Raw genomic sequence first — 440,602 nt, 5'->3', positions numbered from 1 at the left:
TATAAGGTATTAAAGGCTAAGGGTGTAAAATACATATATAACGTAATGATTTATATAAATAATATTAAAAATAGTGGATCAGCATTGTACGTGGTTAAGATCAGATCCTTATCTACTTGCAGATCAGCTTTTTACTAAGCGAATATTTACAATCTAAGTTACGCACAGGTTAAGCACTGAGTTACTCACAAATAACTACCTGTAGATCATATTTTTACTAAGTAAATTATAAAGTTATGCACTAAGCAATAGTGATAATGCATGGTTTAATTAGTATAGATCTGATCTGTAGTAAGTACAGATCAGATCTATGCTAACTCGAACTAAGCTTATCCACAGTGGGTTAAGATTTTTATATAATTTGTCGTGTAAAATATAAAAAAAAACACTTTGTAATGGACAAAATTATTATTTAGTTAGTAAAAATTTGGCTTATCAACACTCAGTTAGTAAAAATGTGATCTGAAAACGCTTGTCTTAAGTTTTCCTTAGTAAAATACTGATCTGAGCATTTTATTTGAAGTCAGATCACTTTTATACTAACTTAAACATTTAACTTTTGTGGCTTTATGTGTTGTTATTAGCTGTCACAATAAAAACGGAAATAAAAACCATGAGCCGAAAGGTCAACATCTCGGTAGATAACTTGCCCGATACACTTAGGGGCCAAATTCACGGGGTGGAAAGTGCGATCGATAACGAAAGCCTAGCACTATTTACAGATAATAAAGATGTGCGAATTTCGATAGAAAATGCAGCCCATGGGTTACGCGCTTACTCTAACACATTTAACCATTATGATCTGTGGGGACGTTTTGTTCGCTCAGGCCACAAAAAACTGCCACTTGAAGAAGCCCCTAAAAAAACCATCATTACGCGTAAAATATCTGAAAAAGTAGATGGTATTTTATATGACGGCGAAATAAAAATAACACCGGCTGTGGTCAGTACTCGTAAAGATGGCGAAGATGTAGAATATTTAGTGTGGCCATCAGATAGAGAAGAAAAAGTAGAGCGCGCATTAATTCGCCTAGCTTCAAAAGGTAAAATTGTAAAAATTAATTTTAAGTCCGGTATTCAATATGCCGTTGTGTTTTCTATGAACGAATTAGCACAAGAGCTTAAAGCGGTTGGCCAATCTATGCCATATCCGCAAATTAAAGAGTCGCTTGAAGCATTGCAAGGTTCTAAACTTTCTTTTAAATATTCTGCAACGGATACTAAAAATTCTGATATTGATGATTCGTTTTACGAGTCGAATATGAACTTTTTATCGTCTTTGCACTTTAGTGGTAAGAAAGGCCAAGGCGGAAACGTAAAATGTGTTGCGTGTTTAAATGCATTTGTACATAACATGATTGATAACCTTGAATACAAAGGTTATTACTTTAACAGTGCACAAGAATTAAAACGCGGATTATCGCGTTGGATGATGCTACGTTTATATCATTTATGGCGTTATGCAGCACCAGGAAAAACCTACCATTTTAGATTACTTTCTATTATGGAAAAATATGGCTCTATTTACTCAACGGATGATATTACCGAAAATAAATTAAAAGCACTGCGTCGTGATATGACAACCACGATGAAAGATTTAATTGAAAAAGGAGCAATATCTGAATACAGCATTACCAATGTTAAAGATGATAAAACCGGCAACATAGTCGATTACACTTATGAAATGCACCCGTCTGATCAATTTTGTGATGAGATATTGGCATTAAATAAACACAATAAGCGTATTGAAATACAAGGCGGCAAACGCATTGTTGAAAATGCGGTATTGATTGATGAAGATAAGCTGGAAGAAATTGTAGAAAAGTAATTCTATTTATTTTTACCAACAAATATATTAAAGGCCACATAATGTGGCCTTTTTAACATAATTTATTTAGTTACTTGTTCTAAATATAATCGGTCCACTAGAAAATCATATTCGCGTTTTCGGGGATGCGATAAGGGTTTTTCGTAATTCGGTAGTTCGCCAAATTTTACGTCGGGCTGTGGGTTAATTAGTATAAAAGGTAAAGCAGCACTAACATGATAGCGATTTTGTGCAGTGTACCTCACATTAACTTGAGGACTAACTCGAGTAGGGCGCCTAATTCGCAATTTTTCTTTTTCACCCAAACTGGCTACTCGAACCTGTTCTTGTGCAACCAGTGACTGCCATTTTTGCTGATCAATCATTCGCGGGTTTTTATAGCCTGCCGATTTTTCTAACATTTCAAGCGCCATTTTTTTTGTAAGTGTTTTGGTTGCGTGTTTATGCATCCAAGTAAAGCGAACAGAAAAAGGGGATTCAATTTCACTATGAATTTTACGATACGCCGCAAGCGTTATTAAATTTGGCATTGCATTATGCACCGCTTCAAATCGCGCGTCGTTATTATCTATTGCTAAAATACAATTTTTAAAAGCTGCTTTTGCACTATTTACCTGTGCTATGCGATCAATAATGGCTTGTTTATTCGCCTCTTTTATTACTAGCAAACCAGGGTGTCGCTTTAATACTCGGCTGCTTAGCCCTGGCTTTTTATACATATCTGAGAAAGCATTTAAAATTGCCTTATGTGCCAATTCCCCTGTTATTTTTGAAACGCTTATAGACTCAGGGATTATATTTTCTTCAGTACTACTAATCTCAGGTAATTGAAAATACTCTGCTTTAGCAAAGCCAACCTCTTTAAGCTCATCAATTAAGCTAAGTGTTAATTCATTGAGTAAATCAAACTGACTTCTTATTTGTACCTTTGTAACCATTAGCTACCCACCTAGAACACATCTTACTGAGTCACTATTTTCGCAAATAACCTTTTCTTTTGATAGATTTTTTATAAATAAAATTCTATTGCTAAGATTTATAACAATTTAAATTAAGTATGATGTGTTCTTTATGGTTTTTTTAAGTACTTTTGCTTCGCATATTTTAAAGGAAATAATAGAAGGGGTGAGTTAGGCACTGAGCTTTGTATGAAGCGCTAGCATAAATATTTAAAAGCGCATAATTGAGTAGCATTCTTTTTTAAAACTACCCGTAAAGTTAAGATTACATAAGCGCAAATTAAGTACGATGTGTTCCTATTACTATCTGTATCACCATCGCTTAGCTGTTAAGCTTCTACTCAAGCCATTATAATGCACACTCTACCTACTTAGATTATTGTTTTTAAATGTTTATTTATTTTTGCTTTATAAACTTGCTCATCAAAAGTAACTCAAAATAGGCTCTTAAATCTTATTAAAATTTAACTAATAATTAAATAATTGGTAAATAGTGTATTTAGTCCTTGAACAAAGCACACTGCATACGTTAATTTCATTACATCAGGTAATAGGAATGAGGAATGAACATGCAATCGTGGAACCCAAATAGCTGGAGAGAACTGCCAATACTGCAGCAACCACAGTACCCAGATCAAGACGTATTAAAGTCGGTAGAAAGCCAGTTGAAAAGTGCACCGCCTTTAGTATTTGCCGAAGAAACAAGAAGTTTATTTAAACAACTTGAAGACGTATGCGAAGGCCGTGCCTTTTTACTTCAAGGTGGAGATTGTGCAGAATCGTTTAGCGACTTTAATGCCGCTAATATTCGCGATACATTTAAAACCATCTTACAAATGGCTGTAGTATTAACCTATGGTGGAAAGTGCCCGGTTGTTAAAATTGCACGTATGGCAGGTCAATACGCTAAGCCACGTTCAGCCGACTTAGAAACAATAGACGGCGTTTCGTTGCCATCTTACCGTGGTGATATAGTAAATAACTTTGAGTTTACTGAAGAAGCGCGTATTCCAGACCCTCAACGTTTAATGACGGCATATCATCACAGTGCAGCAACGCTAAATTTGCTACGCGCTTTTGCACAAGGTGGACTTGCCGACTTACATCAAGTTAACCGTTGGAACATGGGCTTTGTTGCTGCTAATCCACAAAAAGCAAAATACCAACAACTTGCAGACAAAATTCAAGACGCGTTAGAATTTATGGAAGTGTGTGGTATTAATTCAACTATAGCGCCAAGCTTAAAAGAAACTGATTTATACACGTCACACGAAGCGTTATTACTAGGCTACGAAGAAGCATTAACACGTAGAGACCATTTATCAGGTGACTGGTACGATTGTTCAGCACACTTTGTTTGGATTGGTGAACGTACTCGCCAGTTAGACCATGCCCATATTGAATTTTTTAAAGGTATTAAAAACCCAATTGGCGTTAAAGTTGGACCAGGTATGGATCCAGACGAGCTTATCCGTTTAATCGATGCGCTTAACCCGGATAATATCCCAGGCCGATTAACACTTATCACGCGAATGGGTGCGGATGTATTACCAGAGAAGTTACCTGCGCTGGTGCGTAAAGTACAGCAAGAAGGTCGCAAAGTAATTTGGAGCTCAGATCCAATGCATGGCAATACTGAAAAAGCCAGCTCAGGTTACAAAACGCGTAGCTTTGATAATATCATGCGCGAAATTAGCCAATTCTTTGCTGTTCATAAAGCAGAGGGTTCTTACGCAGGCGGTGTTCATTTAGAAATGACCGGCCAACATGTAACAGAGTGTACTGGCGGTGCATACGGTTTATCTGACGATGACCTTGCTCAGCGCTACAAAACACAATGTGACCCACGCTTAAATGCTGATCAAGTATTAGAGCTTGGATTTTTAGTAGCTGATTTACTAAAAGATGCGCGTAAATAATACCCGCTCATAAATACCAAAAGCCGCTTTTATTTAGCGGCTTTTTTGTGTATTAACTGTGATTACGCGCTTAAATCACACATTAGTTTGTTAGTACTTACGACGCTCAAGGCCTGTATCAGAAATGATTTTTGCTGAAATTTCTTCAACAGAATGGTGAGTTGAATTTAAATGTGCAATTTTATGTTTTTTATACAGCATTTCAACTTCGCGCACTTCAATACGACACTGCCTGATTGATGCGTATTTTGAATTTGCCATGCGTCTGTCTCTTATTGCAGCCAAACGCTCTGGATCAATAGTTAAGCCAAACAGTTTATGCTTATAAGGCACTAAGCATTTTGGTAAACCTTCGCTTTCTAAGTCGTCTTCGGTGATCGGGTAATTTGCTGCTTTAATGCCATACTGCAAAGCTAAATAAAGACTGGTGGGTGTTTTACCACTTCGACTAACGCCAACTAAAATAATATCAGCCTCCGCAAAGTTTTTAATGTTGCCACCATCATCATTCATCAACGCGTAATTAACGGCATCAATTCTAAAATCATAACTTTTTTCATGAATAGAGTGTGTTCTGTGTACTTTTGGTACTGGCGCCACATTTAATTCTTTTTCAATTTTTTCACTATAGGTACTTAAAAAATCGTATGAAACTGCATCCGCTGAGCGAATAATCTCAGACAACTTATGATTCACAAAAGTAAAAAACACCAAAGGCTTTTCACCTTGCTTAGATGACGTGGCGTTAATAAGCGCTTTTATTTCATGCGCTTTTTCTTCAGTTTCTACAAAAGGGATTGTTTTATGATTAAATTCGACAGGGAATAAAGATAAAGTCGCATGACCAAACACTTCAGATGTGATTGCTGTGCCATCTGAAATATAAAACGCAGTTCTCATAAAGCCTCTTTTTTATTACATTTAATTTTAAAATCAGTGTATCACGGTTTACGTGGGGACGTTTGCCAGTGTAGAATGGTGGCGACCTTTATAAAAGGTTTTCTTTCTTAACTCTCACAGTTACTACTACAATTTGTTTTTTGGAGAAAGATCCGTGCAAGAATACGTTCTCTGGTATCAAGAGCTTGGTATGCAAGATGTTCCTCGAGTTGGCGGTAAAAATGCGTCACTTGGTGAAATGATTTCAAACTTAGCTAACGCAGGTGTGCAAGTCCCAGGTGGTTTTGCTACTACCTCAGACGCTTTTAACGAGTTTTTAGAACAATCAGGACTCAACGCAAAAATTCATGACATTTTAGATACACTCGATGTTGATGATGTAAACACACTCGCCAAAGTCGGCGCCGATATCCGCCAGTGGATTATCGATACCCCATTCCAACCTAGTCTAGACAAAGCAATCCGCGACGCATACAGCCAGCTACATGGCGACACAACTGCAGATGTTTCATTCGCTGTTCGTTCATCAGCAACCGCTGAAGATATGCCAGATGCCTCTTTTGCAGGCCAACAAGAAACGTTTTTAAACGTTGTTGGTATTGATTCTGTAATGACAGCCATCAAACACGTTTTCGCTTCGTTATTTAACGACCGTGCAATTTCTTATCGTGTTCACCAAGGCTACGATCACCGTGGTGTTGCCTTATCAGCAGGTATTCAACGCATGGTTCGCTCAGATAAATCAGCATCAGGCGTTATGTTTAGTATTGATACTGAATCTGGTTTTGAAGATGTTGTATTTATTACATCAAGCTATGGTTTGGGTGAAATGGTTGTACAGGGTGCTGTAAACCCTGATGAATTTTATGTTCATAAACCAACGCTGCTTAAAAACAAGCCATCAGTAGTTCGTCGTAATATTGGCTCTAAAGCCATTCAAATGATTTACTCACAAGACAAAGCTCACGGCAAACAAGTAGAAATTGTTGACGTAGATCCAGCGCTTTCAAACAAATTCTCGATTACAGATGAAGAAGTGCAAAACCTTGCCAAACAAGCTGTAATCATTGAAAAACATTACGGTCGTCCAATGGATATCGAATGGGCAAAAGATGGTAACGATGGCAAACTATATATAGTTCAAGCGCGTCCAGAAACAGTTCGTTCAAACGAAGACACTAACGTAATGGAACGCTTCCAACTGAATGGCAGCAGCAATGTTGTTGTTGAAGGCCGTGCAATTGGTCATAAAATTGGTAGTGGTGTTGTGCGTGTACTTGATTCAATCAAAGAGATGGACCAAGTACAAGTAGGTGACATTTTAGTTACCGATATGACCGACCCAGATTGGGAACCTATCATGAAGCGCGCGGCTGCGATTGTTACAAATCGTGGTGGTCGTACATGTCATGCTGCAATTATTGCACGTGAGTTAGGTATTCCAGCCGTTGTTGGTTGTGGTAATGCAACAGATTTAATTAAAGCTGGTCAAGAAGTTACCGTATCATGTGCCGAAGGCGATACAGGTTTCATCTATGAAGGTATTTTAGACTTTGAAGTGTTAACTTCACGCGTAGACGAAATGCCTGAACTGCCAATGAAAGTAATGATGAACGTAGGTAACCCAGATCGCGCATTCGATTTTGCTCGTTTACCACATTCAGGTGTTGGCCTTGCGCGCGTTGAGTTTATCATCAACCGTATGATTGGTGTTCACCCTAAAGCGTTATTAAATTTTGATGCACAAACAGATGCATTAAAAGCAGAAATCACTGACATGATTGCCGGTTACGAATCACCTGTTGAATTCTATATTGGTAAACTAGTTGAAGGTATTTCTACCCTAGGTTGTGCGTTTGCTCCAGAGCGTGTAATTGTTCGTATGTCTGATTTTAAATCAAACGAATACGCAAACTTAGTGGGCGGCCAGCAATACGAGCCAGGAGAAGAAAACCCAATGATTGGTTTCCGTGGTGCTGCGCGTTATATTTCTGAAGATTTCCGTGATTGTTTTGCCCTTGAGTGTGAAGCAATAAAACGCGTTAGAAATACTATGGATATGACTAACATCGAAATCATGATCCCATTCGTACGTACCCTTGAAGAAGGTAAACGCGTTATTGAATTACTTGAAGAGCATGGCCTTAAACGTGGCGAAAATGGTCTTAAAGTAATTATGATGTGTGAACTTCCGTCAAATGCATTAATGGCTGAAGAATTTTTAGAATACTTCGATGGTTTCTCTATTGGCTCTAACGATTTAACTCAGTTAACGCTTGGTCTTGACCGTGATTCAGGTTTAATTGCGCACTTATTTGATGAGCGCGACCCTGCAATCAAAAAGCTTCTTTCTATGGCTATTAAAACAGCAAAAGAAAAAGGTAAGTACGTAGGTATTTGTGGTCAAGGTCCTTCAGATCATGAAGATTTTGCTGCATGGTTAGTAGAGCAGGGCATTGATTCTGTCTCGCTTAACCCAGATACAGTACTAGAAACATGGTTATATTTAGCTGATAAACTCGCTAAATAAATTACCTTGTTAAAAAAATGCCAGCATCTGCTGGCATTTTTTATGGCTTAAAATGTGTGTTTTGCTAATTTTTTATCTAAATAGGCACATGAGCGAGTAAGCGCTTTTTGACACCAAGCTAAATAACCTCTCGCTTTTGGGTAATACATAGAAAAGCACAGTAAACCTGCAATAAAAAATATTAACGAGGGTCCAGGTACTACGGCAAATAGTAGTCCTAATAAAATAAACAGTGTCCCGCTGATCTGTATAAGTAGTTTTTTCATATAAACCTCATAGTAGGCGTTTAATTTGATTATAATTAGAGCTGCTCATATTACGATTAAAAGAGTGTTACAAACTGTAAAATCTTCAATTTCTATTAGCCATCACCATGATATAATTACACAAATGCATTAAAAAGCGCCGCCATGATAGCAACGATTACACAACAAGATGCCGCGACCGAATTGGTTGCAAATTACTTAAATACCATACAAAATCAAGGATTTACTGGAGATACAGACGCCAGTTATGCAACGAGGCTGACTGCATCAACCGATAACAGTATTTACCAGCAGCTTCCACAAGGTGTTATTTTTCCAAAAAACGAAAAAGACATTCAAATTGCCTTACAAACTGCATCTCATGACCCGTTTTTGTCGTTAACTTTTGGTCCTCGCGGTGGCGGCACAGGCACTAACGGACAATCTTTAACCCCAGGTATTGTGGTTGATTTATCACGTTACATGCGTGAAATCCTCGAAATAAATGTAGAAGAAGGTTGGGTACGAGTTCAAACGGGCGTGATAAAAGATCAACTTAACGACTTTTTAAAACCGTATGGATTTTTCTTTTCACCCGATTTATCTACCAGTAACCGCGCCACTATTGGCGGCATGATCAGTACAGATGCATCTGGCCAAGGTTCATTAGTTTATGGCAAAACAAGCGACCATGTTTTAGGGCTAACCACGTATTTATTCGACGGCACAGCAATGTCTACCAGCCCAATAGACATAGAAAAAGCAAAAATAATTGCCGATCAAGACTCATTAATTGGGCAAATATACAAAACAGTTTTAGATATTTCAATTAGTGAACGCGACGCTATATTAGCCAAATTCCCACGATTAAATCGCTTCTTAACTGGGTATGACCTAGAGCATGTACTAAGTGAAGACTTACAAACTTTTGATATGAGTCGACTAATTACAGGCTCTGAAGGCTCATTAGGTATAGTCACTGAGGCGAAATTAAACCTAACACCCATTGCTGAATTTAAAACACTCATCAATATAAAATATGACAGTTTTGATTCTGCACTTCGCCATTCACCATTTTTGGTTGATGCCCGTGCTACCTCGGTTGAAACCGTTGACAGCAAAGTTTTGAATCTTGCGCGCGAAGACATTATTTGGCATTCAGTATCGGACTTAATAACCGATGTACCAAATAAAGATATGCAAGGACTCAACATGGTTGAGTTTAATGCTGTATCACCACAAGATATAAAAGACAAAGTAGACACTTTATGTAAATTATTAGATGAGTGCGTTGAAAATCAAACTAATGGGGTTATTGGCTATCAGTTAACCAGCGATAAAAGCGATATACTAAAAATTTATGCAATGCGTAAAAAATCAGTGGGTTTATTAGGTAATGTAAAAGGAAGCCAAAAGCCCCTCGCGTTTGCCGAAGATACCGCCGTACCGCCTGAAAATTTAGCCGATTACATTGTCGAATTTAGAGCGCTACTTGATAGCCATAATTTACAATATGGTATGTTTGGCCATGTTGATGCCGGTGTATTACATGTTAGACCTGCACTGGATATGTGCGACCCAGAACAAGAAAAATTACTACGTACAATTTCAGATGAGGTAGTAAAACTCACCGCTAAATACGGTGGATTAATGTGGGGCGAGCATGGCAAAGGATACCGAAGTGAATACGGCCCTGAATTTTTTGGTGAGCATTTATTTACTCAATTACGCAAAATAAAATCTGTATTTGACCCAAACAATAAAATAAACCCCGGTAAAATATGTACGCCAATTGAAAGTAAAGACTCACTAGTTAGTGTTGATGGGCAGAAACGCTCTTATTTCGATAAGCAAATTTCTATTGATGTTAAAACCAGTTTTAACAATGCAATGACCTGTAATGGTAACGGCTTGTGTTTTAATTATGATGAAAACTCGCCAATGTGCCCATCTTATAAAGTGACCGGCGATCGTCGTAACTCACCTAAAGGTCGCGCGGGTTTAATGCGTGAATGGTTACGACTTCAAGAGTCAAAAGATGTTAATTTGCTTGAAGTAGAAAAAGAGCTAAACAAAGGTGAAGTGATCACCTGGTGGGAGCGTTTTGTTCATAGCCGTGAAAAAAATAAAGGCGTTTACGATTTTTCTCACGAAGTAAAAGCATCAATGGACGAATGTTTAGCATGTAAAGCGTGTACTACCGCTTGCCCAATAAAGGTAGATGTACCAACTTTTCGAGCTCGTTTTTTAAATTATTACCATAGTTATTATGCGCGCCCACTGAAAGATTATTTAGTGGGTAATATCGAAAATAGCGCACCGTTAATGTCAAAATTTGCTCGGATTATTAACCCAATTGTAAAAACATCATTGGTTAGTAGCATCATTAAAAAAACGGTTGGTTATGTTGATACCCCGCAGCTAAGTATTCCAGCACTCGGTAAACGTATAAACAAAGCGCAAAAATTTGATTTAAATTTACTTAAAAAATTAAGCGCCGATGAGCAAAATGAGTATGTACTCATTGTTCAAGACCCATTTACCAGCTTTTACGAAGCCGAATTGGTTGAGAGCTTTATTACACTGATCACACAGCTTGGAAAAAAACCCATGTTGTTACCATTTAAACCCAATGGTAAGCCTCAACATGTGAAAGGTTTTTTACATGAGTTTAAAGTGACAGCTAAAAATGCTGCAGAATTTCTAAATCAACTTAACGAGATCAATGCGCCATTAGTAGGTTTAGATGCATCTTTAGTGATGTGTTATCGCGATGAATATAATACAATTTTAGAAAATAACCGTGGTGATTTTCATGTGCTACTTGCCCATGAATGGCTAGAAACACAATCGTTTAAACAGTTAACGGCTAAACAAAATTTAAATACTGAATTTACGTTATTGAGCCACTGCACTGAAACAACCGCTTTACCAAAAGCGGCAAGTGTTTGGAAAACTATTTTTGATGAACTTGGTTTAACATTAAACACTACAAATACGGGTTGTTGTGGAATGGCAGGTACGTATGGCCACGAAGCACAAAACCAAGATAACTCTCGATCGCTTTACGAAATGAGTTGGAAACCTATTGTTGATAAAAATAAACCTGAGCAACTTTTATCAACGGGATTCTCATGTCGCAGCCAAGTTAAACGTTATGAAAAGTTTAAACCCAAGCATCCGATAGAGTTACTGGCAAATGTACTTAGTTAATAATTTAATTAATTAAGCTGAAAATAAAAAGGCGTAACTTATTATTAAGTACGCCTTTTTATTTTGCTTATATTTATTTAGTTTTTTTAGCAAAACTATCTGCTATAGGTTTTGTACTAATACCGTGAATAAACACACTAAATAAAATTGTTGTCATGGCAATGGTCGCAATTTGAAATTTGTTTTCTATTTGTGTGTCTATTACCATTAAGGTAAAAACAATTGAGGCCAATCCTCTTGGCCCAAACCAAGCAAATGTAAAACGCTCTTTAATTGTTAGTGCTGTAAATTGCAATGACAGCATAACCGGTATTATTCTAATTAAAGTCGTACTTAATAATGCATACGTTATTATCGCTAAATTTAATTTAGGTAAAACTAAATAAGCACATACAAATCCAAACAAACACCAGATCATTAAAGAAGTAAAGTCAGCAATATGCTCTGAGTCTTCTATCAACTCTTTGCTTATTTTAGTAGTGGCGTATTTATCAAATAATAAACCCGCAACAAACACCGCAATAAATCCACTGCCATGAAAATATTGCGTAATCGAAAACACCGCCATAGCAAAACCTAATAATAAAAAAGGACTCGTGTTTTGCGCAAAGTAATGGCGCTTCATTGCAAAATTTAAACACGGAATAAAAATAGCGGTACTTGTAAAGGCAATTAATAAGGCTAAACCAAGTTCTCTGCCAAACACACTTAACGTTTGCGTTGCTGTAATTGCAGATTCAGGATTTTTTGCCAGTAATATAAATATTAAAAAAATAGGAACACATAAACCATCATTCAAACCACTTTCGGTATTAATTCCTTCACGAATTTTTTCAGGTACCTGCGTACTTGCCAATAACCCTTTACTCAACGCCGCATCGGTAGGCGTTAATATTATTGCAAGTAACGCCGCTTGAATAACAGATAAATCGGCAAACAAAAATAACCCAACGGCAATCCCAAGTAATAACGTTAAGGGGAGGGCGATAAATAACAGTAAACTTGGATACTGAAAGCTATGTCTTAAAACACTTAATTTTGACTTAGCCGCATCAGAAAATAAAAAAATACTGAGTGTCAATTCTATAAAGGGCAGTAAAAAATCTATGCCGGTTTTTATTCTGCTACTTTCGTTAGGTAAAAGTGTGGCAAGCAATATCCCACCAATTACAAAAAACATTGGCCCTGTTACTTCGGTTTTTTCTAGTTGGCGAAATGTTAAGGAATAAACTAAAAATAAAACGCCAATAAATGAGATCACTAAGTATTCCATTAAATTTTCCTTTTAATTCCAGATTTAGCCCGCTCTTTTATATTTGTTTGAATATAAATTTGATCGGTTGTAGCAATTTTTGCATGGCCTAAATCTTCAGATAAATGTTTTAAAGGGCGAGTTTGCGCGTCATGCGTTGCCCCCGTATGGCGTAGCCAATGCGCAGTGGCCGCTTCTAATTGTTCCGCGTCATCTTTAAATCCATCATCAAGTAAAGATTGTTGCGCAATATCGAAACTTTGTTGTACCAATCTGCGAATTTGTCTTACTGTCATTCCACCCTGACCACGAATTTTATGAACTAGCGGGTCTGACTCATCAACGCGGGGCAGAGCAGGCAAGCCTCGATACAAGCGATAACGTTTTAAATACTCAAGAAAATCATCACTTAATGTTACATCGCGTAATTTATTTCCTTTGCCCATTATTCGTAAAAACCAAAAGCCATCATTATCTTGCCAAAAATGAGACATAACAGGTGACCATTGTGGTCGCTCTGATAATTCTGAAATTCGAAGGTAGAGTCCTTTTAAACAGGCGAGGGTAAATAAGTTTCTTTCATACTCTGGTTTTTTTTCGCATATATCTCTGGTAACGCCAAATACATATTCCCATTGAATATCACTTAATGTATCGGGGATTTGTATTTGCGATTGCACAACCAAGTAGGGACTATTTTTTTTAACAACAGGTACAAAGTTAGCAAAGGTTTTTTCTTCTAAAATAGCGAATTTATAAAATACATTGAGGGCAGTAAACATGGCCGATAATGTTTGCTGACTCGCAATAGATTCTTTTAACATGAAAGGGCGCCAATTTTGATTTAACCGACGAATTCCTTGCTCATCTTTATAACGCCATTGAACAGATGTAGATGCCCATTTTTTATCCGGTTCAACCATAAAATCAACATAGGCTTCAATATCTTCACGCTTAAGTTCAAATACAGATTTTTCAGCTATAAGCCATGACCATAAATAAAAACGTTCCAACTCATTACGAAAACGACTATAGGTTGCCTCAGATTTTCGTCCATAAACATATAAAAACTGGTATAAAAAATTAAGATCAGTCTTTGATTCAGTTACAGTCAAGCTGACTTGCTGTATAAAAGAGGCTAGTTCTGGATATTCTGATGAGAGTGTATTATCTTCAAGATGAGCTATTTGATAACGTAATTGTTTTAATGTATCGACCAGAGCAACAAGCATAATAGTAAAATATATAAGAAAATAATAGACTTATAGGTTAACCTTAAAGTCCGATACTGTCTAGTATTGGACATAATGAATTTTTGATATTTATGCTAAACGCAGATTTATTAACCATATACCTTATTAAAGGAAAAATCATGAAAAAATTACTTCTGTTGAGCATGTTAGTTATTAGCGTTTTATTAACAGGTTGCGCTACTACAGGCAGTGCTTCCCCTGGAGAAAAACGTGCTTTAGTACAAAGTATGAAATCGAATACATTAACTGCTCTATACGAAAAAAAACCAGATGTTAAAACCCAAATCGCAAACTCTGCCGGTTATGCTGTATTTGATAATGCTAATGTAAACGTTATTTTAGCCAGTTTTGGTGGTGGGTACGGTGTAGTAAAAAATAACCTAACCGGAAAATCTACCTATATGAATATGGGTGAAGCTGGTTTAGGCTTAGGTTTAGGTGTTAAAGATTTCAATATTGTGATGGTTTTTCACGATCAAGCAGCGTTAAATAGATTTATTAAACATGGTTGGGCGTTCGGTGGTAATGCCGATGCTGCTGCAAAATACCAAGATAAAGGTGGTGCTTTAGTTGCCGAAGCTATTGCTGACCAAGTTACTGTTTACTCTTTAACCGAAAGTGGCCTTGCACTGCAAGCTGTTTTAAAAGGTACTAAATTTTGGGTCGATTCTGAGCTAAATTAAGACCTCAAAACCCTCTCATAAGTGGGCTAGTTTGTATGATTACGCCCACTTTAATTTAAATCCTTGCAATTTAACATAACGTAATTTATGGGTTACTTATAATAAATTAGCTTACCCCTTACTATCTAGAACTCATAAACTGCACGACTACTATTATGTCGTGCAGTTTTAGTATTACGACTCTTGAGGCTTATACAGTATAGACTGATTTCGACCAGATTCTTTAGCTAAGTAAAGTGCTTTATCGGCATGGGTTAATACAACATCGATAGTTTGCTGATCTTGTGCTTTTGCTAAACCGATAGATATTGTAACTTGGCCATAAATATCGGTGTAACCTAAAATTTCTGTTTGTTCAACTTCGGTTCTAATCTTTTCGGCTACGAATAATGCATCTTCCTCAGATGTATTTGGTAGAATTATGGCAAACTCTTCTCCGCCTAATCTACAAACTGAGTCTGTTCTACGTACACTTTTATTCAATGTTGAAGCTATAGCAATCAGTACTTTATCGCCAATTGCATGGCCAGCTCTGTCATTTACAGATTTGAAGTGATCAACATCAAGCATCAAAATATAAGTTTCAGCTGTGACTAAGGTACTTTGTTCAAGCGCACTTTTTGCTAATTCCATAAAATGCCGCCGATTTGCTAAGCCAGTTAAACTATCGTATGTTGCCGCTTTAATTAAAGCTAGTTCAGCATCACGCCTTTGTTTATCTATTTTTTCTTGAATGATGGCACTAAAAATAATTAAACCTATGATAAACCATGAAATAACAACAACATATAAACCAAATAAATCTTCTAGTTTCACAGAAATTAAAGTCTTAATAAACAAATAACCTATTAATATAGGGACAAAACAACCGATACAAACTTGAAAACGAGCAATTCGTCCACCTATATGTGGCGATAATAAAGCATGAACTGCACCTTGCTTGGCATGGATAAACAAAACACTAATCCCAAGAAATATACCATAAGTTGTAGTTAAAATAGACATATGACCAAAAAATGATGTAATACCATAAGCATAACCAATTATCGACAGCATCGGCACTGCAAGTCCAACAAAAGCAACTACTTGTGCAGTCATTACCTTACCAAACTGACCCAATAGTAACGCAGAAGATAAAAATGCCATCATAATCGCAGTATTAATCCCCATCGAATTTGAATACCCAGCTTGTAACTCTGCGTTCACAGTATTTATGAATGGGGTAATATGTACGGCCATTTTGCTGGATAATAAATTATCACTTATAACTATAAGGGATGTTATAAGCGCAGTTATAGAAAGTAATGGGTTGAGGATTGTAAAATGTTTTTTATACTCTAAAAAAACACTAAAACCAATTAGTATTATAGTAATAGCGGTAAGCGGATTTGTTGCAGCCCCTCCGGCTATCGGCCTATATAATTGTTGTACAGAAAAAAAGTAACCCGAAGCAGATAACAAAGAGAGTAAAATACAGCCTAGCGCTAATGCTTTAGCGATAATTTCAACATAGCGAGTGCGATTTTCATAAGCTACTCTTTGTTTTTCGTTCTCAATTAAATCTAAGCTGATTAAAGCCATAACACGGTATTTTCTTCATTCAAAATCAATTATTTTAATGGTAGTAGAATCATAAAAATAAGCAATTTTAATTACCTACTTAGAAATATCTACTAATATGCAGTGATTTTAAGTGTATTAGTTAACTGAGTATCTAAGGCATCTGCCAGTTTTTCTGTTTCACTAAACACGGTGTTCCAATATTTAATACGCGTGTCTGCATCAAGATCAGTAAAGTCGTTTCTGTCTGGGATTTTTCCGTAAGGTAAACCCGCGACAAATTCTTTTGATGGGGTGATCATCACAACGTTATCATAATTTTGTGGTGACACTTTTCGTTTTAAATTTTTATCGAACCACCCTGCTTTTGGTTCTGAATTAAAATGCGGATACAAAATTAAGCCTGGGTTATTAATTTTTAAATCAAAGTGGTAATCAATAATGCCGCCATCGCGGTAAATTCCTGGTGGGGAACCGGCAATATTTTTTATGCCTTGCATTACTAGTGGTATAGAGCCCGATGCCAATAAGGCATCTTTTAAATTTGTTTGTGTGAGTGCGATATTTTGAGTTTTAAAATTGTAGCTGTCGGTAATACTTAAATCACTATTGGGCGCGCCAAAAATAAAACGCTCATATTGCGAGCCTAATAATTTTCGATTAACGCGGTTAAGCATATAACTTTTTGATAAACCCAAAAGCTGTATTAATTTATTCTCACTGGCAATAAACCCGTTAGATTTTGCGACAATAAAATGCGCTTTAAATACCGGATTATTTATAATTTCAGTAACGCCATCATCACCAAACACATCTTCAAGTAATGCGCGGGCTTTAGTGGTAATCTCAGTTGGGGTGGGTTTATTACTAGAATATCGGGTTTGCGAATACGATTTTGCTAAACGTTCAATGGCTTTAGCCGGATCGTTTTGTGCAAAACACGCAGAACGAAAAGCCCCTGCCGATGAGCCAATTAAATTAAGCGGTTGAGTACGGTGTTTAAAAAACTCGCCAAATATATATTTGTCTAAGCCAAATAAGGTAAACCATTTAGGGCCACCACTCGCCCCTAAAAACGAGGTAAAAAGCTCGGGTTTAAACCCTTGTTCGTTTATTATTTTTGCTGCAGTTTTACCTGCAAAAATGTCGATCATCTAAAAATACTACCTGTAGAGTCGCAGTTTAACGTTGTTAAAGCCAAACTTAAAAATGAATACTTATGCAATGTAAAACTTTTAAACTTTAATCTTAATCCCAAATTCCGTCTTCACATTTGCCCTGCACTTTTACGTTTTTTACCTTAAACTCAGGCTCTATGCCTTTGTCTCTTTGTGCGTGGTAGTCGTTAGTAACAGACAAAATAGTTGGCGTTAACAGTATACTAGCGATAACGTTTACTACTGTCATTAACCCTAGAGCAATATCGGCTAAATCCCATACTTGTTTTAAGGTGGCTGATGCGCCCCACAACATCATTGATAAATAAAGCAAAGTATAAATACCGCGCCCTACTTTGTTATCAAGCTTAAATAGGTGCAGGTTACTTTCAGCGTAGGCGTAGTTAGCAACCACCGAGGTAAATGCAAATAAAGTAATGGCAGCGGCTACAAAATACACGCCGCCTTGTGCTAAATGTGAGGTCATAGCGGTTTGGGTTAAACGAATGCCTTCCATTTCGCCGCTTATGTTCACATCGCCCAATAAAATAATAACCGCGGTACAGCTACAAAGTACAATGGTGTCGAAAAATACGCCTAGCATTTGTATGTAACCTTGGGTAACTGGGTGATTAGGTATGGGGCTGGCACTTGCCGATGCATGCGGCACGCTACCTGCGCCTGCTTCGTTTGAATATAAGCCCCGTTGAATACCATTTTTAATCGCCGCCCCCATGGCGCCTGCTCCCGCTTCTTGTAAGCCAAACGCGGATAAAAATATATCTTTTAGCATACTGGGTACTTGGGTAAAGTTAATCAGTGTAATTACCACAGCAACAAGCACAAACACGATGCCCATAACAGGGACTACTCGCTCAGCAAAACGGGCAATGGCTTTAAATCCACCTAAAATAATTGAACCGGCTAACAAAGTGATCACGATGCCGGAATAGTGTGTGGGAATTTCAAAGGCATAATTAAGCGCATCGGTAATGGTGTTGGTTTGCATGGCGCTAAAGGTAAAGCCGTAACCTAAAAATAAACAGGCGGCAAACACAATAGCAAACGCACGGCTGCCTAAGCCTTGTTGAATATAATACGCAGGGCCACCTCTAAAATCGCCATTACTATCACGAATTTTATAAATTTGCCCAAGAATACTTTCTGCAAAACCGGTCGCCATACCCAGTATGGCAATCACCCACATCCAAAATATGGCGCCACTTCCACCAAGTGATATAGCAACAGCCACACCGGCTAAATTACCAGTACCAACACGCGCACAAAGCCCCGTACATAACGCCTGAAAGGAGCTAATGTTATTTTTATCACACTTGCTACTGCTTTTTAGCAAGCTAAACATATGTGTAAATTTAACGAGTTGAATAGCTTTTAAACGCACAGAAAACCATATGCCAGCAAAAAGTAAAATGTAAATGAGTACTTGGCCTTCGCCCCATAAAAGGATATTTACACTTTTGATCAGCGTGTCGAACATCAGGCTTCCTTTTTATTATTATTTGCCACGGTATTAATTTAGCGACGTGAGTGTTTAAGTTTAGTAGAGACTTAGCCACTTTATAATAAAGCTAATTAGATGTGAATTATTTTTCTTTATTAATGAATATAAATTCACCCAACAAGCTGACTTATATTGCAGTGTAATTGCTGATGTAAAAGGAATGTTTTAGAAAGGAATTAGTCGCGTGCTTTAATAACCGTTAGCGCATTATTTTCGAGGTAAAAAACCGAATATTTCTCACGGCTAAATGACTGCCATGAGAACACAGTAAATGCTGATTTATTATCTTGCTGATAATAAACACACAGCTACGCTATGTAGCTGTGTTTATAATCATCCTGATCTGGGTGATGGTTTTTTAAGTAGTTATGGCCTGCTGCTAAACCAAGTTTATAGTCAAATCGTAAGTCATCATTTGAGCTGCCTAATAACTTACTATAAAGCTTTTGATTTGCAAAAATTTGGATTATTTCTACATCTTTTGGTGGGTTAGCAATAAATGCTAACTCATCTTCGTAGGCTTGCTCATGCTGTAATAAGTAGTCTATTGTTTTTGGGCAATAGCCAGATACTTCAACAAATGATTTTAATTTACTTACCCATGCTGATTGAGCCTGAAAGGCTTCATCAACGGTGCGTATAACCACAATTTTGCGTGCGCCACGATTATAGGCTTCGCGTACAGGAAGCGGTGCGGCAAGGCCACCGTCTAAGTAAAAATCAGACTCTGACTGTATCTCAGTCTTACCTAATTCATTAGCAGCTAATGCATTTAACCATGGCGTGAGTTTTACACCTTGTTTATATAAAAATGGCAGTGCACTTGACGCTTTCAATAGATCTCGCCATTGCTGGCCTTCACCGGTTGGTGATAAAAAATAAGGTTTTCGATCACGGGCATTAGTGGCAGTAATTAATAGCTCACGGTCACCTAAACTGGCTTTTGCGGTTTTAAAATCAAGCGCTCTGTTAACTTCGGTAGTTTTATCAAAGTACCAATCTAGGTCAACAATATGTTTACCCATTAGACCGCGACCTAATTGAAAAAAACGTTTATGACGCGAAAGGCCTCTTATTAAGCGTTTGGCATACCCTTTTTGGCGAGCTAAATAGCTCGTTAAGTTTTGAGAGCCTGCAGATGTGCCAATAAATAAGTCAAATGGATCATACTCTTGCTCTAACCAGGCATCGAGTACACCCGCGGTAAATATCCCTCGTTGTCCGCCACCTTCTGCTATCAGCGCTACTTTTGGCTGCACTGAGTTGTTGCCTGAATGGGGTGTCGTACTATTTTGAGATTTCACGCTTTACCTTCCTATTTATTTAGCTGAATTGTGTTGCATACCCTTATAATAATTGTTCAATATCCATAATTAAAATTGATTGTTTAAATCAGTTCTATTGAAAAAATAGAATAAACCTTTTCATTGCCACTTTTTAAATAATGTAAAATGGCCCCGACGTAATCAACTTTAATCTGTTTAATAGCATAACAAGCGTTGAGTGTACGCTTGCTTAACCAATTGCTTATCCGTGTTTTATTTGCATTAAAATTTCAAGCGCTTTATGGCGCTTTTCATTATCAAATAAGTCGTTGGTGAATATAAGCTCATCAACCCCTAATTGATTTACAATCATTTCTAGCTTGTGTTTAATACTGGCTGGCCCACCGGTAACACTTAACCCTAAAAAACTCTCAACATGAGCGCGCTCTTGTTCGCTCCACAAACCTTCCATTGTTTCTACTGGGGGTTTTAACCACAGCTCGTCGCCTCTAATTAACGATAACACTCGCTGTTTGGATGTAGTTGATAAGTACTGTGCTTCTTCATCTGTATCTGCAGCCACTAAAGGTAATGCCAACATGACATAAGGCTTAGCTAATACATTTGATGGTTTAAATTCTCGTTTATACAAGGCTACTGCATCATGCACAAAACGCGGTGCAAAGTGCCCCGCAAATACATAAGGTAATCCTTTTTGTGCAGCTAACTGCGCACTAAATAAACTTGAACCTAAAAGCCAAATGGGCACATTGGTGTTTTCACCAGGTATTGCTCGCACGCGCTTAGTTCCCTCATAAGGGCCCAATAATGTTTGTAACTCGCTAACTTCATTAGGAAAGTTTTCAGCACGACTGATATCGTTATTTAATGCACGACTTGTTACAGGATCACTACCCGGGGCGCGCCCTAACCCTAAATCAATTCGACCTGGATATAAACTTTCTAAGGTGCCAAATTGCTCCGCAACAACTAAAGGAGCATGATTAGGCAACATAATTCCACCCGACCCTACGCGTATTTTTTTAGTGTTTCCGGCTATATGCCCCACCAAAATTGAAGTAGCCGCACAAACAATCCCAGGCATATTATGATGCTCGGCTAACCAAAAACGGTTAAAACCGAGTTCCTCGGCTTTTTGTGCGTAGGCTGTACTTTTATTTAAGGTGTCACTCACAGTGGCACCTTTAGGCATAGGCGCCAGTTCTAATAACGAAAAAGGAATGGTTGATAACAAAGTAGCACCTCCAAATTAAATAGCGATTTATAGCGCTAGCCATAAATAATGAGTCTATGCTAAGAGATGGGTGTGTATGACAGTCAATTCAAGGCGCCTTGCCTTTTAAAAGCTAAATAGCGATGTGATTGAACAACAATTAAGTTAGCTATTTTTAGCAGCAGCGTGTTGGCGCTTTAGTTTATAAGCTTCTGAATCAAGCCCTTTTTTCCAATAGCCCGATGCAACAATTTGACTGCGCGGTATAGCTAATTCATCAGTTAATATGGTTTTTGCTTTACGGACTAATCCGGCTTCAAGTGCCATAAATACAATAGGTTGTTGCTCACTAAGTGGTAGCGATTTTAATGCGTTTATCATATCTGTATCGGGGTTATTTGTTATTAACCACGTTACATCACGCGAGGAGTCTAAGCTAATCACATCATCTTTTGTTGGTGCATGGATAATCGCGTCAATTTTTGCGTTTATAGGCAATTGTTGCACGTAGCCTTTAATTGCATTAACCGAAGTTAAATCGCCAAGTAATAGATAATATGAATGATCATAGTTATCCAACTTTTTAGGGCCTGGCCCTGCTATACCCACTTCATCGCCTACTTTTGCTTCTTTAGCCCAATTAGTGGCTGGGCCTTGGTGCATATTTATCACAAAGTCGAGGGTAAGTGCACCAGTGTGCTCATCAATATGTCTTATAGTGTATGAACGCATACACGTAGTTTTAATATTAAAGTCAACGCGGCCATTTTGTGGAATAAGCACCTTTACGTAGTTACCAATGTATTGCGCACTCAGGTCGTTAAACTCATCTGAGCCGACAATAATGCGTTGTAAATGTGGGGTTATTTGCTTTGTGCTTAATACGGTTGCTTTGCGTACTTTTTTACCCATGTAAATTTACCTCATTAAAAAGATGAATTGCACCACGCCCCATTGGTTGATAAAATCAACTATAGCAATTTAACTGACTTTGTCAACCATTATGGATTTATTATGAACTCTTCATTGGCCAATACATTATTTGCTTTAATGCAAAATTATCGCGTTACCATACGCGAAGCCATTAATGCAGGTGAGCTTGGATTAAACGCGATGCATGTGCGTTGTCTGCATATTATTGCAGCGACACCTCAGTGCACTGCTAACGATATTGTGAATCAAACCCAACGCGACAAAGCCCAAATAGCACGGTTAGTGAAAGAACTGCTCGCGCTAAACTTAATTCATAAAAATGCCAGTGAGCATGACAAGCGTTGTTTTATTCTGTCGTTTACCGCACAAGGGTGCACGCTTTACGACAAATTATTAAACGCTGAGCAGCATGTAAATGCGCAAATGTGTAAAAACTTAAACCCACAGCAAATCAATGACTTCTTAGATACAGCTCAGCAAATGATCAAAAATATGGATTGATCGCAGATCCATTACTTGGCATAACTTATATAAAACGCATATACTGTACACTTATACAGTATATGCGTTTTAGGTTGTGTTATGTTTGTTATTCCCATTTATATAGAGGCCGGTGTATGCGGATTTGAGTCACCTGCAGCACAATATACAGAGCTTGGCGTTTCACTTGATGAGTTATTAATAAAGCATCCTGATGCCACGTTTATTGGGATAGCGTCTGGGTGCTCTATGCAAGAAATTGGTATTTTTGAGGGCGACTTACTGTTGGTTGACCGTGCAGAAATACCAAAAGATGGCGATGTTATTGTGGCTAACTTAAATGGTTTATTTGTATGTAAGCTGCTTGATAAGACCAATGCACGCTTGCTATCAGCCTCTTCTGCTTATAAGCCGGTGCAATTGACTGAGTCAGATGAGTTTCAGCTTGAAGGTGTGGTAACTCGCTCTATTAGGCTGCATCGCCAAAGCCCTGAGTTACTTTCATGTATGCCTTAGTTGATGCCGTTGCTTTTTATGCCAGTGCAGAAAAAGTATTTGATCCGGCTATTCGCTCAAAACCTGTGGTGGTGCTTACCAATAATGACGGCTGTGTGTGTGCGGTGTGCCCGATTGCGCGTAAGCTTAATATTCCTAAATTTGGCCCTTACTTTAAAGTTAAGCAGTTACTAGAACAAAACAATGTGGTTGTACGCTCTAGTAACTATGAACTATACGCTAATTTAAGCGACCGGATGATGAGTGTAATTGGCCGCTTTTGTGACACCCAGCATGTTTACAGTATCGATGAATCGTTTTTACACTTTAATGGTTATCAACCTTTAATTAACGATTGGCAAGCATATGGGCAACTAATTAGGCGTACTGTATGGCGCGAAACCAAACTCCCTGTTGGGGTTGGCTTTGGGCCAACACCGACCTTAGCCAAAGCCGCTAACCATGCAGCTAAAAAACTAACTGGCTTTAATGGTGTTGCAGTGATTGACGATGAAGTAAGTCGCCGCACTATTTTGCAACGAATGCACTGCCAAGATGTTTGGGGGGTGGGCAAACGTTTAGCTAAAAAGCTGGCTCTCATGGACATTCATACCGCGTGGCAACTGGCTGAGCAAAGCCCAAAAACAATTCGCCGCCAATTTAGTGTGGTGCTTGAGCGCACAATTAACGAGCTCAACGGCATTACCTGTTTAAACTGGGATGATGTACGCCAAGATAAACAAGCTATTTTTTCAACTCGTAGTTTTGGTCAGCGACTTTGCGACCCCGATGCAGTTAAAACCGCCCTAATAAATCATGCTAGTGTAGTTGCACAAAAATTAAGAGCGCAACAGTCGCTAACTCATCGTATTTATATTTTTGCTGCCAGCTCATCACATGAACACGCCTTTTATAAAAAGTCAGTTATGCATCAATTTGATCCGCCCACTAACGATACTCGCGTTATGGCCAATGCGGTATCAAAGAGTTTTGAGCAAATATATCAACCGGGAATTCGATTTTATAAATGTGGTGTGGGCGCATTAGAGCTCAGCCCGCAGCAGTTTCAACAACATCATTTATTTGATAAGCAAACCGATAACCCGCAGTTAATGAGCTGTTTAGATGCTATTAATCATAGATACGGTAAAGGAATGCTTAGCGTGGCGAGCAGCCAATTAAATGATCATTGGCATATGAACAGGGCTTTTTTATCGCCGCAATACACGACTCGTTGGCGTGATATTCCAAAAATAAAATGCGATTTATAGACGCTTTAATTCAAACTTACATTGAACATTAGCATTTTTAATCGAATATTCTAACTGTGTGTCAGAAACAAAATTTAGCGTGCGGCTAACATCTAATGTATCGCTATTATTGTCACACCTGTCTTGGCGCAAATCCATTGTTAAACCAATATTCGTATATTTAAACTTAGTAGTCACTAGGCAAAAATCAGGGACTTTATTAGTTTGTGTTCCATTATGTAAATCAATAAAAGAAATTAAACTACCAAGTCTAAAACCCAAATCGGTATTATTTCTATCGAGCCACATTAATGAACCTGAATCACAATAGCGAGCATCGCCTGAAATTAATTCATAATCGCCAACTTTACTATTAAACAAGCTAACAAACTTAGTTTTGTTACTAGGTAAAATCGTTTTAGCAAAAGACTGATTAGCAAAAAACAAACAACCAATACACAATAGAACTTTATAATTCTTCATTAAAAAAACCTAACGAGTCACAATATAATTAGCTTAACACATTAAGCCTACTTACTTATTTTAAAATTTATGCAAAAAAAATCCCTTGATAACAATCAAGGGATTTAATAGTTATAAAGCAGACTGTTGTTATTTGTGTAACAACTGTACTCTTCTATAAACAAACAAAGCGGCTAAAAGTAATAAGAAGAAACTGAAAGAACCTCCTCCACTTTTATCACCTTCTTTAGGTGTTGCAAGTGCTTCAGGTACATTATTAACAGTAACGATAACACTTTGCTCTGTCTCCCCTTCACCATCAGAAACACTAAGTTTAAAGCCAAGTTCACTTGTTACAGATACATTTGGCGCCATAAACGACAATGTACTTGAATTAACATTTTCAATTGCGACTTCTATACCTTGTGTTTGAACCCATCTGTAAGTAAGTTCAGATGACTCTTTGTCTGTCGCAGTTGCTGTAACGCTAACTTCTTTACCCTCATCAACCGATAAAGAAGATGAGCTCAACTCAACTGCTGGTAATTGATTAACGTGCATAAAGGTCACTGTATATATCTCTGTAAATTGCTCGTAACCATCTGAGATTAATAAAGTGATATCTGTAGTGAACGTTTGCTCTATTTCACCTACAGTCAGTGTCGCTTTACTGTCTGTCTCTGAAGGCGTCAGTGATAATTGAGGATGATCAATACTCCACTCAAAACTTAGTAGGTCACCATCAGGGTCTGTTGTTCCTGACGCATCAAGCTCAATAGTTGTAAGCTCTTCAATTGTTGCTGGAATTGTTACATCTAAAACTGGCGCTTGGTTTAAGCTTTCTTCAGCTAACTTAGCAACTAATTCAATCTCACCATTAACTTGACCGTCTAAGTCAAATTCACTGCCGTCTGTTACTGCAAAAGTAAAGCAACCTGAACAAATTTGCTCGTAGACGTTACCAGTTAGCATTGAAACCGACTGCCAGCCTGTATTAGATAACAAACGAATTTGCATTTCTGAACTTAAAATAGAGTTAACGTACTCTGGTATCGCAATTTCAGACGTACCCGATGAGTTTGAAAGAGTAATGTGAATATTTACAATATCACTTTTAGCTTGAAAGTGAGGTTCTGCAATGTCTAAGCTATCAAAGTAAGTACTTAAGTCTTGCTCTGAAATAGACATATCAGCAATCATTTGCGTTACAGTAGCCTGTTTAATATCACCTACTGACAAATGATTAAACTCATCGATGCTACGAACCATATCGCCTGAATCTAAAACAGCTGAGTGCGTAATAGAAGAGCTATCTAAGTAATCAACAATGCCGTCTTTATCGCCATCACTCACACCTTCTTCAGCATCAGAAATACCATCACCATCAGTATCTAACTCAGGATCATTGAAAGTAACTGCGTCAATCACACGTAAACTAATTTGATCCGTTGCAACAGCTTCGCTATTTTGTTTTATAGTGAATGCAATGTCTAGATTGTCAGAATCTGTAAGTAATTGAGGCGTAAATGTAATATTCCACTTTGAGGGACCAATTTTATTTACAAAGTAATCACCTTGTGAAGATAGCTGGAGCTCTATTGAGTTATCACTTGCTGCACTAGGTAAATTAACTGCATGAACATCAACAATAAAGTCTGACGAATCGCGTTGAACTATCTTGCTTATTACTTTTCCATTCTGATATAAATTAGTAATGAATTCAGGTTTTGCAGTTTCATTTAGAAATACTAACTGGCTAGTATCATTTCTATCAGTAAATGAACTGCTTCTCGTATTAATGCGAATATTCGACGCATTTTCAAAGAACTCACGTTCTAGCACTACCTTGACAAGACCATGCTGATTTGTAGATATATATTTACTAGTATTATTTCCAATCAGATCAAAGCTTACTGAACCGTAAGGGCTTTTACCACTTATGAATACATCAATAACCGCATTACCATCTTGGTAAACATAGGTAGTAGGCTGGATACTAACCTTAGGAAAAACACGAGCATTTATTTCACCTGTAGAAGTATTACCCGCCCCATCAGCCGCAGAAACAGGAATTAAAGTATCCCCCGTTCTGAACACAAAGTTACTATCAATATCGATAGTGACCACATCTGATACACTATCGTAGATAGCATTAGAGTTAAATAATGCCGCTTTTATGTCATCAATTGAGCTGCCATAAACATTAACTGAGTAATAGTTTTGTATAACAGGTGGCGTTGTGTCAACCAAGGTTACCGTTTGAATAGCCGTAGTTTCGTTACCAACATAATCACGAGCAACCCATGTAATTTGATGTTCACCAAGGGGCAAGTAAGACCCAGAAGCAGCATAAACATAAGGTTCTAAATGTCCGTTATCAGTTGCCTCAGGAACAAAAATATTTGTAAGGTTAGTATTTTGAGAAGTTGCTTCAAGAGTAATAGGCTCTAAACTTGATACAAAAACAGGGGCTATATTTTCACCCAAACTAGAATCAGTTGGGTGGCTATCTTCACTATCTTGCACACCGTCGCCATCTGTATCTGTAGAAAGCGGATTACTCGACATCTGATACTCGTTTAAGTTAGATAAACCGTCGTAGTCTGGATCATTTGATGCATCATAAGAGTCAAGTGCATTTAGTCCATTCTGTGCTTCCCAATAGTCTGGAATACCGTCGCCATCAAAGTCACTAACGACATCCAGCTCAGCAGTCCATGAGATATTATCAACTGAAAAAGGCATATCTGCTAAGTAAGGGCTTTCGTATTTTACCTTCACAATATTAAAACCATCATTTACCGGAATTAACAAACGAGAGCGATAATGCTTAATATTGTACTGAGTACCGTTAACACTAATTTGAAATGACGAGTTACTGTTTGAAAAGTAATCTAAATTAATGAACCCCGCCTCAAATAACCCTGCAATTGCAAAGCCGCTTATACTACCTGCTGGAGAAGCATTTAGGCTTAAGCTTGATGTACCATCCGTAGACCAGTTGGTATTAAGCTGCCATTGAGTAGAGTGCTCTGCAAGCTCAGTAAACATAGCTGGCAAAAGCCCTTCTTCAAAGCTTTCATTTAGCTGAGAAAAAGACTGCACAGTTGATGTTGCGTCATTAGCAAGGCTTTGCCCATAGAACTCTTGGATATTAGTATAACCATCAGCATCAGAATCTAAACTCGCATCTGAAGGGTCAAGTGGTAGCAAGCCATTAATAACTTCATAGCCATCACTTAACTCATCAGAATCTGTGTCAGATGAATTTGGATTTGTTCCTAGGTTATACTCATCAAGGGCTGAAAGGCTGTCAGCGTCTTTGTCAGATAGTGCATCACTTGCATCAAAACGATTTAAACCATTTAGTAGTTCCCAATAGTCTGGCATTTGATCGTTATCAGTATCGGTTTGATCACCGACTGGAAGCATAGCAAAATTATCAAGCCATACTGCATCAGCATCAGTTGATACTGATCCGTCTTTGGTATATTTGAACTCAATCTTATGCACCCCTTCACTAATATTAACTAAAAATGAAGTTGGTTCAGGTGCGTCCAAATTTCCACGTTCAGCATTACCAATAACTTCTTGACCATCTATAGTCACGATAAAAAAGTCACAACACGCTTCAGAATCAATCTTATAATCGAACGCTAAAACCCCTTCTTCAAATAAACCCGTGACGGTAAACCCGCTAAACTGAGAATCAGTGATGTCTCCCGAGCGAATACTTTGTGAACCCTGTGTGGCAAAGTCGTTTGTGATAAAAAACGGCGCACTTGAGTCTACTGACTCAGTCATCCATGTTGGAAGTGTATCGCCTTCGAATGACGTTGTGATATTTAAAACAACAGGGTAAGAAGTATCTGACTGAGGATCTGTATTTGCTTGATACTCTGTGAAGTTAGTAAATCCATCATTGTCAGCATCTTGTGACGCATCAGCGGCATCTGTAAGATTTAGACTGTTGTTATACTCCCACCCATCAGGCATTAAATCGCCATCAGTATCTGAGTTGTTAGGTAAACCGTTATTTAAAAACTCAAGAAGGTTAGATAAACCATCGTTATCTAAATCAAGCGCTGAGTCGTCAGTATTTATATCCAAACCATACGATAATTCCCACATATCTGACATACCATCACCATCAGAGTCAGGGAAACTAGGCCCAATGTATAAATTATCGATAAATACAGCATCTAAACCTTCAGACACTATAACGTCTTTAGTGTATACAAACTTAACTGTATTAAACCCAGTAGGTAATGGAAAAGAAGCCACCTTCCAATCAGTTAGGCCTGACTCATCAAGAACTAGTGTGTCGTTAATATAAACTTTAAAGAAGTCATAATTTGCTTCAGTTTCCAATAAGTAGTTAAAGTTAACAAAACGTTGTTCGTCACTTATAAATTGAAATTCAACACTCGTTTGTTGCGAATCAGTAATATCACTGTTAGTTAACACTAAGCCATCGTGGCCGTCATAATCAGTAATAAACCAAGGCGTTTGAGGGGTTGAAGAAACTAAGAATTCAGGGACAACTGCGTCATCAAAATTATAAGTAGTTTCAGGAAAAACAGAAGGTTCAGAGTTTGGATCAGTTGGGTCGCTGTTGCCATAGTACTCAATTAAGTTAGCCCAGCTATCGGAATCAAAATCAAGTTCTGCATCAGCTGCATCGAGTGGATTAAATGAAAAAGTGACTTCCCAGCCATCTGGCATACGATCGGAATCTGAATCCACGTTGTTAGGCAACGTCATGTAGACGTTTAATTCATCGTAATCAGATAAACTATCAGCATCAGTATCAACTGAGTTTGGAAGAGTATTTGCTAAGTATTCTTCCAAGTTAGAAAGACCATCTTGGTCCAAATCTAAGTTGGCATCATCGGCATCTGAAGGGTCTAGTCCGTATAACAGTTCCCAGTTATCATCCATTAAATCTGAATCAGTATCGACAAACTTAATATTATCGCAAATAACTTCTACTTCATTAAATGCTGAAATTACATCAGATGCATTATAACGTAGGTCAATTGCAGAGTTGATTGCACCACATGCACCATCGATAAAGCCACTCGAGCTAACCCAGTAGTTTTGATTTGCTTTTAGCATTATTTCAAACGCTTTTTGAGGATCCCAACCATCAGTATTTGAAAGCAGGAAAAAAGCACGGTTAAAAACACCACTACTAAAGTGAACATCCATGCCCGGATAAAAATCGCTGGCTTTATCAATAGAAACACCATCTAATGAAGGCGTTTCAAAGTAACGAAGAGCTGGCTCTACTTTTGAAATATCCGCCCCTGATAACCAGTCGGTTTCACCACGTAAAAAATACTCTGCAGTTTCACCTGCCATATCAGAGAAAGACTCGTTAATTCCGCCTGATTGATTAGAGTAAATAAGATTGGAGTTTTGACTAGTAAAGCCATGGCTAACCTCATGAGATACAATATCAAGAGAAACCAGCGGATAAAACCTATCAGCGCCATCACCAAAGGTCATTGCTTGGCCATTCCAAGTGGCATTTTCCCAGTTATCACCACTGTGAACTCGCATTAACAATTGAAATGTAAGCGGTGCAGTGTTGTACCATTGTTGATACATATCAAAAACTGCAGTTCCAAATGCATGAGCGTCATTTAATGGGGAAAAAGCACCATTTATTTCCTTATGAGTATTACGATTACATGTGAATGAAAAGGCTTCACTTGGCTCAGAGCCCGATTCCATAGTGACTGTTTTTACTTTGTCATTTTCTAAAAAACAAGTATCGCCAACTTGGGTAACATTAAATGCGTCTTTATCTGTACCGTATTCATATTGGCCAATCTTTTGATTACCACCAGGTCCTTTACCGTCAACACTTTGAATATTATCCCACAGTTCAAAAATCTGATAAGTCGATTCACTTATTAAACCTATTGGCATTTTTTCAATGCCATTCTCAGTTACTTTGAGTTCAATTAAGCGAACGTAGTACGCTTTTCCATCATGAATATAAATGTAGCGCTTATTATTTATTATTTCACTCTCTAGTGAATCATCTAATTTAGACTTAGTCAGCAACGATTTAACCGCTTTTAACTCATCAAAAGTAGCGGTCGCTGTTTTATTCAAAGATGCGAAGTTAATGTTTTTAGCAAAAAAACCACTAATATGTTCAGAGTTAGACTGAACTCTAATTTGCTGACCCCACACTGGAACCCCAGAAAAGTATTGCTGCATCTTTTTAGAAGATGCATTAACTTGTTGTGAAAGGCTCAATTGAGGTTGCTTTAATTCTACAAAATAAGAACTTGCAGAAGATGTATTAGCAATAGAAGGGTTTTGATTTAAAAGTTGCTTAACTTCTTGGGTGGATGATTTGTTTATTCGCTGTGAAACAGCAGCTTGGGAACTTAGCGTGTTCAAAAAGCAAAATGCTATCAATCCTGATGAAAGTGTTTTATACATAACATTCCTATGTCGTATATTATAATTATTCAGTGTTTATTCATTTAAAAACGTTTAAATGTAACATATTTGATAATGGAGAGTCATTCAAAAAACTAAATAAACAGGTACAATTGTTAACTAATGTAAGAGGTAACTAAATAATTAATTGAAACCGTGATTTGAATTTTAAGGATGCAAAAAATAAATGATAAAAGAACAAAGAAACTGCATAGAAAAATTAAATATCCACGCAGTTTTATGTTTCAAAAAGTTGTTAAGAATTATGCAATATTAACGTCTTACTGCCAATATTTTGCAAATAATTGCGGGTAATTTTGTTTTAAAAACTTAGATTTGTCTTTAAAGCGCTTACCTTTAGGTTGTTCAAGCCCTGAGGGGATAAAGGGTAACTCCTCGTCATTACGTTCTTCATATAACAAACCTGCAATTAGGTCATACTCATCTAAATACGGGTAAGGTTGCTCGTTTAAAAAATAAAGTGGTGTGCACTGTGCAAGGCTATCGGGGTTTTCTAACGCTGCTTTAAATACCGCTTCACCCCGAGAAATTAGCCAACAACGAAATTCAGAAAAACCATATTCATCATTACAACCAGCCATTACAAACGCCGCACCAAATAAATCCCAAGTATAACTTTGGCGCATACAAATACTAAACTGTTTATCAAATTCAATAAGCTGCTCGTCGGATAAATCACTCAATGCAGCCTTAAGGGATTGGCATACAGACTCAGGCTCTGCGGTTCTGTCGTTTACAGTTACCAATCGCCAAAAATCAGTTAAGGTTAAATCGCTCATGCAATGATCTCTTTTACCCGACCTACTTGACCATCTTCTAACTGTACTTTAATACCGTGCGGATGATTAGGTGACTTGGTTAATAAACGCGACACAATACCATTGGTTAAAGTACCACTGCGTTGATCTTGTTTAAGCACAATATTAACCTCAGTGCCGGGTGTTATTTGTGAACGTGTTGGAACAGCCATATATAATCTCTTTTGCTATTTTTGGGGATTATAGCCTGCTTAATAAAATCACTCCATATTAAAGCTTTTAAAGGCCCTATAAATGCCTAATTCAAGCTAATGTGAAGAATAAACAAAACCCATCGTACACATTATGGCTGCTTAGAAAATGAAATGGCATTGGCTTTAATATGTATGTTCAAGCTGGCTAACGCATTACAAATAAGCTGCTCAATGTAATCAAACTGATTTTTTTGTTTAGCCTGCTCTAGTGCAATATCATCAATAAAATAACAACTTACTTTAAACTTAGAAGGTAAATTGTTTAAGTCTGCTGAATGGGTAAGAAAGCTAAAGTCCTCCACAGTATCTTTTATTTGCTCACAAGCGAGCGTTAACTGCTGACGAATACGCTTATCTAGCTGCTTTTGGGTTTTGGTCATCGTTTATTGCTGCTCGCGAGCTTGTTGTTCTTTAAATTCTTTGTAACTGTCTTGCTGTTGTTTAACACACTCATGGTATTCCTTATCTGCCATGTAGCTGCATTCACCCAACCGCGCTGATTGAATTTCATGGTAGCGGCTATCGCCGCTACATCCCGCTATCACCAATAATGCGGATAACGAAAATAGATATTTTAACTTATTATTTAACATTCAAAATTCCTACTATTTTAACGGGAAAACTACTGATCTTCGTTATTTTTGCTGTATATTGCACTGGTTTTGTATTTATAACCGTTAAGGGCACGTTATGATGTTGTCGCAGTTACAAGAGCTGTTCCAGCGTATCGATAAAAGTAAACTATTTCAATCATTTGTTATTGCAGTTATTGTTGTTTCTGCATTGACCGTGGGCGCACATACTTATTCATTGCACCCAACCGCCGAACTCGTTCTACATTGGATGGATATAGGCATAACGGTATTTTTCTTAATTGAACTGATTATTCGCTATATTGCCAGCAAAGGTATCAAGGACTTTTTCTCCAAAGGTTGGAACATTTTTGACTTCATTATCGTGATCGGAAGTTTATACCCCGCGGCAGGCTCTACTATTTTTATTGCTCGACTGCTGCGTATTTTCCGCGTGTTACGATTAGTCTCAATGATCCCAGAACTGCGCTTATTAGTAAATTCGCTAATTAAAGCAATACCGCAAATGGGCTACATTGCGCTACTCATGTTCGTTATATTTTATATTTATGCCGCCACTGGCAGTATGTTGTTTGCTGATATAAATCCGGTACTTTGGGGCGATGTGTCTATTTCTATGCTCACCCTGTTTAGAATAGCCACCTTTGAAGATTGGACTGACGTCATGTACGAAACCATGGCCGTGTACAAATTAAGTTGGATTTTTTACCTAACCTTTATCTTTTTAACTGCATTTGTGTTTTTAAATATGATGGTTGGCGCTATTTTAGAAGTGATGAGTGAAGAGCATCGCAATGCACGAGAAGAGCAAGCCGATATAGACTCACTCCCTGCCACCCAAGGCCAAGTAAACGAATTAAAAGCACAACTAGCAGAATTAAAAGAACTACTTAAAAATAAGTAGCAGGGATAAAAAGGGCATGCATTTGCTTGCCCTTACACTTTAAATTTACCCACCAACCCCGTTAAAATTGACGAAAGACGATTCATTTCGTTGCCGTTTTCACTGGTGGTCACGGCAATATCACTCACCTCATCAGCCGCATTTTTAATTTCAGTAACATTGCGGTTTATATCTTCAGCTACATGTTGTTGCTCTTCAGCAGCGGTGGCTATTTGGGTATTTAAATCGCTAATATGAACGATAGATGCCGTGATCTCACTAAATTGTTGCTGCGCCGAATGCGCAAGCTCGACGGTTTTATTAGTGGTTTCTATACTGCGTTGCATGTCTTTAGATACCTTAGATGACATAGTACGTAGTTTATCAAGCTGTGTAGCCACTTCTTCGGTTGACTCAGCGGTTCGTTGCGATAACGCGCGCACTTCGTCGGCCACCACAGCAAAGCCGCGTCCGTGCTCACCGGCACGTGCAGCTTCTATCGCAGCATTTAAGGCCAATAAGTTAGTTTGTTCTGAAATACCGCGAATAACACTGAGTATCGACATAATGTTTTCGCTTTCAGTATCTAGCTGAGTAATATCTGCTGAGGCATTGTTTATTACCTCACATAGCTGAACCACACTTTCCACAGTTTGTGTAATAACCGATTGCCCCAAATCTGATGCTTGCTGTGTTTGAACAGCCAAATCCGCTGCATTTGCACAACTGCTAGACACTTCGTTCGCGGTGGCAGCCATTTCATTAATAGCCGTAGCTGCCATCTCTAAAGCTTGTTGCTGTTGGCTGGTGGAGCTTGTTAATTGTGCAGCTTGCGATGAAGTTTGCGATGAGGTTTTACTTACATTTTGCGCGCACTCATTAATTTGAGTTACCAGCTCGCTGATCAAGTTTAAAAATAAATTAAAGCTATTAGCCAGTTTAGCGGTTTCATCTTTGGTTTTTATTGTTAAGCGTTGGGTTAAATCACCGCCACCTTGCGATATTTCAGTTAAGCCATCACTCACTTCAACAATAGGGGCTGATATTAATTTAGAAATATAACTCGCTATAGCAACAAATACGGCAATTAATATCGCACTAATAACCAATATGGTATAAGCCATGGTATTCGCCGTGCTCATCACTTCGGCTTTCTCTACTACCCCAATAAACTTCCAGCCTAAGGTAGCAGAGGTATGAATATTAGCCATATATTGTTTACCATCTATCTCTACATCAAACAGCCCTTGGGTATTTTTAGCTAAGTCGGCGTATTTTCCCCCCTCAAGATCTGCTAAGTTTTTAAATCGGTAATCTGGGTGTTTAACATCCACCAGCACACTGCCACTATCTTCAATCAACATTAAATAACCGGTTTCGCCTAATTTAATATCGGCAATAATATCGGTAAGCCCGCCTAATGATACATCCATTCCTTGGGCGCCAATTAATTGCCCTTTATCAATAATCGCTTTAACCGTAGATACAATAACTAAATCATCAGCGGCCCAATAATAGGCATTAGTTCGCGTTGTTTTACCATTAGCCGCTTTTGCTGCCATATACCAGGGGCGCTCGCGCGGATCATAATTGGCGTTTACTTTCCCCATGGGCCATTGAATATACCCCCCTTGTTCGTTTCCCATGTAGATATAAGCAAGTCCAGGGTGTGTTTGGCCAAAATGGTCAAACAAGCTATATGCAGCTTGCTCTGTTGGGCTTTGATTAGGATGGTTAAGCATCACTGAGTTGGGAGCATCCATATGGGTTTTAACATTGGTGCGTGCGTTTTTAATGGTGGTGTGGGATGCTAAATAATCAACATTTTTGGCAATTTCGGCAAAAAACATCGTAATAGCGTTGTCTACTTGGCGCGCTTCTCGCTCACTCAATTGAGAAAAATTATCGAGTGCTTGCTCCCTCGTTTGCGATATAACTATAGCAGCAATTACAAACAAAGGCAGTGCGATAGCTGATGCAAAAGACAGCTTTAATTTTTTTGATATATTCATGTAGTTACATCCCAAGAAGCTAGATAAAATATAGTCTTGGAATATGTATTGAGCAAGAAATTAGCTATTATTTAAACATCACTCATTTAGTCTTCAACCAATGACAGTTAAGCGCCTGTTTACTGTTTATACGGTCTTCATAAATCATGAATATCATTTAATTAATAAAGATAGGAGGTTACTTTTCAAATAGTTCACTCAAGGACTGTGGTTTATGGATAGCATAACCTTGAACGTAATCGACTCCCATTTGTTTTAAAATAGACTTAATTTGCTCGGTTTCAACAAATTCAGCAATTGTCTTCATCCCCATAATTTGACCTATTTCATTAATAGCTTTAACCATAGCATGATCTATTGGGTCACTTGCGATATCTTTAACGAAAATGCCATCAATTTTTAGATAATCAACTTTAAGATTTTTAAGGTACCCAAACGATGATAACCCACTACCAAAATCATCAAGTGCGAAACGACATCCAAACTTTTTCAGCTTATTAATAAACTTTCCTGCAAGCTCTAAATTAGAAATAGCTGCCGTCTCTGTAATTTCAAAACAAATTTTATGACTGTTTACCCCTAGCGTTTGTAGTTGCTCGATAATAAAATCAAGAAAACTCTCATCAGTCAGCGATTGCCCTGAAAGATTAATAGAAACAAAATTAATATTTTTAAGAAAAGCAGCGTTACGAACAATTAAACTAAAGGCGTTTTTAACAACCCATCTGTCCACTTTTACAATTAAATGATAACGCTCGGCTGCGGGTAAAAATGCACCAGGCGATATAACATTATCATGCTCATCAATCATTCTTAGTAACAGTTCGTAATGTTTATTTGAATCACTGGTCAGTGGCTCAATTGCTTGTGCATACAGGCGAAAGCTGTCTTCATCAATCGCGTATTGAATGCGGTTTACCCACAGCATTTCACTTTGCCTTTGTACCAATTCTTTATCGTTTTCATAATGTACGTGAATACGATTTCGCCCTTTATCCTTTGCAATGTAGCAGGCTACATCGGCTACTTTTAACACTTCGATAAAGTCGAGTGCTTTTTCTGTAATTTGCATTAGCCCTATACTGGCACCAATACGAAAACTTCGCCCTTCCCATATAAATTGAAAGTCCTCAATAGCGCTTTGAATAGAGAGTGTTATGCGGTGCGCATCACTAAACGAGCAATCCTCCATTAAAATAGCAAATTCATCTCCGCCAAGGCGCGCCACTATGTCTGATTGCCGAACAGCTTTTTTCAGAATAAAACTAAGTTGGCGAAGTAATTCATCACCCGCTGAGTGACCGCAAGTATCGTTTACAACTTTAAATTGATCGAGATCCATATAACATAAAGCATGAACAGGCCTATTATGAGCAGGAACAGCAAGTAGTAGCTCTGTTCGACGTTTAAACTCTCTGCGGTTTAGCAACCCCGTTAGTGAGTCATGAGTAGACTGATAACTGAGTTTTTCCTCTGATTTTTTTCGTGCTGTAATATCAATATGAGTACCGACTAAACGGGTGATCTCCCCTTCTTCACTTTCAACCATGAAAGAACGAGATAAAATATTGATATAATGGCCGTCTTTATGGCGCATTCTAAATTCGACTTCATATTTTTTTATTTTCGCATCTATAAAAGATTGGATCTGCGCAAGCGTTTGTTCTAGGTCGTCAGGGTGTAACAAGCCTTCCCAGGTTGAGAAATGATCAACCAATTCGTCCTCTGCATAACCTAACATTGATTTCCAGCGGGGTGAGTAATACATTTTATCGTTGGCTATATCCCAATCCCATAAGCCATCATTTGCGCCTTGCATGGCTAAACTCAAACGCTCTTCATTGGCTAGCGCTTTTTCTTTTTCGAGAATAAGTTCTTTATGTTGCTGCTCTAATGAAAGAGTCATTTGCGTCAATGAGTCAGATAATATATTTATTTTACTATTTGCCTGCGTTAAATCAGTAATATCGTAAAAAATCACCAAATACATTTGCTCAAAATCGGTTAAGGGCGCACAGCTGGCAAGCACGGTTCGTTGTGCACCATTTTTGCAATGTACATCTAACTTTATAGGTTCAAAGTCGGTATTTGTTTTTTTTGCTCGCTCAGTGTTTTTTTCCCATGAACTGATCACCCATTCACGGTATTTAGGGTTTGGGTAGGCTTTGGGCCACCAATCATTTAGTGTGGGAATATCGCTAAGTTTATAACCATAAAGCCTTGTAAACATGGGGTTTACATTAATAATATTTCCATATATGTCGTTTAATGCAAAAGGCAAAGGCGAGGAATTAAAAATATTTAAAAAGATATGGCTTTGGGCTGAGCTTGTTTCTAGCTCAGATATTCGAGAATGTGCGATAGCTAATTCAGACTGAAGTTGCTCAATGCTATTCATTTATGCTTCCCAAGAATATAAATATCATAAAAAACCTGTAGTCAGGTTTATACGTAAAACTGGCGAATAAATGCAACATTTTAATAGCATTTTGCGTTAGTATTATTATAGAGAGTAAAACGTGTGTTTGGTTGAGCATTAATAGTAGGCACTAAAACGGATTTAAGCAACTTATCATAATTATTAGGTAGTTATACGATGTTGCAACGTAAAATTATCACGCCTATTTTATAAAAATAACCATGCTATATTCAGGTATGAGAGATGGTTAAGCGCTCATCTAAATACAATAAATTTACTTGTGCTTATTACTCTATCCGAATAATCATTATGATATTGAACTATAATTGGTTTAAGGGAATTTTAAGGTAGCTTATGCCGTTATCTTCAGCGGGAGGTGGGTTGCCAGCTCTAATATTCATTTGAATAGCAGGTAAAATTAAGCGAGGCATAGGTAATTCTTCGTCACGGCTATCGCGCATTTCAACAAACTGCTCTTTGCTTATTTTAGTCTTTACATGAATATTTGTTTCTTTTTGTTCTTTTACTGTGACCGCAAAACGGTGATTTCGTTTTTCAGTCGGATAATCATGGCATACATAAATTGTTGCCTCATCGGGCATCAAGAGTAGTTTCTGGATTGAATCGTATAATGTTTCAGAGCTACCACCTGGAAAGTCACACCTTGCTGTGCCTACGTCAGGCATAAAAATCGTATCACCAACAAAAATGGCCTCTTCATTTATAATGTAAACTAAGTCGGCGGGTGTATGCCCCGGTGTGTGCATCACTCGTATTGATAACTGGCCAACATTAAAACTATCTCCATCTTTTAATAGTCGGTCAAAATCAGCCCCATTGGGTAAAAATTCTTTTTCAAGATTAAATAGCGCCTTAAAGCTTTGTTGTACCGTTTTGATATGTTCACCTATGGCGATTTTAGCACCAAAGTGTTTTTTAAAATAAGGAGCTGCAGAGATATGATCAGCATGAGCATGTGTTTCGAGAACCCACTCTAATGAAAGAGAATGGCTTTGAAGGTACTCGCCGATTTTTTTGGCGCCTGATTCACAGCTGCGACCTGATTTATAATCAAAATTTAAAACGGGATCAATCAAGATTGCTTGCTGAGAGTTACTATCAGAAACAACATAACTAAAGGTTTCGCTATCGTCATCAAGAAATGCGTGAACATGAAATTTACTGTGCATAATATTCTCCAATAAGTCTGAACTCATCACTTGAATTAATAAAAATGACCGGAAGCAATAATATAAACGTTGGTAAAGGCCATGAAGATATTAGCGATTTAATTATTAAATAAAAAGGGCTAGCCAATGCTAACCCTCAAAGTAAATATTATTTATTATCAACAATAATACGTAACATACGACGCAGTGGCTCTGCTGCACCCCATAAAAGCTGATCGCCTACGGTAAAAGCGCTAATATATTTTGGCCCCATGGCGAGTTTGCGAATACGGCCAACAGGTATACTTAACGTACCGGTTACTTTAACTGGGGTTAAGTCGGTACTGGTAATGTCACGCTCATTAGGAATTACTTTAACCCACTCATTGTGCGAGGCTAAAATTTCTTCTATTTTTTCTACGCTAATGTCTTCACGTAATTTAATGGTCATCGCTTGGCTATGACAACGCATTGCACCAATGCGTACACATAAACCATCAATAGGCACAGGTTGTTTAGATGAGCCTAAGATTTTGTTGGCTTCAACTTGCGCTTTCCACTCTTCTTTTGATTGACCGCTTGGCATAGGCACATCAATCCATGGGATTAAGCTACCCGCCAGTGGCACACCAAACTGGTCTTGTGGCAAATCGCTTGATGCCATTTTTTCGCTGACTATTTTATCAATTTCTAAAATAGCTGAACTTGGGTTATCTAGTTGCTGTGCAACACTTGCATGAATAGCCCCCATTTGAGCTATGAGTTCTTTCATATTGCGTGCACCCGCGCCCGATGCTGCTTGGTAAGTCATTGGGCTTACCCATTCGATTAGGTCTTGCTCAAATAAACCACCCAGCGCTAGTAGCATAAGTGAAACCGTGCAGTTACCACCTACAAAGGTTTTAACGCCTTGCTCTAGCCCTTGTTCAATGACATCTTTGTTAACAGGGTCAAGTACGATAATACTGTCGTCACTCATACGCAGTGCAGAGGCTGCATCTATCCAATAGCCATCCCAACCTGATTCACGTAATTTTGGATACACCGCATTGGTATAATCGCCACCCTGACAGGTAACAATAATGTCCATTTTTGCAAGCTCAGAAATATCGCTGGCATCTAAAAGCGGTTTAGCTGCACCCGCTAACTCAGGGCCAAGCTGACCTGCTTGTGAGGTGGTGAAAAAGGTGGTGTCGATATGTGCAAAATCATGTTGTTGTTCCATTCGCTCTAGTAACACTGAGCCTACCATGCCGCGCCATCCGACTAATCCTACTTTTTTCATTGTTTGTTCCACTGTTTGATTCATAAAAGGAGCCTATACATTAAAAATTAAAAATTCATTGCGTGAGATTTAATTTTTACAGCCCTAAGCTAACACCACCAGCACGCTAAAACTAGTCAATAAACTGTAACTTAAATATTTTTCATACACATAAAAAAGCCCTGTATAAAATACAGGGCTAATGAGTAGTTAGGCGTTGTTATAAATCCTATCCTTGGGCTTTTACTTAAAACTCGTAACTATAACTAATATCAAAGTTCATACCGACTTCTTTAGAGCGAACAATAATATCTGATTGCGATACTTCCTGATCTTCATTAAGTAGGTTTTTAACTTTAAACTTCACCTTAGAGTTAAAGTCAGGGTAAAAGGTATAAACTAAATCAAGTGAATGAAATGGCTGCTCATAAGCATCATCTCGACTCGCAACACCTGCTGCTAAAATACGTTCACCAAATACGTTATAAACCAAAGAACTACTGTGCATTCCGTCGAGTGAATCGTAGTTAAGTTGTAAATTAACTACGTACTCTGAATGACCCGTCATACGTTTTTTAGGGTTAGTTAAGGTGCCCGCAAGCGCAGGATCGATAGACGCTTCTGAATCACTCAAAGTTATATTACCACTGGTAAATAACCCTTCAGATAAAAACGTAAGATCTTGCAACCATTCAGCTTCTATACCGTAGACCTCAGCGGTTTCACCATTGATAAATGAGGCTGAATAGTCTTCATCGCCAATATTTAGAACCGTTTCAATGGGTGAAGTAATATCTTTGTAAAAGGCAGCCACACTAAACGAATTACCAGCTTCACCGTAATATTCATAACGTAGGTCATAGTTTTTAATTGGGCTACTTTTAAGCCCTGTACGGCCAAATGTTCTAATATCGGTAAGTGGGTCAAAGTAAGTAACCGGTACTACTTCACGAAAATCCGGACGAACTACCGTTTCACCATAGCCTGCACGTATTTGGTAGTTATCAGCGCCTACATAGGTAACAGAAAGCGCAGGGTACCAATCGTCGGAAACAATAGAGCCTGCTTGAATTTTTTCAGGGTCATAGAAAGTATTTAAGTCATCTTGATCAAATATTAGGCTAGATGTACCAATAGACGTTTGTTTAAATTGTTCATAGCGTACACCACCGCTAATTCGTAGCCATTGATCATAAAACACATCAAACGAGGCGTAACCCGCATCTACTTTTTGTCCTGCTAGGTAATCATCCGCATCAGGAGCTGTTGGTTCGTTAAAATCAACGAGTATCGCGTTATTATTAATAAATTCATCGCTTAGATACCCGCTATTATTTAGCGCATTATCACTGCCATCATTTATAGTGATACCAGCACCACCACTGTTATTAATAGCAAAACTTGAGGTATTAAAAATACGCGCTCTATCTGAAAAGTCATACCCTACTTTAAATTCAACATCCATGCTGTCAAAGCTAAGCGGTAAGTTTAAATTACCACTGTAAGACTTAACTCGTTCTTCCATGTTGGTGTATGACATAATCACACGGTTATCATCACCCGTGATTTGAGAACCTACATACGACCCGTCTGTGTTGTACTCATCGCGAAATTCAAAATCAGCATTCGTCGGAATATCCGTTGTTGCCTTCGCTTCGGTATACTGCCAATCAGCGCCAATCCCCATGTAATCTAAAAAGGTGTGCTGACCAATAAACTGGGTAATATTGAGTTGTCGCTCTTCGTAGTTAAAAGTATGGTTACGATTAGCAACGCCATCCCCTGCAATACTAAATGTTGAACTACCCGCTGGACTTTGCGAAATAGCAATTTCAGACTCATCTTCATTATCAATAATGTATAGCTGCTGCGCTGATATACTGTGAGTACCTAAGGTATAGCCTAAACTAAATGACGCATTATAACGCTCGTTTTCTGTGGTCACTTGGGAATTTTTTACAGTATTAAAACATGAATTTGCGACATCATCTGCAGTATTTAGCGCTGTCGTACAGTCAATTTTACCGTCTTCATTTTTTAAATCTTGGCTTATCACTGAGCTAAATCGGTCTTCAAAATCCCACTCATTTTTATAAGCGCCAGAAAGCATAAAGCCTAACTTGCCGCCAAAGTAAGATTCGCTAAAGCTATCACCGTAATGGGCTTTAATATTGTATTGTGGATCGAGAGAGTCTTCTTTTAACTCATAACCACGCGGTAACGACTTAAGCAATTCGTTATTAATCGCAGTCGCTTGCTCTGCACGCGTTGTGTCACCATCGACTAAGCCATCGCGTTCTACTATGTTGCCAATACCAAAATCACCTCGGTATTGTGTTATTGCAGATGATAACGCATCAGGTAGTCCGCTTTCTTTACGGTTGTAAGTAAAGCCGTCGCTTGCAGCAGTGTTATAACCAACACCCGCCTCTACACCCGCTGTAAACTCGTTCGGTGCAGTTTTGGTTCTAATGTCAATATTACCGCCACCAAACGCGGCGGGCATATTTGGTGAGTAAGCTTTTTGTACTGCCATGCTTGAAATTATACTAGCGGGAAAAATATCAAGCGGGATCACATTGCGAGTTAGATCGGGGCTGGGTATGTACGCGCCATTTAAACGTGCGCTCGAATAACGTTCACCTAAACCACGTACATAAATGAACTTGCCATCAACGAGGGTCAAACCGGTTACACGCCTAAGGGCAGAAGCGGCATCGCTATCGCCAGTACGTGCTAATTGCTCTGAGCCTAAAATATCGGCTACAAAGGCTTGATTTTTTCGCTCTTCAACCACAGCAGCAGCACTGCCTTGTAAGCGCGTACCTACTGCCACTACTTCTTCTATTTCTTGGGCTACATCAACATCATTTTGCGCAGCAAATAGGCTTACAGATTGGGCACACAGCCCTAAACCAATCGCCCATGTAATTTGATTAAGTCTATGCTTTTTAGACATAAGATACATCCTGATCAGATTATACAAAAGAGGCGCCAAACGCTTATTATGCAAGCTCCAAGGCGCCTTCAGAAGTTTATAAATAGTGCTAAATTAGTCTGCGTTAGCCGCGGCTACTGCTGCTTCAACCCATTTATACCAATTTGACGTTGTATCCTGGTCCGATACGGCACCGATGTAATTTACCGATTCAAAGAACGAATCTGTTGTACTTAAATCAGTGGCTGTAACGCTCACATCTGTAGAAGCCGTATTAGTAGCAAAACCATTAGCAGCAAGTACAGAGACATCATCTGTTAAAATTTCACTCGCACCGCCATTTTCAAACCATGCTGTTTTAGTTTGTCCTGCAAGCGGACCACCAGCAAAGGTATCTGTATTAGCGAAATTATTTGAACATGCCATTACTGAGCTAGTAAAAGAAATGTTATCGGCTTGCTTTTCACCATCACCCGAGAATTCGATACATTGTGTATTAACTGCGTTTTTCTTAACAATTAACGCGTTATAAATGCTTGAATTAAATTGATCATCAAACTTGTAAGCTTGTGAAGGGTCATCATCACGAACTGAATTGTCATCAGTAGTAATCACAGTCACATTAGCAACCATCGGGTTTGAAGGTGACACTTGAGCAGAAGATGAACCTTTAACGCCGTCAGACTCAAAACCATTATTACCCATATTAACCACAGAACCATCGTTAAGCGTTACCGTACCGTGTTGAACAAATAAGTACTGCGCCTTACCTTGCCAACCGGCATCAAAGTCAAACGAATCATCTTGAGTATCAGTCACTGCAATATGCTTAAGCGTGGTTGCACCACCAAAGATTTCAATACCGTCATCAAAGCCTTGGTGAATATGAATGTAATCAAACTCAGAGCCTGAACCAACAGCATTAAGTGTTAATGAATTTAAATCATCGCCTTCACCACCTACGCGAGGGCCAGAGCCTGCATACCATACTTTAGCCCATTTAATATTACCGCTTGAATCGCTATTATCGTTACCACCAAAGTAGCTTGTTATACCTTCAGAGGCTACGTTACATGTACCGCCATCACGCTCTGCATCTGTACATTGGTCAGTAATACCTTGACCATTAATGATAATGCCACCCCAGTCAGCATAACGTGCACCTTCACCAGCTGTATCAAAACGGTCAAAGGCATTAGCTGAGGTAAATACTACTGGCTTTTCTGCTGTACCCACGGCTTGAATTTTTGCACCACGTGCAATACGTAAAATCGCTTCACCTGATTGAAACGCAAGCGTTGCGCCAGGCTCTACAGTCATAGTTGGGCCATTAGTTGGAATAGAAAAGCCATCAACTGTGTTGCCATCTTCACCAATTTGCAGGGCATCAGCAAATACATGTACACCACCGCCAGGTAACTCTTTAAAAGTAATGTTGTTAGTAATTGAAATAGTTTTACTTGAAAATGAATCGTTGTATAAGCAATCTATACCACTGACCACGCCTGTTACCGTGCCTGCATCTGATTCATAGCTTGCACATACAGCCTCATCATCAGTTGTTGAACCGGTGTTGTTATTAGAATTATTAACACTGTTGTCTGTACTGGTGCTGTTATCATTAACGGTTGGTGTAATTTCTATATCACCACCACAACCAGCAAGTGTCATTGCTGTAGCCACTAAGCTGATTTTGAATAAGCCAGATAATTTCATTGTTCACTCCGTAAAAGTATTTAATTATTGTGTTAGCGCATTAAGTAATAACTTAAGTCACTTTAAGGCACGATACTCATGCATTAAGGTCACTTGAGTTATCGAATACGAAGTACAATACGGGAGTGATATGACAATGAAGTTACACTTTAATAAACATAAAATGACAATGTTAATTAATTAAAAATCAATTAGTTATTTTAAAAATGCAAGCAAAAAAACCACACTAACCGAATGTTAGTGTGGTTTGAGTAGTGCAATTATGAAATGGTTTTTAGTGCGTCAATTAAGAACTAATAATCGCACTATAAAAATTAAAGCAGTGTTGTTTTTAATGTTTGCGCATGCACTTTTTCGCGTTTTACATATTTGATCCATTGCTGGGCTAAACGTTGCGACTTTTTGTGCTTTTCGGCTTGTTCAAACGCAAGGATAGACGCATCAAAATTTTGTAAATTGTATTGCGCCATCCCTAAAGCAACAAACGCATTTGATTCAAAATCAAGGCCGCCTTTATCCAGTGCCATTCGCGCTGCATCGGCAGCTTCGTCATACTGCTCTGTGTTTACATACACTTCAGCTAAGCGCTGGTCGTATTTACCATGCTCTGAACGCTCTGCAGCTTTGGTAAAGTAACTAATCGACTTAGCATCTTCTTTAGCTTGTACCATGGCCTCGGCTACAAAGGCATAATTTTTAGCAGTTGGTTCAGCAATCCCCTGCTCTATTGCTTTACTCATTACACTGGCTGCTTTATAAGCAAGCTGATTATATAAATATACCTGCGCAAGCTGCCTTAGATCAGATTTAGAGGTTAAAAATCCTTGCTGGTAAGCAGCCTCTAAAACACTAAGCTGCTGTTTTTCTTGCCCAGTTTCACCATACATACCGGCTAATTGGACCCAATACTCAGGTTTATTGTAAAGCTTTACCATACGCTCAAGTACGCTCACTACTTTATCGGTTTGGTTAAGTGAGTAATACATAGCGCGTTGCAGTACCAGCCAGTTTTCTTTGGGTACTTTGCCTTCGCTATCACTTAAGTTAATGGCTTGCGTAATGTAACTCAGACCTTGCTCATAGTCTTTTAATTGATAGTAGGTTTGCGCCCTTAATAAATAATAGGCGTCGGTTTTAGGCTTAGTGTTTATAGCATCCCATTTGTCTAAAAATGCAATCACCTTTTTATAGTCACTGTTAGCCATAGCAAGCTGCGCTAGGCTGAATGTTGTGCTCAGGCGTAGTGTTTCTGGAATACCGTCTTCGGCAATCACTTTTTCAAATGAAGCAATCGCTTTTACAAGGTCGTTTTCATTGTAATAAATAAACCCATAAAAGTTATGCATCATCGCAATTTCATAAGAGTTCATACTTGATGAGCGCGCTTGTATGCTGTCAAGCGCAGCCAAGCCCGCTTTACTGTCGCCATCATCCGCAAGTTTTTGGGCGCGAGCCAATTGGCTGTATACTTTTTCACGCAGTGCGGGTACTCGTGTTGTTTTTTGCTGTTCAGCGGCCTGTACTGTCGCCAAATTTACACCCGGAAGTACACTTAATGCACTTGGTGTAACAATACTGGCACTGATTGCAACAGTGCACAGCATACTTAGCTTTAATAGCTTGGTTGTTAGTTTTAATTTCATAATTGCCTCACTTTCATTCTTTGCTTACTTAACAGAATTAACCATTAATTTGAAAAGAAATTTTATTTTGCACACCGGCTACTTCAACGGCTTCACCATTAACCACGCGCGGTTTATATTTAAACTTAAGGGCCGCATCCATCGCTGCTCTGTCAAACAATGACTCTGGCTCGGCCATAATAACTTGCGGGTCTTTCACTGTGCCTTGCTTTGTCACTGTAAATTCAACAATGACATACCCTTCAATACCACGCGATAACGCACGCCTTGGGTATACCGGTGCTACTTTTACTATGGGTAAATACTCACCATCGCTGGTTTCTAACGCTAAACCACCCGCTAGATTTACATCCGCATCGACATTGGCAGCAAAATCAAAGTTGTTGCTGGCTGCGTTGTTATCGCTACTTTGCATTTGTGGCGATTCCATTGTCGGTGGTGGCTCTTTAGGTGTTGGTGGCTTTTGTGGTTTTCGCTCCTTTTTTTGTACCGTTTCTTCTTTTTTCAAACGGACAAAATCTAACACATTCCCTTTGGCAGGCTCCGTCATGGCGCCTTCACCACCGGTGATCAATGCCTGCATACCTAAAAACAGCATAAAGGTCACCACACCCGCTATAATTAACGCAAGTACATAACGCATCACTCGTTACCCTTCTTGAGCCGCTATTGAAACATCAAATACACCCGCTGCACGCGAGGCATCCATGACTTTTATCAAGGTTTCTGTGGTGGCTTTTTTATCAGCTTGAATAACTACACTGCCTTGTGGATTTTCAGCTTTTAAGCGCTCAATGTTGGCTTGTACAGCGCGTACATCAATTTGACGTTTATTGATCCAAATTTCGCCTTGATCTGAAATGGCCACTAATATGTTAGCCCGCTCTTTTTTTACTGCGGTTGCCGCTTCTGGACGGTTTACATCAATACCCGCTTCTTTAACAAATGAGGCTGTCACGATAAAGAAAATAAGCATAATAAATACAACATCCAGCATAGGGGTCATGTTTATTTCTTCTGCTTCGTCTTCTTGGAATAAATTACCTAATGGGGCTCTCATGTTATTTCTCCTAGAATAAGCGGTGATTATGTTCACCGCTTTTCAATAATTATTTAGTGGTCTAACACCATAGTGTCTTGCAACAATTCAACTTCACGCTTTGCTTTTCGTTGTAAATAGGTTGAGGCAAACACCCCAGATAACGCACCGACCATTCCTGCCATTGTCGGTATGGTTGCTTTTGACACACCTGATGCCATAGAGCGTGCGCTGCCTGTACCTGTAATGGCCATTACATCAAAGACTTCTATCATCCCTGTAACTGTGCCAAGCAATCCTAATAGTGGACACAGCGCCACCATTACATTAATCAGCGGTAAATTTGCGTTTAAACGCATGCTGGCGCGTGAAACCATGGCTTGGCGTATTTGCTCTGCGTTCCAGCTGTTGCGTTCACTGCGCGTTTTCCACGTATTTTTAACGTCTTTTTTGTAGTGCCGATAGCCATTAAAAAAGTACATAAATCGCTCGAGTATCAATAACCACATCGCGAAAATTAACACGGCAATGACCAAGAGCACTTGGCCACCCGTGTCGAGAAAATCACGGATAGCATTGATTGAATCAATCAATAGCACCATGGTTTAGGCTCCTTTCTCGCTTCGCTCGGCAATAATACCTGCACTTTGTTCTTGTAAAATAAGCAGTAAACCTTTTGAGCGAGTATTCAATAAGGTGTATAAAAACACCGTTGGAATGGCAACAACAAGACCTAATACCGTAGTAACCAGAGCTTGCGAAATACCGCCCGCCATTAGTTTAGGGTCGCCAGTACCAAATAAAGTAATTGCTTGGAAGGTATTAATCATCCCGGTTACCGTACCGAGCAAGCCAAGTAATGGCGCTACCACAGAGATAATTTTAATAAGCGTTAAATTACGGGTGATTTTTGGCATTTCGCGTAAAATGGCTTCGCTTAACTTAAGTTCAAGCGTGTCGTAGGCCACATTTGGGTATTGATCTTTCACTTTCATGACGCGCCCTAACGGGTTGTCATCACGGGCTGTATCGTCTTTTAATTGACGACGGATTTTTCCACCCATCAGCATGAGCGATACAAAACGCTCTAGCGCAATTAATAACGCTAATAAACCAACGCCTAAAATAACGTAACCGACCGCACCACCTTGATGAACTTGCTCGCTGGTATCAGGGGCTTGTACTAACAAACCTAAAATTGAGCCGCCTGTTGGGTCAAGCGCAAACGGTACAACACCCGTGTTTGCTTGCTGCAAATCAGCCGCAGTCGCAGTAAAGCGGCTACTTGGTTGGCGAGTAAGCTGGCTAATGGTATTGGTGGCCGGTGTATACTCTAAGTACTGACCGTCACTAATAAGGTTAAATGCACCCACACGTACCACTTCTTTTTGTACTTTATTGCCCCCTTCAACAATTACATCAGTATTGAAGCGGCTTACTTTTCCTTGTTCGGTCATTTCGCGTTGTAGCTCAAACCAAACCTTTTCTATATCTTCAATAGACGCAAGCTTTGAAGTTGAACCCATTTTTTGCGCCAATTCGTCCATAAAAGTACTACGCCCAGGTAACTGTGCCGATACCACAGAGGTAGCAAACTTGTTACTTGAATCGCCAGCGACTTGTTGTAGCACACCAAATAGCTCTTTTAATGAACCCATACGCTTTGATAAGGTATCAGTTAGATTAGCCAATTTAATTTCGTTTTCTTCAAATTGCGTCTCTAAACGCTCTGACTCGCTAAGCATTTGGTTACGTTTAGCTTGGGTGTTTTTAAGCATTTGCACTTGTTCATTTTGGCGTGCTGCAAATTCTTGTTCACGTTGTTTATTTTGCTCTGATTGCGCTGATTTACCCTGCTCTAAGGTTTTTAATAAAGCATCTAAATTCATCGGCTCAGCGGCAATGCTGGTGCCCACAAAGCTTAAGCTGGCTGCAAACACGGCCATTTTTGTCATTTTCGTTAATAATTTCATGGTAAACCTCTTATTCTGCAGCGTGAATTGGCAGTGTTAACATATCGGGGGCAAGTTGTTTGCGAGCAATGCGAAGCCCTTTATTAATTTGGCTTATGGTTGAATCTGGTAGCGCAACAAACGACTGTGACTGCTGATCCCAACTACCTGCTTGTTTACCATCGCGGGTGAGGTAAATTAGCTCTAAACGACCAATGCGTAGAAAGTCGACTTCGCGTTCTTTATTATCCACATCAAGCAATGCGGTATACGCCTCAATAGTGCGTCCGTAGTCAACCTCAACTTGGTAAGCTTCTAAAACACGACGAAATTTTTCACTTGATGAAATATCAGCACGCGCCATCATTGCATTTAATGATTCAAGGCGCTGCTTACGCTCTTGCTTTAAAAACGGCACATCTAAGGCAACAAACTGTTCAAGCCCGGTGATCATACGAAGCATTAAAGGGGTTATTTGGCGTTCAATTATCGATACTTGATCCATCGATAAATTAATCGACTCCATCTCTTCTATTTGATTATTTAACTGTTTGGTAAGCTGTGCGTTATAAACGGCTAGGCCATCTATTTCTTTATTTAGGGTTTTAAATTGCTGTAAACGCCCTTGCATTGAATCTGCAATCTTGTCTATTTTTGTTTGTGATTGCGCAGCTAAATTATTAATTTCGCTGCTTTTCTCAATTACCGTGTTTAAATCATTGGCGTGGACTGCTGCACTTGCGGCTACAATACCAGCTAAAATTAATGGTTTAACGCCTTTCATCGTATACACCTTTGCTCGTTAATTAGCGGATTTGCTAGTGTTTATTAATCGCTTTAGCTTGTTTACAAAAAAACAATTTAAAGCGAGATAGTTTCAATGAGCGAAAGTGTATAGATTAAAAATGACAAGCGTGTTGCGTAAAAAAGTCGCTTTTATGACAACGGTAATAAATTAGCCTTATTGGCCTATTTTACAATTCAGGGATGAAAATAGTGGGATTAAGTTTACAAGTATGATTGTATTTCAATCAGGGTTTGTCGCCAATCTGTGTAGTTAATAGCAATAGGGTAAGCGCGATTGTTATGTATTAATACTAACGACGGAAAACCTTGAATAGGTAAACTGCGAACATAGTTAAGCTCATCATCAAAGCGACGCTTAAGCTCATTAGAGTGTAACTGTTGAGCAAATAAACGGGGATCTAAACCAATTTTTTCGCTCAGTTTAATTAAAACCGCTTCATCCGATGGGTTTTGTGCCTGTAAATAATATGCCTGCTGTATTGCCGCTATCATCTGTGGTTCTTTGTTGAAGCTGCGGGCAATTAAAGCGGCCCTGCAAGAGGGATAGGTAGAACGGCGAGGTTGGCAGTCTCGCCAAAAATCAAAGTTAAACTCTGTGCCTAACTGGCTGCTAATTTTTTGCCATATGGCTTGTAGTTGCAACTGCATATCCTGACTCATTGGCAAGTCAGTATCTGCAGCTAAACCACCCACTCTGTACTCAATGGGAAGTTTGTTTGCCAAGGCAGCCTCAAGCGCATGCCATGTAGGTTTATAACCCCAGCACCAGCTACACATAGGGTCGTGTACATATATCAATTTACTCTGAGGCGTGTTGATCATGTACAGATACCACCTTATTTCTACCTTGCGCCTTAGCGCTGTATAAATACTGATCCGCTTGCTTTAACGCATTATTATAATCATCTACACTGTTAGCCTGAGCAATACCCATACTACACGTTAATGATACTCGCTGATGTTTGTCGGTTAGCATCACATGGTTTTGCACACATTCTCTAAAACGGTTGGCCAAAATGCTGGCCTCAAGGGTTGTTTGTTGCGGTAAAATAACCACAAACTCTTCGCCGCCATAACGTGCTTTAAGCGCTGTTGCAGGAAACTGAGACTCTAATAACTTAGTAAATTCAATTAAAACCGTATCACCAAAATCATGTCCGTAGGTGTCGTTTAATTGTTTAAACTTATCTAAATCAATGAGTAAAATAGACAGCGGCAAATAATGTTCTGGCCTTGAAGCAGCGAGCTTTAAAAAATGTGAGGTAATAAAACGACGATTAGGCGCCCCGGTAAGCTGATCGGTATGAGCATGCTGTTTTTGCTCTAAGGTGATATCAGCAATGGCAAGGTGGCTTCGGTGACGAAAATACTCACCTATAAACGAAAACACTAACACCAGTGAAAATGCAGCAACAAAACGGGTCTTTTCTACCGCGCCATAAATAACTTGCCCCATATCAGGGCCATACAACATAACAATACAGCTCAATAACATGGCACTGCTTAACCAGGCGCCAAACTTCACACCCAGTATGGCAAATACAGCAACGGGATAAAACATTAGCCAATATAAAGCAGTGTTTTCTTTACCGCCGGTGTATACCAAAGCTAAGCACATCACAAATACAATCACTAAAGTGATGAGGGCGATTGCATCAATCTGCTTTGTTTTCATAAAATAAATAATACACCCTACAATCGTTACGTTAACCACAATTAACGCAATAGTAAGGATTGGTGCATACACGTGATGATTGGCAATTACTAAATAGGTAATTAACACCAAGGCAATCGCTATCATGGTAAATAACGAAAATACTTGGCGTTGTTTATCAAAGCTATAAACGCTATCAATATTGATTAAATTGAGCCAGCTTGGCTTATTTATTTTTGTTTTACTGATCATACTTTGAATTTTTTAACCATGCGTTCTAAGTCACTAAATTGATGCTTAAGTTTGGTACACTCTTCCAAAGTAAGATTTAGGTTTGATTGGCCTTGAGTCGATAAGTCGCTGATAACGTGAATATCACTATGTAATGACTTAACCACTTGGTTTTGCTCATCCGTAGCATTAGCGACACTATGATTGGCGTCGGTTATTTGCTTTATCGCGCTGATTATTTGTTTCATTACATCGCCAACCGCATCCGCTTGCTGAACACTTTTTTCACTTTCTTCTAAACTGGTTTTCATAAGCTCAACGGCAGAGCTTGAACCTTTTTGTAATTCAATGACGGTGTTTTCTATTTCTTGGGTTGATTGCTGAGTACGCTGTGCAAGTTGCCTTACTTCATCAGCGACAACCGCAAATCCTCTTCCCGCTTCACCAGCACGAGCCGCTTCTATCGCCGCATTTAAAGCCAGCAAATTGGTTTGCTCACTCACCCCTTTTATTACTGCCAATACATTTCCTATATTAGCGGTATGCGAGTCTAAACTATTTATGGTTTCTTGCGCTTGCTCTATATTTTGTGACAGTTGATGAATACTTGAAACGTTGTTTGTGAGGGTCTGTTGATTCTTAGCACAGTATTGATCTGCATCTTTGGCAAGCGTCGAGGCATTACTGGCGCTGGTTGAAATTTCTGTTGAGGTAGCTGAAAACTGATTAATTGCCGACGCCACACTGTTGGTGCGCTCACTTTGGTCATCATACATAGTTAATGTTGAGTCTGTCTGCGTAACCAATTTAGCAACTGCCGTTTCCAGTAACTGCGTTGAAGATTTAACCTGAATTATTGAATTTTGGATTTTTTCTATAAAAATATTAAACGAATTGCTCAATTGACCAAATTCGTCATCGTTTTCAACGCTTAACCGACAGGTTAAATCGCCTTCACCCTGCGCTATATCTCTAATGGCATCATTGAGACGATACATAGGGCGCATCAAATAACGCAGTAAAAATTCCAGTGACGCAACAATCACTAAAATACCAATAATTAAAAATACAATTGCCTTTTGCCCAAACGAAGAAACACTTGAATACGCTTTATCTTTATTGACTACTACACCTAAATACCAATCAACGTTTTCAATACCACGAATTTTAGTAAAGGATACCAGCGAGGTTTCACCTGCTACTTGATACTCGGTGAATTCTCTTGCTAACGGTGCATTTTTACCAATTAAGTCAGCGACTGTTTTTGAATTTAATTTACTATCAGGGTGACTTAATATTTGCCCTTTATTATCAAGCAAAAAACCATAACCGAGTCCTAAAAAATCAATATCTCCAATAATTTCAGCGATGGTTTGCATATCAATATCTGCCCCCGCAACCCCTTTAAATTGGCCATTACTATTAATAGGGGCAACCGCAGAAATTGTCAGTTCGTTGGTCGTTACATCGATATAAGGCGTTGTAAAAGCCGTTGTTGTTTTATTTTCTACTAATTTATACCAAGGGCGACTAGTCGCATCAAAATCGCTGGGGAGTACAACACTCTGATCATTTAAAATAAATGTACCCGATGATTTACCTATGTAGGTATTTTTAAAATCTCCCGCAAGCTCAGCGGTATTTAATTGCGAAAGCGTTAAAGACTTGGCATCGTCATCTTGGTATGTTTTTGCGATAGAGATCACAATCGCTAATTTATTATTTAGCCAGCTTGCAATATTTTTAGAGACAGACTCAGAGTTTTGCTCTAGTACTAGCGATAACTGCTCTTGAGTTTGATGCCGCATTGAAAAATAATTATTTATGGTGAAAATACCTAGCACTAAAACTAACACTAATGATGCAGCAATGGTGATTTTGGAGGTGAATTTAAGCGAGCTAAACATAAGTACCTTAAGTATTAATCATTATTATCAGTGTCTTTTTAACAAATTTTTAACTGAATGTCTTAGCAAATATGATTTCAATGAAATTAAAGAACAAAAATAATAATAAATAACTAGTTCTTTCAAGGGTGACTTTGCCACAGTGCGTTTAATTTTTAGACTAGCAGAGCCTAGATAAATAAGTGTTTAAAAGCACTATGGGGATAAATTTTATCCCCATAGTAACGCTTTATCTAAATTATTCATCTCGTTGGCACTGGCTTGTGATCGGTAATTGCCGAAGTACCTTCATCTGTGGATCAACAATAATATGATCAACAGGTTTAGCTTTAATGGTAATGACTCCTTCAATTGGTGTATAAACTTGAAGCTGGCCATTAATTGAAATGGGTACTGGCATTTTAAAAGGCGTCGCATCTTTTTCACTTTTGCTCCAATACAAATTGGCCACGTTATTTTGACGTTCCATGGTTAGTGTTGGCAATGCAGCTTGTTTTAAATACACATCAAATAGCCAGTTATAGTCTTTTTTTGTAATGCGATTAACAATATCAATAAACTGCTGCGTGTTGCGATATCGCGATTGAATTGGGTAACTGAGACTTTGCGTGTCGCTACTCCCGTAGATTAACTCGCGTGTTGCTTGCCAAAATAACTCATCACCAATTAACCAACGCAAAGTGTGTAATGTCCAGCCTCCTTTACCATAAATATCTGAGTTAAAAGCTTCTTTTGAGCTTAACTCCCCTTCTTTAACAATAGGTTGGCAGTTTTTTATCCCTAAATAGGCTTTATACATTGCATGGTTATAAGCGGCCTCACCAAAGGTATATAAACTGTAAGACGGTTGCATGTAAAAGCCAAAACCTTCATGTAACCACGCATCATTCAATTGCTCATGTGTCATTAAATTACCAAACCACTCATGCGCTAATTCATGCTGAATAAGCCAATCATAACCACTAGGGTCGCGAGTGTACCCTTTGCCATAAGCATTTATCGTTTGATGTTCCATGCCTAAATGAGGCGTTTCTACAAAGCCAAGTTTTTGTTGCCCCCAAGGATATGGACCTAACACAGATTCAAAAAATGCCATTTGTTGATAAACATCGTTGGTGAGCAAATTACTGGCTTTTTGCCTATTTTCAGGTAACACCCAAAATTCCACAGGAATGTTAGTACCATTTATACTGGTATATTGCTGTTGAATGCGCTCAAATGGGCCAATATTCAGCGCAATGTTGTAATCACTCGCAGGCTCAGATAAAAACCAATCAAACTCGGTAGTCTTGTTTTGTAATACAGTTACATTTTTTAGTACCCCGTTACTGGCAACATACAATCCAGTGGGTACCGTTACCCGTATACGCATACTATCGGCTTTGTCACTAAAGTGATCTTTACAAGGCCAAAATAAATCACAGCCCTCACCTTGCACCGCTGTTGCTATCCAAGGTTTACCATCGTTTGTTTCACTAAATACAAAACCACCACTCCATGGAGGGTTAAGCGCAATATGTGGCTTGCCTGAATAGTTAATGGCAACTTCAACCACTTCTCCCGGGTATTTTTTTTCATATAAGTTAATCGTAACCACACCACGAGAATGGATAAAGTCGGCTTTCTTATCAGCCACTGTTACTGTGTTTATACTAAAGCGACTATCGAGTTTTAGTTCAATTTGCTGAGTTTCTTTAACGACCCGAAATACTGTTTTCCCTGTGCCGGCTATCTGCTTTTCTTCTGGAAAAACGGCTAACTTAAGATCATAGAAAATAACATCGGTTGATTGAGCCACGCTAGATAATGGTTGACCAGTATTAGCAACTAGGGGATCTAATTTTGCAGGTTTGCTGGTGCAGGCACTGAGTATATATATCAATGTAACAACCAAGTAACACCTAATCACATGGTGCAAGAACAACATAAATAATAAGCTCTTATAATTATAATTTTTTAATATAATTACATAGTTTTACATTTATAGTGTTTAAAAAAGACGAATTGCTTATTTTTTAAGTTAACTAGTTACTTTATTTTACATTTAGCAAGGGATAAACCTTAAACAGCAAATATGTTTAAGGTTGTTTTTGCCATTTCATTTTATTATTGGTATCGCGTGAAGTGATAATGGTTTCATCACTACTTTGAATACCGCCAAGCTTGGCGAGCCGGTCATAAAGAACAACATTACAGGTTGCTGCTAAATTCATACACCCTATGGTTGGAATATAAACAACTTCATCACACCATTTTAAAACGTCTTTTGGCACTGAACCATCCTCTGGACCAAACACATAAAATGCGTTTTCAGGGTGGGTAAATTCAGGCAAGGGTGTCGCCCCTTCTATTAGCTCTATGACCACCACTTTAGCGCCTTCAGGCTTACATGATGCTAAGTTATCAGTGGCGGTTAATGGAATACGTTGCACTACATTTTTAGTATCGGTATGAAATTTTTGTGCGTTTAGATAACGGTTACCAGTAAAAAAAACCTGCTGTGCGTCATAACAGCCTGCGGCGCGTAATACGCCCCCCACGTTGGTCGGGCTTTTTGGATTAATTAAACCAATACTTGCTTGTAATTTACTCATTAATTGCAATCCTTGGTTGGCCACTCGGCTATATACAAATCAAAATCTTCTAGCTTTACGTCACAGTCTTTTACGGTTTTATCTTTAACAGAAATGTTTAGCTCGTGCATTTTAGTTTTATCGCCGTTATTAAGTAACGGATGCCACGTTGCTAATCCACGTCCTTCGTGAAGTCGGCGATAGCTGCAGCTTTGCGGCATAAAGAAAATGTCTTTGAGGTTTTCTTTGGTAAGCTTAACGCAAGAAGGCACTAAGGTTTGGCGGTTTTCGTATTCACTACAACCACAGGTTGCGTTATCAAGGTATTGGCAAACAATATTGGTAAATATAAGTTGCTCACCTTCTCTTAGCTGATCAGTGGCGGTAAAGTCATCTTCGTCTTCGCTGTCAATAAAGGTGTTTAAACAACACTTTCCGCATCCGTCACAAATGGCTTCCCATTCTTGCTGGTTCATTTCATTGAGACTTTTGCTAAGCCAAAATTGGGTTTTTGCTAATTGTTGATCAAACATGGTGTTCTCGCGCCTTTTAAGAGCGCGCATTCTAACGTATTGCAGCAAAGCGCGCAAAGCCAATCCCTGTTCAAATAATGACTTTGCGCGATTATGTTACTGCTGAGATTTAACCCAACGTTTAATTTTTTGCTCTAAGATAGGCATAGGCAATGCGCCATCTATTAATATTTGCGTATGAAAGGCTTTAATATCAAATTGCTCACCTAACTGCTGGTGGGCGTAATCTCTGAGCTCTTTAATTTTAAACTCACCCAATTTGTACGATAATGCTTGCCCAGGCCATGCAATATAACGCTCAACCTCAGCAATAACATCGCTTTTTGCCATTGAAGAGTTTGCTAACATGTAGTCAATGCCTTGTTGACGTGTCCACCCTTTGGCATGAAAGCCTGTATCAAGCACTAAACGCATAGCTCTTAGCTGCTCATCGTTAAGACGCCCATACCACATATACGGGTCGGTAAATAAGCCAAGCTCTTTGCCAAGACTCTCTGCGTATAATGCCCAGCCCTCAGCAAACACCGTGTAGCCGCCAAATTTACGAAAATCGGGCAGGCTTTCCACTTCTTGTTGCAGTGCAATTTGAAAGTGATGACCAGGTGCTGCTTCATGAATAGACAGCGTTTCAAGTAAAAATTTAGGCTGCGCTTTTAAGTTGTAAGCATTAATGTAAAAGATACCCGGACGAGAACCATCTGGTGCAGGCCCAGCATAAGATGCCCCTGCTGCCGATTGCGCACGATACGCTTCTACTGCTTTAACAATGTAAGGGGCTTTAGGCTCAATATTAAACAAGCGCGGTAAACGCGCATCTATTTTTAGTTTAATATCTTCATAGGCAGCAATTAACTCATCAGCTGTTTTATAATAAAACTCATCTGAGTCACGTAAATGATCAAAAAACGATGCTAAATCACCTTTAAATCCCACGGTATTTTTAACCGTTTTCATTTCACTTAAAATTCGAGACACTTCACTTAAGCCAATGTCATGAATTTCATCTGCTGATAAACTCAACGTGGTGTTTTTCTTGATTTGATATTCGTACCACGCTTTACCATTAGGTAAATCAGCATAACCAACAGAATCGCGAGCATGAGGAATATAGTCGTTGAGTAAAAACTCACTCATACGCTGATAAGCGGGGACTAATTTATCTAAAATAAGCGTTTTATACTGCTCAGTGAGTTGCTGTTTTTGTGCATTAGAAAATGAGTCGGGCATGGCCTTTATTGGTGAATAAAATAATGAATCTTCTGCGTTAGTTACTACGTGCACTTTAAACTGAGGCAATAATTTTTTAGCCAATGGCATAGGCAATACCACGCCTTGTTTAACGCCTTGCGCCATTGATTGTTCAACACTGGCTAACCATTTCACAAAACCATCAGCACGTTTAATAAATTGCTCATAGTCGGCAACAGTATTAAAGGGCTGTGCACTTTGCCCTGAACCAAATCCAGCAAAGGTATTATGTGCTCCCGACATTTGGTTAATCGGTAACAAATAATCTTTATATTGCATGCCCTCAAGCTTCAGGGCTAAATCTCGCGATAATACTTCAAAGTTAAGTAGCGCCTGCCCTGTTAATTGTGATTCATCGATTAGCGTTAAACGTTGTTGATATTTTTTATAAAAAGCAGTTTTTTTATCACGATTAGCCTGCGATATCACCGGCAAGAATTGATCATCGAATTCATGGCGACCGTTATAAGTGGCGCTTAAGGGATTAAAGGTTAATGACTCATCGTAGTACTGTGCAACGAGCACATCCAACTGTTGCTGTGCTGATAATTCGCTTATTACAGGCGCGACCGGCTGATTTGTGTTTAATTGTGAGCTGGTGCTCATACAACCACTTAAGGCAAACATAACGCTACTGGCAACCAGTGCTATTTTAATAACTTTCATAAAGATCCTTGTTAGTTTTCACCCGCCAATTATGCGGTTTTAAATGGCTTAAATAAAGCAATTACGGTGAGTGGGATTCGTCGCTAAATAATTTACTCAATAGCTAATGATTGCTACATTCAGGTAAATTTAAATAATTAAATAATAAAAATGATCAAAATAAAAAAACATTTACTAACTACATCAATCGCATTACTGAGCTTAACCAGCGCAAGTACACTGGCAACCACCTATATATCGGCCAAAGCTTTGCTTGATGTAAAAACTGGAGAGCTAAAAGCTAATCCGTTAATCGCGATTGACGAGGGTGTAATAAGCCAAATCCAATTTAATAAACAGCCAACGCTTACCAGTAATGATGAACTGATTAACCTACCTGAACTCACCGTAATGCCGGGGTTGATGGATATGCATGTGCATTTAACCAGCGATCCAACCGTTTCGCGCAGTGAACGTATAGGCCAATCAGTACCGCGTATGGCTATTAAAGCCAGTTACTTTGCTAAAAAAACATTAGAAGCCGGCTTTACCACAGTGCGTAACCTAGGTGCAGAAGGCTTTAGTGTTATTGCGGTTCGCGACGGCATTAATGCAGGTGATATTATTGGCCCTCGCATCTGGGCTGCAGGCCCTTCTTTGGGGATTACTGGCGGACACTGTGACAATAATCGTTTGCCTCCAGAAATGAAATATACCGCGGCGGGGGTTGCTGATGGCCCATGGGCTGTTCGCATTAAAGTACGTGAAAATATTAAATATGGCGCTAATGCAATTAAATTATGTGCAACTGGTGGGGTATTTTCTAAAGGCACAAAGGTGGGCATACAACAATACGCATTTGAAGAAATGAAAGCCATTGTGGATGAAGCGCACATGCGAGAATTACCTGTTGCGGCTCACGCACACGGCACTAACGGCATTAAAACAGCCATTAAAGCCGGTGTAGACAGCGTAGAGCATGCTAGCTTTTTAGACGATGAAGCGATTGAGCTTGCTATAAAGCACGGTACTTGGCTCTCTATGGATATTTACAATACTGAATATACACTGAGCTTTGGTGAGCAAAATGGGGTAGATGAAGAGAACCTAAATAAAGAACGCCTTGTTTCTAAAAAGCAAAGAGACAGCTTTAAACGCGCCGTTGAAGCTGGGGTTAACATGGTATTTGGTACAGATGCGGCTATTTATCCACATGGTGATAATGCGAAACAGTTCTCGCGAATGGTTGAATTTGGTATGAGTGAATTACAAGCTATTCAAGCCGCGACCATTAATAGTGCTAAATTACTAAAGGCAGATTCACAACTGGGGCAAATTAAAACTGGTTTTGCTGCTGATATTATAGCGGTGAGTGCTAACCCACTTAAAAATATTTCTACACTAGAGCGTATTCCTTTTGTAATGAAAGCCGGTGTCGTTTACAAGCAGTAAACCCAATACATCTTTATAAGGTTGAGCTTAGCTCAACCTTAACAATTTTTTAGCTAATGTAGCTAAACTGCCCATTTAATCATCAATACTTTATTTAAATTCTCTCTTGGTAAAGCCAACTAGCGACTGCAATACCCCGTTAATATTTTTAAATGTGATTGTTTTTAAATCACATTGTATAACTATCAAGCAAACACACCCATTAAAGTAAAAAAGTTTGAACTTTTTATTTTATTTTAAAATGATAACCATTATCATTCACGAAAATTAACAAATGCGAATGGTTATCACTCTATGAAAAGGTTTCAATACTCACTACTCACACTCGCGTGCTTAAACGCGCACTTGGCATTGGCAAACGAGTCACAAGTTAATTCCGATATTGAACGTATTAGTGTTTACGAGCAACAAAACCGAGTGGTAATGAGCTCAGGTTTGGCCACTAAATCTGATATGTCACTAATGGAAACCCCTGCACCCGTGGTCATTGTTGATAAAGCGCTAATTGCATCGCAAGGTATTGATAGTTTACAAGATGTGATCCGTAATGTAAGTGGTTTAACGCAAGCCGGTAACAACTATGGCATTGGTGATAATTTAGTAATTCGTGGTTTAGGTGCTAATTATACCTATGATGGCATGTACGGTGGTGCAGGATTAGGCAATACCTTTAATCCAACGCGTTCTTTAACCAATGTTGAATCAATTGAAGTATTAAAAGGCCCAGCAACTGGTTTATACGGCATGGGCAGTGCTGGTGGTGTGATTAACCTGATTGAAAAAAAGCCACAGTTTAACGAACAACATACTTTAGAAATGGATATTGGTCAGTGGGATAGTTATTCACTGGCACTCGATAGCACCAATGCAATAACAGACGACTTAGCTTATCGAGTCATGGCAAAAACCGCCTCTAGCGATGGCTTTCGTGATTTAAAAGAACAACGTGATGAAATTTATTCGTCTTTAAAATATGTTCTAAATGATCAACATGCGTTTGTGTTATCGGGAGCCTATATCAAGGACGCCATTGCTGTGGATTCTATCGGCCATCCTATTCGTATTTTTAACAATGAATCGGTTAACGGTTTAACTGCAGGTGAAGTATCAGGCGCCGATTTAGTGAATGACCCTACAGCAAGTGGCTTACAATTGAGTGAAGCACAACGAAATGAACTAGCTAACTCTTTGGCAAGCAATGATGGTTTAACACCCTTTAACTTTGGCACCAATGGCATAATATCACCGATGGCAAAGGATAACGAAGGTGAAGAGCTGCGTTTTAAATTAGCCCATAATTATTACATTAGTGATGATTTATTTGTTAATCAACAACTACAGTACCGTAATTACACCTCAAGTTTTGCCCGCCAAACAGGTGCTTACAACTACGTTTACTGGAAACGTAACGGCGTGATCAATCAAGACCCACGCGCACCGCTAGTTGTTGATGACGTGTTATACCCTTTTGCAGCCAGACGCCAAGAGTACCGCCAAGTAGAAGCGGATGAAAAATCATGGCAATACTTTTTAGATTTACGTTATGACTTTATGCTCGGTAACATAGAAAACGAATTACTGGTTAATGCCAACTATGAAGACCGTGATATTCGTTTTAAACAATATTCTATTTACGATGCTGATAAAGTCATTAAAAACAAAGCCGGTGAAGTTATTTACCAAGGCGCACTGCCGTATATTTTTGATATGCGTCAGCCAAATTGGCCTACAGGTGAATTTAATAATTACGATCCGCTTAAAACCAGCGATTATAATAAAAAAGTACAAGCATGGGGTTTAGGCCTTCAGCATGTTGCCTACATTAACGATAAAATCACCACCCGTATTGGGATTGCTCATAATCGTATAAAACAAAGTTACGAGCATTTTGGTGTTGACCCACGTTATAGTCAAAGCCGCGCAAACCCAACGCCAGAGGCAAACACCTCAGATAGCGGTTTAACGTACAATTTAGGGGCTACTTATCAATTAAGCGCTGACATGGCTTTATTTTTAAATCACTCAAAAGGTCGTACTGCCTACAGTGTACTTGGCTCTGTTGCTGGTAATGAAGCCGATAGAGAAGACTCAGAATCTGTTAGTAACGATTTAGGATTTCGTTTTAAAGCGTTTGATGACCAATTACTGGCTTCAATTGTAGTATTTGAAAGTGCACGTACTAATTTAGAATATGCCAACCCACTTTATGAAGCAGGCGTGTCTGCACCAAACGTAGTGGAAAGTTTCTTTGATGGTGAAGAACAAACCAAAGGTGTAGAAATTGACTTAAATGCGTATTTGAACGATCAATGGAAAGTTAACATCAACGGTGTTTATCAAGATGCTAGAGATAAAACTAACCCTAACAGCACAAGCTTTGATACTCGCCAAAAAGGCGTGCCTTATGTAACTGCTAGCTCATGGGTAACTTACTCTGCGGCGTTATTTGAATTACCTCACGCAGTAGATTTAAGCGCAGGCTTAACGTTTGTTGATAAGCGCAGTACTAACTCAAGTTCGTTCGGTATTGATAACGGCTACGTCCCTGCTTATACCGTGTATGATGCTGCAGTTAGCTATAAAGCAGACAACTGGCAAATGCAATTAAACATTAATAACCTGTTTAATAAAAAATACTATTCTAAAGCCATGTTTTTAGGCGGTATGCCAGGTGAGGAAAGAAATGCAAAGTTAAGCTTTAGTTATACGCTTTAACACAATGCGCACAAGCCAGGTTGGTTTGTGCGCACTATATTTTGGTATAGTTAGATTGTAACAACTATACGACCGTTAATTTCGCCTTTGAGCATGTCATCGAAAATTTCATTAATATCTTCGAGTTTTTTCTCTTCAATGATAGCTTTTACTTTACCTTGTGCGGCAAATTCAAGGCATTCTTGCAGGTCTTTACGTGTACCTACAATAGAACCAACCACAGAAACACCATTTAGCACAGTATCAAAAATTGGCAGTGGCATATCTTCTGGTGGTAAGCCAACTAATACGCATTTGCCCCCACGGCGAACACTTTTATACGCTTGTTCAAACCCAGGTTTTGATACTGCGGTACAAACAACAGCGTGCGCCCCACCTACTTGCTCAAAAATAGCCTCACTTGGCACCACTTCTTTAAAATCAAGCGTAATATCAGCGCCTAACTCTTTAGCTAGGGCCATTTTTTCTTTGCCTGTATCTACAGCAATAACATTAAAGCCCATTGCTTTTGCATATTGCACCGCTAAGTGACCTAAACCGCCCACACCAACAATAGCAACCCATTGACCCGGTTTTGCATCTGATACTTTTAATGCTTTATACGTTGTTACGCCGGCACAGAATAACGGGGCAGCTTCAGCAAAGCCTAATCCTTCCGGTATTTTGATGATGTAATCACCATGTGCTAAACAATATTCTGCATAACCACCGTCAATTGAGTAACCGGTATTATGTTGCGATAAACACAGGGTTTCACGTCCATCTAAACAAAATTCACAATGGCCACAGGCGCTATACAACCAAGGTACACCCACTCGGTCGCCCACTTCTAAATGTTTAATATTACTGCCTAGTTTTTCTATTACACCCACACCTTCGTGACCTGGTACCAATGGCATTTTTGGTTTTACCGGCCAATCACCATGACACGCATGTAAATCGGTGTGACATACACCACAAGCGGCTATTTTTACCAGCACATCGTTAGGACCTACCTCTGGGATTGGTAAATCGGTGATTTCTAACTTGCCTTTATATTCTGTATTTATTGCTGCTTTCATAGTCATTCCATCGTTTATAAAAAATTATGCTATTTAACAAAGGCGTTAAACAACAATGTTATGTTGCATACCCGCAACATAACCCACTATAAATGCTTAAATATTAATCTATATCAATCATTAGTCGTAAAACGTGGTTTTTTATCCAAGCTAAACGCTTGCCATACTTAACCAGCGTGCTAGCATAGATTTCATTTATTTTTGAAACTTGTAACAATGACATTATCAGAAAAAAACTTTGCCTTTGTAATGCATTGTGGCGAGATGGGCAGCCGCTGGGGATTTAATCGTACAATCGGCCAAATGTGCGGGTTACTTATTATTACCAAAGATCCAATGACGGCAAACCAAATCGCAGATGCGCTGAGTATTTCACGCGGTAACGTAAGTATGGGAATTAAAGAATTACAATCTTGGCAGCTGATCAAGGTAATGCATATCCCAGGAGATAGAAAAGAATACTATGCACCTGCAGGCGATATTTGGGATATGGCTAATCGCGTGTTTGAAGAACGTAAAAAGCGTGAAGTAGAACCTACGCTTAGCTTACTCAGAGATAATTTATTAGATGAAGCAAGTAACGACGATGAAATTTATGCACAAAAACAAATGGGCGAAATTCATAACTTACTTGAAACAGTGACTAAATGGTCGTCAGAATTACAACGCTTAACCCCAGAGCAGCTCAACAAACTAATGAAGCTAGGTTCAGGCATTGGCAAAGTCATTGACCTTAAAGATAAAATATTCAAAAAAGAGCAGTAAACCATTAAAAAGCCGCAATGAGCGGCTTTTTAGTTATTCGTCTTAGCTTAAATTTTTGGGTAAGCAATTCTATCTGACAAATAACCTACGCTGGTTGCAAAGTAATATGATCGATTCCAGTGCATAAATACTTTGTAGTTATCGTATGCTAAATACATGCGTCCATTTATATCATCCGGCATCACCAGTGCTGCATCTACAGCAACCGTAGGTAAATCACTGCCATCAACACGACGAACACCTAATGCTTGCCAATCTGCTAAAGAGCGCTCTGATTTATCCCAGTACTCTAGCCATTGCTTTCGGGTTTTAGTACCGCGCTTTAATATATACTGCTGGTCAAAATCAGCAGGTAATTGAACTTGGCGACCCCAGGTTAAGTTGTCATTCCAACCCTCTTGCTTTAAGTAATTTGCAATTGAAGCAAACGCGTCTTCTTTGGTTGTCCAAATATCTTTGCGGCCATCGTTATTGTAATCAACGGCGTAAGCATTAAATGAGGTTGGCATAAACTGGGTTTGCCCCATTGCACCCGCCCACGAGCCTTTAAATTTATCAAGCGTGATATGTCCCGACTTTAATATATCCAGTGCTGCCCACAATTGGCGTTTGTATAACGCTTCACGACGTCCATCAAATGCTAAAGTTACTAAGGATGAAATAACATTGTGGCCGCCTTGAATAGCGCCAAAATTACTTTCTAAACCCCAAATAGCCACAATAAAACGCGCTTGAACACCAAAGTCTTTTGCTACTTTTTCTAAGACTTCTTGGTTTTCTTTATACAATTTACGCGCACGATCTATTTTCCATTGCGGTACTCGTTTTGGTAAATACGTTTCCAGCGTTTCTTTTACTTCTGGCTGGTTTTTGTCTGCTGAAATGACTTTTTCTTTATAAGATGCAGTGGCAAATGCTTGCTCAATTAACTGAGTATCGTAGCCTTTTGCTATTGCCTCTTGCTTTAAATTAGTAAGATATTGTTGAAACTCAGCTTGTGTTTTTGCCATCACCGATGAGCTTAAACACACACCACACAATACAACCGCTAATTTTTTAATCACTATCTGCTCCATTTTGTTTTCTTAATTGACTTAGCAAGTTTTCCTCTGGTGGCGGAATTTGTAAATAATAGCCTTGGTCGCTAAGCGACTGTTTTAAAGTGTCTAAATCCGCAACGCCTAATTGAGTCCGCTTCGCTAAGTTAATGATCATCACGTACTGAGGTTGACCAAACATGGCCATTAAAGGTTCCGGAACTTTACTAAAATCGTCTCTTTTTTCAATAAATAAGAAAGTATCTGCTTTTTTCTTACTTTTATATACCGCAGTTAGCATTATGGCCCTATAAAATCTTGCTTAACAGTGCTACACACTATAACATGGCAATAATAATAAGTTATAAAAATTAGTGTGGAAACTGTAATAAAAGCCTTGTTCAGCCTAGGTTTATATAAAGTTACATGCTAACTAGACAATCCAGTTGAGCATCTATGTCGGACCAAATTTTTGAGCTAAAAGGCAACCTTTTTACGTTATCAGTTTTACATCTTTATAGTACTGATATTAACCTTTTAGCAGAACAACTGTATGTAAAAATTGCCCAAGCCCCAAAGTTCTTTGAGGGTGCCCCCATTGTCGTCAATTTAATTGAAGTAAAAAACAGCGCAATCGACTTTGTTCACTTAAAATCGCTTATTGAACGCATGAGCTTTAATGCTGTAGGTGTATGTAATGGTTCGGATGAACAGCATAAACAGGCAAAAGCCGCAGGGTTATCTGTTTTAAACTATTCACAAGACGTTAAGAGTGAACCCGCAAGAGTAGAGTCAAATACTTCGGTTGTAGAAAAAACCGTGTATTTACCAGCGCAAATTATTAATGGTGCGGTGCGCTCAGGCCAACAAGTTTACGCCAAAGACCGCGACTTGGTGGTGTTAGGCGCGGTAAGCCATGGCGCAGAAGTGATTGCCGATGGCAATGTACATATTTACGGAACCCTACGAGGGCGTGCAATTGCCGGCGTAAAAGGGCTCGAAAACGCATACATATTTTGTAATAAATTAGAAGCAGAACTCGTTTCAATCAATGGTAATTACTGGATCAGTGACTCACTGCAAGGTGAACACTGGGGTAACGCAGTTCAAATACAACAAAAAAATGAATCTTTAGAAATTTCAGCTTTGGTTAAAGGATAAATCTCATGGCAAAAATAATTGTCGTTACCTCGGGTAAAGGGGGTGTTGGTAAAACAACATCAAGCGCAGCAATTGGTACAGGCTTAGCATTAAAAGGCTACAAAACTGTTATCATCGATTTTGATATCGGCTTACGTAATTTAGACCTCATCATGGGTTGTGAACGTCGCGTAGTGTATGACTTTGTTAATGTGATCAATGGCGAAGCTAACCTTAATCAAGCACTCATAAAAGACAAACGTGTAGAAAAGTTATTTTTACTTCCTGCTTCACAAACTCGCGATAAAGACGCACTCACCCGTGATGGTGTTGAACGCGTATTGAACGAGTTAAAAGAAGACTTTGACTATATTGTTTGTGATTCTCCTGCAGGTATTGAAGCCGGAGCTATGATGGCGATGTACTTCGCTGATGAAGCGATAGTTACAACCAACCCTGAAGTCTCATCAGTACGAGATTCGGATCGTATTCTAGGCATTTTACACAGTAAATCGAAACGTGCCGAAGAAGGATTAGAAAACATTAAAGAGCATTTGCTAATAACACGCTATAATCCAGATCGTGTATCAAAAGGTGAAATGTTATCTGTTGAAGATATCCAGGACATCCTAGCCATCGACTTACTAGGTGTCATTCCTGAATCTCAAGCAGTGCTTAGTGCATCAAACTCTGGACAACCGGTAATTCTTGATAGCGAATCAGACGCAGGTCAAGCTTATGCTGATGCGATCAGTCGTTTATTAGGCGAAACGGTTGAATTTAGATTTTTAGATGTAGAGAAAAAGGGTTTATTCAAACGGATATTTGGAGGTTAATGTGTCTTTACTTGACTACTTCCGCTCAGAAAAGAAAAACAGTGCGTCATTAGCAAAAGAGCGATTGCAGATCATTGTCGCGCACGAGCGTTCTCAGCGTGGAACACCAGATTACTTGCCACAATTAAAGCAAGATATTCTTGATGTTATCCGTAAGTACGTTAATGTAGGCGCCGATGCGGTTCAAGTTCAGTTTGATCAAAATGAAGACGATTTAGCGGTACTCGAGCTCAATGTCACATTACCTGACGAAGAAAAGAAATAATAAAAAAGGGCGCTAAGCGCCCTTTTTATTTTTTACATCAAGCTATTTAATACTCTAATTATCCCACTCTTTTAGCGCATCTTTAACAAAATCATATCGCCATGAGCTGAGTAAATCTGGTTTTATGTGTTTTTCTTTTTGCTGAGCAGTTAACTTCCAGTTCCAACTAATTAGCTGATTTATTTGCTTTTTAGAGGCCATAACGTCTTCTGGAATGTTATGCTCTTTAGCAACTTTAGTAATTTTTTGTTTGATCTCCTTCGCTACTTTTTTATAGGTAGGAAAATCAATTAATCGCTTTAATACTTGTGGGTGTTGCTCAGCTGGAATGGCTTTGGCCTGCTCAATACACTTTAAAATTTCAACCCCAGAACGATTCACTTCAATGGGTTCTACCCCAGGAATTTGTCTCAGAGCATTTAAACTTGAAGGGCCTCGTTTGGCAATTTCGGTCATATTGTGCTCTTTAAGCACAAAATTAAGCGCTAGATTTTTACGAATAGCTTTATTTCGACGCCATACTGCTAACTCTTTAAGTACCGCTAGTTCATGCGGCTTAAGTTGCCATGCATTTTTAATTTCTTTGTAAAGTAGCTCATCCGGAATTTGAAAAGCACGTTTATTGGCAACTAATTCACTTTCATTGATCACAATATCAAATAAATCAGCGGCTTTAATGCTATCTATAATTAACTCAAAACAAGGCAGCAGGTGATACGTATCAGCAGCAGCGTATTCAAGTTGCTTTTGGGTAAGGGGGCGTTGTAACCAATTAGTGCGCGATTCGCTTTTATCAATCTCAATATTCAATAATGTTTTCACCATTAAGGCAAAGCCCATACAGTTTCCCTCACCTAATAGCTGAAGTGCAAACTGGGTATCGAATAAAGGATAAGGAACAAATCCTGCGTACTTTTGAAAAACTTCAATATCTTCTGAGGGTGAATGGAGTACTTTTAGCACTTTAGGATCTTTAAGTATTTGCCAAAAATCAAACAAGGAAAGCTCGGCAAGCGGGTCAATAAGCGCTAAATGTTCGCCATCATAAACTTGAATAAGTGCAACTTCTGGATACAAAGTACGGCGGCGCATAAACTCGGTATCAATAGCAAGAATGGGTTTGTTTTTAATTTGTTCTACAAACGTATTAAGCTCATTTTGGGTTTGGATCAATTGGTAGTGCACTGAGTCTCCTACAATAAAAAAGCCGACTGATGTCGGCTTTTTTATAGTTGCTAATCTTTTAAGGCTCTTCTGAGAATTTTACCCACGTTAGTTTTGGGTAACTCATCCTTAAACTCAACGAGTTTAGGAACCTTGTAATTAGTTAAATTATCACGACAATGTTTTATTATATCTTTTTCAGTTAAAGAAGGGTCTTTTTTCACAACAAAAACTTTAACTTGTTCACCACTAATGTCATGAGGGATACCAACCGCGGCCACTTCTAGCACGCCTTCATGCATGGCAACCACTTCTTCTATTTCATTTGGGAAAACATTAAAGCCTGAAACAATAATCATGTCTTTTTTACGATCAACAATGTAGAAAAAACCTTCGTCATCGTAAGTGGCAATATCACCAGTTGCAAACCAGCCATCTTTTAAACATTCAGCCGTTGCATCAGGGCGATTATAGTAACCAAGCATTACTTGCGGACCTTTTACCCACAGTTCACCCGGCTCACCTTTAGCAGCTTCTTCACCGTTATCGAGCATTAATTTAATGTCAGTACTTGGCGCAGGTAGACCGATAGAGCCATTATAAGCTTCTAAATCATACGGGCTAATTGTGACTAAAGGAGAACATTCTGTCAGGCCATAGCCTTCCATTAGTTTGCTGTTAGTGACCTTTTGCCATTTTTCTGCAACAGGGCGTTGTACTGCCATGCCGCCGCCTAATGACATTTTAAGGTGACTAAAATCAAGCTCAGAGAAAGCAGGGGTATTTAATAAGCCATTAAATAAAGTGTTCACCCCTGTAATAGCAGTAAATTTATGCTGACTAAGCTCTTTTACAAATCCAGGCATATCACGTGGATTTGTAATTAAAACGTTTAAGCCGCCGTATTTCATAAATGCTAAACAGTTCGCTGTTAATGCAAATATATGATAGAGCGGTAGCGCGGTAATAACCACTTCTCTACCACGCTCAAGCACGTTATCTAAACAACCAGATACTTGCTCAAGGTTACCCACCAAATTACCGTGGCTCAACATTGCCCCTTTAGACACACCGGTTGTACCACCGGTGTATTGTAAAAATGCTAAATCGCTTAAGTTAACCTCTGGGCGCTTATAGCCATTCAGATCAGCTTTTAATAAATCACAAAAGTTAATCGTGTTAGGCAACGTATAGCTTGGTACCATTTTTTTGAAATGCTTAACAACAAAATTGACTAAATGCTTTTTAAGACCACCCATCATGTCACCAACCTGCGTAACCACAATGTGTTTAACGTCAGTATTAGGCAGTGCTTTTTCAAGCGTGACAGCGAAGTTAGCAAGAATAAATATTGCTGATGTTTCAGAATCTTTTAATTGGTGCTCTAGCTCACGAACGGTATATAGCGGATTAACGTTAACCACCACACACCCTGCGCGTAAAATACCTAATATAGCAATTGGGGTTTGCAACAAGTTAGGCATCATAACAGCGACTTTATCGCCCTTTTTTAATCCTAAATCGTTTTGAATATAAGCCGCAACACGTTTTGTTGCCGCGTCAATTTCGTTGTATGACAATGTTTTACCCATATTAGTAAATGCAGGTAAATCCTTGTAATCATTAAAACTTTTTTCAAACACTTCGAGTAACGAGTTGTAGTGCTCAGGATCGATTGTTTCAGGCATACCTTCTGGGTAGCGCTTAAGCCAGATTTTTTCCACTCTTAGCCCCTGTTTATAATTATATTTTTATTAACCTTAATCTAAGTAAGGCACTTTCACAATTGAGCAAATACTCTAATCTAGAGATAATCCCACATTTATCGGTAATATACAATTAACATGCACTACTTTGCACCATAAATGCGTGAATGTGTTCAAAACATAGTCCACTACTTTGCATATGGCAATGATGCCCACCAGGCACATCTATTACACTCAAGTTATTGTAATATTTACTATACTTGTCTAGATTTTGTTTTACAAATGGATAACCTTGATCACCTAATATTAATTGGCATGGTGCAATTAATTCTTTTATTGCACCAATACATTGCGCTTCATCAAATCGAAAACCTGAGTGATTTTTAAGCTTAGGATCGCAAGTTAGCTCAAAACCACTGTGCATTTGTTTTATGTTTCTGTCCATCAGCAATGCAATTTGTTCATTATTTAAATCAGTTGTTTTTGCACGTGCTTGATAAATTTGCTGTTTTGATGTGTATACCCGTGATTTTTTTGTACTAAGCCTTGCTCGGTTTAGTATGGCATTTCTTAGCTGAGAACACACTTCATCGCTATCGGTAGTAACACAACCTAAACCTTCAATAAAAGAAACAGATTTTACATACTCACTAAAACAACTAGCAAATAGTCCTGCAACCATAGCCCCCATAGAATGACCAACTAAGTGTACCTTCTTTAACTTAAGCGCTGTGATTAATGCATACACATCATCCACATAATCAATAAAGTAGTAATGTGCCTGAGGGCTTCGCCAAGATGACAGTCCATGCCCTGGAAAATCAATGCAATACCATGTTTGCGAAGTTGCAGCTCGACTCAGCATAGGCACAAAGCTAGCACTATTATCTAGCCAGCCATGCAAAGCGATAACGACGTCTTCACCGTCTCCAAATTTAATACCGTGTATATCTAGGTCATTAGCTTTTACCGAAAATGGTTGCAACGCAAACCTCTACTTTTTTATTTGGTTATGGCCATAACATACAAGAGTTAATACACAAATAATAGAACTGAACTAATAGAACACACACTTAAATTTCGAGATTTCATAACATATTCATTTATTTATCTTGCTATCGGTATACAATAATAGTCGCTATTAAAATAAGTACACTTAAAGGGTACACACAATGAAAAAACAGTTCGGCTTATTAGCGCTTTTATGTACAACAGGAGCATTCGCTCAAACAGCGCCTAAAAATGTTATTTATATGATTGGTGATGGCATGGGTCCCGCTTTCACTACCGCTTATCGATATTACAAAGATGACCCTACAACAAAAGAAATAGAAACAACCGTTTTCGACACTATGTTAAAAGGCATGGCGCACACTTATCCTGATGACCATACTTATGTAACAGACAGCGCAGCAGGTGCAACTGCACTTAGCAGCGGTCATAAAAGTTATAATGGCGCAATCGCTGTCGATACGGCCAAAAAACCGGTTAAAACCATGCTAGAAATTGCAAAAGAGCAAGGAATGACAACAGCGTTAGTGGCTACTTCACAAATTAACCATGCAACACCTGCAAGTTTTGCCGCGCATAATGAATCAAGAAGAAATTATGATGACATCGCAAACGACTACATTGACAATAAAATTGCTGGTAAATTACCGGTTGATTTAATGTTAGGCGGTGGAACTCAATATTTTATTCGTGATGACAGAAACTTAGTCGACGAATTTAAAAAAGCAGGTTATCAATACGGCGACGATATTAAAAACTTAGGTCAAATCACACAAATCCCTGCCATTGGTCTATACGCACCTAAGGGATTACCTTTTGCGCTAGATGAAAACCCTACGAGATTAAAACAGTTAACCTCTAAAGCGTTTGATTTGCTTGATGGGCAAAACGATAAAGGCTTTTTTGTAATGATTGAAGGCAGCCAAATTGACTGGTGTGGCCACGCAAATGACATTGCTTGTGCAATGGCTGAAATGGATGACTTTGCAAAATCAATCGAGACGGCAAAAGCGTATGTAGATAACAACCCAGACACTATTTTAGTGATCACGGCTGATCACTCTACAGGCGGTTTAACCATTGGCGCGCATGGCCAATATAAATGGGAAACCGACATTATCAAAGGTGTTAAAGCCACTGCGGGTACATTAACCAAATTATTAATGGGATCAGATAACCTTAAAACGGTATGGCAGGCTAATACCCGTATTGAGTTTACAACTGAAAACGAAATTAAACTTAAGCAAGCTAAAGCCATGGGTGAAAAAACCCTTAATTTAGCGGTTAAAAGCATTATCAATGATTTAAGTTTCACTGGTTGGACAACGGGCGGACATACCGCTTCCGATGTGCAAGTATTTGCCTATGGTAAAAATAGCGATGACTTTATTGGTTCGCAAAACAATACTGACATAGCTAAAAAACTGATTAGTTACATAGAACAGTAATCGCTGTTATGAAAATAAAAAGCCCGAATAATTTATTCGGGCTTTTTATTTGGCTATTAATTTTATAATTAAGCGTATATATCAACACCAATTAAGCTTTGAACTTCAGCTCTTCGCTCTAAATTAGCAAACTCAGTGTAAGTAGAAATTGCCTTACTGACTTGCGCACTCGGTTGATCGTAAATAGTTTGGCTATATTGGGCCTCTTTGGTGTTCGCTTTTACAAACTCTTTTGCGAGTTCAAGCCCTTCAGGACTGCTCTTAACATAATCTGTATTGGTTTTCTGTGGTATTGGCTGCTCTGATAGTCGTTCAGGCTTTGCCGTAACAACAGCAGTAGAACGCACCTTAGCAGGGATATCACCAGTAAAAAAACCAGAGCTTATAGGCAGCGACATTACGCTTCTCCAACCAACAACATGCTTAAATTATGATTTAAAATAGCTCAATATGCAAACAATACAACTTAGCGTTACTCGCGGCCTGGTAATTTTTTCCATGTCACTGTGTCACGCACATACTTAGGCTGAGCATCACTTGCTTTTACGCCATTACCTGCAAGGTACTGTGCATCCACTAACGCTAACATGTATTGTGCATCGGGTAGCGTAATTTCAGGGTGTACACTCACATTTGTAAATGTAGTTAATGCATCGGGGTAACTTTTAAATCCAGTCCCCACGCCGGTTGCTGTTTTGTTTGTGTCTATCAATGAAGCATCAAGCAGTTCTGGCTTAAAAACACGTTCTTCACCTTGAAGTGTCATCAAATTATTATTAACTTGGTATTGAGCAAAGTATATTTCCCCCATACGCGCATCAATGCTTGGATAAACCACTTCATCGCCAAATTGTTCAAACGCTTGTTGCGCCATAACCGCTAAGGTAGAAACCCCCACTAGCGGTAAATTCGTTGAATACCCAAGCCCTTGTGCTATGGCCACACTAATACGAACACCCGTAAAGCTGCCTGGACCTTGGCCAAAGCCAATAACATCTAAATCTTTTAATTTACAATTGGCTTTATTAAGCAGCTCATCAATAAGTGGCAGAATTTTTTGGCTATGCTGCTGCGGACACTCTTCAAAATGATGAAATGTTTTACCCTGATAATGCAAAACAAGCGATAAAGCCTCAGTAGAAGCGTCTAGGGCGAGAATGTTACTTTTGATCATTTTTGTACTCAATTAATATGTTTTAAAAATGTATTTGCATCTTCTAAGCTACGTGTACGGCGCATTGGCGGTAAACTCTTTAAAAATACTTGTCCATATTGGCGTGTAACTAAACGATTATCGCAAATTACTAACACACCTTTATCTTTGTTATCACGAATTAAGCGACCTACGCCCTGCTTTAAGGCAATAACCGCTTGTGGTAACTGAATATGCGCAAACGGGTCTTTTCCTTGCATTTGGCAATCTTGCATTCTAGCCTGCAAAAGCGGATCATCGGGCGCTGCAAACGGCAGTTTGTCGATAATAACACAGCTTAAAGTACTGCCTCTTACATCAACCCCTTCCCAAAAGGACGCTGTACCGAGCAACACGGCATTACCATGACGGGTAAATTTTTCTAATATAATGCGTTTAGACATTTGCCCTTGCATGTAAACCGGATAGTCCATTTGTGTGGTTAAGCCCTCAGCCACCAAATGCATCATTCGGTAACTAGTAAATAGCACAAAACAACGCCCTTTTGCTGATTTTATGAGTTCGAGAGTTAACTTTACAATCGCATGCGGCATATTATCTGCGTGGGTTTCAGGTAAATAGCGCGGTAAGCACAATAGCGCCTGATTTTCATAATCAAACGGGCTATCTACCATCATACTTTGCTTTGGTTTTAACCCAAGGCTGGCATTAAAGTGAGTGAGTTCGTTGTCGACCGATAACGTGGCTGAGGTAAACACAAACCCTGCACCAGACTCTTTCATCATCAAAGCAAATTTAGCCGATACATTCAGTGGCGTTATATTTATGGTTAAATAGCGCCGCGTGGTTTCGTACCAATAACTAAAGCCTGTTTGGGCGGTATCAAATACGCGCTCTAACTGGCCTTTAAATGCCAGCACCCGCTCAAATGGGTGTTCAATTTTATCACTTCGCTCTAGGCAGTGTTTTAAAACCTGATACACAAATTCTAAATCACTAATAACGCGGTGTAATGCAGAGCAAATAAGCTTATTACTGAGCTTTTCACGCCAATCACCGCGGCTACCATCCACACCAAACTGCAATCTTAAATCGGCGACACTGGTTTCCAGTTTATTCAAACTTTTGCCTAATTGCAGCATGTCAGGAATTTCAGCGCGGTAAATAGCGCGTAAATCATTAATTAAATCCACCAGTTTTTTAGTACTCATGGTTTCGCCAAAATAGTCGCTGGCAATTTCACTTAACTGGTGGGCTTCATCAAATATATAAGCATCTGCGTTGGGCATTAGCTCTGCAAAGCCAGACTCTTTAACCGCCATATCGGCAAAAAATAGATGATGGTTAATCACGACAACGTCGGCATCCCCTGCCTTTAAACGCGCTTTACGAATGTAGCACTCTTGAAAGTCAGGGCACTCTTTACCTAAACAGTTATCTGCAGTCGAGCTGACATACGGCAACACTTTGGCATCTTCTTCAATACCAATACAGTCGGCTAAATCGCCCGTATGCGTTTCACTGGCAAATTTAGCAACCATAGCGAGCTGATGCATTACATCAGGGTCGTCTGTGGGTACGTGTGCAACATGTTGGGTAAGCCGATAAGTACATAAATAATTGGCACGCCCTTTTAACAATGCCGTTTTTTTAGCCGCGCCTAAGGCTTTTACTAACACAGGTAAATCACGATGATACAGCTGTTCTTGCAGTGCTTTAGAACCAGTTGAAATTATTGTTTTGCCTTTAGATTTAAGGGCTGGCGCTAAATAAGCAAAGGTTTTTCCTGTGCCAGTACCGGCCTCAACAACAAGCTGAGAACTTGTTTTTAATGCATCCTCAACAGCCACGGCCATATCAATTTGAGGTTGGCGTGGTGAGTATCCATCTATTGATAAAGCCAAAGGCCCGGTTGCACTAAACAGCTGTTTGATAATACCAATCACTTTATAAAAAATAATAGCGGGATTCTACGTAAGCTATTGATGAAGGGCAAGCCAAATAGCGTGAGAATTTGGCCTTTAAAGGGGCTTATGCCCCTGTTAATTATTGTGCATTTATAGTTAGCGTAATACCACTTGCATTACGATAGCCTTTAACATCTATGTGCCATACGCCTGCCTGGGGTGCAGAAATAGTGCAACTTTCTGTGTTGCCGTTTTTATATGGCCTACACACAAATTGTGTATTTGAAGATGGCGCACCGAAATTTAAATACAAATCAGCATCGCCGCTTCCGCCTGAAATAGCAACGTTTAGTGAGGCATAACCCGCGGCTAAACGTTGTTCAAAACGCTGCCAACCACCTGTATTTACGCTAACATTATCTTCTACGCGATTAATGGGCTCTAAAGCGCCTGCTGGCTCAAAACTGCCCGTCAAAGAAACATTACAAATTGCGCTGTATGCCTCAACCATGACATAGTAAGTGCCTTCATTGCTGGTTGGAATGTCGCAACGCTCATTACTTGTGGCAGAGGTACTTTTACAGTCGTAATCAGTTAACGTGGGCGCCTGATTATATTTAACGTATAAATCGGCATCGCCATTATCACCTGAGGTTTCAAAGCTTAAGTTTTGCGCTCCTTTTGGTACATTCAATGTATAGATAAGCTGCTCTTTAGCAGTGGCATTGATACCAGAAATTGGTTCACCATTGACTAACTCATTATTATTTGGCGGAGTGACATCACCGGCATTTTTTGCCAATTCAGCAACAAAGCTAACGGCTAAGTTAGCAAATTTAATTGCATGATCAGCGTCAAAATTACTGTCGTTTTGTGTATGTATCAGTGGGTTAATGTCATTCATTTTTGATTCGAAAGGCATAGAGGCCGCAAACCCTTGTTGATACCACGAAGCATGATCGGAGCAACCATACCCACATTGATCAAAGCCATAACTAATTTGTGGTAAGTAGGTGTCTATCAGCTGGGCTAAAAACTGGTTTTGAGCATTGGTGGTGTAATCCGTCATCATAATAATATCTTCGATACTGCCGTTATTACCAGTCATATCAAATTGCACCATGCCAACTACATTCTTACCCAGCGAACGATAGCTACTGGCTATAGCTTTAGACCCTTTTAACCCCACCTCCTCTGCTGCAAACGCCATTATTTGAATAGTTTTTTGCGGTTTATAATTTGTATCAACAATTGCTCTTAACGCTTCCGTTAACACTGCAATACCCGATGCATTATCATCCGCGCCAGGAGAGCGCCCTTGTGCTGGATTTGCTTGGTTAATCGAGTCTAAATGCCCCCCAATAATAACAATTTCATCTGCATTTTCAGCACCTGCAATGGTTACAATCACTGATGATTGCGCCCAGCTATGCTGATAACTCTCAATGGTTATATCACTTCGAACGCTGGCAATTTGTTGCCAATAACTTTGCAGCCACTGTGAGGCATCAACGCCGGTTTGCGAAGTATAATAACGATTATTAAAACTAGTGAGTGAATTTACAGTGCTTTGTAAATTAATTGGGCTTTGTGCACTAATTAAACTTTGTACTGTTTGCGCATTATCAATTGAATAATTAAAGGCTGATGTAGCTTGGCTATTTTGAACAACAGCTAATTGTTTTGCGTAATCATTCGCTTCTTCGAACGAACTATGCGCAACAAACCCACCACAACGGTTATAGTTCTGGTGCATAAACTCACTTAAATTGTTTACTGCGTCACGCGGTACACTGAGTAAATCAACGTCAGGTAAAATACTTGATTTTCTATGCGCAAATTGCATTTTTTGCAAAAATGTACCTTGTTCATGATGATAATGCTGGGCTGCAGTTGAGTCAATGGTGACCCAAATATTGTCTGGATTTTCATTTGCTAAGCAATTAAAACTTAAGGTTAAAGTAGTAATAACTGCTAACTGTTTAAAGTAGTTCATAAATATTCCTTATCTTGTCACTTTTATTTTAAGCATTAAAAAAGGGGCAAAGCCCCTTTTGATATGTATGCCTAATTAGCCGTTACGTTGAGTGTTACGCCGCTTGCTAAGCTGTAACCTCTTAAATCAATGTACCAAGTACCTGCTTGTGGGTTATCAAATGTACATTCTTCATTATTACCATTTTTGTAGGGTCTACATAAGTATGAAGACGTACTTGAAGGCGAGCCAAAGTTTACATAAAGATCAGCATCACCATTACCACCGGCAATACTAATATTTAAAGTGCTATACCCTTCTGATAAATCTTGAGTAAAGCGGCTCCAGTTATTAGTAGTCACATTAATATTAGACTCAGTTCTATTAATTGGCGTCACACCACCATTCCCATCAGAGTAGCTTCCCGTTAGCAATACACCAGATATCGCACTCCATGCTTCAACCATTACATAGTAAGTTCCTGCTTGTGCATTACTTATGTTGCAGCTTTCTGTACTGGTAGATGTTGTGCTATTGCAATCATAGTTATTTAAGCTTGGTCTACTAGCAAATTTAACATATAGGTCTGCATCACCTGAGCCACCCATTGTATTAAATTGAAGATTTGTTGCGCCGTCAGGGACTTCCAAAGTAAAGAATAGTTGCTCTTTTTCTGCGCCGCTAATACCCGTACGGGTTACCCCATTGGTTAACACTTCATCGTCAGTCGGTGGTTGTGGTGTAGCACAATCACTACCTGAACTAAGATTTGAATTAACACCTACCGCAGCCAAAGCGGCTTTTACATCATTAGGGTCATAATTTAAATCACACGCAGCATCCATCACACCGTTACCGGCTAAATCCCAGCCTACACCCGCACTCCAATATAGTTGGTTAGCACGTGCCATTACGATAAAGGCTTTTTGCGTATCCCAACCCGGCGTGGTTGCTAAATTATAAAATGCCTTGTTATAAACACCTGAACTATAATGCACGTCCATACCTGAATAATAGTTACTTTGGTTATCTATTGAACGGCCATCTTGGGTAGGGTTATTCATGTAACGCAGTGCACCATTACCTTTAAAAATATCCTTTCCGACTAGCCAATCGTTGCTGCCTTTCATATAAAATTCAGCGGCTTCACCAGCCATATCCGAAAATGCTTCGTTTAACCCGCCTGGTTTACCATTATAAATTAAGCCTGAATTTTGCTCAGTAAAGCCATGGCTAACTTCATGTGCAGATACATCTAAACTTACCAATGGATAAAACGTATTTTGGCCATCACCAAAGGTCATTGCACTGCCATCCCAAAACGCATTTTCATAGTTACTTGAGTAATGAACCCGCATTTGTAACTGAAAACTCAAAGGCGCAGTCCCTAACCAATCGTTATACATATTAAAAATAACGTTACCAAAAAAATGAGCATCGTTTAGCGGTGAATAAGCACCGTTAATTTCTTTAAACGTATTTTCAGGACATGTAAATGAATACGCAGAAGAGCCACTTGTTCCGCCATTTAAATTAATAGTGCGAACATTTGCGTTATTCATGCTACAAGTATTACCTGATTGACTAACATCTAGGCTGTCAAAATCAGTTCCATATAAATACTTGCCTGTTTTTAGATTACCGCCAGGGCCTGTTGCATTGGCATGTTGCAGGTTATCGTAACTAAGCAAGACCTCACCGGTATTAGCATCAATGATCAGGTATGGCCTTGATGGTGACTTGCCATAAGTAACATAAGACACTTCATAAACTAAATGCGCCTTATTTTGATCGTCAACCCAGATAGCAAGTCTGGATTGCTCATTATGTTTTTTTAAGCCTACTGATTTTGCAGCTATACCCGTTTTAGACCCTTTTAAAATCGCATCTTTTTTTGTCAATTTAGCCGATACATCAGATAAATCTTCATCAATATTATAAACAGCTGCACCATGGGCTTTTTTAAGCATCCCATTATTAAATGTTAAGCTGACCGTATCACCAATGACAGGAATGCCCTGATACGTTTGTTGATAGCGGCGGGTTACTTCTCCGTTATTGCTAGTAAATTCTTTTAATACAACTAATTCGTTCCCTACACTCAACCCAATCAACTGATTTGGACTTACTGATAATAAGGAAGCAGAGTTTGATTGCACCATATTATTAATTGTCGGTTGTTGATTTAGGTATTTCTTATTCGCAGCTACTGCATTTGTTGCTTGAACCAAAGTTAAAGCAGCAAAAGTTGCTATTGTGATTTTAGATAAATTCACGTTTACGCTCCGTTAAAGTTTAAGTTTTTAATATATTTGTATTAATCGGCACACCTTGTACCCGATTAAGGATCAGAGTAGGTTACAAACTTAAATAACGAAAATTAAACATTTAATTTACAATTAAAGTATTAGCTCGGAAATTAATCTATTATTTTACAATGATTTAAAAACTACTGTTTTAACTAATGAAGTCCAGAAACAACATTTCGTATACATATATTTACATAAAACAGCCAGCAAAAAGCATTAGATTTTAAAATCACACGCTTTATTGTTAATCACTAATCGACTGCTCAATGAGCATGTAGTTGCAAGGAAAAGACTTTACCTGTTGAGCTTTAAAAGAGGGGTAATCTATTTTAAATGGGTAGGGAGTAGTTTTAAAAACACGCAGTTTATAGCCATGCACCACTATTTGCTATGTTTAAACAAATTTGCTTTTATTGAGGGCGATTTTAACTTGAGGCAATAACGGTATCGCCAATCACTTGTACTAAGCCCATGTATCTAAATGGGGTTTGTCGTCATCTTCTTCAGCGGTTTTATTGCGCGATTTATTTTCGTCAAACGCCAGCTTATGTTGCTTTTCTACTTCTCTTTTTTTACGCTCTTCTAACTCGACTTTTTTGGCACTGGCACTTTGTTGAACCCCAGCAATATGAAAAGCCCCTTTAGATTCAAGCGTTAAACGCGTAATAGGCCCTAAATAAGGGATCATTATATCCATGCGTGCCTCCATTGAATTGAATGTAATTTAATCACTATAAAACTGTTGATAAATAAAGCAAACCTTTAGTTATTATCGACAGTTATAAGGTATTCTTTAATTTAAGAAAATTTTTCTTGCCATGCTATTGGTTTATGTGTTTCTATAAATGCGAAATTTATTAAACAAGCAACAGCTAAGCGTTAACATAATAACGAATAGCTAAACAGGATAAAAAATGCGCAACACTCTGACAGCAGTACATCACCACCATCATTCATCGGAATAACCTGTCAGGTCTTTCGCTGAGAGGTTGTTCCTAAAAGGAAACCTCTGGCGAATCAACATACCAAGATTCATTTTCGCCCTGAGGTTTCCCTCGGGGTTTTTAGTTTTAAAATTAAAGGAAAATGAGTAATGAATAATAGTAATCGTCTTCGTATCGCCATCCAAAAAGGCGGCCGCCTATCTAAAGATTGTCAAGATCTGCTTAAGCAACTGGGTGTAAAACTCAACCTTCGCGAGCAGCGCCTTATAGCACACTCAACCAACATGCCAATTGACGTTTTACGTGTACGCGATGACGATATTCCAGGTTTAGTTATGGACGGTGTATGTGACTTAGGTATTGTTGGCGAAAACGTTTTAGTTGAAGTACAAGCAGAAAGAGAGCGCCAAGGCGTTCCAAGCGAAGTAACTAAATTATCAAAATTAGATTTTGGTTACTGTCGTCTTGCACTTGCATGGCCACAAGAACTAGGTAAGCAAGACAAAAGCTGGTTTGAAGGCAAACGTATTGCAACCACCTACCCTGAAATTTTAAGCCAATATTTAAAACGTGAAGGCATCAACGCCAGCACTGTTATGCTCACAGGCTCTGTTGAAGTGGCGCCGCGTGCTGGTCTTGCTGATGCCATTTGTGATTTGGTCTCAACAGGTGCAACCCTTGAAGCTAATGGCTTAATGCAGGGTGATACAATTTTAGAGTCAAACGCTTGTTTAATTCAAAACACCCAACTGCAAGATGCTGACAAACTCGCGCTTATCAATAAATTGATGCCGCGTTTGCGTGGTGTTAAGCAAGCCAAAGAAAGCAAATACATCATGCTACACGCACCAAAAGACAAGCTGGATGAAATTTGTGAAATCCTGCCTGGTTCTGGTCAACCGACATTACTTGCACTAGCAGGATCTGACGAATATGTAGCATTGCACATGGTAAGTAGCGAAACGTTATTTTGGGAAACCATGGAGCAACTTAAAGCACTCGGCGCGAATTCTATTTTAGTTATGCCAATTGAAAAAATGATGGAGTAACAGCCATGCTTCGTTGGAATGAAGAATCATCACAGGTTCAAGCAGCGGCGCTGATGCGCCCTGCTGTATCAGCGAGTGAAAAAGTAGAAAGTATTTGCCAAACTATTTTGGCAAAAGTAAATGCGCAAGGCGATGCTGCATTACTGGCGTTAGCAAAAGAGTTTGATAACCGAGCTGAGCCGCGTTTACGTGTTCCACTTGATGAAATTAATGCCGCTGAGAAAATGCTAAGCCCTGAGCTTAAGTATGCAATTGATACCGCTTATGCAAATGTAAAATGTTTTCACCAAGCGCAACTGCCTAAAGATATTAAGTTATCGACTCAACCGGGCGTTGAATGTGAACTGAAATATCAAGCCATCGAAGCGGTCGGTATTTATGTCCCTGGGGGCAGTGCCCCATTGCCATCGTCAGTTATAATGCAAGGTGTATTGGCGCAGTTAAGCGGTGCAAAAACCGTGGTACTCACTACCCCAGTACAAGGCGATAAAGCAATAAATCCTGCTATTTTATATGCTGCTAAATTATGTGGTATCACCACTATTATTGAAAGCGGTGGCGCAGGCGCGATTGCTGCAATGGCCTACGGCACTGAATCAGTACCTAAAGTGAATAAAATTTTTGGCCCAGGTAATAGCTTTGTGACTATGGCAAAGCAGTTAGTTGCACAAACAATTCCAGGAATGGCGATTGATATGCCAGCAGGTCCATCTGAAGTATTAGTGATAGCAGATGAACGAGCAAATCCAGAGTTTATTGCGGCCGATTTACTCTCACAAGCAGAGCATGGCGCCGACTCGCAAGTTATTTTATTGTGTAACAGCGAAACTATTATTAAACAAACACAAGACGCGCTTACTCGTCAATTAGCTAACTTAAGCCGAAAAGACACCGCTGAACAAGCGTTGGCCAATTCGTCACTTATTTTAGTGGATTCAATAGCGCAAGCATTTGATGTATCAGCGCAATATGGGCCAGAGCACTTAATTTTACAGCTGGCAGATGCAAGCCCGTACCTTGATGCGGTTAAAAATGCAGGTTCAGTATTTGTTGGCGACTACACACCAGAATCGGCTGGCGATTATGCATCGGGTACTAACCACGTATTACCTACTTACGGTTATAGCGCGACATACTCAAGCTTAAACTTGCTTGATTTTTTCCGCACATACACAGTACAAACTATTAGTAAAAGTGGCTTAACAGAGCTTTCAAAAGCTATTTTACCACTGGCAGACGCAGAAGGCCTTGATGCCCACGCTAATGCGGTTTCAATTCGTTTAGAGGCAATAAACAATGAGCAATGAGAGCGCCCAAGCAACCAGCTTATTACCCGAGAATATTAAAGCGCTTGCTGCTTACAGCTCGGCTAAAAGTGAAAAGTTAACAGGCACAACGTGGCTCAATGCCAACGAAAGCCCATATGCTAAAAACCTTGAGTTGAGTATTGAAGATTTAAATCGCTACCCCGACCCTCAGCCACAATTGGTTATTGATCGCTATGCAGCTTATACCGAGCTTAAAAGCGACAATGTCCTTATGACGCGAGGTGCAGATGAAGGCATTGAGCTTTTAGTACGCACGTATTGCCAGCCAGCTAAGGACAGTATTGCGCTGTTTTTGCCTACCTACGGTATGTATAAAGTCACTGCTGATACGCACAATGTGGCTATTAACGCGCTTACTCAAGAGTTATTATTAACAGCCAATGTTGATGATATTGTCACTGCGGTCGGTAGCTCAAAACTGGTGTTTATTTGTAATCCAAATAACCCAACAGGTAGTTTAACGCCGCTAGATAAAGTAAAAGCCATTGCCACTGCGCTTGCAGGTAAAGCATTGGTGATTGTTGATGAAGCCTATATTGAGTTTTGCCCAGAGCAAAGTGCAACACAACTTATAAACGAGTTTAGTAATATTGTAGTGCTACGTACACTGTCAAAAGCGTTTGCGTTGGCAGGCCTGCGAACCGGGTTTACCCTCGCTCAAGCCAGTGTACTTGCGCCCATTCGTAAAGTCATTGCACCGTATCCGGTATCGAGCGTGGTAGCGAGTATTGCAGCGCAAGCCATTGCCCCTGATGCCATTACCTCTATGCGTCGCCAAGTGAGCATTTTAAACAGCTTAAAATTAAAGCTAATAGAGTGGTTAAACGCCTCCCCTGCTGTATTAAAAATTCTCACTGGTGAAGGCAACTTTGTTACCTTAAAATTGGCCGATAAAAACAGCTTTAAAGTTGCCCTTGAACAAGGCTTAGTCATGCGAGCATTTACCTTATACGGTGAAGACGACTGGCTACGCATTTCAATTGGTAGCGAACAAGAATTAGAACAAGTAAAAATTTGGCTCGATGGTTTAACCACCCCAACAGCCCTATCACAACAGGAAGTATCATGAGTAATCCCTATTTATTTATAGACCGTGACGGCACCATTATTGAAGAGCCAATCACCGACAAACAGGTAGATAGCCTTGAAAAGTTGGCTTTTTTACCTGGTGTTATTCCGGCATTATTGCAACTGCAAGCAGCAGGCTATCGCTTAGTGATGGTATCTAATCAAGATGGTTTAGGCACTGACAGTTTCCCTACTGCGGATTTTGACATAGCCCAAGACAAAATGATGGACATACTCAACAGCCAAGGGATTAACTTTGAAGATGTACTCATTTGCCCACACTTTGATGAACAAAACTGCGATTGCCGTAAGCCAAAAACAGGCTTACTGACCGAGCTTATGCGCTCTGGCAACGTAGATTTAGCGCGCTCTTTTGTAATTGGCGACCGCCAAACAGATATTGGTCTTGCGCAAAACTTATGTTGTGAAGGTATTTTATACGATGGTAGCTGGCCTGCTATTGTTACTAAGCTTACAACGGCAAACCGTGAAGGCCGTGTTACACGCAATACCAAAGAAACACAAATTGATGTAGCGGTTAATCTTGATCAAACTAAAAACGGTAGCATAGACACCGGCCTTGGCTTTTTTGATCACATGCTGGATCAAATACGCACCCACGCAAACATTGGCTTAAACATTAAAGCCAAAGGCGATTTACACATAGACGAGCATCACCTTGTTGAAGACATTGGTATTGCCTTAGGGGTTGCTCTTAAACAAGCACTTGGCACAAAATCTCAAATTGCGCGTTATGGTTTTGCATTGCCTATGGATGAATGTAAAGCCGAAGCGCAAATTGACTTATCTGGACGTGCTTCATTTGTGTTAAACGCAAACTTTAGCCGCAAAAAAGCCGGTGATTTAGACGTACAAATGGTAGAGCATTTTTTCAAAAGCTTAAGTGATAACGCTGCAATTAGCCTTATTTTGTCGGTAAGTGACGGTAACTGTCATCACCAAGTAGAGGGCTTGTTTAAAGCATTTTCTCGTGCTCTGCGTATGGCAATTGCACAAGATACTAGTCAACAAACAGCCAGCTCTAAGGGGTGTTTATGATAGCGATAATTAATACCGGTTGTGCCAATATCAACTCGGTACGCTTTGCATTTGAGCGTTTAGGTAAAACCCCTACCGTTATTACCTCGCCAGAACAATTAGCAGGCTATGAGCGCGCTATTTTGCCTGGTGTTGGCCATGCATCTGTGGCTATGAAGCGCCTAGTCGATAATGGTTGGCAGCAAGCCATTAACGAATATCAGCGCCCGCTAATGGGAATTTGCCTGGGGATGCAACTGCTGTGCGAAAGCACCGAAGAAGGTAACGTGCAATGCTTAGGTAAAATACCAGGCCAAGTAAAAGCACTGGATGTAGGTAGTTTAACGTCACCGCATATGGGGTGGAATAACTTATCTATACAACAAGCGCACCCACTAACCAAAGGGCTGCATAAAGACGATCAGGTTTATTATGTGCACAGCTTTGCGCATACCGTTAACGATGCCACTTTAGTCAGTAGTGAATACGGGCAAACTTTTTCAGCCATTGTTGCTAAAGATAATTATGCCGGTATGCAATTTCACCCAGAGCGAAGTGCTAAAGTAGGCACTCGTTTATTACAAAACTTTCTAGATTGGCAGTTATAAGCGACTGTTAATAAATAATAAAAGAGATACACAGTGATTATTCCAGCATTAGACGTATTACAAAATCAAATTGTACGTTTGTATCAAGGTAAATATGATACCGCACAGTTTTACCCCTTTGAACTTGGCGCTCGCCTGAAAGAATACGCTGACAGCGGCGCGGGTAAACTGCACCTTGTTGATTTAGAAGGGGCACGCGATCCCAGTAAAAAACAATGGCAACATATTCAAGCAGCCACAAAAGCACTGAATGTGCCCTATCAAGTGGGTGGGGGTATTCGTTCAGAGCAAGATGTGAGCGATTGGTTAAAAGCCGGTGCAAACCAAGTGGTTATTGGTTCAATGGCAGTTGAAAAGCGTGAACAGGTTAAAGCTTGGATTGAGCAATTTGGCGCTGAGCACTTTGTAATTGCCCTTGATGTTAATAAAACAGAGTCCGGCTGGGCGCCAGCAACCCATGGTTGGTTAAATGAATCTGAGTTTGGGCTATTTGAACTTATTGATTTTTATGTAGAGCTGGGCATTATTGATTTTTTATGCACGGACATCAGTAAGGACGGCACCATGACCGGCCCCTCTTTTGCGCTTTATGAAGATTTAATTAATCATAATGCAGATATTAAAGTACAAGCGTCGGGTGGGGTAAGTTCATTAGATGATATTAAAAAGCTAAATGAACTTGGTGTTGGCGGCGTAATTTTAGGCAAGTCTTTATTAGATGGTGCTTTTAGCGTAGAAGACGCGCTTAAATTAAGCTAAAAATATAGCTCTAAAAAAGGCACAGGTGCGAGCGCATCTGTGCCTTTTTTGTATAAAACTATTAGTTTATTTATGCTTACCAGGTAACATAGAGCCTAATACGCCATCTTGCTTTATTAAACCATGATAAAGCGCGGCACTAACATGCATAAAGATAAACAATAAAAATGCGTAAGCAATTAAACCATGTGCTTCACGGAAAAAAGCATACGTTTCAATATCTTTACTAACTAAGCTGGGCAAAGTAAATAAACCAAAAAAGCTCACATGACGGCCATCAGCGCTTTGCATTAACCAACCAGAAATCGGCATTAAAATCATAGATGCATATAAACCCACTTGGGTTAAATGCGCGGCTAGTGCTTGAGCCTTAGGCACACTCGGTGGTAATGCAGGACTGGTGGTGACGACTTTATTGATTAATCTAATAGCAACTAACACTAACGCTAAAATACCAAATGACTTATGCAGCGCAATGGCCTCTACTTGCCAAACCGCTAAACTTTGTACCATCGACAAACCAAGAAATAACATAGAAAGTATGATTAACGCCATCGCCCAGTGAATAAGCATACTCGACGCTGAGTATTTATTAATTGTTTTCATTCGATATTTCCTGTTATTAATTATTTAAAAGTACTTCTTTAGCACGACGACGAAATGACTCAGCATAAGCCGCGCCACGGGCACGTAATATAGGATCTGCGCTTGGCTCTATCCCTGTAGGAAGTACCAAGGGATCAAAGTTCATATCAGCACACACGCCTCCTTCTTGCGCCTGAAGCCTTGAGATAACTAACGTACCGGCATTTATGGTTTTACGTGATTGAGGCCATAAAACAGTTGGGTTATTTTCATCATCCTCTTCGGTTGCAAAGCTAAACAGCATGTCGAATTTAACGGGGGCTTGAGCAACTTGATCTTTAAGTTGTAGCTGCAATGCATCGGCTGAATCATTATTAAGTGGTTGAATGTTTTCATCACTTAATTGTGGTTTAGCTATCCAACGTACGGCGTGCTTTTTATTATTTTCATCAACCAAATAAAAGGCATTAATACTGTGGTATTGCTCAGTGGCAAAACTGCTGGTTGGTTTATAACTTGCTTTCCAGTTATTAAATGCGGCACTTTCAGGGTGTGCGGCAAAAAAGGCTTTAATTTTTTCAGGACTGCGTTTTTTAGTTACCGGATCAGGGGATAGCGCTTGTAACTGTTTAAAGAACGCATCTGGCGTCGCTACAGCCATAACTGGAGGCGTGTTCATTGCTACGCGCCATTCTTGGTTATCATCGGTAGTTATAGAAAACGCTAAACTGCGCACCGGTGCTTTTAAATCAGGCGCGGTTGGGTTATTGCCCGCAATAGAAAAACGGCCAACAAAAGGAGTGGCCCCTAAATCAAATACCTTGGCTTGCGAATATTTAGCAAGCTCACCGGTAGACTCAAACGACCCTGCTAAACAAATACCTTTTGCATGGGCTCGACGAAAACCCGCATGGGCTTGCTCACCTTGTTGTAAATTAACAAAACGCTGCGCAGTAACCGTATCGCTGTTAAAAGCGCCGGTAAAATATAAAATCGTCAGTGCAAATAAAGTGATTATTGCAATTAAGGTGATTTTTTTACTCATGGTAGGATTAGACCTCGTATGATTATTTTCATGATGATTATGTTTGGAATTTTTCATAGTTTTAATTACGTCTTTAAATTAATGGCTAACCATTACTGAGATATGCTTTAGATCGGATAGGTTTTATTTAGTTATACCGACACGACACTCACAAGACCGACCCCAAGCAATTAATATTTCAATTTAATTAATAAAAATCCCACTTTAAGTATTTTAAATTCCAAAAATATAATCTTTATGAGCTGCGCTTTAAAAAAGCCGATTGTTAATTATACTAATGTTGATACAAAGCAAGCATTGGGGTGCTGATTTATTACGTTCTACAAAATCACACAAATTAAAACAAAACTGTACAGCAATAATAAACTGTTGAAATTAAAATATTATTTATTACTCACTCGTTATCTACTGCTTTTTTCAAGTAGTAAGTAGTTATAGCTTAATAAACAGCATTACAGGTAAATTCGAAAATAAACACATTTACGCATTTTATAATTTTGAACCACACAAAAATGCCAACGATTAACACCGCACTTTTTATTTAAGGTAAGCAAGATGATCAATAAACCATGTTTTACTAAATTTAATTTTATTAGTATTGCGCTACTGTTGTTGTTAGCCGGTTGTTCAGATAGCGAAGTCAGCACTCAAAAGCAAAACAAGCCACGCCCTGTTAAGTTAATAACCATTGATGATGGCTCTCAATCAAAAACACTCACCTATCCTGCCACTATAGATACAATAAACAGTTCAAAACTGGCCTTTCAGGTCAGTGGTAAACTTGAAAAGCTCAACGTTATTGCTGCGCAAAATGTAAAAAAAGGAGACGTAATAGCCGCATTAGAGCAACGAAACTTTGTTAATGAGGTTAAGTCGAGCAAAATACAGTTTGAAACGGCCAACAATGATTATCAACGTGGTTTAAAGCTTGCAAAAGACGGTGTTATTTCACAGCGAGATATAGAGCAACTAAAATCTAAAAAAGAAGTGGCCGAATCACAGTATGACTCAGCGCAAAAGGCATTATCTGACAGTAAAATCATAGCGCCTTACGATGCCATTGTTGCAGAAGTTCCAGTAAAGCAGCTTGAAAACATCAGTGCTGGGCAACATGTAGTTACCCTATTTGGTAAAGGTGAAATGGAAGCGGTTGTAAATATTCCCGCGTCTATTGTGGCCACGGTAGATTCTAAACAAAACAATGTAGCGACTGTTATTTTACAAGATGTATCGGCTGCGCCTATCCCTGCGACATTTAGACGTGCGAATTTAGAAGCCGACTCAGCCAGTCAAACCTATGAAGTACGCTTTTCGTTTGCTGTACCCAATAACCTTAATATATTACCTGGCATGAATGCCAGCCTAAAAATAGAGCGTCAAACAAGTTCAAACGCAACACGACTGGCTGTCCCTACCTTTGCTATTTTTGAAGAAAACGGCCAGCATTTCGTATGGACTGTTGACCAACAAACAATGCAAGTATCAAAAACACTCGTTGCTATTGAGCAAGGTATTGGCGAACAACTGATTATTACTGAGGGCTTAAAAGCAGGTGATGTGATTGTAGGTGCAGGTGCAAATTATGTGACTGAGGGTATGAAAGTACGTCCTTGGACTAAAGCATAGGAGTACAATCATGGATTTAGCAAAGTGGACAATAAATAATAAATTAATTAGCACTATACTCATCATTTTAACGCTTGGCTTTGGTTTTTCGTCATACAAAAACATGGCTCGGTTTGAAGACCCCGAATTTATAATTCGCACCGCGCAAGTATTTGTTTCTTATTCAGGCGCGAGCCCGCTTGAGGTTGCTAAAGAAGTGACCGAGCCGCTTGAGCGTGCCATTCAAGAGTTACAAGAAGTCGATACTATATCGTCGACCTCATCTACAGGGTTATCTGAAATTAAAGTAGAAATTAAATCAGAATTTTCGCCAACCAAATCTGAGCTACAAGTTATTTGGACTAAACTCAGAAACAAAATTAACGATACTCGCCCAACACTTCCTCCTGGTACAGGGACCCCCAAAGTGTTTGATGATTATGGCGATGTATATGGCTTAAGTTATTTAATTACTGCCGAAGGTTACTCCCCCGATGAACTGCATGCCTATGCTAAAACGCTACAAAGTGACATTTTACAAGTAGACGGTGTAGCGAAAGTTGCCATGACGGGCGTACAACAAGAGGGGATATTTGTAGAAATTGCTCGAGAAGAGTTAGCCTCTTTAGGTGTATCTATCAATAACATTTACGGTATTTTGGATGAACAAAACGCCGTATTGAGTGCAGGTAATACCCAAATTGGCGATCAACGTATTTTTATTGATCCCACCGGCGAATTAAACTCCGTTGATACCATTAAAAACCTACTGGTAAGTGCCAGCGCTAAAGGTAAAACAATTTATCTAAAAGATATTGCCAATGTATACCGCGGTTTTCAAAGCCCAGCAACCAAGTTAGTGCGCTACAACTCTAAGCCTGCCATATCCCTGGGGGTTGCCAGTGTATTAGGCGCTAATGTGGTAAAAGTGTTTGACCGCGTTGATGATAAAGTAAAGCAAACTGAAAACCTCAGACCGCTTGGCATCAGCGTGCATGAGTTTTACCACCAAGGAAAAGTGGTACAAGACTCCGTCGATAACTTTGTGGTTAATGTATTAGTCGCGCTGGTGATTGTCATGGTCACGTTGCTGCTATTTATGGGGTTACGCTCTGGGGTTATTATTGGTGCCGTGTTACTGCTAACTATTTTTGCAACCCTTGCTACCATGGATTTTAGCGGTATACCCATGCACCGTATTTCCTTAGGTGCGCTTATTATTGCCCTCGGTATGATGGTTGATAATGCGATTGTGGTGACAGAAGGAATTTTGGTAGGCACACAACAAGGGCGTAAAAAGTTAGATATTGCCAGTGAAGTTGTAAAACAAACTAAATGGCCACTACTTGGCGGTACATTAGTCGGCATTGTTGCCTTTGCACCTATTGGACTTGCCCCAGGCGATACAGCTGAATTTACCGGCCATTTATTTTGGGTTATTTTAATCTCTTTGTTATACAGCTGGTTATTTGCCATTACCCTAACTCCCCTGTTTTGTTATTGCTTGTTTAAAGAACAAGATGGCGATACCTCTGGTTCAGCAAAACCAAATAAACTCATGGCGTTGTATCAATCGGTTGTGGTGTCGGCACTTCATCATCGCTGGTTAACGGTTACTGTTGTGGTTGCCATGTTTAGTGTGTCTATGTGGGGTTTTCAATTTGTAAAATCAGGGTTTTTCCCAGCTTCCACCACGCCGCAAATGGTGGTTGATTTTTGGTTACCGCAAGGCACCGATATTGAAAAAACCAAAAAAGACATGCTCAAACTGGAAGCGTTTGTAAAACAACAAAACGGCGTTGAAGGCATACAAACGCTTATTGGCGGTGGCGGATTACGTTACATGCTTATTTATGGCAGCGAATCGCCCAATAGTTCTTATGGGCAAATTTTAGCTAAAGTCGATGACTATAAAAAACTAGATCAACTCTTACCTAGGGTACAAAACTACATCGATAATAACTTTGTGGATGCGCAAGGCAAAGTATGGCGCTTTGTAATGGGCCCAGGTGGTGGCTCTAAAATAGAAGCCACATTTAAAGGCCCCGATCCGAGTGTATTAAGAGAGCTGGCAGCAAAAGCAAAAGCCATATTAATTGATGATGGCGGTGCGTTATCAATTAAAGACACCTGGCGACAACGCATTAGTGTTATTGAGCCACAGTACTCAGCCATTAATGCACAGCGCGCGGGTGTAACGCGCAAAGCTGTTGCTGAAGCACTGCAACAAAACTTTTCAGGGCAAGTGGTTGGGCAGTATCGTGAAGGCGAAGAGCTCATTCCTATTATCGTCAGAGCGCCACAAAAAGAACGCGTAGACATAAACGACATTGGTAACATTCAAGTGCAAAGCAATATCACCGGTGAAACACTGCCTCTTGCTCAAGTCACCAATGGCTTTAAAACCGTATGGCGCGACGGCATATTAAAACGTGAAGACCGTGAATGGACCATAAAAGCCCAAGCCGATCCACTGCCAGGGGAGCTTGCTTCTGAGTTATTTAATAGAGTAAAACCTAAAATAGAAGCCATTGAACTACCACAAGGCTACCGCCTAGAATGGGATGGCGAATATGGTCAATCGAAAGAGTCTAACGAAATGCTGGCCTCAACTATTCCACTGGGTTTTTTAGCCATGGTACTCATTGTTATTGTGTTATTTAACGCATTAAAACAACCTATTATTATTTGGCTTGTGGTGCCATTAGCCTTAATTGGTGTTGTTTTTGGGCTGGTTACTACACAAATCCCATTAGAATTTATGGGTATATTAGGATTACTGTCGCTCTCTGGTTTATTGATTAAAAATGCCATTGTATTAGTGGATCAGATGGATATGGAAATACGCCAAGGAAAACCACGCTATGAGGCCATTATCGATTCGGCAAATTGTCGGGTAAGACCAGTAATGATGGGCACACTCACCACCGTACTAGGGGTAATACCACTATACTTTGATGCGTTTTTCCAATCGATGTCAGTGGTACTGGTGTTTGGGTTACTGTTTGCCACCCTACTGACTTTAATTGTGATCCCCGTACTCTACGCGATATTTATGAACGTAAAAACAGATGAACATATACATAGTTAATTGTTGATCACACTGAATCTTGGTCAAATGTTATGAACACTTTGATCAAGATTCACCCTACTTTAGTCAAAAATTACAGAATAAACGCACAACCATAATGGCAATAAACGCACTTTCTAATTATTATATTAATATCAAACAGCAGTATTTTTAAATTAACGATAACAATTCTACTGTCCGCCCTATATTAAATTTAGTCGCTTTTGTTATTCAATAATAATTGGCTCGGAAACTTTATATGCCATTACAACGCTTACTTATTCTATTTATATCACTGGCGTTAAGTGAAGCCATTATTATGATGTTATTGGCATCATTTGTTACGAAATATACAGGCATCTGGTTTTCTGTAATATTAGATGCCAGCCTTATCTCATTCATTGCTATTATTACTATTCACTACTTATTTAATGATAGTGACTTTGTAAAAAACCAACAATCGAGAACCGAATTCCTAACATTTAAAATAGCTATGATCGTTTTTACGATTGAGGCTTTAGTTATGTTTGCCTTTAATTTTGACGAATTTGTTTTACAGCAATGGCAAGTCATAGCAATTGATAGCTTAATACTCAGTAGTCTGAGTGTGCCTATAATTTACTTTTCCATTATTAAACCTGCCTTCTTGCCCTTACAAGAGCAAAATTCGCAAAAGCTAAACACAACCATATTTACTAGCCTACTGACCTATTTTTGCTCTGCAATTATTTTATATATTGCCTTGTATATGTTTTACGAAAACCAAATACAAACGCGTATAGGTTCTGTTATTCAAAAAGAGAAAAATGAGTTAAAACAAGCTAAATATTCGTTTTTACAACAACTTAATCATGCATCTCGTGATCTGTTAATTCTTAAAAATAATCACCACTTTAAGGAACAGCGTTTTTTTAGTAATGAAAACAAAACACTATTAGAACAGGACTATTTTAATTTTATCACCATAAAAAATTATTACACCCAAATAAGAATTCTTAGCTTAAAAGGCCAAGAGTTAATAAGGGTGCAAAGAGAAAATAACAGTACCGTTATCGTACCTCCAGACAAGCTTCAAGATAAAAGCGATCGATACTACTATAAACGCGGGATAAAGCTCAGCCCTGATGATATTTTTATATCTCCATTAGATTTAAATATTGAAAATGGTCAAATTGAAAGGCCATTAAAACCAATGATCCGTTTAGGCTCAGTGCTAGTTGACAAAAACAATGAAAAGATTGGCTTACTTATAATAAATCTCGGAGGTGTGCATTTACTTAGTCAATTAGAAAATATTTCTAAAAGCTCACTAGGTGACATTATGCTCTTTAATGAAGAAAGTTACTGGTTATTTGGTGATGTACAAAAACAATGGGCTTTTATGTTTGCCAATAAACCCCAGCAACGTTTTCAAGATATCCATCCAGATATATGGCAAGCGATGGAAACTAAAACAAATGGGATCATTGAAAAGGATAACAACATTTATATTTTTGAACACATGACCTTACTAGATCAAGTACCAACACTTGATAATCAGAGAAATAGCAACGGGAAATGGCCCAAATGGAAGTTAGTAAATAAGGTCCCTCTATCACTGATTGAAAACGAATTTAGTAGTTTAAAAAAATTGATTGTTTTGCTCTATCTAGGTGTAATGTTATTAATGATATTTGTTATTTACACCTTTGCTAATCACACTATCGCCAGACGAGAATACGAGGCCAAAGTAGAAAGTTATGCGTTTGTAGATAGCTTAACAGGACTTTATAACCGTAGGATATTTTTAGATAAGCTTGATAAAGAACTAAATAAAGCCCAGTTCAATGAGTCACCATTAGTCCTCATGTATTTAGATTTAGATTACTTCAAGCCAATAAATGATGAGTTAGGCCATGGTGCAGGCGATGAAGCACTTAAAGAAGTTGCAACGCGCATAACAAGCTGTTTACGTAAGCACGATATTATTGCTCGAATAGGTGGAGATGAATTTGCAGCAATTTTGCCACAGTTAAATGATAAAGACGTGATCTCTGAGATAGCACAAAGAATCATTACAAATATTAGCAAACCATTTATTTTATTTGACCAAAAACGCACGCTCGGAATAAGTATAGGAATTACCATCACAAACGGACAAGCTCATACTAGCTTAGAAGTAAAAACACACGCAGACCAAGCACTTTACGAGGCTAAAAATTCCGGTCGAAACTGCTATCGGTTTTCTAAAGAAACACGCTAATTTTTAGTATTTTATGAATTTAGTATACGGTTTCAAGATTGCGCGTTTTTCCGGAATGAATTATCACTTTTAGTTCTAGCTTTTACCATTAACATAGCGCAAGTTTTATTATATAGTGGAGCCAAGAATTCATTGCATAGTAATGCATTTAGATTCATTCATTAAATTAACTATTCATTTTTATTAAAAATATAACATATCAAGTGCAGTCTATGTGTTTTCTAATGAGTTATACCAATAACAAACGTAATAATAACCATATTACAATCCAGAATTTTAAAAACGAGGTAAGCGCATGTTATCAAAACGCATAATTCCTTGTTTAGACGTAAAAGACGGCCAAGTCGTTAAAGGCGTTAAATTTAAGGGCCATGAGGTAGTCGGCGATGTTTTAACACTTGCTAAAGCCTACAGTGAAGCCGGTGCCGACGAACTGGTATTTTACGAGATCAGTGCAAGCGTTGAAAAACGATTACTCGATGTAAATTGGGTAGAAAATATTGCCCGCCATATCGATATTCCATTTTGTGTAGCGGGTGGCATTAAATCGGTAGCCGATGCAGCGCGCGTACTTGAACGCGGCGCTGACAAAATCAGCATTAATAGCCCTGCCATTGCTCGTCCTGAGCTTATAAAAGAGTTACACGATGAGTTTGGCAAGCAGTGTGTGGTTGTCGGTATTGATAGCTTTTACGATGAAACAACCGGTGAATACTTAGTGTATCAGCTTACAGGCGATCCTAATGCCTCAAGCCGTACTCGTTATAAAACCCAAGAGTGGGTTCAGCGGGTACAAGACTTAGGCGCTGGCGAAATTGTTTTAAACTGTATGAACCAAGATGGCGTTCGTAATGGTTACGACAACGAGCAACTAAGCAAAATACGCGAGCTATGCGACATTCCTTTAATCGCCTCAGGGGGCGCAGGCACAATGCAAGATTTTGTTGATGTATTTAAACAAAGCAAAGTAGATGGTGCACTCGCAGCCAGCGTTTTTCATAAAAACGTGATTAACATTGGCGAACTAAAACAATTTTTAATAGATAACCAAGTGGCAGCCAGATTATGCTAGTAACGCAAGAAAACCTAACTCAAGTTGATTTCGCAAAAAGCGAGATGATCCCTGCCATTGTTCAAGATGCACGCTCTGGCGTTATTTTAATGCAAGGGTTTATGAATAGCGAAGCACTTGCTGTCACGCTTGAAAGTAATAAGGTGACTTTTTATTCGCGTTCTAAATCGCGTTTATGGACCAAAGGCGAGTCATCAGAAAACTACTTAAACGTGGTCTCTGTGCATACAGATTGCGACTACGATTCAATTTTAGTATTGGCAAATCCAGAAGGGCCAACGTGCCATTTAGGCACGCAAAGCTGTTTTGACGATGCTGCAAAACCAAGCTTAAGCTTTTTAGCGCAACTTGAAGATGTGATTGTTGCACGTAAAAACGACGATCCAGCTAAAAGCTACACCGCATCTTTATTTGCTGAAGACTTAAGCCGCAGCTGCCAAAAAGTAGGTGAAGAAGGCGTTGAAGTGGCGCTTGCGGCAATGAAACACGACAACAATGAGCTTACTAACGAATCGGCTGACTTGTTGTATCACTTAATTGTGTTACTACAGCGTCAAGGCTTAGAGCTCACCGATGCAGTTGCTTGCCTACAAGGGCGTCATAAGTAAAACAGCCTGTTACTGAGTGCGCCATTTTGTGGCGCACTCAGTATGTTAAAACCATAAATTCACTTTAAATTACACCTTGCGAATAGCATTTACTCCCTCCCTTAGGTATTCTTTAACTAGGGTCTGTTGACCTTTGCGGATTAAAATTTGTTCAAACTAGGGGCGGTTTAATCGCGGCGCTCGGTTTGCAACCTAGTGGGCTAAGTCAAAACCGAGCAACAAAGAGTAAATCGCCCCTAGGCAGAACCCGAAGGGCAGCGCCTGTTTGGCATTGATGCTGCGTTATCACCTATTTATGGGGAATAACCACACTACATAGGCTCTGCCTTGCCTAAATACCAAACAGACTGCTGCAAATTCAACCTTGAAAGGTCAATAGACCCTAATGTTCAAGGAATAGCTATTACAAAAGGATAGCGCATTATGAAAACCTATATATCGCTGGTATTAACTGGCCTAATTTTATCTGGCTGTAGCAGTTTAACCACTGAGCAAAAAGCTAAACTAGATAACCTAACCCCCTGCGAAAAAATGGATGGGCTGATTGCCGCCTATGACAATCGCTTTGCAGCGTTAAAAGACACCAAAGTAAAAACACCTTATTTAGATGTGTGGAGCGCAAAGTACAACGTATTTGGCAATAACTGCCAAGTAACCAGCTTTAACAATCAAACCGTGACCTATCAATGCCAAGAAAGCTACAAAGATCAACAGCAGGCGGTAGCTATGCATCAACAAGCAGTTGAACTCACTCGCCAATGTTTAACTAAAAAAAACAACTGGTTAGAAACACAAAAAGAGTCAGAAACGTCGCTGCGTACTACCTTTGTACTTGATGATAAGTCGCCGGTTATTTCTGTTTATACCAGCAAAACGTTATCAAAAATTAAAACCTGGTCTACCTCGTTAGAAGTAGGAAAGCCCGTCGCCACTAAATAATTACGAGAGAATGTATGCGCCTAACACCCAGTAAACAATCCACTCATTTAAAAACAGACTGTATCGGTGAATGTTATAGAATGAATGGCTACTGTACTGGGTGCGGGCGCACAAGTGACGAAATATTCGACTGGATTATTTTAACCGATGAGCAAAAGCAAGCTATATTGGCCTCCCCTCGTGAAGATGCCAAAAAAGACTAGCTTAAATTTATAACCATTAAGGCGCATTACGTTGTGATGGGTCACGTTTAAAGTCTTTACTTAATCGCTTAGGGTCTAACGCTTCACGTTGTTTGCTAGCACCTTCTGCCCACCAAATTAATTGATTAAACGTGCGCGAAAAATAGCTATCCCATGATGTTTGCTCTGCCGCATTATTTGCGTCACCACTTTCAATAAACACATCCTGTGCTTTTGGAACATGGATCATTGCTGATACCGGCAAACAGCCCAGTTCACTTAAAAAGCTGCGCATACCAACAGCAGCGCGCACGCCGCCCCACTGCCCTGCAGAATAGGTCACAATTGCGCTGGGTTTATAGCCAAATAAAGAACTACCAAAATGGTTTAGCAAATTAGCAAGTGCCGGACTCATCGAATGATTATATTCAGGGCTCACCATAACAAAGCCATCGCTGGCTTTAATTTTTGCTGCTAAATCATCAAGTTGTTTAGGTACCTCAGCCTGCGTATAGGCAAAGTGCGGTTTAAACACAGGGTCTAAATCATAATCGAGCGGATCAATAAGCTCTATTTCATGCTCAGAGTAATGCTCAAGCAAACAACGCTCACATGCTTTCGATACCCTTTCCCCTAAACGCGCAGGCTTAGGTGGGGTACTTTTTCTAACCGAACCGAGAAAAATTAAAAATTTCATGTATCGGCACTCCTTTTTAATTGCGAAAATAAATACCTCAAAAAAGTTTGAGGTATTTACTGTACGATTTAGGCCTTATCGAGCGCTTGGCTTACATCGGCAATAATATCGTCAATGTTTTCAATACCCACCGATAAACGAATTAAATCGCGGCTAACGCCAGCATTGGCCAGCTCTTCATCATTTAATTGTCGATGCGTGGTAGATGCTGGGTGGCAAGCCAGCGATTTAGCATCGCCAATATTTACCAAGCGTAAAATCATGTTTAGAGCATCAATAAACCGCGTACCGGCTTCAAGGCCACCGGCAATACCAAAACTTAAAATACCTGACGCTTTACCATTGGTAATTTTTTGGCTTATTTCGTTATACGGGCTTGATTTTAATCCCGCGTAATTAACCCACAGCACCTTAGGGTGGCTCTCTAGGTATTCAGCAATTTTTTGCGCGTTTTCGCAGTGGCGATCCATTCTAAGCCCTAATGTTTCAAGGCCAATTAAAATGTCTGATGCGTTTTTAGGCGCAAGCGCCGCACCGGTATTTCTAAGTGGTACAACGCGACAACGTCCAATAAACGCCGCCTCAGCAAACGCATCGGTATACACTACATTATGGTACGACGGATCAGGCTCATTCATCATCGCAAAACGGGTTGCATTGGCTTTCCAGTCAAACTTGCCCGAATCAATAATCATGCCGCCAATCGCGGTTCCATGGCCGTTAATGTATTTAGTGAGTGAGTGCACCACAATATCGGCACCTAACTCAAATGGACGACAAAGATACGGCGTAGCCACGGTGTTATCTACAATTAAAGGCACCCCATTACTGTGGGCAATTTTCGCAAGGCGAGCAATATCAACAATATTCCCAGCAGGGTTACCAATTGACTCGCAAAAAACCGCACGTGTGTTTTCATCAATCGCGTTTTCAAAGCCGTCAAAATCATCGGCTTTAATCATCCGTGCTTCAATACCTTGGCGCGGCAAGCTGTGAGCAAATAAGTTATAAGTGCCGCCATACACTTGGCTAGTACTTACAATATTAGTGCCCACTTCACATAAACATTGAATTGCATAAGTAATTGCTGCCATACCCGAGGCCACAGCCAGCGCACCAATGCCGCCTTCCATCGCGGCAATACGCTGCTCAAGTACCGCATTGGTCGGGTTCATAATGCGGGTATAAATATTGCCCGGCACTTTTAAATCAAATAAATCAGCGCCATGCTGGGTATTATCAAAGGTGTACGAAGAGGTATTATAAATCGGCACCGCCGCCGACTTAGTTGTAGCTTCAGATTCATAACCATGGTGCAACGCTAAAGACTCAAGTTTCATAATTTATTCCTTCAATATAGTTACATCTAACGTAGCATTTAATGGTTACAAAGTGCACATGAAATATACTAAAGAATATTGAAGGAAATAGATTTAACGCTGTATCTAGCTAAATGTTCAAACTACCGTTTGCTCATATATTCAATAAAATGAGCCAAGCGCGCATATTACTCCTCTAAGCGTTGCTTAAATACAATAGAAAACTTAGTGATAGTAATATGTTAGCTAATTTGTTAAAACTATATAAAATAGAAAAGTGAGCGCGACATTGGCAGAGATATGCGCGATGAGCGCACTATTAAATTGTTAGGTGCAAAGGAAAAAATGCAGTCGTATTTAAAGTTTGAAAAAGTATGGAGCGATGAGGATATCACGGAATTAAAAGTAACCGTGTGCAATGGTCATTCTACATTTTCAAACAAAGTTTATTTGGGGAACACTGAACTAGATGATCTCTTTGTTAGTTTAGATTCGTTTAAAACTAGCTATTATGGTGGATTAAGAAACATAGAATTTGGCGGTTTTGGCTGTGAATATGCTAATGGTGCTTTTCATGCTCGTTTGCACTTCCCTAAGCCCGGTAATCTTTTTATAGCTACTCATCAACAATCAGAGTTTTTTGAGTTTAAAGGTCAAAACGTAGCTAGCGAATCCAAAATGTACTTGTCTACTGAACCAGGGCAATTCGATAATTTTTTACTAGAGCTTAAAAGCTTAAACTCGAGTAAATCTGGAGTTGCAGAGCTAATTTGCACCTAACAAGTGGTTTAAGAAGGTCTCGTAATAGCTTGCTCGAGCCTTCGGCAAACATTTTAGCAAGCTAAACTCGCCTCTTAACCAGGCGTTATGCATAAAAAGGACTCGGCTTGGTAAATATTGAAAGTACAGCAACGATTATCTCAACGCTTTTTGTTTTAATTTTGTTTATGTTTTTTGGTATCAATTTGGGTATGGTTGTTTTAGAAAGAAAAATATCTACTGCCAGCGGGCAAACGTTTGTATCAGGTTTGGCCAAAATGTTAAACAAAACAGAGAACCCTCACAGCTACAAGCAATCCAGGGTTTACTTGGTCGGTAGTGTTGTTTCTCTGTTAGCATTTATGGCTCTTTTAGAGTTTGGCTATTCATAACAATCAAATGTTGGGGACACAAACACGCGGGCTGCTTCGCAGTATAGCCCACGTGTTTGTGCCGCCAAATTAGGGCGTTATATAAATATTTAAAAATGGAGTTTTAATGAAATATCTATTATTGATCACCTTGCTATTAGGCTCTTCCTTTTCAGCAGCTTCTAAAAAATTAGATTTAGAAAAATTCGCACATACTTATTTTAAACTAATGACGGATACTCAGTCTCCCAATGCGTCTACCGTTGAGTTAGAAAAGTATCTTTCTTTGCTTACTGACGATATCGGTCACTCTCATTTACCATATGTCGTAGACGATTCTAGATTACCTGATGGGAAAGAATCCATGAGAAAAGGTATGACTTACTATTTGGGGGCACACACCAAATACGAAGCGACTTTATTGGACGTTTTTATTTTCAACAACTCAGCAATTGCAATTCGTTACAAAAACTACGCAAAAGGTGTTCACCCGCAAAATAAACAACCAATTGAATATTCCCAAACCATGATGGAAGTGCTTGAATTAGAGGGTGATAAAGTTGCTGTAATTCGCAAATATCATGAGTAGTATTTATATAACAAACGCCTGAATTCGCTCGAAAACTCGCTCGGACAATTAACAATTAACAATTAACAATTAACAATTAACAATTAACAATTAACAATTAACAATGGGTTATTGTCGCTGCGCTCAATAATTTTAACCCATTGTTAAATCGCCGTTTAGGCGGGCGTTAGCTTTCTAGGAAGTTCAGATGACATTAAATGACTTAACGGTAAATTTCTCGCACCTTGAACGAGACTCTCTGTTATCTGAATGGGAGTGGTTATTGGATGGAGAATATTTACCTATATTGCTTTCAGCTTCCGGTGATGCATTTGTTCAAAATATAAATAATGGCCAAGTTTGGTGGCTAGACTCAGGAGGCAGTGAGTTCTCACAAGTAGCGGAGACACCTGAAGGCTTCAATGAGTTGTTAGCCGATAAAGAGTTCGTTATAGAATACTTTGCAGTTCAAATGGTAGGTGATTTAATAAAATCAGGTAAATCATTATCACACAACCAAATTTATAGCTTAACAAAACCTTGGCTGTTGGGTGGTGAGTATAAAATTGAAAATATTGAACCAACTGATATTGAGGTTCATTTTTCCCTAACAGGTCAAGTGGCACAACAAGTTGGTGTAAGCGAAAGCTAACAAGGCCGTTAAAAGTACAAGGAAATTTATGAGTCTGTGTCCTCGCTGTGAACATAAATTAAATGTTTTCAGTTTTAATTTAAATGTGCCAGTTGCAAGACGAGATTGAAACTTATCAGCTCAAAATTGTTTTGGGCTATATTTTTATTGTATTCGGCAGTCGTGTTTACATTGATAATGTATATTCCAATTTTTAGCAAATATGGTTTAGGCGTAATATTAGCCATATTAGGCTGGTTCTTTGTTTACTATAAATCGTCACCTTACATTCTCAGCAAAGATAACGTGGCACTACATGGCAGTGACTAGCTAAAAACAGCCTTGTTTTATATCTTCCTCTAAAAGCGCAGCGCCTCTTAGCCCTCTTTATAAATAAATCACTAAAAGACCTTATTCTACAAAGAGAAGTGGATGGGAGGTTTCGGGCTACGAGGCGCGAGTAAAATGCTAATGCCCATAAATACGCGATATGAAATCGCTGCTACAAAAGACATTTACTGATAAAAACAGTTTTTGCACCACAGAGAATCCCGAGGCGCTTTGCGCTACACAGAGGTGGATTGATATCTTTTAAGCATTTCTCTGTGAACTCTGTGTCCTCGGTGGTAAATACTTATTTAGGCTTAACTCTGGCTCGATATGAAATCGCTGCTACAAAAGACATTTACTGATAGAAACAATTTTTGCACCACAGAGAATCCCAAGGCGCTTTGCGTTACACAGAGGTGGATTGATATCTTTTAAACATTTCTCTGTGAACTCTGTGTCCTCGGTGGTAAATACTTATTTAGGCTTAACTCTGGCGCAATGTGAGATCGCTGCTACAGGGCAATATATGGCTTTTTTACGTTCACTAAAAGGTCTTATTCTACAAATAGAAGTGAATGAGCAGAAAACACAGGCATAACGTGTACTGGCTCAGACTGAAAAAAATCGTTGGCTAACTTGGTTTTTGGCTATTTTTCATCATTTCTAAATAGCGCCCTTCAATGAATTTTTTTTCTTTTGTAAGGTGTTTAAGTGCGTACTGTGTTTTTTCTAGCTCTTGCTTTAGTGTGTCTAACTCCTCACTACTTTCTGGCCCGTCTGTTTGTAACTGCAATTGCTGTAGTAGTTGGTCTTGCTCTGCAATTTGCCTTTTATATTCGTTTAAAGTGTTAAGTAGTCTTGTTTGATCGGGCGTTGAGGATGTATCTGTGCTTGATGTTTTATCACTATTTTCGCTTGCGGTTTTAAGCGCTTCATAATCTGCTTGTAGCTGGTCTTTTTCTTCTTGAAGCACAGTCACTGCATCATATTGTGCATAGAGTTTTTGACGGGTAACTTTTAATTTTTCAACACTTTTATCGAGATCCCCTTTTAGTTTGCGAATTAACTGATGCGAGCGTTTTAATTTTTTATTGAGATCATCAATTAGCTGTTGTTCTTTTTCGGTAACATGATCTTTGGTTGATGAAGTAACCTCTGTTAATTGTTGTTGTAACAGCATTTGTACACTGATTAACTCAGCGATAGTTTTTCGATTATCGTTAACATAGCTCATGGCATTGTCAACAGACTCTCTGCACATAGCTAACGTCGCATCATCCATTGCGCCGTTACTTTTAACCATGCTAAGTGCAAATGCCCTAAACTCTCTGAGTATCAGTAAAAGAATATAAAACCACGCGGCTAAAATAAGTAGCCCAAAATTTATAGCAATATAATGATAAACCTCAGGCGGAAATACGGCATATGGCATTATTTAGTTATCTTAAATTAAGTGTTTATTTACTAGAGTTTAGCGCTGTCAAAAAAATCTGCCATAATAACAACAACATTTAAAAAAAAGTTACCTGTGTGAAAATACTTATCGTGGATGATAGCCATGCAACACTTGAAATAGTACGCCGAGGGTTGGAAAAGTTTGGCTATCGGAAGTTATTAATAGAAAAAGCCAACAATGCTAAATCAGCGTTAACGCTGATTGGTAGTTGGCACCCCGATATTGTACTTACAGACTGGCATATGCCTGATATGTGTGGAGTTACGCTATTACGTGCAATAAAGCAAAGGCAACTTAATATAATAGTAGCAATGCTGACCACTGTTGATGAAAAGTCTCAAATTGAAGAAGCTATTAGCTTTGGTGCATCTTTTGTTTTATCAAAGCCTTTCACCGACGCGCAACTACACGATAAATTATTGCCTTTAGTACAGCTTGTTGAAAATAACGAAATCATCCCTGATGAAATTGAATTAAACAGTGATTTAGCGTTACCAAAACTGTCGCAATTAGAACGTTTGTTTCATAAACATATAAGTCACTCCTTAATCGTAAACACGATTCAACCGCAGGTATTTGATGAGTCTAAAGTACCCTGCGTCATGGCTGTTTATGAGGATCCAAAAAGTCAAAAAGTACGTGCCATTGCCATACTTGATATTTATGCCGCCTGCGTAATGGCAAGTGGCTATAGTAGCTTGTCGGCTGAAGATATTAGTAACTCAATATTATCGGGCGTTGTAACGAATACAGCATTAAGCGCATGTAAAAAAGCGTTAACGGAAACGGCTTTTGCCTTTTTAGACAAACGAACACGCGTTAGTTTACAAATCAAAACGGTCAATGTGATTACCACGCCTTTTCGTAAGCTCACTTTGCTGTATAAAACGCCTGCTGAAAAGCGAATTGATTTTAGTTGTCAGCTCGAGGGCATGGCACAAGGTAAAATCATGTTAGTTGGCATTTAGTAAATTAAACGCACGTATTTACCATTATTAAAAAGTTTATGTTTAAAAACACCCTGCTCCTAAAAAAGCGCAGCGTCTCTGCATCCTCATGGTAAATCAATCACTTAAAAACCTTATTCTACAAAGAGAAGTGAATGAGCAGTAAATTAGTAACCTAAACCACCAAACAACCTTGTTTTATACCTTCCTCTGAAAGCGCAGCGTCTCTTCGCCCTCTTTGTGCATAAATCACTAAAAGGTCTTATTCTACAAAGAGAAGTGAATGAGGAGCAAATGAGAAACCAAAACCACCAAACAACCTTGTTTTATATCTTCCTCTAAAAGCGCAGCGTCTTCTCGCCCTCTTTGTGCATAAATCACTAAAAGACCTTATTTAACAAAGAGAAGTGAGAGCTACGAGGCGCGAGTAAAATGCTAATGTCCATAAATACGCGATATGAAATCGCTGCTACGAAAGACATTTACTGCTAAAAACAGTTTTTTCACCACAGAGAATCCCGAGGCGCTTTGCGCTGCACAGAGATGGATTCATATCTTTTAAGTATTTCTCTGTTAACTCTGTGTTCTCGGTGGTAAATACTTATTTAGGCTTAACTCTGACGCGATATAAAATCGCTGCTACGAAAGACATTTACTGCTAAAAACAAATTAGCTCCCCCCGTAACCCGAACCTCGTAGCTCGCAGCTCGTAGCCCGAACCTCGTAGCTCGTAGCCCGCAGCCCAAACCTCTTAGCCCGTAGCCCGTACCCTAAGTTAAATTAATCGCCGAAAATGTTTAAACAAAAAAAGGCGCTTCCGATTAAGGTGAGCGCCTTTTTGTTATTTTAACTGCTTCTTATTTTACGATTTTCATTTCGTCTAATAAGTTTTGGGCGTTATCTACTTTATCCATAACCCACAGCATGTAGCGTGAATCTACATGGATTGAGCGATTTAGATCTGGGTTGTAATCCCAATCACCAATAATGCTTTCGTACACACCGTCAAACAGTAAACCCACCAGCTCAGCTTTACCATTTAGTGTTGGTGAACCTGAGTTACCGCCAGTTGTATCTACGTTTGATAAAAAGTTAACCGGTACGGTATTCATGCCACCTGTGTAATCACCATAAAGCTTCGCTTTAATTTGCTCTTGCAGCTTTTTAGGCGCATTAAATGGGTCAACATCGGTGTTTTTAGCAAGCAACCCTTCAAGTGAGGTAAACGGCGTGGCCACTAAACCATCTTGCGGAGAATACCCGCCTACCGTGCCGTAAGTTACACGTAATGTGCTATTTGCATCGGCGTAAACCGGTTTGTTTTGCGCTTTATTAAAGGCAATAATCGCACTCATTAACTCTGGGCGAGCGGCTTGTAACTTACCTGCAAGGGCTTTTGACTTATCTTCCTCAGCTTTCATTACCGTGAATATGGCTTTTGCATATTGCATGAATGGGTCTTGGCTTTGGTTTAATTGGCTAAGCGTTTGCTCAAATAATGAATTACGTACAATTTCGTTATCAAGCGTTGATTTAGCATACATTTCATCAAGTAATGCACTTTGTTTTGCTTTATCAAACCCATTTTCTAAAGCAAAGGCTTTATCAATTTCACTAAAACGCTCTGCTTTAGGTAATGCTGCATATTGCTCTAAAAAGTGCAGTAATATGGCTTTATCTACGTTTGCGTCAAAGCGGCGTGACATACGCTCTAAACCCGATTTAATACGCGGTAAATCACGTTCTTGATAACCCGATTCACGCTCGCTATTTGGCTTTTGTTTTTCATAAGCTAAACGGTATAAACGACGTGCCGTGCTGATCATTTGTGAACGGTGAACATAGCCTACCATACGGTCGCGCTCACTGTGCTCTTGCGATTGTGCAACAAGTGCTGATAACTCATTAAGTACATTACCGTAGCGCTGTTTACGTTCGCTATCGCTGTTTATCCAGCTTGTAAGTTCTTGTTCAAACTGCTTTTTACGCTCAAACATGGTGCCTTTTTTAAAGCTTTCGATCATCGAGCCATAGTTTTTAATGTAGTTGTTATAACCAGCTATGGTGCTTTCGTAAGCAATACGCGCTTTGCTGCCGTCTTCTGAGTTTTCTTCAATAAGTGACACGTATTTAGTATTGTGCATGCGCGCTTTAGGGTAGCTGTCGTTAAATACATAATCGACCTCTGCCGCAATACGGTAACGATTGGTTCGTCCTGGATAGCCAGTAACCATGACAAAATCACCCTCTTGCACGCCTTTAGCACTTACACTTAAGTAAGACTCAGGCACGTACGGTACGTTGTCTTCGCTGTATTCTGCTGGTTTGCCGTCTTTACCTACATAGGCGCGGTAAAAACCAAAATCGCCTGTGTGACGCGGCCACATCCAGTTATCGATATCGCCACCGTATTTACCTACGCCCATAGCAGGTGCATACGCTAAACGTACATCTTTAATTTCCAGCGATTTAATAAGGTAAAACTCTAAACCACCATGAAACGAATATACATTACAACGGTAGCTAGCATCAGCTTCACACTCTGCAACGAGGGCTTTTTGATTTTTTTCTAACGCATCGTAGCGTGCTTTTGCACTTAGCTCGTTAGTGCCGCTAATTACTTTATCAGTCACGTTGGTCACTGTTTCTGTAACGTACACACGTGAACCTGGCGCAGCAGGTAAATCTTCAGCCGGTGTTTTTGCTAAAAAGCCGTTTTCAAGTATGTTGTTTTCAGGCGTTGAATTATATTGCACTGAGCCATAAATACAGTGATGGTTAGTAACAACTAAGCCCTTTGGCGAAACAAACGAGGCTGTACATCCGCCTAAGCTAATAACTGCATTCATTGGAAATTCGGTTAATTTTGAAATTGAATCAACACTGATTTCAAGGCCTTTGGCTTTTAAAATTGATTCCAGCTCTGGTAGCTGATGAGGTTGCCACATACCTTCATCGGCATTGGCCGCAGAAGAAAGTGCCAGTGAACAGGTTGCTACCAAAGTGGCAACAAGAGGTTTTAAACGCATTATAGAATCCCTTTTATTATTGAACCTGCAGATTACTCATTAAGTATGAGTAAGGTCAACTGCGCTGAGATAAATTGTTACAATATAGCGCCCAATAAACAAAAAAGGAGCTAAGCTCCTTTTTAAACAATATGATATACGATGTTAGTCGTCTTTTTTCACATCATTTGGATGCGCTACACCCATCCATGCTTTAAATAATGCTTTTTGCTCATCAGTGGCATTTTTATTCGCAACCACTTTTTTAGGTTTATCGAAATCTTCAGACAACACAAGCTCAGTCGACATTAATGCATCACGACGAATAAAATCAACAGTAACTTTGTCGCCTGCTTTAAAGGTTTCTAGGCTGGCTGTTAAGTCTTTACCTACATGCTTTTTATTAATAGCAACGAGTTTATCGTCGGTGGTTAAGCCGCCTTGCCATGCTGCACCATCGCGGCGTACATGGGTAAGCGTAAGTAACTCGCCAGTATTTTTAGTAAATGCATCTAAGCTTGGTGTGGCGTTGGCTTTTTCTGGTAACTCAAAGCTTAAACCTACTTTTGCTAGCAGTGCATCAAAATCAAGGTTGGCTGGTGAGCTAACATTTGCCTGCCACCACGCGCTGTAATCACGCCCTGATAGTTGTTTTAAAATAGCCAGTACGTCTTGCTCAGTAAACCCTGCCGGTAATTTATGCTGTTTATAAAGCGCTTTATGTACATCTCTGTAGCTAATTTTACCTTGGCTATTTTCAAGTAGGTCGATATCTAACGCCATCGACAATAATGAACCTTCAAGATAAATATTAGTGCTGTAGTTACGTGCGTGATCGCCGCCTTGGTTTATCCATTTATCAAAACTGGTTTCGCTGGCACTTTGTACTTCACGCCCCGGTGTTGTGAGGTGGCGGTTAATGGTTTTGCTTAATACTTTAAAAAACTCATCGTTAGTTTGAATACCCGAACGCACTAATAAATGATCTTCAAAATAGCTGGTAGAGCCCTCTGCTATCCATAGCAATTTTGAATAATTAATATTAGTGTAGTCATATGGCGCAAGCCCTTTAGGACGGTACGCTTTTACATTCCAAGTATGAATAAACTCATGAGCTGCCGTACTTATAAAACCTAAATAGTCTTCACGTTTAGCAAAGCGGTCGCGTGGGCGCTGAATAATCGTTGAGTTTAAGTGCTCAGTTGCCCCGCTTGCGCCTGATGTAGCATGTACCATAAATACATAACGTTCATACGGGTAGCTGTCCCAAATCACATTGCCGGTAGCCACTAGCTTTTTCAAATCGGTTAGCATCAGTTCAATATCGTAATTGCCCTCACCCCATACCACCAGTTCGTACTCACGGCCATCAACTTCAAAAGTACGTAGCTCGTTAATACCGGTTTCGATTGGCGAATCAACTAATACATCGTAGTCACTGGCTTTAAAGCTGTGCTTATTTTTATAATTTTCCATGCCTGACACAGAGCGCCATGCTTTGGGGACGTTTAATTCAACCGTTACTGGCTCTTGGCGAAATGATTCGCTAAACATAAAAAAGCCTGATGCATCAATAAAGGCATGGCTGTCGTCAATATGGCGGGCGCGCTTACCTAGCTCATTGGCATACACTTGGTAATCTATATTTACTTCAGTGGGTTCATTTAAATGAACGCGCCATGTGCTGTGGTCAATCTTTTCCCACTTTAATGCATTACCTTCATCATCACTGGCTTTAAAGTAGCGAACGCCATTGGCAAGATTTAAAATTTCATAACGACCAGTGCGCCATGCTGGAAGTTTCACATCTAAGAAAGACTGCGCCGTTTTAGGAAATTCTACGTTCACATCACCTAAATGATGCTCTGGCTGAGAAATGTTTAAAGCGTAATTAACGTCGGCAAATACCGGTGCTGAACAGGCAGCTAAAATTGATAAGGCAAGTAGCTTTTTCATAAAGGCTCTTTTTTATATAACGTATTGTTGTGCCAAGGTTAACAAGACCCATTTTAAAAGTGAATTAAAAGCGATAAATACACTTATATTTAAGATCGTTCGTATTTTGTTGCTAAAAACATTAAGTTTTTGATCTCATACCTACTATTAATATGTTTTTGTTGTAAACTAAACCAATAAAGGTATTAAAATAATGGTGTGTAGGTGTCTAGGAGCTCCAATACGGTGGAACAAAAACTAAAACAAGCAATTGACAGTAGAAAAGTAATAGAAAGCGCTCGTAAACATCAAGTTGACACCCTTTCTAACTTTGCGGCTAAGTTATCTTTAAGCTGTAAAGGACTTGATATTGAGCTTGATAACCGCCTAGCAAAGTTCCGTAGCGCATTAAACAAAGGAATGGATTTTGAAGACTTCTCTCCTTTGGTAGATGATATTTTGGCCTTGCTAAAAAATCAGGAAGCGATTCAACTAGCGCATCAACGCGACCTGTTAACCAGCGTACAAAATGCAGGAAAACAGTTACAACAAACGAAAGGCCTGCCTGACGAAACCCGCAGAACGCTGCGTCATTTATTAGATAACCAACTTGACGATATACAATCGGTGCATGGGTTTATCCCAATATTAAACCAATTGATTACCTTTTATCATCAAGCTTTAATTGCTAAAAGCAATAATACCTTTGAACCACCCAATCTAAGTGTACTCACTGAAAAGCTGTTTAAATTAGTTAGTGAGCTCGTGCTAGAAGAAGAAGCCAACGAATCACTGTATTTAATAAAAAAACGCATTGCCAAAAATAAAGCCGTTGACCAGCTACTTGATGCCGCAATAGATGTGATTACTTTAATTGTTAAAAGTATTCACGTTGAACGTGAATCAGCGCAAAGCTTTTTAGCTTCATTAAACCAAACACTTGAAGAGCTGCATCGCTCATTGGTATCAACCAGTGAACACTCTGAATCAATGAATGTTGAATTTGACTCAATAAATCAACGCATTGGTGAAAAGCTAGAAAGTTTAAATACACAAACAAAAAATGCGACCTCAATCACAGCGTTAAAGCAGCTAGTTGAAAACGAGTTACGCTCACTCAGTGCAGATATTTTAGAAAAAGAGCAACTCGAACAAAAAGATCGCAGAATTTTAGTTGCCAGCTTTACGCAAATAAATGAAAGAATTAATAGCTTAGAAAACAAAGTCAGTAACTATAAAAAACGTTTAAATGAGCAACGATTTAAAAGCTTACTCGACAGCCTGACAAAACTGCCTAATCGCGCGGCATTTGATGAGCGTTACAACCACGAAATTAATTTATTTAACGAACAACCGTCAGACATAACGCTAGTTGTTATAGACGTCGACCATTTTAAATCAATCAACGATCGATTTGGCCATACTGCGGGCGATATTACTTTACAAGTTATTGCCAAAGCGCTGCAAAAGTCGATTAGGCAATCAGATTTTATTGCACGCTATGGCGGCGAAGAGTTTGTGCTATTAATGCCACGCACTTCACTTGAAAACGCGACAGCGCACCTCAATAAATTAAGACAGTCTATTAAAAAGATACCGTTTAAATTTAAAGACAAACAAATTGAAATTACTGTTTCGCTAGGCGCAACCCAATTTAAAGAGGGTGATACCCCTCTAAAAGCATTTGATAGAGCCGATCAAGCTTTATACGATGCTAAAAATTCAGGCCGGGATCGTCTGTGCATTAGTAAATAGTGTTATGCATTTCTACCTTTGAGTACAAGGCATAATTACGCAGTAAATTTACCCAAGAAGTATCAAGGAGAATGCCGATGCTAATACAGTTAAACCCAACAGGGGTATTAGATTTATTATCGCAGCTAGAAGTAGACCTACTAGAACAGTCATCAACAAGCGAACGCTACAGGTTATTCAGAAATTGTGTTTTAGCTGTGCTTAATGTAGGCAGCCATACCGATGTAAGTAACGATATATACGAAAAACATAAAGACTTTGATATTCGTTTGGTAAGCCGTGAACGCGGTATTAAAATTGAATTAGAGAACCCGCCGCAAACGGCCTTCGTTGACGGCCACATAGTCACCGGCATACATGAGCACATATTTTCGGTTATTCGCGATATCTTATTTATTTGCCAAAAGTATGAAAAAAATCTCCAAGAAACTAAAGCCATTACCCACATGGTTTTTGACATGCTTAGAAATGCCGACGCTCTTAAAGTAAATAGTGAACCTAACATGATTGTATGCTGGGGCGGCCACTCTATTAACGAAATAGAATATAAATACACTAAACAAGTAGGTTACGAATTAGGCTTACGCGGGTTAAATATTTGTACTGGCTGTGGGCCTGGTGCAATGAAAGGCCCGATGAAAGGCGCCACTATTGGTCATGCCAAACAACGTATAACTAACAACCGTTATTTAGGTTTAACTGAGCCCAGTATTATTGCAGCTGAGCCACCTAACCCGATTGTGAATGAACTGGTTATTTTACCCGATATTGAAAAGCGGCTTGAGGCCTTTGTTCGCACCGCTCATGCCATTATTATTTTTCCTGGTGGTGCAGGCACAGCAGAAGAACTATTGTATTTATTAGGTATTTTGTTGCACCCTGAAAACGAAAAGCAATGTTTACCTGTTATTCTTACCGGTCCAAAACAAAGTGAAGCTTACTTTGAGGAGCTGTGTCAATTCATTCAAATGACTTTAGGCGATGCAGCCCTAGATAAATTTGAAGTAATTATTGATGACCCTCAATTAGTAAGCCAAAAGTTAAAGTCGGCAATGAATGGTGTACGCGAATACCGTAAAAGCCAAGGAGATGCGTATTACTTTAACTGGACCTTGAAAATAGACAGTGATTTTCAGCAACCTTTTTACCCCTCTCATGAGGCTATGGCGTCGCTTGATTTACACCTTGATCAACCCAAACAACAGTTAGCGGCTAATTTACGCCGTGCGTTTTCGGGAATAGTGGCGGGAAATGTAAAAGAAGAAGGTTTAAATGCGATTAAAAAAGACGGCCCGTATATCCTCACTGGCGAGCCTGATTTAATGAAAGCAATGGACACACTTTTACAAGCGTTTGTAGAACAAGGTAGAATGAAGCTCCCTGGCAGTAAGTATATTCCTTGTTATACAATAAAAGCGTGAGTTTATAATTGAATCCCCATTTACTTCTTATTGATGCGCTTAATTTAATTAGGCGCATCTATGCTGTTGATGCTAACCAAACGCATCACAGCGACGAACATATGTTAAAAGCATGCTGCGCTCGAGTAGCACATGCCTGCAAAAAACTCATAACAACCACTAATGCAACCCATGCAATTGCTGTATTTGATGGCGATAAAAGTTGGCGCTATCACTTTTACAAAGATTACAAACATTCGCGCGCCCCGATGCCACAAACGTTAAAAGAAGCCTTGCCACATTTTAAAGCGGCCATTGAAGAAACCGGCATTGTGGTATTTGAGCCGACTAACGATGAAGCCGATGATATTATTGCAACATTAGCCCATAAAGCCGCCAACAATCAGATAAATAACACTATTGTCTCTACCGACAAAGGGTTTTTACCGCATTTAAATGAGCAAATTGAAGTGTATGATTACTTTAAAAAACAACAGCTCACACAGCAGCATATCCAAGAACGTTTTGGCGTGGCACAACACAAACTCATAGACTTTTGGGCCCTGGCAGGAGACAAAACCAATGACATTCCAGGTGTTAAAGGCATTGGTGTTAAATCGGCGCAACAATTGGTGAATCAGTACAACACTCTCGAAGAGGCATTAAGCGATGAATCATTAAGTGCGCGCTTACAAAAAAAGCTTGCTGATGATATGGATATGTTTGTTATTTCTAAACAACTGGTGAGTTTGCGTACTGATATCCACTTAGGCTTTAGTTTAAAGCAGTTAAGGCTGAATTAGTCGCAAGTTAATGGCACTGAACGTTCGCAATACGTATACTAGTAATAGTTATATTGGTCTGGGTAGGCAATGTTTAAAAAGTTTTTTAGGTATTTGATATTGGGATTAGGTTTATATGCACTGATAGCCACGTCGGTTATTATGTTTTATAAAGACGACCCACAAGCAATGATTTGGCAAGACCGCGAAGCATTCAATAAACGCTATATTGAAAAACTGCGCTTAGAAGATGCTTTTACGCTAAATGCTGTGCTTGAATATTTAGGCAGCCCAGATTTAACCTACGCCAAGCGCGATGGTGAACAGGTGTGGCAAGTTATATTTTATCGTACACAACATAAAACCTCGGATGGCATTACCACCATGGATGAATGTACCGGGTTATTATTTAAAAACGGCCAACTAATAATGTGGGGCCCAAGTGCTTATGAAAAATACCTTGAGCAAAATGATGGAACAATTTAATGGAAGCACCACTGTCGGGTAACCTAAAAAAGCTACTCGAAAGCACACAGTTGCTTTTAAGTTCACATAATAATAAAAACCAGTGGCATACTTTTTACCCGATTGTTTGTAAACTTGCAGAGCAATACGCAGCGTTCTATAAACAAAACCCAGCAGCGTTACAAGCTCAGCTCAATTTGTATAAAACACACTATAGCTTTGCAACCAATTTAGTGGTTAATCAATGTGTTTTAACTTGTGCATTAAGTGCTAGCCAAAATTACGATAAACACTTAACAGAGCTTTATATCAGTGCCTCATTGGTGGAACACCTTTGTGTTGCTAATCAGTTGAATAAACTAGCCCAACAGCAAACATTTACTAATACCGACACTAAAATGTGGCAGTTACGCCATAAACTCGCTGCCAAAGTGATATTGACATCACAACAACCAGCACATCAAATTGCCCATATTTTAGCTAAACTAGCCAAATACAAACACGCATTATTAAATACGCCTAAAGTCATGCTTTATGACGGAGCCAGTGTATTGGTTGCTCTGGCAAATATTTTGGCGCTTAACGTAACCTGCAACGCAAAACAGCAGCATATTAGTTTTTATAAAGCCGTAGCTGATTTGTACATAAGAACCCCCAACTCATTCGCACAGAGGCTATTAAAAGACTTAGTGGCACACGTTGGACAATATGTACCAGGTAGCCAAGTGGTTTATGCTGACCAAACAATGATTTATTTGGCTACAGATTCGGCAGGCCGTCATATTATCGTTAATAATGCCAATACAAAAATAGCCTGGTATCGAATAAAAGCATCATTAGAGGATGGCTCAAAGGCATGGCCGTGTAATGACGATCGCTTGTTTTTAAAAGTCTGGGACAGTGAGTATCTGCATATTGTTCATAAGAGTGACGATACACAGTCCTCTTTGTACGAATTAGTTAAACAAATAAAAAACCAACAAGAGTACAGTTACAAAGCATTAAATACATTACTTACCCCTTATCCTAATGTTATAAAATCAGTGTGCCATGCAGTAAAACAGTATAATAAAGAGCTGCAACCGGCAAAAGATTTAAGGCATAGCTTGTCTATGGTCGGTTACGATAAGGCCCCTGCGATTATTCAAGGCATGGTTTTCGAGCAGTTAGTAAATAGTATTGCCCATCCTATACATACATTTTTGTGTACCCGCATGGGTTGTTTAGTCAACATTGTAGAGCTGTTAGTAAAACACGATAAAAATTTGCAAAGTGAACGCATTAGTTTGAGCCTATATGCCTATTTATATTATCTATTAATTAATTACAGCCCAGAAGTTTCTAGAAAAATCACCTTAGACCAAACACCGAATAAATCCTTAGATACGCCAATATGCACATTTTTTGGCATAAACAATGTTGATACCCCTCATTTAACTAATGAGCTTAATGAATTACTTAGTAGCGACCCTTGGGCAATAGCGTTATTAAAAGCTGAAACATTGCCTAAAAAGCAGCTCGATGATAGCGCTAAGTTGTGGGCAGCTTTGAAAGTTGTAGCCCAGCGCGTACTTAAACCTAACCAGCCATTAACAGCATGGCAACAGCAGATATTAAATCAACAACTCACCCACCATGGCTGGAAAAGTGAGGTCATTTTTTATCAATCCCTGCAGCAATTAGGTCTGCACAATAGTATTTAGCTGACTTATTATCACTATAAATTAAAGTTATACCCTGTATTTGCAGTATAAACTGGCAAAATGTTCAATAAATTGGTATAAATGCCGGCTTAAATTTAGCACCCCTGTCATATAAGTAGTCTAAACTCTGTGAGTATTTTTTATTTATGTGTGTATCCAAATCTTTAAAGGAAAAGTTCATGGCCAAACAAACCATAACAGTGATCAAAGGCGACGGCATCGGCCCAAGCATTATCGACTCAGCACTTGAAATACTAAAAGCCGCAGGATGCGATTTTGATTATGAATTTGTTGACGCTGGCCTCGCTGCGCTTGAAAAAACGGGCGAATTGCTTCCACAAGAAACAATTGACACTATTGCTAAAAATAAAATCACTTTAAAAGGTCCATTAACGACCCCTGTAGGCGAAGGCTTTACATCAATCAATGTAACACTTCGTAAGCAGTTTGGTTTATACGCTAATGTTCGTCCTGTGAAGTCGTTCGCAGGTACTAAAGCACGTTACGATGACATTGATATTATTACTGTTCGTGAGAATACCCAAGGTATGTACTCAGGTGCAGGTCAAGTAGTGAGTGCTGATGGCAACGAAGCTGAGGCAATGTCTGTTATCACGCGTGAAGGCGCTGAAAAAATCGTTACTTTTGCATACGAGCTAGCTGTACGCGAAGGCCGTAAAAAAGTAACCGCTGTTCATAAAGCAAATATTTTAAAATCAACATCGGGTTTGTTCTTAAAAGTTGCTCGTGAAGTGGCTGAACGTTACCCTGAGATTGAATCAACTGAAATGATTGTTGATGCAACCTGTATGAAACTAGTAATGACACCGGAAGAGTTTGACGTAATTGTAACGACTAACCTATTCGGCGATATTTTATCTGATTTATGTGCTGGTTTAGTTGGTGGTTTAGGCATGGCGCCTGGTGCTAACATTGGTGAAGATGCGGCTATCTTTGAAGCTGTTCACGGTAGCGCACCTGATATTGCAGGTAAAAACCTAGCAAACCCAACGTCAGTTATTTTAGCGTCTATTCAAATGCTAGAGCATTTAAATATGGGCGATACGGCAGAGCGCATTCGTAGCGCAGTGGCTGATGTAATTAAATCAGGCGACCGTACTACTCGCGATTTAGGCGGCAGCCATGGTACAACTGACTTCACTCAGTCGGTAATCGACCGTCTGTAACAGTATAATTGAATTATAAAGCCAACATCTGTTGGCTTTTTTTATGCCTGCTCAAAACCGCTTGTATCACTTTAATGTAATTAATGTGTATTTAAGCCCCCTACTCCTTAAAATTAAAAATGCATAATTTCTGCTTTTAACGTGAGAATATTTCACAACAATTAGAATTTAAGATTAAAAAAGATATAAAAATGAATTTTTAATCCAAAAACTTTAGTTTTGGGTTGACATGAGCGCGCAAAAGCCTTAAAAATAACCACATACAAAAATTGTAATTTAAACAGCATTTTATTTTAAAGAGCAAAACATCATGAACACACAATTTCGTCTTTTAGTCTTACTCGTACTGGTCTTAGTGATAAGCCCAGCGGGGATGTATTAAAAGGTGAAACATGCTTTTTAAAACCCTCGCACTACGCGGGGGTTTTTTTTTGCATAAATCAGTCAACAGAGGAATGAGGATGAGTAAACAAGAATATAATGGCTCTGAATTGGTTGTTAAGTCATTAAAAGAGTTAAACGTTAAGTATATATTCGGTTACCCCGGTGGCTCAGTATTAGACTTATATGATGCGCTATTTCAGCAAGATGATATTGAACATATTTTAGTCCGTCATGAACAGGCCGCCACACACATGGCCGATGGTTACGCAAGAGCAACCGGTGAAGTCGGTGTTGTACTTGCCACTTCTGGACCAGGGGCAACAAACTGTGTAACAGGCATAGCAACTGCGTATATGGATTCTATTCCGATGGTGGTGTTATCAGGTCAAGTGCCAACCAACTTAATTGGCGATGACGCGTTTCAAGAAACGGATATTGTTGGCTGCTCTCGCCCGATTGTAAAGCATAGCTTTAATTGTAGAAGCGCTAGTGAAATCCCCAATATTCTTGCTAAAGCCTTTTATATTGCCAGCTCAGGTCGCCCAGGCCCAGTTGTCGTTGAACTTCCTAAAGACATGCTTAACCCTGAGCTAACCTTTGCTTACAACTTTCCAGCGGCAACAGAACTCAGAACCTACAACCCTAATACCAAGGGTCACTCTAAACAAATTCGTAAGGCCGTTACTGCTATTTTAGAAGCGAAAAAGCTGGTTATTTATTCTGGTGGCGGAATTGTGCTTTCAAATACATCAGAGCAACTAACCCACTTAGTCGAATCGCTTAATGCCCCTATTACCAATACCCTAATGGGACTAGGCGGTATATCAGGCATTCATCCTAACTTTATTGGTATGTTGGGTATGCACGGTACATTAGAAGCAAATAAAGCCATGGCCAATGCTGATGTTATTTTAGCCCTTGGCGCACGATTCGATGATCGGGTTACCAATAACGTGCAAAAGTTTTGCCCTAATGCCACTATCGTGCATGTAGATGTCGATCCGACTTCAATTTCCAAAACCATAAAAGCACATATTCCGGTTGTTGGCTGTTTAGCCACGGTACTTGAACAGTTACAAACTGCTATAGATAAAAGCCCAATAAAAATAGACCGCAGTGCACAAGAAGATTGGTGGCGACAAGTGATCAGTTGGCGCGAACAAAAATGCTTAAACTACAATACCGATGGCGATAAAATTAAACCTCAAGCAGTTATAGAGGCTATTTATAAAGCGACTAATGGTGATGCTTATGTCAGTTCAGATGTGGGCCAACACCAAATGTTTGCGGCGCAGTATTATCCATTTAAGCACCCTCGTCAGTGGATCAACTCAGGCGGCTTAGGCACCATGGGCTTTGGTTTACCGGCTGCAATGGGGGTTAAGCTCGCCTTTCCTGATAAAGAGTCTTTATGTGTGACTGGCGATGGCTCTATTCAAATGAACATTCAAGAGCTTTCTACCTGTTTACAATACAACTTAGCGGTAAAAGTGATCTCGTTAAATAACCGTTCACTAGGTATGGTTAGACAATGGCAAGATATGATTTATGGCGGCAGACACTCCTCTTCCTATATGGAATCACTTCCTGACTTTGTAAAACTTGTAGAAAGCTACGGCCATGTAGGAATACGAGTCAATACACTGGATGAATTACAGCCAGCAATAGATAAAGCCATGTCGATAACCGATAGATTAGTGTTTTTAGATATTTTAGTAGACGAAAAAGAACATGTTTACCCGATGCAAATTAAGCACGGTGGCATAGATGAAATGTGGTTAAGAAAAGGAGTAAAGGCATAATGCGTCGTATATTATCTATATTATTAGAAAATGAACCCGGTGCGTTATCACGTATAGTGGGGCTTTTTTCTCAACGAGCTTACAACATTGATAGTTTAACTGTTGGAACCACTGATGATGAATCACTCTCGCGTATTACTGTCACCACTAAAGGCGATGATAGAATTGTTGAGCAAATCACCAAACAGGTAAATAAACTGGTCGATGTACTTAAGGTAATTGATTTAACCGAAATGAGCCACATAGAGCGCGAACTGTTACTAGTAAAAGTATTTGCTCAAGATGAAGCTACACGAGCTGCTGTAACGCGGGTTGTAGATGTATTTCAGGGCGCTATTTTAGATATGGGGCGTCAAAGTTACAGCCTACAATTGGTAAGCAGCACCGATAAAATAGAGTCGTTTTTAGATACCTTACGTCATGAAACAGACATTATAGAAGTGGTTCGCTCTGGCGCGGTCGGCATTGGTCGCGGAGATAAGGCGCTTAAAGCTAAATAAGCGTTAAATTTACGGCAAAAAAAAGGGCTTAATAGCCCTTTTATTATTTTTATAAACCTAAACCTTATAGGTTTACTTGGTCTTTAAGACCTTTACCTGGTTTAAAGCTTGGAATAGTCGCTGCTGAAATTTGGATTTCTGCACCTGTTTGTGGGTTACGACCTGTGCGAGCAGCACGTTCTTTAACTGAAAAAGTACCAAAACCAACTAATGCAACAGAGTTGCCTTCTTTTAGTGAAGAAGTTACAGCGCCTGTGAATGCATCAAGTGCACGTGTAGCGGCTGCTTTAGAGATTTCTGCGTCAGTAGAGATTTTTTCAACTAGTTGAGCTTTGTTCATTATTAGATTCCTATTCGTTATTATTTTGCCTTCGCAAATCCTATCTTTATGCATTTTCGAAGAGTTAGCAACAGCAAATTACGTTTTTTATCTAAAATACTAAAAAATTAGTAAAATTATAATAATTCACTGTAAAATACAGCGAGTTGGGTTAACAAAAACTTAATTTAAGCACAAATATAGTGCAGCTATGCACTGTGATGAGTCGCTATATTTTTTCTATTACTAAGGTCACTTCCCCGACCTCAACGCCAAACTTAACAATAGATGTGCGGTTTATCAAGCGCGTGTTGGTGACTAAATACATCCAATCATCAAAGTTAACTTCAAAAGTGCTGCCATCGTAAGGAATTTCTACATTGTAGTTCCAATGAAAAACACTGCCTTCACTTTTGCCTGTGGCCGTGCCTAAAACATCAGAAGCAGTACCGGTTAACGTGTTGTCGTCGTTTAAGGTTATTTTCCAAATACGTTTTTGGGTTTCGCCGTCATCATAAACGAAGTCTTCCTCAATAACGCCTTGGTTGCCATCCCACGTAGCGCTCAAGTCTACAACAAGCTTTCGGGTTAATTCGCCTTTAAAGTCTTGTACAACACCGTAGGCTTTTAAATCGCCGCTAAAAAAAGTCTTAAAATCGAAATTAGGTTCTGAGCCTTTGTAATGCTCTACACTCGGCGCTGAACAACTTGCAATAAAGAAGCTTACTACCAGTAGCAAAGTTACTTTGATACGTTTTAGATTAATCATATTAAATCCCTAAAAGTTGATTTCTAATCGATGGTTCTGAGGTGTTCTCACTTAGCCAAATAGCTAAGAAGTCATCTGCAAAAGTGGTGTCTTCTATGCGGCCTATTTCATTGTCATTGTGAAAGAAAATACTGTGTCCTTGCTGATCGGTCAGTAAGGTTAACGATTCACCCTTTTTAATGTCTGGCCATATGGCTAATAATTTATCTGCATAGCGAGCTGATAATTGTGATTTACCTAAATGTTGCCATTGCTCTTTAGTGGCTTTTACAATGTCTTTAGCATCAAAGTCGCGCAGGTAAGTTAAAGTAAATTTAACCGGCGTTTGCTTGGGACTATAAGATCCAGAGGGAGTAAAAAGCGTTGCATCATAAACATCCCAAAAAAGGTATTCCATACGTGCCTCGCCCACTTTGTTAAACTGGGTATCAGCATAAGCAGCATGGTTAAACAGGGCATAAATTAGTACTAAATTTAAAAGCGTTTTCATAATCAGCTCCAAGCAGTAAATACAATTGTTTTATTGCTTAATAAACGCGCCAATTTTACCGTTAATAAATAAAATAACGCTAAACGTTGCAGCCCATAAAGCACCGTATAAAGGCCAAAATTGCCATAACGGCAAGCCGAGCTCTAACACATCGAATCGCGCCCCTGCCCAGTAACTTCCTGGTGCAAACACTAAGCATACAATAAACGCTTGCCAAGGTTTAATGGTTGTTAAAAACGACATAGAGGTGTTAATACATAGCAATAAAGCAGCCCATAAAAACACTAACCAAAGTGGAAATGGCGCTACTTTAAATTCAATCAGACCGAACTTAACCGCGATAAACTCACTTAGTAAGGCTAGTGGTAAGCACTTTAGAAGCAAAAAAGCATCCTGTTTTTTTTGCGCTGACAAATAAAACATTAATGCAATGACTACTGTTGAATAGACAATTGAATGCTGTTCAAGCAGTAGGCATAAAAACCACACTACTTGAAACAGTACAAAATTAATAAGCGAGTGCAATCTCATCATTACTACTCGTAAAACGGGGTTTGCGTGCCATTAAATGCACGGTGCTTGTTGCGCGAGTTCTAAATGCGCCCTCGCAATAAGCAAAATAAAATAGCCATAGACGGTAAAATCGCTCATCAAATTTATTACTATCGAGGTTTGGCCAACTTGCAATGAAACGATCTCGCCAATCAGCAAGGGTTCTTGCGTAGTGAGCACCAATATCGCTAACTGTGTGGATATTCATATCGGTATGATTTTTTATTTGCTCACTCATTTCGTTGAGCGAAGGCAAACACCCACCAGGGAAAATATATTGCTGAATAAAGTCAGAATTTTTTAAATAATGCTGGTAACGCTGGTCGCTAATTGTAATTGCTTGAATAAGCATAGCACCGTCGTCTTTTAATAGCTGACCGCACTGTGTGAAAAAACTAGGCAAGTACTCATGACCAACCGCTTCTATCATCTCAATTGATACTAGCTTATCGTATTTACCGGTTAGTAAACGGTAATCTTGTTTGAGTAAAGTTATTTTGTTTTCAAGCCCAAGCTCTTTAATTTTATTTGCAACATAATCGTGCTGTTCATCAGAGATGGTAGTGGTTGTTACATGGCAGTCGTAGTGAGTAGCCGCATAAATTGCAAATGCTCCCCAACCTGTACCAATTTCAATGACAGTGTCGCCTTGTTGTAACTCGACTTGTTCACAAATACGCTGTAGTTTGTATTGCTGTGCTTGCTCAAGGGTGGCGTCTTTACTTGGGTATACGGCACTTGAATAAAGCATTTCTTTGCTTAAAAAAGACTCGTATAAGTCATTGCCTAAGTCGTAGTGCGCAACAATATTCTTTTTAGAGCCCGAGTGAGAATTTTTATTTTTAATGTGGTTTATACGATGAGCAATGTTACTAAAAAAAGCGAATTTCTTTTCAAATGCGTCTAGTTGGTCTTGGTTAATTGCAAAAATTTCTATCAACCGAGTTAAGTTATCACACTGCCACTGCCCTAATATGTAAGATTCTCCCGCGCCAATACTTCCCGAGAGCGCAAATGCTTTATACATAGCAGTATCATTAACGGTTACCGTTACTTTAAGCTCTGATGACGTATCGCCAAATACAGACTGCTGATTATTGTCTACAAGCACTATTTGGCCTGTTTCAATAGACGAGAACGCTTTGAATACTAACTTCTTGTATAAGTTAGTAAACCAACTTGTGCGTTCTTGAACGCGTAAGCTCGATACCTTTTCCATACACTTACCTATATTATTGTTATTACTTGTTAAACAACATAAATTAATAAAAAATTATGATCTACCTGAATGACCTAAAAATGGGACTTTTTTAACAAATAGTTTAAACGCTTGGTAATAAATACCTTTGAAAATAGACCATGTCATTGCTGGAAAACGCTTAAGCAATTTACTCATTTGTTCACAGCTCAGTGTTTGACGCTGTAACCTTAGTGATGCGTCAAAAAGTAATTCGTCATCACGCTTATTTTCTATACGTATCAGTATATTGTCTTGCTTTTGTCGAACAGTCCAATGGTAGTTCATATCTAAGTTCATGAAAGGTGATACGGAAAAAACTTTCTTAAAGTTCACTTTTTTTTGTAGTGGAACCAAGTAGTAATGTCGTTCATTCCATGGGGTATTACTCACCTCAGCGACCATGTAGCTAAATTGATTATCGTCATGGCCAAAAAAATAAAAATTAACGGGGCTAAAGTAAATACCCAAGCAGCGTAACTGCCCTAACATATAAACATGACTGAACTTTTCTGTAACCCCTAGCGCAGCTAACTGAGCGTGAGCACGCTCTACAATGGGCTTATTGTCAGTGTTCGCCAATCCTTTCAAATAGTCAGACTGTTTAAATTTTAAAGCCTTAAATCCTGTGGTACCAAGTTGTTTATGTACCCCATTAAGTGCTTCGATGTTATTTAAGTCAACCCACATCATATAAAGCGGGTAATTAAACGCATGATGTTTAACAGCAAAACGGCGATGTTTAACATCGCCTAAATACACTGCATTAGTCAAACTCTACTCCAAGTTGCTTGGCCACATCAACGGCGCTGCGCACACCATCCTCATGAAAACCGTTGTACCAATACGCTCCGCAGAAGTACGTGTTATTTTGTCCATCAACGGTATGTTTTTGCTGTTGGGCGGCAATAGACTCTTGGTTAAATACAGGGTGGTGGTAGGTAAATTCACGTAAAATTTTACTCTGATTAATACCTTCTAAGTGGTTCAAGGTAACGCAGAACTGTGTATCTGATTTGATCCCTTGAAGTATATTCATTTGATACGTAACCACCGCCGCTTTATCGGTATTATTATTGAGCAAATAATTCCAACTTGCCCATGCGGCTTTTCTATCCGGTAATAATGATTCATCAGTGTGAAGTACTACTGAATTTTCTGTGTACGGGATAGCACCCAAAACAGTGGTTTCTTGCTCACAAGGATCGCCAAGCAAAGCTAAAGCTTGATCAGAGTGACAGGCAAAAATGACTTTATCAAACTGTGCTTGCTGATCATCTGCAAAGGTAATTGTTACGCCTTCTGCGTTTCTAGTGACAGACTTAATGTGACTGTTAAGTTTTATATTGTCGGCAAAACCGGCAATTAAAGGCTTAATGTATTCTCGCGAGCCACCGGGAATAACGTACCATTGAGGTCTATTGGCAATGTCTAGCAAACCATGGTTGAAGAAAAACTTTACAAAAAACTCAACCCCTACATTTTCCATTTCTTTAATGCTAGTAGACCAAATGGCAGCACCCATAGGTAAAATGTAGTGGTATTTAAAGAAATCATTAAAACGATGTTGTTGTAATAATTGACCTAGTGATTGCTCTGTGTAGTGACCTTTTGCGTGCAAAGCCTTACATAACTTATTAAAACGCACGATGTCATACAATAAACGCCAAAATTTAGGTCTAACTATATTTCTGCGCTGAGCAAATAAACTACTAAATGTATGCCCATTGTATTCAAAGCCGGTTGCTTCGTTATGCACACTAAAACTCATTTGTGTCGGTTTACGTTTTACACCAATGCGTTCAAGCAACTTTTCAAAATAAGGGTACGTTCTATCATTAAATACAATAAACCCCGTATCTACCGCGTAATTAATACCGCTGTGCTCTACATCTACAGTTGCGGTGTGACCACCAATATAATCATTTTTTTCAAATAATGTGACATCGTAATGCTTGTGCAGTAAATGCCCGCAGGTTAAACCTGATACGCCAGTCCCAATTATTGCTATTTTTTTCAACGGGTTAATCCTTTTGCAATTTTAAGCCAAAGCGAAAGTGGCAATATTCGCAATGCTTTAAGTATAAGTGTAAAACGATAGGGGAAATGAACTTCTTTGCGGCGTTTAGCGACGCCTTTTATTATATAGTCAGCCGCTTTTTCGGCTGTAACAGCCATCGGCATAGGGAAATCATTTTTATCAGTTAAAGGGGTTTTTACAAAACCAGGGTGTACTAATGTCACATCAACATCGGTTAAATCTATCGCTAGGCTCTTAGCTAAATAACTAACGCCTGCCTTTGATGCACCGTAGGCTTCTGAACGTGGTAATGGTAAATAAGTAACACTTGAACTAACCATTACTAATTGCCCGCCAGAGACTATTTTTGGTAAAAGCGCCTCTAAGCAGTAACCCATTGATAACAAGTTAACGTTAATAACGCGCTCAAATAAGGCGCTATCAAAATTACGTGCATCGTCAACATACTCGCAGTTGCCAGCATTAAGAATTACGCGGTCAAATTGTGGGTAGCCGAGAGTGGCAGCTTTTATATCTTGCAAATTGGTTGCATCAAACTGGCAGGTTTCTATGTTGTTATGTTTGGCAAGTTCAGCGAGCTTTTGCGTATTTCGTCCACACGCAATGACTGTATCACCCTGCTCAGCATACTTAATAGCAAGTTTCTCACCAATACCCGACGTTGCACCTGTAATAAGGGTAATCATAGTTAACCAGCCCTTTTATCAATAAAATTAATGATATTACCTAGTAATGGGATATGCTTGTATAACAGCTCACCAGCATTAAAGTAATCTCGATGTTTTACAATCTTGTCGCCTTCAAATACCAACTTGCTGTGCCCTTGCACTGTGATGGTTTTACCGGCATTCAGTTTTGGGTGAGAGTAATACATTGTCCAATACACAAATGCGTTATTATCGTTGGTAAATGAATCGGTTATGTCAAATCGACAATCCTTAACATTACTGTATAAACCACAAAAATAACGCCTTAAATCTTCTAGACCATTAATTTCGTGCAGCGGATCTATAAATTGTATATTTTTTGCATAAATTTCGGTTAATAACTCAAGGTTATTTTTATCAAGCTTTTGATATATTTCTACAAATTTATCGACTGATAATTGGTTATCCATATCACACCTTAAATGCATCTAAAGCCCTAGCTCGTGCTGCTTTATGATCAACAATTGCCGGCCAGTAACAGTGTTCACTTTGCCCCGTTGCTGCTAAATAGGTATGAGGAAAATGAATGTGTTTATCTGGGACTTTTTCTAATTCAGGCAGATATTTACGAATAAATTGACCACTTGGATCAAAGCGTTCACTTTGAGTAATAGGGTTAAACACTCTAAAATAAGGCTGTGCATCACAGCCTGTACTTGCCGCCCATTGCCAGCCGCCATTATTCGAGGCTAAATCACCATCAATAAGGTGCTGCATAAAAAACTGCTCGCCCTTACGCCAGTCGATTAAAAGATGTTTAGTTAAGAAACTTGCCACTACCATTCGCAAACGGTTGTGCATCCAACCAGTTTGCAATAGCTGTTGCATGGCAGCATCAACAAGTGGATAGCCAGTGCGGCCTTCACACCAAAGCTTAAACTCAGCCTCATTATCACGCCAAACAACACTATCGTACTTTTCGTTGAAATTAGCACCGCGCGATAATTTAGGAAATTCGGCAATGAGGTGTTTATAAAATTCACGCCAAATCAGCTCGTTCACCCACGTAAAGGTTTTACTTTTTGAGGTAGTCAAAATATCTGGATACTGCTGTTGTATGTTGACCATTAACTGCTTACTGCTAACAACCCCTAATGCTAAATATGGGCTTAAACCCGATGTTCCTTTTACACTAGGTATATCGCGTACATCATCATAACTTGCTAATTTATCATGGATAAAATTATCGACCACACTCGCTAAGGTGTCGTCATCAACCGGCCATTTCTTTGAACTGTCATCACTGCTGAGTAATTCACACGATTCAATATCAATAGGGTTTGAAGATAATGGCCACGACACCAAGCTAAAGTGAGTATCTTGATACTGTTTTAACCACGCCCGCTTAAAAGGCGTAAACACTTTATACATTTCATTGTTTTGAGTGCGTACACTGCCAACAGGTGCAATGATGTCACCTTCGTATAAAGTAAATGTTATTTGCTGTTGATCGCATTGCGCTTGAATCGCTTTATCTCTATTAAACTCATTAAGCTCATATTCTTTATTGGCTATTATGTGTTTAATCTCATACTGCTGACAAAAATCGAGAAGCTTAGTTTGGCAGTCTGTGAAATAAGGAGCCTCTATCACGTGTAAATTAATGCCATACTCAGCTAATTTTTCACGTATGTAACTGACTCTGCGTTTTAGTAAATCAATTTGAATTGGGGCAGTGTTATGCTGTGCCCATTGTTTTTCGCACACAAAAAAAATGGTGTGTTTAGCACCATTATTTAACGCTTCAATAAGCGCTTCGTTTGAAAAAAGGCGCAAATCACGCCTAAACCAAAATAGTGTATTCATTACAAACCGTAACGTAACTTTAATTCATTAGGATAAGGGTTAAAGTATATTTGCTTGCTTAAATATTCATTAGGATGAACCTTTAAATGATGCTTAAGTAAGGTTAGTGGTACATAAAGCGGTACCAACCCTTGGCGATATTCGTCTATTGCATCTCGCATTTCTTCTTTTTCGATTTTCGATAAATCTCTTTTGAAGTAACCTTGCAAGTGCATTAAAGTATTTGAATTGTTTTTTCTTGACGCAGGACGTTTCAACGCGGTCATTAAACCGAGAATATACTCATCGGCTAATGCGTTTATATCATCACCTAAATAAGTACCAAGCAAGTGGCCTAAGTCACGGTAAGCTTGATAGTTATGAGCCATCAACAAGTATTTGTATTGCGCGTGAAACTGAGTTAACCGATGAACTGTAATGGGTTCTTTCACCAACTGCTGCCAGTTATATAATGTATAAACACGCATAACAAAATTTTCGCGTAAATGAACGTCGTTCAAGCGACCGTTTTCTTCACAGGGCAGTAATGGGTTGTGTTTCATGATTTGTTCTGCAAAAAAACCAATCCCTTCAGAGGTGTTACCGGTTCCTGCTTCATTATAAATTTTAACGCGCTCCATGCCGCAACTCGGGCTTTTAGCACAAAAAACAAACCCACTTAAATGACCAGCTTGCTCTGTGGCTATTTTTTTGCCGTATTCTGTTAGCTGAGGGCCAACATCACCTGTACCATCTGGACGACACACTTTAATAGTATCAGCAGTTCTTACTTGACGAATTGTCGGGCGCGGTATAGGTAAGCCAACCGCAACCTCAGGACAATACATTTTATATTCAACATGTTTTGCCAGCTCTTCCATACAAAAGTTAGATTTTTTGTGGCCGCTGTCAAATCTTACCTTTTCGCCTGCTAAGCAGGCGCTAATACCTATTTTTATTGTATCTGTTTGCATAGATTCTCTTAATAAATCAAGCTGCCAATTGGATTAAGCAACTTGCTAAGTCCTTTATTGAAATGTAGCGCACTACTGACTACAGTAAAGCACAAACATCCCTCTTTTGTTAAAGGAGTATGTTGATGACGGCCATCTTGCCAAATAAAATCACCTGGTACATAACTGCCTTCTTCATCTGTAAATTCGCCATCAAGAAGTAGCGTAACTTCAAAACCTGTATGTGTATGCTCAGGAATTTCACCGCCTGCGTCTATGTGCAATAAACTCGAGCGCAAATGCCCATCGTCAAGCGCTATACGTGAACGAGCAAGCTTACCTACTTGTGTAAATTTGCTATGAGAAATACGTGTTAATGCTCTTGGTAAGCTGTAATTATAGTCATTCACTTCAATAGTGACAGGTTCAACGGCATAAACTTCATCAATCGAATCGTCTGACGTGATTAATTCAAGCAACCCTGAGTCCGCTATATCGTCGCTTTGCTCATCGTTATTAACATTCATGTTGTCACTAAACACTGCTTTTGCATTACTTGCCTCGAGTTTTTCAACCTCAGCTTGGCATATTGGGCACATATCTACATGAATAGATACGGCTAAGCTTAGTGATGCGGGAAGTGTTGCTGCACAGTATTGTGTCAGTAGTGTTTCACTCGGGTGATGTTTAATCATGCTGATCTCCCATTTCATTACGTAATTTCTGCAAGGCTAAACGTAATCGTGATTTTACCGTGCCTACTGGAATGTTTAATTGTTGAGCAAGCTGCTCTTGCGACATATCTTGAAAGTAAACACCGCGTACCACTTCTCTTTGTGCTTGTGGCAGTTTATCTAGGTAGCGCTTAATTTGTTTATCTTCAAGGTGGTCACTGTATTCGTGATGTGTATCTTCTGATTCATTCAATAACGGCCAGATGTCTTCACTGATATTTTCTTCTTTGTTGCTTTTCATTTTTCGAAGCATATCAAAGGACGCATTACGCATTACCGTATAAACCCAAGTAGTGGCTGCGCCTTTGTCGCTGTTGTACAAATGCGCTTTTCGCCACACTGAAGTGAGCGTTTCTTGCACCAACTCCATTGCTTGGGCCTCTACACCAAACTGCTTAATGCCAAAGCGTTTGATCTTTGGTGCAAAATATTCAAACAAGTACGCGAAAGATTTTTTATCGCGAGATTGGGCTACATTAACTAATGCTTCCCTGAGTTCCGTACTTGGCGTTTCTGGCATGGCAGTATACTTACCTGTGTTAGGTTCACAACGTAATGTTTGTTGTTGACTTACCATAGTAAAATGTCCCGTTATAGCTTTTGTAAGTACCATTACGAGCTAAGAATGTAAGCGGATCAAAATTATTTTAGGCAAATTCGTTATTAATCACAGTATGGAGGAAATTCAGCAAGTTATCAAAATTAGTTTCAAATGCAAGTTGTTGTTTTTTCTCAATAGAAATAGGGAGAAGCTCAAGCCATCTGGCAACAACCCAAGTAAGTTGATTAAACTGGGTATGTTTATAAAGAGACTGTAGCTGTGGGTTATTAGAGAATACTTCTTCTAGTGCCACTTGAAGTAGTTGATGTTCACCAATGTCATGATTACTGCTATTGTACCAATAAGGTGTATTGCACGCAGAGACCTCGCCATGGCGTAACTCCTGTACGTCTTGGTACACGTTATCTAGTTGCACACTTTTTGATGCAAAAACATCAATCAACAGCATACCGCTTTCGTCTTGATCAAAATCAATAATATCCATTAAACACCCTTGGGCGCTTATATTAAATGGTGTGTCGTGTTCGAAGGTGCAAAGTACAAAACCGCTGTTTGTTTTTAATGCGTTTTTAACCATCGTCAAATAACGAGGCTCAAATATACGTAATCGCGTATAGCCTTCAGGTAATATAAAAATCGGTAATGGGAAAATCGCACGTTTCATAAAGTCTACTTCTTTCAAACACTCTGCCTTTATTTACGTGCGCTCTATTGAAGTCGATCAGCTTTAGTTACATCGATTGTTTTACCGTGTAAGTGCATTCGCTAATTAAACCTCGTTCCCACATTTTTTATCATGTAAGCGATGTAATATACACTCAGTACACTTGCCACTGGCGCCAACATCAGGGCTAACAATTCGAACTCGCTGTTCATCACTTATTCCCTATTTTTATTGCTTTTGTTGTGTTTTTACTACAAGTTGCTTTTCATCAATGCCACTATTATCAACAACTGGGTTGGTTTGTAGTAAACCATCTAAAATAGCTTGGGCATCAAAAGAAACGGCTTCTTTTACTGACTGTTCAAGTTCATGGGTTGCTTGTGATACATAAGTTGTCACCGTTTTAGTCAACATATCTGTAATATCTAAATCGACCTCTGTTGCATGTACTTGAGATGAACCTAATAAAAGTAAACTAGCCAGTGTCATGTTAATTGAAGTTTTCATAATGTTATTCCTTGTTTGTTTATTGGTTAATACACCTAGATACAATCAAGGGCTGTGCCATAAAGAAAAAAATCAATAAACCTTTGTTTTATAAGGATATAAAATAAAAATGTTAAGGTTTGCAAAATATGTATTAGTTAATTTAACTAACAATTTAAAAAATATAACCAAATAGTAGTGTATTTTTTAACATGCCGTAATCCATAAACTGGCAGCACCATGTCAATCAATTCTCAATTGATAATTTCAGCGTACACTTGTACACTAAACGTTAAATTGTAAGTGGTAGGATCTGTTATGTCTTTTGAAGCGCCCTATTCTAAAAAAGAAGAGCTATTAAATGTTGTTAGCCATGCTTTAGGTATTTTATTTGCTGCATTTGTAATTTGGGATTTATTTAAACAAGCTAACTCTGTAAAAGGTTACGCCAGCACAGTCGTTTATGGCAGCAGCTTATTTATTTTATTTTTGTCCTCTACACTTTATCACGCCAGTGTTCGTCCTAAATTAAGAGCGTTTTATAAAAAATGTGACCACTGTGCTATTTACATGCTTATTGCTGGCACATATACCCCTTTTTTATTACTCTCTTTATCTGGGATTTGGTCTTGGGCTACCTTGGTATTTATTTGGACAGTAGCTTTAGCCGGTGTTGCTTATAAACTGCTTGTTAAAAATGGCAATAAAAAAGTGTCACTCGCTACCTATTTATTAATGGGCTGGTTTGCACTGGCAATTATATACCCACTTTACTCAAACTTACCTATCAACGCACTATACTGGCTACTTACTGGCGGTTTATTTTATAGCGTGGGTACATTGTTTTACAGCGCTAAAAACACTCAATATAGCCACGCTATTTGGCATCTTTTTGTCATTGGCGGTTGTGTAAGTCATTATATTGCCATTACTCACTATGTGTATTAACTAAATACACATAGTGCCTTCCTAGCTAATCTCACAATGTAGCCTATTATTTTACTCAAGCTTTAGTAAATCACGGTGGTTATTTTAAAGTATAATTAAATCTCCCTAATGCTTTAGATGACTGTTTGCTATACTGTTTCAGGAACTTAAAACGCCATTGTTCTAAATGGACGCGGCTTAAACAACGCTAGGTGTTATTTACATTGTCACCATCTAATACTCGACCACAGATACTGAGCTTGTTTATAAAAGCAAGACTGGTGTTGATCACATTGTTAATCTCAACGCTTGCATCTGTGTATTCAATTTATCTACTCGATCAATACATTTATCAGCAAAAGCAAAACTCTATCAGAAAGGTGGCGGGTAGCTACGTTAACCATATTAGAAATAATCTTAACCAAGCACTTTCTGCAGCCTATCCTATTGCGGCATTAATTCGTACTCAAAATGGCGAGACTAAAGGCTTTGAAGAACTCGCTTCTGAAATGTTAAGTCTTTATCCTGGTCTTGACGCCTTACAACTTCATAAAAACGGTATTCTTACACACGTTGTTCCACTTAAGGGCAATGAAAGTGCTATCGGTAATAATGTTTTAGAGAACCCACTGCGAACGCAAGAGGCATTTTTAGCCAAAAAAACAGGTAAATTAACCCTTGCTGGCCCTTTTGAATTATTTCAAGGTGGTATGGGTGCAGCGGCTAGGCTGCCTGTGTATCTAGATACCTCACAGGGAAACCAGTTTTGGGGATTTGCCACTGCGCTTATTCGTTTTCCTGATATTCTTCAAAGCGTTAATTTAGCTCAACTGCCACAGGCAGGCATTGGTTATGAGCTTTCAAAAGTCATGCCCGATACAAATGATGTGCAAATCATTGCTACCTCAGACAACCAAATAACAAAAAACACGGTCGACTTTAACATACAAGTGCCAAACGGCGTTTGGGTATTTAAAGCCTACCCTATCAGGGGCTGGCAAGACAATAGTATGCTGTTACTTGGTATTGCTATTGCGGTTGTGTTTACTTTCTTAACTTCACTTTCATCTTATCTGATAACCCGATTAAGAGCGAGCCACCTAAAATTAGAAAAAAAAGTAGAGCAACGTACTCATGCATTACAAAATAACATTAAAGCATTAACTGATACCGAAAGACGACTTCTTTTAAGCCAAAAAGTGGGGGGAATTGCGACTTGGGAATGGGACATAAAAACCAATATAATCCGCTTTTCTGAACATGGTATAAGACTAATTACTGGCAATGTTAAACAATTAGAAATGACTAAAAATGAATACCTAGCCAGTATTCACCCAGATGATCGCGCCAATATAGTAAGCGATATAAATCAATGTATTGACGCGGCGAAAGAATATAATGTTGATCACCGTATTATTACTAAACGGGGTAACGTTCGTTGGTTTAATACTAAAGGGACTCTTGTTAGAGACAGCTCTGGCAGCGCAATTACCATGTTGGGTGTCTCGGTTGATATTACTGAACGTAAATTAATTGAAGAAAAACTGCATTTATCCTCTCGGGTTTTTAGAGATACCCATGAAGGGATTATTATTACAAATGCTGATAAAGTTATTGTTGATGTCAATCCTGCCTTTTGTCATATAACCGGTTATAGCCACGATGAAGTTATAGGCCGCAATCCATCATTTTTAAATTCGGGCAAACAAACAGAGTCATTTTATAAAAACATATGGAAACAGCTCAGCCTATATGGTCATTGGCAAGGTGAAGTGTGGAACTGTAAAAAAGACGGTGAACTTTATGCTGAGCTACTTAATATTTCAGTTTTAAAAGACGACAACAACGTTACTTTTTACTTAGGAATATTTACCGATATCACCCAAGCTAAACGCCAACAAGAGCAACTTAGCCGTATTGCACATTATGATTTATTAACTAACTTGCCAAACCGCGTATTGCTTGCCGATAGGCTCAGCCAAACCATGTTGCAATGCCGTCGCCATAACAATTCTCTGGCGGTGGTGTTTCTTGATTTAGATGGATTTAAGCATGTTAATGATTCTCATGGCCATGATATTGGCGATAAGTTATTAATTGCACTTTCAATCCGTTTAAAAGATGCACTTCGTGAAGGTGATAGCTTGGCCCGTATTGGTGGCGATGAATTCGTTGCTGTATTAACTAATTTAGGATCAGTTGCCGATTGCGTACCTGTACTTGAGAGGCTACTGGCTGCAGCAGCAAAACCTGTCACTGTTAACGATATTGTTTTGAATGTCTCTGCCAGTATTGGGGTAACAATATACCCAGATGATAATTTAGATGCTGAACAACTGATGCGCCATGCCGATCAAGCCATGTATATTGCCAAACAAATGGGCAAAAATCGTTATCATTTATTCGATACAAGTCAAGGAGATACAGTTAAAGCACAGCAAACCGGCATTACACTTATCCGTGAAGCCTTAGCTAATGATTGGTTTGTACTTTATTATCAACCAAAAGTAGATATGCGAACGGGTAGTATGATTGGCGTTGAGGCATTAATACGCTTGCAACACCCAGAGCGCGGGTTGCTTAGCCCTATTGAATTTTTACCTGTAATTGAAAACAATGCGCTAATGATAGACGTTGGCGAATGGGTTATTAACGCTGCATTATCTCAAATTAACCACTGGCAAATTTTAACACCTAGTTTAAACATAAAAGTGAGCGTTAATGTTGCCGCAGTTCAATTACAGCAGCCTGAATTTACAGCGCGGCTAACTGAATTACTATTGGCACATCCACAGGTCGATGCTAGAAACCTAGAGCTAGAAGTACTGGAAACCAGTGCGCTTAACGATGTAGCCCACGTATCTAAAACCATGCAAGATTGTAAAGCTTTGGGCGTTGAGTTTTCATTAGATGACTTTGGTACGGGTTACTCATCACTCACTTATTTGAGGCGTTTACCTGCAAGCCTAATAAAGATAGATCAAAGCTTTGTTAGGGATATGCTTGAAGACTCTAACGATTTAGCAATTGTAAAAGGCGTTATTGCACTGGCCAAATCGTTTAAACGAAGCGTTATAGCTGAAGGCGTAGAAACCCCGGAACATGCAGCAACACTAATGCTACTTGGCTGTTATTTAGCACAGGGCTATGGTATTGCTAAACCAATGAAAGCCGCAGATATTCCTATTTGGCTAGACGAATGGACCGCAGATGAAATTTGGGCTTTAACTGACTTACAAAAAATGGATTATTAATTTATTGCCAGCGGTGTTTTGCCATATTAATTCGTTGATTATTAAAAGTAACGCCCTCAGCAAGTAACTTTTCTCGTTGTATTTGATACTGCGCACAGCCCTGTGCAAACGCTATTTTACCTTGGCTGTTAACCACTCTATGCCATGGGATAGTAGAATCTTTAGGCATCTCTTTTAATAATCGACCAACTAGCCTTGCATTATTAGGATACCCTGCAAGCGCCGCTACTTGGCCATAACTGGCAACACACCCTGAGGGTATACTCGCAATAATAGTGTAAATAACCGTTTCTTTATTAACGTCCATTATTGTTTAAATACTCCTGACTGAGTAATTCAAATTGCTGCCAAATTTTACGGGCAACAGGACCATGGTGCATAGCATGTTGACGAAAAGCACGAATTTGCGCGCTAAACTGATGCTCTCTGTCTGTTACTATTATTTGCTGTAATGAGCCCGCGGTAATTTCTTTTTTACAGTGGCCTAAGCTCATCATTGCCCATCCTGCACCTGACAATAAAAACGACTTTAGGGTAGATATGTCATCTATTTTCATTACCGCAGCCCCTTTAGAATAAGACAACCTGTCGCTGTCTATGCTCAAGCCACTTTCAAACATCGCTAAACACGGGTAAAGTTGTAACTCATCGTAGGTAAGCTGCTTAGGTAAAATCCCTTTTGCGCCAACAATGCCTATATCTAGCTTGCCTATCGGTAAGCTTTCTAAATCGCCGGTGGCATGAAATAAATCAAACCATGGGCCAATCCCAAGCTCGGCTTGGCCGGTATTCACTTGCTCTAAAGATACAAACCGTTTACCACTGGTTAAACGAAATTCTGTACTAGAAAAATGCTTAAAAGTATTACTTATGATCTCGTTATAACTTTGCACATGACAAATTTGCTCATAGCAAACTCTATATTGCGCTTCATTCCCCAGCGCCAGCTCGGTTGCAAGCTGTGTAAGCTGCTCATTCGCGTTTAAAAGCTGTTTAGCTTCACGATGAAAAATACGTCCTTTTTCGGTAAGTTGTAATCGGTATTTAGAACGGTCGAGTAGATCAAAACCTAATTTCGCTTCTAAGTTTTTAATCGCCAGTGTCAATGCAGGCTGAGTTTTATGTAGCTTTAATGCAGCGCCACTTAAGCTCGCACTTTGCACAATAGCATCTAAAATTTGTAATTGATTAAGTTTCATAGTCAGCCCAGCACATTATAAGTAAAACTTATTGAGTTTCTAAAATTTAATGAATTTTATTTTATATGTTTGCAGCGTATGCTGCACTGACTTATTTAGCCTTTTTTTATCATGGAGATATCATGCCACTGTTTCGCTTATGTTTACTATCTGCGACATTACTAAGTTTAATAGGCTGCTCGGAGCCCGAGAAAATAGTTAAAGAAGAGCCGATTCGCCCTGTTAAATTATTTAGTATTGGTCATGATTCGCAAACAAACATACGCAGTTTTCCTGCGGAAGTCGTTGCAAACCAGGGCTCGTACCTGGCTTTTAGGGTCAATGGTGAGTTGGTTGAATTTCCTGTATTAGCCGGTGAGCAGGTAAAAAAAGGGCAACTATTGGCGAAATTAGACCCTGAAGATTTTCAATTACAATATAATGAGCGCAAAGCGCGCTATGAACTGGCTAAGTCGCAGCTAAAACGTATTAAACAACTATTTGATAAAAATATCACCAGTCAATCCGAGCTTGATCAAGCGGTTGCCAATGAACAAGTCGCTGAGTCAGCGTTTAAAATTGCAGAAACAAATTTAGAGTACAGTGAACTTCGTGCTCCTTTTGCTGGCATAGTAGCCAAAGTGTTTGTAAAAAACTTTGAAAGTATTCAAGCAAAACAAAATGTTTTGCGCTTAGAAACCCGTGATTTTATGGATGTAGCAATACAGGTTCCTGAAAAAATCGTGGCACGTATTCAAAAAGATACCCAATATCAACCTATGGTTGAATTTGATGGCTATCACGACAAGCAATACAAACTCACGCTTAAAGAATGGGATACCCAAGCCGATCCTGCAACACTCACCTATAAAGTGGTGTTTTCATTACCGGTGCCAGAAGATTTTAACTTACTTGCGGGTATGTCGGGACAAGTGATGATAGATTTGAGCAAAGTTACACGCTCACAAACCCCCTACACTATTTTACCTATTGAGTCGGTATTTTCAGATCCTAATAAAAGCCTAAGCGATAATGCCTATGTGTGGGTTTTTAATCAGCAAACTGGCACTGTGCATAAACAAGCAGTACAAGTGGGCCAATTGCATCACGACACTATTGAAGTTCTTAGCGGCGTAAAAGAAGGCCAACAAATTGTCTCTGCTGGTGTTCACTCTTTACAAGAGGGCATGTCTGTTCGCCCTTGGAATAAAGAGCGAGGCTTATAATTATGGGCTTTGCGCAACTATCTATTGAGAAAAAGGTCATTAGCTGGATGTTTACGCTGTTGCTGTTAATTGGCGGCAGTGTGTCTTATTTTGATTTAGGCCAGCTGGAAGACCCTGAATTCACTTTAAAAAAAGCCATGGTGATCACTTTATACCCGGGCGCCTCTCCACAGCAAGTAGAAGAAGAAGTCACATTTCCGATTGAAAATGCCATTCAACAGCTCCCTTATGTTGATTATGTCACCTCTATTTCATCCAATGGTAAATCACAAATTACCGTAGAAATGAAAAGCACCTATCGTAAACAAGAGCTTAGACAAATATGGGATGAAATGCGTCGTAAAATTAACGACCTTAGCCCGTCGCTGCCAAGTGGTGTTTACCCCAGTAATGTGATTGATGATTTTGCCGATGTTTACGGCGTTATGTTTGCCGTCACGGGCGATGGCTACTCGTATGATGAATTAAAAGACTATGTTGATTATTTAAAACGAGAACTTGTTTTAGTCAAAGGAGTGAGCAAAGTTACAATTGCGGGCCAACAGCAGCCACAAGTAATGGTTGAGGTATCGACGCAAAAGCTTGCCCAACTTGGTATTGCGCCTAGTCATATTTATGATTTACTGCAATCACAAAACACCGTATCTAACGCTGGACGTATTCGCGTGGGTGATGAGTCTATTCGCTTGCACCCTACTGGTGAATTTAAAGATGTAAAAGAACTTGAAACCTTATTAATTTCAAAATCAGGTGCCAGCGAACTCATTTATCTAGGCGATGTTGCAAAGGTTTACCGTGAATATGCTGAAGTACCGACCAATGTGATTCATTACAATCAACAACAGGCTCTGCTTATTGGTGTGTCGTTTATGTCTGGGGTTAATGTTGTTGATGTGGGTAAACACATAGATGAGCACTTAGCATCTCTTGAGTATCAACGCCCGCATGGTATTGATATTAGCTCAGTGTATAACCAACCTAAAGAAGTAGAGCAGTCGGTAGATGGCTTTATTGTTAGTTTAATAGAGGCCATTGCAATAGTTATTGTAGTACTACTTATTTTTATGGGCTTTAAAAGTGGGGTTTTAATCGGCGGTATATTATTACTGACCGTATTAGGCACCTTTATATTTATGAAGCTGTTTGCGATTGACTTACAACGTATATCATTAGGTGCGCTAATTATTGCACTAGGTATGCTGGTCGATAATGCCATTGTTGTAACCGAAGGTATTCTCATCAACCTCAAGCGCGGACAAACAAAGCTTAAAGCGGCAGTTAATATTGTCGATCAAACTAAGTGGCCACTACTTGGCGCAACAGTTATTGCCATAACCGCTTTCGCACCGATTGGTTTAAGCTCAGATGCCAGTGGTGAATTTGCTGGTAGCTTATTTTGGGTGCTGTTTATTTCTCTGCTCTTGAGCTGGATCACCGCAATTACACTCACGCCGTTTTTTGCCCACTTGATGTTTAAAGAAACCGAATTTAAACACGAACATAATCAAGAGCATGAAGACCCTTACCAAGGCATCATATTCAATGGTTATAAAGCGATATTAAATTTAGCTATGCGCTTTAGAAAAACAACCTTAGTCCTTATGGTTGCCCTTTTATGCAGCGCTGTAGTGGGGTTTGGTGCAGTAAAGCAATCATTTTTTCCAGCCTCGAATACCCCGATGTTTTATGTCGATTACTGGCAAGATCAAGGCGCTGATATTCGCGCAACCCTTGAGGGCATTAAGCAGCTAGAAGCTTATTTACAAAAGAATGAACTGGTCACAGAAATCACCAGTACGGTTGGCCAAGGTGCGCCGCGTTTTATGCTGACCTACGCGCCTGAAAAATCCTACCCTGCTTATGGGCAGTTAATTATTCGTGTCACCAACCGTGAAGCCGTCGCAAAAGTCATGCAAAAAGTGCGCGATTACGCAAAGCAACATCCACTGTCTGCAGAGTTAAAAGTAAAACCAATGGAGATTGGCCCCTCAACTGATGCCAAAATAGAAGCGCGGTTCTCAGGCCCCGATCCGGTTGTTTTAAGACAGCTTTCATCACAGGCTAAAGAGATCATCGCCAAAGACGACGGTGCCTTTAACATTCGAGATGATTGGCGTGCACGCACTAAAATGATTCGTCCGCAATTTAATGAACAAAAAGCGCGCCGTTTAGGGATCACCAAATTTGATCTTGACCAAGTTCTGTTAACGAGCCTGTCGGGTAAGCAAGTGGGTGTGTATCGTGATGGTACGCAATTATTGCCTATTATTGCCCGTTCACCGGCAAGCGAGCGTTTAAATGTAGACAGTGTTCACGATTTACAAATTTATAGCCCTGTTTTACGCGTGTTTGTGCCGGTTACCCAAGTGGTTGATGAATTTATTGTTGAGTGGGAAGACAGCTTAATTATGCGTCGCGATCGTAAACGAACCATTACTGTGATGGCAGATCATGATGTTTTGGGTGATGAAACGCCTGCAAAATTATTTGCTCGGGTTCGCGCTGAGGTTGAAGCAATTGATTTACCCCGTGGCTATGAAATGCAATGGGGCGGCGAGTTCGAATCATCAAGCAAAGCGAAAAAGGCTATTTTTGGCTCGTTACCACTGGGCTATTTAGCAATGTTTGCAGTAACAGTATTACTGTTTAACTCAGTGAAAAAACCTTTGGTTATTTGGGCAACTGTACCGCTGGCTATTATTGGTGTTAGTGCAGGCTTATTAGTGATGAATGCGCCGTTTAGCTTTATGGCGCTACTGGGCTTATTAAGCTTAAGCGGCATGCTAATTAAAAACGGCATTGTACTGGTTGATCAAATAAACTTAGAACTGAGTGAAGGTAAATCGCCATATCAAGCAGTGTTTGACTCAGGCGTAAGCCGTGTGCGCCCTGTAGCCATGGCCGCTATCACGACAATACTTGGCATGATCCCATTACTATTCGATGTATTTTTTCAGTCGATGGCGGTCACCATTATGTTTGGCTTAGGGTTTGCCACCATACTGACGCTAATTGTAGTGCCGGTTTTATACACTGTGGTATTTAGGATTGATTACCCTAAACAGTAGGCTAACAAAAAACGCAGCTAAGGCTGCGTTTTTATTTGCTTTTTTACACAAGCTTAATTACTTTTTTAAGCTTAACGTGCCACTGCTGCGGGTTTTGTTTCCTGTGGCAGTATTTGCTTTGTGAGTATTTGATTTACCCACATAAGTAGTAGAGCGTTTTTGATAAGGCGTATTTCGACTACTTTTTTTAGCTTGCTTTTGTTGCTCGTCATTATTTTCACGACGTAGTTTCCCGCCCTGAAAATCACGCTTATGAGCAGATTTAGCGCCACTATTTTTAGCTTGTTCAGTGTAATTGCGCTGTTCAGTATCATCATAAAGTGAGTGTTCTTGCGTTTTACCTGAATCAGCAATTGAGTCGTTAATGACCGCCATTTCAGCGTCGCTTAAATGTCGCCACTGCCCTACTTTTAAGCCTTTGAGAGTTACGTTCATAATACGCACACGTTTTAGTGTAACCACTTCGTAACCTAAGTATTCACACATACGGCGAATTTGACGGTTTAAACCTTGGGTTAAAATAATGCTAAATTGCTGCGCACCAGTCTGAGTAACTTTACACTTTTTAGTCACGGTATCTAAAATAGGAATACCGTTCGCCATTTTATTTACAAACTGACGATTAAGTGGTTTGTCTACAGTAACCACATATTCTTTTTCGTGGTTATTGCCAGCTCGTAAGATTTTATTAACGATATCGCCTTCATTGGTTAAAAAAATCAGCCCTTCTGAGGGTCTGTCTAAACGACCAATCGGAAATATACGTTCAGGATAATTAACGGCTTTAACTATATTACTTTGAATTTTACGCTCTGTGGTACAGGTAATGCCCACAGGTTTATTATAAGCAATATACACACGTTTAGGTGGTGCTTTTAATGGTTTACCATCAACCAAAACTACATCTGATTGGGCAACTTTAACACCCATTTCTGGTAATTCGCCATTAACGGTAACACGACCTTGCTCAATATATTTATCGGCTTCGCGGCGAGAGCAAAACCCGGTTTCACTAATAAATTTATTTAAACGCTTCAAGTCTGTCATCAGGCAAATCTTCTTAAATATAAAGGCGCATAGTTTAAACTACTCAAGCTATTTTTTCGCGGTTAATTTTCGCTAATTTACGCCATAGGTATTCAAGCGGGCCTTGCTTAAAATACCGGCAATAAATAGCTGTAAATATAAGCTGTACAATCACTAAGCTAATAGCGACGAGCCAATAATCGAGTCGGTTAAATTTGAGCGTCCACTGCGGAAAAAACACTTTAAACAATAATAACTGCATAATGGTTTGGCTTATGTATAAAGTAAACGCTAAGCGTCCAACTTGTTGGATAAGCCCCCCTATGTGGGCGCTGTTGTCACAAAGTTTAACGATTAAATGAATATAAAGCAGTGCAACACATAAGGCAGCAAGTTCATTAACAGGCTCTTGTAAGGCATAACCAATACCTTGATTGTATGGCACTAACATTAACCTTAAGCTAATAAATAACGCACTTAATAGAATAAGCTTAATAAGCAGCGCCTTACTAAGCCCTTTACTAAACACACCGTATTTGTAAGCCAAAATACCAATTAGCATAAACCCAGCACTAGCCCACAATAATAAAATAGGCACAGCCAACAACATATAGGCGCTCATTGCTATATTTTGGCTAAAGTGAGCACCGATGCTTTGGTAGTAACTAGTGTATATTTCGTAGTACTCGGGGGAATCTCTGTATAATGGCGCCTCATTAAGTCCTAACATAAATATGGCAATAGTCATTAAAGAAATAAAAGTAAAAAGCGCAGCTTTGTTTTTAAGCTCTTCATTCGTGTAATCTAAATAGCGCAATATAAATAAACCTGACACCCCATATAAAAACAAAATGTCGCCCGCCCACAATAAAAAACCATGTATTAAGCCAAACACAATTAGCCAATGTAATCGTTTTTTTAGTGGCTCAGTGCATTGGTATCGCTGATACTGAATATAAAGACCCGCACCAAACAGTAAAGTGAATAAAGTGCGAAACCGCCCTTCAACAAATATAAGGCTTAGTATGTTTAGAAACTGATCACTAGGTGGTGGTGTTGTGAGTGGCGTATAATTAAGCTCGAAAATAGCGAAGGAAAAACAGTTAATAAATACCAGACCAAGTACGGCTATGCCCCTTATAAAGTCCATATTATAATTGCGCAAAGCATGAATTCCCTAAATATTATCTTTATAGCTATCGGCCCATTGTACCGCTTGTTTGTATAATTTTGGTAAAAAAGCACTGTCTAAATTAATCAGTAATACTGCATTCTCAAGCGCCCACCAGCTTCCTGTTTCGTAGGCTTTTACTGTTTCAAGGATATAATATAAGTTATTTTTTTCACCAGTTAACGCTGCTTTTATATCTTCCGGGAATGGAAGTTTATCAACCAGCAAGTCCATTGGCTTGTCTAAAATAGCATCGAGCAGTGAAAAAAGCCCCGTTAAAAATGCTTCACCTTGAACCTGCTTAGCAACTTTAGCGGCTATTAATTCACAAAACCGTGCGCGAATAACGCACATCTGCATGAGCTCTATAGGCTTAGAGCGTGCTGTATGGGCAGTGACAATTAAACTAACAAACTTTTTTAAACGTGCTTGGCCGAGGTAAACTAACGCTTGTTTTAACGACGAAATTTGGCTTTGTAGCGGAAACACACCGCTATTTAATAAACGCAGTAACTTGTAGGCCAATGCCGCATCAAGCTCAAATAAACCGGTGATCACTTTAACATCAGGATCTGGCTTCATTACTTCTGAGTAAATAGCGATCACTAGGCCGTAATTATAGTGAATATCTTTTTGTTCTATCATCACTGGGCGCGCAAAATAATAACCTTGAAAATAATCAAAGCCCATTTTACGGGCCAATTTATATTCTTCATCGGTTTCTATTTTTTCGGCTAGTAGTTTAATATTTTTGTACTTTTTAAGCTTATTAACCACCAGCGGAATTTCAGCAAGTGGAGTAAGGCGAATATCAAATTTAATTAAGTTGACCAGCTTTAAAAAGCGCTCCCACTGCGGCGTATAAACAAAATCATCCAGGGCTAATTTGTAGTTACTGTGAAATAGCTTGCGACATAGCTCGTAGGTATCGTCGGTGGGCTCTATGGTTTCAAGTAATTCAATGACAACATCTTTACAAGGTAAAAAATCACACAAATCAAGTTTTAACGACTCAGGGCCAATATTGATCAATGCTTTTTTACCCGAGGTAATGTGACGAGTACCTAGGTTAAGCTGGTTTTCCATGATAAGCCTCGCCGTTGCTTGACCATCAGATACACCAGGAAAGCAATTTTCAGGACTATCGCGAAATAGCAGTTCATAAGCAACTACATTTTGATTCCGATTTAGTATTGCTTGCCTTGCCACAAATACAGACACATTACCTACTTTATATTATTTCCACCAGACTAAGTAATTAAAGCGTAAATAAGAACGGATGTCACTGAACTTTATAAAATTTTTTAATATAAGTATGTTATATAATCAGTTACCACACTATCCCAACTAAATCGTGCATCAGCAGCTCGCCTTTTTATTGCTTGCCATTGTTTAGGGTTTGTTTGATATAGGCTAAGTGCCTCAGTTAAACTCTGCAAGAGTGCATCAGCTTGTGTACTTAGCGTATCGCCGTTAAAACAAAATCCACTGACATTATGCTCTACGGTATCTTTTAAACCTCCGACACTGTGCACTAAGCAAGGTTGGCCGGCTCGCATTGCGAGCATCTGGCTAATCCCACAGGGCTCAAAAGAACTCGGCATTAAAAATAAATCACCTAATTGATACATTAAATCGCCAACATCTTGCCCATAGCCTTTTAAAAACAAAAAGTTGTTATTACGTGCCATGGCGCAGGTAAAAAGGTGTTCAAGTTTACTATCGCCTGAGCCCAGCACAAGTAAACGCCCCTTAAATTGATTAATGATCTGACACACTGAATCAATAGTCAGGTCTTTGCTTTGTTGCTGGCAAAGTAACAATACTTTTTGCTCAGTGAGCCGCCCTACACTTGTTACAAGTGGCCCTTGCTTATCACACGCCATAAATTGTAAAACACGCTGATGGGCGATGTAGTGGCTGCTGTGTAATTGCGCGCTTTTTGCCATCCAACTAAACAAAGTCGATTCTATTTGCTCTAATAGCTGACTATAGGTTGCTTCATGTTCGTCTTGAATTGCGTAATCACAGCCGTTGAGTATGCCAATTAATTTGCCTTGCTCAGCCGCTTGTTGTAAATCTCGTTCAAGTCCTTCGCCACCAAAGAATCCGTGGGCGTCATTACTTGCTATTTGCACTTCTTGGCTATAACTCGGTGAAACCACATGTACTTTGTCGGCTAAATTAATGGCACTGCGCATAGGGTTAAAGCAATGCGGATAACGAGGGTCACATAATCGTTGCCCGTCGTAACTTAACGAGGGAAACCATGCTTCTAAGCTTGAATCATCCCCTTTAAAAGGACGAATTCCCTGCAAAGCTAAATTGTGCACCGTATATACCAAGCGCAGCTTAGCAAGCTTGCCATAACGAGGATTAAATTTAAGTAACACGGCCACACAGGCACTGTGCCAATCATGCAAATGTAAAGTGTTGGGTTGTGTTAATAGGCCCTGTATCAGGGCTTCACAAATAGCGGCATTAAACAGTGCAAACTTGGTTGCATCGGTAGCAAATGGTCTATTATCGTTGTCGTTACAATACACACTCAATGATTGACTAAAAAGAGGATGACTTATAACTATTTGCCTCACCCCTTTTTGATTCTGTGTAATTTCAAACAAAGATAAAACGTGTGTCTCTGACTTAAATGCCACACTCACTTCACCAATAAAACAGCGCTCACCTAGTTCAAAACCATAATCAGGAATAACCACATCTACCGTCAGCCCCTGCGCCACTAACGCCTTTGGTACATCACGAATAACATCAGCAACACCACCAACTTTGGCATTAGGTAACGCATCATTCTCTGCAGCAACCATTAATACATGCATTAATTTACTCTTATAGTTTGCTGCAAGGCTTTCGCCTTGCTCTTTTAATTATTATTTATTAACGATGTGACTTATTGTCTAACTTCATCAGCATATCGCGGGTGACCAATACAATCCCTTTTTTTGATACCCGAAATCCATTGGCTTCATCGGTTTTACGATCAAAACCAATCTCTAATCCAGGTGGGATCTCACAGCTTCTATCTATAATTGCTCGCTTAATTTTACACCCTCGATTTACAATAGCACCGGGTAAAATGACCGACTCCTCAATGGTACAATATGAACGAATATGTACATTAGAAAATAATAATGATTTTCTCACTAAAGAGCCGGAAACAATACACCCACCCGACACCGTTGAGTCAACCGCCATCCCTCGGCGATCATCATCATCAAAAATAAATTTGGCAGGAGGAAGTTGCTCTTGGTAAGTCCAAATTGGCCAAGTAGGATCGTACAAATCCAGTTGAGGCTCTGGCATAACCAGTTCCATATTTGCTTCCCAAAACGAATCTAGAGTTCCCACATCGCGCCAATAGGGTTGTCCTACCTGTGCGGGATCTCTAAACGGGTAGGCAAACACATTATGCTCTTCAATAATAGCCGGAATTATATCATGGCCAAAATCACGCCCTGAGCCCTCTGTTTGCGCATCTTTTTGTAGCTGCTCAAATAAAAACTCAGTATTAAATACATAATTTCCCATTGATGCTAAACAGGTGCCTGGTTTACCAGGCACTGAGCTGGGCTCGGCAGGTTTTTCGTCAAACCGACGTACACGACTTTCTTCATCAACCGTCATCACACCAAAGGTACCCGCAGCTTCTTCAACCGGTACTTCTAAACAGCATACCGTCATGTCGGCGCCATTTTCTACATGCTTTGCCAACAGCCCGCCATAATCCATACGATACACATGGTCGCCAGATAAAATCATTACATATTTAGGTAACTCATGGCGAATAATATCCATATTTTGAAATACCGCATCGGCAGTACCGCAATACCATTCATCACCATGGCGCTGTGACGCAGGTAATATTTCAACTGACTCACCTAATTCCTTTTTAAAATGCCCCCACGCTCGATTTACATGGCGAATCAGTGAGTGTGATTTATATTGCGTTGCAATTCCGACACGTCTTACACCTGAGTTAATGCAATTTGATAGTGGAAAATCAATAATACGATGTTTACCACCAAAATAAACGGCGGGTTTAGCACGCCAGTCGGTTAGCTCATGCAAGCGAGAACCGCGACCTCCGGCAAGAATTAAAGCGTAGGTTTCTCTTGTTAAATTACTTATATAACGATTTGCATAACTGGGCATATTACTCTCTCCGTTTAGTGTCAGCTGTTAGTGTCAGTGTTTGTTTTTACTGTTTGGTGTGTGGTATCTAGTGGAGTTAAATGCCATATATCATCACAATATTGACTAATTGTTCTGTCACTAGAAAATGAGCCACTGGCGGCAGTATTTAAAATACTCATTTGAGTCCAGTAGGTTTGATCTGCATAGGCTTTATCAACATCACGTTGCGCAGCTATATAGCTGGCAAAGTCATGGGCGGTTAACCAAGGATCGTTGTTACTTTTAATACCATTAATCACATCGTCAAATAAGCCAGGTTCAAATAGATTGAAATGGCCACTTTCGAGTAAGTGCATCACACTATTCAAATCAGGGTTATTCGCAATTATTTCACTGGGGTTATAATGTGCTTTTATGTCGTCAATCTGCTCAGCTTGTGCGCCAAATAAGAAGAAGTTCTCAGCCCCAACAGCGTCACGTATTTCGATATTAGCGCCATCTAGGGTGCCTATTGTTAGCGCGCCATTCATCATAAACTTCATGTTGCCGGTACCTGAGGCCTCTTTGCCTGCGGTTGATACTTGCTCCGATAAGTCCGTTGCAGGGCAAATGGTTTCCATGGCGGTGACATTATAATTAGGTAAAAACGCGACTCTTAGAAAAGCAGATACCTGTGGGTCTTTATTGATCACCTCAGCAACATTATTAATGAGTTTAATGATTTTTTTAGCCATCATGTAACCCGGTGCTGCTTTACCACCTAATAAAACGCAACGAGGCACCATGCCTTGTGTGTCGCCACGGCGTATGCGGTCATATAAATGAATAACGTGTAAAATGTTAAGTAACTGGCGCTTATATTCGTGAATACGTTTTACCTGCACATCAAATAGCATATTGATATCAAACTCTACGCCACATCTTTGTTTTACTAAATCAACGAAGCGTTGTTTGTTTTGCTGTTTTGCTTGATGCCACTTTATATGAAACTGCGGGTCATCGTAGTAACGACGTAATTGGCCAATTTGTGCAAAATCACCTATCCAGTCTTTGCCTATTTTTTCGCTAATGATCTGGCTTAAACTCGGATTGCAGTATGCAAGCCAGCGCCGTGGAGTAACACCATTGGTTTTGTTGTTAAATTTATCAGGCCATAGCGCGTAAAAATCTTTAAACAAACCCGCGGTTAATAACTGCGTATGTAGCGCTGCCACACCATTGACAGAGTAACTGCCGACAATGGCTAAAAAGGCCATACGTATTTGCGGCTCGCCCCCTTCTTCAATTAATGATAAATCCCGTTGTTTTTGCACATCACCTGGCCAATGCATGGCCACCTCGGCTAAAAAGCGGGCATTAATTTCATAAATAATCTCTAAAATACGCGGTAATAATTTAGCAAATAACGATACCGACCACTTCTCTAATGCCTCTGGTAGTAAGGTATGATTTGTGTAAGCCATGGTTTTGGTGGTGATATTCCATGCCTGATCCCAATCCAGTTCATGGTCATCAACTAAAATTCGCATCAGCTCGGCAACCGCAATACTTGGGTGGGTATCGTTAAGCTGAAACACATGATGCTGAGCAAATTCAGTAAAATCATTACCGTATTGTTCAATCCATTGTGTAAGTACATCTTGAATACTTGCCGATGATAAAAAGTATTGTTGACGTAATCTCAGCTCTTTACCATTTTCACTGCTGTCGTTAGGGTACAACACCATGGTTATTTGCTCAGCGAGATTTTTTTGTGCTACTGCTTCAGAATAACTTCCGGCATTAAATTCTGTTAAATTAAATTCGTCCGTTGCTTCAGACTTCCAAAGTCTAAGGGTATTAACAATATTATTTTTATAGCCCGGAATAGGTACATCATAAGGCACTGCTAATACATCTTGAGAACTGATCCATTGGCGATGCTCACGGCCAAATTTATCGGTGTAGCTTTGTACATAACCAGAAAACTTAACCCGTTTAGCTTGCTCCGGTGCGCTTAATTCCCAAGGATGACCTTCTCGTAACCAGTTATCTGGTTGCTCAACCTGATTACCCTCTTTTATTGACTGATTAAACATGCCATATTCATAACGAATACCGTAACCGACTACTGGCAGCGCTAAACTGGCACAGCTATCTAAAAAACAGGCCGCTAGTCGCCCTAAGCCGCCATTGCCTAAACCGGCATCATGCTCAGCTTGTTCAACACTTTCAAGCTCAGTACAGTAAGCTTGCAGTGCCTTTGTAACTTGTGATTCTAAATCTAGATTTAATACTGCATTACCCAGCGCTCTGCCCATTAAAAACTCTAACGATAAATAGGCTGTTTTACGGCGTTTTTGTTGTTTTATTTGTTGATTGGTTTCCCTGCAGCGTGCCACTAACCGGTCTCTGATCGTCAGTGCTAATGCATGATACAAATACAGCTGTGACTCGCCCACCACATCACGCCCTAAGGTGTAATAAAAGTGTCGTGTTAAATCATCACTTAAAGTACTTTCGTCTATCACTGGGCCTGCTTGCCAGCCTTTTACTACACACACTTGCTCGTCTTGCTTAGTCATAATCATCGCCTTCTAAATTGGCACTAAAAACCCAACTACTTTGTGCTGAAATATTTACGGTTGCATCTTCTTGAATAACAGATGATGCGTTATTTACACTTGATAATACTAACGTCCATGGCGCGATAATGGGCGATTGTGGTAATTGGCAGACCACAGGCTGTTTACTAGCATTAAGAATAATTAATAACGCATGCTTATTTTGCTTATCAAGTAAGCTATACATTAAAAATTGCCGTGTATCTTCATGCCAATGTGTTTCATCCATTTTTTTACCTTGCTCGGTAAACCACTTAACGGTGAAGCGCTCATCAATATCATCCAAAAACACACTGTGTTTAAATGCACTGTGACCACGCCTGATTTTTAGCGCATCATCAATAAACTGAATCAATGAATGATTCAGTTGTGAGTCTTTCCAGGCAAGCCAGCTGGTGCGATTATTTTGACAATAAGCGTTATTATTACCGCCTTGCGAGTGCGCCATCTCACTGCCAGCGGCTATCATTGGCACGCCTTTGGAGAGTAATAAGGTGAGTAGAAAGTTTTTTTGTTGTTGTAAGCGCAAACTCATTACTTCTGGGTCGCTGGTAAATCCCTCAACCCCGCAGTTAAACGAATAATTAGCGCTATGGCCATCCTGGTTGTTTTCACCATTGGCCTGGTTATGTTTTTGCTCATAACTGACTAAGTCGGCTAACGTAAACCCATCATGGCTGGTAATAAAGTTAATGCTATTTAGCGGGCCTCGGTTACTGTGTTCAAAAATATCAAACGAGCCATGTAAACGCTTTGCGACATCACTAATAATGCCTTTTTCACTTTGCCAAAAGCGTTTAATCACATCACGATATTGATCGTTCCACTCTCGCCAAGGTGAAGGAAATGCACCAAGCTGATAACCACCAGGACCTATATCCCACGGCTCACTGATCAGTTTAACTTTATTTAACACAGGATCTTGGGCAATTGCTTGTAAAAAGGTGTGAGACGCACTAAAGCCCGTATTTGAACGCGCTAAAATGGTGGCTAAATCAAACCGAAAGCCATCAACGCCCATAACTTCAACCCAGTAACGTAAGCTGTCGAGTACCAATTGTAAGGTTTTAGGGTGATCGATATTTAACGTATTGCCACACCCTGTATCATTAATATAAACATTGGGTTGCCCGTCAATGGTGCGATAATATGTCAAGTTGTCGAGCCCTCGCAGAGATAAAATAGGGCCATCATTTCCTCCCTCTGCGGTGTGGTTGTATACCACATCCAAAATAACTTCAATATTGGCGCGGTGTAACTCGCTCACCATTTGTTTAAATTCGTTTATATCGTCATTAACCAAATAGTCTTTATGAGGAGTAAAAAAATTAAGACTATTATAGCCCCAATAATTTTGCAGTCCTTTAGCGGTTAAAAACTGTTCGCTTATAAAAGCATGCACAGGCAAAAGCTCAATAGCTGTTACCCCTAAACTTTTTAAATGATCAATAAAACTGGGATGACTCAAACCTAAAAATGTCCCTTGTAGCGCTTTGGGAATATCAGGATGGCGACAGGTGGCACCTTTAACATGGCACTCATAAATAACGGTATTGGCCCAACTATGCTGTGGCTTATTATTTGAATAAGCAACCGGCGCAGTCACTTTTGATTTAGGCATATCTATCGCATTATTAACCACGCTTTTAGTGCCAATGGGCATTTGCCCGTAATGACGTTCGCTCCAAGTAAATTCGTTAAACAAGTCTTTTGCATACGGATCAATCAGTAATTTATGCTCATTAAATAACATGCCTTTTTCTGGGATGTATTCGCCATCAACCCTAAAGCCATACAATGCGCCTGTGCTTAATGGGGCTATATGAATGCTCCATACGCCGCCTTCATTAATATTCATGGCTATTTTTAATATTTCTGTATGACCACTTTTATCAAATAAGCACACAAAAGCTTGGCTTGCATTAGGGGCATACAAGGCAAAGTTGACGCCTTGGTTTTGTACACTCGAACCCAGTGGCAAAGGCGCACCCTGAGTAACCTCAAAGCAATTACTCATCATTCACCTTTTCTAAGTAAAGTGTGGTTAAGCCACCAATATTAACTGTAATACTGTGATCAAACCCATGACTTGGCTGAACGACTGAATGGATAAGCTGGTTTTTATCCTCTGTGACACGATAACCTGAGCCAAAAAAGCAAACTTCATCGGTATTTAATACCACTTTATATGTGCCCTTCGCTGGCACACCTAAGGTGTAGTGTTGATAAGCCGTTGGTGTAAAGTTAGCGACAATAACCATAAACTGGTCAGCATTTTTAGCATAACGAATAAAGCTAAACATACTCTGCTGGCTGTTATTATTATCTATCCATGAAAAGCCCGTTGCACAGCTATCGAGCTCATATAAAGATGGATGCGCTTGATACACTTGATTAAGACGTTTAACCGTATGCTGAATCCCTTGATGGCTTTGATGCTCAAGCAAGTGCCAGTCTAGTGAATGGTCATGATCCCACTCTTTACGCTGTGCTATTTCGGCGCCCATAAACAGTAATTTTTTGCCTGGATGTGCCCACATAAACGCATAATAAGCACGTAAGTTTGCAAACTGCTGCCAATCGTCACCGGGCATTTTGTTTAGTAGTGATCCCTTGCCATGCACCACTTCATCATGACTGAGCGGTAAAATATAATTTTCACTAAATGCATACACCATAGAAAATGTCATTTTATGATGGTGATATTTTCTAAATAACGGATCTTGCTGCATATAATCTAAGCTGTCATTCATCCAGCCCATATTCCATTTATAACCAAAACCTAAGCCATTGTGTTCAACACTTTGCGTGACCCCAGGCCAAGCCGTTGACTCCTCGGCAACCATCATAATGCCGGGGTTATTTTTATAACTGCGTAAGTTCACTTGTTTTAGGCACTCTATTGCCCCTAAGTTTTCTCGACCGCCATAACAATTAGCTACCCACTGTCCTTCTTTACGACTGTAATCAAGGTAAAGCATTGACGCCACCGCATCTACACGCAGTCCGTCTATGCCAAATTGGCTAAGCCAATACATCGCATTAGAAATTAAAAAGCTTTTTACTTCAGGGCGGTCATAATTATAAATATAAGTGTTCCAATCAGGATGAAACCCTTGGCGCATATCAGCGTGTTCGTATAAATGGGTGCCATCAAAGCAATGTAAGCCATGTGGGTCGCTTGGAAAGTGCCCAGGAACCCAATCAAGTAATATGCCTATGTTAGCTTTATGACATTGCTCAACTAAGTATTTAAAGCTGTTGTAATCACCAAAGCGGCTCGTAGGTGCAAACAGCCCTACTGGCTGATAACCCCAAGAGCCATCAAAAGGGTATTCACTGATCGGCATAAGTTGTAAATGCGTGAACCCCATTTCAATCACGTAGCCTACAAGCTTATCTGCAAGCTCGGTGTAGCTTAAGTAACGGTTATGCTCAGCGCGTTGCCAAGAGCCTAAGTGCACTTCATAAATACTAATAGCGGCATCAATATGATTACGCTTTTGGCGATTTATAATCGCTTGTTCACTTAGCAAAATAGGCGCTGGTTTGTACTGTAATATACTGGCAGTGCCCGGTGCTTGCTGCATTTTAAATGCAAAAGGATCGGCTTTATCTAAAACTTCGCCACTGAGCGTAGTAATAGCAAATTTGTAGCACATGTCTGCACTTAAACCCGGGATAAATAATTCCCATACCCCACTTGCCGGATGAAATCGCATAAAATGGCGATTCGCTTGCCAAAAATTAAACTCACCAATAACCGATACACTGGCGGCATTAGGCGCCCACACACAAAAACGAACACCATCTACCCCTTGTTGTGTAGTAAATTGCGCACCTAGGTGAGTATAAGCATGCTCAAGGCTACCTTCGTTAAACAAGTACATAGCCTGTTCATCCAATGTACTGCTGAAGCTGTATTCATCATAAAATGTAACATCGCTATTTTCATAACTAACCTGGCATTGGTAAACACTGCTAGGCATGCTTGATAACTCAGCGATAAATAAATCACTGTGTTTATAGCGTAACGTGCTAATAACTTGACCATCAATTAACAGTTCGACGCGTAATGCCGCTGGCAAATAGACGCGTATTTCAGTGCCACTTTGGGTGTTGTGCGCGCCTAAAAAACTAAACGGGTCTTTAAATCGCCCTGCAGTTAATGCGTTTACCTGTGCGTCATAATCAACTAATTGCGTTGATACCCTATTTTTAGTACTGCCCATTTACGCATTCCTTATTGAATGTATTGCAGCCAAAAGAGCAGCATTATCTTTAAAAATATCGTCGCATGTATGTGTGAGTACCCGTCGCCAATTAGGATACTCTTTATCGGTGCCAGGAATATTGACTGGGTAGTGTTGCTTGTCTAAATCATCAAGCTGTAATGCAAATAAACGAGACGGCGATTTAGCTAAACATACAGCCAAAGCGCTATAAACATCAAAAGCATCCGTGTTAAGTGAAAAGGAAGTGTTTTGTGGATTTAAAAAGCGTAATAACCGGTGTTGCTCTTGCTCTCGCTGCTGAACTAACTGCTGATACTCATCAGTATCAATCAGCCCATACTGCTGTTTAATTTTTAAATCGCTATGCTGCCACCAGCCCACAAATGGCGGTACATCATGATTGGCTATCATTAGCAGGCATTGATCGCTAAGGTCATCGCTATTTACAAATTCATCATTTTGTTGTTTTTCAAAATAAAATAAGCTGTTTGAGAAAATGCCACTATCAACCAGTGCCTCTTTTACCTCAGGTGGTACAACCCCTAAATCTTCGCCTATTACTATGGCCTGATTAAGATGAGATTCAATTTTTAAAATTGCTAATAAATGCTCAAATGGGTAGTACACATAACAGCCATCTTGGGTATTATTGTTTATGAAACACCACCACAAACGCCTAATCGCCATTACATGGTCGATTCGTAACCCGCCTACTGCATCCATATTAGCGCGTATGAGTGAACGATAAAACTGATAGTTATTGTCAGCAAGGCGCTGCGGGTTTATTGCTGGTAGCCCCCAATTTTGGCCGTTAGGTGCCCAAGGATCTGGTGGTGCACCAAGGGTTGCATCTTGACTAAATAATCCCTGCTGATATTTAAATTCAGTGCCCTCATTAGCACAGCCCACCGCTAAATCATTAATTAAACCAATCGCCATCCCTTGGGCAATACAATGCTGTTGGCATTGCGTAAGTTGGCTGTGTGCTTGCCATTGGAGGTAATATTCAAATGTGGGCTCTGTAGTTTCTAACATAGCCAGCACATCATTGTACTGTTTACAAAACGCACTAAATTCGTTTTGCCGTGCTTGACTGCCCTGTTGTTGAAAATGCTTAAAAAGCAGCTTAAAAGCAGCATATTTACACTCAGTAACCGTTTTATAATCAATAAAGGCTACATCTTGGTCGCTGTATTTACTTGAGGTATAAGCAGATAACAACTCAGTTAAATCCGGATTGTTAAAGCTGTCTGGCGATAAATTAATTGCGATATATAGCGGATTGAGTAAGGCACGATTGTTTGGGTTGTAGGGGCTGGCGCACTCAGGGTTATCTGCAAACAATAAGTGCAATGGGTTAAGTAAAATATAGTCCATATTTTGCTTTGCACATAAGGTTGCCAACTCAAGTAAATCACTAAAATCACCAATCCCGAGTCCGGCTTTATTTTTTAATGTATATAACTGAATTGATAAGCCAAAGCGTTTTTTATCCGCTATTTGGTAGGCTTGTTCAGGGGTCGACCAAATTTGTGTTTTCGCTGATTGCTCACCCATCGTTAATAACGCATCATAATAGCCGGTTGGTAAATGCGTCAGTGGTAGCGCTATTTCTATATAACGACACCCATTTACAAAGTACTCACCTAATGCTGCATACTGAGCAATGTGTTCAAATTGCAGCTTTATATTTAATGCTGCCACAGTTAATGTAATTTTGTGATGCGTATCAGCTTCATTAACACGCACCTTTAGCACATTACTAGCCTGATCTATTATGCTAACAGCAGGTGCGAGTGTTAACCATGTAGCCGCATCCAATTGATAATTTAACTGGGTTATTTGCGCCGTATCACGTGTGTCAACGCCACAGCAGTGCAAAGCAGATTTACGTGTGTCTTCGCTAAATATAACGTGTTCACCCGTATACTTAGTGTATTCGTAACCAATACCATGCAAATAAAACAATTGCGATAGTGCGTCCATTCAGCGACCTTAATTAATGCGTTGTGTATTTACTATACTATTTTCTGTACCAAAATTATTAGCAATATACCCATCAGCCTGATGATCGTTATCCCACTGTTTACCATTTATTAAATAGCGAAAATGAAACTCTTTATCAACGGGAAGACGTTGCTTGCATTTAAATACGCCAAGCTTTTTGTTGTGCTTCATTGGCACCGGCTGCCAATCATTAAATTCTCCAAGTAAACAGACATCATCTGCATCTGGGTGAGAAAATTCAAAGGTTACTTCTGCTTCATTTTTTGTTTTAAAAAAGCGTTTATTCAACATAATAGGCTCCAACTAAACCATAAGGGTTATTCATCTTTGCCACAGGCCAAACAGCTTAAAAAGGCGATGTGGAATCCATTCATTCACATAAAAACAGCTTTAAAGTTAATCAAAACTTTATTTACGCATTATTACAGTGCGTTATTTATTTTACCGCACTGGTTTGGTGCAATTTTAACCATTAAAACTGATTTTTAAGTAAGCACTGCAACTGAGCAACTTTTAAACCAACTACACCATAACAGCTAATTAATTTGCTTTTGTCCTTATACACATACTTATTAATTTTTATTACTACATTAAAACTATAAAAACCTTTAGCTTAACAACATCATCAGCGATAATAACTATCTACTCAGCCAACCCGATGAACACTTAAATACAATGTTGAAAAAAAGCATCCTTATTACTTCTGTTATCGTCTTTAGCATCATTACGGCTGTTGTAGGCAGTTCAATTTATACACTATATAGTAAAAAGGTGGTCTCTGTAGACCCAAAACTAAAAGAAATATCAGGCATTGAGTTTGATAAACATAAACGGCTTTGGGCTATTAACGACAGTGGCGACGAGCCTAAGCTTTATAGGCTCAATGACGATGGTTCAATTGCAAAAGAAGTACTCGTCACGAATGCAAAAAATATAGATTGGGAAGATATGACGCAAAATAAGTTTGGTCATTTCTTTTTAGGCGACTTTGGTAATAATAAAAATGATCGTAAATGGCTAACAATTTATAAAATAGAAAACCCTATAGATATAAAAACCAATACAACAGAAGCTGAAATTATAAAGTTTACCTACCCAGAATTAGATGGCAGCCCAATACAACCTGATCAACGTAATTATGACTTAGAAGCGTTTGTGGCTTTTGGTCGACATTTATACTTGTTTACTAAAAATCGCACAGAGCCATTCGATGGAATTACTAACGTTTACAAAGTAGGTGACCATGCAGCGAATTTTGATGCCCAGCTGATAGATTCATTTAAAACGTGCACCACCATGGAAAAGCTTTGCTGGATCACATCCGCAGCACTTAGCCCAGATAGAAAAAAGCTCGCGCTATTAGATTCAACCAGTATTTGGCTGTTTGAAAACTTTAAAGGCGATAAGTTTTTCTCTGGCGATGTATTTAAAATTGACTTAGGTATTGTAACCCAAAAAGAGGCAATCACCTTTTATGATGACAATACAATCGCCTTTACCGATGAGGAGTTTAAAGGCATTGGCGGCAATGTTTATTTTATAAAGCTCGACCAAGTAACCAAAGTGAAAGTGCAGCGAAGCCATCCTCAGCCGCAGTAGTTTAAAATAAATCTATTTCTGAGGAATTAACTTGTACACTGATTAAGTTCTCGGCAAGTAAATCTTCATAGATACAAAATTTATCTCGGCCATTATTTTTTGCATAATAAAGCGCTTTATCTGCGCTTTCTAGCACTGCAATTGGAAAATCATAAGGACTAATACGCGCTAAACCAGCACTGATCGTCATATTTTCAACAAAAGGAAACGATGTATCTCTAATGAGCTGTATAAATTCAGCCATTTTATTACTGATTGAGTCAGCATCTGTGGGCTCAAAAACAATCACGAATTCTTCCCCACCAAAACGAAAAATTAAATCTGTTGAGCGAAAAAAGTGACGCATTTTTTGCGCTAATACGAGTAACACTTCATCTCCACAGATATGACCGTATTGATCATTTATATTTTTAAAATGATCAATATCTAAAATAGCCAGCCAAGATGTTGATGCCTGCTTTTGTTGCCTTTTATCTTTATCTCGGGATGAGCCGTGCATTTTTAATACTTGTTTTTCAATTAGCTGTTTTATTTTTTTCTCAAAGGTCTGTCTATTTAACAGACCCGTTAATTTGTCTCTTTCGTTTTCATGGAGTATCACTAAATAGTTTTCAAATATGCGGCAAAAAGCATTTAGCATCACTTGAGCCGAACTATCTAAACTTTTTGAAACCACAGAAATGGCAGCAACTGTTTTTTCTTGGCGGGTAATGGGGAGCCAACGGCGTTCAATTCCATCGGCAGACTGAACAGTAATAATACAGGCAGAACGTAAACACGATAGAAGTTCATCCTCAGGCTGTGCAACAATTTGTCGTTGTACCCACTCGAATTGCTTTTCACCCGTCACTTTTAAGCAAAGACTTTGCTCAATAGTCAGTTGGCCTTGAACTTCTATATCTTTATAAACTGAGACTTCTTTACAGCCTATAAATTCTTGGATGGTCGATATCAAACTATATTCAAGAGAATCTACATCTCTATTTTTTGTTATTTTGATGACTGAATTCAGTAAATTTTCTTGCATTGTACTCCCTAAAGCAAACTGGGCGTTTGAGCATTAATAAAATTTAGCATAGACCACGCAGTGGAATATGCTAAATAAAAATTAAAGCATCAATGCTCATCCAGTTTAGGAGCCGCATTTTTAATAAATTAAGAACTGTAAGCGCTATTTTAGCTATTGGTCATGCAATTAATAAACTTCTCCGAGAGCTGTGTTATTGCCACTTTATCAGTGTACATAGGCTCGTTATTTTTTATTATAAACTCAGCACATTGTGCTTGAGATTGTTTGAATTTTTGCTTACATGAGTTTACCGATTCGCCAATTACTTCTTGGTAGATGCTTTCATCACACAAGCTATCGGCAAATTGACTCGCCCCGGTAATAATTTCATTAATGCTGACAGGAGAGGATTCTAATTTGAAGAATATATCGCTGTAAGTTTCAACCGTTATGCTCTGTGCAGGGTCAAATAAAGTCGCTTTTGCACTTAAATATGAGCCACCTATTAATAATGCCACAGCAGCCATTGTTGTGTATTTCATAACATTTCCTTGTAAAGTCTTAGCCCAGTGGTGCCAAAAACGTCCTATTTCACTCACACCTTATTAGCCAATGCTAATAAGATTAATAACTGTATTGATGAGATTTTTTAAGTACTGGAGGATTGCAACAAATGCAGGGCAATAAGCCTATTGATTTGGTTAAAAACATTCCTTGTTCCTAATATCAAGTAGACTACAATCAAGTTAGCTTAAATGCAAATAATTAATGCTCACTGAATGTACTAAATAAATCGAATTAACGCTTAAATTTAGTCTCTAAAATAACCGATGAACGGGTACGCTCTACCCCATCTAAGTTACCAATATCATCAAGTAAGTGGCTTAACTGCTCAAGGTTCTGTGCTTCTACAATAGCAATTAAATCAAACTCTCCACTGATTGCATACAACTGAGAAATCGCATCAATTTGCTTTAATTCAATATTAGTTTTTGTTGTTAGCTTCTGTTTTACTTTTATTGAAACATGCGCAGAGACCAAGCTATTTAAAAAGTCATCTCCAAAGTCAACGCTATAACCCTTAATGATCCCACTTTGCTCTAATTTTAGCATTCGGCTTTGCACCGTTGAACGAGATAAACTCAAATGCCTTGCTAAGTCAGAAATGCTAGCGCGGGCGTTCGTTTTTAATACTGAGAGTAGTTTTTCATCTTGGGGAGTTATCATAATGCTAATTAAATTCGTTAATTTGACTATTATTCTAATCATTTTTCACAAAATAGCACTGCAAATTTCATTCATAACCTTTGATAATGACATTTTTAATAAGTAGAACACATTGTATTGCTGAATCATCCTGACCTTATCGTTATTTTTTCAGCAACGTATTTTTTTATGTGAATAATTTAGGTGTAAAAATGCAAGTAACCAGAGATTTATTTAACGACGTAATGGTCCCTAATTACAACCCTTCGGCTGTTGTTCCTGTTCGCGGTGAAGGCTCACGTGTGTGGGATCAGAACAATAACGAATTTATCGATTTTGCCGGTGGTATTGCAGTTAATTGTTTAGGGCATTGCCATCCTGCATTAGTCGGTGCACTTAAAGAGCAAGGCGAAAAAATTTGGCACTTATCAAATGTAATGACCAATGAGCCAGCTCTTCGTCTAGCTAAAAAAATGGTTGATGCCACGTTTGCTGAAAAAGTTTACTTTGCAAACTCAGGGGCTGAAGCAAACGAAGCAGCATTAAAATTAGCACGTCGCTTTGCACTGGATAAATTTGGTGCTGAAAAAACTAAAATTATTGCTTTCAATAAAGGTTTTCATGGTCGCACATTTTTCACTGTAACAGTGGGTGGCCAAGCTGCTTATTCTGACGGTTTTGGTCCAAAACCTGCTGATATTGTTCATTGTGACTACAATGATATTGCCGCTTTTGAAGCCTTAATTGGTGATGATACCTGTGCGGTAATGATGGAGCCATTACAAGGTGAAGGCGGCATTGTGCCACCAACTAATGAATTTGCACAAAAAGTACGTGAACTGTGTACTAAACACAACGCACTACTTATTTTTGATGAAGTGCAAACAGGCGTTGGCCGTACAGGTCACTTATACGCATACGAAGGCTTAGATGTTATTCCTGATATATTAACTACGGCTAAAGCCTTAGGTGGCGGTTTTCCAATTGGCGCTATGATCACCACCACTGAAATTGCAGCACACCTAAAAGTAGGCACGCATGGGTCTACATATGGTGGTAACCCGTTGGCTTGTGCTGTTGCAGAAGCGGCATTTGATACCGTTAATACGCCTGCTGTATTAGATGGCGTAAAAGAGCGTGAACAAATGTTCCGTGATGGTTTAAATGCAATTAATGAAAAATACCATGTATTTAGCGAAGTCCGTGGTAAAGGCTTACTAATCGGTGCGGTACTAAATGAGAAATTTGAAGGCCGTGCTCGTGACTTTTTAGTAGCAAGTGCAAATAACGGCTTAATGAACTTAGTAGCCGGTATGAACGTTATTCGTTTTACACCTTCATTAGTGATCCCATTTGAGGACATTAAAGAAGGCTTAGCTCGCTTTGAAAAAGCAGTAAGCGATGTAGTAAACGGTTAATAACTAAGTAAAACATAACTAAGTCCTGAGGCAAACACACGTTTACCTCAGGATTTTATATGTTGTTGGAGCAAGTAGTTAATGCAAGTATTACGTCCTATTACTGTCAATGATTTTGCAGCACTTAAAGAGATTGCCATTGAGTCTGGCCATGGCTTTACCTCTTTACCTGTCGATGATGGGCAACTACAAGAAAAAATTGATCGTGCGCAAAACAGTTTTACTAAAAACGTAGATAAGCCCATCGACGAAAGCTATCTATTTGTTTTAGAAGACAGTGAAACCGGCAAGGTAATTGGTACTACCGCCATTGAAGCGGCCGTCGGGTTATCTGTACCTTTGTATCATTATCATCTAGGTAAAACCGTTCACCATTCACCCACTTTAAACGTTTACAATACCGTAGATATTTTGAGTATGTGTAACGACTACACTGGCTGCTCAGAAATATGTACTTTATTTTTACGTGAAGACAGTAGAAAAGGCCTGACGGGACGTTTTTTATCACGTTCACGTTTTTTATTTATGGCGCAACACAGCGAGCGCTTTGCCGACACAGTAATTGCTGAGATGCGTGGTGTTAGCGATGAAGACGGTCACTCGCCATTTTGGCAATGGTTGCAGGAACACTTTTTTAGCATTGAATTCCCACAAGCCGACCATTTAGTGGGATTAGGCGATAAAGTGTTTATTAGCGAACTCATGCCTAAATACCCTATCTATGTGAATTTGCTGAGCAAAAAAGCACAAGCGGTGATTGGCCATGTGCATGATAAAACCAAACCAGCACTTAAACTGCTTGAAAAAGAAGGCTTTGAACACCGCGGATACGTTGATTTATTTGACGCAGGCCCCACAGTAGAAGCAAAGCTCGGTAATATTCGCAGTATTCGTGATTCACAGGTGTGCCCTATTACTATTGGCGAGCTTGAACATATCAATGAGCAAAGCTCAGACACCCTTGCTATTTGTAATCAAGGGGTTAGCGATTTCAGAGCCACATTTACTAAACATGCTCATTACAATCAGGCAAAGCACACCTTAATCATCAGCCAAGAAGTAGCTGATGCACTTCATTTAAAACAAGGAGATGCAGCGCGATTTTTCCGCCTGTAACATTATTTATGAACACACAACTAATTAATAATCAATGGCTTGTAGGCAAAGGCCCAGCGTTTGATTCTATTAACCCAAGTAATGGTGAAATTGTATGGCAAGGTAATGGCGCCAACGCAGAGCAAGTTGACAGTGCCATTAAAGCGGCAAGAGCCGCGCAAGTTCAATGGGCAGACATGCCAATTGAGCAACGTATTACTATTTTAGAAAACTTCGTAGCCCAACTAAAAGAACACAGCGAAGAGTTTGCCACTATTATTGCTCGTGAAACAGGTAAACCGCTATGGGAAACACGCACAGAAGTGGGCGCGATGACAGGCAAAGTGGCCATTGCGATCCGTGCTTACAATGAACGTACTGGTACAAGCGAAAACCCAATGCCTGGTGCAAAAGCCTTTATTCGCCACAAACCTCACGGTGTGGTCGCTATTTTTGGTCCGTATAATTTCCCTGGGCATTTACCAAACGGCCATATTGTACCAGCCATACTAGCCGGTAATACCGTGGTATTTAAACCATCAGAATTAACTCCTCATGTAGCGCAGTTTACCTTAGAACTATGGTTAAAAGCAGGCTTACCTGCTGGGGTTATAAACCTTGTTCAAGGTGAGTTAGAAACAGGTAAAGCGCTGGCCTCACATCAAGATATAGATGGCCTATTTTTTACTGGTAGCTCAAACACAGGTCATTTATTACATAAACAATTTGCTGGCCACCCAGGTAAAATTTTAGCGCTTGAAATGGGCGGTAATAACCCGCTAGTGGTTAAAGATGTTGCTGATGTCAGCGCCGCCGTGCACGATATTATTCAGTCTGGTTTTATCACCTCTGGTCAACGCTGTACTTGTGCACGCCGTTTATTTATTGAAAAGTCGCCCAATGGCGATGCTATTTTAGAAAAGCTGATCAGCGCCACCAAAAATATCTTAGTAGACGATAGCTTTGCGGACGAGCAACCTTTTATGGGTTCTATGATCAGTGAAAAAGCCGCACTAGGCATGGTGGCAGCGCAAGCTGAGCTAGTTAAACAAGGTGCTGAGATTCTTGTTGAGCTTAAACAGTTAAAATCAGGCACTGGGTTTGTAAGCCCGGGCATTATTGATGTCACTAATATAAGCGAAATTGCCGATGAAGAACACTTTGGCCCGCTTATAAAGGTATATCGTTACACTGATTTCAATAGCGCTATAACAGAAGCAAACAACACCAGCTTTGGTTTATCTGCTGGTTTACTTGCTGATAGCGAAGATGATTACAGTCACTTTTTAAAACGTATTCGTGCCGGTATTGTTAACTGGAACCGCCCTATTACAGGCGCATCAAGCGCAGCGCCATTTGGTGGTATAGGTGCCAGTGGCAACCACAGAGCCAGTGCATACTACGCTGCAGATTATTGCGCATACCCAGTGGCCTCTGTAGAGTCAGAAAAAGTTAACTTACCGCAAACCCTCGCGCCGGGCTTAATAATTGAATAACAATTTAAATAGATTTAAGGATTTACCATGCATACTGATGTAAACACATTATTTGATAACCTGTGGCAAAACTACCTAAGCGTAACGCCATCGGCTGACAAAATTCATGACCTATTAGGCTCAACGCAAAAAGACGACATAATCAACGATCATATTGCGCTGCGTACTTTTAATATTGAAAAAGTAGGCCTTGAAAAACTAGCTGCACACTTTTTAGCCATTGGCTACAAAGAATGTGGTGAGTACCATTTTGAAGCAAAAAAACTCTACGCTAAGCACTACGAGCACAGCGATCCAACGCAACCTAAAGTGTTTATTTCTGAGTTATTAGTTGAAAAATGTTCACCTGAGCTTCAAGCAATTGTTACTGATATGGTTGCACAAATTGACGAAAGTGCGGTGACTGCCGATAACTTTTTATATTCAGGTACACATTGGCAAGTAAGCACTGATACTTACAAAAAGCTATTAGCAGAGAGCGAATATGCGGCGTGGATGTCTGCGTGGGGTTACCGTGCAAATCACTTTACTGTGAACATTAATACCTTAGCTAAGTTTGATAACATCCATGATGTAAACCAAGCTCTTAAAGATGCTGGTTTTTCACTTAATACCTCAGGGGGTGAAGTAAAAGGCTCACCAGAGGTACTATTAGAGCAATCATCAACATTAGCTGATGAATACGCTGTAACCTTTAGCGATGGCGATATGCGCATTCCTAGCTGTTTTTACGAGTTTGCTATTCGTTATCCAAAACCTGATGGTGAAATTTACACCGGTTTTGTCGCTGCCTCTGCAGACAAAATATTTGAAAGCACCAACGCACGATAACCAAAGTGTGTTGAATTTAAAAAGCCCACTTTTGGGCTTTTTTTATGCCTAATGAATGGTTTAAAACAATTTTATGTATCGATAAAACAATAAAAAATGAGAACAATTAATTGCCCCCTTATGGGCATGCAGGCTTATGTGTGTAAACTTAAACGCAGTTGCTTATTCCCACTGCGTTTTTTGCTAAAAAAGGAGCAGCTTTCCTCTTTAATATTATAAAAACAACGGTTTATAGTCATTTTCTAATTGTTCAAAAGACAAATCGCCAATAAATCGACCAAAGCTGAGCCACGTAGCAAGGCCTCTTAAATCTTTAAAATGAGGCGGCACAAATTGCGGATTTTCAATGACACCTAAGTCATGCAATTGCGATATTAATCTAAAGTCATCAATTGATATTTTACCCACCAGCAATAATGGCAACTGATCAATTCGACCAAGCTGTATCGCCACCCTAATTAAGTTGTAAACTAAAACAAAGCCTTTTATGTAAGCAATATCTTTGGTAAAGGGTAAGCCGGTTGCGGTACTGCCTCTAAAAACGCGCTGTGCAAGAGTATAGCTGTCGTCTTTTGATAAACCTTGAGCAACGTAATCTCGGTAAATATCGATAAACTCAGCACCATCAATCACTTTCGTCACCGCTTGAATACGGTTTACTAATTTTGATAAACGACGTGGTGTTGATTTAAGAGTAATAATTTCCGTCAGTACTGCAAGCCCCTCTTGGGTAACCGTAGAGCTTGGTGTGCCTTTACTCAAGCAAGTTAAATAAGGTTGCGCTAAGCCATTTTGAGTGGTGCCTACATGGATCCAGCCCTCGTGCACTTCTAAAATATCTAATTCGCGCTGAGAAAACTTAACATCTTGATTGAGCTTAATATTATTAGCACCTGCTGCCGCATCGCTGACAATACCATCACTTAGCATCACTTCTACGTTTATTCCCGGCATGCTGGCATTGACCTGTTCAGATAAAATCCGCACCGCGTCGCTGGCATCAATATTTTTAGGATCTTCAGGCAAAATATCCGCTGCAAGTAAATTTTTTAAAGGCTGTTCAAGCATATTAGCCAGTTCTGATAGCGATGGCTCACCAGCATGAAACAAATCTTTAGGATGACCAAATAGCTCCACTGATAAGTCATGAAACTCTGGCGTACCGCGGTATTCAAGCATGCTCAGAACCGTTTTATATTCGGTACACATTTTACCCATATATTGTGCAATTGGGTTTAATTGCCCCAACTGGTTAATAATATTGCGGTGCAGTGTTGAAAATGCTTGGCGCAACTCGCTAGGAACAAATCCTAAATCGCGCTGTTGATAATAAGCACGATCAATAAGTGGATTTTTTTGACATTTTTGTCTAAAAAATTCCTCTTTAATTTGTTTATCCCAATTTATTGCATCGAGTATTCTAATAGGTGTTTGCAATGCAATGAGTTGGTCGGATAATTCACGAGTTTTCGAAAGTAACGCTTTGTCTATCATGGTAAAAGCTCAACAAAAAGTGAACTTTGAGCATAATTTATAAATGAAAAATAACAAAGCAATATCATACTTTTTAGACTATTGTTTTTATGATGATCGACCCTCACTTCTATAGCGTATGAGTGATTAAATAAAAGGGACAAACAATGAAAAATGAAATCGACAATAAACAGATTCTAGCGGTTTACGAACGCATTCAACAACGCGGAGAAGTCACAGAAGAAGGTAAATTTTATCAAGGGATCACTGCATATTCTGATATAGATGGCTACACCGTCTATTTACAAGGCAGTGGTGTTTTACTTCGCTTTGGGTTTCATAATACTTATCACCTTGATTATGAACACGACAAACACAAAGACGACTTTTTGAAAAAACTTTACAACATAGCTAATGAAGAGTGATGCGATCAACAAATAGAAGAAACAGACCAACCAGTTCGCGCAATTTGCAGTTTATTAATCAAGTTATTGCGCAATTAAAAGCAGAGCCTGAAAAACTGCAACTCATCAAAAACAACCTTGCTTATTACCGTGCGCAAACGCATTTAAAACGTGGATTTTTACTTGCAATAGAACGTTTTGATTGGGTATTTGAAGCGACCGATAATATTGATGAAATTTGCGACCAAATTATGGCTGATGATTATATTGGCAACCGTTTAAGACGTTATCCTTTGCTCTTTAAAGGCGTTGTTGAAACCTAAACAGCGTCTTTATTTATCTCTTAACTAAGTTAACATTTCTGTAAATTAATCTCATATTTCACTTCCTAAATCTTTTTTCTTGGATCTTCCCACAAACTCGCCTTACCGCTTTTTAAAGTAATCTGCCCACAAAAAATACAATTAGTACTCTAATAGTTATCACACTAATAAATAAATCACTAAAAGCTTCGCCAATTATGTAAACAAATAATTACACCGCAAAAGGCAATCAAAGAAACACACATAACAAATTGTTATTAAACGATATTTTATAAAAACCCAGCTTGTTGATATAACTTCATTTTAGACTTATTTTATTAATTATTTATCCACATTTCAGGCACTCACCATTTGCACGAACCTTGAATTGTTAGAGCTATTACCTTAAGCTTATCTTTATTGAACGATCAATTAATAAAAATCATGCCTAAAGTTGGAATGGAACCTGTAAGGCGTCAGCAGCTAATTGACGCAACAATAGAGTCAGTTGCTCAAAAAGGGTTACAAGCAACCACAATTAATAGTATTAGCAAAAATGCGGGGATGTCCTCTGGCATAATTAGCCATTACTTTGGTGGGAAACAGGGGCTAATTGAAGCAACTGTGCGTTACTTACTGTCTAACTTGAAATATGACTTGATCAGCAAAGTAGATGAAAAGACCACGCCAACTCAAAGGTTAATGTTTATTGTTGAATCAAACTTTGCGCTAGTACAACAACGAAAAGACACCACTCGGACGTGGTTAAGTTTTTGGGCGCAATCAATGCACGACAAGGAACTTCATCGTTTACAAAATGTAAACAGCAAACGCTTGCAAAGCAATTTAACCGTTTCATTTAAGCAATTAATGCCTTTAGCGCAAGCAAACCTCGCGGCAGAGTTAACCGCAGCAATGATCGATGGTTTATGGCTACGAGCCGTATTAAGCCAATCAGACGAAAATCAGTTTAAACACAGTGAATCACTGGCTAAAAACTACGTGCATTCACTTATCAAGCAATATGGAGCCTAACGTGACTACACCTATCTATCAAAACTTTATCAACGGTCAATTCCTTGCAAACAAAAGCGGCGAAACATTTGATGTAGTAAATCCTGCAACCGGCCAAGTAATTTATGCCGTTGAAGTTGCCGATGAATACGTTCAAAACGCAGCAATTGAAAGTGCAAAACAAGGCTTTAAAGTTTGGTCAGCCATGACCCCTATTGAGCGCAGCCGTATTTTATTAAACGCCGTTGCTATTTTACGCAAGCGTAATGATGAGCTTGCACTAGTTGAAGTGCTCGATACCGGTAAACCAATGCAAGAAGCTAACTGCGTAGATGTTGAAACAGGCGCAGATGTAATTGAATATTTTGCAGGCCTTGCCCCTGCGCAAGTTGGTCAACAACAAATGGTTGGCGATGACTTTTACTACACACGCAAAGAGCCTTTAGGTATTTGTGCTGGTATTGGTGCATGGAACTACCCATTACAAATTGCATGTTGGAAGTCTGGCCCTGCCCTTGCTGCGGGTAATGCATTTATTTTTAAACCTTCAGAAGAAACCCCGCTTGGCGCAATTAAATTAGCCGAGGTATTTATTGAAGCAGGTGTACCCGCTGGCGTATTCAATGTAGTTCAAGGCGCGGGTGAAGTAGGCCAATGGCTTACTGCACATCAAGATATTGAAAAAGTATCGTTTACTGGTGAAGTAGGTACCGGTAAGAAAGTCGTCGCCAGTGCAGCAGGTACATTAAAAGATGTGACTATGGAACTAGGTGGTAAATCGCCGTTACTTGTCTTTGACGATGCCAATATAGAGCAAGCAGTAAGCGCAGCAATGTTAGGGAACTTTTATACCCAAGGTGAAATTTGTACTAATTGCACTCGTATCTATGTTCACAAAAATGTGTACCAGCAGTTTATTGATGAGCTTAAAACTCGCACCGAAAACAATATTATTGCCGGTGATCCACAAGATTTAAACACTAACTTTGGCGCGCTTATTTCTAAAAAGCATCAAGATTTAGTGCTGAGCTACATCAACAAAGGCCTTGAAGAAGGGGCAACGCTATTAACCGGTGGCTCAACGCTTTCACCAGCATCTGCGCCAAATGGTTATTTTGTAGCGCCAACCGTATTTGTTGATTGCAACGATGAAATGACGATTGTTAAAGAAGAAATTTTTGGCCCAGTAATGAGCGTTTTAGTATTTGATGACGAAGATGATGTAATTGCACGTGCTAACGGCACTCACTTAGGTTTAGCTGCTGGCGTTTTCACCAGCGATATTAAACGTGCTCATCGCGTTATTCATCAGCTACAAGCGGGGATTTGTTGGATCAATGCTTACGGTAACTCGCCGGCAGAAATGCCTGTAGGTGGCTATAAGCAATCAGGTATCGGCCGCGAAAACGGCATACAAACGCTTGATCATTACACGCAAACTAAGTCTGTTTATGTTGGTATGGCTGACATAGAAAGCCCATTTTAAGGAATCATTATGAACCACTCTTTTGATTATATTATTGTAGGCGCGGGCTCAGCAGGTTGTGTGTTAGCAAATCGCTTGTCTGAAGATTCAAGTAACAAGGTATTGTTACTTGAAACCGGCGGCAGCGATAAAAGCATCTTTATTAAAATGCCCACTGCTCTGTCGATACCAATGAATACCGATAAGTATGCGTGGCAATTTCATACGCAGCCAGAAAAGTACTTAGATAACCGTGAAATGCACTGCCCACGCGGTAAAGTGCTTGGCGGCTCATCATCTATTAATGGCATGGTGTATGTACGTGGTCATGCGAAAGATTTTGATGAATGGCAGCAACATGGCGCTAATGGCTGGGATTATCAAGCCTGTTTACCGTATTTTAAAAAAGCAGAAAGTTTTTACCTAGGTGAAAACAGCCATCGTGGTGGAAAAGGCCCCCTTGGCGTTAATAACGGTAATAACATGGAAAACCCTTTGTATAGCGCCTTTATTGATGCTGGTGCTCAAGCGGGTTATGCCACTACAGCTGATTATAATAGTGCTCAACAAGAAGGCTTTGGCCCTATGCACATGACCGTTAAAAACGGTGTGCGCAGCTCAGCCTCTCGTGAATATTTAGATCCGATTAAACATCGCAGTAACCTAACAATTGTAACCGGTGCACTTGCGCAGCGCGTTATTTTAGACGGTAAAAAAGCAACCGGTGTTGAATACAAGCTCAATGGTACAGTTAAAACAGCCAAAGCAAGTAAAGAGGTTATTTTAAGTGCGGGCTCTATCGGTTCTCCTCACCTGTTACAACTGTCCGGTATTGGTGATACACAAATACTTGAAAAAACAGGTGTTGAAGTAAAACATCACCTACCAGGTGTTGGTCAAAACTTGCAAGACCATTTAGAGTTTTACTTTCAATATAAGTGTAAACAACCCATTACCTTAAACGGTAAATTAGGCTTGTTTTCTAAAGGTTTAATTGGTGCAAAATGGCTGCTTACCCGTAAAGGTTTAGGCTCAACTAATCACTTTGAATCGTGTGCCTTTATTCGCTCAAAACCGGGGGTAGAGTGGCCTGATATTCAGTATCACTTTTTACCGGCAGCGATGCGTTATGATGGACGCAGTGCTTTTGCAGGGCATGGTTTTCAAGTGCATGTAGGTCATAACAAACCTAAAAGTCGTGGCAGTGTCACTATTGCCTCAGCAGATCCGACGCAGCCGCCAAAGATTGTGTTTAATTATCTTGAGCATCAAGACGACATTGAAGGCTTTAGGGCGTGCGTACGTTTAACGCGTGAAATTATTGAACAAGCTGCCTTTGACGACTTCCGTGGTGAAGAAATTCAACCAGGGCAACAAGTTCAAACGGATGAGCAAATTGATGCCTTTGTGCGCCAAGCAGTGGAAAGTGCTTACCACCCTTCTTGCTCTTGTAAAATGGGTGAAGACGACATGGCTGTAGTTAACTCAAATACCCAAGTGCATGGCATGCAAAGCTTGCGTGTAGTTGACTCGTCGATTTTTCCAACCATACCTAATGGTAATTTAAATGCGCCTACCATCATGGTGGCCGAAAAAGCCGCTGATATTATTTTAGGTAATAAGCCTTTAGCTCATACAGGAGTTGATGTTGTGAATGCCACTGATTGGCAAACTTCACAACGAAATAAAACCCTTTAATTTAGCCTGCCATAAAGGCCACTCTTTTAGCAAAATGCTTTAAGGAGTGCCTTTATGCGCCTTGCAGTGGCTCACAAGCATAAATAGGTTATGCCTGTGTTAATGCAAGCACAATAAAAAACGGAGTATATATGTGTTATTTTTATTCATTCTGGGAGGGCGATAATGACTATTTGGCTTAATGCAGGCATTATTTTCACCTTACTTGCCATTGTTACTATTTTAATAAAATGGGGCAATGTACGCGTAGTAGGCGTCACACCAGTGAGAACATTCACTTTTATAGCAATCCTGTTTACCTCGGGCCTAGACGTTGGCCTTATTATGTTTCCTTTAACCGAATTTGCCGGTTATGCAGACATAAAAGCAAGCCCAGAATATGCATTTGCCAATCCGCTCTCAATTGAGTTTGGTTATTGGGGATTTTTAATTTGGGGATTTTATTTTCTTACGTGCTTTTATTTCTGTGTAATAGAACCCAAAGTGAAGTTTTTTGAAATTCCATGGGTTAAGTTTTTAAACAATGTGGTCATTATTGGTACTTGTGCGTTTACCGCTTACTTATTACTGAGTAACTTGCCGTGGTATTTACCTGAACTCGGTGATGGCTCAAATGTTATTCCTGCGTTTTACTTAATCGTGCTTGCCGCTATTTGCTTTGCGGTGTATTCAAGTACCGATATTAAATATGTGCGCTTTTTAAGTATTGCAACTACTTGGTTGTTTATCGCCCTAATTGGCTTTATGTGGGCTGATGCCTTCTTATTTGGCGACAGTGAACTCTCTGCATTTACTAAAAACATCGGATTAATTGGTAATTACTTTGCCAACATCAATGAGTTTGTATTACCACTGAATGATTACCATGAGTTTTACTTATTTTGGTGGTTTGCGTGGAGCATTATGATTGGTCAATTTACATCGCGTTTTGTGGGCGGTTTAAAAACCTATCAAGTCCTTGGTGCTATGCTGATTTTCCCATCGATTCCAATCGCTATCTGGTTTAGTGTGTTATATCACTACCATGAAGCCGGTATTCCAACCGAGGGAATCAAAAACTTTGCTATGGTATTTGTAGGTATCGTATTTGTTATTAACTCGCTCGATTCACTGATCCGTTTATACACAGATAATTTAAACCTAACCGTAAAACGCTTTGGTAAATTTAAATATATTGCCATGAACGTTGTCGCTTTGTCGCTACTAACATTGCTATTTAAGCTTGAGTTTTTGCAAATTCAATGGGTTGGTGCTTTAGTTATAGGGTTATTCTTTATTTGCCTTGGTTTTATTGCCTACAGCAAACTTAAAACGGTCAGCAATATCGAAGGATCGCCTAAAGCGAATAAAATTGATTACACAAAAATAGAAACTATCAGCTAGGAAAACACATGAACAATAAATTAAAACAACTTTTTATCGCTTTACCGTTCACCGTTTTATCAACAACGGCAGCGGCTAACTGGTCAACAACGATTACGGCTGCATCTGATTACACCTTTAATGGTGTATCACAAACAGATAACGATCCGGCACTGCAAGCAAGCCTTGACTACGCGTATGATAACGGTGTTTATGCCGGTGTATGGGCATCAAACGTTGATTTTGGTGATGACACCGACTTTGAACTAGATGCTTACGTAGGCCGATACATTCAGTTAAACGAACAAGTAAGCCTGGATTACGGTATTGCTTATTACACTTACCAAGGTAATAACAGCGATGGTAACTACGCAGAAGCGTATACTAAATTTGGTTACGCCAGTGACTACGGCCAAACAGAGCTTAACTTTTGGTACAGCTGGGATTACTTTGGCTACGATACTGGCCATGTGATTTCTATGATTGCGCACACTTACGAGCTTGCACCAAATCATGCGATTCGTGCCAGCTTTGATATTTCAAACTCACTCGATGGCAATAAGTTCCAATGGGATGAAGCTAAGGGCGACAAATCGTATTATCACTACCGCTTAGCATACCAAACGAGCTATGAAGGGTTTGGCATTGAAGTGGCTGCTGAGAATACCAGCCTAGATTACGATTACGCAGATGAGCGAATTGTACTGGCTATCTCACGTACATTTGACTTGTAATAGTTAGCAGGGTCTGTTGTACTTTTAAGATTGAATTTGCAGCAGCCTGTTTGGTATTTAGGCAAAGCAGAGCCTATGTAGTGTTATTCCCCATAAATAGGCGATAACGTAGCATTAATGCCAAACAGGCGATGCCCAAAGGGTTCTTCCTAGGGGCTATTTACTCTTTTTTGCTCGGTTTTTACTTAGCCCACTAGGTTACAAACCTCGCGCCGCGATTAAACACCCCCTAGTTTGAACAAATTTCAATCCACAAAGGTCAACAGACCCTAGTAAATATAAAAAAACACGCTACTGGTTAGCGTGTTTTTTATTGCCTAGCAAAATCTTGCTTTTATAGTATTTATAGCGTTATAACTGCCACGCATAACTGACTTTAGTAAAGAAAGTACGTTGGTCTCGCTCAATGCTTTTTAACGAGTCATCCTGATAACCTTTATCTGAATACCCTAAGTAAAATAAGGTTTGTGCGTTAATTTTGTATGAGTACACCAGCTGACTACCGTAATCTTTGTTGATTTCGCTAACCTGATAAAAGTAAGCATCCTCATTTCTGTCTATATCTTCAAACTGTAAAATCAGCTTAAGCATAGCGCGCATACTAAACTTATAATAAAGCCTAAAATCAATAAGGTTTGCGGTAAAAACACGTCGCCCTTGGTAATCATCTAAATGGCTATAATTATGCCTAACATCGACCTGCCAATGGTTATTAATATCCCAAACAGCCTGCGATTGTGTGGTTAAAACATCGCCTAGCTGCTCATTAGTGTAATCTATACGGCTTGCATATTCGGCATATAACGATAATCTCAGATCTTTTGACGGTCTAAAAGCCGTATAAAAATAACCAATATTTTGGTTATAAAACTTGCCGTTATAATTTTCATAGCGATTTAACAAACCCAGCTCAAATACAGACTGCTTTTGACCTTGAAAGGTCATGTAACCTTCGTATTCTTCTTCAAGTAACTCGCCATTCTGCGCCCAGGTTTTATCCCAATCGGCGGTGTATGACCAGGTTGTTAGCATGTCATGCTCATCACCATACCAAGTTTGACCGCCACCAAAGCCTACTTTTTCGTAGTCTACTTTTTCTTGATAACCTAAGTCGGTACGGTAATCCTCACCAATATTGTCATAGGTAGCGTAAAGCTTATAATCGCGCTTATCGCGAGTCAGCTTTAATGCATACGCCATATCCGATTGAGTGTCTGCTAAATTGTAGTTATCAACTAAAAACGGCGAGTTATTGGTATCAGCATTCGCTATTTGATAATTGAGCGTATCTGACTGATTAAACCAATAGCTGCCATCAACCGATAGCACCGTATTATGGTAGTCGCTACTTTCACGATGCGTTGAAGTAACACCAATAGTGCCTTGTTGGCCAATATCATATTGATAACGCGCCACCGCCGCTTTGGTTTTATCATTTAAGTTAGCAAAGCCCGAGCCTTGGTTACTTGGCAATAAAATATTACTGTTATCGTCATCTGCAAACATCAGCGCATAACTGTGACTGTCGGTTTTACCGGTGAGCTTGGCGCCAATATTTGGCTCAGCTATGGTACGTGTATAAAGGAGTTCAAATAAATTACTTTTAAAATAAGACGCGCCATCTAAGAAAAACGGACGCTTTTCAGCGTAATAAATAGAGTAAGTGGTGTTTACATCCAGTTCTAACGAATCGGTTTCTACCTGAGAAAAGTCTGGATTTATGGTGGCATTAATTACTGCATCTTTGGTAACCCCCCAACGAAGATCAAGCCCAACCTCAGTGTCTACATCGCCATTATCCCACGCACCCGGTACTTGTGTTTTTTGATCGTTTCTCAGTGCGGTTAATGTTGGCGTTAGCTGTAGGTTTTTACTTGGTGCTAAATTATTAAATCCGCTTATTTTGTCAAACTGACATAAACTACATTTAATATCACGGTCAAAGCCTGTGCTTGATAATTGATACAACACATCACGCTGATAGTTTCGCATTACAGCAAAACCCCAGGTAGATTGATCTTTATTTTGCGCAAATCGCAGCGCTTTAAACGGAATACGCATTTCAACTACGTAACCTTGCTCGTTTATGGTACCGGCACTGTCCCAAATGGCATCCCACGATAAGTCTGACACCCATTCATCGGTATCCGTCATGCGAAGGTCACCTTGAGCGCCCAGTGGGTTTACATAAAACTCATAGCCTGTACGTTCATCGTTAAAGGTATCAATCACCAAACCGACAGTATCATCTTGCCAGAGGGTATCTCTATCACGAAGCGCCGCGCGAATTTTACTCGGATCGGGGTCGTAAGCTACAAACGCCACATATAAATTATGACCATCGTCATAAAGGTATGCATCTGTTTTTACTGGCGGTGTGCCTTTTTCATTCGGCTCATCTTGGTAATTTACCGCAACATGTGTTGCTTGTTGCCAATGTGGCTCGTTAAGCACGCCATCTACATCAATATTTTTATTAATGTGCGCGAGTTGATAATTAAGCTTATCGGCAAGTGCATTAGGGCTGAGAGTTAAACCGAGGCTGAAGCTGATAAAAAACAGCAATGTTGTTATTTTTATAGGTATAAAGTACTGCATAAACATCCATTTAGGTTTATTTACTTGTTAAAAGTAAACTTTGCTCAGGAGTGTAAATTATACAGGTACATTTGTTAATAGTTGCGCGCTATTATTTGCAATAAAATTAACAAAAAACTAATACACAACGAAGTGGAATGATTATGTGTCGAGAAGTTTTAATTTATTAGCCACACCATTCCAGCTATCGGCATCTTCCGGGGCGGGTTTAACTTGGGTGATGCGTGGCCATATTTCTGCTAGCTCCGCATTTAATTGGGTAAACTCTTTTTGCGATTCAGGTAATTCATCTTCTTGAAAAATAGCATCAGCGGCACACTCAGGTACGCATAAACCACAGTCAATACAGTCAATAGGACTAATAGCCAAAAAATTAGGACCTTCAAAAAATGCATCTGCAGGGCATACTGATACGCAATCAGTGTACTTACATTTTATACAATTTTCGGTGACTACAAACGCCATAATGGTTTAATACCTAATGTTTCACAATAACAGCTGCGGATCATACCCAACCCTTACCAAAACACAATAAATAAGTGCCAAAAGTGGGCAATTTAACGTAACATATGGCGCTTATAAATCAGCGCTTTGTGCACACCCCTTATTGTGAGCGGAATTTAATCCCCGCTATGACACCTAAAGAGATATTAATGATACGTTTAACCGAAATAAAGCTGCCGCTTGACCATGACGAAAATGCCATTGGCCAAGCCATCATCAATAAATTAAATATAAGCCCAGAGCAGCTACACAGCTACAATGTGTTTAAACGCGGTTACGATGCACGTAAAAAAAGCGCCATTTTACTGATTTACACGCTTGATGTTGAAGTGGATAACGAAGCACAACTGTTAACCTCGTTTGAAAAAGACCAACACGTTAAAGTCTCCCCTGACACCAACTACAAATTTGTAGCGCACGCCAATAGCAGTATTAAAGAACGCCCTGTGGTAATTGGCTTTGGCCCTTGTGGCTTATTTGCCGGTTTAGTGTTGGCACAAATGGGCTTTAACCCAATTATTTTAGAGCGCGGTAAAGAAGTGCGTGAGCGCACCAAAGACACCTTTGGCTTTTGGCGTAAAAAAGCCCTTAATACAGAATCAAACGTACAGTTTGGTGAAGGTGGCGCAGGCACGTTCTCAGACGGTAAGCTCTACAGCCAAGTAAAAGACCCTAAACATTATGGTCGTAAAGTCATTACTGAGTTTGTAGAGGCCGGCGCTCCTGAAGAAATTTTATACGTGAGTAAGCCGCATATTGGTACCTTTAAACTGGTAACCATGATTGAAAAAATGCGTGCACGTATTATTGAACTTGGTGGAGAAATTCGTTTTAGCACGCGCGTTGACGATATCCATTTAGACAACGGCCAAGTGACTGGGCTTACGCTTTCTAATGGTGAACAGCTCGAAACTCGCCATGTGATATTAGCGGTTGGCCACAGTGCCCGCGATACGTTTAAAATGATCCACGATAAAGGCATTTATGTTGAAGCTAAACCCTTTTCAGTGGGCTTTAGAATAGAACATAAGCAATCAATGATTGATGAATGCCGCTTTGGCGATAATGCGGGTAACCCTATTTTAGGCTCTGCAGATTACAAATTAGTACACCATTGTAATAACGGCCGTACTGTATATAGCTTTTGTATGTGCCCTGGCGGCACAGTAGTTGCCGCAACATCTGAAGAAGGCCGAGTCGTCACCAATGGCATGAGCCAATATTCACGTAGTGAACGTAATGCTAACAGCGCTATTGTAGTGGGTATTTCGCCAGAAAAAGACTTCCCTGGGCATCCCCTAGCCGGCATTGATTTACAGCGTAAACTAGAAGAGCAAGCCTATGAACTTGGTGGTAAAAACTACGATGCCCCTGCACAGCTTATTGGCGACTTTTTAAAAGGTAAATCATCGGCTAATTTAGGCGATGTACAGCCTTCGTATACGCCGGGCATAAAACTGACTGATTTGAGCAACGTATTACCTCCTTTTGCGATTGAAGCCTTGCGTGAAGCAATTCCTGCTTTTAACAAGCAAATTCGTGGTTTTTCAACTAATGATGGCTTACTCACTGGGGTAGAAACGCGTACTTCATCACCAATAAGTATCAAGCGCGATAAAACCTTCCAAAGTATTAATACTAAAGGGCTTTACCCTGCAGGTGAAGGCGCGGGTTATGCGGGTGGTATTTTATCAGCGGGTATTGATGGTATTAAAGCCGCAGAGGCGGTTGCGTTATCGATGCTAGAAAACGCCTAACTCGATTTAATCGACCTTTATCGAAAAACCTCACAATGTGAGGTTTTTTTGTGCTAAAAATAACCTGTGTTTCCATAAAATAGATAATAACAATGAGTATAAAACGGCTACTTTTAACCTTATGTGTTTGTACAATAACTAACTTACACGCAGCGGCTAACAATACAGAGCTTAAAACTATTAGTGACATTCACAGCGCCTATAAAAATAATAGCACTACAGCTGAACAGCTTACCCGCACTTATATCGACAGAATAAACGCGCTCAATCCTAAATATAATGCAGTAATTAGTATTGAGCCCACTGCAATTGAACAAGCCAAAGAACTCGATGCACTGTTTAAAGCCGGAAAATGGGCAGGCCCTTTACATGGTATTGCGGTATTACTAAAAGATAACATTGAAACAACAGGTACATTACCCACTACAGCGGGCTCATTAGCACTAAAAAATAACATTACCAATAAAGATGCCTTTGTGGTTAAACAATTACGCCAAGCAGGCGCTATTATTTTAGGCAAAGCGAACTTAAGTGAATGGGCTAATTTTCGCTCATCGTATTCGTCATCTGGTTGGAGTGCAATAGGTGGGCAAACCCATAACGCCCATGATGTAACGCGTAATCCGTGTGGCTCAAGTTCGGGCTCTGCTGTCGCGGTTGCTTTAAATTTTGCACCTATTGCGCTGGGCACTGAAACCGACGGCTCAATTACCTGCCCTGCATCTGTTAATGGGGTGTACGCCATAAAACCCAGTATGGGACAAGTTTCGCGCGCAGGCGTGGTGCCACTTTCTAGTAGCCAAGATTCGGTAGGCCCAATGGCACATTCTTTAAAAGATGCACTCGCAGTATTGTCTGTCATTCAAGGGGAAGACCCTAATGATGTATCAACACTCAACGTAAATAGAAAGCTTGATAGTATAGCGCCTAAGCCGTCACTGAGGATAGGCGCTTTACCTGCCAGTAAGTTTACTGTGGAAACACAAAAACTTTACGCTAAACAGCTACAAGCATTAAAAGACGCAGGTCATACCGTTGTCAATGTTGAAGTAAAAGATGATTTAAGCACACTTTACGTTGATGAATACGCCATCTTGCTTTACGACTTTAAAGCCGAAATTAATCACTATTTAAGCCAAACACCAACGCAAGTAACGGTAAAAAGCTTAGACGATTTAATCGCATTCAATACCGCAAATAAACAGCAAGAAATGCTCTACTTTGAGCAAGATATTTTACAGCAAGCTAACGCGGTTGATTTGAGTGAGAAACAACAATATCAAAAAACCAAGGCGCGTTATCGCGCACTAGCAAACCGCGCTATTAGCAATTTATACCGCAATAATAAGCTCGATATTGTGATTGCACCCACCGTTTCGCCCGCCTGGAAAACCGATTTAATTAACGGTGATAACTTTAAAGGCAGTAGTAGTTCATTGCCTGCCATTGCAGGAACAACCCATATCACTTTGCCAGTAGGTAAAGTAAGCCACTTACCGGTTGGGCTGTCGGTTATTGCTAATCAAAATGCTGAAGCGGCTGCTTATGCGTACGCTGCTATTATCGATAATGTATTAGGCATAAAAAAACCTGAGTAAACTCAGGTTTTTTTAATGGCTTAGCTATCTTACTTTTTAAGTGATAGCTTTTCGCCTTTTAAGCTTTTACGTACATTAGAAATACGCGAACGGTTCTTCGCTCTCGCTTCACCGGTAGCTTGGCCTGATGGCTTATTAGCACGGGTGCGGCGTAAATGCGCTGGCTTTTTACCAATTTTATCAATCAGTACTTCACGATTACTTACTTCGTAACCTTCTAAGTAAACACGTTTAATTTTTTGACCAATTAAGGTTTCAATTTCAAACAATATGTTTTCTTCTTCGCGGCTAACAAACGAAATTGCTTGTCCTTGGTTACCAGCACGGCCTGTACGGCCAATGCGGTGTACGTAATCTTCAGCAAGCCAAGGTAAATCAATATTAATAACGCGCGGTAAACCGTCAATATCAATACCACGTGCTGCAACTTCTGTTGCAACTAGAACGCGTACTTTGCCTTCTTTGAATTCACGTAACGCACGACGACGGTTACCCTGCGATTTATCACCATGACACACTGCCGCTGGGATACCGTCTAGGTTAAGCTCAGTGACTAGCTCATCTGCGGTTTCTTTCATGTTTACAAACACCAGCACTTGCTGCCAGTTTTTCTTACCAATTAGCTCAGAAAGTAACTCTTGCTTACGGCGCTCTTCTACCGGGTAAACCACGTGTTGTACTGTGCTTGCGGTGCTGTTAGTTTGATCAACACGCACAATTTCAGGTTGCTTTAGCACTTTAGAGGCAAATTGTTTAATTGCTGCTGGGAAAGTTGCTGAAAACAATAAGATTTGACGCTCATCAGCACAGCTTTTTATCACGCTTTGCATGTCATTAATAAAGCCCATATCGAGCATACGGTCAGCTTCATCAAGTACTAAGTGTTTTACTTGGGCAAGGCTTAAGTTACCTAAACGAATATGATCAAGTAAACGCCCTGGTGTTGCTACTACAATATCCACACCTTCTTTGAGTGCAATTTCTTGTCCTGCGGTATTAACACCACCAAATAAACTCACTACTTTTAGCGAAGTGTACTTAGCAAAGTCTTTAAAGTTATTCGCTATTTGCTCTGCAAGCTCACGCGTAGGTGCAAGGATTAAGGCGCTTGGCGCATTCGTAGTACTGCTATCTGACTCAAATAACTTTTGGATAATAGGGAGTGCAAAGGCAGCGGTTTTACCTGTGCCGGTTTGAGCACTCGCTAAAACGTCTTTACCTTTACGAACAGCCGGAATAGCTGCGCGCTGAATGGGCGTAAGGGTGTGGTAATTAAGTTCGTCTAACGCCTGAATAAGTTCAGGGGCAAAACTAAAAGATTTAAAATTCATTGCTGTATAACCTGCGGCCACATTATCAAGGGTCGCAAATTATACAGTAAAATCGCTTAAACAGTTAGTTTTAAACACCAGAAACCACTAATTTATAAAATGCGGGGTAATTAGCTATTATTAGACGCTGTTTGAGTTAGCTAAATGATTTTAACTCGCAATATTAATCCTCGCTTATTCACTTCTTTATTGCGATTTTATAAACTTTACACCGTTCTTTTACATTGTGTTACATAACCATTTGCATTTAAATAAAAAAAGCAGGTACACTTTCCCGCCCATTTTGTGGGGTGAATATAAATTAAAGGAAATTAATAATGATAAAAAGATGTTTAACTGCTGCGGTATTAGTAAGCGCGTTTGTTTCAATGCCGTCACAAGCAAAAAGTGGCATCAACCCATGGCAACAATGTGGTATTGGCGCGATGGTTTTCCCAGATAATGGCGTTGCTGCAGCAATTTCTAATATTATTTGGGATTTAGGCACAACTGCAGTGTCTTCTAACATCTCTTCAGTAGAAAGTTGTGAAGGCGCTAACGTAAAAACAGCGCAGTTTATTCAACAAACTTTTCCTGTATTAGAACAAGAAATAGCACAGGGTGAAGGCGAGTATATCGCTGCAATGCTTAACGTACGTGGTTGTGATGTAACTGCACATCAACAAATTATCACTTCGGTACGTAACGATTACGCAAACGCGCCAATAGACAATGCACAAGCATTTTATGAATTAGTTGAAGGTAAAATTACAACTAACTTTTCATCTCAATGCGCTGCAATCTAATAATTAAAGGGCTTAACAGCCCTTTTTTTTGGTTAAACAATGAAACCTCTATTTTATTTAATTAGTGCTTTTTTATTCATCTCTTTCTCAAGCTCTGCCACGCAATCTATCTCTGTTTTAGCCAAACACCCAATATGGTTGAAATTAGGGCATTACAAAAACCAACCAGCTACCATCAGTTATATTACTAACGCATCATTTTTTATTGCAGATAACGGACGTACTGATCCGGCTGCCGAATTAAAAGCAACAATCCATGCTTTTAATAACCTGCCCTCAATGCCATGTCGCTACCCTGCTCGTTACCAATGGCTCAAAGAGCAAGGTTTAACCTTTTCAATGCCAGCTGCAGAGTGCCCAAAATTAAAGCAATGGCGAGAGCAACAAGCAATTCACTCTGTTAGTTTAGTATTTGCATCTGGTTATATGAGTAATCCCGCATCATTATATGGTCATTTATTACTTAAACTTAATCGCTCGACCGAATCAAAAAACAAATTATTAGATTACAGTATTAACTATGGCGCACACGTTCCAGATAATGAAAACGGCTTGGTGTATATTCTCAAGGGCTTGTTTGGTGGTTATAAAGCCGGTTTTTCAGATCAATTGTTTTATCGCCACCAGCACAACTATGGTGAAATAGAATTAAGAGATTTATGGGAATATACCCTCAATCTAAACGAGCGCGATGTGGTTTTTATTGCTAATCACTTATGGGAAATTTTAGGCACTGAATTTGATTATTACTTTGTCGATGAAAACTGTGCATTTCATCTTGCGCAAATTATTGAACTTGTTATTGGCGATCAACTAACCAGCGAAGGCGCTCCTTGGGTAATACCAGCCACTATTTTTTCAAGATTAAACACGGCCACTTACCAAGGCCAATCGGCGGTTAAAAAGATCACATTTACCCCCTCGCGCGACACTGTATTTGCCAAGCACGTTCAATCTTTAAGTGAAAAAGAGCTCAACTTTGCTAAACAAATCTTTGCTGAATCAGCAGTACTTAAAAGCAAATCTTTTTTAGCTTTGCCAGTACAGTCTCAAAAAGCCATTATTGGGGCTTTATTTGAACTCGTACAAGTAAAACAAATTCAAAAGCAAACCCCAGTAAAAATAAGTGAGTTAAAAAATGCACTGATTAAAGCGCGCTTAAAGCTGCCAATGGGCGAAAACAAAGTAAAATTTCAATTTACCCAACAGCCACCACATCAAGGGCAAAAGCCCTCTAATAGCTCAGTTTCTGCGGTGCACACGGCTGAGCAAACACAGTACACTTTGGGGTTTAGGTTGAGTTATTTTGATACCCTTGCCTCTGATATTGCCCGCATTCCATTTTCTAATTTAGAAATGTTAGAAACCGAGCTGATGTTTACTGATGGCGAAACTTACATAAACAAAGTTCATTTATTAGATTTGGAGTCATTCAATCCAAACCAATTATCTTGGGCTAATGAATCTAAGTGGTCGTGGAAAATTAATGTTGGATTCGACAGACAACCAGCACTGTGCAGAATCTGTAAACGTAGCTTTGTTATGGGGGGAGCCGGACAAGCTTGGCAATTTAGCAACAACACCTTAGCCTATAGCTTAATTAATGGTTATTTAGGTGATTTAGCTAAAAACAGCCACTTTTATGATTCGTCGGTAGAAGTGGGGATTATTACTGGTACTGACTCAGGTATTAAACTTAAAGCATCCTATGAAAAGTCATTCTTAAATGCCAAAAACCCTGCGCAAACCAAACTAGAACTGGCAGTGCCTTTAAGCCAAGATATTGATATTAGATTAGCGGTCACTCGCGCTAATTCAGCTATGTGGCAGCTTAAACTCAACTACTATTGGCAGTGACATAAAAAAGCAGCCTCTGTGTATACAGTAGGCTGCTTTGAAAATTTAGTATTTAATAAATAGTCTAACAGTTTAAGATAAAATCAAAACCTTACTAATATCCACACACTGCGCTCGACTACCGACAAAATCTTGCTCATTAAGCTGATTAATTAGGGTTTCACCTTGTTGCTGTTGCTCATCGCTAAGCGGCACATAAGGCATTCTAAACACAGGGTTTACCGCGCCTGTCATGATCATCGCGGTGTTAATGGCAATTGGGTTTGGCTCGCAAAACAGCCAGTTCATTAATGGTTGTAATGAATTATTTAGCGCATCATTTTTGCTATCCATTAATTGACGGAACAAACCCGGGATCAGGTTAGACGTAACTGAAATAACGCCATGTGCTTTATGAGTATGGCGTGCATCGTGTGCTTCGTCATCATTACCAGACCAACACGCAATACCCTGTCGTTCATAGTGCGCTATACGCTCATTGCCACCACATTCTTTAACACCAATAAAGTGCTCATGCTGGGCCAGTGGTTCAATAATATCAGGGGTGAGGTCTTGACCTGTGCGCCCTGCTACGTTGTAAATAAACGCCGGACCAATATCAAGCACACGTTTAAAGTGCTCTTTAACACCGGCAATTGATGTGCGCCCGTAGTAAGGGTTAATTTGTAATGAGGCATGCATGCCGCTGGCAAAACCATATTTTGTTGCTTTAATTGCTTCGCGCGTATTATTACTGCCGGTGTTACCTACAATCAGTAATTGCTCACCAAATTTATTGGCACTGTGCGCAATTAGCATTAAGTGCTCTTCCCAGTTCATTAACTGGCCTTCACCGGTGGTGCCACCAACAACTATGCCGTCAACACCCGCTGCAATTTGTATTTCAACGAGTTCATCATACTTTGCAAGATCGATCTCACCATTGGCTAAGTAAGGTGTTTTAATTGCAGTAATAAGGCTTGCTTGTTTAATTTGTTCTAGGGTGCGCATAAAAAAATCATTGTTATTAATACTTGCCCTATTTGTACCATATTTACCGCGCTATTTGCAGTGATAGCCAGTATTTAATTATAAAATGGCTTGTGTTATTGAGTTTGATGATACAAAATAAATAACTGTATAAATAAACAGTATTTTGTTTTTTACTATTAAGCGAGCCACTATGCGTTTATCTGACTATTTAAGCACTCACTTTTATCACACTGATGAGTTATGCCAAGCACTCAACATAGACACTGAAACTCTTGAAAATTGGCAAGCACAGAGCATTTTCCCTAAACCCAGTTATTGCATTAAAAATCAAATGAGCTGCAGCTCTTATTCAGGGTTATATGAATGTGAAGAATACGACGATTATTATCCCCGTGGCTGCGTAAATTGGGGGCAAGGATTAGTTAAGCAAAAAATTGAGTCATCTAACCAAGCTTTTAATTTGTTTGCTCAGCACTATACCCAGAGCTTGGCTAAGCTTGCACAGCAAGGCTTTATATTTAACGAAGAATTGTTTGGCTGTGAAATAGAAGAGCATTTACAGCAAGTGTGGCAACAGTTTTTATGCAGCAAATATGGCGTGCTCACCCAAAATGGCCTAATTGATGAAATTGTGGCTGTGGATATTGGCAGATTATTAGTAGACGATATAACCGAACTGCGCAGCAAAGCCAGTTTAGATAAAGATGAGCGCACCCGTATTCACCCTGCCATGAAGCTTTTAAATAAAGCCCTCAGCCATGGCGCCGATCACGAAAAGCAACTCACATTACGTAGCCGCTATATTGATGCTCTTATTTTAAAATACGATTTATCGATTAAGTAAAGGGTCGTGTTTGGCTGAGGAGTTTAGCTATGTATGGATTGTTGGTTTTATTAAACAATGCCAACACTGTGCTTTGCGGCTTATTTTTAGTGCAACGAGACAAACAGTCCGACAACTACGCCTTGTTAATTGCAGATTTACGATTTAGATATGATTTCATTAACCGCATGAGATACATCATCTTTTATTACTGACTCTTCAATAATTGGTATTACCCATGAGACACCAAGCATTTCTAAAGAAAAGCGCCAATCTTTCCATAATTTTCCTTCAATGGTATCAAGACTATCAAGTCCAAATCTTGAAGATGCCCCCCACTGAGCAATTGAAGGCAGCTTAGGATCAACACTTTGCGCACCTAAAATAAACGGACGCTCCATATCTTCTAGCATAATTGCAAAATAATACTCTACTTTTTCAGTCTTATTTAGAAATCTCGAGATAATTACCATTTTTTACCAAACTGAGCTGTCATATAAAAGGATTGAAAGTTTTTTCTAAAATTATAGAAATGTTAATATGGCACTCATCTTGAAAAAAGTTGATAATTTGACTTTATTTTCAATAAATTAAATAACTATAGAAGCTGTAATTATATAAATATACATTGATTCCAACACTAAACTATTTGTAAGGCTGAAGCTTCAACAACTGACATTAGCGCGAAATTGATTGTTCTGTTAGACAATGCGTTTACAAAAATGAGCAGCCTCGGGACATTTCAGGAGAAACGGAGCAAGGCCACTTGAATTTTCAGGCACCCATAACAGCCTAAATTCTCTTTGTGTTGCATAAAGATCAGGCGGTTTTACGAAACCAATACGACCTGGAGGCGACTCCATGCCGGTATAGCTTCGATCTTTGTAAATGACCTTACCTGCAGCAGCTTCTTTTATCTTTTTTGATTTTTCCAAGGATTCAGAAATTAAAACAAAAAAGTCCTTCGGGTTTGTAACTTCTACGCAGTATCGACCAAACGTTTCGCTTAATTTTTCAGGAGAAAATTCTGTAGTTGTGCACAATACATAAGCATCTGGAAGTATGGTTTTCATTGTATTGTTACTTAAGGTTATGTTACTACAACCGGGGCCAATATAAACCCCACTTCTTCGGGCTACCTCAACAAAGCCCGGATCATTACTACCTCCTACAGCATAACCAGAATTGTAGGTTTCATAGGCCTCTTCAGGATCTCCTTGCTCAGGATCTTCGTATGCCCTGCAAGCCACTAACGTGCTTAACCAAACTTCGCCACGCGCAAGGGCATCAGCTTGCCACTCTTCTTGAAAAAAACGATAGATAGATTGATTGTGCTCACCAAACAACAAAAGTGTATTGGCTGTTCGTTCAATTAATCCATGCTGTTCTAATCCCCTACGCTCTTTTTTTAACCTACTTTTTCTTCCCACGACAATTATCCTTTCGCCTAATCATTTTTTTAAGACTTTTGTCGGTTTATAAACCGTCAAATGTCCCTATATTCCTTTGTGTTTATATTAATCATCAAAAAATATTTGTAAACAATTAGTTAGCTTTTAACCTGCTTATGGCCGTGTAAAGTTACATAAAAAGGGTGTGCTCAGTAATATCAGAAAAACTACTACTACCAATGCAAACAGTATTTCTTATTTAAGATGGCTATTATGAAACAGTCTTTATAAACATCTTTGGGTTTAAGAAAGCAGCTGCAAGAAGTGATATTTGGAAATGACATTTAAAAAGGGAGCTGTAAGTTACAGCTCCTGCTTTGCTATTAACTGAGTGTCATTTAACCAATGGTTTTATATACATCAATATTGGTAGAGGTAATAAATGCACCTACTGCATCACCAAACGCTTTAAAGTGGGGCGCGTTTTTATGGGCTTCAAAATGCTCATTAGACGCCCATTGCTCACTCACTAAATAGGTGGTTTGCTCAGCCTCACTTTTAATTGATAGCTCGTAACGCAGGCAGCCTACTTCTTGGCGCGAAGACTGTTGTAAGTTTTCGAGCTCGGTTAATAGACGCTCTGCATCGCTATTTTCACTCGATAGTGTAGCAATTACCGTTAACATGGGTGTTCCTTGTTTCAAAAATAAAGGTGCAGCTCAACTGCACCTGTTTTGGTTCTGGCTTTTTGGTTATTGATCCCACTGTGGTGCAAAGTCAGGCGTTGCTTGGCGGTCGTTGCAATCAAGGCCATCAATTCGCGCTATATCTTCATCATCAAGTTTTACCTTGTCGTTAAAGTTATCTTCTAAGTTTTTACGCTTGGTCGATGATGGAATTGTGGTCATGCCGTTCGCATTTTCCCATGCAATAACCACTTGCGCTGGCGTTGCATCGTGTTTATTAGCAATATCTATAATGGTTTGATCGTTTAACACTTTACCAACCACAAACGGCATATAGGCTGTTACATGTATGTCATGTTGAGCACAAAAGGCGCGCAGTTTGGTATTGGTTAAATAGGGATGCACTTCTACTTGGTTAGTAAATATTTCACGCGAGTCTAACGTTTGCATCGCTTCTTTTAAGTTCGCAATAGTGAAGTTTGATACACCTATATGTTTGGTTAACCCTAACTTTTTAGCTTTTAGTAGCTCAGTCAGGTATTCGCTCATAGGCTCATTGTTTGATGGTGCAGGCCAGTGAACTAGCAATAAATCAACCGAGTCAACTTGTAACTTTTCTAATGATTTTTCTACACTTGCGATAAAGTCGTTTTTATTGAGTTTATTGTTCCATACTTTGGTAGTAATAAATAACTCATCTCTGGGAATATTACTGTCTTTAATGGCTTGGCCAACTTGCTCTTCGTTACCATAAATTTGCGCGGTATCAATATGACGAAATCCTACTTCTAACGCCATTTTTACAGATTCATAAGCAGTTTTACCTTCTAAACGAAAAGTACCCATACCTAAGTCTGGCATTTCAATTACACGTTGTGTCATAGCTTTATCCTTATTAAATAATTGGTTTAAAATTCAAACGTCGTGTTTACTAAATACACCGATTACTTTTTGATTTAAAATTTCGACCTCATGAAAATACTGAGGTCATTCATTTTTATTTCAAGACTAACCTACATAAGTTTCGCTTTATTTAGCCTGAACATTTTGTTTATCTAGCCTGCCACTGTACCGGGTGACTATTAAAGCCAGCAATGAAACAACGGCGCCAATCCATGCGGTATCTTTTAGTTCCATGTGCTCTACTACAAGGCCCCCCGTAATAGAACCCAATGCTATGCCAATGTTAAATGCTGCTATATTTAATCCAGATGCAACATCGACTGCGTTAGGAGTATGTTGCTGAGCTTGCTTAACAACATAAAGCTGCAAACCAGGTACATTACCAAATGCAAATGCCCCCCAAACTAATATGGTTAATACGGCAGCAACCTTTGACTCCATGGTAAAAGTAAATATCAGTAGAATTACAGTAAGTGCACTAAAAATAATGCTCAGCGCACTGATCGGGCCTCGCTTGTCAGCTAATTTTCCACCCCATATATTACCAACAGCCACTGAGACACCATATACCAGCATAATTATGCCAATTGTTGAAGATGCAAATCCAGTCTGCTGCTCTAAAATGGGGGCCAAGTAAGTAAACGCAGTAAACGTGCCGCCATAGCCTAAAATTGTCATTAAATACACAAGCAGTAATCTAGGTTTAGTAACAACTTGAAGTTGCTCTTTAAAGGTTGCCGGTATTGATTGCTTTAAATTTTTAGGTACTAATACAGCACTTCCAATTAAAGCGATAATACCAAGTGATGACACCACTAAAAATGTAGCGCGCCAACCAAAGTGCTGCCCTATCCAAGTACCTAATGGCACACCCGTTACTAGCGCTACCGTAAGGCCGGTAAACATAATTGCAATGGCGCTAGCCTCTTTATCTTTACTTACTAAGCTTGTCGCTATCATTGAGCCAATAGAGAAAAATACACCGTGAGCAAGTCCAGTTAAAATGCGTGCTATTATTAACGTTTCGTAGCTAGGGGCTTGCCAAGCTAATAAGTTACCCATAACAAATAAGCCCATAAGACTTATAAGTACCACTTTTCGGCTCCAGCGACCCGTTAATGCAGTGAGAACCGGTGCGCCAATAGCTACACCAACCGCATATAAGCTCACTAGTAAGCCTGCTGATGGTAAGCTCACGCCTAAATCGTTTGCAATAGTTGGCACTAAACCCACTATAACAAACTCTGTTGTTCCAATTGCAAATGCGCTTAAGGTAAGCGCCCATAAAGCCAATGGCATAGTTACATCCTCATTTTTAAAATAGATGTACAGTGTGAGTAAAAATGCCTTTGCAATAAATGGCATAAATGGCAAAATACTTTTGTTTATTTTGCAAATATAAATGAGTGAATTTATGCCTGTTCAAGCTAAAACTGAAGATCTAGAAATGTTTATTACCATTGTTGATTGTGGCAGTTTTTCCGGTGCGGCTAGTTTACTTGATTTAAATGTAGCTAAAGTTTCAAGAGCACTATCTCGTCTTGAAAGCAGGCTAAACTGCACATTACTAAACAGAACAACTCGGCGCTTAGAACTGACCGAGGAAGGGCATATATACATAGAATATGCGCGAAAGGCTTTAAACACGCTGCTCTTAGGGGAAGAAACAATAAAGCTACTAAAGCAAGCACCTAGCGGGCACTTGCGTATAGATGCAGCAAGCCCTTTTGTTTTGCATCAACTAGCGCCACTAGTTAATGAGTTTAAAAAGCAATACCCGCAAATCACGCTCGATATTACCTCACACGACAATATTATTGATTTACTTGAGCGCAAAACAGATTTAGCTATTCGCATTGGAGACTTAAAAGATTCAAACCTGCATGCGAGAAAATTAGGCCAAAGTAAATTAAAATTGGTCGCAAGCACTGATTATTTAAAAAATGCGCCACCGTTACAGCAAGTTTCAGATCTTAAAAACCATAACCTAATTGGTTTCAGTGAACCCAATACTCTTAATCAATGGCCCTTGAAGCATGAGCAATCGCTGCACTTTGATTTAAGGGCTAGCAGCGGCGAAACCATTAGGCATTTATGTATTGCTGATCAAGGCATAGCACTTCTCTCACAATTTATGATTGCAGAAGATTTAGCCAAAAAACGATTAATAGAAGTTTTACCTCACAGCGTAAGTAGCCCAAATAATCGAGAATCTATTTATGGCGTTTATTACAAAAATGAGGCGGTTTCTTCCCGTATCGTTGCATTTTTAGATTTTATACAACCGCGACTAAGTTTATAAATCACTTTTAAATTGAGTTTAAAGAGCAACTTAATGAAATAATTTACATTATTGACGGTTTTAAGATTAAGCTGAGTATAAACATTGCAGTTGCATTATTTAGATGAGGTAGTATGGATTCTTTAACACAAGTTGCGTTAGGTAGCGCCGTAGGGTACGCAGTATTAGGTAACAAAGTGGGCCGCAAAGCGGTGTTATGGGGCGCTATTTTGGGCACTTTACCCGATTTAGATGTGTTTTTACCCTATGGCGGCAGTGTTGAAGCATTTACTTATCACCGCGGCTTTAGCCATTCATTTTTTGTGCACTTGTTAATTAGCCCTTTGATTGTTTGGCTAATTTTAAAAATACACACTGGCATGCAAGCGTATAAAACACGTTGGTTTTGGTTAGTGTTTTTGTGTTTATCAACCCATGCACTATTGGATGCACTTACTGTGTACGGTACGCAATTAATGTGGCCACTTACAGAGCATCCGTTTGCAATTTCAAATATGTTTATTATTGATCCCCTCTACACGTTACCGTTATTAGTAGGGGTTATAGGCACTTTAATACCAAAAATAACCGCCCCAACCGCCTACAAAATTAACGCAATTACGCTCACAGTAAGTACTCTCTATTTATGTTGTTCGCTTATTCTTAAAGTTGTTATTGACGATAAAGTCAACACTGCGCTACAAAACAGAGACATCACAGTCAATGAATACATTAGCACTCCAGCACCGTTTACTACTTTACTTTGGCGGGTGGTTGTGATGTCGGATGGGAAATATTATGAAAGCTATGCATCGGTGTTTGATACACCCAACGAGGTTACCTTAAATGCATACCAAACAACCCCTTCTTTACTAAACGAGATTAAAAATGAATGGGGTGTTAAACGCTTGCAGTGGTTTACAAAAGGGTTTTATTCCGTTCGCGAGCAGCAAGACAAAGTTATTCTCTCTGATTTACGCATGGGCATGGAGTGTGCTTATGTGTTTAATTTTGTTGTCGGTCAGAAAGATGGCTCAGCAATCAGTGTCGGTAATTTTGAAAAAATAAGTCAAAGACCCAACTTAAACAACCTACCTAAAATATGGGATAGAATTTGGCACCCCGATACCGTATTGGCATCGCCATTAGCAAAAAATAATTGTGTAGAGCAATAATACCAACTATAACTGCCATCTTTTGAGTAAACTCAACTCAATACCTTGTTGAGTTTATCTCTATTTAGTTAGGGGTTATCGTATAATTGGGTTCTGTTTTTTCCGCGCTCTTTGGCTTCATATACCGCATTATCGGCTTGGGCAAATAAATCAGTAAACGTCGTTTTCGCAGTACTCAAACTTGCCCCAATACTGGCGGTTACTGGGCGATTACCTACTTTAATTTCAGCAATTAATAAATGCAGCCTTTGACAAAATGACAAAGTATCTGCTTTATTTGTATCTGGCACCATAATTAAAAACTCTTCACCGCCGTAACGAGAAATAAGGTCGGTTTGTCGACCAAAATGTTTAAGACGTTGCCCCAACTCTTTTAAAACTCGATCCCCTTCTAAATGCCCAAAGGTATCATTAACGACTTTAAAATTATCAATATCGATAATTAATAATGCAACCGACTGCTTTGATCGCATAGCCTGTTCGAGTAACAGCACGCTGCGGCAATTCATCTCTCTTCTATTTAATAAATTGGTTAACTCATCGGTAGACGCTAAAGATTGTAAGCGTTCAGTTTGCGCTTCTAACTTTTCCCGTGTTTTAATCAGCTCGTCGTAAAGCTTATCTCGCTGAGTCGCGTTAAAAAAGCTCCAGTATATATAGCCCTTCTCATCAAGCTGAGCATTAACGGTAACGGCCATACGCTCGCCTTGGGCGCTAAGCATAATTAACTGCATTTCTTGACACGCTTTTTCATGCAGTAAGGTAGGAAGCACATAACTTTGTAAAAATATTTTTGATGATTTAGTTATAATTTTATCAACCGACTTGCCAATAAGCTCATTACAATTCCACTGTAATTCCTTTTGAAAATAAGTATTTGCATAAACAATAATGTTATCTGCATTTGTCACTAATGCACCATTTAAAAAGTGATCTGCGGAATAATCAGCAAGCTTTTCATCTACTTTATCAAGTGACATGTGGCTAACTCACAAAATCAAAAATTAAACGGCTGACTGTTTCTGGGTGCGTCATATGAATACAGTGGCCATGCGCACTAATAACCTTAAGTGTTGCATTTGAAATTTCATTCGCTACAAACTCCCCCACAGAAGGCGCGGCTAAAGCATCATTTTCACTTTGTAAAATTAAAGTAGGCTGTTTTATATGTTCAAGTATAAAACGGTAGTCGGATAAAAACGTGGCTTCTGCAAAGGTTTTTGCAATAAGGGGATCGGTTGAGCAAAAACTTCCCGATAGTTCCGCTATAAATTCATCTGGATGAGAGTTGCCCATTACTAGAGGCGCTAAATAATTTGCCCAACCAATGTAATTTTTATCCATTAGGTTTAGTAATTCGTGAAGGTCTTGTTTTTCAAATCCACCAAAATAATCAGGGGGTAAATTTAAAAAGCACGGTGAGGGGCACACCATAACCAGCTTAGAAAATAGCTCTGGTTGCTCAATGGCAGCAAGTGCGCCAATGGTGCCACTAACCGAGTGGCCTATAAATGTAATATCGGTAAGTTCAAGTGCGGCACATATTTCTAGTACGTCTTTGGCATACCCATCAAGGGTTGAGTAGCGCTGTTTATTATATTTAGACACATCAGAGTTACCTGAGCCTACATAATCAAACAGCACTAAAGTAAAATGTTGTTCAAGGGCAGGAATAATAAATCGCCACATGTTTTGGTCGCAACCAAATCCGTGAGCCAACACCAAGGTTTTATCACCCTTGCCAATTATTTTGACGTTGTTTCTGCTGAGTATTTCATTTAAATGTTGCATGCTGAATTATCCCTTTCTTATTTCAACTTATTAATGGTAGTTCAACTACGAGCCGAAACTACTATTTTAACACTAAATGTAGTTTAACTTATTATAAAGCTTTAAACATCAATTAGTTAGTTGAAAATAATCAAGGGGCAAAGTACATACTATTGTATTGAATAAGTGTAATTAATTATTTCGCTTATCTATAAAAACAATGCCTTTTTAACATTAAATTACAATCGTATAGCCAGTGTTAGCATAATGACTAATTAATATGCCTAATACAAACAGTTAGTTTTGGTGCTCATACTGTCCGCGATATACTTCAAATACTTTTAGCACGGTGTGTTGTTCTTTTGAAAGAGAGTCAAACCAGTCATCAAATAACTCATCATCTTCTTGTTCGCTTAATGCTAAATAATGAGCAAGCAATTCAATGATATCGTTATGAGAACATGCGAGTGAGTCAACTTGTTTTGCCAATACACTATGATCGCGCTCCCTAAGAGTGTCCATAACTCCTTGGTCGATTTGGTCCTGTTTTGTTTGAGCGTCACTCATAAACTACCTCTATTCTACGTGTTTAAATTTTTATTATTTTTTTTGCTGAAACTAGTTATAGCAGCCTAAATACTAATAGCCAGTACTTTTGATCTAAGTGCTTATTTTTTGACTAGATTGTGCAAATACGCAGCAATTACGGTGCATTAAAGACTATTTAACCAAAGTTCAAGCTATTTAAAATGATTTGCAAAGGGAAATTAAATGCGCTAAATTAAATGATATACTATCACATAACATTGAAGGCGTTTAATGAAACCAAATATTCACCCTGATTACCATGTGGTTGCTTTTCATGATACTGCAGCCGATTCATATTTCATTATAGGTTCAACCATCAAAACCGACCGCACTATCGAAATAGACGGTAATACATATCCCTATGTGCCTATTGATGTTTCATCTGACTCACACCCATTTTATACCGGCAAACAAAAAACGCTTGCTACTGATGGCCGCGTTGCGCAATTTAATCGTCGTTTTAAAAACTTATCTTCGGCTAAAAAGGAAAGCAAATGAAAGTATTAAGTTCATTAAAAAGCGCAAAGCAACGACCTGGTTGTCAAATTGTAAAACGTAAAGGGCGCGTGTTCGTGATATGTAAAGATAACCCAAGATTTAAGGCCGTACAGGGTATGAAGAAAAAATAGTGGGATAAAATAATAATGCCGAGTTTATTACTCGGCATTATTATTAAAGGGCATTTACTTTACTTCAACAGAAAACTCAGGCACTGCCTGAATAACCTTTTTCACGGTGCATGTATTTACAGCAGCAATAAGTGCTTTTTTATATTTATCGGGGAAACCTTCAGGCAACCCAATTTCAATAGAAAAACGTTTTTTACCGTTTTCATCCACATTCTCGTTATTTTGTGTCAGCGTCATGCCGTCGGTTGAGATCTCTCTTTGCTGACAAAATTTACGCGCATAAAAACCAGCGCACAAAACCATGCTAACCAAAAAATAGTCAAATGGTTCTGGGTGCTCTGCCCCACCACCGGCATTGATGCTTTGATCGCTTATCACTTCATGCTCACCAAACTTAGCACTCAACTTTTGACCATCTAACATTGAAACTGAAATTTCCATTGCTAATCCTTATTTTCCAAACAGTAATTCAAAAAAGCCTGGAGGCTCATGTAATTTATGATATTTTTTGCGTAAATTATCGATGGCTTTAAGTGGTTTTTTTGCAGGTTCGAGTCCCTGCTCATTCGCTACTTTTTTTGCCAACTGGGCTTGAACCAGTACTTTATCGATCCCTTGCACCGACTTCTCAGCTTCTTTATAAAATTTGGCTTGCTTACCTTGCTCTATCAATCCAATAAATTGATCGATAGCACCATTAAATTCTTCAAGTTGGGTTGCTTCAACACTTTGTTTATAAGCCAGCCCAATATTTTTCATGGTCTTTTCTAAATCACTTACGTCATTAGCGGCAACTGTTTGACTAAAGAGTAATACGATTAACAATAAAACTGCTTTCATTCATAAATCCTAAAAAAATTAATTGCTGCATACATGCTAAACTTACTGGGGTATTATATAGCATAACGCTTAGATGTCACCACGGAGCTAGTTAGCAAGGTAAAAATCGAGCTTTATAAAATCTATAGAGAAACATATGCCTTTGTTTAAATTATACCGCCTGATAACTTATACCTGCCTGCTATTCAGTAGTTACAGTATTAATGCCTTAGAGATCATATTCATCAATCCTGGCTTTTCAAATTCAACTGAAGCTAATAGCAATAAAACCGGTGATTTTTGGTTTCATGTTTCTAAAATTATGCAAAATGCTGCCACAGATTTAGATGTGACATTAACTATAAAATACGCCAATCGAAATCATATTTTAATGAAAGAGCTGATCCAGCAGGCCATTAACGATAAGCCTGATTACCTGTTATTGGTAAACGAAAAAAATGTCACCAGCCAATACCTATCTAAAATAGACAGTAACAAGGTTCCCATTTATTTTTTATTAAATCGTCCTTCCCCTGCGTCTCTCGAGCAATTGCAAAAAAATGGCGTCAATGTGGTCGGCAGTATTACCCCAAATAATCGTGTTGCAGGTAAATCATTGATGCAGCAGCTTTATAAAAAGTTTACCAATAAAACAAAAACGCCAGCTCATACATTAGCTTTACTAGGAGACTACACAACCCCTGCTTCCACTTTACGTACCCAAGGGTTAATGGATTTTTTAGTGCAAACATCCAAAGTAACCTTAACCGCTAAAGAGGTTGCAAATTGGTCTGAGCAAGAAGGCTATATAAAAACCATGGCCTATATGCAACTTGCGCCTGAAATTAACATTATTTGGTGCGCTAATGATGCCATTGCGTTTGGTGCTAAAAGAGCATTAACGCAACTAAACAAACAATCGCAGGTTATTGTGGGTGGGATTAACTGGGATTCTGCGCCTAATAACGCATACACGCTTGATATATCGATAGGGGGTCATGTTTTATTAGGGGCTCATGCAATTATAAACTTATTTGATAACCATACTGATTTAAAGCATTGGCCACTTTTTCACAGCACTAATGATATTTTTCAGCCACTCAACGATACAAATAAGCCTTTATATAATGCAATTAATGCGAATAACCTAGCCGAAATAGACTTTTCGCAGTTTAGTAAAACCCGCCCAGACAAAGTTGAATTTACTATAGAAAACTTACTACTCGCGCTTGAGTAATGTAACTGTAAAGCCCCTTTACAGTTACATTGATTACTTTAAACGTCGTTAATTATGCCCTATTAGATAACCAGAGTGTTTGATACGGTGCTAATTGCATAGTTTTAAGCTCTTCATCCAGCACTGTTTTAGAGAGCAGCTCATGCCATTGCTGTGTATTTATTAAGTTCAAATCGGCCAAGGTTAAGCTTTGTGGCTGACTGCTGATATTATAAATACAAAAAATACTTTGCTGGCGGTCAATGCTTTGTCGCCAAAAACCAAATAACCCCTCTCCTAAATGCAAAGTGAACTGTGTTGCATTAGGATGAAATGCCGCTTGCCTTTTACGCACTGCTAATAACTGTTTTACTCCGTTGAATACTTGATGATGATGACTATATTTTTCTGCAATTGCCGCTAATAATTTTGACTCTTGCCAGCGATGACGGTTAATGGCGCGATTGTGCTGCGAATTATCAAAGCGATCATAGTCATTAGTGGTGCCAAGTAAACTATGTATATACAGCCCTGGGATCCCCTCCATTGCAAACATAATGGCGTGAGCACATAAAAAGCGCTCAAGGCCAAATTTATCCGCGCCATTATGCGTCCCTTGTAAGGCATCAAACAAGGCAATATTTAGCTCATACGGGGTATGTGTGCCATCGTGACTAGTACGCATTGAAACGCGCCCACCAAACTGCATGGTGGTACTGACTAATGAAGCAACCTCACTGGGTTGCAGCAAGCCTTCAATTGGCCTTAAACCAATGCCATCGTGAGAAGCAATAAAATTAAAATACGCAGTGCCGTTTTGTGCAGGCGGCATACTCATCATCCAATGCTTAAGCGCCGTACTATCGCCACTAAGTAAGGTATGCAACAACAACGGCGGCAAGGCAAAGTTGTAAATTGCATGGGCTTCGTTGGCATTACCAAAGTAAGACAAGTTCTCCTGATTGGGAATATTAGTCTCGGTGATGATCACCACACTTGGCTCGGCATGCTCAATCAGCGTTCGTAATAAACGTACTACTTCGTGGGTTTGCGGTAAATTTATACAACTGGTATTAAGTTGTTTCCATAAAAAGGCCACAGCATCAAGGCGAAATAAGCGAATACCGTTGTCTAAATAATGACGAATAATGCCGACAAACTCTTTTAACACCTCGGGATTTTCAAAATCAAAATCCACTTGATCATGACTAAATGTGCACCATACATGTTTTTCACCACTGGTTGTTGTTACCGTATTTAATAGTGGCGATGTACGAGGACGAACTACTTGGCTTAAATCGTCAGTTAAACTGGCTGTTTTAAAGTAATCTTTTCCGGGGTGTGTATCAGTTAAAAAGTTTTCAAACCAAATACTTCGACTAGAGCAATGATTAATGACTAAATCCGCCATCAGTTTTACATCTTTTGCAATCGCGTTAATGTCTTGCCAGTCACCCAGCGCTTCATTAACGTGTGCATAGTTCATTACCGCAAATCCTTCATCTGAGCTATACGGATAAAAGGGTAAAATATGCAGTGCATTAAGCTGATGATCGCACTGCTCTTTTATAAAGCGATGCAAGGTTTTTAAAGGCGCCTCTAAAGGGGTGCCTACGGCTAAATCACTGTCTTCATGGTTTATTATCGAATCGCCATAGGCTATTAGCACAACATCTTGTTCATCCCAGCGGTTAGTGTGTGGCGTGGGATCGCGAAGTGGGTTATCACCTAGAATTAAGGTGATCAATTCTTCAGTCAATTCGCTTATTGCTATCGGTAATTCAACATCTTGATAAATAGCATGTAAATGTTGTTCAACTCGTTGAAAAAACTGTTCTTTAACTATACTCACAGGCGCCTCGTTTAATGATGTTAACTGTATTGCTCGTTATCTAGCTCAACGGCTTCTTTTAAACGCTCAAGTACGTCTGGCATTGCCGAGGCCACACGATTCCAACTCGGCACAAAGGGTGCTTCCATTGGGTTTTCTAAAAAGTGCTGACCGGCATTCATGATATTTTGCGCAAACATTTCAACGGCTTTTTCTTCTTGGTGAATATCAAGGGTTAAACCGTTCATTAGTGCATCATTATGATAGGTTTCAATAAAATCTAAACCAATACGGTAATATGTGGCTTTTAATGAGCGAATAGTTTCGCTGGTAAAGGTAACCCCTTGCGTTGCTAACTTTCTAAATAGTGCTTTGGTGATATCAATCGACATTTTAGAAAGGCCAGCGGTTTGGTCGTCGAGCGATAACGCCTGATGTTTATGATCGTAGTTATCCGCAATATCGACTTGGCATAATCGGTTATGAGAATAGTTACGGTACATTTCGCTTAATACGCCAATTTCTAATCCCCAGTCGCTAGGAATACGAATATCGTTTAATACATCGCGCCTAAACGAAAACTCACCCGCTAATGGGTAGCGAAACGAGTCCATGTACTCAAGGTAATCACGGCTGCCTAAAATGGTTTTAAACGAGCGCAATAACGGAGTAACCAATAGCCGAGAGACACGGCCATTAATTTTTCCATTGGCGGTGCGCGGGTAAAAGCCTTTACAAAACTCATAGTTAAATCGAGGGTGTGCAACAGGGTATATTAACCGCGCTAATAAGCCTCGGTCATAAGTTAAAATATCACAGTCATGCAAGGCGATTGATTCAACCTCAGCGGTGGCTAATTTATACCCCATGCAATACCACACATTACGCCCTTTACCGAGCTCGCGTGGCGCCACACCTAAGGCTTGAAGCTCTTTGTCGAGCGCTTGTAAGCGTGGCCCGTCGTTCCAAAGTACTTTGTGGTTTTGATCAAGCGCTTTAAAAAAGTTCAGTGCATAACGATATTGGCTTTCGTCGGCTCTGTCTAAGCCTATGGTAATTTGTGATAAATAAGGTACTTTTTGCAGCTCTTTAACAATATTTTGTAGCGCGGGGCCTTCTAACTCACTAAATAATGAGGGCAAAATAAGCCCCATGGGTCGCTGCTTACTAAAACTCAGCAACTCTTTTTCTAAATCGTCTACGGGTCTGTTGGCAATATTATGTAACGTTGTAATGATGCCATTTTGATAAAAATCAGCCATGTAAACTATACTCCTCAAAATTGGGTAAAATGCTGTTAATACAAGGTAATGCAGTGATTTCTTCTACCCAGCCTAACGGCGCTGGCAACTGAGAATAGCGCGCTTTGTTATGGGTTAATTTAACCGGCTTTTTACTCTCTGGATTGGCAATAATAATGGCAATATCTGCCTCTTCGAGCATTTGCTTATCGTTATCACTATCCCCAAGCGCAATAATGCTTAGCGGCTTAGTAAACTGCGCAGTAAACTGTTTCACCAGCCATTGCTGCGCCATGCTTTTATCGGTATTTTTACCAATGTGGATAAAGCGCCCGCCTACTTTAACGTCGTAGCCGTACACTGTTATTGCGTTTATAAATTCGTTGAGTTTGTGCTCTTCGCCATGCCAGCAGAGCGGATCTGAATATTGACGATTCTGTGCTTGCGCCGCCTGTATCGCGTTTAACCCTGTGATGTGCATTACCTGCTCACACGATAACTCACTGAATAAACTATATTGGTCGCTGTAGTCTTTTTTTAAATGTGTTAAATCAGCCCATAAATTGCTAATGGGTGCCGCAAATGAATAACACCAATAACCTTGGTATTCGCTGCAGCCAATGGGTCTGAGATTAAAATAATTTTTAGGAATATAAACAGCCGAGCCATTTTCAACAATAAAAGGCTGTTTAATATTGAGCGCTTGTTGCAGTGCCACCACTTCACTAAACGTTTTACTAGTGTTAAATACCACCGGCACACCGCTGTATTGCAACTCTTGTAATAAAGTGTCGACCGCTTCGGTGCTGTAGTCTCTATGATTTAATAACGTACCATCTAAATCGGTAAAAATAATGGGCTGACCAATATTGTCGCTAGTTAGCTGCATTGCGACTACATCACGGTGACTATCAAGCTCTATTAACGCATTTGCTTTGGCACTGAGGGTATTTAAATTTTCTCGGGTAATACGCTCAAAGTGAGAAATAAACCAAAGCAGCTGCTCGTCGGTCATGGTGCCTGCGCCTTGGCCTTGTTTTGCGATTAGCTTGTGCTCTTGCTCTTGTCGCCATGCAAATACATCATCAAAACTCGGCGCTTTAAGCATAATTGTGTAGTCAATTTTATTAAATACGGTTTTATACTCATTGGCTAAACAGCTATTAATACAGCGGCGCCATAGTCCTTGCTGATCGTATGATTTTTCTAGCTCATTAATGGGCTCAATTAAAGTAAAAGGCTGCTGTGGCTCACTGGCTACACACCACCCTTCTAAAATAACAATATCGACTGGCTGACTATTGGTTAACCATTTATTTTTTGCTACAGGTTCATCTTGTTGCTTGTCAAAACGTGGCAGCGGTACATTAACCTCTTTATTTAACAAGCGACTAATGGTTTTATCCATAAGGGCAACATCATGTGTGCCTGGAACTCCACGGGTGGCAAATAAACAATGCACATCTTGTGCTAGCTGCTGACGTTTTTGGGTTGATAAATAAAAGTCATCAATAGAGAGTGCGACACAATTTAGGTGGGTGTTTTGCTCAAACCAAGTCACTAAATAGTCACCAAGCGTGGTTTTTCCTGAGCCTTGGCAGCCGTTGATGGCAACAAATAAAGGCGCATTTTTTTTGCTGGTTAAAATATCCTGAGCAATCACAGAAAAATACTGCTCACTAATATATTGATATTTCAACGGCAATTGATGTTTTACTAAAAAAGCATTTATATCCACACTATTGGCCTCCAATATAACAATCCCTGATTCAACTATAGGGTATGAATAAGGAAATGCAGTTACTAGACCAATATTATTTATTGTTACTTTTTAGTAGGTTAAAAAAAAAGCGCATTTAAAATGCGCTTTTTTGGTGCAATATTTTTAACCACAGTGCAAATTTAATTCTCGTTGCTCTGTGCTTTTGGGAATACTAAATTTAATACTATGCCTAAAACAGCGCATAAGCTCACACCTTCAAGGCTGAACTGGCTGCTACCAATGTGCATACCACCAATACCGCAAATTAAAATAAGCGCCACAATACTTAAATTGCGTGGTTCGCTTAAGTCATCGCCCGATTTAACTAAGGTATTTAAGCCAATAACGGCAATAGAGCCAAATAATAAAATCATTATGCCGCCCATTACAGGGACCGGAATGGTTTGCAAGCCCGCGCCCATTTTAGCCACAAACGCTAAACAAATTGCAATAATGGCAGTCCACATCATCACTTTAGGGTTAAAGTTTTTAGTTAGCATTACCGCACCGGTTACCTCTGAGTAAGTGGTGTTAGGTGGGCCGCCAAATAATGACGCAGCAGACGTGGCTAACCCATCACCAAATAAAGTGCGATGTAGCCCGGGCTTTTTCAAATAGTCTTTTTTTGTAACTTGGCTAATTGCCATCATGTCGCCAATGTGTTCGATAGCAGGCGCAATTGCCACCGGCACCATAAACAAAATGGCTTGCCATTTAAACTCTGGCAGTACAAAGTTAGGCACTGCCAACCACTGTGCATTACTGACTGTTTCAAACTGTACTACACCCATAAATAACGATAGCGTGTAACCGGCAACAACACCGGCTAAAATAGGGATCAGTTTAAATACCCCTTTGCCCCACACGGCAAACACTAAAGTTACTAGTAATGAGAACATAGAAATAATAATGGCACTGTCGTAGGCAATAATTTGTGTACCACCATCGCCACTTTTACCCATGGCCATATTAACCGCAGCTGGCGCGAGTGCTAGGCCAATCACCATAATGACTGGGCCGACCACAATTGGCGGCAAAATTTTATGTAAGGTTTTTGTGCCTTTAAACTTCACCAATAAACTCAACAGCATATAAGTAAAGCCCGCTGCCATTAAGCCGCCCATAGTGGCGGGTATGCCCCACATTTGCACTGAGGCAATAATAGGTGCAATAAACGCAAATGACGAGGCTAAAAAGATAGGCACTTGGCCTTTAGTGACAAATTGAAACAACAAAGTACCTAAACCTGCGGTAAACAACGCAACACTCGGATCGAGACCCGTTAAAATAGGCACTAATACCAGCGCACCAAACGCTACAAATAGCATTTGGGCACCCATTAAAATGGTTTTTATTGAAAACGTAGAATTATTTTGCACTGCTAAACCCTAGTAAACCGTACCGAAAATTTTATCACCTGCATCCCCTAATCCTGGGATAATATAGCCTTTTTCATTAAGGTGGCTATCAACTGAGGCAGTAAAAATCTCTACATCTGGGTGAGCGGCTAATGTTTTTTCAACGCCCTCAGGCGCAGCAACCAGTACAATAACTTTAATTTCTTTACAGCCCGCTTTTTTAAGCATATCGATGGTGGCGATCATAGAGCCACCAGTAGCCAGCATAGGGTCAATCACTAAGCTCAAACGCTCATCAATATTACCTACTAGCTTTTCAAAATAAGGTACTGGCTCAAGTGTTTCTTCGTTACGCTCTAAACCCACTACACTCACTTTAGCCGCTGGGAGTAATTGCATTACGCCGTCCATCATCCCAAGGCCTGCGCGTAAAATTGGCACCACGGTAATTTTTTTACCTTTAATATGCTCAACTTTAAGTTTATTACCGTCCCAACCTGTAATTTCGTTATCTTCTAATTCTAGGTTTTTAGTGGCTTCGTAAGTTAATAATGTGCCAACTTCTGAACACAACTCGCGAAAACTTTTCGTGCTAATTCCATGCGCGCGCATTAAACCTAACTTATGTTGAACAAGGGGGTGAGAAATAACGTGAATAGCCATAGTAATAAACCTAGTGATAAAAAATTTGACGTATTTTATATTAAAACAGGCCGTTTGACTGTTAATTTTAGCCCTGATTTCATAGTTCGTGCCTAAATATTTAATTTAGCCACAACTGTTCAACTTTTTGTGTTTATGAGTTGTTACTGGCTAACCAATTATTTACCTGAGCATGCATGTAGCCGTTAATTTTTTTGTGCTCGGGGCTCCACCCAAGTAAAAACCGATAAAAGTCTGCCCACGCCACCGGCCATAAATGAGCCCATTGTGCAATAACGTCATCCGCATTCACTGCTGGTTGGTAGTGACTGAGTGCGTTTTTAAACTGGCTAAAATAATAGTTGAGGTAGGTTTGTGCGTGTTTGTGAAGCTCAGAATCATCCATACAACTGGTCATAAAATACATAACATCTACCACCCCAACACCCGCACCCACATATTGAAAGTCATAACCGAGTATATGCCCTTGGCTATTAGTGGCAAAATTAGCAAGCTTGGCATCACCATGAATTAACGTTTGGTAGTCACATTGTTTTAACGCGTTATTTAATTGAGTAGCTGCCTGTTTAATATCGGACTTTTTAGGTAAGTTATTAAATTCATCAGGCCGGGTATCTAAATGCCAATAGCTTCCTTGCGGCCATAAGCCATCAAACTTTGTATTTAAATGAAAGGCATGAAACTGTGCCAACCACTTTAATATGGCTTTTATATTCTCGGTGGTTGCTTGGGTGTATCCCAGCTTTGAAAAATCTTTAAACACCAAGGCAAATTCATCGCCTTTGTTGATTGCTTTAATGCATTCAATAGCTGCCGCTTGCTTGGGCAGTTTATGGCTAAATTGCTGATAAAACGTATATTCAACGTGGTAAGAGTCACGCTTTCTATTAAGCGCAAAGCTGCTTTGTTTAATTTTAGGGTGATTAATATGATCGGGTACTTTAATCGCTTTAATCACACAGGCTAGCTCATCAAGTTGACACTTCACAATTTGACCACAGCCACTCCAAAGCGAGGTTAGGGTTTCGCCAATAGCTATACGTTCAAAATGCGGGGTAAGTAACGAAAGATAAAAAGACATAGCCATATTAGGTTGCTAAATTTTAGTTAGCTTAACATTAGACGGTGTTTTTAATAAAAGGTCTTAGTAAAAAGCTCTGTATGTTTTTTCACAACCCTGTATGTAAAAAACGAATGCTAGTTTTTGAATGGGCGGCAAAATTAACTATGCCACTACAAACTTATCGTCGAATTGAGCGCTTTACCCGCTGAAATACTTTGTTGTATCCATTTTAGTTATGGCTTTGTTTAACAATAGAAAGGATAAGACTATCAATGTCATTATTCACTGCGCCAATACTACTATTACTTAAAATCACATAACCAAAGTTAAGGTCAGTGATAGAGCGTGATAGCGAGACCCAACCACGATTAAATCCAGCAAAGCCAAGACTGCTATTCTTTGCGTCAACAACATAGCTCATACTCCAGCGCCCATTAGTGTTTGGCGCGGGCTTTATCATCAGATCAATTAATTTTTCTGGTAGCAACCCTAAACCATTATAATCACCATCGTTGTTGCGCAACACAGCCATATTAAAGCGTGCTAAGTCTATTGGCGTTGTCTGTAAACCAGCAGCTGCTTTCTCATTAAAATAAACCATGCCAGTGACTTTGCCGGAATTATCGTAAGGTGTTGCCGACTTTTTGATAACTTTTTTAGTAATGTTAAAAGTAGAATCCTTCATATTTAGAGGCTTAAACACGTATTGCTGCATATAGTCTTCAAATGCCATGCCTGACACATCTTCAATTAAAAGTTGCACCACTGAATACCCACCACCAGAATAAGACCATTTTGTATCGGGCACATGAATAAGTTCAACAGATCCGGCGCCATTGTTATTGCCATTTAGTGAGTCAACTATAGATGTTAACTTTTCTGGAGACTCCCAGCCTGTATATGGGCCAAGTGACAAGCCTGAAGTGTGAGATAAGATATTTCTCAATGTTACTTTTTTTGCGTTAAACTCAGACTTAGGGATCTGCCAACGTTTGAGGTATTGGTTTATTGGCGCATCTAAATCGACTTTGCCTTGAGCTACAAGTTGCATTACTCCCCAAACAGTAACCAGCTTAGAAATAGACCCTACGTTAAACATTGTGCTTTGGGTAATCTCAGTTTTGGCTGCTACGTCGGCAAAACCATAGGATCGAAACTCTAGAACTCTATTTCCATTGACAAATGCAAGTGCAACACCAGGAGCTTTGTGTTTATCTAAAATCTTTGGTATGTCATCTTCCAAGCGCTCTGTGATCTCAGACACATCAGTAAACTCTTCAGCGGTAGCAAGACTAGCTAAAAACAATGTAAATATTATCAGTATTGATTTAATCATAACTTTCCTTAGTTCGTAAAACGCCAATATAAACAGACTTGAAATAGTTGGCTAAAATATTAAACAGTGTGAAAACAGCCAACGGCTTTTTTTCGTTTGAATATTCTTACTAAATACCGTTTGTTACCGATAAGTATTTGCTTTTACCGAAACTGACATAATAAATAGTTAAAAAAAGCAATTTGAATATATTACTACCGAAAGAATTTTTAATAATAATTCCTTTGTCAGTAATAGAGGCTACAGGAAAGGTTTGGCTTGAACACCAATCTATTTTCGCTTGAATATTTTTAGTTGAATCAGGGATGTTTACTGTTTGCGTAACCCCTCTTTTTATAGTGGCAACTTCTACGTCATCCGCAAACAACTTATAGTCTCTCGCCATATCCACAAATTGTTTTGGTCTAAAAACTTGAATATTCATCTAAACTCCATTTAGGTATTTAACGCCCCAAAAAAGGCAATACAATAGCTGGCAAAATTAGCGACGCAAGAACAAAAGCCAACTGTTTTGTCCTGCTTAATGTGTTTGTTGTCTAAATAAAGCTATTAGCAAGTAACCCTACGCCAAGCCCTAAACCAAATATAGAGAAGTTGCGTAATATATATACTTTTTTAGAGATATCATAAATAGTTTTACCTTTTATTAATGACTCTACTATATAGTCTTGAGCAATTAAAGAGTTAAGAATTGAAAAACAAAAACAACCTAAAGGAATATAAACCTTTGAGCCAAAGGTAAGTACTTTTAATTGAATAAGTATAACAACAGCACCTATTATTGCTGATGATAGCCATGCATACTGTTTTAACAACTCAAAATGTAGCTCTGTTGTAATAGTTTCATTTTGGATTTTATTTTTTTCTACACTTCGAGATTTCTCTGTACTATCTTCATTATTTTTGACTTGAACTGATTCTTCCATAATTAAAATAAAACTCCATATTTTGATAAAAACCTAAAGCCCGCATAATGGGCTGATAATTGTTGGCTAAAATGTGTAACGAAGCGAAACTGAGTCAACTGTTAGCAGTTCCGCGCTCAAAGCGCCTGTTATGTGCATTTGTTGACCGTTGCTAAACCTAAATCTATATTTGCAACAATATAGCCATACTCTTTCTCAGTTAACTTTTTTGCCTGATATTGTTGCTTAGCTAATTCGTGAGTCCAAGCCTTTTCACATGGGGCTAATGGAATGGTTGTATCAACCATTAAAAGGTGTTCTTCCTGAATCACGCCGCCTTTTTTGACAATGCTTTTAGCGCAAAGGCTTAAAGCATATTCAACAGCAAATTTATCAACTCTTGGCATACCTACAAATTCTACATCACAACCAAGTTTCTCATTACCTTTAGTATCAACATAATAAAGCTGACCTGACGTAGTACAACCAGATATAAATAAGATGATAACGAGTAATAAAATATGTCTGATATTCACTTTGCCTCCTTGTGCATATAAGCCCGTATAAAGGGCTAAAACGTAACGGCGATTTAGTTAAACTTGGCCAAGCCCAAACTCAATCGCCGCGTAGTTTTGATATCCTAGCGAGTTTGCGAGCGCCTTGATGTGTTTGTTATTTGCCAGACCTTGAATAGACTGATAGCAAAGGAAACTTGCTTTCACCAAAGTTGATAGTTAACGATAGTGTCTCATCTGCTTTGAATGATTGTAAAAACTCCAATGGCGCAATTCGTTGCCCATCTGCAACGATAGCCATTAGGTGTTTATTAGTTAGACTTCGTCGACCTGATGCCATATTAGTCAAAGTTACTACCGCCCAACGCTCACCAGAATCATTACTCATTAATACAAAATTATTTACACTAAAATCACTCTGCTCTGGCTGAATGTTTGATTCATTTGGAAAGGCTAAATTAAAACTATTAGGTACAACTCTATCAATAGAAAGTACCTCCTCACCTGAATGGGCACCGAATGTACAAACCAGCAATATCAAAGACATCCTTCTCAACATAAATTCTCTCCTAATTTCATATAACACCTTACAACAGGTGCTCATGGGAGCGTTTTGGCCGTTGTTTGGCCAACTAGCATTTGTCCCTGCCTGATTGCTTGTTAGCTATTCTTTGCACTTGAATTGATGATATCAACTATCTTTTTAGACATAGCTTCTAACTGTCTAGAAGTTGTAGCACCGAATATTCCTTCACTAAACTCTGAACGAGTGTCTAGCTGCGATTCACTAACTATTTGGTTTGTGGATAGGTCTACGAGCTTAACGTTTAGCATCAATTCGGCATCACCTACCATTACACCAGCCATAAATCGACCAAACCCTGAAACATAACGAAAATGCTCTATTGTTATTTCCACGGAGATATCAGCCTGATTAGATGAGTTGCTTGGTATCAAATTACCTTTGTAATCTGTAGTTATTAATGTATTAAGTTCAGTGATACTTTTAGTTAAATCTCTACTTTTAGAGATTGAATTAGATGAGGATATAGCTACTGATATACTATTTGGTATGGCTCCTTGCTGCATGTTCGATGTTTTTACTGATTGCTTAATGTTTGCAGCACAACCCGCAATTAAGCTTACTAAGATGATTAAAATAAAGTTTTTCATTGAATGCTAAATTTCCTTGAATAGCTAACGCTTTGCTAAGAGGCTAAAATGGTTGGCTGGCTTTTTTGCGGTACTTTGCAAAAAACGAGCAAACTGTTTTAGTCCTTTTAAGCACCTTGTTATGCGCTACTGCCTATTAATTCAGATACTGTAACAAAGCGATAACCTTTATCTTTTAACTGCTGAACAATTAAAGGTACCGCAGCCATTGAATTACCTCTAGATTTAAACATTACATGCAAAAGAATAATTGACCCTGGCTTAGTATTTTGGACAACGTAATCGGATATATCACTTGCACTAGCATTTTTATCTAAATAAGTTTCAGGCTCCACATCCCACGTAACGGTAGTTATATTATTATTATTTAGATAATAAGGTAGCGAAAACAATTTTTTACCATAAGGTGGTCTAAAATGTATTTCACCTTTATAACCTGCCTCTGTAATTAACTCATTAGTTTTTTCTAGCTCATCTGCAACAAAGTTATAACTTTTCAAAACCATACGTTGATGAGTATATGAATGGTTTCCAACTTCATGACCTTTATCAATGATATTTTTTGTTTCTTGAATGTTTTCTTCTATAGCTTTGCCGACTAGGTAAAATGTAGCTTTAATTTCTGATTCATCTAGGATTTGGAGAATTTCTTTTGTTTTAAGTCTAGTCGGACCATCATCAAAAGTTAATGCGACTACTTTTTCAGTTGTTTCTACTCGATCTATAAGGTTACCAAAAAATTGAAATTTTTCATTCTTACTCAGCTGCCATAAAGCAATAAATATGATCAGCACTAATGCTGATAGTTTGATTATTTTACTCATGCAGACTCCATTTGCGCATAACAATTTTATAGTGTGCTCATCGCGCATATCTCTGCCAGCGCCCCACTAATATATTTATTAATTTCTTTTTAACAAATAAGTTAACACATTGCCAACTTTAAACTTTTAGTCAGGCTGTTATTTTAATACAGTGCAGAAAAGAGGAAAACGTCCTCATTTCTTGGCTTTGAAAGAAAGCACCAAAATGCCACGTGTTGCGAATCTGCTTAAATTGTTTGTTATGTTCGAAGTTTAACGGCTGTGCCAAATACTAATATTTCTGATGCCCCATCAGTAACTGAGCTAGTTGTAAATCGTATTCCTACTATTGCATCGGCATTTAACTTTTTTGCATCTTCTATTAATCGTTCTACCGCTACATTTCGAGCTTCCATCAACATCTCGGTATAGCCTTTGAGTTCGCCGCCCACAATTCCTTTTAAACCAGCCATGATATCTCGACCAACATGTTTAGACTGAACCATGTTACCATTAACGATACCCAATACAGCTTCGATTTCCTTGCCAGGAACAGTTTCCGTTGTCGTATAAATCATAATTTTTCCCTAGATGATAACAGCTCATTAAACACCACTTTGGGAGTTATAACCCTCAAAACAGCGTATATTATATACGCTCAATAATTCCACTAAACAACTCTAATGTAAACAAGTAATTACGTAACTTATTTACCACTCATTGTTAAAATACACTAAAACAACGTTTAATAATGTTCTGTACCATTAAATTAGCCGCCATTAGTTATGGGCTTAAATTACACCCATAAAAAAGCCCCGCTTGATGTTACTCAAGCAGGACTCCACACTAATTTTGTATCAATAAAAGCGCCTAAACTGCAGGCGCTTTGCATTATTGAATTTTATTGGTTAACCACGCTTTTAAGCGTATTAACTGGCTGTGCGTTGTCGTCTAGGATGTTCATATCGAAGTCGAACTCATCAACACGAATCGCTTTTTCACGCTTTTTGTTGTAATCACTTAACTGAACAAATTCAGCGTCGTTAATTACTTTTGCAGCAAGTGCATTTTCAAGCGTGATTGAAAAACGCGTACCCGGCTTAAAGGTTTTAGCACGTAGCGCTTTTTTCACTTTAGCTAATAGCTCAAGTGACGCCATTTTAGCTTTGTAAGCTTGCTCGTTGATGTGATGACCATCACCTTCAATTGGCTTAACTAAATGGGTAATTTGCGCTTTAAATGCTGTATCAAGCTGAGCTTGTTTCGCTAATTCACGAATTAAATCATCGCTGATTTTTGGCATTTTAGTTGAGTAGTTCATGGTAATGAAACGAATGAACTTACGAGTACCACTTGCAGGGAAGTTATCTAGGAACTTGTGCAAAGCTTCTTCAGCACTTTGTAATGCAAAACGAGTCGCATAATGGAAGTAAGGAGCCGCTTGCTCGCGCTCACTACTTGCTACTTTTTGCTCGTAATACTTAATAGATGCCATAGCTGCATATAAGAAGCTCATTACATCGCCTAAACGTGCTGAAAGCATTTCAGCTTGCTTTAACTTACCGCCAAGTACTAGTAACGAGAAGTCAGCATATACAGCTAATTTAGCTGATAGTTTATGCACTGCTTTTTCGTAGTCACGTACTTCTGGTAGTGCCGAGTTTGCACTCGCAGTAAACGGTAATACACCTAAACGGAATGCACGTAAGCTATTTGCTGTACTGTAGCCAATTGTTTTACGTAAAATACCATTAAATTCTGCATCTGCGTTTTTGTCATCGCTGTGGATAGACTCAACCATAGATTGTAAGTATGGGTGACAACGCATAACACCTTGGCCAAATATCATCAGGTTACGAGTAAGAATGTTCGCACCCTCTACCGTAATGGCAATTGGCTGCGCCACATAACCGCTAGCAAGCGTGTTTTGAGGACCATTCTGAATTGCTTTACCCGCTTGAATATCCATTGCTGAGTCAAGCACATCACGACCAAGCTCTGTCATATGGTATTTAGCGATTGCAGTCACTACCGATGGTTTTAAGCCCATGCCTAAACCTTCAGTTGTCAGTACACGCATTGCTTCTTGTAGGTATGTTTTACCTGCAATGTCAGCTAGCTTTTCTTGAATACCTTCAAATTGACCAATTGATAAACCAAACTGTTCACGCACTGCTGCGTACTCAGAAGCTGATTTAAATGCAACTTGTGCTGTACTTACACCCAATGCTGGTAATGAAATACCACGCCCTGCGCCTAAACAGCTAACTAGCATTTGCCAACCGCGACCGATGTTTTTCTGACCACCGATAATAAAGTCCATTGGTACAAATACTTTGTTACCACGTGTAGTACCGTTGTAAAAACGGATACCCATAGGATCATGACGGTTACCAAGCTCTACGCCTGGGTGCTCTTTTGGAATTAGTGCACAGGTAATACCTAGGTTTTCTTTACCACCTAGTAAACCATCAGGGTCAACTACTTTAAACGCTAAACCAAGTACAGTAGCAATTGGCGCGAGTGTAATGTAGCGTTTGTCCCATGTGATTTCTAAGCCGAGTACTTCTTCGCCGTTGTACATACCTTTAGTTACGGTACCTACATCTGGAATACCGCCTGCATCAGAGCCTGCTTCTGGGCTTGTTAATGCGAAACATGGAATGTCTGTACCATTTGCAAGACGTGGTAAGTAGTGTGCCTGTTGCTCCTCTGTACCAAAGTGAAGAAGTAACTCACCCGGGCCTAACGAGTTTGGTACCATTACGGTCACCGCAACCGCTGAGCTTTTAGTAGCAATTGTACCTACAATTGTTGAGTTAGCGTATGGGCTGAACTCTAAACCGCCAAACGATTTAGGGATGATCAGCGAGAAGAAACGCTCTTTTTTCAAAAACTCTAAAATGTCGTTTGGTAAATGAATACCATTTTGAATGACTGAATCGTCAATCATGCCAAGTAATTCTTGTACTGGGCCATCTAGGAACGCTTGCTCGTCTGCGGTTAATTTAGCCGCAGGTACATCGCGTAGCGCGCTGAAATCTGGTTTACCTCGATAGATAGACCCTTCTAGCCATACATCGCCAGCGTCTAGCGCTTCTTGCTCAGTAACTGAAATGCTTGGTAATACTTTTTTTAATTTTGTACGTAAACTCATAACGAACTCATCCGACCAGATAAATAATACCTACATTACGTCATAAAAATCGCTTTAGATCAATTACTCTATTCAATTAATTAACAGTTTTTGCAATTTATTTTCTTTACCTGAACGTAAACTGTTGAAATAGAAAGCCTTACACTTGTACGCTGAAAATTAATTTTTTTGTTAAAAAATTAATAATTCAGACCACCAAGGCAATCAAAGCCTGTTTTAGGAGAAGCTAAAAACAAAAAACGCAGCTTAAAATTAAGCTGCGTTTTTTAAAAGTGAGAGATTAAATCGAGTCTAACTTATTTTAACTACCTGTTTGCCAGTAAACCCACCTGCTAACTGGTTATTTAATGCAGCCGAAACAGCGTTTGCATTAAAATCAACAGCTAAAACTTTTGGAGGAATTATCTCGCCATTTGCTACCGTTTCAAGCAACAAATTGCCCATAAAACTCATCCGCTGCTGCGCACATAAGCTGTTAGCTAGCCACGCACCTCCTAAGGAGACAATACTAATATTAGGCGCACGCCGATACATTAGCTGCTGTTCAAAGTTAGGGAGTGGATTTAAACAAGCAATACGACCACAAAAACGCATTAGTTCGATATTTTGAATGGTCGATTCCCCACCCATAATATCAATAACAGCGTCAAACCCTTGTGGACCTAACTCTCGACGAATTTTGTCACATAAGGCTTTATCGTTGTAATCAAAGACCACATCGGCGCCGAGTTGCTTAACTAACTTATGATTGCGCTTAGAGGCGGTGGTAAATACATCTGCACCGCGCTGCTTGGCAAACTGAATAGCAAATTGCCCTACAGCGCCAGCACCACCTTCAACAAAAAGTGTATCTCCCTCAGTTACTGATAGTTTATCTAAGCTGATCAATGCCGCCATTCCGGCGCAGGGTAAAGTTGCAGCTTTGTCACTGGCTAATTGCTGAGGAATGATAGACACCGCATAATTAGGCACTTTTGCGTATTCGCTCAGTACCCCTTGCTCACCTACGCTGGCGTGCCACATAACACGCTCCCCTACCCCCGGAAAAATACCTTTACCCGCTTTAACCACTGTCCCCACTGCATCCAAGCCTAAAACATGCGGGTATTGCCACGTACAAAAGCCAGACTTGGCAAATTGTGCATCCACCGGGTTTAAACCAACGTACTCTACTTTTACTAATAGCTCATTACCTGTGCACTGAGGCACAGGTAACTGAGTATCCGATAAGTTAATATCCTCATTGGGCTCATTTAACACAATAGAGCGCATTAATGTAGGAATAGTATTTGGGTTTGTATCTGCAGTATTAGGCATCAAAAACTCTACTTGTTAGTATTACTTAACGCGTAACTCCATCGCCCATTAAATGACTGGTAGGCATTTACTTTGGCAAGTAGCGATGAAATAGTTGAATCAACGGCATTTTCTTGCGCTATTAAAACATCCTGACGCGCATCTAACAACTCTAAGTAAGGAATTTGCCCTTCTTCGTACATTGCTTGTGCTTGTAAAAATGCATTATTAGCAAATTGATAACGCTCATCAGCAAAGCGCGATTGCTGTGCTTGATTGACCAATAATTGCAGAGAAAGTTCACTCTCGTTAATCGCTTTTAATACCACTTGTTGGTAATCGGTATACGCCGCTTGGCTTAAAAACTGCTGCGCATCGCGTTGTGCTAAAAGCGCAGGGTAACTTAATAATGACCACTGCAATTGCGGCGCTACTTGCCATTGCTGCTGGGTATCACTAAAACCGTTGCTCCCTAAACTTAACACGCCTGCAAAGCCGCTTAAGCTAATATCCGGCAATAAAGCTTTGCTGGCTGCTACACTCAGGCTATTTGCTTGGCTAAAATCAAATAAAGCACGACTTATATCAGGTCTTAATGCTATTGCATCATTAGGCTTTGCCAATGACACCGCAAAAGCCTTAGTTAATATAGTACGTTCATCATTAATGCTCAGTGATTGCGTAGTTTGCGCGCTTAATACGGCCAAAGTAGATAAGTCACGGTACTTTGCATATTCAATTGCCGGCACCAAGGCTTGCTGCTGTCTAAGTTGCGCCATAGTGCGGTTTAAGTCGAGCTCATTAGCCACACCTTCATCAACTTGGGCCTGTAGCACTTGAATGCTTTGTTCAAGCGCTTCTATTTGCATCTCAATAATTTGCTGCTTTTGCAGATTACCTTGATAACTCACAAAGCCTTTAACCACAGCTGACACCACTTCAATTTGCAATAACCTAACTTGCTCAGCTTGGCTCATTACTTGTGAATTCGCGGCATCGACTAGCGCAGTAATTCGACCAAATAAGTCGAGCTGCCAATCAAGTGCTACATTAGCACTTGATTGTCGGCTATTGGTATCGCCCAGTCCACTTCGCTTTGCACCAATCTCAATACCTCCTTGCGGTAAGTATTGCGCTTGTTGCTCGCCAATACGCGCCAAAGCACTTTTTAATACCAGCTGACTAGTTTGTAAGTCGTAATTATTAGCAAGTGCGTTGCTCACCAGTTGGTTTAGCTGCGTTGAGCCCAGCTTGTGCCACCAGTTTTGCTCATCTTCACCCATAAACTGCTCTGCAGATATTGCCTTGGCAACAAACTCATTAACCTGTTGTTGCTGAGCGGCTGTGTCAATTTTACTCGCACAACCTGATAACACAGCAACCGCTAATACAGAACTCAGCCATGGCGATAATTTAAGGGCGCTTAGGTTAAATTTAGTCATGTGAAGACTCCTCAACGCGCGGCTTTTTTACCACCAGCATATAAAACACCGGTGTAAATAATAGTCCAAACACAGTTACACCAATCATACCCGAGAACACCGCATTACCCATGGCATGACGCATTTCTGCTCCAGCACCGGTTGCCAATACAAGCGGTATAACACCTGCGGTAAAGGCAATTGATGTCATTAAAATTGGGCGTAAACGTAATCGACACGCCGCTAACATCGCCTCAAGGTGCGATAACCCAGTGTCATGCTTATCTTTAGCAAATTCCACCATAAGGATGGCATTTTTAGAAGCCAATGCGACCAGTACAATCAACGCTATTTGGGTAAATATGTTGTTGTCTGAACCTACAAACCACACTCCTAATAACGCTGAGAAAATAGTCATAGGTACAATTAAAATAATGGCCAGTGGTAAACGTAAGCTTTCATACTGTGCGGCCAGTACCATAAACACCAGCAATACAACCAGAGGGAATACATACACCATGGTATTACCGGCTAATACTTGCTGGTACGTTACCTCAGTCCACTCATATTCAATGCCAGTAGGCAATGTTTTTGCTAGTACAGCTTCAATCGCCAATTGCGCTTGATCAGAACTATAACCAGGCGCTGGGCTGCCATTAAGCTCTGCACTTGGGTAGCCGTTGTAATGCATTACACGATCAGGACCAATAGTAGGCGTTACCGTTAATACTGAGCCTAGTGGCACCATATTACCGGCACGATTACGCACTTTTAGGTTTAGTATTTGCTCTGGGTCTACCCTAAAATCAGCATCAGCTTGGGCATTAACCTGATAAGTACGACCAAACAAATTAAAGTCGTTTACATACACTGAGCCTAAATAAATTTGCAACGAGTTAAACACTTCATCTAATGGAATGCCTTGAATAAGCGCTTGCTCACGGTCAATATCAATATCCATTTGTGGTACTTGAATTCTAAAGCTTGAATACAGCCCCATTAACGCTGGATCTTTTTGCGCCGCAGCAATCACTGATTGCAAACTGTTAAATAAGGCTTCAAAGCCTTTGTTAGCTCTATCTTCTATTTGCAATTTAAAGCCACCTGTAGTGCCAAGGCCTTGAATTGGCGGTGGTGGAAACACAGCGACAAAGGCTTCATCAATGGCCGCAAAACGTTGGTTTAGTTGCGCTGCAATAGCCGAAGCCGACATACTCGGATCAGTACGCTCTGCAAAAGGCGCCAGTGGCGTAAATACGATGCCGCTATTTGGGCTATTAGTAAAACCATTCACTGAAAGACCAGGAAACGCTACCGTGTTCGCAACCCCAGGGACCTCTAATGCAATTTGCTGCATTTGTTTTACCACCGCTTCTGTACGGTCTAAACTGGCAGCGTCAGGTAACTGCGCAATAGCGACTAAGTATTGCTTATCTTGTTGTGGAATAAAGCCACCCGGTACTGCATCAAACAATTTAATCGTACCGCCAACTAAAGCAATATACGCAACCATAACCACAACACTCATACGAATAAGCTTTTGTACCAGCTTTTCATACCCTTTAGCACCACGGTCAAACACGCGGTTAAAAGGTTGAAATAACCAACGGCCAAATAATTTATTAAGCACGCGGGTAAACGCATCAGGCTCGGCATCATGTGATTTTAACAATAAAGCGGCCAGTGCTGGCGACAGCGTTAATGAGTTAAACGCCGAAATTACCGTTGAAATAGTAATGGTTAATGCAAATTGTTTATAAAACTGCCCTGAAAGCCCAGTAATAAAAGCCGTCGGAATAAATACCGCACATAATACTAATGCAATCGCAATAATAGGGCCGGTTACTTCCGTCATTGCCACGCGGGTGGCTTCAAGCGGTGATAAGCCATCTTCTATATTTCGCTCAACATTTTCTACGACCACAATTGCGTCATCAACCACGATACCGATTGCCAGTACTAAACCAAATAGCGATAAGGTATTAATAGACACTCCAAGCCACTGCATTACGGCAAACGTACCAATGAGTGAAATAGGCACCGCAATTAACGGAATAATAGATGCGCGCCAGGTTTGTAAGAACACAATAACCACAATCACCACCAGCACGATTGCTTCGAGTAAAGTGGCGATCACCGCATCAATTGAACCACGAACAAATACCGTTGGATCATAAACAATGTCGTATTCAACACCTGCTGGAAAGTCTTTTGATAAGCGTACCATAGTTTCACGCACCTGATCAGAGAGCTCAATGGCATTTGACCCTGGACGTTGAAATATTGGCATCGCTAAAGCGGGTTTATTATCAAGCTCAGCACGCAATGCATAAGAATCTTGGCCTAAATCAACACGTGCCACGTCTGACAAACGCGTAAGCTGCCCTTGCTCCCCAACTTTAATAATGACTTGTTTAAACTCTTCAATGCTATTAAGGCGTCCTTTGACGTTTAATAGAATTTGGAACTGACTGTCATTTGAAATCGGTTGCGCACCTAAACTACCCGCTGCAACTTGCTGATTTTGCGAGCGTAGTGCATTGACCACGTCACTTGCAGTAAGCTCACGTGATGCTAGCGCATCGGGGTTAAGCCAAACTCGCATTGCATATTTACCGCCACCAAATAAACGAATATCACCCACACCAGGTAAACGCGCTATTTCATCTTTAATATTTAAATCGGCATAATTTGATAAATACGCGGTGTCATGGCTGTTTTGGGGTGAATATAAATGCACCACCATGGTTAAATCGGGTGATGATTTTTCAGCAACAACCCCTAAACGTTGCACTTCTTGTGGCAAACGCGGCAGCGCACTATTTACTCGGTTTTGCACTTGCACTTGGGCACGGTCTAAATCAGTGCCTAACGCAAATGTCACCGTGAGCGTCATACGTCCGTCACTGGTTGCTTGTGAAAACATATACAGCATGTTTTCGGTGCCATTTATTTCTTGCTCAAGCGGTGTTGCCACTGTTTGTGCAATAACCGTCGGGTTCGCACCTGGGTAACTTGCAGTCACAACCACTGTTGGTGGTACGACTTCTGGGTATTCACTGACAGGCAGCTGAAATAATGAAATGCTACCTGCAATTAAAATAATCAACGACAGCATGGCCGCAAAAATCGGTCGCTGTATAAAAAAGTGTGAAAATTTCATCTAATAACCTTATTGCTTAGCAACTAAATCGGCAGGGTTAGCACTTAGCGTAAATGCCACGCCTTGGGTATTAATTGCCACTTTATTTGGTGATATCGGCATACCGGGTCCTACACGAGCAGGGCCGTTTACAGCAATAATATCGCCTTGCTCAAGTCCTGATGTGATGGCTCGTAACGATCCATAGCGCTCACCTACAGTAACCAATTTATATTGCAGCACATTATTTTCGCCTACCGTTAACACAAAGCGATTTTTTAAATCTGTGCCTATGGCTCTGTCTGGAATAATGACAGTTTCACGCACTGCATTAGCAGCTAACTTAATGCGTGCAAATGAGCCCGAACGCAGCTCGTTACTGCGATCCTCAAATACCGCACGAACGCGTAAAGTGCCTGTAGATGCGTTAATTTGATTATCTATAAAGTTAATATGGCCGCTATAGTTAAAATCGTCTTGCCCTACTTTTTGCATTACAACAGGCTGTTTGCTTGCAGCTGTTACTTCGTCAAATGCGCTATTCCAAGTACGTTCATCGACATCAAAGTAAGCGTACATTTTGTCATTAGAAACAATTGAAGTAAGCACGCTTTGCCCTGCAAGTACGTTGTTACCTTTGGTAATATTTGCGCGAGAAATCACGCCATCAATAGGAGAAACCACTGACGTAAACTCTAAATCGAGCTTTGCAGCTTTAAGCTGCGCTTGCAGTGCAGCAAGTTGTGCTTCACGCTGACGTAAAGTCGATGTACGCGCTTGTGCTTGCTCAGTCGAAATGGCTTTTCGCTCAGTTAAGCGTACAGCACGCGATGCTTCGCTTTTTGCTTGTTCAAGTGCTGCTTGAGCACTTTTTACCTGAGCGCTTAAACTGTCAACGGTTGCAGCGAATGAGCGATCGTCTAAACGAAATAATACATCGCCTTGTTTAACGCTATCCCCTTCTTTAAATTCAATTTGCTCAATAATGCCGGATACACGCGGCATTAATGCCACTTTTTGCGGTGACTCTAAGCGTGTTGTATAGGTATGCCAACTTTGAACTGGCTTAACCAAGACTTCGGCTACATCAATAGCTTGTTGTTGCTGTGCGGGGGCTGATTGCGCTGTACTTTCATCGGCACAACCGGCCAGTGTGATTAATGCAACAGATAGTGCTGTAGCAATTAAGTGTTTGTTCATAACGACGCTCCTTTTAATTTAGCATTGCATAATACGGAACATACTTGATGACAAAAACAATAGATTTTTAAATTCATTAGTGCCAAAATGGCATCAATACTCACTAAGTGGTGAAATAATGGATACAACCAGTCGACTATTAATGCTGCTTGAAGTGGTAGAGCAAGGCTCATTTGCAAAAGCAGCCGAAATACGCAATATTGACCGCTCAGTGATCTCTAAGCAAATTAGTCGGTTAGAGGATGAACTTGGGGTAAGACTATTAAACAGAACAACCCGCTCATTCTCTCTTACAGCAGCGGGCGCTGAAATGATAAAAAAAGCGGGTGAGCTGCGAAGCCTGCTTAGCGAAACGGTGCGCATGGCAGAAAACTACCACCAAGAGCCTCGCGGCGTATTAAAAGTGACCGCATCTACTTTAATAGGTCGACGCTACTTACAGCCAGTGATCAACGATTTCCAAAAACGCTTTCCACAAGTGGAAGTAGAACTGCGTTTAGATGACCGACTGGTTGATATTGTATCTGAAGGATTTGATCTAGCGTTTAGAGTGGGTGAACCCAAAGACTCATCATTAATTGCTCGTAAAATTGCCCGTAATCGTCTGTTACTATTAGCCGCGCCAGCGTTTATAGAAACATACGGTATGCCAACAACAATCACTGATTTGGCACAATTGCCAGCGGCCAGTTATGCCAGCAACTCACTACGGGTAGAAGGCATAAATTACTATAACCACACTGGCGAGCACTGCGAGCAAAAAATAAAAAGTGTGTTTAGAGCAAACGATGCAGAAGTATTACTGATGAAAACCCTCTCTGGCACCACCTACTTTTTAGCGCCGGCATTTATTTTAGATAAAGAAGTGATTGATGGGCAACTGGTGCCCTTACTTACCGATGTAAAATTAATGGAACACAGTGCAATGTATGCTGTATACCCACACCGAGATTTACCGGTAAGAACACGATTGTTTTTTGATGCCGTGCGTGAATACATTGGCAAAGAAAGACCGATTTGGGAGAACAGTATTCCTAATTTTGATCAAATGTATTAAGCCGCATCTGCACAGAGGTTAATATCAGAAAAAACCGCATTGCGCCCCGCATCTTTTGCCTTATAAAGCTGCTTATCTGCTTGCGCTATTAATTCGGTCAAATTTTGTTGTTGGTACTTAACTACGCCAACACTGGCTGTTAAATTTATGGTTATACCATTGGCTTCAATATATTTATTTGCAACGGCTTGTCTAAGATTTTCAGCCATTGCCAACGCGGATTGTGCACTATCAAAATTGCTCATTAAAGAAAATTCTTCACCCCCCACCCTAAACACATACCCTTTTGCGAAAGTAATCCTAAATAGAGTTGCCAACTCAACCAGCACTTTATCTCCTACATCATGGCCGTATTCATCATTTATTTGTTTAAAGTGGTCAAGATCAATTAAAAACAAGTACAGCTGTGATTTGTCTTTTATCTCCACTTCAAAATAATGGCTCATAGATAAACGGTTTCCTGCCCCCGTGAGAGGATCAAGTAAGGCCAAGTTTTTAAGTCGCCTCGAAAATTCGGCCCTATTTCCTTCAAAAACATGAGAAATGACCCATATAATAATATAAATAAACAGTAAGTTGAGCGCTAGGTTAAAAGAGGAAAAATAAGGGCTTGGTAATTTATAAAGCAACACTGATGATTGCATAACCAAAAGTGTGGCCGATAACATAATACCGTATTTTCGACCAAGAAGTAGATAATACAAAATGGGTAAAGAAAACGCCCACAAAAACAGACCATTTTTAAGTGGTGCCAAAAAGGTTCCACATAATATAACGAGCGTTACAGTCATACAAACCGTTATGGCATACCAGTTTCGTTGCTTGTTTTTAACCAATTGTATAAAAATATAAAAACAAAGTGCGGAAAAACACACCTCTAAGCCGCCTACAATATAAAAATGATTTTTTGATAGGTTAAACACAGCAAAAATAAATGACAGCAAACCAAAAAATAAACACATCCATTTTAAGACATGCTTACGTAATATTTTTGTACTGTTAAGAGCGGCTATATCCATAAAAAACTTAAATCAAAACTAATCGTTTATATTAACCCTGAAATGCAATAATCACAATTTTATGCTTAACAACCCCCCTTTAAAATAAGCAAAAAGGATTGGTTAAATGCAGCTATTCTGTAAGCAGTTCATTAACTGTGCCAACCAAGTCAGCAAATTCCTCATCAACATGTGCGATTTGTTTAGGGCTTAAGGTTTGATTTAATTTAACCAGCAACTGTGCGTATGCCCTTAAATTTTCCTCATTTCTCTCAATGAGTTCAGCACTCATAAACAGCTCTCGTTCTGTAATGATAGTGCGTAACTGCTGCGCAAATTGGGCATCATCAAGGGTTTGCTGATTAAAAAGCGCCTCAAGTGCACCTAACCGAGTTAGTTTATAGTCATACCATAAATTGCTGGTACTGATATATTCACTGTTGGCTTGTGACACTAGCGTTCGCTGCTCTGAGGTGAGCTTACCAAGCCATTGTTCGTAATAGTCTAGTTGCCTGTCTAAACGAGACTGCTGATGCTCCTCTTTGGTTAATGAAGCGTGCTCTTTTATTTCGTCATTAATTTGATCGCGAATGTTTTCTACCATTTCACTGCGTTGTGATGGAGTTAACGTTTTTGCCAGCTCGATTAAGGGATCACTCGCGTACAAAAGTAAATTGCGCCAATGCTGCTTTACCTGCGTTATTTTTGCCATTAACTGTGCTGTATCAGCTTGTTTATCGAGCAACTGCCTTAAGTCGAGTAAATCGGCTTTATATTTTGGTAACTCAACCTCTCGGTGCCAATCTCGGGTGTTATTAATAATCACTTTTAACTGCGTTGATTGGCTTTTGTTTAAGTCGACATAATCGTCTATCCAAAACGAAGACAGCCAACCAAGGTTGTTATAAGCAAAGGAAGTAGAACAACTGGCAATAAACAATAAACTGGTTATAAAAATAATTTTGCTTAGTTTTATATTTTTTAAATTATTTAACATTAACAGACCCCGTTTTATGATGCTTTGGTTGCCAAAAATCATCATAAGTAATTATGTAAGCTATTGCTCGCTTTTATTTTTTTCATTTTTCTATAGAATCGCAAGCTAACGCAATTTATATCATGACTATATGCTTAAGTTTAGAATTTTTGAGCTATAGTTAAAGCTACTTGTTAATACGTTTGTATACCTAGGTTATAAACGTTGGCGTTATTAATTTAGCTCATAATTTTTTACCTATCCCTAATAGATTCACTAGGTAAGTTTTACTTTTATGGCGCTTACATAGAACGACAACTAATTTGGAGACATGCTTATGTCACAGTCTAATTTTAAAGCACTGCTACTGGCCGGTATTATGCTCGCTACCCCTCTTGCCCATGCTGGACTAGAAGAAGGGATCAGAGCTGCTAATGCGGGTGAATTTGAAGAAGCACTTAAAGAGTTTAATTATTTAGCTGACAAAGGCTATGCACCGGGTATTTACGAATTAGGTAAGCTATACGAAGGTGGCCATGGCGTTACCCGTGATTATTACAAAGCAGCTGAGCTGTACCAACAAGCCGTTAAAAAGAACCATGTAGATTCAATGTTTGCACTTGCGGTTTTATATGACGAAGGCAATGGTGTTAAATTAGACAAACAAATGGCCATAACCTTATTTGAAAAAGCAGCCAATAAGAACCTTCCCGCAGCACAGTATAACTTAGGTGTAATGTACGCAAATGGCGATGGTGTTAGCCAAGATTATAAAGCCGCCAGAACATGGTATGAAAAAGCCGCTGCTAATAATTACACATTGGCGCAGTTTAATTTAGCACTGATGTATTTTGAAGGCTTAGGAATGCCAAAAAATCTTGAAATGTCGTATGTATGGAATACCATTGCCGAGTATAACGGCAACATGCAAGCCAGTCACAGCCGTAAACTTGATGAACGTACTATGCTCCCGAAAGAGGTAGCTGAGGCCAAAGAAAAAGCCGATGCAATTTATACCAAAATTTTAGCGGGAACGTATGCTGGCGAAGGACGCCTGTTTTAAGTTAGCTATTAAAAAAGCTGAATGAAGTGATTCATTCAGCTTTTTTGTTTTAAGCGTTGCAGGCTATTTTACATAAAGCCACTTTAGCACTTTGATCAGTAATTTATTTTGTTTAAGTAATAAACCAATGCGCGGGTTAACCGAGCCAGAGACTAAGGTATTTTTTGCATGGCTAAAGGTGAGAAAACCTTCTTTACCATGATAATGCCCCATCCCCGAATGCCCCACGCCACCAAACGGCACATCATCGGCAGCTACTTGTATTAATGTGTCGTTTACCGCAACTGTTCCGCTAAGTGTTTGCTTAATAATGTACTGTTGCGCCTGTTTATCTTGACCTAAAATGTAAAGGGCTAATGGGTGGTCGCGTAATCGAATATAATTAAGCACGTCCTCTAATTTGTCGTAACTCATAATGGGTAAAATGGGACCAAATAGCTCTTCTTGCATTAATGTCATCTCATCTGTTACGTGCGTAACAATATGCAGACCCATACGATGCTTTTCGCCATCTTGCTGGTTTTGTTCAAGCGGTTTAGTAATTTTAGCGCCTTGCTCTTGTGCTTGCTCTAAATAACCTAGCAAACGTTGATAATGTGCAGGGCTTATAATCGAGGTCAGGTTTTTGCCTTCAACACCTTGCTTAAAGTGTTTTTTATAAAGGATACAAAGCGCTTTAATGAATTGGTGCTCTAATGCTTTAGGAACAAACACGTAGTCAGGCGCTACACATATTTGCCCTGCATTGGCCATTTTTCCAAATAATAAAGCACGCGCGGCTTTATTTACATCGGCTTTTTCTAACACAATAACGGGCGATTTCCCGCCGAGCTCTAATGTTACCGGCGTTAAATTTTTACTGGCCGCAGCCATAACTAACTTGCCAACAGCCGTCGAGCCTGTAAACAGCAAATGCGCAAACGGCAATGATGAAAACTCACTCGCCACGTCGCTGCCACCTTGAATAATTGTGCAGTGTTGCCTTAATTCACCTGCAAATATTTTTTCAATAACGGCATTGGTGTTAGGCGTAAATTCACTGAGCTTTAACATCACCCTGTTACCCGCTGCAATAGCAGTAATAACAGGTACCAATGCTAGTTGAATAGGATAGTTCCATGGTGCAATCACACCGACCACGCCAATAGGCTGATAGGTTACACTTACTTTTGAGGGCCATAAGCTTAACCCCGCGCTGCGCTGGCTAGGCTTAGACCATCGAGGTAGCTTTTTAATAATATGCGCAAGTCCCTGCATGGTGGGCAAAATATCCCCCACTAAGGTATCGAACGCCGTTCGGTATCCAAAATCTTTAGATACTGCAGCAATCAAGTCTTGCTCTAACGTTACAATGTTAGCGCGTACTTTCTTGAGTAAAGCAAGACGTTGCTCAATGGGTAAATGAGGGGTGTCTTCAAAAGCATGCTTTAGTTCATTAAATTGCGAACGCAAAGACCCTGTAGATAATGTGTCAGTGTTCAAAATAGGCTACCCGATTTATAACGTTTTCAAGACTATAACCTTGTTCTGTTACTCGAGCAATAAAGAGTGATTTTGCAACACGAGGAAAAGGATTGCAAAAACACTCAACAGGTTGGTTGGAACGCATACCGATGCACTGCTTTTTGTGTGCATCGGTTATCTGTTTTGTTAGTTGATTAAAGTGGGTTATTAAAAACCAAAAACCTGGGCTGCTATGGTCATTGTTACTAAGGTAATTAAAACAATAGCGACAATATTTAACACAAAGCCAGCACGGATCATGTCTTTCATTTTAATTTCACCCGAGCCAAACACAATCGCATTGGGTGGTGTGGCTACTGGCATCATAAACGCACAACTACACGCAATCGCAGCTGGAATAACCCATACTAACGGACTGCCTGTTACTGACTCAGCAACGGGGCCTAGCAGTGGTAAAAAGCCTGCTGCTGTTGCCGTATTACTGGTTATTTCAGTTAAGAACGTAATTAGCGCAACCACAACAAGAATGCTCAAGACTAATGGAATAGTACTCGCCCCTTCAATCATATTGGCAATGTAGTCAGCTAATCCTGATGACTTTATTTGCGAGGCAAGTGTTAATCCGCCACCAAATAAAAGCAACACACCCCACGGCACTTTAGCGGCACTTTCCCAATCTAAAATACGCGCATCACTGCCTTTATTTGCCGGTAGTACAAACAGTAATAATGCAGCGGCAATAGCAATACCGGTATCTGAAATTTTAAGCCCGGTAACATCGCCTAATAAAGGTCTAAATATCCAACAAATAGCGGCAAGCACAAATACAAACAACACGCCCTTTTCAGCACGTTGCATTAGACCTAAGTCTTTTAGCTGTGAAGAGAATACCGCTTTGGTATCAATACGCTTGTTCGCTTGTACATTCGCATCGACTTTATAAGTGAATTTAGTTAACCAAATCCAGCTGATGATTAACATACCAAACGCTAATGGCACACCAACAATCATCCACTCGGCAAAGCCAATTTCAATCTGGTAGCTATCTGATAGGTATGCAGCCATTAATGCATTTGGTGGAGTACCAATTAAAGTAGCAATACCACCAATACTCGCACCATAAGCAATCGACAGTAAAAGGGCTTTACCAAACCCCTCATTACTAGGATCTGAGCTTTTAACTAAATGGGTAATAGATAAAGCGATAGGAAGCATCATTACTGCGGTAGCGGTATTCGACATCCACATTGATAAAAATGCAGTCACTAACATCATGGCTAAAATTTGTAAGCTTGGTCTTTTACCTGCATAAAGCATAGTTCTTAATGCAATACGCTTGTGTAATCCCCAACGCTCCATAGCAATTGAGATTAAAAAGCCGCCTAAAAATAAAAAGATCAGAGGATGCGCATAAGGCGCTGCAACACTTTTTATCGCTGCTATATCAACAATCGGCGAAATCACTAAAGGGAGTAACGCAGTAGCAGGAATAGGCACTACCTCACTCACCCACCACGAGGCCATCCAAAATGCTAAGCCTGCGGTTTTAAACGCTGCCTCCGACATCCCTACTGGCGGCTCAACTAAGCAAGTAAGTAGCATGACACATGGACCAAGTAACAATAACAGCCATTGCATAAATGGCTTTTTATTCGCGTTATTTTCTAAAATACGTTTTGTCATTTGTTCAGCCCTTAAAATTTATATTTAAGACCAAGTGCAACACTGCTATCAGCATTTTCTTCTAGGTCGAGGTCAGTGTATAAAAGGTAAGCTGTGGTTTGCTTGTCAAATACATAATCTACACCCGTAGTCCACTGTGTAGCGTCTGATGTTTGACGTAGTTTTGAATCATCTTTTGCAAATTGTACTTTAGGTACCCATTTGTCTAACTTATAGCTTGCGCTTAGTACATAACCGTTGCCAGACTTAGCGCCGTCAATCGATTCTGAATGCTGGTACAATGCCCCTAATTGTAATTTTTCAAACTTATACACACCCGCAATACGGCTTGCTTTAATGTTATTAAGCGAATCAACATGGCTGATTGAAATAGAGTAAGGTGTTTTATTTAAATTACGGTCGCCGTAAATTAGCGTAGCAGCAAATCCTGCTTCGTTATCTTTGTTGTCATCTTTTGGCGCATAGGTAAATAAAAACTGCGCGTTATGCCAATACTTAGAGGTATAGGTGATGGTATCGCCTAAGCGGTCTTGCCCTGCAATTACTTGAGCAATATCAGCTTGGGTTTCGTTAAAATTATCAAGCTTACCTTCTGAATATTTAAAGCGCGTGTCGTTTCGCCCAACCACCACTTCACCAAAAGCACCTTTTAGACCAAGGTAAGTATTGCGTGCTGCAAAAGGCTCATTGGTGTCGTCGTGTTCAAAACCTTTTACTTGAACTTCGTATTTAAATACCGCGGTAAAATACTCATTTAATTTATGGTCACCTTTAATGCCAATACGCGAAAAAGGGGCATCTATTTGCGTGCCTTCGTCAGCGTAACGCATTATGCCTGTATCGGTGTTAGCAATTTGTACTTCGGCTTTACCATACACTGTGTAGTCTGCTGCAAAAGTGGTTGCAGGTAACGTGGCAGCACTGCATAACGCAGCAAGTACTGAACCTTGGAATATATTGTTTTTCATTATGTGTCCTAATTATGTGATGCTACTTGTTGTCTGCACCTACAAAGCAAGAACATGACCAACTAAAAAATAACAATAATTTTCAGTGATTTAAAAAATAAAGGTTTAAAAATAAACATTGAAATGTGCGGGTTTCCACACATAAAAAACACTCAATATCACCATTTCCACCCATTAATCGGTGAACATATCTCGATTAAGGTTATATTTACTCATTTTATCGTAGAGGGTTTTACGCGCAATTTGTAAGGTTGTCATGGTGTCTTTAATGCTGCCATGGTTAAGCTCTAGCGCCTCTTCAATTAAGGATTGCTCATAAAAGCTGACCTTTTCGGCTAGGCTCAAATCTAATGATAGCGTGCTGTTGCTTGAGTCACTTTGTGCAAATGCCAGATCGGGGCCTAGCAATACCGCGCGCTCGGCTTGATTTCTCAATTCCCGCACATTGCCAGGCCAATCATGCGCTAGTAAACGTTGTTGTAGTTCTATATTGAGCGCCCCTAACGGTTTATGAAAGCGGGTCGCAGCTATAGAGCTAAAATGTTTAAACAACAGTGGAATATCTGCTTTTCTGTCTCTTAATGCAGGGATGCTGACTTTTACTAAACTAAGTCGGTAATATAAGTCGGCTCTAAACTCACCTTTTTCTACCAGCGAAAGTAAATCGACTTTGGTGGCTGCGACAATACGAATATCAAGCTCGATGGCTTTATTAGCACCAACGGGGGTTACTTTTCGCTCTTCAAGCACCCGTAGTAATTTAACTTGAAGCGATAAAGGAGTGCTTTCAATTTCATCTAAAAAAACGGTGCCGCCTTGTGCAAACTCAAATTTACCTTTGCGATCGTGTGTTGCGCCAGTAAAGGCTCCGCTGATAGCCCCAAACAGTTCGCTTTCTATTAATTGCTCTGGGACTGCGCCACAGTTAATAGCCACAAACTGACAGCTTGAACGGTTACTATGATCGTGTAAATAACGGGCAACCAATTCTTTACCTGTGCCAGTTTCACCTTCAATCAGCACATCAGCCGGAGTATCTATCACCGTGTTGAGTAGGTTCATCATATGCTGCATTTTAAGCGTATCACCTAAAATACGCACACCGGGCGCCGACGTTTTCTCAACCGCGCGCTTCAGCGCTCTGTTTTCCATTACTAAAGCACGTTTATCTGAGGCTCTGGCAATACAATCTAATAAATTTTCGTTCAGTGGTTTTTCAAATAAATCATACGCGCCCAATTGCATCGCTTTTACCGCAACAGAGACATCAGCATAACCGGTTAAAAATATCACGGGTAGTTCGCTATCGAATGCTTTTACCTGCTCAATAAAGGTTAAACCATCCATAGTGGGCATGTTTATGTCACTAAGTACAATGCCACAAAAACTGCGATTTAAGCGACTTAAGGCAACACTTGCATCACTAAAACACTGTACCTCATACCCCTCAAGCGTTAATAGCTGATTCAATGAATCGCGGATCATCGCTTCATCATCAATAACAATAATCTGTTTGCAAACAACGGCTTCAATCATTTTTAGTGGCCTCTATGCTTGATAAACTAATAATAAATTGCGCACCGCCTTCAGGGCGATTATGTGCAGTTAAGTAACCATTAAATGATTCAATAATTTGCTTTGAAATCGATAAGCCCAGCCCTAAGCCGTTACTTGATTTGGTACTATAAAAAGGTTCAAAAATAGACCCCAGCACATGATGCTCAATACCAGGGCCACTATCTAATATAGAAAGCTTAACGCGCTCTTCAAAGCATTCAACATCAAAACTGAGCTCTCTAACTGGCTCACCTTTCATTGCCTGTGATGCATTGGTGATTACATTAACCAGTACTTGTTCAAATTTTAATGCATCGACCCACACCGTGATCTCTTGCGAAAACTGCGGTGCACTTACGTTAACATCGTCTTGTTTAAGTTGCGGATGGGTGATCATCAACGCATTGTTTAATAACGCCGACAGTGGATGAGGTCGCAGTTGCATGGTCGCCGGTTTACTAAAGTGTTTAAGTTGCGCCACTATTTTATGCACTCGCTCTACCAAATTCTCAATAATGATTAAGTTTTCACTTAATGCGTTGAGCTTTCCCTTTTTTAGGAAAATTTTAGCACTGGCTAAATAGGTGTTCATTGCGCTGAGCGGTTGGTTAATTTCGTGATTAATGCCCGCACTCAATTGCCCTATGGTGGCTAATTTTGCCGACTGTACTAATGCGGTTTGGGCTTTTTCGAGTGCTTGGGTACGCTCTAGTACCTCAAGCTCTAAACTGTGACGCGAATACAGTAATTTTTTATACCCGGCAAAGCGTGCCAATAAGCTATATCCAACAAAAATAAACACCCAATAAAATAACACTAGCCATAGTAATCTAGGCACCTGTAAGGCGTTAATGTTTGAAATATCAACAAGCACTGTCATGGTTGCATTCAGATGAGTTAAGGGTCTTGAGGCGGAAACGTATTCATCTTTAGCAATTTTAAATTGCTCAATGCCTTGGCTTTTGTAGCGCTGTTGTTTAATTTGTAGCGGTTGATGATCTAAGTAAGCACGGCGCTGTTTAATATCACGACGCGCGGTAATATCAAGCGCTGTAAAACTATTTAAACGCCATTCGGGTTCATCCGACATGGCAATAATATTATCGGCAAGTTGCAAATAAAAATGGCTTCCTTTTGAGGTATTTAAAAGCGAACGATCGTTTTCAAATTTAGCGACATTAATTTTAAGCGCTACCACGCCAATGGCTTTTCCATCTAGGTAAATAGCTTGGGAAAAATAAATTCCGCGCTCTTTTGAGCGCTGACCAAGTGCAAAGTATGCGACCTTTTCACCGGCAAACGCTTGTTTAAAATAAGGTCTAAATGCAAAGTTACTACCTAAAAATGTATAGTCGGTTTGCCAGTTACTACTGGCAATAACATCGCCATGAGTATCTAGTATGTATACATCTGAGGCACCACTGGCTTGTTGAATATCAGCAAGGTAATTGTTAATTGCATTAAAGTGTTGTGATTCATTATTAGTAAAACGAATCAATACGTTATTTTCAGTTAGCAGCTGAGGGATAGCCGCAAATCGAGCGAGTTCGTTATCGATATAATTATTTAATTGGATGACTTGTTGATCAGCTTGAATTTTGGCTTGCCCTAAATCATAAGCACGACCAAACGAAAAGGTGACCACCAATAATAGTACTAACAATATACAGGCAAAAATAATTTTTTTGGGGATGGAGAACATAAACGCCTATGACAACTATGATGCCAATAATAAGTAATAGCCAATATTGTAACGAGTTATCCCCCTTTGCAGAAGAAACTTTTTGTTAACAATTGTACTGACACTAAAAAACCGTGAAATATTACATTCCACGGTTTAATCACCTTTTAAGGTGTGCTGTTTTAGCTTAATTTACGCTTTTGCAACGACAGGTTTGTCTTTAAAATATTTGTATAAGCCAATTAGTGAGGCTGCAATCCAAAATATTTCAATCACAAAGCTTGCTAAGTTAAAGTTATAACAAAGGCTAATAAGTAACAAAATAGCGCCACTTAAATTCATTAAGTTATACGTTAAACTTTTAGGTGAAACTTTATTTAGTTGCAGCAAAAAAAATGAACCAACCACTAAAAAAGTACCACTCATACCAACAATATCAAATAAAAGTGCGATCACACGTCTATCCTTTTCCATTTTAAAACCCAACTGACTGGCCCAATCCATGGGGAGGGTTTTTTTCAATCATTGAAACAGCAAAACCAGCGAAGTTTACCAGTGAAATAAAAGCAAACAAGGGCTTATGTCCGCCCCTCACTACTTTAGACTATAAACAAAACGTTTATTTAAACGTGACTTTACCACCAATCATTTTATAGGCAGGGGTCCCTCTTATAATTGTGGGGCGGGCAAAAGGTCGTTCACAGCCTGGGCATACGCATTCAGTATGGGTGTGATCTTGGGTTATTCTTTCTATAAAACATTTTACTAAAGCACCTTTGCCACCTTTACGGTATTTGAATAACGGTGCCTTACACGCAGAACAAAATATATCGACCGTTTTTGTAGGCCCTTTTTTATTGGGCTTAGCCATACTTCCTCAATAATTACTTTACGATTAGTTAATAGCATAATGCTATCACATCAGTGGTAGAAAATAATGAATGGCTGTTGCGCTAATATATTTTTTAAACAGTCGGTAGATAACTCTACTTTATAAACGATTCGCTTTAGGCTTTTATCGATAAACGAGTTAATTGAGCTGATAACACATTCATATTAAAAGGCTTTACGATAAACCCTGACACTTTAGCATTAATCGCTTTTTTGACAGTCGAAGAACTATCTTCACAGGTCACCATAAGTACAGGAAGGTTTTTCAGCTCGGCATCTTTTCTAATATTATCAAGTAAAGTAATGCCATCCATTTTAGGCATATGAAGATCTGTTATAACCAAATCAAACATTTGATTTTGCAGTATGTTTAATGCTTGAAGCCCATCTGTGGCTTCAACAATATCTTTATAATTTAACTGCCTTAACATATTAATTAATACATGACGCATTAACGGCATATCATCAACAACAAGTATTTTCATGCGTATGTTTTACCAAAATAGCTGCGAGCAAATTTTCATTAAAACAAAGTAAAGGCGACACGCCAATCTAAAAGGTATTAACAAAAACGTGTTATGTGTAGTAACAACATTAGTTAACAATACCTATTGCCGCAAGTAATCAGATGGATACTTGTATCCCCTTATTTTAGCTAAACAAAAGTTTAAAAAACTGCAAACGAAGCTTGGGTTATATGTGCTAAGCTTTTTGCACTTAGTGTTACTTCTAACCCTCGTTTTCCGGCACTAACATATATCATTTCAAAATCTAACGCACTGGAGTGTATGTATGTTTTTAGCCGCTTTTTTTGGCCAACGGGGCTAACTCCTCCCAAAATATAACCGGTACTCGCCTGCACTTTTTGTGGGTCTGCCATCATCACTTTTTTTACTGCACAAAGCTTCGCAAGCTGTTTTAAATTAACCTGCTGAGTGACGGGAGTCACCGCTACAATAAGCTGTTGCTCTGAAGTTTCTAGCACTAGGGTTTTAAATACTTGGGCGCTATTTAGATTAAGCTTTTCAACCGCTTCGAGGCCGTAATTAGTATTGTTTATATCGTGCTCGTAACTGAGTATGTCAAACTTAATATTGCTTTTTTTTAGCTGCTCTATAGCGGGGGTCATCTGATAAAGTCCAAAATAAATTTCCCTAATAATTTAGCACATTAAACATAAAAAAACGGCGCTAAAAAAGCGCCGTTTTTACTTGGGTCTATTGATCCGACTAATTACTTAGTTAAGTCATCAAAAAACTTTTTAACCCCATCAAAAAAGCCTTGCTCTTTAGGGCGGTTTTTTGAGCTGTCTTTGCCCATACTTTCATCTAATTCTTTAAGTAAGTCACGTTGACGCTCGTTTAAATTAACTGGCGTTTCAATCACAACCTTACAAATTAAATCGCCTTGAGCGCCACTGCGTACTGACTTAACACCTTTGCCACGCATACGGAACATTTTGCCCGTTTGTGTTTCTGACGGTATTTTAAGCTTTGCACGCCCATCAAGCGTTGGCACTTCAATTTCACCGCCAAGGCCTGCGGTGGTAAAGCTTATTGGTACTTCACAATATAAATTATTAGCTTCACGAACAAATATTTTGTGTTCACGAACAGATACTTGCACATACAAGTCACCTGCTGGTGCACCATGCATGCCTGCTTCGCCTTCACCTGATAAGCGAATACGATCGCCAGTATCTACGCCTGCCGGGATTTTAACCGATAGCGTTTTAGTTTTTTCTACACGGCCTTGCCCATGACATTTATTACAAGGATCTGAAATGATCTGACCTTGTCCATGACACGTCGGACAGGTTTGCTGCACGGCAAAAAAACCTTGGCGCATTTGTACTTGGCCTGCACCATGACAGGTTGTACATGTCTTTGGCTTTGAACCCGCTTTAGCACCACTGCCATCACATGGTTCACAACTAACCCAAGTAGGTACTTTAATCTCAACGTCTTTACCACGAACCGCTTCTTCTAAGCTTAAGTCCATGTTGTAACGTAAATCTGAGCCACGTTGCTGGCGTGATTGACGTCGACCACCGCCGCCACCAAAAATATCACCAAATACGTCACCAAAAATATCACCAAAATCACCTTGGCCGCCGCCAAAGCCACCGTGACCACCGCCACCACCTTGTTCGAAGGCTGCATGGCCGTATTGGTCATACATTTGACGCTTTTGCACATCAGTCAGTATTTCGTAAGCTTCTTTAACTTCCTTGAATTTAGTTTCAAGGTCTTTATCACCGGCGGTACGATCGGGGTGATATTTCATCGCTAAGCGTTTATACGCTTTTTTTATGTCTCGCTCACTCGCATCTTTGCTTACGCCGAGGACTTCGTAATAATCGCGTTTTGACATATCTATCACACTACTCTTTTCTATTTACAGCGTTAGCTGCTGGACAAACCGATAAATCATATCGATTTATCATTGAATTTTTAAAGCGTTTTATTCACTTCTCTTTACATGCAAAAGGCGCGTTAAGCTTTAGCCTACGCGCCTCATGTGTTCATCCTAACTCAAACACTTGATTTGGTCATGTGTTTTAAATTAGCGAGAAGCGTTAGCAACAATTACTTGTCGTCTTTAACTTCTTCGAACTCTGCATCAACAACATCGTCATCTTGTTTAGCTGACTGTTGTTGTTCACCAGCGTCACCACCAGCTTGTTGTGCTTTAGCTTGAGCGATTTCCATTAGCTTTTGAGACTTTTCAGCAAGCGCTTGCGTTTTCGCTTCAATCTCTGCTTTGTCATCACTCTTAATTGCTGCTTCTAGGTCAACAACAGCCGCTTCAATCGCGTCTTTGTCTTCGATTGGCAGAGCATCACCCGCTTCTTCAATTTGCTTACGTGTACCGTGAACAAGTGCATCAGCTTGGTTACGTGCAGCTACTAACTCTTCAAACTTTTTATCGTCTTCAGCGTGCGCTTCTGCATCACGAACCATTTTTTCAACTTCTTCATCACTTAAGCCAGAAGATGCTTGAATAGTGATTTTTTGCTCTTTACCTGTATCTTTATCTTTTGCAGATACATGTAAGATACCATCGGCATCAACATCGAATGTTACTTCGATTTGTGGCGTACCACGTTGTGCTGGGCGAATGCCTTCTAGGTTAAATTGACCTAGCGATTTGTTATCACTTGAACGTTTACGCTCACCTTGTAACACATGAATGGTTACTGCAGATTGATTATCTTCTGCTGTTGAGAATGTTTGCGATTTCTTAGTAGGAATCGTGGTGTTTTTCTCAATCAGTGCTGTCATTACTGACCCCATCGTCTCAATACCTAGAGATAATGGTGATACGTCTAGTAATAGTACGTCTTTCACGTCACCTGCAAGTACACCACCTTGAATCGCAGCACCCACAGCTACCGCTTCATCAGGGTTAACGTCTTTACGTGGTTCTTTACCAAAGAATTCAGCAACTGTTCTTTGAACAAGTGGCATACGCGTTTGACCACCCACTAGAATGATATCGTTGATATCGTTCACAGACAGGTCAGCATCAGCTAGTGCGCGTTTAAGCGGTTCAATCGACTTAGTCACTAAGTCTTCAACCAGTGACTCAAGCTTAGCACGTGTTAATTTCACGTTCATGTGCTTAGGACCTGATGCATCAGCGGTTACGTACGGAAGGTTTACTTCTGTAGATTGTGCTGATGAAAGCTCAATTTTTGCTTTCTCTGCTGCTTCTTTAACACGTTGCATTGCAAGCGGATCATTTTGTAAATCGATACCTTGATCTTTCTTGAATTCAGCAACTAAGTAGTTGATTACACGGTTATCAAAATCTTCACCACCTAAGTGAGTGTCACCATTTGTCGCAAGTACTTCAAATGTGTGCTCGCCTTCAACTTCATCAATTTCAATGATTGATAAATCGAAAGTACCACCACCTAAGTCGTATACCGCTACTACGTTTTCGCCACGGTTTTTATCCATACCGTATGCAAGGGCTGCAGCTGTTGGCTCATTGATAATACGTTTTACTTCAAGACCCGCAATACGACCCGCATCTTTTGTAGCTTGACGTTGTGAATCGTTAAAGTATGCCGGTACTGTGATTACCGCTTCAGTTACTTCTTCACCTAAGAAGTCTTCAGCCGTTTTCTTCATTTTTTTCAGTACTTCAGCAGAAATTTGTGGTGCAGCGCGTTTTTCACCGCCTGCTTCTACCCATGCATCGCCATTATCTGCTTTGATAATTTTGAAAGGCATGATGCCGATATCACGTTGTACTTCTTCGTCTTCAAAGCGACGACCAATTAAACGTTTGATTGCAAATAACGTGTTTGTTGGGTTAGTTACCGCTTGACGTTTTGCAGGTTGACCTACTAACGTTTCACCGTCTTGCGTGTAAGCAATAATAGACGGGGTTGTGCGATCGCCTTCCGCATTTTCAATAACACGTGCTTTGTCACCATCAAGTACTGCAACACAAGAGTTAGTAGTACCTAAATCGATTCCAATAATTCTACCCATGAATCTTCTCCAACTTCTAAATTCGTTAATACATTCGATGACTAGTTAATAGGGATGCCACAAACTTAATTCAACTGTAAAAATGAAAAAAAACGCATTTTTTTTAATTTATTTACTAAATAACCCTAAAAAGAGTAGGGATTGCTCATTTTTTGTAATTTGGGAGCTTATTTATTGTCTGGTCTGATGAGTTTGGGTGTGATATAAATTTAGCAAATAACAGCAAAAGGACATTATTTGTGCACTTTGAACAATTATTAAAACAAGCAGCCCAAGCGAGTCAGGAAACTGACCCGTTAACCAATACCATGCAGTTTCCTGCTAACTGGTGCCAAGGTCGTACTGCTTTTGGTGGCCTCTCTGCTGCGCTACTTTATCAAGCAATGCGCAATAAAGTTGATTCATCAAGAAGACTGCTTTCTTTAAGTACAAACTTTGTAGGGCCATTATTGGCTGAAAAACCGTTTTCTTTATCGGTAGAAATATTACGTGAAGGTAAAAGCAGTACCCAAGTGCTCGCCAAAGCGATTCAAGATGATGCGGTGTGTGTCATCGTGCAGGCCTGTTTTGCAAAAAATCGTAACTCATCAATTAATGTGCCGGTATCAAAGTCGTTAACCTTACACCCTGTAAACGAAGGCCATTGTTTAGGCTTTGTACCTGGGAAAATGCCAGAATTTTTTCAGCATGTTGATTTATGCCCGCAACAAGGCGCCATGCCGTTTAGTAGTGCGCAAACCTCTCACCTTGGTGGTTGGATGCGATTTAAACACACGCCTGAAGAAATTACAGAAGCTCATGTTATTGCTCTTACTGACGCATGGCCGCCAACATTACTACAAATGTTTAAGCAACCTGCACCGGCTAGTAGCATGTCGTGGTATTTAGAATTTGTACAAGCGCCTAATTTAGTGCCAGGTGAATGGTTGGGTTTTGAAGCAATCACTCATCATTCAAAAGATGGCTATGGCTTAGAAGATGGCTGTATTTGGTCGCAATCCGGTGAGCTTATTGCGCTCACCCGTCAAACTGTTGCTTTATTTGATTAATTAAAAACGAGTGAAGTCGCGCTGGGTATATTGCTTATCTAAGTTAAGCATTATGGTGCGATATTCACCGCTTTGAATTATATTTGCTAAGCCTTTGTCAAACTGCTGTCTCAGCAAATCATTGTTAAAATACGCAGGCCTTGCCGCAGGTGGAAAAATAGCATGAATAACAAAATCTTTAGTGGTATTGGTTTTTTGATATTCCTTTAAGTAGTGAAGAAATATACGTCTATCGAGAATAATCGTATCAACCCACCCTGCCATTAAATGATGTATCTGCGCTTGTTGATTGAATACTTCTTCATAGCCTCTCAAGTTTTCCAAGTTATGACCAAATTCTTTGGGTAAATAAGCAGGCGCATTTTGAAATGCTAAAACACTTTTAGTCGCCAGATCGTAAATACTATTAATAGTGAAGTTACTCTTTTTAAGACTCACCACCACATTCTCATAACTAACAACCGATTGGCTTCGATATATGCCAGCAATTAAAATACCCGAGTAATTTAAAGCAATATCTACATGGCCTTGGTTCAATAAAGCATCTGCACGCTGATTTGACATGTAATGTACATCAACCTCATTTATGTCTTGATTGTTAAGTGCTGCCTTTACAATCTCGAGCTGAATACCTGAATCATTTTCACTTATTACATAAGGCGCAACAGTAGGGTTAGCCGCAATAATGACTCGTTGCTGCTTATTATCATTAACAAATGCAAAACTATCACCACATAAACACACTAAGGCCAATAAAAATACAACTTTCACTCTTTCACCTAATCCGTTTTTATTTTCAGTTATTGGGTTTACTTTTCTTTAGTAATTTAGCCGCAGCGTTTGTATTTAACTATTATTTATAGCAATATTTAAATTATTGAATTAATTATAAGCTAACATTTTGCAAACTGCCTGCCCAAGCTGTGATCTTATCATTGATATTCCCGAGATTAATGCCAAACAAGTGGCATTGTGCCCACGCTGTAGCCATAAAGTCCGCGGTATTAATATAAACCATGACACTGAAATAGTCGCACTGAGTTTAAGCGCATTATTAATGTTGCTCAGCAGTATGTTTTATCCATTTATCTCTTTTAGTAGTAATGGTATTACCCAAACTATTACCCTGCCCGACGCAGCACGGATTTTATTTAACTATGATAGTGACCTACTCGGCCTATTTATTGATATCAGCATTATTATTTTACCTATGAGTTTGCTGATTATTTTGATCCCTTTGCATTTAGGCGCACTCAAAGCACTGCCGCAAGCAGTTGCAAGAAGACTATTAAAATTCACTTTAACGCTAGAGCCTTGGATCATGTCAGAAATATTTCTGATTGGTGTTTTAGTTAGCATGGTAAAAATAATGTCATTGGCTGAGGTTAGCTTTGGTATCAGTTTTTTTGCTTATGTGGGATTTGTTATTTTTTATGTTAGTGCATTGACGCGTTTAAATCGTGCTAGGCTGTGGTCACAAGTAAGCCCTGCCACTACACTTCAAAATACTTCAAACGCTGAGCGGGCTATTGATGAGAATATAAAAGCCTGCCATGTTTGCCATCAACTAAGCGTTGAATCAATCTGCCCTCGTTGCCACAGTAAAACGTATTTAAGAAACCCCTACAGCGTACAAAAAGCGGCTGCATGGTTAGTTACTTCTCTGATTTGTTATATTCCTGCGAATTTGCTCCCCATTATGTACACTATTAGCCTAGGGGATGAAACACCTGCAACCCTTATTTCGGGTGTTATTACGTTATGGAATAGTGGATCGTATCCTATTGCAATTATTATATTTTTTGCCAGTGTGGTGGTACCGTTAGCCAAAGCGCTTATTTTGAGCTTTTTGTGTTTTATGGTTACAAAACCCGCTAACCTGCATACAAAAGGTTACACAAAAGTGTATCAACTTACTGAATTTATAGGTAAATGGTCTATGATTGATGTGTTTGTTGTGGCTATATTAGTTGCACTGGTGCAGCTAGGAAATTTAATGTCGGTTACACCCGGTTTGGGCATCGTCTTTTTTACCGTTATGGTATTATGCCAAATGATGGCGGCACACGCATTTGACCCTCGCCTACTGTGGGACTCACCAAAAATAATAACGCAGAGAATAAAGCATGACTAAAACAGCTAACGTAGCACAAAAATCAAGTATTTCTGCAATTTGGATCATTCCTGTGGTTGCCTTATTTGTTGGTGTTTGGATGCTTTATCAGTATCAATTAAATAAAGGGCAAACAATCTACATCACTATGCCCCAAGCAGAGGGGATTATTGCTGGTAAAACAGAAATAAAAGTGCGAAGTGTTAAAATAGGTCAAATTGATCACGTCCGCCTTTCTGACAGCCAAGACAGTGTAATTGCCCGAGCACAAATAGATAAAAACTATGATAATTTACTCACCGAAGATGCCAGTATTTGGGTAGTAAAGCCACGCATTGATGAAACTGGGATCAGTGGTATGAGTACCCTACTTTCAGGGGTTTATTTAGAGTTTTCACCGGGAGAAAGTAACCGACTTAAAAAGCGCTTTACCCTGCAAGAAGAGCCCGCATTAATTGGTAAACATGTTCAAGGTGGACGCTTTAAGTTACTCAGTTACAATGCTGAGGTACTTGATGTGAGTACTGGTATATTTTTTAAAAACTACAAAATAGGCCAAATAGAAACCGCCACCTTTGATTGGAAAAACCAAGCAATGCAATACGGTATTTTTATTAAAGCCCCCTATGAGAACCTGATCACTTTAAACTCTATTTTTTGGGTTAACTCAGGTATTGAGATAGATCTTTCTGCTGATGGCATAAATATTAATACCGGTTCACTAAGCAAATTATTAAAAGGCGGTATTTCTGTTGGCTTACCTGATCAGCAAGCCCCTGGCGATTTAGCACAAGATGGTCATAGCTTTTCTTTGAGTCAAAGTTATAAGCAAGCTTTAGAAGAGCGTTTTTATGATTTTGATTATTACCTTATTGAATTCGAACAATCGATTAGAGGACTCCGTGTTGGTGCGCCAGTTGAGTATAGAGGTACTCGCGTAGGCACAGTGGTTGAAGCGCCCGCCAATGTAATTATAGATGGAAAACCGGCTCATTTTCGCGCTAAAAATACCGCAGTTCCGGTATTGATAAAAGTAGAATATGGTCGTTTATACCATATCACCTCGGTAGCAAAAGAGTATTGGGAAACAAGCGTTAACGAGTGGATTGAAAATGGCATGAGAGCGTCACTTAAACCGGGTAATTTGCTAACCGGTGCAGTTTACGTCGATTTTGACTTTTATACCGACACCCCAAAAAGCGAGCTTAAAAAACTTGCTCAATACGATGTGTTTCCTAGTGTATCGAGCGGTATAACGGTGCTTGCCGATCAAGTATCGGATGTACTTAATAAAGTGAATAATTTAAAAATTGAAGACAGTTTAGCCAAAATGCAAACTACGTTTAGCGAGTATCAAGCTCTGGCCAGTGAGATGCGCACATTATTAAATAAGCCCGATACACAAAATTTACCTGGCGACTTTAATCGTAATCTCGAAAAAATAACCAAAAGTATGGAACAATTTGAAATAACCATGCGCCAGTTTGATAAAACCATGGCAAGCTATCAAGCAGGCTCTCAAATGCACTATCAACTTGAGCAAACACTGCTACAAATTAAACGTTTAACAGAAGAGTTTCAGCCTCTTACCCGTGGCTTAAACGAGCAACCTAATATGCTCATTTTTGACAAATCACTACCTAACGATCCACAACCGAGGAAGCAATAATGAAGGCACTATTTTTACTTTTAACGGGTGTGATCTTTATCAGTGGTTGCAGCTCTGCTATTCAAACAACAATTCAGTATTACCAATTTGAGCAGCCCATTAATGACTCTTCGCGAAATGTGCAAGATACACAGGCACAACTGCGCGTGCAAACAGTCACCCTAAGAGGCGCATTGAATAATCGGGGTATTGCTATGAAAGTAGATAGTAATCAAATCCATGCTGCTAATTATCATCTATGGGGTGAGTCGCCAGATGTTATGCTCAGTGCCAGCGCGCAGCAAACATTATTTAATACCATGACAAACTGGATGGTTATTAAAGGCTTACCCGTTATTACTGACCAACAGCAACAAACATTTTACGAATTAGAATACGAACTACACCACTTTAACGGTGATCTGCAAGGTAATGCAGATATTTCAGGGCTATGGCGTTTATACTACACTCACCCAGAATCGGGTAGGCGTTTACTAAGCATCCATAATTTTTCATCTGTTATGCCAATCGATGATGATGGCTATGATTCATTGGTGGCTACTCTTGAAAAAATGTGGCAACAAATCAACATCCTTGCGGCAAAAGAAATTGAAAAAGCGCGAATTTAATTTCGCTCTGTATTAAGTAAATATACGTCTACCGCAATGTTAGTGCTTTCTATGATCACTTGACCTTGGGTTTTAAAACCGAGCTTTTGTAATACATTTTTTGATGCACGGTTATCACAGCGGGCGATCGCCGTAACCTGGTTAATCCCCAAGTTTTGTCTATGGTTTAGCAAGGTATTTGCCGCCTCAAAAATATAGCCCTTTTTTTCAAAACCGTCTTTTAGCGCAAACCCTAAATCGGGATATTGCAGAACAGCTCGCTGATAAAACCCAACAATACCAACTAGTGTTTCATCATGTAATGCGATTATATAAGGCCCAAAGCCATGCTGCTTATGGGCAGATATAAAACTTTCTTTGATGTATTTTTTAGCGTCGTCTAAGGTATAAATACCTTTATCACCAATGTATTTGGTGAAATTAGCCTGATTAACCAACTTAAATAACTCTGCCGCATCTGCTATTTGTGCGAAGCGAATGTGTAAGCGCTCTGTTGTAAAAGCAATATTCAAAATAACTCCTAATAAATTTTTAACGACCCGATATTTTTTTATTGACTGAAATAAAAAAGAAGATTATTTTTGCGCCGATGTTTTTAAAGGCACAACAATAGCGGCATGCATTCCTTGCGCCGTCTGGCGCCAAAGCCAACGCGTTTCACTAAAACTATTAATTTAACATAATTTTTTAAGTGCCCTCCACGCGTGCAAAAGCAGTGACTTGGAAAATGATTTAACAACAAACTTATCATCTTCTTTGTTTTTGTATAAGCAGTTTACTTTTTAAATCTGTTTTTAATTTTGTGATCTTATAAATGCTTGAACCTTCTGCGTTAACTCTACTGCCGCCTGCGGTAGTGGTTGTATTGGCTGTTGTTTTACGCCGCCCTATTTTATCGTTACTGATTGGTGCATTAGTTGGCCTTGTTTTAGCTGACCCTAGCAAAGTTCTCTCAAATTTTGCCAGCACATCACTCAAAGTAATGACTGATGAAACCATTGGTTGGTTAATACTTGTGTGTGGCGGCTTTGGTGCGCTTATTGCCTTATTAGTGCGCACTGGAGGGGCTTCTGCGTTTGGTAGTTTGGCTTTAAAGTACACCCGAGGTAAACGATCCTCCTTATTTATGACCTTTTGTTTGGGTGTCGTGATATTTATTGACGATTATTTAAACGCGCTTACCGTGGGTGAAACCATGAAGCGGATCACCGACAAATTTAAAGTGAGTCGTGAAATGCTCGCTTACGTTGTTGATTCAACGGCAGCGCCTATTTGTGTACTCGTCCCTTTGTCAACGTGGGCTGTATTTTTTGGTGGCCTGTTAGTCGATAACGGCATTGCAGAAGAAGGCAAAGGCATTGCCGTTTATATTCAAGCCATTCCGTACATGTTTTATGCCTGGTTTGCGGTGTTGACTGTGGTGCTGGTTATTGCCGGCGTGATCCCTACTTTTGGCCCCATGAAAAAAGCCGAGCAACAGGCGCTAACTCACGCTCCTACTTTAGAGCCTGCGATTTATGCTCAAGTACAAACCGCCGATGAATATGCAGTAAAAGCAGCGGAAGAACACTTTGAAGATGCGGATCCTAAAGGTAAGTTATATAACTTTTTGTTGCCGATTATTTTATTAGTCGCATTTACCGTATATTTTGAAATAGATGTGTACAAAGGTCTATTAGCGACAATGGCTGTCACTTTGCCATTTTATGCGTTACAAAAATTAATGAGCTTTAGCGAAATGATTGAGCGTATGCTGGATGGTTTTAAAAGTATGATCCCCGCAATTGGAACCGTGATTGCCGCCTTTATTTTTAAAGATGTATGCGACTTAATTGGCTTGCCACAATTTGTGATTGGCAGCTTAAGCCCGTATATGACCGCTGGCTATTTACCTGCGGTGGTATTTATTGCGATGTCGATATTAGCGTTTGCGACGGGTTCAAGTTGGGGGATTTTTGCGGTTTCAATTCCTATTGTCATGCCTCTGGCAACAGCGGTTGATGCAAATATTCCATTGGTGATTGGCGCATTGCTTTCAGCGTCTTCATTTGGTAGCCAAGCCTGTTTTTACTCTGATTCAACCGTACTAGCAGCACAAGGCTCTGGCTGTAATTTGATCAGTCATGCTGTAACGCAATTACCTTTTACCTTAATTGCTGCAGGCTTTGCCATCATTGGCTTTTTACTTATGGCCTAACATGGCAATGGTAGCCATTTTACTAAAACCATAATTAACGCCGTTAAAACAAAACCCAGTCAACAATGGCTGGGTTTTGTTTGGTTTTTGAGTAATTTCAACTTACTTTTGCAATTTTATATCGCTGTAGTAAGCATCTAAACTCGTCACTTTAGTTTGGTTTGGCAAATCAGCAAACTCGCTATCACTAAACTTACTGCCACGTAATTGCACATTTAAGCGTGCTGCTTGTGGATTTAACATGGTTTGCTGGTAGTAGTCTTTAATATCAGCAAGGGTGACTTTTTCTACTTCTGCAATTAACTTTTGTTTTGAATCAAAATCAAAGTTCTCACGGTACCAATCGTTAATCAATGGACTCATTTCGTCGCTTAAATTCTTTGGCTGTTCTTTTAACGAGACCAACGTTGCATTTTTAAGCTGTGCAAATGTTTCCTCACTCATGGCATTAAGCTCTAAAGCGTACTCTTTTTTGAACTTATCAAAGCGTACTTGAATTTCTTTTGGTCCTTTAACCGGTGTTTGAATAAACAAACCAATACCAGAGTAATCCTCAATAGGACGCGCTAACGCCCCTACCGCATAAGCTAGTTGTTCTTCGGTACGCATTTTGTCAAACGCGATTGTTCTAAAGTGTCCTTGTAAAACCGCCGCCTGCGCTTTTTGTTTGTAACCTGGCGTTGGGTGAATGGTCATATCGACAACGGCTACATCGGCTACATCAATATCTTTGTGTAATACGCGCGCTTCACCTAGTTGTGGTAACCAGGCTTTACTGCGAGCAAACTCAGATTTTGTATGATTATTTGGTAAAATAGCCGTTAATTCAGCAGCAATGGCATCAATATCTTTTTGATTATAGTTACCATAGCTAAATACGCGTAAGTTATTATTCGCTAAGGTGCTTTGCTTTAATGCTTGTAAATCAGCGAGTGTCAGTGATTGAGCTGCCTTAATAAGCGCGTCAGTATCAAAACTACCGGTTCGAGTCAGTTTTGAATATTCACTAAACGCTTGTGCATACGGGAACTGTTTTTGCTGATTGAGTAAATCACGTTGATAACGGTCAATCGCTTGGTTAAATGCTTGCGCTGAAATTTTATCGTCAAATCCAGCTAACGCTTGTTTAAGTAAGGTATCTTGTTTATCGGTAAAACCACTTAATGATAAAACTAAGCCATTGCTTGAGCTTAAATTAACATTCATACCGGCAATAGCCGCTTCGGTTCGTAGCTGACTTAATTGAGTGTTATATAAATCTGCCCACACAGAATAAAGGACGGTTGAGTTAATATCACGCAACCCTGTTTGTGTGTTGATATACACCTCAACTAAACCTTTGGGTTGCTCTGCAAACTGCTGGCTTGCTTGGCGCCAGATTTTTACACCGTTTTTATCATAGCTAAGTTCTGGGTGTTTTTGCTCTTTAAAAGCCTGCGTTTTAATTGCAAAACTCTCTGGCAGTAAGTTGTTAACACTTGGTAAGGCTAAATTAAATTCACTTGGCTTTTCCCAGCTGGCAATTTCTGCGTCGCTAATATCACTAATTCGGTATTTACCATCATAAAAATGTAATTGTGAATCAGTATCTTCTTGTTGAGAAATATACCAAACACGTAAGGTATCTGCGTTAAGTTGTTTTAGTACATTATTAACCGCATCAGCATCAAACTTAGCGTAGTAGTATGGTGCGTTTATCGCATGATTTAACGGGTAATCTTGCATGCTTTGAGTCAGCGCACTGACGTAGTTAAACTCATCACCTTTTTCTAAAAATTTAAACTGGTTATTTAAAGAGGTGCGAATTTCATTAAAGTACTTACTATTAACACCTTCACGTTTAATTAAATCAATATATTGCATAATAGTCGCAACAATGGCTTCGCGGTTTTTCATGCCTTCATCAGTCAGCTCTATGTTCACATTTAAAGAGCCATAGTTACCATATTGATTTGGTGAAGCAGACGCTGATAACTGCGATACCCAGCCTTTATCACGTAATATTTGTGCTGGGCTACCTGGCATTTCATTGCTAAGTAAATAGGCAACAAAACGATTAGGTTTTACTGCAAATTCAGTTTGATTATTAGTGATTGTAAAGTCGAGCTGTAATTGTTTAACGTCTTCGTTTGGCGAGTAAAAAACACGTTTACCACCGGCATTATCAAAATCTAGCTTGGCTGATACTTTTGGCTTTTCAATATTTTTATTTTTAATATCAGCGAAGTATTTTTCTGCTTTTTTCTGCATTTCTTCAAGCGGTAAATTAGAAATTAACGCCACTTTCATAATATTTGATGAATAATATTTATTATAAAAATCAACAGTTTCTTTGTGTAATGAACTATCAGCTTTATCGCCTAACGTTTCAAGGTTACCAATTAAGAATCGATTAGCTGGGTGTTCACCCATCATTTTACGTGCAAGTTTAAATTGGCCAAAAAAGTCCATTTCACGACGCATTGACCACTCAGCATTCACTGCGTTTTTTTCTTTTTCTGTGTATTCTGGGTAAAGCTTAGGGGCTTTAAAAAAGTCTGAAAAGCGGTCTAAGCCTTCATCAAACGCATCGTTATTAATTTTAAACATGTAGTTCGTAATATCGAGCCACGTATAGGCATTATGCGCTCCGCCGTTTTTAGTCATAAAATCGGAGTACCCTTTAGTGTCAGGGTAGCGCTCAGTGCCTAAAAACAACATATGTTCTAAATAATGCGCCATACCTTGCTGGCTCATTGGGTCGTGCAGCAGGCCGACGCCGACACTCAATGAAGCAGCCGATTTTTCTGCGCTTGGATCAGAAACTAAAATCACTTCAATATCATTGGCAAGTGTTAGTGTTTTGTATTCACGATTATCGTTAGGGCTTACAACAAGCGTTGGTGATAAAAGTGATGTTTGTGATGATTGAGAAAGAGTGGCGGTATTCGAACAACCGCTTAATATTGCCAGTGCAATTGCACTTAAGCCGATGATGTGTTTCATTTTAGTTATATCCATTGCTGTTAAATATGGGCTTAGTGTTATAAAAAGACTAAATCACTTATAAACTACCATTATCAATTAATACTATGCTACTAATTAGCACTTAATTGTGTAACACATTGTGAATAGTTTATATAAATAATAAGGTAAGTTATGGAAAAGATAATAATAATAGCCATGTTCGTTCAGGTAACACTTTCATTAGTTGTGATGGTAATAATGGGAAAACGACGTTTTGCGGCGGCTAAAAACAAACACATACAGTTAAGTGACTTTGCTGCTATGCGACTTGATAATGCGGGCGATCATGTCAGAGTCGCTGATCGTAATTTTAGCAATCAATTTGAAATACCTGTGCTTTTTTATGCGGGTTGTTTACTTGCTTTACAGCTTAATATGGCGAGTGTCCCTATTGCAGTCTTGGCGTGTATATTTGTAGCGACACGCATTATTCATAGCCTCATTCACCTTGGTAGTAATCATTTAAGAGCCCGTTTTAGAGTATTTTTGCTAGGCTGCTTATCTGTGTTTGTAATATGGGTAATGTTACTGGTGAGCGTACTTTACAACTAGGGTCTGATGACCTTTCAAGGTTAAATTTGCAGCAGTCTGTTTGGTATTTAGGCAAGGCAGAGCCTATGTGGTGTGGTTATTCCCCATAAATAGGCGATAACGCAGCATCAATGCCAAACAGGCGGTGCCCTTCGGGTTCTGCCTAGGGGCGGTTTACTCTTTGTTGCTCGGTTTTTACTTAGCCCACTAGGTTACAAACCTCGCGCCGCGATTAAACCGCCCCTAGTTTGAACAAATTGTAATCCGCAAAGATCAACAGACCCTAACTAAAAAAACGGCGGCTATGATAAGTCGCCGTTATTTTTACGGCTTATTTAGTGCGTTTTAACCTAGGTGCTACAAGCAATAGTGCGCCTAAAAACCATGCCATACTGCCACTAGAGTCTGAACTTTGTGGTGGTGTCACTTCTACGTTATCAATTAATGTATTCTCTTTAGGTGTTAAGTTTTGTGCTGAATTAGGATCGTCATCAAGCACAACCACCGTTTGTATTGACACTAAGTTTTGATTACTAATAACTACATTTTCATCTGAACATTGCTCTTTAGTAATACCAACCAATGGTACCTCTGCACAATGAACTAAGGCCGCTATTTTATCTAAAGTTTCTTGGCTTTGTGCTGTTATTTGTCCGAAAACGGTAAACCCACCATTTTGTAAATCTAAGTTTTGGCTGTTATCACTCATATTAAAAAACCATTGGCTAGTGGCGCTGTTTTCATTGCCGCCCTGCTTTGCCATGGCAATTGTGCCTTTTACATTAGAGTAAACAGGTTCGTTAATAACCGCTGGCTTGGTTGTAATGGGATCCATTTTGTCAGAAAAAGTAAAGCCTCCTCCTTGAATGACAAACTTATCAACAGAGCGGTGTATTACTGTTTGATTATACGCAGCATCATTAACATAACTTAGGAAGTTTTCTACTGTTTTAGGTGTTTGTTGATCAAACAAGTTAATTTCTATCGTTCCTTGGCTCGTTTGCATTTCGACTATGGTTGCTGCGCTTGAAAAGCTCGCTGCAGTTAAAATTGACGCTAAGATAAGCTTCTTCATTATTATTCCTATTTTTTATTGTCATTAGGCGTCATAGAATAGTGTGATTCATTTTATAAATCGATACATAAGCACTTAACGCTACAATTCATATCAAAGTAATTACACTGCAGTTACAACTGTTTACATTTTAATTTTAAACACGTTATGGAGAGTTAATTGTCTGAGTGCCTTGGTGTACATCACGGTGACTCTTTTTTAATTCACTTTAAGCCTAGCAAGGTACTTAAAAAGCCCCTTATCAATCACTCTTTTTTTGTTATTATCAGCCTACACAGTGATAGGAGTAAATATAATGGCAAACAACACGACTATTTGTGACTTTGGGCTACACCAAGGTGAACCATACACCCAGCTTCCCGTCAGCTTTTTGAAATGGATGATTGATGTAAATCATCAAAAATCTCAATACGCACATGATGAGCTCGCACGCAGAAAACGGGTTGTAGAGCAGCAACGTGAAGTCTCATTGGCTGAAAAATATGAATAAGTGCGTTTTTTTAACCTCGAACTAGTTTAAACTAGCCGCCTACTATACTGAGTTTTGTTAATCGATAGGTATTTTATGCGTACTCTTGTTTTTCTCATTTTATTTCTTGGTTTATATGGCTGTGCCAGTGACTCAGTCAATAAACCTGCAGCACACTATTTAACTGTTCTTCATACCAATGATAATCATGGTCGCTTTTGGCATAATGAAAAAGGCGAATATGGTATGGCTGCGCGTAAAACCCTAATCGACCAGCTAAGAGCCGATGCAAAAGCACAAGGGCATCAGGTTTTATTATTATCAGGTGGCGATATTAATACCGGTATTCCTGAATCAGATCTACAATTTGCTGAGCCCGATTTCAAAGGCATGTCGAAAATTGGCTATGACGCAATGGCACTAGGTAACCACGAGTTTGATAATCCATTAAGTGTATTAAGACAGCAACAGCAATGGGCTAATTTCCCTCTTTTATCGGCTAATATCTTTGATAAACAAACTAACGAAACTATTTTTGAGCGTTATAAAATATTCAACAAAGGCGGCTTAACCATTGCTGTAATTGGGTTAACAACGACAGACACCGCTAAAATTGGTAACCCGCAATACATTGGTCACTTAGATTTTAAAGATCCGGTTGAGATAACCGCCTCACTTACCCAAACATTAAAAGCAAAATACAATCCTGACATTACCATTGCGGTAACGCACATGGGGCATTATGTAGATGCCAATTATGGGATAAATGCTCCAGGTGATGTCACACTTGCTCGCTCTTTAGATAAAAATGCCCTTGATATGATTATTGGTGGCCATTCCCAAGAGCCAGTGTGTATGGCTGCAGAAAATGTCACAGATGAGAATTTTAAGCCAGGTTTAGCCTGTAAACCTGATCGACAAAATGGAACCTGGATAATGCAAGCCCATGAATGGGGTAAGTATGTGGGTAAAGCGGAGTTTAAATTAGAAAACGGTCAATTATCACTGCTAAGTTATCAATTATTGCCCGTTAATTTATACGTAGATAAAAAGCAAAAAGACGGTAGCGTAAAATCCGTACTTGCTGCAAATTACATTAAACCAGATCCAGCGCTACAAACCTTTTTAGCGGCGTACCAACAAAAAGGGGCAAAACAAATTGAGGGTAAAATTGGCTTTGTGAATGACAGACTCGAGGGTGATCGTAACAAAGTACGCTTTGAGCAAACTAACCTTGCTCGCGTTATTATTCAAGCGCAAATGAATACCGTAGGTGCCGATTTTGGCATTATCAGTGGTGGCGGTGTTCGCGATAGCATCAATGCGGGTGACGTGAGTTATAAAGACATACTCAAAGTACAGCCTTTTAAAAACCGTGTCGCTTATATCGATTTCAAAGGCAATGATATTTTAACCTATTTAAATGTCGTGACGCGTTTCCCACCAGACTCTGGAGCCTACATGCAATACCACAACTTAGCCTTTGAGCTTAAAGAGGATCAAGTAACTAACGTGTTCATCGCCGGCAAGCCGCTTGATATAAACAAAACATACCGCATGAGTATTAATGAATATAATGCTTCTGGTGGCGATAGTTACCCTAAAATTACTCACATGAAAGGATTCGTAAGCACCGATGAAACGGACTCTCAGGCATTAAAACGATTTTTTGCAGAGCACAGCCCTGTTGATGCACATGAGTTTGCACCTAAATAGTAATCTGTATTGAACAGTGATGAGTGTCATTGATATATAATGACACTCATAATTCAGGTTTATGTTATCACCAAGCCAATTTAAGCGCACTTCAACCCACAAACCTCTCACACTCTATTTAAATTAGTAGCTCTCTTAACCAGAGTTAAGATTAAGTAGCAAAGCACGATTACTTTCCTATTATTTCTATATTTCCTTGACCCACATTTGCTAACCCATAACTGTGCATTCGTGAGCGTGAGCCCTCTCCAAATGCTTTCGGTGGGTAGTATAATCCCTTTTGCTCAGGGCAATCGTTTAACACATCATCCAGTGACGCACGAATTTCACTCAATGTTTTCTCTAGACTGTTATTAAAGTTTGGACGTTTTCTTACTGTATGACCAAGCTCAACTAAACGATAGAAATATTTATTGGCAAGCTCTATCAATTCCTCGGGTACATTCTTGTTATGATTAAGCTTGATCTCTGGATTGTTAGTGCAATATTCCACAAGCGCTAAATAAAAACATAACGGTTTGTTTGCCAAAGCTACTTGGTGCTCCAAAGAAACGCTACTCGATAATGTTTTACTTTTTAAATCAATAATCAGGGTTAATGGTTTTGACTCTGTAGTATTTGATTCTGCGTGAACAACCTGTTTTTCATCACTTTTTTTAATATAGGCTAATTTTATTAGGTATGTTAGTAATATGCTAAGAATAAAAAGCATCCCATAAATAGCTACCACATCACCCGTAAAATACGGCTGTCTCAAAGAGAAAACGATGAACACCACACCATTATTACTATTTAACTCTCGAATAAACTCTGTGTAAGTTTTTAAAGAAGCATCAAATTCATGCTGTGGCGTTATAGCTACAACCTCAATACCGGTACTATCAATAAAGGTGTTTAAGGTTTGAATATAATTAAGTAAAGCTGCTTTATTACCTGAGTGTTTAAGCAGCTCATTAGATAAATCTAACAAAGGTAAGTCTAAAGCGATTCGTTTTTCTATTTGTATTATTTGTAATTTATTTACTTGCTGTTGTTTTTGCATTGTCGAAATATAAAAAACAGACGAGAAAACCAAGAATAAAAAAATTGTGCATATTATCCATATTAACCTATTCATTACGATTCCCCTATAAAGGTAACGGGGTAACTGTTGCACTGCCAATATGGCTCAACATCTTGATAATATTGAAACGATTGTTCTTTAGACATACTCAATAAGTGAGACTGTACAGCACAGAGTAAATCAGTATTGTTATGCTGCATTTTTAAGTACCAACGGGTGCCTGCCACATTACTACTAATAGGCGTAATATAATTTTTTGAAAAACGCTGACTGTCACTTTCTCTCCAAAAAGAGGCAATAAGGTCGACTTCCCCGTTCGCCAATAATTCTCTCAACTCATTGTGTGAACTCGCATAGGTTATTTTTAGCTGAGCAATGTTTAGGCCTAGCTCTTTAAAGGCTTGTTTGGGTAAAATGTGTCCTGAGCGACTCGTTGGATAATCTAACAGACCGATTTTTTTATCTAAAAAATATTGTTTGCTGATCTTAGGTTTTTCTTTTGAAGAGATAAAAAATGCAGTGTAATCAGAAAAGCCAACCACAGGCTGATAGTTGTAAGTAGATTCAGCCTTAAACGCATCCATAATATTATTTTTCGCTAAAATTAAATCTGCAATACCTTTACCTACAAACTCTAAGCTATCAACGGTTCTATATCCCCAATAGCCAATGACAGAGCCATACTGTTTTGCCACTACTTTGTCGCCACAGAGATTTTGAGTAAGTAATTGAGCAACGTATTTTGAGGGGGTAAATACTATAAGTTGACTCTTATTAGCCGTTGCCGTTGTTTGACATGTCGTTGATGTCTCTATTATTACTGGAAACGTTATATCTTCCTCGCCCACAATAACTTGACCTGAAAACCAACTTAGCAACACGCCCAGAAACATAAATGTAACAATTGCTGTTTTATGCAACATTAACTTCTTAATATTCAAAAAACACCCGTTTAAATTAGAGTAATAGCTCATTTGAACAATTTTAATTACTTATTACAATAGGTAATTTTACCTGTCAAACCCAAGCCATTGAATAAAAACAACTTTAAACAAGAAAATATGAATATTATTGAGTCCTTTCTATCAACTAAAAAAATGAGGACAATTGACCTTATCAGCGTTTACAAAATAAATGTCACACTACTAGGATGCTTCAATGTACAAAAATGTAAAATATTCGCTTTCTTTAACACTTTTAATTAGTGCAATATTTGCAAGCACAGATTGTAATGCTTGGGGCCAAAACGGGCATCGTGTAGTGGGTAAAATTGCAGAGTCGCACATAAGCGAAACTACTAAGACTGCACTTATCCCCTATCTCAACGGCGAATCTTTAGCTCAGATTTCAACATGGCCTGACGAAATGCGATCTGCACCAGGTGACTTTTGGCAAAAAAAATCATCTCGTTGGCATTACATTAATGCTGATGACAACGCGACCTTTAGTTTTGACCACGACCACACTAAACACAAAGAATCAGTAACAAACATATTAGAAGGCATTCACTACTCTATCCGCGTGTTGAAAGATGATAAATCAAGCCTTGCGGCCAAACAGTTTAGCTTGCGTTTTTTGGTGCATTTAGTGGGTGACAGCCATCAACCATTTCATGCAGGAAGAGCAGAAGATAGAGGCGGCAATCGCGTTAAGGTTTCTTTTTTTAACCAACAAACCAATCTTCATAGCTTATGGGATACCAAGTTAGTAGAAAACGAAAACTTATCTTTTACTGAATACGCTCAGTTTATAAATACCAACAACAGCGAGCTAATTAGTGAATATTTACAAAGTACACCAACAAGCTGGCTTGAAGAGTCGCACAACTTAGCCCTAAAAATATATGAATCAACAGAAGAACAGATTAGCTACGACTATATCTACAACAACACCCCTATTGTGAAAACACGCTTGCAACAAGCGGGAATTCGCTTGGCTGGATTGTTAAATACATTATTTGATCCTGCTAACACGCAATCAAAAATGGCCTTAACACAGCAAACACAAAAATAAATTTAGTTTCTAACTTAAATCATCTACATGGGAAATCAACATTATGACTAAGCTTCGCCTTTCGAAATTAACTGGGGCTGTAATTCTAGCTCTAGGAGTTTCAACAAGCGCTATGGCTGCTGACACTTCATCTGCAATGCGTGGTAAAATAACCACACCTTCAGGTGCGAGCGCTGCAAACGTTAAAATTAAGGTCGTTCATCAACCAACCGGCACAATTAGTGAACTAACGACCAATGAAAGTGGTACTTTCATTGCGAATGGTTTACGTGTTGGTGGACCTTACACTGTGATCATCGACTCTGATACGTTTAACGATACTACCGTTGAAAACATCTTTTTAAACCTTGGCGAAACTTACCGATTAACATCGCAATTAGCACCACTCAATATTGAAAAAATTGAAGTGTCTGGTTATAAAATTGTCCAACAATCGGGTGGTTCTAGCAGCACGTTTGGTGAAGATACCATTAATAACATGCCTAGCTTTAATCGTGACATTAAAGATATCGCACGTTTAAATCCGCTTGCGAGTATTAATGGCAGTGGTGAGCTAACTTTTGCCGGCAGCAACCCACGTACGAATGGTTTAACCGTAGATGGTATTGGCCAAAATGATGACTTTGGTTTAAGTTACGGCGGCTACCCGACTTCACAGCCTCCAGTAGCCCTTGATGCAATTGAGCAAATATCTGTTGATGTTTCTCCATTCTCTGCCTCTAAAGGTAACTTTGGTGGTGGTACTATTAACGCGGTAACTAAGTCAGGTACTAACGAACTTAAGTTTTCTGGTTTTTACGAAACATCAACACCTGATATTGCAGGCGATGTAGACAGCATATCTCAAGTGTTTGCTGATAACCGCCCAGTTTTAGATGACGATGGTCACCGCACATATATTGTTGAACAAGTAGAACCTAACCAAACTGAAAAACGCTACGGTTTTAATGTTGGCGGCCCACTTATAGACGATACCTTATTTTACTTTGTTAACTACAATAAATGGTCAAGCGAACTAGATTTAGATTATGGTTTTGAAGGTTCAGGCGCAACCAACGAATACGATGTGAGTGAAGAAAGCTATAACCGTTTCCTTAATATTCTAAATAACGAATACGGTTTAACCGATTCTCTTGGAGGCGACCCTAAAGACACCAACGAAACATTACTTGTAAAGCTAAGCTGGAACATTGCCGATGATCATCGTTTAGATTTTACCTATCAGTGGCAAGATGACAAAGATGAAACAAACTTTGGAACTGGTGGCACATCAGTTCAGTTTGCATCAAGTCGTTATACCTACGCAACCAAGTTTAATAACTTTGCTACCAAGCTATATTCAGATTGGAATGAAGACTTTTCAACTGAAATCGGTATTGCATACAAAGATGTATCATCGAGAAGTTTAACAAATTCTGATATTGGTAGCGTTAAAGTTGAAGAATACTTCCGCGGCCCTTCTTATGAATTTGGTACCGATGAGTTTCGCCATGCAAATAGCTCAGCAACAGAAAATTTAACACTTTCTCTTGATGCCACTTATTTAATGGACGAGCATGAAATTAACTTTGGTATGCAATATGAGTCGTTAAACTTATACAACCTTTTTGCAGCTAACTCTCTCGGTTCATGGGAATTTGATAACTTTAATGGTTTCGAAAATCGTGAAGTAGGTAACTACAAAGGAAAGTACGATTTTAGCTACAGCAATGCCTTTACAAATAACCCTAATGACACCGCTTACGACGCAACCCGTAATCAATTAGCACTTTACATTGAAGATACTTTTTATGTTGGTGATGATTTAGAAGTAACGGCAGGTGTTCGTTATGAGCGTTTATCTTCTGATGATAAACCAACACTCAACGAAAACTTTTTAAACACCTATGGCTTTAGCAATCAAGAAAATCTCGATGGGTTAGATATTATTCTACCGCGTATTGGCTTTAAGTATTACGCTACAGAAGCATTAACAGTTAACGGTGGTGTAGGTCGTTTCCAAGGCGGTATTCCTAACGTTTGGTACAATAACTCATTCCAAAACGATGGCATTACATTTGTAGATGCACCACAAAGCGTTATTGACGATTACTATGCTAATAATCAAGCTGATATCACTCAAGTACCAGACGCTATAAAAGGTTCTTTAGTTCAAGGTGCAGGTAGTACAAACTATGTTGACCCAAATTTTGAACTACCGTCAAGCATCCGTGCACAACTTGGATTTGAGTACGACTTTGATTCTGAATTACTGGGTGAAGGCTTTAAATGGCAAGCAGAAATTGCTTATCATAAAAAAGAAAACGAAGCTGTGTGGCATAACACCGCCATAAAACCTGTAGGTGTTGCAGCCGACGGCGAACGTATCATCTATGAAAGTATTTACAGCGGTGATTTAGCTGATAACTTTGATATAGCAATGACTAATTCAACTGATGATGGTCGCTCTGTTATTATTTCAACAGCACTTGCTAAAGAGTGGGAAAATGGCCTTTATATTTCAGCAAGCTATGCACATCAGGATGTAACAGAAGCGTCTTCAGGTTCTTCATCACGTGCACAAAGCAACTATCAGTACAATATCACTAAGAGCCGAAATGAAGACTTTGCTGCCCGTGGTGCGTATGAAGTAGAGCATAGCTTTAAAGTTAATTTAGCGTATAACACTGAGTTCTTCAGTGGCTATGCCACAAGATTTAATGTGTATTTTGAACGTCGCTCTGGTCGTCCATTTAGCTATACTATGGGTATGTATCAAGATAGTGACTTAGGTGATACGCGTGACTTTTATTCAAGCTCAGCTTATTTAGCGTATATTCCAACTGGTGCAGATGATGCAAACGTAAACTGGGATGAATCAGGGCTATCATGGAGTGAACTTGAGACACTACTTAATAGAGCGGGTATTTCTGAGCGAGGTCAAATCTTAGACCGTAACTCAGGCACGCAACCATGGGTTACCACTATGGATATTAGCGTTAAACAAGAGATCCCAGGTTTTGCAAAAGGTCATAGCGGTGAGGTTTACTTTATGATTGATAACTTTGCCAACTTATTAAACAGTGACTGGGGCGTAGAAAAGCGCTTAGGTTTCTCTGACCAAGCAGTTTACGACTTTGGCGGCTTAGACGATCAAGGTCGTTATATAATTGATAGCAGATTTAATGGTGCTGATGTTCGTAACTATAGCCAATATCAAACTAGCTCATCAGCTTGGCAAGCTAAAATTGGTGTTAGCTATAAGTTTTAATACATAGCCTGTACATCAAAAACTCGTAAAATTAAAAAAGCCATTACATGCATGTAATGGCTTTTTTTATGGAAAAAATCACTTTTCATCTGTTTGTCATAAAAACTACTTACTATTTGAACGGTAAAATATTGAAACATAGATAAAATGCTAAATTTCATAAATAAAGTGTTTTATAATAAAAAAATTACAGTTGTATTTTATTTGTAACAAACAAATGAGGTACACTATGTAAGTATTTTGGGTTAAGTGTATTTTGCGGTCGCTTAATCCAAAATTAAAATAAAAAAGCTATTAAAAGTTTATTTAACTACACGGGAAAATAAAATGAAAATTCAACTTCGCAAAACAGCTCTATCACTTGCTATAGCAGCATGTGTTGGTGTGAGTGGTGCTGCAATTGCAAACGAAACAACCTCTGCAATTAAAGGTCAAATAAAGGGTCCTAACGGTAACCCTGCTGCAGGAACTAAAATTACTATTTTACACGTTCCTTCAGGCTCTGTTAAAACAACTGAAGTAAATGACGCTGGTTACTTTACTGCTAAAGGTCTTCGTGTTGGCGGCCCTTACAAAGTAATTGTAGACTCAGACATCTACGCTGACCAAGAGTTCAATAATATTATCTTGAACATTGGTAGCGACTACCCTGTTAATACTTCACTTGAAAATATCTCAGATGTTGAACAAATTGTAGTAACTGGTCGCCCTATTAGCACTATGTCTGGTGGTACGGGTCCTGCTTCAACATTCACATTAAGCGATCTTGAAAATCAACCAGCTATTAACCGTGATTTAAAAGATATTATTCGTATTGACCCTCGCGTTGCTATCGATGATAGCCGTGGTTCAATCAACTGTGGTGGTGGTAATCCACGTTTTAACAGCTTAACCCTTGATGGCGTTCGTATGAACGATAACTTTGGTTTAAGCTCAAATGGTTACCCTACTATTCGCGCTCCGTTCTCTTTTGATTCAATCGAGCAAGTAGCGGTAGAATTAGCCCCTTTTGATGTTCAATATGGTGGTTTTACATCATGTAACATCAATGCAGTTACCAAATCTGGCGGCAACGACATTCACGGTGGTGTATTCTACGATTACACTAACGATTCGATGAAAGGCGATAAGATTGAAGGTAATGACGTTGATAACGGCGATTACAGTGAAAAACGTTATGGCTTTAATGTTGGTTTACCGCTAATTAATGACACGCTGTTCCTTTTCACTTCTTACGAAAAACTTGAAGGTGTTAAACAGTTTAACTATTCATCTTTAGTGTCTTCTGCAGAAATTGATGAAATTAAACAAATTACACGTGATGTTTATGGTTACGAAGCCGGTGTAACACCAGCTAGCTCACCAGTAGAAGATGAAAAAATCCTAGTGAAGCTAGATTGGAACATCAACGATGACCACCGTGCTAACCTAATTTATAACTACAATGATGGCTTTACTTTATCGCAATCAGATGCAGATGGTGATGAGCTCGCATTTGACAGCCACTTTTATGAGCAAGGCGCAGAGTTTACTTCAATCGTTGCATCACTTTACTCTGATTGGAATGACAACTTTTCAACTGAAGTTCGTTTAGGTAAATCAGAGCTTGACGCTCGCGTTCAATCTTTAGACGCAGCAAGCGGTTTTGGTGAGTTCCAAATCAGCACAGACAATGCCACGGTGTACGTTGGTCCTGATGACTCTCGTCAATCAAATGATTTAAACTACGATACCACAACAGCTAAATTCTCAGGTACCTACTACCTTGATCAGCACACGATTACCGCTGGTTTTGAGTATGAAAAGTTAGAAGTATTTAACCAATTCGTACAACATACTGAAGGTGAATGGCGTTTTGCTTCGATTGACGCATACAGAAATGGGATTGCTAATGCAGTTTATTATAATAACTCTGCAAGTACGAATAACCCAAATGATGCAGCTGCTAACTTTGCTTATTCACAAAATACATTTTATGTACAAGATGAATACAGCTTTTCAGATATCGATGCATCATTAACATTTGGTCTTCGTTACGACAGCTATTCAAGCGATGACAAACCAACATTAAATCAGAATTTCACTAATCGTTACGGTTTTAGCAATCAGTCAACGTTTGACGGTATTGATTTAATTCAACCACGCGTAGGTTTTGAGTGGTATGCAACCGATGCACTAGAAGTACGTGCGGGTGTTGGTTTGTTCTCAGGCGGTAACCCTAATGTATGGTTGTCTAACTCATATTCAAATGATGGTATCACCAATATTGGTGCTTATATCAGCGATATCAGTAATTCTTATAAAGTTGGTTCTGGTGATGATGAAGTCACTCTAGTTGACCTATTTGATACGCCAAATGTAAATGGTGGTACTCCAGGTTACGACGTTCCACAAGATATGTTTGACAAAGTAGCAAATACTGAAATTGGTTCGGGTGATGCTACAACAAACGCGGTAGATCCTAACTTTGAAATCCCATCAGAGTGGAAGTACTCCTTAGGTGCTACATATACTACAGAAAACGACTATGTTATTGCTTTGGATTACCTTTACACTAAGAAGCGAGATGCAGCGACTCTTGTAGATATTGCTTTACAAGATTCTGGTAAAACTACTTTTGATGGTCGTCCTATCTATGAAAGAAAAGAAGATCCATTAAATCCAGGTAAATATCGTAGTGGTGAACTATTACTAACAAATGTGAATGGTGATAGTGGTGAGTCTTCAATTATATCTGCTGCAGTAAGTAAAGCTTTTGATAATGGCGTTAGCGTTCAGTTCTCATACGCTTACACTGATGCAGATGATGTAAACCCAATGACTAGCTCTGTAGCCAGCTCAAACTACGGTAACCTAGCAACATCAAACCCAGGTAACCCTGGCGTGGCATCATCTGATTACGAAATCCCACATCGCTTTACATTAAACCTAGGTTATAAACACGAGTTCTTCGATGGTTATAACACCCGCTTTAACCTATTTGGTGAAGCATACAAAGGTTTACCATATAGCTTTACCTATAAGAGTAATCGCGACACCGGTGCGGGCGATATTCAATTTGGTGATAGAAACTCTAATGGCGCGCGTCAATTATTGTATGTACCACTTGAAAATGATCCAAACGTTGTCTACAACATGAGTGCTGATGAAATCAATGAGTTTAACGACTTTATTGCATCTGAAGGTCTTAAACGTGGTGAAATCACTGGTCGTAACCAACAGAACTCTGATTGGTTTGTTAAATTTAACTTTAAAATCACTCAAGAAGTACCTGGCTTTATGGATGGCCATAAAGGTGAAGCATTCTTCGTAATCGATAACTTAACGAATATGTTAAACGATGATTGGGGTGTATTAAGAAAAGGCTCTTTCGTGGGTAATAAGATGGTTGAAGTAAATATTAATGACCAAGGTCAATACGTTTACTCAAACTTCAGTGCACGTAGTGCTGAACAGTCTGTACAACGCGATGCCTCTTTATGGGAAATGCGTGTAGGTGTTCGTTACACGTTCTAATTTGATTGATTAAATTAGTGTATTTAAAAGCCCACTTTGTGGGCTTTTTTATGCCTGTAATTTATTTTTTAATTTATCAAAAATTGCGATTAGCTGATGCTGTTCAGCATCCGACAGGCAGCTTAATAATGCACGCTCCCACTGCAATGCTTGTGGCGTTATTTTTTCATATAAAGCCATGCCCTTATCACTTAGCATCAAAAATGCAGCGCGCTTATCATGCTTATTTAACTCGCTATAAATAAGCCCTTCATCAATTAGCGTTTTTACTGCCCTTGATACTGTCGACTTATCCATATCCGCTTGAGTACATAGCTGCTTTGCTGTGCTTTGCCCAGATTGTGCTAAATTAGCGATTATTCGCCACTGAGGAATAGTTAAATCAAACTCTTTTTTATAAATACTCGAAAAATCATTACTTACCTGTGTTGCTAAGTGTGTTAATTGATAAGGTAAAAATGTCGTTAAATCTATTTTCATATTGAATCACTTATTTATTTACATACGACTTTTATTTGTTCACTTTTATTTACAAGAGTCATAATCAGTGTGTTTGATATTAGTCTCACTTGAGAGTATCTTAGCGTAAATAACAAAAATATAACACTCCCCCACTTTCACAGGAGTCAGTAATGGCGACACAATTAAACTATATGACCGGCTTTGGTAATGAATTTGAAACCGAAGCGCTGCCTGGTGCATTACCGATTGGGCAATTTAGCCCGCAAAAAGTAAAATACGATTTATACGCAGAGCAATTTAGTACCACTGCATTTACTGCTCCGCGCGCCGATAATCGCCGCACGTGGATGTACCGTATTCGTCCATCAGTTGTACAAGGCGATTACACAGCCATAGACAATGGCTTAATTAGAACAGCACCCATTACTGAAGTGCCAACGCCGCCCACCATGCTTCGTTGGGATCCCATTGATATACCAGCAGAACCTACTGATTTTATTGATGGGTTGATCACTATGGCTGCAAATGGCAGCGCCAATGGGCAAGCCGGTATTGGCATTCATGTTTATGTCGCTAACAAATCAATGGACAAGCGCTTTTTTTATAACGCCGATGGCGAAATGTTATTTGTACCACAACACGGCGAGTTATTACTTAAAACAGAACTCGGGCATTTAAGTATTAAAGCCGGTGAAATTGCGGTCATTCCGCGCGGCATTAAGTTTCAGGTTCAATTATTAACTGACACAGCCCGTGGGTACATTTGTGAAAACTACGGCCATGCTTATGTTCTTGCTGAGCGCGGCCCTGTTGGCGCAAATGGTTATGCTAATGACCGTGACTTTCAATATCCAGTAGCGGCTTTTGAAGACATCGAAGGCGAATTTGAACTGATTGCTAAATTTAATGGCAATATGTTTCGTTGTGATATTGGTCATTCTCCTCTTGATGTTGTTGCTTGGACAGGTAACAGTGCGCCTTACAAATACGATTTGGCCCGCTTTAATGTCATGAATACCGTTAGCTTTGATCACCCCGATCCATCAATTTTCACGGTACTAACCTCGCCATCAGGCACTGAAGGCGTTGCAAATATCGATTTTGCTATTTTCCCACCGCGTTGGATGGTGGCTGAAAACACCTTCCGCCCGCCTTACTATCACCGTAATATTATGAGTGAGTTTATGGGTTTAATTGAAGGCGTTTATGATGCAAAAGAGCATGGTTTTGTACCTGGAGGGATGAGCTTACATAACTGTATGTCGCCGCATGGTCCTGAGGCGGATGTATTTGAAAAAGCGTCAAACGCGGACTTAGAACCACAACGCTACGATAATACGCTGGCGTTTATGTTTGAGTCACGTTATGTAATATCTCCAACTAAATACGCATTAGAAGGTAAAGAGCGCCAAGCTAATTACACTGACTGCTGGCGCACAATTAAAAAACACTTTAACGGCAATCAAGGGTAATTAGATTATGAAGCTTTATACTTATTTTCGCTCATCTGCAGCGTATCGTGTGCGCATCGCATTAAACCTAAAAAATATTGATCACCAGTTGGTGCCGGTAAACTTACTAAAATCAGAGCAACAAAGCACAGATTACTTACAGAAAAACCCCCAAGGACTTTTACCTGCTTTAGAAACAGAAGACGGCGTATTAGGTCAATCTCTAGCAATTTTAGAGTACCTTGAAGAGCAATACCCTGAAACACCATTACTGCCTGGTAATGCATGGCAAAAAGCACATATTCGCAATTTAAGTTATGCAATTGCCTGTGATATTCACCCGATTGATAATTTACGTGTGCTTAAGTATTTAAGTAGTGAACTCAATGTTGATGATGAAGCAAAAAATAAATGGTACCGCCACTGGGTTGAAGTGGGTTTTGAAAAAATAGAACGCATGCTCGATAGTAAAAATACATTTTGCGCAGGCGAGTCGCCAAGCTTAGCTGATGTATGTTTAGTACCGCAGGTATTTAATGCCATTCGTTTTAAAGTAGATATGGCTGCCTACCCTAAAATAGCAGCCATATATCAGCGTTGTAATGAGTTGGCAGCCTTTATTGATGCAGCCCCTGAAAATCAACCTGATGCAAACTAATAGAGTAAATTAACTTTTAAGTGCACTGTGTATTACCGTCACATGCTCAATTAAATCTAAGCCCAGTTCGGTTAAATAACCGCCATCTGGGCTATCTATAACCCCTTTATCGAACAAACGTTGTGCTGCGCTTAGTAAGGCGGGTTCAGCGTCTGAATGAAGTTTAATTCCCTGCATTTTGCTCTCGCGTGGAAATTTTGCTAGTAGTGTAAATTCGTCAATCATGGTTTGATTAAATAGCATATCTGTTCACCTTTTTATTGTTCTGTGTTTTACTTATATTGTCTTACTTACCCTAGCATGTTTTTTGCTAAGTGTACTTATTTTAAACACTGGAGGTTTTTGATGCGTTATTATTTTACTTCGTTTATTACTGTTTTATGCTTGTGTTTTTCAGCTTTAAGCTTCGCTAGCACAATAAAAACGCTTCCTATTGTTGATGCTACCCAGCTTATAAACACTAACACTGAGTGCTGGTATGATAATAAACGTTACAGCGAAGGAGCTATACTGCAGGTTCACTCAGTTACGCTTATTTGTGCTGCAAAGTACCCCCAACATAACAACAGTCAATTGATTTGGCTAAAGCTTGATAAGCAAGGTAACCTTATTTACCCCAAGAAGCCTGCAACTATTACTGTAAATTAATCAAGATTAACAATCTGGAATCTGCCAGCCATCTCCAAACTATTAAGATGCGGTGGGATACGTTACAATACATGCAGTTTATAAAAGCAGTGTGACTATGAATAATCAACCAAAAAACCCGCTACATGGGATAACTTTAGAGCAAATTCTTGTAGAACTAGAGCAACGCTTAGGCTTTAAAGCAATGGGTGAACAAGTAAACATAAAATGCTTTACTGATTCTCCGAGTATCAAATCAAGCTTAAAATTTTTACGTAAAACCCCATGGGCAAGAGATAAAGTAGAAGCACTTTATATTCATACCATGAGTAATAAACCGCTACGAAAACCCAGAAATAAACCAAAACTAACAGAGCCCACGCAACCTGATACATCAGATTTTGTATGGCCCTCTATTAAAAAATAAATGAGTGCTAAATGGCGTAATATTTACGCCATTTTTAGTCAGTTAGTTTTGTTCTTGGCATATTACATTCAATGAAGCAGGGTGAATACTCACTACCACTTTATCGGCAGATTTAACCTCACCATCAATTACATAATCTAGCGTTTTATCTGCGCTTATCTCTACACGTTTTGCGTTAGTATAATGCGAGTTAATAGCAAAATGTGTTTGCGTGATACTGCTAAACATTAGCTCAGCAATACTCAATACTGTGGTTTCATTGTCTTTGTTTGGCGTTAACCAGTTTACGTCTAATAATCCATCACGGTGGTCGGGTTGTCCCCCACCTTGGGCTAAAAGGGTTGTAAATGGGGCAGCATTAGCGACAATAAAGCTATTTGTATTAATAGCTTCAGGCTCATTATCATCGAGTTTAACCATCAGCTTTTGCGCTTTATTCTCGCCAAAGGAATGTAAAAACCCATTTAAATAAGCAAGCTGGCCAGATTTATTTTTCGACTCTCTATCTGCTCTTTCAATCATTGCATGCTCAAAGCCAATGCCAATTAGCAATAACATCAAATCGTTATTACAATATGCGGTATCGATCAGGTTTGTCTGACCATCAATTATTAAATCGCACGCTTGCTCAACAGGAATAAATTTAGATTTTATTCCCATCAGCACATGGGCCAACGCATTAGCTGTCCCCAACGGTATAATTCCTAATCGACAAGACGTACCCACTAAAACACTCGCAACCTCAGTGACTGTGCCATCTCCACCGCAGGCAATTATAATATCAGGCTCGTGCTCTATAGCTTTTTTAGCCAATGTAATGCCGTTTTGTTCCGGTGTAGTTTTTAAAATGGTTAAATCATAATAAGCAGATAAACGTGTAACGATTAAATGCTCTTTTTCAGACCATAACTTAGTGCCTGATACAGGATTAGCAATTAAATATGCTTTATTTTTTATCACTAGCTCACCTCTTCGGTGGCGCTTAACTAAATGGCGTAATTGGCGTTTATTAAGATTGGCTGTTTCACGTGTTTCTTTGATTTGAGCAAGAATGTCATGTACATCAGCTTCTTTATTTTGACTCAATAAATACGCTGCCATAACAAACACCGAACGTCCGCGACCTAATGCACAATGCACCACAACACGACGGTCTTTCTTTATATGGTGATGGATCCAGTTAATTGCCTGGTTTAATTGCGAGTGAGTAGGCACACTATGATCAAGAACAGGAATGTTTAAATAACTAATATTTTCTTGGGTAGATGTCCACTCAAGTCCATCAAATTCACAAGTCACATCTAAAATAGCGGTAATGCCATTTTCTTTTAATGTATCTATATCAGAGGGAAACAAACGACATGCTAAAAATAAGTTATCGTTTATTTGTTGAATTGGGGGTACCTTATCGTGTTTGCGTGACCATGCATTATAAATTTGTGCACCTAACAAAAAAGGAACAAATGCCCAACGAATGTAAAAAGGGATAACGCCATTTTCTCGCTTTCTGAATATTTTTCCCGCATTAAAAAAATAAGCACCGCTGACCAATATCAGCGACAGCGCCGTCCAAAAAAATGCAACCGCGAAGTAAACAGAATTAACCTTCAATCCCAGTACTATAAATACTAATGCTGTTACAAGATAACTGACTGCAGCCCACATGTGCTCTCCTTTAAGTTGGCAGCGCCATATTAGCGCCTTTAATATAGTCCTAACTTGCAAATAATACGCCAAAAAAGCAATTTATCATGTTTGATGCCACTGCACCACCGGTGTTGAAACCACATCACTTAACCATAACCCACTGTTAATCATAACTTTTTTAATATCAAAAGTTATGACTTCACGCTAAAACATCGTACTCAGTTTTTATCGATTACGCTTAAATAAAAGCAGCTAAATTGATATAACTCTTTCATATTTACAACAATATCAGTCAAATATTCATAGTTATTTAATGCTTCAACTTATTATTTATCAAATGGCATAAGTAATGTTTTCATCGCTGGGCGCAGTGCAATCAATACGGTTTCCTCGGTCAATTCAGGAAATAACATTTTTCGTAATAGCAATCCGGCCATCACTGAGAAAATCACATTAATGCGGCTTTCGAGTTCTTGCTCTGAATGTGATTTTATTAAACTACTTTCACTGACTAATAAATCACGCATTCTGTTACGTGCTTGCGTATCAGCCTCGCGTAGTAATAAAGCGACTTTTTTGTTTCTACTGGCCTCTGCCATCATGTCTAAGTCAACTACGCAGGCCCCCGTGTCCATATGACGCTGCACACCATGGTGTAAGCCATCAAGTAACACCGTTAAAATATCGCCAGGTTGATCTTCAAACTCTTGAAATATGGAAAACATTTCTTCCATATCTTGTTCAATAATACTTTCAATTATGGCTTCTTTACTTTCAAAGTAATTATAAATATGGCCGGCACTCATCCCGGCTGTTTTAGCTATTTCTGCCATACCTGCGCCATGGTAGCCTTTGCGACGAAAACAATCAGCAGCGGCGGTTAATACCTGCTCGCGACGCGCTTGTGCTTGCACCGGATCTAGGTGTTTTTTATTTTTAGGTTTCATTTGAAACTCCAGTATCGAGTCTCTCAACTCGAAATATTTAGTGTTTACTGCTTTGATCACAAAAAATAAACGCTAAACGGGCATTACTTTAATCACGCATAAAACCTTTTATTGTTAACAGGCTTTATGCGTACTAATTTACTTAACGGTTGAAGTAGTGGTCTGCCAGCCACCGCCAACCGCTTTGTATAAATTGATTTGGCTTGCAAGCACAGCTTGTTGGCCCGTGATCAATTGCTGCCTTGCGCTATACCAAGTTCGCTGAGCGTCAAGCACTTGTAAAAAGCTATCAACCCCTTTGTCGTAGCGCGCCTGCGATAATTCAAAGGTTGTCTTTCGGCTTTGTAATAACTCCTCAAGAGCCATTAACTGTGCGTTATAGCCTTCTCTATCCGCAAGTACATCAGCAACTTCACGAAATGCTTGCTGTATTTTTTGCTGGTACGTTGCTACAGCAACTTGTTGCTCTGCGTTAGCGACATCTAAATTTGCTTGATTTCGACCCATATTAAAAATAGGTAAATTTACCGATGGCATGAAGCTCCATGTGCCTGAGCCTGCATCAAATAAATTACTTAAATCACGTGATGCAGTTCCTGCATTGGCAGTTAAACTAATGCTCGGGTAAAACGCTGCACGGGCAATACCAATGTTAGCGTTAGCGGCTAACAGCTGATGCTCTGCTGCTTTTATATCTGGTCGCTGCGTTAGTAAATCAGAAGGTAAACCCACAGGCACACTAGGCAAGTCTAATAAATAATTTAATGACTTACTTGGCAGTAAATCCTCACCTACCGTTTTACCTACTAATAAATCAAGCGCGTTTTTATCGCGTTTCACTAAACGTTGGTATTTAGCAATATCAACTTTCGCTGTGGCTACCGTACTTTTAAGCTGTTCCAGCGTAATTTTAGAAGCGGCACCTAAATCAACACTTTTTTGGGTTAGTGATAAGGATGCTTGCTGCGATGATAACGTCTCTTGTGCCAACGCTAACAACTGTTGATCGGTCGCGTAATTTAACCAGGCATTAGCAAGCTCTGTAATTAACGACACTTGCATGGTGTATTGGCTCAGCTGAGTTGAATAAAGCGTTTGTAATGCTTGCTCTGACTGATTGCGTACTTTACCCCATAAATCTAACTCGTAAGCCGTCATGCCTACCGTTGCACTGTATTGAGAACTTATTTGTGGTTGACCACTTGCTGATAAATCGCTGGGTAAACGCTGACGACTTCCTGATGCATTAAAATCCAGTGATGGATATAACGCTGAATCTTCAATCTGATACAAACCACGCACGCGCTGAACATTTAAAGCGGCTATTTGTAGGTCTTTATTATGTTCAAGACTTTGTGATATCAGTGTTTTAAGTTTTTCATCATTAAAAAACTGCTGCCATTTTAACGAGGACACCTGCTCATCCCCTGTCTCTGATGCATACGCATCAGGGACAGGTAAATTTAGCGCTTCTTGTTGAGGAGCTAACTGACATCCAGATAAAATTGCTAAAGTAAAAGCACTAAAACTGATTGCTCTTAAACTCATTATACTTCCTCCTCGGAGGTGGTTTTAGCTTTTCCTGAAAACAGTCTACGTACTAAAACAAAAAACAACGGTACAAAAATAACAACCAATGACGAGGCGGCAAGTGTTCCACCAATAATTGAAATACCTAATGCATTTTGTGCACCTGAACCAGCACTTGAGGCAATAGCTAATGGAAGCACACCACACACAAAGGCCATTGAGGTCATTAAAATAGGACGTAAGCGAAGTCGTACAGCGGCAATCGCCGAGTCAACTAAGCTTAAGCCTTCTTCCATTTTATGAATCGCAAACTCAACGATTAAAATGGCATTTTTAGAGGCTAAACCTATGGTGGTTAATAAACCCACTTGTAAGTAAATATCGTTTGATAAGTTACCCATAAAGGCGGCTACAATCGCACCAAAAATACCCAGTGGCACAATCATCATTACTGCAAATGGTACTGACCAACTTTCATAAAGCGCAGCTAAACATAAAAATACAAATAACAGTGATAATCCATATAACAACGGCGCTTGACCGCCACTTGATCGCTCTTGATATGAAATACCAGTCCATTCAGAAGCAATACCTTGTGGTAACTGCTTAACTAAACGCTCCATTTCATCCATGGCTTGACCTGTACTGTAGCCTGGCGCTGCACTGCCTTGGATTTCCATTGCTGAAAAGCCGTTATACCTTTCCAAGCGAGGCGAACCATAAGACCAATAAGAACTAGCAAATGCTGAAAATGGCACCATATCGCCGTTTTTATTACGCACATACCATTTGTTTAAGTCCTCAGGCACCATTCTCGCATCGGCTTGACCTTGCAGGTATACTTTTTTCACGCGACCACGGTCGATAAAGTCATTTACATAACTACTACCCCACGCCGTCGAAAGCGTACTATTAATATCACCTTGCGACACACCAAGCGCTTCTGCTTTTGCAAGATCAATATCCAGCTGTAACTCAGGCATATCTTCTTGCCCATTAGGGCGAACACCTGCCAATATTGGACTTTGACTCGCCATACCTAATAACTGATTACGCGCTTTTAATAGCTCATCATGACCTAAACCGACACGGTCTTGTAGAAACATATTAAAGCCATTTGCGGTTCCAAGTTCAACAATCGCCGGAGGTGGAAATGCAAATACAAATGCCTCTTTAATCGTTGAAAAATACCCCATGCCTTTTCCTGCAACGGCGCCCACTGATAGGTCGTCACGTTGACGCTCATCCCAGTGCTTTAAACTAACAAAGCCAATTGCTGAGTTTTGTCCAGAGCCTGCAAAACTAAAACCTGTTACCGTAAAAATTGAACTAACGGCTTCAGATTGATCTTCTAAATAGTGGTTTTCAACTTTTTTAACCACTTCAAGCGTTTGTTCTGTAGTAGAGCCTGCAGGAAGCATTACTTGGTTAAACAAAATACCTTGGTCTTCATCGGGTAGAAATGCCGTTGGTAAGTTTGAAAAAATAGCCACCATGCCGCCTACAATTAATGCATAGCTAAGCAGGTAGCGCTTAGAATGTTTGATCATGCGGCCAACAAAACCTTGCGCACCTTTATTGGTTTTATCAAAACCACGGTTAAAGCCTGAGAAAAAACGACCAATAAAACTACCATCGGTGTGAACATGGCTAGGCTTTAATAACGTAGCACACAGCGCGGGAGTTAAAATAAGCGCAACCAGTACCGACAGTCCCATCGCCGACACTAAGGTAATAGAGAACTGACGATAAATAACCCCAGTAGAGCCACTAAAGAATGCCATCGGAATAAATACAGCCGACAGCACCATCGCAATACCTACCAGTGCCCCTTTAATTTCATCCATCGATTTTCGCGTTGCTTCAACCGCAGAGAGCTTTTCTTCGGTCATTAAACGCTCAACGTTTTCGACAACAACAATCGCATCATCTACGAGTAAACCAATGGCCAGTACCATCGCAAACATCGTGAGGGTATTAATGGAATACCCAAAGGTAAATAGAATACCAAACGTACCTAGCAATACGACAGGCACCGCAATGGTTGGAATAATAGTTGCTCTGAAGTTTTGTAAAAATAAGTACATTACAACAAATACCAAAACGACCGCTTCGATTAGGGTATGTACTACTTTTTCGATTGATAATGCAACAAAAGGAGTGGTGTCATAAGGCACAACCGCCTCTAAACCTTCTGGAAAAAAAGGTTTAAGTTCTTCAAGTGCATCTTTTACACCTTGTGCTGTATCTAAGGCGTTTGCGCCACTGGCTAATTTAACCCCTAAACCCGATGCCGGTTTACCATTAAAGCGCGCTACAACACCGTAGTTTTCACCACCGAGTTCCACATCAGCAACATCTTGTAAACGCACTACCGAGCCATCGCTGTTGGTTTTAACTAAAATATCTTTAAACTGCTCAGGTGTTTGTAATCGGCTTTGAGCCGTCACCGTTGCATTAAGCTGTTGACCTGCCAATGAAGGCATACCACCGAGCTGACCTGCCGACACTTGCGCATTTTGTGCTTTTATTGCCGCAGAGATATCGTTTGGCGTTAGTTTATAACTTTGTAACTTAGCCGGATCGAGCCAAATACGCATTGCATATTGAGAGCCAAACAATTGTACTTCGCCCACCCCATCAACACGCGCTACAATATCTTGCACGTTTGATGATACGTAATCACCAATGTCAATGTTGGTCATACTGCCATCTTGCGATACAAAACCAACAACGAGTAAAAAACTAGACGATGACTTAGCAACCACAACGCCTTGTCGTTGCACTTCTTCAGGTAATAACGGCGTAGCTGTTGCTAGTTTATTTTGCACTTGTACTTGTGCAATATCAGGGTTAGTTTCTGCATCAAAGGTAAGAGTCAATGTTGCTGAACCACTTGATTCAGAGGTCGATGACATATACAACAAGCCATCTAAACCTTTCATTTTTTGCTCAATAACCTGGGTTACCGAGTCCTCTAAAGTACGCGCAGAAGCACCTGGGTAGTTAGCAGTAATCGTAATAGCAGGCGGTGCAATAGACGGATACTGAGCAACGGGTAAACTTTTAACCGCAATAATACCTGCAAGCATCACCACAATAGCCAGTACCCATGCAAAAATAGGCCTGTCGATAAAAAATCGTGACATGAAATTCTCCGTTATTGGCTGTTATTTGCTGATGACTGTACTTGTGATGCAGCAACCGGTGCGCCTGGGCGAATTTTCTGTAGCCCTTCCACAATCAATTGATCGCCATCAGCTAAACCGTCGGTTACCAACCAGTTAGCGCCCAAAGTACGCTCTACCTTTAATACACGGCTTTCAACGGTATTGTTTTTGCTAACAACCATAGCAGTAGGTTCGCCTTTAGTATTGCGGCTAACGCCGCGTTGAGGAGCGAGAATTGCATTAGATTTCACCCCTTCAACAACCTCAGCACGTACATACATACCAGGTAGCAATAGTTTTTCAGGGTTTGGAAACTTCGCGCGTAACGTTACCGAACCCGTACTTGGGTCAACCGTCACTTCAGAGAACTGTAATGTTCCCTTATGGGGATACGCAGAGCCATCTTCCATAATAAGTTCAACATCTGTTTGCGTGGTTGAATCAACCCCTAAAGAACCCGATGCCAATGCTCTTTTTAGCTTGGTTAGTTCATTGCTTGATTGGGTTAAATCTACATAAATTGGATCAAGCTGAGTAACGGTTGCCAATGCTGTGGTTTGAGCTGCGCTGACTAGTGCCCCGACAGTGACACTTGATTTACTAATTTGGCCGCTAATTGGCGAAGAAACATGGCTATAATCAAGATTAATTTGCGCGCTTTGTAACTGTGCTTTCGCCGTTAATAGTTCTGCAGATGCTTGCTTGTATGCTGCATCTGCTTCATCAAAGTCTTGCTGGCTTACCGCTTTAATTTCTAGTAATTCTTTATAACGCGACGCTTTAGATTTACTGCTTGCAATACTAGCCTCTGCGCGCGCAACGGCCGCTTTGCTGGCTGCGAGTTCTGCTTCAAAAATGTCAGGATTAATTTGATAAAGCGCTTGGCCTTGCTCAACCTGTGTGCCTTCTTCAAATAACCGAGATTGAACAATGCCACTGACTTGAGGACGAATTTCAGCAATTTGAAACGCACTAACACGCCCTGGTAATTCTTTTTTAAGTGTAATAGCTTGGCTTGTTAAAGTGACCACACCAACAGGTGTCGCTGCAGGAGCAGAAGCCTTAGGTTGTTCAGCTACCTGATCACAACCACTTAGAGCAACAGAACCAACGAGGGCCGAAAATACAAAAAAAGCGATGCGGGAACGCTGCATGTCAAATACCTTTTAGTTTAGAATGAACGATCATTCTAAACTATAGTACAGCAATTAAAAATAGCCACTGAGCAACATTTACACATTTTTACAATTGAATAGATAAGTAACACAAACAATAGCTGAGTTATTTAAGCAACACCCATAAAAAAAGCAGCCAATGAACTCTCATTGGCTGCTCTTAAGCTATGTTGGCTGTCATTATTCGTTGTCAGTATTAACTCTAGAGACTAGTAACTGCTCAATACGAATTCCTTCCACGTCCACAACTTCAAATTTAAAACCTGCAAATAAAACAAACTCTGCGCGTTTAGGAATATGTTTCATGGTATAAATTAAATATCCGGCCACGGTTTCATAATGATTTTGATCAGGAAATTCATCAATTTCAAGTACCTTCGCCAGCTCAACAATCGGGGTTAAGCCATCCACTAACCAAGAACTCGCGTCGCGTTCAATAATTAACTCTTCACTTTGATGAGTAATTAAATCGCCCATAAAACCTTTCATTAAATCTTTAACCGTAACAATCCCAACCACCAAAGCATACTCATTAACTACCACCGCAAAAGGATGCACAGCGGTTTTAAACGCATTTAACGCTTCAGATAAACTCAATGTTTCGGGCAAGTAAAAAATATCTTTATCAAGCATGTCATCGTTAATATTTGCCGCCTCACCTTTGAGTACTTGGCGTAAAATATCTTTAGACTCAACAGAGCCAATTAACTTATCAAGATTGCCTTTGCACACTAAAAAGTGATTGTGCGGGTGATCTATAATTTTATTTGCTATATCGTCGCTAGATTCATCAATATCAAAATAAACAATTTGCTCACGAGGTGACATAACGCTTGATAAGAAACGCGCTTCTAAATCAAATACATTTCCTATTAAATCATACTCTTGTTGCTGTAAACTGCCATATTCAGCACCAGCATCCATCATCGCAACAATATCTTCAGTGGTCACAATATCTTCACGTTCACTGGGCACTTTAAACACCCGTAAAACAATATTGGTTAAGCCATTAAAAAATAATACCAGTGGCGTGAGCGCAAAAGTAACCCAGCGCATAATTGTCACCACCCTCACGGCAACGGCCTCAGGTAAAATCATCGCTAAACGCTTTGGTAGTAAATCGGCAAATAAAATAAATAACGAGGTAATAATTAAAAACGATAATACAAAGCTAATTTGCCCAAGTAATGGACCTTGATAAAACAGCTGTAGTATTTCTTGCATGTAAGGAGACAATGCTTGCTCGCCAACAATCCCGCCTAATATCGCAATCGCATTGAGCGTAATTTGGATCATGGCGAAAAAAGCCCCAGGCTGCTCTTGCAGCTTTAAAACCGCCAAAGCGTGCACATTGCCCTCGTCCGCCATTACTCTTAACTTAATTTTGCGTGAAGCGGCAATCGAAATTTCTGACATCGCAAATAACGCACTCATCAAGATTAATAACGCAATCCCGATTAAATCACCCATTTATAACTCCAAAATAATCGCTTTTACAAGCAAAAGCAGCTGGATTATAGACGCTTTTATAGACAGGGCAATTGATATTTAAATAATATTAATAACTAATAAAAATCAAAAGCTTAATATTTATAGTTTAGACTCATATGAAGAAAAAGCCGCGCTAAGTTGTTGCTTTACGTTATCGGGTAGATTTTTATTACAGGCGAAATATAAAGGGGCTTGATGGGCGTTAATGGGCATGAGTAATTCGAGTTGTAATTTATTTAATAAATGAGATTGTTCATGTTTTATTCGCTGCGCTGGTATAACAACTAAATCAATACTCGAACTTCGGGTTTGGATTATCTTAAAAATATTATCAAAACTACTAAACAGCATTAAATTTTCGTTTTCTTTAAAGCCCTTTGAAAGTAAGTAATGATGGCTGTAGTTATCTTTTAAAACCGCAATACGGTATTGCTTTGCCTGCTCTAAATTAGTTAAGGAAATACCTTTGCTTTTAAGGGAGTAAAAATTAGTGTCAAATTGGGCAAGCTTAGCAAACCAAATAAAATTATGTTCCCGCTCAGGCGAACGAGAAATAGAAAATATACAGGTTTGGGGATCTCTCAGTGCAATATTGTAAGCCATACTCCAATCATTTACAGAAATTGAATAATCAATACCTACGCTATCAAGCACTAATCGGACTTTATCGGCAGCATCACCTACTAAATTGTTATTCGCGTCCAGATACTGCGCAGGCGCAAAGTTCTCTGTCACAACAGTAAGTTTAGCCGCACAATGATGACTTACAATGAACAATAATACACAATACCACTTAGTCACAATAACCCACTATATAAAATTTAAGATGTTACTTTTTTGATAAAAGCAAATTTAATATAGCGGATTATTTACAAATAGCCAATTTTGACCTTTAGGATTAACGATTCATTGCTGCAATTAAGAATGCTGAAATTTTAGCGCCTTCTCTAAGCGTCGTCTCTGAGCTTGATTGACCCACTAATGAGCTGTCGGTAAACGGCGCGATTTCCATCATATCTGCACCGGTTATTGGAAACTCATCGGCAATGGCTGACAAAATATCAAGCGCATGCTGTGGTGTTAATCCATTTTCTTCAGGTGTACCTGTTGCTGAAGCAAATTGAGCATCTAGTGCGTCAATATCAAAGCTTACATACACTTCATCAACCTTGTCAGCCTTTAGTTGCGCGATTGTATCGGCAGCAACAGCGGCTGCGCCACGCTCAATAATTTCAGCAGCCCAGTGCTGTTTAACGCCAAAAGTACTTTCCCAATGTGATTTAGGCTTACCACTTGAGCGAATACCAAATTGAATTAAATGATGTGGCGCGGGTAAAAATTCTAAAATATGGGTACACCAAGAGCCAAAACATAAATCGATGCCTAAACGCTCAACCAATAAATCGGTGTGGGCGTCAAAATGAATAATTGCCGTACGTTTACCTTGCTCGCGTTTGGCTTTTAAATACGCTTTTGTTAACGGGTAGCTAATTGAGTGGTCGCCACCAATACCAAAAATGCCTTTATCTTGGAATGTTGCATAAAAGCTGTCACATACATCTTCGGTAATAGACAGTGGACTTACGAAATGATCGTTATTGTCATTGCCATAAAGCGCTTTTTGGCAATTGGTAATTGTTGCCTCGTTTAAGTATTTATCGTGTAATAAATGCGGTATTACGCGCACATCACCTAAGTCAAATGAACGACACTGTGTTTGCTGGTCAATTAAAGCTGAACGTAAAAATAAAGGCCCCCAGTTTGCACCGCGTAAAATACCACCACCACAATCAGAGCTAATTCCCAGCATAACCGCTTTGTGGGGTGAGTTAGGTAATTCATTTAGCGAGTCACGCCATAAAGCATCGACATTTTCAGTTTGGCCATATAATTTATTTCTGAGTGCTGCTTTGCGTTCTTTTGCCGTATTAACCGTAAATACACCGTCGCCAGGTGCACATAAACAGTGTTCAACTTTATTTTTAAATGCTTGAAATTGTGTGCTCATTGTAAACCCTTTTTCAATCTGAATATCTTGTCTATTATTGAGTAGTTATGCAAAACGACGAACGCTGAATAAATTAAAAATTAATTGTCTGTGGTTATAAAAATCACTGAACGTTGTGTTTTGCGAGGTTAGGTCAGTGGCAAAACAATACAAAACCTACTAACTAACCTTATGAATATAAACAATTTAAAATTTAGCTAACAACTCTTTTGGCTAGCTACTGGTTTGCTCTGAGGTATGAATATAGTGTCTGAGCAAACAAGTCAACTGGCTCATTTTGTTAGTAATTTTAGCCATTGATTGAATATTCAGAGTTGATGAATAAATCAATACGGACATCCGTCCTGTACTTCATTTAGGTTTCTCGTAATCATGTTAAATTGACAACAACTCTTATTAAAAAGGCTTAGTTATGGAAAAGGTATTTCACTTAGGACTGTGTATTGATGATTTAAAAGGTGCAAAACTGGCTATTGTTCCAGGGGATCCAGATCGTGCAGCACGCATTTCACAGTTCTTAGATAATCCAACCTGCCTTGCTCAAACGCGTGAGTTTCACATTTATTTAGGCCAATTAAACGGCCACTCAGTGGTTGTATGTTCAACCGGTATTGGCGGCCCTTCAACGTCAATTGCGGTTGAAGAACTGGCTCAACTTGGCGTACGTAGCTTTCTTCGCATTGGCACAACAGGCGCGATTCAGCCGCACATTAACGAAGGCGATATTTTAATTAGCCAAGCCTCAGTTCGTTTGGATGGCGCGAGTCAGCATTTTGCACCGCTGTGCTACCCTGCTGTTTCTGATTTTTTTGCCACTCAAGCGATGGTAAAAGCCTGTGAAAACCTAAACATCGATTTTCATATCGGTATCACCGCTTCAAGCGATACCTTCTACCCAGGACAAGAGCGTTACGATACGCATTCTGGTTATGTTCCAAAGTCATTACAGGGTAGCTGTGAAGAATGGCAAAAACTAGGCGTGATGAACTACGAAATGGAATCGGCTACTTTATTTACTATGTGTGCCGCTCTTGGCCTACAAGCAGCCTGTGTTGCAGGTGTATTAGTAAATAGAACACGTCAAGAAATTCCTAACGTAGACCACGGCGAGATTGAGAAAAAATCGGTTGCCGTGGTACTTGAAGCCGCTAAAGTGTTACTTGGCTAATGTTGCGCTAATAACCTCAAGTGTTGGCAAGCCAGTAAAGCTTGCTAACACGGCTTTTGCCACCCCTGATTGGTTTTCATGTCCAGCCGTTTCTAATAACGTAACTGATTTAACTGTTTGCTTATCAAAGCTCAGTCCTGCTAAAAACAACTGACTCACAGCACTTTGTAATGGCGATAAACTCGGGCTGTACGCTGCATTTTCTGCATAGCTGCCATAAAAATCACCATTTTCAAACGTACTTATTTTTACTGCACTGTAATTTTGGCTATATGGCACATAAGCCGCTAAAGCATAGCTCATCAGCTTTTCATCAAGTTGTTTGTTTTCAAAACAATTAGTTTGCTCTGCTGGGTTAAATAAGCTGTGCTCATTGCCTAAATCGGTTGGTCCAAATGAATGAGGTAATAACTCTGCCAATTTAAAGTTTTGTGCTGGCAGTAAAATATCAAGCTCTTTCGCATCAGCGAGTTCATTCATAAATTGACGACAGTACCCACATGGGACATCACTAATCGCTATTTTAAGAATTTTTTTACCGCCATTTAACCAGGCATTATTAATTGCAGATTGCTCACCGTGCACCACTAAACTAAGTGCTTGATGGTCAAACTCAGCGTTAGCGCCAAAGTAAAAAGTAGTGTTTCCTTGTGAATCGAGCCCTTTTACAATTGCGCCGACATGAAATTTGGAAATAGGTGCAACGGAAAACTCTGAAGCCATAGGCACTAAGCCTTGTAATAATGCATCGTCGCTAACATTAAGCTCGGTGCAAAGCGCTTTAATATCGCTTGAATATAAAATACCGCGTTGAGTTTTTAATTGACTGCGTAGAGCTTGCGTTTGCGCTACGTTTAGAGAAATGTGTGAATTGCTAAGTGCTGTATTATGTTGCACTTTAAAAGTTGCTGAAGCCATAATAGTTTTTATTTGTTCAATGGCCAAGTAGTGTAAAAGGTTGGCAAACTAAATACCAGCCTATTCAACGTAAAAAAAGGGAACACGTCGTGTGTTCCCTCTAAAACTAATCTAGTTTTGGATTAACCTGTATTACGCATACCCGCTGCAATACCGGTCATAGTGATCATCAAGGCATTGTCTATATCATTTTCATTGCCTTTATCATCGCCACGAGAACGACGTAATAACTCAACTTGTAATACATTAAGCGGGTCGGTGTATGGGTTTCTAAGCCCAATAGACTCTTTGATCCAAGGCTGATCAGCCAATAAGCTTTTTTGTGGGCTTAATGATTGCACTAACGTCATCGCCTCACCAAGTTCCTCTCGCAAGGCAACACCTAAAGGCTTATACATCTCTTCCACCAGCGCATTATCGTAATGCTCACTCAACCAGCTATCCGCTTTACTAAATACCATTTCTAGCATTTCTAAACGTGCTCTAAAGAACGGCCATTGCAAACTCATTTCGCTTAAGGTTTCAATCCCATATTTTTCAAGCGCGGCTTTAAGTCCACTTAATGCACCTAACCATGCAGGTAACATTAACCGGTTTTGACTCCACGCAAAAATCCATGGAATAGCACGTAAGCTCTCAACCCCTCCATTTGGATTTCGTTTTGCAGGCCTTGAGCCTAACGGTAGTTTTGACAGTTCTAATTCAGGTGTCGCCATTCTAAAGTAAGGTACAAAGTTTTCATCGTGGCGCACCACATTACGGTAATGCTCACACGACACATCGCTAATTAATGCCATTACTTCGCGCCACTGTGATTTAGGCTCTGGTGGTGGCAATAAATTACTTTGTAGTACCGCACCTGCATAAATATTTAAGCTTTGTAATGCAACATTAGGCAGGCCAAATTTAAAGCGGATCATCTCACCTTGCTCTGTTACCCTAAGCCCGCCTTTTAACGACCCCGGCGGCTGAGAATGCAATGCTTGTGCAGCAGGCGCACCACCACGTCCAACCGTACCACCACGTCCATGGAATAAAATAAGCTCAATACCGCGTTCATCCGCTAGTTGTACGAGCTTATCCATTGCCTCATATTGTGCCCAACCAGCAGCCATCATGCCTGCATCTTTGGCTGAGTCTGAATAGCCAATCATTACATTTTGGGTGTTTTTGATGTGTCCACGGTACCACTCGTTATTTAAAAGCGTAGTGATGACGTTGTGGCCATCGTTTAAGTCATCCAAGGTTTCGAATAAAGGCGCCACAGGCAGTTCAAAACCACAGCCAGACTCTTTAAGTAATAGCTGCACTGCTAATATGTCAGAGGCGGTTCGTGCCATAGAGATAATGTATAAACCAAAGGTTTTTTCATCTTGCTGTGCAATAACATCAAAGGTATCAAGCACCTCTTGCACTTCTGGACTTGGTTGCCAATGCCTAGGAATAAGCGGACGACGTGAATTTAGCTCTGTCAGTAAAAAAGCTTGTTTGTCTTGCTCTTCCCATTGATTGTAATCGCCAATACCTAAATGACGAGTTAATTCTGAAAACACATCGCTGTGTCTTGACGAATCCTGTCGCACATCCAGTTTTGCCAAACGCAAACCAAAGCTATTTACACGATGGATCACATCTAATAGCAAGCCATCAGCAACCACTTGCATATTGCATTTTAACAATGAGCGATAACACACCTCAATTGGGTGCTTAATTTGGTTAATATCAGTAATTAAATCTTGTGATTCTGTACGCTTATTTTTAATTTTAGCGCTTAAGTACATCACTGTTTCAGCCACTTGATTTTTAAGCTCTTTGAGCACGGCTCGATAAGGTTCAAACTCTTGCCCTGCCAGCTTAATAAGCTCATCGCTGGCATCAGACATGGAAAGTTCAGCACACAAAGTTTCTAAATCACGCTGGTATAAATCCAGCGCCATCCAACGGCCATGATCGAGTACTTGCTTAGTCACCTCGGCGGTTACAAACGGGTTACCATCTCGATCCCCCCCCATCCATGACGTAAATTCTATCGGACTGTAGTTAGCTGGTAGCTCAAGGCTCAAATGCTGTTTAACATGCTGGCTAAACTCACGTAAAAAACGTGGCACGGCATCCCATAAGCTATTTTCAATTACCGCATAGCCCCATTTAGCTTCATCAACTGGGCTTGGGCGAGAACGACGAATATCGTCAGTATGCCAAGCTTGGCTAATTAGCTGCGCAATTCGATTTAATATCGCTTCGCGCTCCTGCGCAAGGTTGTCGGTGCGCTCAAGTGATGCTAAACAATCGCTTAGTTCAACATGTTTGTTAATAATAGTACGTCGAGTCACTTCGGTTGGGTGAGCGGTTAGTACTAAGTTTATGTGGAGTTTTGAGAGTGTGTCGGCTAAATGATTATGATTAAGCTGACCTTGTTCGGCCTTTGCTGCTAACGTTTTTAATGTTTGAGTGAGAGGATTTAGTTGGCAAAAACCAACATCATTAAAACGTGATACGGTATGAAACTGCTCAGCAACATTAGCTAAGTTTAAAAAATGATTAAATGAACGGGCAACCGGTAAAAGCTCCTCATCACTAAGCGCATGGAGTACATCAATTAACGCTTGGCGATCGGCTTCATTGCCACTGCGAGATGATTTTGATAAAGCCCGAATTTCTTCTACTTTATCTAAAATCTCTTGGCCTTGGGCATCTTTAATAGTTTGTCCTAATAATTGACCAAGTAGACTAACATTACCTCGCAAGGCGGCATATTGTTCACTCATTTCTAGCTCTCCTTCGTTTCTTGGAGACCTATTAATATCATTAAGCGGGAATATTTAATAGATCCATTTGCATCGCCTTGTCGTAAAAAAGCATATGTAAAATAAACACAAAGCGATGACATGATCATTTTTTACGATGGTAATTGCCCCCTTTGCAATGCAGAAATGCAACATTTAAAACGTGCCGATGTTGATCATAAAATTACACTAGAAGATTTAAATGCGGATGATTTTAGTGAGCGTTTTCCTGCAATCGATAAACAAAATGCCATGGATTTATTGCACGCCCAAACTGATAAGGGGCAGATGATTTACGGCTTAGACGTCACTTATCAAGCTTGGCGCATCGTTGGAAAATACCGCTGGCTTAAAATAATTCGTTTGCCAGTAATTCGCTTTTTTGCCGATCATGCTTACACTTTTTTTGCAAAATATCGTCACCACATTAGCCGTTTTTTAATGCCCAATGCGCAGTGTAGTAATGGTCAATGCAATATGAAATCTAAAGGTGAAAAATGAAAACAGTGATTTTATTTGGCGCCAGTAGCGCCATTGCACAGTCCTACGTAAATCATTTAAATCAGCAAGCAACACAATTTAATATAATTTGTGTCAGCTCATCGAATATTGAGCATAATGATGACAAGGTAACCTATTTCCACAGCGACTACTCGGCGCAAAGCCTAAATGAGCTAACCCAGTCGTTAAAGTCACAACAAATTGAGCTTGCTCAGGTAATAATATTTAATGGTCAATTACATAACGACCAGCACATGCCAGAAAAAAAGCTTGAAGAAATCAACAGTGATTATTTTATGCAGCTTATGCACTCTAATACGCTTGTACCCCTGCTGTGTTTGCAAAGTATAGTGCCGCTGCTTAATCATAAAACTCACTGCTCAATTACTGCTTTGAGCGCTCGTGTAGGCAGTATTAACGACAATAAATTGGGTGGCTGGTATACCTATCGCGCATCTAAGTCTGCGCTGAACATGTTATTTAAAACAGCCGCCATTGAACTTGCTCGTCGCGCTAAAAATACCAAACTTGTTTTATTTCACCCGGGTACTACAGATACACAGCTCTCTAAGCCATTTCAAAAAAATGTGCCCGCAGATAAACTGTTTACCCCTGACTTTGTTGCTCAGCAATTATTTAAATTTACTTACGAAAACCCACAGCTAGAACTCAACGGCGAACCTGCCTACCTAGATTGGCAAGGAAACACCATAAAATGGTAAGGAACAAACACATGCATTTTTCGAAAGACCGCATAGCCGCACTTGAAAAACATACCCGTACACACTTTATCAACTCACTTTCAGGGTTTAAAAGTGCAAACTTAATTGGCACACAAGACTTACAAGGTAATACTAATCTAGCCATTGTCAGTTCAGTTATTCATTTAGGCGCACACCCACCGCTAGTAGGCATGATAATGCGCCCGCACAGCGTACCAAGGCATACATTCGAAAATATTATAGAAACAGGCGTTTATACTATTAACCAAGTAAATAGTGATATTTACCAGCAGGCACACCAAACATCGGCACGTTACGCTAAAGATGAGTCTGAGTTTGATGCAACGGGTTTAAAAACAGAGTACTTAAACGACTTTAAAGCGCCTTTTGTTGCACAAAGCCGACTAAAATACGCAGTAAAATTTGTCGAGAATCAGCATTTAGCTGTTAATGGCACTGAGCTGGTTATTGGCGAAATAATGGATGTTTATGTAGATAAATCAGCACTCCAAAGTGATGGCTTTTTAGACTTACAAGCCATCGATACCGTTGCAGTAACCGGATTAGATAGCTACCACACGGCGAATAAGCTCAATCGTTTACCCTACGCGAAAAAATAGCCCAAGGTTATCAAGTCCTTGGGAATGAGGGACTTGATAACTCCCCCTATTTGTTCAATCCCTTGTTCACTAATCGCAATTAATTTGAATTGAACTCATTTAGCCTACACACTATGCAAAATTTTGTAGGAGAAATATATGACCACAGTTGGTATTGGTACACACACACCCGAACAAGCACTTGCTAGTTTAAGCAATATGACCCACTCAGTAACGCCAATTCAGGCCGATGAGTATTTAGTGCGTATGGCCAAAGCGCAAGCTTATATGCAAGCTAATAATATTGATGCGATATATTTAAATGCAGGTACCAACTTAACGTATTTTACCGGTATGAAATGGTACGCCAGTGAACGACTAGTCGGCGCTATTTTACCCGCCATGGGTGAGGTGCAATACATTGCCCCCCACTTTGAAATTGGCTCTTTAAATGGCTTTAAAGTCATTGATGGCCCAATACACGGCTGGCAAGAACACGAGAACCCTTTTGAGCTATTCGTTAAAGTGCTAAAACAGCTTAATATTAGCGACACCGCTACCGTGGGCATTGATGAAAGCGCACAGTTTTTTATTTTTGATGGCATCAATAAAGCCAGTTCAGGATTAAAACTAGTTAACGCACAACCTGTAACCGCACATTGTAGAATGCATAAATCAGCCAATGAATTAGCATTAATGCAATGCGCCATGGATATGACTTTAGCGGTTCATAAAGCCACCGCTAGTATGCTTTATGAAGGTATTAGCACAGTAGAAGTCGAAGAATTTATAAAAAAAGCGCATCAAACAGTAGGTGCCCCAGGAAATTACTTCTGTATTGTATTGTTTGGCCTTGCTACCTCATTCCCACATGGTGTAAAAGATCCACAAATTTTGAAAAAAGGCGACATGGTGCTTATCGATACTGGATGTAAAGTGCACGATTACCTGTCTGATATTACGCGTACTTATGTATTTGGTGAAGCAACCAGCCGCCAACGCCTATTTTGGGATTTTGAAAAAGCGGCACAATTAGCAGCTTTCAATCAAGCAGCTCTCGGCGAAACCTGTGAATCGGTTGATCAAGCCGCTCGCAGCTACTTAGCAGCTCAAGGCTTAGGCCCTGAATACCAAACACCAGGTTGCCCACACCGCACAGGCCATGGTATTGGCTTAGACATTCATGAATGGCCATACTTAGTGGGCGGCGATAAAACCCCGCTTGCCACAGGCATGTGTTTTAGTAACGAGCCAATGCTGGTTATTCCAGATGAATTTGGTGTGAGATTAGAAGATCACTTTTACATGACAGATGACGGCCCGCGTTGGTTTACCCAGCCAAGCCACAGCATTGACGACCCATTTGGTTTAAACAGCTAACCTGAAAACATTCAATAAACGAGCAGCACTTTCGCTGCTCTTTTTATGTTCAATGATTGATAAACTAAACTTCATCCCAATATCCATTGTTATTAAAAAAGCAATCCTTCAAGGATCCCTATGAAAAACTTAAAAATTGATATCGTCTCAGATGTAATGTGCCCGTGGTGTATTATTGGGTATAAAAACTTAGAAACCGCATTGGCAGAATTAAAAGACGAAATGAGTGCGGATATTACATGGCAACCTTTTGAGCTTAATCCAGATATGCCACTTGAAGGACAAGACTTAAACGAGCACTTGCAGCAAAAATACAGTTTAACTGAAGAAGAAAGCGCGCGAAATCGTCAAAACATGGCGGATGCGGGTGAACGAGCTGGGTTTACCTTTAATTTTGACGGTAAACGCATCATGATCAACAGCTTTGATCTACACCGCTTGCTAATGTGGGCGCGTGAAGAAGGCAAACAAACTGAGCTGAAATTGGCGTTTTTTGAAGCACACTTCACCGATTTAAAATATTTAAATCAAGAAGATGCGTTACTGGATGTGGTAGAAAAAGTCGGCCTTAACAAAGACACAGCCAGAGAAATTTTACACTCAGATAAATACGTACAAGCGGTACGCCAAGAGCAAAATAACTTTAAACAAATGGGAATAACCTCAGTACCTACTTTCATTATAAATGATAAGTACGCGCTTACCGGTGGGCAACCGAGTGAATCGTTTATTCAAGCACTTAAGCAAATAAGTGAAGAAGAAGCCAAGCAGGAGCAATAATTTTTAGGGTTAGGCTACATTTTGCGGCCTAACCTTATTAATTTTTTAAGTTAAACACCTGTCTGTTGTTTAAATTAAGCCCGTCCTCAACATCACGATAATAGTGCTCATAAAGCGCATTTAACTCGCCGCTATCTGCTAACTTTGTTAAGCCTTGCTCTAATAACTCAATGATTGCTTTGTTATTTTCGTTTGCGTAAAAATAATAGTAATTATCGTATTGCAGCATAATATGAGGCTCAATAACAAAGTTATACTGAGGATGTTTACGTATTTCGGCTTTTATAGCAGTTACTGAACGCGGAAAATAATCGCCAAGTCCTTCATCTAACGCTTTTAACATGCTTTCATAACTCAAATCACCATTAACTGTTAAGCCATTGTTCTTTAATACATAATAATCAGACCAACTTTGCTTTTGTAAGGCTATGAACGGCTTTAGTTGTTTAAGGGTTTTTATATCTGAAAATTCGCCCAACCGGCTTTGTTTAACCATGAGCAAGCGCTTTGAATGCAGCCCATTATAAATAGGATAACTTGTGCGGATTAAATGTCTTTGCTCTGCAAGGGAGTTTGGCAAAGTTAACCAAGCTAAATTAACATCATCGTTACGTGTGAGCTCTTCTAAAATTCTTTTAGTATTCATTGGCTCAAGACTATAAGCAATATTGAGCTTTACATTAACCTTTGCAAAGCTCTTTTCTAATAATGTTAAAATATAGTGGTTTTTTGGTATGTCTTGGGTGCTTGGTTTGCCAAGCTTAAGGGCGATCGTTTGCTCAGTGCTACTGGCAAAAAATGACACTGCCATTAAAATTAAACTGCAGCATAAAATAATAAGCTTCATAGTTATTCCAAGTTGCTTTAGCAATGTAACAAACTAAACAAATGATAAGTATAGCGGCAACTTAAAATTGCGTTAGTTTATGTACGATAAAGCACCTTAATCACATGCCAACCAAATTTCGTTTTTACTAAATGCGGTTCTAAAATTGCACCACTAAAGGCCACCTTATCAAACTGTGGAACCATTTGGCCTCGTCTAAACTCACCTAAATCACCGCCTTTTTTACCCGATGGGCATGACGAATACTTTTTAGCTAAAGTTTGAAACTTTGCGCCTTTGCCTAATTGCTTGATGATGTCTTCTGCAATCTCTTTATGTTTTACTAAAATATGCAGTGCGTGCGCCGTATTTGCCATTAAAAAGCCCTTAAAACCTATTTACTAGTAATTAAACGCCGCGATTTTAGCACAGCCAATATATTCAGGCATCTATTAAAACACTTATAAATAGTGGGCTTGGTCTTGCTTTGAGGGGATCCTACAATAGTGATATTTACCAAATAAGGTATATCGATTTGATGCAATTTTATCATAAAGCCAATTATTAAAACGATTTGGCAACACACTAAATATACCACTAAGTTTCCACGGATAGCCTAGCTGTTTAATCACCTCAAAAAATGCATGGCTTTGTATAAATGCTTGAGCGTTTTCAATGTAAACCATAGAGGCAAAATCAGTTGTCGAATAGCCAAAGTGCATTAATATTTGCTGTCCTTTTGGCGATTGTACACTGCACAGTTTAAACATGGTCTGAGGGTCGTGAGCAATAATAAAATTACACCACGCACTACAAAGCTTGCACTGGGCGTCGAACAGTATAATTTTTTGGTTTTTTATTAGCGCGGCGGTATGGGTCATTAATTGCTTGCTCAAGTGAGGGCTTATTGCTGCACAGGTTTTTTTTGTAGCTTGCGCTGCAAAGTGCGTCTATGCATATTAAGCTGCCTTGCAGTCATTGATACATTACCGTTGTTACTGTGTAATACATGTTGAATATGCTCCCACTCTAAACGCTCGGGTGACATAACCTCTTCAGGAATTTCGGTTACTGTCGATACCGGCTCTACTTTTAGCGCTTTTAATAAGCTTGCCATATCGACAGGCTTAGTTAAATAGTCATTAGCGCCCAAGCGTATCGCCTCTACGGCTGTAGCTATACTTGCAAAGCCGGTAAGCAATACAATATGCGCCTTGGGTAACAAGTGGCGCAGCGGTGCAATAAGCGCCAGCCCATTTTCATCTGCTAACTTCATATCTAATAAAATACAATCAGGTTGCTGCTGGCGAGCCCTAAGTAAAGCCTCTGTTTGGTTATGTGCAACCTCACAGTTAAAGCTGTGTTTTGTTAAGCGCCTTGCCAAAGTGGTAGCAAGGTTAATGTCATCTTCAATAATTAGCAGCTTCATAGCGCCGACTCGGTTATTAATAGTGGCATTTGTATCTTAGCCACCGCCCCACCATCGGGGTGATTATAAACAGTTAACGAACCATTTAAACGCTCAAACGTGACATTTGATAGCATAACCGCTATTCCCATGCCTTGCTCGCTGGGCATGAGCTGCCCGCCTAACTCCGCTAACTCTGAGGATAAAAAACCAGCGCCAAAATCCCGAATAATTAACGCAATACTTTGCGCATCTGGCTGTTGCCAACTCAACTCTAATTGCATTTGGCCTTTTTTTTCGTTAGCAAGCGCTGCATTTTGTAATAAGTTTAAAATAGCAGGTAGCAGCATGGCATCACTTTTTAATGTGGCTTTAGGCGCCTCATTAAGCCAGTTTATTTGTTGATTAGGGTATTGTAATAGCAACGTATCATGAATTTGATTTTGCAGCTGCTCTGCTTTTATAGGTGTTTGCGTGTTTTTATCTCGTAGCTGCATAGAGAGCTTTCTAAAATCATTAAGCTGAGTGCGGCATTGCAGCAAGGGTGATTGCATTTGCTGAATAATTTCATTGTTGGGATACTCTTCTACAAGCTCTTCAAACAATAATTGTAAATTAGCAATAGGCGTTGCTAATTGATGAGTAATTTGCGCCGCTGCGCCATCGAGAGTAACCAGTTGTTCACTACGCAACTGTTTCTCTCTAACTTTGGCAATAGTGCGCTCACGTTGTTGTAAAGCACGGTTCATTGCACCAATAACCAACGCAATCACGCAGGCACTGATAACAAAATTAACCCACATGCCAATAAAGTGGCCACTCATGTTCATTTGGTGCATGCTATGCTCTGGCATTTTAATCAGTAGCATGCTGTAAGCAGCGATAGCCAGCACAGCAATATAGGCAAGCCCACGAGCGCTCAATGTAATTGCCGCTATCATAATAGGTAACAATAATAACGACACAAATGCGTTAGTTGCACCGCCACTTAAAGACAACAAAATAGTTAAAAAAAGTACGTCAGCGGTCAGTTGCATCAGCATGCCAACAGGCTTTGCTTGGCTAACATTTCTATAAGCAAAGATACTTGCTAACTGAAAAACCGCCTCAAGCGTAATAACGGCTAGCAACGGCATGAGCGCAATTTGATGCTCTAATAAAAAATAAACGCTTAACACTGCAATAAGCTGCACAGCAATGGCGCCACTGCGTAGCATTAATAACCGGCTAATAGCAGGATCGGTTTTAATTAACACAATAAGATTCACCTGACTGAATATACATTGCTTTGTTATCCATTATAAATAATGCTTTTTAAGTAATGATTTCATAATATGCGCCCCATATTAGCTGCTCACTCAGCCGCACTCAAGCATATATGGTCAACAAAGTATTCGTATTCTATTAAGCTTAGAAAGCCTATGAGCTATAGTGTAAAACACGCACAATAATTAAAAGCATTTAATTAACACAATAAAAACAAGCCACTTACCTCTAAACAAAAATGCAGCAAATAGTCCATAAAATAGCAGTAATTACTAAGCAAACCATGCTATAAACTAGTGTTAACAGCTAATTTTTGATATAACGTCCTCATTAGACGAACACGTCATACCACTTTTAAGAGAACACACTATGCCTTACGCACATATCACTGGTTGGGGTAAATGCATTCCACCAGCAAGCATCAGCAACGACGAAATAAGTGAAATTGTAGATACAACCGATGAGTGGATCACCACACGCACAGGTATCAAGGCACGAAGAGTTAGCCATGTAAGTACTGCTGAACTTGCTAGTGTGGCTGCAAAACATGCCATTGCTTGTGCTGGCGTAGATGCAAAAGATATCGATTTAGTTATTTTAGCAACGTGCACCCCCTCAACAGTAGTCGCAAACACCGCCTCATTAGTACAAAAAAATATTGGTGCCACAGGCGCTGCAGCCATGGACACCAACGCGGCATGTTCTGGTTTCTTATATGCTTTACAAGCTGCGACAGCGCAAATTCAAGCTGGCATGATCAAAAAAGCTGTCGTTATCGCGGCTGAGCGCATGACGTGGTATGTAAACTGGGCACGACGCGACAGCGCAGTATTATTTGGTGATGGTGCCGGTGCCGTTGTGCTTGAAGCAGCAGAAACACCTGCAGGCTTATTAGGGACTAAAACCGGTTGTGACAGCGAAGATCGTGATATTTTACACATTACTAATTTTGGCAGTGATTTAAATAAATATGAGCCAATTGGTCCATCAGACCTTTTATTTGAAGGCCGTGAAATATTTAAACGTGCCGTTAAAGGCATGAGTGAAGCCTGTGACGACGTGCTTGAACAAGCCAATCTTAAGTTAGACGATATCGATGTACTAGTTCCGCATCAAGCCAATCTACGCATTATTCAAGCTATTCAAAATCGCTTAAAAGTGGATGACGAAAAAGTAATGGTCAATATTGGTGAATATGGCAACACCTCTGCTGCCACCATTGCAATTGCATTGTGTGAAGCCGTTGAGCAAGGCTTAATTAAACCGCATGCAAATATTATGTCGGCGGCATTTGGGGCTGGCCTTACTTGGGCGGCAAGCTATATAAAATGGGGCGAGCGAGTAACGCCTATTGCTATTAGTGATGCTGAGCTTCCACCGTGTGATAAAACGGGTTTAGAGCTTGTTGCACCGGCTGTAAAAGCGTGTAAAGACGCAGAACCTAGCTAAAAGCTAATATATATGACCATGCACATGTATTGATAAACAGCGCACTGCTTTTAGTGCGCTTTTTGCTTTTTAAGGAAAATATATGCAACTACTAGGCATTCATCATGTAGCCATCATTTGTAGCAACTACCCACGCTCTAAACATTTTTATAGTGAAATATTAAAACTCACGATTATTAATGAGCATTATCGTGCACAGCGTCAGTCTTACAAACTCGATTTAGCTTTACCTGATGGTAGTCAGTTAGAATTATTTTCGTTTAATGATGCGCCAAGTAGACCAAGCTACCCCGAAGCACAAGGACTTAGACATTTAGCATTTAAAGTTGGGTGTATTAATACTGCTAAACATTATTTAGAGTCACACAATGTCATCGTCGAAAATATTAGAGAAGATGAAATAACCGGCAAAAAATTCACCTTTTTTGCCGATCCAGATGGCTTACCCCTTGAGTTATATGCACTTTAACATCTAATAACTCAAGGTATATTTAATTTAGTTAAATCGATTTTGTAGGTAAGTAAATACTGCACGAATACCCAGTGCCTCACCACCAGCTGGACGCCCAGGTAATGCACGTAAATTCCATGCCATTACGTCAAAGTGAACCCATGGTGTATTTGGCTCTACAAACTCTTTCAAATAAAGAGCAGCGGTTATTGCGCCACCAAATGGCGTACTTGCACAGTTAGCCATATCAGCCACATCGCTTTTCAAAAATGGTTTGTATTGTTCGAATAACGGCAATTGCCAAACAGGGTCGTTAACTTGCATTCCCGAGTCCATAATGGCATTTGCTACAGCGCGATCCGTTGAGAAAAACCCCGGTAACTCCGTACCTAACGCAATACGGCACGCACCAGTTAGTGTAGCAAAATCAATGATTAATTCAGGATCATCGTTTTGTGCTTCGCTTAGTGCATCACACAGCACTAGTCGCCCTTCTGCATCGGTATTGTCTATTTCGACCATAATACCTTTACGGGTTTTTACTACATCGCCAGGGCGAAATGCATTACGCGAAACAGCATTTTCAACCGCAGGCACTAAAACACGAAGGCGTATTGGTAAGTTAGCGGCCATAATTAGCTGAGCCAGGGCAATAACATGCGCGGCCCCACCCATGTCTTTTTTCATGTTGCGCATGCCTGAACTAGGTTTTAAATCCAGTCCACCGGAATCAAAACACACGCCTTTACCGACTAACGTAATTTGTGGCGCATCGACTGCCCCCCATTTCAAGTCAAGTAATCGTGGTTTATTTTCACTCGCGCGCCCTACCATGTGAATAGTTGGGTAATTTTGCTCTAATAACTCATCACCTATCCACTGCGAAAATTCACCGTCGAATGTATCTGCTAGGTCACTCATTACCTGCGATAAATGCTGCGGCATCATATCAGCAGCTGGGGTATTAACTAAATCGCGTGCTAAATTAATGGCGTCCGCTTGTTGTTTTACTTGTTCATATAATGTTTTATCAGCAATGCCAAGCTGAGCTTTTGCTGTGGCTTTTTGCTTGTACTCACTAAACTCATAACCACCTAAGACAAAGCCTAAAGCAAGTTGAGCAACTAAAGACTCATCACCTTGAATTTGATAACAACCCGCAGGTAATTTACTGGCAAGCTCGCCAGCGGCCCAAAAATCATCAGTGCTTTGCATTACACAAAATACCTGACTAAGTTCACCCGTTTCTGGGTTTGGTACTAGTGCGAGTCCTGATTTTTCAAAATCTGTGTTTGCTAGCCAGCGCTGTACAAAACTCGGTTGCTGCGTAAGCCAATCGGTTAGTTCGTTTTTAACGATAAAAGATAGAGGAATTCCTGAAGAGGTATGACGAAGTAAAGCACTCATTAAATGACTCACATAATAGAAAATGATGCCTTAGCATAACAATAAGCACTATTAAAAGGTATAGCTAATTATGTTCTGCTAGCTTACTTCTTCTTTGAGGGCGTTGAGTCTTGCTCTTGGTTTTGTTGAGCAATTTCTTGATCAATTTCTTTAATCGGCTTATTCATACTAAAAGAACTCGGTAATACATCAACACCTACTAACTGCCCTAGTTTAACAACCAGTGGAATAGTTAATGGTGCAAACGGTAATAACGCAAAAACGCCTAGCCCTAGTCCTTTTAATATATCAACAAACTGCTCGTTGGCGCGTTTTAGTTCTGCTTTATTTGTTTGCCCTTGGGTATAACGCCTATAAATTATTAGCATTTCTTTGGTTTCTTGCCTTTCTTGGGCAAGCGCAATTTTAAGCGCGACCATAGCACGACGAAAGCGTAGTTGTTGTCGCTTTTTACTTATTTTAGCAACCCGCCAGGGTGCACGATGGATAACTTTATATAATCGCATAGCCTGTATTCTCACACAGCGCTTTCAGTTCACAAAGAATAATTTACACGGTTTATTCAATCATTTATTCTTAAAGTTCATTTTCCTCAGTTTTAATTAAAAACATGCAAAAAAACATACCCAACACTAAACCCGAAAGGCCAAAATCTGATGAGTGCTGCGGCGGCGGTAGTTGCTGTCCATGTGTATGGGATGAGTACAAAGAAAAACTTGCACAGTGGAAAAAACATCATGGTGAAAATATCAATAGCAAGTCAGTTTAATTCAATAATAGAAAGTAGCTAAAATAGCTTATTTAGTTAATAACTATGTATCAATGCCTGCTTTTACCCCCTTTCCCTGCCCTACTTATGATTAACTCTGCGTTATTTTTAGATAAATCATTTGTTTCAACTTGTTAAATAGTGGTTAACTACCCATTGCCCTCTTTAGTTTTTTTATCTATAGTCTATTTCGAGGACTCACAGGAGGTGCGCTTAGTTTATTAAGCTTTTAGGAGTGAGTTGGCAATATCTGCTCCCCATTGAATGTGAACCGTCCACAATAAAGTCATTAAATAGACTATACAAATCAATTCTAACTGGGGATATTTAGAATGAAATTAAAAAGCAATGCGCTTCAACAGGCCATCAAATTTGCTCTAGCAACAACAGCCGCAGGCTTATTTGTTTCTGGTTCAGCAATTGCTCAAGAAGAGCAAACCGAAGTTAAAGTTAACAAAAATGTAGAAAAAATTGCCGTAGTAGGTACGCGCTCTGCGCCTCGTTCTATTGGTGACTCTCCTGTACCTATCGATATTATTGGTGGTGAAGAGCTAAGTAAATCAGGTAACACTGATATGCTAGAGCTATTAAAAGGGGCTATTCCTTCTTTAAACGTACACTCAATGCCAATCAGTGATGCTGCTTCATTAGTGCGCCCTGCAAACTTACGCGGACTACCTTCAGATAGCACACTAATTTTACTTAACGGTAAACGTCGTCACCGTGCTTCAGTTATCGCCTTTTTAGGTGGTGGTATTAACGATGGTGCGCAAGGTGCTGATATTTCAGTAATTCCAAGTATTGCACTGAAACAAGTAGAAGTACTTCGTGATGGTGCCGCTGCACAATATGGTTCTGATGCGATTGCTGGGGTTTTAAATTTCCAACTTAAAGATGCCTCGGAAGGCGGATCTTTCGAAGTTCGTAAAGGCCAATATTACGAGGGCGACGGTGATACAACCCAAATTTCAGGTAATGTGGGCTTACCGTTTACCGATAGCGGTTTTGCAAATTTAAGCTTTCAGTACAAAACAGCCGATGCGACCAGCCGTTCAGTTCAACGCTACGATGCAACTCAACTTATCAAGGCTGGAGTACCAGACATTGCTCCGATCACTCAAGTATGGGGTGCACCAGAGGTTGATGACGACATCTCTATCTTTGGTAATGTTGGTTTAGAACTTACTAACGACTCACAATTTTACATGTTTGGTAACTACTCAGAGCGTGATGTACGCGGTGGTTTTTATTACCGTAACCCACATACTCGCCCTGGTGCATACTCAAATGATGGTGGCGAAACACTGCTTGTTGGTGATTTAACCGGTGATATGAGCGGTAACTGTCCAACAATCATGATTGATGACAACGTTCTTGATAACCCTGACTACATTAATGGTGTAGCAAATAACCCTGATTGTTTCGCATTTAACGAAATGCTTCCGGGCGGTTTTACACCAAACTTTGGTGGTAATATTACAGATACGTCACTTACTATCGGTACTAAAGGTGAGTTTACTGGCGGCTTTTTAGAAGGCGCTTATTATGATCTAAGTGGTACGGTAGGGTATAACGAATCTCGCTACTTTATATACGACACAATCAATGCTTCACTGGGTCCAGATAGCCCGCGTGATTTTAGCCCAGGTAAATATGAACAATTAGAGAAAAACTTTAATTTTGATATTTCAAAAGGGTTTGACTTTGATTTAGCTTACGATGTAAATATTGCCGGTGGTTTAGAATGGCATGAAGAAACCTTTACTGTAGTGGCAGGTGATGAGGCTTCGTTTATTGCAGGTCCATTAACTGATCAAGGTTTTGGTATAGGTTCTAACGGTTTCCCTGGATTTAAACCATCAGATGCAGGCGAATATGACCGTCGTAACTATGCAGCTTATATTGATATTGAAGCGCCATTTACTGAAGAATTCTTAATGGGCTTAGCGCTTCGCTACGAAGATTACGATACCTTTGGTTCAACCACTAACTATAAGTTAATGGGTCAATACCACCTGACTGAAGATCTAAATATTCGTGGCTCTATCAGCACCGGTTTCCGTGCGCCTACCGTAGGCCAAGCGAATGTTAGTAACGTACAAACTAACTTAAGCAGTGGTGTACTAGTAGATTCGGCTTTGCTACCACCTACAAACCCAATTGCTATTCAACTAGGTGGTACTGAACTTGAGCCTGAAGAATCACAAAGCTACACCTTTGGTGCGGTGTATACTATTGGCGATTTATTCTTAACGGTTGATTACTACAACATCCAAGTAGATGACCGTATTAGCCAATCAGATAAAATTGAACTTAGCCAAGCAGATAAAGACACGCTTGAAGCTGCGGGCGTACCTAACGTACAAAACCTTGCGCAAGTTAGTTTCTTTACTAATGACTTTGACACCACTACACAAGGTGTTGATTTAGTTGCTAACTACTCAGCTGAATTATTCAGTGGTAGCTCTACATTTAGCTTAGCGTACAACTGGAATGAAACAGAAGTAACACGCTCAAGTAATATTACCGGTGCATTTAAAGTAAGCCGTCTTGAAAATGACTTACCTAATCACCGTGCAACACTGAGCTGGGCACAACAATGGGAAAGCTTTTCAGCATTTTCTCGCCTTAACTACTTTGGCGAATACCAAGGCGTTCACGTAGATTATGATGAAACAGCTAAAATGGCTGACGCAGCTGTGACGTTAGATGTTGAAGTCACTTACTTCATGAATGACTCAATTAGCTTCTCATTGGGTGCACAAAACTTACTGGATCAAGAAGCAGAGAAACTTGATTTCACAGTGGCACCAAATAACAACTGGGGTGGTAAGTACTACGAAACATCTCCATACGGAATTAATGGTGGCTTTTACTACGCTAAAGCAACCTATACTTTCTAACATGTGTTAATGATAATCAAAGGCGAAATGTGTAATGCATTTCGCCTTTTTATTGCCCTTTATAAACCCATTTAAAATGACTTTTACACTCGCATTTTTTGTGACTTTGGGGTTATAGTAATTAAAAAGAATATTAGTTGTATTATGCTACTAAAAAAAGCGGACCAGTTATTATCACAAAACAAGCTCAGAGAAGCTGAGTTTCATTACAAAATGCTATTACAAGCAGAGCCTGATAATGGTGACGCCCTGTTTGGCTTAGGTAAAGTAGCACTACGTTTAGAACAATTTGATGCCGCTGTTTATATACTACAACGAGCGTGTCAGCATCTCCCTTTTGCATTAGAACCTTTGTATGCACTAAGTGATGCATTTAATGCGGTCAACTCTCCTGAAGATGCGCAAAAAGTACTCGAATACGCAACAAGTATTGCCGCAGACAACCCAGACACTCATTATTATTTAGCCCAGCACTATTTAACCTTTGGCGAGCTTGATAAAGCGCATGCCACGTTTGAGGAAGCATTAAAGCTTGGAATAGCACCAGTTACGGCTTATGTTTTATTTGAATTGGTACAATTAGGGCGCTTTAATAAAGCAAATAATTACATCGATCAGTTACACCACTTTTTAACGCAAACAAATAACCTACGCTTAAAAATGGTCTGCTACTATGCTTTAGCTAAAAGTTACGACAAGTTAGACGATACTGATCAAGCGTTTAACTATTTTGTGATTGCCAATCAGCAACAACACAAACTCAGTGAATTTAATACTGAAGATTTAATTGGGTTTTATGATCAACTTATTGAATATAACAATGAAAGTGTGCTCAATTTAGCAAACCTAAATAAGCAGTATCCTGTTACGCCCGTGTTTATTATTGGTATGCCACGAAGCGGCTCAACCTTACTGGAGCAGATGTTATCAGGACACAGTCAATGGGCAACGCTTGGAGAAGACACCAGTATTAGTAATAAGGTAGTCGCTTTTTTAGAACATAAAACAGGGTTACGCTACCCTCAATGCTTAACTAAGCTAACAACGCCTTTAATTAACCAAGCCAGAGCTATATATTTAGATACCTTAAGTTCTTCTGGGAGCAATTGCGCATTTGTGATCAATAAACTGCCTAGCAACTACCAAAACTTAGGGTTAATTTATATTTTATTCCCAGACGCTAAGTTTATTAACCTGACCCGCAACTTTAACGCAACCGCATTTTCAGTGTTTACTAATTACTTTGCTGAAAACGAACCCTATTTTTGTGATTTAAATGAATTTACTTTGTACCATCAGCTTTATGAAAAACTGATGAGCCATTGGCAGCAATTTAACCGCTTAGCTATTTATAATTTAAGTTATGAGCAGTTAATTGAAAACCCTAAAGATCAATTAACCGCACTATTGAGTTTTACTGGCTGTGAATTTGAACAGACTTGTTTAGACTTTTACAAAAATAAAAGCGCCGTTACAACGCTCAGTAAACATGCCATCAGGCAGCCTGTAAATAACAAAAGCCTTGATAAATGGCAGCGTTATGAAGCCCCTTTACTTAGTTTGCTCTCGTTGCCTCAAACCAATTAAGCACATCCATAAACTGTTCTTGGCGTGCCTGTGGATGGGTAAGCATATTAATATGGTCGTAATCTACTTTGTGCCCAAAGCGGCGGCCATATATTTGCATTTTTTGCACCCCAGTACCTGACTCATCAATAAACTTTTGAATATCGATAGGCTGTGCCAATGCTTTATCTTTTACTGCCGCAATATGTAACGTCGGAGGAAGCGTGAGATTTGCTAATGTTTTAGCGTAATCAAAGCCATCATCACTGTCTATCCACGGATTTTTCTTAGCCCACTGCATACTTTGATAATGCGACTTTTGAGTTTCATCATCACTGCCCCACTTTAAGCGTTTTGCTGGTAAATAACCGTGTTTTTTCGCTAATATTGGCGCCATAAAATACCAAATTAAATTGGCCTGAAATAACTTTTTAGGGTGGTTATTAAATAGCGAACGCTTTGAACCAAAATAGGCACACGCTTTTACATCATTTATCAGCTCAGGGAAGCGAGCAAACACGCTATTAAGCAACACCCCACCCCAAGAATGAGCAACTAAAAAGTCAGGTTTTTTACTCTCTAACTGTTCAATTTTTTCAATAAATGCCGGAATATCTTCAACAATCGCCTCAGTTTGTCCATACCGTGCTTGCTTACAAATAGCAGGTTTACTTTCACCACGCCCGCGTAAATCAGCTACGTAACAACAATACCCTTGTTCAGCTAAAAAAGGCGCTAACCCTTTATTGCTATGAGTGTAAAATATTTTGCCATTTTCTACCGCACCATGAATTAATAACACCACAGGGCCGCTCGGCTTCTGATTGGCGATACGGCGCAAATGCAGTGTTTGATGGTCATCTAATTTAATAAAAATAGATTGTTGAGTAACTGCCAAAGCGAATTCCTTATAATTGCTAACAACTCATCCTACCAGTAATGTCTGGTAAGCCAAAGGGAAAATTATGCACTTTTTCTGTCTGTATTTGTTACTATTGGCTTTTATTCCTGTTGTTAAAAAAGCCTCATGAAAGCAAAATCAACTCGTTCTAAATTACATCCGCGCAATCAACACAAAAATGGTTACGATTTTAATTTGCTTACCTCGCAAACCCCTTCGTTAACTGCTTTTTTAATTACGACGCCAGCAGGCAATCAAAGTATTGATTTTAGTAATAACTTAGCTGTAAAAACCTTAAATCAGGCGCTATTAAAAAGCCATTACAACATTAACTTTTGGGACATTCCTGAGCACAACTTATGCCCACCTATTCCAGGAAGAGTTGACTATATTCATTATTTAGCTGACTTACTCAGCGAAGATAATCAGCAGGTTATTCCCACTGGCCGACAAATTAAAGTGCTTGATATTGGCACTGGCGCTAACTTAGTTTACCCACTAACGGGCAGTAGCGAGTACCAATGGCACTTTACTGGCAGCGACATCGATTTAGCAGCAATAAAAATAGCCAAACAACTCGCTCAGTTTAACGATTTAAAAATAACGCTTAAACAGCAAAAAAATCCCGAGCATATTTTTAAAGGAGTGATTACTTCGAAAGACTTATATCACCTCACGATGTGCAACCCGCCATTTCATGCCAGCGCAGAAGAAGCCAATAAAGGCAGTGAGCGTAAATGGAAAAACTTAGGTAAAGCGCCTTCGCAAGCACTTAATTTTGGCGGCCAAAGTAATGAGCTGTGGTGTGAAGGCGGCGAGCTGACCTTTATTTCTAACATGATCAAAGAAAGCGCTCAGTACAGTGAGCAAGTGATCTGGTTCACCTCGTTGGTTTCTAAAAAAGAGACCCTTGCTGCTTTACAAACACAGCTAAAACAGCTCCCTATTTGCGACTATAAAATCGTTGAAATGGCACAGGGGCAAAAGGTCAGTCGCTTTATTGCGTGGAGTTATTTTGATAAAACGACCCGTGAACAAATTTGTGAAGAATTCATATAACAACCATAAGGACCACTCATGATAGATTTTCGCTCAGACACAGTGACCAAGCCTTGCAATAAAATGCGAGATATTATGTATCATGCCCCGGTTGGCGATGATGTATACGGCGATGATGAAAGCGTTAACCAATTAGAAGCCTATGCTAGATTGCGCTTTAATGTGGCCGATGCATTATTTTGTAGCTCAGGTACACAAGCAAACCTACTTGCATTAATGGCGCATTGTGAGCGAGGTGATGAGTATATTTGCGGGCAAAGTGCTCATAACTACAAGTTTGAAGGCGGTGGCGCTGCCATTTTAGGCTCTATTCAACCACAGCCTATTGAAAATGAAGCCGATGGTAGCTTGTGTTTTACTAAAATTGCTGCTGCAATAAAGCCCGATGATAGCCACTTTGCGAAAACGCGATTACTGAGCCTTGAAAACACCATAGGTGGCAAAGTACTGGGTATTGATTATTTAATTAAAGCACGTGAATTTGTTGATCAACATAACTTAGCACTGCATTTAGATGGCGCGCGAGCATTTAATGCCGCAGCCGAGCTTAACCTTGATATTAAAGAAATCACCAAACATTTTGATTCAGTCTCTATTTGTTTATCGAAAGGCTTAGGTGCGCCAGTTGGCTCATTATTATTAGGTTCAACAGCATTGATAGCCAAAGCAAGACGCTGGCGTAAAGTGCTTGGCGGCGGTATGCGCCAAGCCGGTATGTTAGCTGCTGCGGGGCAATATGCGTTAGAAAATAACACTCAACGTTTAGTCGATGATCACGCTAATGCGCGTTATTTAGCACAGCAGTTAAGTGAAATTTCAGGCTTTGAAGTAAATATGAGTAATACCACAAATATGGTTTACGCTACGTTTGATAACAACATAAACATCACAAAGCTAGCAGCCGATTTAAAAGCACAAGGCATTCTTATTAGCCCAAGTAAGCAACTTAGGCTAGTAACCCATTTAGGTATTACCAAAGCGGATATAGATACCTTTATTAAAGCCTTAACGGCCCATATTTAACGCGGCTTTATAATGTTTGCGGCACACCGATTCATAACGGTCGTTGCCGCCAATTTCTACTTGGTTACCATCGGCGATAGCCTCGCCATTTTCATCGGTACGTAATACGTGATTTGCTTTACGCCCACAATGACACACCGTTTTAAGCTCTATTAACTTATCAGCCCAAGCAAGTAAATACTGTGACCCTATAAACAGCTCCCCTCTAAAGTCGTTGCGCAATCCGTAACACAATACGGGTATTCCTAACTCATCAACCACATCAGTTAACTGCATAACTTGGTCTTTTGATAAAAACTGACATTCATCTACCAGCACACAATGGCGTTTTTTATCTGCATTAAGAGCTTGAATAAGCGCAAAAACATCTATATCTGCATCATAAATATGCGCATCTGCTTGCAAGCCAATACGTGAGGATACTTTACCTACTCCGACTCTATCATCGATAGCCGCCGTGAGGATCACCGGCTCCATACCACGCTCTTTATAATTGAATGCAGATTGTAGTAAGGTGGTTGATTTACCTGCATTCATTGCAGAGTAGTAAAAGTATAATTGCGCCATTGTCGTGCCTTCAAATAAAAAGTGCGCTTATGCTACCTTAAAGTGCTCAGAATACAAATTTGGATACGTTATTTAGCTATTTATTTTGCTTCATGCTCTAGTAACCATTGCTTGCGCTCTAAACCACCTGCATAACCAGTTAGTTTTTTATTTGCACCAATAATACGATGACACGGCACAATAATACTGATTGGGTTTTTACCATTTGCAGCCCCTACCGCTCTCACAGCTTTAGGGTTGTTTAACTGCTCGGCAATATCTTTATAAGTCGCCACTTTTCCAAAGGGTACGCTACACAATGCCTGCCATACGCTTTGCTGGAATGGCGTGCCGCCAGTATCGAGTTCTAAATCAAACTCGGTACGCGAATGAGCAAAGTACTCATTAAGCTGCGCCATACAAGATAAAACATGTGAATTAGTCACCTTATTTAAAGGCGTACTGATATAACTGGCCGGTGGATAAAACCCCACATAACTAATACCGTTTTCAGTTGCCTGAATAATAATATCGTCAATCGGGCTGGGTAAACTGGTTTGCACTATCATAATTGCTGCCAAAGTTGAAAAGTTAAGTAAGATCGAAATGGTGCACAGTTCGCAGACTCAAAAGAACGTACTGCCGCTTGGGCTTTTTTAACCCCTAAATCACCATCGAGTAAAATATCGGGCTGGCTTTGGCCGCGTAACTTTGCATAATTAACCGTCCATGGGCCAATCCCTTTTAAACTAAGCCATTGATCTAAGTCATCACAATCTGGATTCACGGCACAAAATTCAGCGAGGTTATGCAGTGCATTTTTACGCGCCTGTGGCATTTTAAAGAATGCAAAATCACTGTGTGCTAACACTTCAGGCTCAGGAAAATAGACCTGTTGGTGTTGCTTTTCACCAAGCTGTGTTACTAAATTAGTCACTAGGTTGTGCGCCGCCGCTACACTGACTTGTTGCCCAAGTACAGCCCTAACTCCCGCCTCAAAACTTGACCAAATACCCGGTAACCTTAAGCCTTTAGTAAGTGGAAATGCATTATTAATGTGTTCGCTTAAATGCGCCTCAATTAAATAAGTATCTGCATCTAAATCAAGTACACGGCGAATGTTGTTAATAACTGGCTGTAAATATTGCGTATTATCTATATCAATTTGCACCCGAAAATGATGTTTATCTGCAACAAACTCAGCATCAAAACGCCCTCTACACGATTTATAAGTAAAAGTACGCCCATAACTGGTTGGCGTTAACCACTCTATTGGCTGAATTAATCGTTTTGCTAAAAACCCATGCAATGCCTGCCAGTTATACGGCGGACGAAAAGGCAAAATTAAGGTGAGCCCAATATCAGCTGGGTGCTTGGCGGTTCTGAGCGCTGAGGGCGCAATATTAAGCTGTTTTAAAAAAGCATCATTAAAACGCCGAACACTTTTAAAGCCTGAGGCAAACGCTATCTCGGTAAGCGGTAAGCTAGTTTCTTGAATCAATTTTTTTGCAAAATGACATTGGTTAAACAATCGATATTGCGTGATAGAAATGCCAAAATATTGAGAAAATAATCGCCTTAAATAACGGCTGCTTATTCCTAAACGCGTGGCGAGCTTTTCGCAGTCGTGCTGATTATCCTGATCAATTAATTGCTTGGCTCGTAGAGCCGTTGTTTTTGTTCCCTGCCAAGCCGCACTTCCTGGTGCACTATCGGGCCGACAACGAATACAAGGCCTGAAACCAGCTTGCGCGGCAGAGTGCGCAAACTGATAGTAGACTACATTTTTTTCGTGAGCTGTGGGCGCAGGGCAAATTGGCCTGCAATAAATACCGGTACTTTTAACGGCTACATAAAAAAGCCCATCGAAACGCGCATCACGACTTTGACGTGCTTTTTGCCAGTGCTGATCACCCATAAAATGCTCTTGTAAATTAGGTAGCGCTTAGCTTAGCAAAAACTAAGCGTATTACTGGCCATATTCGGCACTAATCTTTATTTGCAAAATCAATTAATGCCTGACCCGTTAAACGATATATAATCCATTCATTTTGTGGCTCAGCGCCCATACTATTATAAAAATCAATCGCGGGTTTATTCCAATCAAGTACCACCCATTCAAAGCGACCACAGTCTTTATTGATTGCTCTGTTTGCCAGTTCTTTCATAATGGCTTTACCAGCGCCATTTCCGCGGCTATCAGGGCTCACGTATAAATCTTCTAGATAAAGACCATTTTTACCTAACCAAGTCGAGTAGTTGTAAAAATATACTGCAAAGCCTATTGGCTCATCATCTTGTAAACATATTAAACTGTGCGCCGTTGCGCCTTCACAAAACAGGGTGTTTAAAATGGCTTGCTCATCGGTTTTAACTGCATCAGGTTCTTTTTCGTAAATAGCAAGCTCATTGATAAAGTGTAGAATTGTTTTTGCATCACTTGGCTTTGCATCGCGAATTTCTATTGCTGTGTTCATTGTTATTGACCCTTAAAAAACTACTTTTATGCCTGGTAAGCATCTAATTTAATATAAAAAGTGCTTAACTAATTATGATAATTTAAGCCATTAATACATTTATTTATACCCTAGCATATCGTTTTATATTCAATAAGTAACGTTCATGAGCTTATTTCAATTTATTCATTAGGGCATTAAAAAAACAAATTAAAACAACGCTTTTATATATGGCAAAAAGTTGTCATTATGAGTACACAGTAAAGCAATGAGGAAGTTTAACTAAAATGGGTCATGGTCATTCACACAGTCACGTTGATGATAACCAAAGTGATAAACAGCTCACTCTTGCCGTATTTATAAATGTTTTACTGACTGCAGTGCAAGTTGTTGGCGGCGTATTTTCCGGCAGTCTTTCATTAATTGCCGATGCATTACATAACCTAAGTGATGCGGCCTCAATTTTTATTGCCCTCGTTGCTCGAAAAATTGGCAATAAGCAAGCTGATACAACCCACCATTTTGGCTACAAACGTGCAGAAATTCTAGCAACTCTTTTTAATAGCACCACGTTAATAGTCATCGGTGGTTATTTAATTTTTGAGGCCATAAGTAGTTATTTAAACCCTCAACCTATCAATGGCTGGATCATTGTGTGGGTTGCTGCAGTAGCGCTATTCATTGATTTAGTCACTGCATTATTAACCTTTAAAGCCGGCGCTAAAAACAACATGAATATAAAGGCGGCGTTTATTCATAATGTGTCTGATGCCATGGCCTCTATTGTGGTTATTATTGCCGGTACTTTAATTATTTTATACCAGTGGTATGTAGTTGATTTAATAGCGACGATATTGATATCACTGTATGTTATTTATCACGGCGTATTATTACTTAAAGCCAGCTGCAGCATTTTAATGCAGGCAGCCCCCATTGGTTTTGACCAGCAACTTATCAGTAAAAAGTTACTGCAACAGTTTGCCATTACTCAAATAAAATCAATAAAAGCATGGCAACTCGACGATAACACCACACACTGTGAAATTGTGATGCAAACAGATACCCTTATTGAGCTTAACGCCATTAAACATTATTTACATGATGAATTTGCAATTGAGCACTGTGTAATCGAGTGTTACTAATCACTGTTTTCAATAACCAAAATGATTACATTAAAGCTCTAAGTAGGTTTACTTATATTAGATAGACTTCTCAGCGGTTTTTATTTAAACCGCTACAAAAATACGATAGATAAGTATTATCACAAATTAATTAAATTAAAGAGTACTGATAGTTGCTGCTGCAAGAGGCAGCATTAAGTTTTCAGCTTTATCTGCTTTTTTCACGGATATTTGTGTAAACAATAAATGTCCACTTCCCTGCTCCTTAGCCTTTCTTACTTCATTAATTACAGAGCCGTGAGCGGGGTGCAAAGACATCACCCCGCTACAATAGCAATAATTAGATTACGAGAGTGGCTACAAAATAAATTGAGTGAAAAAACTCAGTTGTGTAAATATTTCAGTTTTACTGTATTCATCCCAGAATTCGAAGTAATAAAGCGTAAAAGAACAACCTCAACACTTAGAATAGCTGCAATACTTTACTTAATAACCTTAGTAAGTATGCCTTTTTATGTTATAAAAAATGTAACTTGCTGATCTAAAATACAAATAACAACTTGTCCATTTGTCAGCCAGCAATGCAAACTTAAACAAGAATCAAACTCAATATTAACCATATGATTTATAAGTAAATTACTTGCAATTCTGTGCCTATATACTAGACTAGCCACAATTAGAATTTTTAGGATAAGCGCTATGAAAGGTAATCAAAAAGTAATCGACGCCTTCAATACATTGTTAGCTAACGAATTAGCTGCTATTGACCAGTATTTTATTCATTCTCGTATGTACGATGATTGGGGCTTAAACAAACTTTATGAGCGTCTTAACCATGAAATGGAAGAAGAAAAAGACCACGCTGACTGGCTAATCAAGCGTATTCTTTTTTTAGAAGGCGTACCAAACATGACCAAACGTCGTGATCTGTTAATTGGTGACGATGTAAAAAGCATGATGCAAAACGACTTAACCTTAGAACTTGAAGTGGTTGAGTGTGTTAAAGAAGTTATTGCCATCTGTGAACAACAGCAAGATTATCAATCACGTGAAATTCTAGAAAAGCTATTATTTGATACCGAAGAAGATCACGTCTACTGGTTAGAGCAACAATTGGGTCTGATTGACAAAATTGGCACTCAAAACTATCACCAAGCTCAAATGGGCGAATAAGGACTTATATTATGAAAGGCGATAAAGACGTTATTGCAGCACTAAATAAAGTACTTGCTAATGAGCTTGTGGGTATTAACCAATACTTTTTACATGCACGTATGTTTAAAGATTTTGGTTTTAGTAAACTAGACAAAGCTGATTACAAAGTATCGATACAAAAAATGAAAAACGCCGACCGTTTAATTGAGCGTATTTTATTTTTAGAAGGCTTACCTAATCTTCAAGATTTAGGACGTTTACGTATAGGCGAAAACAGCGAAGAAATGATTGCCGCTAACATGAGCTTTGAGCTTGATACCGTAGACGAACTGCGTACTGCCATTAAACTAGCTGAAAGTAAAAAAGATTACATTAGCCGTGAAGCGCTCGATAACATTTTAAATGAGCAAGAAGAGCAAATTGATTGGCTCGAAACACAGCAACTGCTGATCAAAAACACTGGGCTTGAAAACTACTTACAATCACAACTGTAAGTTAAAGTTATAAACATAAAAAAAGCAGCTAAGGCTGCTTTTTTTATGTTTAATTTTTAAGTGTTAAACCAATTCGTTTAGATAGGGACTATTATATAGACTACTATTAGGCCACTTGATCGGTTATATCTGCTATTTGAATCAGTTTACGATTGAGGATCTTTTTAGTACAGCCACAACACTTACCGCATTGGCTGCCCACTTTAAGCTCTTTAGTTAGCTCGCGCATGGTAGTAGCACCATCGTCGATGGTTTGCTCAATTTTTTTATCGGTCACACCGTGACAAAGACAAACATACATGAATACAAACAACTCTCAATTTCATTTAGTGGGTTTATATTAATCTAAACGAAAATAGTTATCAATTGGTTTTTTATAAAATTTGAATTTTTTGCATTTTTTTGGCCAGCGCCACTTAAGTTGAGAATTCGCGGCAGCTTGAGAATTGTTTGAATTTCAATCGAAGTATGGCACTTAAATTGAGATTTATTAACTAAAATCCCACCTTTAATTTAAGTAGGTTTAGATTTAGGTAAATAGTTGGATGATTGAAATGAATTACATTAAGTCTGAAGAAACCTTAATGTATAAATATAGAATTAGTGCGTGGGCTATTTCCGGTTTGTGCCACAAGCGGACATTTGTAACGCCGCTATAAAAGACGCGCGTTAGCGCGTCCAGTGGAGGCCGTTTTTTGGCCGGAACGATTTTTGATAGCCTTGTTAACACGGGTGTTACACACAATTTTAGCTTTAATGGGCATTGTCTAGCTTCCTGTGAATAAATGATACCGTTGACAAAATATCCTGTGCATCTAGCTCACTCATGGGCCACGATGTTTTTGGCGCATGAGCTACAGGATTCCTAACTGCGCCAAACAACCCTACAATCATATTGCTAAAGCCTTTTTGTTCACTGATTTCTGTATCTGTTCTCAGAGCGTTTATCTTTAAGATTGGGTGCTTAACAGAAAATGCGGTATTAAATAGATCTGCGCCATCTGTTGTTAAAGATGACATATTGCGAATTCGTTCTGCAATACCCTTTACGGCTTCAAGGACAGTATGAAAGTAATTTTCATCGACTAGTTCAGCCCGACAATAATTGAAAACCACTACACGTTAATAAATGTAAAAGCTGAGCATGTTGATATGGTAATTATGGTTTGGATTTCGACAAAAGTGCGATTAAGGAAGTTACAGTTCGGAGGTAGTGTTGAATATATTCCATACAAAAGATAAGGTAATCCAAAAGCATAATAAAATGAAGTGAAATATGATTGAGGGAATAGACATACACGTTTACTTATGGGCGCTATTTTGCGGAGCCATAATTGTTCTCGCCATCAAAGCGAAATCTAATCACACGAAACGAATTGAACAAATTGCTGAAATTCAACGTCAAAAGGAAAACCTTGAAAAGGAATCTGTTGAAAATCAGGTTGCCAAACTTGAAGGTGAGTTAGAAGAAGTGAAAAGGAAAATCACTTCTGGTCAAGAACATTTTAAAACACTCGAGGAATCCACTGAGAAGCTTGAGCTAGAGAGACAATATATCGAAGTTGGATTACTGCCACCTGTTTATAGCTTTGATGACAGAGAGGAACTTAAAGCTCAAATCAATAAATGTTATGCGGATCAGTATCGTGTCATAAGCAGAGGCCTGGCAACAGACGCATACTCAAAATGGGAATGGTTTGGCTGCGAAAAAACTGGTGCACGAATGGTCGAAGATTACCGATATCTTTCGCTCAAAGCATTCAATGCAGAATTTGATGCCATACGAAAAATAATGCGCCATTCAACTTATGATACGGCGGTTAATAAACTACATCGTGTAAACGAACAACTTGGTAAACTGGGCGAGACGGCTAATGTAACCATCTCAGCAGAATTCTTTAACTTGAAAATCAATGAGTTAAACGCTTGGCATCGAGAACTTTTATACAGAGAAAGACAGAAAGCGGAGAGGAAAAAACAACAAGCTATCCTCCGTGAGCAAAATAATCAATCCGGAGATGAAGCCGATGACCTTGAAGACGAAATATCTTACCGGAGCTCTGATCTGAAAAAAGCCCAAGCCTTAGCTTTAAAACTGCACGGGGCAAGCGCTAAAGTCATAGAAGAAAGAATCCAAAAGATGAAATCTGAAATTGCCAAGTTAGAAAATAAATTTCAACGCGCAACCTCGCAAGCACAGATCACAAAGGTCGGCTACATATATGTCATTTCAAACCTAGGTAGTTTTGGAGAGGGTGTTGTTAAAATCGGAATGACTCGTAGACTCGAACCGATGGATCGCATTAATGAACTCGGTGACGCAAGCGTACCGTTTAAATTTGATGTGCACACGATGGCATTTGTGCAGAATGCTCCAGAAATAGAGAAGAAACTTCATAGAAAGTTTGACGAACAACGAGTGAATGTGGAAAACAATCGAAAGGAGTTTTTCAAGGTAAGCCCCCAGCAAGTAAAAGCTGCAATGGACGAACTGAATGTGTCAAGCGACTGGTACTTTGATGTAGAAGCCAAGGAATACAGAGAAAGTATTTTGATTCGTGAAGCAATGAACAAGCAATCGCACGAAAACCTAACTGGGTCAATTCCGGCATCAATATAAGGACATAACCATGCTCATAACAATTATATTATTCATTTGTGCATTAGGAGCATTTTTCTTGTGGAGGAAATCATGCGCAGCGCTTGAAATGGTCGAAGCAGATGGTAAGAAAGTTAGAGATGCGTACTTCCCTGTATCGAGGGCAGAAGACAAGCTAAAACAAATTAAAGAGAAATATTCAGACTTACAGATAAAGTACAATAAGACATTCAGCAGACTACGTGACAACAAAAAAAAGCTTTCATTGTACAACCTTGGCGTGGGTACCTCTGATGATACTTCTTACGCATTTATATCGGAAACGAAAGAAGTCAGAAAAATTGAAGCAAAACTTGCTCAAGTTAAAGAAGACTTAAAGGAAATGGTAAAAAACAAAACAGCTTGTATCTGCAGTATGAGTAAAGACGTAAGAGTTAATGGTCGCAAAGCTGGCGCTACAAAACTATTCAATCGTGAAATAAAACTCCGGATCCGCTGTTTAGATAATGAGTTTAAAGCGGCATGTTCAATGGTTGATTGGAACAACATCAATAGGCTATCTCAACGCGCCCGTGAAACATTCGACGATATAAACAACTCAGGCCGTATAGTTAAGACGCAATTGTCTGAAAGTTATTTCAGGTTAAAGAATAAAGAGCTCCAACTAACATATGAATTGAACCAGATCAAAGCTGACATCAAAGAAGAACAACGTGAGGAAGCACGTATAGCAAAAGAAGCAGAGCGAGAAGAAAAGCGTATAATTGATGCTGCGAATAAAGCTAGGAAAGATCGTGAGATTATGGAGAAGCTGGTTGCGCAGGAGTTGAGCAAACTAGAGTCCAGCTCTGATGAGCAAAAGGAACTGTACGAGCTGCACAAATTGGAACTGGAAGTGTTGAAGAAAAGAGAGGTTCGCGCACAATCGCTCGCTCAACAAACACGAGCTGGTTACGTTTATATAATCTCTAATAGAGTGTCATTTGGGGAGGGGATGGTAAAAATTGGCATGACTCGAAGAGCAGATCCAGATGAGAGAGTCAAAGAACTCGGAGATGCTTCTGTACCAGAACTGTTTGATGTCCACGCATATATATATTCGGAAGATGCCCCCAGTTTAGAGAAATTTCTACATAACGAATTCAGCAAACAAAGAGTCAACCTAGTAAATCATCGCAAAGAGTTCTTTAAAGTGGATGTTCAAAGCGTTGTTAAGGCACTCGACAATTACCAAGAAGATTACGAGATCGAATTGGAGCCGCATAAAGACACTGACACGTTAGCAGTGGCATAGTGGCAAGCTGCTGTGGTAGCTTTTGTATTGCGCTAGCAAGGCGTTACCAACATCTTTCTCTAGCACAGAGCGGTTCTTCGGCTCTAACACGTTTTTGTCCAAAAACGAGTTTGAGCGACCGTCTGTTTCTCGCTCTAAGCGCAGCTCAATCACACATAATTTGCTTGGCTTTTTGCAAACAATGACAAGATTACCTACCCCCTATCTGCAGTAACAATAATAAAGATTGATTGGATTATGCGAGTAAAAGCTTTTTGAAATGAGACTTGAGTTATTAACTTAAAGCGCAAGAATTATAAACCCTGAATAATTTTCATATAAAAATTCAGTAAAATTTTTTATCCATATTATACTTTTTTATTATTGCTGTAATTTTGGATAACTATGTTAAACAATTATTCTGTGCGTACCCGTTTAGCCGTGCTTGCATTGCTACCAATTATGATTTTTTTAATTACATCGTTTTTTTCAATAAACACAATGGGAAGGTTAGTAGCAGGGATTGATAGTTTATACGACGACCGTGTCGTACCACTTAAGCAAATTAAACATGTGTCTGATAATTACGCTGTAAATATTGTTGATTTACTTCACAAGTATCGTGCTGAGTCTATTACCAAATCAGCGCTTTTAGCGAATATTAATGATGCTAGAAATACGGCTGATAATGAATGGAAAGCCTACCTGAGCACACAGCTAACAGCTGAAGAGAAGCGCTTAGTAGACAATGTAGAAAGTAAACTACAGCCCGTGCTTACGCACTTAAATAATTTAATTTTAAGTATTAATAGTGGTGAGTTTTTACTAATCCCACAAAAGCAATTTGTTTATGAGCTTTACCAATTATTTGATCCGCTGAGTGCCAGCTACCAAGCTTTAATTGATTTACAACTTAAAGAAGCAAGTGATTTTAAAGTTAAAGCTGATGAGAATTATCAATTTATAAAATTGATAATGAGTGTGACAATCGCGATATTGATTTTACTGTTACTGATTGTTGCTTACTTTATTTATTCCTCGATACAAAATCCATTAATGTCATTACGCGATACCATAACGCACATTGCGACCAATGCTGATTTAACAGCTCGTGCTGAGGTTCAAGGTAAGAATGAGATTGCAGATACCGCATCTAACTTTAATGATATGCTACTTCGGATCCAAGGTTTAGTAAAAGATATGGCAGCCGCAACGCTGACACTTGCCTCAGCAGCTGAAGAAATGAACTCTATTAGTATTCAGGTTGCCGGTACAGCAACGCAGCAAGAGCAACAATCGGCTATGATTGCAACTGCAATTACTCAAATGAGCAGTGCAATAGAACAAGTTGCTCAAAACGCGCAAACAACCTCCGACAAGGCAACAAGTGCCGACATTAAGGCAGGCCAAGGGCAACAAGCTGTTGCTGATAATATAGAGTCAATAAATACGCTTTCAACTTTAGTTAATACTAATACGCAGCTCATTACAGATCTAAATACACAAACCAATGATATAAACCAAGTTGTTATGATGATTCAAAGCGTTGCTGAGCAAACTAACTTGTTAGCTTTAAATGCAGCTATTGAAGCAGCAAGAGCTGGCGATTCTGGTCGTGGTTTTGCCGTTGTAGCCGATGAGGTAAGGCAACTTGCTCACAATACTCAAAAGGCAACCGCTAGCATTAATGAAATGATCACTAAACTACAAGGCATGGCTCAGCAAGCTGTTAATGCCATGGGTAACGCTGAAAGCAGCGCTAAAGAGAGTGTTGACCATGCTAATTATTCTTCGCAGGTGCTCAGCGAAATTAACCGTGAAGTTACTGAAATTGCAGATATGAATACTCAAATATCAACCGCAACTCAGGAGCAAAAAATGGTCGCAAATGAGCTAAGCAGTAATATTAATGAGTTTAGCGCGAGTATCACGTCGGTTAGCGAAAGCTCACAGCAAAATGCACAGGCATCGCAAGAACTCGCACAGCTTGCGGCAATGCTACAAGGGCAAGTTAATGTATTTAAAGTTTAGGTACTTTCATTTTGCCGCATGTTAGGAGTTATACCTTAAATGAAAGCCTTATTTGCCATCAATTAAAATTATTAATTGATGGCATGCTTGTTACTTTAAGCACTCGTTTGATTTGACAATATATTTATCCAATCACTGGGGTTTGAGAGTATAAACTGATACGAGCTGCCATCTTGCGTGAAAACCTCTATCGCATCAGCTGTTATTGGAACAAGGCCTGCGCCTTTGCCTTTACATTCAACCACTTTTAAAATTGTATCACGGGCAATTGTATATGGCTCTAACCCTAATTTTTCATTAAAAGGTTCAAAATTTAAGTCGGTTTGCGTAATCCAAAACTTTCCGTCCGCTTTCATAACTCCATTTTGAATGGTTGCCATTGTTGATTTAACGACAGTTGATTGCATATTTAAATTCCTTTACACGTGAATATAATTTCAAATTGTTCAACTTCCTTCTGTTTATTATTACAGCTAACTTGATAGCCAAAAGCAAGTTTATTTGTGCACTAACGACACAAAGCCACCTTTTAAATTTAAAAGTTACCCGAATATATTTACCTGCTTTAAACTTTGTGGAATAATCGCTGCCCTCTTAGGGGAGTAGCCCGCTCAGTAATGAGTAAACTTATCAACATAATTGCACCTCATGTGCATGGTAAGTTTGTAATGTTGTAGCAAGCGTTATCGGCGAGACCTAGGTAGACACTATCCTCATGGCGGGAGATAGCTGTTTGCCTTGGTTTAGTATTCCCGCCTGAAGATCATATTAATGGATATTTTTTTAACCTCTACCGTCACTGTTGCCCTTGCTGAAATAGGCGATAAAACTCAGCTTTTATCTTTACTATTAGCTGCTCGCTTTCATAATAAAATAGCACTTATTTTAGGCATTCTCGCTGCTACTATTATTAATCATGGTTTATCTGCATGGTTTGGTGATTGGCTGAGCGGGAACTTTGCCGTCGAATACTTACCTTGGATAGTCAATATCAGCTTTATTGTGGTAGGACTGTGGCTACTTATTCCAGATAAAGATGAAGAAGTGAGCCATAAATACGACCGCTATGGTGCATTTTTAGTGGCCTTAATCTTATTTTTTATTGCTGAAATTGGCGACAAAACACAAATTGCAACCGTGTTGCTCGGTGCACAATATCAATCAGTACTTTGGGTTACGCTGGGAACTACAGTAGGCATGTTAATCGCTAATGTCCCTGTTATTTATGCCGGTAAGGCGTTACTAAAAAGAATTCCATTAAATACCGTAAGAGCGATAGCAGCCAGTGTTTTTGTACTGTTGGGTATTTATGGTTTAGTGACTATGTAGTGATTAAATAGCGTTTAAATCACTCTTTAATCGTTAAAAAATAAAAAGCGCTTAGCTACTTTTATACAAGTTAGTTGTAAGCGCTTTTTATATAAGGGTATATGATTTAGGCGTTATTTACACAATAGCAGCCTTTTGTATCCGCTATTAATAGTGATGAGTTAAATCCGGCCTGTAAATTACTAATAACGGTTTCCACAAAGCCACTACCTTGAGAGCATGCCAGCCCTTCAGATAAAGGCCCTGCATAAACAAACTCACCATTTTTATCAATTAAAACGGCGGCAGGTGTGGCAGGGATCACTGACTTTAAGTCGTTATTCAATAAAAAATTTTGCACTTCAACGCCTTGGTTTGTAGCAAAGCGTTGCAGGGCTGATAAATGAGGCTGTGCTTGAATTGTACAGCCGCAATTCTCTTGCGTAATAATCACAAGTTGAGCACTGTCTTTGTTTTGCCACAGTACTTGGTTTTTAAATTGCGAAAACCAGTTTTGTTGTTTAAGCATATTCCCCTCATCAAAGGGCTTTAGCTGCCCTAGCTGAAAGTAAATAAGTGCCGACACAACAAAAGCAAGCCATATACAAATTAAGCTAATGGTGAAATAACGAGACTTATTTAAATTTTGCAATACTTTGCTCTAATACATCAATACTTACGTCTATCAGCTGCACTTTAGCCGTTAACTGCTCAACTATTTTAGTCTCTTGATACTGATTTTGGCGCATTTGATCTGTACTCATTGCTATTTGCTCTGTATTTCCAGCCTGTTCGGCAACCACTTGAGCTACTGAGTTAGTGCTGGCAGATACCGCTTGAATTTGATCACTCATTGACGAAATATTCTCTTTCATCGTTGCGCTTATTTTTGTTAAATCAACCACAAATTCTACACATTGATTCATCGACTGAGTTGACGTGCGACTATTATTTACCAGATCAGTAAGCGTAGACGCTATTTTGGTTGTTGTTGCTTGGCTGCTATTCGCAAGCGAGCGTACTTCATCGGCAACAACAGCAAACCCTCGGCCATGCTCACCCGCTCGTGCGGCCTCTATTGCAGCATTAAGGGCTAATAAATTAGTTTGGTCGGCTATGCCTGAAATTTCATTGAGTAAACTAGTAATAACATCCCCAGCGGCCACTAAATGACTTAACTGCTCTTCAGTGTTTGTTAACAAGGTGAGTAGCTCGGTGCTTTTTCTGTCGGTTTGTAATACTTCTTCCAGCGCAACATTGGCTGATTCAGTAATGCTATTAACTTGTTGTTTTAAAGTATCGCTTTCTTGTTCAACTAACTTAAAACCATGCGCAACTTGTGCGCCTGAATTAGCAATATCATCTGTTTGCGCGTTTCGTTGCTGCGCGCTATTGGCTAACTCATCATGAACATGAATAAGCTCTTTAGAGTTATTTTTTAAAGAGTCAGACTGAACTTGAACTTGCTTAATCACATCTGATAAGTGCTCAAGCAATGTATTAAAACCAACTACCGCTTTACTTGCTGTGTCATCTGCTCGCATAGAAAGCTTAACTTGATTTGGATCTTGCATTATTTGCTCTGTGGCATAACTTAACGATAGACCCGCACGGCGTTCGCGATTTAATGTTACGGCAATAAAACCAGCTACAAGCGCTTCCACAATGGCATACGCTGCGTGAATAAGCACTGTTGAAAAGGCGAGTCGGTCTGGATCAAATACGTAAAAACCAGTATTTTGTGTTTGCAGGTAGTAAAAAGATAAATGGTGTATAGCTACAAACACAATAGCGGTAATAAACACTCGCCACTGTATGAACATTATTAGCATGGCTAAGAAAATGAATATTTCGAAATGCACTTCAATAAGGCCATAGGCTTGTTGAATATGTAAAAATGAAAACATCATAATTGCAGCCGCAACAACATGCGGTGTCATTTTGCTATCAGGTTGGGTTTTTAAAAGCCAAATGGGGAGCAAACATAACGGTAAGCCGACAAGAAATGCTTCTGTCAGGGTGCCAAAATAAAGACCAATACCTATAGACTCAATAAACAAAAGACTAAAAATAATTGTGAATAACCGACTTACACTAGACATAAAAACCTTAAATTAATTGTGTTCTAATTTAAACACGTTCAGCTGATATTTAAACTCAAAACAGCTAGCTATTTATTATTTCAAATCAAACAAAGTACAAATTATTTGATTTAAAACCGTTTTTAATGCGCTACTTAACAATTGGTAGTATTTGTTTAAAGGTAGACGTCCCTGCTTTTGTTGTCCATTGAAATATGATGGTCTCTACACAAGAGACTATAGCACCGGCTTGACGAAGCTGTTCTAGTGCAATAGCTTTGTGCTCTGTGTTTCTTGATGCTACTGCATCAGCTGCCACAGTGACCGCATAACCCTGCTGTAATAAATCTAAGCATGTTTGTAACACACAAACGTGCGCTTCAGTGCCAATTACAACTATATGTGGGCGATTTAATTGCGCAAGAATATCTAAAAACCCCTCTTGTGCACAGGCACTAAAGTTAATTTTTTCAAAATAGCGAGCATTAGGTAACGCAGATTTTATTTTCTCATCACTTTCACCTAGTCCTTTTTTATAATGTTCTGTAATTATTGAAGGAATTTGATGAATAGCACTTGCTTTTGCTAACTGCAGAGCACAATCTAGCGTGTCGTTAAACGAAGCAATCGCTGGTGCTAACTTACTTTGTAAGTCGATAACTAAAAGTATACTGTGCTCTGCTTTAATATTTCCTGCGTAATTCATACTATGTCCTTACGTTATAATCAGATTAACCTTGTAACACACCAACAAAAATACAACAAACAGTTTACATTTAATGCTTTTTGTAATTTTTGAATTAAACTCATGTTATATTACGCCAACATTTAATACCAACCTTGTTCGTTGTAAGGGTAAGTGCTTTTGAGTAAGTTTTTCTTTATTGTTTATATGTTTATATTTGTTTGCTCGCAGCATAGTTTTGCTTCACAAACTTATTCAGAACAATTACAACGTGTCACTAACAACGAACAATTGTCGCAAAGCTTTATAGTGAAATCACTCCAAGATGACATGGGCTATGTATGGATTGCTACAACTGAAGGTTTATACCGATTCGACGGATACCAAGTCACGCCTTACGAGAGCGAATTGGGTTTAAAAAATAACTACATTAATAGTATTTATAAAGCAATTGACGGCCAAATTCTGGTTAATACTCAACTCGCAGGAAGTTATTTGATTAACCCTAATACCTTGCAAGCAGAGCTAATATATTCAGGGCGCTTAAACCAAAATCAAGAAAAGTTCTCTCCTGTTCAGGCTGTTGCTGAACAACCGGCGCATTTTTATTTTTCTATTGATTCGCACATCTACCGATATGGTAAAACATCAAAAGACCTAACACTCATCTCATCTTTGCCCGATGAAAATATGTTTATTAGAGCATTATCATTATACCAAAACACATTGTATATTGGTGCCGATCAGGGGCTATATGTTTATAGCTTTACCAATAACGACCTACAACAAATAACACTTAACGACATTCAAGAAGTTACAAACGATAGCAACAATGTTAAATTTTTATCCATAGATGATGAGCTCGGTTTGCTAATTGGTACGGTTGAAGGAATGTATCGGATTGCTTTTGATGAAATTAAAAATATAAACCCTTCAGCATTAACAACTTTGATAAGTGACTATAATATTTGGGATTATATAAACACACCGTATGGTGAGTTTATTGCCACAGAAAGTGGGTTATTTGAATTCGATAGAAAAAACACAAGCATTAGCCCTATTTTAAACTTCAAAGATAGTAACTACAACGTAACAGAGAACACGATAAACGATATTATGTTTGATGAGTCGGGCTTACTTTGGTTAGGTTCTAGAACACATGGAATATTTACTTGGGCAGCACAAACAAAAAAGTTTAAAAAAATAACCTTACCTGAAAATAATGTTGTAAACACTATTTACCAAGATAATAGTAAATTACTGTGGATAGGCACTGACGATGGGCTTGTTCAGTATAACTTAGAAACCCAAAAGAGTGACTTATATCTACAATCTAAAGATAGCAAAGCGGTCTATGGCCTATCGGCTATAGGTGATATTTTCCCTGCATATGGCAAAGGCGATAACTACCTATGGCTAGCAACTTTTTCCGGGCTCGATCTCTTTAATAAAGAAACAACAACATTTGAAAAAAACAAATACATTACTCAGTACAAGTTAAATACCGACTATACGTTCGGCATTGCACAAGTTGCACCCGATACTTTTGCTTATATAAACAATGATAACTTTTATATATTTAATGGTAACACAGGCGAAAACCGAGTTATTAATGGACTAAAAGAGCAGGTATCGCCCATGCTTGCATATACGTTTCATACCCCCTCTGAGGCTTTCCCTGGCGAATTACTGTTAAGTACCTCTGACACGCTTTATCGATACAACGAAGAAACAGCGACTTTAATTACTATTTTTAAATCTAAAACAGCAAAAAACAATCTTTACCATACAGTAGAGAATTATTATTACGATGCTAAGCGAGAGCTGCTGTGGTTAGCCACCACCCAAGAAGGCTTAATTGCAGTAAACGCTAAAACATATCAGCAAGTGCATGTATTTGATAAGCACAACTCATTAAATACTAACTCTATTTTTAAACTTATTGCAGATAATAAAGACTTTTTATGGATAAGTACTGATAACGGTCTTTATCAACTTAATTTAGATACGCTTAACATCACCACGTACACAATAAAAGATGGCTTAAGTAACAATCACTTTACAGCACTAGCAGCATTAAGGTTACACAACAACGAGTTAGCGTTTGGTAACCGTAGCGGCGTGCTAATGTTTGACCCAGAGCAATTTGATAATGAACAGCGAAAAATCAATAATAACTTAGCAATTACTAATATTAGTTTGTTTTCACAAGCCCTTAATTACTCCCCTTCAAAATACAGCACTGATCCATTAATGCTTAAGCACGACGATATGGGCTTAACGGTTCGGTTTTCAAATTTTGATTATAAAAATATTAATAAAACCTACTACAAAGTTGAGCTTACAGGCCCTTCGTCTTTGAGCTACAACGATTTAAAATCTAACCAGGTGTTTTTTACTAAATTACAACCTGGTGATTATATTTTGTCTGTGTCTACTCAACAGCGAAATGGAGTGATCACAAGTGACCCCATACAGTTAAAATTTAGTGTAGCTTACGCCCCTTGGCAGTCTCCTATTGCATATACTTTATATTTTATTGCTATTGCTGTTATTTTGTTTTTATTTTTCTGGCAATACCGAAGCCGTAAAATTGCAATTGAACAAGCTCACCGCGCCGCTGTGCACTCTAAAACACAAACTGAGCTGGCACTAAAAAGTAATAAAAGCGGTGTATGGAACTATAGCTTTGCAGATAACTCAGTAAATACAGATAGAGGCGCAGAGCTTGGCTACGAGAACTTACCTGAACGCATCGATATAAGTAGTTTTTTTAATATTATGCATCCTGATGAGCGTCGCAGGCTACAAAGTAAATGGAATACTTTTACAAACCAAACTAAGCAAAAACATTGGCAAGCTACTTATCGTTTACGGCACAAAGATGGGCACTGGTTATGGTTTCATGATTTGGGGCAAACTATTTATAATGAAGACACTAAAGAGCCTCTTTATGTGTCGGGTATTTTTACTAATATTACCGAGCAGCTGGCAAACGAACAACAAGCCAAAATATTAGGCGAAGCATTTAGTCAAATAAATGATTTTTTACTTATTTTAGATGAAGACCTCGTGCCATTTTCAGCCAATAACAGCTTTATGGATGTGTTTTCTGATGAAGGCAGAGAGGGGATTGTTACCTCAAAATTATTTATTAATGCCATTGGTCAAGCTAAGTGTAGAGAGTTTGCAACAATTTTAAAAGCACTTAAACCAAAAGAAAACTGGCGAACAAATGCTTATGTAAAGACCACAAAAGCTGAAAAACACCCTATTCATTTAAGTGCCACAGCCGTTGCTAATGAAAAAGATAAAGTCAGTTATTATGTTATTGTTATTACCGATTTAACAGAGCAAAAACGCGCTGAAAATGAGTTACGCTACCTTGCTAATTACGATGCGTTAACGGGCTTACCTAATCGTAGTTTAATGAATCAAAAAATCGAAAATGCCATTACAAGCGCCGCTAAAGACGATTCGCAATGCGCTGTAATATTTATAGATTTAGATAAATTTAAACCCGTCAATGACTCCTTTGGCCATGCAGTGGGTGACAAACTATTGTGCAATATTACCGAGCGAGTGAGCCAATACTTAGGTGATGACGCTACATTTGGCCGCCAAAGTGGTGATGAATTTTTAGTGTTAGTTGAAAACGTTACCTCAATGGCTTCTTTACAACACACCCTCAACGAAATGAGCAAAGAGCTGGCTAACAAGGTTATTATTGAAGACTTCGCTATTAATATATCAGCCAGTATTGGTATTGCATTGTACCCATACGATGCAACATCGACCGATGCCCTCATACGTAACGCAGATATTGCCATGATGCATGCTAAACAAGCAGGCAGAAATGGATTTCAGTTTTTTAATGAAAAAATGAATGAGCAAATTAAACAAAAGCTAATTCTTGAAAACGACTTAAAAGATGCTGCTAGGGACAATCTGTTTTTTAATCACTATCAACCTATTGTTAATACACTAGATAAAACAATAAGTGGGGTTGAATTACTCATGCGCTGGGAAAACCAAGGCAAACCGGTTTCTCCCGCTTTATTTATACCTATTGCTGAAGAGACCGGCTTAATTGATATGTTAACTGAGCAAGCATTACAGCGTGCAATTACTGAGCTTGCTCCACTTTTGAACATTAACCCGTTGTTTTACATATCGTTAAATTTGTCTCCAAAACATATTTTAAAGGCCAATATAACGCAGCAGCTCAGCTCCATACTAGAAAAAGCACAGATAAAACCACAACAACTTCGTTTAGAAATTACAGAAAACACGCTATTAGAAGATAAATACAAAGCAGCTAAGCAACTAAAAAGCTTACAGGCTGCTGGGTTCAAACTGTTTCTTGATGATTTTGGCACTGGCTATTCATCGTTAACTTATTTGAGTCAATTTCCAATTAATGTGATAAAAATAGATCAAAGCTTTGTTAATAGTATTGGTATTGATAAAGGGAATGAATCTATTATTAAAACGATTTACTCACTCGCTGAAAACTTAGAGTTATATTGCATTGCCGAAGGGGTAGAAACGCGGGAGCATCTAGACTTCTTGCGTAATATAGGCTGTTATCAGTTACAAGGGTATTACCTTGCTCGCCCAATGAGTGCTAGCGATTTAATGAGCCCAGAATGCTTCGAAAAAATTATTGATTTGATATGAAACTAAAAGCAACTTAGTTAAGTCGCTTTTAGGTTTAACGTATTAGTGTATGTGCTTGCATTCGTAGCTTTCTATTTGTAATACGCTGTTGCGCACATTAAATTTATCTGCAAGCAGTTTAATTACCTTTAAGCGGCACTCTTCATCATGTTTTTCTATAGTACAGTGTTGTTTTAGCACAACATGAGCACCAACGATAACCTTTTTGTTTTTACGAATAACAGTGACATTGTGCACATTTGCAACATGTTCCATAGTGGTTATTTCTGTTTCAATATCGGCCACTTTAGGTAACTTAGCTTTATTTGAACGCAACCCCTTGAGACAGCTAATAATGACCTTAATACCGGTAAACAAGACAAAAGACGCAATTAACATGCTCGATAAAATATCAATTACATTCCAGCCTGTTATGTATATAAGTACACCAGCAGCAAAAGTAGAAACCGTTGATATTAAATCAAAAAACGAGTGTAAAAACACGGCATACACATTAATGCTCGCTTTACGGCCTTTATAAAGCACCCATGCCGCTGCGCCATGAAATAAAAAACCAATAGCAGCAATTACCGACATCAAGTAACTATTAATAACCAGCTCATGTCCCCCTTTATGATGCATAAAGCGCTCAGTGCCCTCATATAAAATAAGTGAACTAATGGCTAGGTATAAAACGCCGTTGATCAACCCCCCTATTAGCTCTGCTTTTTGATAGCCATCGTTATAGGTTTTAGCTAAATGAATAGCAAAGCTAGACGCAATGAGAGCAATGAACAAAGAGCTATTATGAACAAACAAATGCCCTGCATCAGCAAGTACTGCAAGTGAGTTTGCGTAATACGCACCCACTAATTGAATCACCATAAATGAGCAGGTAATTGCAAGTGCAATTAACAAACGGCGACGAGAAGCGTGATGTGTGGTTATTTCTGTCATGAAATATAATAGACCTTCACTAAAAATAAAGTAAGCTTATGAAATAAAGCAAATTGGGAAATACGTAATGATATACAGTCACAATTGTAATACGTAGGCCAAATAAACGCACTAAAAACTTAGTAAAACACAAAAAACTGTACTAAAAATAACTAAGCAGATACAAAAAATAATAATTAATTCATAAATATGGTCAGTTATCATATTTTAATGCGGAGAAACCCGTGAGCCATGACTCAAACAATACAATTTGGCAGGTTTTTAATCTAATTAATTTAGCGGTGATTGTTTATGACAATAAAACACATAATTACATCTTAAACCAACATGCCAAAACGTTACTTAACATAAATAGTGACGACGCACTTAGCAGCGATGTTTTTAACAGTATTACGCTTCGCGACTTTAATGATGATACGGTTGTTACCGTTGAGCAATTATTCACATCTACTATAACAGCTGTTTTATTAGAGTGTGAATTCACGCCTCAGCTTTTAAATGTGAACCACTCAATCATTGATGACTCTGTTTCTATGATCACTTTAGAGCAAGACCATAGTCACGCAGAGCAATATAATTTTGACCATATTATTTCAAAAATATCCACCAAACTAATTGATATTCAAAATGACAACATTGATCAACAAATTAACTTTGCACTCAAAGCCATAGGCACCGTTTGTAAAGCAGATAGAAGCTACTTATTTGAATTTAATACCGATAGTGAAACTTTAACCAATACGCATGAATGGGTGAACACCGGCATAACTGCCTACAAAGACAGGTTGCAAAACGTCCCTAAAGCCGAACTACCCTACTTTTTTGATGTAATGAACTTAACACACCTATTTAAAGTTAATGATGTTGCTCAGTTACCGCCAGAAGCGAATTCAGAAAAAGCAGAGTTTGAAGCGCAGAGTATTCAGTCTGTTTTATGTGTTGGCCTGCGCTATGACAAGGAGCTTGTTGGTTTTATTGGCTGTGACTGTGTTAACACAAAACGCCAATGGAGCAAAATAGATTTAATAAGAATCAAGCTCGTAGGCGAAATTATTAATAACGCACTCAAAAACATAAACTATAAAAAAAAGCTGCAGTTAGCCCAAAAACAATTAATTAACGCTAATACAAAATTAAATAAGTTAGCAAACACCGATGCACTTACTGACATTGCCAACCGCCGATTTTTTGATACTTCCCTAAAGAGCGAAATTAAACGCTCTGCAAGACAACACCAACCAATTAGTTTAATTATGTGTGATATCGACTTTTTTAAGCGCTATAACGACAATTATGGCCACCACAAAGGCGATGAAACGTTAAAACACGTTGCTCGTGCATTAAAAAGTTTATGTAAACGTGAGGGTGACATAGCAGCTCGCTATGGCGGTGAAGAATTCGCAATCATTTTACCTGCTACGAATATAGAGCAATGCCATAAATTTGCTTTGTTAATTGAGCAAAAAATAAAAGCACTGAATATTACGCATGAGTTCTCTCCTATTGCCCCTTACATAACACTTAGCTTTGGTTGCTTTTGTAGTTATCCAAATGCAGATACACACACAGAAACCCTAATAAAAAGCGCTGACATCGCTTTATATAAAGCAAAGAAAGCTGGCAGAAATCAAATATGTATTTTTGAATAATAAACAATCATAAATTACTCTTTTCACAATGAAAGTCATATCATTATATTAATAACCACTTTGTGCTATTTAAATGAACAATAAATTGCCCATTTAAATTTATAAATTAAAAACACTTTCTTAGCTTAAGTCATCAGCACTTGGGATAACCACGCCATATAAGTCATTAATGGTTGCTAAGGCACTTTTATGTAGATCAGATGCCAACACATCACTCACTGAAGTTTGTAATGGCCTTGTAGCGCATGCGTCAGCGACTACCGTTGCGTGGTTACCTCTTAAAAATGCACCTTGCGCTGTAAATGTCACACACATGTGGGTCATAAACCCAACAATGATCAATTTATTATTACCAATTACATCTACTTGTTCGCCTAAGTCTGTTCCTACAAAACTATCGGGAGCTGTTTTAACGATAACTTTTTCATCCGCAATTGGCGCGACACTTGAGTGTATTTGGCCTATTTCGGCATTAATATCGTAAGGCGAGCCTTCACCACCATCATGCATAATATGAATAATTTTAGAACCAGCAGCACGTGCATCAGCCAGTAAAATTGCCGCATTATTAAGAGCATCTTGCCACCCTTCTAACTCCATAACACCTTGTGTATAAGTATTTTGATAATCAACAAATATAAGTGTGGCGTTTTTAAGTGAAGCGGGTGTTGAGTCAAGCTCATTAAGTTCACGAAGTGTCATCGTCATAATTTATCCTTTAATACCGAGTTAAATTTAAGTTTATAAGCTATCACGGCTGTGACAGCCGTGTTGCTGCGTTTGCACCGTGACAGCTTATACTTTATAGTCGGTTGCAAATAGTGTCCTAAAGGACGGTAGTCGATGATATTAGGCCAAAATGACATTACTCTATGAACATACCGTTGCGATTGTTGCTTATAACAATATCAGTTTATTTCACCTATCTATTCCGTGTAGTATTTTTGGTGAAGACTTAGACCGCGTGGGCGCTCGTCCATATAAAGTTACAGTATGTACAGAAACTGTAGGTCTGGTGCCAACACTTTCTGGCTTTCCCATAGAAATAAAACAAGACCTGTCAATACTTGAAACTGCTGATACTGTCATAGTACCCGCGTGGTGCGATCCTGATATACCCGCCTCAACAGCTTTACTTAATGCACTTCGCCGTGCACATGCTCGTGGAGCAAGAATGGTAGGTTTATGTTTAGGCGCTTTTGTGCTTGCTGAAGCAGGTATATTGGATGGCAAAACAGCATCAACCCACTGGGTATGGGCTAACGACTTCGCACAAAAATACCCAAAAGTAAACTTTGATAACGATGTACTGTACATTGACGAAGGAAATGTTTTTACCTCAGCAGGCGCCGCTGCCGCAATTGATTGTTGCCTACATTTATTACGTCGTGATCACGGCGCAGATGTTGCCAACAGCGTGGCCAGACGCATGGTTGTGGCGCCTCACCGCAGTGGAGGACAAGTACAGTACATAGAAAAACCCATTCCTCGACACATCGATAGTAACCGTTTAGAGCCGGCTATCACTTGGGCACTAAAAAATTTAACTAAACCTTTAACAATCGATGAACTCGCCAGTAAAGCAAGTATGAGTCGCCGTAATTTTTCTCGACTTTTTAAAAAAGCAATGGGCACTACATTTACACAATGGCTGCTGAGTCAACGTCTAACCATCGCGCAGCAGCTATTAGAAACAAGTAACCACAATATAGATAGAATTGCTAATCAATCTGGGTTTTCATCGAGTGTTAGCTTTCGACAACAGTTTTTAGCCGCTTTCTCTATTTCACCTTCCGCTTACAGAAAGCAATTTAAAAGTAGCGAGCCGCAATAAAAAGTTACTCGCACATACGCAAATCACTTGTTAGCATGAGGTATTATCAAAGGATGGAAATGAGCATGACGAACAATAATCATACGTTAGTCGTTGAAGGTGGTGCAATGCGCGGTATTTTTGCTGCAGGTGTACTTGATGAGTTTTTAGAGCAAGGATATCAACCCTTTAATCGGTATTTTGGAGTATCAGCTGGTGCTACAAATGTGGCAGCCTATTTATGTAAGCAGCCAACACGCAACTACAAAGTGATCACCGATTACTCCTGCAGGCCAGAATTTATTAATCTCGCACGTTTTATCAAAGGCGGCCATCTATTTGATTTAGATTGGCTGTGGCAAGAGACAGTTCGTGAAATCCCCTTGAATACCGACGAATTCTCGCAATCTCCTTACGATTTTTATATTGTTGCAACGGCAATAGATTCAGGTAAAGCTCACTATTTGCAAGCAACGGGCAATGAAATGGTTGAGCAATTAAAAGCCTCTTGCGCCATCCCAATCGCTTATCGGGATTACCCAACAATAAACGGGATCGCAATGACCGATGGTGGCGTTGCCGATTCTATTCCGGTAAAAAAAGCCTATGAAATGGGTGCATCAGAAATAACAGTTATCCTCTCCCAACCTTTAGGCTATCGTAAAAAAGACAACAAAGTACCGTGGTTAACTAAACAACTCTATAAACAGAGCCCAGCGCTTGCAGAGGCCGCCATACAGCGTTCTAAAAATTATAATGACAGTATTGATTTTTTGCACAATGCTCCGTCAGATTGCAAAATAAATATTATTGCACCACCAACAGGGTTTAAAGTCGGCCGCACCACTAAAAATCGAGCTATACTCAATTCAGGCTATCAAATGGGCATAAGTGAAGCTAAAAGTTACTTGGATAACCCTAGATTTGGTAGCAATGGTTATGAGCGATAAAACCATTTCAAACAGATTGCCCGAAGTCAAAATTGCATTTACTCATACACCCAAAGCTATTGAAATTATAAAATATGTTTATGGTGAACGTTACTCAACGTGCTTGAGCATACACAGGTAATACAAGAAGGGTTATTAATAAACAGTATGGACTCAGAAGAAATATATAGTGATATAACCCTGAATTTACATCTAATTCAAGCTATTAATTTTTAAACCCGCGAGTTAATGTAGTAAGGAATTATGTGTTAATGGCTTATTGTCAAAAAATAGATTATGTTTAGGCATAGTGCTTGCTTGTGTTTTTGTGTACGTACTAAATAAATTAAGGTTTTTTGTGAATTTTCTTCGATGCTTTCATAATATAGTCTCTGATCAACAGCTTAGCTTTGATCAAAAAATTGCAGACTTACTTGCTTTTGGGCTCGATGTTTTTCAGCTCGATTTGGCTATTATCAGCCGCGTAAAAAATAATTCTTACACTGTTTTACATGCTATTACCCCTGACAATTCTCTTGCTATTGGTACTGAGTTTGAGTTAAACGGCACCTATTGTACACATACTTTGTTGGCCAACTCTGCACTGGCATTTCATAATGCGTCGCAAAGTAGTATTGCAAATCATCCTTGCTATATTAATTTCCAATTGGAGGCGTATATTGGAGCGCCTATACGAATAGGTACAGACGTATTTGGAACTGTTAACTTTTCATCAGCTCAAGAATGCGCCCCTTTTAGCGACGAAGCTTATGATTATATTGAATTATTGGCTCAGTGGTTGGGCTCAGAATTTGCGCGCAATCAGGATAAAGTTAATCTCACTAAAAATAGTGACACCTTATTGAAACTTGAAAGCGTTGCAAATATAGGCACATGGGAAGTCGACCTAATAGACAATAGCATTTTTTGGAGCCAGCAAACTCGACGTATTCATCAAGCCGAAGAAGGCTATACTCCAAACATGGAAACAGCCATTGAATTTTATAAAGCGGGTAAAAGTCGAGATAGCATTAATAAAGCGGTAGAAAATGCGGTATCTAAGGGTGAAAAATGGCATTTAGAGCTGGAAATAGTTACCGCAAAGCAGCAAAATATTTGGGTGTCGACTTTTGGAGAGGCCGAGTTTAACAACGGCAAATGTGTGCGATTATTTGGTACTTTTCAAGATATAACTGAAGCCGTTAAGTTACGCGAAGAGTTAAAACAAAAAAAAGCACTTGCAGAACAACTCCTCCAAGACCGTAGTATGCTGTTTGCCAAAATTAGTCATGAGCTTAGAACCCCGCTTAATGGTATTACGGGAATGTTAGCGACTCTCATTGATGAACACGATTATGACAAGCGGGCAGAAAAAATTAAAGTCGCCCTTCGAAGTGCTGACATTTTATTAAGTATTATTAATGAAGTACTCGATTTTTCAAAAATAAATCATGGTGAGTTAAAACTGGAGCCTCACCACTCTCTACTTAAAACGGTATTTACCGATTTGGTTTCTTTATATTCGGTATTGTTTAGTAATAAACACATTGAACTGCTAGCCACTAATCTCATTCCTAATGATGTTTGGGTATACTGCGACACCTCTCGATTAAGCCAAATTGTCTCTAATTTACTAAGTAACGCGTTAAAATTTACAGAGCATGGATCTGTTTCTCTCTATTCGCAATTAGCATTAGACACAAAACACCCTTTACTTACCATTAAAATAACCGACACGGGTCGCGGCATGAGTAAAGCGTATTTAAACTCATTATTTAAGCCTTTTACCCAAGAGATTGATGCTAACAACAATAAAGGCGGCACCGGATTAGGTTTAGCAATTGTTAAAGAACTCGTTGGTTTTATGAATGGCAAAATTGAAGTAACGAGTGAGGTTAATGTGGGTACGTGTTTTACCTTAACTATCCCGATTGAACTTGGCAAACAACAAATACAGACACCGAGTCTTAAATTGATTAATAATCATGGTGCCAAATTATCAGTACTGGTGGTTGATGATAACGAAATAAACCGCCTTGTATTAGAAGCTGCGCTGGATAAGTTTAATATAAAATCAGACTTTGCCATAGACGGCCAAGACGCAATTTTAAAGTGCAAACAAAAGCATTACGATCTTATTTTTATGGATTGTATTATGCCAATACTTGATGGTTTTGAGGCTACCAAACAATTAAGATCTAATAACATTTGTAGCCCCAAAAGCACATATATCGTCGCTCTGACGGCTAATGCTTCTTCCCAAGATAAACTAAGCTGTAAACAAGCGGGCATGGATATGTTTATAGCCAAACCATTTAAGCTTCCAGCAATAGAAGAAGCAATTACAAATACATTAAAAAGGCTGAGCGTAGCCACATTATAATAACGAGTGTCGCTCAGATTAACTTGCACTAGAAAACAAAGGATCATTATGACAAATAAAATTATTGGTATTGTACTTATTGTTATTGGTATCGCACTGGCAATATGGGGCTATGACGTTTATGACTCAGCAGCCTCTCAGGTTACCCGCGCATTAAACGGCGAAACACCTATGGAAGCCTGGCTTGGCTTTATTGGTGGCGCAGTCTGTATTTTAGTGGGTATTACCCGACTTAAATAGCGCTCAAAAAAGCCGCCTTTGGAGAGGGCGGCTTGGGTGAACAAACAGCTATGGGTGAGAGCTGTTATATCAAGAGACTTTAAGCTAAAACACTATTAAGCAGCGCTTTGCTCTGCATCGGGCGTTTGACGAATTAAATAGTCAAACGCACCTAGGCTTGCTGTTGCGCCCGCCCCCATCGCAATAATAATTTGCTTAAATGGCGTAGTGGTTGCATCACCTGCAGCATAAACGCCTTGTAACGATGTTGCGCCTTTGGCATCAATGAGTATTTCACCAAATTGGCTCAGTTCAAGGTCGCTGTCTTTCAACCATTCGGTATTAGGTATTAAACCAATTTGTACAAATATACCGGCTAAGTTCAACTGTTTACTCTCGCCGCTAAGGCGGTCGGTATAACTTAACCCCGTTACTTTTTTGCCATCACCAAGTACTTCCGTGGTTTGGGCGTTTTTAATAATAGTGATGTTTTTTAAGCTATTAGCTTTACGAATAAGTACCTCATCGGCGCGTAACGTATCAGCAAATTCAAGCACAGTAACGTGTTCAACTATATTGGCTAAATCAATTGCCGCCTCAATACCTGAATTACCACCACCAATAACCGCAACCGGTTTACCTTTAAATAGAGGCCCATCACAGTGCGGGCAGTATGCAACGCCATGGCCTTTATACTGTTGCTCACCGGGTACATTCATTTCGCGCCAGCGTGCACCGGTTGCTAGTACGAGTGATTTTGCTTTTAATACAGCGCCATTTTCTAAAGTAATATCATACCCATTACTGCCTTTTTGCAGGTTTGCCGCGCGTTGGTTGTGTATAACATCAACATCGTATTCTTTAACGTGTTCTTCCAACTGAGCCACCATTTTTGGCCCTTGCGTTGCTTTTATTGAAATAAAGTTTTCAATCGCTAATGTATCAGCAACTTGACCGCCAAATCGCTCTGCTACAACCCCAGTATTGAGCCCTTTACGTGCTGAATAAATAGCTGCCGAAGCACCAGCTGGCCCACCACCGACGACAAGTACATCAAACACCGACTTTTCATTGAGTGATGCTGCTTGGCGCTGTGCACCTTTGCTATCCACTTTATTTAAAATATCAGTGAGGCTCATGGCCCCTTGGCTAAAGGGTTCACCATTTAAATATACAGCGGGTACAGCCAGTATGTTTCTTTGCTCTACTTCATCTTGAAATAATGCCCCATCAATCATGGTGGCTTTAATATTGCTATTTGTTGCTGCCATAGTATTAAGTGCCTGCACAACTTGCGGGCAGGTTTGGCAACTCAAGCTAATGTACACTTCAAAATTAAGTGTTTGCTCAAGTGTTTGTATTTGTTCAATGTCATCTTTACTTGCTTTACTAGGGTGACCACCCGTATGTAATAGCGCTAACACTAAGCTAGTAAATTCGTGCCCCATAGGTACACCTGCAAAGGTAATATGGGTATTTTTTTCTGGTGAATGCACCACCATAGAAGGCCTGCGGGCGCTAGTATCGGGATTATTTATTACACTAAACTTATCGCTTAGTGACGCTAAATCGTTTGCTAGACTTTCTACTTCTGTTGATTTTTTGCTGTCGTCCAAGGCGATAAGCAGCTCAACAGGCTGAGTCAGCGATTCAAAATGGCTTTTTAGTTGGTTCTTTATGTTGTTGTCTAACATGGCTTAGCCCCTTAAGGAAAATTAAAACAGCAAGGTTCCCATGCCATCAGTGCATGTGCGAAATTTTAGAAACGTGTGATGGCGTGGGAGAGTGCCCAGTGAACCTATACAGGCTCACTGGTATTAGAGTCATGTTCTACTCTAAATTTAGTTAGTGGTAAGGTTTAAATCTTACCAACTAGGTCTAGTGAAGGTGCTAATGTGTCTTCACCTGGCTGCCAAGATGCAGGACAAACTTCGCCATCATGTGTTGCAATGTATTGGGCTGCTTGTACTTTACGAACAAGTTCTTTAGCACTGCGACCAATGCCTAAGTCATGTGTTTCAACAACTTTGATTTCGCCCTCTGGGTTCATTACAAATGTACCGCGAAGTGCTAAACCGTCATCTTCAATCATGACACCAAAGTTGCGTGTAATACGCCCTGTTGGGTCACCAATCATTGGGTAAGTAATTTTACCGATTGTATCTGACGTGTCATGCCATGCTTTATGCGTAAAGTGTGTATCAGTTGATACTGAATAAACTTCAACGCCCATTTCTTGTAACTGTGCGTAATGATCTGCAAGGTCACCTAGCTCTGTAGGGCATACAAATGTGAAATCTGCAGGGTAAAAGAAAAAGATAGACCACTTACCTAATACGTCTTTTTCAGTGAGTTCTACAAAGTCACCATTGTGGTAAGCTGTTGCATTGAAAGGTTGTAATTTTGTGTTAATCAATGAAGTGCTCATAGTATTCCTCATTTATGTTTAGTGTATTTATAAAAAGTTAACGCTGTATGCGTTGGCTTGATTAATACAATAAGGCCATTGAGAAATTAAATAAAATTGATTGTTTAGATTAAAACAATCGATTTTTAAGATTGCAAACCCAAGGAGTGATCTACTGCTTACTTTTAAGCGTTAAAGCAGTTACAACTCAACTACCACTCATAGTCAGTTGCGTTATATTGATTTTAATAAGATTACACTGCACATCCTTGCTACAATAACGTGGTTTACATTACACAACCTTCAAAGGCATTTCGTTTATGGAAAAATTCGTCAATCACATTCAACTAGGCTATTTAGGCTTATTGCCATTTTTAGGCTGTGTGGGCTGGCCGCTTATGTTTGGCAGTAACAGTGTAAATTTAGAGTTTTTTAGTTTTTACAGCATTGCTATTTTAGCGTTTATGGCGGGTAACTTATGGCATGCAGGCCAACAAAGCTTTGCTGATGCGATTAAAGCTGTGCTACCGGTTATTCCTATTCCGTTTTTATCATTCTTACCGATTGAGTGGATGCTTGCTTGGTTAGGCGCGAGTTTTTGGTTAGTACTGATTTTTGAAAAGGCCACAATACAGTGGCAGGGTTATCATAAAGATTATCAAAAAATGCGTTTTGTGCTCACATCAGTGGTATTTGTGTGTCATATCTTAATTATTGGTATGAGTATTTACCCTAAATAACACGCCATGGCTTAACCATTGGTCTGTAATAGGGTAACATCCGCGCACTGTATTGAGAGGACACACCATGATAGACCAATTACGCCAACAGCTTACTGACCTTGGTGAGAATTTTGTAGAAAAAAACGCGGCTTTTAAAATTAAAGTTATCCCGTTTTTTTGCGCTATTAGCATAAAAAAAGATCATAAAAGTGAGGGGCGTCTTTCTTTTTATTCAAATCAGCTCATTGAAATATTTATGGTGGTGTTGTTTGTTTTATTTGGCTTAGCCATTTACGACCCTCAAGCCGGTTTTACTCATGGCCCTATTCATATTGTGTTTGCTATTTTGATTACCTTTAACTTAATTCTTAAACAAGTTGCCATTGAAGGGTTAAAAACGCGTTTAGCTATGTATAGGTTGCATCAACAGCTGATTAATACACCGCATCCTGACACATCGCCTGTTACTAATAAAAACATATAATTTAATATGTATTTAAACCCAAATTGGAACATACTCACGGTAGGTGATGGCGACTTATCGTTTTCAAACGCGCTTTACAACCACATTAAACCGCAAAAGTTAGTTGCCTCAACCTATGATGCAGCTGCAACTCTTACAGAAAAATACCCCGATAACGCGCTTGCCTCACTTAAAGCACATAAAATTGATGTGCTTAATGAATTTGATGTCACCAACACACAATGTTGGCAACAACTAGCCGAGCACCTAAACAACTTTGATGTAGTGATTTTTCAATTTCCACTTATTCCTGCGTTTATTGGTCGCGACGCATTTGAGAAAAATACACGTAATAACAGCATGAACGTGCTTAACCGTGCGTTACTGCATCAATTTATAAAATATGCCAATGAGTTTGCCTTGAACCCACAAGGCCCTGGGTTATGCTATATAACCTCAAAAGATGTTAAACCGTATCGTGAGTGGAATATTGAGGGGAGTTTAAATACCCATTTAAACGCGGCATACCAAGGACAAATGCCATTCGATATCAGTCGCTTTGATGGCTATAAAATTCGCAATGTCGACCGTGACAAACACGTCAAAGACACCAGCGGTATTACTTATGTATTTAGTGAAAATACACTACCCGAACTAAGTGATATGTTAACAACCCCTAATTATCTAACTGATGATTATTGCCCGCTTTGTCGTGTGGGGCCGTTTTTAGCGGATGAAGATAAAAACAAACATTTTTCCGCTAAAAAGCACCAGCAAATGCTCAAACTAGAGCAAGACTGGCAGCAATGGTTAACAGCGTTTTATAAGTCAAGTTAGTCACGAAGTGCAGCTTGCTTTATTAAGTCAGCTGCTTTTTCTGCAATTGCTATTACCCCAGCATTGGTATTTCCGGTAATGATACTGGGCATAATAGAGGCGTCTACCACCCGTAAATTTTGCACACCGTGAACACGTAATTCGCTATCAACCACAGCCATATCGTCTTGGCCCATTTTGCAGGTTCCTACGGGGTGATATTCTGTATCGGCTGTTTGCCTAATAAACTCAATAAGCTGCGCATCATCATTAATATCAAGCGGATACACCATATCTGCACGAATAGTATCAAACGCTTTGCTTTGCATTATGCTCAATGTTTTTTTAAGCCCAAGTAGCATAACCTGTAAATCATCGGGGTGGCTTAAATAATTAGGATCAATGAGTGGCGCACTTAAAGGGTTGGCATCCGCTAAACGAATAGTGCCGCGGCTTTTAGGGTGCATAATGCTGCTATGAATACTGTATCCATGGCCATAATGCAGTTTACGGCTGTGATCGTCCACCAGCCCAATAACAAATTCAAGTTGCACATCGGGCACTATAGAATCTGTAAATAAGTTTACAAACGCATGCGACTCGGCAAAGTTACTGGTCAGCTTTCCTTCGCGTTTGGCAAACCAATCAACGCATCCTTTTGCAATATTAAACGCACCGCTGGCACTTATTCCAAATGTGCCTTGCGAATATTTTGCTTTGTATAATGGCACAACGGTTAAGTGATCGTGCAAATTACTGCCTACACCTTCTAATGGGGTTACAAGCTCAATGTTATGCTGCTTTAAATGATCTGCAGGCCCCACTCCCGATAACATTAAAAGTTGGGGAGAGTTAATCGCACCGGCACTTAAAATAACTTCTTTATGGGCATTTAGCACATAGCTTTTATTATTAACTGCAACTGTTACACCAGTTGCAGATTTCCCGCAAAAATTAATTTTATTTACCTGCGCATCAGTGAGCACGGTTAAGTTTTTACGAGCTAAATTAGGTGTTAAGTACGCTTTTGCCGCACTGCAACGCTCCCCTTTATGTTGAGTGACCTGCGATAACCGCGCACCTAGCTGTTGCTGCGCATTAATATCGTCATTAAGGGCAACGCCTTGCTCTTGGCATGCATTTAAAAACAGCTGATTAACTGGGCTTGGTAAACTTAGCTCTTGCACATGTAAGGGGCCATTTACACCATGATATGGGCTGTTGGTAAAGGTTTTGTTGTTTTCAGCTTTGATAAAATAAGGCAGCAAACTGGTATAATCCCAGCCGGTATTTCCCATAGCGGCCCAGTTGTCGTAGTCTTTTTTATTCCCTCTTATGTACACCATGGCATTGATTGAACTTGAACCACCAAGCACTTTACCTCTGGGCATAAACCCACAGCGGTTATTAAGCTCTTTTTGTGGCACCGTATTGTAATGCCAGCTATTAATGCCATAAGGCACACTAGCTGCAACTCCCGCAGGCATTTGCACCAGAGCACTTTGGTCACGGCCGCCGGCTTCAATTAAACACACACTCACATTTTTATTTTCAGATAATCGCGAGGCAACAACACAGCCGGCACTGCCTGCGCCAATCACAATGTAATCAAATGAGGTGGTATGCATAAAATATCTCCCATTAAAAAAACTACTTTGCATGGATTATCTACTAAAAACTTGATATTTTTAGACACCTCTTCACTAATGCAATTGTTATGAGCAGCCTAATTAAAGCCACTTCTTTACAGGGAATTGATACATTAATTACCGAACTAGGTGGTGATACAGCAAGCATTATGCGCCATTGCGCTATTGAGGTAACGTTAAACTCCCTTGAAACCCAGAGCTTAACTTATCGCCATTATGCCGAACTTTTAGAATACTGCGCTCATAGCTTAAACTGCCCAAGTTTTGGTCTTAAACTCGCTAGCAAACAAAGTTTTGATATTTTAGGGCATATCGCTATCGCCGCTAAAAGTGGAACTGATTTAGGTGAAGCGCTTACATGGGTAATTAAATACCTGCACTTACATACACCCGCACTTAATTTAACCACGCATACACTTGAAGATGACCAAAATATATTTTTATCATTCGAAATAAAACTCAAGCCATTACCTGTTATAAATCAAGTTATTGAATTAACAATTGCACTGGCGCTCGCCACCTTAAAAAAAGTGAGCCAAAATCAATGTAAACCCATTAAGGTATTTTTACCGCAAAAGCTTGATGCAAATATACGGGCTTACCATCAGCACTTTGGCTGTAACGTTATTGAACACAGAAATAGCGCCGGTATTTTAATCGCCAAAAACGATTTATTATTGCCACTTAATGTTTCTGATCAACACAAAGTACAAGCCGCATTAAACTTTTTAGCCGCTAATAATGCGCATACTCAGTCGTTACCTTCGCAAGTAAGTGCGCTTATTCGACCTATGCTGCCCCTTTTTCAATGCTCAAACCAAACGATAGCAACGGCACTTAATCTACATCCTCGCACCTTGCATCGTGAACTTAAAAAACATAACACCAGCTTTGTAAAACTTAAAGATGCCACTCGCCGCGCATTATGTGAACACTATTTAATGCAAAACCAATTTTCTATTTCACAAATATCCGAGCTGTTAGGTTATCAAGAACAAGCCACATTAAGTGCCAGTGTAAAACGCTGGTTTAACTGCTCTGCCCGCGCATTTAGAGCAAAATATTGTTAAACTGCAAAGCTGTGTAAAATACATAAAAAGGCTAAACATGAATTTTGTGATTGTAGGTACCAATTTTATTAGCGACACCCTACTCGATGCGGCAAGTACTCTGAGTAATTTTAATTTATACGGTGTGTGTTCTCGGGCAGAAAGTAGCGCTGGGCGATTTTTAGCTAATCACCCCACTCACTCTCAGGCAAAAATATTTACCTCCATTGACGCTGTTTGCCAAGACGAGCTTGTAGAGGCAGTATATATAGCCGCACCAAATAGCCTGCATAAAGACTATGCTGTGCAATGTTTAGCTGCGGGCAAACACGTACTTGGCGAAAAACCTTCAGCAGCAAATAGTCATGAGCTTACTGCTATTTTAACGGCTGCTCAAAAACATCAACGTTTGTACATGGAAGCGATGATGACAACGCATTTACCTAACTTTGCTATTTTAAAAAACGCATTAAAAAGAATTGGTACACCGCGTAAATTTATTGGCCAATTTAGCCAATACTCGTCTCGTTACGATAAGCTCAAAAACGGCGAGCGCCCTAATACCTTTTTGCCTGAATTTGCAAATGGCGCATTAGTAGACTTGGGTATTTACCCACTTTATTTACTTATAGCACTGTGGGGCGCACCAAACAGTGTGCACGCCAGTGGCGTATTACTAGAAACCGGTGTTGATGGTGCCGGCGATGTACTTTTAAATTATGCAGATAAACAAGCGGTAATTAGTTATTCAAAAATATCGCAAGGCGAGAACATAACCGAAATACAAGGTGAGTTAGGCCGTATTCGTATTGAAGCTGTATCGCAACTTAAAAAAGTGGAATTCATCGCTAATAATGGCCAAAAAGAAACAATAAGTGCAGATTTTGATGAGCATTTTATGAAGTATGAAGTGGCGCACTTTATTGAGATGATTGAGCAAAATGCATTAGAGTCACATATTAACAACCACCAGCTTTCACGCGATGTGATGACGGTACTCGATACCGCCCGCGCACAATTGGGCGTTATATACCCTGCCGATAGTAAAGCTGAGCTATAAATTTTTACTCAATCAGTCAGCCCTCATTACCCGCCACCTCAATCTTAAAAAGAGTAACGCTTATTTTTCATTCAGCCCAGTGATAGCCTCTCATCACTGGGGACTCCATGTAAAACGTTAATTTACATTTACCTGCGTAGGTAAAAGCAGGTAATATGCGCCGCAATTAAATGGCAATATTTAAGGACGACCATGCAAAAATCAACCAAAGAGCTATTACTGGCTATTTTATGCATATTGCTTGCAATGATCACTATTCAGTCTGGGGCTTCACTGGCTAAGCAGCTTTTCCCTATTGTTGGCCCTGAGGGCACAACGGCCTTACGTTTAGGTTTTTCTGCCGCTATTCTTTGTTTGATTTTTAAACCTTGGAGACACTTTCCGGTTGCAAGCCAGCGTTTACCCATCTTAATTTATGGTTTGAGCCTAGGCGGCATGAACATTCTATTTTATTACGCCATTGAACGTATTCCACTGGGTATTGGTGTTGCGCTTGAATTTACCGGGCCACTTGCCGTTGCGTTATTTTCATCAAGACGAAAGCGTGATTTATTTTGGGTTGCTTGCGCAATAACCGGAATATTATTACTGTTACCCGATATGAAAGGCCAAGAAAGTTTAGATCCAATTGGCGTGATTTTAGCTCTAGCAGCGGGTGCGTGTTGGGCAGGTTATATTTTATTCGGTAAAAAAACCGGCAGCCAAAGCTCTGGTGGCGCAACGGTAGCGATGGGCATGACCATTTCAGCTATTGTGCTTGTACCTTATGGTGGCATATCACAAAGTGCCGCATTTACTTGGGATATTATTCCGTTAGGTATTGCCATTGCGGTACTCTCTAGTGCCCTACCTTACACTTTAGAAATGATCACATTGCGGAATATGTCGCCGCAAGGGTTTAGCATTATGATGAGCCTTGAACCCGCTATTGCAGCACTCGCTGGCTTAGTTATTTTAGGTGAACTACTTAGCATTTGGCAGTGGCTTGCTATTTTATTAGTTATTATTGCCTCGGTTGGCAGCTCAACGTCGAACAGTAAAAAGCAGCCCGCTGCTTAATATTTAATTAAATATTAAGCTACCGAGACACACAAAACCCACGCTATTTGCTTGGGTTTTGTAGTTAAGTCATTCACTATTTTATAGGGGATGGCTTGCCATGTGGGCTTGAGCGCAAATATTGCTTTGGTGCCTGCACTTGCGCGCCCAACTCGGCCGCAGCATGCCAAGGCCAATGTGGGTTATATAAAATACCCCGCGCTAAAGCGACACCATCAGCACGTTCATCACTAATAATACTTTCAGCTTGCTGTGCCTCGGTAATTAAACCCACCGCTATCACTGGCATATTCACAACCTGTTTAATGGCGGTTGCAAACGGCACCTGAAAATTCTTAGCAACAGGTATATCTTGCTCAGGGCTTAAACCCGCAGTGCTTACATGAATAAATTCACACCCTAACGCGTCAAGCGCTTTTGCCAGTTCAATTGATTGCGGTAAATCCCAACCACCATCTACCCAATCGGTTGCTGAAATACGTACACCCACCGCTTTATTGCTTGGAAATGCCGTTCTTACAGCTTTAAATACGTCGAGTAATAATCGCATTCTATTTTCTAGGCTACCACCGTATTGATCATCACGTTTGTTTGCCAGCGGCGATAAAAACTGGTGTAGCAAATAACCGTGCGCGCCATGTATTTCAATTAAATCAAGGCCTAACTCGTCAGCGCGCTTTGCCGCATTAACAAAGTCACTTATGAGCGAATCTATATCATCTTGGTTCATCGCTTTGGGAGTGGGGCTGTTTTCATCATAGGCAATGGCTGATGGCGCAACCGTTTGCCAACCATTGAGGTGATCGGGCATAAGTACCCCACCGCCATCCCATGGTTTATCGGTTGACGCTTTTCGACCTGCATGGGCTAATTGAATACCAATAGGCATTGGGCTGTATTGTCTTACGGCCGTTAAACTTTTTGCTAATGCAGCTTGGGTAGTATCATCCCATAATCCTAAATCGGCGTAACTAATTCGCCCTTCAGGATTAACGGCCGTCGCTTCTAAAATAAGTAAACCCGCTCCACTTAAACTCAATTGCCCTAAATGAATGGTATGCCAGTCACTTGCAGCGCCATTGTTGGCCGAGTACTGGCACATGGGTGCAATAATAATTCTATTCTCTAGGCTTAATTTACCAAGTGACAATGGTGAAAACAGCTTTGACATTATAAATCCTCATATAACTAACTCACAGCCACAGCTAAACTGTGCTGTTGTTGTTATCAATAATTAAACATGTATTTATAAAGGTTATGGGGGGGAATATTCATTTTTATAGTGTTTATAAAAATATAAGTAATGACGTTTTAAACTATTCATTATCCAGTTTTTATCTATATTAGGCACAATTATTATTTTGGTTGATTTTAAAGCAATGCCTTTGTTTATTTAATATACAGCGTGAAACACTCAAACTCACTTCTATATTTTTATTCTAAAAAAGTGAATTAAAATTCATGTTTTTATTTCCATCACTAAAACACCCTGATACTATTAGCGCTCATTTATAAACACATTTTATTGAACTAGGATCACTTTTTATGTTTAAACCAAGCCTGTTAACCTTGGCTGTATCAAGCGCACTGAGCGGTGTATTATTTAGCAGTAATGCAGTGGCTCAAGAGCAAGTTATTGAAAAGAACAAATCGCTTGAAGTTATTGAGGTTACAGCAACGCGCCGAAGTGGCTCAATTCAAGCTGCGCCTCTTAACATTACCGCGCTCGATGCTGATGTAATGAAAGATCAAAACATCAGTGAGCTGGCCGATGTAGCACGTTGGGTACCGGGCTTAACAATTACAGATCAAGGTGGCCGTGCCGGTTCACCTATTATAGTCCGTGGTTTAAATACTAATTCATCAGGGCCTTCATCAGATGGTGGCACTGTTGCCACTTATATTAATGAAATTCCTGTCTCAGTTGATATGCGTTTAGTTGATGTAGAGCGTGTGGAAGTGCTTATTGGGCCACAAGGCACATTATATGGAGCTGGTACATTAGGCGGCGCTATTCGCTATATGCTTAAAGAACCAGAGCTTGATTTCACCTCAGGTGAAGTATTTGGTGATGTTTTTCAAACTCAAGAAAGTGATTCGGTCGGTGGTGAAGCGGGCTTTATCTTCAATTTACCATTAATTGAAGACAAACTTGCTGTTCGTACCAGCTTAAATATTTATGAAGACCCAGGGTTTATTGACTACGGCTATACCGTTCGTGAACCAGGTGTGTCGATAACCGACCCTGATTGGACAAACCTTGATGCAGTCAACAGCAATCTTAAAAATGTAAAAGACGCCAACGGTGAAACAACCACAACTGGCCGTATTTCATTGCGTTACAAAGCAAATGAGTCATTCGAAGGTACATTAAACTACTTCTATCAAAAGCAAGATACTGAGGGTCGTTCTATTGTTCATCACAACAGCCTTAATGCTAACAATGGCTTAAGTGATCGCATTGGCAAATACGAGTCAGCGTACCGTTATGAAGAGCCACGGATAAAAGAAGACCAATTACTGAGCCTTGAACTTAAAGCCGACTTAGGTTTTGCCGAGCTAGTATCAGCTACCGGTATTTCACAATTTGACGCCGATGGGCAACGTGATCAAACAGATCTTTTAATTCGCTTAGACTATGGCTACGAAGAGTTTCCTTCGTTTTCAGCATTTACCCGTGAAATTGACGAAAAAGACACCTTTACCCAAGAACTGCGTTTAGTCTCACAAAGTGATAGCGATTTAAGCTGGATTGTTGGTGGTTTTTACAACAAAACCGACACCGATGCATCAAGCAGAGAGTACACACCAGGCTTTGATCAGTTCGCGGTTGATAATTTTGGTGGCGCACAACTTAGACCAGACTCTTTAGAATATTTAGAAATTACTGGCAGCAAAGTCACTGAATCAGCGCTTTTTGGTGAAGTGGGTTACCAAGTAACCGATAAACTCGACATTACCATTGGCGCGCGTTTTTACGAATACGATGTTGAGTCAAAAGCGGCTTTTGACTTTCCATTAGCAAATACCTTGTATGAAGGTACTGCACCTGATGCAATTTCAGTTAATTTTGAAGAAAACAAAGCGGGTGACAACGGTAATCTATTTAAATTTAATGCTAAGTATCAGTTTACTGATACTGTAATGGGATACGCCACTGTTAGCGAAGGCTTTAGAATTGGCGGCTCAAATGGCCTAGTCCCTTGTCCTGTGCCCTTACCTGAGGATCAACAAACAGGCTGTGGTACACCTGATGAAATGCTGTATGAAGCAGATACCACAACTAACTATGAGCTAGGCTTTAAAAGTACCTGGATGAGAAGCCAATTACACTTTAATGCTGCGCTATTCAATGTAGATTGGGATAACGCACAAATTGCCGGTGCAACAACAGTAGGTCAATTACCGTATTTATCAAATGCTGGTAGCGCAAATGCGAAAGGGGTTGAAATTGCCACGCGTGCAATTTTATCAGACTCGTTTACTGCCTATGCAACTTATGCCTATACAAAAGCAGAACTAACCTCAGACGCTCCGTATTTATTTAATGCCGATGGCACTGATGGCGCAAAAGATGGCGACCGTTTACCGGGCTCACCTGAGCATCAGTTCTCTATGGGGATTAACTACCAAACAGACGTGTTAAATGATAAAACCTTAGATATTAACTACGGTTTAACTGCACAAAGTGATGTAATTTCAAAAGTAGGCCTACGTGATAATGGTGAAGCACTCCCAGGTTATAGCTTAAGTAATATTTCAGCTAAATTAACCGCCGATGCGTGGTCGACTACGTTATATGTAGATAACCTATTTAATAAATATGCGGTTACTTCTGTTCGTCGTTCAGATGCGGATATTACAACAGCCAATGGCGCAGACATACAACGTAACTATGGTTACTATATTAATCGCCCGCTTACTGTTGGCATTAAATTTAACTATAAGTTTGAAATATAACTAAGCGACAAGTTTGAAATGTAATTAAACGATAAGTTTAAGTACAATCAAGAGGCTCAAATTAATTTGAGCCTTTTTATTTTGTAAGTACATTATTTATAAGAGTATTCATGCAGCCGAACTTAAAGCAACTACACCAAAGCGCTATAAAAAATCTAAACCAAGGCAACATTCAGCAAGCGCATAAAGCACTGGTTGAGCTGGTAACACAAAAACCAGACTTTGCTGATGGCTACTTTTTACTCGCCATGGTTAATTTACAGGTTGGTCAAATTTATAAAGCCATAAAGCTAATTGAAAAAGCATTAAACTTTACCCAGCCTATTGAATATACTGCGCAACTTGCCAAGTGCTACGCTCTTACTGGCGACTTACAAAAAGCAAAAAACACCGCCCTCAGCGTTAAGCCTGAACATATTAGCAAAGCACTGGATGCCGATACATTAGGTGTGGCGCTCACCCAAGCGGGTTTACATCAGCAAGCGGCAGACTATTTTACATGCGCGTTAAGTTTAGCCGGGGCGAGCAATACTGGTCAGCCGCAGTTTTATTATAATTATGGGGTATGTGCTAAATTTTTAGGCCAGTTTGATAAAGCACAGCACGCGTTTGAAAATGCCATTTCACTGAACCCGTTTCATTATCAAAGTCATTTTGCCTTAGCCGATTTAACTAAAGTCACTGAGCAAAACAACCACATAGCGCGATTAAAAAACGTATTTGAACAGGTCAATCATCCTGACGCTAAACTGCATATAGGTCATGCGCTCGCAAAAGAATATCAAGACCTAGGAGAATTTTCAGCAGCCTTTGCCGCGTTACAACAAGGTAAAAAAGCAAAACACGCTAATAAGGCGTTTGATAATCAAGCGTCTGAGGCTTTATTTTCACATATAAAACAGCTCAGTGTTAAATATAAAAACCAACAAACAGCTGGCAACCAAAGCTGTGAGCCAATTTTTGTGTTAGGTATGCCGCGCTCTGGCACCACATTAGTTGAGCGCATTTTATCAAGCCACAGCGACGTACAATCGGCTGGCGAGCTGCAAGATTTTGGCCTAAGTGTAAAAAAGCTTAGCCAAACACCCACGCCTCAAGTACTCGATACAGACACCTTAAGCCAAGCTTACCAGCTTGATTTTGCAAAACTTGGTAGCACTTACCTTGAGGCGACCCGTGTAGTTACCGGTAGCCATAAACACTTTATTGATAAATTACCGTTTAACTTTTTTTATATCGATTTAATTACCAAAGCACTGCCTAATGCTAAAATCATTTGCCTACTTCGCGACCCCATGGACACCTGCATTGGTAACTATCGTCAGCTATTTACCATTAACAACCCGTATTATGCTTACTCGTTAGACTTACTCGACACAGCTAAATTTTACAGCCGCTTTTATAAACTGATACAGCACTTCAGCGCCCTGCACAGCAATATTAAACTAGTAAAATACGAAGAACTTGTAGCCGCACCAGAGCAAAAGATAAAAGAGTTAGTGAGCTATTGCGACTTAGACTGGCAACCACAGTGCCTTGATTTTCATTTAAACACCGCACCGGTTTCAACCGCCAGCAAAATGCAAGTGCGCCAACCGCTTAACAACAAGGCCATAGGCCGCTGGAAAAAGTTTAAGCCCCATACAGATGAAGCGCAGACTTATTTAGTTAAGGAAGAAGTTTTAGGTTTAATTAAATAACAACAACTGTTAGTTGGACGAGTAGCTCAGTTTGATAAATTTTAAAGTTACCGGATGGATATAAGTTTTTAGGCTCAATGTATTAAAGGTTTTTTCTCTGTTAACTTACCCTCCTCCACTTAAAGAAAAACCCAACGCTACTATAAAAAGCTAACAAAAAGTAATACGCCAATTACTGCGGCAGCTATAAATAAGTATTTACCAAGCTTAGCATTGTGTTTAAGAGATTCTTGATGTTTAGCCTTAAGCATAAGTAATTGTGTTTCGTTTAAATCGGAACAATGCGTACATTTATCCAAGAATTCAGAATAATACAGTTCACACCTATCACATCGCTTTTGTTTAGGTTGCTTAGATCTCCATGATATACTCATCTCTAAAGGCATTATAACTTCCACTCAAGAGTGCTAGTGTACTCAACCTTAACCAGCCTACCATCTAATAACGAAGGCTTAAATCTCCATAGCTTTAAAGCCCGTAAACCTTCCTTTTCAAATACACCTTTTGGGGCAGATTCAATTACTTCAACTCTTTCTAACGCTCCAACTTCATTAACTATTGCTTTGAACTTTAAGTAGCCCTCTACGCTATTTTTAGCCGCATCTGCAGGATATTTTGGTTCAATCTTCACAACCCATTTAGCAGGTGAATCTGTTTGTGCATTGATATACACAATACTTGAATTTGCCGCTTTATCAGTGCTATTACAACCAACCAGTAAAAGGACTAAAATTATAGTTATGTACTTCAAAGACTACTCCTAAAAATATAGCTCAGTTAAATGTACAACTAGTGGTTAAGTTTACTAAGGTGTGCAGCATCACGAAACAAGACCAACTATTATGCATTCAATAATTTATGGCCTTGTTATATGTACTATTGCATTAACAAATCAGATAAAAACTTTATACTATTTATTTCAACTTTACCGTCAGATGACTGCAAACCTAATTGAATATGAGCTAATCCTGTATCAAAGGTTACGGGTACCTGATAAACAGCATATGTCACACTTGAGCTACCAACTGGAGATAACGTTTTCCAATTTTGCAACTCTGCTTTACCGACTGATTGAAATACACCTAATTTAGCAACCTTTTTTACGTACAACTCCCATTGCTCTGAAGTTGCACTAGTGTAACCTTGTTCAGACATTAGCTCTTTAAAAGGAGTTACTTCCCACGTTGCTAACTTAGGGATTGCCTTTACAATAAAAGGCTCAAAGACGGCCTCTTTATCAACAGTATTTATGGATGCAACAACTCCAATACCAATGAAAAATATAACAACACTTAAAATTCCAAAACCTAGATATTTGAAGAATTTCTTCACCATAACTCCTTGTACATACAACCGCTTTATCAGTTAACACTTTCCACATTCCAGCGTGAAAATGCTCTTTTTTTATTAACTTATATTAATAACAAATAGTGTAAGTTATTACCAGCTATAAATTTTATGCTTAATGTAGGTTATTTCGCTATGTAAAAAAGGGAGGGTTTCTTTTTATTCTTACTAAGTTAAAAACGACTCACCTGAATGATCGTTCATCGCTCTTTGCCGAAGTATGCCTGTGTGCTATGAGAGGACATTGAGCACCGTAGTCACTTTTTATGTTTTAGTTACTACGACATACCTATTATCCAAGGCATAGTAATACCTAAACTGACCGACGATACTCCAAGGATAAACTTTAGATGATTCATAGAACTACATTTTGAATACATATATATCCCTGAAAAAAGCGCAATTACCGACCACATGGCAGACCCCATAAAATATGCTCGAATTGCACTTTGATTTAGTGCCGTTGTATAAGCAGGGTCTGCAATAAAATTTAAAAGAAGTGCGACGAATACCCCCATGAACGGTAAAAAACCTATCATAAAAATTCTTTTCTTGAGCACCCATTTCTTCATATGTAAATCCATTCGATTAAAAAAAATAACGCCCTGTTAAGGTGTGAGTAACACAATACCGGAGCCTCCGCATATCACCTTAAGCACTAAACGAAACGCATAGTAAAAATGCCAAACGTTGCGAATCACTCTTAAACAGTTTGTTATAAATCATTGAACTCTAATACATACTTTGTATCTGATACGACTGCTCGCTTTATTTTAACGTGCTTAAACTGGAGATTCATTTTTAACAATTTTACAATTTCATCCACCAAGTTAACATCAGCATTAGCGCCTATTATTACCTCATCAATAGCATCTGGTGGGAACCTAAAGAGGTGAACAGCTGGTAAAATACTATTCTTTACCTCATCGGCATCAGATAAAACAGCACACATTCGCCACTCTTTCTCATATTTCCAAACATCTGACTTTAGTAAAAATATGTCAGTACCATCCATATCAACCATTAGTTTGGTTGGTCTTTCTTCCAAGTATTCAACTTTTCTTAGATAATAGAACTCGTCTTTTTCAGATCGTTTTCGATTGAAAAACGAATGTTCTGAATTAAATCCAATGCAGAATCCTTTATGTGAATCTGCATAGTGGGACCACATTAACAAATTGTCTGGTTTTTGTGTAAGGCTCAAGACCCCTATTGCTTCATTTGACTTTTCTGACAGTACAGCTGAAAACTGCTTTGTTGCAGATTCCATCAGACTTTCGAATAACTGACCGTTACTCTCTATTTGTATTTTTACAAACTCGCGGACCTTAGATTTTGGTAAAGTTTTTTTAATAGCATCTGGAATTTCAGAAAGCTTTACGTCAATAAAACTATCTAATTGTTCATCCATATATTGTTTAAAATAGTCGCTCGAAGCAATACCACTTAAAACAGGTTTAAATTCAAACGGGTCGTTAAATGCTACTGGCGGTGAAAACCTAATTGATTTATTTTTCAGTACATCTATTCGATCTGGATGTAAATATTTATATAATTTCAAAAAACTTACCTATTTTCGCGCTAAAACGTCCTTATTTTATGAACTTATATTAATAGCAAATAGCGTAAACTATTGCCAAGTATAAATATTATGCTTTCTATAGCTTATATAAACATGTAAATAAGAGGAAAGTTAAGTTAATGACGATTCACCTGAATGACCGGTTATTCCTCATCGGCATCGCGAATGCGTTCTTTACGTTCTTGCTCTTCATCAAAGGCGGCTTGAATTTCGTCAAGTACTGAATCAACATCCGCAGCTTCGCCATCGTCTTCAAATTCGCCACTTAGCACTGAGTGCGGAGTTAAGTTAGCATCTTCAAACAGTTCCCACATTTCTTTGGCGTATTGCGTGTGTAATAACGCCGGTGCAAATTGGCCATAATAACGGCGCATGTTATTTACATCGCGGGCAAACATGGCTTCGGCGCTATTATTGGCAGAGGCGTTAACCGCTTGGGGTAAATCAATAATTACCGGGCCGTTGCTATCTACAAGAACGTTAAATTCAGATAAGTCACCGTGAATAATTCCTGCGCACAGCATTAATTTGATGTAATGCATCATTAATGTATGTTGCTCAATGGCTTGTTGCTCGGTTAAATCAACTGCACCAAGCTGTGGTGCAACATCGCCTTCATCATCACTTACAAGTTCCATTAGCAATACACCGTCAATGCAGCCGTAAGTTTGCGGTACGCGAACACCCGCTGAGGATAAACGCGATAACGCGTCAACCTCGGCATTTTGCCAAATTTCTTCTTCTAATTGGCGGCCATAGCTTGAACGTTTACCCATAGCACGGGCTTGTCGGCCACTGCGTACTTTGCGGCCCTCTTGATACTGGGCGGCTTTTTTAAAACTGCGCTTACTGGCATCTTTGTATACTTTAGCGCAGCGAATTTCATCGCCACAGGCCACCACAAATACATCGGCCTCTTTACCGCTCATTAACCGGCTGATCACTTCATCAATAAAACCATCATCAACTAATGGCTGTAAGCGTTTAGGTATTTTCAAACGACACCTACTAAAAATACAGGGTTGGCTTTTTGTTTTGCTATGTGGTTCAAACGAGGCATACCTTTGGGGATTGAAGAAAGTTATAAATTATTAGTAAACTTTAAAGTTACATTTAATGACTAAATTACGCAGCTAGAATAAGCGACTACAGCTAAAAAGCCAACCGCCTTTTTTGCTTTTTAAGTATTATTGACCAAGAACCTAAATAAAACCAAAAAACGAGCACGGTTTAGCGTACTCGTTTACTTTATATTATTAAAAAGTGTTTAGAACTGCCACACTAAAGACGCCCAATAGCGACGGCCATCTTCAACATAGCCATACTCTTGCTCTGTGATCTCTTTATCAAGCAAGTTGTAAATTCCAGCACCAAGTTTAACGCTGTCACTTAGCTGATAATTAGCGCCTAAATTGGCAATGGTATAATCAGGAGCAATTAAACTACTTTGTGAAGGCCCTGTGGTAGGCTGGCTTTCTTCTCCACGATATTGCACACGTAACCATCCGCCTAACTTATCTGTTGGACGCCAATTTAAAGACGTTTGTAAACTATGTTTTGGTAGCTGATTAAGTGGGCTCCCTTTATATTGACCGGTTTTTTGCTCTGAATCGGTGTAGGTATAACTAGCACTCAAATCAATTTCAGTTGAAATATCGTAATCTACTGATAGCTCAATACCTTGGGTTATGGCTTCATCCACATTAATGTACGTAGTTGGCATAGAGCCGAACTGATTTGGGCCATCTGTGCACTGCGTTAATGGGCAAGCTATACGGGTTATTTTGTCATCAAATTCATTATAAAAAACGGTTGTCGATATGCTTAAATCGCGTCCAGAATCATAGTAAACACCCATTTCATAGTTAACTGATTGCTCAGGTTTTAAGTCAGGGTTACCATAAATATTACCGCCACGACTCACTTGTCCCCATTGGGCGGTAGATTGGCGAATATTTGGCGCACGGAAACCGGTTGATATGCCGCCTTTAATGGTGATCGCTTTAGATGCGCTATAAACACCATACAAACGTGGGCTCCAATGACCTGCAAAGTTGCCATCATGATCGTAACGTAGGCCTGCGGTGAGCTTAAAGTCATCCGTTGCTGCCCATTCGTTTTCACCAAAAACAGACCATTGCTCGTTTTCTACATGGGTTAAGTCGCTGATTTTATTACTTGTATAATCATCCAATGACTCTTTTAAATAGGTCGCACCAAACGTAGAGTTATGATTGCTATATAGCGGTAAACTCCATGTCGTTTGAATGTCGGTATTTTCGACAAACATTTCACGTGAGTTATTATCAAACTTATCGTATTTAATGTAACTACGCGACGAGCCAAAGTCATAAAAACCATTGTGTGACATAGAGTATGTTTGTTGCTCATACTCAGTAGTTGCTGATTCAGGACAGCCACGTCGACCACAGCTTTCTCCTGGGGCAAGTTCGGCAACTGTTTTGCCGAGGGTTTCATCTAATGTTTGTTTTGCCGAGCCAAGTTCAAACATTAATTCGTGACTATCATTAGGTGTTAATGTGAACTTAGCTTTTACATTACTTTGTTCTTTGCCTCGAAATCCTGCTGTAAAATCATCCTCATTTCGCTTTGAAAACTGCCCATACAATTGCACGCCCAATAAATCTGGAATAATGCCACCAGAAGTAAAAAAGCTGACTTGGTTTATATCACCTGACTGACTTTGCTCTTGAATGGTGCTGTCTAAACGCAGTTCTCCATACCACTGCTCTGGCGCTTTACGGGTAATAATGTTGATCACACCACCAATTGCATCAGAGCCATACAGCGACGACATAGGGCCACGTATTACTTCAATACGTTCAATTGCTGAAATTGGCGGCGTCCAAGCACCTTCTACGCCCGGGCCATCACTATTTGGTCGTGTTTCTCTTGAACTTTGGCGTTGTCCATCGATAAGAATGAGCGTGTATTGGCTTGCCATACCACGCAAGCTAATATCTTTTCTGTCACCTCCTCCGGTCACTATTACACCCGGAATATCAGCCATTGCGTCGGTTAAGTCACGATAAAAGCGTTTTTCTAGCTGCGCTCTGTCGATAACGCTAATACTTGCAGGTGCCTCTTTGAGCATTTGTTCGTAACCAGAAGCAGTGACAACCATTACTTCCATATCTTGTTTTTTTCCATCAGCAAAAGCAGGGTTAGCAATTGCAAAAGTACTTAAAATAAATGCAGTGACCGGCCTTAACTTACAACTTACCGTGTTCATGATCTTTCTCCGTGACATTCAGCATGTAAATGATAATAATTAGCGTTTGCGATAATAGTGAGAAGTTCCCTTCTTCTCAACGCTATTTTTATTAAAGCTAATTTAAGTAAGGCTTAACGGTATGAGTGATAAGTTAACTAAAACCCTGAATATATTTGTTCGCACTGTGCAAACGGAAAGTATGAGTAAAGCTGCCGCAGACCTTTTAATGACAACCTCTGCAATTAGCCAGCAAATAAAACAAATAGAGCAAGATGTAGGTTTGAGTTTATTTAATCGCAGCCCTCGAGAATTAACGCTTACCGAGGCGGGTGAACTGTATTATCAAAGTTGTTTACAAATGCTTGCCGTTGCAACAGCTACATCAGAACAATTACAGCATTTACAAAATTGCCCGAGTGGGCAATTAAAACTAGCAGCCCCTGTCGGTTTTGGAGGTGGGTTACTAAGCGAGCCTGTAAAGCATTTAATTAGCCAATTTAGTGATATAGATGTGCACTTAACGCTTTCTGACGAGCCCATTGATATGATCAGAACAGGTATAGATTTAGTGCTGGCGATTGGCCCTCTCGAAGACTCAAACTTAATTGCACGCCAGCTCGCTAGTTGGCCATTAATACTGTGTGTTCATAAAAATCATGCACTAGCACAGCAGCCAAAAATCACACTGGATGACCTAAAAGCGCATAACCGCATTGCGCATATAGCTGTTGATCCGGCGCTTACGCACCTTACTCGCGGCGTAAGTACAACACTACCAAAAGCGCGTATTACCATTAATAATATGCAAACTGTGATTCAATTTGTTCTCGACGAGTTAGGCTATGCTATTTTGCCAGAGCCTGAAGTACGCAATTTCTTAGCTACAGGAGAACTTTTAGAAATATGCACTGATTGGCAACTTCCCCATTACGATGTATTTGCTCTAACGCCTGCACGCGACACATTAGCAGCAAAAACAAAAGCTGCAATTAAAGCACTTAACGCATCATTTTCAGCTATTTAAATAACCTAAGTTCAGGTTAAGGTTTGTTTATAGTTAACTAATTGCAAGCCAAACTCCTACTAGCACCATTAAACTCCCCGCAATACGATTCATCCACTTAATATTGTTGCCTTTGGTTAGAATTTATACTTGCAGTTTTTCTGTTATGTAAACGCAAAACAAGCATATAGCTAAGCGCTCATTCAGTAAGACTGCATTATTATTAATACTTTACAGAACATTAATAAACACAGGATTATTACACAGGAGTATACATTACATGGCAACCACACCTAAAAAGTCACATGAGGTTAATAAGATACAATCGGCTTTATTAAACCCAGAGCACAGCATTCAAGTAAGAGGCGCACGTGTTCATAACTTAAAAGATGTGGATGTAAACCTGCCCCGTAATTCACTTGTGGTGTTTACCGGTATATCGGGCTCGGGTAAATCATCGCTTGCCTTTGGAACATTATTTGCCGAATCGCAACATCGTTATCTTGACTCGGTTTCACCTTATGCACGCAGATTAATTGATCAGGTAGACGAGCCTGATGTAGATTCGATCGAAGGCCTGCCACCAGCGGTCGCACTGCAGCAGCAGCGTGGTGCACCCTCGGTACGTTCATCGGTGGGTAGTGTAACCACTATATCTAACGCGCTGCGAATGCTCTACTCACGCGCAGGCGAATACCCCAAAGGGCAAGGCATACTTTACGCCGATGCGTTTTCGCCCAATACGCCACAAGGCGCCTGCCCAGAGTGCCATGGTATTGGCCGCGTTTTTAACGTCACCGAAAAGCTACTAGTGCCCGATCCCACTAAATCAATTAAAGAGCGCGCCATTGCAGCATGGCCGCCTGCTTGGCAAGGTAAAAACCTAAGCCGTATTCTTACCTCTTTAGGCTACGATATTAATAAACCGTGGAATACCCTGCCTAAAAAAGCCCGTGATTGGATTTTATTTACAGACGAAACACCTACAGTGCCCGTGTTTCCTGAGTACACACTTGAGCAAACACAAGCGGCAATTAAAAATGAAGAAAGCCCTAGCTACATGGGTACATTTACAAGTGCTAAACGTTTTGTTTTACAGTCGTTTGCGAGCACTCAAAGCCCACGTACTAAAAAGCGCGTATCGCAGTATATGCAAATATCACAGTGCCCGCAGTGCGAAGGAAAAAAACTCAAAAAAGAGTCGTTATCGGTTAAAGTAGCTGGTCTTGATATAGGCGAAATTTCGCAGCTAACACTCAATGAGCTGGCAGATAAGCTAAGGTTTGCTGCTAATAATCCCGCTAAAAGTAACGCTGCAAACCCCGAAAAAGCCATAGTTGCAAAGCGTATAGCGGGCGACATTCTTAAACGCGTTGAAGCACTTACCAAACTTGGTTTAGGGTATTTATCGCTTGAACGCACCACCCCATCGTTATCGCCAGGTGAATTACAACGCTTAAGGCTTGCAACACAAATTCGCTCAAAATTATTTGGTGTAGTGTATGTGCTAGACGAACCCTCTGCAGGCTTACACCCTGCCGATACACAAGCCTTGTTAGCGGCATTAGATGAGCTAATAGCCGCTGGTAACTCAGTGTTTGTGGTTGAGCACGACGTAAGTGTTATTCGCCATGCTGATTGGGTGGTCGATGTAGGGCCAAATGCGGGCTCCCATGGCGGTAATATTGTTTATAGCGGCCCAGTTGAAGGCTTAAAGCAAATTAGCAGCTCACACACGAGCCAGTATTTATTTAAAAATATCGAAGCGCAACAAACTCACATACAACGTAAACAACGCCCAGCAAAAGCATGGCTAACGCTTAAAAATGTTGAGCGTAATAACTTACAAAAACTTAATGTAGAATTTCCGCTTGGGGTTATTACAAGTGTTACAGGGGTATCAGGCTCAGGTAAATCAAGCTTAGTAAGCCAAGCACTTGTTGAATTGGTTTACGATGCACTAGGGCAAAAATCGCAGCCACAAGTACCTACCGATGAAGCCGAGCTACTCGAGCAAGAGATTGATATAACAACCGGCGGGCAAATAACTCACGGCAGTGAACACATAAAGCGCCTGGTAACGGTTGATCAAAAAGCCATTGGCCGCACACCTCGTTCAAACCTTGCAACTTACACGGGCTTATTCGATCACGTACGTAAACTGTTTGCCAATACCAAAGAGGCAAAAGCGCGTAAGTACGATGCCGGTCGTTTTTCGTTTAATGTTAAAAAAGGTCGCTGTGAAAATTGCGAAGGCGTAGGCTTTGTAAGCGTGGAGCTGTTATTTTTGCCTAGCGTGTATTCGCCCTGCCCTGTGTGTAACGCCAAGCGCTACAACCAAAAAACACTCGAAATTACCTATAAAGATAAAACCATTGCCGATGTACTTAATTTAACTGTTGAGTCTGCGCATACCTTTTTTGCCGATGAACCCGCCATTTTACGTGCGCTAAATGCGCTGCTACAAGTGGGCCTTGGCTATTTACGTTTAGGCCAACCTGCTACTGAGCTTTCGGGCGGTGAAGCCCAGCGCATTAAACTTGCCACCGAGTTACAGCGTACACAGCGTGGCGATACGCTTTATATTTTAGATGAGCCAACCACTGGCCTGCACCCTAAAGATGTAGCAATGCTAATGGCGCAGTTAAATGGCTTAGTTGATGCGGGCAACACCGTCATTATGGTTGAGCACGATATGCAAGTAGCCAGTAACAGTGATTGGGTTATTGATATTGGCCCAGGAGCCGGCGACGAAGGCGGGGTAATAGTTGCACAAGGTAAACCTGAAGAGGTTGCGCAATCTACTAAAAGCCGTACTGCGCCGTTTTTGAATAGCGCTGTAAAGTCACGCATACTCAGATTAAAAGGTTAGCAGTTTTGTATGCTCAAAATAAAAAAGAGCCTCGGGCTCTTTTTTAACCCAAAGCTAACCAAACTCCTACTAGCACCATTAAACTCCCCGCAATTCGGTTCATCCACTTGATGTTATTGCCTTTAGTTAAAAATAACCGCAGGCTTTTACCACCTGTTGCGTAAATCATCATACAGATAAACTCTGAGAGCAAAATAATGGCCACCAGCACCGCTAATTGCGACGCAACACTGTATTGCACGTTAATAAAAGGAGGTAATAAGGAAATCATAAACGCCCATCCCTTTGGATTGGCAATGGCGGTTACAAACCCCTGTGAAAATAATGAATATCGGCTCACGGCTGTTGTGTTATGCGTATCAACCGACATTTTTCCTTTTGCACGCCACATATTAATGCCAATGTAGACTAAATAAGCGCCACCTAGCCATTTTAAAATATCAAATGCACTGGGGTAATTAAGCATAACACTGGCTACACCAAGCACCGCGGCTACCGCAACTGTTGCTACACCGAGTAGTTCACCTATCATCATCCATAAAGTTCGTCGCACGCCAATACTCATGCCTAAGGTCATGGCCAGTGTCATACACATACCGGGTGTAATTGATACAAAAAAGAAGGTAGGAATAAATACCGCAAGTGCAGCTACATCAATCATTTAAAGCTCGCAATAGATTAAAAAATAGTGTTAATTATGAATGAAAGGGTAAAGGAAAAAAGCCAAAGGTGAAAGATAAAACAACTATCAGTAAGGTAGAAATAACGGCTTCGAGGATCGGGTTAAGAGCACCGAGCTTAGCCTGAGGTTCTAAGCCCGATACTCGAAGCTCGAAGCCTATAACTCGGCGCAAAGTGCCGTGAGATTGAGAGGGGATATTCTTAATCTCACGGCATAATACACTATTGAATGGGTTGTTCGTCCATATCAACTGGTTCAACATTATCCTTTAACAAGTACTTATCAAGCCATTGCTCTTGCTCCCACAGTACATGTAATAAGCTTTTACGGGCACGGTAGCCATGAGCTTCGTAAGGAAGCATCACTAAACGCGCTTCTTTACCCAAGCCTTTAAGTGCAGCATACATACGCTCACTTTGCATTGGGAAAGTGCCCGAATTAGGGTCCTCTTGACCGTGGATCATTAACATAGGTTCGTTAATTTTTTCAGCATGGAAAAACGGCGACATGTTTGCGTACACACTTTGTGCTTGCCAAAAATCACGTTCTTCACCCTGAAAACCAAACGGCGTTAATGTGCGGTTATACGCACCACTGCGGGCAATACCTGCCTTAAATAAATCGCTATGTGCTAATAAATTAGCCACCATAAACGCACCATACGAATGCCCTGCAATAGCAATGTTATCTTTATCGGCAATGCCCTTTTCAACCAGTACATCAACCGCTGCTTTAGCGCTAGAAACCAGCTGTTTTCTAAAGTGATCATTTGGCTCACTGCCATCAACGCCTACAATCGGCATTTTAGGATCGTCAAACACCGCAATCCCTTTCGCAAGATAAGGCATAGGGCCCCAGTAACCTATGTAGGTAAATTCGTATTCTGATTCACGCACTTGTGATGCAACTGCTTTATCTTTATATTCAAGTGGATATGCCCACATCAATACCGGTAATGGCCCTTGTGTTTTGTCATACCCTGGTGGTAAATAAAGCGTACCTGAAAGCTCAACACCGTCATCACGGGTATAACGTAGTTGCTCTTTGGTTACGCCTTTAAATGCAGGGTAAGGGTGCTCAAACTGAGTAAGCTGTGTTAGCGAGCCTTTATCTAAATCGCGAATAAAAAAGTTTGGCTGCTGCGTTTTAGACTCACGAATAGTAATGAATTTTGTGCCTTCATCATCTAACAATGCACGCACACGCTCGTAATAAGGCGCTGCTGATTGCCATAAACGTTTGGTGCTATTCGTTTTAACATCGTACTGATCTAAAAAAGGAATGTTTCCTTGCTCAGACGCGCCATCGCCACGTAAGTAGATGTAACGTCCGCCAACAACTTTTATTACGCTAACACCTAAATCGTTACGCTCGTAAATTGCACTCCCTGGATCTTTATAGGCATCGTTATAACTGCGCTCTGAAAATAACACGCGGTTACTATCGGCATTACGTGGTTGAATTACATAAGTGCGCACTTGTCGGTCACTAAAACGCCAATCACTTAGCATAGCAATATTATCATTACCCCATTGTATGCCAGCAAAACGACGCTCTACTTTGGCAAATAATTTAGGGTCGCGTTTAAATGGCGCTCGTAAACTGTAAAGGTGATCATGATATTCAACCTCAGTTTTCATATCACCGCCATCTTGCGCCTCGGCCCATATGACTTCAGCACCTTGATCGGCTCGCCACTCAAAATCACGACGACCAGTACGCACACTGTCGTAGCCTTGTGGAATGTTGTCGGCAAGAGGTTGCTTTGCCAGCTCTACTAATGCATAGCCACGCATTCCCCATATTTGCCATGTAGTTGCAAAACGGCTGTAAGGTACTTGATACGAAAATGGCTCGTCGATGGTCGCGACTAAAATATTGGTTGAATCAGGCGAAATTGAAAACGATTTAAATAAACCGGCACGGCCAATCGGCTGTGCTTTGCCATCAAGCGTGATATACGCTAATTGACCTTGACCATAAAATTTAAATTGTGCTTCATCAAACGGGCTGGTCAATAAGTTTTGATAAGTCCTTGCTGGGGCTTTTTCGCCAGTGCTTTGTTGAATAACCGGCACTGTACTTTGAGTATCATTAGTTAATCTTGGTTTGTCTAAGTTTACTGCTAAATTAGCCACAATCGCCGTGCTATCGGGTAACCACTGATAAGGCGTAGCGGTTAATACTGAATTAAGTGCAAGCTCACTTAACTGCTTAGCTTGTTTGGTTTTAACGCTATAAACCCATAGCCGTGCGTTATCCGGTTGTTCAACAATAAACGCTAAATGTTCGCTATTTGCTGACCAACGCGGCGAGCGAATAATCCCCTGAGGCAAATTATTAACGTTTATTACTGTTCCACTTTGAACATGCTTAAGCTCTAACGCGCTGTACTTTGCACTTACCCGTGAGCGTGAAAAGTTAGCCGGATTAAGCTTTATTCCCGCAAGCTTAAATTCTTCTTTGGCCAGCTCATCAAGCGACACAACACGCTTGCGTTCAAACAGAGCAAGCCACTGACCATCATTCGATAAAGAGCTAGTTGGTGCTAACTTAGCATCGACTAATGCCGCAAGCGCTGGTGAAGGGGTTTGATATCCTTGCTCTGCATAACTTGCAGGCAATAAAACAATGCAGCCTACCAAGGCAATAAATAGCCTAAAAGCATTCATGTTTTCATCCTTTTTTATTGTTAAATATTACCCGCTATATAAACACGTTTTACCTTGTTCATAAAGTGTTAAGCAAGGATAAAATCAGCTAAATGATGCTTAAGTAAGGCGAATAAGTTAAACTACGCGACTATTTACTTATCGTTACTGTGTTGTCGTTATGTGCTTTGGCTTAATAAAACGCAGCGTATTTACACTGCTGAAAAAGCACGCAAATAAACTAGGGTCTATTGACCTTTGCGGATTATAATTTGTTCAAACTAGCGGCGGTTTAATCGCGGCGCGAGGTTTGTAACCTAGTGGGCTAAGTAAAAACCGAGCAACAAAGAGTAAATCGCCCCTAGGCAGAACCCTTCGGGCAGCGCCTATTTGGTATTGATGCTGCGTTATCGCCTATTTGTGGGGAACAACCACACCACATAGGCTCTGCCTTGCCTAAATACCAAACAGACTGCTGCAAATTTAACCTTGAAAGGTCAACAGACCCTAATAATAAGAGATCTAGCCAATGAAAAAAGTGCTGGTAATTGGCTATGTATGGCCAGAGCCCAATTCGTCTGCTGCGGGTATGCACATGATGTCGTTACTTAATGCGTTTAAATCGCAAAACTGGGATGTTGAATTTGCTACGCCTGCACAACCTACAGAGCACATGGTAAATCTGAACGATTACGGCATCACCAGTCAAAGCATCGCACTTAACTGCGATAGTTTTGATGATTACGTTAAAGCCTACAACCCAGATATTGTTATGTTCGACCGTTTTATGATGGAAGAACAATTTGGCTGGCGCGTAGATAAGCATTGCCCAAATGCACTTAAAATTTTAGACACCGAAGATTTACAATGCCTGCGCAATGCCCGCCATGAAGCCCATAAAGGTGAGCGTGAATTCAACCATAGCGATTTACTATCAGACATAGCTAAACGTGAAATAGCCGCTATTTTACGCTGTGACTTAAGCTTAATTATCTCAAGCTATGAGATGGAACTACTCAATGAAGTGTTTAAAGTTGAGCCTAGTGTGTTACATCATTTACCATTTATGGTTGATTTAAGCGCCTTACCTGAGCAAACTAAATCGTATGATCAGCGCCAACACTTTATGACTATTGGTAATTTTAGGCATGCCCCTAACTGGGATGCAGTACTGTATTTACAAAAAATTTGGCCGCTCATCCGCAAAAAACTACCACAGGCAGAGCTGCACATTTATGGCTCATACCCACCACCTAAAGCCACCGCACTCAATAACCCTAAAACCGGTTTTTTAATTAAAGGCTGGGCAGATGATGCTTATGAAGTAATGCAAAGCGCGCGCATTTGTTTAGCCCCGCTTCGTTTTGGTGCTGGCATAAAAGGCAAACTTTTAGAGGCCATGATCATGCAAACCCCAAGCGTCACCACGCCAATAGGTAGCGAAGGTATGCATAGCCATTTACCATGGCCTGGGGCTATCACTCAAAATGCAGAAGAATTTGCAAACGCTGCTGTCTCAATTTATACCAATCAGGCTGAGTTTATAGCTGCACAAAAAGCTGGTAATGAGTTACTTAATACACTTTATGATAAAGCGCAGTTGAGCGACAATTTAATCGAAAAAATTCAATTAGTAAGCCAAAATTTATCGGCGCATAGAATGAAAAATTTCACCGGTCAAATGCTAAAACATCACACCATGCGCAGCACACAATACATGTCGCAATGGATAGCAGAAAAAAATAAAAAATAACGGTGAGAAATGACTAGACAGACGGCGATTTGTGTTTAAAATCGCCGCAAATAAACTTGGGCAATTTTAGCATTATTGCCTATATTTTTAGCTTAGTTATTTAATAGTTGGTTCAAAACAAATTTGAAAACCGCAACGTTTACAGAAAAACGCAAATTTATCGTTAAATTGGGCAAAATGCTTCATAAGTACGGTACACCGGCATATCGCCTAGAAGCCCATTTAATGGAAGTGGCGACTTACCTCGGTCTTAAATCATCGTTTGTCATGTCGCCAACATCGGTTACCTTTGTTATTTGGACTGATGGCCACGAAGATGAATACACCCATGTTGCTCGCGTAGACCCTGGCGATCATGACTTAGGCTCACTTGCAGATACCGATGATCTCGTTAATAAAATGCTTAATGGTGAATTAACGTTGCAAGAAGTTGATCAGCAACTTGATATCATTTTTGATGCCCCAAACCCTTACAATAGAGTGATTACAGGTATTGCCTTTGCTACCTCTGGCGGCGCATTTGCAATGCTTATGGGCACCAGTTGGAATGACGTGCTGTGGTCTGGTTTATTAACCTTTGTTGTTTATTTATTTGTGCTGTGGTCGGCACGTTCCAAGCGCGTTGCCCACATGTTAGAACCCTTAGTGGCCATTGTTTCAGCGGTACTGGCGTGTGCCATTAGCGTTCATTTAGATGCGCATATTAATATTCGTTTAATTGTTCTGTCGGCCATTATTGTGTTTATTCCAGGCCTAGCACTGGCACTTGGTTTAGCTGAACTCGCAGCGCGGCATTTAGTATCTGGCACAGCACGCGTTATGGACTCGTTTATGTTGCTGTTTAAACTTTATTTTGGTGCATTTATTGGTATTGCTATTGGCTTTGCTATTTTTGGCCAAGCTGATTTTGTACAGCCAGAGCCACTGCCTAAATGGACAGCTTGGTTAGCTATATTTTTACTATGTAGCAGCTTAATTGTGATATTTAGAACTAAGTTTAAACATGCTGCTTGGTCTATTGCTTCAGGATTTATAGCCTACGGCACCAGTATTGGCTCCGCCATGTATTTAGATTACACGCTAGGTACGTTTGTTGGCGCATTTTCTGTCGGTGTATTTAGTAACTTATTTAATCGAGTTGCTAATGCCCCTGCTTCCATTGTAGCTATGCAAGGCTTAATTGTGTTAGTGCCGGGGAGCAAAACGTACATAGGTTTAAACTCACTCATTGAAGGCCAAGACTTTGTTTACGCTGAGCATATTGGACAGCAAACGTTTTTAATATTTATGTCGCTCGTGGCAGGACTTATTTTTGCAAACGTGGCGCTCCCTCCTAAAAAGAGTCTATAAATGTATGCGCGGTATTGCACAAGAATCACTTCACTTAACGTCCTCTTTTGAGGATTAATCGCATTTTTTAGTATATTGGTTACACATTGTTATAATGAGGTAAATCTTATAAAGCAAAGGAAATAACAATGCTAAAAACTAGCTTAGCGCTGGCAATTGGGCTTTCAAGCTCAGTTGCATTTGCGCAATCGGCCATCACTGTTGAAGACATTCCAAAAATTAAATCTGTGATCCAAACCAGTGTTAGCCCAGATGGCGACAACGTTGCGTTTACACGATCGTTACCGCGTACATTATATGTTGATGAGAACGGCAGTAATTACAGTGAACTTTATGTTGTTGATGATAAAGGCGTTGAACGTCCTTTTATTACCGGCTCGGTTAACATTAAAAGCATAGAATGGTCAAACGACAGTAAAACAATTTACTTTTTAGCGAAATTAAAAGACGATAAATTTACCTCGCTTTACCAAATACCTGTTGATGGCGGCCAAGCACAACCTGTTCTTGCTTTAAAAGACACATCAATTTCAAGCTACAAATTAAGCCCAGACAACAAACAGGTGGCTATTTTAGCGATGCCTGCAGCAGACAAGTCAGAAAAAGAACTTAAAAAACTTGGCTTTAAAGCTGAAGTATATGAAATGGGCTTAAATAACAAGCAGCTTTTTATTGTTGACTTAGCTAAAGCGGATAAACCACTTACCCCCACCGCACTCAACGTTGATAATTACGTGAGTGATGTTAACTGGGCTGCTAATGGTGAAAAGCTACTGGTTAAAACTCAACCTACCGCATTGATTGATGATAAATACACAAAATCTATGTGGCATTTGTTTGATATTGCTAGCAATAAAGTAACCTTATCGTTTAAAACTGAAGGCAAGCTAGGTGATGCAGAACTGTCGCATGATGGTAAATACATTGCTATTTTAGGTGCAGAAGATAAGCACGACCCTGCAACAGGCCGCTTATTTATTGCTGACACTAAAACCGCTGAAATCACTGAATGGTTACCTGACTTTATGGGGCACGTTGTTGATTTTGAATGGTCGCATAAGCGTAATACACTTAACTTTATTGCCAATGTAGGCACGCAAAGTTTTGTAGCGAGCATTAAAACGGGCTCTAATAAATACAAAAAATTAGTCAAAGAAGGTGAATTTATTGCCTCACAATTGAGTGTTTCAGATTCAGATAAAACACTCGCACTTCGTGGTAATACCGCAAAACACCCTAACGAAGTGTTTATTGTGCGCAGCAATAAAGCAACACGTTTAACCGATTCAAATAGCTGGTTAAATGATAAACGCTTTGCCAAGCAAGAAACCATTACCCTTAAAGCACGCGACGGCGTTGAGCTTGATGGTGTGCTTGTTTACCCATTAAATTATGAAAAAGGCACACGCTACCCACTGATTATGTCGGTACACGGTGGCCCTGAAAGCCATGATAAAGACGGCTGGGTAACTAACTACTCGCGACCAGGTCAAATGGGTGCAGCACGTGGCTATGCGGTGTTTTATCCTAACTACCGTGGCTCTACAGGAAAAGGGGTAGATTACTCAAAATTAGGCCAAAACGATTACGCAGGTAAAGAGTTTGACGATTTAGTTGATTTTAAAAATCACCTTGTTGATATGGGTTTAGTAGACACTAAACGTGTTGGTATTACTGGGGGATCTTACGGTGGTTATGCATCGGCGTGGGGCGCAACAAAACTAACCGAACACTTTGCTGCAAGCGTTATGTTTGTGGGTGTCACTAACCAACTGTCTAAATTTGGTACTACTGATATTTCTAACGAAATGAACCTAGTTCATGCGCGTTCATACCCATGGGATAAATGGCAGTGGTACTTAGAGCGCAGCCCTATTTACTGGGCAGGCCAATCTGAAACACCTCTGCTTATTATGCATGGTAAAGACGACCCTCGCGTTCACCCTGCACAATCTATGGAGCTTTACCGCTACATGAAAGTGCAAGGTAAGGATGTACGTCTTGTTTATTACCCAGGTGAAGGTCATGGTAACCGTAAAGTGGCAGCGCAATACGACTACAGCTTGCGTTTAATGCGCTGGATGGACAACTATTTAATGGAAGGCAAAAAAGAGATGCCAGCGTTTGAAATTGACCATGCTGCTAAGTTAAAAGAAGTCAAAGACGCAAATAAATAAGCACTTATAAACGCGTTTAATTTTAAAAGGCCAACATAAAAATGTTGGCCTTTTTTATAGGTCTAAATTGGCGAGCACGCATCCTTAGTGACATAGCACAGCTTATGTTAAACTCTTGGCAATTATTTTGTTAACTGCTAATTTTACTGCCATGTCAAACCCTGCTAGCTGCTTTACCGTTTTTGATGAAAACGTCGATTCCCTTGCTCTGCCTGAGCAGTTTACATTTCCATTTTATTATAAACCGCACCCTTTGGCCGTTGTCGCTGCACAGCAATTACAACAGCAATTAAAAAAGCTAGATAAGGCTATTTTAGATACGGATGATATTGATGCGGGTAAAATGTTTGGTGTGCTAGTCGTTCAAAATCAGGCGCAACAACTGGGGTTTATTAGCGCCTATTCGGGGCAAATAGCGGGCATAGATGAGCAACTGAATTTTGCACCTAATGTGGCACTTAAACACATAGACGATGCTGTATTTAGTCAGCAAAGCCAAATCATTAACGCCATTAATGCGCAAATTACGGCATTAGAAAACAGTGAAGATTATCAAGCCATTGAGCAGCAATTAGCTACAGCACGTAAAAATTATGAACAGCAACTTGTAGCCAAACAACAAGCCATGCAAGTGACCCGCAAACAGCGAAAAGAGCAACGCCAAACTGGCCAAGAGCAACTCAATGCCGATGACTTTGAACAACTTAAAACAACCTTAGCTGGGCAGAGTATTGTTGAGAAAAAACAACTGCAGGCATTAAAGCAAGACTGGCAAACGCAAATTACAGCGCTTGAGCAAACCCAAGCAGCTATGCTGGGTGAAATTAACGGATTAAAAAAGCGCCGCAAAACACTCTCAAAAAACCTACAAAAGAAATTATTTGCTCAATACCAATTTTTAAATGCACACGGTGAAGTGACCGATCTGAATGCTATTTTTGCCAAACTTCCTGAGCACACTCCACCTTCGGGAGCGGGGGATTGCGCCGCCCCTAAATTATTACAATATGCATACAAGCACGATTTAAAACCAGTGGCTATGGCCGAATTTTGGTGGGGTGCACCGCCTAAATCAGCAATTAGGCATCACTTACATTATTACCCATCGTGTTATAGCAAATGCCAACCCATTTTAGGTCATATGCTAAAAGGCTTAAATGTTGAAGAAAATCCATTACTAACAAACCCTGCAAAAGGAAAAGACTTAACTATTGTTTATCAAGACGATGATTTACTGGTAATAAACAAACCCGCGGAGTTTTTATCGGTGCCAGGGATTAATATTGATGATTCAGTGTACATGCGTATAAAAACTCAGTTCCCCGCGGCTTCTGGCCCACTTATTGTGCATCGGTTAGATATGTCGACCTCAGGGCTGTTAATTATTGCGCTTAATAAGCGCGCGCATAAAGCGCTGCAAAAACAGTTTATTGAACGCACAATTGAAAAGCGTTACGTTGCTTTAGTGGCGGGCAATATTACTGAGAATAGCGGAGTGATTAATTTACCTCTTGTGCTCGACTTTGATGATAAACCACGCCAAATGGTGTGTTATAAAACCGGTAAACCGTCGTTAACAACATGGCATGTACTGGAGCGCAAAAACAACACCACCCGACTGCAGTTATACCCTAAAACAGGGCGTACACATCAGTTACGGGTACATTGCGCTCATCAATTAGGTTTAAATACCCCGATAGTTGGCGATACTCATTATGGTGAAGAGGCAGAGCGCTTACATTTACATGCCGAGTATTTAGCCTTCACCCACCCTATTTCTCATCAACGTTTAGAATTTGAAGTAGCCGCTGATTTTTAAATCAGCGATACTAAAACTCCTCTCTGTTTTAAAAAGCCTTGCCATTTTTTTATATTGCAAAGTCGGTAACCTTTACCGTTGCAATATAGAAAAATTTACCTGCATTATGCAAAGCTTCTACTTACAAACAATAAATAGCTATATATTTCAATGCATTAAAAGTTGGCATTAGCTTTGCTTTTATGAAAACAAGTATTTATTACAGTCCACTTTATTTGATTAAAAGCGCCAATAAGCGCTTTTGATGACACACAGTAAATGGGTAACTAACCGTTTACTGTGTACAACAGAACTTCCTACACTCCCTGTGTACTTTATTGGTTATAGGCTAACGCTTATAACCATTTTTTTTGCCTTTATTATTTAATCGTAAATTTTACGTCTTGATCGCGTAATAAATAAAGCGCAAAACACGCAGCCCACATCGGCCATGCCGCAAAAAACAGTAAATTATTAAAGCCATCAATGTATTGATTATATGAAGAAAGCGTAGATAAACCATGCATTATAAAAATAGCACCGTAAGTAATACGTTTTTTAATACCGACCAAAAATGCTATTACTAGCAATAATTGCAGTGCACCTAAAATATAAGCAATAGTATCGGTAGAGCCACTGATCCCATAAAAGTGTTCAAAAATTCGGGCGCTATGCCCCGGATTTACAAATTTATCTAGCGTCCACATTACCATCACTATAAACACCCCACACCGAAGCGATAATAAAGACCACTGCAAACGATTTTGTACATCAGTATTCATTGAACCTGTCATAAAATTTCCTTAAAAAAGATATAAATAAACTAATAAGCAATAAAGACCGTACAAACTCCCTTTTATTTCATAATAATTGTAAATAGCTGTTAAGCTTGTTTAATAAATCGATTAACAAAGCAGCTATTTTTAATATTTTAATAAATAACAATATTGTTAAATTGCTGAAAGTTATTTTTAAGCCTTTCGGTCTTTTATAACCATCAACATACAATTACAGAGAGAAAACGTTTGAAATATTCATCCTTGGCCGTATCTATAGCCGCTTTATTAAATACACCCGCTATTGCTTTTGCTACAACAAAGCCTGTAACAGAAAATGCCATAGAGCGTATTGAAGTAGCGGGCCAAAGTTTAAATTCTCAAGGACTTTCTGTTAAAGATGCAACCATAAATGGCCCCTTTGGCGATAATTTAGCACTGCAAGATATAGCACGTTCAGTCACGCCTATTTCAAAAGAGCTAATAGAACAACTTAACATTACTACCTTGCAAGACGTACTTGCTGTGAGCCCTAATACGTATGCCGCCAGTGGCTTTGGGGCACCAAGCTTACCCACTATTCGAGGCCAATTAGGTGAGCTTTTTCAAGATGGAACTCGTCGCCAAGCGGGTAATAACGGCTTTGGTGTACCGCTATCATTTAACGCGGTAGAACAAATAGATGTAGTTAAAGGCGCTCCTCCAGTATTGTTTGGTTCAAGCCAGCGCAATGGTGGCTTTGTTAATTTACACTCTAAGCAAGCCTCAACTGAAGAACACAAAGGTAAAGCGAAGCTCTCTGCGGGTCGTTGGGATCAATACACCGCTCAGCTTGATTACACCACACCGATTGTAAAAGACAAAATTGGTTTTCGTGTGAGTTATGAACACCTTGATCATGGAAGCTACTACGATTACTCAGGGACTAAAAGTGACAGTCTTTTTGCAGCACTGCGAGTATTGCCTGATGATAAAAGCAGCTGGGATATTAACTTTGAGCTATATCAGGTTGAGTTTACCGACAACGCCGGTATTAACCGCCCTACTCAAGCACTCATCGACCATGGTCTTTACATTACCGGCCAAGGCGTTCAAGCAAACGGCAGCACAGTACCCGCAGCGGGTTCAATTGTATCTCCTACAGGGTTAGTTAACATTGATCGCAGCACCGTACTTACCGACCCTGATAACCAAAACGAAGCCACTACTTACCTACTACACAGTATTTATAAGCGCGAGCTTTCAGATAAAGCGTCGCTTAAAAATATTAGTTATTTTCAGCACTTAAAACGTGATGAAGTGGCTCAAAACAGTTTTGTTGAAATTATAGATGGTGCCGATACCGCACAAAACCGCACTGAACTAACGTATCAATGGAATAATGAACAGCAAACTATCTTAGCCTTTGATGTACGCTACAACAAAGTACTTGGCTACAGCCAATTTACCACCGAGGCCGACACGCCAATTGATTTAACGGGTCCACTTTCAAACCGTCGTATTCCATTAACCGATGCGCAAAAAGCACGCTTAGTTGAGCTGCGCCCCGGTGTATTTGTATCTCCAGGTGGTCAATACGATATAAACGGCGATGGCAGTGGCGATTTTAACTTATCAGACACCACCGACTCGCGTTCTTGGCAAACTGGCTTTGTTATACAACAAGACTCACAGTGGACAAATAAACTGCGTACCAGTGTGGGTTACCGCCTTGATTATTATGATGTAGAAGCACACGATCCCATAGCGCCACAAGGACAAACAGCAGCCAGTGATAGCATTAACGACACGCTGCAATCTGGCCAAATCAGTTTTAATTACAAGCTCAATACTGATTTTACAAGTTACGGCGCAGCAAGTTACAACGAAGCGACTTCAAATAGTATGGCCGGTGGTAACACCTTAGGTGGTGACAACACGATTAGTGCGCAAAACTTTGCAACCGAAAACACGCTGGTAGAATTTGGCTTAAAATATGCGCCTACTAACAGCGATTGGTATGCTGATGCCGCCCTATTTAGCCAGCGCCGTAGTTTACGCAACCGCGATGGCAGCAATACCGGTATTCGTACCTCAGGTTTTGAAGGCCAAGTATTTTACGACGCTTACCCATATTGGTTAAGTGCAGGTTATAGCTATATTGACGCGCGCTATGATAACTCTGCGACTGGCCAAGACTCGGCGCAAATTGCTGATGCGTTTGATAACTCACGCCCAGATATTATTGCCGGTAATGGTATAGGCGCGCCAAGTTATACAGCGTTTGCCCCTTCAAATAGCCAAGTACAAGGTATTCCTGAGCAATCGTTAAGCGTTAATGGTAGTTATTCAATTAATGAGAAATGGCAGGCAGGTTTTTCAGCTTTATATGCAAAGAGTTACCCGCTAGATTTTTTACAAACAGTGAAAATTCGTGACCAATACACGCTAAACGTCAATACCAGCTACGCGTTTACGCCTAGCACTAAGTTGCGATTAGATGTGAACAACGTCACAAATCAAGATAACTGGCGTCCAGTGTTTGAAGGCGGCTATTTTGGCGCAACATTAGCATTCCCTGAATTACCAATAAACGCCAAGCTTACCCTAACGCATAACTTTTAAGCCCAAGAGATAATATGATTAAAAAACTATTGTTAGTATTGATTGCAGCAGCCGGTATTGGCATGTTCTTTCATTTTAATTTGCACCAGTTGCTTACACTCGATGGCTTAAAAGGGTCGATGGATCAGTTTAACCAATACAAAGCGCAATCGCCGTTGTTAGTTATTGGCGGGTTCTTTTTACTCTATGTGGTAGTAACGGCTCTCTCTTTACCTGGCGCAGCTATTTTAACATTGGCCGCAGGCGCATTATTTGGCTTAGTAGAAGGCTTACTGGTGGCGTCGTTTGCCTCAACGATTGGTGCTACCCTTGCCTTTTTAGTGTCACGCTATTTATTACGCGACACCATTAAAAAACGGTTTCCTGAGCGTCTAGCTGCTATCGATAAAGGCGTAGATAAAGAAGGCGCTTTTTACCTTTTTACTTTGCGTTTAGTGCCGGTATTTCCGTTCTTTTTAATTAACCTATTAATGGGCTTAACCGCTATTAAGTCGTGGACTTTTTATTGGGTGAGCCAAATTGGTATGTTGGCAGGCACCTTTGTGTTTGTGAATGCCGGTACTCAACTTGCACAAATTGAGCGTTTATCGGGCATTTTGTCACTAGGTTTAATTCTGTCATTTGCTCTATTAGGTGTATTCCCACTGATTGCGAAAGCGATTTTAAATGTGTTTAAAAAGCGACGAGTTTATAAAAATTACACTAAACCTAAAAAATTCGACCGTAACATGATTGTTATTGGCGCGGGTGCAGGCGGCTTAGTTACCAGCTATATTGCCGCCGCAGTAAAAGCCAAAGTCACTTTAATTGAAGCCGGCGAAATGGGTGGTGACTGCTTAAACACTGGCTGTGTGCCTAGTAAAGCGATTATTAAAAGTGCAAAAATAGCACAGCAAATGCGCCATGGTGAAAACTATGGCCTTGAAAACACTACACCGCAGTTTTCCTTTAAAAAAATAATGGCACGTGTACATCAAGTCATTGCTGATATAGCCCCGCACGACAGCGTAGAGCGCTACACAAATTTAGGTGTGGAGGTTTTAAAAGGCTATGGAAAATTGATTGACCCGTGGACAGTAGAAATTAAACTTAACGATGGCAGCACGCAAACTCTTACCGCTCGCACACTTGTTATTGCCACAGGTGCTCGCCCGTTTGTACCGCCACTGCCAGGTATTGAAGAAACCGGTTACGTTACCAGCGATACTTTATGGAGCAAATTTGCCGAGCTCGACGAAGCGCCCAAAAAACTGGTTGTTTTAGGTGGGGGCCCGATTGGTTGTGAGCTTGCACAAAGCTTTGCTCGTTTAGGCTCAAGTGTGACGCAAGTTGAAATGACTCAGCGCGTTATGATCAAAGAAGATGTTGAAGTGTCAGCTTTTGCACACCAATCATTGGCCGATAGTGGCGTTAATATTTTAACCTCACACCAAGCGCTGCGCTGTGAAGCACGCGAGGGTAAAAAGTACCTCGTGGTGAAGCACAACGACACCGAAATTGATATTGAATATGATGAGCTACTGTGTGCCGTTGGCCGAAGCGCACACCTCAAAGGCTATGGCCTTGAAGAGCTTGGTATAGAAACTAATCGAACCATAGTAACTAACGACTACTTAGAAACACTCTACCCTAATATTTTTGCCGCAGGCGATATTGTAGGCCCGTACCAGTTTACTCACGTTGCGGCTCATCAGGGGTGGTACGCGGCGGTTAATGGCTTATTTGGCCACTTTAAAAAGTTTAAAGTAGATTACCGTGTTATTCCATGGACCACCTTCATTGATCCAGAAGTCGCGCGCGTAGGCCTAAACGAGCAAGAAGCGATTGATAAAGGCATAGACTATGAAATCACCCGCTTTGAGTTTGAAGAGTTAGACCGCGCCATTACTGAGAGCGCCAATAATGGCTTTATTAAGGTGATCACCCCTAAAGGAAAAGACAAAATACTCGGAGTTACTGTGGTTTCTGAGCATGCAGGCGATTTAATTGCTGAATTTGTTTTAGCCATGAAACACGGCCTTGGCCTTAATAAAATTCTAGGCACAATTCACAGCTACCCAACATGGGCAGAAGGCAACAAATATGCCGCTGGTGAATGGAAACGTAACCATGCTCCACAAACTGTTTTAAACATGCTTGAAAAATACCATGCATGGCGCCGAGGTTAAGCCTTTGTATACGTTATTGAAGTTTTTAGTTTTAAGTGCACTACTGGTCACGGCGTTTAAAAGTAGTGCACAAAACCTGCACGATAGTTGGAACACGCTATTAACTAAACATGTTGTCGCTATTAATCATGGGCACAGCACTGAGGTTGATTACGCTGCAATTAAACACGAGCATACCCAATTAAAAGCATATTTAAATACGTTAACAGCCATCACACCAGGTGAATTTAACACGTGGGGTAAACACAAACAGTTGGCGTTTTTAATTAATGCCTATAATGCCTTTACCGTTGAACTAATATTAACGCAGTACCCTAATATTGAATCAATCAAAGAGTTAGGTAGCTTTTTTAGTTCACCGTGGAGCAAAGAGTTTATTTCGCTGCTAGGTAAAACACGCAGCCTTGATGATATAGAGCATGAGTTAATTCGTGGTAGTGGTAAATACAACGACCCGCGTATTCACTTTGCAGTAAACTGCGCCAGTATTGGTTGCCCTGCACTTCGTGAAGAAGCCTACTCGGCCGATAAACTAGAAGAGCAATTACACCAGCAAACTGTTCGTTTTTTGTCAGACAACACCCGCAACATGGCAACAGGCAATACTTTAAATGTATCGTCTATTTTTAAATGGTACGGCGGTGATTTTGAACAAGGCTTTAAAGGAGCAAACACATTACACCCGTTTTTAGCACAATACGCTGATGCATTAAAACTGCTACCCGCTCAACAAAAAGCGCTGCAAAATAATGACATGAAAATTAAATTTTTAGATTACAACTGGAATTTAAATGCACGTCGTTAAGCCAATACAAATACTCAGCCGATATTGTTTTTTGAGTATTGCTTTGTGCATTGTTTTAGTTGCTAGCTTTAAAACCATGGCAACCTCTCCCTCTGATACTCGCTGGCAAACTATCCAAAGCCAAGGTAAAAACCAACCCGTTTATTTTTATGCATGGGGCGGCGATCCGCAAATAAATGCCTACATTCAATGGGTGGCTGAGCAGGTCAAAGCGCAATATGATATTGAATTAGTGCATGTAAAATTAAGCGATACCAGCGAAGCAGTAAGCCGAGTATTAGCAGAAAAATCAGCCAATAATCACGCTCAAGGCAGTGTCGATTTAATTTGGATCAATGGCGCTAACTTTGCCGCTATGAGTAAGCATGACTTGCTGCTTAAAGACTGGGCCCAGACGCTGCCAAATTTTGCATTAACCGATCCTAATAATAACCCCGCGGTAAACTTTGATTTTGGTTTGCCTACAAACGGGATGGAAGCGCCTTGGGGGCAAGCGTCGCTCACTTTTTATTACGACAGCCTAGCAATAGATGGCAGCACAACGAATCAATTACCCACCACCCTACATCAGTTATTAACTTGGAGCGCGCAAAACCCTGGGCGTTTTAGTTACCCAAAGCCGCCTGATTTTTTAGGCATGAGCTTTTTAAAATACGCTTTAGTGGTACTACATAACAACAACGATGATGAATTAAAAGCACAGCTAAACCAGCCAGCTACAGATAAAAACACCACTGAGGTGCTCAACCCTTTGTGGGTATTTTTAAATAAATTACACCCTACGCTTTGGCGTAGCGGCAAACATTTTATGCAAAGTGGCGCACAAATGCGCCGCTTAATTGACGATACTGAGCTTAGTATCGGGTTTACCTTTTCAGCGCCAGAAGTGCCCGCTGCAGTACAACGCTTTGATTTACCCACCAGCACCCGCAGTTATGCTATGCATGATGGCAGTTTAAGTAACACCCATTTTGTAGCAATACCGTATAATGCAAGCCATGCACAAGGCGCACAGTTAGTCGCTAATTTTTTATTAAGCCCTCAAGCGCAAGCTCATAAACAAAAGCCCACTATTTGGGGCGATAAAACCGTGTTGATCCAATCAATGCTAAATACCCAGCAACAAGCCTTATTTAAAACCACACAACCGCACCCAAGTGCGCTGCCTTTTAATAGCATAAAACGCACACTCAGTGAGCCTCACCCAAGTTGGGTTAATGCCATAATGCAAGGTTGGCAAACGCGCTATGGGGTTAGCCAATGAATAAAGTACCCGCTTCAAATAGCCTATTTACCTTTTTGGTCAAACTAAGTCCTTACTGTTTGGTTGCATTGCTTACTTTACCCGTTTTAGGGGGGGTAATCGGCGTGCTTTTACCTGCCTTTGGTTGGGCGCCGGCACTCAATGAAACAAATATTGGCTTAGCAGGATTTAACGCATTATGGCAAACGCCTGGATTGACACACATGGTAGAGCTGAGCATACGAACAGGGCTTATTAGTACCTTAATCGCGTTTGTGCTGATGATCATTATGCTTGGCGCGTTTTTTAATAGTGTGTGGCTTAAACGCATTGAATATATTTTAAGTCCAATATTGGTTATTCCGCATGCCGCTGCCGCGATTGCGGTGAGTTTTTTAATTGCGCCATCGGGGTTATTTACTCGTTTATTTTCTCCATGGTTAACTGGCTGGCAATTAGCGCCAGAAGGCGCGTTACCTTACGACGCTTTTGGCTGGAGCATTATTATTGGGCTTGTGCTTAAAGAGTTACCTTTTTTACTACTGATTGCATTGAGTGTTTTGGCGCAACCCGAACTTGGCAAAAAGCTACGCAAACAGCATCAAATTGCGGTTAATTTAGGTTATTACCCTATGGTGGCGTTTTTTAAAGTGGTGCTACCCAGTTTATACCCACTGTTACGTTTACCTATTTTTGCAGTACTTGCTTATGCCAGCGCCAGCGTTGAAATGCCACTCATTCTTGGCCCAAATACCCCTCCCACTTTAGCCGTTGCTATAATGCACTGGTTTAACGATGTAGATTTAAACCTGCGAATAAAAGCCTCGGCGGGTGCCCTGTTACAATTAGCGGTCACTGTTGGACTACTCTTAACGTGGCTATTGCTTGAAAAAATCATTGCTCTAGTTTTTAAGCAATCACTTATTAATGGCCGCCGCCAGTATGCACATCAATTGATCTGCACATTTACTCATGTTTTCACGAGTCTAATTTTAATTTTTATTGTTGCTGCGCTAATTGGGTTAGTGATGTGGTCAATAGCGGGCTATTGGCGTTTTCCGGATACCGTGCCCTCAAGCGTGGTATTTCTGCATTTTCAACATGCATTTACACAAATACATACTCCCTTGTTTAATACCTTAATAATAGGGGTAATAAGTACGCTGTTTGCTATCACTATGGTATTGCTGTGCTTAGAAGCCGAGCAGTTAAACACGAAACCCATGTCGAAATGGACACAGTTAATTATTTATCTTCCTTTATTAGTGCCCAGTATTGCGTTTTTATTTGGTATTGTGTGGTTACAACAACTGCTCAATAGCCAGCATGCCTTTTTTAATGTGATATTTGTGCACGTTTTATTTGTTTTACCGTATGTTTTTTTATCTATTGCCGATAGTTACAGGCGTTTAGACCCTCGATTAGCGCGCGTTGCCGCAAGCTTGGGGACAAGTCCCTGCAAGGTGTTTTTACAGGTTAAATTGCCACAACTATTCGCCCCTATTTTAATCGCGATAGCGCTTGGACTGGCGATTAGTTTTGGCCAATATTTATCTACACTTTTAGCCAGTGGCGGGCGTATAAGTACCATTACCACCGAAGCCGTAACCCTTGCTAATGGCGCAAGCAGACGCACCAGTGCAGTTTACGCCATTTTACAAATGGCATTACCGCTAATTGGTTTTGGTGTGGCATGGGTGTTACCTAAATACTTTTTTAAAGCGCGCGCTTAACTATAAAACCATTAAGGCTATTTAATGCAGTCATCATTACACATCAAAGATTGTCAGCTTTACCGTCAAGGCGAGCTGTTACTAAGCTTAAACGAGCAAGTAAATGGCGGCGAAATACTCACCATTATGGGGCCATCGGGCAGTGGCAAGTCAAGCTTATTAAATTGGCTTACAGGCTGTTTGCCCAAAGACTTTAGGGCACAAGGCGAAGTATGGCTAAATGATCAAAATATAGATAACACACCCCCGCATTTACGCCATATTGGGGTGCTCTACCAAGACGCTTTATTGTTTTCGCATTTAACAGTGGCAGGAAATATTGCCTTTGCTATGCCCAAAGGCAATAAAAAGCAGCGTCTTGAAAAAATAGACCACGCCCTAGAACAAGTTGGCTTAACAGGATTGGCAGCCCGCCATCCCGACAGTCTATCTGGTGGGCAGCAAGCGCGTGTTGCACTACTACGCATGTTGCTCAGCGAACCTAAAGCTATTTTACTCGACGAGCCTTTTAGTAAACTCGACACCCAATTGCGTGTTGATACCCGCGAACTGGTGTTTAGTCAAATACGCGAGCATAAATTGCCTGCCATTATGGTTACGCACGACCACAGTGACGCCGAGGCAACAGCTGGCAAAGTGATTACTTTAGGCACTGATGCTTAAAACCTGACTCATATTCAAGGCAATACGTATGTTAGATAAATTTGTTACCCCCATTATAAAGCCACTACTAACACCGGTTGTTATGCTCATTAATAAAAGCGGCATTACAGCTAATCAACTCACTGTTTTTGGTTTTTTAGTGGGTATGTTTGCCGTGCCTTTACTTGCCTTTGAAATGTGGTATGGCGCATTAATCGCCATTGCGTTGAATAGAATTTTAGATGGACTGGATGGCGCATTAGCCCGCTATGCTAATCAAAGTTCTAGCGCGGGTGGGTTTTTAGATATTACTCTCGACTTTTTATTTTACGCAGCGATTCCACTGGGCTTTATTTTGGCTAATCCAGCACAAAATGCCATTGCAGGTGCTATTTTACTGGCTACTTTTATAGGTACCGGTTCCAGCTTTTTGGCCTTTGCGATTGCCGCTGAAAAATTTAAACTCGACAAACCACAATTTAAATATAAAAGTTTTTACTACTTAAATGGCTTAACCGAAGGCACAGAAACCATTGCCTTATTTGTTGCCTTTTGTATTTGGCCGCAGCACTTTGCCATAATGGCCAGCTTATTTGCTGCAGCTTGCGCCATAACGATTTTCACCCGTATTTATGGCGGTTATCACACATTAAAACAACTAGAAGCTAATATCAGTAAAACGGAGGCTATCAATGGATAACGAATTATGGTGGCGGCTTGGATGTTTTGTAAGTATTTTAGTCATAATGATGCTGCTTGAGTGGCAAGCCCCTGCACGGCAATCGCCCATAAAAGCCACTAAACGTTGGGTTGCGAATTTTGGTCTTGTATTTACCTCTTCAGTGATTGCTCGGTTAGCGGTTCCTTTAGGGTTAACCGCCGCCGCGCTTTATAACCAAGAACATAGTATCGGTGTGTTTAATCAACTAACTATGCCTCTTTCAGTAGCAATTATACTTAGCCTGCTGTTGCTAGATATACTGATTTATTGGCAACACAGATTATTTCATAAAATTCCAATTTTATGGCGTTTACACCGTGTTCACCATGCTGATGCGCACGTAGATACAAGCACTGGGCTGCGCTTTCACCCTATTGAAATAGGTCTTAGCATATTGATAAAGCTTGCCGCCATAACTGCTCTTGGCGTGCCCGCCATTGCAGTACTTATATTTGAAATAACACTCAATGGGTTAGCACTGTTTAACCACGCAAATATTCGCTTGCCAAGCGCAATAGAAAAACCACTGCGCCTCATCCTTATCACCCAAGCGCTGCACCGCATACATCACAGCCAAAACCCCGAAGAAACAAACAGTAACTTTGGGTTTAGTGTAACTTGGTGGGATAGACTTTTTGGCAGCTATAAATCACAGGCAAGCCAGCCTGATAAACGTATTGCACTTGGTTTGAGCCAATACCCAAACCCCGAACAAAATTCATCCTTGTGGCAATTGTTAATAATGCCATTTAAAAAATAGCAATACGGCTAATGAAAACGCCCATGTACACCTTTTAAACCTTTATTTATAACATTACTTGGGCGTTTAACCGTTCCTGTTAACAAAAACACCCTATTAAAAGTAAATCAATTGTAAATTATTTAAACAAATTCTTGACCCAGTTAAAAATCCCCCATATTATTTGTAAGCGCTTACATTTATCACACATGAAAATGTAAGCGCTTACAAAAATGAAAAAATCAACAAATACACTATATTCTGACAATAATCAGTTGAACGGGGTTCAGTTATGAACATTGAAACAACACGCATTACTCGCCTTTTGGCTGCTATTTCATTAGCATCTCTGGCGGGTTGTGGTGGTGACGCAGCAACCACTACTACAGATATTGAAAAAGTAAACCCTACTGAACCAGTCTCTGACTGGCGTATGGTATGGAACGATGAGTTTGACAGCACTAGTATTGATACTAACAAGTGGAACTTTGAATTAAACTGCGCTGGCGGTGGTAACAACGAGAAACAATGTTATACCGACAGTGAAGAAAACGCCTTTATTAAAGACGGTGTACTAAACATAGTCGCCTTACCTGCAGAAGAAGGCGCAGAAAAACCATACACATCAGCCCGTTTAAACACCCGTTACAACGCAGACTTTACTTATGGCCGCTTTGAAATGCGTGCAAAGTTACCTTCGGGTCAAGGTAGCTGGCCAGCTTTTTGGATGATGCCAACCGATGAAGAATATGGTACTTGGCCGCGCTCTGGCGAAATTGATATTTTAGAAGCGGTAAATTTAAAAACAGTTGCTGAAGATGGCACCGTTGAAGCTAATATTCATGGCACACTTCACTATGGTCGCGAATGGCCAAATAACTCAAGTTCTGGTAAAGCGTATACATTCCCTGAAGGGATGAATCCTGCAGACGATTTTCATACTTACGCAATTGAATGGCAAGAAGGCGAAATTCGCTGGTACGTAGATGGCTATTTATACGCCACTCAACGTCGCTCTGAAGTTCGTTACAATTCAAAAGATGAACCTGTTGGCTTAAAGCATAAAGGTTGGTTTGCTGAATACTTTGAACAAGGTAGCGGCGAGCTAACAACGCATTGGGATAATGCCCCATTTGATAAAGACTTTTACCTTATTTTAAACAATGCTGTTGGTGGTGATTGGCCTGAAAACGTAAATAACTTAGGCGTTGACGCTGCAGCATTTGCAGAAGGTCAAAGTTTTGAAATTGATTACGTGCGTGTTTACGAATGTGCCTCTAACCCAACCACAGGTAAAGGCTGTGAAACAGTACGCCCAGGTTACGATAGCCTAGAAGATGCACTTGTTGAAGGTAAAGCCCCTGTACCTACCCCGCCAAGTGATGGTGTTGCAAAGAATCTTGATATTTTTGATGGCAGCTTAAATGCCAACTGGATCGCATGGGATTGTTGCGGTGGAACAACACCAGAAACCATTACTGACGCTGACAAAGGCGAGGTAATTAAGTTTAACATTAACGATAATAACGGGACTGTGCTTGGCTTCTCTACCCGCGGTGGTCACTTCTCTGATGATTTTACTGGCACTTCATCTCCATTTGATGCATCACCTCTACTTGATTTAAATGGCCGACTCACCTTTGATATGAAAGTAGTAACGCCACCAACATCTTCAACTACTTGGTTATTAAAAGCCGAAGCGGGTGATGGTGGTCCTAATACCGGCGATGTAGCCCTTAGCGATAGTAATGAAGGTGTTACTCCTGTTACTGGCCAATGGCAAACCTATACATTCCCACTTTCTTTACTACAAGAAAGAGGCTTAGATTTAAGTGCCATTGATGTATTAATGGTATTCCCAGCATGGCAAACAGGTGCAGGCGCTGAATATTTAATTACCAATGTTGCGATTGAAGGTGATTTACCTGGAAGCCCAGAAGTTGACCTATTCACAGACGGACAAAATCTAGATTGGCCAATGTGGGATTGTTGTGGCGGTTCAACACCAATTGAGGTAGTAGATGATGAAGAACACGGTTTAACCGCAGAGTTTAGCATTGGCGAAGCACCCACTGTAATGGGCTTTAATACTCGCACCTCAGCCGGTGGTAGTGGTAAACCATTTGATGCAACAAGTATTTTAGAAAATGGTGTACTACAGTTTGATGTAAAAGTAATGTCAAATCCAAATGATCCAGCAGCTGTTTGGACAATGAAGATTGAATCTAATGAAGGCGATACAGCGGTAGAGCTTCCATTAACCGATGCTGGCGATGCACCCGTTGCTGGTGAGTGGAAAACTTATACCTTTACATTCGCTGACTTAGCGGGCGCAGGTTTAGATGTTAGTGCCATTGATGTAGTGATGATATTCCCAGCATGGGGCACAGGTGAAGGTGCGGTTTACCGTGTTGATAACGCTAAAATGTACGATCCGAGTGCATCAGCAGGCGATGAAATCACTATTTTCCAAGATACAGCCGCAGATATGTGGAGTATTTGGGACTGTTGTGGTGGCTCTACACCGACTGAAGAAACTGACGATGCTGAACACGGCACAGTGGCTGAGTTTGTTATTGGTGCTACACCAACAGTAATGGGCTTTTTAGCTGACGAAGGTGTTTCTTTTGATGCATCAGCAATATTAGCAAATGGTGTTGTGCAATTTGAAATGAAAATGGTGACACCACCAAATGATCCTGACTCAGTGTGGACATTTAAAATTGAGTCAACAGGTGCAGCAACGGCGGTAGAGCTTCCTCTTGCACAAAGCGTTGAAGGTGAAGTACCGGTTATTGGGCAATGGCAAACATACACGTTTACAGTGCAATCATTATTTGATGCAGGTTTAGACATTAGCGATATCAATGTACTGATGGTTTTCCCAGCGTGGGGAACAGGTGAAGGTGCAGTTTATCGTATCGACAATGTGGTTATCGCTAACCCATAAACCCTAATTCAGTGGTAGGTACTAAATTAAAAGTACCTACTTACCGTAATAAATTAAGTAAAAGCAGAGCAATTATGAACACAAATAAGTTTAAAAAAAGCCCACTAGCGGCTTCTGTGTCACTTATCATCGCTGCAAGCACATTTAACTTCGCTTATGCTGCGCAAGAAAATACTGCCGAACCTGAACTAGAAGTTATTGAAGTAAAAGGTATTCGTGGTTCATTAATCCGTTCAATGGATGTAAAGCGTGACGCATCAGGCGTGGTTGATGCCATTTCTGCTGAAGAAATGGGTAAATTTCCAGATACTAATTTAGCTGAATCGCTACAACGTATTACGGGTGTATCGGTAAGTCGCTCAAACGGTGAAGGTAGCCAAATTACCGTACGTGGTTTTGGCCCATCGTTTAACCTTGTAACACTTAACGGCCGTCAAATGGCAGGCACCGGTTTTACGCGTTCATTTAACTTTGAGAACTTATCATCTGAAGGCGTTAGTTCACTTGAAGTTATGAAAACAGCGCGTGCGGATACACCAACAGGTGGCCTTGGTGCAACTGTAAATATTGTTACCGCTAAACCTCTACAAAAGCCGGGTCAGCGCTTTTCATTGATGGCTAAAGGCATTCACGATACATCGGTAGAAGAAGGTGATGAAGTAACACCTGAAATTGCAGGTATTTACAGCAATACTTTTGCTGACGAAATGTTTGGTTTTTCAGCTAACTTTTCATACCACCGCCGTGATTTTCAGCGCCAAGCAGCCAATGTACGCTCTTGGTTAGTCAACCCTAACCTATCGGTTGATGCTGAAAACATAATTGATAACCGCCCAATGGATGCAGATGGTAACCCAGCTAAGCAGTTTTTCGATCCAAATGCTGGGGATAATGGTGAGTTTGTATCTGCCGCTTTCTTCCCACAAGAAGTCAGCTTTTCAAAAGATGATATTCAGCGTGAACGTTTAAATGCGCAAGCCACTTTTCAGTTTGCACCAACAGATAACTTAACGTTTACACTAGATCATACAATCTCAAATGCAACAACAGGTAATAACTCACTATCGTGGGGTATTTGGAACGGTTCGTTTGGTGGTAATGGTAATGCCTATGAGCTAGATGAAAATGGCACCGCTATTTACTATAACTCAGCCGGTGATGATGCCTCATTCACGGCATTTCGTGAAACTGCCGAGGTAGACTCAAAAGCAACCGGTATCAATGTTGAATGGTTAGCAACAGAAAACCTTAGTTTTAACTTTGATGCCCATACTTCAAAAACCACAACAGATAATGGCAAAGATCCTGGCTTAAATTCTAATGCCCGTATTATTTTGGGCTCAGCAGAGTTATCTACTAAAGAATACTTTTTCCGCGAAGGCGATGTACCGGGTTTTAATATTAATTGGAACAACGGCACACAAGAAGTAAGTCCAAATCAAATTGGTTCTAACTTCAGTATTTTTACCAGAACACCAGGTGAGTCAGAAGTTTCTCAAGTACAATTAGACGGTAAATTATTTACTTATACAGATATTGGTCTTGAAACCGTTAAATTTGGTGCGGCTTACACTAAGCAAACACTCAGTGGTTGGGGCGGCTCTAATAACGCCAATGCACCTGGCTTTAACAACGGTACATTCGCTGAAATTTTCCCAGATGCGATGTTCGAAAGGATTGATTTAAGCGGATTCCTTGATGAATTTTCATTTGGTCCTAACGGCGTAGCGCCAGGTTATGCTTACACTTATGACCTTGATGAAGCATTTGCTCGTCAAAGTGCTTATTTGACCGAAGACGTAATTGGTAGTGATTATTACCGAATTGGTAGCTTTGATAACTTCCCAACTAACGAAGTAGAAGAAGAAACCATTAGTGTTTACCTTTCTAGCAACTGGGTATTTAACGTTAGCGACTACGACGTATTTGTAAACTTAGGTCTTCGTTATGAAGAAACTGATATTGTAAGCCCAGCAAAAAGTCGTGTAGCGGAACAAGTTTACTGGGCAGGCGGTTCAGAGTGGTTAACTCAATTTGCCGCTGGTGGCGAATTAGTTGAAGTAGACTATGAAGGACAATACGACTTACTACTTCCTATGATTGATATTAAAGTCGATCTTACGGATGACTTAGTAACCCGCGCATCATGGGGACAAACAATCACCAGACCAACTCTTGGCGATATGTTAGGTAACTTGGCTTTAACACCATCACCTAAATTAAATTCAAGAAGTGGTAGCCGTGGTAATCCAAACTTAGAGCCATTTAAATCAACTAATCTAGATTTAAGCCTTGAGTATTATTACAGCGAAGGCAGTTACGCTGCTGTTGGTCTATTTTGGAAAGACGTAGATAATTGGATTGATAACACCCAGGTAAAAACTACCTTTGAAGGTTTACATGATGTGTATTTAGGTGAGCGTTGGAACAATGCAGTAGCCGCCATTGAAGGTCGTGGAGATCAAGCAACTGACACTGCAATTTACAATGAAATTGTAGCTAATGGCGTAGGCATTGGTGAAAACAACCGTATATTACCAGATCCAGCGACTGATCCGCTGATTGAATGGACCATCAATTCACCTGAAAACGTTGGTTCACGTAAAGTAAACGGTTTTGAATTTGCTGTTCAGCACTTGTTTGGCGACTCAGGCTTTGGTGCAGGCTTTAATGCCACCGTTGTTGATGGTGATGTAGAGTACGATAACTACTACCTTGCCTCTCAAGCAGTATTAGCTGGTTTAAGTGATTCTGCAAACATACAAGGCTTTTACGAAAAAGATGGCTTATCGGTGAAAATTACCGGTGCATGGCGTGATGAGTACTTAATTGCGCAAGGTTTACCTGACTCAGGTGCTACGGCTCCTCCACAATACGCAGAAGAGTACTTACAGTGGGATATTAGTGTGAACTACGAAGTTAACGAAAGCACAACGGTATTCTTTGAAGGTGTGAACTTAACCAACGAAACCGAGCGTTCATTCAGTCGCTTCGAAAGTCAGTTCTTAAGCGCGGCTCAATACGGCCCTCGTTATGCCTTTGGCGTTAGATACTCTATGGGCAATTAATACATTGCCCAAATACAGTTTTTGATTACCCCTTATAGTTGAAAAGTCAAAGCCGCTCATTGAGCGGCTTTTTTTATAACTGTTTAATTTTTTCTAATAGCTTATCGGTTGTCCAATCAATATCGTTATAGGCAATATCGGGTTTATAATAATCGCCCTTTCCTCTTGCTCTATTCACATACACTTTATTAGGCACTATCACTTTACCTAAACCTGAGGGTAACTCAGCTAATCGAACATCCATATACAGTGAGTCAGCACTGCTTGGCGCGCCAAATAACTGAGTGTTTGAAAACTGCTTAAATACATCAATGGCATCAAGACACGCACTTGCACACTGTGGCGGCACAATAACAAAAACCTGTGTTTTAAAGTCACTCTCTGGCACCGTGCTACCGCTTTGGTTTGGTTTACTTTGCGGCTCTTCGATGTAAAATAGCTTATTATTTTCAAGTGACTGCGCCATACCTGCAGCTATTTCTTTAAACTCTTTTTGTGCTTTAGGTTGATCTTTCAACACTTCAATTAATGATTTAACATGGCTAGTATTATCTTTTGACGCTCTCCACCAAACTCGGCTATTTTTTGAGTAGTTATCCATTTTTTGTTCAACAACTTGCTCACCCCACAACTCTTTTGCAAGCTTTAAGCTCCAATACGACGAGCCACCTTGGTTATGACGAAGATCTAAAACCACCGTTTTTGCACTGAGTAACTTAGAACGTTGATCAGTCACTTTTTTATACAAGTTATTGTAATCATGAGTTTGCTTATCGTTATTTGCAAAACTGGGCATAGCAATCCACGCTATGTTTTGCGCAGGCCAAGTTAAATCGGTTGTAAGCTCATCCCCATTATAGGCATGTGTTAAATGCTTACTTACACTCTTTGGCCGAACAGACCAATCAAGGGTTTTACTGTAAGCTTGCCCATTGGCTTTAACAAATTGACATTCTTTTAGAGGTGTTAAAAATGGGTTGCCCTCATCAATTAGTAACCGCCAACCTTGCTGCCACCAATGCCCAGGTTGTGTAACCTGTCCATGAAATTTAAACACTCTTTGTCGCATTAACGTCTCGGTACTTTGCCCATCGCAACCACTTATCACATCACCTTTATTTATATTATCTGTTTCACTGTAATACACTTTTAATGCATCACCCCGCCAAACGGCACTAAAACCTGGCCAACGACGAGCAGGTCGTTCAACGCTTGAAAACACACCTGCATGACCATCTTGTAGCACAGTACTAAAACGCGCAATTGCCGCAACATGAACCTGCGGCCCACTCGCTTTGGCAGACAGTGCAAGTGCTTCTGCTTTTGCTTGCTTTAATAGCTCAGGAAAGACTGGGTTGTTAACATCAAACATACCGGGGTGGTTTTTTGCCGAAATACTGTAAGCAGCTTCAATATCACGTTCAGTAACACTGCGCCATTGCTCTGGTGTTTGAGGAGTAACTGCTAATTCTGCCATGCTCAAGGTAGGCGTAATTAATAAAGCACTCAATAAAGTACGGCTAACTATTTTTGTTTTTATGTTCATGAAAATCCATTTTAAATTAGGTTATATAATTACTGTAAACTCATTTGGTGGAACTAAAAATACCTTAAATCAAATAAGTATCAGCAAATTATTTTTATAGCAGTAACTTAACAACATTAAAAGCAGCTAACAACGAGTAAGATTTGAAATGAACTGGCTTTAAATTTAGAGCAACACCTTACTTAGACGTTTGTTCAATTTTGGTTTGCAGTAGTGTTATGCGGGCGTTGAGTTTTCTAAAGCTATACTGTGAATAGAAAAAGTTCAAAAAGAAAGCAGCAAAACCTGAACAAGCAAGCCCTATCAATGGGCTGAAATAAAACATTAACAACAAAACAATAACAGCCATCGCTATCGTAAGTCCCAAATTATGAGATGCACTAAATAACTTTCGGTTGTTTTTTTCAAGTTGAACTATGTGAGAATCTATATCCATTAAAATTTCCTTTTAACAAATCAACGTTAACTATCTTGAGCTTTAGATGGCCACATAAGCAGCATCTAAAGAAGTCCATTTACTCCACTGCGCTTTAGTTAATCGATATAACTGTACAGCACGACCATGAAATTCATGAGTGCTATAGTCTGTAAAACCAATTTTCTTTGCTACTTTCAGTGACGCAATATGCTCAGGTTCAATAATAACAACGACGGATTGATGAGTAGTTTGAGTAAACACATACTTTAAAACACCTTAAGCCGCTTCGCAGGCTAATCCTTTATTCCAAAAATCGCCCGCTAATCGATACCCTAAATTAGGCTCTTCGTTACCCGCGACACTTTGTGGAGAAACACCACAAAAACCTATAAGTAGGTTACTGTTTTTATCTATTAGTGCCCATGGGCCCAAACCGTATGAACCGTAGCATTGTAAACACCACTTTATAAATTCACGAGTTGCAGCTTCATCGCACACACCACGAATTGAGTATTTCATCACTTCATCGTCATTAAGAATTTCACTTAATGCCGGCACATCATCAATTGAAAATGGCCGAATAAGCAACCTTTGGGTTTCACAAATTTTCACTCAAACCTTCTTGTTATCAAAGCTAAAAAATTTCAACAAACCAAGTGATTAAGGTTGTTATCTCAGTTATTTCGCTCTTTTTTATATTTCGAATGCCATAAAAAGTATCCAAATAATATGCCTACTAAAGGAAATATTATTAAAGATGTAATGATTCCATCAAAAAAAATCTTGCTCACCTGTAAAGTACATAATTAATTGAAATAAAATAGCTGTAGGAATTCCCCAGCCTAGAACACCTTTTAGTAAAATAAAACGGAATTTAGCGTGGTTTATATTCATGAGCCTTCCTTGAGTTGTGGCGCCAAATAATAAGCTGAAATAAATCATAGTCGTTAGTGAGTTAAGTCTCTAAATTATTGAAGACGATTTAAATTAGTTTAAAATTACATTAACACTATTGAAAAAACACTTAACCAACTTAATTGGATACCATAAGAGATACGTTGATAGGTACCTGGATTACTTTGAAGCTTAACCGCTTTAGCCATAGCAAACAGATAATAAACAGTAGCGATAACAGAAACAATTGAAAAAACACGAAAGTATAAAGGAGTAATTTCTGTGGTTGGACTGATCGCTATTAATATTGGTGCTAAAACGAGCGAAAGCAACATAATGAAACCAGCCCAAGAGTGAACCTTGCAGCTAAAAGTTGGGTGTTTAGTAAATGGGTCAGCATCCATAGGAAAATAACCCGCAACCCAGGTACCAATACCATGCACTATAACTAACCAACCAACCAACCAACAATATTAACCAATATAGAAACATTAGCCAATTGCGCCAAATACCAGCCAAAAAAGCAAAATAGAAAACCTAAAGGATAATTATTAATTAGCGGTGACAGTTTTTCAGTTGGGCTTCCCGTTGCACCTAATTCACTACAAAATTGTTTAGAATGGCTGTAGCCTTCATAAAATAGACTTGCTACATAGACACCAATGAATATCCATAATGTGGCTATTAACCCTGAATAAATCGCAATCGTTTCAAACATCACCATAATCCTTTTTGTGATTAATTCATTAAAGCCTTTTTGAACATAGAGGAGAAAATGAGCCGGCTTCGAGTGACGAGCTGTGAGCTTGTACAAACAGCCTGAAACCTAGTCATAACAGCCCTGAGCTAGAACCTTTAATCTACTTTTTCAACCCAGCGCCTCATTATTAAGCCATTTCTTTATTGTTATAATTGGCCACTAATTTAATGCAATGGGTATTGGGTTTTAAAAAACAAAGCGCTACAAAAATGTAGCGCTTTCATTACTTATAGGTTGTTTGTTTAAACTAAAACGCGTTATTAAAAAAAGCCAAGCGGATCTTCGCTGTAACTTACTAGCAAGTTTTTAGTTTGTTGGTAATGATCAAGCGCGAGTTTGTGAGTTTCGCGGCCTATACCAGACTTTTTATAACCGCCAAACGCTGCATGTGCTGGGTACATATGGTAACAATTAGTCCATACACGACCTGCTTCTATTTTGCGACCAAAGTGATAAGCACGATTCATATTACGGCTCCATACCCCTGCGCCTAAACCAAATTCTGAGCTGTTAGCCAGTTCAAGTGCTTCGGCTTCGTCTTTAAAGGTCGACATTGAAATAACGGGGCCAAAAATTTCTTCTTGGAACACGCGCATGTCATTACGTCCTTTTAATAGTGTAGGTTGAATGTAATACCCGCCGTTTAGCTCGTCGCTTAATTGCTCAACATGCCCGCCAGTTAATACTTCAGCACCTTCTTCTTTACCAATTTCAATGTAGCTTAAAATTTTATCAAACTGCGCTTTAGAGGCTTGTGCGCCTACCATGGTTTCACTATCAAGCGGGTTGCCACGTTTAATTTGTTTAGTACGTTTTAAAATACGTTCTATAAATTGCTCATAAATATCTTCTTGAATGAACAAGCGTGATGGACAAGTACATACTTCACCTTGGTTAAAGTAGGCAAGAATGGCACCCTCAATTGCTTTATCTAAATATGAGTCGTCTTTTTCCATAACATCGCTAAAGAAGATATTAGGCGATTTCCCCCCAAGCTCGACCGTTGAAGGAATAATATTCTCGGCTGCACATTTTAAAATATGTGAGCCCACAGGAGTTGAGCCTGTAAAGGCAATTTTAGCAATGCGCGTACTAGTTGCCAGTGCTTCACCTGCTTCTTTACCAAAGCCGTTTACCACATTTAAAACACCTCCTGGCAGTAAATCGCCAATAATTTCCATTAACACTAAGATTGAGGCAGGTGTTTGCTCGGCGGGTTTTAATATTACACAGTTACCTGCTGCAAGTGCAGGCGCTAATTTCCATGCGGCCATTAATAATGGGAAGTTCCACGGAATAATTTGCCCTACAACGCCTAGTGGCTCATGAAAATGATACGCCACCGTGGTTTCGTCTATCTCGCCAATGCTGCCCTCTTGAGCACGCAAACAACCGGCAAAGTAACGAAAGTGATCGGCGGCCAGTGGAATATCAGCGGCAAGGGTTTCACGAATCGCTTTGCCGTTATCCCATGTTTCGGCCACAGCAAGTAACTCTAAGTTTTGTTCAATGCGATCGGCAATTTTTAATAAAATATTGCTACGCTCGGCGACTGAGGTTGTGCCCCACTGGGTTTTTACAGCATGCGCTTTATCAAGTGCTAAATTAATATCGTCTTTATCAGAGCGAGGAATTTTACAAAATACTTCGCCATTAACTGGGCTTATATTATCAAAGTACTGGCCGTTAACTGGGGCAACCCACTCGCCGCCAATGTAATTACCATACTGCTGTTTAAATGTGACGAGTGCATCTGCTGAACCTGGGTTTGCGTAAATCATATATGTGTTCTCTTGTTGTTGTTAGCTAAAAGTCTAAGCCGAAATTTGTTAGAGTAATGTAGCAACTTGCTTTATATTTAATCGGTATTGATTGACATTAGACCATTAAGCGCTTAAAAACTTGCTTAGCTGTCCAAAAAAGTTGTCTGTGAGTCCATATTAAAAACGCTCTATAACGATTAAAAAAGGCTGAACATGCACACATCTCAGTTAAATAAAAAACGCCAACAACTTGATGTACTGATTGAAAACAAAGTGACCTTTGCTGCCGATAACTCCGAGCTAAGTATTTACGATACCTATAAAAGTGCGCAAAAAGTGGCGTTGCATTCTAACGAATTACTGTTTTGCGCTATGCTCAGTGGTAAAAAAATAATGCATGTTGAGAGCAGTCAATACCACAAAGCGTTTTTACCACATGAATCGTTTGTATTAGCACCCGAGCAAAGCGTGCTGATTGATTTCCCACAGGCAACTATCAACTCACCTACCACCTGTTTGGCGATTGAAATTAGCACCGATAAAATAACCAATGTGGCTAATGCGCTTAATATGCAGCAAAATTTTGCAAACGATGCCTTGTTTGAATACAGCCCTAATTTAGTGCATACCCAACATAATACTCAAACGCAGCAGTTATTAGAGCGCATGGTTCATTTATTTAGTGAGCAAGGCGCCGAGCGACACTACTTGATTGATTTATCGTTAAACGAATTGATCACCCGTTTATTACAACAACAGAGCCGTGATTTATTGCTGGCCAACTGTGACAAGCTGCGCCTAAAAAGTAACGTGAGTGATGCACTGCATTATATTGAAGAGCATTTAAACGAAAACCTCGACATAAACACCCTTTGTAAAATAACCTGTATGAGCCGTAGTAAGTTTTATCAGCAGTTTAAACTTGCTTTTGGTACAAGCCCTGCGCTTTGGCAACAACAACTTAGGCTTAAAAAGGCCCGTACGCTTTTATTAGAAGGCCACGCTATAAGCAAGGTGTGCTACGACCTGGGTTTTAATAGCGCCAGTCATTTTAGCCGTTTATTTAAGCAAACTTTTGGTATTGCACCAAAAGCGTGTCGCCACTAACCTAACACGACAGTTTTTGTTATATTAAACAGCCTAATATGCTAGATTGTTTGCAATGTTGTAAGTAGTAATGAGTCACCGATGAGTAAACCCACCCGCTGGACATTAAAGAGTATTGCCAAAGAGTTAGGTGTGTCTAATGCTACGGTATCAAATGCGTTTAATCGCCCTGATCAACTCTCTGCTAAACGCCGCGAAGCCATACTTAAAGCGTGCAAAGAGCTGGGGTATTATGGCCCTAATAAAGCGGCGCAGTCTTTGCGAAGTGGCACCTTTAATATTGTTGCATTAGTCCTTCCCGATAGCGTGGAATACATGGTATCAGACCCTGTTGCGAGCAGTTTTATGCGGGGAGTAACCTCGGTACTTGAAAAAAACAATATTAATGTTTTATTGTTTTCAGGCAATAGTGACAACCTCAACAGCGTTGTTGATTTTGTCGATGGTTTTATTTGTTATGGTCGCCCGCGCAATAAAGCACTAGTAGAGCAACTAAAAACAGTCTCCAAACATGTGGTGACGGTTGATTTTGACATTGCCCGTAACGCCTCAATTAATGTTAATAACGAGCAAGCCAGTTATGAAATAGCCAAACATGTTTTGCATAATCAAGATGATAAAGTGGCTATATTAGGCTTAAGATTACTTGATGAAAATGTATTGTGCCGGGTATACGAACATCACGAATTTGAAACTGGCCAATCTATTTCGCATCAACGTTTGCGTGGTTATCAACGCGCCTTAAGTGAGGCTAATATAACGGTTGCCGACGACCGCATTTGGAATATTCCTGAAAGCAGTGAGCGCTTTGCAAATATTGCCGCAAAAGAGGTATTAACAGCCTCCCCTCGCCCTAACGTGATTATATGCATGAGCGATTTAATTGCCCTTGCCACCATGCGAGAAGCCATAAAACAAGGGATAAAAATAGGCAGTGAGCTGCGTATTGTGGGGTTTGATGGCATAGAAGAAGCCGCTCGTTTTGTACCTCGCCTCACTACAATTCATCAAAATAGCCAAGAAAAGGGCGTTATGGCTGCTAACTTATTTATTTCTAAAGAAGAAAAACAATATGAAGTAGGTTACGCACTCGATATTGGTGCAAGTAGCTAAGCACTGTTAATAAAGCAAATAAAAAAGCCAAACAGAGGCTGCTTGGCTTTTGGTTTTCAACAAATAAAGCTATTTAAGCCAATAAACTTTGTAAGTTTAGAGTGCTTTCTTGAGTGCCATTAACCTGCGTAATAAGTGCAGTACGGCTTGCAAAGTCAATCCTCAATGAAATTGATTGTTGTTCAAGCTTCCACATTAAACAACAAACACTTGCGCCGCCTTGAGCCGAAAATTCACCTGCAAATGCGGGATGTTCATTACGCATTTTAATTAGCTCTATGAGCCCTTTTACTACTGGTTTATTAAGGGCTTGCTCTATTTTAGCCGCGTTCAAATATGGGCGATTTATATCACGGCCAACATTGGTTTTTGCTAACAGTTCCATATCGTTTTCACAGGCAAATAAGCCGCCGTAATAAACTTGCGGTACACCTGGCGCAAAAAATTGAATTGCGCGCGACAGCAAATAGTCAAAATCATTAGCGCCTAATGCATTGTAATAAGTACAGTTTACTTGATATAAATCGACATTACTGGCAGCCGCGCCTGTTGCTTGACGGCTTTGATTGTTACTATTTGCATGCATGGTTTCTACTAGGTTATCAATTTGCTCTGCATTTAATAAGCCTGGTTTTTCACCCATTGGGCCTGCATCAATAATGCCTATGCCATCATGGGTGTCTAGTACCGTTAAACAGTTACGCGGCGATATTTTTAGCCATTTGAGTAATGCATCCGCATTGTTATTAAACAAGCTATGTAGAATTAGTGGTGGCAACGCAAAGTCGTAAACCATATTAACGCGCTTAGCTACATCTACTTGTGTTTGATAATGGCTATGAATTTCTGCAATGGTTTCCATGCCTAAATCGTTGGCTTGCTTTGATAAGTTATCTAAGTAGCCAAACGTTTCATCTAGCATAAAACAATTAGTACCCGCCTGCTTAATGGCATAACCCGCTGCATCTAAACGAATAATATTAACGTTGTTAGCAGAGAACTTAGTAAGTACATTATTTAAATACGCAATTCCTGCCTCTACTTTTACGTTTATATCAATTTGATTGTCGGTAAAAGTGGTCCAAAAATCATACGTTTGACCATCACCGCATTTCATTGGCGTAAAACAACTGCCTGGGCGTGGACGGTAAATAGCTTGCTGCTCAGCCTTGCTCATACCATTGGGAAACACGTCTTCTTTGGTTAAAAATAAATCCCAAAATGCTGACGCTTTACCTTTAGCCAGCACATCTTGAAATTGAAAAGATTGCGCCGACACATGGTTCACTATTAGATCAGCCATTAAATCATGGTCTTTACCGAGTGCCTTTATGTCGTCCCAAGTACCGATTCGAGAATCAACTTCACTATGATCAATCGGGTCAAAGCCTGCATCGCTGCCATCAATTGGGTTATAAAATGGCAATAAGTGCACACCACCAAAAACGCCCTCTAATGGGCCATGTAAAAGAGTGGTAAGTGCATTTATATCTTGGCCAGTAATTCGATCAGCGTATGTGATCAATTGAACTTTATTCTTCATCATTGTGTGATTACCATGTTGAAACTTAATCGATTAAGATATATCTTTAACTAGCACGTACGAATTTACAAGTTATTTTTATAAATTTTACATACAAATATCGTGGCGACATTAATACTATAATCAGTAACTGACTGACTTACTGAGTGTTAAGAACGCATTTAACGAGGAAAAGCACATGACAAAATCACACACACACGTAAGCAGCGATCCGTTGCAACAAATTCGCTGGCTCACATATATGATGTTTTTTATGTTTGCCATGACCTCCGATGCCGTTGGCATGATCATTCCCGAGCTCATAACTGAATTTGGTTTAAGCATGACCCAAGCCAGCGCATTCCACTATGCGCCTATGGCACTCATTGCCTTTAGCGGATTATTTTTAGGCTTTTTAGCCGATAGCCTCGGGCGTAAAAAAACGATTATGCTTGGGTTATTAATATTTTCTGCGAGTTGCTTTTTATTCGCCATTAGTAGCAGCTTTATATTTTTTGTTTTTTTGCTTTGCTGTATTGGTTTAGCTATTGGCTTATTTAAAACCGGCGCTTTGGCGTTATTAGGCGATATTTCTCATAGCAACGCAGAGCACACTAAAACCATGAACAAAGTAGAAGGCTTTTTTGGTATTGGTGCCATTGTTGGACCTGCACTTGTTGGTGTATTACTGGTACAAAATGTAAGTTGGACTTATTTATATATTATTGCCGGCATTATGTGCTTAATTTTAGCGTTTTTAGCGTGGCGTGCAGAGTATCCAAGCGTTGTTAAAAGCACTGAAAAGCCCGCTTCACTTGCTACCACCATGAAAATGATTAAAAACCCCTACGCGCTTGGCTTTTCGCTCGCCATTGCGCTTTATGTTGCAACCGAGGTTGCCATTTACGTATGGATGCCGACGCTGTTAAAAGACTACACAGGCTCTTGGCCCCTTTTGGCAACCTATGCACTCACCATATTTTTTATACTGCGTGCCGCAGGGCGTTTTATTGCGGTGTGGTTATTAAACCGCTATAGCTGGCAAGGTGTTATGGCTTACTTAAGTTTAGGTATCGCATTGTGTTATGTGGGTACTTTAGTCGGTGGCGTTGATTGGGCTGTTGGTTTATTGCCGCTTTCAGGGTTATTTATGTCGATGGTTTACCCGACCTTAAACTCCAAAGGAATATCGTGCTTCCCGGTACAACAACATGGCGCAGTTGCTGGGGTTATATTATTTTTCACTGCACTTTCAGCCGCATTAGCGCCTTTATTTATGGGTATGATCAGCGATTACTTTGGTCATGTACGTTATGGTTTTTACCTTGCAACCGGCTTTGCCATTATTTTATTTTTAGCGATGCTGTTTAACTATTTCCGTGACCCATCAGCCTGCGCTTTACAAGAGAGCAACCTAATAACTGAGTAAATCAACAAATTGGGGGCTAAAAAAAACACTATATAAATCAATAGATGAGTAAAAAAACAGCAAATAAAGAATAAAATAATTTGCTTATTGTAAAAGATTTGTTATTTTTACTTAATCGATTAAGTAAAAATAACAAACCCCTTCGGGCTCACAAAGCGAGGCGTTCACATGACAACACACAACACACCTTTATATTTAATGAGTGCTTTAGCGCTGGCTGTAAGCCAAGGCGTTTATGCACAACAAGAAGAGCAAAACACACAAGCGCAAGCTAACAAAGGTCTTGAGACTATCGTTGTAACCGGTGTACCACGTCGTACAACCATTATGGCATCAAGCTCATCAGTGAGCAGTTTATCGCTTGCTCAAGTTGAAGTATCTACACCGCGTTCAACTGCTGAAGCGTTTAGAATTATTCCGGGCGTACGCTCAGAGTCAACCGGCGGTGAAGGTAACGCAAACATTGCTGTACGCGGCTTACCTGTGGCCTCTGGTGGTGCTAAGTTTTTACAATTACAAGAAGACGGTTTACCCGTTATGCAATACGGTGATATTGCTTTTGGTAACGCTGATATATTTATGCGCCTAGATAATACCGTACAAACTATCGAATCAATTCGTGGTGGTTCGGCCTCGACTGCAGCAAGTAATGCACCGGGTGGCATAATTAACTTTATATCTAAAAATGGTGAAAACGAATCAGGCAGTGTTTCTACAACACTGGGCCTTGATTACGACACTATTCGTACAGACTTTGAATACGGCACTTACCTTAGTGATAGCGTACGTTTTCATGTAGGTGGTTTTGTGCGCCAAGGTGAAGGCCCGCGTGAAACAGGTTACACATCAAATAAAGGTGGGCAAATTAAAGCCAACCTTACCAAAGACTTTGAAAACGGTTACGTGCGTCTTTATTACAAACATTTAGATGACAAAAGCGTGGGTTACTTACCAATGCCAATGTATGCAAATGGTGACTCAATCCCAGGGTTTGACGCACAATCAGATACCCCGCATTCAGCATTATTTACTAAAACAGTGCGTTTAAATGGCGAAAATCAAATTAGTAGCGGCGATATTCGCGATGGCATGAACCCGCAAGTTGACTCAGTGGGTTTTGAAGCCGTATTTGACTTAGATAACGATTGGCGTATTGAAAACCGTTTTCGTAAATCCTCTGTTAGCGGTAACTTTAATTCACTTATTCCTGCTGAAGTAGGCAGCGCGACTGCTATTGCACAAAGTATTGGCGGCGCAGGTGCAACGCTTAGTAATGCCAATACCGGAGCTGCATTTAATGACGATTTAGCTATGCGTATTCATACGTTTGACGTCACAATGAACGACTTTGACTCTATTGTAAACGACTTCAAACTGACTAAATCACTAAGCGATGATACAAGCGTTACGTTTGGTTACTATGCTTCAACACAAAATATTGCTATGTCATGGTTATGGAACTCTTACCTAATGGAGCTTAAGGGCGATAATGCGGCGCTACTAAATGTAACAGCTGCCGATGGTACAGCGTTTTCTGAAAATGGTTTATATGCATACGGAACGCCTTTTTGGGGTAACTGCTGTCAGCGTGATTACGATACAGAATACGATACCCGCGCCCCGTACGTTTCATTTTCAACAAAAGTGGGTGATGTAAGTATTGACGCAAGTGCTCGTTACGATAGTGGTGAAGCACGCGGCAACTATGCAGGTGCCGTTACCTCAACGGTCGATATGAATCGCGATGGAGTGATTTCAGTTCCTGAACAAAATGTAGCAGGCATTGATACCGCAAATGCTAGCCCAGTAAATTACGATTGGGATTATGCATCCTATTCAATTGGGGCTAACTACCAAATAGATTCAAGCCTTGCGACATTTGCAAGACTGAGTAAAGGTGGCCGCGCAAATGCTGACCGACTTTTATTTGGTAAAGTACGCGCTGACGGTTCGGTTGCTGATGAAGATGCCGTTGATGAAGTAAACCAGTATGAATTTGGGGTTAAAAAACGTTTTGATTCACTTTCAGTTTTCGCAACAGCGTTTTATGCAGAAACAGAAGAGCAAAACTTTGAAGCAACATCGCAAACCTTTTTTGACCGTGAATACGAAGCAAAAGGGATTGAAATTGAATCAACTTACTTCATCGATGCATGGGATTTTCGTGGTAACTTAACATGGACAGATGCAGAAATTGCTAAGGATGCACTTACCCCTGAAGTGGTAGGTAATACGCCACGCCGCCAAGCTGATTTAATCTACTCTTTAATGGCTCGTTATAGCTTTGATAAAGGTGCTGCCGGTGTGAACTTTATTGGTACTACTGATGCTTACGCTCAAGACAACAACGACCTTAAATTTGACGGTTACACTCAAGTAAATGGCTTTGTAAGTTACGATTTATCTGAAAACCTTAATATTGCACTTAATGTAAATAACTTATTCGATACGGTAGGTATTACAGAAGCTGAAGAAGGCTCAATTCCAGATAATAACATTATTCGCGCCCGTACTATTAATGGCCGCACAACATCAATAACGCTTAAATACGCGTTTAACTAACCATTTTTAGTGTAACAAACGCTGAAGCTATGTTTTTCAGCGATTGTTACACTAACTTTAATTAGTTTTAATAATTCTCCCTTGAATTTTGACCTAGCTCTGCTGGGTTTTTTAGGATTTACACTATGACCAAATTACTTAGCCTCGGCGAGCTACTTATTGATATGCTGCCACAAGATTCTCAAAACAGTGCTTATTTGCCCATTGCAGGAGGTGCCCCTGCCAATGTAGCGGTAGGTTATGCAAAGTTAGGCGGCAAGGCTGCTTTTTGTGGCGGTATGGGTAATGACTACTTTGCTAAACAATTAAGTAAATCGCTTGCGCAATATAAAGTAAGTACAGAGTACTTATTTACGATTAAAGACTCTCAAACGGCCGTGGTTATTGTGAGTTTAGATGAAACCGGTGAACGCAGCTTTAATTTTTATCGCCACAATACCGCCGATTTACTGTTAACGAGTGATCACTTAAGCCATATCAAATGGGATGAATTGAGTACCCTACACTTTTGTTCCAACACGTTAACCAATCCAGCCATTGCAAACACCACCGTGTGTGCTTTAAAGCTGGCTAAAAACAACCATAAACTCGTTAGCTTTGATGTAAATTTACGCTATAGCTTGTGGCAAAATAGCAATGACATTGAACACAATGTACATGCGTGTTATGCGTATTGCGACATTGTTAAGCTATCGCGTGATGAGCTGAACTTTTTAGCTGAGCAAACACAGCAAGAACCTGATAATTACTTACAATCTATTTTAGATACAGGTGTTAAATTGGTATTTTTAACCGATGGCCCTGCACCGGCAACGGTTTACCATAAGGGATTTATATTAAATGAATCGGCGCCAATCATTAATGCTGTGGATACTACCAGTGCCGGTGATGCGTTTATTGCAGGCGTGTTATATTATTTAAATCACACCGATGAAAATAGCTCGCTCATCGAAAAAATTAATAATGAGCAACTAGTAAAACACGCTTTAAGTTTTGGTTTGCGTTGTGGCTCTAAAGCCTGCTTAGCCAAGGGGGCATTTCCCGCATTACCTACACTTCAAGAGGTATAATACCAATCCGCAATAATACTTAATCATTTTACGAGGCTAAACGTGTCGCTATCTGCATTAAAAAATTCTCATTTAGAACAACTAAATAGCAATTTTTTTGCCTAGCTATCAACACGTTTTTCCAGCCTCAAAATAGATCACTTAATTAAGCGAATTGGTATAAATACTTTAAAAATAAAGGCCGATTATGGCCTTTATTTAAGCATCCGCTTCTTCATCATTACTTTTTAACCATTCTAAAGCCGCAGTGGCGTTCTCAAAATATTGAATTTCACCTGATACAAACCAACTGCCTAATTTAGCGATGGTTGATTGCCAGTCTTTGTTGCCGTATATGGCTATTTTTTTAAATTCTTTGTTATGCTTTAAGCCAAGTTTTAAATCATCCCATGCAGCTCTAAGTTCCCAGCCATCAAGCTCAGTACCATCTATGAGTACATTAACAATAGGATGTTTAACTTCGCCAAGCGCAGAGTCAATCATCGGCGTGATCACTTCATAATCTTTATGAGTGAGTGTACCTATAGCTTTTAAGGTTAAAAAAAACTCGCAACCAGAGCGCTCAATACCAATAGATAAGCCGTGTGTTAAATTTACCATAACCCGAACTCCGCAATAATATGAGCATCAAGTATAGGTGATAGCTTATTAACCAATAGTGAAGTAGATCAAAAAACAGGCACATCACTTTTATTGTGCCCATTTTAATTAAATGCTTAATTATGCATTTTTAAGCCGTGCTATTTGGTTTTCAACATCTGTTAAATGACCGATTTTAAGCCACACTCTGGCTCCTTCACTGCCTGCTGTTGCTTTAATTTCGCTGTTAGGCGGCACTCTTAACCAGCTGTGCTTTACTAATGTATCGCCCTGCTCTTCAAGCGAGCCTTCAAGAACTAAAAGCTCGCCCCCACCTGAGGCGTTTAACCATATTTCACTGTTAGGTGCAAATGCAAAAATACTCACCTCTTCAAAGGCATCTTTATAAAGAGAAACTACATTTACATTACTAAACTCAGGGTGAGGAACACTGCACATGGTATTAGTTTGCAAGCGAACATGCTCTCTATCCTCTGGCTGAAACTGCCATAATTTCACAAATATAACGCACCCGTTTTCAGAGCTTGGTGTATGTTTTGACTCAGGCGGATTGCGAATATAAGAGCCCTTGGGGAAATCACCATGTTCATCTTGAAAAACACCTTCAAGCACAATAAATTCTTCACCGCCGGTATGTGTATGGGCAGAAAAATGGCTGTTTGGCGCATATCGTACAATGCTGGTTGCGCGTGCAACCTCATTGCCTACTCTATCAAGTGGACGCCTATCAACACCCGCCATCGGTGAGGCTATCCATTCTAACGATTCGCTATGTACAACAACACGTTCGCTAAAATCAGCTGCAATTTTCATATTTGACTCCATATCTAAACAGCAATGCTTGGACGTTGAGCGACCTTTTCTTGCCATGCTATTAAATGTGATAGCTCACTAGGAATAGCTATTTTTGCAAAGCCTGCAAACACCAGACCGGCGTACAAAGTAATATCTGCAACACTGAAATTCTCACCAGCAACATAAGCAGAGTTGGCTAACACTGTATTAAAATAAACAAAGCCTTGGCGCGCTTTTTCACCTTGCTTTTCTCCCCAAGCAACATTTTGATAGGTTTCAAGCGCTGGGCCTAAACCATCCGTTGCATGATGAAAGTAAGTGGCTACAGCATCAAGTACCATTGACTCCGCACGTTTTTGCATCATATTAATCACCGCGCGCTCTTTTGCCTCAACACCGGTTAATGAAGGGCCTGCAAAAGCGGTATCAATATATTCAGTAATTGCGGTGCATTCTGCTATGAACGTTCCATCATCTAGCTCTAAAACAGGTACGCCTGCTAAGGGGTTTTTAGCTAAAAAAGCCTCAGTACGGTGCTCACCATTTAATAAATCAACAGCAACAAATTCTACTTTATCAGTCGCCTTTTTTTCAGCAAGCGCAATACGTACACGTAATGGATTAGGAAAGTTTTCTACATCATAAATTTTCATAATTATCTCTTTATATTTTTAATCACAGTTTGAGCTAATACTGGCAAGAATAAATTACCTACCTACTGGTAGGTAATTTATATTAAGATCTCGACCTTTGCAAACTAAAAATAAAAGAGCTTGAAAATAACTACCTACTGGTTGATAATTTTTTGCAGCGATATGAAGGAAGTTTAAAATGACAAAAAAAGCAGCCCTGTTAAAAGCAGCAGAAAACAAAGTTAGACTTGGTGGCTATAGCAATTTTAGCTTTAGAGAGTTGGCCAATGAAATTGGTATTAAAAGTGCCAGTGTGCATTATCACTTTCCAACTAAAGCTGATTTAGGTGCAGAGCTTGCGCATCAATATACCGATGCCTTTATCGCTGTACTTGGTGAACCAGAGGCACACAAAGCAAACGGTAAAAACCCTATTGATATTTACACTCAGTTATTTAGAAATGCACTCGTGATTGATAAAAAAATGTGTTTATGTGGCTTGCTCGGCGCAGAAAGCGACAGCCTACCTGATAAAGTGCGGGTTGAAGTTCAGCGGTTTTTTAATAAAAATTTAGCCTGGTTAACCCAAGCACACGCTGCGAATGGTGAAAAAAACCCTGCTCGCGCGGCAATACAAACAGTGAGCTTATTAGAGGGGGCGATGATGATTAGTAAAACCCTAGATGATATCAGCTACTTCGAACAAGCCACTTTTTAGCGATTAGTCATCAAGTATAAAAAAAGCGAGCCTTTATAAGGCTCGCTTTTACATTTTTAAGATTACGATTTATTAAGCCGTACGCACTTTATGCTTTGAATGCACAACAGCTAATACAATAAACCCTATAACAGCCACCGCTGCACCAATCGGTTTACCTAAATCACTTGATAAGTTTAACCCTATTGCCGCGGTCATTATGTATGACAAGGTCACTGCTGTAGCGATTACTGCTGGTATACTAGTGATCCAGTGGAATGTACCACGGTCAAATAAGTACTTGGTCGCAAGCCACAACACACTGGTAGAAAGCAGCATATTTGAGAATGCGAAGTAGCGCCAAATCACAGAGAAATCGAGCTTAGTCATAAAGTAAGCAATGGTTAAAATAGGGATTGCTAGTAATAAACGATTACGTAAACTTTGCGGAATACTAAACGCATCAACCACGGTCAAGCGCAGTGAACGAAACGCCGTATCGCCTGAGGTAATAGGGAAAACAGCAACAGCAATAATTGCCATAATACCGCCAAATACACCTAAGTAGCTGTTTGCAATATGGTTAACTACCAAACCTGGGCCACCAAGATCAAGCATAGCTTTTAAACCCGCATAGCCTTCTGGGAATGCAGCAATACCAGCAAGTGCCCAAACACAACCTACAATGCCTTCACACATCATCGCACCATAATAAACTGGGCGTACGTATTTTTCGTTGGTTAAACAACGAGCAATAATAGGTGCTTGCGTTGAGTGAAAACCACTAATAGCACCACAGGTAATGGTTATAAATAGCAGCGGCCAAGTGGGCAGTCCATCAGGATTTGGTGCTAAGAAGTCATGAGCGTGATCGGCCTCAAAGTATGCTAAAAAGTCGCCCGCTACTGGTAAATGCGGTGCGTTTATTAGCAGTGATACCGCAATAGCTACTGTCATCACAATCATTAACAAACCAAAAATAGGGTAAAACTTAGTGATGATTTTATCAATGGGTAATAACGTGGCTAAAAAGTAGTAAGCTAAAATAGCCAAAACCCAAAAGGTATTATTTGCAAATATTGTATCCTTAAATATATCAAGGTTACTTAATAATCCTGCCGGGCTCATAATAAATACAACACCAACAAAAAATAGTAGCATCGCAGTAAAAATAAGCATAAAGCCTTTAAATACAACGTTGTAGTAGTGCCCTGCTATTTCCGGTAAGCTTTTCCCGTCTTCTTTTATACTCATTACTCCTGAGAAAAAGTCGTGTACAGCGCCACCCAAAACATTACCAAGCACAATCCATACAAGCGCAACCGGACCATATAATGCACCCAATATTGGGCCAAATATGGGGCCTACGCCTGCTATATTTAAAAATTGAATCAAAAATGCACGAACAGGGTGAATTGCAACGTAATCAACACCTTCGCTAAAGCGTTTTTGTGGTGTGTCGACCGTTGAATCCATGCCCGCTTGCTTTTCAACAAACGGGCTATAAAACTTATAGCCTAATATTAAAATAGTTAGGCAAATAAAAAAGATGATCATAAAGCACGCTTCTCTTTTTGTATGTGTGTATAGGGCCAAGTATTGCAGCCCAAATTTTAAAATAACAATTGAACGTAGCATATGAAAAAGCACGCAACAATGAGACGTTTGGCTAATGCTCTGGCAAAATCAAATTTATTCAAAAAAATTAAACTAAGTAACAGCATAAGTTACTTATAAAAAAACGTTAAAAGTGCTTATATTGCAACTAAAATCTATACGCCAATTTACAACAATAGCTACACCTGAATGATTAATTAGCCTACGATAAACATTATTACTACTTTTAATGTACTGCCGTTGGCCTACGTGGCTTTATAAAAAACAAGGATGCCCTCAATGACACAGTTTACTACGCCCGATTTATACGATGAACATCGCGACCATGTGCAAGTCGCTGACAGTGGCTTGCAACACTTTGGTAATAAAACTCTCTTTTATGGTCAAGTAGTGACTGTCACCTGCCCAGACGATAACTCGTTTGCTGGCAACATATTACATGAAAATGGTGAAGGCAAAGTGTTGGTTGTGGATGGCTTTGCTAGTAAGCGTTTTGCATTCATTGGCGATATGATTGCAGAGCGAGCCCTAAAAAATGGCTGGCAAGGCATTATTATTAATGGTTGCTGCCGCGATATTGAAATTCTTGCCACGCTTGATTTACCCGTGATGGCGCTAGGCGCTACGCCGCGCTGCACCACTAAGCGCGGTTTAGGTGCCAAAGATCACCCGGTTAATATGTTAAACACCACAATTAATACCGGTGATTGGGTGTATGCTGATGTCAATGGATTAATTATTAGTAATAAAGCCTTGTTTTGAACAATCAAAGTGACTGTTCGCGATAAAAAAAGCAGCTCGAAAGCTGCTTTTTATAAAATCAAACAATAAAGTTTTACATTAAAGTGCTAACCATACATCGGTTGAGCCTGGCTCGTTCCCTTGAGTCCACCATTTAGCTTGGTACTTATTACCTTGATAAGAAACTTCATCACCACTGTTATAAATAGCCGTTGGCTGCCAAACTTCGACACCCGTACCATCTGTAGGCTGTGTTGTTGCCTCCCACGCACCACCTAAATCAGGACGCTCGCCTTGAGTCCACCACTTTGCTTTATATTCAACGCCGTTATAAGTGACGACATCGCCACCAACGTATGCAACACTCGCATCCCAATCTCCTGTTGGTGGAGTGGTAGTATCACCATTTGTCACTGTTACGCTAAAGCTTTGCGTTGTAGTTAATGCGCCATCACTGACTGCAACTGAAACAGTGAAGTTTGTATCTGTATCTACAGCGCCTGCCTCAATACTTACATTTGCACCGCTGCCCACTAACGTTAAGCCTGCTGGTACTGTCCACGTATATGTAAGCGCATCGTTTTGTGCATCGTTTGCAACTACAGCAACACTTGCTGATGCGCCTTCTTCAACACTAACATTAGCAATTGCATTAACACTCGGTGCTGTATTTTCGCCGCCTGATGTCGGCGCAATAACATTAACAACAACATCACGATTTACTGTTGCTTGACCATCTGATACCGCAACGGTTGCAACATACTGTGTATCTGTAGTCACTGTTGGCGCATTAATAACCAGTGATGATGTATTTTGTCCAGATACTACTAGCGCGCTATCAGCACTCCAGCTAAAGCTCAGTGGATCGTTATCTGCATCGGTTGCAGAAGCCGTTACTGTGATGCTCTCGCCTGAATTAACAGACACAGATGAAGACACTGAAACAACCGGTTTTTTATTACTTGGCGGCGCAACTACGCCCCCTAAGCCATCATGCATTGCATTTAGAATGTCACCATTGTCAGCATCAATTTCCCATGCAAATAAACCGCCTAAGTTATGCTGATTAACATACGCACCTTTGGCCAGCACAGACTTACGGCTATCATAGGTGATCAGTTTACCAGTTGAGCGATTCCATACATAAGCGGCTTGTGCTTGCTCATCATAACCCACTTCAAAACCATTAATACCGGTGCCTGCCGCACCAATCATATTGGCTTTAACGCCTTTGTAATCAATAACTCCATCTTCCCATACACCTTGTGCCGTGGAGCCTTTTAACGGGCCATTACCAGAGGCGGTCATTGGGTTACCATCAACCGCTGCATTTTGCGGGTAAACACCTTCCCAACCACGGCCATACATGGCTGTGCCGACGACGATTTTTTTCGATGGTACATTTTGCGCAAGTAACAGCTGTACTGCATTATCGGTGGTATAAGCAGGGCCTTTACGAGGTTCGCCATTTTCATCAAGCCCAGTGCCATTACATTGACCAACACTCATGTGCTCGCCACAGTAAAGTGCAGTTTGATGACCAGTTACGTTACTCCATGCGCCATAAAAGTCATAGGTCATGGCAAAAATGTAATCCATGTACTGGCTTGCGGCTTGATAATCTACATCTTCAATTTTATCGTAACCAGCACCAATGGCTGAGGTTAACTCGTAAGTACGACCCGTTTCTGCTTCTAGCTTATCAAGCATAGCGCGCAGCTCTTGCATAAGCGCCACATAGGCTGGGCCATCGTTAATTGGATCGCCAATATCAGGATTGGGGCCGTCACCACCTGGGAATTCCCAGTCAATATCAACACCATCGTAAAACTTCCAGGTTCTTAAAAACTCTTCCATTGAGGCAACAAAGGTGTCGCGGTTTGCTTTATTAGTAAAACCACCAAATGGGTCTGATAACGTCCAACCACCTACAGATGGTAAAATTTTAATATCGGGGTAGCGCTGTTTTAGTGCCATTAACTGCGAGTAAGTACCACGAATGGGATCTTTAGCATCAACCCCTGGCAATGCTTTTTGTACTGCGGCCCATGGGTCGTGAATAACCACTTCGTAATCTGCAGAGCCCGCACAGGCTGTTTCCAGTGCGCGCTTAGGACCGCCAGTTAACGACGCATTTTCACCACAAATTGGAATGAAGCCATACAAAATATGACTCAGGTTTTGTGCTGGCATATTCGTTACATCGTAATCACGGCCATAGATCCCCCACTCAACAAAGTAAGCGCCCGTCACTAAATCTTGCTTAACGCCAATATCACGGTTATTTGGGTCAACATCCATAGGTAATGGTGCTAAATGTCCGCCGTCAGTGTCAGCAATTACAATTGGCTTACCCGCACTTCTTGCACAGGTCGTGCCGCCTTCACATAGTTCAACATACATTGTATGGCGGCCTGCTTTATCATAAGGGAATGAAATAGTGCCACTTTTAGAACCATCAGCAAGCGTGCCCTCATTTACTAGCATGTCATCAAAGTACACTTTATAGCTATCGCCGCCATCACCGCTCCACGCACTCCATTCAATGTTGATATTAACTTGCTCAACACGGGTAACCAGCTGTTTGTAAGAACCGTTTCCCTCAAGGTCTACCTCAACAAACGAATATTGCTGTGGCTCCCAATTAATACTTGGTGTAGAAGGCGCTGCCGATACAGAACCGGCAAATAGTGCAACACCCATAGCTGCGGTTAATTGTTTAATATTCATATTTCTCTCTTATCTATTTTTAATGTGGTTATTTTGGTTTAATAAGTTTGAACTACAAAACTTAGGCTTTTAGTTACAGTGTTTTCCATACATCGGCTTGTCCTGGCGTATCGCCTTGAGTCCACCAATTAGCGCGATAGCGCTGTCCTTGATAGATTATTTCTGCGCCTGCTTGATAGGCTTTGTTAATACTCCATGCTGCTGGATTAGTACCCTCCTCAACAAGCTCCCACGCACTTGAACTATCGGGATGCTGACCTTGATTCCACCATTTAGCTAAGTAAACACGCTCTTGAAAACTCACTTTATCTGTTGCTTGATAAACCTCAGTAGTGCTCCAAGGCGCTATAGCAGGATCATTGATAACGCTGTCATTAACGGTGACAACAAACTCGGTTTGGGTCGTTAATTGGCCATCAGAAACAGATACCACAACGGTATAATCTGTAGGTGTTGAAACTTCAGGTGAAATTAAGTTGATATTGGCATCGCTACCGGTAAAACTCAGTGGTGCCGGTACTGACCAAGTATAAATTAACGCATTTTGCTCATCATCAAACGCATGTAAATGCACAGCCGTGGTGGTGTTTTCATCAACTACTAGGTTTTCTGGCTTACTAACAATAGGCGCTGTATTATCAGGGGTGCCCTGCACGCTTAATGTATAAGTGTAATTTGGATTGCTTCCATAGACTTGGTTTGTTAGTACATCAGCGCTGTTAAATACAACATCACCAACTTGATTTTGCACACCAATCTGCACTAAATGCGCATAATCAAGGTTAAGTTGTGACGCCAACACTTGCTGCCAATTTACTTGATTATCGGCATTGATTTTAAGTTGTTGATTAATCACCTCTTGGCCAGATTCATCAAATAAGCGAGCCCATACAGTGTCGCCTGCAATGGCATTTTGCCCTTGACGTACAAAGTACCCAAGGCTTGCCCACGCATTCGGATTGGTTGGAGCAGCGTCGTTTACAATATTTATATCACTACAGTTATAAAAGCCTTCACCCACAACATCGTTTCGTTGCCAGCGGCTGTACAAAATGGCATCACCGTTGCGTCCTTGTGGAATAGCCACACTCATTTGATAATAACGCTCACCATCGGTGTCTTTAATCACGTCAACATTTTGATGCTCCTGAACTAGCTCTAAGTCTTGCCAGGTCAATACATCAGTAGCGGCATTAAAAGTTGGCTTAGTTAAGTAAAACTGCCAAAAGCTGGGGTTATGTGGTGTTGATGCAAGGTAACGAACTTGAATTTCACCATTAGCATTGGGCACTACGTCACTACGTTGCCAATGTGGTGATGGTAAATCCATACCGCGTTTGGCTGTATCGCCACCAGCACATAAAGTGCCGTTTGGTATACTGGCCTCAACTGCGGTTTGATTTAAATAGTCAGGAGTATTAACAGAAAATTCAATCGCTTGCACAAACTGCACCGTGCCGGATTCTAGATATGCTGATCGACAAGCAAGGTTAGGAATATTTGTGCCATCTTCTGGCCACCAGTATCCGCCATCATCTTGGCAAAATGCTTGGCGTGCTTTAGGACTATCCATATAACCATGTGCTTGTACTTGCGGTGCTAGCATACTCAGTAGCAAGCCACCTGCGATTGCAGATAGCGTAATCGTGTTAAGTTTAATTGATGCCATTATTTTATCCTTTATTAGACTCAATACATGGGGCAAGCTCAGGCCTACCCCTCATTGTTTTGTAAATTACAGGCTACAACTTAAGGTCCAATCTGCTGTTGCACCCGGCTCAGAGCTTGTCCACCACTTGGCTTTATAAACTGCGTTGTTATGCACCATTAGATCGCCGCCAGCAGCATGACTTGGGTTGCCCGCCCAGTCTGTTTGAGGGAAATTTGGATAAACAGGAATCGTGGCTATATCAACTCCTTCACACGTACCTACAGGGTCACCGCCACCGTTATCTGGATTGCCCGTGCCATCACCCGGTGTTGCACCTGGTAGCATTGGGTATTCAGCTTTGAATGCGTAAGTTTTTCCATCTTTTTCAATGGTAAAGTTGCTAGGCCCAGTGATTGGCATGTAGTACATCACTTGTGCATTCACAGTTGCACCAGCGCTAAAGTCTTTTGGTTGACCGCCCCATTCATTGTTCAGTGTGATTGAGAAACGGTGGAACTCGTTCTCAAAACCGCCAATATTATTACCCGCTGCGTTCGAGCCATTTACTTCTACTGCCATGCCCAGTTTTTCTTGTGCATTCCAGTTGGATTTAAAAATAGCAGAGGTTGATACCGGTACATCAAATGAAATTTTTGCACCGCTTAAATCAAGGCTTGAGTTATTGGTAAACGCAAATGTTGGGCTGATTGGGTAGTTATCATCACCGACAGGGAAGTCTTTGGCTTCAAATGTGATATCTACAGCTTCAGCAGGCACTGTAAAGTTTGGATTTCCGCCATGTACATCATATGCAACACCGCTTTGATTAAACTTATCGTATGCAAGTGAAGTAAGCGTTGACCCCATGAAGTACTCGCCTTTTGCTGAGTCGTAATCAAAATCACCAGCAAGCTCCCAGAACATGATACCGCCAAGGCCGTTGTTAATAACATAATCAACTTTAGAGGCCATCGACTCTTCATCTTCTATCGACAGAAATACTTTTTTATCGGCATTCCAAAGCCAAGGTGCGACGGCAACACTGTCGTAATAACGTGTGTAAGAACCTGTTAAGCGATCGTCAGCATCGGTATCGGGGGTTAAGCCATACACTTCGAGGTAAGAGCCAACAATACCATTTTCGAGATTTTTAGCGTGCCATAAAGGATTTGAACCGGCGGGCATTTCTTGACCTGCGTCGTTCTTATCGTGCCAAAGGTTATCAATACCTAATGCACCATTACCACACTTGTTCTTTTCACCAACCCCTGTACCTGTGGCACAATCAGCTTGGTTTGGTAAAGCCGATTGACCCCATAGACCATTAGTTCCGCCCGACACATCTTTAAAACCTCGAGTATAATAAGGAATACCGATATTGATTCGACCGGCAGCCATTGCCCCTCGGAAATAACGAACCGCCCAATCGGTGTTTAAGTAACCAATCCCTTCAAATTCTTTAGTGCCGTAGACGTTCCATTGTGTCAGTTCTGAGTCTAAACCGGTGTCAAACAAGGCAGCATTGTGCCCTACATGTGAGTTCCAAGCGCCATGTAAGTCGTAAGACATAATGTTTACATAATCCAGATATTTAACCGCTTGAAAGGTTTCCATACCTCGTAATAAATAACCAGAAGATGGAGACGCAATAGTGAGTAAATAGTGCTTACCTGCTGCTTCACCTGCACGGTCTAGCTCTTCACGTACTTTTTTCATTAGCACTTGGTATGAGGCATTCAATCCTGCACGGCGCGCGTTGGATATAGGAAAATCATCGGGGTGACCTGAGTCGTTCATTGAAGATGGGTATTCATAATCAATATCAACGCCGTCAAATCCATATTTTTCAATAAACTCAACGGTGCTTTTTGCAAATGCATTAATACCTTCATAATTGACTGAGCCATCAGCATGGGTGGTCATGGTATAAAAGCCACCACTTTCAACGCGGCCGGTTTCATCAAAATACCCCCCCGTTTCAGCCCAGCCACCTACCGATACCAAGGTTTTAACGTGTGGGTGTTGTTTTTTGTATTTATTTAAAAGATTAAAGTGCCCTTTGTATGCAAACTCAGGATCCATTTCAGCGCCAATAACGCCTGGCCATTCCATGTTTGTAGCAGGATTATTTGCTGAATTAGGATCGCCAATAGATACTTTATTATTGGCATCAACATGCGCAAAGGCATAATTAATATGAGTAATTTTATCCCATGGAATATCATTAACTAGATAACTTGGTTGGTCATTAGCACCATTTCGCCAACTAGTAAAATAACCAATAACACGACGCGGGTGGTCAGCTCCCATAACTTCACGACCATCAGCATCATACACAGTACAATAAGGCGTATTAACACCGGGGGTTTGATATAACCCTTGTGGTTGACAATCAGTTACACCACTGCCGGGCGCTGCAGAGTCAACAACATTTAGGGTTTTTGTGGTTTGTGCTGTAGCCCCTTCATTATCAGTCACTGTAAGTGTAAAGCTGGCTTGCCCAAGAGCTGTAGCCTGCCATGTGTACTGACTAGTTGCTGATGTCGCTTGATGAGTATCATCACCATTTATAGCAAAATTAAGCGCGGTGATCTCACCATCGCTATCGCTACCTGAAAGCTCAAACACAACTTGTGAACCCACAATTAGCTGTTCAGGTAAGGTACTCAATGAAATTGATGCAACGGGTACTTGATTAACAGGATTAGTAACGTCATCTGCAACTGTTAAGGTATTGATGATTTGTAATGACTGCGCACCTTGATCATCCGTTGCAATTGCACTTATTTGATGAGAACCCGCCACAGCTTGCCAATCAACGCTGTAAGGTGATGAAGTATCTGCAGCTAGAAAAATACCATCAACAAAAAACTCAACGGTGGTTACCTCTCCATCGTTATCAATTGCTTGCGCCGATATGACAACGCTGTCTTTATCGGTTAGTTGAAAACCGTCTGCAGGCATTAACTCGGTAATTACTGGAATTTCATTATCAATGACAGCGTTGTCACATACACCCAAAATTTTCCAATCTTTATAATCACCAGCATTCTCCACTGGATTGGCTTGCGTCCACCAGCTAGCTTCATACGCTGTGCTTTGCGCTTGCACTTGATCTCCAGCAACGTGTGTCTGGCCTGTTTGCCACTGTTCTAACGCACTGCAATCAATAGACGCGTGTACATTTAAACTAAGAAAACTTAACGATAAAGCACTTAGATTAAAGGCATTTGTTATTATTTTACGTGAGCTCATTGGCTCCTCCATTAACGATGTTTATACTCATTATTTTTTACCTTTCAGGTACAAACTTAACATGGATATCGTAAATATCAAGAAAATAATGCACAAATAACAAACAAAATAAATACAAAATAGTTACATTATAAAATTAACTAATTATTTATTACTATAAAATTAAGAAGGGATATTCCATAAAAAAGCCCAGCATTGCTGGGCTTTGAATGTCTAAGGGGTAAACGTTTTATTCAGAAAATGAAACCGTAATAATATTCGAACATACGTTTTCAGATACGCATAACTGATAGTCGTATGCCGGTAATGTTGCGTTACGCACATAATCACGGTAACGGCCATTATCTGATACGGTATCTACTAGTTCGCCATTTCGGTATAGGCTAAGTGACTCAGCCCCTACTTCTGCCCAGTTTAACTCAACACGCATAGTATCAAGACGTGACTTGTTAGCGCGTTTTAAGCTCAATTCAATTTCAACATCACTAACAACCACTGTTTGAGTGAATGTATCTGAGTTATTTTCACTATCCGTTACGGTTAATTCAACCTCATAACTTCCTGACTGAGCGTAAACATGTGTAGGATTTGGGTTTGTTGATGTTGAACCATCACCAAAGTTCCAGCTCCACTGTGAAATGTCATCATTTACATCACGACTTGTATCTACAAATGTAGCAGTTAAACCTTGTGCTGAAACACTAAAGCCAGCTTGTGGTGGTTGTGGGCTTACCTCACCAATAGCGCTAAATGTAAGTGACCAACCATTGATATTACCCGTATCTGCACCAGCTGTATCTTCAACATGAAGTGTCCAATCTCCGGTTGCCACTTCAGAATTAAATACGCTTGATGTAAATGACTTAACAATATCGTCTGCACTGCCACCTTCATTGCTTTGTAAAGTCACTTCTGTACCTTGCGCTGAAATAAGCGTAAGTACTAAGTCACCAGACCAAGTATGCGTAATATCTACATCAGCAGTGGTGCCAAAAATAGTTAAATCATCAGCAACAGTAATAACTGAGCTTGCGCCCTCTGGAGAATTATCTGGAATAGCGATGTTTTCATCACTGCTGTAAGTAAAGTCATTTAAACCAGCAGGTTGAAGCATTAAACTAACAGTTTGTTCTTTAACTTGCTCTTCAGTTGTTGCGGTAACAGTAAAGTCGTAATTTCCCCACTGAGTATCGCTGTTAGTTGCAACCGTTAGAACAACTTCATCGCCCGGACGAGCGGTAGTTGCGCTTAGTGATGCATCGGTAAGATCTGAAGCTAAAGCCAGTGAAACGTCACCTTCCCATTGTGCAATTGAGCCAATCGTAAAGGTATAAGTAACCGTATCACCTACAGCCGCTTGCTGAGAAACCGGCGATACAGATAATTTAAAGCCTGGAGTTGGATCAGCATCAATTAGCGCTTGGTTAACATTTAGGCGTGTACCTGCAACCGTTTTACCATTTAATGCCGCATTAGCATCACCACTAGACATAAGTAATTCTTTAAGCTCTAGTGTTGTTAAATCAGGATTAACTGAAAGTACAAGTGCAGCAGCACCAGCTACATGCGGTGTTGCCATAGATGTACCTGAATAAGTAGCATAGCTATTACCAGGAACGGTCGACAAAATACCTGAGCCAGGTGCGCCCATATCAACACTTGTTAGGCCCCATTGAGAAAAACTAGACATATTATCTCTGCTATCAGTACTTGCTATCGATAATACGTTGTCGTTTTCATAGTTAGATGGGTAGTGTGGATTTTGGTCGTTATCAACCGCATCGTTACCCGCAGCAGCAACAAATAAAATATCAGCTTGCTCACTAGCCGTAATCGCATCAGCTAACGCTTGGCTAAAACCACCGCCGCCCCAGCTATTATTTAACACACGCAGATTAACACCCGCATTTTTAAGGCCAACCATGTAATCGATACACTTAATAGCACCAGAGGTAGAACCTGTACCATCTGCGGCTAAAAACTTACAACCAACAATAGAAACATCATGGTTTACACCAACAACACCGACACCATTGTTACCACTGGCACCGATTGTACCCGATACGTGTGTACCATGGCCTTCGTCATCCATCGGGTCACCAACATCAGTAATTGCATTAATACCGTGAACGTCATCAATGTAACCGTTTCCGTCATTATCGATACCATCACTGGCAATTTCACCACTGTTTACCCACGCGTTCGCAGCTAAATCAGGGTGGCTATAATCAACACCCGTATCAATAACACCTACTACAACATCACGACTACCTGTAGAGATTGACCATGCTTCTGGTGCATCAATATCGGCATCAGCCGTGCCACCAGTTTGGCCTTCGTTGTTTAAGCCCCATAAATCATCAAAACGAGGGTCATTAGTTGCGCTTGCTATGCTCACTCGGTAATCAGGCTCAACATACTCAATAGCTTGATGCGATTTTAAGCGCTCAATTGCTTCTTTAGCACTCATTCCTGATATTTTAAATTTTGCGAGGCGGCCAGAAAATAACGAGGTGAAGTTATCATCAATTTCATCGTTATTTAGATCAGATATTTTGGCTTTTACTAACGAACGAGCTTGCTTACGCATTTCCGGCGAAGCATTCTTTTTATACTTAACAATAATCGAGTCACTGCTCGCAGTTACTTTTTGAGTTGTACTGTTAACATCAGGCAATTTAGCCGCAGCTAAACAAGGTAAAAGTGCAAGTGTAATAATAGATAATTTTGTTTTCATTGTTCTATCCGTAATTAAGTTAACTTAGCTTTACTAAGCGAAATATTTACGTTTATGAATTTAAGTAATCACGTGGCAAGCGTTAAGAAAACGGGTAATCAGTCACTAACTCAAGTAAAAAAAGCAAAATCAGGAACAAAACCATTATTTTTAACTAGAAATACAGTAAAAAAAACATTAATAGCAGCCATTTTAATGAATTAAATAACTTATTTTTAACATGGCATTAACTCATTATTTTTTACTGGTTTTTGATGTAAATAGATAGAAAATACAAATTAAACTGGTAAGTAATTGAAATTTATAGATTTAAATTACCATTAAAAAAGATGATTCAAAATGAACTCATTGAAGAATACAGTGACTGAGCAGTTATGAATTAGTGAATGGCAAACCACCTTACCAAGTACTAATGACCAAACCCTAGTTCATATTTAAAACAGCATTTTACGTTTAAGAATAAAAAGCTAATCACACATTATGGCAGCACGGCATGCTGCAACGAAAATACCTTTTTAAAACTTAATAAATAATCAAGGTATTTTATTTTATCTTTCAAGGAGAATAATAATGAAATTGAATAAATCACTTTTAAGCTGTGCAATTGCAATTGCAATGGGCGCCAGCTTTACAGCAAACGCAAACACAGAAACAAAAGCAGGTTCAACTTCTGAGCTTGCAGCTAAAGTATCTGTAAGTAGCATTGAGAATGCTGTAACAGTTAAGCAATCATTTTCTGACAACACGGCATTAGTCTCTCAAGATGGCGATGGCAATACTGCACTAGCTACTGAAATCGGTAACAACAACGATGTTAAAATAGCTCAATTACAAAATGGTAATTACGCCGAAGTTGAAACAACAGGTGATAACAACCAACAAACTTATGCTCAAGATGGTGTTGCTAATGGTTTCATCACACGCATAACGGGTGATAACAACGGCGTTTATGTTTCTCAATTCGGCCAAGGATTATTTCAAAACAATGAAGCAATCAATATTATCACTGGTAGCGATAATAATATTGACGTTGAACAAGGAAATGGCGGTCACTGGTTTTACAACATGGACATGAGAGGTAATGGTAACGAAATTATTTCATCTCAGTCTGGTATGTGGCAAGAATTTGAAGTACTTAGCTTATCAGGCGATGAAAACATTATTGAAATTGAACAAACAGACACCTGGAATGAATTTAAAATAGGCTCATTACGCGGTAACGAAAATGAGATTGACGTTAACCAGGATGGTTCACGTAACATCATTACATTTACTGATATTGCTGGTGATGACAACGAAATAGCTATTGAACAAAGCAGCGGTGATAACAATACCATTACTTTTGCAGCCGTTACTGGTAATGATAATGAAATAAAACTAGACCAAGAAGGTTCGAATAATGCTATTGAGTCTGGTCTTTTTGACGGTTCATTCAATGAAGTAACAGTTAATCAAATTGGTGATGAAAACCTTGCGACTACTGAGCTAATGGGCGATAACAATGAGCTTACAGCAATGCAAGTTGGTAACACTAATGAAGCATACATGGGTGTCATTGGTTCAAATAATGAATTTACAGTAACCCAGGTTAGTGATTTTAACTCGGTTCATTTAGCTAACTTTAATGGTAGCGGTAACGATGTTGATCTTAGCCAATCAGGTGGCGATGAAAACGCAATTTTAGTGCAGTCTTCATACCCTGATGTTTCTCTCACTTCAAACGATAACGATATTGATGTTAATCAAGTCGGTAATCAAAACGAGGCGATTGTTACACTAGCGGGTATCCTTGATAGTAACGCAAACCAAATTGATATTGCTCAAAATGGTGATATTAACGTTATTGACTTAATGGTAGAAGGCAGTAATCACTCTATTGATATTGCACAGCAAGGCGAAGGTAACTGGGTAGGTGGAACTGGAGATTCAGCGTTTTTATTAGGCGGTGAAAACGTTTCATTCTCTGTTACTCAAACCGGTAACTACAACACTGTTGAAGGTAACGTAATTGGCTTTAACAGTACATTCTCTGTCACTCAACTTGGTGATGGTAATACAGCAACAATTACACAAATGTAATTGATGAGACGGGGAGAGTAACCCTCTCCCTTATTTTAACTATGAAAAATAAACAATATATCTATCTTTTTATACTTTTAACTTTTTTTACTCCTTTGAGTAATGCCAGTGCTGAATTAGAAATCGATGGATTATTACTAAACAAAAGTATTAGTCGCTTTGGGTATCAATTTTACAGTGAATTTTCAAATTATTGGCGTGAACTGCCTTCAACAGCTGGCTTTAATGTAGAAATAAAAGAAACGGTTATACCCCGTGCTGGTACTAAATTAGTTTTAATAATGAATCATAAGATTATTTATGCAACCCATTTGGGACGAAAGTTAGAGCCTTTGGACGAGCGAGTAGAGCAAGCAGTGCACTCTGTAATGGACGCCATGGCGCGATCGAATATGCAAACAGCGAGTCCTGATATGGCATTGAATGGATGGTAACAATGAAAAAAATAGCATTAACAATAATAACAACTTTAAGCTTTTCAGTCTCCGCAACTGAAATTATTTATACCCCTATTAACCCGAGTTTTGGTGGCAACCCTCTCAATGCAAATATGCTGCTTAGTAAGGCACAAGCACAAAATAAACATAAAGCGCCGGTTGTCGAAAAAGGGTATGCAGAGCAGTTTCAAGATTCATTAGAGCGGACATACTTAAATCGAATGGTGAGAGAAATCACCGACATGGCTTTTGGGGAAAATATTGAAGACAGTGTTTTTAATCAAGACTCCATTTTTATGAGTGGTGATTATCAAATAGAAGTGATCACCAGTACAACCGACACTATCACGGTTAGAATAACAAATGTAATTGATGACTCGGTTGTGGTTATCGAAGTACCGAGGTTTGGATAATGTATAAATTAATAATAATAACAATCGCTCTTTCTCTTAGTGGTTGCTCTACTATGGGTAATTTAATCCCTCCGTCAAAACAAAGTGCGGTAACGTTAGAGCCAACAGATGTCTTTTCTGATTTAAAAAGCTTACCTAAACCTGCGGGCAGCATTCCAGTCTCGGTTTATTCATTTCGCGATCAAACTGGTCAATATAAGCCACAAACTAATGTTAGCTCGTTTTCAACGGCCGTCACTCAAGGTGCAAACTCTATTCTAGTGCAAGCATTACATGAGTCTGACTGGTTTACGCCGGTTGAACGTGAGGGTTTGCAAAATATTTTGACTGAGCGAAAAATTATTAGAGCGGCACAAGCGACTAACCCTAATCAAGGCGAGCTACCGCCGTTAACCACTGCGAAAATCATTTTAGAAGGCGGTATAATTAGTTACGACACCAATGTAAAAACGGGTGGCTTAGGAATGGAATATTTTGGTATTGGCGCATCAGAGCTATATCGTGAAGATGCAATATCAATCTATTTACGTGCCGTAGATGTAAGAACTGGCCAAGTATTGTTATCAGTAGCCACCAGCAAAAAAGTATTGAGCCAAGAAATGCGAGCAGGTTTTTTTAGGTATGTTAGCTATAAACGTCTGGCGGAAGCTGAGGCGGGCTTTAGTGATAATGAACCAATGAGCATTTGCGTAACGCAAGCAATAGAAAAGGCGCTTACAGATCTTATCACCAAAGGTATTGATAAAGGCTTATGGGCTAAACAGGCAGCTTAACCTATTCTTGCAGATGGCCACAACGTCATTGATGTGGCCAAGCAAATAACGATTAGCTCTCAACGGGTAATAATACTGAAATATATCTTTGCGCCCAATTGGCCAATTCAACTCTATTACGCGAATTAGTTTTTTTAAATGCGCTATAAAGGTGAGTTTTAACAGTATGGTCGCTAATATTTAGTTTGTCCGCTATTTTATTATTACTCGCTCCTTGTGCAATTAAATGAATAACCGATTTTTCTCGTTTAGTTAAATGTTTATAGTCAGCTTCATTTAACGTGATATCTTCGCTTAAGGAGCTAAACGAAGAGGCCACACTTAGAATATCATTAAAGGCCTTAGAGATTACTTTACGAGTAAACCAAAGCTCACCAGTAGAAATTCTTACTAAGCCTTTAAATATATCTTCTGCTGCTGCCGATTTATAAAATACCCCATTAAAATGATTGAGTAATAAGTTTTTTTCACATACTTGCTCTAGTTCTACATTAAAAAGCACAACTTTATACTGTTTAGCCAAACAAATTAAATCTGCTGGGATCAAGTCCTGCCAATCATTTTGAGATCCATCAATTAGAAAAATGTCATAAGCACCACGCTGATCAATATGTGGGATAGTACTGTCCATTTTTATATCACCAAAAATGGCTTGAAGTGTTCTTAAAATAACTGTGTAGTTTTGAGAATGGAAAGACGATTGAAGCGTTGTCTTAATAAAAGCCGAGCTTTTTTGCAACATATAACTCATCCTTGAAACATTAGATTTACAACAATCGTCACATTACCTAAATTAACTACAAAACACAATGCTCTTTTGGTATAAGCCAATGAGTTTAGTTACCCTATAAAAGGGTATAAAAGCGTGATGTAACACCGTTAGTCCAACCAAATCCTTGTTGTACTTGATATTCACCCCCGCTGGCTTTTTTTTGCGGTGTGCATACGTTATATTTTTCGAGCAAGCATTTATTTTCAATAAAATCTTGTTCTACCATTGTTAGCCAGTTTTTCATTATGCGTGTAGCTAATTGATCAATACCATAATTACGCAAGCCTTTTACCGCAAACCATTGTAATGGAGCCCAGCCATTCGGGCTGTCCCATTGCTGTGGAGTATCAACAACCGTTGTTACAATACCACCTACTTTTAAAAACTGCTCGCTCAATACGTTTGCAACCAGTTCAGCTTGCTGTTGCGAGGCTAAATTAACAAAAAGCGGGGTACTTGCCGCTGCACTTAAAATAGCAGACGGCTTAGATAGCTTATGATTATAATCAACAAAAAAACGCTTCCCATTACTCCAAAGATATTGATTAATAAGTAACTTTCTTTTTACAGCATAGTCGCTGTACGTTTGTGATTGTTGCTCATTACCAAGCAATTTAAAGCATTTACTAAGCTGATTTTCTAAATTGTACAGTAGGCAATTTAAATCTATGGGTACAATATCTGTCGTTTGAATTGAGCTTAGTAAGTTTGACTCGGCTAACCAGCGCGAGCTAAAGTCCCACCCAGATTCGCACGCAGCACGAATATTACGATAAAACTCAGTTTTTTTATCATCACTAAACCCTGATGCAAGCGCTAAGTCTTCTCTTAATGACTCTGCGCGAGGAGCCGCCTCATCATCCCAATAGCGATTTAATACCCCACCACATGGCATTGTTACCACGCGTTTTACACTTGTTTGCGTATCACTGAGTGTATCTGCTCCTTGCATCCAAAATGCGTGCTCTTTTGTTAAAGCTTCAACACACAATTTAAGCCAAGCTAAATTATGTGTTTTACTGTGAGTGTGCTGCCATAAAAGCTCAACCATCAGCGCTAAAATCGGCGGTTGTGAACGCGATAAATAATAACTGCGGTTACCATTTGGAATGCAGCCGTAATCGTTAATTAAGTCTATGAAGTTTTGTAGCATGTCTTCTACTACATCACTTTTATCTGCATCAATTAAACCCAGCGCAGTAAAGTAACTATCCCAATAATAAATTTCTTGAAAACGTCCACCAGGTACAATATAGCTGTGCTTTAAAGCGAGTAAAGAATTAGCTTTGGGTGTATCGGCTTCACGTCGAAGGCCGCTCCACAGTGAGTTTATGTAGCCTTTTACACTTGTGGTATTTGCAGCCCCTTTCATTGTTAATAAAGGTGTTGTTATAAAATGCGCATCAACAAAGTCTCTTAATTGAGTTTTATCAAGGGGTGCTATTTGCTCATACTGTTTACAGGCACTTTGCCAATCAACACGCGCTGTTGCATCAGCAAACGTTTTACAGTCGCTAAATATGTGCTGTGTTTGTACATCTTTAAATAATTGGCTATTAAAAAAACTCATAACTGTCCTAATCTATTAACTATTGACTGCGTGTTGTGAAATGGCATGGGTGCGTTTTTTAAAAATAATCACGCTAATAAAAATTAAACTAATGGGCACAAGTGAAAGATAAAAAGCATACTGGCCACTAAAGTGCTCAAATACATACCCGGTTATCACCGACCCTGTGGTGCCACCAAGTGCTGAAAACACAACGATTAACCCTGTCATTGCAGCATGTTTATGCTTTTGAAGCGCACTGAGCATGACTGAGTTGAGTACCGGATAAATGGGCGCCATAAAAAAGCCAATTAATGGCAAAACAAACGCCGCCAGAGGCGCATCAAATAAACTATTCACCTCGCTTTTAGGTAAGTTTTCCGTTAGTGGTAAGGTAATAATGATCAATGCAGCCATAGCAACTAAACAACAGCTAAGTACTACAAACCAATGAATATGCTTTAATACTTGGCCCGCCACTAAGCGCCCAAAAGCAAGAGCTGCGGCAAAAATACTCGCTAGTTGAATACTAATAGCTACTGGTAATTGCAAAACTTGATTATTAAATGTAGGCAACCAAGTCCCTACCCCTTGCTCGATTAACACATACAAAAATGCACTAATAATAAAAATCAGCACTAACGGTTGATAGGTAAGTTTGAGCATAGCAATAAAGTCATTCCAACCCGAGTTGCTTTTTTGACCTTTGATAGCAGGCTTTATTGGTGCTATTACGACACTGATAATCACCAAAAGCGTAAGCGCTGCTAATACGTAATAAACGTTCAACCAGGCATTGCTATCAACAGGGTCTATAAATGCGGTGAATACCCAATAGCCACTTAATACACCCACCATAAAAATGCCTTCTATGGTGTTCAGTAATGATGAGTGACTATTTGCATCCTCAGTCACTTGGCCAATAATTGAATAAACCGACACCTTAACGACCGCAAAACCACAACCCACAGCAGCAAATAACACTTTAAACATGTAAAAGTCACTTATTACAGCCGTACTCAAACACGCTATAGCGACAACTATCAGTGCTAGCAGCATTGCAAGCTTGTAGCCTAAACGTGGTATAAATGAAGCAACAACAAATGACATTATTGCAATAGATAAGTCTTTAAACCCCTCTAAAACCGACGCTTCGGTTTTGCTTACTCCTAATGTGTTTATAGCCTGCAAAATAACAGTGCCTACGCTATTTAATAATATTGCGAAAATAAAATAGCTTGCAGCAATTGCCAGTGTGATTTTTATTTTACTCATTGCGTGCCTCGTTTATAGCGACATAGGCCATAACGTTTATAAAGCAAATTACCCATAGCTGGTAAATTACCGTGTGTGTTAGTCAGTGAATCCTGAGTTTAGAGTAGAATAAATATCATTGCAATCGTTTGCATTTTAAATTTAACAATTAATATACATGCATACTAGATTAACGTTTGCTTGACTGGCGAGTAATTAACTCTATATCAATAACTTGTGATTCGACTTTTTCACCTGAAAACTGCTGTATTAACTTTTTAACTAACAAAGTCGCAGCAAATTGGGTGTTTTGTTTAATTGTAGAAAGTGAAGGATGGCTGATATCAGCCATGGCAATGTCATCAAATCCAACCAGAGCCACATCGTTGGGAATGCTCACGTAGCGCTCTTTCAGCGCTTTCATCGCTCCCAGTGCAACCATGTCACTACAGGCCATAATCGCGTCAAAATACAACCCTTTTTCACGTAATAATTGATTAATTGCTTGATAAGCAGAGCGACTGGTAAGATCAATGGATATAACATGCTGCTCAAGTTTATGGGTAGAAAGTGCAGCAGCGTAACCACGATGCCTTTCACTAATTTCACCATGCTCAGGGTCGCCTAAAAATAAAATATTTTTAGCACCGTGTTCTATTAAATGAGCGGTCGCTTGCATTCCTCCTAAGTAGTTATCGCTGCCGACAATAGGATAATTGCTTTGTGTTTTTGGATCCCCCCATACAACTAAAGGAATACCTGCATCGGCAGCCGCTTCTATATTAGTTTGGTTTTTTCCTTGCCCCACAACAATAATGCCATCTGCTCGGCGGCCATTAATAAAGTAATTAGCCCAGTCATCTTGCGCCATAATAGAGTTAGATAACAACAACTCTAACCCCTGTTGATTAAGCGCAAGGTTAATTTCGCTCACTACCTTGAGTAAAAATGGATCGCTGATTGATTGCTCGGTTTGCTCATCAAGATTAATAATGACGGCAACAACATTGGTCTTTTGCGTACGCAAACGGCTAGCTGCCGTGTTAAGGCTAAAATTATGTTTTTTTGCAAGCTGCTGAAGCTTGTCGCGGGTTTCTTGCTTAATGAGCGGATTATTATTCAGCGCGCGCGAAACCGTTGAGGTAGACACCCCAGCAAGCTTTGCTAAATCAGCTAATTTAATTTTTTTATTATTCATAAAACCCTAAACGCTCCACTGCGGCTGTTGCTATATCTAACTTACTGACAATATAGCATTATTATTTTTTACTGGCTTGCCCATTAACTTAAAAATTACGCTCTTGTGTAATTACGCTCAATAAAACAACAGCCCTTATTAATAAATAATTTACAAATAAATATTGCAAACGTTTGCATTTATCTCTAGAGTTTCAATTTATACAGCCTGTTTACATTAAAATTTAATCAATCTCGCTGTAATACACACTGTTTAACACACTAAAAACGGGATCTCACACATGAAATTCAATAAAGCAAAAAGCATGCTAGCCTGTGCAATTACTTTAGCCCTAAGCACACACGCTGCTCTTGCAGCAGAACAAGCAAAAGAAAAAAAGGTTGAGCGAATTGTCGTTTCTGGTACACCCGCAGGTGTTGGGATCAGAAAAATTGATGCCAGCTACGCTGTAACAAATATTGATTCATCACAAATTATAAAATTATCACCTAAAAGTACTGCTGACTTATTTAAAGCCGTTCCCGGTGTGTGGGTTGAAAGCTCTGGCGGTGAGTCTGGTGCCAACGTATTTGTGCGTGGGTTTCCAGGAGGTGGTGATGCGCCATTTTTAACACTCAGTATTGAAGGCTCGCCAGTTTACCCTGCCCCTACTCTTTCATTTTTAGAAAACTCATCGTTATTTAGAATCGATGAAACGATTGAAACAATGGAAGCACTGCGTGGTGGTCCTAATCCTGTGCTATCTAATGGTCAGCCTGGTTTAACAACCAACTTTAGATTAAAACGTGGCAGTGAAGATACTCAAGGCTTATTTAAATACACCACCTCAGATTACGACTTACAACGGATTGATGCTGTAGTAAGTGGTGAAATCACCGACGACCTATATTTTATGGTAGGCGGCTATGTTAAAAGCTCTCCTGGTATCCGTGATGCAGGCTTTACTTCTGAAAAAGGCAGCCAATTTACAATTAACATTACTAAAGAGTTAGACAATGGCGAGCTTAACTTTTATACCCGTCAAACAGACGATCATGGCGCATGGTACTTACCAACACCACTCAATGTTAATGGCATTGATGCTGAATATACCCAACTTGGCACACTTAACCGTCAAGCGACGATTTTTACCGGCCCAAATGCGCAACCACACGACATTGACCTAGGTGATGGCCGAGGATGGGATGGCCATGTATCCGGCGGTAGTATTAAACTTGAATTTGATAATGGCTGGCAATTTATTGATCGCTTCAATATTACCAAAGGCGATGCCAATACATTTGGCCTAGTACCCAATGGTTCAGCAACAACCGTTGGTGAAGTGGCCGACAATGGCCAAACGGCATTCGGTGCGGTAACTAACACCGAATATGCTAGTGACACTGCGATTCAGCAACTGGGTCGCTGGGTAGTATTAAAAGAAATAAGCTCGTTTACTAACGACTTAGCTTTTTCAAAACAATTTGGTGACTTATCAGCCACTTTTGGTTATTACACAGCAAGCACATCTGCGAGCGATTGGTGGAGCTTAGGTAATACCGCGTATCATGTGCTGGAAGCTGGTGGTGAGTTATTAAATGGTATTGAATGTAACCAAAACACTGACGGGTGTGGTTTTAATTACGATATTAGCTCAACAGGCGATGCCCGCACCAATGCCCTTTACTTTACAAGCCAATATAAATTTGCAGATGCATTTACGCTTGATTTAGGTGTACGTAAAGAAAACCATGATGTGCAGTACAGTGTTGATGAAGACCTTGATGGTATTATCACTAAAACTGTTGATTACGATGAAAGTAAAACCTCATGGACAACCGGTTTAAACTATTCAATTAATGACGATATGGGCGTGTTTGCACGTATTAACCGTGGTTATAAAATGCCATATTTTGATGACTTTAGAGATAACTTTGGCGCATACCAAGGGGGTGAAAAACTAATTAAAGAAGTAACGCAGGGCGAACTAGGTTACAAGCTTATTTCAGACTCTACCGACTTCTACGCCACCTTTTTTGTCAATGAAGTAAAAGGCGATACCTTTGTAAGTCGCCCGGGTGTGCCGGCTGAAATTTTAACCAACGAAGCGTATGGTGTTGAACTTGATTACAACTTTAATCATGAATCTGGCTTTTCTGTTAATTTAAATACCACATTACAACAAACCGAAATAACTGAAAGTCCAGAAAATAAAGGCAATGAAGCACAGCGCCAGCCTAAATGGCAAGTACGCGTAACACCAAGCTATGACTTTGAAGTAGACGGCATGTACGCCACTTTATATGGAACAATTTCAGCGGTGGATGACCGCTTTGGTAATAACGAAAACACCGTGACACTTGATGGATACGAAAAAGTAGACTTAGGTTTAATTGTTGAACCAATGGAAGGCATTAAACTGCAATTAGCCATAGATAACCTAACCGACGAGCAAGGTATCACTGAAGGCGACCCACGTAATGCCGACGCGCCCAATGGCCGTTACATTATGCCGCGTACAACACGCTTAAGTGTTAGTTACGCATTTTAATACACTCCCTAAGCAAAAAATTAAAGCCGCTGTGTTTAATACACGGCGGCTTTTTTTATTATAGGTGTCAACCTATTAGCAAGCTCTCTATGCGCACTAACGGGTAAGTGTATGCCCTCTTTCTTGCAAGATTGTATCAGCGGGTAACAATCTAAAAATACACACGTGTGACGCTCAGCGGCGGCTTTGAACTCAATGGATAATTGTTCAGCTTTTTTACCTGCACCTGCGTAAATGCTTTTATAACTTCCCACTTCATGAACCTTGGGTGGGCTTATAATGATTATCTTTGGTATTGTTTTACAGTGATAAAAGGCTTTAATGGCTAAAATTAACTCCTCAAGCGCTTTGCCAATATCGATAGCAGACAGTGCAAAACGTGCTTTTAAGTCATTGGTGCCAAGCTGAATAATAACAACATCAACAGTGTGCGCTTCCAGATACGGTTTTAAATATTTAATGCCCGATTTATCTCCCATAAACGGGGGGTTATTGACTAAAGTACGATTAGGCTCCCCGGCTTCAATCACTTCAAAGCCGGTGCCCAACTGCTGCTTTAATAAAGTAGGCCAGCGTTCAATTTCGCTCAGCCGTTTGCCATCAACAGGAGAAATACCAAAGGTATTGGAATCACCAAAACACAGAATATTCATTAAAACGGATTCAGCGTATAGCCTTGCTGCTGTAACTGCGCATGCGCAGTCATCGCAGAAAGCGCCATTTTCACCCCAGGTATAAGCTGTTCTGCTGCTACCTTCATATGCATTGCCGACTGCCCGCATACATATACCTGCGTGTTATTAGCAAGCAGCTGTTTAATTAAAGATTCGGTTTTGTTATCTTTTTCAAATCGTGTCCTATAAACGCTGTTTTGCAGTACATCAACGCTGGCTCCACCGTGTACCACCAGCGCAAGCTGAATATTTTCTGGTTTTACGCCGTGAGCCACATGCATATTAATAAATCGCGCTAACGAATTAATATGATTATTTTGCGCGCCCTTTTCAGCGCCTTTACCTACATCAAAAGCTATCTTGAACTGTGCTTGGCTTAAATCAGACACATGCTCGGGCACATTATAAAAATAACCATAGTCTTTAATAACAGGCGCAGGCTCTGCAGCAAGAGTACTAAAGCTAGCCAAAAGTAAGCTTGAGCCAATAAGTAACGTTTTCATACATCATCCTTTTTACTTTTTGTTTAGCCTAACGCTATTTAACGTGATTAACTAGCCTGAACATGTGAATGCGCTTTAAAAGTCATTCCTAAATAATTAAAGGTATGTTTAAACATATCGATAAATGCATCTGGCGCAGAGGGAGATGCGGCATTAGACAACAGTGAAAACTGTTTTTGACGTAAAGTTCTAAGCTTCGGTTTTAACGCCTCATCATCCATGTAATCTGTGATCCTGTCCATAAATGCTTTCATTTTTGGCGTGGTGTTATACCAGTACACAGGCGATGCGAACACCCAATGTTCGTAGCGAAGTAACACTTCAAACAAATTATAAAAATCATCATTGTGATACTGCTTATCGTAGCGATAAGGTGAAATAACATAATCATCTAAGCAAAAAACAATGCCGCTTTGTTGCTTACTATAGGCATTAACTTGCGCGGTAGTGTTGCCATTTTTACGACCACTTGAATATATGATTGCGATATGGTGTGCTGATTTTTCTTGCATTGGGTTAGCTCCTTTTCTTATGATGGAGCAAAGCTTAAAACCTCAAGTTAAGTTCAGGTCAATAAGAAATAATTTAATTTTTAAAAGGAATTAAAGTGATGGCGGTACAAAAAAAGCTTACTGAAGCCAACTTAACGGTTGGGTTTGTCGCTAAACGCAGTGGCGTTAAGGTATCTACACTGCACTTTTACGAAACTAAAGGGCTAATACGCAGTTGGCGAAACAGTGGCAACCAACGACGCTTTAAACCAGATGTACTAAGGCGAGTCGCAGTTATAAAAGCGGCACAAGCGATGGGGATCACGCTAGAAGAAATTAAACAAACTCTGGCAACGTTACCAGAGCAGCGCACACCTACCCAAAAAGACTGGTCTGCACTTTCAAAACAATGGCAAGCACAGCTTGATGAGCGCATTGCTTATATGCAACGTTTACGTGAACGGGTTGATGGCTGTATTGGCTGTGGGTGTTTATCAATGAGTAAGTGCCCTATTTATAACAAAGACGACCACTTAGGTGAAACCCAAAGTGGTGCCATTTTGTTAGAGCGAGATTAAGGCTTATAAAACCTTAATCTAGACCATTTAAGCCTTCTCGGGCAGCGCGATATAATGCCCCTAGAGTTGAATCAAATACTGATTTAATAAAACTGTAAGTCAGCTCTACGGCTTTACTAATAACTTTGCCAGCAAACACTAGCATGTGGCCGAGTAAACCTAAGGTTTGCGTTGCAAATGAAGCAGACGCTTTGGCTATTTTATCAAGCGTTCGCGCCAGCATATCGTAAAAAGTTAAGCCTGTACCTATGGCTGCTTGTGCTGCAACAGCACTGTAGTAACCCGAATCTTTTAATAAGGTAACTAACGCAGCGCCCAGTTTATCTGCCCAGTGTGAACTAAATGAAGCTTGGTTTCTGTCTTCAAACTTTAAACGTACTGGCGTGCTTAAAAAGTGGTTTGCTTTTACAGTTAAATTGCCCCAATTATTACTGTTTGCGGTATTGACATAGCCTGGCGTACCACTTAACTTGTGTGCTGCGCCTTTAAGACCCTGACCATTATCAAGACGAATTTCTTGGCCATTATAGGGCGCATGTGAAAATGGCCATAAAGGCACTTTTGTAACCGGATCAGCACCGTGTGTACAGCGGTATATTTTATCAATACGAGAAGTAGCAGCGCGTGAAAAGTTATCAAGCCCCACTCTTGGCGAGCCAAATGTATATAATTTAACCGGCAACGAATACTCTGCTTTTATCCAATCGGCTGAAAGCGTAGCCAATGCACCACCTAAACTGTGACCAACAATGTGCACACAGCCGGTTATTTTGTCTCGAATGTTAGCCGCTACAAACTCTTGTAAAGCGGGCTTCATGCTATAAAAGGTTTTATTAAACCCAGCATGTACCATACTGCCGTTAGAGCCACCGCTTAACCCAAAATGTGCATCTGTTAGGCCATCTCTAAGAGAAGCCGTGCCGCGAATAGTGATTACTGAATCACCTTGATACAGCCCTTGGCCATGTCCTAGCAAACCAAAACCAGTGCTTAAACCAAATAAATGAGAGAAAAAACCACCAGATATTCCTTGTACTGCTTCAGGGCTCACCCCAAAGTTAAAGCTACCTCGCAGAGAAGGATGCAAAGAATTATTAAGTAACGTGGTACTTTTAATACTCTTTGCTTTATAAGCAAGCAAAGCAACTTGTACAGCTTGTGTAGGAGTTAAAGTATTCATAAAATTCCCTTTAAATGATTATGTTAAAAGTTACATTTTACATGCACCATATATGGTAAAAAAATGCTCTGGCGCTTCTTCTATAGGTATGTCGTATGTTTGTGGCTCTTCGGCAATATCACACTCTAAGTTAGCGAGTAAGTTTTTTAGGGTATCACTCCCCTCGTGCATAGACACGGTTGTGTACCAAAGTACAACGCCCTCAGGCGTACCATTTTCTAAATAAACATGCTGAACCAGTGATTCATTATCAAACATGTTTGCAGGCTTACTCGTTTTTATAGATTTTTCTGTGAAGGTAAAAAAACCATTTTCATCGGTTATTGCTTCATCTTTATATTCATCACCATAAGTAAGCGCACGTACAACCTTAGTATTTGCAACAGGCTGCCCTTTATCTAACAACTGCCCCTTCATCGGAGCCGATAAAACAAAATCCTGCTTATTAAAAAAACCAAACATATCTGCACAAGCCTGTGTTGTAGTAAAAATAATAGTAATAGATACAACTACCAAAAAGTACGCTTTAAAACGCGATAACAAAATATACAACTCCCTACTATTAGCCTCAAAATATACGTGTCGTATTGCTATTTAATGACGTTTTAAACTCTTAACTATCAGCGTTAATGAAATTGCCATTTCAACTAAAATTTATTCTAATTGGGTACAAAGCGCACTGCAAGCATTTAGAGCAAAAAACAAGCAATAAATCTTTCCCTAAAAAAACACTTCATAAACCAGCTTACATATAATGCTAAACCCTAGTCCCATCATTAATATATAGCCATACAAAATAGCAATAGCGCCACCCGATGCATCCCCTATTTTGTCTATTTCAATACATGTAGAGCACACTATAAAAAAGATAAAAAAGTTAGCAATTAAGCCTAATATATAAGCTTCGCCAAATAATGGGGAAATACCGACTAATAACGCACTTAGCATAATAAGTATGCCTGAAAGCGCCTCCTTCAGAGAAAACTTATACTCAATAATTTTGAGCACCAAGGTCACGACCATTAATGCTAAAAAATAAACCGTAGGTTTAAACTGGCTATATAAATAATCCACACTAAACATTTGGCTAATCGTTAATGAGGGCTCTTTAGCTGGGCTTAAATCTTCTGTTATCGCGCTTGAAGCGTCATCGGTAAAAAAATACGCTACCGCAACAATAATTAACTTTATCATTCCAAAAAAGATAAAACTGGCGACCATAAACCCTATTGAATCGTCTCTGGTTAATCGCTTGTTTGCTTTACTTTCTACAATTTTAGCTAGCAATACACCCAATAAGCACACACTACCTAAATAAAGCAGCGCGACCCAAAACTGATCAAGATAAAAAACCGATAAGCCAGGGGCAATAAATAAAAACATTGAATCTTCATTATCTAACGAACTTTTAGGCTCAACGCTGTATTTTGACTGTTTAAAAAGTGCTAAATAAACAAATAATGGCTGTAAAAACAGCATTAAAATGCAGGTGTTTATAAGAGTCATTTATCATCCTTGATTACTGCCAACACACTGCGCCGAGAGTATTGGCAATTTCGAAACTAATTAAAGGTTTATTTTTTGAAAGTAGGTTTTAAGCTTTAATAAGCCCGACTCAAGCTCAAACTTTTGTATTTTAGGGTTTTTAAACTTAAACCCGTTTGATATGTGGGTATTGATCATCGTCGCTATGCCTTCAAAACCCGCAGGGGCAGTTGCGACTAAATCGCTCAATAATGGTTGAATAAGCTCTTGATGCTCTTCAATTTTGGTTGGATCCTCGTAAATATCGTATACAAGGTTGGTTAGTGTATGTTGGTTTTGTTGTTCCATAATAATTCTATAGCGCCTTAATTTGGCGTTTATAGCTCCTTTTTGGATTTGATATTTAATTGTTCATTGCTGCTACGGCATTTTCTTTTAATGTTTTAGCTAAAGTATCAGAGCCATCGTCTAACTTTTGATCTATCACATATTGCGCATTAATAATAACATTTGGCCAATCTTCAAGCTTTGTATAGATTTTTGCCAAATCGTAATGAATCGACCTTAACAGAATTGGATAGGGCTCTTCTGCCTGAGTTAAAAAAAGCTCATATAAACGTGCGGCTTCCTTTAAATCTTCCTCAACAAACAAACCACCATCATAAAGCCATGCAAGCCTGCGAATAGCCAAATTTTCATTTTTCAGCACACGGCGCTTTAACTCATTAACATAACGTGAGCCGTCCCCAGTATGATGGCCAATAAAAAGTAATGCTTCATACTCACCCATGTCGTAAGCTTTTTCGCACCACTTTTCAAGCTGTCTAGGCGCATACATTAAGCTTTTTTGACATTGAAGCATCACTGTATTTTTAGACAACTCAGGATTGTTGATATCAAGATCTGGCCATAAAGTCTTTGATAACGACTTAGCCTGAACTTGAGCAGTGATTGTGCAAAGAACAAAAAAAGCTATAAATATTTTTTTTACCATTTGAGAGTTCCATCAGAATTGACTCTTTGTTCAGGAATATGAACTTGAAATGATTTAACTGAATGTTTAGAAGGGAAACCTTCACGATAAAAGTATTGCTGCTTGAGAGTATTTATTTCAGTTGAATCGCCTTCACAACGCCTTTGAGATAGACAAGCAATACCCCCTATAAAATCTATAAACCTAATGCTATTTATTCCCCTAATTGGCATTAGGGTATCTAAACCAGGCTCGTAGTTTGAAGCCTGTACAGCATGCCATCGATGCATAAAAGCAACGATACGATTTGCTTTCGATTGATTTAAAACACCCGCTATATTATCAGCCCATATTTTATTACGACGGGTGTGCGTGCTCAAACAGTCCCCTCCAATATATTGATCATAAGAGCACTCCTTATCCATAGCCTCCATTATTTGTTGCGAAATATCTAAGGCAATAATTTTTAAGCCAATATCTCTAGCAGCTTTTGCTAATTCACCATAAGCTTTAGGAACTAAATAACCCCAAGCCCAGTTTTCATCAAAGTATTGTTGAATTTCTCTAAAACCTTTACCCGTACGTTGGTAAAAATCAATTTTTTCTTGCATAGAGCGTGGCAACATCTCCATCGCAAAATGAGTAAATCCAGCTCCTTTAAGCTGTTTTAGGGCTTTAATAGCTTCATATTTATAGCCAGCGGTATTATGGCTCGATTCACCAAGCATCACTAATCGCGCATTACCGGCCATTGTTTTGTAATTTACATCCGTGTTTATTTTATTCATTACCTATCCTTGTTTTTTATTTATGTGATACAGCTACTTTATATGTGAGTAAAAACAATAACTAGAGGTTTTTAAATTTCAACCAATTGAAATAGGTTCCTTTCAATTCTTTATAGCTAATCTTATTTATTATTTAAGTGGCTCAGAAGTTATCTGAGCCTTTAAAGCAATGTTAGTATCCAATACCCATGTAAGGAGATACTTTTACAGCTGCTATCACTACCTGATTTAGTTTTTCTAACATCCAATACAAAATTCGCTTAGCTTGCGCGTATGTATAATCAACAGCTATCACGCCAGGCTTCCCAACAAAGTTAAGAATATGCCCTAATAACCCCTGACAATCTTCAGCATATTTAGATGACATTTTAGATATTTCAACCAGACTACGAGCTAAAGCATCATAAATAGTTAGCGTTCCAGCAACCACACCTTGAGCAAGAATACTCGTGATTTTGCCACTCTCTCTTAGTAACGTTAGTAAAGCGCTCGTTATTTTTTCAGCCCAATGAGCATTAAAAGAAGCATGGTGGCGATTGTTGTATTTTAGACGTGTCATCGTTAAGTTAGATAAAGAGCCCTTTTCCATGCTCTTATAATCAGGATAACGAGATGCGGTATTGATATATCCAGGCGCATTTCCCGCCATTTTATGTGCAGCACCTGTAAGTGATACGCATGTGCTTATTCTGTACTCATTCCCTGCATGAACAAATGGCCAAACAGGAACCATAGGTACAGGATCACTTCGGTGTACTGCCCTATAAATTCCATTTAGGCTGGTTTCACTTTGAATAGCAAAAGGGTTATGACCAACTCTTGGAGAACCAAAAGTGTATAATTTTACAGGCACTTTATATTGCGCTTTAATCCAATTTGCTGCTAGCGTTGCTAATGCCCCACCAAGGCTATGGCCAACACAATGAACGGGGCGACCACCTACCTTACTCAATATAGCTTTTAACTGAGGCTTGATAGACTCAAAAGTACGGTTAAACCCAGCATGAACTGCTTTATAATTTGGCCCAACAGTTAAACCACAATGTAAATCCGTCAAAGTATCAGCAATACCTGCTGTACCACGAAAAGTTAGTACAACTTCACCTTTATGAGCGCCTTCTTTAGAACCAATTCCAAAAAAGCCAAAACCCGTTGCATGATTTAGCACGTGTTCAGCCACAGTACCTGAAATTCCTGTAAAAGCAGATTTTTTTGAATCAAACACAAAGTGCTTACTTATTATTCTACTCGGCTCTATGGTTGATGAGCTATTTGATACTGCTGCAATACTGTCATATGCAAATTCAGCTAATTGTGCCGCTACACTTGGCGATAAAATATTCATGTAAAGTCCTTTTCTATTTAAAAATCTTTAAAGTAATCTTCGCTATCTTCTATCTCATAAATTTCAAAATCATGTTCCCATCTACAAATACTTGAACCATCAAACTCCAAATTTGGATTTTCATGATTAGGAAAAACAAAGTTTACTTCTGTAGAATCTAAATCAGCATTTAAACTGCTCAGCTTTTGTTTGTATTCACTAGGCTCACTTATTCCGCTTAGCTTTGAACCCCAAAGTTTGTATTTTTTATCAGCATATACAGCAGTAATAGTTTGATAAGTAACCTCATGCGAGAACATATCACCGGGTATTTTTGATTCAATAACGACTTCAGGTAAATAAAATGAACCATCAGGAGCTGTTATTACCTGATCTTCTTTTTCAACTTTGTGTGCAAATTCCAGACTGCGATTAATTAAAACACCTTCAACTGGATTACCGTTTAAAGTAATAACCCCTTTAACTTCAGAGCACATGTGTACACTGTATTTTTTTATTAAACCAAACATAGTGGTTTGGGCCTCCTTACCTATATTTCTAATTATTTAAAATAAGTACCATTAATTAAAAAACGCGGTAATGAATCACTTTTAACCGTTACCTCATTACCCATATCGTGCCACATGCACGCCATGCCGAGTAATTGCAGGGGTAAGAATGAATCTACAGGGGCATGATCTGGACCTGCCTCATAAATGTGATAGCGCTCTTGCGCTTGTACGTTTTTGGCAAGTGCTTCATTAAAATCACAACCAACATCAAAAGTTGCTGGTGATAAAGCAGCTAGCGTTTCTAGGTATCCGAAAGCAATATATATCGCCCAGTCATCATTTTGCTTAACAGCCATTCCCATACACTCGTCAAGCAATTTTGGGTAATCGGCTTGATGATGGTGGTAAGCTTGAAAAACTTCAACGAGCTTATAAGAAACGGGGCCTGCTTGTGTCGCACTTTGTTTCATAGTTTCTATAGGGAAATTTGCCAAGCTATCCATACTTTCAGTATCGCGAGTAATCACCGCTAAAAAATAGGCATCAATCCATTCTGATGGAGCTGCATAACCGTTTTCTAACATACCTTTACCATTCCACGTTACTTCAGGTAAATTATATATTTTAAAGGTTTGCTCTTGCTCTGGCTGCTCTGCAAGCTTTAAGAACGCGGCGTACATTTTTGATGCATATCGTAACGCTGTTGCTGACTCTTTTTCTATCTCGGGAGTTTGAACTTCCCAAGTCAACCAGCGAGCTAGGTTAACCATATCCTCTGATATCATTAATAAATTGTCTCTTTTAATTTCAATGTCTTCTGCAATTTCTTCATAAGCTTGTTTTAATCGCTTTAAACGTCTTTTAAGAGATATTTTTTCAAATTTTGGAATGTAATTGCGATTTATAATCATATATAACCTACTATGTCATTTTTTCAATATCGAACTCGGTAGTTTCAACACTGCCGACGAGCGAGCCATTCTCTGTTTTAGTTATGGGCGTCTTAACGTGTAAATATTGAATCTTTTTATTCTTTTTTCCAGCGTTGTAAATTGCCTCAGCTGCATCTAATTCAGACTCTTTCTCACTACCTGCCATATTTTTAGTAATGGCTTTTGCATACTTCGTTGTGCCTTGTTGATAATATTCATCACCAATTTTCATTTTACCTAATGGGCTACTGCCCCCCTTGGCTTCAACAATAATGACATCACCATCAGCATTTTCATAAACCATATCAAAGTTACCCTTTACCGATGTAGAACTATCTAAGCTCGTTGGATGAATACGAGTATAACCAGGGTATTGTGTTTTAATCGCTGCATCAGCAGCCTTTTCGCCAATTTTGGCTGATTCATTGTTAATCTTTGGTATTTGGTCGTTATAACGTTGTGTTTCTTCTGGTGAAGCTTTTGCCTTGTGTTTATCTCGTTCGACCATTTCCTCATCACGAGTATCTACATTCTCTTTCAACGTTACAGGAAGAGAATAAACAGTCCGTTTACTGCCTGCCTTTTTAGTTGCTTTGTTAAGTTTTAACTCATTCTCAGTCAACGTTCCTGTTTCACGAGACCATTCTTCATTTACCACTTTGCCATCAATAACATGCCCACCAACAAACTGTTCAATGCTCATCGTAGTTTCAATCACTTTATCGCCTACTTCTCGTGTTAAAGTAATTTTACCGTTATCAACATCCATAGATTCGATACTGTATTCATGCTCAAGTCTGTTTTCACCATTAGGTCTTGTTACTTTAATATTACCCGTTCTGGCATCTGCTGGAGAACTGTCTTCAGCAATTTTTAATATTTTGGCTTTTGTTGCTGTATCAACGATGTCGCCTATCATCTTAGAAAGCTTTTTCACACCCTCTTTACACAATAACCCAAAAGGATCAAACCAATTAACCGGATTCGGTGCATATTGATAGTGGTTTATACCACCCACCAAACCAATTGGATCTTGGTTTATAAAGCGCTGTTGTTTGGGGCTGTAGTAGCGGTAGCGGTTGTAATGTAGGCCGCTCTCTTCATCTAAATACTGACCCTGAAAGCGTATAGGCTGAGTGAAGCTACTTTCTTTGTTAGTGCCAGACTCGGCTTCTGACTCTTCATAACCATACACATCGGCTTGGTTTTCCCATACCACTTCTACTTTGTTATTGGTAACAAAACGTGGGGTATTCAGTTGGTCTAGGTGGTAGTAGAACACCTCACCTTTTTTAATTAGCGCGACCGGGTGAAATTGGTTTGGTAGGTTGATATACCAGGTATATTCCCCATGTTGGTATTCGCCAATTAACTGGTCGTTATCCCAAATGTAGTCAATTTTACCCTGCTCGGTATGCTTGGCAATACGACGCCCCAGTGGGTCGTAATCGTATTGGGTAAGCGTGCCGTTGTTGTTAAAGCAACTTAGCTGATTAAATGCATTGTATTCGCGGCGGGTTTTTATACCTTTACCGGTTTCGCGAATTTGGTTACCAAATTCATCATAATGAAAGTCGCTGTCGCCAAAGTGGGTTAAACGGTCGGCGTCGGTGATGCCTGTAATAACATCATCATTATCACTTAAATCACTAGCTGCGGTTGCTGCACTTAAATCGTTATACTCACTATGAAGCGCGTTATTTGTGTTAGCTGACTGGTTGCTATCAACCTTATTGATGGCATCACTCTCATCATTGTGCTGAGTAGCTTGTTGTTCGGATAACTCGTTATTTTTAATTTTTGACTGGCTAACTGGGTTACCAAAGCTATCCCACTGGTATTGGGTAGTTTTTTTGTTCTCAGAACTTACTAGATTTTGTTGAATTAACTGGCCAAGGCTGTTGTACTCAAAATTAATATTATGGCTACTAACGCCTTCCTCTTTTCGCGCAATCAACTGGTTTACGCTGTCGTAATTGTACGTACAGGTATCAAATAGTGCTTGCGCAGGATGAGTTAACTGCTGCTGTGTTAAGCGGTTAAATACATCAAAATGTTGGGTAAGGGTTACATCATTACCAAATTGTTGAGTTTGAATATTGCCTTGACTGTCATAGCTAAGCGCTGCAAGTTCAACAGCCGTGCTATTGGCTTGCTCTAAGTGAATAGCACTTAGCTGGCCGAATTTATTGTAGCTATATTTAAGCGTACTTGAATCTGGCAAGGTCAGTGATTGCCTTCTGCCGTAGTCGTCGTAACTGTATTTTAAGGTGTGCGCTTGTTGCTGATTATGTACTTGCTCAGCATGCAGTAACCGCCCGCCTTTATCAAACTGCTGCTTTAAGGTTGATTGTGCATTATGCGCACGGGTAATTTTACCTTGCAAGTTATAGCTATAGTAGTTGGCGTTATTAACGATGTGAGTATCGGTTGCCAAACTTGCATGCTGCGCAATCACGCGCCCTAATTTATCACGCTCTATTTTTACATGGCGTTTATCACTTTGTGTCACCGAGGTTAACCGATTGCAAGCATCGTATTTATATTGCTGTAACGTGCCATCGAATCCAGTTACTTGCGTTGGGTTTTCGTTAGCGTCATAGCTTATGCGGTATACATGGCCGTCGCTACGTTCGATAGCGGTTAGGTTGCGCTCTTTGTCGTAAGTTAAATGCAGTGCGCTGCCATCGGGCTGAATAACACAATGTGGCTGGCTTAGCCCTTCAAAGTGTTGCTCGGTGGTATCACCCTTACTGTTTTGCGAGCTAATTAACCGCCCTGCATCATCATAACTAAAATATTGATGCTGTTTGTTTTCAGGGTCTTTTTCGTCAAAGGCAATAGTTTGCGCAAGCTGACCGTGCTCATTGTACTTATATTGAGTCAACAAACCTGCGTTATTAATGGTGGCATTTACACGGCCTAAACTGTCGTAACTGTAACGAATAAGCTCATCGTTATGGTGTTTTGCTAATAGCTCACCTTGTTCGTTCCATACAAATTTAGTGACTTGACCATCTTTATTTATGTGTTGGGTTAGCTGGCCAAATTTGTCATAGCTGTAAAGTACAGTGCGACCGTCGCCAAAGGTTTCACTTTGCAGCAAACCCGCCACACTGTATTTACGGGTTATTGTTTGACCATCAGGCAATGTGGTTAATACACGCTGACCCAATTGGTTGTAAGCAAATTTAGTGACACTGCCATCTGGCTGCGTTATTGATTCTAACTGACCGTAAGGGGTATAACTGTATTTTATTTCACTGCTGTCTGGCTTTATTTCCGTTATTTTTTGGCCTTGTGCGTTATAGCGGTAGTGCCAAACATTACCATTAGGATCGGTGTGCTTAACTAACTTACCTTGCGCGTTATGTACAAAGTGTTCTTTATGCCCACGCGAGTCTATACAGGTTGTTTCACCAGCGTCTAAATTATATTCAAACTGATACGTATAGGTGTTGTTATCGCCCCATTGTTTTATACACTTAGCACTCGATGAGTAACTGTCCCATTCAAAATGATGGCTAAAACCACTGGCACGAGTACGCTTAGTTAATAAGTTAGCGGCGTTATAGCCATAATGCTCTGTTTCACCTTGTTGATTGGTCGCGCGAACGAGGTTTTTGTTTTCATCATAATCATATTGCGCAAGTAACGGCGTTAGTAATACTGGCTTGTTGTTATCACCTGTACGATAAGCCGAAATGTTTGCCAGCAACCCTTGCGGGTTATATTTTAAAATACAGCCACGCGCTTTATTTACCTCAACGCGATGCAAGCGCTCTTTCGCATCGTAATAAAAACCAATACTTTGGCCTTTTTCGTTAATAACTTTTTCGAGCAACCATGAGTTTTCGCCAGCTTTAAACGTAAGATGCTGATCATCTGGGGTTACCAATACTTGCTTACCATTAGTTTGGTAATGCAAAGCCAAATTACTGCTTAGCTGATAGCTCGATTGCCCCGGTTTTACTTTTTCAAAACGGTGTTTAGCGCCATGCTCATCTTGGTATTCTAACCAATAGGTGCCTTTTTGTTTTGGGCCTACTTTAGGTGGCGGTAAGTAATGCTCAGTTAACTGCACCATAAAGTCATGTCGCCAACCATTACCCATTACACTGCATACATCCGCATGCGATGAACGGTATAGGCGTCGCCAAATTAATTGTTTGCTGCCTGCTAAGGTGAAGTCAATAAGCGGCAGTATTTCTTCACCTGAGAGCATAGAAACCGGATCAGAGCGGCACTCTTGTTTAGTGATAGGTTCTTCACTTGGGGTATTATTACTTGCACCGCCACTGTTTTTAGCCGGCGCTTGAGAGGCACTTTTACCTGAGGCTGTTGAACTGCTCTTACTACTTGGCTTTTTACCTGCTGCGCCGCTATTGGTGTTATCGCTTACCTGAATGGCCGACTTAGCTTTTTGGTGATAACAACTAATTTTATCTGCAACCAAAGCTTGGGTTAATACACTCGCGGTTTCACGGGCTGACGCACCGCGCGAACAGCTTATTCCTGCAAGGTTAAGCAAGTTAATAACGTCTAAACGTTTAGCGGCGTCGCTAGTAAGCGCACTGCCGACTTGCGCAATTTGACTTTTGGCACTTTCAGGCGTGTTAGCTGCTACAGCAAAAAAACCCGACGGCGCTGAACCTTTACCAGCGACGAGGCAAATTGGATAACTTATTCCTTGTAAAACAACGGTATTACTTTGCATTAGCTGTGTACTTCCTCACTTATCCATAAGTATGATGCTGCACCTTGATGCTTAGCTTGCTCCTGTGAAAGCATTAATGCATGACTAAAATGCTCAACAATTGCAGGGCTTGTGGTTAATTGGTACAAATTAACTAACCCTTCTAGTGCGCCTATTTTCCCTAATTTATAATTGGGTAGTTCGTAATATGTGTGCTCATCAATTAAGCTAGTAAGTAGCTGTAAATTGTTTAGCCAACTATCATCGTCTACCCCATTTCCTGGTGCAAAAATTAGATCTATCTTATTCTCTGTTTGTTCAGCTAGTCGCGTAAGCATACCTGCAAGCTGATTATGTTTGCTAAAATCAATAGATGCTGCAATTTCATGGCTTACCTGCGACCACCCGCAAGGCACCATTTCAACTACAGCCAACGCACCACCTACACCTTGATATACAAACTGCTGCTGTTTATTTGCTTTAAAGGTTGCATCTAAAGCAATTACATTAAATTTTTGCCATTTTTTTTCACCAGCCAAAGCTATAGCAGAGTGTGCACCTGTTGTTCCATGAAAAATCAGCTCACTGCTATGATCGGGGTATAACTGTTGTAAGCTTTGAGCTAATAACTGTTTTAGCTCATCTTGAAATGATAACGCTGGTAGTAACCAAATCATCGGCAATGTGCTGTCTGTGACTTCTGCCATTAATTCTTTAGATTTAATTATGCAATCGTAAACACATGCATCCCAAGACTGCCATTGCAACTCATTAAAAACAGCACTGTTATCGTCAAATAATAATGTGTCTACGCTGCTAATATTTGGGACAGAAAAGCATGTCATCTCGATTGAAAATGCACTCATGATGCCACCTCGTCCTGAGTTTTATTGGCAGCGAGATGTTGATAATAGCGATATAAGTTAAACACCCCTTGGCTATAGCTATCCATGGCCGATAAATAAATGGCATTAGGCACTTCATCAAGAGAGTGTCCTGCAATCAGTCGTAAACTCGACATGGCGGTTTCATATTTAGACCAGTTATGTTTTAACTGCTGCTGAAACTCTAATAGCGCGCTTTCATCACCTTGCCAAGCGAGTCGCTGGATATCGTACTCCACTAGCTGATCGAGTTTATCACCTAACATGCGTCTTATTAGCGCAATAATTAACGCGGGTTGCTCTACTTGTTGTAATAAAGAATTGGCTAAAACAATTAGTTTTACAAAACCGCTTTGTAATAAAATATGCAGTGTTTGATCAACCGATAAGGTATTACTGGCATGATTGCTTAAGCTATTTACTTGCTCAAAATTTAATGACAACAAAAATAACGACATTAAAGGTGATAGATGGGCTTGCTCACTTAATGCATCAAAAATAGCCGTTAATATCTGTGAGTCGTGGTGCTGCGCAAGGCTGGTAATTTGATTTATAGTGACCAGTGTTTGCGGGGCAATCTCTTCATCAGCACTGTAAGCAAAAAACAAGGTGTTTAAATTTAATAGCCGAATTAAGTTAAAGCTATGCTGTTGAATAACGACTTTATTTATAATGATTTTAAAAAAGGTACTCAGCGCTGGCTCATTAAGTAATTCATTTATAAATATAATATTTTTATTTTGTGGCAAGTTAGCCATGACTTCAATACATGCTTGGGCAACTAATTCATCGTTTTTGGTGTTAGTTATTATTTCGACTAGTTGCTCAGTGGTGGGCAATTCAAAGTTATTTTTTTGATTATTGTTTTTTGCGTTTACCCAGCAGCTTTCTAATAGCGTTTTTCTTAAATAACGAACATGACCTACACACGTAAACGGGCACAGTTGAGCATTACTAATTTGTAGTAATTGTGCTTGATGATCACTTAAATAGGTCGCTAGCAAAGTTAACCACCAATTAACACAGTTGGGTTGCCCACAACGATTTTTCCGCCGTGGCTACTATCATCGCCCATTCTAGCCGCAGGTTTACCATTAATTTGAACACTACCCGAGCCTGTTTTCACACTGTCTGGCGGTCCAACACACACTATCATGTCGCCTTTGCGGGCAGCGGGCATGCCACCTATTAATACATTGCCAGAGCCAGCAACTATAGGTCCGCCCACATGTGGAACTTTAGCGGTCACTTTAGGGCATACATGCATATGACCAATTGTAGCAGCGGGTTTACCCATTTTGACTCCTTGTCGTGTCTTTGTTGGTTTATGAAATGCTATTCATAAAGCGGGATAACTAATAGCTTGTTACTGGTTACCAGTAGCGAAATTTCTTCAATTAACTCATCTTTACTGTGATCAGCAAGTGCTACAGCGCTTTGAGTTGCATATTGATAT

At 39.7% G+C, this 440,602-nt stretch carries 366 protein-coding genes, 3 pseudogenes and 1 riboswitch (1 of these 370 running past the window's edge); of the genes and pseudogenes, 148 read left to right on the top strand and 221 right to left on the bottom strand.

The window, feature by feature from the left end:
* Positions 1–613: 613 nt before the first annotated feature.
* Positions 614–1,828 carry a hypothetical protein gene (locus PISS_RS18810; protein WP_013463357.1) on the top strand — a complete coding sequence of 405 codons (1,215 nt, stop codon included), beginning with the start codon at positions 614–616 and terminating at the stop codon, positions 1,826–1,828.
* Between the two features lie 62 nt (positions 1,829–1,890).
* Here PISS_RS18810 and PISS_RS18805 read toward each other — a convergent pair whose 3' ends face one another.
* Positions 1,891–2,766: a DNA replication terminus site-binding protein gene (locus PISS_RS18805; RefSeq protein ID WP_058156099.1), complete on the bottom strand. Its 876-nt coding sequence runs from the start codon at positions 2,764–2,766 to the stop codon at positions 1,891–1,893.
* Between the two features lie 590 nt (positions 2,767–3,356).
* Here PISS_RS18805 and PISS_RS18800 point away from each other — a divergent pair.
* Entirely contained in the window at positions 3,357–4,706 is a 1,350-nt protein-coding gene (locus tag PISS_RS18800; RefSeq protein ID WP_024602472.1) for a class II 3-deoxy-7-phosphoheptulonate synthase, read from the top strand.
* Positions 4,707–4,796: 90 nt separating this feature from the next.
* Here the strand turns inward: PISS_RS18800 and ppsR are convergent, their stop codons facing one another.
* Positions 4,797–5,606, bottom strand: coding sequence for a posphoenolpyruvate synthetase regulatory kinase/phosphorylase PpsR (gene ppsR, locus PISS_RS18795; protein ID WP_008464475.1), 810 nt, complete (start codon positions 5,604–5,606; stop codon positions 4,797–4,799).
* 154 nt (positions 5,607–5,760) lie between these two features.
* Here ppsR and ppsA point away from each other — a divergent pair, with 154 nt between their 5' ends.
* Entirely contained in the window at positions 5,761–8,136 is a 2,376-nt protein-coding gene (ppsA, locus tag PISS_RS18790) for a phosphoenolpyruvate synthase (protein ID WP_058156097.1), read from the top strand.
* A 47-nt stretch (positions 8,137–8,183) separates the two neighbouring features.
* On the opposite strand, the gene PISS_RS18785 is transcribed toward ppsA, so the two are convergent.
* The gene (locus PISS_RS18785) at positions 8,184–8,402 is read right to left on the bottom strand and encodes a PGPGW domain-containing protein (protein WP_013463352.1); all 219 of its coding nucleotides are present in this window, start codon (positions 8,400–8,402) and stop codon (positions 8,184–8,186) included.
* A gap of 144 nt (positions 8,403–8,546) precedes the next feature.
* On the opposite strand from PISS_RS18785, the gene ydiJ reads away from it, so the two are divergent.
* Entirely contained in the window at positions 8,547–11,594 is a 3,048-nt protein-coding gene (gene ydiJ / locus PISS_RS18780; protein ID WP_058156095.1) for a D-2-hydroxyglutarate dehydrogenase YdiJ, read from the top strand.
* 73 nt (positions 11,595–11,667) lie between these two features.
* Here ydiJ and PISS_RS18775 read toward each other — a convergent pair whose 3' ends face one another.
* Positions 11,668–12,867 (bottom strand): cation:proton antiporter, encoded by a 1,200-nt coding sequence (locus PISS_RS18775; RefSeq protein WP_013463350.1) that lies wholly within the window; start codon positions 12,865–12,867, stop codon positions 11,668–11,670.
* Positions 12,867–14,078: a tyrosine-type recombinase/integrase gene (locus PISS_RS18770; RefSeq protein ID WP_058156093.1), complete on the bottom strand. Its 1,212-nt coding sequence runs from the start codon at positions 14,076–14,078 to the stop codon at positions 12,867–12,869. The genes PISS_RS18775 and PISS_RS18770 overlap by 1 nt, the downstream gene beginning before the upstream one ends.
* Before the next feature lie 140 nt (positions 14,079–14,218).
* On the opposite strand from PISS_RS18770, the gene PISS_RS18765 reads away from it, so the two are divergent.
* Positions 14,219–14,782, top strand: a complete 564-nt coding sequence (locus PISS_RS18765) for a lipid-binding SYLF domain-containing protein (RefSeq protein ID WP_008108715.1) — start codon at positions 14,219–14,221, stop codon at positions 14,780–14,782.
* Positions 14,783–14,956: 174 nt separating this feature from the next.
* Here PISS_RS18765 and PISS_RS18760 read toward each other — a convergent pair whose 3' ends face one another.
* The 6 genes from PISS_RS18760 to PISS_RS18735 form a co-directional block, all read right to left on the bottom strand.
* Positions 14,957–16,363, bottom strand: a complete 1,407-nt coding sequence (locus PISS_RS18760) for a GGDEF domain-containing protein (protein WP_058156091.1) — start codon at positions 16,361–16,363, stop codon at positions 14,957–14,959.
* A 92-nt stretch (positions 16,364–16,455) separates the two neighbouring features.
* A complete protein-coding gene (locus PISS_RS18755; RefSeq protein ID WP_058156089.1) occupies positions 16,456–17,496 on the bottom strand; it encodes a patatin-like phospholipase family protein in 1,041 nt (346 codons plus the stop codon).
* Between the two features lie 94 nt (positions 17,497–17,590).
* Positions 17,591–18,997 carry an alanine/glycine:cation symporter family protein gene (locus tag PISS_RS18750; RefSeq protein WP_058156087.1) on the bottom strand — a complete coding sequence of 469 codons (1,407 nt, stop codon included), beginning with the start codon at positions 18,995–18,997 and terminating at the stop codon, positions 17,591–17,593.
* Positions 18,998–19,329: 332 nt separating this feature from the next.
* Positions 19,330–20,325, bottom strand: a complete 996-nt coding sequence (locus tag PISS_RS18745) for a patatin-like phospholipase family protein (RefSeq protein WP_058156086.1) — start codon at positions 20,323–20,325, stop codon at positions 19,330–19,332.
* Positions 20,326–20,548: 223 nt separating this feature from the next.
* A complete protein-coding gene (locus tag PISS_RS18740; protein ID WP_083494684.1) occupies positions 20,549–21,541 on the bottom strand; it encodes an LLM class flavin-dependent oxidoreductase in 993 nt (330 codons plus the stop codon).
* 144 nt (positions 21,542–21,685) lie between these two features.
* Entirely contained in the window at positions 21,686–22,432 is a 747-nt protein-coding gene (locus tag PISS_RS18735; RefSeq protein WP_058156084.1) for a siderophore-interacting protein, read from the bottom strand.
* Between the two features lie 102 nt (positions 22,433–22,534).
* Here PISS_RS18735 and PISS_RS18730 point away from each other — a divergent pair, with 102 nt between their 5' ends.
* The 3 genes from PISS_RS18730 (at position 22,535) to PISS_RS18720 (ending at position 24,699) form a co-directional block, all read left to right on the top strand.
* A complete protein-coding gene (locus PISS_RS18730; RefSeq protein ID WP_028834599.1) occupies positions 22,535–22,954 on the top strand; it encodes a MarR family winged helix-turn-helix transcriptional regulator in 420 nt (139 codons plus the stop codon).
* A gap of 81 nt (positions 22,955–23,035) precedes the next feature.
* On the top strand, positions 23,036–23,449 hold the full coding sequence (locus tag PISS_RS18725; protein WP_013463339.1) for a LexA family protein: 414 nt from the start codon (positions 23,036–23,038) through the stop codon (positions 23,447–23,449).
* Positions 23,437–24,699, top strand: a complete 1,263-nt coding sequence (locus PISS_RS18720) for a Y-family DNA polymerase (protein ID WP_058156082.1) — start codon at positions 23,437–23,439, stop codon at positions 24,697–24,699. The genes PISS_RS18725 and PISS_RS18720 overlap by 13 nt, the downstream gene beginning before the upstream one ends.
* Here PISS_RS18720 and PISS_RS18715 read toward each other — a convergent pair.
* The 6 genes from PISS_RS18715 to PISS_RS18690 all read right to left on the bottom strand — a co-directional run bounded on the left by PISS_RS18715 (position 24,694) and on the right by PISS_RS18690 (position 33,228).
* On the bottom strand, positions 24,694–25,161 hold the full coding sequence (locus tag PISS_RS18715; protein WP_058156080.1) for a hypothetical protein: 468 nt from the start codon (positions 25,159–25,161) through the stop codon (positions 24,694–24,696). The genes PISS_RS18720 and PISS_RS18715 overlap by 6 nt on opposite strands.
* A 129-nt stretch (positions 25,162–25,290) precedes the next feature.
* Entirely contained in the window at positions 25,291–31,602 is a 6,312-nt protein-coding gene (locus PISS_RS18710; protein ID WP_058156078.1) for a M4 family metallopeptidase, read from the bottom strand.
* A 281-nt stretch (positions 31,603–31,883) separates the two neighbouring features.
* On the bottom strand, positions 31,884–32,402 hold the full coding sequence (locus tag PISS_RS18705; RefSeq protein ID WP_058156076.1) for a DUF4240 domain-containing protein: 519 nt from the start codon (positions 32,400–32,402) through the stop codon (positions 31,884–31,886).
* Positions 32,399–32,593, bottom strand: a complete 195-nt coding sequence (locus PISS_RS18700; RefSeq protein WP_008468098.1) for a YwbE family protein — start codon at positions 32,591–32,593, stop codon at positions 32,399–32,401. Before PISS_RS18700 ends, PISS_RS18705 begins: the two co-directional genes overlap by 4 nt.
* 131 nt (positions 32,594–32,724) lie before the next feature.
* Complete coding sequence (locus tag PISS_RS18695) at positions 32,725–33,015, bottom strand: hypothetical protein (protein ID WP_024601009.1); 291 nt, start codon at positions 33,013–33,015, stop codon at positions 32,725–32,727.
* A 3-nt stretch (positions 33,016–33,018) separates the two neighbouring features.
* Positions 33,019–33,228, bottom strand: coding sequence for a hypothetical protein (locus PISS_RS18690; protein WP_058156074.1), 210 nt, complete (start codon positions 33,226–33,228; stop codon positions 33,019–33,021).
* A 100-nt stretch (positions 33,229–33,328) separates the two neighbouring features.
* Here PISS_RS18690 and PISS_RS18685 point away from each other — a divergent pair, with 100 nt between their 5' ends.
* Positions 33,329–34,132, top strand: a complete 804-nt coding sequence (locus tag PISS_RS18685) for an ion transporter (RefSeq protein WP_024601010.1) — start codon at positions 33,329–33,331, stop codon at positions 34,130–34,132.
* Positions 34,133–34,164: 32 nt separating this feature from the next.
* Here PISS_RS18685 and PISS_RS18680 read toward each other — a convergent pair whose 3' ends face one another.
* The 19 genes from PISS_RS18680 to PISS_RS18590 all read right to left on the bottom strand — a co-directional run bounded on the left by PISS_RS18680 (position 34,165) and on the right by PISS_RS18590 (position 59,882).
* On the bottom strand, positions 34,165–36,123 hold the full coding sequence (locus tag PISS_RS18680) for a methyl-accepting chemotaxis protein (protein ID WP_058156072.1): 1,959 nt from the start codon (positions 36,121–36,123) through the stop codon (positions 34,165–34,167).
* A 178-nt stretch (positions 36,124–36,301) separates the two neighbouring features.
* The gene (locus PISS_RS18675; RefSeq protein WP_058156071.1) at positions 36,302–38,521 is read right to left on the bottom strand and encodes a bifunctional diguanylate cyclase/phosphodiesterase; all 2,220 of its coding nucleotides are present in this window, start codon (positions 38,519–38,521) and stop codon (positions 36,302–36,304) included.
* A 341-nt stretch (positions 38,522–38,862) separates the two neighbouring features.
* A complete protein-coding gene (locus tag PISS_RS18670; protein WP_058156069.1) occupies positions 38,863–39,732 on the bottom strand; it encodes an MBL fold metallo-hydrolase in 870 nt (289 codons plus the stop codon).
* 148 nt (positions 39,733–39,880) lie between these two features.
* Positions 39,881–41,020: an aspartate-semialdehyde dehydrogenase gene (gene asd / locus PISS_RS18665; protein ID WP_028834592.1), complete on the bottom strand. Its 1,140-nt coding sequence runs from the start codon at positions 41,018–41,020 to the stop codon at positions 39,881–39,883.
* A 202-nt stretch (positions 41,021–41,222) separates the two neighbouring features.
* Positions 41,223–43,934, bottom strand: a complete 2,712-nt coding sequence (locus tag PISS_RS18660; protein ID WP_024601015.1) for a TonB-dependent receptor domain-containing protein — start codon at positions 43,932–43,934, stop codon at positions 41,223–41,225.
* A gap of 93 nt (positions 43,935–44,027) precedes the next feature.
* On the bottom strand, positions 44,028–45,629 hold the full coding sequence (locus PISS_RS18655; RefSeq protein ID WP_058156067.1) for a hypothetical protein: 1,602 nt from the start codon (positions 45,627–45,629) through the stop codon (positions 44,028–44,030).
* 314 nt (positions 45,630–45,943) lie between these two features.
* Positions 45,944–47,272 (bottom strand): tetratricopeptide repeat protein, encoded by a 1,329-nt coding sequence (locus PISS_RS18650; protein WP_058156065.1) that lies wholly within the window; start codon positions 47,270–47,272, stop codon positions 45,944–45,946.
* A 37-nt stretch (positions 47,273–47,309) separates the two neighbouring features.
* Positions 47,310–47,915 carry an energy transducer TonB gene (locus PISS_RS18645; protein ID WP_058156063.1) on the bottom strand — a complete coding sequence of 202 codons (606 nt, stop codon included), beginning with the start codon at positions 47,913–47,915 and terminating at the stop codon, positions 47,310–47,312.
* Positions 47,916–47,921: 6 nt separating this feature from the next.
* Positions 47,922–48,332 (bottom strand): ExbD/TolR family protein, encoded by a 411-nt coding sequence (locus tag PISS_RS18640; RefSeq protein ID WP_008111500.1) that lies wholly within the window; start codon positions 48,330–48,332, stop codon positions 47,922–47,924.
* A 53-nt stretch (positions 48,333–48,385) separates the two neighbouring features.
* Positions 48,386–48,913 carry a MotA/TolQ/ExbB proton channel family protein gene (locus PISS_RS18635; protein ID WP_008111501.1) on the bottom strand — a complete coding sequence of 176 codons (528 nt, stop codon included), beginning with the start codon at positions 48,911–48,913 and terminating at the stop codon, positions 48,386–48,388.
* A 3-nt stretch (positions 48,914–48,916) separates the two neighbouring features.
* The gene (locus PISS_RS18630; RefSeq protein ID WP_058156061.1) at positions 48,917–50,284 is read right to left on the bottom strand and encodes a MotA/TolQ/ExbB proton channel family protein; all 1,368 of its coding nucleotides are present in this window, start codon (positions 50,282–50,284) and stop codon (positions 48,917–48,919) included.
* A gap of 10 nt (positions 50,285–50,294) precedes the next feature.
* Positions 50,295–51,047 (bottom strand): DUF3450 domain-containing protein, encoded by a 753-nt coding sequence (locus PISS_RS18625; RefSeq protein ID WP_058156055.1) that lies wholly within the window; start codon positions 51,045–51,047, stop codon positions 50,295–50,297.
* Positions 51,048–51,271: 224 nt separating this feature from the next.
* Positions 51,272–51,892, bottom strand: a complete 621-nt coding sequence (locus PISS_RS18620; protein WP_058156053.1) for a DsbA family protein — start codon at positions 51,890–51,892, stop codon at positions 51,272–51,274.
* A complete protein-coding gene (locus tag PISS_RS18615; protein ID WP_016900176.1) occupies positions 51,870–52,976 on the bottom strand; it encodes a GGDEF domain-containing protein in 1,107 nt (368 codons plus the stop codon). The genes PISS_RS18620 and PISS_RS18615 overlap by 23 nt, the downstream gene beginning before the upstream one ends.
* A complete protein-coding gene (locus PISS_RS18610; protein ID WP_058156052.1) occupies positions 52,973–54,862 on the bottom strand; it encodes a methyl-accepting chemotaxis protein in 1,890 nt (629 codons plus the stop codon). Before PISS_RS18610 ends, PISS_RS18615 begins: the two co-directional genes overlap by 4 nt.
* Positions 54,863–55,100: 238 nt before the next feature.
* The gene (locus tag PISS_RS18605; RefSeq protein WP_232311367.1) at positions 55,101–56,744 is read right to left on the bottom strand and encodes a M1 family metallopeptidase; all 1,644 of its coding nucleotides are present in this window, start codon (positions 56,742–56,744) and stop codon (positions 55,101–55,103) included.
* Positions 56,745–56,940: 196 nt separating this feature from the next.
* Entirely contained in the window at positions 56,941–57,456 is a 516-nt protein-coding gene (locus tag PISS_RS18600) for an RNA methyltransferase (protein ID WP_028834583.1), read from the bottom strand.
* Positions 57,456–57,968 carry a YcgN family cysteine cluster protein gene (locus PISS_RS18595; RefSeq protein ID WP_016900173.1) on the bottom strand — a complete coding sequence of 171 codons (513 nt, stop codon included), beginning with the start codon at positions 57,966–57,968 and terminating at the stop codon, positions 57,456–57,458. The genes PISS_RS18600 and PISS_RS18595 overlap by 1 nt, the downstream gene beginning before the upstream one ends.
* Before the next feature lie 96 nt (positions 57,969–58,064).
* Positions 58,065–59,882, bottom strand: coding sequence for a DUF885 domain-containing protein (locus PISS_RS18590; protein ID WP_058156048.1), 1,818 nt, complete (start codon positions 59,880–59,882; stop codon positions 58,065–58,067).
* A gap of 159 nt (positions 59,883–60,041) precedes the next feature.
* On the opposite strand from PISS_RS18590, the gene PISS_RS18585 reads away from it, so the two are divergent.
* The gene (locus PISS_RS18585; protein ID WP_198147833.1) at positions 60,042–61,313 is read left to right on the top strand and encodes a Xaa-Pro dipeptidase; all 1,272 of its coding nucleotides are present in this window, start codon (positions 60,042–60,044) and stop codon (positions 61,311–61,313) included.
* Positions 61,314–61,607: 294 nt separating this feature from the next.
* On the top strand, positions 61,608–64,028 hold the full coding sequence (locus PISS_RS18580) for a TonB-dependent receptor (RefSeq protein WP_058156044.1): 2,421 nt from the start codon (positions 61,608–61,610) through the stop codon (positions 64,026–64,028).
* 50 nt (positions 64,029–64,078) lie between these two features.
* On the opposite strand, the gene adhP is transcribed toward PISS_RS18580, so the two are convergent.
* Positions 64,079–65,089 (bottom strand): alcohol dehydrogenase AdhP, encoded by a 1,011-nt coding sequence (gene adhP / locus PISS_RS18575; RefSeq protein WP_013463315.1) that lies wholly within the window; start codon positions 65,087–65,089, stop codon positions 64,079–64,081.
* 216 nt (positions 65,090–65,305) lie between these two features.
* Here adhP and PISS_RS18570 point away from each other — a divergent pair, with 216 nt between their 5' ends.
* Positions 65,306–65,854: a GbsR/MarR family transcriptional regulator gene (locus PISS_RS18570; RefSeq protein WP_013463314.1), complete on the top strand. Its 549-nt coding sequence runs from the start codon at positions 65,306–65,308 to the stop codon at positions 65,852–65,854.
* Between the two features lie 47 nt (positions 65,855–65,901).
* On the opposite strand, the gene PISS_RS18565 is transcribed toward PISS_RS18570, so the two are convergent.
* Together PISS_RS18565 and PISS_RS18560 are read right to left on the bottom strand one after the other, a co-directional pair.
* Positions 65,902–66,918, bottom strand: a complete 1,017-nt coding sequence (locus PISS_RS18565; RefSeq protein WP_013463312.1) for a lytic murein transglycosylase — start codon at positions 66,916–66,918, stop codon at positions 65,902–65,904.
* Positions 66,911–67,192 (bottom strand): YcgL domain-containing protein, encoded by a 282-nt coding sequence (locus PISS_RS18560; RefSeq protein WP_013463311.1) that lies wholly within the window; start codon positions 67,190–67,192, stop codon positions 66,911–66,913. The genes PISS_RS18565 and PISS_RS18560 overlap by 8 nt, the downstream gene beginning before the upstream one ends.
* A gap of 155 nt (positions 67,193–67,347) precedes the next feature.
* On the opposite strand from PISS_RS18560, the gene minC reads away from it, so the two are divergent.
* Genes minC through minE form a run of 3 tightly spaced genes read left to right on the top strand, consistent with a single transcriptional unit; the run spans position 67,348 to position 69,132 of the window.
* Positions 67,348–68,052, top strand: coding sequence for a septum site-determining protein MinC (minC, locus tag PISS_RS18555; RefSeq protein WP_058156042.1), 705 nt, complete (start codon positions 67,348–67,350; stop codon positions 68,050–68,052).
* 5 nt (positions 68,053–68,057) lie between these two features.
* A complete protein-coding gene (gene minD, locus PISS_RS18550) occupies positions 68,058–68,867 on the top strand; it encodes a septum site-determining protein MinD (protein WP_013463309.1) in 810 nt (269 codons plus the stop codon).
* Between the two features lies 1 nt (position 68,868).
* Complete coding sequence (gene minE / locus PISS_RS18545; RefSeq protein WP_008111532.1) at positions 68,869–69,132, top strand: cell division topological specificity factor MinE; 264 nt, start codon at positions 68,869–68,871, stop codon at positions 69,130–69,132.
* A gap of 54 nt (positions 69,133–69,186) precedes the next feature.
* On the opposite strand, the gene rnd is transcribed toward minE, so the two are convergent.
* From rnd to PISS_RS18530, 3 genes are all read right to left on the bottom strand, one after another.
* Positions 69,187–70,317: a ribonuclease D gene (gene rnd / locus PISS_RS18540; protein ID WP_013463308.1), complete on the bottom strand. Its 1,131-nt coding sequence runs from the start codon at positions 70,315–70,317 to the stop codon at positions 69,187–69,189.
* Between the two features lie 50 nt (positions 70,318–70,367).
* Complete coding sequence (gene fadD, locus PISS_RS18535) at positions 70,368–72,020, bottom strand: long-chain-fatty-acid--CoA ligase FadD (RefSeq protein WP_058156038.1); 1,653 nt, start codon at positions 72,018–72,020, stop codon at positions 70,368–70,370.
* Positions 72,021–72,135: 115 nt separating this feature from the next.
* Positions 72,136–72,987: an alpha/beta fold hydrolase gene (locus PISS_RS18530; RefSeq protein WP_013463306.1), complete on the bottom strand. Its 852-nt coding sequence runs from the start codon at positions 72,985–72,987 to the stop codon at positions 72,136–72,138.
* A 187-nt stretch (positions 72,988–73,174) separates the two neighbouring features.
* On the opposite strand from PISS_RS18530, the gene PISS_RS18525 reads away from it, so the two are divergent.
* The gene (locus tag PISS_RS18525; RefSeq protein ID WP_013463305.1) at positions 73,175–74,461 is read left to right on the top strand and encodes an alkaline phosphatase; all 1,287 of its coding nucleotides are present in this window, start codon (positions 73,175–73,177) and stop codon (positions 74,459–74,461) included.
* Between the two features lie 68 nt (positions 74,462–74,529).
* Here the strand turns inward: PISS_RS18525 and PISS_RS18520 are convergent, their stop codons facing one another.
* The 6 genes from PISS_RS18520 to PISS_RS18495 all read right to left on the bottom strand — a co-directional run bounded on the left by PISS_RS18520 (position 74,530) and on the right by PISS_RS18495 (position 82,502).
* Positions 74,530–74,859: a hypothetical protein gene (locus tag PISS_RS18520; protein WP_013463304.1), complete on the bottom strand. Its 330-nt coding sequence runs from the start codon at positions 74,857–74,859 to the stop codon at positions 74,530–74,532.
* A gap of 74 nt (positions 74,860–74,933) precedes the next feature.
* Positions 74,934–75,635 carry a tRNA (adenosine(37)-N6)-threonylcarbamoyltransferase complex dimerization subunit type 1 TsaB gene (tsaB, locus tag PISS_RS18515; RefSeq protein WP_036954768.1) on the bottom strand — a complete coding sequence of 234 codons (702 nt, stop codon included), beginning with the start codon at positions 75,633–75,635 and terminating at the stop codon, positions 74,934–74,936.
* Between the two features lie 8 nt (positions 75,636–75,643).
* Positions 75,644–77,560: a DNA repair helicase YoaA gene (yoaA, locus tag PISS_RS18510; RefSeq protein ID WP_013463302.1), complete on the bottom strand. Its 1,917-nt coding sequence runs from the start codon at positions 77,558–77,560 to the stop codon at positions 75,644–75,646.
* A gap of 100 nt (positions 77,561–77,660) precedes the next feature.
* Complete coding sequence (locus PISS_RS18505; RefSeq protein ID WP_096040853.1) at positions 77,661–79,517, bottom strand: M28 family metallopeptidase; 1,857 nt, start codon at positions 79,515–79,517, stop codon at positions 77,661–77,663.
* 71 nt (positions 79,518–79,588) lie between these two features.
* Positions 79,589–81,772, bottom strand: a complete 2,184-nt coding sequence (locus PISS_RS18500) for a M4 family metallopeptidase (protein WP_013463300.1) — start codon at positions 81,770–81,772, stop codon at positions 79,589–79,591.
* A 496-nt stretch (positions 81,773–82,268) separates the two neighbouring features.
* Entirely contained in the window at positions 82,269–82,502 is a 234-nt protein-coding gene (locus tag PISS_RS18495; protein WP_013463298.1) for a hypothetical protein, read from the bottom strand.
* A gap of 396 nt (positions 82,503–82,898) precedes the next feature.
* On the opposite strand from PISS_RS18495, the gene hisG reads away from it, so the two are divergent.
* Genes hisG through PISS_RS18465 form a run of 6 tightly spaced genes read left to right on the top strand, consistent with a single transcriptional unit; the run spans position 82,899 to position 88,599 of the window.
* A complete protein-coding gene (gene hisG, locus PISS_RS18490; RefSeq protein ID WP_013463297.1) occupies positions 82,899–83,798 on the top strand; it encodes an ATP phosphoribosyltransferase in 900 nt (299 codons plus the stop codon).
* Positions 83,799–83,803: 5 nt separating this feature from the next.
* Complete coding sequence (hisD, locus tag PISS_RS18485) at positions 83,804–85,105, top strand: histidinol dehydrogenase (protein ID WP_013463296.1); 1,302 nt, start codon at positions 83,804–83,806, stop codon at positions 85,103–85,105.
* Complete coding sequence (hisC, locus tag PISS_RS18480; protein ID WP_013463295.1) at positions 85,095–86,195, top strand: histidinol-phosphate transaminase; 1,101 nt, start codon at positions 85,095–85,097, stop codon at positions 86,193–86,195. Before hisD ends, hisC begins: the two co-directional genes overlap by 11 nt.
* The gene (gene hisB, locus PISS_RS18475; protein WP_058156037.1) at positions 86,192–87,253 is read left to right on the top strand and encodes a bifunctional histidinol-phosphatase/imidazoleglycerol-phosphate dehydratase HisB; all 1,062 of its coding nucleotides are present in this window, start codon (positions 86,192–86,194) and stop codon (positions 87,251–87,253) included. Before hisC ends, hisB begins: the two co-directional genes overlap by 4 nt.
* Positions 87,250–87,840 (top strand): imidazole glycerol phosphate synthase subunit HisH, encoded by a 591-nt coding sequence (gene hisH / locus PISS_RS18470; RefSeq protein WP_013463293.1) that lies wholly within the window; start codon positions 87,250–87,252, stop codon positions 87,838–87,840. Before hisB ends, hisH begins: the two co-directional genes overlap by 4 nt.
* Positions 87,841–87,873: 33 nt before the next feature.
* Complete coding sequence (locus tag PISS_RS18465; protein ID WP_024601329.1) at positions 87,874–88,599, top strand: 1-(5-phosphoribosyl)-5-[(5-phosphoribosylamino)methylideneamino] imidazole-4-carboxamide isomerase; 726 nt, start codon at positions 87,874–87,876, stop codon at positions 88,597–88,599.
* Positions 88,600–88,665: 66 nt separating this feature from the next.
* Here the strand turns inward: PISS_RS18465 and PISS_RS18460 are convergent, their stop codons facing one another.
* Entirely contained in the window at positions 88,666–89,205 is a 540-nt protein-coding gene (locus PISS_RS18460; protein ID WP_024601330.1) for a cytochrome b, read from the bottom strand.
* A gap of 16 nt (positions 89,206–89,221) precedes the next feature.
* The gene (locus PISS_RS18455) at positions 89,222–90,229 is read right to left on the bottom strand and encodes a catalase family peroxidase (RefSeq protein ID WP_058156035.1); all 1,008 of its coding nucleotides are present in this window, start codon (positions 90,227–90,229) and stop codon (positions 89,222–89,224) included.
* 555 nt (positions 90,230–90,784) lie between these two features.
* Between PISS_RS18455 and PISS_RS18450 the strand changes: the two genes are divergently transcribed.
* From PISS_RS18450 to PISS_RS18420, 7 genes are all read left to right on the top strand, one after another.
* Entirely contained in the window at positions 90,785–91,855 is a 1,071-nt protein-coding gene (locus tag PISS_RS18450) for an efflux RND transporter periplasmic adaptor subunit (RefSeq protein ID WP_028834567.1), read from the top strand.
* A 10-nt stretch (positions 91,856–91,865) separates the two neighbouring features.
* The gene (locus PISS_RS18445; protein ID WP_058156033.1) at positions 91,866–94,925 is read left to right on the top strand and encodes an efflux RND transporter permease subunit; all 3,060 of its coding nucleotides are present in this window, start codon (positions 91,866–91,868) and stop codon (positions 94,923–94,925) included.
* Positions 94,926–95,163: 238 nt separating this feature from the next.
* Entirely contained in the window at positions 95,164–97,146 is a 1,983-nt protein-coding gene (locus tag PISS_RS18440) for a GGDEF domain-containing protein (RefSeq protein ID WP_058156031.1), read from the top strand.
* Positions 97,147–97,441: 295 nt separating this feature from the next.
* Positions 97,442–98,218, top strand: a complete 777-nt coding sequence (gene hisF, locus PISS_RS18435) for an imidazole glycerol phosphate synthase subunit HisF (protein WP_033103129.1) — start codon at positions 97,442–97,444, stop codon at positions 98,216–98,218.
* Positions 98,212–98,826: a bifunctional phosphoribosyl-AMP cyclohydrolase/phosphoribosyl-ATP diphosphatase HisIE gene (hisIE, locus tag PISS_RS18430; RefSeq protein WP_024601620.1), complete on the top strand. Its 615-nt coding sequence runs from the start codon at positions 98,212–98,214 to the stop codon at positions 98,824–98,826. Before hisF ends, hisIE begins: the two co-directional genes overlap by 7 nt.
* 423 nt (positions 98,827–99,249) lie before the next feature.
* Positions 99,250–99,765 carry a hypothetical protein gene (locus PISS_RS18425; protein WP_024601619.1) on the top strand — a complete coding sequence of 172 codons (516 nt, stop codon included), beginning with the start codon at positions 99,250–99,252 and terminating at the stop codon, positions 99,763–99,765.
* Positions 99,766–99,779: 14 nt separating this feature from the next.
* Positions 99,780–99,968, top strand: a complete 189-nt coding sequence (locus PISS_RS18420) for a DUF1289 domain-containing protein (RefSeq protein WP_016900157.1) — start codon at positions 99,780–99,782, stop codon at positions 99,966–99,968.
* A gap of 16 nt (positions 99,969–99,984) precedes the next feature.
* Here PISS_RS18420 and PISS_RS18415 read toward each other — a convergent pair whose 3' ends face one another.
* On the bottom strand, positions 99,985–100,644 hold the full coding sequence (locus PISS_RS18415; RefSeq protein ID WP_058156029.1) for an NADPH-dependent FMN reductase: 660 nt from the start codon (positions 100,642–100,644) through the stop codon (positions 99,985–99,987).
* Positions 100,645–100,712: 68 nt separating this feature from the next.
* A complete protein-coding gene (locus PISS_RS18410) occupies positions 100,713–101,984 on the bottom strand; it encodes an O-acetylhomoserine aminocarboxypropyltransferase/cysteine synthase family protein (RefSeq protein ID WP_058156027.1) in 1,272 nt (423 codons plus the stop codon).
* Between the two features lie 279 nt (positions 101,985–102,263).
* Here PISS_RS18410 and PISS_RS18405 point away from each other — a divergent pair, with 279 nt between their 5' ends.
* The 4 genes from PISS_RS18405 (at position 102,264) to PISS_RS18390 (ending at position 104,313) form a co-directional block, all read left to right on the top strand.
* Positions 102,264–102,743, top strand: coding sequence for a hypothetical protein (locus PISS_RS18405; RefSeq protein WP_232311366.1), 480 nt, complete (start codon positions 102,264–102,266; stop codon positions 102,741–102,743).
* 107 nt (positions 102,744–102,850) lie between these two features.
* The gene (locus tag PISS_RS18400) at positions 102,851–103,114 is read left to right on the top strand and encodes a hypothetical protein (protein ID WP_058156025.1); all 264 of its coding nucleotides are present in this window, start codon (positions 102,851–102,853) and stop codon (positions 103,112–103,114) included.
* A gap of 106 nt (positions 103,115–103,220) precedes the next feature.
* Positions 103,221–103,682 (top strand): hypothetical protein, encoded by a 462-nt coding sequence (locus tag PISS_RS18395; protein WP_058156023.1) that lies wholly within the window; start codon positions 103,221–103,223, stop codon positions 103,680–103,682.
* Positions 103,683–103,869: 187 nt separating this feature from the next.
* Entirely contained in the window at positions 103,870–104,313 is a 444-nt protein-coding gene (locus tag PISS_RS18390; protein ID WP_058156020.1) for a T6SS immunity protein Tdi1 domain-containing protein, read from the top strand.
* A 940-nt stretch (positions 104,314–105,253) separates the two neighbouring features.
* On the opposite strand, the gene PISS_RS18385 is transcribed toward PISS_RS18390, so the two are convergent.
* The gene (locus PISS_RS18385) at positions 105,254–106,054 is read right to left on the bottom strand and encodes a hypothetical protein (RefSeq protein ID WP_058156019.1); all 801 of its coding nucleotides are present in this window, start codon (positions 106,052–106,054) and stop codon (positions 105,254–105,256) included.
* 98 nt (positions 106,055–106,152) lie between these two features.
* Here PISS_RS18385 and PISS_RS18380 point away from each other — a divergent pair, with 98 nt between their 5' ends.
* The gene (locus tag PISS_RS18380) at positions 106,153–107,046 is read left to right on the top strand and encodes a response regulator (RefSeq protein WP_058156016.1); all 894 of its coding nucleotides are present in this window, start codon (positions 106,153–106,155) and stop codon (positions 107,044–107,046) included.
* Positions 107,047–107,882: 836 nt separating this feature from the next.
* Here PISS_RS18380 and PISS_RS18375 read toward each other — a convergent pair.
* Positions 107,883–110,054, bottom strand: a complete 2,172-nt coding sequence (locus tag PISS_RS18375) for a S46 family peptidase (protein ID WP_058156014.1) — start codon at positions 110,052–110,054, stop codon at positions 107,883–107,885.
* A 144-nt stretch (positions 110,055–110,198) separates the two neighbouring features.
* Complete coding sequence (locus PISS_RS18370) at positions 110,199–111,989, bottom strand: M61 family metallopeptidase (RefSeq protein WP_058156012.1); 1,791 nt, start codon at positions 111,987–111,989, stop codon at positions 110,199–110,201.
* 225 nt (positions 111,990–112,214) lie between these two features.
* Between PISS_RS18370 and PISS_RS18365 the strand changes: the two genes are divergently transcribed.
* From PISS_RS18365 to ilvN, 8 genes are all read left to right on the top strand, one after another.
* On the top strand, positions 112,215–113,723 hold the full coding sequence (locus PISS_RS18365) for a GGDEF domain-containing protein (RefSeq protein ID WP_013463272.1): 1,509 nt from the start codon (positions 112,215–112,217) through the stop codon (positions 113,721–113,723).
* 77 nt (positions 113,724–113,800) lie between these two features.
* Positions 113,801–115,144, top strand: a complete 1,344-nt coding sequence (ppnN, locus tag PISS_RS18360) for a nucleotide 5'-monophosphate nucleosidase PpnN (protein ID WP_058156011.1) — start codon at positions 113,801–113,803, stop codon at positions 115,142–115,144.
* Positions 115,145–115,152: 8 nt separating this feature from the next.
* Positions 115,153–115,926 carry a flap endonuclease Xni gene (gene xni / locus PISS_RS18355; RefSeq protein WP_013463270.1) on the top strand — a complete coding sequence of 258 codons (774 nt, stop codon included), beginning with the start codon at positions 115,153–115,155 and terminating at the stop codon, positions 115,924–115,926.
* 69 nt (positions 115,927–115,995) lie between these two features.
* The gene (locus PISS_RS18350) at positions 115,996–116,391 is read left to right on the top strand and encodes a DUF3192 domain-containing protein (protein WP_024600863.1); all 396 of its coding nucleotides are present in this window, start codon (positions 115,996–115,998) and stop codon (positions 116,389–116,391) included.
* The gene (locus PISS_RS18345; protein WP_058156009.1) at positions 116,391–118,073 is read left to right on the top strand and encodes a hypothetical protein; all 1,683 of its coding nucleotides are present in this window, start codon (positions 116,391–116,393) and stop codon (positions 118,071–118,073) included. The genes PISS_RS18350 and PISS_RS18345 overlap by 1 nt, the downstream gene beginning before the upstream one ends.
* Before the next feature lie 179 nt (positions 118,074–118,252).
* On the top strand, positions 118,253–119,260 hold the full coding sequence (locus tag PISS_RS18340) for an isocitrate dehydrogenase (protein WP_013463267.1): 1,008 nt from the start codon (positions 118,253–118,255) through the stop codon (positions 119,258–119,260).
* A gap of 461 nt (positions 119,261–119,721) precedes the next feature.
* The gene (locus PISS_RS18335) at positions 119,722–121,446 is read left to right on the top strand and encodes an acetolactate synthase 3 large subunit (protein WP_013463266.1); all 1,725 of its coding nucleotides are present in this window, start codon (positions 119,722–119,724) and stop codon (positions 121,444–121,446) included.
* Entirely contained in the window at positions 121,446–121,946 is a 501-nt protein-coding gene (gene ilvN, locus PISS_RS18330) for an acetolactate synthase small subunit (RefSeq protein WP_013463265.1), read from the top strand. Before PISS_RS18335 ends, ilvN begins: the two co-directional genes overlap by 1 nt.
* 64 nt (positions 121,947–122,010) lie before the next feature.
* On the opposite strand, the gene PISS_RS18325 is transcribed toward ilvN, so the two are convergent.
* The 15 genes from PISS_RS18325 to PISS_RS18255 form a co-directional block, all read right to left on the bottom strand.
* Positions 122,011–122,286 carry an HU family DNA-binding protein gene (locus PISS_RS18325; protein WP_008112559.1) on the bottom strand — a complete coding sequence of 92 codons (276 nt, stop codon included), beginning with the start codon at positions 122,284–122,286 and terminating at the stop codon, positions 122,011–122,013.
* Between the two features lie 208 nt (positions 122,287–122,494).
* Positions 122,495–123,034, bottom strand: a complete 540-nt coding sequence (locus tag PISS_RS18320) for a DUF3833 domain-containing protein (protein WP_013463264.1) — start codon at positions 123,032–123,034, stop codon at positions 122,495–122,497.
* Between the two features lies 1 nt (position 123,035).
* On the bottom strand, positions 123,036–123,524 hold the full coding sequence (locus PISS_RS18315) for a chalcone isomerase family protein (RefSeq protein WP_013463263.1): 489 nt from the start codon (positions 123,522–123,524) through the stop codon (positions 123,036–123,038).
* Positions 123,525–123,554: 30 nt separating this feature from the next.
* Positions 123,555–124,055, bottom strand: a complete 501-nt coding sequence (locus PISS_RS18310; RefSeq protein WP_013463262.1) for a DUF2878 domain-containing protein — start codon at positions 124,053–124,055, stop codon at positions 123,555–123,557.
* Positions 124,033–125,295 (bottom strand): SAM-dependent methyltransferase, encoded by a 1,263-nt coding sequence (locus tag PISS_RS18305; RefSeq protein ID WP_033104221.1) that lies wholly within the window; start codon positions 125,293–125,295, stop codon positions 124,033–124,035. Before PISS_RS18305 ends, PISS_RS18310 begins: the two co-directional genes overlap by 23 nt.
* A gap of 54 nt (positions 125,296–125,349) precedes the next feature.
* Positions 125,350–126,087 (bottom strand): DUF1365 domain-containing protein, encoded by a 738-nt coding sequence (locus PISS_RS18300; RefSeq protein WP_058156007.1) that lies wholly within the window; start codon positions 126,085–126,087, stop codon positions 125,350–125,352.
* On the bottom strand, positions 126,080–127,333 hold the full coding sequence (locus PISS_RS18295) for an NAD(P)/FAD-dependent oxidoreductase (protein ID WP_036954817.1): 1,254 nt from the start codon (positions 127,331–127,333) through the stop codon (positions 126,080–126,082). Before PISS_RS18295 ends, PISS_RS18300 begins: the two co-directional genes overlap by 8 nt.
* Complete coding sequence (locus PISS_RS18290; RefSeq protein WP_058156005.1) at positions 127,330–128,040, bottom strand: SDR family NAD(P)-dependent oxidoreductase; 711 nt, start codon at positions 128,038–128,040, stop codon at positions 127,330–127,332. The genes PISS_RS18295 and PISS_RS18290 overlap by 4 nt, the downstream gene beginning before the upstream one ends.
* A gap of 2 nt (positions 128,041–128,042) precedes the next feature.
* Positions 128,043–128,471: a nuclear transport factor 2 family protein gene (locus PISS_RS18285; RefSeq protein ID WP_013463257.1), complete on the bottom strand. Its 429-nt coding sequence runs from the start codon at positions 128,469–128,471 to the stop codon at positions 128,043–128,045.
* 1 nt (position 128,472) lies between these two features.
* Entirely contained in the window at positions 128,473–129,867 is a 1,395-nt protein-coding gene (phrB, locus tag PISS_RS18280; protein ID WP_036954823.1) for a deoxyribodipyrimidine photo-lyase, read from the bottom strand.
* Positions 129,867–130,820: a YbgA family protein gene (locus PISS_RS18275; protein WP_013463255.1), complete on the bottom strand. Its 954-nt coding sequence runs from the start codon at positions 130,818–130,820 to the stop codon at positions 129,867–129,869. Before PISS_RS18275 ends, phrB begins: the two co-directional genes overlap by 1 nt.
* Positions 130,821–130,828: 8 nt before the next feature.
* Positions 130,829–131,494: a ChrR family anti-sigma-E factor gene (locus PISS_RS18270; protein WP_013463254.1), complete on the bottom strand. Its 666-nt coding sequence runs from the start codon at positions 131,492–131,494 to the stop codon at positions 130,829–130,831.
* Complete coding sequence (locus tag PISS_RS18265) at positions 131,487–132,110, bottom strand: sigma-70 family RNA polymerase sigma factor (RefSeq protein WP_013463253.1); 624 nt, start codon at positions 132,108–132,110, stop codon at positions 131,487–131,489. The genes PISS_RS18270 and PISS_RS18265 overlap by 8 nt, the downstream gene beginning before the upstream one ends.
* Positions 132,111–132,180: 70 nt before the next feature.
* Positions 132,181–132,759 (bottom strand): LON peptidase substrate-binding domain-containing protein, encoded by a 579-nt coding sequence (locus PISS_RS18260; RefSeq protein ID WP_198147832.1) that lies wholly within the window; start codon positions 132,757–132,759, stop codon positions 132,181–132,183.
* A 228-nt stretch (positions 132,760–132,987) separates the two neighbouring features.
* The gene (locus tag PISS_RS18255; RefSeq protein ID WP_013463251.1) at positions 132,988–133,266 is read right to left on the bottom strand and encodes a hypothetical protein; all 279 of its coding nucleotides are present in this window, start codon (positions 133,264–133,266) and stop codon (positions 132,988–132,990) included.
* Between the two features lie 297 nt (positions 133,267–133,563).
* On the opposite strand from PISS_RS18255, the gene trhA reads away from it, so the two are divergent.
* Together trhA and PISS_RS18245 are read left to right on the top strand one after the other, a co-directional pair.
* Positions 133,564–134,193: a PAQR family membrane homeostasis protein TrhA gene (trhA, locus tag PISS_RS18250; protein ID WP_036954828.1), complete on the top strand. Its 630-nt coding sequence runs from the start codon at positions 133,564–133,566 to the stop codon at positions 134,191–134,193.
* A 203-nt stretch (positions 134,194–134,396) separates the two neighbouring features.
* The gene (locus tag PISS_RS18245) at positions 134,397–137,426 is read left to right on the top strand and encodes a bifunctional diguanylate cyclase/phosphodiesterase (RefSeq protein ID WP_232311365.1); all 3,030 of its coding nucleotides are present in this window, start codon (positions 134,397–134,399) and stop codon (positions 137,424–137,426) included.
* A gap of 1 nt (position 137,427) precedes the next feature.
* Here PISS_RS18245 and PISS_RS18240 read toward each other — a convergent pair whose 3' ends face one another.
* Both PISS_RS18240 and PISS_RS18235 read right to left on the bottom strand, forming a co-directional pair.
* The gene (locus tag PISS_RS18240) at positions 137,428–137,733 is read right to left on the bottom strand and encodes an MGMT family protein (protein WP_058156002.1); all 306 of its coding nucleotides are present in this window, start codon (positions 137,731–137,733) and stop codon (positions 137,428–137,430) included.
* The gene (locus PISS_RS18235; RefSeq protein ID WP_013463247.1) at positions 137,723–138,625 is read right to left on the bottom strand and encodes a LysR family transcriptional regulator; all 903 of its coding nucleotides are present in this window, start codon (positions 138,623–138,625) and stop codon (positions 137,723–137,725) included. The genes PISS_RS18240 and PISS_RS18235 overlap by 11 nt, the downstream gene beginning before the upstream one ends.
* Before the next feature lie 122 nt (positions 138,626–138,747).
* Here PISS_RS18235 and PISS_RS18230 point away from each other — a divergent pair, with 122 nt between their 5' ends.
* Positions 138,748–139,830, top strand: a complete 1,083-nt coding sequence (locus PISS_RS18230) for an efflux RND transporter periplasmic adaptor subunit (protein WP_013463246.1) — start codon at positions 138,748–138,750, stop codon at positions 139,828–139,830.
* Positions 139,831–139,832: 2 nt separating this feature from the next.
* Entirely contained in the window at positions 139,833–142,898 is a 3,066-nt protein-coding gene (locus tag PISS_RS18225) for an efflux RND transporter permease subunit (RefSeq protein ID WP_058156000.1), read from the top strand.
* A 57-nt stretch (positions 142,899–142,955) separates the two neighbouring features.
* Here PISS_RS18225 and rluF read toward each other — a convergent pair whose 3' ends face one another.
* The 10 genes from rluF to PISS_RS18175 all read right to left on the bottom strand — a co-directional run bounded on the left by rluF (position 142,956) and on the right by PISS_RS18175 (position 158,383).
* On the bottom strand, positions 142,956–143,945 hold the full coding sequence (gene rluF, locus PISS_RS18220; RefSeq protein ID WP_024600878.1) for a 23S rRNA pseudouridine(2604) synthase RluF: 990 nt from the start codon (positions 143,943–143,945) through the stop codon (positions 142,956–142,958).
* 43 nt (positions 143,946–143,988) lie between these two features.
* Positions 143,989–145,074, bottom strand: a complete 1,086-nt coding sequence (locus tag PISS_RS18215) for a DUF418 domain-containing protein (RefSeq protein ID WP_024600879.1) — start codon at positions 145,072–145,074, stop codon at positions 143,989–143,991.
* A gap of 27 nt (positions 145,075–145,101) precedes the next feature.
* Positions 145,102–146,316, bottom strand: coding sequence for an EAL and HDOD domain-containing protein (locus PISS_RS18210; protein WP_024600880.1), 1,215 nt, complete (start codon positions 146,314–146,316; stop codon positions 145,102–145,104).
* Between the two features lie 83 nt (positions 146,317–146,399).
* Positions 146,400–147,932, bottom strand: a complete 1,533-nt coding sequence (locus tag PISS_RS18205) for a glycogen synthase (RefSeq protein ID WP_058155997.1) — start codon at positions 147,930–147,932, stop codon at positions 146,400–146,402.
* 58 nt (positions 147,933–147,990) lie between these two features.
* On the bottom strand, positions 147,991–149,265 hold the full coding sequence (gene glgC, locus PISS_RS18200; RefSeq protein ID WP_013463240.1) for a glucose-1-phosphate adenylyltransferase: 1,275 nt from the start codon (positions 149,263–149,265) through the stop codon (positions 147,991–147,993).
* A 20-nt stretch (positions 149,266–149,285) separates the two neighbouring features.
* On the bottom strand, positions 149,286–151,811 hold the full coding sequence (locus PISS_RS18195; protein WP_036954834.1) for a glycogen/starch/alpha-glucan phosphorylase: 2,526 nt from the start codon (positions 151,809–151,811) through the stop codon (positions 149,286–149,288).
* Positions 151,804–153,867, bottom strand: a complete 2,064-nt coding sequence (glgX, locus tag PISS_RS18190; protein WP_058155996.1) for a glycogen debranching protein GlgX — start codon at positions 153,865–153,867, stop codon at positions 151,804–151,806. The genes PISS_RS18195 and glgX overlap by 8 nt, the downstream gene beginning before the upstream one ends.
* Positions 153,860–156,082, bottom strand: a complete 2,223-nt coding sequence (gene glgB / locus PISS_RS18185; RefSeq protein ID WP_058155994.1) for a 1,4-alpha-glucan branching protein GlgB — start codon at positions 156,080–156,082, stop codon at positions 153,860–153,862. The genes glgX and glgB overlap by 8 nt, the downstream gene beginning before the upstream one ends.
* Positions 156,083–158,071, bottom strand: coding sequence for a 4-alpha-glucanotransferase (gene malQ, locus PISS_RS18180; RefSeq protein ID WP_058155992.1), 1,989 nt, complete (start codon positions 158,069–158,071; stop codon positions 156,083–156,085).
* 9 nt (positions 158,072–158,080) lie between these two features.
* Entirely contained in the window at positions 158,081–158,383 is a 303-nt protein-coding gene (locus PISS_RS18175; RefSeq protein WP_013463235.1) for an isoamylase early set domain-containing protein, read from the bottom strand.
* 384 nt (positions 158,384–158,767) lie between these two features.
* Between PISS_RS18175 and PISS_RS18170 the strand changes: the two genes are divergently transcribed.
* The gene (locus tag PISS_RS18170) at positions 158,768–159,691 is read left to right on the top strand and encodes a hypothetical protein (RefSeq protein WP_058155990.1); all 924 of its coding nucleotides are present in this window, start codon (positions 158,768–158,770) and stop codon (positions 159,689–159,691) included.
* A gap of 1 nt (position 159,692) precedes the next feature.
* Here the strand turns inward: PISS_RS18170 and PISS_RS18165 are convergent, their stop codons facing one another.
* The 3 genes from PISS_RS18165 to PISS_RS18155 all read right to left on the bottom strand — a co-directional run bounded on the left by PISS_RS18165 (position 159,693) and on the right by PISS_RS18155 (position 161,927).
* Positions 159,693–160,718 (bottom strand): GGDEF domain-containing protein, encoded by a 1,026-nt coding sequence (locus PISS_RS18165; RefSeq protein ID WP_013463232.1) that lies wholly within the window; start codon positions 160,716–160,718, stop codon positions 159,693–159,695.
* Positions 160,719–160,867: 149 nt separating this feature from the next.
* Positions 160,868–161,242: a hypothetical protein gene (locus PISS_RS18160; protein ID WP_008112502.1), complete on the bottom strand. Its 375-nt coding sequence runs from the start codon at positions 161,240–161,242 to the stop codon at positions 160,868–160,870.
* Between the two features lie 256 nt (positions 161,243–161,498).
* Positions 161,499–161,927 (bottom strand): Lrp/AsnC family transcriptional regulator, encoded by a 429-nt coding sequence (locus PISS_RS18155; protein WP_013463231.1) that lies wholly within the window; start codon positions 161,925–161,927, stop codon positions 161,499–161,501.
* A 191-nt stretch (positions 161,928–162,118) separates the two neighbouring features.
* Between PISS_RS18155 and PISS_RS18150 the strand changes: the two genes are divergently transcribed.
* From PISS_RS18150 to PISS_RS18135, 4 genes are all read left to right on the top strand, one after another.
* On the top strand, positions 162,119–163,324 hold the full coding sequence (locus PISS_RS18150) for an aspartate aminotransferase family protein (RefSeq protein WP_024600888.1): 1,206 nt from the start codon (positions 162,119–162,121) through the stop codon (positions 163,322–163,324).
* Between the two features lie 81 nt (positions 163,325–163,405).
* Positions 163,406–164,440: an arginine N-succinyltransferase gene (gene astA / locus PISS_RS18145; RefSeq protein ID WP_013463229.1), complete on the top strand. Its 1,035-nt coding sequence runs from the start codon at positions 163,406–163,408 to the stop codon at positions 164,438–164,440.
* Between the two features lie 8 nt (positions 164,441–164,448).
* On the top strand, positions 164,449–165,915 hold the full coding sequence (astD, locus tag PISS_RS18140; RefSeq protein ID WP_058155988.1) for a succinylglutamate-semialdehyde dehydrogenase: 1,467 nt from the start codon (positions 164,449–164,451) through the stop codon (positions 165,913–165,915).
* A gap of 27 nt (positions 165,916–165,942) precedes the next feature.
* Complete coding sequence (locus PISS_RS18135; protein ID WP_013463227.1) at positions 165,943–166,746, top strand: DUF1338 domain-containing protein; 804 nt, start codon at positions 165,943–165,945, stop codon at positions 166,744–166,746.
* A gap of 213 nt (positions 166,747–166,959) precedes the next feature.
* On the opposite strand, the gene PISS_RS18130 is transcribed toward PISS_RS18135, so the two are convergent.
* A complete protein-coding gene (locus PISS_RS18130; RefSeq protein ID WP_024600890.1) occupies positions 166,960–168,240 on the bottom strand; it encodes a flavohemoglobin expression-modulating QEGLA motif protein in 1,281 nt (426 codons plus the stop codon).
* A gap of 146 nt (positions 168,241–168,386) precedes the next feature.
* On the opposite strand from PISS_RS18130, the gene PISS_RS18125 reads away from it, so the two are divergent.
* The 7 genes from PISS_RS18125 (at position 168,387) to PISS_RS18095 (ending at position 175,198) form a co-directional block, all read left to right on the top strand.
* The gene (locus PISS_RS18125) at positions 168,387–168,644 is read left to right on the top strand and encodes a DUF3081 domain-containing protein (RefSeq protein WP_013463225.1); all 258 of its coding nucleotides are present in this window, start codon (positions 168,387–168,389) and stop codon (positions 168,642–168,644) included.
* A complete protein-coding gene (locus tag PISS_RS18120; RefSeq protein WP_024600891.1) occupies positions 168,644–168,946 on the top strand; it encodes a hypothetical protein in 303 nt (100 codons plus the stop codon). Before PISS_RS18125 ends, PISS_RS18120 begins: the two co-directional genes overlap by 1 nt.
* A 438-nt stretch (positions 168,947–169,384) precedes the next feature.
* A complete protein-coding gene (gene betI / locus PISS_RS18115; protein WP_024600892.1) occupies positions 169,385–169,960 on the top strand; it encodes a transcriptional regulator BetI in 576 nt (191 codons plus the stop codon).
* A gap of 1 nt (position 169,961) precedes the next feature.
* Positions 169,962–171,425, top strand: a complete 1,464-nt coding sequence (betB, locus tag PISS_RS18110; RefSeq protein WP_058156121.1) for a betaine-aldehyde dehydrogenase — start codon at positions 169,962–169,964, stop codon at positions 171,423–171,425.
* Positions 171,426–171,434: 9 nt separating this feature from the next.
* On the top strand, positions 171,435–173,102 hold the full coding sequence (betA, locus tag PISS_RS18105; RefSeq protein ID WP_058155986.1) for a choline dehydrogenase: 1,668 nt from the start codon (positions 171,435–171,437) through the stop codon (positions 173,100–173,102).
* A 165-nt stretch (positions 173,103–173,267) separates the two neighbouring features.
* Positions 173,268–174,485, top strand: a complete 1,218-nt coding sequence (locus PISS_RS18100; RefSeq protein WP_013463220.1) for a BCCT family transporter — start codon at positions 173,268–173,270, stop codon at positions 174,483–174,485.
* An 8-nt stretch (positions 174,486–174,493) separates the two neighbouring features.
* Complete coding sequence (locus PISS_RS18095; RefSeq protein WP_028834775.1) at positions 174,494–175,198, top strand: TorF family putative porin; 705 nt, start codon at positions 174,494–174,496, stop codon at positions 175,196–175,198.
* Positions 175,199–175,549: 351 nt separating this feature from the next.
* Here the strand turns inward: PISS_RS18095 and PISS_RS18085 are convergent, their stop codons facing one another.
* Both PISS_RS18085 and fdxA read right to left on the bottom strand, forming a co-directional pair.
* On the bottom strand, positions 175,550–177,796 hold the full coding sequence (locus PISS_RS18085) for a carbohydrate binding family 9 domain-containing protein (protein ID WP_033104193.1): 2,247 nt from the start codon (positions 177,794–177,796) through the stop codon (positions 175,550–175,552).
* A 141-nt stretch (positions 177,797–177,937) separates the two neighbouring features.
* Entirely contained in the window at positions 177,938–178,261 is a 324-nt protein-coding gene (gene fdxA, locus PISS_RS18080) for a ferredoxin FdxA (protein ID WP_008114035.1), read from the bottom strand.
* Between the two features lie 188 nt (positions 178,262–178,449).
* Here fdxA and PISS_RS18075 point away from each other — a divergent pair, with 188 nt between their 5' ends.
* Together PISS_RS18075 and PISS_RS18070 are read left to right on the top strand one after the other, a co-directional pair.
* The gene (locus PISS_RS18075; RefSeq protein ID WP_013463219.1) at positions 178,450–180,057 is read left to right on the top strand and encodes an NAD(P)/FAD-dependent oxidoreductase; all 1,608 of its coding nucleotides are present in this window, start codon (positions 178,450–178,452) and stop codon (positions 180,055–180,057) included.
* 92 nt (positions 180,058–180,149) lie between these two features.
* A complete protein-coding gene (locus PISS_RS18070; RefSeq protein WP_058155984.1) occupies positions 180,150–181,655 on the top strand; it encodes an amidase family protein in 1,506 nt (501 codons plus the stop codon).
* 29 nt (positions 181,656–181,684) lie between these two features.
* Here PISS_RS18070 and PISS_RS18065 read toward each other — a convergent pair whose 3' ends face one another.
* Positions 181,685–182,986 (bottom strand): DEAD/DEAH box helicase, encoded by a 1,302-nt coding sequence (locus tag PISS_RS18065; RefSeq protein WP_058156118.1) that lies wholly within the window; start codon positions 182,984–182,986, stop codon positions 181,685–181,687.
* A gap of 317 nt (positions 182,987–183,303) precedes the next feature.
* Here PISS_RS18065 and PISS_RS18060 point away from each other — a divergent pair, with 317 nt between their 5' ends.
* Together PISS_RS18060 and PISS_RS18055 are read left to right on the top strand one after the other, a co-directional pair.
* On the top strand, positions 183,304–183,771 hold the full coding sequence (locus PISS_RS18060) for a DUF3015 family protein (protein ID WP_008115277.1): 468 nt from the start codon (positions 183,304–183,306) through the stop codon (positions 183,769–183,771).
* 39 nt (positions 183,772–183,810) lie between these two features.
* Positions 183,811–185,628, top strand: coding sequence for an Lnb N-terminal periplasmic domain-containing protein (locus PISS_RS18055; RefSeq protein WP_058155982.1), 1,818 nt, complete (start codon positions 183,811–183,813; stop codon positions 185,626–185,628).
* Positions 185,629–185,700: 72 nt separating this feature from the next.
* Here the strand turns inward: PISS_RS18055 and dapA are convergent, their stop codons facing one another.
* On the bottom strand, positions 185,701–186,618 hold the full coding sequence (gene dapA, locus PISS_RS18050) for a 4-hydroxy-tetrahydrodipicolinate synthase (protein WP_013463216.1): 918 nt from the start codon (positions 186,616–186,618) through the stop codon (positions 185,701–185,703).
* A 172-nt stretch (positions 186,619–186,790) separates the two neighbouring features.
* Here dapA and PISS_RS18045 point away from each other — a divergent pair, with 172 nt between their 5' ends.
* Positions 186,791–187,444, top strand: coding sequence for a DUF6058 family natural product biosynthesis protein (locus tag PISS_RS18045; RefSeq protein ID WP_058155980.1), 654 nt, complete (start codon positions 186,791–186,793; stop codon positions 187,442–187,444).
* Positions 187,445–187,581: 137 nt separating this feature from the next.
* On the opposite strand, the gene PISS_RS18040 is transcribed toward PISS_RS18045, so the two are convergent.
* From PISS_RS18040 to PISS_RS18020, 5 genes are all read right to left on the bottom strand, one after another.
* The gene (locus tag PISS_RS18040; RefSeq protein ID WP_013463214.1) at positions 187,582–187,836 is read right to left on the bottom strand and encodes a hypothetical protein; all 255 of its coding nucleotides are present in this window, start codon (positions 187,834–187,836) and stop codon (positions 187,582–187,584) included.
* 288 nt (positions 187,837–188,124) lie between these two features.
* Entirely contained in the window at positions 188,125–188,853 is a 729-nt protein-coding gene (locus PISS_RS18035) for a hypothetical protein (RefSeq protein WP_058155979.1), read from the bottom strand.
* Between the two features lie 359 nt (positions 188,854–189,212).
* Positions 189,213–189,500 carry a putative quinol monooxygenase gene (locus PISS_RS18030; RefSeq protein WP_058155977.1) on the bottom strand — a complete coding sequence of 96 codons (288 nt, stop codon included), beginning with the start codon at positions 189,498–189,500 and terminating at the stop codon, positions 189,213–189,215.
* 66 nt (positions 189,501–189,566) lie between these two features.
* Positions 189,567–190,382: a 2,5-didehydrogluconate reductase DkgB gene (gene dkgB, locus PISS_RS18025; protein WP_013463211.1), complete on the bottom strand. Its 816-nt coding sequence runs from the start codon at positions 190,380–190,382 to the stop codon at positions 189,567–189,569.
* Between the two features lie 147 nt (positions 190,383–190,529).
* Positions 190,530–191,702, bottom strand: a complete 1,173-nt coding sequence (locus PISS_RS18020) for an MFS transporter (RefSeq protein WP_024600898.1) — start codon at positions 191,700–191,702, stop codon at positions 190,530–190,532.
* A 115-nt stretch (positions 191,703–191,817) separates the two neighbouring features.
* Between PISS_RS18020 and PISS_RS18015 the strand changes: the two genes are divergently transcribed.
* Both PISS_RS18015 and PISS_RS18010 read left to right on the top strand, forming a co-directional pair.
* Complete coding sequence (locus tag PISS_RS18015) at positions 191,818–192,705, top strand: LysR family transcriptional regulator (protein ID WP_041695999.1); 888 nt, start codon at positions 191,818–191,820, stop codon at positions 192,703–192,705.
* Between the two features lie 113 nt (positions 192,706–192,818).
* Complete coding sequence (locus PISS_RS18010) at positions 192,819–193,859, top strand: metal-dependent hydrolase (RefSeq protein ID WP_058155975.1); 1,041 nt, start codon at positions 192,819–192,821, stop codon at positions 193,857–193,859.
* 68 nt (positions 193,860–193,927) lie between these two features.
* On the opposite strand, the gene PISS_RS18005 is transcribed toward PISS_RS18010, so the two are convergent.
* The 3 genes from PISS_RS18005 to PISS_RS17995 form a co-directional block, all read right to left on the bottom strand.
* Complete coding sequence (locus PISS_RS18005) at positions 193,928–194,839, bottom strand: sensor domain-containing diguanylate cyclase (protein WP_013463208.1); 912 nt, start codon at positions 194,837–194,839, stop codon at positions 193,928–193,930.
* Between the two features lie 4 nt (positions 194,840–194,843).
* Positions 194,844–195,650, bottom strand: a complete 807-nt coding sequence (locus tag PISS_RS18000) for an alpha/beta fold hydrolase (protein WP_013463207.1) — start codon at positions 195,648–195,650, stop codon at positions 194,844–194,846.
* A gap of 276 nt (positions 195,651–195,926) precedes the next feature.
* On the bottom strand, positions 195,927–196,196 hold the full coding sequence (locus PISS_RS17995) for a hypothetical protein (RefSeq protein ID WP_013463206.1): 270 nt from the start codon (positions 196,194–196,196) through the stop codon (positions 195,927–195,929).
* A 252-nt stretch (positions 196,197–196,448) separates the two neighbouring features.
* On the opposite strand from PISS_RS17995, the gene PISS_RS17990 reads away from it, so the two are divergent.
* Positions 196,449–196,715 carry a type B 50S ribosomal protein L31 gene (locus tag PISS_RS17990; protein ID WP_058155974.1) on the top strand — a complete coding sequence of 89 codons (267 nt, stop codon included), beginning with the start codon at positions 196,449–196,451 and terminating at the stop codon, positions 196,713–196,715.
* A complete protein-coding gene (gene ykgO / locus PISS_RS17985) occupies positions 196,712–196,846 on the top strand; it encodes a type B 50S ribosomal protein L36 (protein WP_004586489.1) in 135 nt (44 codons plus the stop codon). The genes PISS_RS17990 and ykgO overlap by 4 nt, the downstream gene beginning before the upstream one ends.
* A gap of 54 nt (positions 196,847–196,900) precedes the next feature.
* On the opposite strand, the gene PISS_RS17980 is transcribed toward ykgO, so the two are convergent.
* Positions 196,901–197,287: an OsmC family protein gene (locus PISS_RS17980; protein WP_016899710.1), complete on the bottom strand. Its 387-nt coding sequence runs from the start codon at positions 197,285–197,287 to the stop codon at positions 196,901–196,903.
* A 9-nt stretch (positions 197,288–197,296) separates the two neighbouring features.
* Positions 197,297–197,686, bottom strand: a complete 390-nt coding sequence (locus PISS_RS17975) for a cytochrome b562 (protein WP_058155973.1) — start codon at positions 197,684–197,686, stop codon at positions 197,297–197,299.
* A 136-nt stretch (positions 197,687–197,822) separates the two neighbouring features.
* On the opposite strand from PISS_RS17975, the gene PISS_RS17970 reads away from it, so the two are divergent.
* Positions 197,823–198,902, top strand: a complete 1,080-nt coding sequence (locus PISS_RS17970) for an ABC transporter substrate-binding protein (protein ID WP_058155971.1) — start codon at positions 197,823–197,825, stop codon at positions 198,900–198,902.
* 52 nt (positions 198,903–198,954) lie between these two features.
* Here the strand turns inward: PISS_RS17970 and PISS_RS17965 are convergent, their stop codons facing one another.
* The 19 genes from PISS_RS17965 to PISS_RS17875 form a co-directional block, all read right to left on the bottom strand.
* Positions 198,955–200,733 carry a sugar phosphorylase gene (locus PISS_RS17965; RefSeq protein WP_058155970.1) on the bottom strand — a complete coding sequence of 593 codons (1,779 nt, stop codon included), beginning with the start codon at positions 200,731–200,733 and terminating at the stop codon, positions 198,955–198,957.
* A 20-nt stretch (positions 200,734–200,753) separates the two neighbouring features.
* Positions 200,754–201,974, bottom strand: coding sequence for a glycosyltransferase family protein (locus PISS_RS17960; RefSeq protein ID WP_028834751.1), 1,221 nt, complete (start codon positions 201,972–201,974; stop codon positions 200,754–200,756).
* The gene (locus tag PISS_RS17955; RefSeq protein ID WP_036954909.1) at positions 201,967–203,709 is read right to left on the bottom strand and encodes an HAD-IIB family hydrolase; all 1,743 of its coding nucleotides are present in this window, start codon (positions 203,707–203,709) and stop codon (positions 201,967–201,969) included. Before PISS_RS17955 ends, PISS_RS17960 begins: the two co-directional genes overlap by 8 nt.
* 146 nt (positions 203,710–203,855) lie before the next feature.
* On the bottom strand, positions 203,856–205,094 hold the full coding sequence (locus PISS_RS17950) for a uracil-xanthine permease family protein (RefSeq protein WP_058155968.1): 1,239 nt from the start codon (positions 205,092–205,094) through the stop codon (positions 203,856–203,858).
* A gap of 9 nt (positions 205,095–205,103) precedes the next feature.
* A complete protein-coding gene (upp, locus tag PISS_RS17945) occupies positions 205,104–205,736 on the bottom strand; it encodes a uracil phosphoribosyltransferase (RefSeq protein ID WP_008115315.1) in 633 nt (210 codons plus the stop codon).
* Between the two features lie 133 nt (positions 205,737–205,869).
* Positions 205,870–206,817: a phosphotransferase gene (locus PISS_RS17940; protein ID WP_058156117.1), complete on the bottom strand. Its 948-nt coding sequence runs from the start codon at positions 206,815–206,817 to the stop codon at positions 205,870–205,872.
* A 211-nt stretch (positions 206,818–207,028) separates the two neighbouring features.
* Complete coding sequence (locus PISS_RS17935; protein WP_024600909.1) at positions 207,029–208,135, bottom strand: serine hydrolase domain-containing protein; 1,107 nt, start codon at positions 208,133–208,135, stop codon at positions 207,029–207,031.
* A 109-nt stretch (positions 208,136–208,244) separates the two neighbouring features.
* A complete protein-coding gene (locus PISS_RS17930) occupies positions 208,245–208,559 on the bottom strand; it encodes a hypothetical protein (protein WP_016899706.1) in 315 nt (104 codons plus the stop codon).
* Between the two features lie 112 nt (positions 208,560–208,671).
* Positions 208,672–209,061: a hypothetical protein gene (locus tag PISS_RS17925; protein ID WP_058155966.1), complete on the bottom strand. Its 390-nt coding sequence runs from the start codon at positions 209,059–209,061 to the stop codon at positions 208,672–208,674.
* A gap of 128 nt (positions 209,062–209,189) precedes the next feature.
* The gene (locus tag PISS_RS17920) at positions 209,190–209,576 is read right to left on the bottom strand and encodes a hypothetical protein (RefSeq protein ID WP_036954917.1); all 387 of its coding nucleotides are present in this window, start codon (positions 209,574–209,576) and stop codon (positions 209,190–209,192) included.
* Between the two features lie 136 nt (positions 209,577–209,712).
* Positions 209,713–210,102 (bottom strand): hypothetical protein, encoded by a 390-nt coding sequence (locus PISS_RS17915; RefSeq protein ID WP_083494686.1) that lies wholly within the window; start codon positions 210,100–210,102, stop codon positions 209,713–209,715.
* A gap of 113 nt (positions 210,103–210,215) precedes the next feature.
* Positions 210,216–210,728: a DUF4410 domain-containing protein gene (locus PISS_RS17910; RefSeq protein WP_010388992.1), complete on the bottom strand. Its 513-nt coding sequence runs from the start codon at positions 210,726–210,728 to the stop codon at positions 210,216–210,218.
* A 119-nt stretch (positions 210,729–210,847) separates the two neighbouring features.
* Complete coding sequence (locus PISS_RS17905; RefSeq protein ID WP_010388993.1) at positions 210,848–211,552, bottom strand: polysaccharide deacetylase family protein; 705 nt, start codon at positions 211,550–211,552, stop codon at positions 210,848–210,850.
* Between the two features lie 239 nt (positions 211,553–211,791).
* Positions 211,792–212,109, bottom strand: a complete 318-nt coding sequence (locus PISS_RS17900; RefSeq protein WP_008112402.1) for a heavy metal-binding domain-containing protein — start codon at positions 212,107–212,109, stop codon at positions 211,792–211,794.
* A gap of 323 nt (positions 212,110–212,432) precedes the next feature.
* Entirely contained in the window at positions 212,433–214,688 is a 2,256-nt protein-coding gene (locus tag PISS_RS17895) for an acyl-CoA dehydrogenase (protein ID WP_058155963.1), read from the bottom strand.
* Between the two features lie 291 nt (positions 214,689–214,979).
* The gene (locus tag PISS_RS17890; RefSeq protein ID WP_058155961.1) at positions 214,980–216,005 is read right to left on the bottom strand and encodes a zinc-binding dehydrogenase; all 1,026 of its coding nucleotides are present in this window, start codon (positions 216,003–216,005) and stop codon (positions 214,980–214,982) included.
* Positions 216,006–216,013: 8 nt separating this feature from the next.
* Positions 216,014–217,426 carry a TolC family protein gene (locus tag PISS_RS17885; protein WP_058155959.1) on the bottom strand — a complete coding sequence of 471 codons (1,413 nt, stop codon included), beginning with the start codon at positions 217,424–217,426 and terminating at the stop codon, positions 216,014–216,016.
* Positions 217,419–220,568 carry an efflux RND transporter permease subunit gene (locus tag PISS_RS17880; RefSeq protein ID WP_058155957.1) on the bottom strand — a complete coding sequence of 1,050 codons (3,150 nt, stop codon included), beginning with the start codon at positions 220,566–220,568 and terminating at the stop codon, positions 217,419–217,421. The genes PISS_RS17885 and PISS_RS17880 overlap by 8 nt, the downstream gene beginning before the upstream one ends.
* Before the next feature lie 9 nt (positions 220,569–220,577).
* Entirely contained in the window at positions 220,578–221,747 is a 1,170-nt protein-coding gene (locus PISS_RS17875) for an efflux RND transporter periplasmic adaptor subunit (RefSeq protein WP_058155955.1), read from the bottom strand.
* A gap of 118 nt (positions 221,748–221,865) precedes the next feature.
* Here PISS_RS17875 and PISS_RS17870 point away from each other — a divergent pair, with 118 nt between their 5' ends.
* Positions 221,866–222,804 (top strand): LysR family transcriptional regulator, encoded by a 939-nt coding sequence (locus PISS_RS17870; RefSeq protein WP_058155953.1) that lies wholly within the window; start codon positions 221,866–221,868, stop codon positions 222,802–222,804.
* Here the strand turns inward: PISS_RS17870 and PISS_RS17865 are convergent.
* Together PISS_RS17865 and PISS_RS17860 are read right to left on the bottom strand one after the other, a co-directional pair.
* Positions 222,801–223,823 carry a GGDEF domain-containing protein gene (locus tag PISS_RS17865; RefSeq protein WP_058155952.1) on the bottom strand — a complete coding sequence of 341 codons (1,023 nt, stop codon included), beginning with the start codon at positions 223,821–223,823 and terminating at the stop codon, positions 222,801–222,803. The two genes, PISS_RS17870 and PISS_RS17865, sit on opposite strands and share 4 nt — an antisense overlap.
* Before the next feature lie 112 nt (positions 223,824–223,935).
* Positions 223,936–224,799, bottom strand: coding sequence for a DUF6279 family lipoprotein (locus tag PISS_RS17860; protein WP_058155951.1), 864 nt, complete (start codon positions 224,797–224,799; stop codon positions 223,936–223,938).
* Positions 224,800–225,115: 316 nt separating this feature from the next.
* On the opposite strand from PISS_RS17860, the gene PISS_RS17855 reads away from it, so the two are divergent.
* Positions 225,116–225,841, top strand: coding sequence for a tetratricopeptide repeat protein (locus PISS_RS17855; RefSeq protein WP_013463177.1), 726 nt, complete (start codon positions 225,116–225,118; stop codon positions 225,839–225,841).
* A 63-nt stretch (positions 225,842–225,904) separates the two neighbouring features.
* Here the strand turns inward: PISS_RS17855 and PISS_RS17850 are convergent, their stop codons facing one another.
* The 11 genes from PISS_RS17850 to dnaK all read right to left on the bottom strand — a co-directional run bounded on the left by PISS_RS17850 (position 225,905) and on the right by dnaK (position 238,590).
* Positions 225,905–227,323 carry a coniferyl aldehyde dehydrogenase gene (locus PISS_RS17850; RefSeq protein ID WP_058155950.1) on the bottom strand — a complete coding sequence of 473 codons (1,419 nt, stop codon included), beginning with the start codon at positions 227,321–227,323 and terminating at the stop codon, positions 225,905–225,907.
* 189 nt (positions 227,324–227,512) lie between these two features.
* On the bottom strand, positions 227,513–228,988 hold the full coding sequence (locus tag PISS_RS17845) for an SLC13 family permease (protein WP_058155948.1): 1,476 nt from the start codon (positions 228,986–228,988) through the stop codon (positions 227,513–227,515).
* Positions 228,989–228,999: 11 nt separating this feature from the next.
* Positions 229,000–229,956: a porin gene (locus PISS_RS17840; protein WP_058155947.1), complete on the bottom strand. Its 957-nt coding sequence runs from the start codon at positions 229,954–229,956 to the stop codon at positions 229,000–229,002.
* Between the two features lie 174 nt (positions 229,957–230,130).
* Entirely contained in the window at positions 230,131–231,492 is a 1,362-nt protein-coding gene (locus PISS_RS17835) for a sigma-54-dependent transcriptional regulator (protein ID WP_028834110.1), read from the bottom strand.
* The gene (locus tag PISS_RS17830) at positions 231,485–233,215 is read right to left on the bottom strand and encodes a sensor histidine kinase (protein ID WP_058155945.1); all 1,731 of its coding nucleotides are present in this window, start codon (positions 233,213–233,215) and stop codon (positions 231,485–231,487) included. Before PISS_RS17830 ends, PISS_RS17835 begins: the two co-directional genes overlap by 8 nt.
* A 171-nt stretch (positions 233,216–233,386) precedes the next feature.
* The gene (locus PISS_RS17825; protein ID WP_008112375.1) at positions 233,387–233,650 is read right to left on the bottom strand and encodes a CBU_0592 family membrane protein; all 264 of its coding nucleotides are present in this window, start codon (positions 233,648–233,650) and stop codon (positions 233,387–233,389) included.
* Between the two features lie 163 nt (positions 233,651–233,813).
* Entirely contained in the window at positions 233,814–234,065 is a 252-nt protein-coding gene (locus PISS_RS19100; protein WP_013463170.1) for a hypothetical protein, read from the bottom strand.
* Between the two features lie 136 nt (positions 234,066–234,201).
* On the bottom strand, positions 234,202–234,570 hold the full coding sequence (locus PISS_RS17815; protein WP_058155943.1) for a response regulator: 369 nt from the start codon (positions 234,568–234,570) through the stop codon (positions 234,202–234,204).
* Positions 234,571–234,752: 182 nt separating this feature from the next.
* Positions 234,753–235,214 carry a Cys-tRNA(Pro) deacylase gene (gene ybaK, locus PISS_RS17810; RefSeq protein WP_058155941.1) on the bottom strand — a complete coding sequence of 154 codons (462 nt, stop codon included), beginning with the start codon at positions 235,212–235,214 and terminating at the stop codon, positions 234,753–234,755.
* 104 nt (positions 235,215–235,318) lie between these two features.
* Positions 235,319–236,458, bottom strand: coding sequence for a molecular chaperone DnaJ (gene dnaJ / locus PISS_RS17805; protein ID WP_058155940.1), 1,140 nt, complete (start codon positions 236,456–236,458; stop codon positions 235,319–235,321).
* Positions 236,459–236,673: 215 nt separating this feature from the next.
* Positions 236,674–238,590: a molecular chaperone DnaK gene (gene dnaK, locus PISS_RS17800; protein ID WP_058155938.1), complete on the bottom strand. Its 1,917-nt coding sequence runs from the start codon at positions 238,588–238,590 to the stop codon at positions 236,674–236,676.
* A 239-nt stretch (positions 238,591–238,829) separates the two neighbouring features.
* Here dnaK and PISS_RS17795 point away from each other — a divergent pair, with 239 nt between their 5' ends.
* Positions 238,830–239,639, top strand: coding sequence for a thioesterase family protein (locus PISS_RS17795; protein ID WP_008464384.1), 810 nt, complete (start codon positions 238,830–238,832; stop codon positions 239,637–239,639).
* Here the strand turns inward: PISS_RS17795 and PISS_RS17790 are convergent, their stop codons facing one another.
* The gene (locus PISS_RS17790; protein WP_058155936.1) at positions 239,640–240,410 is read right to left on the bottom strand and encodes a substrate-binding periplasmic protein; all 771 of its coding nucleotides are present in this window, start codon (positions 240,408–240,410) and stop codon (positions 239,640–239,642) included.
* A gap of 130 nt (positions 240,411–240,540) precedes the next feature.
* On the opposite strand from PISS_RS17790, the pseudogene PISS_RS17785 reads away from it, so the two are divergent.
* From PISS_RS17785 to PISS_RS17775, 3 genes and pseudogenes are all read left to right on the top strand, one after another.
* Positions 240,541–241,769, top strand: a pseudogene (locus PISS_RS17785) (PqiA/YebS family transporter subunit).
* A complete protein-coding gene (pqiB, locus tag PISS_RS17780; RefSeq protein WP_058155932.1) occupies positions 241,766–243,421 on the top strand; it encodes an intermembrane transport protein PqiB in 1,656 nt (551 codons plus the stop codon). Before PISS_RS17785 ends, pqiB begins: the two are co-directional and overlap by 4 nt.
* The gene (locus PISS_RS17775) at positions 243,421–244,029 is read left to right on the top strand and encodes a PqiC family protein (RefSeq protein WP_028834116.1); all 609 of its coding nucleotides are present in this window, start codon (positions 243,421–243,423) and stop codon (positions 244,027–244,029) included. Before pqiB ends, PISS_RS17775 begins: the two co-directional genes overlap by 1 nt.
* Here PISS_RS17775 and PISS_RS17770 read toward each other — a convergent pair.
* Entirely contained in the window at positions 244,026–244,541 is a 516-nt protein-coding gene (locus tag PISS_RS17770; RefSeq protein WP_058155930.1) for a GNAT family N-acetyltransferase, read from the bottom strand. The genes PISS_RS17775 and PISS_RS17770 overlap by 4 nt on opposite strands.
* Positions 244,542–244,843: 302 nt before the next feature.
* Between PISS_RS17770 and PISS_RS17765 the strand changes: the two genes are divergently transcribed.
* Positions 244,844–246,226: a Na+/H+ antiporter NhaC family protein gene (locus PISS_RS17765; protein WP_058155928.1), complete on the top strand. Its 1,383-nt coding sequence runs from the start codon at positions 244,844–244,846 to the stop codon at positions 246,224–246,226.
* 102 nt (positions 246,227–246,328) lie between these two features.
* Here PISS_RS17765 and PISS_RS17760 read toward each other — a convergent pair whose 3' ends face one another.
* The gene (locus tag PISS_RS17760) at positions 246,329–249,211 is read right to left on the bottom strand and encodes an insulinase family protein (RefSeq protein ID WP_058155927.1); all 2,883 of its coding nucleotides are present in this window, start codon (positions 249,209–249,211) and stop codon (positions 246,329–246,331) included.
* A gap of 153 nt (positions 249,212–249,364) precedes the next feature.
* Here PISS_RS17760 and PISS_RS17755 point away from each other — a divergent pair, with 153 nt between their 5' ends.
* Positions 249,365–249,784, top strand: a complete 420-nt coding sequence (locus PISS_RS17755; RefSeq protein WP_029609943.1) for an MAPEG family protein — start codon at positions 249,365–249,367, stop codon at positions 249,782–249,784.
* A 310-nt stretch (positions 249,785–250,094) separates the two neighbouring features.
* On the opposite strand, the gene PISS_RS17750 is transcribed toward PISS_RS17755, so the two are convergent.
* Complete coding sequence (locus PISS_RS17750; RefSeq protein ID WP_058155925.1) at positions 250,095–250,838, bottom strand: peptidylprolyl isomerase; 744 nt, start codon at positions 250,836–250,838, stop codon at positions 250,095–250,097.
* A 295-nt stretch (positions 250,839–251,133) separates the two neighbouring features.
* Here PISS_RS17750 and PISS_RS17745 point away from each other — a divergent pair, with 295 nt between their 5' ends.
* Both PISS_RS17745 and ushA read left to right on the top strand, forming a co-directional pair.
* On the top strand, positions 251,134–251,328 hold the full coding sequence (locus PISS_RS17745; protein WP_013463154.1) for a hypothetical protein: 195 nt from the start codon (positions 251,134–251,136) through the stop codon (positions 251,326–251,328).
* 75 nt (positions 251,329–251,403) lie between these two features.
* Positions 251,404–253,023 carry a bifunctional UDP-sugar hydrolase/5'-nucleotidase UshA gene (ushA, locus tag PISS_RS17740; RefSeq protein ID WP_058155923.1) on the top strand — a complete coding sequence of 540 codons (1,620 nt, stop codon included), beginning with the start codon at positions 251,404–251,406 and terminating at the stop codon, positions 253,021–253,023.
* Between the two features lie 169 nt (positions 253,024–253,192).
* On the opposite strand, the gene PISS_RS17735 is transcribed toward ushA, so the two are convergent.
* A complete protein-coding gene (locus PISS_RS17735) occupies positions 253,193–254,140 on the bottom strand; it encodes a hypothetical protein (protein WP_058155920.1) in 948 nt (315 codons plus the stop codon).
* Positions 254,140–255,009, bottom strand: a complete 870-nt coding sequence (locus PISS_RS17730) for a type 2 periplasmic-binding domain-containing protein (RefSeq protein ID WP_036954974.1) — start codon at positions 255,007–255,009, stop codon at positions 254,140–254,142. The genes PISS_RS17735 and PISS_RS17730 overlap by 1 nt, the downstream gene beginning before the upstream one ends.
* Before the next feature lie 235 nt (positions 255,010–255,244).
* On the opposite strand from PISS_RS17730, the gene PISS_RS17725 reads away from it, so the two are divergent.
* The 3 genes from PISS_RS17725 (at position 255,245) to PISS_RS17715 (ending at position 262,865) form a co-directional block, all read left to right on the top strand.
* The gene (locus PISS_RS17725; protein WP_024600936.1) at positions 255,245–256,099 is read left to right on the top strand and encodes a S1/P1 nuclease; all 855 of its coding nucleotides are present in this window, start codon (positions 255,245–255,247) and stop codon (positions 256,097–256,099) included.
* Between the two features lie 43 nt (positions 256,100–256,142).
* Complete coding sequence (locus PISS_RS17720; RefSeq protein WP_058155918.1) at positions 256,143–259,349, top strand: TonB-dependent receptor; 3,207 nt, start codon at positions 256,143–256,145, stop codon at positions 259,347–259,349.
* A gap of 327 nt (positions 259,350–259,676) precedes the next feature.
* Positions 259,677–262,865, top strand: coding sequence for a TonB-dependent receptor (locus PISS_RS17715; RefSeq protein ID WP_058155916.1), 3,189 nt, complete (start codon positions 259,677–259,679; stop codon positions 262,863–262,865).
* 48 nt (positions 262,866–262,913) lie between these two features.
* On the opposite strand, the gene PISS_RS17710 is transcribed toward PISS_RS17715, so the two are convergent.
* Positions 262,914–263,345, bottom strand: coding sequence for a MarR family winged helix-turn-helix transcriptional regulator (locus PISS_RS17710; RefSeq protein WP_058155914.1), 432 nt, complete (start codon positions 263,343–263,345; stop codon positions 262,914–262,916).
* 152 nt (positions 263,346–263,497) lie between these two features.
* Here PISS_RS17710 and hmgA point away from each other — a divergent pair, with 152 nt between their 5' ends.
* Positions 263,498–264,799 (top strand): homogentisate 1,2-dioxygenase, encoded by a 1,302-nt coding sequence (hmgA, locus tag PISS_RS17705; RefSeq protein ID WP_028834129.1) that lies wholly within the window; start codon positions 263,498–263,500, stop codon positions 264,797–264,799.
* 7 nt (positions 264,800–264,806) lie between these two features.
* Positions 264,807–265,436 carry a maleylacetoacetate isomerase gene (gene maiA, locus PISS_RS17700; protein ID WP_016899147.1) on the top strand — a complete coding sequence of 210 codons (630 nt, stop codon included), beginning with the start codon at positions 264,807–264,809 and terminating at the stop codon, positions 265,434–265,436.
* 9 nt (positions 265,437–265,445) lie between these two features.
* On the opposite strand, the gene PISS_RS17695 is transcribed toward maiA, so the two are convergent.
* A complete protein-coding gene (locus PISS_RS17695; RefSeq protein WP_008112333.1) occupies positions 265,446–265,679 on the bottom strand; it encodes a TIGR02647 family protein in 234 nt (77 codons plus the stop codon).
* Positions 265,680–265,781: 102 nt separating this feature from the next.
* Between PISS_RS17695 and PISS_RS17690 the strand changes: the two genes are divergently transcribed.
* The gene (locus PISS_RS17690) at positions 265,782–266,084 is read left to right on the top strand and encodes a DUF1496 domain-containing protein (RefSeq protein ID WP_013463144.1); all 303 of its coding nucleotides are present in this window, start codon (positions 265,782–265,784) and stop codon (positions 266,082–266,084) included.
* Positions 266,085–266,181: 97 nt separating this feature from the next.
* On the top strand, positions 266,182–266,490 hold the full coding sequence (locus PISS_RS17685; RefSeq protein WP_028834132.1) for a VF530 family protein: 309 nt from the start codon (positions 266,182–266,184) through the stop codon (positions 266,488–266,490).
* A 42-nt stretch (positions 266,491–266,532) separates the two neighbouring features.
* Here PISS_RS17685 and PISS_RS17680 read toward each other — a convergent pair whose 3' ends face one another.
* From PISS_RS17680 to PISS_RS17645, 8 genes are all read right to left on the bottom strand, one after another.
* Positions 266,533–268,155, bottom strand: a complete 1,623-nt coding sequence (locus PISS_RS17680; RefSeq protein WP_058155912.1) for a diacylglycerol kinase family protein — start codon at positions 268,153–268,155, stop codon at positions 266,533–266,535.
* A 308-nt stretch (positions 268,156–268,463) separates the two neighbouring features.
* Positions 268,464–269,084, bottom strand: a complete 621-nt coding sequence (locus PISS_RS17675) for a TetR/AcrR family transcriptional regulator (protein WP_008464339.1) — start codon at positions 269,082–269,084, stop codon at positions 268,464–268,466.
* A gap of 138 nt (positions 269,085–269,222) precedes the next feature.
* Positions 269,223–270,632 (bottom strand): efflux transporter outer membrane subunit, encoded by a 1,410-nt coding sequence (locus PISS_RS17670; RefSeq protein ID WP_058155910.1) that lies wholly within the window; start codon positions 270,630–270,632, stop codon positions 269,223–269,225.
* Positions 270,632–273,763 carry an efflux RND transporter permease subunit gene (locus PISS_RS17665; protein ID WP_013463139.1) on the bottom strand — a complete coding sequence of 1,044 codons (3,132 nt, stop codon included), beginning with the start codon at positions 273,761–273,763 and terminating at the stop codon, positions 270,632–270,634. The genes PISS_RS17670 and PISS_RS17665 overlap by 1 nt, the downstream gene beginning before the upstream one ends.
* 11 nt (positions 273,764–273,774) lie before the next feature.
* The gene (locus PISS_RS17660) at positions 273,775–274,938 is read right to left on the bottom strand and encodes an efflux RND transporter periplasmic adaptor subunit (RefSeq protein ID WP_013463138.1); all 1,164 of its coding nucleotides are present in this window, start codon (positions 274,936–274,938) and stop codon (positions 273,775–273,777) included.
* A 201-nt stretch (positions 274,939–275,139) separates the two neighbouring features.
* Complete coding sequence (paeA, locus tag PISS_RS17655) at positions 275,140–276,429, bottom strand: polyamine export protein PaeA (protein WP_013463137.1); 1,290 nt, start codon at positions 276,427–276,429, stop codon at positions 275,140–275,142.
* Positions 276,430–276,549: 120 nt separating this feature from the next.
* Positions 276,550–277,251 carry a substrate-binding periplasmic protein gene (locus tag PISS_RS17650; protein ID WP_058155908.1) on the bottom strand — a complete coding sequence of 234 codons (702 nt, stop codon included), beginning with the start codon at positions 277,249–277,251 and terminating at the stop codon, positions 276,550–276,552.
* Positions 277,252–277,348: 97 nt separating this feature from the next.
* Entirely contained in the window at positions 277,349–278,458 is a 1,110-nt protein-coding gene (locus PISS_RS17645) for an arginase family protein (RefSeq protein WP_013463135.1), read from the bottom strand.
* A 412-nt stretch (positions 278,459–278,870) separates the two neighbouring features.
* On the opposite strand from PISS_RS17645, the gene udp reads away from it, so the two are divergent.
* Positions 278,871–279,626 carry a uridine phosphorylase gene (gene udp, locus PISS_RS17640; protein ID WP_008112319.1) on the top strand — a complete coding sequence of 252 codons (756 nt, stop codon included), beginning with the start codon at positions 278,871–278,873 and terminating at the stop codon, positions 279,624–279,626.
* On the opposite strand, the gene cdd is transcribed toward udp, so the two are convergent.
* Positions 279,615–280,544: a cytidine deaminase gene (cdd, locus tag PISS_RS17635; protein ID WP_024600943.1), complete on the bottom strand. Its 930-nt coding sequence runs from the start codon at positions 280,542–280,544 to the stop codon at positions 279,615–279,617. The two genes, udp and cdd, sit on opposite strands and share 12 nt — an antisense overlap.
* A gap of 122 nt (positions 280,545–280,666) precedes the next feature.
* Complete coding sequence (gene ppc / locus PISS_RS17630) at positions 280,667–283,312, bottom strand: phosphoenolpyruvate carboxylase (RefSeq protein ID WP_024600944.1); 2,646 nt, start codon at positions 283,310–283,312, stop codon at positions 280,667–280,669.
* A 120-nt stretch (positions 283,313–283,432) separates the two neighbouring features.
* On the opposite strand from ppc, the gene PISS_RS17625 reads away from it, so the two are divergent.
* The 5 genes from PISS_RS17625 to PISS_RS17605 all read left to right on the top strand — a co-directional run bounded on the left by PISS_RS17625 (position 283,433) and on the right by PISS_RS17605 (position 287,312).
* The gene (locus PISS_RS17625; RefSeq protein ID WP_024600945.1) at positions 283,433–283,831 is read left to right on the top strand and encodes a thiol-disulfide oxidoreductase DCC family protein; all 399 of its coding nucleotides are present in this window, start codon (positions 283,433–283,435) and stop codon (positions 283,829–283,831) included.
* Positions 283,828–284,553, top strand: a complete 726-nt coding sequence (locus tag PISS_RS17620; RefSeq protein ID WP_024600946.1) for an SDR family NAD(P)-dependent oxidoreductase — start codon at positions 283,828–283,830, stop codon at positions 284,551–284,553. The genes PISS_RS17625 and PISS_RS17620 overlap by 4 nt, the downstream gene beginning before the upstream one ends.
* A gap of 11 nt (positions 284,554–284,564) precedes the next feature.
* A complete protein-coding gene (locus tag PISS_RS17615) occupies positions 284,565–285,173 on the top strand; it encodes a flavin reductase family protein (protein ID WP_024600947.1) in 609 nt (202 codons plus the stop codon).
* Positions 285,174–285,311: 138 nt separating this feature from the next.
* On the top strand, positions 285,312–286,532 hold the full coding sequence (locus PISS_RS17610; RefSeq protein ID WP_024600948.1) for a M24 family metallopeptidase: 1,221 nt from the start codon (positions 285,312–285,314) through the stop codon (positions 286,530–286,532).
* A 120-nt stretch (positions 286,533–286,652) separates the two neighbouring features.
* Positions 286,653–287,312 (top strand): DsbA family oxidoreductase, encoded by a 660-nt coding sequence (locus PISS_RS17605; protein ID WP_024600949.1) that lies wholly within the window; start codon positions 286,653–286,655, stop codon positions 287,310–287,312.
* Positions 287,313–287,349: 37 nt separating this feature from the next.
* Here the strand turns inward: PISS_RS17605 and PISS_RS17600 are convergent, their stop codons facing one another.
* The 5 genes from PISS_RS17600 to PISS_RS17580 all read right to left on the bottom strand — a co-directional run bounded on the left by PISS_RS17600 (position 287,350) and on the right by PISS_RS17580 (position 290,802).
* On the bottom strand, positions 287,350–288,159 hold the full coding sequence (locus PISS_RS17600; protein ID WP_058155906.1) for a substrate-binding periplasmic protein: 810 nt from the start codon (positions 288,157–288,159) through the stop codon (positions 287,350–287,352).
* Positions 288,160–288,236: 77 nt separating this feature from the next.
* A complete protein-coding gene (ppiC, locus tag PISS_RS17595; RefSeq protein WP_008464312.1) occupies positions 288,237–288,515 on the bottom strand; it encodes a peptidylprolyl isomerase PpiC in 279 nt (92 codons plus the stop codon).
* Between the two features lie 84 nt (positions 288,516–288,599).
* On the bottom strand, positions 288,600–289,019 hold the full coding sequence (locus tag PISS_RS17590) for a thiol-disulfide oxidoreductase DCC family protein (RefSeq protein WP_036955008.1): 420 nt from the start codon (positions 289,017–289,019) through the stop codon (positions 288,600–288,602).
* Positions 289,020–289,042: 23 nt separating this feature from the next.
* Positions 289,043–289,567, bottom strand: coding sequence for a response regulator transcription factor (locus tag PISS_RS17585; protein WP_036955011.1), 525 nt, complete (start codon positions 289,565–289,567; stop codon positions 289,043–289,045).
* Entirely contained in the window at positions 289,564–290,802 is a 1,239-nt protein-coding gene (locus tag PISS_RS17580; RefSeq protein ID WP_013463124.1) for a sensor histidine kinase, read from the bottom strand. The genes PISS_RS17585 and PISS_RS17580 overlap by 4 nt, the downstream gene beginning before the upstream one ends.
* Positions 290,803–291,181: 379 nt before the next feature.
* Here PISS_RS17580 and PISS_RS17575 point away from each other — a divergent pair, with 379 nt between their 5' ends.
* Together PISS_RS17575 and gloA2 are read left to right on the top strand one after the other, a co-directional pair.
* Entirely contained in the window at positions 291,182–292,261 is a 1,080-nt protein-coding gene (locus PISS_RS17575) for a ketoacyl-ACP synthase III (protein WP_028834141.1), read from the top strand.
* Positions 292,262–292,343: 82 nt separating this feature from the next.
* Positions 292,344–292,730: an SMU1112c/YaeR family gloxylase I-like metalloprotein gene (gloA2, locus tag PISS_RS17570; RefSeq protein ID WP_008464296.1), complete on the top strand. Its 387-nt coding sequence runs from the start codon at positions 292,344–292,346 to the stop codon at positions 292,728–292,730.
* Positions 292,731–292,757: 27 nt separating this feature from the next.
* Here gloA2 and PISS_RS17565 read toward each other — a convergent pair whose 3' ends face one another.
* Both PISS_RS17565 and PISS_RS17560 read right to left on the bottom strand, forming a co-directional pair.
* The gene (locus PISS_RS17565) at positions 292,758–294,119 is read right to left on the bottom strand and encodes a leucyl aminopeptidase family protein (protein ID WP_036955013.1); all 1,362 of its coding nucleotides are present in this window, start codon (positions 294,117–294,119) and stop codon (positions 292,758–292,760) included.
* An 83-nt stretch (positions 294,120–294,202) separates the two neighbouring features.
* Positions 294,203–294,625: a hypothetical protein gene (locus PISS_RS17560; protein ID WP_013463120.1), complete on the bottom strand. Its 423-nt coding sequence runs from the start codon at positions 294,623–294,625 to the stop codon at positions 294,203–294,205.
* 104 nt (positions 294,626–294,729) lie between these two features.
* On the opposite strand from PISS_RS17560, the gene PISS_RS17555 reads away from it, so the two are divergent.
* The 3 genes from PISS_RS17555 (at position 294,730) to PISS_RS17545 (ending at position 299,378) form a co-directional block, all read left to right on the top strand.
* Positions 294,730–294,888 carry an oxidoreductase-like domain-containing protein gene (locus PISS_RS17555; RefSeq protein WP_076921669.1) on the top strand — a complete coding sequence of 53 codons (159 nt, stop codon included), beginning with the start codon at positions 294,730–294,732 and terminating at the stop codon, positions 294,886–294,888.
* A gap of 332 nt (positions 294,889–295,220) precedes the next feature.
* Positions 295,221–297,791, top strand: coding sequence for a TonB-dependent receptor plug domain-containing protein (locus PISS_RS17550; protein ID WP_028834142.1), 2,571 nt, complete (start codon positions 295,221–295,223; stop codon positions 297,789–297,791).
* A gap of 144 nt (positions 297,792–297,935) precedes the next feature.
* The gene (locus PISS_RS17545) at positions 297,936–299,378 is read left to right on the top strand and encodes a tetratricopeptide repeat-containing sulfotransferase family protein (RefSeq protein WP_058155905.1); all 1,443 of its coding nucleotides are present in this window, start codon (positions 297,936–297,938) and stop codon (positions 299,376–299,378) included.
* On the opposite strand, the gene PISS_RS17540 is transcribed toward PISS_RS17545, so the two are convergent.
* Positions 299,347–300,255: an alpha/beta fold hydrolase gene (locus PISS_RS17540; protein ID WP_058155903.1), complete on the bottom strand. Its 909-nt coding sequence runs from the start codon at positions 300,253–300,255 to the stop codon at positions 299,347–299,349. The two genes, PISS_RS17545 and PISS_RS17540, sit on opposite strands and share 32 nt — an antisense overlap.
* Positions 300,256–300,384: 129 nt before the next feature.
* On the opposite strand from PISS_RS17540, the gene rlmF reads away from it, so the two are divergent.
* The gene (gene rlmF, locus PISS_RS17535) at positions 300,385–301,317 is read left to right on the top strand and encodes a 23S rRNA (adenine(1618)-N(6))-methyltransferase RlmF (protein ID WP_058155901.1); all 933 of its coding nucleotides are present in this window, start codon (positions 300,385–300,387) and stop codon (positions 301,315–301,317) included.
* Between the two features lie 18 nt (positions 301,318–301,335).
* Entirely contained in the window at positions 301,336–302,340 is a 1,005-nt protein-coding gene (gene ltaE / locus PISS_RS17530) for a low-specificity L-threonine aldolase (RefSeq protein ID WP_058155898.1), read from the top strand.
* Here the strand turns inward: ltaE and PISS_RS17525 are convergent.
* From PISS_RS17525 to PISS_RS17510, 4 genes are all read right to left on the bottom strand, one after another.
* On the bottom strand, positions 302,323–302,907 hold the full coding sequence (locus tag PISS_RS17525) for a thymidine kinase (protein WP_058155896.1): 585 nt from the start codon (positions 302,905–302,907) through the stop codon (positions 302,323–302,325). The genes ltaE and PISS_RS17525 overlap by 18 nt on opposite strands.
* Before the next feature lie 80 nt (positions 302,908–302,987).
* Positions 302,988–303,455, bottom strand: a complete 468-nt coding sequence (locus PISS_RS17520) for a methylated-DNA--[protein]-cysteine S-methyltransferase (protein WP_058155894.1) — start codon at positions 303,453–303,455, stop codon at positions 302,988–302,990.
* On the bottom strand, positions 303,452–304,804 hold the full coding sequence (locus tag PISS_RS17515) for a DNA-3-methyladenine glycosylase 2 family protein (protein ID WP_058155892.1): 1,353 nt from the start codon (positions 304,802–304,804) through the stop codon (positions 303,452–303,454). Before PISS_RS17515 ends, PISS_RS17520 begins: the two co-directional genes overlap by 4 nt.
* 70 nt (positions 304,805–304,874) lie before the next feature.
* Positions 304,875–305,363 (bottom strand): GNAT family N-acetyltransferase, encoded by a 489-nt coding sequence (locus PISS_RS17510; protein WP_016899173.1) that lies wholly within the window; start codon positions 305,361–305,363, stop codon positions 304,875–304,877.
* Between the two features lie 266 nt (positions 305,364–305,629).
* On the opposite strand from PISS_RS17510, the gene PISS_RS17505 reads away from it, so the two are divergent.
* The 3 genes from PISS_RS17505 (at position 305,630) to bfr (PISS_RS17495) (ending at position 308,112) form a co-directional block, all read left to right on the top strand.
* Positions 305,630–306,484 (top strand): cation diffusion facilitator family transporter, encoded by an 855-nt coding sequence (locus PISS_RS17505; protein ID WP_013463109.1) that lies wholly within the window; start codon positions 305,630–305,632, stop codon positions 306,482–306,484.
* Positions 306,485–307,162: 678 nt separating this feature from the next.
* On the top strand, positions 307,163–307,636 hold the full coding sequence (gene bfr / locus PISS_RS17500) for a bacterioferritin (RefSeq protein WP_013463107.1): 474 nt from the start codon (positions 307,163–307,165) through the stop codon (positions 307,634–307,636).
* Positions 307,637–307,647: 11 nt separating this feature from the next.
* Complete coding sequence (gene bfr / locus PISS_RS17495; protein ID WP_036955020.1) at positions 307,648–308,112, top strand: bacterioferritin; 465 nt, start codon at positions 307,648–307,650, stop codon at positions 308,110–308,112.
* 106 nt (positions 308,113–308,218) lie between these two features.
* Here the strand turns inward: bfr (PISS_RS17495) and PISS_RS17490 are convergent, their stop codons facing one another.
* Together PISS_RS17490 and PISS_RS17485 are read right to left on the bottom strand one after the other, a co-directional pair.
* On the bottom strand, positions 308,219–308,413 hold the full coding sequence (locus PISS_RS17490) for a (2Fe-2S)-binding protein (RefSeq protein ID WP_036955022.1): 195 nt from the start codon (positions 308,411–308,413) through the stop codon (positions 308,219–308,221).
* Between the two features lie 452 nt (positions 308,414–308,865).
* Positions 308,866–309,228: a TIGR02391 family protein gene (locus PISS_RS17485; RefSeq protein WP_083494681.1), complete on the bottom strand. Its 363-nt coding sequence runs from the start codon at positions 309,226–309,228 to the stop codon at positions 308,866–308,868.
* 160 nt (positions 309,229–309,388) lie between these two features.
* Here PISS_RS17485 and PISS_RS18980 point away from each other — a divergent pair, with 160 nt between their 5' ends.
* The 3 genes from PISS_RS18980 (at position 309,389) to PISS_RS17470 (ending at position 314,015) form a co-directional block, all read left to right on the top strand.
* Positions 309,389–310,732, top strand: a complete 1,344-nt coding sequence (locus PISS_RS18980) for an SNIPE associated domain-containing protein (RefSeq protein ID WP_058155890.1) — start codon at positions 309,389–309,391, stop codon at positions 310,730–310,732.
* A 10-nt stretch (positions 310,733–310,742) separates the two neighbouring features.
* On the top strand, positions 310,743–312,005 hold the full coding sequence (locus tag PISS_RS17475; protein WP_058155889.1) for an SNIPE associated domain-containing protein: 1,263 nt from the start codon (positions 310,743–310,745) through the stop codon (positions 312,003–312,005).
* Between the two features lie 384 nt (positions 312,006–312,389).
* Positions 312,390–314,015 carry a methyl-accepting chemotaxis protein gene (locus tag PISS_RS17470; protein ID WP_058155887.1) on the top strand — a complete coding sequence of 542 codons (1,626 nt, stop codon included), beginning with the start codon at positions 312,390–312,392 and terminating at the stop codon, positions 314,013–314,015.
* Between the two features lie 95 nt (positions 314,016–314,110).
* On the opposite strand, the gene PISS_RS17465 is transcribed toward PISS_RS17470, so the two are convergent.
* Positions 314,111–314,422 (bottom strand): hypothetical protein, encoded by a 312-nt coding sequence (locus tag PISS_RS17465; RefSeq protein WP_013463090.1) that lies wholly within the window; start codon positions 314,420–314,422, stop codon positions 314,111–314,113.
* Between the two features lie 178 nt (positions 314,423–314,600).
* Positions 314,601–314,703, top strand: a riboswitch (yybP-ykoY riboswitch).
* An 83-nt stretch (positions 314,704–314,786) separates the two neighbouring features.
* On the opposite strand from PISS_RS17465, the gene PISS_RS17460 reads away from it, so the two are divergent.
* Positions 314,787–315,344, top strand: coding sequence for a TMEM165/GDT1 family protein (locus PISS_RS17460; protein WP_058155884.1), 558 nt, complete (start codon positions 314,787–314,789; stop codon positions 315,342–315,344).
* Positions 315,345–315,450: 106 nt separating this feature from the next.
* Here the strand turns inward: PISS_RS17460 and PISS_RS17455 are convergent, their stop codons facing one another.
* The 3 genes from PISS_RS17455 to PISS_RS17445 all read right to left on the bottom strand — a co-directional run bounded on the left by PISS_RS17455 (position 315,451) and on the right by PISS_RS17445 (position 318,110).
* Positions 315,451–315,975, bottom strand: a complete 525-nt coding sequence (locus tag PISS_RS17455; protein WP_058155882.1) for a DUF6436 domain-containing protein — start codon at positions 315,973–315,975, stop codon at positions 315,451–315,453.
* Positions 315,959–317,425 (bottom strand): methyl-accepting chemotaxis protein, encoded by a 1,467-nt coding sequence (locus PISS_RS17450; RefSeq protein ID WP_058155880.1) that lies wholly within the window; start codon positions 317,423–317,425, stop codon positions 315,959–315,961. Before PISS_RS17450 ends, PISS_RS17455 begins: the two co-directional genes overlap by 17 nt.
* 130 nt (positions 317,426–317,555) lie before the next feature.
* The gene (locus PISS_RS17445) at positions 317,556–318,110 is read right to left on the bottom strand and encodes an isochorismatase family protein (RefSeq protein WP_058155878.1); all 555 of its coding nucleotides are present in this window, start codon (positions 318,108–318,110) and stop codon (positions 317,556–317,558) included.
* A 159-nt stretch (positions 318,111–318,269) separates the two neighbouring features.
* On the opposite strand from PISS_RS17445, the gene PISS_RS17440 reads away from it, so the two are divergent.
* Positions 318,270–322,769: an EAL domain-containing protein gene (locus PISS_RS17440; protein ID WP_083494680.1), complete on the top strand. Its 4,500-nt coding sequence runs from the start codon at positions 318,270–318,272 to the stop codon at positions 322,767–322,769.
* A gap of 42 nt (positions 322,770–322,811) precedes the next feature.
* On the opposite strand, the gene PISS_RS17435 is transcribed toward PISS_RS17440, so the two are convergent.
* The gene (locus PISS_RS17435) at positions 322,812–323,705 is read right to left on the bottom strand and encodes a cation diffusion facilitator family transporter (RefSeq protein ID WP_096040852.1); all 894 of its coding nucleotides are present in this window, start codon (positions 323,703–323,705) and stop codon (positions 322,812–322,814) included.
* Positions 323,706–323,929: 224 nt separating this feature from the next.
* On the opposite strand from PISS_RS17435, the gene PISS_RS17430 reads away from it, so the two are divergent.
* Positions 323,930–325,354, top strand: a complete 1,425-nt coding sequence (locus PISS_RS17430; RefSeq protein ID WP_036955060.1) for a sensor domain-containing diguanylate cyclase — start codon at positions 323,930–323,932, stop codon at positions 325,352–325,354.
* Between the two features lie 120 nt (positions 325,355–325,474).
* On the opposite strand, the gene PISS_RS17425 is transcribed toward PISS_RS17430, so the two are convergent.
* Entirely contained in the window at positions 325,475–326,062 is a 588-nt protein-coding gene (locus tag PISS_RS17425; protein ID WP_058155876.1) for a cysteine hydrolase family protein, read from the bottom strand.
* A gap of 151 nt (positions 326,063–326,213) precedes the next feature.
* Here PISS_RS17425 and PISS_RS17420 point away from each other — a divergent pair, with 151 nt between their 5' ends.
* From PISS_RS17420 to PISS_RS17400, 4 genes are all read left to right on the top strand, one after another.
* The gene (locus PISS_RS17420; protein ID WP_058155874.1) at positions 326,214–327,188 is read left to right on the top strand and encodes a GlxA family transcriptional regulator; all 975 of its coding nucleotides are present in this window, start codon (positions 326,214–326,216) and stop codon (positions 327,186–327,188) included.
* 65 nt (positions 327,189–327,253) lie between these two features.
* Positions 327,254–328,117, top strand: a complete 864-nt coding sequence (locus PISS_RS17415; RefSeq protein WP_058156112.1) for a patatin-like phospholipase family protein — start codon at positions 327,254–327,256, stop codon at positions 328,115–328,117.
* Positions 328,118–328,454: 337 nt separating this feature from the next.
* Entirely contained in the window at positions 328,455–330,479 is a 2,025-nt protein-coding gene (locus tag PISS_RS17405; RefSeq protein ID WP_058155873.1) for a hybrid sensor histidine kinase/response regulator, read from the top strand.
* Positions 330,480–330,527: 48 nt separating this feature from the next.
* Entirely contained in the window at positions 330,528–330,719 is a 192-nt protein-coding gene (locus PISS_RS17400; protein ID WP_013463077.1) for a DUF3185 family protein, read from the top strand.
* A gap of 95 nt (positions 330,720–330,814) precedes the next feature.
* Here PISS_RS17400 and ahpF read toward each other — a convergent pair whose 3' ends face one another.
* On the bottom strand, positions 330,815–332,392 hold the full coding sequence (gene ahpF, locus PISS_RS17395; RefSeq protein ID WP_024601079.1) for an alkyl hydroperoxide reductase subunit F: 1,578 nt from the start codon (positions 332,390–332,392) through the stop codon (positions 330,815–330,817).
* A 164-nt stretch (positions 332,393–332,556) separates the two neighbouring features.
* Positions 332,557–333,126, bottom strand: a complete 570-nt coding sequence (gene ahpC, locus PISS_RS17390) for an alkyl hydroperoxide reductase subunit C (protein ID WP_008115650.1) — start codon at positions 333,124–333,126, stop codon at positions 332,557–332,559.
* Positions 333,127–333,425: 299 nt separating this feature from the next.
* On the opposite strand from ahpC, the gene PISS_RS17385 reads away from it, so the two are divergent.
* The 3 genes from PISS_RS17385 to PISS_RS17375 all read left to right on the top strand — a co-directional run bounded on the left by PISS_RS17385 (position 333,426) and on the right by PISS_RS17375 (position 335,127).
* Entirely contained in the window at positions 333,426–333,845 is a 420-nt protein-coding gene (locus PISS_RS17385; protein ID WP_013463075.1) for a DUF3429 domain-containing protein, read from the top strand.
* Between the two features lie 67 nt (positions 333,846–333,912).
* Positions 333,913–334,311, top strand: coding sequence for a hypothetical protein (locus PISS_RS17380; protein ID WP_028834167.1), 399 nt, complete (start codon positions 333,913–333,915; stop codon positions 334,309–334,311).
* A 6-nt stretch (positions 334,312–334,317) separates the two neighbouring features.
* Positions 334,318–335,127 (top strand): class I SAM-dependent methyltransferase, encoded by an 810-nt coding sequence (locus tag PISS_RS17375; protein ID WP_058155871.1) that lies wholly within the window; start codon positions 334,318–334,320, stop codon positions 335,125–335,127.
* Here the strand turns inward: PISS_RS17375 and PISS_RS17370 are convergent.
* Entirely contained in the window at positions 335,124–336,734 is a 1,611-nt protein-coding gene (locus PISS_RS17370) for a GMC family oxidoreductase (RefSeq protein WP_058155869.1), read from the bottom strand. The two genes, PISS_RS17375 and PISS_RS17370, sit on opposite strands and share 4 nt — an antisense overlap.
* Positions 336,735–336,823: 89 nt before the next feature.
* On the opposite strand from PISS_RS17370, the gene PISS_RS17365 reads away from it, so the two are divergent.
* The 3 genes from PISS_RS17365 (at position 336,824) to PISS_RS17355 (ending at position 339,923) form a co-directional block, all read left to right on the top strand.
* Entirely contained in the window at positions 336,824–337,825 is a 1,002-nt protein-coding gene (locus PISS_RS17365) for an AraC family transcriptional regulator (RefSeq protein ID WP_058155867.1), read from the top strand.
* Positions 337,826–337,862: 37 nt separating this feature from the next.
* Entirely contained in the window at positions 337,863–338,864 is a 1,002-nt protein-coding gene (locus PISS_RS17360) for a Gfo/Idh/MocA family protein (RefSeq protein ID WP_058155865.1), read from the top strand.
* Between the two features lie 192 nt (positions 338,865–339,056).
* Positions 339,057–339,923 carry an EamA family transporter gene (locus PISS_RS17355; RefSeq protein WP_058155863.1) on the top strand — a complete coding sequence of 289 codons (867 nt, stop codon included), beginning with the start codon at positions 339,057–339,059 and terminating at the stop codon, positions 339,921–339,923.
* 76 nt (positions 339,924–339,999) lie between these two features.
* On the opposite strand, the gene PISS_RS17350 is transcribed toward PISS_RS17355, so the two are convergent.
* Entirely contained in the window at positions 340,000–341,094 is a 1,095-nt protein-coding gene (locus tag PISS_RS17350) for an NADH:flavin oxidoreductase/NADH oxidase (protein ID WP_058155862.1), read from the bottom strand.
* 374 nt (positions 341,095–341,468) lie between these two features.
* Between PISS_RS17350 and PISS_RS17345 the strand changes: the two genes are divergently transcribed.
* Both PISS_RS17345 and PISS_RS17340 read left to right on the top strand, forming a co-directional pair.
* Positions 341,469–343,883 carry a TonB-dependent receptor gene (locus PISS_RS17345; protein ID WP_058155860.1) on the top strand — a complete coding sequence of 805 codons (2,415 nt, stop codon included), beginning with the start codon at positions 341,469–341,471 and terminating at the stop codon, positions 343,881–343,883.
* Positions 343,884–343,993: 110 nt separating this feature from the next.
* Complete coding sequence (locus PISS_RS17340) at positions 343,994–345,583, top strand: tetratricopeptide repeat-containing sulfotransferase family protein (protein WP_058155858.1); 1,590 nt, start codon at positions 343,994–343,996, stop codon at positions 345,581–345,583.
* Positions 345,584–345,968: 385 nt separating this feature from the next.
* Here PISS_RS17340 and PISS_RS17330 read toward each other — a convergent pair whose 3' ends face one another.
* The 6 genes from PISS_RS17330 to PISS_RS17300 form a co-directional block, all read right to left on the bottom strand.
* A complete protein-coding gene (locus PISS_RS17330) occupies positions 345,969–346,334 on the bottom strand; it encodes an energy transducer TonB (protein WP_198147831.1) in 366 nt (121 codons plus the stop codon).
* Positions 346,335–346,459: 125 nt separating this feature from the next.
* Positions 346,460–346,918 (bottom strand): hypothetical protein, encoded by a 459-nt coding sequence (locus PISS_RS19095; protein ID WP_232311364.1) that lies wholly within the window; start codon positions 346,916–346,918, stop codon positions 346,460–346,462.
* Positions 346,919–347,208: 290 nt separating this feature from the next.
* A complete protein-coding gene (locus PISS_RS17320; RefSeq protein WP_058155855.1) occupies positions 347,209–347,502 on the bottom strand; it encodes a hypothetical protein in 294 nt (97 codons plus the stop codon).
* Between the two features lie 143 nt (positions 347,503–347,645).
* Positions 347,646–348,491: a DUF2971 domain-containing protein gene (locus PISS_RS17310; RefSeq protein ID WP_058155853.1), complete on the bottom strand. Its 846-nt coding sequence runs from the start codon at positions 348,489–348,491 to the stop codon at positions 347,646–347,648.
* 164 nt (positions 348,492–348,655) lie between these two features.
* Positions 348,656–349,510 carry a PA4780 family RIO1-like protein kinase gene (locus PISS_RS17305; protein WP_058155851.1) on the bottom strand — a complete coding sequence of 285 codons (855 nt, stop codon included), beginning with the start codon at positions 349,508–349,510 and terminating at the stop codon, positions 348,656–348,658.
* Positions 349,511–349,779: 269 nt separating this feature from the next.
* On the bottom strand, positions 349,780–351,765 hold the full coding sequence (locus tag PISS_RS17300) for a ligand-gated channel protein (RefSeq protein ID WP_058155849.1): 1,986 nt from the start codon (positions 351,763–351,765) through the stop codon (positions 349,780–349,782).
* A gap of 121 nt (positions 351,766–351,886) precedes the next feature.
* On the opposite strand from PISS_RS17300, the gene PISS_RS17295 reads away from it, so the two are divergent.
* Complete coding sequence (locus PISS_RS17295) at positions 351,887–352,771, top strand: LysR family transcriptional regulator (protein ID WP_058155847.1); 885 nt, start codon at positions 351,887–351,889, stop codon at positions 352,769–352,771.
* A 33-nt stretch (positions 352,772–352,804) separates the two neighbouring features.
* Here PISS_RS17295 and PISS_RS19085 read toward each other — a convergent pair.
* Positions 352,805–352,891, bottom strand: a pseudogene (locus PISS_RS19085) (LysE family translocator); the annotation flags it as partial.
* A 139-nt stretch (positions 352,892–353,030) separates the two neighbouring features.
* Between PISS_RS19085 and uvrA the strand changes: the two are divergent.
* Complete coding sequence (gene uvrA / locus PISS_RS17285; protein WP_058155845.1) at positions 353,031–355,622, top strand: excinuclease ABC subunit UvrA; 2,592 nt, start codon at positions 353,031–353,033, stop codon at positions 355,620–355,622.
* A 43-nt stretch (positions 355,623–355,665) separates the two neighbouring features.
* On the opposite strand, the gene PISS_RS17280 is transcribed toward uvrA, so the two are convergent.
* Positions 355,666–356,283, bottom strand: coding sequence for a LysE family translocator (locus tag PISS_RS17280; protein ID WP_058155843.1), 618 nt, complete (start codon positions 356,281–356,283; stop codon positions 355,666–355,668).
* 242 nt (positions 356,284–356,525) lie between these two features.
* Positions 356,526–358,976, bottom strand: coding sequence for a S9 family peptidase (locus tag PISS_RS17275; RefSeq protein ID WP_058155842.1), 2,451 nt, complete (start codon positions 358,974–358,976; stop codon positions 356,526–356,528).
* Positions 358,977–359,484: 508 nt separating this feature from the next.
* Here PISS_RS17275 and PISS_RS17265 point away from each other — a divergent pair.
* The 4 genes from PISS_RS17265 to PISS_RS17250 all read left to right on the top strand — a co-directional run bounded on the left by PISS_RS17265 (position 359,485) and on the right by PISS_RS17250 (position 366,054).
* On the top strand, positions 359,485–360,708 hold the full coding sequence (locus PISS_RS17265; RefSeq protein ID WP_058155840.1) for a glycosyltransferase: 1,224 nt from the start codon (positions 359,485–359,487) through the stop codon (positions 360,706–360,708).
* Between the two features lie 123 nt (positions 360,709–360,831).
* A complete protein-coding gene (locus tag PISS_RS17260) occupies positions 360,832–362,058 on the top strand; it encodes a threonine/serine exporter family protein (protein ID WP_083494678.1) in 1,227 nt (408 codons plus the stop codon).
* Positions 362,059–362,186: 128 nt separating this feature from the next.
* Positions 362,187–364,235 carry a S9 family peptidase gene (locus tag PISS_RS17255; protein WP_036955082.1) on the top strand — a complete coding sequence of 683 codons (2,049 nt, stop codon included), beginning with the start codon at positions 362,187–362,189 and terminating at the stop codon, positions 364,233–364,235.
* Positions 364,236–364,386: 151 nt separating this feature from the next.
* Positions 364,387–366,054: a pseudouridine synthase gene (locus PISS_RS17250; RefSeq protein WP_036955139.1), complete on the top strand. Its 1,668-nt coding sequence runs from the start codon at positions 364,387–364,389 to the stop codon at positions 366,052–366,054.
* A gap of 359 nt (positions 366,055–366,413) precedes the next feature.
* Here the strand turns inward: PISS_RS17250 and PISS_RS17245 are convergent, their stop codons facing one another.
* The gene (locus PISS_RS17245) at positions 366,414–366,827 is read right to left on the bottom strand and encodes a hypothetical protein (RefSeq protein WP_013463037.1); all 414 of its coding nucleotides are present in this window, start codon (positions 366,825–366,827) and stop codon (positions 366,414–366,416) included.
* Between the two features lie 231 nt (positions 366,828–367,058).
* On the opposite strand from PISS_RS17245, the gene PISS_RS17240 reads away from it, so the two are divergent.
* The 10 genes from PISS_RS17240 to PISS_RS17195 all read left to right on the top strand — a co-directional run bounded on the left by PISS_RS17240 (position 367,059) and on the right by PISS_RS17195 (position 383,482).
* Positions 367,059–369,413: a TonB-dependent receptor gene (locus PISS_RS17240; protein WP_058155838.1), complete on the top strand. Its 2,355-nt coding sequence runs from the start codon at positions 367,059–367,061 to the stop codon at positions 369,411–369,413.
* 14 nt (positions 369,414–369,427) lie between these two features.
* Positions 369,428–371,581: an FAD-dependent oxidoreductase gene (locus tag PISS_RS17235; protein WP_058155836.1), complete on the top strand. Its 2,154-nt coding sequence runs from the start codon at positions 369,428–369,430 to the stop codon at positions 371,579–371,581.
* Positions 371,562–372,386: a DUF547 domain-containing protein gene (locus tag PISS_RS17230; protein ID WP_013463033.1), complete on the top strand. Its 825-nt coding sequence runs from the start codon at positions 371,562–371,564 to the stop codon at positions 372,384–372,386. Before PISS_RS17235 ends, PISS_RS17230 begins: the two co-directional genes overlap by 20 nt.
* Positions 372,373–373,650, top strand: coding sequence for an ABC transporter substrate-binding protein (locus tag PISS_RS17225; protein WP_013463032.1), 1,278 nt, complete (start codon positions 372,373–372,375; stop codon positions 373,648–373,650). Before PISS_RS17230 ends, PISS_RS17225 begins: the two co-directional genes overlap by 14 nt.
* The gene (locus PISS_RS17220; RefSeq protein ID WP_013463031.1) at positions 373,647–375,362 is read left to right on the top strand and encodes an ABC transporter permease; all 1,716 of its coding nucleotides are present in this window, start codon (positions 373,647–373,649) and stop codon (positions 375,360–375,362) included. The genes PISS_RS17225 and PISS_RS17220 overlap by 4 nt, the downstream gene beginning before the upstream one ends.
* 24 nt (positions 375,363–375,386) lie before the next feature.
* A complete protein-coding gene (locus PISS_RS17215) occupies positions 375,387–376,025 on the top strand; it encodes an ATP-binding cassette domain-containing protein (protein ID WP_013463030.1) in 639 nt (212 codons plus the stop codon).
* A 28-nt stretch (positions 376,026–376,053) separates the two neighbouring features.
* Positions 376,054–376,704 (top strand): CDP-alcohol phosphatidyltransferase family protein, encoded by a 651-nt coding sequence (locus PISS_RS17210; RefSeq protein ID WP_013463029.1) that lies wholly within the window; start codon positions 376,054–376,056, stop codon positions 376,702–376,704.
* The gene (locus PISS_RS17205) at positions 376,697–377,485 is read left to right on the top strand and encodes a sterol desaturase family protein (protein ID WP_013463028.1); all 789 of its coding nucleotides are present in this window, start codon (positions 376,697–376,699) and stop codon (positions 377,483–377,485) included. Before PISS_RS17210 ends, PISS_RS17205 begins: the two co-directional genes overlap by 8 nt.
* 271 nt (positions 377,486–377,756) lie before the next feature.
* A complete protein-coding gene (locus tag PISS_RS17200; protein ID WP_013463027.1) occupies positions 377,757–380,414 on the top strand; it encodes a glycoside hydrolase family 16 protein in 2,658 nt (885 codons plus the stop codon).
* Between the two features lie 74 nt (positions 380,415–380,488).
* Positions 380,489–383,482, top strand: coding sequence for a TonB-dependent receptor (locus PISS_RS17195; RefSeq protein ID WP_024602712.1), 2,994 nt, complete (start codon positions 380,489–380,491; stop codon positions 383,480–383,482).
* 73 nt (positions 383,483–383,555) lie between these two features.
* Here PISS_RS17195 and PISS_RS17190 read toward each other — a convergent pair whose 3' ends face one another.
* The 7 genes and pseudogenes from PISS_RS17190 to exaC form a co-directional block, all read right to left on the bottom strand.
* On the bottom strand, positions 383,556–385,028 hold the full coding sequence (locus PISS_RS17190; RefSeq protein WP_058155834.1) for a S41 family peptidase: 1,473 nt from the start codon (positions 385,026–385,028) through the stop codon (positions 383,556–383,558).
* Positions 385,029–385,206: 178 nt separating this feature from the next.
* The gene (locus PISS_RS17185) at positions 385,207–385,464 is read right to left on the bottom strand and encodes a hypothetical protein (RefSeq protein ID WP_058155832.1); all 258 of its coding nucleotides are present in this window, start codon (positions 385,462–385,464) and stop codon (positions 385,207–385,209) included.
* A gap of 42 nt (positions 385,465–385,506) precedes the next feature.
* Entirely contained in the window at positions 385,507–385,707 is a 201-nt protein-coding gene (locus tag PISS_RS19080) for a GNAT family N-acetyltransferase (RefSeq protein WP_232311377.1), read from the bottom strand.
* Positions 385,708–385,722: 15 nt separating this feature from the next.
* Positions 385,723–386,058, bottom strand: coding sequence for a GNAT family N-acetyltransferase (locus PISS_RS19075; RefSeq protein ID WP_232311376.1), 336 nt, complete (start codon positions 386,056–386,058; stop codon positions 385,723–385,725).
* Positions 386,059–386,217: 159 nt separating this feature from the next.
* The gene (locus PISS_RS19140) at positions 386,218–386,340 is read right to left on the bottom strand and encodes a hypothetical protein (protein WP_257720508.1); all 123 of its coding nucleotides are present in this window, start codon (positions 386,338–386,340) and stop codon (positions 386,218–386,220) included.
* A gap of 104 nt (positions 386,341–386,444) precedes the next feature.
* Positions 386,445–387,058 (bottom strand): annotated as a pseudogene (locus PISS_RS17170) (DUF998 domain-containing protein).
* 302 nt (positions 387,059–387,360) lie between these two features.
* On the bottom strand, positions 387,361–388,881 hold the full coding sequence (exaC, locus tag PISS_RS17165; protein WP_058155830.1) for an acetaldehyde dehydrogenase ExaC: 1,521 nt from the start codon (positions 388,879–388,881) through the stop codon (positions 387,361–387,363).
* Between the two features lie 195 nt (positions 388,882–389,076).
* On the opposite strand from exaC, the gene PISS_RS17160 reads away from it, so the two are divergent.
* Together PISS_RS17160 and PISS_RS17155 are read left to right on the top strand one after the other, a co-directional pair.
* The gene (locus PISS_RS17160; protein WP_058155828.1) at positions 389,077–389,970 is read left to right on the top strand and encodes an AraC family transcriptional regulator; all 894 of its coding nucleotides are present in this window, start codon (positions 389,077–389,079) and stop codon (positions 389,968–389,970) included.
* Positions 389,971–390,051: 81 nt separating this feature from the next.
* Positions 390,052–391,083 carry a LacI family DNA-binding transcriptional regulator gene (locus tag PISS_RS17155; protein WP_016900594.1) on the top strand — a complete coding sequence of 344 codons (1,032 nt, stop codon included), beginning with the start codon at positions 390,052–390,054 and terminating at the stop codon, positions 391,081–391,083.
* Between the two features lie 73 nt (positions 391,084–391,156).
* Here PISS_RS17155 and gtfA read toward each other — a convergent pair whose 3' ends face one another.
* The gene (gene gtfA / locus PISS_RS17150; RefSeq protein ID WP_058155826.1) at positions 391,157–392,629 is read right to left on the bottom strand and encodes a sucrose phosphorylase; all 1,473 of its coding nucleotides are present in this window, start codon (positions 392,627–392,629) and stop codon (positions 391,157–391,159) included.
* Positions 392,630–392,804: 175 nt separating this feature from the next.
* Here gtfA and PISS_RS17145 point away from each other — a divergent pair, with 175 nt between their 5' ends.
* The 3 genes from PISS_RS17145 (at position 392,805) to PISS_RS17135 (ending at position 397,666) form a co-directional block, all read left to right on the top strand.
* The gene (locus tag PISS_RS17145; RefSeq protein WP_024602703.1) at positions 392,805–394,034 is read left to right on the top strand and encodes an MFS transporter; all 1,230 of its coding nucleotides are present in this window, start codon (positions 392,805–392,807) and stop codon (positions 394,032–394,034) included.
* Between the two features lie 168 nt (positions 394,035–394,202).
* Complete coding sequence (locus PISS_RS17140) at positions 394,203–396,596, top strand: TonB-dependent siderophore receptor (RefSeq protein WP_013463014.1); 2,394 nt, start codon at positions 394,203–394,205, stop codon at positions 396,594–396,596.
* Between the two features lie 125 nt (positions 396,597–396,721).
* On the top strand, positions 396,722–397,666 hold the full coding sequence (locus tag PISS_RS17135; protein ID WP_058155823.1) for a carbohydrate kinase family protein: 945 nt from the start codon (positions 396,722–396,724) through the stop codon (positions 397,664–397,666).
* Between the two features lie 198 nt (positions 397,667–397,864).
* Here PISS_RS17135 and PISS_RS17130 read toward each other — a convergent pair whose 3' ends face one another.
* From PISS_RS17130 to PISS_RS17120, 3 genes are all read right to left on the bottom strand, one after another.
* Positions 397,865–398,266, bottom strand: coding sequence for a SpoIIAA family protein (locus PISS_RS17130; RefSeq protein WP_013463012.1), 402 nt, complete (start codon positions 398,264–398,266; stop codon positions 397,865–397,867).
* 120 nt (positions 398,267–398,386) lie between these two features.
* Complete coding sequence (locus PISS_RS17125) at positions 398,387–399,079, bottom strand: cupin domain-containing protein (RefSeq protein WP_058156107.1); 693 nt, start codon at positions 399,077–399,079, stop codon at positions 398,387–398,389.
* A gap of 14 nt (positions 399,080–399,093) precedes the next feature.
* A complete protein-coding gene (locus PISS_RS17120) occupies positions 399,094–399,714 on the bottom strand; it encodes a glutathione S-transferase (protein WP_016900120.1) in 621 nt (206 codons plus the stop codon).
* A gap of 178 nt (positions 399,715–399,892) precedes the next feature.
* Here PISS_RS17120 and PISS_RS17115 point away from each other — a divergent pair, with 178 nt between their 5' ends.
* Entirely contained in the window at positions 399,893–400,411 is a 519-nt protein-coding gene (locus PISS_RS17115; protein ID WP_013463009.1) for a TetR/AcrR family transcriptional regulator, read from the top strand.
* Positions 400,412–400,483: 72 nt separating this feature from the next.
* Here the strand turns inward: PISS_RS17115 and PISS_RS17110 are convergent, their stop codons facing one another.
* Positions 400,484–401,947 (bottom strand): carbon starvation CstA family protein, encoded by a 1,464-nt coding sequence (locus tag PISS_RS17110; RefSeq protein WP_013463008.1) that lies wholly within the window; start codon positions 401,945–401,947, stop codon positions 400,484–400,486.
* 339 nt (positions 401,948–402,286) lie between these two features.
* On the opposite strand from PISS_RS17110, the gene PISS_RS17105 reads away from it, so the two are divergent.
* Positions 402,287–402,769 (top strand): putative 4-hydroxy-4-methyl-2-oxoglutarate aldolase, encoded by a 483-nt coding sequence (locus PISS_RS17105; RefSeq protein WP_013463007.1) that lies wholly within the window; start codon positions 402,287–402,289, stop codon positions 402,767–402,769.
* Between the two features lie 78 nt (positions 402,770–402,847).
* On the opposite strand, the gene PISS_RS17100 is transcribed toward PISS_RS17105, so the two are convergent.
* The 4 genes from PISS_RS17100 to PISS_RS17085 form a co-directional block, all read right to left on the bottom strand.
* Entirely contained in the window at positions 402,848–405,478 is a 2,631-nt protein-coding gene (locus PISS_RS17100) for a glycosyl hydrolase family 18 protein (protein WP_013463006.1), read from the bottom strand.
* 73 nt (positions 405,479–405,551) lie between these two features.
* Positions 405,552–407,147 carry a lytic polysaccharide monooxygenase gene (locus PISS_RS17095; protein WP_013463005.1) on the bottom strand — a complete coding sequence of 532 codons (1,596 nt, stop codon included), beginning with the start codon at positions 407,145–407,147 and terminating at the stop codon, positions 405,552–405,554.
* A 66-nt stretch (positions 407,148–407,213) separates the two neighbouring features.
* Entirely contained in the window at positions 407,214–410,384 is a 3,171-nt protein-coding gene (locus PISS_RS17090; protein ID WP_096040850.1) for a glycosyl hydrolase family 18 protein, read from the bottom strand.
* Positions 410,385–410,613: 229 nt separating this feature from the next.
* Positions 410,614–413,121, bottom strand: a complete 2,508-nt coding sequence (locus PISS_RS17085; RefSeq protein ID WP_058155819.1) for a S8 family serine peptidase — start codon at positions 413,119–413,121, stop codon at positions 410,614–410,616.
* A 570-nt stretch (positions 413,122–413,691) separates the two neighbouring features.
* Here PISS_RS17085 and PISS_RS17080 point away from each other — a divergent pair.
* From PISS_RS17080 to PISS_RS17065, 4 genes are read left to right on the top strand one after another with little or no spacing between them, the layout of a single operon-like run.
* The gene (locus tag PISS_RS17080; protein ID WP_058155817.1) at positions 413,692–415,200 is read left to right on the top strand and encodes a curlin; all 1,509 of its coding nucleotides are present in this window, start codon (positions 413,692–413,694) and stop codon (positions 415,198–415,200) included.
* A gap of 41 nt (positions 415,201–415,241) precedes the next feature.
* On the top strand, positions 415,242–415,634 hold the full coding sequence (locus PISS_RS17075; RefSeq protein WP_013462999.1) for a curli production assembly/transport protein CsgE: 393 nt from the start codon (positions 415,242–415,244) through the stop codon (positions 415,632–415,634).
* Complete coding sequence (locus tag PISS_RS17070) at positions 415,628–416,050, top strand: curli assembly protein CsgF (RefSeq protein ID WP_016900115.1); 423 nt, start codon at positions 415,628–415,630, stop codon at positions 416,048–416,050. Before PISS_RS17075 ends, PISS_RS17070 begins: the two co-directional genes overlap by 7 nt.
* Complete coding sequence (locus PISS_RS17065; protein WP_058155816.1) at positions 416,050–416,823, top strand: CsgG/HfaB family protein; 774 nt, start codon at positions 416,050–416,052, stop codon at positions 416,821–416,823. The genes PISS_RS17070 and PISS_RS17065 overlap by 1 nt, the downstream gene beginning before the upstream one ends.
* A gap of 52 nt (positions 416,824–416,875) precedes the next feature.
* Here PISS_RS17065 and PISS_RS17060 read toward each other — a convergent pair whose 3' ends face one another.
* The 4 genes from PISS_RS17060 to PISS_RS17045 form a co-directional block, all read right to left on the bottom strand.
* Complete coding sequence (locus tag PISS_RS17060; protein WP_013462996.1) at positions 416,876–417,565, bottom strand: response regulator transcription factor; 690 nt, start codon at positions 417,563–417,565, stop codon at positions 416,876–416,878.
* 103 nt (positions 417,566–417,668) lie between these two features.
* Positions 417,669–419,165, bottom strand: a complete 1,497-nt coding sequence (treF, locus tag PISS_RS17055; RefSeq protein WP_058155813.1) for an alpha,alpha-trehalase TreF — start codon at positions 419,163–419,165, stop codon at positions 417,669–417,671.
* 15 nt (positions 419,166–419,180) lie between these two features.
* On the bottom strand, positions 419,181–420,419 hold the full coding sequence (locus PISS_RS17050; protein ID WP_024602688.1) for an MFS transporter: 1,239 nt from the start codon (positions 420,417–420,419) through the stop codon (positions 419,181–419,183).
* 169 nt (positions 420,420–420,588) lie between these two features.
* A complete protein-coding gene (locus tag PISS_RS17045) occupies positions 420,589–421,596 on the bottom strand; it encodes a LacI family DNA-binding transcriptional regulator (RefSeq protein WP_010389326.1) in 1,008 nt (335 codons plus the stop codon).
* Between the two features lie 280 nt (positions 421,597–421,876).
* On the opposite strand from PISS_RS17045, the gene PISS_RS17040 reads away from it, so the two are divergent.
* Positions 421,877–424,126, top strand: coding sequence for a TonB-dependent receptor (locus PISS_RS17040; protein ID WP_058155811.1), 2,250 nt, complete (start codon positions 421,877–421,879; stop codon positions 424,124–424,126).
* A gap of 35 nt (positions 424,127–424,161) precedes the next feature.
* Here the strand turns inward: PISS_RS17040 and PISS_RS17035 are convergent, their stop codons facing one another.
* The 3 genes from PISS_RS17035 to PISS_RS17025 are packed head-to-tail and all read right to left on the bottom strand — an operon-like array spanning position 424,162 to position 425,815.
* Positions 424,162–424,779: a GDSL-type esterase/lipase family protein gene (locus PISS_RS17035; protein WP_058155809.1), complete on the bottom strand. Its 618-nt coding sequence runs from the start codon at positions 424,777–424,779 to the stop codon at positions 424,162–424,164.
* Complete coding sequence (locus PISS_RS17030) at positions 424,779–425,303, bottom strand: DsrE family protein (protein WP_024602685.1); 525 nt, start codon at positions 425,301–425,303, stop codon at positions 424,779–424,781. Before PISS_RS17030 ends, PISS_RS17035 begins: the two co-directional genes overlap by 1 nt.
* 47 nt (positions 425,304–425,350) lie before the next feature.
* On the bottom strand, positions 425,351–425,815 hold the full coding sequence (locus tag PISS_RS17025; protein WP_024602684.1) for a flavodoxin family protein: 465 nt from the start codon (positions 425,813–425,815) through the stop codon (positions 425,351–425,353).
* A 98-nt stretch (positions 425,816–425,913) separates the two neighbouring features.
* Here PISS_RS17025 and soxR point away from each other — a divergent pair, with 98 nt between their 5' ends.
* Complete coding sequence (gene soxR, locus PISS_RS17020) at positions 425,914–426,372, top strand: redox-sensitive transcriptional activator SoxR (RefSeq protein ID WP_013462989.1); 459 nt, start codon at positions 425,914–425,916, stop codon at positions 426,370–426,372.
* Positions 426,373–426,385: 13 nt separating this feature from the next.
* Here soxR and PISS_RS17015 read toward each other — a convergent pair whose 3' ends face one another.
* The 14 genes from PISS_RS17015 to PISS_RS16950 form a co-directional block, all read right to left on the bottom strand.
* Entirely contained in the window at positions 426,386–427,552 is a 1,167-nt protein-coding gene (locus PISS_RS17015) for a lipase family protein (RefSeq protein WP_058155807.1), read from the bottom strand.
* 30 nt (positions 427,553–427,582) lie between these two features.
* Complete coding sequence (locus tag PISS_RS17010) at positions 427,583–428,095, bottom strand: DUF6795 domain-containing protein (protein WP_013462987.1); 513 nt, start codon at positions 428,093–428,095, stop codon at positions 427,583–427,585.
* A gap of 177 nt (positions 428,096–428,272) precedes the next feature.
* Positions 428,273–429,058: a hypothetical protein gene (locus PISS_RS17005; protein WP_013462986.1), complete on the bottom strand. Its 786-nt coding sequence runs from the start codon at positions 429,056–429,058 to the stop codon at positions 428,273–428,275.
* A 60-nt stretch (positions 429,059–429,118) separates the two neighbouring features.
* Positions 429,119–429,385, bottom strand: coding sequence for a hypothetical protein (locus PISS_RS17000; protein WP_013462985.1), 267 nt, complete (start codon positions 429,383–429,385; stop codon positions 429,119–429,121).
* Between the two features lie 55 nt (positions 429,386–429,440).
* A complete protein-coding gene (locus PISS_RS16995) occupies positions 429,441–430,031 on the bottom strand; it encodes a hypothetical protein (protein WP_058155805.1) in 591 nt (196 codons plus the stop codon).
* Positions 430,025–430,798: a ChaN family lipoprotein gene (locus PISS_RS16990; RefSeq protein ID WP_033102973.1), complete on the bottom strand. Its 774-nt coding sequence runs from the start codon at positions 430,796–430,798 to the stop codon at positions 430,025–430,027. The genes PISS_RS16995 and PISS_RS16990 overlap by 7 nt, the downstream gene beginning before the upstream one ends.
* Positions 430,799–430,970: 172 nt before the next feature.
* The gene (locus PISS_RS16985; RefSeq protein ID WP_024602677.1) at positions 430,971–432,143 is read right to left on the bottom strand and encodes a lipase family protein; all 1,173 of its coding nucleotides are present in this window, start codon (positions 432,141–432,143) and stop codon (positions 430,971–430,973) included.
* 17 nt (positions 432,144–432,160) lie between these two features.
* Entirely contained in the window at positions 432,161–432,652 is a 492-nt protein-coding gene (locus PISS_RS16980; RefSeq protein WP_024602676.1) for a DUF6795 domain-containing protein, read from the bottom strand.
* Between the two features lie 32 nt (positions 432,653–432,684).
* Positions 432,685–433,545 (bottom strand): immunity 49 family protein, encoded by an 861-nt coding sequence (locus tag PISS_RS16975; RefSeq protein WP_029750456.1) that lies wholly within the window; start codon positions 433,543–433,545, stop codon positions 432,685–432,687.
* A gap of 10 nt (positions 433,546–433,555) precedes the next feature.
* Complete coding sequence (locus PISS_RS16970) at positions 433,556–438,283, bottom strand: RHS repeat-associated core domain-containing protein (protein WP_244175300.1); 4,728 nt, start codon at positions 438,281–438,283, stop codon at positions 433,556–433,558.
* On the bottom strand, positions 438,283–439,128 hold the full coding sequence (locus PISS_RS16965; protein ID WP_058155801.1) for a hypothetical protein: 846 nt from the start codon (positions 439,126–439,128) through the stop codon (positions 438,283–438,285). The genes PISS_RS16970 and PISS_RS16965 overlap by 1 nt, the downstream gene beginning before the upstream one ends.
* Entirely contained in the window at positions 439,125–440,150 is a 1,026-nt protein-coding gene (locus tag PISS_RS16960) for a hypothetical protein (RefSeq protein WP_058155799.1), read from the bottom strand. Before PISS_RS16960 ends, PISS_RS16965 begins: the two co-directional genes overlap by 4 nt.
* Positions 440,151–440,152: 2 nt before the next feature.
* Positions 440,153–440,443 carry a PAAR domain-containing protein gene (locus tag PISS_RS16955; RefSeq protein WP_058155797.1) on the bottom strand — a complete coding sequence of 97 codons (291 nt, stop codon included), beginning with the start codon at positions 440,441–440,443 and terminating at the stop codon, positions 440,153–440,155.
* Between the two features lie 38 nt (positions 440,444–440,481).
* A protein-coding gene (locus PISS_RS16950) for a hypothetical protein (protein ID WP_036955207.1) crosses the window boundary here: on the bottom strand, positions 440,482–440,602 show its final stretch. 239 nt of this gene lie beyond the right edge of the window; only the last 121 of its 360 coding nucleotides appear in the window; the start codon falls outside the window, past its right edge — the gene reads right to left on this strand; it ends in the stop codon at positions 440,482–440,484.

The organism is Pseudoalteromonas issachenkonii, from assembly GCF_002310795.1.
Classification (GTDB): domain Bacteria; phylum Pseudomonadota; class Gammaproteobacteria; order Enterobacterales; family Alteromonadaceae; genus Pseudoalteromonas; species Pseudoalteromonas tetraodonis.
This window is presented reverse-complemented; position numbering and strand designations above follow the sequence as displayed.

Coding starts and splice junctions, on each gene's coding strand:
- PISS_RS17105 (WP_013463007.1), top strand. CDS start 402,287: ATGACACAGTTTACTACGCCCGATTTATACGATGAACATCGCGACCAT.
- hisIE (WP_024601620.1), top strand. CDS start 98,212: ATGCTAGTAACGCAAGAAAACCTAACTCAAGTTGATTTCGCAAAAAGC.
- PISS_RS17660 (WP_013463138.1), bottom strand. CDS start 274,938: ATGCAGCGTTCCCGCATCGCTTTTTTTGTATTTTCGGCCCTCGTTGGT.
- PISS_RS19095 (WP_232311364.1), bottom strand. CDS start 346,918: ATGGTGAAGAAATTCTTCAAATATCTAGGTTTTGGAATTTTAAGTGTT.
- PISS_RS18130 (WP_024600890.1), bottom strand. CDS start 168,240: ATGATAGACAAAGCGTTACTTTCGAAAACTCGTGAATTATCCGACCAA.
- PISS_RS18595 (WP_016900173.1), bottom strand. CDS start 57,968: ATGTTTGATCAACAATTAGCAAAAACCCAATTTTGGCTTAGCAAAAGT.
- PISS_RS19100 (WP_013463170.1), bottom strand. CDS start 234,065: ATGGCTAAGCCCAATAAAAAAGGGCCTACAAAAACGGTCGATATATTT.
- rlmF (WP_058155901.1), top strand. CDS start 300,385: ATGAAAGCAAAATCAACTCGTTCTAAATTACATCCGCGCAATCAACAC.
- adhP (WP_013463315.1), bottom strand. CDS start 65,089: ATGAAAGCAGCAATAAATACAGAATATAAAGGCAAGTTAGAAATCACC.
- PISS_RS17765 (WP_058155928.1), top strand. CDS start 244,844: ATGCTTGAACCTTCTGCGTTAACTCTACTGCCGCCTGCGGTAGTGGTT.
- PISS_RS18415 (WP_058156029.1), bottom strand. CDS start 100,644: ATGAAATTTTTAATTTTTCTCGGTTCGGTTAGAAAAAGTACCCCACCT.
- PISS_RS17235 (WP_058155836.1), top strand. CDS start 369,428: ATGATTAAAAAACTATTGTTAGTATTGATTGCAGCAGCCGGTATTGGC.
- PISS_RS16980 (WP_024602676.1), bottom strand. CDS start 432,652: ATGTTTGGTTTAATAAAAAAATACAGTGTACACATGTGCTCTGAAGTT.
- PISS_RS17255 (WP_036955082.1), top strand. CDS start 362,187: ATGCTAAAAACTAGCTTAGCGCTGGCAATTGGGCTTTCAAGCTCAGTT.
- PISS_RS17295 (WP_058155847.1), top strand. CDS start 351,887: ATGAGTGATAAGTTAACTAAAACCCTGAATATATTTGTTCGCACTGTG.
- PISS_RS18100 (WP_013463220.1), top strand. CDS start 173,268: ATGACTATTTGGCTTAATGCAGGCATTATTTTCACCTTACTTGCCATT.
- PISS_RS18095 (WP_028834775.1), top strand. CDS start 174,494: ATGAACAATAAATTAAAACAACTTTTTATCGCTTTACCGTTCACCGTT.
- PISS_RS18810 (WP_013463357.1), top strand. CDS start 614: ATGAGCCGAAAGGTCAACATCTCGGTAGATAACTTGCCCGATACACTT.
- PISS_RS17935 (WP_024600909.1), bottom strand. CDS start 208,135: ATGATTAAATCAATACTGATAATATTTACATTGTTTTTAGCTAGTCTT.
- treF (WP_058155813.1), bottom strand. CDS start 419,165: ATGAGTTTTTTTAATAGCCAATTATTTAAAGATGTACAAACACAGCAC.
- bfr (WP_013463107.1), top strand. CDS start 307,163: ATGAAAGGTAATCAAAAAGTAATCGACGCCTTCAATACATTGTTAGCT.
- astA (WP_013463229.1), top strand. CDS start 163,406: ATGCAAGTATTACGTCCTATTACTGTCAATGATTTTGCAGCACTTAAA.
- PISS_RS17250 (WP_036955139.1), top strand. CDS start 364,387: ATGTCAAACCCTGCTAGCTGCTTTACCGTTTTTGATGAAAACGTCGAT.
- PISS_RS17855 (WP_013463177.1), top strand. CDS start 225,116: ATGTCACAGTCTAATTTTAAAGCACTGCTACTGGCCGGTATTATGCTC.
- minC (WP_058156042.1), top strand. CDS start 67,348: ATGTCGGACCAAATTTTTGAGCTAAAAGGCAACCTTTTTACGTTATCA.
- ushA (WP_058155923.1), top strand. CDS start 251,404: ATGCGTACTCTTGTTTTTCTCATTTTATTTCTTGGTTTATATGGCTGT.
- PISS_RS18285 (WP_013463257.1), bottom strand. CDS start 128,471: ATGGATAACCAATTATCAGTCGATAAATTTGTAGAAATATATCAAAAG.
- PISS_RS18340 (WP_013463267.1), top strand. CDS start 118,253: ATGGCCAAACAAACCATAACAGTGATCAAAGGCGACGGCATCGGCCCA.
- PISS_RS18320 (WP_013463264.1), bottom strand. CDS start 123,034: ATGATTAATCTAAAACGTATCAAAGTAACTTTGCTACTGGTAGTAAGC.
- PISS_RS18750 (WP_058156087.1), bottom strand. CDS start 18,997: ATGTTCGACACGCTGATCAAAAGTGTAAATATCCTTTTATGGGGCGAA.
- PISS_RS17995 (WP_013463206.1), bottom strand. CDS start 196,196: ATGAGTGACGCTCAAACAAAACAGGACCAAATCGACCAAGGAGTTATG.
- PISS_RS17120 (WP_016900120.1), bottom strand. CDS start 399,714: ATGAAAATTTATGATGTAGAAAACTTTCCTAATCCATTACGTGTACGT.
- PISS_RS17620 (WP_024600946.1), top strand. CDS start 283,828: ATGAAAACAGTGATTTTATTTGGCGCCAGTAGCGCCATTGCACAGTCC.
- PISS_RS17750 (WP_058155925.1), bottom strand. CDS start 250,838: ATGAAGAAGCTTATCTTAGCGTCAATTTTAACTGCAGCGAGCTTTTCA.
- PISS_RS17990 (WP_058155974.1), top strand. CDS start 196,449: ATGAAACCAAATATTCACCCTGATTACCATGTGGTTGCTTTTCATGAT.
- PISS_RS18085 (WP_033104193.1), bottom strand. CDS start 177,796: ATGCAGTACTTTATACCTATAAAAATAACAACATTGCTGTTTTTTATC.
- tsaB (WP_036954768.1), bottom strand. CDS start 75,635: ATGATCAAAAGTAACATTCTCGCCCTAGACGCTTCTACTGAGGCTTTA.
- PISS_RS18040 (WP_013463214.1), bottom strand. CDS start 187,836: ATGCTAGAAGATATGGAGCGTCCGTTTATTTTAGGTGCGCAAAGTGTT.
- PISS_RS17355 (WP_058155863.1), top strand. CDS start 339,057: ATGCAAAAATCAACCAAAGAGCTATTACTGGCTATTTTATGCATATTG.
- PISS_RS18755 (WP_058156089.1), bottom strand. CDS start 17,496: ATGATCGACATTTTTGCAGGTAAAACTGCAGCAAAAATAATAAACGAA.
- PISS_RS18445 (WP_058156033.1), top strand. CDS start 91,866: ATGGATTTAGCAAAGTGGACAATAAATAATAAATTAATTAGCACTATA.
- PISS_RS18315 (WP_013463263.1), bottom strand. CDS start 123,524: ATGAAAACGCTTTTAAATTTAGTACTAATTTATGCCCTGTTTAACCAT.
- PISS_RS18275 (WP_013463255.1), bottom strand. CDS start 130,820: ATGCAAACAGATACAATAAAAATAGGTATTAGCGCCTGCTTAGCAGGC.
- dnaK (WP_058155938.1), bottom strand. CDS start 238,590: ATGGGTAGAATTATTGGAATCGATTTAGGTACTACTAACTCTTGTGTT.
- PISS_RS18505 (WP_096040853.1), bottom strand. CDS start 79,517: ATGAACTACTTTAAACAGTTAGCAGTTATTACTACTTTAACCTTAAGT.
- rluF (WP_024600878.1), bottom strand. CDS start 143,945: ATGACAGACTTGAAGCGTTTAAATAAATTTATTAGTGAAACCGGGTTT.
- PISS_RS17600 (WP_058155906.1), bottom strand. CDS start 288,159: ATGAAGCTTATTATTTTATGCTGCAGTTTAATTTTAATGGCAGTGTCA.
- PISS_RS17940 (WP_058156117.1), bottom strand. CDS start 206,817: ATGTCTTTTTATCTTTCGTTACTTACCCCGCATTTTGAACGTATAGCT.
- PISS_RS17590 (WP_036955008.1), bottom strand. CDS start 289,019: ATGACCCATACCGCCGCGCTAATAAAAAACCAAAAAATTATACTGTTC.
- PISS_RS17005 (WP_013462986.1), bottom strand. CDS start 429,058: ATGACTCTTATAAACACCTGCATTTTAATGCTGTTTTTACAGCCATTA.
- PISS_RS18785 (WP_013463352.1), bottom strand. CDS start 8,402: ATGAAAAAACTACTTATACAGATCAGCGGGACACTGTTTATTTTATTA.
- PISS_RS17555 (WP_076921669.1), top strand. CDS start 294,730: ATGCAAAAAAACATACCCAACACTAAACCCGAAAGGCCAAAATCTGAT.
- PISS_RS16970 (WP_244175300.1), bottom strand. CDS start 438,283: ATGCAAAGTAATACCGTTGTTTTACAAGGAATAAGTTATCCAATTTGC.
- PISS_RS18805 (WP_058156099.1), bottom strand. CDS start 2,766: ATGGTTACAAAGGTACAAATAAGAAGTCAGTTTGATTTACTCAATGAA.
- PISS_RS18440 (WP_058156031.1), top strand. CDS start 95,164: ATGCCATTACAACGCTTACTTATTCTATTTATATCACTGGCGTTAAGT.
- PISS_RS17585 (WP_036955011.1), bottom strand. CDS start 289,567: ATGAAGCTGCTAATTATTGAAGATGACATTAACCTTGCTACCACTTTG.
- PISS_RS18625 (WP_058156055.1), bottom strand. CDS start 51,047: ATGAAAGGCGTTAAACCATTAATTTTAGCTGGTATTGTAGCCGCAAGT.
- uvrA (WP_058155845.1), top strand. CDS start 353,031: ATGGCAACCACACCTAAAAAGTCACATGAGGTTAATAAGATACAATCG.
- PISS_RS17050 (WP_024602688.1), bottom strand. CDS start 420,419: ATGAGTAAAATAAAAATCACACTGGCAATTGCTGCAAGCTATTTTATT.
- PISS_RS17925 (WP_058155966.1), bottom strand. CDS start 209,061: ATGGAAGAATCAGTTCAAGTCAAAAATAATGAAGATAGTACAGAGAAA.
- PISS_RS17685 (WP_028834132.1), top strand. CDS start 266,182: ATGAATAATCAACCAAAAAACCCGCTACATGGGATAACTTTAGAGCAA.
- PISS_RS18980 (WP_058155890.1), top strand. CDS start 309,389: ATGATTGAGGGAATAGACATACACGTTTACTTATGGGCGCTATTTTGC.
- paeA (WP_013463137.1), bottom strand. CDS start 276,429: ATGGGTGATTTAATCGGGATTGCGTTATTAATCTTGATGAGTGCGTTA.
- PISS_RS17060 (WP_013462996.1), bottom strand. CDS start 417,565: ATGTTGCAAAAAAGCTCGGCTTTTATTAAGACAACGCTTCAATCGTCT.
- PISS_RS18290 (WP_058156005.1), bottom strand. CDS start 128,040: ATGATTACCCTTATTACAGGTGCAACGTCGGGTATTGGTGAGAAACTT.
- PISS_RS18260 (WP_198147832.1), bottom strand. CDS start 132,759: ATGAAACGTGCGATTTTCCCATTACCGATTTTTATATTACCTGAAGGC.
- PISS_RS17145 (WP_024602703.1), top strand. CDS start 392,805: ATGACAAAATCACACACACACGTAAGCAGCGATCCGTTGCAACAAATT.
- PISS_RS17960 (WP_028834751.1), bottom strand. CDS start 201,974: ATGGCTGATTTTTATCAAAATGGCATCATTACAACGTTACATAATATT.
- PISS_RS17460 (WP_058155884.1), top strand. CDS start 314,787: ATGGATATTTTTTTAACCTCTACCGTCACTGTTGCCCTTGCTGAAATA.
- PISS_RS17900 (WP_008112402.1), bottom strand. CDS start 212,109: ATGATTTATACGACAACGGAAACTGTTCCTGGCAAGGAAATCGAAGCT.
- PISS_RS18610 (WP_058156052.1), bottom strand. CDS start 54,862: ATGTTTAGCTCGCTTAAATTCACCTCCAAAATCACCATTGCTGCATCA.
- PISS_RS17190 (WP_058155834.1), bottom strand. CDS start 385,028: ATGAACATAAAAACAAAAATAGTTAGCCGTACTTTATTGAGTGCTTTA.
- PISS_RS18670 (WP_058156069.1), bottom strand. CDS start 39,732: ATGCACAGTAAATTTCATGTTCACGCATTTCTTGATGACGATAGCGAA.
- PISS_RS18695 (WP_024601009.1), bottom strand. CDS start 33,015: ATGACCAAAACCCAAAAGCAGCTAGATAAGCGTATTCGTCAGCAGTTA.
- hisG (WP_013463297.1), top strand. CDS start 82,899: ATGAATAATAGTAATCGTCTTCGTATCGCCATCCAAAAAGGCGGCCGC.
- PISS_RS18645 (WP_058156063.1), bottom strand. CDS start 47,915: ATGCGTTATGTACTTGCGTTAATTATAGCGGGTGTGGTGACCTTTATG.
- PISS_RS18705 (WP_058156076.1), bottom strand. CDS start 32,402: ATGAGCGATTTAACCTTAACTGATTTTTGGCGATTGGTAACTGTAAAC.
- PISS_RS17215 (WP_013463030.1), top strand. CDS start 375,387: ATGCAGTCATCATTACACATCAAAGATTGTCAGCTTTACCGTCAAGGC.
- PISS_RS18070 (WP_058155984.1), top strand. CDS start 180,150: ATGAGTATAAAACGGCTACTTTTAACCTTATGTGTTTGTACAATAACT.
- PISS_RS18630 (WP_058156061.1), bottom strand. CDS start 50,284: ATGAAATTATTAACGAAAATGACAAAAATGGCCGTGTTTGCAGCCAGC.
- PISS_RS17575 (WP_028834141.1), top strand. CDS start 291,182: ATGCCTTACGCACATATCACTGGTTGGGGTAAATGCATTCCACCAGCA.
- PISS_RS17645 (WP_013463135.1), bottom strand. CDS start 278,458: ATGAGCACACAATTTCAAGCATTTAAAAATAAAGTTGAACACTGTTTA.
- PISS_RS18580 (WP_058156044.1), top strand. CDS start 61,608: ATGAAAAGGTTTCAATACTCACTACTCACACTCGCGTGCTTAAACGCG.
- PISS_RS18775 (WP_013463350.1), bottom strand. CDS start 12,867: ATGGAATACTTAGTGATCTCATTTATTGGCGTTTTATTTTTAGTTTAT.
- PISS_RS17360 (WP_058155865.1), top strand. CDS start 337,863: ATGAATTTTGTGATTGTAGGTACCAATTTTATTAGCGACACCCTACTC.
- PISS_RS18020 (WP_024600898.1), bottom strand. CDS start 191,702: ATGCCATTGGCTTTATGGGCGCTTACCTTAAGCGCATTTGCAATTGGA.
- PISS_RS17875 (WP_058155955.1), bottom strand. CDS start 221,747: ATGAACAAACACTTAATTGCTACAGCACTATCTGTTGCATTAATCACA.
- PISS_RS17435 (WP_096040852.1), bottom strand. CDS start 323,705: ATGACAGAAATAACCACACATCACGCTTCTCGTCGCCGTTTGTTAATT.
- PISS_RS17385 (WP_013463075.1), top strand. CDS start 333,426: ATGGAAAAATTCGTCAATCACATTCAACTAGGCTATTTAGGCTTATTG.
- PISS_RS17525 (WP_058155896.1), bottom strand. CDS start 302,907: ATGGCGCAATTATACTTTTACTACTCTGCAATGAATGCAGGTAAATCA.
- PISS_RS17100 (WP_013463006.1), bottom strand. CDS start 405,478: ATGAATATTAAACAATTAACCGCAGCTATGGGTGTTGCACTATTTGCC.
- PISS_RS17025 (WP_024602684.1), bottom strand. CDS start 425,815: ATGCAAGAAAAATCAGCACACCATATCGCAATCATATATTCAAGTGGT.
- malQ (WP_058155992.1), bottom strand. CDS start 158,071: ATGGACGCACTATCGCAATTGTTTTATTTGCATGGTATTGGTTACGAA.
- hisC (WP_013463295.1), top strand. CDS start 85,095: ATGAGCAATGAGAGCGCCCAAGCAACCAGCTTATTACCCGAGAATATT.
- PISS_RS18495 (WP_013463298.1), bottom strand. CDS start 82,502: ATGGATATAATGATCCCTTATTTAGGGCCTATTACGCGTTTAACGCTT.
- PISS_RS17065 (WP_058155816.1), top strand. CDS start 416,050: ATGTATAAATTAATAATAATAACAATCGCTCTTTCTCTTAGTGGTTGC.
- PISS_RS17730 (WP_036954974.1), bottom strand. CDS start 255,009: ATGTTGCATAAAACAGCAATTGTTACATTTATGTTTCTGGGCGTGTTG.
- PISS_RS17515 (WP_058155892.1), bottom strand. CDS start 304,804: ATGGGTGATCAGCACTGGCAAAAAGCACGTCAAAGTCGTGATGCGCGT.
- betI (WP_024600892.1), top strand. CDS start 169,385: ATGGAACCTGTAAGGCGTCAGCAGCTAATTGACGCAACAATAGAGTCA.
- ilvN (WP_013463265.1), top strand. CDS start 121,446: ATGCGTCGTATATTATCTATATTATTAGAAAATGAACCCGGTGCGTTA.
- PISS_RS18175 (WP_013463235.1), bottom strand. CDS start 158,383: ATGTTGAATAAACGCTTTTTTAAAACAAAAAATGAAGCAGAAGTAACC.
- PISS_RS17975 (WP_058155973.1), bottom strand. CDS start 197,686: ATGAAAGCAGTTTTATTGTTAATCGTATTACTCTTTAGTCAAACAGTT.
- gtfA (WP_058155826.1), bottom strand. CDS start 392,629: ATGATGAAGAATAAAGTTCAATTGATCACATACGCTGATCGAATTACT.
- ydiJ (WP_058156095.1), top strand. CDS start 8,547: ATGATAGCAACGATTACACAACAAGATGCCGCGACCGAATTGGTTGCA.
- PISS_RS18450 (WP_028834567.1), top strand. CDS start 90,785: ATGATCAATAAACCATGTTTTACTAAATTTAATTTTATTAGTATTGCG.
- PISS_RS18725 (WP_013463339.1), top strand. CDS start 23,036: ATGTTTGTTATTCCCATTTATATAGAGGCCGGTGTATGCGGATTTGAG.
- PISS_RS18350 (WP_024600863.1), top strand. CDS start 115,996: ATGTTTAAAAAGTTTTTTAGGTATTTGATATTGGGATTAGGTTTATAT.
- PISS_RS17130 (WP_013463012.1), bottom strand. CDS start 398,266: ATGGTAAATTTAACACACGGCTTATCTATTGGTATTGAGCGCTCTGGT.
- astD (WP_058155988.1), top strand. CDS start 164,449: ATGAACACACAACTAATTAATAATCAATGGCTTGTAGGCAAAGGCCCA.
- PISS_RS17680 (WP_058155912.1), bottom strand. CDS start 268,155: ATGTGGGCTGCAGTCAGTTATCTTGTAACAGCATTAGTATTTATAGTA.
- PISS_RS17015 (WP_058155807.1), bottom strand. CDS start 427,552: ATGAATACTTTAACTCCTACACAAGCTGTACAAGTTGCTTTGCTTGCT.
- gloA2 (WP_008464296.1), top strand. CDS start 292,344: ATGCAACTACTAGGCATTCATCATGTAGCCATCATTTGTAGCAACTAC.
- bfr (WP_036955020.1), top strand. CDS start 307,648: ATGAAAGGCGATAAAGACGTTATTGCAGCACTAAATAAAGTACTTGCT.
- PISS_RS16995 (WP_058155805.1), bottom strand. CDS start 430,031: ATGGTAAAAAAAATATTTATAGCTTTTTTTGTTCTTTGCACAATCACT.
- PISS_RS17625 (WP_024600945.1), top strand. CDS start 283,433: ATGATCATTTTTTACGATGGTAATTGCCCCCTTTGCAATGCAGAAATG.
- PISS_RS17890 (WP_058155961.1), bottom strand. CDS start 216,005: ATGCCTAATACTGCAGATACAAACCCAAATACTATTCCTACATTAATG.
- PISS_RS17085 (WP_058155819.1), bottom strand. CDS start 413,121: ATGAAAACAAAATTATCTATTATTACACTTGCACTTTTACCTTGTTTA.
- hisH (WP_013463293.1), top strand. CDS start 87,250: ATGATAGCGATAATTAATACCGGTTGTGCCAATATCAACTCGGTACGC.
- PISS_RS18160 (WP_008112502.1), bottom strand. CDS start 161,242: ATGAAATACACAACAATGGCTGCTGTGGCATTATTAATAGGTGGCTCA.
- PISS_RS17035 (WP_058155809.1), bottom strand. CDS start 424,779: ATGAATATTCTGTGTTTTGGTGATTCCAATACCTTTGGTATTTCTCCT.
- PISS_RS17345 (WP_058155860.1), top strand. CDS start 341,469: ATGTTTAAACCAAGCCTGTTAACCTTGGCTGTATCAAGCGCACTGAGC.
- phrB (WP_036954823.1), bottom strand. CDS start 129,867: ATGAATACACTATTTTGGTTTAGGCGTGATTTGCGCCTTTTTTCAAAC.
- ykgO (WP_004586489.1), top strand. CDS start 196,712: ATGAAAGTATTAAGTTCATTAAAAAGCGCAAAGCAACGACCTGGTTGT.
- PISS_RS18075 (WP_013463219.1), top strand. CDS start 178,450: ATGATACGTTTAACCGAAATAAAGCTGCCGCTTGACCATGACGAAAAT.
- PISS_RS18120 (WP_024600891.1), top strand. CDS start 168,644: ATGCGATCAACAAATAGAAGAAACAGACCAACCAGTTCGCGCAATTTG.
- PISS_RS18640 (WP_008111500.1), bottom strand. CDS start 48,332: ATGAGAGCCCCATTAGGTAATTTATTCCAAGAAGACGAAGCAGAAGAA.
- ahpF (WP_024601079.1), bottom strand. CDS start 332,392: ATGTTAGACAACAACATAAAGAACCAACTAAAAAGCCATTTTGAATCG.
- PISS_RS17840 (WP_058155947.1), bottom strand. CDS start 229,956: ATGAAAAACAATATATTCCAAGGTTCAGTACTTGCTGCGTTATGCAGT.
- PISS_RS18770 (WP_058156093.1), bottom strand. CDS start 14,078: ATGCTTGTTGCTCTGGTCGATACATTAAAACAATTACGTTATCAAATA.
- PISS_RS17375 (WP_058155871.1), top strand. CDS start 334,318: ATGTATTTAAACCCAAATTGGAACATACTCACGGTAGGTGATGGCGAC.
- PISS_RS17830 (WP_058155945.1), bottom strand. CDS start 233,215: ATGTTCTCCATCCCCAAAAAAATTATTTTTGCCTGTATATTGTTAGTA.
- PISS_RS17450 (WP_058155880.1), bottom strand. CDS start 317,425: ATGTCTAGTGTAAGTCGGTTATTCACAATTATTTTTAGTCTTTTGTTT.
- PISS_RS17915 (WP_083494686.1), bottom strand. CDS start 210,102: ATGTCTTTGATATTGCTGGTTTGTACATTCGGTGCCCATTCAGGTGAG.
- ppc (WP_024600944.1), bottom strand. CDS start 283,312: ATGAGTGAACAATATGCCGCCTTGCGAGGTAATGTTAGTCTACTTGGT.
- PISS_RS17910 (WP_010388992.1), bottom strand. CDS start 210,728: ATGAAAAACTTTATTTTAATCATCTTAGTAAGCTTAATTGCGGGTTGT.
- maiA (WP_016899147.1), top strand. CDS start 264,807: ATGAAGCTTTATACTTATTTTCGCTCATCTGCAGCGTATCGTGTGCGC.
- PISS_RS18460 (WP_024601330.1), bottom strand. CDS start 89,205: ATGAAAACAATTAATAAATACTCAGCGTCGAGTATGCTTATTCACTGG.
- PISS_RS17095 (WP_013463005.1), bottom strand. CDS start 407,147: ATGGCATCAATTAAACTTAACACGATTACGCTATCTGCAATCGCAGGT.
- PISS_RS17465 (WP_013463090.1), bottom strand. CDS start 314,422: ATGCAATCAACTGTCGTTAAATCAACAATGGCAACCATTCAAAATGGA.
- cdd (WP_024600943.1), bottom strand. CDS start 280,544: ATGGCTTCAGCAACTTTTAAAGTGCAACATAATACAGCACTTAGCAAT.
- PISS_RS17520 (WP_058155894.1), bottom strand. CDS start 303,455: ATGATAGTGCAAACCAGTTTACCCAGCCCGATTGACGATATTATTATT.
- PISS_RS18615 (WP_016900176.1), bottom strand. CDS start 52,976: ATGATCAGTAAAACAAAAATAAATAAGCCAAGCTGGCTCAATTTAATC.
- PISS_RS16965 (WP_058155801.1), bottom strand. CDS start 439,128: ATGAGTGCATTTTCAATCGAGATGACATGCTTTTCTGTCCCAAATATT.
- PISS_RS17205 (WP_013463028.1), top strand. CDS start 376,697: ATGGATAACGAATTATGGTGGCGGCTTGGATGTTTTGTAAGTATTTTA.
- PISS_RS17070 (WP_016900115.1), top strand. CDS start 415,628: ATGGTAACAATGAAAAAAATAGCATTAACAATAATAACAACTTTAAGC.
- PISS_RS17320 (WP_058155855.1), bottom strand. CDS start 347,502: ATGAAGAAATGGGTGCTCAAGAAAAGAATTTTTATGATAGGTTTTTTA.
- PISS_RS18205 (WP_058155997.1), bottom strand. CDS start 147,932: ATGCATGTATTAATGGTTGCTGCAGAGAATGATGCGTTACCTAATGCC.
- PISS_RS17710 (WP_058155914.1), bottom strand. CDS start 263,345: ATGAAAATAGATTTAACGACATTTTTACCTTATCAATTAACACACTTA.
- PISS_RS17230 (WP_013463033.1), top strand. CDS start 371,562: ATGCATGGCGCCGAGGTTAAGCCTTTGTATACGTTATTGAAGTTTTTA.
- PISS_RS18800 (WP_024602472.1), top strand. CDS start 3,357: ATGCAATCGTGGAACCCAAATAGCTGGAGAGAACTGCCAATACTGCAG.
- PISS_RS17510 (WP_016899173.1), bottom strand. CDS start 305,363: ATGAACACAGCAATAGAAATTCGCGATGCAAAGCCAAGTGATGCAAAA.
- PISS_RS17225 (WP_013463032.1), top strand. CDS start 372,373: ATGCACGTCGTTAAGCCAATACAAATACTCAGCCGATATTGTTTTTTG.
- PISS_RS17970 (WP_058155971.1), top strand. CDS start 197,823: ATGCCTTTGTTTAAATTATACCGCCTGATAACTTATACCTGCCTGCTA.
- PISS_RS17980 (WP_016899710.1), bottom strand. CDS start 197,287: ATGGAAATTTCAGTTTCAATGTTAGATGGTCAAAAGTTGAGTGCTAAG.
- PISS_RS17665 (WP_013463139.1), bottom strand. CDS start 273,763: ATGTCACGATTTTTTATCGACAGGCCTATTTTTGCATGGGTACTGGCT.
- PISS_RS17880 (WP_058155957.1), bottom strand. CDS start 220,568: ATGAAATTTTCACACTTTTTTATACAGCGACCGATTTTTGCGGCCATG.
- PISS_RS17300 (WP_058155849.1), bottom strand. CDS start 351,765: ATGAACACGGTAAGTTGTAAGTTAAGGCCGGTCACTGCATTTATTTTA.
- PISS_RS18655 (WP_058156067.1), bottom strand. CDS start 45,629: ATGAAATTATCTGGCTTATTCAAAATCAGCTTAGTGGCTACAGCAATG.
- PISS_RS17815 (WP_058155943.1), bottom strand. CDS start 234,570: ATGAAAATACTTGTTGTTGATGATATGCCGTTAATGCGTCATGTATTA.
- PISS_RS17045 (WP_010389326.1), bottom strand. CDS start 421,596: ATGAATAATAAAAAAATTAAATTAGCTGATTTAGCAAAGCTTGCTGGG.
- PISS_RS18310 (WP_013463262.1), bottom strand. CDS start 124,055: ATGAGATTGCACTCGCTTATTAATTTTGTACTGTTTCAAGTAGTGTGG.
- PISS_RS17565 (WP_036955013.1), bottom strand. CDS start 294,119: ATGAGTGCTTTACTTCGTCATACCTCTTCAGGAATTCCTCTATCTTTT.
- PISS_RS17370 (WP_058155869.1), bottom strand. CDS start 336,734: ATGCATACCACCTCATTTGATTACATTGTGATTGGCGCAGGCAGTGCC.
- PISS_RS18690 (WP_058156074.1), bottom strand. CDS start 33,228: ATGTTAAATAATAAGTTAAAATATCTATTTTCGTTATCCGCATTATTG.
- PISS_RS17560 (WP_013463120.1), bottom strand. CDS start 294,625: ATGCGATTATATAAAGTTATCCATCGTGCACCCTGGCGGGTTGCTAAA.
- PISS_RS17400 (WP_013463077.1), top strand. CDS start 330,528: ATGACAAATAAAATTATTGGTATTGTACTTATTGTTATTGGTATCGCA.
- PISS_RS18305 (WP_033104221.1), bottom strand. CDS start 125,295: ATGGAAAAGGTATCGAGCTTACGCGTTCAAGAACGCACAAGTTGGTTT.
- ahpC (WP_008115650.1), bottom strand. CDS start 333,126: ATGAGCACTTCATTGATTAACACAAAATTACAACCTTTCAATGCAACA.
- ppiC (WP_008464312.1), bottom strand. CDS start 288,515: ATGGCAAATACGGCGCACGCACTGCATATTTTAGTAAAACATAAAGAG.
- PISS_RS18570 (WP_013463314.1), top strand. CDS start 65,306: ATGACATTATCAGAAAAAAACTTTGCCTTTGTAATGCATTGTGGCGAG.
- PISS_RS18030 (WP_058155977.1), bottom strand. CDS start 189,500: ATGTTAACGGTAATTGCTACACTATCGAGTGAAAATAGCGATGCAGAG.
- PISS_RS17715 (WP_058155916.1), top strand. CDS start 259,677: ATGAAAATTCAACTTCGCAAAACAGCTCTATCACTTGCTATAGCAGCA.
- PISS_RS18065 (WP_058156118.1), bottom strand. CDS start 182,986: ATGAATTTTAAATCTTTTAGTTTTGCCCCTGAACTTATTCAGGCGTTA.
- PISS_RS18235 (WP_013463247.1), bottom strand. CDS start 138,625: ATGAAACTTAATCAATTACAAATTTTAGATGCTATTGTGCAAAGTGCG.
- PISS_RS18165 (WP_013463232.1), bottom strand. CDS start 160,718: ATGCAAGAAAATTTACTGAATTCAGTCATCAAAATAACAAAAAATAGA.
- PISS_RS18395 (WP_058156023.1), top strand. CDS start 103,221: ATGAAATATCTATTATTGATCACCTTGCTATTAGGCTCTTCCTTTTCA.
- trhA (WP_036954828.1), top strand. CDS start 133,564: ATGTCTTTTGAAGCGCCCTATTCTAAAAAAGAAGAGCTATTAAATGTT.
- PISS_RS18525 (WP_013463305.1), top strand. CDS start 73,175: ATGAAAAAACAGTTCGGCTTATTAGCGCTTTTATGTACAACAGGAGCA.
- asd (WP_028834592.1), bottom strand. CDS start 41,020: ATGAATCAAACAGTGGAACAAACAATGAAAAAAGTAGGATTAGTCGGA.
- PISS_RS17610 (WP_024600948.1), top strand. CDS start 285,312: ATGACCACAGTTGGTATTGGTACACACACACCCGAACAAGCACTTGCT.
- PISS_RS17860 (WP_058155951.1), bottom strand. CDS start 224,799: ATGTTAAATAATTTAAAAAATATAAAACTAAGCAAAATTATTTTTATA.
- PISS_RS18055 (WP_058155982.1), top strand. CDS start 183,811: ATGAAACCTCTATTTTATTTAATTAGTGCTTTTTTATTCATCTCTTTC.
- PISS_RS17865 (WP_058155952.1), bottom strand. CDS start 223,823: ATGGATATAGCCGCTCTTAACAGTACAAAAATATTACGTAAGCATGTC.
- PISS_RS17210 (WP_013463029.1), top strand. CDS start 376,054: ATGTTAGATAAATTTGTTACCCCCATTATAAAGCCACTACTAACACCG.
- PISS_RS17735 (WP_058155920.1), bottom strand. CDS start 254,140: ATGAATAGGTTAATATGGATAATATGCACAATTTTTTTATTCTTGGTT.
- PISS_RS18685 (WP_024601010.1), top strand. CDS start 33,329: ATGTTGTCGCAGTTACAAGAGCTGTTCCAGCGTATCGATAAAAGTAAA.
- hmgA (WP_028834129.1), top strand. CDS start 263,498: ATGGCGACACAATTAAACTATATGACCGGCTTTGGTAATGAATTTGAA.
- dapA (WP_013463216.1), bottom strand. CDS start 186,618: ATGCGCACCCTAGAACAAATTAAACAAGCAAGCCTTATTACTGCAATT.
- ltaE (WP_058155898.1), top strand. CDS start 301,336: ATGATAGATTTTCGCTCAGACACAGTGACCAAGCCTTGCAATAAAATG.
- PISS_RS17080 (WP_058155817.1), top strand. CDS start 413,692: ATGAAATTGAATAAATCACTTTTAAGCTGTGCAATTGCAATTGCAATG.
- PISS_RS17160 (WP_058155828.1), top strand. CDS start 389,077: ATGCACACATCTCAGTTAAATAAAAAACGCCAACAACTTGATGTACTG.
- PISS_RS16975 (WP_029750456.1), bottom strand. CDS start 433,545: ATGATTATAAATCGCAATTACATTCCAAAATTTGAAAAAATATCTCTT.
- hisF (WP_033103129.1), top strand. CDS start 97,442: ATGTTATCAAAACGCATAATTCCTTGTTTAGACGTAAAAGACGGCCAA.
- PISS_RS17895 (WP_058155963.1), bottom strand. CDS start 214,688: ATGAGTTTACGTACAAAATTAAAAAAAGTATTACCAAGCATTTCAGTT.
- PISS_RS17615 (WP_024600947.1), top strand. CDS start 284,565: ATGCATTTTTCGAAAGACCGCATAGCCGCACTTGAAAAACATACCCGT.
- PISS_RS18710 (WP_058156078.1), bottom strand. CDS start 31,602: ATGTATAAAACACTTTCATCAGGATTGATAGCATTTTGCTTTTTGAAC.
- PISS_RS18560 (WP_013463311.1), bottom strand. CDS start 67,192: ATGCTAACTGCGGTATATAAAAGTAAGAAAAAAGCAGATACTTTCTTA.
- PISS_RS17090 (WP_096040850.1), bottom strand. CDS start 410,384: ATGAGCTCACGTAAAATAATAACAAATGCCTTTAATCTAAGTGCTTTA.
- PISS_RS18385 (WP_058156019.1), bottom strand. CDS start 106,054: ATGCCATATGCCGTATTTCCGCCTGAGGTTTATCATTATATTGCTATA.
- PISS_RS17365 (WP_058155867.1), top strand. CDS start 336,824: ATGAGCAGCCTAATTAAAGCCACTTCTTTACAGGGAATTGATACATTA.
- PISS_RS18390 (WP_058156020.1), top strand. CDS start 103,870: ATGACATTAAATGACTTAACGGTAAATTTCTCGCACCTTGAACGAGAC.
- dkgB (WP_013463211.1), bottom strand. CDS start 190,382: ATGACACAACGTGTAATTGAAATGCCAGACTTAGGTATGGGTACTTTT.
- PISS_RS18420 (WP_016900157.1), top strand. CDS start 99,780: ATGCGCCTAACACCCAGTAAACAATCCACTCATTTAAAAACAGACTGT.
- PISS_RS18125 (WP_013463225.1), top strand. CDS start 168,387: ATGAAAAATGAAATCGACAATAAACAGATTCTAGCGGTTTACGAACGC.
- PISS_RS17505 (WP_013463109.1), top strand. CDS start 305,630: ATGGGTCATGGTCATTCACACAGTCACGTTGATGATAACCAAAGTGAT.
- dnaJ (WP_058155940.1), bottom strand. CDS start 236,458: ATGTCAAAACGCGATTATTACGAAGTCCTCGGCGTAAGCAAAGATGCG.
- PISS_RS17760 (WP_058155927.1), bottom strand. CDS start 249,211: ATGAAACACATCATCGGCTTAAGTGCAATTGCACTGGCAATATTAAGC.
- PISS_RS17445 (WP_058155878.1), bottom strand. CDS start 318,110: ATGAATTACGCAGGAAATATTAAAGCAGAGCACAGTATACTTTTAGTT.
- PISS_RS18150 (WP_024600888.1), top strand. CDS start 162,119: ATGCAAGTAACCAGAGATTTATTTAACGACGTAATGGTCCCTAATTAC.
- PISS_RS17115 (WP_013463009.1), top strand. CDS start 399,893: ATGACAAAAAAAGCAGCCCTGTTAAAAGCAGCAGAAAACAAAGTTAGA.
- PISS_RS18730 (WP_028834599.1), top strand. CDS start 22,535: ATGAACTCTTCATTGGCCAATACATTATTTGCTTTAATGCAAAATTAT.
- PISS_RS17110 (WP_013463008.1), bottom strand. CDS start 401,947: ATGATCATCTTTTTTATTTGCCTAACTATTTTAATATTAGGCTATAAG.
- PISS_RS16985 (WP_024602677.1), bottom strand. CDS start 432,143: ATGAATATTTTATCGCCAAGTGTAGCGGCACAATTAGCTGAATTTGCA.
- PISS_RS18060 (WP_008115277.1), top strand. CDS start 183,304: ATGATAAAAAGATGTTTAACTGCTGCGGTATTAGTAAGCGCGTTTGTT.
- PISS_RS17265 (WP_058155840.1), top strand. CDS start 359,485: ATGAAAAAAGTGCTGGTAATTGGCTATGTATGGCCAGAGCCCAATTCG.
- PISS_RS17125 (WP_058156107.1), bottom strand. CDS start 399,079: ATGAAAATTGCAGCTGATTTTAGCGAACGTGTTGTTGTACATAGCGAA.
- PISS_RS18715 (WP_058156080.1), bottom strand. CDS start 25,161: ATGAAGAATTATAAAGTTCTATTGTGTATTGGTTGTTTGTTTTTTGCT.
- PISS_RS18660 (WP_024601015.1), bottom strand. CDS start 43,934: ATGTCTAAAAAGCATAGACTTAATCAAATTACATGGGCGATTGGTTTA.
- PISS_RS18240 (WP_058156002.1), bottom strand. CDS start 137,733: ATGGACGTTAATAAAGAAACGGTTATTTACACTATTATTGCGAGTATA.
- PISS_RS17720 (WP_058155918.1), top strand. CDS start 256,143: ATGACTAAGCTTCGCCTTTCGAAATTAACTGGGGCTGTAATTCTAGCT.
- PISS_RS17140 (WP_013463014.1), top strand. CDS start 394,203: ATGACAACACACAACACACCTTTATATTTAATGAGTGCTTTAGCGCTG.
- PISS_RS16955 (WP_058155797.1), bottom strand. CDS start 440,443: ATGGGTAAACCCGCTGCTACAATTGGTCATATGCATGTATGCCCTAAA.
- PISS_RS18000 (WP_013463207.1), bottom strand. CDS start 195,650: ATGCAACATTTAAATGAAATACTCAGCAGAAACAACGTCAAAATAATT.
- PISS_RS18370 (WP_058156012.1), bottom strand. CDS start 111,989: ATGAAAAAGCTACTTGCCTTATCAATTTTAGCTGCCTGTTCAGCACCG.
- PISS_RS17775 (WP_028834116.1), top strand. CDS start 243,421: ATGAAGGCACTATTTTTACTTTTAACGGGTGTGATCTTTATCAGTGGT.
- PISS_RS17135 (WP_058155823.1), top strand. CDS start 396,722: ATGACCAAATTACTTAGCCTCGGCGAGCTACTTATTGATATGCTGCCA.
- PISS_RS18255 (WP_013463251.1), bottom strand. CDS start 133,266: ATGAAAACTTCAATTAACATGACACTGGCTAGTTTACTTTTATTAGGT.
- PISS_RS18155 (WP_013463231.1), bottom strand. CDS start 161,927: ATGATAACTCCCCAAGATGAAAAACTACTCTCAGTATTAAAAACGAAC.
- upp (WP_008115315.1), bottom strand. CDS start 205,736: ATGGCTATTCACGTTATTTCTCACCCCCTTGTTCAACATAAGTTAGGT.
- PISS_RS18735 (WP_058156084.1), bottom strand. CDS start 22,432: ATGGGTAAAAAAGTACGCAAAGCAACCGTATTAAGCACAAAGCAAATA.
- PISS_RS17185 (WP_058155832.1), bottom strand. CDS start 385,464: ATGGATATAGATTCTCACATAGTTCAACTTGAAAAAAACAACCGAAAG.
- PISS_RS18455 (WP_058156035.1), bottom strand. CDS start 90,229: ATGAGTAAAAAAATCACCTTAATTGCAATAATCACTTTATTTGCACTG.
- PISS_RS18005 (WP_013463208.1), bottom strand. CDS start 194,839: ATGTCACTTGATAAAGTAGATGAAAAGCTTGCTGATTATTCCGCAGAT.
- PISS_RS18045 (WP_058155980.1), top strand. CDS start 186,791: ATGCGTTTATCTGACTATTTAAGCACTCACTTTTATCACACTGATGAG.
- PISS_RS17675 (WP_008464339.1), bottom strand. CDS start 269,084: ATGAAACCTAAAAATAAAAAACACCTAGATCCGGTGCAAGCACAAGCG.
- PISS_RS17930 (WP_016899706.1), bottom strand. CDS start 208,559: ATGAATATTCAAGTTTTTAGACCAAAACAATTTGTGGATATGGCGAGA.
- PISS_RS18760 (WP_058156091.1), bottom strand. CDS start 16,363: ATGGCTTTAATCAGCTTAGATTTAATTGAGAACGAAAAACAAAGAGTA.
- PISS_RS18270 (WP_013463254.1), bottom strand. CDS start 131,494: ATGATTAAACATCACCCGAGTGAAACACTACTGACACAATACTGTGCA.
- PISS_RS17475 (WP_058155889.1), top strand. CDS start 310,743: ATGCTCATAACAATTATATTATTCATTTGTGCATTAGGAGCATTTTTC.
- PISS_RS17755 (WP_029609943.1), top strand. CDS start 249,365: ATGGAAAAGATAATAATAATAGCCATGTTCGTTCAGGTAACACTTTCA.
- fdxA (WP_008114035.1), bottom strand. CDS start 178,261: ATGGCGTTTGTAGTCACCGAAAATTGTATAAAATGTAAGTACACTGAT.
- PISS_RS17845 (WP_058155948.1), bottom strand. CDS start 228,988: ATGACAAAACGTATTTTAGAAAATAACGCGAATAAAAAGCCATTTATG.
- PISS_RS18015 (WP_041695999.1), top strand. CDS start 191,818: ATGCCTGTTCAAGCTAAAACTGAAGATCTAGAAATGTTTATTACCATT.
- PISS_RS17745 (WP_013463154.1), top strand. CDS start 251,134: ATGGCAAACAACACGACTATTTGTGACTTTGGGCTACACCAAGGTGAA.
- PISS_RS18520 (WP_013463304.1), bottom strand. CDS start 74,859: ATGTCGCTGCCTATAAGCTCTGGTTTTTTTACTGGTGATATCCCTGCT.
- PISS_RS18590 (WP_058156048.1), bottom strand. CDS start 59,882: ATGAAAGTTATTAAAATAGCACTGGTTGCCAGTAGCGTTATGTTTGCC.
- PISS_RS18135 (WP_013463227.1), top strand. CDS start 165,943: ATGCATACTGATGTAAACACATTATTTGATAACCTGTGGCAAAACTAC.
- PISS_RS18325 (WP_008112559.1), bottom strand. CDS start 122,286: ATGAACAAAGCTCAACTAGTTGAAAAAATCTCTACTGACGCAGAAATC.
- PISS_RS18010 (WP_058155975.1), top strand. CDS start 192,819: ATGGATTCTTTAACACAAGTTGCGTTAGGTAGCGCCGTAGGGTACGCA.
- PISS_RS17670 (WP_058155910.1), bottom strand. CDS start 270,632: ATGAGTTTAAGAGCAATCAGTTTTAGTGCTTTTACTTTAGCAATTTTA.
- PISS_RS17200 (WP_013463027.1), top strand. CDS start 377,757: ATGAACATTGAAACAACACGCATTACTCGCCTTTTGGCTGCTATTTCA.
- PISS_RS17695 (WP_008112333.1), bottom strand. CDS start 265,679: ATGCTATTTAATCAAACCATGATTGACGAATTTACACTACTAGCAAAA.
- exaC (WP_058155830.1), bottom strand. CDS start 388,881: ATGATTTACGCAAACCCAGGTTCAGCAGATGCACTCGTCACATTTAAA.
- ppsR (WP_008464475.1), bottom strand. CDS start 5,606: ATGAGAACTGCGTTTTATATTTCAGATGGCACAGCAATCACATCTGAA.
- glgX (WP_058155996.1), bottom strand. CDS start 153,867: ATGAGTAATTGCTTTGAGGTTACTCAGGGTGCGCCTTTGCCACTGGGT.
- PISS_RS17075 (WP_013462999.1), top strand. CDS start 415,242: ATGAAAAATAAACAATATATCTATCTTTTTATACTTTTAACTTTTTTT.
- PISS_RS17835 (WP_028834110.1), bottom strand. CDS start 231,492: ATGATTGAAGCCGTTGTTTGCAAACAGATTATTGTTATTGATGATGAA.
- PISS_RS17040 (WP_058155811.1), top strand. CDS start 421,877: ATGAAATTCAATAAAGCAAAAAGCATGCTAGCCTGTGCAATTACTTTA.
- PISS_RS18375 (WP_058156014.1), bottom strand. CDS start 110,054: ATGCGTTTAAAACCTCTTGTTGCCACTTTGGTAGCAACCTGTTCACTG.
- PISS_RS17605 (WP_024600949.1), top strand. CDS start 286,653: ATGAAAAACTTAAAAATTGATATCGTCTCAGATGTAATGTGCCCGTGG.
- PISS_RS17245 (WP_013463037.1), bottom strand. CDS start 366,827: ATGACAGGTTCAATGAATACTGATGTACAAAATCGTTTGCAGTGGTCT.
- PISS_RS18335 (WP_013463266.1), top strand. CDS start 119,722: ATGAGTAAACAAGAATATAATGGCTCTGAATTGGTTGTTAAGTCATTA.
- PISS_RS17870 (WP_058155953.1), top strand. CDS start 221,866: ATGGATACAACCAGTCGACTATTAATGCTGCTTGAAGTGGTAGAGCAA.
- glgC (WP_013463240.1), bottom strand. CDS start 149,265: ATGCCCAGTTATGCAAATCGTTATATAAGTAATTTAACAAGAGAAACC.
- PISS_RS18675 (WP_058156071.1), bottom strand. CDS start 38,521: ATGAATAGCATTGAGCAACTTCAGTCTGAATTAGCTATCGCACATTCT.
- PISS_RS17490 (WP_036955022.1), bottom strand. CDS start 308,413: ATGTATGTTTGTCTTTGTCACGGTGTGACCGATAAAAAAATTGAGCAA.
- hisB (WP_058156037.1), top strand. CDS start 86,192: ATGAGTAATCCCTATTTATTTATAGACCGTGACGGCACCATTATTGAA.
- PISS_RS17905 (WP_010388993.1), bottom strand. CDS start 211,552: ATGAGTAAAATAATCAAACTATCAGCATTAGTGCTGATCATATTTATT.
- PISS_RS17725 (WP_024600936.1), top strand. CDS start 255,245: ATGTACAAAAATGTAAAATATTCGCTTTCTTTAACACTTTTAATTAGT.
- betA (WP_058155986.1), top strand. CDS start 171,435: ATGAACCACTCTTTTGATTATATTATTGTAGGCGCGGGCTCAGCAGGT.
- PISS_RS17220 (WP_013463031.1), top strand. CDS start 373,647: ATGAATAAAGTACCCGCTTCAAATAGCCTATTTACCTTTTTGGTCAAA.
- PISS_RS17275 (WP_058155842.1), bottom strand. CDS start 358,976: ATGAATGCTTTTAGGCTATTTATTGCCTTGGTAGGCTGCATTGTTTTA.
- PISS_RS16990 (WP_033102973.1), bottom strand. CDS start 430,798: ATGAATAAAATAAACACGGATGTAAATTACAAAACAATGGCCGGTAAT.
- PISS_RS18225 (WP_058156000.1), top strand. CDS start 139,833: ATGGGCTTTGCGCAACTATCTATTGAGAAAAAGGTCATTAGCTGGATG.
- PISS_RS17425 (WP_058155876.1), bottom strand. CDS start 326,062: ATGACGATGACACTTCGTGAACTTAATGAGCTTGACTCAACACCCGCT.
- PISS_RS18765 (WP_008108715.1), top strand. CDS start 14,219: ATGAAAAAATTACTTCTGTTGAGCATGTTAGTTATTAGCGTTTTATTA.
- PISS_RS17415 (WP_058156112.1), top strand. CDS start 327,254: ATGACGAACAATAATCATACGTTAGTCGTTGAAGGTGGTGCAATGCGC.
- pqiB (WP_058155932.1), top strand. CDS start 241,766: ATGACTAAAACAGCTAACGTAGCACAAAAATCAAGTATTTCTGCAATT.
- PISS_RS18405 (WP_232311366.1), top strand. CDS start 102,264: ATGCGCGATGAGCGCACTATTAAATTGTTAGGTGCAAAGGAAAAAATG.
- PISS_RS17000 (WP_013462985.1), bottom strand. CDS start 429,385: ATGGAACAACAAAACCAACATACACTAACCAACCTTGTATACGATATT.
- PISS_RS19140 (WP_257720508.1), bottom strand. CDS start 386,340: ATGAATATAAACCACGCTAAATTCCGTTTTATTTTACTAAAAGGTGTT.
- PISS_RS17545 (WP_058155905.1), top strand. CDS start 297,936: ATGCTACTAAAAAAAGCGGACCAGTTATTATCACAAAACAAGCTCAGA.
- PISS_RS18345 (WP_058156009.1), top strand. CDS start 116,391: ATGGAAGCACCACTGTCGGGTAACCTAAAAAAGCTACTCGAAAGCACA.
- PISS_RS18600 (WP_028834583.1), bottom strand. CDS start 57,456: ATGAGTAAATTACAAGCAAGTATTGGTTTAATTAATCCAAAAAGCCCG.
- PISS_RS17885 (WP_058155959.1), bottom strand. CDS start 217,426: ATGACTAAATTTAACCTAAGCGCCCTTAAATTATCGCCATGGCTGAGT.
- PISS_RS18680 (WP_058156072.1), bottom strand. CDS start 36,123: ATGAATATATCAAAAAAATTAAAGCTGTCTTTTGCATCAGCTATCGCA.
- PISS_RS17470 (WP_058155887.1), top strand. CDS start 312,390: ATGTTAAACAATTATTCTGTGCGTACCCGTTTAGCCGTGCTTGCATTG.
- minD (WP_013463309.1), top strand. CDS start 68,058: ATGGCAAAAATAATTGTCGTTACCTCGGGTAAAGGGGGTGTTGGTAAA.
- hisD (WP_013463296.1), top strand. CDS start 83,804: ATGCTTCGTTGGAATGAAGAATCATCACAGGTTCAAGCAGCGGCGCTG.
- PISS_RS17690 (WP_013463144.1), top strand. CDS start 265,782: ATGCGTTATTATTTTACTTCGTTTATTACTGTTTTATGCTTGTGTTTT.
- PISS_RS18195 (WP_036954834.1), bottom strand. CDS start 151,811: ATGACTAAGCAAGACGAGCAAGTGTGTGTAGTAAAAGGCTGGCAAGCA.
- PISS_RS17380 (WP_028834167.1), top strand. CDS start 333,913: ATGATAGACCAATTACGCCAACAGCTTACTGACCTTGGTGAGAATTTT.
- PISS_RS18265 (WP_013463253.1), bottom strand. CDS start 132,110: ATGGTAAGTCAACAACAAACATTACGTTGTGAACCTAACACAGGTAAG.
- PISS_RS18720 (WP_058156082.1), top strand. CDS start 23,437: ATGTATGCCTTAGTTGATGCCGTTGCTTTTTATGCCAGTGCAGAAAAA.
- PISS_RS18700 (WP_008468098.1), bottom strand. CDS start 32,593: ATGGCTGTTCCAACACGTTCACAAATAACACCCGGCACTGAGGTTAAT.
- PISS_RS17340 (WP_058155858.1), top strand. CDS start 343,994: ATGCAGCCGAACTTAAAGCAACTACACCAAAGCGCTATAAAAAATCTA.
- PISS_RS18215 (WP_024600879.1), bottom strand. CDS start 145,074: ATGGACTTTATAAGGGGCATAGCCGTACTTGGTCTGGTATTTATTAAC.
- PISS_RS18170 (WP_058155990.1), top strand. CDS start 158,768: ATGTTGAAAAAAAGCATCCTTATTACTTCTGTTATCGTCTTTAGCATC.
- PISS_RS18650 (WP_058156065.1), bottom strand. CDS start 47,272: ATGAAATTAAAACTAACAACCAAGCTATTAAAGCTAAGTATGCTGTGC.
- ppnN (WP_058156011.1), top strand. CDS start 113,801: ATGCTAATACAGTTAAACCCAACAGGGGTATTAGATTTATTATCGCAG.
- PISS_RS18230 (WP_013463246.1), top strand. CDS start 138,748: ATGCCACTGTTTCGCTTATGTTTACTATCTGCGACATTACTAAGTTTA.
- PISS_RS17155 (WP_016900594.1), top strand. CDS start 390,052: ATGAGTAAACCCACCCGCTGGACATTAAAGAGTATTGCCAAAGAGTTA.
- PISS_RS17280 (WP_058155843.1), bottom strand. CDS start 356,283: ATGATTGATGTAGCTGCACTTGCGGTATTTATTCCTACCTTCTTTTTT.
- PISS_RS17420 (WP_058155874.1), top strand. CDS start 326,214: ATGACATTACTCTATGAACATACCGTTGCGATTGTTGCTTATAACAAT.
- PISS_RS17195 (WP_024602712.1), top strand. CDS start 380,489: ATGAACACAAATAAGTTTAAAAAAAGCCCACTAGCGGCTTCTGTGTCA.
- PISS_RS18425 (WP_024601619.1), top strand. CDS start 99,250: ATGAAAACCTATATATCGCTGGTATTAACTGGCCTAATTTTATCTGGC.
- PISS_RS18635 (WP_008111501.1), bottom strand. CDS start 48,913: ATGGTGCTATTGATTGATTCAATCAATGCTATCCGTGATTTTCTCGAC.
- ybaK (WP_058155941.1), bottom strand. CDS start 235,214: ATGACCCCCGCTATAGAGCAGCTAAAAAAAAGCAATATTAAGTTTGAC.
- udp (WP_008112319.1), top strand. CDS start 278,871: ATGGAAAAGGTATTTCACTTAGGACTGTGTATTGATGATTTAAAAGGT.
- soxR (WP_013462989.1), top strand. CDS start 425,914: ATGGCGGTACAAAAAAAGCTTACTGAAGCCAACTTAACGGTTGGGTTT.
- PISS_RS17350 (WP_058155862.1), bottom strand. CDS start 341,094: ATGTCAAAGCTGTTTTCACCATTGTCACTTGGTAAATTAAGCCTAGAG.
- PISS_RS17550 (WP_028834142.1), top strand. CDS start 295,221: ATGAAATTAAAAAGCAATGCGCTTCAACAGGCCATCAAATTTGCTCTA.
- PISS_RS18410 (WP_058156027.1), bottom strand. CDS start 101,984: ATGAAACTTGAGTCTTTAGCGTTGCACCATGGTTATGAATCTGAAGCT.
- glgB (WP_058155994.1), bottom strand. CDS start 156,082: ATGGGCAGTACTAAAAATAGGGTATCAACGCAATTAGTTGATTATGAC.
- PISS_RS18620 (WP_058156053.1), bottom strand. CDS start 51,892: ATGATCAACACGCCTCAGAGTAAATTGATATATGTACACGACCCTATG.
- PISS_RS17030 (WP_024602685.1), bottom strand. CDS start 425,303: ATGAAAACGTTACTTATTGGCTCAAGCTTACTTTTGGCTAGCTTTAGT.